The sequence below is a fragment of the Paracoccus sp. SSJ genome (genome assembly GCF_030234105.1).
GTDB lineage: Bacteria > Pseudomonadota > Alphaproteobacteria > Rhodobacterales > Rhodobacteraceae > Paracoccus > Paracoccus denitrificans.
In genome coordinates, this window is record NZ_JASSPE010000001.1 from 55962 (window position 1) to 450343 (window position 394382).

Sequence of the window (394382 nt, forward strand, 5' to 3'; positions counted from 1 at the left end):
GCCGTTGCGCTGGCGGGCGAGTTGGCCGAGGCGACGGGCGAACTGGCCGCGCTGGCAATGCAGATGATCGCCGACCCCGCCATGCCTGCCGAGGGAACGCGCCGCGCCATCGACAGCGCCTCGCAAGGGGTCGAGGGGGTGCTGGCTTCGCCCCTCTGGCTGGCAGCGCCCGAACGCGCCGAGACCCGCGCCGGGATCGAGGTGGCCGAGCGCGCCCTGCGCCGCGCGCTGACGGGTTTCGGCAGGCTCAGCGCCGACCTGACCCGGCGCGCGCGGCTTGATGCCCGAACCGGGGCCGACCTGCGCTGGATCCACGCCGATGTGCAGGATCAGGTGCAGGGGATCCTCAGCGACCTGTCCTTCAACATGGATACGCAGCTGGCGGCGCTGGTCGTGAATACCGACCCGGATGCGCGCGCCGGGGCTGAGCAGGCGCTGTCGCAGGACTGGCTGCTGCGCGACCGGGTGCAGCAGATCGGCTCCGAGGCAGCGACGCTGACCGCGCTTCTGTTGCAGGCGCGCTCGGCCGACAGCCTGGACGCGCTGGAACAGACCGGCATGCTTGGCCGCGATACGCTGGACCGGCTGGCGCTGGCGCAACTGAACCTGCCGCAGCGTGTCGATGTGACGCTGCTGATGCAGGCGCTGGACCGGCTGAAGGCGCTGGCCTCGGGGTCGGACAGCATCTTTGTCCAGCAACAGCAGCGGCTGGAGTTGCACCGCGCCGCCGTGTCCGAATTGCAGACCGCACAGGCCGCCCTGGCCAGGATGCAGGCGCTTTTGACCGATCTGGGCCGGACCGAGCGGATCGGGGCGCAGCGCCGCGCCGATGCCGCCGCAACGGCGATCCTGCGCGGTTCGGTCTGGCTGGGGCTGGTGACGCTGCTGGGTGCGGCGGCGACGGCCATGATCCTGGCGGTCTTTGTCCACAACCGCATCCTGCTGCGGATCGAGGCGCTTTCCGCCGACCTGACCCGGATCGCAGGCAGCGATTCCGACATGCCCCGCCCCCAAGGCGACGAGATCGCCGAGATGGCCCGCGCGGTCGAGGTCTTCCGCGCCTCGGTCCAGGCCCGCCAGCAGGCGCTTGAGCGGCTGGAAATGACGCAGCGCGAACTGGTGCAGGCGGGCAAGATGGCGGCGCTTGGCCAGATGTCCGCCGCGATCAGCCATGAGATCAACCAGCCGCTGGCCGCCATCGGCCACCGCCTGCACAACCTTGGCGCGGCTCATCCCGATGCCCGCCCGGCCATCGCGCGGATCGAGGCGCTGCTGGAGCGCATCACCCGCACCATCGGCCATCTGCGCCGTATCGCGCGCCGCTCGGCCCATCGCAATGCGCGGGTGATGCTGGCCGAGCCGGTGCAGGCCGCGCTGGACCTGCTGGACCACCGCCTGCGGGCCGAGGGCGTGCGCGTGGACTGTGCCGATCTGGCCGGGCTGGCGGTCGCAGGGGACGAGATCCTGCTGGAGCAGGTGCTGCTGAACATCCTGGGCAATGCGCTGGATGCGATCGGGGCACGCGAGAATGCCTCCGAGCCGGGCCTGATCCGTATCGAGTTGCAGGCACGCGACCCCGTCCTGCTGGTCGTTCGCGACAATGGCGTGGGCTTGGAGGGCCAGAGCGGGCAGACGCTGACCGATCCTTTCGTGACCACCAAGGAGCCGGGCAAGGGGCTTGGCCTTGGCCTTTCCATCGCGTTCAACGTCATGCAGGACATGGGCGGGCATCTGGAAATCGAGCAGCACGCCGAAGGCGGCGCCGAGGTCCGGCTGCGCCTGAACCGCTGGCAGGAGGAGGGATGACATGCCCGAGGTGATGCTGGTCGAGGACGATGCCGACCTGCGGCAGGCGACTGCCGAGACGCTGGAACTGGCCGGTTTCCGGGTCCATGCCTTCGACGCCGCGGCGCCCGCGCTGGACGTGCTGCGGCCTGATTTTCCGGGCGTGATCCTGTCGGACCTGCGGATGCCGGGGCTTTCGGGGTTGGATTTTCTGGATCGCGCGCGCGGGGTTGCGCCGGATGTGCCCTTCGTCCTGATCACCGCCCATGGCGACGTGCCCGCCGCGATCCGCGCCATGCGGGGCGGGGCGCATGACTTTCTGGAAAAGCCCTGCGCGCCGGAACTGATGCTGGATGTGCTGAAGCGGGCGCAGGCGATGCGCGACCTGCATCTGGAAAACGCCCGCCTGCGCCAGATACGGATCGAGGACCGCCTGATCGGGCGATCCGCCGCCATGCAGGACTTGCGCCAGAGGCTGCGCGCGCTGGCGGGCCTGCAACTCGATCTGCTGATCGCGGGCGAGACCGGCACCGGCAAGGAACTGGTGGCCCGCATCCTGCACGACCTGTCCCCGCGTGGCGAGGGGCCTTTCGTCGCCATCAACTGCGGCGCGCTGTCGGAGCCCGAGGTGGACCGGGAACTGTTCGGCACCAGCGATGCGCCCGGCCTGATCGCGCGGGCCGAAGGCGGGACGCTTTATCTGGACGAGCTTGAATCCATGCCTGACGGGCTTCAGGTCCGCCTGCTGCGCGTGGTCGAATCGCGCGAGATCACCCCGCTTGGCGCGGCCCCCCGTCCGGTCGATCTGCGTATCCTCGGCAGCGTCAAGCGCCCGCCCGATGCGCTGGTGGCCGAAGGGCGGCTGCGCGCCGACCTGTTTCATCGCTTCAACGCCACGCTGCCTCTGCCTTCTTTGCGCGACCGCGAGGATGACGCTGCCCTGCTGGTCGCCCATTTCGCTGCCGAGGCCGCCGCCCGCCACGATCTGCCGAAACCCCATATCGACAGCGTCCTGCGCCGCCGGATCGCTTATCACGACTGGCCCGGCAATGTCCGCGAGGCCCGCAACCTGGCCGAGCGGCTGGTGATCGGGTTGGATACCGACTTTCCGACGCCGGGCCCCGGGGGCGAGACGGCCGGCATGGGCTATGACGCCGCGATGGAGGGTTTCGAGGCCCGCCTGCTGCGATCCGCGCTGATCCAGACCGGCGGGCGCAAGGCCGAGGCCGCCGCACTTCTGGGCATCCCGCGCAAGCGGCTTTACCTGCGACTGCGCCATCTCGACATGCTGTGAGCCACCCGGATGGGTCAGGAACGACCCATCGAGCGTGTCGAAAATGACCCATAATAATTAATTAAAACAAATACTTGCAAGGCTATCAGGCGTCATGCACAGTTGTCGCGCGCCAATGGAATGCCGGCCTGTCCCGGCCCACCTGACGCCTCTGGGAGGAGAAACATGAACAGAATGCTTACGCTCAGCGCCGCCGCGCTGATGATGACCTCGGCTGCCGCCTTCGCCGATACGGTGACGGTGGTGACCTCGTTCCCGCGCGACCTGACCGACCCGTTCAAGGCCGCCTTCGAGACGGCATATCCCGGCACGACGCTGGAGGTGGTCAGCCGCAACACCAACGCCGCCGTCTCGCATCTGCAAGAGACCCGCAGCGCCAACACCATCGACCTGATGTGGGCCTCGGCCCCCGACGCCTTCGAGGTGCTGAAGGAGGAAGGGCTGCTGGCCAAGGTCGACGTGCAGTTCGAGGGCATCCCCGACGCCATCGGCGGCTATCCGGTCCACGATCCCGACGGCACCTATTTCGGCTTTGCCGCCTCGGGTTACGGGATCATGTATAATACCCGCTATGTTCAGGCCAACGACCTGCCCGTCGCGCAGGAATGGGAGGACTTGAAGCGCGCCGAATATAACGGCCATGTCGCGATGTCCTCGCCCTCGCGTTCCGGCACCACCCACCTGACGGTCGAGACCGTGCTGCAAGGCGAGGGCTGGGACCAGGGTTGGGCGACGTGGAAGTGGATCTCGGGCAACATGAACACCGTGACCGAGCGCAGCTTCGGCGTGCCCGATGCGGTGAATTCGGGCGCGACGGGCTTCGGCATCGTGATCGACTTCTTCGGCCTGGCGTCCAAGGCGTCGGGCTTTCCGGTCGAACTGGTCTATCCCAGCGTGACCGCCATCGTTCCCGCCAATATCGGCATCATCGAGAATGCCCCCAACCAGGAGGGCGCCAGGCAATTCGTCGAGTTCTTGCTGTCGCCCGAGGGCCAGCAGGTGCTGCTGAACCCCGCGATCATGCGCCTGCCGGTCAATCCTGAAGCCTATGCCAACGCGCCCGAGGGATTCCCCAACCCGTTCTCGGAAGAATTCGCGCCGGGTGCGATCGAATTCGACGTGGACAAGTCGGGGGTGCGCTACAATCTGGTGAACTCGCTGTTCGACGTGCTGGTGACCTATCGGCTGGATGACCTGCGCGCTGCCGTCGCCGCCGTGCAGAAGGCCGAGGCCGCCCATGCCGAGACCGGCAACGAGGAAGCCGCCGCCCTGATCGCCGAGGCCCGCGCATTGGTCGAGGCCATGCCGATCACCGAGGAGCAATCGCTGGACCCGTCCTTCACGCAGGTCTTCACCATCTCGCGTGCGGAGCCCGATACCGAGGTCGTCGGCCGTCAGGCCGAGGTCGAACAGTCCTGGGACAGCTTCGCGGTCGAGAATTACCGCAAGGCGAAGGAGCTGGCCGACCAGGCCGCCGCGTTGAACTGACCGCAGGAAGTCCGATCCCGCGCCGCCCCTGGTGGCGCGGGTATCCGTCACGCCCCTCTGACGCCCCGAGGACACCATGCCCGACACATCCCAGACCGCTTCGCGCGGGTTCACGCTGTTTCCCCGCCTGTCGGGTGCCGCCGTCGCGGGCATCCTGATCGCGATCTTCCTGATGGCATTCCTGATCCTGCCGGTGGCGCAGGTGATCTATGTGGCATTCCTGGACGCCCGCACGGGTGCCTTCACGCTGCAGAACTTTCAGGATTTCTTCAGCACGACGCTGTTTCGCGAAAGCTTCGTGAACTCGTTCTACGTCTCGGCGATGTCGGTGGTGGTGGCGACGCTGATCGCGCTGCCCCTGGCCTATATCACCACGCGCTTCAACTTCGCGGGCACGGCGGCGATCCAGGCGCTGGGGATCATCCCGCTGATCATGCCGCCCTTTGTCGGCGCGGTCGCCATGTCGCTGCTGTTCGGGCGCAACGGCTCGATCAACCTGCTTCTGAACCAGTATTTCGGCTTCCGCATTCCGTTCATGGAGGGGTTGAACGGCGTCATCCTGGTCCAGTCGATCCATTATTTCCCCTTCATCCTGATCAACCTGTCGGCCAGCCTGCGCAATATCGACCGCTCGATGGAGGAGGCGGCGCAGAACCTCGGCTCGCACGGGGTGCGGATGTTCCGGCGCATCGTCTTTCCGCTGGCGATGCCGGGCTATCTGGCCGGGGCGGCGCTGGTCTTCATCAAGGTCTTCGACGACCTGGGCACGCCGCTTTTGCTGAACGTCAACAACATGCTGGCCCCGCAGGCCTATCTGCGCATCACCGGGGTCGGGATCAACGACCCGATGGGCTATGTGATCTCGTTCATCCTGGTGGCGTTCTCGGTCTTTTCGCTCTGGGCGTCCTTTCTGTTCATGCGCGGCAAGGATTACGCGACCGTGCAGAAAGGCGGCGGGGGCCTGTCGCGCCGTGACCTGAAGGCGAGCGAGAAATGGCTGGCCTGGGGCGTGATCGTGCTGATCCTCGCCATGGTGCTGTCGCCGCATCTGGGGCTGCTGCTGCTGGCCTTCGGCACGATCTGGTCGTTTTCGCCGTTGCCCGACGGGTTCACCGTGCAGCATTTCGGGACGATCTTCACCCAGTCCTCGCAATATGTCTGGAATACGATCGTCTATGCCGGATCGGCGGCGCTGATCGACGTCGTGCTGGGCACCGCCATCGCCTATATCGTGATCCGCACCAAGGTGGCGGGGCGCAAATGGCTGGACTATATGGCGACCGCCGCGCTGGCCGTGCCGGGGGTGGTGCTGGGCATCGGCTATCTGCGCATGTTCCACGGCATCCAGCTTCCCTTCGGCCTGGGCCAGATGTCCAGCTTCTGGGGCATCATCATCGTGGCGCTGGCGGTGCGGCGGCTGCCTTACGCCCTGCGCGCCTGCATGGCGGCGCTGCAACAGGTCTCGCTGTCGCTTGAGGAAGCCGCCGAAAGCCTTGGCGCTTCGCGCGCCAGCACCATCCGACGCATCGTGGTGCCGCTGATGACGGGCGGCATCCTTGCCGGCTTCGTCACCAGCTTCGCCACTGCGGCGGTCGAGTTGTCGGCCACGATCATGCTGGTCGGGCGGTCCTCGGACGCGCCCCTGGCCTATGGCATCTATCTTTACATGCAATCGCCCGCCGGACGCGGCCCCGGCGCCGCGCTTGGCATCCTTGCCGTGGTGATCGTGGCGCTTGGCACTTACCTGTCGCAACGCATCATCGAGCGCGAACGCGCCCGCCAGACCATGACCGGCCAGCAGCACTAGGAGACGGAACAGATGACACAGACCAAAGCCGGCATCCGCATCGAGGATCTGCACCTGTCGTTCGGCGACACCAAGGTGCTGGAAGGCATCGACATGGTCATCGAGCCGGGCGAGTTCTTCGCCTTCCTCGGCCCCTCGGGCTCGGGCAAATCGACGCTGCTGCGCGCGATTGCGGGGTTCGGGCCGACACCGCGCGGGCGCATCCTGATCGGGGATCGCGACATCGCGAAGCTGCCGCCGTGGAAGCGCAACGTGGGCATGGTGTTCCAGTCCTATGCGCTGTGGCCGCATATGTCGGTGCGCCGCAACGTGGCCTTCGGGCTTGAGGAACGCCGGATGCCCGCCCGCGAGATCGGCCCCAGGGTCGAGCGCGCGCTGGAAACCGTGGGCCTTTTGCACCTGGCCGACCGGATGCCCGCGCAGCTTTCGGGCGGCCAGCAGCAGCGGGTCGCCTTGGCGCGCACCATCGCCATCGAGCCGCAGGTGCTGTTGCTGGACGAGCCGCTGTCGAATCTCGACGCCGCGCTGCGGGTCCAGATGCGGCGCGAATTGTTGGCCTTGCAGCGCAAGCTGGGCCTGACGACGATTTTCGTCACCCATGACCAGGAAGAAGCCAACACCACCTCGGACCGGATGGCGGTGCTGGACAAGGGCGTGATCCAGCAGATCGGCACCCCGCAGCAGCTTTACGACCAGCCGGCGAATGCCTTCGTCGCGGGGTTCCTCGGCACCGCGAACATCCTGAAAGGCGCCATGCAGGGCCCGGATTTCGTGACCGCGGCGGGCCAGCGCCTGCCCGTGGCCGCTCCGCTAGGGGATGCGAATCGCATCGTGCTGCGCCCGCAGAACATCCGCATCAGCGGCTCGGGCGGCGAGATTGCGGGCAGGGTGGCGCATCGCGAGTTCCTGGGCAGCCAGATCCGCTATCTGGTCGAGACCCCGGACGGCCAGATCATCGTCGATACGCTGCATTCTTCCGGCCAGCCGCCTTACGACGAAGGCGCAACCGTGTCCCTGTCCATCGACAGCCAGAGCGCCCCCCTGCTGGCGGATTGAGACATGGCCGAGTTCTGGTTCATCCGTCATTTCCGCACGCCGTGGAATGCCCAAGGCCGCTTGCAGGGCCAGCGCGACATTGCGCTGGACGATCCGCTTGGCCCGCAGGACATGACGGTGCTGGCCGCCAACCGGCAGGCGCTGGCGGGGCGGGACTTCGCGCTGGTCCTGACCTCTCCGTTGGGACGCGCGCGCCGCACGGCGGAGTTGCATGGGTTCGCGACGGCGGAACCCGACCCCGATCTGGCCGAGATCGCCTTCGGCGACTGGGAGGGCCGCACATGGGCCGATCTGGAGGCCGCCCATCCCGGCGCATGGCAAAGTGCGCCGCATACCCTACCCCTGGGCGAGACATTCGCCGATTTCACCGCCCGGATCATGCGGGTGCGCCAGCGTATCCTGGCCGCGCGGGGGCCGGTGCTGGCCTTCGGGCATGGCGCATGGCTGGGCGGCTTGCGGCTGATGCTCGACGGAGGCGAGGGGATGCCGCGGCAGGCGCCTGGCAATGGCGAACTGGTCAGGCTGACCTTGACCGCGGACAGGCAGGTTCAGGAGGGATAGATGACATCATCCGGCACGACCCGGCAACGACTGCGTGACTTGAAGGCGCTGGAAGGCCCGTTCGATCCCGTCGATTTCAGCGCAGTGGGCGACAGTCCGCAGGCCCTGTTCCTCGACTGGCTGGACGGGGCCATCGCGGCCGGGCTCGCCGAGCCTCATGCCATGACGCTGTCGACCGTCGATGCCGAGGGCCATCCCGACGCGCGCATGCTGATCCTGAAGAACGTCGATGATCGTGGCTGGCATTTCGCCATCAGCGCCGCCAGCCCCAAGGGCCGCCAGATCGAGGCCAATCCCGCCGTCGCCCTGACCTTCTACTGGCAGAGGCTGGGCCGTCAGGTGCGCATCCGGGGCAGGGCGGTGGCACTGGACGCCGCAGAATGCGCACAGGATTTCCTGGCCCGTTCGGTCGATGCGCGTGCCAATGTGTTATTGGAACGGCAGAGCGCGCCGCTGGACGCCGCGTCCGAGGTCGTGTCTGCCATCGCCGAAGCGAAGGCCCGCATCGCCGCCGCACCCGATAAGGTGGCGCAAGTTTGGCGGGCCTATGCGGTCATGCCCGAGGTGGTCGAGTTCTGGCAGGGCGCAACCGACAGGCTGCACAACCGGCTGGTTTTTCGACGGAACGAGGCGGATGCAAATTGGGACAAGGAACTGCTCTGGCCCTGACGCGTGAAAGACGGCGCCGCTTGGGTTTCCTGCAATTGATTCCTGGAGGTGTGAATCGCGGTGCGCCCAACCGCCCACCTTGGAAAAGTGGAAATGGGGTGCCGTGGGGGACACTGGCAGTCGGAGCAACGATTTTCGGTGCTGCGATCTGCCTGTCCGCCTCCGGTCATCTCTCCTACATGCTTTGAGGGTAGCCGGAGCGTTCGCACCGATGACGGGTGCGGCATCCGTTTGGCAGCTACAGCAGACCCCGGCTGGACAGATTGCGCATCAGGTCACGCAGACCGAAGCGCCAGGGTGGGCATTCCGTCGACAATCGCACGGTATTCGTCAGCGTGCCAAGCCCGGGAGACGAGATCGTCACGCGGTCGCCCGGCTTGTGGGTGAAACCCTCGCCCTTGATATCGCGATCCTCGGTCGGAGCGAAAAGCGTGCCAAGAAACAGCATGAGCCCGTCGGGATACTGGTGATGGGCGCCGATGGTCTGGGCGACGAGATCCGCGGGATCGCGGCTGATCTGCGCCATGGATGAACGCCCATGCAGAACATAGCCGTCCTCGCCCTCGACGGTCAGCGCCAGTTCCGCCCGACGCACGTCGTCCAGCGAGAACCTGTCATCGAACAGCCGGATCATCGGGCCGATGGCACAGCTTGCATTGTTGTCCTTGGCCTTGCCCAGAAGCAGTGCCGAACGTCCTTCGACGTCGCGCAAGTTCACGTCATTGCCAAGCGACGCGCCAACGATGCGTCCGCGAGAGGACACCGCCAGCACCACCTCCGGTTCGGGGTTGTTCCAGTTGCTGATGGGATGCAGGCCGATCTGGGCCCCGGCGCCCACGGAACTGAGGACCGGGGCCTTGGTGAAGACTTCGGCGTCGGGGCCGATGCCGACCTCAAGATATTGCGACCACATGCCCTCGCCGATCAGGGCTTGCTTGACGGCCGCCGCCTCGGGCGAGCCGGCGCGGATGTCGCGCAGCGATTCCCCGATGATGGCGGTGATGCGGTCGCGGATCGCCTGGGCGCGGACGGGGTCGCCGCCGGCCTTTTCCTCGATCACGCGCTCGACCATGGATTGCGCGAAGGTCACGCCGCAGGCCTTGATCACCTGCAAATCGCAGGGCGCCAGCAGGTGGATGCGCGACGTGTCGCCTATGGGTGCCGCCGCGATGTCGTCAAGCCGGCCCAGAACCCTGCCGGGGGCGGCGCGCAGCCAGCCGGCAGGGTCGTCCATCTCGCAGATATCCGAGACGGTGGCGGCGCCGGGGGCGGTTACCTCGACCAGGTTGCCGTTTCGCAATGTGACCACGGCGGGGCCGGCCGCCTGAGGCAGCCAGACGCGGCCGAGCCACAGGCCGGAAGGATCGTCGATCATGCTTTGCCTTTCCTTGGCGGCTTACAGCTTGAAGAAGCTGGCCATCAGTTCAAGCTGCTGCTCCAGCATAGGCTTGCCCAGGTGGATGCGGCAGCCGCGCGCCTGTGCCTCGGCCAGAAGCGGGGTGATCTCCGGCTCCATGATGACCTCGGCCACGACCATGCCGGGGGTCAGCCCCGCGACATCCAGCGGGATCGCGTCGCCCGGCCGCATCCCCAGCGAGGTGCCGTTGACGACGATGTCATGTCCCGAGGGGTTGGCGCCGCCGACCGCGACCGAGGATTCGGGAAAGGCGGCGCGGATGCGGTCGCAAAGCTCTTGCGCCTTGGCGGTGGTGCGATTGGCCAGCGTCAGATGTGCCACGCCCGCCTCGGCCATGGCAAAGGCGATGGCGCTGGCCGCGCCGCCGGCGCCGACCAGATAGACGCGCCGGTTCGCGAGGGCGATGCTCTGCGATTCCAGCCCGGCGATGAAGCCCGCCCCGTCCAGCATGTCGCCGACCAGCCGTCCGTCGTCCTCGCGCCGGATCACGTTTACCGCGCCCATCATCCGGGCGCGCGGCGTGATCTCGTCGCAGATGCCGGCCATGGCCCCCTTGTGCGGCACCGTCACGATGCCGCCGTCATAGCTTTTCAGCTTTCGCAACGCATCGGCGAATTGGGCCAGATCCTCGGGTGCGACCTGAAGCGGCACCATCACCGCATCGCGGCCGCGCCGGATGGCGATGGCGTTGATGCCGGGCGGAGCCTTCACATGGCCGATAGGGTCGGCAAGGATGCCCAGAACCCGGGTCTTGCCGGTGATTTCGGTCAGATCGCGCGCGCTCACAGGGTCGGCCTCCCATCCAGACGACGAGGCAGACCCGCGCCGTCGCCTTGCAGTTCCGGCGGCAACAAGCCCTGCGGCAGATCCTGATAGCAGACCGGACGCAGGAAGCGGGCGATGGCAAGGCTGCCGACCGAGGTCGAGCGCCCGTCCGCCGTCGCGGGGAACGGCCCGCCATGCACCATCGCATGGGCGACCTCGACGCCGGTGCCGAAACCGTTGACCAGGATCCGCCCGACCTTGCGCTCCAGCAGCGGCAGCAGACCGCGCGCGGTGTCGTGGTCGGCCTCGTCCATGTGCAGCGCGGCGGTCAACTGTCCCTCCAGCGCCTCGATCACCGCCGTCATCGCGGCAAGGTCGGGGCAGCGCACGACCAGCGAAGCAGCACCGAAGACCTCCTCATGCAGTTCGGGGCGGGCGAGGAAGCGGGCGGCGTCGGTGACGAAAAGCGCCGGGCTGGCCTTCAGGTCGGCGGCCGCGCCGGCGGCGACGGTTTCCACCGCGTCATGCCCGGACAGTGCCGCGACGCCACGCGTATAGGCGGCAAGGATGCCCGGCGTCAGCATGGTCGCGGGGGCGGCCTTGGTGATCGCCCGGATTGCTGCGGCAAGGAAATCGTCCAGCCCCTCGCCCTCGATGACAAGGATCAGGCCGGGATTGGTGCAGAACTGCCCGGCGCCCATCGTCAGCGAAGCGGCAAAGGCGGTGCCGATCTGCGCACCCCGCGCGGCCAGCGCGGCGGGCAGCAGCAGGACGGGGTTGATGCTGCTCATTTCGGCATAGACCGGGATCGGCTCGGGCCGCGCGGCGGCGATCTTCATGAAGGCGGTGCCCGCGGTGCGAGAGCCGGTAAAGCCCACCGCCTTGATGCGCGGATCGGCGACAAGCGCCTGCGCGACGGCGCGATCCTCGGCGAAGATCATCGAGAAGACGCCTTCCGGCAGGCCGCAATCGGCCACCGCCTTTGCCACCGCGCGGGCGACCAGTTCCGAGGTGCCGGGATGGGCCGAATGGGCCTTTACCACCACCGGGCAGCCGGCCGCGAAGGCCGAGGCCGTGTCGCCGCCTGCGACCGAGAAGGCCAGCGGAAAGTTCGAGGCGCCGAAGACCGCGACCGGCCCGACCGGAACATTGCGCAGCCGCAGGTCGGGACGCGGCAATGGCTGGCGGTCGGGCAGGGCCGGGTCGATGCGCAAATCCAGAAAGCCGCCGTCGCGCACCACGCCTGCGAACAGGCGCAACTGGCCGACGGTGCGGCCGCGCTCGCCCTCGATCCGGGGGCGGGGCAGGCCGGTTTCCTGCATGGCGCGCTCGACCAGTTCATCGCCAAGGTCGAGGATGTTCTGCGCCACGGCCTCCAGAAACTGCGCGCGCCGTTCCAGCGGCAGGGCGCGGAACGGATCGAAGGCGGCAGCGGCCAGTGCGCAGGCGTCGTCCAGGTCGGCGGGCGAAGCGCCGCCGAAGGCCGGCTGGATGCGCGCGCCGGTCGTGGCCTCGATGGCGAGGATCTGGCCATGAGTGCCTGGGCGGCGGGTCGCGCCGATGAACAGCGCGCCGGTCAGGGTCGATGTCATTCTATTTCCCCCAGTTCAACGCCAGCGGCTGCACTTCGCGGGCCAGTTCCAGCAGCCCCTCGCGCGTGGCCGGATGCACGGGCTCAAGCGGGTGGCGCACGGCGTCCGAGCCGATCACGCCGCCCTCGGCCATCACGATCTTGGCGGCGCGCAACCCGCATTGGCGGTTTTCATAGTTGATCAGCGGTAGGATGCGCTGATAGGCGGCGGCGGCCTTGTCGCGATCCCCTGCGGCGTGATGCGCGATCACCGGGCGGATCAGGTCGGGCAGCAGTGCGCTGGACATGACGCCCGTGGCCCCCGCGTCCAGGTCGGCCATCAGGGTGATCGCCTCTTCGCCGTCGAAGGGGCCTTCGATGAAGTCGCCGCCGGCGGCGATCAGGGCGCGCAGCTTGGCGGCGGTGCCGGGCACCTCGATCTTGAAATAGCGCACCAGCGGCAGTTCGGTCGCCAGCCGGACCAGGAAGGGAACGGACAGATGCACCCCGCTGAGCGGCGCGTCCTGCACCATGATCGGGATCTGCGCGGCGTCCTGCACCTGCGCGAAATGGTCGTAGATCGCCTGCTCATCGACGCGCAGGACACCCGCGCCGTGATAGGGGGGCATCATCATCAGCAGGGCCGCGCCGTGTTCGCGGGCATGGGCGGCGCGTTCGGCGGCGATGCGAGTGCTGAAATGGCTGCATGTCACCATGACCGGCACGCGGCCTGCGACATGGGACAGGCTGTCCTCGGTCAGGATGCGGCGTTCCTCGTCGGTCAGCAGGAACTGTTCGGAATAGTTGGCAAGCAGGCAGATGCCATCGACCCCCTGATCGATCATGCAATCAAGGACACGGCGCTGGCCTTCGAGATCGATATCGCCATTGTCGTGAAACGGAGTCGGCGCAACCGGGAACAGGCCCTTGTAGGACGCGGGACGGTCGGTGGTCATGGGGAATTCCTGTCTACTTGAGTGATGTGGCGGGTTGCCGGGCCTGGTCGGGCCCGGCAACGGCAGGCGATCTCAGCTTTCGGGGATGATGTCGGGCAGGGGCTGGTGGAAATACTTCTCGTAGATCGCGTTCAGCTTGCCGTTTTCCAGGTTCTGGCCGACCCATTCGTCAACCCACGCCTTGAGCTCGTCGTCCCCCTTGCGCAGGCCGATGGCCATCGGATAGGCGGCCATGTCCAGCTTGACCTCCAGGTTCAGGCCGGGGTTCTGCTCGGCCACCTCGTTGGCGGTGGACAGGGCGGCGGCAAGGATCTTCTGCTGGCCGGTGGCGACGGCGGTGTTGGTGGTCGCCTCGTCCTCGTAGCGGACGATCCTCGCGTTCACGCCGCTTTCCTTGACGATGCGGCTCAACTCGATGTCGGCGGTCGTGCCGCGTGCAACGGCAAGGGCCTGACCGGCCAGATCGGCAGGGGCGGCGATGCCCATGTCCGCCGGTGCCGAGATCACGACCGGAATCACGCCATAGGGGCGGGAATAGTCGATGACCTTCTTGCGCTCTTCGGTGATCGAAAAGGATGCGATCACCATGTCCACCTTGCGGCTGAGCAGCGAAGGCACGCGGTTCGCACCTGAAACCGGGACGATTTCCAGCGCGACGCCCATGTCCTCGGCCAGAAGCTTCGCGGTCTCGACGTCCGAGCCGGTCTCCCTGGCCTGCGAATCCAGCATCCCGTAGGGCGGATGGCTGACGTCGATGGCGATCAGCACCTTGCCGCGTTCCTTGATCGCGGCGGGCACATCCGCGGCGGCGGGGCCGACCAGCCCCGTGACAATACCCAGCACAAGGCCGGCGGCCGTGGCGGCCTTTCTGAAATTCATCATCGTTTCTCCTCCGTTGGATTGGTTTTCCTAGAGCCCGCTGCCGACGAACTGACGCAGCTCGACCGTTTGCGGATCCAGCAGCATGTCGCCCGGCCCGGCTTCCCAGACGCGGCCCTGATGCATGAAGACCACCTGATCGGCGACCGAGCGCGCAAAGGCCATTTCATGCGTCACCAGCATCATCGTCATGCCATCGGCAGCCAGCCGCTCGATGGTGCGCAGCACTTCGCCGGTCAGTTCCGGGTCCAGCGCCGATGTCACCTCGTCGAACAGCATCAGCTTGGGCTTCATCGCCAGCGAGCGGGCGATGGCGACGCGCTGTTGCTGGCCGCCAGAAAGCTGTTCGGGATAGGCGTCCACCTTGTCGGACAGGCCGACCTGCGCCAGCACCTCTTTCGCAAGCTCGCGCGCCTCGGTGTGGCCCACGCCCTTCACCTTGCGCGGGGCCAGCGTCACGTTCTGTTCGACCGTCAGATGCGGGAACAGGTTGTAGCTCTGGAACACGATGCCCACGTCCTGGCGCAGGTTGCGCAGGTTGAGATCCTTGGCGGACAGGTCGTAACCGCAGACGTGCAACTCGCCCGCCTGAAAGCGTTCAAGCCCGTTCACGCAGCGCAGCGCGGTGCTTTTGCCCGAGCCGGAGCGGCCGATCAGCGCGACCACCTGCCCCGACGAGACTTCGAGGTCGATCCCTTTCAGCACCTCGACCGCGCCATAGCTTTTGCGCAGGTTGTGGAAGCGGACCATCGGTTGGCTGGAGCCTGACATGGCGGGGGAATCCTTGCTTTGAATGCGCGGGATGGCGGCTTCGTTCATCGTCTAGCTCCGGTGCAGTTTGCGTTCATAGCGCTGCGCCAGCACCGACATCGGGAAGCAGATGGCAAAGTAGATCACGGCAGCGAGGGTGAAGACCGTAAAGGGCATGAAGGTCGAGTTGTTGATGACCTTGGCCGAATAGGTCAGGTCGAAGAAGTTGATGACCACTGCGTAAGAGGTGTTCTTGACGATCTGCACCATGAACCCCACGGTCGGCGGGATGGCGATGCGCAGTGCCTGCGGCAGGATGACATAGACGAAGCGCTGCGCAGGGGTCAGGGCCAGGCACTCGGCGGCCTCCCACTGGGTCTTCGGCACGGCCTGGATGCAGCCTTTCCAGATCTCGCCCAGATAGGCGCCGGAATAAAGCGTCATGGCCAGGCCGGCCGCGACCAGCGCCGGAACCTCGAAGCCGCCGATGCTGATGCCGAAATAGACGACGAACATGATCACCGGCAGCGGCACGCCCTGGATGAACTGCACCAGAAGCGACGAGGCGACCCGCAGGGCCTTGCTGTTCGAGGATCGGGCCAGCGCGATCGGCAGGCCCAGCACGGTGCCGCCGACGAAACCCAGAAGCGACAGGATGATGGTCCAGCCCGCACCCTGAAAGATATAGGCGATCTGTTGGATGGTAAGTCCCAGCATGGTTTCGACCTTTACAGCGGGGTGCGCAGCCGGCGACGGCGCGGAAAGGACACTTCGGCAAGACCCATGAGGACGAAGCGCAGGGCCGAGGCGAGGCCGAGGTAGAGCACGGCGATGACCAGATAGACCTCGAAGCCGCGGAACGTGAACGACTGGATCATGTAGGCGACACCCGTCAGTTCCTCGGCCGAGATCTGCGACATGATCGAGGTCGCCAGCATCATCAGCACGAACTGGCTGACCAGCGCCGGATAGACCCGCTCGACCGCTTGCGGCACCTCGATCTGGATCAGCGACTGGAACGGGCTCAGCGCAAGGCAATCGGCCGCTTCAAGCTGGCCGCGCGGGATGCTTTGAAAGCCGGCGCGCATGATCTCGGCGGTATAGGCGCCGACATTGATGACCAGCGCGATGACGGCGGCGGCGAAGGGGCCGATATGGACCTGAAGCGCGGCCAGGCCAAAGAACAGCCAGAACACCTGAATGATCAGGGGCGTGTTTCGGATCGCCTCGACATAGACCGTGGCGATGCGCTTGACCCAGGGGCGGCCGCGCAGCCGGGCCACAGCGACCGCCGTGCCCAGCACGAAGCCCGGCAGGATCGAGGCGACCGTCATGCCGATGGTCAGCCAGATCCCATGGATCAGGTCCGGCATGTAGTCGTTCAGAAACGAGAAATCGAATTCATACATGGCGGCCCGCCCTTGGCGCGGCGCGGCCGCCCGCAGCATGGAAATCAAGCGATTCCACGGCGTTGCAAATGGATGAGTTGCGCATCGGTCCGGGTCTCCTCCCCATGGCCAATTTTTGGTCAGCAGCCAGTTGACTTGAGGGGGCATAACATGATTGATTTATGCACGCAATAATCATTTTTGGAATCCACCATGAAAGCGGAAGCAATCTCTCCGGTGATCCTGCTCAACCCGACGGACAATGTCGGCGTTGCGCGCAAGGCGATAGCCAAGGGCACGGACATGACAACGGATGGCGGGATGGTGACTGCGCGGGCGGATGTTCCCAGCGGTCACAAGATCGCCCTGCGCGCGGTTGCTCCGGGCGAGCCGGTGCTGAAATACGGGCAGGTCATCGGTGTCGCGACAGTGGCCATCGCGCCGGGCGACCATGTCCACCTGCACAATCTGGCCATGCAGGAAAGCCATGTGACGCATCATTTCGCCCAGGACGCACGCACCACACCGTTGCTGCCCGAAGACCAGCGCCGCAGCTTCCAGGGCTATGTTCGCCCCGATGGACAGGTCGGCACCCGCAACTTCATCGGCATCGTCACCTCGGTGAACTGCTCAGCGACGGTGGCGCGCGCCATAGCCGACCATTTCAACCGGGGCGGCGGGCTGGACGGCTATGCCAATGTGGACGGCGTCGTCGCCCTGACCCACGGCACAGGCTGCGCCATCAACATGCAGAGCGAGGGCTATCTTTACCTTCAGCGCGTCCTGGCGGGCTATGCGCGCAACCCGAATTTCGCCGGTATCCTGTTCATCGGCTTGGGTTGCGAGACGAATCAGATCGACCCTATCGTGGCGAAATTCGGCCTTGAGGAAGGGCCGCATCTGCGAACGATGACGATCCAGAATCTGGGCGGCACACGCAAGACGGTCGAGATTGCCTGCGATATCATCCGCGAGATGCTGCCCCAGGCGAATGCCGTGCAGCGGAGCGCCCAGCCCTTGGCCGGGCTGAAGGTCGCGCTGCAATGTGGGGGCTCGGACGGCTATTCCGGCATTTCCGCCAACCCGGCGCTTGGCCATGCCGCCGACCTGATCGTGCAGCACGGCGGCACCGCCGTCCTCAGCGAAACGCCCGAGATCTATGGCGCCGAACACCTGCTGACCCGCCGCGCCGCCACCCCCGAGGTGGCGCAGAAGCTGATGGACCGCATCGCATGGTGGCGCGAATACACGCAGCGCAACGGGGCCGAACTGAACAACAACCCTTCGCATGGAAACAAGTTGGGCGGCCTGACCACGATTCTGGAAAAGTCGCTCGGCGCGGTGGCCAAGGGTGGCTCGATGCCGCTGGAGGCGGTGTATGAATATGCCGAGATCATCGACAAGACCGGCTTCGTCTTCATGGATACGCCCGGTTACGATCCGGTGGCGGTCACCGGGCAGGTTGCGGGGGGCTGCAACGTGATCGTCTTCACGACCGGGCGCGGCTCGGTCTCGGGCTTCAAGCCGGCGCCCTGCATCAAGGTTGCAACCAACTCGCAAATGTATGAACACATGAGCGACGACATGGATATAAACTGCGGCGACATCGTTCAGGGCACCGATACGATCGAAGCGGCGGGCAAGCGTATTTTCGAGAAGATCCTCGCGGTCGCCTCTGGTGAGCATACACTGAGCGAGGATTACGGGTTTGGGGACAATGAATTCGTGCCATGGCAGATCGGAGCCGTAACCTGACCAGTCAGCCCCCGGAAGCTTTGGCTGGTTCCGCGGCCACCGCGGGGCCGGCCTATGCCACCATCGAGGCCCGAATCCGCAAGAGCATCGAGGCGGGTGCCCTGCCGGACGGAACCGTGTTGCTGGAGGGGCCGCTGGCGGCCCTCTTCGGCTCCAGCCGCTCGCCCGTGAAACGCGCGCTGTCGGCCCTGGAGGAGGACGGGCTGCTCAGCCGTTTCGACGGGCGGGGACTGCTGGTCGGAAACAAGGGCATACCTCGCCGTGTGAAGATCCTTCCCGACATGCTGTTGCTTGACGACGACGAAGGTCTCAATGCCAAGAGCTTCGCCTGGCAACCGCATTACTATGATTTTGAACGCGAGATCATCCTGCGTTCGGTCTTTGGCCGTGCGCGGGTGAACGAACTGGCGCTGGCGCGGCACCTGGATGTCAGCCGCACCGTGGCGCATGACCTGCTGATCCACGCGCGCGAGGTGGGGATCGTCTACAAGGACGACGGGTCGCGCTGGTGGATCGTGCCGCTGGACGAGGCGCGATTCGATAACCTTTATGAACTGCGTATCCTGCTGGAGCCCGTGGCCATGACCAGCGCCATCGGTCGTATCCCGGACGAGCGCCTGGACGAGATCGAGGCCCGGCTGCATCGCGTGCAGGAGCAATTCCCCGCCGTCACCGGCGCCGATCTGGATCTTCTGGAATCCGATCTGCATATCGACTGCATCGGCCATGGCTGCAATCCAGAGATCATCGAGGCGCTGAAGCGCAGTCACTGCATTCTCGTGGCCGGCAAGCACATCCAATTGGCGCTTGGCTCGGATGCGCGCGTCGATCCCTTCATGGACGAGCATCTTGAGATCGTGGCCGCGTTGCGTGCGCAAGACCCCATTGCGGTGCGCGAGACGCTGGTCCGGCACCTGGAGCTTTCGGCCGAAAAGGCCGTCCATCGTCTTGCGGCCTTCCGCGGCAGCCAGAGAGTGGCTGAACTGCCCTACATACTGGAGCCGTGAGAAAGAGACGCCGAGGTTTCTAGGCAATTCATCCCTGTGAGGGAGGTCCGGCAGGATCGACGCTTGCAGGCCGTTTTTCACTGTTGATGCTTTTGCTTGTGCTCGTGCCTGTACTCGTCTCGGTCGGGTCCTCCAGAACGCCTGCCAGTCCGTTCTCGAAGTTCATGCCAAGCTCTTCGCCCAGCTTCTTCATCGCAGGCAGTTGCAGCGCTGCGCCCAGCATGGCGTCGAAGGCCTGGTTGACCGGGGCCTTGCCGCCATCGCCCGCACCGCCATTCGCACCGCCCAGGCCGCTGATCTGGTTGATGCGGATCGAGTCGATCTTTTCAGCCGGCTTGACCATTTCCTGCACGATCCGAGGCATCGCTTCCAATCGCGCCAGCGCCACGCGCATCGCCACGATTTCGGGCGAAAGGGCGTTCTCGGAATTGACCAGCGCCTGGCGGCCTTCGGCCTCGGCCAGCAGATCCAGTTTCTTGGCCTCGGCGCGGATGGTCAGCGCGTCCGCCTCGGCCTGCGCCTCCTCGCGCAATGCGGCGGCGCGGTCGGCGGCGGCGTTGCGCTCGGCCTCGGCGGCGATGCGCAGGCGGGTCGCTTCGCGCTCGGCTTCGCGTCGCGCCTCGATCACGGCGATTTCCTTGTCGCGCTCGGCGCGGGCGACGGCGCTGGCCGTCTCGATCGCCTCGCGGGCCTTCATCGCCTCGGCACGGGCCGCGTCGGCCGAAGCGCGAGCCCGGCTTTCCGCCTCGGATTTCTCGGCGATGATGATCTGGCGGTCCTGGTTGGCCACCTCGATGTCGCGCTCCTTGCTGATCTGCGCCTCTTCGATGGCGCGGGCACGGGCGATTTCGGCGGCGTTGATCTCTTGCTCGCGCTGGATCCGGGCGCGCTCTTTCTCGGACTCCGCGGCTTCGCGGGCGCGTGCGATTTCGGTTTCCTGTGCCGCCTTCAGTTGCTCGACCTCTTGCGTGCGGGCGATCCGGGCCTCTTCCTCGTCGCGGGTGATCTGCATTTTCAGCCGCTCGGCCTCCATCGCGGCGCGGCGGACGGCCACGTCGGCTTCGGCGTCGATCTGCGCGCGTTCCTTTTTCGAAACGGCGATGACCTCGGCCAGCTTGCGCATGCCCACCGCGTTGAAGGCGTTGTTCTCGTCCAGCGCGTTGAAGGGGGTCTGGTCCAGCGCGGTCAGCGAGACGCTTTCCAGTTCAAGCCCGTTCTTCAGCAGGTCGTTGGAAACGGCGTTCTGCACCTCTTGCACGAAATGCGTGCGGTTCTCGTGCAACTCGTCCATTGTCATCCGGGCAGCGACGGCGCGAAGGCCGTCGATCAGCTTGCCCTCGATCATCTCGCGCAGTTGTTCGACGTCGAAGGTGCGCTCGCCCAGCGTTTGCGCGGCGCGCGAGATGCCGTCCTCGGTCGCCTGGACCGAGACGTAGAATTCGACACCCACGTCGACCCGCATCCGGTCCTTGGTGATCAGCGCGGCGTCGCTGGCGCGCTTTACCTCCAGCCGGAGGGTCTTCATGTTCACCGGCCGGATCTCGTGCAGCAGCGGAATGACGATGGCGCCGCCGTCCATGATCACGCGCTTGCCGCCCGCGCCGGTCTTGATCAGGCTGATTTCGCGCGTGGCGCGTTTGTAGAGACGGCCGAGGATCAGGCCGATCAGCAGGATGAAGGCGACGACGACCCCAAGGATCACGAGATATTCGGTCATGCTCATGTCAAATGTCCTGGCGAATGAAAGGATGGGAAAGGTTACTCGATTGCGATGATGCGCAGCGTCCAGCTCTTGCTGCCCGGGACGCGCTGACGCACGGTCAGCACCCGGGTGCCCTCGGCAATCACTTCGTCAGGAAGCAGCGGTTCGCAGCGCAGGTGATGGATGTTGCCGTGTAGGTCTCGCAACCGCACCTCGGCCGGCGAGCCGTGACGGGCATTGCCCTGCGAAACCACGCCACGCAGGCCGCCCATGAATTGCGCCGAGGTCGCCGAGGTCTCGATCTGCGGCAGCAGGCGGGCGAAGGCCTGGGCGAAGCGGGCGGCGAAGGCGATCCCGATCAGCGAGGCGACGGGGACGGCAATCCAGGCGGGCAGTGGATGAGCGATCAGCGATTCCGCCAGGGTCTGCATGAGGAAGCCGCTGAGGCCGAAGGCCAAAAGCAAGGCGGCAAGCCAGATCGTCAGGGGCGTGTGGCCCAGACCCAGCCATGTCGCCAAGCCTTGCGGCGCAGCCGTCTGCGGCTCGGCCGCGATCATCCGGTCCGAGGCCGCGACCAACTCGCCCATGTCCGGGGCGGCATCGGCTTCAAGATCGAAGGTGGCGGACAGGTCGGTATCGATATCGGGCCCGTCGGCCTCGCCCGCAAGAAGCGACCCGCCGACCAGCAGTGCGACGATCTCAAGCAGCAACAGCGCGACCAGCAGGCCGAAGGCCAGGGAAAAAGGCACGTAGGCCGTGGACAGAAGATGATCGGGCAATGACTTTCCCCAGCGAGGTATGGTTATGAATGCGGCAACGCGTCCGGGGGTTCAAGGGCCGGAGAATCGGAAATCCCGCCCGCCATCGCTGCCGTTTCGCTTTGGTGGCGCTTCAAGTCGTGAAAGGAGTATGACCTGGATATCCTGGCGACGCGGCGGTTGCTGGACGTGGCCGAGGGGGCAGGGATCAAGCGCTTCGTCCTTGCATCCTCGCCCAGCATCCATGCCGACGGCACCGACAGGCCGGACGTGGCCGGCAAGGCACGCGATCTGTTCAGCGAGCGGTATGAGCGTCGCCGCGACCGGCTGTCTCCGGCGTTTCAGCGGGTGGCAGGCTATATCGACGCCAATCGGTTGGCGGTCCTGACCTCCTCGGCCATCGAGATCGCGCGGGCGGCGGGCACTTCCGACGCGACCGTCATCCGCACCGTGCAGGCGCTGGGGTTCGCGGGCTTGCAAGAGCTGCGCCGGGAGCTTGCCGCCGGTCTTGGCCAGCGGACCACCCCGGCGGACAATCTCAGGCGGACCCTCGACGACGCGGAAGAGCAGATCGATGCCGCGGTCGAAAACTTGCTCGACGTCTATGCGGCGGGGCTTGAGGTGCTCCGCTCGGCCGGGTTTCGGGAAAACCTGATGAAGGCGCTGTCTGCGTTGAACGATGCCCGGCGGATCTTCGTTTCCGGGATCGGCCCCACCGCGCATATCGCCGCGTATTTCGCCGCGAGACTTCGGCGAAAGGGCAGGCAGCAGCAGGTCATCGACCGGACAGGAGCCGGGCTGGCGGACCAGTTGCTGGAACTCGCGCCCGGCGATGCGGTCGTCATGCTGGCTTACGGTTCTCTTTACAAGGAAGCCAATGCGACCCTTGCCGAAGCGCGGCGGTTGCGGCTGCCGGTGATCCTGATCAGCGATTCGGCGCAAAGTGAACTTTCCAGCCGGGCGCAGGTCGTCCTGGCCGTTCCAAGGGGCAGGAATGACAGGTTCGCCCTGCATGGCGTGACCGTCTTTTGCCTTGAAATGCTGCTGCTTGGGCTTGCCGCCGGCGATTCCGAAAAGGCCCTTGCCGCGTTGGCGGATCTGGAGCGGCTGAGGCAGGTGCTGAGATCGGGTCGAAAGATCATGTCCGCAGATAGCGAAGATGAATGACATTCCAGGGTTCGCGATCCTGCCTTGGTGGAAAACTCTACCGCATTCCGTAAGCCGGCATGGGCGTGCCACCCTGCCTGCGGCCGCCCAGCAGTCTTTCATCAGCTCCTGTCAGGTGCCCCAGATCACGCTCTCGTCGATGCCGGCCAGATCGCGCCGGCCGGTCAGGGCCATGGCGACCTCCAACTCGGCGCGCAGGATGGTCAGCATATGCGCGACCCCCGCCGCGCCGCCGACCGCCAGGGCGTGGATCTGCGGGCGGCCGATCAGCACCGCCGATGCCCCCAAGGCCAGCGCCTTCAGCGCATCGGTGCCGCGCCGGATGCCGCCGTCGCACAACACCGGCACGCGGCCCGCGATGGCGCGGGCGACGACCGGCAGCGCCTCGGCCGTCGCGGGCAAGCCGTCCAGCGCCCGGCCGCCGTGGTTCGAGACGATCACCCCGTCCGCACCCACCGCCACGGCGCGTTCGGCATCATGCGCCGACATGATGCCCTTCAACAGCACCGGCAGCCGGGTCTGCGACTTCAGCCAGCCGATGTCCTCCCAGCGCGGGGCAGCATCCATCAGGCCAAGGAAGGTCGCCGCCCGCCCCGGCTCGCTGCGGATCTCGGGCGGGGTCATGCCGTCCAGGTTGACCGCCCGCAGCCCCTCGGGCAGGCGGAAGCCGGCGCGCTGCTCCATGTTGCGCAATCCGTTCACCGGCGCATCCAAGGTCACGACCAGCGCACGATAGCCCGCCGCCTCGGCCCGGTGAACGAGGCGCAATGTGTCTTCGCGCCGGGGCTGCATGTAAAGCTGGAACCACAGGGGCCCCTGCGCGCGCGCCGCAATCTCCTCCAGCGGCAGGCCGGACTGGGTCGAGACCACCATCAGGCTGCCCGTCGCCGCGGCGCCAAGCGCGGTCGCATGTTCGGCCTCGGCATGGGCAAGGCCGTGAAAGGCCACCGGCGCAAGGATCAGCGGATGCGGCAGGTCCAGCCCGAAAAGCCGCAGGTCGGTATGCGCCCCCCGCATGTCGCAAAGCAGGCGCGATTGCAGCCGGATCGCCTGCCAAGCGGCCAGGTTGGCGGCGGCGGTCAGCCCGTCCGCACCCGCCCCGTCGACATAGGCCCGCAGCGGCGCGGGCATCCGCTCGGCCGCGTGCCGCTCGTAGTCGCACAGCGCCACGACATCGGCGGGGATCTCAGCCTGGCCGGCCACCCGTCAGGTCTCGGCCCAGTGGCGGATCATGTTGTGGTAATGCGCGGTGATGCCCGTCACCGCCGGATCGTCGTCGGGCAGCATCGAGCGGATGCGCATGATCGACATGTCCAGGTCATAAAGCATGTGCCGGCGCCAGTCGTCGCGCACCATCGACTGCGCCCAGAAGAACGAGGCCCAACGCGAGCCGCGCGTCACCGGCGTCACTGAATGCAGCGAGGTCGCGGGATAGACTACGGCATGACCCGCCGGCAGCTTGACGCTGTGCTGGCCATAGGTGTCGTGCATGACCAGTTCGCCGCCGTCGTAATCCTCGGGCGGGGTCAGGAAGACGGTGGTCGAGACATCGGTGCGGATGCGCTGGCCGGTGCCCGGTACGACGCGGATCGAGCCGTCGACATGGGCGCCGAAGGTCATGCCCTCGTCATAGCGGTTGAACATCGGCGGCAGGATATGCGCGGGCAGCGCGGCCGAGGAATAGACCGGGCTGCGGCCCAGTGCCCGCAACACGATATTGCCCAGTTCGCGCGCCTCGGGGCTGTCCACCGGCACCTGGAGGTTCCGCTTGACCTTGCCCGCCTGGTCGCCCGCGGTGCTGCGGCCATCGACCCATGCGGTGCCTTCGAGGATCTGCCGCATATAGGCGACCTCCTCGGGCGTCAGCAGGTCGGGAATGGTGATCAGCATGGCGGTCCTCCAGCGGTGGCAGTCGGGCGCAGGATAGGGCCGACGCCAAGGAAGGTTAAGGGTTTTTGTCGGATACTTTGCCGCGTCGTATTAACGGCAGGGGAAAGGGGCGGGCGATTGCGCCCGCCCCCGATGCTTCCGATCCGGGGATCAGAAGCGATAGTTCAGCTTGGCGGTCACGCTGCGGCCGGGCGCACGGTTGGCAAAGATGCCGACATGCGAGGCGTCGTAAAGCCGCTCGTCAAAGGCGTTATTGACGTTGACCTGCAACTCGGCCGTTTCATTGATCTTGTAGGCGGCCATCAGGTCCACTCGCCATTGCGAAGGCAGGGCGGTGTGGAAGGCCACGGCCGAATTGTCCTTCTTGCCCGAGCGCAGGCCGCGGTTGGCGAGGCTGCGGGTAGGGTCCCAGTTCGGGTTGGGGCTGACGCTGCCGTCGCGGCCGGTGATGAACTGCGGCACCACGCTTGGCCGGGACATGACGTATTCCTGTTCGGAGCCGATCCAGGCCAGCGTCGATTGCAGCTTGAAATTGTTGCTGAATTCATGCTCGAAGCGCAGCATCGCGCTCTGGTTCTCGGCGTCGCGATAGTCGCGCAGCGCCGAACCGTAGAAGGCGTCCTTGTCGGCTACCTCGATCGGCAGCCAGGGATCGGATTTGGTGCCGCTGCCGAAACGCTGCCCGCCGCTGAGGCCCGGACGATAGTCGCCGTTGCTCATCGGCACGCCCAGGTCCGGCGTCGCATCGGTCTTGCTGTGATGGAGGTTCAGGCATGGTGACCGATGTTCCACAGACGGCACCCGCCGATCGGCAGCAATGTCTTTCACAGAACCCGGGGGCATGGCCGACCTGCCGATCATGTGCCCGAGGCAGCGTTGGCCGGTGCCGATGTCGCGACCTTGTCGCGATCCGGCGACGCATCTGGCGGCCTGGTCCGGCATTCGGAAGCGTGCAGGTCAAACGGGCTCTTGTGCCCGGCAGCCTGGATCGCGATATTGCGCGTGTTCTCGGGGCGGGGTGCAATTCCCCACCGGCGGTTACAGCCCGCGAGCGCCTGCAATCCGCAGGGTCAGCAGATCCGGTGAAACTCCGGAGCCGACGGTATAGTCCGGATGAAAGAGAATGGACGGGCCGACGCGCTGCGTGTCGGTCGCGGCCGCTATCGCCTTGGGACCGTTCTGGACACAGGAGGTTCCTCATGACTGAAAAACTGAAAATCGCGTTCATCAAGGCCCGCTGGCATGCCGATATCGTCGATCAGGCGCTTGTCGGTTTCGAGCGGGACATGACGGAATCCGGGCAGGATGCCGAGATCGTTTCCCATGACGTGCCGGGCGCCTTCGAGATGCCTCTGCTGGCGAAGAAGCTGGGCCAGACCGGCCGGTTCGACGCCATCGTGGCAGCCGCCCTGGTGGTGGACGGCGGCATCTATCGGCACGATTTCGTGGCGCAGGCGGTGGTATCGGGCCTGATGCAGGCGCAGATGGAGACGGGGGTGCCCACGTTCTCGGTCAGCCTCACCCCGCACCATTTCCAGCCGAATGACGAGCATCGCGCGTTCTTCCACGCCCATTTCGAGAAGAAGGGCGCGGAAGCCGCCCAGGCCGTCCGCCAGATCACCGCTCTCACGATCTGAACCCGTTGAGGAGGCGTCAGTGAACTGACACTGACGCCTCATTTGGGGGAAACGTGATGCGGGCGGGTCGTGGCATCCCTTCTTCATCCAGGGCCCGCGCTTGCCGCCCTCGGACAGGAAGTCGTTATAGAAATCGATGCAGGGCAGTGCGGTGATCTTCGGATCGTAGGTCATGGTCATGAGCTTTTCCATTCCCTTGTGGGCGCGCCCAGAAGGTCGGGCTTGATGCCAAAATAGATAATAAATATAATCTATCATGCATGGCCCGAATGGCAGGCGCACGAGAGGAGAGATCGCATGAAGACCGACAGTCGCACCGAGCCGCTTTACCTGGACGACCTGCAGGTGGGGCAGGCGTTCCTGAGCGGCGAGCATCGCCTCGACGCCGAACAGATCGTCGCCTTCGCGACGCAGTTCGATCCCCAGCCTTTCCATCTGGATCCCGAGGCGGCGCGGGAGACCTTCTTCCAGGGCCTTGCGGCGAGCGGCTGGCATACCATGGCGATCACCATGAGGCTGCTGGTGCAGAGCATTCCCCTGGCGCAGGGCATCATCGGCGCCGGCGGCGAAATCTCCTGGCCCCGGCCGACGCGTCCGGGCGACGTCCTGCGGGTCAAGAGCAGGATTGCCGAGATCAAGCCGTCCCGATCCCGGCCCGACCGTGCCATGGTGATGGCACACAGCCTGACCTTGAACCAGGCTGACGAGGTGCTGCAGGATTTCACCGCCAGGCTGCTGGTGTTCAGGAAGGAAACCTAGGAATGGGACGGTCTTCGGCCGAGCAGGCGCAGCGGAACCGGGCAAAGGTCGTGGAATGCGCCAGCCGCCTGTTCCGCGCCCGCGGGGTCGAGGCGGTGTCGGTGGCCGACATCATGGCTGCCGCGGGAATGACGGTCGGCGGGTTCTACAAGCATTTCGCCTCGAAGGAGGCCCTGGCCAGGGAAGCCTGCGCCTTGTCCTTCGCCCAGGCGGACGAATCCTGGCAGGGCTTTCCAGCGCATGCCGAAAGCCGGCAGGACAGCGGGATCTCCGCGATTGTCCGTCACTATTTCAGGGAACGTCCCGCCCACCTGACTTGCCCCATGCTTGCCTATGCTCCCCATCTTTCAGGTGGAGAAACCGCTGTCCCAGCGCAGGACGCCTATGGCGAGGGGGTGGAAAAGCTGCTGGCGGGGTTCCTGGACCGGGCGGGCGAGGGGACGGATGCTCCCGAGAGGTTGAGGAATGCCCGGATCATCTTCGCCGCCATGATCGGCGCCAAGCTTCTGGCGCAAGCGTCCGGCAATGCCGGTTGGGCGAGGTCGTTGCAGGACGCGGTCGCCGAAGGGGCAGGGGGGCTTTGCCCTGAGGGTCAGTCCGCGTCGGGCACGAGTTGAGGGAAGGCAAGGTCGAGCCATTGGCCGAACTTGGGGCCGGCCTGTTTCAGGTGACCAGCCTGCTCGAAGCCAAGGTCCTCGTGCGGCCGGATCGACGGGATATGGCCGTCAACCGGCCGGATCCTGGCGCCAGAACGCAGCACCCGGCGTCAGCGTCATCTGCCGGATTCCTATCAGCTCATTGGAATCAAATGATCATGCCGAATCCCTGTCCGCGCGATGGACATTAATCGCGCATTGAATGGTCAAAAATCGTCCCGGAATGGTCATTAATTCGGTGGTCGCGGCACCAGTGTCGAACCACTGAAATAATGGCCAACTCGCGCCGATCCATCACATGTAACTCGTTGATTTCACTTCATCCATGAATCGCGCGTTTTTGGAGTTTGGCCATTTTCCACGCAATTCGTGACCATCGAAACTTGCGCCTTAGCCAAAGAAAAAGGCCGCCCGAGGGCGGCCTGATTGGCAAACGGATGAGTGGCAGAAGTGGTAGAGCGAAGCCTGACCGTGGTTGTGGGTTAGGTTTCAGCAATGCTGGCGAAATGGTCTTCGAAGATTCTGTGGAGCGGTTTGCATAGAGGGGGGTGCCAGAGCACATCCAGCAATGGGGCGAAAACCAGATCACCCTATGGCTGAATTTCTCCGATAATCGGACTTATGTAAACTAACATCCGTCACCAATGGCATTGTGATCAACCGACGCCTGACCATCTGAAGCAACCCGATAAATCCGGCACGTGCAATCCTCGGCGATGGCCATCCGGCATTTACCTTCGCGACGACGATGCGCTTCTTGTCGTTCCATGCACAGCCGTCCGCGGCCACCCCTTCAGCCTGCACCGATGTCGAGCAACCGCCGGACCAGTTCGAAGCTGTTCCGTACCCCCGTCTTGCGGATCATGTTGGCGCGGTGGACCTCGACCGTGCGCGGCGAACAGCCCAGCGACTTGGCGATCTCCTTGCTGGTAAAGCCGTTGACCAGATAACCGGCGATGCGCTTCTCCGTCGCCGTCAGCAGGCTGCCGGCACCGACCGCGGCCTCCAGCGGCCGATAGGTCCAGATCGCCAGGCGGTGCGGGTCGTCTTGATCCATGGTCCGCCCCCTGCCCTCCATCCACAGGATGCGGCCGTCCTTGCGCCGCATGAAGCGTTCGTCCCGATAGAACGGCCGCTCCCGCAGCGCCTTGCGCGCACGTTCGCCGACCAGGTCGAAATCGGTCTGGCCCGGGTAAAGGCAACGCATGGACTGACCCTCAAGCTCCTGCGGGGTCCAGCCGAAGACCGCCTCGACCATCAGGCTGGCCCGGACGATCACCCGGTCGACCAGGACCAGCGTCGCATCGGGGGCGTTCTGGAAACCGAGGCTGTCGTAATCCCGGCTCTGGGGCTGCCAAGCGGGTCGCTGCATGGGATACCTATCCGACTACGTATTCCTACGGATAGAGTATTTCCGCCACATGCGACAGGGTTGATTGCGGCGGACCGAGAGGTTGGCCGCCGGGGGAGCAATCATATCGAGGCATGCGAATGACAGGATCGAACAAGATCTATCCCAGCGCGGAAGCTGCGCTTGACGGTGTATTGCAGGACGGGATGCTGATCGCGGCCGGTGGTTTCGGGCTTTGCGGCATCCCCGAACTGCTGATCGAGGCGATCCTGCGCGCCGGGACGAAGGAGCTGACCATCGCCAGCAACAATTGCGGCGTCGACGGTTTCGGGCTGGGCAAGCTGCTCGATTCGCGGCAGATCCGCAAGATGATCTCCTCTTATGTCGGCGAGAACGCCGAGTTCATGCGCCAGTATCTTTCGGGCGAGCTGGAACTGGAGTTCAACCCGCAGGGCACGCTGGCCGAGCGCATGCGGGCGGGCGGTGCCGGCATTCCGGGCTTCTACACGAAAACCGGCGTCGGCACGGTGATCGCCGAGGGCAAGGAGCATCACGACTTCGACGGCGAAACCTATATCCTGGAGCGCGGCATCGTCGCCGACCTTTCCATCGTCAAGGGCTGGAAGGCGGACGAGTCGGGCAACGTGATCTTTCGCAAGACCGCTCGCAACTTCAACGTGCCGGCGGCGAAATGCGGCCGGATCTGCGTCTGCGAGGTCGAGGAGATCGTGCCGACGGGCAGCCTTGATCCCGACGCGATCCACCTGCCGGGCATCTATGTCCATCGCCTGGTCCAGGGCCAGCACGAGAAGCGCATCGAGCAGCGCACGACGCGTTCGCGCGTCTCCGACACGACCGGCAAGAAGGAGACCGTCTGATGGCCGCCGAAATCAAGGGCTGGGACCGCAACCAGATGGCGGCGCGGGCCGCGCAGGAACTGCAGGACGGCTGGTATGTGAACCTGGGCATCGGTATTCCGACGCTGGTGGCGAACTACATCCCCGAGGGGGTGCATGTGACGCTGCAGTCGGAAAACGGCATGCTGGGCATCGGCCCCTTCCCCTATGAGGGCGAGGAGGACCCGGACCTGATCAATGCCGGCAAGCAGACGGTGACCGAGCTGCCGCAGACGGCCTATTTCGACAGCTCCGAGAGCTTCGCGATGATCCGCGGCGGCAAGATCGCCATGGCGATCCTGGGCGCGATGGAGGTGGCCGAGAACGGCGACCTGGCGAACTGGATGATCCCGGGCAAGCTGGTCAAGGGCATGGGCGGCGCCATGGATCTGGTCGCCGGCGTGAAGCGGGTGGTGGTGGTGATGGACCACACCTCGAAGCATGGCGAATCGAAGGTGCTGAAGTCCTGCACCCTGCCGCTGACCGGCAAGGGCGTGGTCAACCGGATCATCACCAACCTGGGCGTGCTGGATGTCGCCCCGGGCGGGTTGCGCATCGTCGAACTGGCCCATGGCGTGAGCGAGGATGAACTGCGCGCCTCGACCGAGGCGACCATCGTCGGCTGAAAGACGGGAAACGAGGGGGCCGTCCGCCCTCTCGTTCCCTCCTGGCATGTCTCGCAACGGAGATACGACGGCCGGCATATCCCCAGCAGGCTTTTTCGAGAATGACAGAGGTTGGCGTGCCGTCCTGCTGATGTGCGCTTCAAGCCCACTCGGTAGTTTCTCCGCAATCGGAAAGACCGCGAGGATGAGGGGTCGTCGTCCAGGACCCTGGTGCTCTCTGTCATGCGGGACAGGGATTGCCTATGTTGGAGCCCTATGAACTTCCATTTCAAGACAGCATGTCGAGTGCTTCCGGCTTGTCATGATCCAAAAGAGCCGCGCGCTGCTTCCGGCCGAGCACACAGCATATGCACGGCGCGGTTCAGCGTGCCGGCGGGACGCTGCCGCCGCTGGCGGCAAGCAGGATAGGTCTCGTTCAGCGAGCAGCTTCGATCAGATTGCGCATGGTGTGACACAATGCCTCGGACCGGCCGGAAGGGGCGCGCAGGAAAGCTCGCCCTGCCCGGCAAACTGTCCCTTTGGCGCATTTGCCGCATCAGGCGCCAATGTCCGCGCCCCAACGACAACCTGCACTTTCATCAAGGAAAACGCAGCCCATGGGGGCTATGGTGGCCTCGCGCGGTGATTCGCGCTCCCGGCCAGGGCCGGGTATCTGCCGATCGCGGAGGTCATGCATGGCGGGCAAGGCAAGATCCTGGTGGGGCGGGGCCGCGGCTCTCGCCGTTCTGGCCGTCGTCGGCTGGTTGGCCTGGCAGAACCTGTCGCAGGACGGCCAGCTTGCCGGCATCGCCTCGGGCAATGGCCGGATCGAGGCGACCGAGATCGACATCTCGGCCCTTTCCGCCGGGCGCATCGCCCGCATCCAGGCGGCCGAGGGCCAGGTCGTGCGCAAGGGCGCGGTGCTGGTGCAGATGGACACCTTGCAGCTCGACGCGCAAAAGCGGCAGGCCGAAGCGCAGCTGCGCCGCGCCCGCATCGGGGTCGAGACCGCACAGAGCCTCGTGACCCAGGCCGAGGCGCAGCACAAGGCCGCCGGGGCCGCCGTGGAGCAGGCGCAGGCAGCGGCGGATGCGGCCGCGGCCCGGTTGGCGCGGACGGAAAGACTGGCGCGCAGCAACGTCGCTTCGCAGCAGGTGCTGGACGATGTGCGGGCCTCTGGACGCGAGACGCAGGCGGCGCTGGCCTCGGCCGAGGCCAACCTGGCCGCCGCCGAGGCCGGGATCGGCACCGCCCGCGCCCAGGTGGTCGATGCCGAGGCGGCGGTGGACGCGGCGCAGGCGGCGATCGAGGCCATCGAGGTGCAGATCGACGACGCCACGCTGCAATCGCCGCGCGACGGCCGGGTGCAATATCTCATCGCGCAAGAGGGCGAGATCGTCGCGGCCGGCGGGCGCATCCTGAACCTGGTCGATCTGGAGGATGTCTACATGACCTTCTTCCTGCCCACCTCGCAGGCCGGCCGGGTCGAGGTCGGGGCCGAGGCGCGGCTGGTGATGGATGCCGCCCCGCAATATGTGATCCCGGCGCGGATTTCCTATGTCGCGGATGTGGCGCAGTTCACGCCCAAGACCGTCGAGACCGCCGAGGAACGCGAAAAACTGATGTTCCGCGTCCGCGCCCAGGTCGACCCCGAGCTGCTGCGCAAATACAGCAACTACGTCAAGACCGGCCTGCCCGGCACGGCTTATGTCCGCATCGACGCCGAGGCCGGCTGGCCCGACACGCTGTCCAATCTGGTAGAATGACCGCCCTGCCCGACCAGCCCGATGGCCCGCCCGTGGCCGAGATCGCCGGGGTCTCGCTGCGCTATCGCAGGGTTGTGGCGCTGGACGGGGTGTCGCTGGCGGTCCCCGCCGGCTGCATGGTCGGGTTGATCGGTCCCGACGGCGTCGGCAAGTCCAGCCTGCTCTCGCTGATCGCCGGCGCGCGGGTGATCCAGCAGGGCCAGATCCGCGTGCTTGGCGGCGACATGGCCGACGCGCATCATCGCGCCCGGATCTGCCCGCGCATCGCCTATATGCCGCAGGGGCTGGGCCGGAACCTCTATCCCACGCTTTCGGTGGCCGAGAATCTGGATTTCTTCGGCCGGCTTTTCGGCCACGGCGCGGCCGAGCGTGCGCGCCGCATCGACGCGCTTCTGGCCGCGACCGGCATGTCGCCGTTTCGCGACCGGCCGGCGGCCAAGCTTTCGGGCGGGATGAAGCAGAAGCTGGGCCTGTGCTGCGCGCTGATCCACGACCCCGACCTGCTGATCCTGGACGAGCCGACCACCGGCGTCGATCCGCTGTCCCGCCGCCAGTTCTGGGAGCTGATCGCGCGCATCCGCCGCGACCGCCCGGGCATGAGCGTGATCGTGGCGACCGCCTATATGGAAGAGGCCGCCGGCTTCGACTGGCTGGTGGCGATGGATGGCGGCCGGGTGCTGGCCACCGGCAGCCCGGCCGAGTTGCTGGAGCGCACCGGGGCCGAGGATCTGGACCGCGCCTTCATCGCGCTCTTGCCCGACAGCGAAAGGCGCGGGCACGAGCCGGTCTCGATCCCGCCGCGCCGGGCCGAGGACGGCGAGCCCGCCATCGAGGCGCGGCACCTGACCATGCGCTTCGGCGATTTCACCGCCGTCGACGATGTCAGCTTCCGCATCGGCAAGGGCGAGATCTTCGGCTTTCTCGGCTCGAACGGCTGCGGCAAGACCACGACGATGAAGATGCTGACCGGGCTCTTGCAACCCAGCGAGGGCACGGCACGGCTGTTCGGCGTCGAACTCGATCCTTCGGACATGGCGGTGCGCCGCCGGGTCGGGTTCATGAGCCAGTCCTTCTCGCTTTATTCCGAACTGACGGTGCGGCAGAACCTCGAGTTGCACGCGCGCCTTTTCGGCATGGAGGCCGGGGCGATCCCGGATCGCGTCCGGCAGATGATCGAGCGCTTCGGCCTGGCCGCCGTGGCGGACGACCTGCCCGATGCGCTGCCGCTGGGTATCCGCCAGCGCCTGTCCTTGGCCGTCGCGATGATCCACGGCCCCGAGATCCTGATCCTGGACGAGCCGACCTCGGGCGTCGATCCGGTGGCGCGCGATGGCTTCTGGCGCATGCTGGGCGAGCTGTCGCGCCAGGACGGGGTGACGATCTTCGTCTCGACCCATTTCATGAACGAGGCCGAGCTTTGCGACCGCATCTCGCTGATGCATGCCGGCCGCGTGCTGGTCAGCGACACGGCTGAGGCGATCAAGCGGGCCAAGGGCGCGGCTACGCTGGACGACGCCTTCGTCGCCTATCTGCAAGAGGCGATCGGCGATGAGCCCCCGCCCACGCGCCTCGCCGATGCGACCGAGACGGCCGCGCGGCCCGGCGGCTGGTTCAGCCCGGCGCGCATGCTCAGCTATTCCCGGCTGGAATCGCTGCAACTCATGCGCGATCCGATCCGGCTGACGCTGGCGCTGATCGGCAGCCTGATCCTGATGTTCGTCATCGGCTACGGCATCAACATGGATGTCGAGGACCTGAGCTTCGCCGTGCTCGACCGCGACCAGACCACGACCTCGCGCGACTATGTTCTGGACATCGCCGGTTCGCGCTATTTCACCGAAACCGCGCCCTTGGCGGATTACGACGACATGGACGCGCGCATGCGCACCGGGCGGCTTGCGCTGGCCATCGAGATCCCGCCCGGCTTTGCCCGCGACCTGGCGCGCGGCGGCGCGGTGCAGGTCGGTGCCTGGATCGACGGCGCCAACCCGACGCGGGCCGAGACCGTGCGCGGCTATGTGCAGGGCATGCATGCCGACTGGATCATGCGCAAGACGCGCGAGGCCCATGGCGAGGCGGCGGTGCAGGGCGCCTTCGAGTTGGTGACGCGCTTTCGCTACAACCCCGACGTGAAAAGCATCGTCGCCATGGTGCCGGCGGTGATCCCGTTGCTTTTGCTGCTGATTCCGGCGGTGCTGACCACGCTCAGCGTCGTGCGCGAAAAGGAACTGGGCTCGATCATCAATTTCTACGTCACTCCGGTCACGCGGCTGGAATTCCTGATCGGCAAGCAATTGCCCTATGTGGCGCTGGCCATGCTGAATTTCGCGCTGATGACGGCTTTTGCGGTCTTTGCGTTCCGCGTGCCCTTCACAGGCAGCCTGACGGCCTTTGCGCTGGCCGCGCTGCTTTATGTCGGCGCCACCACGGCCATGGGGCTGCTGATCTCGTCCTTCATGCGCAGTCAGGCGGCGGCGCTGTTCGCCACCGTGCTGCTGACGATGATCCCCGGCGCACAATATTCCGGGCTGCTCGACCCGGTTTCCTCGCTGCAAGGCCTGGGCCGTGCCATCGGCGAGGTCTATCCGACGACGCATTTCATCATCGCCTCGCGCGGGGCATTTTCCAAGGGGTTGGGCTTTGCCGACCTGGGTATGGCCTTCGCGGCACTGGCGGCGGCCGTTCCGATCATCCTGGGGCTCAGCGCCCTGCTGCTGAGGAAACAGGCGAAATGAGGCTGCGCAACGTCTGGAACCTGGGCATCAAGGAGCTGCGCGGGCTGTGGCGCGACCCGGCGATGCTACTCTTGATCGTCTATGCCTTCTCGTTGTCGATCTATACCGAGTCGAAGGCGATGCCGGAAAGCCTGTCCAACGCTGCCATCGCCGTCGTGGACGAGGACCGCTCGGCGCTATCCGAGCGCATCGTTTCGGCCTTTACCCCGCCCTATTTCGGCACGCCGCGGCTGATCACCACCACCCAGATGGACCGGCGCATGGACGAGGGGCTGGATACGTTCGCGCTGGACATTCCGCCCGATTTCCAGCGCGACCTATTGGCCGGCCGCCATCCCGCGATCCAGCTGAACGTCGATGCCACCCGGATGAGCCAGGCTTTCACCGGCAGCGGCTATGTCCAGCAGATCGTGACGGCCGAGGTCTCGGAGTTCCTGGCCGGTCATCGCGAGGAAACCGCCCTGCCCCTCGAACTGGCGCTGCGGGCGCGCTACAATCCCTCGCTGGACGCGGGCTGGTTCGGCGCGATCAACAGCGTCATCGATGCCGTCACCATGCTGTCGATCATCCTGACCGGCGCGGCGCTGATCCGCGAAAAGGAGCATGGCACGGTCGAGCATCTGCTGGTCATGCCGGTGACCGCGGCCGAGATCATGCTGTCCAAGATCTGGTCCATGGGACTCGTGGTGCTGCTGGCGTCAAGCTTTGCGATCACGGTGGTCGTGCAGATGGCCTTGCAGGTGCCGGTAGCGGGATCGGTGCCGCTGTTCATCGCGGCGGCGGCGCTGATGCTGTTCGCGACCACCTCGATGGGCATCTTCCTGGCCACCATGGCCGGGTCGATGCCGCAATTCGGGCTGCTGTTGATGCTGGTGCTGTTTCCCTTGCAGGTGCTCTCCGGCGGCATGACCCCGCGCGAAAGCATGCCCGACATCATCCAGGCGCTGATGTCGCTGGCGCCCAACACCCATTTCGTCATCCTGTCGCAAGGCATCCTGTTCCGGGGCGCCGGGCTGGGCGTGGTCTGGCCGCAGCTTCTGGCGCTGGCCGTCATCGGCTGCGTGCTGTTCTGGCTGGCACTACGGCAATTCCGCCGCTTCCTGGCCTGAGTTGCGGGCGGCCGCCAAAGAGAGGCCGGACCCGGAGGCCCGGCAGTCAATAACACGTCAAACCACCACAACTTGACTGATTAATCAATTAACATAAACTCCGATTCGCTGGAACCGATTTCTGCCCGGACCCGCCACGGCGCAAGGCCAAACCGCACAGTCCCTAGCAACCGCCTAGGCCGACAACGCCTCGGCCCGTGCGCCAAGCGCGGCCAGCGCATCGCGCGGCGACAGCAGCAGCAACAGCCCGCGCCGGCCGCCGTTGATCGCGACCTCGCCGAACTCCATGGCCTCTGCCTCGAAGATCACCGGCACTGTGCGGCGCTGGCCGAAAGGGCTGATGCCGCCGGTATGATAGCCGGTCAGCCGCTGCGCCTTGTCGGCAGGCATCATCGCCGCCGACTTGCCGCCGAAGGCGGCCGCGACGCGCTTCATCGACAGGCTGCGGTCGCCGGGAAGGACCGCACAGGCGGGACGCCCGTCCACCTCCACCATCAGCGTCTTGAGCAGTTGTCCGGGCGGCAGGCCGATCGCCTCGGCCGCCTGCAACGCGACCCGCTCGGACCCCGGATCATAGCGGTATTCCACGGGCCGAAAGGCCACTTGCGCCCGGCGCAGGAATTGCGTGGCCGGCGTCGCGCCGCTCATTCCACGCCCCCAGGCAAGCCCATCTCGCGGTCGATCCAGCGCATCAGCAGGTCGGCGATCCAGGCCTGTTCCTCGGCGCTCAGCATCCGGCCCTTCGGGATGCGATGCCATTTTTGCAGACAAGAGCGGCAGCAACAGGCAGTGGCGTGCTGGGCGAGAAAGACCGGATGGCCGCGCATCGGGGTTTGCCGGCCGTCGTTCGGCAACTCGGCCGGCGCCAGCCGCGCGGCGATGAAATCGCGTGCATGGGCGGCAATCGTTTCGCGCCCCTTGGCATCGGCATAGGCGCGTTCTTTCGGGCCAAGGCGAAAGCGGCTGCGAAAGGCAGAGCGGGCCAGCCGGTCGAAAATCTCGTCCTGAACGGTCATGCCCCGCAGATAACCGCCCCGGCAGGCGACAGGAACCCCCGCGATGCCCGGTGCCGGAAAAGCGAAGGACACGTGCCCCGCCTCAGCCCGCGACCTTGCCCAGCACCAGGAAGGTCATCATCCCCAGCGGCGGCAGGGTCCGGCGTTCCTCTAGCACCAGCGATTCCTGCCCCAGCACCCGGTCGATGCGGAAATCGGAATGCCAGCCGATGGTGTTGGCCAGGGGCGCGAAAACCCGCTCCACCGCCGCCATCGCGCCGCTCTCGCGCGCGAAATGGTTGGTGATGACGACCTTGCCGCCAGGCTTGCAGACCCGGGCGATCTCGGCCATCACCCGCTCGGGTTCGGGCACCACCGACAGCACATGCATCGCCGTCACCGTGTCGAAATGGTCGTCCGGGAAATCCAGTGCCCGCGCATCCATCTGCCGCAGCTCATGCACCTGCTTCAGGCCCAGGCGCTGCACCTTGGCGATGGCCTTGTCCAGCATGTCCTGGCTGAAATCGATGCCGGTGACCTGCATCTGCGGGCCGTAATGCTCCAGCGACAGCCCGGTGCCGACGCCGACCTCCAGCACGGTGCCGCCGCGGCGGTTGATATGGTCCACCGCCCGTCGCCGGCCGATGCTGGTCGCTGCCCCGAAGGTCCGGTCGTAGATCGGCGCCCAGCGGGAATAGGAGGATTGGATGGCTTCGATATCCATGGCCGTTCCTTATCGGCTTGAGGGACGTTCCCGGTCGATCCAGGCCCAGATGACCATGGCGACATAGCCAAGGCAAAGCGCGATCAGCGTCACCCAGGCGAAAGTCAGCAGCGCCGCCCCGACGAAGGCTACGCCGACAAGGAAGAACTTGACGTTCTCGCGCGATATCCTGGTGGTCTTGAAGGACCAGGTCGGGAGGCGGCTGATGAGCAGCAGCCCGACCAGGATCATGTGCAGGCAGATGACGATCTGCGGCAGCACCGGCCGGTCGGCGAAGGCGAAGGACAGATACATCGGCAGCATCACCAGAAGCGCCCCGGCGGGCGAGGGGATGCCCTCGAAATAGGCGCAGTCGCGTTGCGCCTCCTCGGACTTGCTGGACACGTTGAAGCGCGCCAGCCGGATTACGCAGCAGACGGCAAAGACCAGCACGCAGATCCAGCCCAGGCCGCGAAAATCCCTCAGCGCCCAGAAATACAGGATCAGCGGCGGGGCGACGCCGAAATTCAGGAAATCGGCCAGCGAATCCAGCTCGGCCCCCATCTTGCTGGATGAGCCCAGCAGCCGCGCGATGCGCCCGTCGATGCCGTCGAGGATGCCGGCGGCGATGATCAGCAGCACCGCGGGCATGTAGTCGCCCTGCACGCCGAAGCGGATGGCGGTCAGGCCGGCGCAGACCGCGACGATGGTCAGCATGTTGGGCAAAAGCTGGACCAGCGAAAATTCGGTCTGGGGGCCGGTGGGTTGATCCATCACGCCTCCGCCTGCCCGGCCTGCGCCAGTTCGGCGATCACCGTCTCGCCCGCGACCATGGTCTGGCCGATCTCGACCAGCGGCACCACGCCCGGCGGCAGGTAGACGTCCAGCCGCGAGCCGAAGCGGATCAGGCCGAACCGCTCGCCCGTGCGCAGCCGGTCGCCGGGCTTCACGAAACAGACGATCCGGCGGGCCACGAGGCCGGCGATCTGCACCACCGCCAGGTCGCGCCCGTCATCCATGCGGATGCGCAGCCCGTTGCGTTCATTGTCCACGCTGGCCTTGTCCAGCGAGGCGTTGAAGAACTTGCCCGGCCGATAGGCGACCGAAACCACCTCGCCGGCGATAGGGCTGCGGTTCACATGGCAGTTGAACACGCTCATGAACACGCTGACCCGGGTCAGGGGCGTATCGGCCATGCCCAGCTCGGCCGGCGGCACCGCCGGCTCGATCAGCGAGACCACGCCATCCGCGGGGCTGACGATCAGCCCGGGGCGCGCGGGCGTCACCCGCTCGGGGTCGCGAAAGAAGTAATAGCACCAGACGGTCAGGCCGACCCCGATCCAGCCCAGCGGCTCCCAGATCAGGAACAGCACCAGCGTCACGGCGGCGAAGATCGCCACGAAGCGGATGCCCTCGCGGTGCATGGGCTTGATGAAAGTGTCGCGCATGCGCATCTGGCGTCCCCCCGGCTGAATGGCGCTGCCAGTCATAATGGGATTGGCCCGGCACGCAATAGCGTAGCGCCGGCCCGGGGATCAAGACTTTCCGAGCCGGCCGCAAAGCGTCACTGTCGCCGGCCGATCCCCAGCAGTTGATACAGCAGCAAGGCCGCAAAGGTCGAGGTGCCGATGCCCCCCAGCGCGAAGCTGCCGATGGTGACGGTGAAATCGCCGGCGCCAAGGATCAGCGCCACCCCCACGGTGAACAGGTTGCGCGGGTCCGAGAAATCGACCTTGTTGTCCACCCAGATCCGCGCCATGGCCGAGGCGATCAGGCCGAAGACCGACACCGCAAGCCCCGCCAGCACCGGCGCCGGGATGGTTTGCAGGATGGCGCCGAATTTCGGCGACAGGCCCAGGAAGATCGCGATGGCGGCGGCCATCGGGAAGATCAGCGTCGAATAGACCCGGGTCATGGCCATGACGCCGATATTCTCGGCATAGGTGGTGACGCCCGTGCCGCCGCCCGTCCCGGCCAGCATGGTTGCCAGACCGTCGCCCAGGAATCCCCGGCCGATATAGCGGTCCATGCTCTGCCCGGTGATCGCGCCCAGGGCCTTGATATGGCCCAGGTTCTCGGCCACCAGCACGATGGCGACGGGGGCGATCAGGGTGATGGCCGACCATTCGAATCGCGGCGCGACGAAGTTCGGCACGCCGAACCAGGGCGCGGCGGCGACGGCGGCGAACTCGATCCCCGGCACCAGCCCCAGACCGTTGCCGAGGACCAGCACCAGCGCATAGCCGAACAGCAGCGCGATCAGCACCGCGATCCGGCGCGTTGCCTGCCGGCCATAGACCGAGACCAGCGCCATGCACAGCACGGTCGCCAGGGCGATGCTCAGATGGGCATGGCTGCCGGCAAGCTGCTTGACCGCCACCGGGGCGAGGTTCAGCCCGATGGACATGCCGATCGCCCCGGTCACCGCCGGCGGCATCAGCCTTTCGACCCAGCCCGTGCCGATGGCCATGACGACCAGTCCGATCAGCGCATAGATCAGGCCGGCGGCGATGATGCCGCCAAGCGCCACGGCGATATTGGGGTTCGGCCCGCCGCCGGCAAAGCCGGTCGCCGCCATGATGACGGCGATGAAGGCGAAGGACGAGCCGAGATAGCTGGGCACCCGCCCGCCGGTCACGGCAAAGAACAGCAGCGTGCCGATGCCGGAAAAGAACACCGCGACATTGGGATCGAACCCCATGATCAGCGGCGCCAGGATGGTCGAACCGGACATCGCCAGCAGGTGCTGCAGGCTCATCGGCACCGCCTGGGTCAGCGGCAGCTTTTCATCGGGTAGCACCGTGGCGCCCGCGGCGGGGCGCCAGTCAGGAAAATAGCCCATCACGTCTCTCGGATTCGGTTGCGTGGACAGGCTTTTGGGCGGCTTTGCGGAAAAATGCCAGTGGCAACGCGCGATGGCGCAACCGGCCTGCCCCGGGGCAGAGCCGCATCCGCCGGCTGCGACCAAGTGCCACGCAGGCGAAGCACGGCCTTTCAGATATGTTGAGACATTCATAATATCGAATATACATGAAACCAACGCCTGACTCGGGAAACAGGGAAACGCCGCCCCGACCGTCTTGATGCACCCGGCACGCCGCGGCTGGTTCCAAGACCGTCGCAGGCCCGGGCCGGGTGTCAGCGCATGTGGCCGAGAAGCCGGAAACCAGGTTCCGGGTCCGGGCACATGAGGTCACGGAGGAGGCCGAATGACAGGATCAGACGAATTCAGACCCTCTCGCAGGGGCGTGCTGGGCTTTGCGCTTGCGGGGGCGGTCACGGCGGGGTTGGGAACCCGTGCGGCCCAGGCCGCCAGGATCGCGACCAAGGCGCGCATCGTCGTCATCGGCGCCGGGGCCGGCGGCACCGCGCTGGTTAACCGCCTCGTCCAGCGGCTGGACGGCGCGCAGATCATGCTGATCGATCCCAGGCCGCAGCATTACTATCAGCCGGGGCTGTCGCTGGTGGCGGCCGGCCTGAAACCCGCCGGCTATGTCGTCTCGCGGACCAGCGAATGGCTGCCCTCGGGTGTGACATTGATCGCCGAGGCCGCGGTCGCCATCGACCCGGTGGGCAAGTCCGTCTCGACCGAGAACGGGCAGAAGCTCGAATACGATTTCCTGGTGGTGGCGCCGGGGCTGGCGCTGGATCACGACGCGATCGAGGGCTTTTCGCTCGACATGGTGGGCAAGGACGGGATCGGTGCGCTTTACGCCGGCCCGGATTACGCGGCCAAGACCTGGCAGGCGGCGTGGAAATTCACCGAGGAAGGCGGCATCGGCCTGTTCACCCGCCCCGAGACCGAGATGAAATGCGCCGGCGCGCCGCTGAAGCACACCTTCCTGATCGAGGACATCGCCAGCCGCAGCGGCGCCAGGGGCAGGTATGAGATGCATTACGCCTGTCCGCAGACGGCGCTGTTCTCGGTGCCGATCGTCGCGGAAAAGGTGCGGATGCTGTTCGGGCAGCGCGCCGTCGCCACCCATTACGGCCATACGCTGAAATCCATCGATCCCGGCCGCAAGACGGCGCGGTTCGAGACTGCGGCCACCGATCCGGCGACGGGCGAACTCGTCAAGTCCACCGCCGAGATGCCCTATGACTACCTGCACGTCATCCCGCCGCAGCGCGCGCCCGCGGTGATCCGGCAGTCGGGCCTTTCCTGGGCCGACAAATGGACCGACCAGGGCTGGGTCGAATGCGACATGAAGACCCTGCGCCATCTGCGCTATCCCGAGATCTTCGCGCTCGGCGATGTGGCGGGGGTGCCCAAGGGCAAGACCGCGGCCTCGGTGAAATGGCAGGTTCCGGTGATCGAGGATCATCTGGTCGCCGCCATCGAGGGCCGCGAGGGGACCGCGATCTATGACGGCTACACCTCCTGCCCGCTGATCACCCGCGTCGGACGGGCCATGCTGGTCGAGTTCGACTATCACAACAACCTGGTGCCCTCGTTCCCCGGCGTCATCGCCCCGCTGGAGGAATTGTGGATCAGCTGGCTGATGAAGGAAGTGGCGCTGAAGGCCACCTACAACGCCATGCTGCGCGGCCGGGCCTGACAGGGGAAGCATCATGAAAGAGTTGACATTCGGCACGCTGATCGCTGTTTTCGAAGAAATTTTCGGGCGCGGCCTGTTCTGGATCATGGTCGCGCTCGCCGCCCTGGTCACGCTGGCCTATCTTTACGTGCTGATCCGCGACCGCGCGGTGTCGATGCGCAAATTCCTGTGGGCCCAGCTTTCCATGCCTTTCGGCGCGATCCTGGCCGTGATCTTCGTCCAGCGGATGACGCATTCGGGCCTGCGCGACATCGGCGGGCCGATCGACATGATCGTGCTTCTGGGCGTGGCCGTGCTGGGCGCCGTGGGCGGCGCCATCCTGGTCTATACCGTCCAGTCGCTGCTGCGGCCGCCGCGACCCCGGCAGAATCCCTGATCCGGGCCAAGGCACCTGCGCTGGCCCAGGCGGACGATGGGCTTTCTTCCTGGCGGATCACTTCTATCTGCGAGTGTAGCCTGACACCGGGGGCCACCAGCCCCCGGAAGTTTGCTGCTCGTCGCCGGGCCGGGCCTCAGGTGCGGAACACGCGATAGACCGCCGGGATCACCAGCACCGTCAGCAGCGTCGACGAGATCAGCCCGAAGAACAGCGAGATCGCCAGCCCCTGGAAGATCGGATCCGTCAGGATCACCGCCGCGCCGATCATCGCCGCCAGCGCGGTCAGCAGGATCGGCCGGAACCGCACGGCGCCGGCATCGATCAGCACCTCGGTCAGCGGACGGCCCGTGATGTCGTGGCGGATGAAATCCACCAACAGGATCGAATTGCGCACAATGATCCCCGCAAGCGCGATGAATCCGATCATCGAGGGTGCCGAGAAGGGTGCGCCGAACAGCCAATGCCCGCCCAGGATGCCGATGAAGGTCAAGGGTACAGGCGTCAGGATCACCAGCGGCAGCCGGAACGAGCCGAACTGGGCAACGACCAGGATATAGATGCCCAGAAGCGCCACCGCGAAGGCCCCGCCCATGTCGCGGAAGGTGACCCAGGTCACCTCCCATTCGCCGTCCCACAGCAATGTGCTGGCGCTGTCGTCCTCGGGTTGGCCGCGCAGCCGGATCTCGGGCTTGGGCAAGCCGGTCCAGTCCTGCGCCTCCAGCGCGTCGCGCACGGCGAGCATGCCGTAGAGCGGTGCCTCGAAATCGCCGGCGAGTTCGGCGGTCACCATCTCGGCCGGTCGGCCATTGTGGCGAAACAGGATATGCGAGGCGCGCTCATCCTCGATCCGCACCACGTCGCCCAGCTCGACCACGCCGCGATTGCCGGGCAGAAGATCGGCCGGGATCGGCGTGGTCAGGAAATCCTCGCCCGGAACGCGCCGTTCCCTGGGCCGCTCGACCCGGATCGGGATCGGCGCCCGCCCCTCGCCCCGGTGCGAATAACCGACCGTGGTCGAGCCGTTCAGGATGGCGATGCTGTCGAAGACATCCGATTCCGCCACGCCGTAGAAATCCAGGTCGTCGGGCGAAATCAGCGCCCGCAGCCGTGGCGCCGCCTCGCCCCAGGAATTGTCCACATCCACGATGAAGGGGACCGAGCGGAATGCCGCCTCGACCTTTTCGCCGACTGCGCGGCGGGTTTCGGGGTCGGGGCCATAGATCTCGGCCAGCAGCGTCGCCATGACCGGCGGGCCGGGCGGCGGCTCGACGACCTTCAGCACCGTGCCCGGGGGCACCGGCAGCGCCTGGAGGCGCGCGCGCAGGTCCAGGGCAATCTGGTGGCTCGAGCGGTCGCGGTCGTGCTTGGGGGTCAGGTTGACCGCCACCTCGCCCTGATGCGGCTGGGTGCGATAGAAGGAATGCCGCACCAAGCCGTTGAAGTTGAAGGGCGCCGCGGCGGCGGCATGGGTCTGGACCGAGATCACCTCGGGCAGCTCCATCGCCGCCCCGGCCACCACTTGCGCCACGGCATCCGTGGTCTCGACCGCGGCGCCTTCGGGCAGGTCGATGGTCACCGACAGCTCCGACTTGTTGTCGAAGGGCAAAAGCTTGACCGTCACGTCGCGGGTGTAGAACAGCGCCAGCGAGCCGAAGGTCAGCACGATCACCCCGCCGAGGAACAGCCAGCTGCGCCCCTTGCTGGCCAGCACCGGCCGGGCGATGGCGGCATAGGCGCGGCCCAGGCGACCGCCCTGCCCTTCGGCATCGTGATGCAGCGGCGCGCGGCCGGCAACCTTCAGCATCAGCCAGGGCGTGACCGTCACCGCGACGAAGAAGGAAAAGATCATCGCCACCGAGGCGTTCGAGGGGATCGGGCTCATGTAAGGCCCCATCATCCCCGACACGAACAGCATCGGCAGCAGCGCCACCACAACGGTCAGTGTGGCGACGATGGTCGGGTTGCCGACCTCGATCACCGCTTCGATGGCGCTTTCGCGCCGGTCACGGACGCCCATGCCCCAATGCCGGGCGATATTCTCGATCACCACGATGGCGTCGTCGACCAGGATGCCGATCGAGAAGATCAGCGCGAACAGGCTGACCCGGTTCAGCGTATAGCCCATGATCCACGAGGCAAACAGCGTCAGCAGGATCGTGACCGGGATCACCACCGCCACCACCAGCGCCTCGCGCCGGCCGATGGCGAGCCACACCAGCGCGATGATCGACAGCGTCGCAAGGCCCAGATGGTAAAGCAGTTCGTTGGCCTTTTCGTTGGCCGTTTCGCCATAGTCGCGGGTAATTTCCACCTGCATGTCGTCGGGGATCAGCGTGCCCTGCAGCGCCTCGGCACGATGCAGGATCGCCTCGGCCACGGTGACCGCATTGGCGCCGGCGCGCTTGGCCACGGCCAGGGTCACCGCCGGGCGGCGGCCGGAATCGTCGGTCACGGTGGCGACCAGCGCCTCGGCCGTGTCGGTGACGAAGCCCACATCGGCCACGTCGCGGACATAGACCGGGCGGCCGTCGCGGGCGGTCAGCACCAGGTTGCCGATCTCCTCGGGGCTGCGCAGGGTTTCGCCCGCCACCAGCATCACCTGCTGGCCGCCGTCGCGCAACAATCCCGCAGGCAAGGCGCGGTTGGCGCCCTGGACCTTGCCGGCAAGCTGCTGCAGCGTGATGCCGTAAAGCGCCAGCCGGCCGGGATCGGGGGAGATGCGAATCGCCTCGTCCGTCTCGCCGATCAGGTAGGTCAGGCCGACATCGTCGATCTTGGCCAGTTCGGTGCGCAATTCGCGGGCGATGCGGGTCAGTTCGGCCGCCGTCACCCGCTCGGCCGCATCAGGTCGGGCCGAAAGCGTCAGCGCCACGATGGCTACGTCGTCGATGCCGCGGCCCACCACCTGCGGCTCGGGGATGCCCAGGGGGATACGGTCCATGTTGGCGCGCAGCTTGTCATGCACGCGCAGCACCGCCGCATCGGCCGAGGTGCCGACCAGGAAGCGCGCGGTCACCAGAACGCCGTCGTCCTGGGTCTGGGAATAGATATGCTCGACCCCGTCGATGCCCTTGACGATGGTCTCAAGCGGCTCGGTCACCAGCTTGACCGCATCCTCGGCGCGCAGCCCGGGGGCCTGGACGCGGATATCGACCATGGGAACCGAGATCTGCGGCTCTTCCTCGCGCGGCAGGCTGATCAGGGCCAGCAGCCCGAAGGCCAGCGCCGCGATCAGGAAAAGCGGCGTCAGGGGCGAGGTGATGAAGCCGCGCGTCAGCCAGCCGGCTAGGCCGGGGCTGCGGGGGGTATCGCCGGGCAAGTTCATGGGACGATCACCCTTTCCCCCGGCGCAAGGCCGGTCAGGATCTCGACCATGTCGATGCCGTCCTGCGCAAGGATTCCGCCGGTCACCACCGCACGCCGCGCCCCGCCCGAGGCGCCGGCCACGCTGACGAAGTCCACTCCGGCGCGGGTGGTGATCGCCGTAGCCGGCACCAGCAGCGCCCGGCGCTGGCCTACCGGCAGGTCCACCGCCACGCGGGCGCCGACAAAGGCGTCAGGCAGCCGGTCGACCTCGACATCGGCCTGCACCCGGCCGCCCTGGATCAGCGGATAGACCTTGGCCAGCCGGCCCGTCGCAGCCCTGCCGCCGGCCCTGATCTGGATCTCGGCCCCCTCGGCCAGGTCGGCGGCATGGCGTTCCGGCACCGACAGGCGCAGGAAAAAGCCGCCGCCGCCCACGCTCGCCACCACCTCGCCCGGCATGACGACCGAGCCGCGCACCGCCGGCACGCTCAGCACCCGGCCCGAGACGGGGGCCAGAACGGCGCCCTCGGCCTGCTGCTGCTCGATGATGGCACGCTCGGCCTCGGTCGCGGCGATCTGGCTGCGGATGACATCGACCGCGGTCCGCAACTGTTCCAGCCGCTGCTGCGAGGCCGCGCCGCGCTGCACAAGCGACTGGCCGCGCGCGAAGTCGGATTCCGCCTCGGCCAGTTGCGCCCGCAACGCCTCGATCCGCGAGGCATAGGCGGCGATCTGGAAGGCGATCTTGTCGTCGCGGACCGTGGCAAGTGTCGCCCCCTCCTCGACCCGGTCGCCCTCGCCCACCAGCAGTTCCACGACCGTGCCGCCGATGCGCGTCCGTGCCGGGATGGTGTCCCGCGCCTCGACGGTGCCGTAGACGGCCTTCATCTCGGGGACCGTGCTCCAGTCAAGGCTCAGGGGCTCGGCCAGCGCCGGCCCGGCCGCGACAAGCGCGACAAGCAGCAGCAATCGCATGGATCGGCCTTTCAGAAGGCACAGCCGGGTTTGATGCCAAGCTTGCGCAGGACCATGGCCGCCGGGCAGAAGCCGGTGAAGGCGGATTGCAGCAGGTTCAGGCCGACAAAGACCGTCAGCCAGACGAACCAGGGCGAAACCCAGACGGTCAGCGCCACGGAAAGCAGGACCATGAACCCCGCAAAGGCAAGAACGGAACGGTCGAGTGTCATCGCAGAACTCCTGAATAGCTGTTTGCCGACAGTATATACATATATTCGTATAATCGTTTTGAAAGAGGAATTCTGTGCCGCTGCCAAAATTTCCGATGCATGCGGTCCTACATTCGGATGCGCTTCCAGCCGGTGATCATGGGGCGGATCAGGTTCTCGCGCTTCCACAGGCGATAGAACAGCACGACCGCGACATGCAGCAGAACCATCAGCAGGATCATGTTGCCAATAATGTCATGCAGGTTCAGTGCCATGCGAGATATTCTTGAACTGACCGCATCGGCCAGCGGCCCGGTATTGACGTAGTCCTGCGGATCGGCCACCAGCCCAGTCGCCACCTGCACCGCCAGCGCAAGCAGAAGCAGGATCACGAACAGACCGCCCAGGGGGTTGTGACCGGGCCAGTGGCTGGGGCTGCGCGCCGGCATCTGCCGCAGATAGGCAAGCACCGTCCGGGGACCATGAAGGCAGCTTCGGAACCGCGCCGGACGCGGCCCGATAAAGCCCCAGAGCAACCGAAAGGCCAGGAGCCCGATCACCGCATATCCGAACAGGAAATGCAAAGTCATGATATCGGGGCCGAACTTGCCCAGCCCCCAGGCGGCGGCAACGCAGGCGGCAAGCGCCCAGTGAAAGATCCGCAGCGGCAGATCCCATAGCCGGACCAGTTGCGTCTGGTCCGCGGCCGCTACGGCGGTATCGTCGCGCATCCTAGAAATCCTTGGCGCGATAGCTGTCGTGGCACGCCTTGCAGGTCGCCCCGACCTTGCCGACGGCGGGGGCAAGCGCCTCCTGCCCTTCTCCGGCGACCCCGTTCAGCGTGGCGACGGCCTCGCGGAAGGCCATGCCCTTGGCGCGGTAATCCTCGGCTTGCTCCCAGATCGCCGGCAGGGCGCGGGTCTTGCCCGCCAGTTCGGCATTCGAGGTTCCGGGCATCAGCAGGTCGTCATGCAGGTATTCCGACAGCACCTTCAGATCGGCGGCCAGCGCCTTGGCCCGTTCGGCATCATAGGGCGCCTTGCCCTGGGCCATGGCGGCCAGCCCGCCCATCTCCAGGTTGACCAGGCTGTAATAGCCGATGCGCGCCGCGGCGATGTCGCCGGGCTCGGCCGCCTGGGCCAGTGCGGGAAAGGTCAGGGCAAACGCCGTCAGGATCGTCTTGTGCATGGAAATCACCTTTGCTTGCAGAGTGTTGGGCTTGCGGGTGCGGATCAAGTTAAGCTCCGTAACATTCATAATTTCGAAGATTAATGTGGCAAACTGCCGCGATGCGGCGACAGGGCCAGTTCCTGCCAAGGGCCGGCGGGACGGTCCCTGGGGCCGCACCTTGACCGTATATTCGCAATAATGTAGCTAAAGGGGATGAGCGCCCACGTCAGCATAGACCCCGAAAGCATGCGCGCTGCCGCCGACGAGGCCAGCGAGTTCCTGAAATCGCTTGGCAACCGTCACCGGCTGCTGATCCTGTGCCAGTTGGTGCAGGGCGAAAAATCGGTGGGGCAGCTTGCAGAGTTCCTGGGCATCCGCGATTCGACCGTGTCGCAACACCTGGCGCTTTTGCGGCGCGACAGGATCATCGCCGGCCGGCGCGACGGGCAGACGATCTGGTATCGGATCGAAAGCCAGACGGCGCGGAAGGTGATGGAAGTGCTTTACAGCAGTTTCTGCGGCCGGGACGGCTGACGGCCCGGCAATCGCAATGCCGACGGCGCGGAAACGGCGGGCGTCACGCCCGGCCGGGAACCGCCGGCCGCCGGGACATCGCATGCAGCGCCCGGGCCCGGGCACCTGAGCGGCACCAGCCGAGTACCGGCCCCTCCGCCTCGGCCAGGGTCCGCCGAAAGGCCGTGGCTTGGCTGGTCGTGGGCCGGCCGGCCACCGGGATGTGCCGGGCGGTCAAGCCAAGGCGCGCGGCCTCGGCCGCGATGGTGGCGAAATCGGGCTGGCCCCGCTCCTCGCCATCGCAAAGGAAGCAGACCAGCACGCGGAATCCGGCCTCGGCAATGGCTGGCAGGTCCTCGGGGTGGATCTGCCCGGTGACCGAGAACCTGTCGTCGATCTTGCGCAACCGCGGCCGGCCGCGCCGCCGAAAAGGCCACATTCACGCCCCCTGCCGGTCGCCGGCGGAAAGGACGGAGCGGGCGGCGACCCAGCCCTGCACTGCCTTCGCCATGCCGATTCCGGCGATCATCGTTGCGGTAAAGACCAGCGGTTCGGGACGGATGAGGCCGATTGCGGGAATGGCCCCGCCGGGACAAAAGCCCGACAGCCCCCAGCCGATACCGAACAGTGCCGAGCCGCCGACCAGAGCCATGTCGATCTCGCGCCGCTGGGGCAGGTGAAAGCGCAGGTCGAAGACCGGTGCCGGGCGGCGTAGCACCAGCCGGTAGCCCAGGAAGGTCACCGCCAGCGCGCCACCCATCACCAAGGCCAGGGAAGGGTCCCAATCCCCCGCCACGTCGAAGAAATTCAGCACCTTGGCCGGGTTCGCCATGCCAGAGACGGCGATGCCGGCGCCAAAGACCAACCCGATCGGCAGGGCCATGAGCCGCGCCATCTCAGCCCCCTGCCAGCAGGTGGCGCGTGGCATAGACCGTCAGCCCGGTCGCCAGCATGAAGCTTAGCGTCGCCACGATCGAGCGCGCCGAAAGCCGTGCCATGCCGCAGACCCCGTGACCCGAGGTGCAACCGCCGCCATAGCTTACCCCGATCCCGACCAGCAGCCCGCTGAGCGCGGTCAAGCCCAGCGGCACCGGGCTTGCGAAATCGATCTTTATCCCAACCGGCCACATCAGCAGCAGCGGCGCCGCCACGGCGCCCGCCAGGAAGGCCAACCGCCAGCCCCGCCCTGCCCCCGGTGCGAAAGCCCCGGCCAGGATGCCGGTCATGCCGGCGATGCGGCCGTGGAATGCCATCAGCAGCACCGCCGACAGGCCGATCAACGCACCGCCCAGAAGCGATTGAACTGGCGTGAACTCGGTCATTCCCGGCCGCCCGTGCGGATGCCCAGCAGCGCCCAGATCGGGCAGAACCGCACCACGCCGGTCACCACCAGTACCAGCCCGACGATCACCGACACCCAGGTCCAAAGCGCCGAAAGCCCGGCCAGGAACGGCAATGCCACCAGCACGATGCCCAGGATCAGCCGCAGCGCGCGCTCGGCACTTCCGATGTTGATCTGCATTTCTTGTCCTTTCCGGTTTCAGTCCCAGGGCGCCTGCAACAGGTCCAGCGGGATCTTCAGATAGCGCCGCCCGTTCGATTCCGGCTCGGGCAGACGGCCGGCATTGGTGTTGACCTGCAAGGCATGCAGGATCAGCTTGGGCATGGGCAGGGTCCGGTCGCGTGCCTCGCGCGCTGCGACGAACTCGGCCTCGCTGCGGTATTGCGCCATGTGGATGTTGTGGGCCTTCTGCTCGGCCACCGTCGATTCCCAGCGCGGCTCGCGCCCGCCCTGGCAATAATCGTGGCCGGTGAAGACGCGCGTCTCGTTCGGCAAGGCCAGGATCGCCTGGATCGAGCGCCACAGCACATGCGCGTCGCCCCCGGGAAAATCGGCCCGCGCCGTGCCGCTGTCGGGCATGAACAGCGTGTCATGCACGAAGGCCGCGTCGCCGATGACATAGCTGATCGAGGCCAGCGTATGACCGGGCGAAAACATCACCCGGGCCGGGATATCGCCGACCCGGAAGGTCTCGCCCTCGGCGAAGAGCCGGTCCCATTGCGAACCGTCGGCGGGAAAATCCGGCCAGTTGTAGAATTCCTTCCACAGCTTCTGCACCTCGACCACCTTCTCGCCGATGGCGGTGGGGGCGCCGGTCTTGCGCTTGAGGTAGTCGGCGGCCGAGAAATGGTCGGCATGGGGATGGGTGTCCAGGATCCACTGCACAGCATAGCCGCGCCCGGCGACGAAGTTCAGGATGCGGTCGGCCTCGATGGTGGCGGTGGCGCCGGATTTCTCGTCATAGTCCAGCACCGGATCGATGATGGCGCATTTCTTCGTCGCCGGATCGGCCACGACATATTGCACCGAGCCGGTCCGCGCCTCGTAGAATCCTGTCACCTCGGGGGCATGGGTCATCGGATACTCCCTTTTCCTGTCGCCGTTTCCGCATGGGCCGGAGCCCAGTGCATATACGAGTATGCGAATATATGCAACGCGATGCGGGGAAAGGCAATGCGGATGCGCCATGTTGTCCCGCCGCTTTTATCCCACGGAGGCGAAAACCAGGGGGCCGGCCCTGCCGATCCCGAGACGGTGCATGCCCGCCGCCAAGGCTTGCCCGCAAGGAACTGGCAAGGACCGCGACCCGTGCTATGATCGAAAGACACGCCTAGCCAGTTTGGGAACCATGCCATGTGCGAAGTCTTCTCCCGCCAGGATCCGCGCCGCTATCAGCCGGTGACTCGCAAGCTGCGGCTGAACGGGCAAAGCACCTCGATCCGGCTGGAGCAGGCGTTCTGGGACATCCTGGACGACATCGCCGCAGGCGAGGGCATGGCGACGCCCGCCTTCCTGTCCACGCTGCAATCCGAGGTGCTGCAATTGCGGGGCGAGCCGGTGAACTTTACCTCGCTTCTGCGCTGCGCCTGCCTGGTGCAGCTGGAACGGCGCGGCAGCGGTGCGGGGGATTTCCGCCAGGCCGCGCAGCGGGTGGCGCAGGCCGCCTGACCCGGCTTTCCGCAAGAAATCCGGCGCGTGGTAGCATGATGCTACCCGCCGGGGCGGCGTCCTTCCGATACTGGAGCAAAAGATCGGAAAGGAACCCGCATGGCCAAGATGATTCATTCGATGATCCGCGTGATGGACGAGGCGCGCTCGCTGGCCTTCTACAAGGCGGCCTTTGGCCTGGAGCCCGTCGAGCGGCTGGATTTCGACAGTTTCACGCTGGTTTATCTGGCCAGTGCGGAAAGCAGCTTCGAGCTGGAGCTGACCATCAACAAGGGCCGCGAGGAACCCTATGACCTGGGCGACGGCTACGGCCATCTGGCCGTCTCGGTCGAGGATGTCGCGGCGGAACACCGGCGGCTGACCGAGCTGGGCCTTGCCCCGCGCAAACTGGTGGATTTCGCCCCCGGCGGCGAGGTGATCGCCCGCTTCTTCTTCATCAAGGATCCGGACGGCTACGAGATCGAGGTGCTGCAACGCGCAGGCCGTTACCTCTAGGCAGGCAGCCCGCCGGGAGGGGCGGGCCAACCAACTCAGGGAGGAGTAAATGACTGTCATCCACAAATCCCCCTCTGGCAGCGATGTCAGGGGGCTGACCCGACGCGGCCTTCTGGCGCGCGCCATCGCGGCGGGCGCGACCTTCGTGGTCGGCGGCGGTTTCGTCGCCGCCCGCGATGCGGCCTGGGCGGTCGAGACCGCCGCGCTGAAGCCCGAGACGATGGCGGTGCTGATCCAGATGGCCCGCGACATCTATCCGCATGACCGCATCGCCGACCGCTTCTATGCCATCGCCGTCAAGGCGCATGACACCCCCGAACAGGCGCAGGTGATCGAGGAAGGCGTGGCCGGCCTGAACCTGGTCGCGCAGGCGCAGGGCTTCGAGGGCTATCTGGCCGCGGGCTGGGAAAAGGATCGCGTCGCCATGCTGCGCATGATCGAGCACACGCCCTTTTTCCAGACCATCCGCGCCGGGCTGGTGACCGGGCTCTACAACCAGAAGGAGGTCTGGCCGGTCTTTGGCTATGAGGGCGAAAGCTTTTCGCAGGGCGGCTATATCGAGCGCGGCTTCAACGACATCGACTGGCTGTGAGGGAGGCGGAGATGGCTGACAATATGGCGAAATTCGGGCATGACGACGCCTCGGTCGTGGTCGTGGTCGGCACCGGCTCGGGCGGCGGCGTGCTGGCCAACGAACTGGCGCAAAGGGGCGTCAAGGTCGTGGCGCTGGAGGCCGGCGGGCGCTACCTGCCCGAGGATTACATCAACGACGAATGGGACAGCTTCGCGCAGCTGAGCTGGGGCGACATGCGCACCACCTCGGGCGACTGGCGGGTGGCGCGGGACTTTGCCAACCTGCCGGCCTGGATTGTCAAGGCGGTCGGCGGCACCTCGATCCACTGGGCCGGCGCATCGCTGCGCTTCCAGGAACACGAATTCAAGGCGCTGACGACCTATGGCTCGGTGGACGGCGCCAGCCTGCTGGACTGGCCGATCACGCTGGCCGACCTGGAGCCCTATTATGACCTGGCCGAGAAGAAGCTGGGCGTCACCCGCACCAACGAACTGCCCGGCCTGCCGGGAAACAACAACTACCTGGTGCTGGAAAAGGGCGCCAAGGCCGCTGGCTACAGCAAGGTCTCGACCGGGCGCATGGCGATCAACTCGGTCGATTACGACGACCGCATGGCCTGCCAGCAGACCGGCTTCTGCTTCCAGGGCTGCAAATGGGGCGCGAAATGGTCGGCGGCCTATACCGACATCCCGCGCGGCGAGGCGACCGGCAACCTCGAGGTTCGCGACCATAGCCACGCCACCCGGATCGAGCATGACGATGACGGCAAGGTCACCGGCGTGCGCTATATCGACCGGGACGGGACCGAGCAGTTCCAGCGCGCCCGCATCGTCGCCGTCGCCGGCAACTCGATCGAAAGCCCGCGCCTGCTGCTGGCCTCGGCTTCGGAGCGGTTTCCGGACGGGCTGGCGAACAGTTCGGGCCAGGTCGGGCGCAACTACATGCGCCACACCACCGGCTCGGTCTATGCGATCTTCGAACGCCCGGTGCGGATGTGGCGCGGCACCACCATGGCCGGCATCGTGCAGGACGAGGCGCATCACGACCCCGCCCGCGGCTTCGTCGGCGGCTATGAGCTGGAGACGCTGGCCCTGGGCATCCCCTTCATGGCGGCCTTCATGGACCCCGGCGGCTGGGGGCGCGAGTTCACCTCGGCGCTGGACAGCTATGAGAACATGGCCGGCATGTGGATCGTGGGTGAGGACCTGCCGCAAGAAACGAACCGCATCACGCTGAACCGCGGCGAAACCGACCGTTTCGGACTGCCGGTGCCGAACGTGCATTACGACGACCATCCCAACGACATCGCCATGCGCAACCATGCCTATGCCGCGGGCGAGCGGATCTATCGCGCGGCGGGTGCGACGCGGGTGCTGCCGACGCCGCCCTACCCCTCGACCCACAACCTGGGCACCAACCGCATGTCGGAAAACCCGCGCGACGGGGTGGTGAACAAATGGGGCCAGTCGCATGACATCCCGAACCTGTTCGTCTCGGACGGTTCGGTCTTCACCACCTCGGCGGCCGAAAACCCGACGCTGACCATCGTCGCGCTGGCGATCCGGCAGGCGGAGCATATCGCCGCCGAGATGGAGAAAGGCCCGCTTTGACCAAGGGACGGCCCGCCCGCTCGACCGGCGGGCTGTCTGCCTGTCCTTGGGCGCCGCAAGCGGGCCCAAGCGGGCCTGGCCCGCTTATGCGCGCTTCAGCTGCTTGGCGTAGGGCAGCTCGATATTGATCTCCAGGCTCGACAGATCGTCGCTGCGCTCCAGCTTGACGTCCACGGCGTCGCTGTCGATCTCCATGTGCCGGCGCACCACCTCCAGGATGTCGCGCTGCAACAGCGGCAGGAAATCCGGGTTGGACCCGCCGCTGGAACGTTCATGCGCCAGCAGGATCTGCAGGCGTTCCTTGGCGGTTTGCGCCGAACTGGGCTTTCGCTGGCGGAATGAAAAACCGAACATGTCAGGCCGTCCGTCCCAGAAGCCGCTGGAAGAAGCCGCGGCGCTGCTCGCCGGGGTTCACCCGCATCTCGATCTGCTCGCCGACCAGCCGGCCCACCGCATCCATATAGGCCTTGCCCGCCGGCGATTTCTCGTCCAGCGAAACCGGCGTGCCCTCGTTCGAAGCCTTCAGGACCGAGGTGCTTTCGGGGATGATGCCCAGCAGCGGGATGGCCAGGATCTCCAGCACGTCCTCGACGCTCATCATCTCGCCGTTGGCCGAGCGGTTCTGGTCAAAGCGGGTCAGCAGCAGCTGCGCCTTGACCGCGCTGCCGTCGCCCTTTTCCGCCAGCGCGGTCTTGCTGTTCAGCAGGCCCAGCACCCGGTCGCTGTCGCGGACCGAAGAGACCTCGGGGTTGGTCACCACCACCGCCTCGTCGGCGTAATACATCGCCAGATGCGCGCCGCGCTCGATGCCGGCGGGGCTGTCGCAGACGATATAGTCGAACTCCTCGCGCAGCTCGTCCAGCACCTTCTTGACGCCCTCGGTCGTCAGCGCGTCCTTGTCGCGGGTCTGCGAGGTCGGCAGGACATGCAGGTTCTCAAGCCGCCGGTCCTTGATCAGCGCTTGCTTCAGCTTCGCATCGCCCTGGATGACGTTGATGAAGTCGAAGACCACGCGCCGTTCGCAGCCCATGATCATGTCCAGGTTGCGCAGGCCCACGTCGAAGTCGATCACGACCGTCTTGTGGCCGCGCATGGCGAGCCCTGCGCCGATGGCGGCAGAGGAGGTTGTCTTGCCGACGCCGCCCTTGCCGGAGGTGACTACGATAACCTTGCTCACGAGCGTTTCCTTTCGATCATGGGTTATTTGAGGGACTCGATGCGCAGCACCTCGCCCTGAAGATGGACCTGGACATATTGCCGCGGCGTGTCGGCCCCCAGGTTCTCGCTGGTGCGATAGAGCCCGGCGATGGCCAGCAGTTCGGCATCGAGCGCGTGGCAGAAGATTCGCGCCGAAGTGTCGCCGTTGACGCCCGCCAGCGCCCGGCCGCGCAACCGGCCATAGATGTGGATGTTGCCGGCCGCGATCACTTCGGCCCCGGAACTGACCGAGCCGACGACGATCAGGTCGCCGCGGTCGGCAAAGACCGTCTGCCCCGAGCGCACCGGCTGGTTGATCATCATATTCGCCGGCTCTTTCGGTGCGGGGGGTGCGGCGGGCACGGGGCGGCTGCCCTGGCGCGAGACGCGTTCCAGCGCCGCGTCGCGCCCGCCGGGCAACGAGATCAGCCCGGCCTCGGCCGCCGCGCGCGCCTGCGCGGGCGTGCCGCTCTGGATGCCAAAGACCGACAGCTTGCGCCGGCGCAGCTCGGCGGTCAGGTGCATCAGCTCCTGCGCGCTGTCCAGCCCTGCGGCCTGTTCCAGGTCGATGACCAGCGGCGCATTGTCGAAGAACAGCGGCGTCTGGTTCAGCCGCGCCTCCAACGCCTCGAAAAAGGCGCGATCCGGCCGGCCGGTCAGATGCAGCGCAATGGCCGTGAAGGTGCGGCCGCGGATCTGTAAAGGCTTCACGGTCGCGACGGTCTGGGCCGCGCTCTTGCCGGATTGCATCTGTCTGCTCGGTTCCGCTCTGTTCTGTTCTTCGTATCGGGCGGGCTGGACCGCCCGCGCCTTGGGCCATCTTCCTAATACGTCCCGGCCCGAGCGTCCATCGGCATCTGCCGCCCCGCCCGCCTTCGGCGGAACCGTGCGCAGAAACCGCCGCCCCTTGGGCAGAAACCGCAGGCCGGGCGCGGGAACAATCCTCTGGCGCCAGGGGTTCGCCTGGGGATGATCGCAAGGGGGACGGCGATGTTCGCAGATCGCACGGATGCCGGACGCCGGCTTGGCGCCGCACTTTCCGGGCGCCGGGGCGGGTCCGTCCTGGTGCTGGCGCTGCCGCGCGGCGGCGTGCCGGTCGGGCTTGAGGTCGCAAGGGCCCTGGATGCGCCGCTGGATGTCCTGCTGGTCCGCAAGATCACGGCGCCCGCGCATCCCGAACTGGCCATCGGCGCCGTCGTGGACGGCAGCACGCCGCAACTGCTGCTCGACGACCAGCTCGTCGCCGCGACAGGCGCGACGGCCGAACATATCGCCGCCGAAAAGGCCCGGCAACTGCGCGAGATCGAGCGCAGGCGGCAGGCCTATCGCGGCACCCGCCCGGCGCCCGAGATCCGGGGCCGCACCGTGATCGTGGTCGATGACGGCATCGCCACCGGCGCGACCATGCGCATCGCGCTCAGGGCGCTGGCGCGGTCGGGCGCGGCCCGGGTGATCGTCGCCGTCCCCGTCGCCCCGCCCGATGTGCTGGAGCTGATCCGCGCCGAGGCCGACGAAGTGGTCTGCCTGCGCACGCCCGAGCCCTTTCATGCGGTGGGCTTTCACTATGACGACTTCGACCAGACCAGCGACGAAGAGGTGGTTCGCGCGCTGGCCGAGGCCGGTCGCGGCCGGGATTGACGGCTGCCCTGCCCCGCCGCCGCCTCGATCCCGCATCCATGGCCCGCCTCGGGATTGCACATTCCCGTCGCGTCGCGCTAAATCCCTGCTGGAAATGGGGAAGGGATCCAGCATGAAACACGTCCTTGCCGCGGCGCTCGTCTGCGCCGCCTTCGCCGCGCCCTCGTTCGCGCAGGAAATCAAGATCGGCTACGCGCTGGCCGAGGACAGCCATTACGGCGCCGGCGCCAAGGCCTTCGAGGCCTCGCTCAAGGAAAGCCTGGGCGACCAGTTCAGCTTCCGTCACTTCCCCTCTTCGGGGCTGGGCGGCGAGCGCGAGGTGCTGGAGGGGCTGCAACTCGGCACCGTCGAGATGACCATCGCCTCGGACGGGACGCTGACCAATTTCGTGCCCGAGGTGGGCGTGCTGGGCATTCCCTTCCTGCTGCGCGACAAGGACCATGCCCGCAAGGTGCTGGATGGCGAAATCGGGCAGGAAATGCTGGCGAAATTCGACCCCGCCGGTCTGCATGCGCTGGCCTGGGGCGAGCAGGGCTTCCGCCATATCACCTCGAACCGCGGCGCGGTCGAGGCACCGGCCGACCTGAACGGACTCAAGATTCGCACCATGGAAAACCCGGTGCATATCGAGGCGTTCCGCGCCCTTGGCGCCGCCCCCACCCCGATGGCCTGGCCCGAGGTGATCGGCGCGCTGGAGCAAGGCGCCATCGACGGGCAGGAAAACCCGCTTTCGGTGATCGTCTCGGCCAAGCTGAACGAGGTGCAGAAATACCTGACGCTGGACGGGCACGTCTATTCCTCGACCATCATCCTGGTCTCGCCCGCCCTGTGGAACGGGCTGGACGATGCGCAGAAGGCGGCCTTCGGAAAGGCGGCCGGGGACGCGGTGACGGCCATGCGCGCCTATGTCGACGATGTCGATGCGTCGGGCATCGCCTCGATGCAAGAGGCCGGGATGCAGGTGAACGAGCTTTCGCCCGAGCAGAAGGCCGCCTTCCGCGAGGCGCTGGCCGGGCCTTACCAGCAATATGAGGCCCAGTTCGGCAAGGAGCTGATGGACCGCATCCAGGCGGTCGAGTAAGCCGCGATGCGCCGGATCGAACGCGCCTTCGTCACGCTGAACGGTGCCGTCCTGGTTCTGGGGCTGGCCGCGATGTCGATCATCCTGGGCTGGAATGTTGCCGGCCGCTACCTGACCGGCAATTCGCTGACCTGGGCCGACGAGGTCGCGCGTTACTCGATGATCTGGCTGACCTTCCTGGGCTGCGGTCTGGCGCTGCGCCATGGTGCGCACGCCGCCATCACCAATGCCCAGGATGCGCTGCCCACGCGGGGACAGCTTGTCCTGCGAGGGCTGATCCTGCTGGTATTGTTCGGCTTTTTCGGCTTCATGGTCTGGGTCGGCATCGACTACATGAACCGCATGTCGATCCAGCGTTCCGCGGCGTTGCAGGTGCCGATGAGATGGATCTACGCCGCGATGCCCGCCGGTTTCGCGCTGATGATCGTCCATCTGGCGCTGATCGCGCCGCAATACCTGCGCGCCGGCTTGCAGCATTCCGACGAGGCCCCCCTTGGTTGAGATCCTGATCGCCGCCTTCCTGATCCTGATGATCATGGGGGTGCCCATCGCCTTCGCCCTGGCGATGGCGGCCTTTGCGGCGGTGGGCCTTTCGGGCCGCTATCCGCTGGTCGTGGTGGTGAAGGAGATGTTCACCGGCCTCGACAGCTTTCCGCTGCTGGCCGTGCCCTTCTTCATCCTCGCGGCCGAGATCATGTCCACCGGGGCGATCTCGCGCATGCTCCTGCGCTTTGCCTCGCAATTCGTGGGGCATCTGCGCGGGGGCCTGGGCTACGCCAACATCCTGACCGGCACGCTGTTTGCCGGGATTTCCGGCTCGGCGCTGGCCTCGGCGGCGGGGCCGGGTGCGATGATGGCGCGGATGATGGAGCGCAGCGGCTATTCCAAGGCCTATGCCGGGGCGCTGACCATCTCGGTCGCGGTGATCGACCCGATCATCCCGCCCTCGATCACCATGATCATCTATGCGCTGCAGGACCGCAACACCTCGGTCGGCTCGCTGTTCATGGCCGGCATCCTGCCCGGCCTGCTGATCGCGGGGCTGCTGGCCATGGTGAACTGGTGGATCAGCCGCAAGCGCGGCTATCGCAGCGCCGAGCCTCGCCCGCCGGCGGGGCAGATGGTCCGCAACAGCTTTGCCGCCCTGCCCGCGCTGCTTCTGATCGTGCTGATCGTCGGCGGCATCCGCGGCGGCGTCTTCACCCCCACCGAAGCCTCGGTCGTGGCGGTGTTCTATGCCATCGTGACCAGCGCCTTCGTCTATCGCGGCTTTACGCTGGCGGACCTGTGGGGGGCGTTCCTGCGCTCGGCCATCATGTCGGTGGCGGTGCTGATGATCCTGGCCGCCGCCCGCGCCTTTGCCTGGGTGCTGATCATCGAGGGCGTGCCGCAGGCCATGGCCGATGCGGTGATCGCCATGGACCTGTCGCCCATCGCCTTCCTGCTGATGGTGAACCTGCTCTTGCTGGTCTTCGGCATGTTCATGGACCCGCTTCCGGGGGTGATGATCCTGGTGCCGATCCTGGCGCCCATCGCCCACAGCCTCGGCATCGCGGCGGATCATTTCGCCATCGTCGTGATCGTGAACCTGACCTTCGGGCTGATGACGCCGCCGGTCGGCGGGCTGATCTTCGTCGTGGCCTCGGCGACCAGGCAGAAGCCCTCGGCGCTGATTCGCGAGTTGCCGCCGTTCTTCCTGGCGGCTCTGGCCTCGCTGCTGATCCTGACCTTCGTGCCTGCCCTGTCCACATGGCTGCCGCGGATCAGCGGCTTCGCGCGCTAGCGCCCCTGCCAGGCCGGTCCCCCTGCCGCCCGTCGGCGATGCGCGGACCGGCTTGACTTGCCATACGTTATATATGACCATGCATAACGTATAAAACAGGCGGGAAGTCCGATGCGCAGGAATCACGCGATGTCGAAATCCGACTCACCGGGTGCCGCCGGGCTTGTCGCGCCGCTGCTGGTCATCGGCCTGGCCTTGGCCGGGGCGCTTTACAGCCTTTAGGGCAAGTTGCCGGGCGCCGCTGCGCGTCCCGCCCATCTTGCTGAAAAGGCATGAATTTTCAGGGGCGGTATGGCCCCCGTTTTTGACTGGGCAAAACCCACCCGGCCGGCGAGATGTCGCGCCGGACAAATTTTCGTGGGAACCTTCTTTGATTCTTCACAGTTCTGTGGAAGATTGAACTGAGGCGTTTTGACGCACGGGTTGCCCAGAAATGATCGATTCCGCAAAAGAAACCGATCGTCCCAAGCACCAGAAGCGGGATGAAATCATCGCCTTCCTGATCCTTGCGGTGGTGATCTGGCCGATCCTGTCGGTCGCGATCGTCGGCGGCTACGGATTCATCGTCTGGATGTCTCAGATCATCTTCGGACCCCCCGGACCCATGCATTAGAGAGCGGCCATGCGCGAGCCAGACAGGACCCCCATCCAGCGACGCGACATTCTGACCGGAAAGCTGAAACAGGACAGCGGCGCGGAATCGCGATTCCTCCACATCTCCAGCGCCATCGTCACGGCCCGGCCGGATCGAGCGGCCGAGCTGGCCCGCCATTTCGCCACCCTGCCCGGGACCGAGGTCCATGCCGTCCAGGGCGCCAAGATCGTCCTGGTGCTGGAGGGCGCCTCGGTGGGCGAGATCGGCGGCCGCATGGCCGAGATCTCGGTCATGGAGGGCGTGTTCTCGGCCAACCTGGTCTTTGAACAGATCCTTCCCGCCGATGAGAAGGAGGCGCTGGCATGACCATCTCGCGGCGCGATCTGCTCAAGGCGCAGGCGGCGGGAATCGCTGCGATGGCCGCCAATATCCCGCTTTCCGCAGATGCCCAGCCGGTCCCCGGCGGCGTCGAATCCCTGCAGATCACCTGGTCCAAGGCGCCCTGCCGCTTTTGCGGCACCGGCTGCGGCGTCATGGTGGGCGTCAAGGAGGGCCGGGTCGTCGCCACCCATGGCGACCTGCTGGCTGAGGTGAACCGGGGCCTGAACTGCGTCAAGGGCTATTTCCTGTCCAAGATCATGTATGGCCAGGACCGCCTGACCCAGCCCCTGCTGCGCAAGAAGGACGGGGTCTATGCCAAGGACGGCGAGTTCACCCCGGTCAGCTGGGAGGAAGCCTTCGATACCATGGCCGCGCAGGCCAAGCGGGTGCTGAAGGACAAGGGGCCCACCGCCGTCGGCATGTTCGGCTCGGGCCAGTGGACCATCTTCGAGGGCTATGCGGCGACCAAGCTGATGCGGGCGGGGTTCCGGTCGAACAACCTGGACCCCAACGCGCGCCATTGCATGGCCTCGGCCGCCTATGCCTTCATGCGGACCTTCGGCATGGACGAGCCGATGGGCTGCTACGACGATTTCGAGGCCGCGGACGCCTTCGTGCTCTGGGGCTCGAACATGGCCGAGATGCATCCGATCCTGTGGACGCGGGTCGCCGACCGGCGGCTGGGCCACCCCCATGTCAAGGTGGCGGTGCTGTCCACCTTTACCCATCGCAGCTCGGACCTGGCCGATATTCCCATCGTCTTCAAGCCCGGCACCGACCTGGCGATCCTGAACTATATAGCCAACCACATCATCCAGACCGACCGGGTGAACCGCGATTTCGTGGATCGCCATACCACCTTCGTCGCGGGCGCGACCGGCATCGGCTACGGGCTGCGCGACGACGACCCGCGCGAGGTGGCGGCGCGCACGGCCGAGGATCCGGCGGCGACCACGCCCTCGACATTCGAGGAATTCGCCGAACTGGTCAGCGAATACACACTGGAGAAGGTCTCGGAACTCAGCGGGGTCGAGCCGGGCTTCCTGGAGCAGTTGGCCGAGCTTTACGCCGATCCCGACCGCAAGGTCATGTCCTTGTGGACCATGGGCTTCAACCAGCATGCGCGCGGCGTCTGGGCCAACCAGATGGTCTATAACATCCACCTGCTGACCGGAAAGATCTCCGAGCCGGGCAACAGCCCGTTCTCGCTGACCGGCCAGCCCTCGGCCTGCGGCACGGCGCGCGAGGTGGGCACCTTCGCCCATCGCCTGCCGGCCGACATGACCGTGACCAATCCCGAGCATCGCAAGCATGCCGAGGAGATCTGGCGCATCCCCCATGGCGTGATTCCGGAAAAGCCGGGGCTGCATGCGGTGGCGCAGGACCGGGCGCTGCATGACGGCACGCTGAACTTCTACTGGATCCAGGTGAACAACAACCTGCAAGCCTCGCCCAACAACAGCGGCGAGGCATGGCCGGGCTATCGCAACCCGGAAAACTTCATCGTCGTCTCGGACGCCTATCCCACGGTCACCGCCATGGCTGCCGACCTGATCCTGCCCGCCGCCATGTGGGTCGAGAAGGAAGGCGCCTATGGCAATGCCGAGCGGCGCACCCATGTCTGGCACCAGCTGGTCGATGCGCCGGGCGAGGCGCGCTCGGACCTGTGGCAGATGATGGAGTTCTCCAAGCACTTCACCACCGACGAGGTCTGGCCCGAAGAGATCCTGGCCGCCAATCCCAACTATCGCGGCCAGAGCCTGTTCGACGTGCTGTTCCGCAACGGCAGCGTGGACCGCTTCGACATCTCGGAACTGAGTCCCGACTACGCCAACCAGGAGGCGAACGATTTCGGCTTCTACGTCCAGAAGGGCCTGTTCGAGGAATATGCCGCCTTCGGGCGCGGCCACGGCCACGACCTTGCCCCCTATGACACCTATCACGAGGTCCGCGGCTTGCGCTGGCCCGTGGTGGACGGCAAGGAAACGCTCTGGCGCTATCGCGAGGGGCTGGACCCCTATGTCGAGCCGGGCGCCGGCGTGCAGTTCTATGGCAACCCCGACGGCAAGGCGCGCATCATCGCCGTGCCCTATGAGCCGCCGGCCGAACCGCCGGACGAGGAATACAACATCTGGCTGGTGACGGGCCGGGTGCTGGAGCATTGGCACTCCGGCTCGATGACCATGCGCGTGCCCGAGCTTTACCGGGCCTTCCCCGGCGCCCGCTGCTTCATGAACCCCGAGGACGCCCGCGACATGGGTTTCAACCAGGGGGCCGAGGTGCGCATCGTCTCGCGCCGGGGCGAGATCCGCTCGCGCATCGACACGCGCGGCAGGAACCGGATGCCGCGCGGCGTGATCTTCGTGCCGTGGTTCGATGCCAGCCAACTGATCAACAAGGTGACGCTGGACGCCACGGATCCCATTTCCAAACAGACGGATTTCAAGAAATGCGCGGTCAAGATCCTTTCCGTCTGATCCGGCCCGCCGCCATGGCCGGGCTGGTGCTGTTCGCCCTTGTCGGCGCCGCCCTGCCGCAAGCCGAGCCGGCGGTGCAGATCGTGCCGCCTCTGACCGGCTGGACCGAACCCATGTCCGAGGGGCAGATCCCGCCGCTCGGGCGGCCGATCACCGACGACGTGCGCCGGATGCGCAACTATCCCGAACAGCCGCCGGTGATCCCGCATTCCATCGACGGCTACCAGCTGACCGTGAACACCAACCGCTGCATGGATTGCCACAAGCCGCAGTTCACCGAGGGCTCGGGCGCGCCGATGATCAGCGTCACGCATTTCCAGGACCGCGACGGGCAGATCCTGACCGACGTGACGCCGCGGCGCTATTTCTGCACTGCCTGCCATGTCCAGCAAGCCGACGTGAAGCCGCTGGTGCCGAACGAATTCCGCGACGGCTATCGCCACGCCGGGGGCCCGTGACATGGGCTGGATCAAGGCGAGCATCCGCTGGGTCTGGGGCCGGTTCACCTGGTTCTGGCGCGTCATCAGCCGGCCCAGCAGCTTTCTCAGCATCGGTTTCCTGACGCTGGGCGGCTTCATCTGCGGGGTGATCTTCTGGGGCGGGTTCAACACCGCGCTGGAGGTCACCAATACCGAGAAATTCTGCACCAGCTGCCACGAGATGCGCGACAACGTCTATCAGGAGCTGATGCCGACGGTGCATTTCTCGAACCGCTCGGGGGTCAGGGCCAGCTGTCCCGACTGCCATGTCCCGCATCAATGGACCGACAAGATCGCGCGCAAGATGCAGGCCTCGAAAGAGGTCTGGGGCAAGATCTTCGGCACCATCAGCACGCGCGAGAAGTTCCTGGAAAAGCGGCTGGAACTGGCCAAGCATGAATGGGCGCGGCTCAAGGCCAACGATTCGCTGGAATGCCGCAACTGCCATGCGGCGGTGGCGATGGACTTCACCAAGCAGACCCGCCGCGCGGCCGAGATCCACGAGCGTTACCTGATCCCCGGCGAAAAGACCTGCATCGATTGCCACAAGGGCATCGCGCATCAGTTGCCCGACATGACCGGGATCGAGCCCGGCTGGCTGGAGCCGCCCACGCTGCGCGATGACAGCCAGGCCTGGCTGGGCGGCGGAGACGAGGCTGTCCACCGCTATCTCGCGACCATTGAGGCCAGATAGGCCGCCGGCCCGCGGGCAATACGGCGCCTTGCGCGGCACCGCAGCGATGGGCCGGGCGCATGCCCTCGACTCGGCGTGCCGCCACGGCTAGACTGGGGCCATGACCACGCGCCTTCCCCTTTGCAGGAGCCGGTTCGTCGCCGGTATGCTGCTGACGCGCTCTCTGCCCCGGGCAGAGGCGTCCTTGCGCTGACCTCGCGCCCGGGGTTCCCCTCTCCAGCCAACCCATCGCCCGACCGGCCGCAATGCGGCCATGGCGGGGCACGACACGACTGAAGGAGCCGACATGGCCAGAACACCGCGACCGCCGGTCACCATCGCCAGCGACACGCTCGACCGGCTCGAACGCCTTGCCGAAGCGGCGATGGCGCGCAATCCCGAGCTTGCCGACCGGCTGCTGGCCGAACTGGCCCGCGCCCGCGTCCTGCCGCCCGCGCGCATGCCCGCGGATGTGGCCGGCATCGGCAGTGCCGTCACCTTTCGCGACGAGACCACGGGACGCGAGCAGACCGTCGTGCTGGTCTGGCCCGAGGATGCCGACATCGCCGCCGCCCGCGCCTCGGTGCTGACGCCGATCGGGGTGGCGCTGATCGGCCTCAGGGCAGGGGCGCGCTTTACCTGGGACACCCGGGCGGGCGAAACGCGCGAACTGACCGTGCTGTCGGTCGGTCGCGCCGATCCGGTGACCCCGGCGGCATAGGGGTGCTTGCGATGGGCAAGGATCGGCTCTGCCGGGAATGCGGCCCCGCGCCGCGGATCGGACTGCCGCATCCTTCGGCGATCTTTCCGCTGCTGATCGGTTTCAGGGCCAACAATGTGCCGGGGTTGTCCGCGCGCTGAACGCCGGGCAACCCAAGGCCATTTCCGAAACCGTCACGCAATCACCGGGAGGCCCATGGCCTGCCCGATGTCGGGGATCGATCATGCCCATCTGGAATACCCTGGCCCGCGCCGATACCGCGGCGGGCGACGAAATCCTGCTGCGCCAGCGCGGCGCCCTTTACGAGATCCGCTTCAACGGCCTGGAGCTGATGTCGAACCTCAACCACCAGTCCGAGACCGTGCTGGCCGAGCGCAGCCTGCGCCTGCATGGCCGCACCGACGCCCGCGTGCTGATCGGCGGGCTGGGCATGGGCTTTACCCTGCGCGCCGCGCTGGAATTGCTGGGGCCTGCCGCGCAAGTCACGGTCTGCGAGCTGATCCCCCAGATCGCCAGCTGGAACCGCGACCGCATCGGCCATCTGGCCGGCCACCCGCTGCGCGATCCGCGCGTCACCCTGCGGATCGCGGATGTGATGGAGGTGCTGCTGGAACACCGCGCCGCCTTCGACGTGATCCTGATGGATACCGACAACGGCCCGGATTTCACCGTGCGCCAGGCGAACGGCCGGCTTTACGGCGAAGGCGGCCTTGCGGTGCTGCGCAAGGCGCTGCGGCCCGACGGCATCGCCGCCTTCTGGTCCGCCACCGCCTCGGACCCGTTCGAGCGCGTGCTGGACGCCCAGCCCTGGCATTGGCGGCGCGACGACATCCAGTTGATCGGCGGGCGGGTCGATGCCTTCCACCACATCTACCTTGCCTCGGCCGAGGCTGGGCGGATCGGCCTGCGGGCCTCGCCGGACGCCCTGCCCGCGCTGGCGCTGTCCTGACCATCGCCGCAGGGCATCCGTTCCGCCGTCAGCCGGATGCCCTGCTCGCGCAATGCGGCATCGATCAGGCTCAGCACCTCGTTGCGGCAGGCCAGTTCGCGGTCATGCTGCGGCACCCAGTATTTCACCCGATAGGCGATGCCGGCGGGACCGTAATCCGTCACCTGCACCTCGGGCGGCTTGCCAACCGAGATCGTCCGCGCGGCGCCGGCGGCCTCGGCGATCAGCCGGCCCGCCTCTGCCACCGGCAGGTCGGCGGGCAGGGTCAGTTCGGCATGGTCGCGGTATTCCTGCCGCGGTGCGCTGAAATTGGTGATCCGCCGCGCCGAGATCTGGCTGTTGGGCAGGATGACATAGGTGCTGTCGCGGGTGACGAGGCGCGTGGTGCGCCAGCCGATCTCCTGCACCCTTCCCTCGGCCAGGGTCTCGATACGCACCCAGTCGCCGATGCGAAACGGCGCCTCGATCCCCATCGCCAGCCCCGAGAACACGTCGGCGACCGCATTGCGGATGGCAAAGCCCAGGACCGCCAGCACCAGCCCCGAGCCGGTGAGGATGCCCGACAGATCCTGGCGAAAGAACAGCGACAGGCTGGCCAGCGCGGCAACGGCAAACAGCACGAAGCGCAGCAGGTCCAGCAGGACCTTGGGCACCGCCCGCCGGCCCTTTCGGCGCCGCAGAAGCCGGCGGGCGGCAAGGCCATGGGCCAGATGGGCACCGGCAAAGCAGGCCACCGAAAAGCCGGCATCGCGCAACGGCCCTGCCCAAAGCTGCAAGGCGGACAGGTCGGGATAACGCCGTGCCAGCGGTTCAGCCAGCGTGGCGACGGCCAGCGCCATGCCGATGATCGCCGCCAGCCGCCACAGCGTGCCCGTGGCCGGGATTTCATCTCTCGCCATCGTCGCCCCCTTTGGCGCCCTTGCGCCGGGGAAGACGGCGGGGCTCTGGCGTCGAGAACGGCAGCGGGAACGGAGAACGGCAGATCGGACATCGCCGGGCCGCAGCCCGGGGGACGTCTTCACCGCAATGCGGGCAAACCGCCGGCAGGAAGGCGCGCAGCATGACGGAACCTCTTGGGAAAACGGGCTGGATTCATCTTAACCCCGGCCTGCCGTCCGCGCGGGGCGCGTCAACGGGACCGGGGCAAGCCATGCGCCTGTTCAAGGCGCAGCGTGAATCTGTCCAAGCCGAAGCTTTCCAAGACGAAACCCTTTGCGCAAGATCCGAGGGGGGTCGTGATCCGAGGGGACCGTGGCCCATTCGCAAAGATGGTCATTATTTATTTTATTTCAATAGGCTCTCAGCAAAAGATCGAACCGTTCGACCCAAAGCTATTGCGGCAGCGCCCCACGCCGCGTCAGGCGGATCAGTTTGCCGGGGTCGTCGTCGATCAGCACCAGCACGGCGCCGTCGGGGGCGATCTCGACATCGCGGACCCGGCCGATATCGGGGGCAAGCCGCTGCTCGCCGGTGACGCGGTCGCCCTCGATCCGCAGCCGCACCAAGGCCCCGGCCTGCAATCCGCCGATCAGCGCATCGCCACGCCACTCGGGAAACATCGCGCCCTCATAGAACGCCATGCCGCTGGGGGCGATGACCGGGTCCCAGTAATAGACCGGCTGCTCCATCCCCTCGTGCCGGGTCTGGCCCTGCCCTGCGCGAGTGCCGTCGTAGTTCAGCCCATAGCTGATGACCGGCCAGCCGTAATTGCGCCCCGGCTCCAGCAGGTTCAGTTCATCCCCGCCCATCGGACCGTGCTCGACGGTCCAGAGCCGGCCCTGCCCGTCCAGCGCCGCGGCCTGGATGTTGCGGTGGCCATAGGTCCATATCTCGGGCTGTGCATCGCCCCCGGCCAGGGGGTTGCCTAGCGCCGCCTCGCCGGTCGCCGGGTCCAGTCGCAACACCTTGCCCAGATGGTTGGTCAGGTCCTGCGCCACCGGCGTCTCGGGCGGGATCGCGCGCTCGCCGGTGGTGACGTAAAGATAGCCGTCCGACCCCAAGACCAGCCGCGATCCGAAATGCAGCGGCGATTCCACGCCGGGCTGCTGGTGAAAGATCACCCGCATCTCCTCCAGCGCGGTTTCGTCCTGCGACAGTCGGCCGGTGCCGACCGCCGTGCCGTTTTCCCCATTGCCGCGCGGCTCGGAAAAGCTGAACCAGACCTGCCGGGTCTCGGCAAAGTCGGGGGCGACGGCCACGTCCAGCAACCCGCCCTGATCGCGGGCATCGACCTCGGGGAGGCCCTTGATCGGCGGGGACAGCCGGCCATCGCTATATAGCCGCAACTGGCCGGGACGTTCGGAGATCAGCAGCCCGCCATCGGGCAGAAGCGCCATGCCCCAGGGATGGCGCAGATCCTCGGTCAGTACGGTGCGGATCAGACGCATCGCCTGCGGCATGACCGGCGCGCGGGTCTGGCCGGCAAAGGCGGGGCTCTGGTCGATGGCATTGGGCGGATCGGCATTGAAATCGGCCAGCGCGGCCGACGGCATGGCCAGGACCAGCGCGGCAAGGATGGCGAAGGGGCCTCGGTGCAGAATCATGCGTTCCTCATCTGGATTTTCCGTCTCAAACCCGTCCGGCGCATCATGGGCCGCAAGCCGTGCCCTGCACTTCCAGTAACCATCGCCGCGCGGCCACGTCAATGCAAACGGGATTGGCAATCCAATGAAACTCGCGGGGGTTGTTTCGGACAGTCGGGATGCAATCCGGAAAACACCTGCTCCTTATTCCCGCTTCGGACAGGCTTTATCTGTCCGAAGCGCTTGGCCGCAATTGCGTCTGAGGAATCGAATAGGCATGCAGCCTTCGTAAAGCGCAGCAGGAAATCATTCTTTTTACAGCGCCATGACCTTGGGGGCAGCACGCCGTCGGCCATCTGCGAACGGACATAACCTGCGAATGGGCAAGTATCGCGTGGAGATGAAGGACGAGAAGTATATCCACCCAAACTGCAGCGGTTACGGAATGTCATCCCTTATTTTCACGCCTGCATGACGCTCATTCCATCCAGAAAAATCCCTGAAAATCGGTGGAATTGGAAATAATGGGCATTTCTGATCGGGTCGCAAACGCCTACACCGCGTCGCCGGCCAAGGTCTCTGCGAACAGATCGGCACACCAATTGGTCACACGCCGCGCAAGCGGATCGTCGCGCAGGTGCGGCTGCGCCAGCAGCCATATCTCGCGCCGGGCCGGCAGGCGGTGGACCTGGAAGCGCTCGTCGCCGACTAGATCAACGCTCAGGAAATCCGGCAGCACCGCCGCAGCACGGCCGCTGTCGACCAGCACGCGGATCACCTGAAGGTTCGCGCTGCGCAGCCTTGCCTGCCGTCCGGGAAAATATTGCTGGAAATCCTGCATTTCCGGCACTTCCATCAACGGGTCCGGATAGGCGGCCAGCACCAGGTCCTCGGGCGCGGCGCCGCGCGGCAAAACCAGGTTGAAGCGCATTTCGCCGACGCGGCGCATGGTGAAGTTGCCGCGCCGGGGACGGCCGAGCCGGATCGCGATATCGGCATGCCAGCGCGCCATGTCCACATTGTCGTCCGAGGTTTCCAGTTGCAGCGACAGCTCCGGCTCGGCGATCAGCAGATCCGCCAGCGTCGGGGCAAGATAGTGCTGCGCGATGGCGTCGATCGTGGTCAGCCGGAAATTGCGCAGCGGGCGCTCCTGGCGCTCCAGCTGCAGGGTGATCGCCTCGGCTGCCTGCTCCATCAGCACCAGGGGCTGGAGCAGGGCCCGGCATTGTTCGGTCGGTCTGCGCTGTCCGTCGACCGCCTGAAACAGCACGCGACCCAGGCTGCCTTCCAGCCGGGCCAGGCGGCGCGCGATGGTGGTTTCCTCGACATTCAGCATTTTCGCAGCCCGGTTGAACGATCCGCATCGGTTGATGGCGGCCACCACGCGAAGGTCGTCCCAGTTCATACTTTCGTCTCCGCTGCACGTATGCAGGCACCGGCTGCAGATCCTGGGGGTTACCAGAACGATCCGTCCACTTCAATCTGCCAGGGATTTGCGCGGGTATTTGAAACCTCAGACTTTCGTCGTAGTTTCAATTGCTTCCGGGCAGATCCGAACAAGGACCATTGAGCGAGAGGAGGCGTGACATGGTTTCTGTCGAAGATTTGCACGGCCTGTCTGCGGGCCAGGCGTCGGTGCCCGATTGCGAGCTTTTTCCACAGTCCCCTTCGGCCGCGACGCGGATCGCGGTGTTGCTGGCTGCGGCCCTTGCCGGGGCGGCGGGCGGGGTGGCGCTGGCATCGGCGGCCGGTCCGCAGCCGCTCTGGGCGGTGATCGGCGCGGCGGCGGTGGCGGGCGGGCTGTTGTCCACCTGGTCGCCCTGCGGCTATTCGTCGATCTCGCTTCTGCGGCCGGATGGGCGGGGGCTGCGCGCGGTGGCGGGTTGGCTGCCGACATTCGCCATGCACGGTGCGGGCTACGGCCTGGGCGCGCTGATGCTGGGCGGCCTGCTGGGCGGCATCGGGCTGATCGCCGGCTTTTCCGGTTTCGGCAGCACGGCCCTGCTGGTGCTGGGGCTGGTCGGCCTGGCTTACGGTGCGCATCAGCTTGACTTCCTGCGCGTGCCCTATCCGCAGCGCCGGGCGCAGGTGCCGCATGACGCGCGCCAGCGTTTCCCGAAATGGGTCATCGGCGGGCTTTACGGGCTGTCGCTGGGGCTCGATTACCTGACCTATGTGCAGACGCCGCTGCTTTACATGATGACGCTGGCGGCGGTCTTTACCGGCAATATCGCCCATGCCATCGCCATTGTCGCGCTGTTCAACCTGGGCCGGTTCCTGCCGGTCGCGGTCAACGCGCTGCCGATCCCCGATTACCGGGTGCAGGCATGGCTGGCCCGGCACCAGGAAAACGCCGCGCTGGCCGACGGCGCCATCCTGACCGCGCTTGGCGCGGGCTTCACGGTGCTGGCGCTGATCTGAACCACCCCGACTCTCGATCCCATTCATACGGCGATGCCCGCGTGTCGCGGGTGTCCTGCTGCCATCACAGGAGGAGACGATGGCCCTTCCACCCAATTTCATGCCGCTGTTCCGGGCTTCGCTGATCGGGCTTGGGCTGGGCTGCTCGGCGCTTGCGCTGGCGGCCAGCGCCCAGGACGCGCCCGAGGCCGAGACCCAAGCCCAGGAAACCCAAGGCCAGGCCGCTGCCCGCGCCGCCGCGGCCGACCTTGCCGCCGGCCAGGACGACGAGCCGCGCATCCTTGAGGCGCCCGCGCCCGACGCGCGCCGCGTCTATGTCAACGACCCGGCGCATTTCGCCGCGGTCACCCAGCAATTCGTCATCGACGGCGAGGCGGGCCGGGTGATCGGCATGATCGACGGCGGCTTCCTGCCCAATCCGGTGGTGGCCGACGACGGCTCGTTCATCGCCCATGCCAGCACGGTGTTTTCCCGCATCGCGCGGGGCGAGCGCACGGATTACGTCGAGGTCTTCGACCCCGTGACGCTGCTGCCCACGGCGGATATCGAGCTGCCGGATGCGCCGCGCTTCCTGGTCGGCACCTATCCCTGGATGACCTCGCTGACGCCGGACGGCAAGACGCTGCTGTTCTATCAGTTCTCGCCCGCTCCGGCCGTCGGCGTGGTCGATCTGGAGGGCAAGGCGTTCAAGCGCATGCTGGACGTGCCGGATTGCTATCACATCTTCCCGACCGCGCCCGACACCTTCTTCATGCATTGCCGCGACGGCAGCCTCGCCAAGGTGGCATTCGGCACCGAGGGCACGCCCGAGATCACCCATACCGAGGTCTTCCACCCCGAGGACGAGTTCCTCATCAACCACCCCGCCTATTCGCAAAAGGCCGGGCGGCTGGTCTGGCCGACCTATACCGGCAAGATCCACCAGATCGACCTGTCCTCGGGGGATGCGAAGTTCCTGCCCGCCGTCGAGGCGCTGACCGAGGCAGAGCGCGCCGATGGCTGGCGTCCCGGCGGCTGGCAGCAGGTCGCCTATCACCGCGCGCTGGACCGCATCTATCTGCTGGTCGATCAGCGCGACGAATGGCGCCACAAGACCGCCAGCCGCTTCGTAGTGGTGCTGGATGCCAAGACCGGCGAGCGGCTGGCCAAGTTCGAAATGGGCCACGAGATCGACTCGATCAATGTCAGCCAGGACGAAAAGCCGCTGCTCTATGCGCTCTCGACCGGGGACAAGACGCTTTACATCCATGACGCCGAAAGCGGCGAGGAATTGCGCAGCGTGAACCAGCTGGGCCACGGCCCGCAGGTCATCACCACGGCGGACATGGGCTAGGGTCATGGCGGATTTCCTGATCCAACCCATGGTGCTTTGGGCGCTGCGCATCTTTCTGGCGCTGCTTTTCGTCGCGGCGGCGCTGTCCAAGCTGCGCCATGTCGAGGAGTTCTACGGCGTGGTGCGCAATTTCCGCCTGCTGCCCGACCTGGCCAGCCGCGTCGTGGCGCTGGTCCTGCCGGTGGTCGAGGCCGCGGTGGCGGTGGGCCTGGTGGTGACGCCGCTGGCCGTTCCCGCGGCGGTCGCGGCGGCGGCGCTGCTGCTGGTCTTTGCCGCGGCGCTGGCCATCAACGTGCTGCGCGGCCGGACCCAGATCGATTGCGGCTGCTTCCGCAACGGGCTGAAGCAGCCGGTCAGCTGGCTGCTGGTCCTGCGCAACCTGGTGCTGACCGCGCTGGCCCTTGCCATCGCAGCCGGCCTGCCGACGACTGCCCCCGCCGCGCTGGTCGAAGGCGCGACGGGCCTGCTGGCCGGCGCCACCGCCATGCTGATCTATCTGAGCGCATCGCTGCTTGGCGGGCTTTCCGCCGCGCAGACGGCAAACAAGACTGCGAAAGGACGCTGACATGACTTCCTTCCTGATCGCTTCCAACATCCTGTTGTGGCTGGCGTTCCTGGGCGTGACCGTGGTGATGCTGGGGCTGATGCGCCAGGTCGGGCTGCTGCACGAACGCTCGTCGCCCATGGGCGCGATGATCACCGATCACGGCCCCGATATCGGCGATGCCGCGCCCGAGTTCGAGCTGCCGGATTTCTTCGGCCGCCCGGTCCGCATCGGCGGGGCCGAGGCGCAGGGACGCCAGACGCTTCTGATGTTCACCGCGCCCAGCTGCCCGGTCTGCGACAAGCTGTTCCCGATCATCAAGTCCATCGGCCGGGCCGAGGGCATCAACGTGGTGATGATCTCGGACGGCGCCCCCGAGGAGCACCGTCGCTTCCTCGACAGCCACGAGCTGGGCGAGATGCGCTATGTCGTCTCGGCCGAGGCGGGCATGGCCTTCCAGGTCGGCAAGATCCCCTACGGCGTGCTGCTGGACGGCCAGGGCATCATCCGTGCCAAGGGCCTGACCAATACCCGCGAACACCTGGAAAGCCTGCTCGAGGCCGACAAGACCGGCTTCGCCTCGTTGCAGCAATACATGGCCAGCCGGAAGAAACAGGCGGCCTGACCGCCGCGGTGTGAACCCCCGAAAGACAGGAAGGAGAGTTCCATGCTGGGGAATTTCAGATTCGACGACATGGTCGAAAAGCTGTCGCGGCGCGTGGCTGGCCAGACCAGCCGGCGCAGCGTGATCGGCAAGCTGGGAACGGCGATGCTGGGGATCGGGCTGGTGCCGCTTCTGCCGGTGGACCGGCGCGGGCGCGTCAGCCGCGCGAACGCCGCCGATGCGCCCGCGGGCACCGATCCGCGCGCCAAATGGGTGCCTCAGGACAACGACATCCAGGCCTGCGACTATTGGCGGCACTGCTCGATCGACGGCAATATCTGCGACTGCTCGGGCGGCTCGCTGACCAATTGCCCGCCGGGGACCAAGCTGGCGACGGCAAGCTGGGTGGCCAGCTGCTACAACCCGACCGACGGCCAAAGCTATCTGATCGCCTATCGCGACTGCTGCGGCTACAACGTCTCGGGCCGCTGCCCCTGCCTGAATACCGAGGGCGAGCTGCCGGTCTATCGTCCCGAATTCGCCAACGACATCATCTGGTGCTTCGGCGCCGAGGACGATGCCATGACCTATCACTGCACGATCTCGCCCATCGTGGGCAAGGCGAGCTGACGGCGGCCGGGCGCGCATGCCCGCGCCCGGCCTTCATCCCGCATGGAGAAGCAAATGATTTCTGCGACCAAGATCCGCTCGTGCCTGGCGGCCTGCGTCCTGGCGGCATTCGGCGCGACGGGCGCCCTGGCCGACAAGGCGACGATCCCCTCGGAAAGCCCCTTTGCCGCCGCCGAGGTGGCCGATGGCGCCATCGTTGTCGACATCGCCAAGATGAAATACGAAACCCCCGAACTTCATGTGAAGGTCGGCGACACCGTCACCTGGATCAACCGCGAGGCGATGCCGCACAATGTCCATTTCGTCGCCGGCGTGCTGGGCGAGGCGGCGTTGAAAGGCCCGATGATGAAGAAGGAGCAGGCCTATTCCCTGACCTTCACCGAGGCCGGCACCTATGACTATCACTGCACCCCGCATCCCTTCATGCGCGGCAAGGTCGTCGTCGAGTAGCATGTGAAAGGCCGGCCATGTGGATTCCCTACGACATTCGCGGCTCGCTGAAGCCTGAATCGCCAGCCGGGACGATCCGCCTGTCGCGGACCGATACCAGCCCGCGCGAATTCCTGGTCGGCTTTTTCCTGCGCAACCCCGTCACCCAGGCGTGGGAGCTGGACATCGCCGTCCCCGCCTCGGGGCTGGAACTCGCCCTGCCCGGACCCGGCAGCCCCCTGCCCCTGCGGATTTACGGCAACGAGGCCGGCAAGCTGGCCGAAGCCATCCTGCGCATCACCGCCCCCTCGGCCGAAACGGCGCTGGCCCAGGCGCACGGGGTGTTGCAAGCTTGGCTGCTGCGCCAGGTGGTCGAGACCGGCCGCGGCATGGCCATCGCCGGCTGGCGCATCGCCGATCCCGCACACGAGGCGCGCTGGCGCTGCACGCCCTTTCGCCCCAGCGCCATGTCCCCCGATTTCGTCGCGCAGGTGCCGCTCGCCCCGGATCTGCTGCCCCTGGCCGAGCTGTTCCAGCGCGCACGCAACGCGCCCGACGCGGCCAGCCGGATGCTGGCGGCCTATGCCGTGCTGTGCGGCCTGCGCGACCGCCCCGTCGCCAGCGATTTCCAGGTCACGCAGGAGATGCTGATCCATGCCGGGGCGATGGAGCATCAGGCCGGCCTGCAGGGGCTTGACCTCGCCGCGCTGATCGCGGCGCTGCGGCCCGAACATGACCGGCTGATCGCGCCGGGCGGGCTGCTGGCTGTCCTTTCGGACGATCTGGCCGCGCAGCAGCGGCTGGCACGGCTGGCCAACCTGGCCGATCTGGCCGCACATCGCCTGCTTCTGGCCCAGATCCGCACCCGCGCGCCCGCACCCCAGCCGATGGGGGCCGCGTGATGCTGCGGCTGGCCTGCCTTGCACCGCTGGCGATCCTGATCCCGGCCGCGGGCACGGCGGAGCAGGCGCGGCCCGCCGATGATGCGCTGGCGGCACTGGGCGCGCAGCTTTTCGTGGACCCGGCGCTGTCGCGCAATGCGACGCAATCCTGCGCCACCTGCCACGACCCCGCCCGCGCCTTTACCGACCCGCGCGAGGGCAAGGCGGGGCTGGCCGTCTCGGTCGGCGATGACGGGCAATCGCATGGCGACCGCAACACGCCGACGCTGGGCTATGCCGCGCTGGTCCCCGCCTTCCACCGCGATGCGAACGGCAAATACAAGGGCGGCCAGTTCTGGGACGGCCGGGCCGACGACCTGAAGCAACAGGCCGGCCAGCCCATGCTGAACCCGGTCGAGATGGCCATGCCCGACCGCGAGGCCGTGGCCGCCCGGCTGCGCGACGATCCGGCCTATCTGGCCGGGTTCGAGGCGCTGTTCGGCAAGGGCGTGCTGGACGATCCCGAACGCGCCTTCGACGCCGCCGCCGAGGCGCTGGCCGCCTATCAGGCGACCGGGGAGTTTTCGCCCTTCGATTCCAAATACGACCGCGTCATGCGTGGCGAGGAGAGGTTCACGCCGCTTGAGGAGTTCGGCTATACCGTCTTCATCACCTGGAACTGCCGGCTCTGCCACATGCAGCGCAAGCAGGGCGTGGCCGAGCGCGAGACCTTCACCAATTTCGAGTATCACAACATCGGCCTGCCGGTGAACGAGACGGCGCGCGAGGCCAGCGGCTTGGGCGCGGACCATGTCGACCACGGGCTGCTGGCCCGACCGGGCATCGAGGATCCGGCGCAATCGGGCCGGTTCAAGGTGCCCAGCCTGCGCAATGTCGCCGTGACCGGCCCTTACATGCATAACGGCGTTTTCACCGACCTGCGCACGGCGATCCTGTTCTACAACAAATATACCAGCCGCCGGCCCGAGGCGAAGATCAACCCCGAAACCGGCGCGCCCTGGGGCGAGCCCGAGGTGGCCCGGAACCTGTCGCTGGCCGAGCTGCAATCGGGGCTGATGCTGGACGACGGCCGCGTCGATGCTCTGGTCGCCTTTCTCGAAACGCTGACCGACCGTCGCTATGAGCCGCTGCTGGAGGAAAGCCGCGCGGCGCAAAAGGACTGACCAAGGGCCCCCGCCGGGGCCGCCAGGGAATGGAGGCCCGCATGACCGGCCGACGCAAGGTGACAAGACGGGACGCGATGGCCGATGCCGCCCGCGCCGTGGGCGCGGCCTGCCTGGGCGGCTTTTCGCTGGCGGCGCTGGTCAGGACGGCAAGCCCCGTCGACGCCCGCGCCATCCGCCCGCCCGGCGCGCTGCCCGAACAGGACTTCCTGGCCGCCTGCGTGCATTGCGGGCTATGCGTGCAGGCCTGTCCCTACGGCACGCTGTCGCTGGCCGAATGGAACGACGAGGCGGAACTGGGCACCCCCTTCTTCACCCCGCGCGAGGTGCCCTGCTACATGTGCAAGGACGTGCCTTGCGCGCGGGCCTGCCCGACCGGGGCGCTGGATCGCGACATCCCCTCGATCCGCGATGCCGACATGGGGGTCGCCGTGTTGGTCGGGCACGAGACCTGCCTGAACTACAAGGGGCTGAATTGCAGCATCTGCGTCCGGGTCTGCCCGATCCGGGGCGATGCCATCTCGCTGGAGCCGCAAGAGATCGACGGGCGGCGTGTGATGATCCCGGTGGTGCATTCCGCAAGCTGCACCGGCTGCGGCACCTGCGAAAAGCAATGCGTGCTGGGCCATGCGGCGATCCGCGTGCTGCCGCGCGACCTTGGCCTTGGCGGCCCCGGGCGCAACCGGGCGGGACGCAAGGCATGATCCGCTGGCTGACCCTGTCCAGCCGGCATCGGGCCGCCGCCCGCCGGGGCTGGCTTTCGGCGCATAAATGGTGGCTCTTGCGCCGTTGCTGCCAGATCGCGGCGCTGGCGGCCTTCATGTCCGGGCCTCTGGCCGGATACTGGATCATGCGCGGCAATTTCGCGTCGAGCGAGATGCTGGGCGTGCTCGGCCTCTCGGATCCCTATATCCTGCTGCAATCGGCTTTCGCCGGCTGGCCGGTGGCAGCGCCGGCGCTGGTCGGCGCGCTGCTGATCGGGCTGTTCTACCTGCTGGTCGGCGGGCGGGTCTATTGCAGCTTCGTCTGCCCGGTCAACATCGTCACCGACACCGCGCATTGGCTGCGCGAAAAGACCGGGCTGACGCGGGACCGCAAGCTGGACCGGCGCACGCGGCTGTGGCTGTTGCTTGGCACGCTGCTGGCGGCGGCGCTGACCGGCACCATCGCCTGGGAATATGTGAACCCGGTCAGCATGATGCAGCGCGGGCTGATCTTCGGCGCCGGGCTGGGTTGGGGCATCGTGCTGCTGGTGTTCCTGCTGGACCTGTTCGTCTCGCGCCGGGCCTGGTGCAGCCATCTGTGCCCGGTCGGCGCCTTTTACGGGCTGGTCGGGCGGTTCTCGCTGGTCCGCATCTCGGCCCGCAACCGGGATGCCTGCGACAATTGCGGCGCCTGCTTCAGCACCTGCCCCGAGCCGCATGTCATCGTCCCGGCGCTGAAGGGCGAAGGCAGCCCGCTGATCCTGTCGGGCGATTGCATCAATTGCGGGGGCTGCATCGATTCCTGCCCGAACCGGGTCTTTGCCATGGCCAGCAGGCTGCGGCCGTAAGGCGCGCAGGCAAGGGCCTTGCGCCCGGTCCTTGCCGACCGGGCCATGATCGCGGCGCTATTCCGAGACCTTCTTCACGAATTGCGACTTCAGGCCCATCTGCCCGATGCCCGGGATCTTGCAATCGATATCGTGATCACCCTCCACGAGCCGGATACCGCGCACCTTGGTGCCGACCTTGACCACCGAGGACGACCCCTTGACCTTCAGGTCCTTGATCACCGTCACCGTGTCGCCGTCCCTCAGCACGTTCCCGACGCTGTCGCGGATCTCGGCCTCGGCTTCGGCCTCTGCTTGCAGGGACCATTCATGCCCGCATTCGGGGCAGGTCAGAAGGGCATCCACCTGATAGGTGTATGTCGACGAACATTCGGGGCACGGCGGCAGGTTTTCGGTCATGGCGCGCAATCTAGCCCCCCGCGTGCCGGTTGACCATCGCAAGCTTCGGTTTTGTGGCCCATTTCGCTGCCAGGTCGCCGGGAAAGCGGCTGCCGGCTCAGGATCTCAGCCCCGGGCGCCCCGCAAGACCCAGCGAGATGGCCATGCGGGCGGCATCGGCGCGATTGTTGATGCCGAGCTTGCGGTAAAGCTCCTTGATGTAATGGCTAACGGTATGCTCTGAAATCTCCAGCCGGGATGCGATGGCGCCGGTCCGCTCGCCCTGCCCCAGCAGGGACAGGACCTGCTCTTCGCGGCGGGACAGGTGGATGTCCAGCGGCTCGCCCGCCGGGACCATGCCGTCGCGAAGGCGATGCGCGAAGGCCAGGGTATTTTCGATCTTGAGATGCAGAAGATCGAGATCGACCGGCTTGGTGAGGTAGTCATGCGCGCCGGCGCGCAGCCCCGTCAGATGCGGCTCGCGATCCGACAGCGCGGTAAGAAAGATGAAGGCGGTCGTTTCCGCCAGCTTGCCCGAGGCACGCAGATCGCCCAGCAGTTCGAAGCCGCTGCGCCCCGGCAGCATGACATCGCAAAGCACGATGTCCGGGCGGTTCCGGGACAGGATGGCCTCGGCCTCGTCGCTGTTCGATGCGGTCAGGACCGCATAGCCGCGGGATGAGAGTTCCTCCCCCAGTTCCTCGAGGATGTATTCCTCATCCTCGACGCAGAGAATGGTCGCCGGCGCATGCTCCCGACTCATTGGCGTGTTCCCCCGTAGCAGGCACGGCGACAATGAACTCGGACCCCTTACCCATGTGCGAAGTGAACGTGACCTCGCCGCCATGCAGCGAGACAATATCACGAACAAGGCTAAGGCCAACCCCGACCCCCGGCAATCTGTGGACATTCGGCGCACGATAGAACCTGTCGAAGACCGCGCCCTGCGCGGCATGGGGGATGCCCGCGCCGCTATCCGTGACCCGGCAGAAGATCCGGCCGCCGTCCCGCCACGTATCCAACCGCACCGGCGACGGCGCATCGGAATATTTCATCGCATTGGACAGCAGGTTCAGCACCACCTGTTCCAGCAGCACGGGATCGCCGTCCGTTTCCAGCCGCTGGGTAGCGAGGCCGAGTTCAAGGAGCCGGCCCGGATTGGCCTGCCGGGTCTGGTCCGCAGCGATGCGGACGATCTCGTTGAAATCCACGATCCGGCGCGAGAGCGTGATGTCCTTGCCCTCGACGCTGGCCGAGGCAAGAAAGCTGCTCAGCAGCCGTTCAAGCCGCTCGGCCGCGTCCAGGATACGGCTGAACTTGCGGCGGAGCGTTTCGGAAAGCGGCGCCTCGTCGCCGCGCAGCTGCCTTTGGGCGATCATGTGGATGATCGAGACGGGCGTGCGGAACTGGTGCGAAACGGTCACGATGAAGCTGCGATAGACCTCCTTGGCCCGGCGCTCGACCTCGAGCGCCTCCCGCAGCTCCCTCGTTCGGGCGACCACCGTCCTTTCCAGCTCCCCGCGGTGTCTTTGCAACTCGGCTTGCGCGCGCATGGCCCGGCGCATGTTCCGCCAAAGCAGGCCGGCCATGATGACACCCGTCACGAACGTGCCGCCGACCGCGAACAGCAGCAGCTGCATGACCCGAAGCAGGGTCTGCCTGCGCGCATGCCGGTCGATCCTCTCTTTCAGCGCGGAGGCGTTGGTGATCTCGCGCAAGACCGATGACAGTTCGGCGACGCGCGGCATCAGCGCATCGGCATCCGCGGCATCGAAATCCTCGGTGGAAAAGGCCGGGTCGAGTTCGTCCAGCAGCGCCTTGGCATGAACGACCTGCTCGCCGGTGCCGATCGAGCGGAAATAATCCATCTGCGGCCGGTCCGTCAGCAGCGCGATGCGGCTGTAGAGGATGTCGAAGCGCAGCAGGACATCATCGATGTCCCGGTCCAGGCTGACGCGATAAAGGGTCAGCATCAGGTTCTGCGCCTCGCGATCCGCCTGGGTCGCGGCCCACAGGTTGCCCTCGACGATCTCCTTGCGGAAACCCTGGTCGATATTGATGAGCTGGACGAGCGAGTAGACGAACAGCAAGACGAAGCTTGCGATCGTCAGCAGCGCGAAATGAGAACCGCGCAGGCGCATCAGAGAACGGTGATCTCGAACAATTGCCAGATCCAGCGCTCGTCCATGACGGCGTTCTGCAACTCCGCCCGCTGGTCTCGCGGATAGACCAGCCAGAGCGGCCCCTTGTCGCGCACCCGCATGGGCTTGCCGTTCATCTCGCGCGCCAGGAGGGGATCGTAGTTCCAGGCATCGTCGGCGGGAACGACGATCCCGAAATCGTTCAGCGCCCGCATCAGAAGATTGCGTCCCGCCAAGTCCGGGCGGGACAGGCCGCCACTGGTCAGCACGTCCTTCAGGAAGGGGCCGCGAAATGTCTGCACGCCCTCGGTCCAGCGGGTTTGCGTGGTAAGCTCCTGCCAGGGCAGCGCCGCGATATCCTCGTCCCGCAACTCCCTGACGCGGCCGGACGGCTCGGTGATCGTCAGCATGGCCCTGTCCGCATGTGCCAAAAGCGGCGAGGCCGGCGCAAGGGCCGCGACGGAACCGGACAGGACAAAGGCTCTTCTGCCAAGGGTCGTGGTCGCGCGATTCATGTGGCTGTCTCCAGGGCCAGAACATAGCAACGAAGTATGGCATGCGCGAACCCGGGTATAGCCCGCGCATGCCATTTCGTCACCACCGGCCCGCAGGCCGGCGCACTCGTTATGATAATGAATTGTATAAAATTGTTGTCCCCGGGGCTTTCCGCGACAATGACACGGACCCGAGTGGATACCGGCATCTTTGGCGGTTCCGGCCGGCTCGCGCCATTCCCCAAAACAGGGGAATGGCCCACGTTCGCATCGCTTCGGCCGCAGCCCGCCGGCCGGGCGACCGCATCGCAAGCCGCACCGCGCCCCATCCGCCAGCCCATCCGCCCGCGTCGTGGCGCGGCCTTGGCCCGGCCGATCCGTCGGCCCCGGCCGCCCTTCGGCAAAGCCTCGCCCAAGACACGCGCTCCTCGCGCCCATGTGTCCTGCCGCGGCTTGGCAGGTGCGTGTCGCGCCGATAACCGGGGGAACGATTCCGCTGCCCGGCGATTATGGGCAGGAAGCATCGCCGATGAAGGAGAAAGCCATGCGTCACCTGTCCCTGCTTCTGGCCGCTCTGGTTGCGGCGGGGCCGGCCCTGGCCGAGAACCGCGGCGTGGTGGTCGGCAACGCACGCTATCAGAACGCGCCGGAGCTGGCCGATGCCGATGCCAGCGCCGCCTCCGAGGCGATGAAGGCGGCCGGGTTCCGCACCGTGGCCGGCGCCGATCTGGCGGTCAAGGACGTGCGGCAGGCGCTGGCCGACCTGCTGCGGCCCGACGATTCGCCCGGCGCGCGGGTGGTGCTGCTGAACGGCCGCTTCCTGCATGGCGGCAGCGACAGCTGGTATATGGGCACGGATGCCGACAAGCCCGACCTGGTCGGGGCCGGTTCGCAGGGCGTGCCGCTCAGCATGGTGCTGGACCTGATGAAGCAGGCGCAGCCGGGCGCGGTGCTGCTGCTCGGCTCGGACGAGGCCGGGATGGAGCACGCGGCGGGGCTGGAGAACGGCATCGGCCCGCTGACCCCGCCCGAGGGGGTGACGGTGATCTCGGGTCCGCCGGCGGCGACCAGCGCCGCGGCGGCGGCGCTGCTCAGGCCCGGCGCATCGGTCGGCGAGGTGGTCGGCGCCGACGACCGGCTGGTCATGGCCGAGGGCGGCAATGCGCAACTGGTGCTGGTCGCGGCCGAGGCCCGGGCGGATGCCCCGGCCGGTTCGCTGGACGCGGATCGCGACCTTTGGGCCGAGGCTGCGGCCAAGGACACGGCCGATGCCTATCGCGGCTATCTGGACCGTTATCCCAGCGGGATCTACTCGGCCGCCGCCAAGGCGCGGCTGGATGCGCTGGGGGCGGCGCAGGCCGACCGCGATCTCTGGGCCGAGGCGGCGGCGGCCAACACCGTCGCGGCCTATGAGGATTATCTGGCCCGCTATCCCCGCGGCGAGTTCGCCGAGGCCGCCGAAAGGCGGCTGGCCGAGTTGCGCCCCGCGCCCCCTGCCGCCGAACCCGCGCCCGTGCAGCCGCGCCAGCCCGAGATCCAGCAGCCGCGCGAGATCGTGCCGCCCCGGCAGGTCTCGCAGGCCGAGCTGACCGAGAACCGGCTGAACCTGTCGCGGGCCAACCGGGTGGCGGTGCAGCGCCGGCTGAACGCGCTTGGCTATTCGACCGGCGGCGCGGACGGGATCTTCGGCTCGCGGACCCGCTCGGCCATCCGCGGCTGGCAGCAGCGCAACGGCTATGCGGTGACGGGCTATCTGACCTCGGCGCAAGTGGGCGCGCTGCGGACGCAGGCCGAGGCGGTGGCGCCCAGTCGCGACCAGCAGGACCGCGCCTATTGGCAGCAGACCGGGGCAAAGGGCGGCGCGCGCAACCTGCGCGCCTATCTGGACCGCTATCCCGACGGCATCCATGCCCAGACCGCACGGCAGAGGCTGGCTGCGCTGAACGGGGACGCACCGCGCGGCGACCGCGAGGACCGGGCCTGGGCACGGGCGCGGCAGGCCGATACCGTGCAGGCCTATACGCAATACCTTCAGAACTGGCCGCGCGGCGAACATGCCGAACAGGCCCGCCAGCGCCTCAACCGGCTGATCAACCAGGGCCAGCTGGGCAATGGCGTCATCGGGCTGGACACGATCATCCGCGAACTGGTGAAATGACCGTCAGTTCAGCATGACCATGGCCAGGAACGGCCCGGTCTCCAGCAGCATGTCCGAGAAGCGCTGGAAGTTTTCCGGGCTGACCGGCGGCGCGTCCGAGAAGTGATCCGCCAGCGCCCAGCCCTGGAACACCCCGTCGACCGGCAGCGGCGCGGGGTTTTCCAGCCATGCCCCCAGGTCGATCCCCAGCGGTGCGCGCCAGAACGGGATGGTCCTGTCGCCCGCCAGCAGCGCCTCTCCATCCGCCAGCACCCCCTGCCAGGCGGCGCCGGTGCCGGGCGGAAAGGCGATGCCGGTGGCCGAGACCTGCCGGTCGTTCGGTATCCATTCGCCGGCATTGTCGGTTTCCTGCCCGACCAGCGTCCAGAATTGCCGGTTCTCGGCGATGGTCTGCTGCCAATGCGCGCGGGCGGCGCGGGTGCGCCCGGCATCGGGCTGGTTGCGCAGCATGTCGATGGCGATGGCCAGCGGGTCGATGACATCGTCCATCATCCGCGGCAGCGCGCCCTCGTTCCCGGCCCGGCGGCTTTCGTCGATCCGGGCCCGTGTCGCAAAGACCTTTTCCAGGCTTGGCGTCGGGTCGAAGGCCAGCAGCAGTTCGGCCCCGCCCGAAACCAGATGCGTATAGGCCGCAAGCCAGGCGGCATCGGCGTTGTCGAAGCGGATCACCGGCAGCACGGGCGGCACGGGCTCGCCCGTTTCGGGATCGAGGGCCGGGATGCCGGACCAGACGATGCCGTCCAGCAACTCGGCCGCACCCTCACCCGGCGTGCGCTTGCCGTCGCCGTCGATGTCGAACCACAGATCGCCCAGCGAGATCGCCAGCCCGAAATCCTCGTTTCCAGCCAACCCGTCCAGCGCGGCGCGGCTGCGCGCCATCGCGGCCAGCGTCGCCTCGGTCTGCTGGGCCAACGCCTCGGGCGGCATCGGCTTCGGCGCGACGGCCTGCGGCAGTTCGGTGGAAAAGCCGAAAAGGGGGGCGCCGAAAGTCGTGAGGCCGTATTCCATGCGCCAGCGCCAGGCGCCCTCGACCGCGCCCAGGAACTCCAGTCCTGCGATGGCGAAATGCTCTTCGGGCGCCGGCGAGGGCAGCGCGTGCAGCCGCTCCAGCACCGGAGCGATGCCCTTTTGCGCGATCTCGCGCGACAAGGCCGAGGGCTCGACGGGCTGCGCCTCGGATTGCGCCTGTGCCGGCAAGGCGGTCAGGGCCAGGGCCAGGGCCAGCGGAACGCCCAGCCGCCTCACGGCCGATCTCCGGCCAGGCGGCGTGCGAGATCGCGCCGCGTCCAGTCGTCCAGCGCCAGATCCGCTGCCTTGTTGCGTGCCTCGATCCAGGCCGGATCGACGGCAAAGCGCGCCTCCAACCGCGCCATCAGCGCCCGGGCCGGGCCGTCGCCCGCCGCCGCGGCCGATGCGGCCAGCCGCCAGGCCAGGGCATAGCTGCGCGGCACGCCATCGCCCTGCTCATGCGCCAGCGCCGCATCGCGCAACGCCACGGGCGAGGCAAAGCTGTCCTCGGGCAGATCGGTGCCGGCCGGAGCCTGGGCCGCCAGCAGGTCGGCAGTGGCCAGCCGCGTCTCGATCCGGTCGAGCATCGCCGCCGCCCCCGCTGCACCCTGCGACGCCGCGCGCAGGGCATGGCGATAGGCGGTGGCCGGATCGGTGCCGGCCTTCAGCCGGGCAAGGGCCAGCGCCACCTCGGCATCCTCTTGCAACGGCATCAGCAATTCGATGGCGCGGCGGCTGTTCTGCGGCACGCCCTGCCCCTCGGCCAGGGCCAGGCCCACCACCCGGGCATCGGCATGGTCCCGGGGATCGGCGATCAGCGCCACGGGCGGCGTCGGCAGCGCGTTGGAAAAGCGCGGCCGGAACAGCGCCGCCGCATCCTCGGGGCCGAACCACAGCGTCGTGTCGAAGGTGATGGGCTCGGCCGGGCGGATTTCGGCGGTGATGCGCCCCGGTTCGGCCATGAAGGCCCGCAGCGCGCGGACCAGCCCCTGCTGCGTTTCGTGCAGGGCGCTGCCCGGCTCGGCGGTCAGCAGCGCCTGCGTGGCCTCGGGACTGCTCGCCTCGGGCGGCAGGAGCGGCTTCAGCCGTTCCCAGACGCCCAGGTTCTCGACCGACAGGTGCCCGGCCCGCAAGGTGCCGCGCAGGCCGATCTGCGGGGTTTCGCTGGCGCCGGGATCGGCAAACTCGTCCTCCTCGGCCTCGGGCTGGCCTGCTGCCGAGATTTTTTCGAAGAAATCTGGTGAGAACAATGATACATAATCGAAATTCGCGCTGCCCTCGATGCGGGCGATACCCGGGCTGATCGCCTCGATATCGGCATTCAGCGCACCGCTGCCCGAGGATTGGCGCAGGTCGACCGACAGCGTGGCCAGCGGGATATGGGCGCCGCCCGTCACCACGCCGATCATCGCCGCATTGGCACCGAAGCAGTTGTTCGCGATCGACAGGTCCGAGGCGTCGAAGCGCATCTGCGATTCCTCGTCGCCCCAGAAGCTGAAGCCCGAGATCTGCAACCGGCCCAGGGAAACGCGGCAGTTCTCGTGCTTGCCGAGCCCGGCGATTTCCAGGTCGCGCAGGATCAGCCCGCCGCGCGGTCCGTCGATGTCCAGCCCGCCATAGCGGATATCGGCCACCATCCGCGCGTATGAGACCGCACCGCGCACCAGCCCCGCCGCGATATTGGCGGGGGAGAAGATGCTATTCGTCGGCGGCGCGGACTGGGCATGCGGGGCGCTGGCCAGGGCCAGAAAAAGGGCGGTGCCGGCGCCAAGGCGTCGGGCAAGCGGGCTCATGGTGCTTCTCCTCTGCGGCTTCGGCAAGAAGGGAAAGCATCGTGGCGGAAGTTGCAAGCCCCTGCCGCCCGTATCTCCTGCTTCCGTGCGAAAAGCGACCGCCGGGCGGGGACGCTATGGCCCGCCCGGCTGCATGCATTTTCGGCGCGGTCGTCGGCTCAGCCCGCCTGCTTTCTGCGACTGCCCCGCTCCAGCGCCCCTCTCGACAGCCGATCCATGAGCAGCGCGACAGCGACGATTGCAAGTCCTGCGCGCAGGCCGAGGCCCATCTCCATGCGGGTCAGGCCGCGCGTCACCTCGGCGCCCAGGCCGCCGGCGCCGACCAGGCCCGCCAGCACCACCATGGCCAGCGACAGAAGGATGCACTGGTTCAGCCCGACCAGCAGGGTGGGCGTGGCGGCGGGGAACTCGATCTTCCACAGGATGGTGCCGGGCTTGGCGCCGATGGCCTCGCCCAGTTCCTTGAGGTCCTTGGGCACCCCGCGAAAGGCCAGCGTCGTCAGCCGCAGCATCGGCGGCACACCATAGACGATGGTCGCGATGATCGCCGGCACCTTGCCCAGGCTGAAGATCATCACCGCCGGGATCAGGTAGACCCATGGCGGCACCGTCTGCATCACGTCCAGGATCGGGCGCAGCGCCGCCTCGACCCGGGGGCGCCGCGCGGCCAGGATGCCCAGCGGAAAGGCGATGGCGACCGCGATGGCCACGGCGACCACCACCAGCGCAATGGTCTGCATCGAGCCGGTCCACAGGCCCATCAGCCAGCAGAACCCCAGGCAGCAGGCCGACAGGATCGCGACCCGCAGGCCGGCGGCAAAGAAGGCCGCCACCGCGACCAGCGCGATCAGCCCATAGGGCGGCAGCACCAGCAGCGCGCCCTCGATGGTGCCCAGCACCGCCTCGATCGCCTTGGTGATCAGGGCGAAGAAGCCGTGGAAATTCGCGTTCAGCCAGTCCACGACGGGGGCGAGGAAAGCTCCGGGGTTGAAGGTCATTTCGTCCTCGCAAGGCTTTGGGTGACGCGGTCCAGCACCATGGTCAGCACGACGATGGCGATCGAGGCGTTGATCGAGGTGGCGATGTCCAGCGTGCGGATGGCGCCGTAGATCGTCTCGCCAAGCCCGCCCGAGCCGACGATGCCGGCGATCACCACCATGCCGAAGGCCATCATCAGACTCTGGTTCACGCCCGCCATGATCGAGGGCATGGCGAAGGGCAGCCGGATCTTCCAGAACATCTGCGCCGGCGTGACCCCGCTGGCATGGCCCAGCTCGATGAACTCGTTAGGCGTCTGGCGGATGCCCAGAGAGGTCAGCCGGATCGCCGGCGGCATCGCCACGATCACCGTGGCGACCAGCGCCGTCGCGGGACCGAAGCCCAGAAGCGCGATGGCCGGCAGCAGGTAGATATAGGGCGGCATGGTCTGGATCAGGTCCAGCACCGGCACCAGCGCCCGGTCGAGCCGCGGCATCAGCCCGGCCAGAACACCTAACGGCAGGCTGATCGCCAGGGCGATGATGCTGGCGGCGATGACCAGCGCCAGCGTCTCCATGGTCTCGGGCCACAGCCCCATGGCGGCGCAGGCGATCAGCGCGACAGCGGTGGCGATGCCCGCCCAAAGGTTCAGCACCCGCCAGGCCAGCAGCCCGACAAGCACGGCCGCAAGGTAGAACGGCGGCAGCATCAAAAGCCAGAGCACGCCGTCATAAAGCCCCTCCAGCACCGCGCGGGCGCCATCGAAGATGAAGGCGGCATGGTCGGTCAGCCAGAACAGCGCGTTGTCGACGGTGGTGTCGAAAGCGGTGACGAAATTCTCCATGACGCCCCCTCAATGCGCGGCGGCGTCGGCATCGCCGCGCACGCCCAGCAGCAGGTTGCGGATGGTGACGATGCCGACCAGCTTGCCATCCTCCTCGACGGCGATGGCGTCGCTGCCGGTCTCGGTGATCTGGCCGATCAGCGCGTCGATATCAGCCTCGGGCGAGCAGCACGGCAAGCTGTCCACCGCACCCTGCCATTGCCCAGCCGGGATCATCACCGAATGCGCCTTGACCAGGTGCAGCCGCGAGATGCCGGCGACGAAATCCGCGACATACTGGTCGGCCGGGTTCATCACGATCTCTTCGGCGGTGCCGGTCTGGATGATGACGCCGTCCTTCATGATGGCGATGCGGTCGCCGATGCGGATCGCCTCGTCGAGGTCGTGGGTGATGAAGACCGCCGACTTGCCCAGATCCTTGGTGAGCTGGCGGAACTCGTCCTGCAACTGCCGCCGGATCAGCGGGTCCAGCGCGCTGAAGGGTTCGTCCATTAGGATGATCTCGGGGTCCGAGGTCAGCGCGCGCGCCAGACCGACGCGTTGCTGCATGCCGCCCGACAGCTCCGACGGGTAGCGCGCCTTCCAGTCCGACAGGCCCACCTTGTCCAGCGCGGCCGAGGCGGCGCGGTTGCGTTCGTCGCGCGACACGCCCTGCACCTCCAGCCCGAAACCGGCGTTCTCCAGCACGGTGCGCTGCGGCAGCAGGGCGACGGACTGGAACACCATGCCGATATGGCGGGCGCGGGTCTCGCGCAGGGTGGCGGCGTCCATGGCAGCGACGTCGCGGCCCTTGACCTTGACCTGGCCCAGGCTCGGCTCGATCAACCGATTGAGCAGCCGGATCAGCGTCGACTTGCCCGAGCCCGACAGGCCCATGATGCAGAAGATCTCGCCGCGCCTCACCTGGATGCTGGCATCCGAGACGCCCACCACGCAGCCGAACTCCCGCAGCACCTCCTGCTTGCCCAGGCCCCGCTGGGTGATCGCCCCGATCGCCTCGCGCGAGCGGTCCCCGAAGACCTTCCAGACCGACTGGCAGTCGATCAGAACATCGCTGGTGTCTGTTTGCGTCATTTCCATTTCCCTGTCGCGCTTTTTTTCCATGCCATGGCGGACGGCCCGCGCCGGGCCGTCCGCTGCGGCGGTCAGTAGGACTTGATGGTTTCCCAGCGCTCCAGCCGGTTCCCGTGCTCGCTGATCCAGCCGCCGATCGCCTCGTTCATGCTCTGCCCGTCGTTCACGGCGGCGTTGATCTGGGCGACTTCCTCGATCGGCACATAGACGCTGGCGAGGATCTCGCGCGCCTCGGGATTGGCTTCGGCGAAGCCCTTCTGCGCGATCCAGTAATAAGTCTGCGGCGGCGCGAAGATGCCCTTGGGATCGGCCAGGAACTTGGTGTCGAATTTCAGCGCCATCCAGGTCGGTTCCCACAGGGTGACGGCGATCCATTCCTGCCGGTCCACGGCGGATTTCAGCGCCGCGGTCATGCCGGCGGTCGAGCCCTCGACCAGTTGCAGCTTCAGGTCATAGGCCGAAACCGCATCGGCCGTCTCGCGCATCAGGCCGGCGCCCGGCTCGATGCCGATGATCCTGCCGCCGAACTTGTCGGCATTGTCGTTCAACTCCTCGACCGAGTCGATGGTGACATATTTCGGCACCGCGAGGCCCTGGTAAAGCCCGTGCGAGACCGGCGAGATCTTTTCGAGCCGGTTCATGTTGCGCTTCCAGTAGTCATGGGCGACGTAATCGACCTGCGAGGTCAGGATCTGCACGTCGCCCTTGGCCAGCGCCGCATAAGCGATGCCCCATTCCGAGAACTCGGTCAGCTCGACGGTGAAGCCCTTGTCCTCCAGCACCTTCTTGGTGATGCCCGAGATCGGGGTCAGGTCTTCCCAGGCCATGGTGCCCATCTTGATCACCTTGTCCTGCGCCATCACCGGCGAGGCAAGCCCCAGCGCCACGGCGCCGGCAAGGATGGCTTTGAAAAATCTGCGCATTCGTTCCTCCACTGATCGGGTTGGTCGCCCTGCCGTCGGGCAAGGGCCGTCATTCGCCGCGCGAGCCTGTCGCGGCGGGTTTTGCCCGGATCACTCCTTTTCAGGGCCGGGCTGGTTTTGCCGGGGATCGTCGGCCGTCTCCTCCTGAGCGTCCTCACACTCGGAATGGATAAATTTATCCCCGAGAGCCGGGCTGCGGGCAAACGAGATTTTCCTGTGGCGGGGCATTAGTAAATCTGCGGCAGCGGGCCGGCCGCATCAGCCCGGCTGCGGGGCGGCCGTCAGCCCTGCCCCTGCGCCCGCAGCGCCGCGAGCACATGTTCGACAAAGGCCCCGACTCCGGCCCGCTTGAGCGATTTCTTCCTGCAATTCAAGAAGTTGCCGCGCCCCGCGGTGATGGGTGCAGGATGGGCGAAGACCAGTTGGCCGTCGGCGATGGCGGGGCGCACCATATGGTGCCAGCCCAGCATCACCCCCTCGCCCTTCAGCGTGGCGTTCATCAGCAGGCTGACCTTGTTCGTCGAAAGGCTCGACGACGCCTTGGCCCATTCGGCGCCCTGGGCGCGGAACCATTCCGCCCAGCCCAGCGGCTGCCAGCCGATGGCATCCGCGCTCCAATGCCGGTCGTGCAGGTGCAAGAGGTTCACCTGGTTGAGATCGTCGGCCGCGTCGAAGGGGCCGTGCTCGGCCAGGAAACCGGGCGAACAGACCGGCTGAGCGATCTCCTGGAACAGGAAATGCAACTCCTCGCCCACCTCGCAGCGCTCGTTGCCGCACAGGATGGCGATGTCCACCTCGGAATAGTTGCGCAGCGTGTCGTCGGCATCCGAGGCCAACACCACAAAGCCGATCCCGGGGTGGTCCAGGCGAAAGCTGTCGATCAGCGGCTTCAGCCAATAGCTTGCCATCGCATCGGTGGCCGAGATGGTCACGGTCTGCGGCCCCTCGTCCCCCGCCAGGACCGAGACCGCCGCGCTGATCGTGTCCAGCCCCGCCGTCACCGCGTGGAACAGGCCCGCGCCCTCGGGCGTCAGTTCCAGCGCGTTGTGCTTGCGCACGAACAGCGGCACCTCCAGCGCGCGCTCCAGCAGGCGGATCTGCTGGCTGACCGCGCCCTGCGTCACGTTCAGCTCTTTCGCGGCCAGGGTAAAGCTCAGGTGCTTGGCCGCGACCTCGAAGGTCGCGAACGCCCCCAGTGACGGCAGGTAACGGCGCTTGATCGGCGGCATGGCGGTGACGCTTTCCCCTGGACAGGGGGTCATTCTAGCCGCGATTGCCATTCTTTCCAGCGCAGATAGGCATTGGCGCCGATGGTGTCGAAGGGATGGGGCGGCAGCCGCGAAGGCTCGGCCTCGGCGGTAAAGAACCCGGTGATGGTGCTCGACTGCCCGCACAGCATCTCGGCCGCGCCGATCCCGGTCAGCGTGCTGCGGGTGGTGCCCAGCCCATTGTCCACGCAGGCGGCGAACAGGCCCGGCTCCAGCTCGCGCATGACCGAGACGCCGTTCTTCGACAGGCACAGATGCCCCGACCAGCAATATTCGAAGCGCAGCCCCCTGAGCATCGGGAAGCGCGCGTCGAATTTCTGCCGCATATGGCCGACCAGCCGGGACAGATCCCCTGCGCTGGTCTGCATCCCGGGCCGGTAATAGCCGCCCTGACGGATCACGATGCGATTGCCACCCTGCGCCGGGCCGATCCGGCGCACCGTCGTGCCCATCGGGTCCGAGGGCGTGGCGCCCCAGCATTCCTGCCCGCCAAGCGCGCGCAGCGCCTCGGGCGACAGCTCCTCGGTCATGCAGGCGTTCAGCATGATATGCATCAGCCGGCCGCGCTTGAAGCCGAAGCTTTCCAGATGGCCGTTATTGGCCATGATGACCCGCTGCGCCCGGACCTCGCCCTGCGCGGTCGCCAGCCGCCAGCCCTGCGCCGCGGTCTCGATGGTCAGGACCGGCGAGTTCTCGTAGATGCGCACGCCCCCGCGCTCCAGCCCGGCGACGAAGCCCTGAACATAGCCCGCCGGCTGGATCATCGCCGTGCCGGGCGTGTAGAGCCCGCCGCGATAATAGTCGGTGCCGGTGATCTGGCGCATGGCCTGCGCGTCCAGCATCTCATGCGCCTCGCCCAGGTCGTGCAGGTGCTTGGCATAGCTTTCATTCGCGGCCATCCCGGCGGCCGAGGCGGCGGCGTTGATCTTGCCGCTGCGCTGGAACCAGCCGTCGGGGATACCGTATTCCGCGACCGCCTGCGCCGCGAAGTCGATGGCATGGCGGTTCAGCGCGGTCAGTTGCCGGTCGTGGCTGTCGCCCCCCGCGTAATCGCTGGAGGTCAGCTCATGCGGCAGGTCGATCATGAAGCCGGAATTGCGCCCCGTGCCGCCCTCGGCGATGCGCGCGGCGTCCAGGATCACCACGTCCAGCCCGGGGTCGATCTGGTGCAGGCGGCGGGCGGCCGAGAGCCCGGCAAAGCCGCCGCCGACGATGGCAATGTCGCAGCCCGTGGCCCCCTCCAGCCGCGCACGGGGCGCGACGGGAGGCAGGATGACGCTCCACCCGGCCGGGCCGTTGAAGACCGGGGTGCGGACGGCCTGATGCCGGGCCATGTCAGTCGAGCGCCGTATCAGCGTTGTCGGTCAGGTCGATCCAGATGGTTTTCAGCTGGGTATACTGGTCATGGGCGTGGACGCTGTTGTCGCGGCCGCCGAAGCCCGATTGCTTGTAGCCACCGAAGGGGGTGGTCACGTCGCCCTCGCCGAAGCTGTTCACCGTCACCGTGCCGGCGCGCAGGGCCCGCGCGCCGCGCAGCGCCCGCTTGCCGTTGGCCGAGAAGATCGAGGCCGCCAGCCCGTATTCGGTGTCGTTGGCCACCGCGATCGCCTCTTCGAAACTGTCCACGACCACCACCGTCAGGATCGGGCCGAAGATCTCCTCGACCGCCAGTTTGGAATCGCGCGCGGTCTCGACAATGGTCGGCTCGATGAAGCCGGGGCTGACGACATTGCCGCCGACCAGCACGTTTTCCGATTTCGCCGCATCCAGATAGCTGCTGACCTTGTCGAAATGCGCCTTCGAGACAAGCGGGCCGACGCGGTTCGCCGGATCCAGCGGATCGCCGACCAGCCAGCCGGCGGCCTCTTCGCGCACCTTCTCCAGCAGCCGGTCCTTGATGCCGCGCTGCACGATCAGCCGCGAGCCGGCCGAGCAGTTCTGCCCCATGTTCCAGAACGCGCCGTTGACGACATGGGCCGCCACCGCGTCCAGGTCCTCGGCATCGTCCAGCACGATGCAGGGGTTCTTGCCGCCCAGTTCCAGCACCACCTCCTTGAGGTTGCTGTCGGCGGAATAGTTCAGGAAGCGCCGGCCCGTCACGGTCGAGCCGGTGAAGCTGACCATGTCGACATCGGGGTGCCGGCCCAGCGGCTCGCCCACCTCGCGGCCCGAGCCGGTGACGATGTTCAGCACCCCCGCCGGCAGCCCGGCCTCGGCGGCCAGTTCCGCCACGCGCAGCGCGGTCAGCGTCGTCTCGCCCGCGGGCTTCATCACCACCGAACAGCCGGCAGCCAGCGCCGGGCCGATCTTCCAGGCCAGCATCAGCAGCGGAAAGTTCCAGGGCAGCACCAGCCCGACGACGCCCACCGGCTCGCGCACCACCATGGCGATATGGTTGTCGGATGCGGGCGAGACCTGGTCGTAGATCTTGTCGATCAGTTCGGCATGCCACTTGATGACATGGATCGTCTCGGGCACGTCCACGGTTTCGCAGTCGAAGATGGTCTTGCCGGCGTCGAGGCTTTCCAGCACCGCCAGTTCGCGGGCATGCTCCTCCATCAGCGCGGCGAGGCGCAGGAGCGTTTCCTTGCGCTCGCCGGGATGCAGCTTGGACCAGCGCCCGTCCTCGAAAGCGGCGCGAGCGGCGGCAACGGCCACATCCACGTCCTCGGGCCCGCAGGCGGCGATCTCGGCCAGCGCTTCGCCCGTCGCCGGGTTGGTCGTGGTGAAGGTCTTGCCCGAGGCCGCGGGGCGGAAGGCGCCGTCGATGAAGGCCAGCTTCGGGAAAGCCAGACCGGCGGCGATGGACTTGTATTCTTCGGTGGTCAGCAGATCGCTCATCTCACTTCCCCTCGACAATGGCCTGGACGGCGGTTTTCAGCGTTGCGATGACGGCTTCCAGCTCGGCCTTTTCGCCGTCGTTCAGCCCTTGCAGCGGCGGGCGCATCGGGCCGGCGCGCAGCCCGGTGGTCTCGACCCCGTGCTTGACGCATTGGATGAACTTGCCGCCCTGCTCCAGCACCGCCATCAGCGGCATCATCGCCGACATGATCTTGCGGCCCTTGGCGAAATCGCCGCGCACGGCGCAGGCTTCATACAGCGCCACATGCTCCTCGGGCAGGAAGTTCGAGCCGGCGCAGATCCAGCTGCGCGCGCCCCAGGCAAAGAACTCCAGTGCCTGGTCGTCCATGCCGCAGCTCATCTGGATCTGCGGATAGTCGCAGGCCAGCGTGTGGATGCGGTTCACGTCGCCCGAGCTTTCCTTGATGCCGATGACGTTCGGGGACTGGCCGACGATGTCCAGGAACTCGCGCCCCATGCTGACGCCCATGCGGCCGGGGTAGTTGTAAAGGATCACCGGCAGGTCGGCGGCGCGGTCGATCTCCAGTGCATTGGCGGCATTCTCGGCCTCGGTCGGCACCGAATAGGGCGGCGTGCCCAGCAGGATCGCATCGGCGCCCATCTCGCGCGCGCCCTGGGCCAGCGCGACGCTATCGGGGGTGCGCATGGCGCCGGTGCCGACGATGACCGGCAGCCTGCCATCGGCGCGCTCGGTGATGAAGCGGGCCAGCTCCAGCCGCTCCTCGACGGTCTCGGCATAGTTCTCGCCGGTCGAGCCGCCCGAGATCAGGCCATGGACGCCCGCCGCCACCAGCCGCTCGACCAGATCGGCCAAGGCGTCGAAATCGATCGAGCCATCGGCCCCGAACGGCGTGATCACCGGGGTGTAGATGCCTTCAAGAACCATGCGGGGTGTCATGTCGCGGCCTCCTCTGCGCGGGCGTTTGTCCACCCAGTGGTAGGGCAGCCGGCCGCCCCGCCGCAAAGGAGAATGTTCAGGCGTGAGGCATTAGAAAAACTACGTCATCCGCCGCCCCACCCCGACCGGCTTATTGCGCCGCCAGCAGTTCCGGCACCGAAAGCAGGATGAATTCGTTATCCGCCGGCGCACCGATGCGCCGCCCGCCCGAAAAGGGCAGGTTGTTGTCATTGGCCAGCATGATGTGGCTGTCGTCGACCCGCGCCACGTCCTCGATGGTGAAGAAGGGGAAGGTGAAACTCCCTTCCTCGGGCGAAAGGTCCGGCAGCGCCTTGCCGTCCGGGTCGGCGATGTCCAGCAGGTCGACATGGCCGATGCGGCGCAGATAGCCCTCGGCATCCGGGCTGGCGGTATCGACCAGCACCACCCGCTTTACCCGTGCGGGCAGCGGGTAGCAGGCCGACAGGTCCGCCTCGCCCTCGGGGCAGGCGCGGGCGGCGTCGCCCTCGCCGTTGTCGCGCTCGATCACCAGGGCGCGGGTCTCGTCGATGAAATTGAAATCGCCGATGGCGGTGGCGCCCTCGGACAGCTTGAAGCGATAGCTGTCGCCGGTCCAGTCGGCCTTGCCGGTGTCGAAGGTCATCACCCGCAGGAAATCGCCCTCGGGCTGGCCGTCATCGCCCAGCAATGGCTTTTCCAGCATCGCCCACAGCAGGCCGGTGGCAGGTTGCAGCGCCATTCCCTCGTAGCCGCCCGAGCGCTGGACGCGGAAATCGCGGCCGGGCTGCGCGGGCACCGAGACGCCGGGCGTGTCGGGGCCGGCCAGCGCCCTGCCCTCCAGCATGGTCGGATGCACCGACAGCACCCGCCCGTCCATCGCCACGCGCAGGATATAGGGGCCGAACTCGTCGCCGATCCAGATCTCGCCATTCAGATACTGGATGCTTTCGGGATCGAAATCGGCGCCGGTCAGATAGCGGCTCCCGGTCGTCTCGTTGGCGATGCGGAAGGGCACCTTGCGGTCGGGGTCGCGCAGGAACACGGTCTCCAGCCGCTCGACCGTGCCGGCGGCGAAATCCGGCTGCATGCGGTGCAGGAACAGCATGGCGTCGGGGCTGTTCGCCTTGGTGCCGAAGCCGTTGTCGGTCAGGGTGAACCAGCTGCCGTCCTCGGCGCGGTTCATCGCAAATCCCGACATGCCCTGCACCGGCTGGCCAAGGAAAGGCAGCGCGATGCCGGTCTTGTGGCTGCCATAGGTCGGGCCGGTGTCGCCCTCGACCGACATCGGCGCGTCGTTGCGCGCCGCGCCGGTAAAACGGCCCGAAAGCCACAGGTCGCGCGGCGCATCCGCCGGCGGCGGGATCATGGTAAAGGCGGGCAGGACCGCATGACCCGCAAGCCGGGACGGAAAGACCTCTTCGGCAAGGGCGGCAGGGGCAACGGGGGCGGCGATGGTGCAGGCAAGCAGGGCAAGGCCAAGGCGCATGGTTCGAAATCCTTTGTCGTCGCGATGCCGCCGCTTTAGGCCGGGCAGATGACAGCGATGCGGCGGGACGGTGTCAGATCCGTGATGGCGCCCCGCCCGATGGTCCGGCCGTTCAGGTTTTTGGGAACCGTGCCGCCGCCCCGGCCCTTTCTACCCCGGGAGGACCGGACGGAGGCCGAGCCATGCAGCCAGATGGGGCCCTGGACGCAGCCCGGGACGGCGGCGGGACAGGAACGGGGGCGACCGCGGCCTCGGTCTTCGAGGCGGCCGGGCGCGCGGTCCTTCGGCTAGAGCGGCTTCAGGCCCCGGGCTTCGATCCCCGCGCCGCCCGCTTCGATCTGGCGCAGGCGGCACGGGACCAGCGCGCACTTTATCAGGCCGCGCTCAGGGCCGATGCCGAGAGCGAGCATATCACCACCGCCACCCGCTGGCTGCTGGACAACTACCACACCATCGCCGAGACCTATCGCCACCTGACCCGCGACCTCAGCCCGGCCTTCCTGCGGTCGTTGCCGCGCGGCCGTTTCCAGCCGGTCGCCGAGCCGATCCCGCGGGTACTGGCGCTGGCCTGGGACTATGCCGCGATGACCGACGGCGACCTGCGCGAGCGCAGCTTTGCCGATTTCATCGCCGGGGCGCAGCAGGTCGACTGGCTGACCATCGGCGAGCTGTGGTCGCTGCCCTCGATGCTGCGCTATGCGTTGCTGCTGCGCATGCTGCGGCTGAGCGAAGAGACCGAGCATGCCCGCCGCGGCCGGCGCGAGGCGAACGCCGCCATGGACCGGCTGATGGCCCGGGACGAGCCGGGGCCCGCGGATTTCGACCAGGCGGTGCCCGGCCCGGCCCTGCAGAACCCGGCCTTTGTCGCGCAGGTGATCTATCGCGTGCATGCGGGGCTGGACCGCGCCCATGCCATAACCGAGCAGCTTGCCCGCCGGCTTGCCGCGCAGGGCCGGACCGCCGAGCAGGTGCTGGCCGGCGAACAGACGCGCCAGACCGCGAACAACGTCACCGCCGCCCATATCATCCGCGCCCTGAAGCGGCTGGACGACATCAACTGGCGCGAATGGTTCGAGGCCACCAGCCGCACCGAGGCCATCCTGCGCGAAGACCCCGACCACCAGCGCCTGGCCCCCCAGACCCGAAACGAGATCCGCAACCGCATCGAGATGATCGCGCGCCATTCCGCCCTGACCGAGCCCGAGGTGGCCGAGCGGGCGCTGGCCGCGGCCGGGCGGCGCGGCATCCCGGTCTCGGTCGTGCTGCTGGGCGAGGACGCGGCGCGGTTCGAGGCCGATTGCGGCTATCGCCCGGTCTGGCGCGAGCGTCTGGCGCGACTGACGCGCCGCCGCGGCATCCTGTGCCTGGTCGTGCCTCTGGCCGCGCTGATGGTGCTGACCGTCGCCCTGTGCCTGGCCTATGTGCCGGCGCAGACCGGCGGCTTCCTGGCCGCCACGCTGATCGTGCTGTCGCTGGCCGCATTCCTGGATGCCGGGCTGGCGCTCTTGCGTTTCGTCGCCAGCCGGCTGATCGCGCCGGCGCAACTGCCGGCCTATGGGTTCAAGGACGGCATCCCGCCGGACCATGCCACGCTGGTCGCCATTCCCTGCCTGCTGACCGGCCTCGACACCATCGACGACCTGCTGAGCAATCTCGAGGTGCATTACCTCGCCAATCCCGACCCCGCGCTGAGTTTCGCGCTGCTCACCGATTTCACCGACGCGGCCGAGGAGACGACGCCGCGCGACGCGGAACTGCTGGCCTATGCCCGGCAGGGCATCGCCGCGCTGGCCGCGAAATATGCCCATACCGGCCGGCGCTTCTACCTGCTGCACCGCCGGCGGCAGTGGAACGAGGCCGAAGGCGTCTGGATGGGGTGGGAGCGCAAGCGCGGCAAGCTGGTCGAGCTGAACGCGCTGCTGCGCGGCAGCGCGGACACCAGCTTCGTCGACACCGGGCCGCGCCCGCCCGAGGGCATCCGCTATGTCGTGACGCTGGACGCCGATACCCGCATGCCGCGCGACACCGTGCGCATGCTGGTCGGCATGATGGCGCATCCGGTCAACCGCCCCGTCCATGACCCGGCGCTGCGGCGCATCACCCGCGGCCACGGGCTGATCCAGCCGCGCGTCACCTCGCTCTTGAAGCACGGCCGCCAGACCTCGCCCTTCCAGCGCATCCTGTCGCAGGACAAGGGGCTCGATCCCTATGTCTTCACCGTCTCGGATCTTTACCAGGACCTGTTCGGCCAGGGCACCTATACCGGCAAGGGCATCTACGACGTCGATGCCTTCGCCGCCGCCGCGCAGGAAGGCATCCGCGAGAACTCGGTCCTCAGCCATGACTTGATCGAGGGCGCCTGGCTGCACGCGGCGCTGGCGACCGACGTGAACTTCATCGAGGAATATCCCAAGCGCTTCGACGTGGACCTATCGCGCCAGCATCGCTGGGCGCGCGGCGACTGGCAGTTGCTGCCCTATCTGCTGGACCCGCGCAACGGGCTGGACGCGCTGGCGCGGTTCCGCATCGTCGACAACCTGCGCCGCAGCCTGCTGCCGGTGCTGTTGATGCTGGCCGGCCTCGTGGCGCTGATCGGCCTGCCCCATGCCGATGCGCTGTTCTGGCTGGGATTGCTGGGCGTCTCGGTCGGGCTGTCGCAACTTCTGGGCTGGCTGATGGGGCTGATGCCGCGCCAGTCGGGCGTGGCGCGGCTGCGTCACATGCTGGTCATCGGCAACGAGCTGGTCGACCAGATCACCGCCTTCATGATGCGGCTGACGCTTTTGCCGCAAATGGCCTGGAGCATGGTCGACGCCACGGTGCGCAGCCTGTGCCGCGTCTATGTCTCGCGCCGCCGGCTGCTGGAATGGACCACCACCGAGGCCGTCGCCAGCCGCGCGCACGAGACGCTGCCGGCCTATCTGGGGCTGATGCGCGGCGGGCTGGCGCTGGCGGTGGGCTTCGTCGCGCTGGTGGCGATGCTGCGCCCCGAGAACCTGGCGCCGGCGCTGGTGCTGGGCGTGCTCTGGCTGGGCGCGCCGCTGATCGCCTGGATCAGCGCCCGCCCGATCGAGCATGAGGGCGCCCGTCCCCTGACCGCCGAGGAGCGGCTGGAATGGCGGGCCGAGGCGCGGCTGATCTGGCGCTTTTTCGAAACCTTCGTGGACGAGCGCACCCATCACCTGCCGCCCGACAACTATCAGGACGATCCGCAGCCCAAGCTGGCCGAGCGCACCTCGCCCACCAATATCGGGCTTTACCTGCTTTCGACCGCGACCGCGCACGAATTCCGCTGGATTACGCTGGGCGAGGCGCTGGACCGGATCGAGGCCACGCTTTCCACCATCGAGGGGCTGGAGCGGCATTACGGCCATCTCTACAACTGGTATGCGACCGACAGTTTGCAGCCGCTGGGCACGCGCTATGTCTCGGCGGTGGACAGCGGCAATCTGGCCGGGCATCTGATCACGCTGTCCTCGACGCTCAAGGAATGGGCGCGCAACCCGGCGCTTTACCTGTTGCCGGACCTGTCGGGCGCCGTCGACATCCTGTCGCTGATGCGCCGGCTGCATGCGGCGATCCCGCGCGAACGCCGCAGCCTGAACCCGCTGCGCGACCGCATCGAGGAACGCATCGCCGGGCTGTGGCTGGGCATGGCCCGGACCGAGGCGCCGCATCTGGCATCCCTGCACGTGCAAGGCCATGCCCGCGCCGCCGCCAACCTGCAGGTTCTGATCCAGGGCCTTTTCGCCGAGATCCCCACCGACGCCGCGCGCGAGCTGGACTGGTGGGCAAGCCGGCTGGTCGCCACCTGCGACAGGATGGAAAGCCTGGGCCGCATCGACCCCGAAGAGGTCGCCGTCTCGGCCCGGCGCATGGCGGCCCTGGCCGAGCGTGCCCGCGCCTTCGCCTTCCAGATGGATTTCGGTTTCCTCTACGACCCCGAGCGCCAGCTGCTCGCCATCGGCTACAACTGCAACGAGGGCACGCCGGACCTGTCCTTCTACGACCTGCTGGCGTCCGAGGCGCGGCTCGCCTCGCTTTTCGCCATCGCCAAGGGCGACCTGCCGACCGAGCACTGGAACCGCCTCGGCCGGCCGATGACGGTGATGCCCTATGGCTCGACGCTGGTCAGCTGGTCGGGCTCGATGTTCGAATACCTGATGGCGCCGCTGGTGATGGACGAGCCGCCTGGCTCGATCCTCTACAGTTCCTGCGATGTCGCGGTCGAGGCGCAGATCCGCGACGGCTGGCGCGCGGGCCGGCCCTGGGGCGTGTCGGAAAGCGCCTACAACGCCCGCGACGCGCAGATGAACTATCAGTATTACGCCTTCGGCGTGCCGGAACTGGCGCTGCGGCGCTGGCTGCGCGACGACCAGGTGGTCGCGCCCTATGCCAGCTTCATCGCCGCCGCCTTCCGCCCGCGCAGCGCGCTCAGGAACCTGCGCCGGCTGGCGGGCCTTGGCGCGCGCGGCGAATACGGCTTTTTCGATGCGGTGGACTTTACCCCTTCGCGCCTGCCGCAGGGCCGCAAATGCGCCGTGGTGCGCAGCATCATGGCGCATCATCAGGGCATGAGCCTGATCGCGATCGCCAATTGCCTGATGGACGGGCTGCATCGCATCCGCTTCAACGCCGATCCGGTGATCGAAAGCGTCTCGACGCTTTTGCAGCAAAAGACACCGCGCGAAGTTTCGCCGCTGCTGCGCGAGACGCTGCGGCGGCGCCTGCCCCTCCCGTCGGAACTGGGCCAGACCGAAATCGTCGAGGTGGCGGATGCTGCCTCTGCGCCCCATACCGTCGCGGTCATGTCGAATGGGCGGCTGTCGATGCTGCTGGATGCCAGCGGCGCCGGACGGCTGCGCATGGACGGCACCGCCATCACCCGCTGGCGGCCCGACCCGGCGGCGGATGCCTGGGGCGAGTTCCTGTTCATCCGCGACCTTGCCTCGGGGCGCTGGTGGTCGGCGACGGCGGCGCCGGGCTTCGACCCCGAGATCGGCTATGCCGCCCGGCTGTTCGACTACAAGGCGAACTTCGTCGCCCTGGGCGACGGCATCCATTGCGAGACCGAGGTGATCCTGTCCGACGACCTGGACGCGCGCGGCGCGCGGGTCAAGCTGCGCAACCTGTCGGAACGGCCGCGCCAGCTTGCCCTGACCAGCTATGGCGAGATCGTGCTGGACCAGAACGATGCCGACCGCGCCCATACCGCATTCTCGCGCATGTTCGTCGCGACCGAGGCGCAGCCGGAGCGCGGCCGCATCTTCGCGCGGCGCAACAAGCGCAACCCGCACGACCCCGACCGCCACCTGATGCACCTGAGCGCCGGTGCCGGCGTTCCCGACGCCGCGGCCACCGACCGGCGGTCGTTCGTCGGCCGCGGCCGCAGCATCCGCGCGCCGCAGGCGCTGGACGATCCCGGCCCGCCGGCCGAGGTCGCGGCGGGCGAAAGCTATACGCTGGACCCGATCTTTTCGCTGACGCGGCGGCTGACCGTCGATCCGGGGAAAGAGGCGGTGGTGACCTTCTGGACCGTCGCCGCCGCCAGCCGCGAGGCGCTGGAAGAGGCGCATCTGCACCTGACCGACGAAGGCGCCTATGACAACGAACACCAGATGGCCTGGACCCGCAGCCAGGTGCAGTTGCACCATGCCAGCATCACCCCCGACGAGGCGGCGCTGTTCCGGCGCTATGCCGCGCTGCTGGTCTATCCGAACCAGATGCTGGCCTCGCAGGTGCGCCATGTCATGGGGCCGCAATCGGCGCTGTGGCCGATGTCGGTCTCGGGCGACAATCCGATCATGGTGCTGCGCATCAACGATCCCGACCTGATGCCGGTGGCCCGCCAGGCGATCCGCATGCAGGAATACCTGCGCATGCGCGGCCTGGAATGCGACCTGGTGATCCTGAACGAACAGCGCGTCAGCTATGCCGCCCATCTGCACGAGGCGCTGAACAACCTGTGCCACAGCATGCAGCTGCTGCATTCGCGTCCCTCGGTCTTTGCGGTCGATGCGAACGGGCTTTCGGCCGAGACGCGCGACACGCTGCTGGCCGTGGCGCGCGTGGTGATCCATGCCCAGAACGGCAGCCTTGCCGGGCAGATCCAGCGGCTGGAGGCGGCCGAGCTGCGGCGCGGCATCGCCCGTCCGCCGGCGCGGCCCTTGCAGCGCCCCGCCCTGCGCAGCGACTTCCCCGCCGAGGAGCTGCATTTCTGGAACGGCACCGGCGGCTTCGACGCGCAGGGGAACTACCTCGTCCGCCTGCGCCACGGCCAGACCACGCCGAACCCCTGGATCAACGTGGTGGCGCGCAGCGATTTCGGCTTTCACATCTCGGCCGAGGGCGCGGGCTTTACCTGGTCGGCCAATTCGCGCGACCACCAGCTGACGCCCTGGTCGAACGATGCGGTCGGCAACCCGCCGGGCGAGGGCATCCTGATCCGCGACCTGGGCACGGGCGCGATCCATACGCCCTATGCGGCGCTGTCGAGCCAGCGCGAGGCGCTTTACCAATGCCGCCACGGCGCCGGCTTCTCCGAGTTCGCCGCCTGGTCGGGCGAACTGGAGATCGCCGCGCTGCACAGCCTGACGCCCGACGCGCCCCTGCGGGTGATCGGGCTGCGGCTGACCAACCACGGCACGCGGCGGCTGACGCTGGACGTGGCGCAGTTCCTGGAGCCGGTGATGGGCGGCGCCCGCGCCAAGACCGCGCCCTATCTGCAACTGCGCTATCTGCCCGAGGCCCGCGCGGTGGAATGCGAGAACCCCTATTCCATCGACTATGCCGGCCAGCGCATGATCCTGTCGGTGGATCGCGAGGTGACGGGGCTTTGCCTGTCGCGGCTGATCTGGCAGGGCCGCAACCGCGACGCCTGCCTGCCGGCATGGTTCGACGCCACGCTCAGCCGCCGCTTCGTGCATCGCCACGACGGCGATCCGGTGATGATGCTGGAAACCCGCATCGAGATCGAGCCGGGCGAAAGCCAGGGCGTCACCTTCCGGCTGGCCGCCGCACCCGGCGACGCCGCAGCCCCGCTGCTGGCCCGCACCGAGACCGCCTGGCAGGCCGCCACCGCCCAGACCGACCATTGGCAGCACATCTTCGGCCGCTTGCAGGTCCAGACCCCCGATCCCGCCTTCGACCTGATGGTGAATCGCTGGCTGCCCTATCAGGCCATCGCCTGCCGGATCCGGGCGCGCTCGGCCTTTTACCAGGCGTCTGGCGCCTATGGGTTCCGCGACCAGTTGCAGGATACTTCGGCCATGCTGGTCTATGACCCGGCGCTGGCCCGTGCGCAGTTGCTCGAGGCCGGCTCGCGCCAGTTCCCCGAAGGCGACGTGCAGCATTGGTGGCTGCCCGGCACCGGCGCCGGCGTGCGCACGATGATCGCCGACGACGTGGTCTGGCTGGGCCATGCCCTGGCGCGCTATGTCGAAGTGACCGGCGACCGCAGCGTCCTGGACGAGCCCCTGCCCTTCATCCTGGGCCGCGCGCTGGAGCCGGGCGAGCATGACGCCTTCTTCACGCCCGAGACCAGCGACCGCGACGCGACGCTTTACGAACACGCCGCGCTGGCGCTGGAGCTGGCCATCACGCGCACCGGCGAACGGGGCCTGCCGCTGTTTCTGGGCGGCGACTGGAACGACGGCATGAACCGCGTGGGCGCGGCCGGGCGCGGCCAGTCCATCTGGATGGGCTGGTTCCTGGCCCAGACCATCGCCATGATGGCGCCGCTGGCCGAGGCGCGCGGCGAGGAGGAGCGCGCGAAGCGCTGGCGCGCCCATGCCGCCAAGCTGTCGCGCGCGCTGGACCGGCACGGCTGGGACGGCGGCTGGTATCTGCGCGGGATCTATGACGACGGCACGCCGCTGGGCTCGGCCCAGTCCGAGGAATGCCGCATCGACTCCATCGCGCAAAGCTGGTCGGTCATCTCGGGCGCCGGCCGCAAGGATCGCCGCAACCCGGCGCTGGACGCGGCGCTGGAGCATCTGCTGGACAAAGACGGCATGCTTCTGCGCCTGTTCACCCCGCCCTTTGCCGATGCGCCGCAGGATCCCGGCTATATCAAGGGCTATCCGCCCGGCGTGCGCGAGAACGGCGGGCAATATACCCATGCCGCGATCTGGATGGTGCAGGCGCTGTGCATGGCGGGCCGCGCCGACGACGCCTGGCGGGTGTTCCGGCTGCTCAATCCGATCACCCACGCCAGCGACGCCGCCACCTTGCAGGTCTATCGCGGCGAACCCTATGTCGTCGCCGCCGACGTCTATGGCGCCGAGGAAAAGACCGGCCGCGCCGGCTGGACCTGGTATACCGGTTCGGCCGGCTGGCTGCACCGCGTGGCGGTCGAGCATATCCTGGGCCTGCGCATCAGGGACGGCGAAAGGCTGGAGGTCGCGCCCGCCCTGCCCTCGCATTGGCCGGGCTTCCGCGCCAGCGTGATGATCGGCACGCACCGGCACGAGGTCGAGGTCACGCGCGACCAGACCGGCACGCCGCAGATCCGCATCGGCTGAGGGGGCGGCATGGCGGTAATGCGGCGATATGCAGATCCCCCGGCCCCCGGCTCACTCCGTTTCGGCCAGCAGCGGCAGGATGCTGCCCCGTTCCTTCAGGCAGCGCAGGGTAAAGATCGAGCGGGCGTTGCGGATGCCCGGCACGCGATAGAGCTTGTGGCGCAGGAACTCCTCGTATCCGCGGGTGCCGCTGACCGCGACCTTCAGCAGATAGTCGTATTCGCCGGTGGTCAGCCAGACCTCCTGCACCTCGGGGATGGCGGACATGGCGCGGCCGAATTCCTCCAGCACCTTGTCGTCGTGCCGCTCCAGCGTGATCTCGATGATGACGGTTTCGGCGGCGCCGAGACGCGTCTGGTCCAGGATGGCGCTGTAGCCCTTGATGACGCCCTCGGCCTCCAGCCTACGGGTGCGCTGCCAGCAGGGGCTGGGCGACAGGCCGACCTTTTCGGCAAGCTGGCTGTTCGACAGCCGGCCGTCGCGACTCAGCGCCCGCAAGATCCTGAGGTCGATCGCGTCAAGTTGGCGTGTGGCAGAAGATCCGCTCATGCTGTTCCGATATTGCCAGAAGAATCTTTTGCATTTTGGCTGGTAGCGGGAAATAAAGAAAGGAGATTTTGCGGCGATCTGTGGCATCATCCGCCTTGGAGGAGCGAGATGGAACGCCCGATATCCGCCCGGTCGGACTGCGCACGCCCCTGATCGGTTACCAAGGCAAGAGGAGATGCCGATGGAGACACCAGACCCGAACGAATATCCGCCGCTGAGCCTTGCCGTGCCGGAGCCCGAGGTCCGGCCCGGCGGGCAGCCGGATTTCTCGCATGTGGCGATCCCGCGGGCGGGCACGGTGCGCCGGCCGCCGGTCGACGTCGATCCCGAAGAGATCCGCGACCTGGCATTCACCATCATCCGGGTGCTGAACCGCGAGGGACAGGCGGTGGGCCCCTGGGCCGAGGCGCTGGACATCACCCCCGAGGACCTGCTGGAAGGGCTGCGCCACATGATGACGCTGCGCATCTATGATGCGCGGATGCTGAACGCGCAGCGCCAGCAGAAGACCAGCTTCTACATGCAGCACCTGGGCGAAGAGGCGATCTCCTGCGCCTTCCAGCGCGCTCTGGCGCCGGGGGACATGAACTTCCCGACCTATCGCCAGGCCGGGCTGCTGATCGCCGCCGGCTATCCGCTCAGCGCGATGATGAACCAGATCTTCTCCAATTCCGAGGACCCGATGCGCGGCCGGCAGCTGCCGGTCTGCTATTCCTCGCGCGAGCACGGTTTCTTCACCATCTCGGGCAACCTCGCCACCCAGTTCATCCAGGCGGTGGGCTGGGGGATGGCCTCGGCGATCTCGGGCGACCGCAAGATCTCGGCGGCCTGGATCGGCGACGGCTCGACGGCGGAAAGCGATTTCCACGCCGCGCTGGTCTTCGCCTCGACCTACAAGGCGCCGGTGGTCTTGAACATCGTCAACAATCAATGGGCTATCTCGACTTTTCAAGGTATTGCGCGCGGAGGCTCAGGCACTTTCGCAGCACGCGGGCACGGCTTCGGCATCCCCTCGCTGCGGGTGGACGGCAACGACTATCTGGCGGTGCTGGCAGTGGCGAAATGGGCGGCAGAGCGCGCCCGGCGCAACCTCGGCCCGACGCTGATCGAATACGTCACCTATCGCGCCGGCGGGCATTCGACCTCGGACGACCCCTCGGCCTATCGCCCGGCCGAGGAAAGCACGGCCTGGCCGCTCGGCGACCCGATCCTGCGGCTCAAGAACCACCTGATCGCGCTTGGCATCTGGAGCGACGACCGCCACGCCCAGGCCGAGGCCGAGATCCTGGCCGAGATCACCGAGCAGCAGAAGCGCGCCGAGGCCATCGGCACGCTGCACCACGGCCAGCACCCCAGCCCGGCCGACATGTTCGAGGATGTCTATGCCGAGATGCCGCCACATCTTCTGAAGCAACGTCACGAGGCGGGGTTCTGACATGGCACGCATGACGATGATCGAGGCCATCCGCGACGCGCTGGACGTGGCCATGGGCGCCGACCCCTCCGTCGTGGTCTTCGGCGAGGACGTGGGCTATTTCGGCGGCGTCTTCCGCTGCACCGCCGGCTTGCAGGCGAAATACGGCAAGACCCGCTGCTTCGATACGCCGATCAACGAATCCGGCATCGTCGGCGCCGGGATCGGCATGGCCGCATACGGGCTGAAGCCGGTGGTCGAGATCCAGTTCGCCGACTACATGTATCCCGCCTATGACCAGATCGTGTCCGAGGCGGCGCGGTTGCGCTATCGCTCGGCCGGGCAGTTCACCTGCCCGATGGTGATCAGGATGCCCACGGGCGGCGGCATCTTCGGCGGCCAGACCCACAGCCAGTCACCCGAGGCGCTGCTCACCCATGTGACGGGCCTGAAGACCGTGGTGCCCTCGAACCCGAGGGATGCCAAGGGCCTGCTGCTCGCCGCCATCGAGGATCCCGATCCGGTGATCTTCATGGAGCCGAAGCGGCTCTACAACGGTCCCTTCGACGGCCATCACGACCGGCCGGTGACGGCCTGGAAAAGCCATGAGATGGGCGAGGTGCCCGAGGGGCATTACACGGTGCCGCTGGGCAAGGCGGTGCTGCGCCGCCAGGGCCGGGCGGCCACGGTGCTGACCTATGGCACCATGGTCCATGTCGCGCTGGCCGCGGCCGAGGAATCCGGCGTCGATGCCGAGGTGATCGACCTGCGCACCCTGCTGCCACTGGACATGGAGGCCATCGTGGCCTCGGTCAACAAGACCGGCCGCTGCCTGGTGCTGCACGAGGCGACGCTGACCTCGGGCTATGGCGCAGAGCTGGCAGCACTGGTGCAGGCCGAGTGCTTCTGGCATCTGGAAGCGCCGGTCCGGCGCGTGGCGGGCTGGGATACGCCCTATCCGCACACGCATGAATGGAGCTATTTCCCCGGCCCCGCACGGGTGGCCGAGGCATTGCGTCAACTGGTCGAGGTGGCCTGAGATGGGTATTCACGCAATCCGCATGCCCGATATCGGCGAAGGCATTGCCGAGGCCGAGATCTCGGAATGGCTGGTCAAGCCCGGCGATGTCCTGCGCGAGGACGACCCGATGGTCGCGGTCATGACCGACAAGGCCACGGTCGAGATCCCGAGCCCGGTCACCGGCACGGTGGTCTGGCAGGCCGGGGCGCCCGGCGACGTGATCGCCGTCGGCGCCGAACTGATCCGGCTGGAGGTGGACGGGCCGGGCAATGTCGCGGGCGACGCAGCCCCGGCCGAAGCCAAGGCGCCGGAACCGGCACCGAAGGCCGAAACCCCGGCAGCCGAACCCGCCCCCGAGGCGCCCCCCGCGCCGAAACCGGAACCGCAGCCCGAACCGGCGCCGCCTGCGCGGCCCGCCGCCGCGGCCTCCGCACCCCTGCGCCCCGAGGGCGAAAGGCCCATCGCCTCGCCCGCCGTCCGGGCGCGGGCGCGCGAGGCCGGGGTGGACCTGCGGCTGGTGCGCGGTTCGGGTCCGGCCGGCCGCATCGGGCATGAGGATCTGGACGCCTTCATCGCCTCGGGCGGCATCCCGGCCCCCTCGGGTCCGCAACCCGACGGCTCGGTCGAGGAGATCCGCGTCATCGGCCTGCGCCGCAAGATCGCCGAGCGGATGCAGGCCGCGAACAGCATCCCGCAGATCACCATCGTCGAGGAGATCGACGCCACGGCGGTCGAGGATCTGCGCGGCCGGATGAATGCGCAAGGCAAGGCGGTGCGGCTGACGCTGCTGCCCTTCATCGCCCGCGCCATCGTGCGCGCCGTGCATGAACAGCCGCTGATGAACGCGCATTACGACGCCGAGGCGCAACTGATCCGCCGCTTCGGCGGGGTGCATCTGGGCATCGCGGCACAGACCCCGAACGGGCTGATGGTGCCGGTGGTCCGCCATGCCGAGGCGCTGGACCTGCGCTCGACCGCGGCCGAGATCTCGCGCATCGGCAATGCCGCCAAGGAAGGCACGGCCAAGCGCGACGAGCTTTCCGGCTCGACCATCACCATCACCTCGCTGGGACCGCTGGGCGCCATCGCCTCGACCCCGATCCTGAACGTGCCCGAGGTCGCCATCGTCGGCGTCAACCGGCTGGCGGTCAGGCCGTTCTGGAACGGCGCTGCCTTCGAGCCGCGCAAGATGATGAACCTGTCGTGCAGCTTCGACCACCGGGTGATCGACGGCTGGGACGCCGCCGTCTTCGTGGCGCGGCTGAAAGAGCTGCTGGAAACCCCGGCGCTGATCTTCGTGGAGGGCTGAGCGAATGCGCGAGATCCAATGCAGGCTGCTGGTCATCGGCGCCGGTCCCGGCGGCTATGTCTGCGCCATCCGCGCCGGCCAGCTTGGCGTCGACACGGTGGTGGTCGATGCCGCGCCGCCCGGGGGAACCTGCCTCAACGTGGGCTGCATCCCCTCCAAGGCGCTGATCCATGCGGCCGATGAATTTCATCGGCTTGCACAGCTTTCCTCGACGCCATCGATGGGGATATCGGCCGGTCCCGCCCGGCTGGACCTGGGCGCCACCATGGCCTGGAAGGACGGCATCGTCGAACGGCTGACCGGCGGCGTCGCCACGCTGCTGCGCAAGGCCAAGGTGCGGCTGGTCACCGGCCGGGCCAGCATCCGCGACGGCAAGACCGTGCTGGTCGAGACCCCGGAAGGCCCGGTGCAGATCCGCACCGAGGTGCTGGTGCTGGCCACCGGCTCGGAGCCGATCGAACTGCCCGCCCTGCCCTTTGGCGGCAAGGTGATCTCCTCGACCGATGCGCTGGCGTTGACCGAGGTGCCGGGTCGCCTCGCCGTGGTCGGCGGCGGCTATATCGGGCTGGAACTGGGCATCGCCTATGCCAAGCTGGGCGCCGAGGTGACGGTGGTCGAGGCCGCGCCGCGCATCCTGCCGCAATACGATGCCGAGCTGACGCGCCCGGTGGCGCAGCGCCTGACCCAGTTGGGCATCCGGGTGCTGACCGGGGCACGGGCCGGCGGGCTGTCGGACGGCGGCGCGCTGCGCGTCGCCGGCGTGGACGGCGCCGAGGACATCCAGGCCGACAAGGTGCTGGTGACCGTCGGCCGCCGCCCGCGCGCGACCGCGGCGGGGGTGGACGGGCTGCGGCTGGACATGGCCGGCCCCTTCATCCGCATCGACGAGCGCTGCCGGACCTCGATGACCGGCGTGCTGGCCATCGGCGACGTGACCGGCGAGCCGATGCTGGCCCATCGCGCCATGGCCCAGGGCGAGATGGTGGCCGAACTGGTCGCGGGCCAGCCCCGCGCCTGGGACAAGCGCGCCATCCCGGCGGTCTGCTTTACCGACCCCGAGATCGTCAGCGTCGGCATTTCCCCCGAGGAAGCGGCAGCGGCGGGGCGCGAGGTCGTGACCGGCCTCTTCCCCTTTGCCGCGAACGGCCGGGCGATGACGGCGGGTGACGAGGCGGGCTTCATCCGCGTTACCGCCCGTCCCGGCACGCATGAGGTGCTGGGCATCCAGGCGGTCGGCGCCGGCGTGGCCGAAATGGCCGGCGGCTTTGCGCTGGCGCTGGAGATGGGCGCACGCCTGGAGGACATCGCCGGCACCATCCACGCCCACCCGACCCACGGCGAGGCGCTGCACGAGGCCTGCCTGCGCGCGCTTGGCCACGCCTTGCATATCTGAAGAAGGGCCGCCGGGCATTGATCGCCGCCCTGCGATGGCGCAAACCGTGCCGGCGCAGGGCAAGGGGCGGGCGATGGCGGTGGAACGGACGGATTTGCGGGTCACGCTGGCCCCGCCCTGGCTGGTGGCCGATCTGGGGCGGGTGCGGCGGGTGCTGTCCTTTGCCCCGCATCGCCCCGGCTTTCGCAGCGCGCGGCATATCCTGATCCGCCAGGTTCGCGATGCCGACCTGACCCCCAAGCTGGATGCAATGGGCTGGCTGGGGGCCGAGATGGCGCGGATCGGCCATGGCGGGGACGTGGGCATGATGACCTCGCGCGCCTTGCGCCATCATCGGCTGGCCCATGCCGGGCCCGTGGCCTGCCTCGCCACCGTCGGCCTGGGCAATGCCGAGCGGGTGGGCCGGCGCCGCATGGTGCAGCCGCGCGGCCATGGCACGATCAACATCGCCCTGCTGGTCGAGGACGGGCTGACCGATGCCGCGATGATCGAGGCGCTGAGCATCGTGGCCGAGGCCCGCACCGCCGCCGTGATCGCCGCCGGGATCGACTTGCCGACGGGCCGCGCGACCGGCACCGGCACCGATTGCATCGCGGTGGCCTGCGATGCGGGCGGCGTGGCATTCGCCGGGTTGCATACCGCCCTGGGCGAGGCCATCGGTGCCGCAGTCCATGATGCGGTATTGGCCGGGGCCTTGGCCTGGGTCGCCGAGCACGGCGCCGAGCCGGGTTTGGCGGTGCCAGGCTGCGCCGATTCATGAGTATTTGAAGAACGAAGAAGATGGGGCGGCGGTTCTCCGGCAATTTTACCCCACAAATATTTCCTTGTGGGGTAGGCTCTGGGGCATTATTCTGCCCCACGGGAAAAAATCCGTGGGGTATTCCTTATGGCGCAGCATCTTTCGCCAGTGGCGGTGGCGGCCTGGACCGATCTTCTGCGGCATCTCAAGGATGCGGCGGTCAGCGAGCTGCGCGGCGTGCCGCGGCTGAAGAAGGTCGGGCAAAGGGCCTACTGGTATGACCATTTCCGCATCGGCGACCGCACCGTCGACCGCTATATCGGCGAGGATGGCGAGGAGTTGCGCGCGCGCCTGGGCCGGCTGGAAAGCCTGCGCGAGGCCGAGAAGCAAAGCCAGCGCGAACGCTCGCGCCTGATGCGCATCCTGCGGGCCGAGGGTTGCCTGATGACGGATCGCGGCTCGGGACAGGTGATCTCGGCCATGGCGCGGGCGGGGGTGTTCCGCCTGGGCGGCACGCTGGTCGGCACCCAGGCGTTCCGCTGCTACGAAGGCGAATTGGGCCTCCGCATCGGCTTCGACCATACCGCGATGACCGACGATATCGACATCGCCAGTTTCGAGCGGCTGTCGCTGGTGCTGGGCGACCGGGTGACCGAGCCGCTGGCCGAGGTGTTCCGCGACCTGCGCTTTGCCCCCCTGCCCTCGGTCGAGGGGCAGCGGGTCTGGCGCTGGCGCCAGGGCGAGCAGCAGACGCTGGTCGAGTTCCTGACCCCCTGCTTCGACGGAACCGAGGGGCTGCGCGACCTGCCGGCGCTTGGCGTCTCGGCGCAGAGCCTGCATTACCTGAACTTCCTGATCGCCGATCCGATCCGGGTGCCGCTGCTTTACCGCGCCGGTTTCCTGATCCAAGTGCCGCGCCCCGAGCGCTATGCCATCCACAAGCTGATCGTCGCCGACCGCCGGCGCGAGGGGCCGGAGGCGCTGAAGGCGCGCAAGGACCGGGCGCAGGCCGAATTCCTGATCGAGGCGCTGGCCGAGGAGCGGCCCGACGAGCTGCGCGACGCCTATGAGACGGCCATGGAGCAAGGCCCGTCCTGGCGCACGCGGCTGGCCGCGACGCTGGAGCGGATGCCGCATCTGCGCGACCGGCTGGAGGCGCTTTAGCCGGGGCGGAAATCGGCGGGCTTGATGCCGTGCCGCGCCAGCTTGTCGTAGAAGGTCTTGCGCGGCAGGCGCAGCCGGGCCATCGCCTGGGTGGCATTGCCCTGCGCCAGCCGCAGCGCCTCGCGGATCAGCTCGGCCTCGTATTCCGCGACCAGATCCGAAAGGCCCGGCGCATCGCCGCCACCGGCCGGCGGATCGAAGGGCGTCAGCCCCAGCGCGTGGCTTTCGGCGAACTGCCGCAATTCGCGCAGGTTGCCGGGCCAGCCATGACCGGCCAGCCGCGCCTTGACCGCCCCGGTGACCGGCGCCACCGGCAGGTCCAGCCGCAACGCCACCGCCAGCAGGAAATGCCGGAACAGTTCGGGAATGTCCTCGCGCCGCTCGGCCAGCGGCGGCAGGGACAGGACGGCCCCCGACAGCCGGTAATAAAGGTCGCTGCGAAATGCCCCCTCGCGCATCAACCGTTCCAGATCGGCGCGGCTTGAGGCAATGATGCGCAGGTCCAGCGGCCGGGGCGCGGCGGTGCCGGACGGCTGGATCTCGCGCGCCTCGATCAGCGCCAGCAGGCGGGCTTGCAGCGCGGGGGCGAGCGCGTCGATCTCGTCGAGATACAGCGTGCCGCGATGGGCGGCCTCCAGCCGGCCGGGCGTGCGCGGGTTGCGGCCCTGCGGCTCGGTGCCCAGCATCTCGGCCTCGAAGCGCGCCTCGTCCAGCGCGGCGCAGGCGACATGGACGAAGGCGCGGGCGCGGCGCGGGCTCTGGCGGTGAATGGCGCGGGCGACGGTTTCCTTGCCCGAGCCGCCGGGGCCGAGGATCAGCACGTCGCCCCCCGCCTCGGCCACCCGCGCGACGGTTTCGCGCAGGTGCTGCATGACCGGGCTTTGCCCGATCAGCCGGGTCTCGCGCACGGCGCTGTCCTGTTGCTGGCGGCGCAGGGCGCGGTTTTCCAGCACCAGCGCCCGGCTGGAGGCCGCGCGCGCCAGCGCCGCCGCCAGCGTCCCGCCGCCGGCCGGCTTGGCCAGGAAGTCGTAGACGCCCTGTTTCAGCGCCGCGACCGCCATCGGCACGTCGCCATGCCCGGTCAGCAGGATCACCGGCAGGTCGGGGTCCAGCGCATGGATGCGCTCGAACAGCTGGAACCCGTCCATGCCCGGCATGCGCACGTCCGACAGCACCACGCCGGGCCAGTCGGGGCCAAGGCCGGCCAATGCCTCGGCCGGGTCGGTGAAGGCTTCGCCGCGAAAGCCCGCCAGATGCAGCGCCTGCATCTGCGCATCGAGCAGGTCGGGATCGTCGTCGACAAGACGGACGAGCGGGGCGGCGGGGGCGGCGGTCATGCGGCTTTCGGCAGGTCAAGGTGGAAGGTCGCACCCTCGCCGGCACGCGACGGCTCGGCCGTGAGGCTGCCGCCGAAATCCCGCGCGATCTCTTGCGAGATCACCAGGCCCAGGCCCAGCCCCTCGGGCTTGCTGGTGGCAAAGGGGGTGAAAAGATTGGCCGCGATCCGCGGCGAAAGCCCCGGCCCGTTGTCCGAGATGCTGAGCCGCAGCACCGGCCCGTCCCGCAAGGTAATGCGGATTTCCGGGTCGGGCCGGCCCTCCAGCGCCTCTTGCGCGTTCTGGATCAGGTTCACCAGGATCTGTTCCAGCCGCACCGTCTCGGCCATGACCCGCAGGCCGGGCGGGATCTGGGGCAGGGTCAGGCGGATGTCCTGCGCCCGCCGCCGGCTGGCGGTCAGCAGCAGCGCCGCGTCCAGCGCATCCTTGAGCGGCACCGGACCCAGCTCGCCCGTGGCCTTGCGGGCAAAGCCGCGCAACTCGGTGGTGATCTGCGCGATGCGGTCGGTCATGCGCAGGATCTGGGCCAGGTTGCGATCCAGATCGGGGGCGTCCTCGGGCAGCATGTGCCGGCCGTTCTCGGCCAGCAGGCGGATGGTAGCCAGCGGCGTGTTCACCTCATGCGCGACGCCGGCGGTGATCTGGCCCAGCGTCGCCAGCTTGTTGGCCTGCACCATCTCGCCCTGCAACTGTGCCAGCCGCTGCTCGGCCGCGCGGCGCTCGCGCATCTCGTCGGACAGGTCGCGGGTGCGCTCGGCCACGGCGCGCTCCAGATCGGCGCGATAGCGGCGCTCGGCCTCGATGCGGCGGGTGGCGCGGGTGCGGGCGCGCGCCGCCGAAACCCCACCGGCCAGCAGCAGCGTGAACAGGAAGCCGACCGTCCCGGCGGCCAGCAGCCCCGCCCGCACCGCCTCGGCCCCCGGCGCGTGGATCCACAGCTCCCAACCCGCCCCCGGCACCTCGCGCCGGGCCGAGACCTGCCCGGCACCGACCGGCGGCAGCGGCGCAAAGCGCAACCCGGGCCGGCTTGCCAGGATCACCTGCCCGGTGGCGTCGGTGACCAGCGTGGTCTCGGCCGCCCGGGCCCAGCCCTGCTCCATCGCGTCGAACTCTACCTTCACCACGATGACGCCCAGGGGTCCGTCCCCGGACGGCACGTCGTGGGACAGGTAAAGTCCCGGCCGCTTGCTGACGGTGCCAAGCGCGAATTGCGTCGCCTCGCCCCTGAGCAGCGCATCGCTGAAATAGCTGCGGAAGCTGTAGTCCGAGCCGACGAAACTGTCGGGATCGTGCCAGTTCGAGGCGGCGACGGCCACGCCGTCGCGGTTCAGCAGATAGATCACCGCGCTGCTGGTCTGTTCCTGCAGCCGCTCCAGCTTTTGCGACACGCGCGAGACGTTGGCCTGCGACGGCTGGGCCAGCGCCTGAAGCACGGCGGCATCGTCGGCCAGCACCGTCGCCACGGCGCGCTGCTTGGCCAGCACGCTTTCCAGCGTCTGCACCCGGCTTTGCGCGCTGACCGCCAGCCGCTCGGTCAGGGCGCGGGCGGCATTGTCATGGGCCAGCCGAAAGGTCAGCGCCAGCGCCGCCAGCATGGCCAGCGCCACGGCCGCCGCGACCATCAGCCGCCGTAGCATGGGACGCGAGCCCTCGCCTTGCGAATCGATTGTAGCGGCCATGGCTTTCCTTGCGGACGGGTTCGTGCGGATTTCCACACTAGCAGATCGGACCTGTGCGGGAAACCACACAGATCAACCCGATGGTTTTGAGAAAAAAGCCATGATTACAACGCAATGCCGTCATGCGCCGGGTTTTTGGGCGCCACGGCCCGCGAATTTATCATGGCGGTCACATCACCGTCATACGCAGGTTGGAGGAGGCCCCATGCACATCGACACCACGGCCGCGCCGGTCGCTCACGCACCGCGACCCTTTTACAGGCATCTTTATTTCCAGGTTCTTTGCGCCATCGTCGCCGGCGCGCTGATCGGGCACTTTTATCCCGAGACCGGCGAGGCGCTGAAACCCCTGGGCGATGCCTTCATCAAACTGGTCAAGATGATCATCGCCCCGGTCATCTTCCTGACCATCGTCACCGGGCTGGCCGGGATGGGCACGCTCAAGGGCGTGGGCTCGGTCGTCGGCAAGGCCTTCGGCTATTTCCTGACCTTCTCGACGCTGGCGCTGGTGGTCGGGCTGATCACCGCCAACGTCATCCGCCCCGGCGCCGGCATGAACATCGACCCGGCGTCGCTGGATGCCAGCAAGGTCGCCGACTATGCCAGCAAGGCGCATGAATCGTCGCTGACCGGCTTTGTCATGGACATCATCCCGTCCACGATCACCTCGGCCTTCGTCGACGGCAACATCCTGCAAGTGCTGTTCGTCGCCATCCTGTTCGGCATCGGCCTGATCCTGATCGGCGACAAGGGCAAGCCGGTCGTCGCGCTGTTCGAGGCGATCAGCCATGCCGTCTTCCGCATGGTGGATATCCTGATGAAGGCCGCGCCCATCGGCGCCTTCGGCGCCTTCGCCTTCACCATCGGCAAATACGGCATCGCCTCGGTGGTGAACCTGGCGACGCTGGTCGGCACCTTCTACCTGACCTCGGCCCTGTTCGTCATCGTGGTCCTGGGCACGGTCTGCATGCTCAACGGCTTTTCGATCTTCCGGCTGATTTCCTATCTCAAGGCCGAGATCCTGCTGGTGCTGGGCACCTCTTCCTCGGAATCGGCGCTGCCCTCGCTGATGGAAAAGATGGAGAAGGCCGGCTGCAAGCGCTCGGTCGTCGGGCTGGTCGTGCCCACCGGCTACAGCTTCAACCTAGACGGCACCAACATCTACATGACGCTGGCCGCGCTGTTCATCGCCCAGGCGACGAATACCGACCTGACGCTGCAACAGCAGATCCTGCTGCTGCTCGTCGCCATGCTGTCGTCGAAGGGTGCGGCGGGCGTGACCGGCGCGGGCTTCATCACCCTGGCCGCAACGCTTTCGGTGGTGCCGACCGTGCCGGTCGCCGGCATGGCGCTGATCCTGGGCGTGGACCGCTTCATGTCGGAATGCCGCTCGATCACCAACTTCATCGGCAATGCGGTGGCGACCGTCGTCGTCAGCCGCTGGGAAGGCGCGCTGGACCGCGAGCAGTTCGACCGCGTGCTGGGCGGCGAGGCCGGGGGTGAGGTCGCCCCGATCCACGACCTGCACGGCGCCCCCGCCGGGCTGCGCCTGAACGAGGCCAGCGCCGACTGACCCCCGCACGATTGCGACCCCTCACGATTGCGACAAGGGCGCCCCGCCGCGGGCGCCCTTTTTCGTTCAGGGCGGCGGCGCCGTCGTTTCGCGTTCCATCAGCCGCGGCTCCAGCAGGGTCACGGCCGGGATCTCGCGCCCCGAGATGCGGTCCAGCACGATCCGCGCCGCCTTGCGGCCGATCTCGCGCTTGGGCTGGCGGATCGTGGTCAGCGCCGGGGCCAGGTGCGACACCAGCTCGATATCGTCGAAGCCGACGATCGAGACGTCGCGCGGCACATGATGCCCGGCGCGCTGAAGCCCCGACATGAAGGCGCAGGCCATCTCGTCGGAAAAGGCGAAGATGCCGGTCGGGCGGTCGGACGGCGGCAGCGCCCGCCAGGCCAGAGCCGCCTGCTGACCGGATTGCAGGGTGAAGTCGCCGGGAAATTCGGTGATCCGCGCCTGCCCCGCCGCCTGCATCGCGCCCTCGCGCCGCGCCTTGTGCAGCACGTTGCCGGGCGGGCCGCCGATCAGGCCGATATGCGCGTGGCCAAGGTCGCGCAAATGCGCCACGGCCAGCCGCCCGCCCTCGCGATTGTCCAGCATGACGCGGGGCATGTCCGCGCCCTCGATCCATTCGCAGGCGGTGATCACCGGCGGCAGGTCCGCCCGCCCGGCCAGGTCGCCGAAGGGTGCGAGCCCGTCCAGAAGGATGATCCCGTCCGCCCGCGAGGGATCGAGGAAGCGATCAAGCCTCGTGTGCCGGCCGCTGTCCTCCAGCGTATCGGCGACCAGCAGGTCGTAGCCCGCGCCGGCCAGTTCGCGGCCCATGCCGTCCAGGATCTTGGCAAAGAACGGGTTGCCCAGGTTGGGCACCAGCGCCACGACGCAGCCGGTCCGCTGCTTGCGCAGGTTTCGCGCAGCGTGGTTCATACGATAGCCGGTCTCGGCCACCGCCTGCATCACCGCCTCGCGCGTGGCCTCGGCCACCACGCCCGGATTGGACAGCACCCGGCTGACGGTCGAGGCCGACACGCCCGCGCGCTGCGCGACATCCGACAATCTGGCCCGTCCGGGCGGGGTCCGGCTTTCCATCGCCAAAGGTTACGCGCGCCGCGCGGCGCGGTGCAAGAAAATGTTTGCAATCGATTGCAGACCAGTGCAGCCTGACCCTTGGGGAGAGAGGGGATCATGCGGACCATCAAGGGACCGGCGCTGTTTCTGGCGCAGTTCATCGGCGAGACGGCGCCTTTCGACAGTTGGGACGGCATCACCCGCTGGGCGGCCGATTGCGGCTATCTGGGCGTGCAGGTGCCGACCAGCGACCCGCGCATCCTGGACCTGAAGCGTGCCGAGCAATCGCAGGACTATCGCGACGAATTCCTGGGCATCGCCCGGCAGAACGGCGTCGAGGTGACCGAGCTTTCCACCCATCTGCAAGGCCAGTTGATCGCCGTGCATCCGGCCTATGACGCCGGTTTCGACGCCTTTGCGCCGCCGGCCCTGCGCGGTAATCCCCGCGCGCGGCAGGAATGGGCCACGGACCAGGTCGCCCGCGCGATCCGCGTCAGCCGGCTGCTGGGGCTGGACCGGATGGCGACCTTCTCGGGCGCCTTGGCCTGGCCTTACCTCTACCCCTGGCCGCAACGCGCGCCGGGGCTGGTCGAGGCCGCCTTCGACACGCTGGCCGCGCGCTGGCGCCCGCTGCTGGACCTGGCCGAAGAGCACGGCATCGACATCTGCTATGAGATCCATCCGGGCGAGGATCTGCATGACGGCGTGACATTCGAGATGTTCCTGGACCGGGTGGGCGGCCATGCGCGGGCAAACATGCTTTACGATCCTTCGCACTACGTCCTGCAACAGCTCGATTACTTGCAGAACATCGACATCTATCGCGACCGCATCCGCATGTTCCACGTCAAGGATGCCGAGTTCCGTCCGACTGGCCGGCAGGGGGTCTATGGCGGCTATCAGGGTTGGGCCGAGCGCGCCGGCCGCTTCCGCAGTCCCGGCGACGGGCAGGTGGATTTCGGCACGGTGTTCTCGAAGCTGACGCAATACGGTTTCGACGGCTGGGCGGTGGTCGAATGGGAATGCGCGCTGAAGCATCCCGAGGACGGTGCGCGCGAGGGCGCGCGTTTCGTGCGCGACCACATCATCCGGGTCACGCCGCACGCCTTCGACGATTTCGCCGCCAGCCGTGTGGACCGCACGGCCATCGACAGGGCGCTGGGGCTATGAGGCCGGTTCGCCTGGGCATGGTCGGCGGCGGCAGCGGCGCCTTCATCGGCGCCATCCACCGCATCGCGGCGCGCATGGACGGCCGGTTCGTGCTGGTCGCGGGGGCGCTGTCCTCGGACCCCGCGCGCGCGGCCGCCAGCGCTGCCGAGTTGGGCATCCGCGGCTATGGCGACTTCGCCCAGATGGCGCGGGCCGAGGCCGCCCGCGAGGACGGGATCGAGGCGGTCAGCATCGTCACTCCGAACCACCTGCACGCCGCCCCGGCCACGGCCTTCCTGCGCGCCGGCATCCATGTGATCTGCGACAAGCCGCTGGCGGCGACGCCGGAACAGGCGCGCGAGATCGCCGAGGCCGCACGGTCCAGCGGCGCGCGGTTCTTCCTGACGCATAACTACTGCGCCATGCCCATGGTGCGCGAGGCCCGCGCGCTGGTGGCCGAGGGCGCACTGGGGGACATCCGGCTGGTGCAGGCCGAATATCTGCAAGGCTGGCTGGCCGACCGAACCGACAGCAAGCAGGCCGAATGGCGCACCGATCCCGCCCGCGCCGGTGCCGGCGCCATCGGCGACATCGGCACGCATGCCTGGCAGCTGGCGCAATTCGTCACCGGCCAGACGCCCGCGTCCCTGTCGGCCGATCTGTCCAGCATGGTGCCGGGCCGCGCGGTCGATGACGATGCGCGGATCGCGCTGCGCTACGCCTCGGGCGCCAAGGGCGGGATCTGGGTCAGCCAGGTCGCCGTCGGGCAGGAAAACGGGCTGTCCTTGCGCGTCTTTGGCACGCAGGCCGCGCTGGAATGGCGCCTTTCGGATTCCGAACGGCTGATCCTGTCGCCCAAGGACGGACCCGCCCGCATCCTGACCCGGGCACAGGACCGCAGCGCCTCATCGCGCACCCCGCCGGGGCACCCCGAGGGTTACCTAGAGGGTTTCTCAAACCTCTACCATGATATAGCGGATATTATTCATGGAGATTCCAGCTTACTGGATCGCGTGCCGGGGCTGGATGTCGGACTGTCGGGCATGGCGTTCATCACCGCCGCGCAGGCATCCTCGGCCCGCGACGGCGCATGGATCGAGGTGGCGCCATGACCGTGCTGGCACTCGACAACGTCTCGAAAAGCTTCGGCCCGATCGAGGTGCTGCATGGCGTCGATCTGGCGCTGGAGCCGGGAGAGGTCCATGCCCTGATCGGCGAGAACGGCGCCGGAAAATCCACGATCATGAAGATCATGGGCGGGTTCCTGGACCCGACATCGGGCCAGATCCTGCTGGACGGCGAGCCCGTCCATTTCGCCAGCGGGCCCGAGGCCGAGGCGCAGGGCATCGTCGTCATCCACCAGGAATTCAACCTCGCCTCAGACCTGACGGTGGCGGCGAATGTGTTCCTGGGTCGCGAGATCGGCGGCTGGCGGCTGGACCATGCCGCCATGCGGGACGCGACCGCCGCGCTGCTCAAGCGGCTGGATACGCGCATCGACCCGGACGCGCGCATCCGCGACCTGTCCGTGCCCGACCGCCAGATGGTCGAGATCGCCAAGGCCCTGTCGCGCAAGGCGCGGGTTCTGATCATGGACGAACCCAGCGCCGTGCTGACCCATCGCGAGGTCGGCGCGCTTTACGCCCAGATCGACCGGCTGCGGGCCGAGGGGGTGGCGATCCTCTACTGCTCGCACCGGCTGGATGAGGTGGCGCATCTGGCCGACCGCATCACCGTCCTGCGCGACGGCCGCGTCGTGCGCCAGGCGCTGCGCGGCGAGTTGACCGAGGACGGCATGGCGACCGCCATGGTCGGCCGCGAGTTGCAGGATTTCTATCCGCCCAAGGGTCAGCCGGGCGACCAGCCGGCGCTGGAGGTCCGGGGCCTGACCGTGCCCGGCCGGGTCCGCGACGTCAGCTTTACCCTGCGCCGGGGCGAGGTGCTGGGCATCGCCGGCCTTGTCGGCTCGGGTCGCACCGAACTGGCCGAGGGGCTGGTCGGGTTGCGCCCCTCGACCGGCAATATCCGGGTCGAGGGGCGCGAGGTCGCCATCCGCAGCCTGCGCGACGCCTTTGCCGCCAGCCTCGCCTATCTGACCGAGGACCGCAAGGAGGCCGGGCTGCTGCTCGACAAGGGCCTGCGCGAAAACCTGACATTGGCGACGCTGGAACGCTTCGGCGGCTGGCGGCTGGACACCCGCGCCGAGGATGCGGCGCTGGAACGCGCCACGCGGGAATTCGACATCCGCGCCCCGCGCCGCGACATGCCGGCAGGAAAGCTGTCGGGCGGAAACCAGCAGAAATTGTTGTTGGCCAAGGTGATGCTTCCTGATCCTGGAATCATTCTCATCGACGAGCCGACGCGCGGCATCGACGTGGGCACCAAGCGGCAGATCTATGCCTTCATCCGCAAGCTTGCCGCCGAGGGCCGCAGCCTGATCGTCATCAGCAGCGAGATGACCGAGGTGATCGGCCTTGCCGACCGCGTGCTGGTGATGCGCGAGGGGCGGCTGGCCGGCGAACTGGCCGGCGCAGACATGACCGAGGACAGCATCGTCCGCCTTGCCATGGGCGTGACCGGAGAAGCCGCATGAAGATCGACCTGCATACCCTTGGCCCGCTTGTCGCTTTGGTCGCCCTGGTGATCCTGGGCGCGGCGCTGAACAGCGCCTTTCTCGCGCCGGCGAACATCACCAACGTGCTGGCGCGCTCGGCCTTCATCGGGCTGATTGCGGTGGGCATGACCTTCGTCATCACGGCGGGCGGGCTGGATCTGTCGGTGGGCTCGATGGCCGCCTTCCTGGCCGGCATCGCCATCATCGCCATGAACGCCGCCCTGCCGACGACCGGCCTGAACTGGGGCACGATCCTGATCGGCATGGGCGTGGCGATCCTTGGCGGCGTCCTTGCCGGATACCTGAACGGCGCGCTGGTCACCAAGGCGCGGATCGAGCCCTTCATCGTCACGCTGGGCACCATGGGCATTTTCCGCTCGCTGGTCACATGGCTGGCCGACGGCGGCACGCTGAGCCTCGACTACGGGCTGCGCACGCTTTACCGGCCGGTCTATTACGGCGGCATCGGCTGGATCACATGGCCGATCATCACCTTTGCCATCGTCGCGATCCTTGGCGAATGGACCATGCGCCATTCCCGCTTTGGCCGCCATGTCGAGGCCATCGGCTCGAACGACCGCGTCGCGCGCTATTCGGCCATCGACGTGAACCGGATGCGGCTTCTGACCTATGTGCTGCTGGGCGTGCTGGTCGGGCTGGCGGTGGTGCTTTACGTGCCGCGCCTCGGCTCGGCCTCGGGCTCGACCGGGGTCCTGTGGGAGCTTGAGGCCATCGCCGCCGTCATCATCGGCGGCACCGCGCTCAAGGGCGGGCGCGGCCGGGTCTGGGGCACGGTGGTCGGCGTGCTGATCCTGTCGCTGATCGACAACATCCTGAATCTGGCCGACCTGGTCAGCCCCTATCTGAACGGGGCGATCCAGGGGGTCATCATCGTTCTTGCTGTCGTCTTGCAGCGGGAGAAACGCACCGCCGAGGAGCGGTGACTGGGGAGGAAGCAAAAGATGAAACGCAGAAGCCTGATGAAAGCCGCCGCGCTGATGGCCGCGATGGGGATCGCCGCCCCCGCCGTCGCGCAGGACGCCGAGAAAAAGATCATCGGCGTGTCGATCCCGTCCGCCACGCATGGTTTCATGGGCGGGCTGAACTGGCACGCGCAGGACACGATCAAGCGGCTGGGCGTGGCCTATCCCAACCTTGAATTCGTGCTCTCCACCGCCGGCGATCCGGCCAAGCAGGTCAACGACATCGAGGACATGATGGCCACGCGCAACATCGATGCGCTGGTGGTGCTGCCCTTCGAATCCGAGCCGCTGACCGCGCCCGTCAAGGCGGTCAAGGATGCGGGCAAGTTCGTGACCGTGGTGGACCGCGGGCTGAGCCAGGAGGGGATCGAGGACCTTTACGTCGCCGGCGACAACACCGCCTTTGGCCGCGTGGCCGGGGAATATTTCCGCGACACCCTGCCGGCCGGCGCCAAGGTCGTGGTGCTGCGCGGCATTCCGACCACGCTGGACAACGAGCGCGTCGATGCGTTCCGGGCGGCGCTGGAGGGCTCCGAGGTCCAGATTCTGGACATGCAGCACGGCAACTGGAACCGCGACGACGCCTTTGCGGTGATGCAGGACTATCTGGCGAAATATCCGCAGATCGACGCGGTCTGGGCCGCCGACGACGACATGGCCATCGGCGTGCTCGAGGCGATCTCGGCCGCGAACCGCCAGGACGAGATGTGGGTGATCGGCGGCGCCGGCATGAAAGAGATCGTCAAGCGCATCATGGACGGCGACAAGCAACTGCCGGTGAACGTGACCTATCCGCCGGCGCTGATCTCTTCGGCCATCGAGATGACGGCGCTGAACTTCGTGTCGAACGCGCCGATGACCGGGCGCTTCATCATCAGCAGCCAACTCATCACGCCCGAGAACGCCGAGCAGTTCTATTATCCCGACAGCCCGTTCTGACGGCCCGGCCGCAGCCCCGCCAGCTTGTCGGGGTTGCGGGTGATGAAGATGGCGGCGATGCGGCCGTCGTCCCTGATCTGCAAGGCGGTGGTCTGCAGGTGGCCGCCGACGCGGCTGAGGAAACCCGGCAGGCCGTCGATGGTGACGGCGCCCAGGAATTCGGGCCGCGGGCCGGGCTTGCGCGCCAGCCCGGCATAAAGCCGGGCGACGCGCTCGGCCCCGGCGATGACGTTGAGGAAGGCCAGCACCTTGCCGCCGCCATCGGAATGGACCTGCACGTCGCGCGCGAGGATCCGGCCCAGCACGGCCGGATCGCCCTGCCGGCAAGCCTCGAAAAAGGCCCGGGCCAGCACTTCGCCGGCCTCTTTCGGAACGGCGTGGCGGGGCCGGTCGATGCGCACATGCGCCCGCGCCCGCGCCGCAAGCTGGCGCGTGGCGGCCGGGCTGCGGCCGATGGTTTCCGCGACCTCGTCCAGCCCTTCGCCAAAGACGTCGTGCAGCAGGAAGGCGGCGCGTTCCAGCGGCGTCAGCCGCTCCAGCGCCATCATCAGGGTCAGCGTCAGGTTGTCGGCGCGCAGGCTGTCGTCCTGGGGCTCGATCAGCGGCTCGGGCAGCCAGGTGCCGGGATAGGACTCGCGCCGGGCCCGGGCCGATTTCATCTGGTCGAGGCAAAGGCGCGAGACCACGCGCGTCAGCCATGCCGTCGGCTCGGCGATGGCCGCCCGGTCGCTGCGGTCCCAGCGAAGCCAGGCCTCTTGCAGGATGTCCTCGGCCTCGGCATGGCTGCCGAGCATGCGATAGGCCAGGCGCAGCAGACGGGGCCGCTGCGCCTCAAAGGTTTCCGTGGCGCGGTCAGGCCGCATCGGCCCGTTCCGCCGGCAGCCCCATCGCATGCGGGGCACGCAAGCCGACCTGCACCCGGTTCCACAGGTTGATCGCGCCGATGGCCAGCGTCAGCCAGGCGCGCTCGTCCGGGGAAAAGGCCTCCTCGACCGCCTGCCAATCCGCATCCGGCGCCCCGGTCTGGGCGATCAGCGTCAGCGCCTCGGTCCAGGCCAGCGCGGCGCGCTCGCGGTCGGAAAACAGCGGGCTGTCGCGCCAGCCGGCAACCATGTGCAGGCGCAGATGCGTCTCGCCGTCCTGCAACGCCTCGGCCGTGTGCATCTGGATGCAGAAGGCGCAGCCATTGATCTGCGAGGCGCGCAGCTTGACCAGGTGCAGCAGCTTCAGCTCCAGCGGGCCGGCCTGCAACGCTGCCTCGAAGCCTGTCAGCGCGCGATAGCCGGTCCTGGTGCGGTCGAAATGATCGGTCATGCGGGGTGTCATCGGGTTGCTCCGTTCTACTGTTGCACGGGCTTGACGAGACAACGGCCGGAAATGTGACATCCCCCCGCAAGAAAATCCACGCCCTCCCCCGATTGCGCGCCGGTCAGGCCACCCGGCGGCCCTGCACCCAGGCGCCGCGCAACGCGGCACCGCCGCCGATGCGGGCCACGCGGATCACGTCGGCCCGCATCCCGTGCTGCAGCCGGCCGCGATCCCCAAGCCCCGTCGCCTCGGCCGGGGCCTGGGTCACGGTGGCGATGCCGCGCGCCATGTCGTCCCAGAGATCGCCCAGAAGCAACGCCGCCGACAGCAGCGACGAGGGCACGTAATCCGAGGACAGGATGTCGAGCAGCCCCGCCTCGGCCAGTTCCGCCGCCGCGACATTGCCGGAATGGCTGCCGCCGCGGATCAGGTTCGGCGCGCCCATCATCACGAGGATGCCGTGGTCGCGGCAGGCGCTTGCCGCCTCGGCCGTGGTCGGGAATTCGGCGAAATGCGCGCCATGCCCGGCCGAGACCGCGACCTGGCCCGCCGTGGTGTCGTCATGGCTGGCCAGCACCGCGCCATAGCGCCGCGCCTCGGCCACCGCCGTCGCCTCGTGCAGCGCGCCCAGCCGATCACGCAGGGCGCGCTGGCTGGCGACGTGGTCGGCAAAGCCCTCGTCCGACAGGCCATGCTTGCCGCAGACATACTCCTTGAGCTTCGAGAGGTCGCGGAACTGCCGCTCTCCGGGCGTGTGGTCCATCAGGCTGACGATGCCGATACGGTCCCGGGGGCCGAATTTCGCCATCTCGGCCACCAGCGTCTCGGAACAGACCTCGGCCCGCAAGTGCAGGTAATGGCTGATCTTCAGCGCGCCCATGGCCCGCAGTTCCAGGATCTCGTTCGCCAGCGCCCGGGCATATTCGCCGTAATTCGCCTTGCCGTCCGACACGACCGAACCGACGCGCAGCGCATCGAAGACCGTAGTGATGCCGGTGCCGGCCAGTTCGCCGTCATGGGCCAGGATCGCCGCCTGATGCGGCCAATGCACCCTGGGGCGGGGCTGGATATGGCGCTCCAGGTTGTCGGTATGCAGCTCGATCAGGCCCGGCATCACCAGGTCGCCCCCGCAATCCACCGCGCCGGGGGGCACTGCGCCGCCCTGGTCGATGGCGGTGATGCGGCCATCCGCCATGCGCAGCGCGCCGCGGATCACCTCGTCCGGCAGGATAAGCGTGGCATTGGCTAGGATCGTCTCGGTCATCTTTCTTCGTCCTGTCTTGCGTCCGGGTCCATGGAGGGGCTCAATGCCAGCGCCGTATCACAAGCCTGTGACACGGAACCGATAAGAGCCTGCGCATGGACATGATGAAGCGTTACGCCGTCTATTACGCCCCGCCCGAGGGCACATTCGCCAGCCGCGCCAGCGCCTGGCTGGGCTGGGATGCGGCCACCGGCCAGCCCCTGACCCCGCCCGAGCTGGGCCTGCCGGCCGCGGAGATCACCCGCGATCCGCGCAAATACGGCTTTCACGGCACGCTGAAGCCGCCCTTCCGGCTGGCCGAGGACCGGGATGCCGAAGGGCTGCACCGCGCCATGACGGACCTCGCGGGACGGCTGGCGCCCGTCACCCTGCCCGGCCTGCAGATGGCGAGCCTGGGCGGTTTCCTGGCGCTGGTGCCCAAGGGCGACACCGCGCCGCTGCAAGCGTTGGCAGCGACGGTGGTGGCGGCGCTCGACGGCTTTCGCGCGCCGCTGACCGAGGCCGAGATCGCCCGCCGCCGCCCCGAGCATCTGACGCCGCGCCAGCGCGAATTGCTGCGGCTTTGGGGCTATCCCTATGTCATGGAGGAATTCCGCTTCCACCTGACCCTGACCGACCGGCTGGAGGAACCGCTGGCCGGCGAGGCGGCGCGGATCCTGGATGCGCATTTCGCGCCGGTCCTGCCGCAGCCCTTCAAGGTCTCGGAGCTGTGCCTCTTCGGCGAGGCAGAGGACGGGCGCTTCCACCTGCTGCATCGCTATACCCTTTCCGGCTGAAGCGCGGCGAGGAAACGCGCCAACCCCTGTTCGGGCGTGCCGTCGTTCATCACCACGCGCGGCGCGATACCGGGCGGCAGGGGAAAGCCCGCCCGCGCCAGCCGCGCCGCCTGATCCGCGCCGCTTTCGCGGCCGCGCCCCGCCAGCCGGCGGGCCAGCACCTCGGACGGCGCCGTCACCAGCAGCACCATCAGGCCGGGAAAGCGCGCCTGCGCCTCGGCCAGCACGGTGCGGCTGGCGTTGATCAGCAGCGTGCCCTCGCCTGCCAGCGCATCGGCCGGGATGCCGTAGCCCAGCCCATGCGCGCGCCAATGCAGGGCGAATGCGCCGGCCTGCTGGCGTTTCTGGAATTCGGCCTCGCTGACGCCCTCGAAATCCTCGCCGCCTGCCTCGGCCGGGCGGGTAATGACGCGGCGGGCGGCGCGGATGTCGGGCCGCGCGGCGCAGGCCAGCGCCATCAGCGTGTCCTTGCCCGCGCCCGAGGGGCCGACCACCGCGACCAGCCGAGGGCTCATGCCGCCAGCCCCGGCGTGAAGCCGGTCACGTCGACCAGCCGGTCGCAGACCCGTTCTCGCGCGCCCTCGTCGTGAAAGATGCCCAGGATCGCCGCGCCGCGCGCCTTGGCCTCCTCGATCAGGCACAGGACCACCTCGCGGTTCTGCGCGTCCAGGCTCGCCGTCGGCTCGTCCAGCAGCAGCGCCGGATAGTCATGGGCAAAGCCGCGCGCGATGTTGACCCGCTGCTGCTCGCCACCCGAGAAGGTGGTGGGCGACAAGGCCCAAAGCCGCTCGGGGATGTTCAGCCGCGCCAGCAGATCCGCGGCGCGCGCCCGCGCCTGCGGGGCCGGGGTGCCAAGGCGCAACAGCGGCTCGGCCACCACCTCCAGCGTCGGCACGCGCGGCACGACGCGCAGGAACTGGCTGACATGGCCCAGCACCGCGCGGCGCAGCGCCAGGATCTCGCGCGGCTCGGCCGTGACCACATCCAGCCCGCCGATGCGGATCGACCCGCCCCCGGCCAGGTAGTTGCCATAGACCATGCGCATCAGCGTCGACTTGCCGGCGCCCGAGCGGCCGACCAGCCCGACGCATTCGCCGCGATCCACGCGCAGATGCGCACCCGCCATCACCGGGATCGCCACGCCACCCTGATTGTGCAGGGTAAAGCTTTTCGAAAGGTTCCGGATCTCGATCATGGGGCTACACCTGAAGGACAGAGGACACGAGAAGCTGGGTATAGGCGTGCTGCGGATCGTCCAGCACCTGGTCGGTCAGCCCGCATTCCACCACCCTGCCCGATTTCATCACCATCAGCCGGTCGGCCAGCAGCCGCACTACGGCCAGGTCGTGGGTCACGATCACCACCGACAGGCCAAGGTCGCGCACCAGGCCGCGCAACAGGTCCAGAAGCCGCGCCTGGACGCTGACGTCAAGGCCGCCGGTCGGCTCGTCCATGAACACCAGCCGCGGCCCGGTCACCAGGTTGCGCGCGATCTGCAAGCGCTGCTGCATGCCGCCCGAAAAGGCCGAGGGCCGGTCGTCGATCCGGTCCGCCGCGATCTCGACCCGGCCCAGCCAGTCGGTCGCGCTTTCGCGGATGGCGGCATAGTTGCGCGCGCCCACGGCCATCAGCCGCTCGCCGACATTGCCGCCGGCCGAGACGCCCATGCGCAGCCCGTCGCGCGGGTTCTGGTGGACATAGGCCCAGTCGCCCCGCAACAGCCGGCGCCGCTCGGCTTCCGAGAAAGCCAGCACGTCGGCGCCGTCGAACAGGATCCGCCCCTCGTCCGGGCGCTGGTGCCCGGCCAGGCAGGACAGCAGCGTCGACTTCCCCGAGCCGCTTTCGCCGACGATACCCAACACCTCGCCGGGATAGAGGTCGAAGCCGACGCCGGCGCAGCCGATCCGCGCGCCGTAGCGTTTCGTCAAGCCCTGCACCGACAGCAGCGGTGCGGCGGTGATGACGTTCTGCATCAGGGTCATGGCGTGGCTCCTTGCGGCGACAGGCGGCCGCGATGCCCCTGCGCCTGGCGCGAGGCGCAGAAATCGGTATCGGAACAGACGAACATGCGCGTGCCCCGGTCGTCGGTGATGACCTCGTCCAGATAGCTGGCGGCCGAGCCGCAGAGGTCGCATTCGTGATCGGCCTTCGAGGCGGCAAAGGGATGGTCCTCGAAATCCAGGCTGACCACGTCGGAATATGGCGGCACGGCATGGATGCGCGCCTCGCGCCCGGCGCCGAAAAGCTGGATCGCCGGATTGCCGGCCAGTTTCGGATTGTCGAATTTCGGGATCGGCGAGGGGTCCATGACATAGCGCCCCTCGACCCGCACCGGATAGGCATAGGCGGTCGCGATCTCGCCGTGGCGGGCGATGTCCTCGTAAAGCTTGACGTGCATCAGTCCGTATTCCTCAAGCTCGTGCATCTTGCGCGTCTCGGTCTCGCGCGGTTCCAGAAAGCGCAGGGGTTCGGGGATCGGCACCTGATAGACCAGGATCTGCCCCTCGGCCAGCGGCTGCTCGGGGATGCGGTGACGGGTCTGGATCACCGTGGCGTCGGTGGTGCGCTCGGTCGTCTCGACCCCCGCCGTACGCTGGAAGAAGCGGCGGATGGACACGGCGTTGGTGGTGTCGTCGGCGCCTTGGTCGATGACCTTCAGCCGGTCCTCGGGCGTCAGGCAGGCCGCCGTCACCTGCACGCCGCCTGTGCCCCAGCCATAGGGCATGGGCATCTCGCGGCTGGCAAAGGGCACCTGATAGCCCGGGATCGCCAGCGCCTTCAGAAGCGCGCGGCGGATCATCCGCTTGGTCTGTTCGTCCAGATAGGCGAAGTTATAGGCTTGGTCGGTCATTCCGCCGCCTCCTGCATCTGCACGGCCTCGCGCCGCATGCGCCGGACCAGTTCCAGTTCCGCCTGGAAATCGACGTAATGCGGCAGCTTGATATGTTCGAGGAAACCTGTCGCCTGGATGTTGTCGCAATGGCTTAGCACGAATTCCTCATCCTGTGCGGGAGCGCCGGTGAAATCCTCGCCCAGCTCCTGCCAGCGCAGGGCGCGGTCCACCAGGCTCATCGAGATCGCCTTGCGCTCGGACTGGCCCATGACCAGGCCATAGCCGCGGGTGAATTGCGGCGGCTCGGACTTCGAGCCCTTGAACTGGTTCACCGTGTCGCATTCGGTCAGCTCGACCTCGCCGATCTCGACGGCAAAGCCCAGCTCGGGCAGTTCCACCTCGACCGCGACGCGGCCGATGCGCAGCTCGCCGACAAAGGCATGGGTGCGGCCATAGCCGCGCTGCGTGGAATAGGCCAGCGACAGGGTGAACCCCTCGTCCGCCCGCGCCAGCGCCTGCAAGCGCAGCGCGCGCGAGGCCGGCAGTTCCAGCGGCTGGCGCGTCAGGTCGGGGGCGGGCGTGTCATCCGCCGGCTGCTGCTCGATCAGCCCGTCGCGGTCCAGCAGGCCGGTGACATGCGGCACCGGCTCGTCCGGCGCAGGCGCCATGGGGGCAGGTTGCGGCGTGCCTTCGGCTGCCAGCGCGAAATCCAGCAGGCGGTGGGTATAGTCGAAGGTCGGCCCCAGCACCTGCCCGCCCGGCAGGTCCTTGAAGGTGGCCGAGACGCGGCGATCGACCGCCATCGCCGCCGTATCGACCGGGCGCGAGGCACCGAAACGCGGCAATGTCGTGCGATAGGCGCGGATCAGGAACACCGCCTCGATCAAGTCGCCCCGCGCTTGCTTGATCGCGAGCGCGGCCAGGTCGGGATCGTAGAGCGAGCCCTCGGCCATCACCCGGTTCACCGCCAGCGCCATCTGCTCGCGGATCTGGGCGACGGTCAGTTCGGGGACCGACGGATCGCCCCGGCGCTCCTCGGCCAGCCAGGCATGGGCGGCGTCGATGGCGCGCTCGCCCCCTTTGACGGCGACATACATCAGGCGTCCTCCACAATGGTGCTGCGCGGCAGGGCGGCAAGGCGCGCGCCGCAGGTCAGGATGCAATCGAAGCCCAGCGGGAACAGCGCCCGGTTGGCGCGGAAGGCCGCGGTCTCGGGCAGCGAAAGCCGTGCCTCGGTCTGGATGCCGGGGCCGGTCAGGCGGGCGCCCTCGGATTCCAGCCGGTCCAGCTCCACGATCAGCGTGGCCGAGCGGTCGGGATAGGACGGCTCGCCGATGCGGAAACGGGTGACGGGTTGCAGCGCCTCCCAGCCGCCAAGCGCGAATTGCGCCTGTTCGGCGGGAACCAGCGGCGCGCCGGTGTGAAAGCCGATCCAGCCGCGCAGCGCCTCGCAATCCGCGGCGCCGGCCAGATGCAGGGGCGTGGTGCTGTCGGTCAGCGTCAGCAGCGCCACCCCGGCGGCGACCGAGATCGGCGCGGGCGGCTGCGCACCAGCCACGGTAAAGATGCGGCCGGGCCGGGCCATGGCCTCCAGCAGCGCGCGAAAGGCATGGGCGGATTGGGTGGAAGGATCGGCGAAACCGCCGGTCAGGATGGCGTTCATGCGTCCTCTCCGCGCAGCATGGTGAAGAATTCGACCCGGGTGGCGGCGGCCTTGGCGGCGCGGGTGGCGCGCACCCTGGCGGCCTCGGCCCGCAGGGGGGCCAGCACCTGCGTCGCGATCTGCGGCGCGGCCCCGGTCTGCATCAGCGCATCGGCGACGGCGGCGCGGGCGGCATGCGCCTTGTCGCGGCCCTGCACGCAGGCATGGCCCACCGCGCCCTCGGCCAGCCGGACCGAGCAGCGGGTGACGGTCATCTCGCCCAGGTTGAAGGGCGCGCCGGTGCCGCCGATGCGGCCCTGCACCATCACGGTGCCGATCTCGGGCGCGCGCAGCATCTCATGCGCAGGCAAGTCGGGCAGCAGCGCCGCCAGCCGGCCCGGCGGTGCCTTGGCCAGCGCCGAGATCCATTTGCGGCGCGCAGTGGTTTCGGGTTGGGATGATTGGGACATTCCGGGCCTCGACAAGCTTGCGGGTTTGTCTAGTTTTCTATACAACTAGACAAGTGATAGCCCGCCCATCGATTCGGCTCAAGGGCCGGCTTCGTGAATTTTTGGTGACGGAGGCAGCATGGCCCGCAGTCCGATCTGGAAATCCATCGCCGACACTTTGGAAAGTGAAATCGGCGACGGCCACTATCACCCCGGCGACAAGCTGCCGTCCGAGGCGGTGCTGGCCGCGCGTTTCGGCGTCAATCGCCACACCGTGCGCCATGCGCTGGCCGCGCTGGCCGAGGCGGGGACGGTGCGCTCGCGCCGCGGCGCCGGGGTCTTCGTCGCGGCGCGGCCCACGGATTATCCGCTGGGCCTGCGGGTGCGGTTTCACCAGAACATCACCGCCTCGGGCCGCGCGCCCTCGCGCCGGCTGACGCTGACCGAGACGCGCGCCGCCAATGCCGAAGAGGCCGAGGCGCTGCACCTTGACCCCGGCAGCCCGGTGCATGTGGTCGAGGGCGTGTCGCTGGTCGATGGCCAGCCGGTGGCGGTGTTCCGCTCGGTCTTCGATGCGGGGCGCTTTCCTGACCTCTTGCGGCATGTGGTGGCCATCCCCTCGGTCACCGCGGCGCTGGCGGAATGCGGGCTGAGGGACTATACGCGCGCCTCGACCCGGCTGACGGCGGAGCTGGCGCCGGCGGTGATGGCGTTGGCGCTGGAGGTGCCCGAGGGCGCGCCGGTGCTGCGCTCGGTCGCGGTGAACGTGGACGCGGGGGGCGACGCGGGCGGCGTGCCGGTGGAATACGGCACCACTTGGTTCGCCGGCGACCGCGTCACGCTGACCCTGCGCCCCGAGGACGGCCGCTAGCCCTTGATCAGCTTGCGGCGCAGCCAGCCCGAAAAGCTGTCCATCGCCATCACCATCAGCACGATCAGCACCATGTAATAGGCCACGTCCTCCCAGTCCTTCTGGGTCTGGATCGCCTGGGTCAGCAACAGGCCGATGCCGCCGCCGACGATGGCGCCGATCACCGTCGCGCCGCGGGTGTTGGATTCCAGGAAATACAGCACCTGGCTCAGCAGCACAGGCGTCACCTGCGGGATCACCCCGAAGCGCGCGCGCTGCACGGCCCCCGCGCCGGTCGAGCGGATGCCCTCGACCTGCTTTTCGTCGATGTTTTCCAGGGCTTCCGAGAACATCTTGCCGAAGCTGCCGGTATCGGTCAGCAGGATCGCCAGCGCGCCGGTCATGGGTCCGGGGCCGAAGGCGCGGGCCAGCACGATGGTCCAGATCAGCCCGTCCACGCCGCGGATGAAGTCGAAGATCCGCCGCAGCCCGAAGCGCAGCGCCCCCAGAGGCATCATGTTGCGCGCTGCCATGAAGCCCAGCGGCAGCGCCAGGATCGCCGCGCCGAACGTGCCCAGAAAGGCCATCAGCACCGTCTCGAACATGGCCCAGATCACGTCGCCATGCCGCCACATCGCGTTGGTCCAGAAATCCCGCGCCATGGCGGCGACGTTGGGCAGGTCGGGATCGACGCGCGGCCCCCAAAGCGCACTGGCGGCGATCTCGGGCCAGCTCATGTAGTGGAACGGGCTGTCGAGGGTAAAGAAGAACAGCGCCCAGCCCGGCTCATAGCGGAAGGTCTCGACCTTGGAGCGGGTATAGGCAAAGCGCCCGGCCTCGGTCGTGACGCTGACCCGGCCCTCCGACGCGCTGATCCAGTCGGGCAGCGGCTGCGGCGCGGTCAGGTGCAACTGGCCGTCCTGGGGCCGGATGTCGATCAGGCCGTAGCCCGGCACGTCATAGCGCGCGCCATCCGCGTCATAGGTGACGACATGGCCATGGCCCAGGTCGATGCGGGTGGCATCGCCACGGGTGGCGATCCATGGCGGCAGGCGGTCGGCGGGATAGACCCCCTTGGCCTCGCCGTCGATGGCGACGCGCAGCGCGCCCGTGCGGTTGTCGCGCGTCACATGGGTCTTGTGCTGCCAGAAATCCGACAGCAGCACGGCGGCATTGTCCATCCGCGCCCGGCCGGCCAGTCCGGCGACGTCGAAGGCCACGGCGGCATAGGCCAGATAGGCCAGGATCGCCAGCGGCACCGCAAAGGCTGCCAGCCGGCGACGGGCAAAGCGGGTCAGCACGGTGCCGGTCAGGGCAGGGGAAAGCGTGGCGGTCTTCGTCATGGTTCAGCCCCTTACCAGCCGGCCGCGCGCGTGGTCCGAGATGCGGTCGATCACGACGATGGCCACGAAAAGCAGCAGAAAGATCGCCACCACCTCGTCATAGCGGCCCCCGCCCCATTGCATCGCCAGCTTCAGGTCGTAGCCGATGCCGCCCGAGCCGACGAAGCCCAGGATGGCGCTGGCGCGCAGGTTGATCTCGAACCGCATCAGCGCATAGGACAGCCAGTTCGGCGCGACCTGCGGCAGGACGCCCAGCCCCATCTGCTGGCCCCAGCCGGCACCGACCGAGGCAAGCCCCTCGACCGGCTTCAGGTCGGCATTCTCGGCCACTTCGGAAAACAGCTTGCCAAGCGCGCCGGCGGTATGCAGCGAGATGGCGATGACCGCCGGCACCGGCCCGCCGCCCAGGATATAGATCAGCACCAGCGCGATCACGATCTCGGGCACGGCGCGCAGCGCGTCCATCAGCCGGCGGAACACCCCCGTCAGCCGCGGCCAGCGCGCCAGCCCGCGCGTGGACAAGAGCGCCAGCCCCATGGCGACCAGCCCGCCCAGCAGGGTCGAGACGGCGGCGATGTTCAGCGTCTCGACCAGCGAGGGCAGGTGCGCCATCAGCAGGCCCGGCAGGTTCGCACGCTTCTGCCATGCCTCGGCCAGCACCTCGGAAGGAAAGGCCAGGATCATCGGCAGCCCGTCGACGAAGCCGCCGGCATTGCGGCTTTCGGCCAGCCGGAACCCGGCCGCCATCATGGCGACGAAGATCACCAGCAGCAGCCCGCCATAGAGGCGGCGCCGGCGGGCAAGTTCCAGATAGGCGTAGCGATGCGCCGGGGCGAGATCGACCATGACAATCCTGCGGGTGACATGCGGATGCCGCGCCCCGCCGGGGGACGCGGCCGGGGACGGCGCTTATTGCGCGCCTTCCTGCATCTTGCGGGCGGCGACCACGCCCAGATAGGCGTCATGCGTCACCGGCACGAAATCCTTGGCCTCGCCATGGGCGACGCCATAGGCGCAGGCGCGGTCGGCCTCGTGCAGGTCGGCGGTCAGCTTCGTCACCTTGTCCCTGACATCCTGCGGCAGGGCCTTGCGCACCACCATCGGCCCTTCCGGGATCAGCTTGGATTTCCAGATCTCGACCAGGTCGTTCATCTCGACCAGCCCGGCATCGGCGGCCTTGCGGAAGGCGCCCGAGTTGTAGCCGTCCTCCCAGTCGCCCAGGCCGTCGGCATAGGACACGCCCGCGTCGAAATCACCATTGGCGACGCCGACGATGGTCTGCTCATGCCCGCCCGAGAAACGGACCTGGCCGAAGAAATCCTCCAGCTTGCCATGGGCCTCGGCCAGTTCCGCGCCCGGCACCAGATAGCCCGAGGTCGAGTTCGGCTCGGCAAAGGCGAAGGTCTTGCCCTTGGCATCCTCGATCGAGGCGATGCCGCTGTCCGTGCGGGCAAAGCCGATGGCGTAATAGCCGGTCGAGCCGTCCATGTTCTGCTTGGTCAGCACCGGCTCGACCGCCTCGGGATCGGTCAGGTGGATCTTGGCATAGCCCGAGGCGCCCAGCCACGCCATGTCCAGCGTGCCGCCCAGCAGGCCCTGGATGACGCCGTCGTAATCGGCCGGGGTAAAGACCTTGACCGGCACGCCCAGCTCGGCCTCGATGGCGGCGCGGTAGCATTCGTTCGAGGTCATGCGGTCCTGCGCGTTCTCGCCGCCGAGGATGCCGATGTTGAAGCCGGTGATCGGCTGGGCCGAGGCGGCCGAGGTCAGGCCCGAGGACAGGGCGGTGGCGGCGACGAGCGCCAGAGCAAGCGGTTTCATGGTTTCTCCATGGGTTGCGAGTATTGCAGGGATCGTCAGGCCATCAGCCGCGCGGCATAGGCGGCGTCGGCCGAGGCGTCGGCGGGAATCGCGGTCGAGGTCGCGGCCTCGTTGAAGCTGTGGTCCGCACCATAGATGTCGCGGGCGACGCCGGTCGAAAGCTGCGCGGGCGTGCCGTCGAAGACGATGCGGCCGTCGCGCATGCCGATCACCCGGTCGCAATAGCGCCGCGCCGTGTCCAGCGTGTGCAGGTTGGCGATGACCATGCGCCCGTCCTCGACATTGATGCGCTTGAGCGTGTCCATGACGATCTGCGCGTTCATCGGGTCGAGGCTGGCGATGGGTTCGTCGGCCAGGATGATCCGGGGGTCCTGCATCAGCGCGCGGGCGATGGCGACGCGCTGCTGCTGGCCGCCCGACAGCGCCTCGGCCCGCTTGGGGGCCTGTTCGGCGATACCGAGCCGGTCGAGGATCTCCAGCGCACGCAGGATGTCGGCGCGCGGCCAGAGGTTGAACAGCGTGGCCAGCACCGGACGGCGGTTCAGCAGCCCGTGCAGCACGTTCGAGACCACGTCCATGCGCGGCACCAGGTTGAACTGCTGGAAGATCATCGCGCATTGGCTTTGCCAGGCCCGGCGGTCGCGGCCGCGCAGCGCCAGGATGTCGCGCCCGTCCACGCAGATCCGCCCGGCCGAGGCGTCGGTCAGCCGGTTCATCATGCGCAGGAATGTCGACTTGCCCGCCCCCGAGCGGCCGATGATGCCGACGAAGGCCGGCCCGTCCACGGCAAAGCTGATGTCGTCCACCGCGGCGCGCCCGGAAAAGACGCGGGTAACGTTCTGAACTGCAAGCAAGGCGACCCTCCATCAGCGGTTGGGGCGCTGATAGCCGGCCTCGGTGACGGAATCGGCTCAGTCCGGTGAAGCTTTCTTGACGCCTGCCGCGCCGGACGGCGCCCTTTCCCAAGCGTTTTTCACAGGACGCAAAAACGAAACCCGAGTGTTCGGATCAGGAACAAAACGCCGAGCAATTCTGTCAACTATATGTTTTTACAAGATTATTTATTGACCTTCCGCGAATCGTCCCCTATATCGGGGCCAAGGTCGCCAGCCAGCCGCAATGCCAGCCAGCCACCAAGCAACAGCCAGCCAGACAGGAGAACAGCCATGACGAAAACCGCTTGCAGCGCCTGCGCGTTCTATGAGGACCACGTCGCCAACTCCGCCAGCACGCTTTCGGATTCCGGCCTGTGCCGCGCCAACCCGCCCGTCAACCAGAAGGATGCGGACACCCGGGGTTATTGGCCGGTCGTCAAGTCGAACGATTGGTGCGGGCAGTTCGCCACCGTCTTCGCGGCCGAGTGATTCAGCCGCGTCCGACGCCTTAAGGCAGCCTTCGGGCTGCCTTTTGCGTTTGCGGGACGGGATGCGTCAGAGGCGCGCGGCAAAGCCTTCGAGGAAGCCGCGCAACTGCTCGCGCGTCTTGTCGTCGGTCAGGTTGCCCTCATCGTCGAAGACCGACCCCGCGCGCGACACCATCAGCCGCCCCTCGGTCCACAGCGCGGCCTTGAGCGTGCGCAGCACCGGCAGCCAGTGGTTCTGCGCCAGGATCGTGCCGAACCCGCCGGGCGAGGCGCCGATCACCGCCACCGGCTTGCCCACGAACATTGCCAGCCCCTCGCCGCGCGACATCCAGTCGATGACGTTCTTGAACACGCCGGGCACGCCGTTGTTGTATTCCGGCGTCACCAGCAGCAACCCGTCCGCCGCCGCAAGCTGCGATTGCAGGATGCGCACCGGCTCGGGCAGGCCCGTCGCGGCCTCCAGGTCGCCGTCGTAAAGCGGCACCTCGCGAATCGAGCCGGTCTGGATGCGCGTCCCTTCGGGCGCCAGATCGACCGCCGCACGCAGAAGCCCGGCGTTGAACGAGGCACGCCGCAGACTGCCGCTGAGGCCCAGGATCGTCTTGGTCATCGGTGCTTCCTTTCCTGCTCCTGCCTGTCGAAGATCGCGCGGAACGACCCCGGCTGACGCTCAACGTCGCGGGCAAGGAAATCGACGCCATGCCCGGCGGGATTTTTTCACGCCCTGCCCCGATATTGCACGCCGCATTCGGTGACGATGGCGGCCAGCCGGATGTCGTGGGGCTGCGGATAGATCGTCGCCAGCCGGGCCGCCTGCAAGCCGGTGCCGAACGCCAGCGGGTGCCCTGCGGCCAGCGTTCGGTCGAAATAGCCGCCACCATAGCCCAGCCGATAGCCGGAGCCGTCCCAGCCGACCAGCGGGGCCAGCACCACATCCGGCTTGACCGTTTCGGTGTTCGCGGGAACCGGGATGTTCCAATGGCCGCGCCGCATCGCCGCGCCGGGATGCCAGGGGCGAAAGACCAGCGGGCTGGCGGGACGCTCGACCTCCGGCAGGGCCGGGATGGCGCCCCGCTCATGCAGGCGGGCCAGCCAGGGGCGCAGGTCGGGCTCGGACCGGATCGGCCAATAGCCGGCGACCACCCGACCCCGCAGATCGGGCAAATGCCCGGCCAGCAATTCGTCCAGCGCCGTGGCGATGGCGGCGGCGGCGGCCTGCCGCTGGGCGATGCTCAGCGCAGCGCGGCGGACCAGCAACTCCTCGCGCTGCGCCTTGCGCCAGCGTGCCACATCGCGGGCCTGCTGCGCATCGACGGCCAAGGGGTCGAAGTAGTCCGGCGCGATCCGCGCGGCAAGACAGGGGGGCGAGGCAAAGCCGCCCTCGTCGTCCCGGCCGGCGCCGCCAGGTCCGGCCGTCGGGGGCTGCATCCTAGTCATGCGCGGCACGATAGCATGGCGCGGCGCGGCGCCAAAGCCCGTGCCCAAAGAATTCGGCGTGACAGGACGCGACACAGCGGCTATGGATGGCGCATGTCGCATCGAATGCCCTGCACCATCTCGTTTTATTGGTTCCGCTGTCCCCAGCGGAGCCGGGTGTAGCGCGAACACGCGATACAGACCCCCAAGCCGCTGGCCCAAGACCGGCGGCTTTTTCATTTCCATGCGCTTCCGGTCCGGCCCTTTGCAGAAAGAAAGAGCCATGCCCATCCAGACCGAGAACCTGCATATCGCCGCATTGCGCCCCCTGCCCGCCCCGGCCGCCCTGGCCGCATCCCTGCCGCGGGACGAAGCGGTCTCCCGCACCGTCGCCGACAGCCGCGCCGCCATCCGCGCCATCCTGGCCGGGCGCGACGACCGGCTGCTGGTCGTCGCCGGCCCCTGTTCGGTCCATGACCCGGCGGCGGCGCTGGATTACGCCGCGCGCCTGGCCGAGATGCGCCACGCGCTGTCCGACCGGCTGGAGATCGTCATGCGGGTCTATTTCGAAAAGCCGCGCACGACCGTCGGCTGGAAGGGGCTGATCAACGATCCGCATCTGGACGGCTCGGACCGGATCGAGGACGGGCTGCCCCTGGCCCGCCGCCTGCTGCTGGAGATCAACCGCATGGGCCTGCCGGCGGCGACCGAGTTCCTGGACCCGATCCTGCCGCAATACTTCGCCGACCTGATCGCCTGGGGCGCGATTGGCGCGCGCACCACGGAAAGCCAGATCCATCGCCAGCTGGCCTCGGGCCTGTCCTGCCCGGTGGGGTTCAAGAACGGCACCGACGGCGGGGTGCAGGTGGCGCTGGACGCGATCCGCTCGGCTTCGCGGCCGCACAGCTTTCCCGCGATCACCGCCGAAGGGCGCGCGGCCATCGCCACGACCACCGGCAACGATGCCTGCCACGTCGTGCTGCGCGGCGGCCATGACGGGCCGAATTACGGCGCCGACCATGTCGCGGCAGTGGCGGCGGCTGCGGCCAAGGCGGGGATCGAGCCCGGTATCGTCATCGACGCCAGCCACGCCAACAGCGACAAGGATCCCGCCCGACAGCCGGAGGTGATCGCCGATGTCGCGGCTCGGATCCGCACGGGCGACAGCCGCATTCGCGGGGTCATGCTGGAAAGTCATCTGGTGGCGGGGCGGCAGGATCTGCGGCCCGGCCAGGTGCCGGTCTATGGCCAGAGCATCACCGACGGCTGCCTGGGCTGGGAGGACAGCCGCGCGCTGCTCCTGAACCTTGCCGGGGCCGCGGCGACGCGGCTGCGCTGCGCCGCCTGAAGCTGATAGGCGGGCGGCCAGCCTACCCGTCCCCTTCCTTCAGCCCCGGATGCCGGTGGCGAACATCGGCCCGCCGCGCCAGCGCGGGAAGCCATAGCCGTGGATTTCCACCAGATCGATGTCGGCGGGCGCCTGGGCGATGCCTTCGTCCAGGATCGCCTGTCCCTCGGCAGCCATCTCGGCCACAAGGGCCTGCGCGATCTGGTCGCGGCTCATCGCTGCGCCGGGCGCGATTTCGCGGGCCAGCAACTCTGCCACCGAGGCCGAGGGCTGCGGCTTGCGCTCACCCGGGGCATAGTCATACCAGCCGCCGCCGGTCTTTTGCCCCTTGCGGCCCGCGCGCACCAGAATGTCGCCCAGCGTCTCGGCCACGTCCTGCCCTGCCGCCCGCGCGCCCTCGCGTTGCAGGAAGGCGATGTCGAGCCCGCCCAGATCCTGCGCCTCGAACGGACCCATGGCAAAGCCGTGGCCGCGCATGGCGGCGTCGATTTCGGCAATCGGCACGCCCTTGCGGACCAGCGCCTCGGCCGCCGCGCGATAGCGTTTCAGGATGCGGTTGCCGATGAAGCCCTCGCAGATGCCGGCGCGGACCGGGATCTTTTTCAGCGCCCGGGCAAGCGCGAAGCCGGTGGCCAGCGTGCGGTCCGAGGTTTCCGGCACCGGCACGATCTCCAGGAGCTTCATCACATTGGCCGGGCTGAAGAAATGCAGGCCGATGAAGCGGCCGGGATTGGGCAGCCCCTCGGCGATGGCGCGCGGGTCGAGATAGGAGGTATTGGTCGCCAGCACCGCATCCGGGCGGCAGGCCCGGGCGAGTTGCTCGAACACGGCGCGCTTGACGCCGATTTCCTCGAACACCGCCTCGATGACCAGGTCGGCATCGGCCAGCGCGGCGTAATCGGTCGTCCCGGCGACGCCCGCCAGCCGGTCTGCGGCCTGCGCCTCGGTCAGCTTGCCGCGCCGCACCGCGCCGTCGAAGATGCCGCGCAGGTTGGCCATGCCGCGCGCCACCGCCTCGTCGTCGCGCTCGACCAGCACCACCGGCAGGCCGGCGTCGCGCAGGGCCGCGGCAATGCCGGCGCCCATGGTGCCGCCGCCGATCACCGCCGTGCGGCGCAGGGGCAAGGGCTCCACGTCGCGCAATGCAGCCGGGCGCGGCGCGGCACGCTCGGCAAAGAAGACGTGGCGCAGCGCCGCCGCCTGATCCGAGCCGCGCAGTTCCAGGAAGGTTTCGCGCTCAAAGGCCATGGCCTCGGCAAAGCCCGCCTCGGCCGCCTTGCGCAGACAGGCGAGCGCCCGCAGCGGCGCGGCGGCACCCTTGGCGACCTTGGCCACGGCTTTCTCCTGCTCGGCCCAGAACTCGGCATCCGGCGCGGCGACAGGCCGGGACGAGGCAGGTTCGGGCAGCGGCCGGGTCAACGCCTGCCGCGCGAAGGTCACGGCGCCTTCCAGCAGATCGCCCTGGATCACCGCATCGACCAACCCGGCCTCGGCGGCTTTCGCCGCGCGCATGGGCCGGCCCGAGGTCACCAGATCGACCGCCGCCGGAACACCCACCACGCGGGGCGTGCGCACCGTGCCGCCGGCGCCGGGAACGATGCCGAGGCTCACCTCGGGCAGGCCCAGCGAGGCATCCGGGACCGCCACGCGGAACCGGCACCCCAGCGCGACCTCCAGCCCGCCGCCAAGCGCCGAGCCGTGGATCGCGGCGGTCCAGGGCTTCTGCGCGCCCTCGATCCGCGCGACCAGATCGGGCAGGTGCGGCGGGACCGGCGGCTTGCCGAATTCGGTCACGTCGGCCCCGGCGATGAAGGTGCGGCCGGCGCAGACCAGCACCACCGCCGCGACCGAGGCGTCGGCGTCCAGCGTGTCCGCGGCATCCCACAGTCCCTGCCGCAGAGCCGCGGACAGTGCGTTGACGGGCGGGTTGTCCACGGTGACGACAGCGATTTCCCCTTGGCGGGCAATGGTTACGGTCATTTCCTCATATCCCCAGATAGGCTTCGCGGATGCGCGGATCGGCGATCAGTTCCCCGGCCGGACCCTGCATGGTGATCTGGCCGGTTTCCATCACATAGCCGCGGTCGGCGATCTTCAAGGCACCGAATGCGTTCTGCTCGACCAGCAGCACGGTGACGCCAAGCGCCTTGAGCCCGCTGACCACGTCGAAGATCTGCTGGACGATGATCGGCGCCAGACCCATCGACGGCTCGTCCAGAAGCAGGCAGGACGGCCGCCCCATCAGCGCCCGCGCCATGGCCAGCATCTGCTGCTGGCCGCCCGACAGGCCGCCGGCGGCAAGGTTGCGCTTTTGCTTCAGGATCGGGAACATCTGGAAGGCGTCTTCCATGTCCTTTTCCACCCGGTCGTCGCTGTAGAGAAAGGCACCGAGGCGCAGGTTCTCCTCGACCGTCAGGTTGGTGAAGATCTGCCGCCCCTCGGGCGATTGCGCCAGCCCCCGCGCCAGCCGTTTGAAGGCCGGCACCGGGGTCAGCGGCTCGCCGCGGAAGGTGATGGTGCCGGCCGAGACCGGCTGCACGCCCGACAGGCAGCGCAGCAGCGTGGTCTTGCCCGCGCCGTTGGCGCCGACCACGGTGACGATCTCGCCGGAATCGACATGCAGGTCGATGCCGTGCAAGACCTCGATGCGCCCATAGCGCGAGCGCAAGCCCTCAACCGTCAGCATCGGCACCCTCCTCGGTTCCCAGATAGGCGGCGATCACCGCCGGGTTGCGGCTGACCTCGGCCGGCGAGCCCTCGGCGATCTTTTCGCCATGGTCCAGCACCACGATGTGGCTGGAGATGCGCATGACCATCTTCATGTCGTGCTCGACCAGCAGGATGGCGGTGCCGGATGCCGCGACCTCGGCGATCAGGTGGTCGATCTCCTCGGTCTCGACGGCGTTGCAGCCCGCCGCCGGCTCGTCCAGCAACAGCACCTTGGGCTTCATCGCCAGCGCGCGGGCGATCTCCAGCCGCTTGAGCGAGCCATAGGACAGGTTCCCCGCCTCGCGATCCGCCGCGCGCTCCAGCCCGACGCGGGCCAGAAGCGCGCGCGCGCCCGCATCGGCCGCCCGCGCCCGGCGGCGCGAGGACGGCAGATGCAGGAGATCCGCCAGGACCGGCCCCTTTTCCTGCAAGTGAAAGCCCGAGATGGCGTTTTCCAGCACCGTCATGTTCTGGAATATCTGCAGGTTCTGGAAGGTGCGCGACATGCCCCGCTGCGCCAGCCGGAACGGCGCCATGCCGGTCACGTCCTCGCCCTCCAGCACCACGCGGCCCAAGCCGGGCCGATAGACGCCCGAGATCATGTTGAACAGCGTGGTCTTGCCGGCGCCGTTCGGGCCGATGACCGAGACGATCTCGCCCGGCTCGACCTTGAAGCTGACATCATGCACGGCCTTGATGCCGCCGAAGCTGATGCCCAGACCCTCGACCGAAAGCAGCGTCATTCGCCCCTCCCCCTCAGCTTGCGCAGGACCGAGGGCAAGAGCCCTTCCCGCAGGAAGATCATCACCAGCATCATCACGAGGCCGAGGACGAGTTGCTCGTATTCGGCAAAGACGGTCAGCGCCTGCGGCAGCAGCGTCAGGATGCCGGCGCCGAAGATCGCGCCCAGGACCGAACCGGCCCCGCCCAGCACAGCCATGGTCACCATCTCGATCGAATGCATGAAGCCGGCGACGTCGGGGGTGATGAACTTGTTCTGAAGCGCCACCAGAGAGCCCGCGACCGAGGCATAGACGGCCGAGATGACAAAGGCCTGCAGCTTGACCCGCGCCACGTCGATCCCCACCGTGCCGGCGGCGATTTCCGAGCCGTGCAGCGCGCGCAGCGCCCGGCCGCTGGGGCTTTGATGCAGGTTCAGCGCGATCCAGGCGCCGATCAGCAGCGCGATGCCGCAGAAGAAATACCAGAACTGGCCGTTGGTCAGGTCCAGCCCCCAGTCCTTGAGCAGCCCGCGCAGGCCCAGCTCGGGCACCGCGATGCCGTCGGGACCGCCGGTGAGCCGGCGCTCGTTGTTCAGCACCATCGAGACGAGGATGCCGAAGCCCAGCGTGGCCACGGCCAGGTAATAGCCCTTGAGCCGCAGGATCGGCCGGCCGACCAGATAGGCCAGCACGCCCGAGATCGCCGCGCCCAGCACCACGGCCAGCGAAGGATGCAGGCCCAGATGCGTCGGCGCCAAGGCGCAGGCATAGCCGCCGATACCGGCGAAACCGGCATGGCCCAGGCTGATCTGCCCGGCATAGCCGGTCAGGATGACGATGCCGGTCACGGCCAGCCCGTTGACGAAGATCAGTGCGCCGACCCGGTAGTAATAGCCCGAGGGAAAGAAAAAGGGCGTCACCGCGATCAGCGCGGCCAGCACCAGCAACGTGGCGGATTTGGCGGTCAGTCTCGGCATCACACCCGCTCCGTCGATTTGCGGCCGAACAGGCCCTGCGGCATGAAGAACAGGACCAGCAGGATCACGACGAATGCCGCCGCCTCCTTGTAGGTCGAGGACAGGTAGCCCGCCGTCAGCGCCTCGATCAGCCCGATCAGGAAGCCGCCGGCCAGCGCGCCCTTGGGATTGCCCATGCCGCCCAGCATGGCACCGGCAAAGCCCTTCAGCGCAAAGCCGATGCCGACATTGTAGGCGGTCAGCGTGATCGGCGTCGCCAGCACCCCCGCCAGGGCACCGATCCCGGCCGAAAGCGCAAAGGACAGCGTCATGACGAAATTCGTGTTGATGCCGACAAGCTGGGCCGCGAGCCGGTTGTTCGAGGTCGCCAGCACCGCCCGGCCCAGCAGCGTGCGGGTGAAGAACAGCCACAGGCCGGCAAAGACCACCAGCGCGCCGCCGATCACCCACAGGCTTTGCGGTTGGATCGTCGCGCCGCCGATGCGCAGCGGCGTGTCGCCCGAAAAGGCCGGGAAGCTGTGGATCTGCTTGTCGAACACCAGCTGCGCCGCGCCTTGCAGAAAGACCGAGGCGCCGATGGTGATGATGATGAGCGAGACGACGGGCGCGCCGCGCGCCGGCTCGATGGCCAGCTTGTTGATCGCGACCCCCAGCGCGGCGGTGGCGACGATGGCGATCAGCGCCGCCAGCGGCAGCGGCAGCCCGGCAACATGGGCAAACCATGTGATCATGCCGCCCAGCATGACGAACTCGCCCTGGGCGAAGTTCACCACATCCGAGGCGTTGTAGATGATCGTGAAACCAAGGGCGACCAGCGCATAGACCGCGCCCACCGTCAGCCCTGAAAACAGGAATTGCAAAAGTTCAGACATGCCGAGGCTCTCTGGCTGGGCTCTCCCGAGCGGGCGGAAGCGGTCCCCTTGCGGGGACCGCGCGGGTTCATTCGACGATGGACCAGCTGCCGTCCTTGACCTCCAGCATGCGGAAGGCCGACAGGTCCAGGCCCAGATGGTCCTCGGGCGACATGGTGTAGATGCCGGTCGTGCCCGCCAGCCCCGAGGTCTGCTCCAGCGCATCGCGGATCGCCGCCGGCTCGGCCGAGCCGGCGCGCGTCACCGCATCGACCAGCAGCGCGAAGCCGTCATGGGCATAGCCGCCGAAGGTGCCGACCGGCTCCTTGAACTTGCCCTCGAAGGCGGCCTTGTAGGCGGTGACCACCGGCTTTTGCGGATCGTCCTCGGCCAGCAGGTCCGCGACCAGCAGCGCGGTGCCGGGCAGGCGCACGCCCTCGGCGGCCGCCTTGCCGGCCAGCTCGATGAACCCGTCCGAAGCGACGCCATGCGACTGGTAAAGCGGCAGCTCGATGCCCAGCTGGCGATAGTTGCGCGTCACGATGGACGGGCCCTGTCCGAAGCCCGGGTTCAGCACTGCCTGCACGCCCGCGGTGTTGCGGATCTTGGTCAGCTGCGCCGTCATGTCGGCGTCCTTGGGATCATAGGTCTCGTCCGCGGCGATCTCGATGCCGTATTCGCCGACCACGTCCTTGCACTGCGCCTGCATCGAGGCGCCGAAGCCGTCGGTGCCCGAGATCATGCCGATTTTCTGGATGCCGCTTTTCCGCATGTCCTCGAAGATCTTCTGGCAGGCCATGCGGTCGGTATGCGGCGTCTTGAAGGTAAAGGGCTTGACCGGCTGGATGATGTCGATGGCACCGGCCAGCGAGATGAAGGGGATCTCGGCATCCTCGGCCACCGACAGGATCGACATCGAGGTGCCGGTGGTGGTGCCGCCGATGATGGCCTGCACCTCGTCGTCCTCGATCAGGCGGGTCGCGAAGGTGCGCGCCTTGTTGGCGTCGCCGCCGTCGTCATAGAGCACCAGCGCGATCTGCTCGCCGTTGATGCCGCCCTTGGCGTTGGTTTCCTCGACCAGCATTTCCAGCGTCTTGGCCTCGGGATCGCCGAGGAAGGCGGCGGGGCCCGTCGCGGAAACCGAGGCGCCGATCTTGATCTCGGCACTGGCGGCCCCGGCCAGCCCAAGCGCGATCAGCGCGGCCGGAACGGTCGTCGTCAGGGTCTTTTTCATGGTGCGTCTCCTCCCAGAGAACTAGTTGACTTGGGTTGGGTCAGGCCGCCACCGGCCGGCGCCACATGGCACGCCGGAACCGGCTGGCGACGAAGGCGGTGTCGGTCAGGCAGGCATTGCCGGCCGGGTTGGCGCCGGTGACGTGGAAATCGCTGAAGGCCGCCGATTGGTTGACATAGATATTGCCGGTCAGGTTCACCGACAGGTTGACGCCGGCCGCGGCAAAGGCTTGCGCGGCGCAGGCAATGCGCGCTTCGTCCCGGTCGTAGAGCGCGGCTGTGATCGCGCCCTTGCGCCGCGCCAGATCGGTGGCGCGGGCGATGGCGGCATCGGCATCCTTCACCGCGACGACGAAGGCGACGGGGCCGAAGCATTCCCGCTCGCAGGCCGGATCGCCGTCCCGCATCGCCAACAGCAGCGGGGTCGCGGTGCGCCCCTGCCCCAGCGGCGCCGAATCGCGCAGCACCCGCCCAAGCCCGCGCGCCTGCTGCACGCGCTCCAGCGTCGCCTGGTTGGCGATGGCACCGCAGATACCGGCCGCCCGGGCCGGATCGGCCAGCAATGCGTCGATGGCCGCGGCCAGCGCCAGCCCGACCTCATCGAAGCTCTTGCGGCCCTGGTCGGTATCGATGCCGCCTTCCGGGACATAGATATTTTGCGGCGCGGTGCACATCTGCCCGGAATAAAGCGCCAGCGAAAAGGCCAGGTTGGCGCACATGCCGGCGAAATCGTCGGTGGCGGCGATGGTGACGGTGTTCACGCCGGCCTCTTCGGTGAACAGCTGCGCCTGCGTCGCGTGGCCGCGCAGCCAGTCCCCGAAAGCGGCCGAGCCGGTATAGTCGATCAGCCGCACCGCCGGTTGGGTCGCAAGCTGCTGCGTGATCTCGGCCCCGCGCTCGTCCACGGCCAGCAGCACCGAATCGGAGGGCAGCCCGGCCTCGGCCAGCACCTCGCGCAGCACGCGCACCGTCAGTGCCAGCGGCAGGATGGCGGCGGGATGCGGCTTTACGATCACCGGATTGCCGGTGGCGAGGCTGGCGAAGATGCCGGAATAGCTGTTCCAGGTCGGGAAGGTGTTGCAGCCGATCGCCAGCGACAGGCCCGCCGGCACGATCGACCAGTGCTTTTCCAGCAGGATCGGCGCCGCCTTGCCCTGCGGCTTTTCCCAGCGTGCCTGCGGGGCAAAGCGGGTCATCTCGTCCCAGGCCATCGCCACCGCCTCAAGCCCGCGGTCCTGCGCATGCGGCCCGCCCGCCTGGAAGGCCATGGCAAAAGCCTGCCCGGTGGTGTGCATCGTGGCATGGCCCATCAGGAAGCTGACGCGGTTGAGCCGCGCCAACGCCTCAAGGCAGACACCCACCCGCGCCTCGGGGCTGGCCGATGCCAGCGCCGGCTGCACCGCCTGCGCCGCCGCGACCAGTGTCTGGGCATCGGCGGCCGGATAGGTGATTCCCAAGGCGCCGCCAAAGGGCGACACCTCGGCGCCCAGTTGCCGCTGATTCGGATGCCCGGGCAGATCGAAGGCGGCATTGCGCAGCGCCTCGAACCCCGCCTGGCCGTCCTCGCGCGCGGTTTCGCCATAGATCTTGCCGCTTGGAATCTCGGGAAACGGGCTCCAGAATGCGCGTTGGCGCAGCGCATCCAGCGCGGCGTCCAGCATCGGCCGATGGCGGTCGAAAAATTCTGTCACGGCGTTCCCCCTCACCTTGCCAGATTATCATTGACCGGCCGGTCGGTTTATGCAACAAAAATTTTCAGGGAGCCTCGGAAAACGGGGCAAGGGAGTTTTACCGATGACGGAAACCGTCCTGGCGGCCTTGGCCGACGGCGTGCTGACGCTGACGCTCAATCGCCCCGACAAGCTGAATTCCTTCAACGAAGAGATGCACCTGGCGCTGCGCGCCGGCATCCAGCGCGCCCATGACGATGCGGCGGTGCGGGCGGTGCTGCTGACCGGCGCCGGGCGCGGCTTTTGCGCCGGGCAGGACCTGGGCGACCGCGACCCGCGCAAGGGCGGTCCCGCCCCCGACCTGGGCCAGACGCTGGAGACCTTCTACAACCCGACGCTGCGGCTGATCCGGGCGCTGGAAAAGCCGGTGGTCTGCGCGGTCAATGGCGTCGCGGCCGGGGCCGGGGCCAATATCGCCTTCGCCTGCGACATCGTGCTGGCGGCGAAATCGGCGAAGTTCATCCAGGCCTTCTCGAAGATCGGGCTGATCCCGGACGCGGGCGGCACCTTCAGCCTGACCCGCATCCTGGGCGAGCCGCGCGCCAAGGCGCTGGCCCTGACGGCCGAGCCGCTGATGGCGGAAAAGGCCGCCGATTGGGGCCTGATCTGGAAAGCCGTGGACGACGAGGCGTTGATGGACGAGAGCCGGGCGCTGGCCGCGTCCCTTGCCGCGGGTCCGACGCTGGGGCTGGGCCTGACCAAGCGGCTGATCCAGGCCGCCGCCACCAACAGCCTGGACGAACAGCTGGACATGGAGCGCGACTGCCAGCGGCAGGCCGGCCGCAGTGCCGATTATGCCGAGGGCGTCACCGCCTTCCTGGAAAAGCGCAAGCCGGAGTTCAGGGGACAATGAAAGACGCATCCATGAAACCCGTTTCCCAGATGACCCCGCAGGAACTGGCCGAAGCTTCGGCCAAGGCGATGTGGAACGACGATTCCGCCAGCCAGCGGCTGGGCATGAGCCTGGACCATATCGCCCCTGGCGAGGCGACGCTTTCCATGACCATCACCGATGCCATGTCGAACGGGCACGGCAATTGCCATGGCGGCTATATCTTCACGCTCGCCGACAGCGCCTTTGCCTTTGCCTGCAACAGCTACAACCAGCTGGTGGTCGCGCAGCATTGCTCGGTCACCTATCTGCTGCCGGGCCGCATCGGCGACCGGCTGACGGCAGAGGCGCGCGAGGTCTCGCGCCGCGGCCGCTCGGGCATCTACGACATCCGCATCACCAACCAGGACGGCCAGCACGTGGCCGAGTTCCGCGGCCATTCCCGCACCGTCAAGGGCACCCATCTGCCGGTCGAATCCTGACCGCAACCCATCGCAAGGGGAGGAATCCATGCACCCACTGGCACCCGAAAGGAAAGAGCTGGACCCGATCGAGATCGCCTCGCGCGACGAGATCGAGGCCCTGCAATTCCACCGCATGAAGCGGTCGCTGAAGCACGCTTTCGAGAATTCGCCCTTCTACCGCAACCGCTTCATCGAGCACGACGTCCATCCCGAGGACCTGAAGTCGCTGACCGACATCGCGAAATTCCCCTTTACCGGCAAGCAGGACCTACGCGACACCTATCCCTTCGGGATGTTCGCCGTGCCGCAGTCCAAGCTGGTGCGCATCCACGGCTCGTCCGGCACCACCGGCAAGCCGACCGTGGTGGGCTATACCCAGGCCGACATCGACCATTGGGCGAACCTGATCGCCCGCTCGATCCGCGCTGCCGGCGGCCGGCCGGGCGACATCCTGCACAACGCCTATGGCTACGGGCTGTTCACCGGGGGCCTTGGCGCGCATTACGGGGCCGAACGGCTGGGCTGCACCGTGGTGCCGATCTCGGGCGGCATGACCGAGCGGCAGGTGACGCTGATCGACGATTTCAAGCCGCGCATCATCATGGTGACGCCCAGCTACATGCTGTCGATCCTGGACGAGTTCCGCCGCCAGGGCCTGGACCCGCGGCAATCCTCGCTGAAGATCGGCATCTTCGGCGCCGAACCCTGGACCAACGCCATGCGGCAGGAGATCGAAGAGGCGTTCGACATGCACGCCGTCGACATCTACGGCCTTTCCGAGGTGATGGGTCCCGGCGTCGCCATGGAATGCGTCGAGACCAAGGACGGGCTGCATATCTGGGAGGATCATTTCTATCCCGAGATCATCGACCCGGTCACGGGCGAGGTGCTGCCGGACGGCGAGATCGGCGAGCTGGTCTTTACCACGCTGACCAAGGAAGGGCTGCCGATGGTGCGCTATCGCACCCGCGACCTGACCCGCCTGCTGCCCGGCACCGCGCGTTCCATGCGCCGGATCGAAAAGATCACGGGCCGCAGCGACGACATGATCATCCTGCGCGGCGTCAACGTCTTCCCGACCCAGATCGAGGAGCAGATCCTGAAATGCCAGGGCCTCGCGCCGCATTTCCAGATCGAACTGAGCCGCTCGGGCCGCATGGACAGCATGACCGTGCATGTCGAATGCGCCCCCGACATGACCGACGAGGCCGCCCGCGCCAAATCCGCCAAGGAGCTGGCGCATCACATCAAAAGCGTGGTCGGCGTCTCGACCCGGATCGAGGTCAAGGACCCCAACGCCATTGCCCGTTCGGAAGGCAAGGCCAAGCGGGTGCTTGACAACCGGCCCAAGACATGATGCCGCATCGCGGCAACCAGCATGACATGCGGTCGCAAACCCGCTAAGTCGTTAGGGGGCCGCGTGCCCCCTTGTTTTTCTCGCCTCTCGACTGCGGGCGAACAAATGATCTGATGAGGATGGCATGGCTCGGACACGGGCAGTGGATTTCGAGGAAAAGCAACGCGGCCTTCTGGACAAGGCGGCCGAGGTCTTTGCCGAACTGGGCATGGAAAAGGCATCCATGGCGCAGATCGCCGCACACAGCCAGGTGTCCAAGGCGCTGCTTTACCATTACTATCCCAGCAAGGACGCGCTGATCTTTGCCATCATCATCACCCATCTGGAAGAGCTCGACGCGGCCATCGAGGAAACCGACGATCCCGGCCTGCCGCCGCAGCAGCGCCTGCGCCAGCTGGTGGGCACGGTGCTGGAGCGTTATCGCGGCGCGGACAACCAGCACAAGGTGCAGCTGAACGCCACCCCTGCCCTGGGCGACGAGCAGAAGGCCGAGATCCTTGGCGTCGAGCGGCGCATCGTCAAGCGCTTCGCCGCCGTCCTGCGCGAGATCAACCCCGACCTGGACGATCCGCAGCGCCCGCTGCTGACCCCGGTGACCATGTCGCTGTTCGGGATGATGAACTGGGTCTACATGTGGTTCCGCGACGGCGGCCGCATCACGCGCGAGGATTACGCCGACGTGGCGACGACGCTGATCCTCGAGGGCATCAAGGCCGTGCGGTGAAGCGGCCCCGGCGCGCCGGCGGTTGACGAGGGCGGCAGGTTTGCGGGACAATGCAGTCACTTGCCGTCCCACCAGATCTGTCGGAAGATCTTTGCCTGCTTACTCTCTCTAGGGAACTCGATGCGCTTACATATCGGAGACGCGATGTTTATCCCCGGAGGAGATTCGATCCCACGCGGCCACCTTATTTGGCCCGTCAACTGCCCTATGCCGATCATAAAAAAACTCGTTTCAGATCAAGAGTATCGCGGTGAGTGCCGCGTTGCGGACCAAGGAACGACCGCTTATGTTGGTCCCGCGCTCGTGAAGCGCAGGAAGCAGTATGGCAGCGATCTTCTCGTGGTACTTCTGCCTGATGTCGATGTCGGCCAATTATCTTCCAAGGCAGTAATCGACCTTGATCCCGATTCCCTCAAATGACCGCGTTGGGCTCAAATCCGCCTGACAGGATCGGATACCAAAAGACAAGGTTCGGACGCTTCCACCCGCCTGGCGCTGGGGCGGTGCCGAAGCACCGCCCCTTCATCTCACTCCGCCGCCTGCGCCAGCGGCCATTCCTTGGCCACCATGGTCAGCACGTCGTATTGCGCCACGACCTCGCCCTTCTGGTTGGTGACCTGGCAATCCCAGCGCACCTCGCCATGGCCGGCATTCTCGCGCGGGTTGATCTCCTTGCAGGTCAGCCGCACCTGCAAGCTGTCGCCGAAATAAACCGGGGTCAGGAAGCGCAGGTTGTCCACGCCGTAATTGGCCAGAACCGGGCCGGGGTTCGGCTCGACGAACAGGCCCGCTGCAAAGCTGGCGATCAGGTAGCCATGCGCCACGCGGTCGTCAAAGAACGGGTTCGCCTTGGCCGCCGCCTCGTCCATATGGGCATAGAAGGTGTCGCCGGTGAAATGCGCGAAATGCTCGACATCCTCGCGGGTGACGGTGCGCTTGGCCGTGACCAACTGGTCGCCGATGCGCAACTCGGCCAGCGACTTGCGGAAGGGGTGGATGCCCTGCTGCGCATCCGCGCCCTCGATCCAGCGCCCCGTGACCGCCGACAAGAGCCGCGGCGCACCCTGCACCGCCGTGCGTTGCATGTAATGCTTGACACCGCGGATGCCGCCCATCTCTTCACCGCCGCCGGCGCGACCCGGACCGCCATGGACCAGCGGCGCCAGGGGCGAGCCATGCCCGGTCGAGGACTTGGCCGAGGCCCGGTTGCCGATCATCACCCGGCCATGCCACGGCGCCACGCCCAGAACCGCCTGCTCGGCGACCTCGGGATCGTCGGTAAAGACCGATGTGACCAGCGAGCCCTTGCCCAGCCGCGCCAGCGCCACCGCCTCGTCCAACTCGTCATAGGGCATGACCGTGGAGACGGGACCGAACGCCTCGACCTCATGCACAGCCGCGGCCTCGAAGGGCTTGGCGGCATACATCAGCACCGGGTTCAGGAAGGCGCCCTTGGCGGCATCGCCCGAGGTCACGCGCACCGCGTCCGGGTCGCCGGCGACGATCTCGGCCGCGGCCTGCAGGTCGCGGATGCGCTCGCGCACTTCCTCGCGCTGGTCGAGGCTCGCGAGCGGACCCATGCGCACCCCCTCGTCGCCCGGCAGGCCAAGCGCGGTCTTGCCCAGCCGCTCGTCCAGTGCGGCAACCAGCGCATCGACCTGCGCGCGGGGCGCGATAACGCGGCGGATGGCGGTGCATTTCTGCCCGGCCTTGACCGTCATCTCGCGCGCGACCTCGCGCACGAACAGGTCGAACTCGGGCGTGCCCGCCACCGCATCCGGCCCCAGGATCGAGGCGTTCAGGCTGTCCGCCTCCATGGTGAAGCGCACGGAATTGGCGACGATCGCCGGATGGGACTTGAGCTTGCGCCCGGTCCAGGCCGAGCCGGTGAAGGTCACGGCGTCCTGTTCGGTCACATGATCCAGAAGATCGCCGACCGAACCGCAGATCAGTTGCAGCGCGCCTTCCGGCAGGATGCCGGTCTGGACGATGCGGCGCACCATCAGCTCGGTCAGATAGGCGGTCTGGCTGGCGGGTTTCACCAGGCAGGGCACGCCGGCCAGCAGCGTCGGCGCGATCTTTTCCAGCATCCCCCAGATCGGAAAGTTGAAAGCGTTGATATGCACCGCGACACCGTGCAGCGGCGTCAGGATATGCTGGGCGCTGAAGCTGCCGTCTTTGGACAGCGGCTCGACCTCGCCATCGGTCAGCACGCGGGTGTTGGGCAGTTCGCGGCGCCCCTTGGAGGCATAGGTCAGCATGGTGCCGATCCCGCCCTCGATATCGACCCAGCCGTCGGTACGGGTGGCGCCGGTATGCAGGCTTTCGGCGTAGAATTCCTCTTTCTGCGCCATCAACGCCAGGCCCAGGGCCTTGAGCATGCCGGCGCGTTCGTGAAACGACATGGCGCGCAGCTTCGGCCCGGCCACGTCGCGGCCATGGGCCAGCGCGGCGGCAAAGTCGATGCCGCTTGAATCGATCAGGGCGACCGGCTCGCCGGTGGCGGCATCCAGCAGGGTCTGGCCTTGCTGGCTGCCGGGGGTCCAGCGGCCGCAGACATAGCTTTCAAGACGGCGCGGAGTGGTCATTGGCGTTTCCTTGGTCAGTCTTCGTTTTGGTCAGGCGGCAGGCCGCGCCCCAAGGGACGCGGCCGACGGCGCCGATTAGAGGCCGAGCGCGGCCAGATGTTCCGAGGCCAGCGCCTCCCAGCGGGCCAGCAGCGCCTCGTTCGGACTGTGGCGCAGGCCAAAGCGCGCCAGCGTGTCGTAGCGGTCCGAATGGGTCAGGCCGAAGCCCGCCGCGACGCGGGGCCGCCAATAGGCGACGGCGGCGCGGGCTTCCTCGCGCCCCTCTTCGGTCGCAGCGATCTGCTCCAGCCCCTCAAGACCCAGCTCGGCATGACGCGCCTCGCGCGGGGCGATCTCGCGGAACACCTCGGCCAAGGGGCCGTAGGAGACGCGGGTCAGCTCGGTCATCTGCACCCCGGTCGCCAGCCCTTGCAGCACGTTCATCACCACCGCATCGGTCCAGCCGGCGACGGGATAGTGGAACACCGACAGCCGCATGTCGCCGGGCCGGCGCGCGGTGCCCAGATCGGCATCCCGCTCGACCCGCGCGGCCCAGTCGTGGCTGGTCTGGTAGCGCGCGACATCGGTGCCGAACTCGCCCATCACCCGCAGCACGCGCTCGGCATGATCGGCCTTTTCCAGCGTGATGCGGCTGGCGGCGATGCGCTCCTTGATGCCGGGGGCGAAGTTGATCGCATTGGCAAAGCCGGCCGAGGCGGCAAGCTCGCTGTCGACAAAGGACGACATCAGCCGCAAAAGCTCGCCGCGATAGCGGGCGGGCACGTTGCCGGGCGCGGTCAGAACGCCGCCCTGCGCCAGATAGTCCTCGATATTCATGGTGTCGGACATCGGTTCCTCCCCTGCGCCCTGATCATTCGTCATAGGTGACGACCACGCGGTCGCTGATCGGATAGGCCTGGCAGCTCAGCACATAGCCGGCGCGGACCTCGTAATCCTCCAGCGCGTGGTTCACGGCCATCTCGACCTCGCCCTCCACCACCTTGCAGCGGCAGGTCGAACAGACGCCCGCCTTGCAGGAATAGGGCGCGTCCATGCTGTTGGCCAAGGCCGCCTCCAGGATCGTCTCGCCCTCGCGCGGCATCTGGAAGCTGCGGGTGGCGCCGTCCAGCGTCACCGTGGCGGCAACGCCCTCGCCGGCCTTGACCGCCTCGCGCGAGACGGCGCGGGCCTTGGCCCGGCCCGGCTGGCTGGAGGCGAAAAGCTCGAACTTGATCTGTTCGTCGCGCAGCCCGTGTTCGCGCAGACTTGCCGCCACGGTCAGCATCATCGGCTCGGGCCCGCAGATGAAGGCGGTATCCACGGCCTCGGCATCCAGCCAATGCTGGAACATCGCCGCCATCTTGCCCTCGTCGATGCGGCCGGTGAACAGGTCGATCTCCTGCCCTTCCTGCTCCAGCACATGGATCACCGAGAACCGGCCGAGATGCAGGTTCTTCAGATCCTCCAACTCCTCGCGGAACATGATGGTGTTGATCTGGCGGTTGGCATAGACCAGCGTGAACCGCGAGCGCGGCTCGCGCGCCAAGACGGTCTTGATGATCGACAGGACCGGCGTGATGCCCGAGCCGGCGGCAAAGCCCAGATACTGCTTTTCCGCCCCGGGATCGATCGGGGTAAAGAACTTGCCCATCGGCGGCATCGCCTCGATCTCGTCGCCGGGCGCCAGGTTCTCGTTCACCCAGGTGCTGAAGGCACCGCCATCGACGCGCTTGATGCCGACGCGCAGCGCGCCCTCGTCCTTGCCGGCGCAGATCGAATAGGAGCGGCGCAATTCCTCGCCGTCGAAATCGCGGCGAAAGGTCAGGTATTGGCCCTGGGTAAAGTCGAACAGCGCGCGGTCCTCGTCGCGAGGGGCAAGGGTGACGACCACCGCGTCGCGCGTCTCGCGGCGCACGTCGGTGACCTTCAGCGGATGGAAGCGTGCCATGTGGGTATCCTTCCTGAAGCGGAGTGCCTTCTCAGAGGCATTTGAAATAGTCGAAGGGTTCCAGACAGTCCTTGCAGCGATAATTCGCCTTGCAGGGAGTCGAGCCGAACTGGCTGATCTTTTCGGTATTGGTCGAGCCGCAGCGCGGGCAGGCGATGGTCAGGTTCGCGCCGGTCATCCGGGCGATGCGTCCGGCCAGCACACCGTCCGCCGCCGTGCCGTCGATGGGCGGCGCGATGCCATAGGCACGCAGCTTTTCCCGCCCCGCCTCGGTGATCCAGTCGGTGGTCCAGGGCGGGGTCAGCTGGCGTTCCAGCCGCAGCTTTTCGATGCCGCGGCCGCGCAGCGCGGTCTCGATGTCCAGGTTGATGATGCTGGTCGCGGGGCAGCCGGAATAGGTCGGCGTGACCCTGACGACCAGCGTGTCGCCCTGCCATTCGACGCCGCGGATGATGCCCAGGTCGGTCAGGCTGATCACCGGGATCTCCGGGTCGGGCACCTCCGAAAGCCAGCCCCAGACCTCCTCGACGCTGGGATGGATCGCAGCGGCCATGGCGCTTTACCAGCTTGCGCCGGGATAGGCGCGTTGCAGGAACTGCATCTCGGCCAGGATATAGCCCAGGTGTTCGGTATGGATGCCCTGCTTGCCGCCCTTATGCGCAAAGTCGCTGTCTGGGATCTGCAAGGTCGCCTCGCCCAGCACATGGCGCAGCGTGGCGTCCCAGCCGGCACGCAGGCTGGCCGGATCGGGGGCGATACCGCGCGTGGCAAGCTCGGCGTCCTTGTCGTCGCCGATGAACATCTCGCCGGCATAGGGCCAAAGCGCGTCCAGCGCCTCCTGCATCCGGCGATGGCTTTCCTCGGTCCCGTCGCCCAGCCGCACCACCAGGTCGGACGAGCGCTCCAGGTGATAGGCCACCTCCTTGCCCGCCTTGGCCGCAATCTCGGCCACGCGCGGGTCCGACGAAGCCGCCAGCCCCTTCAACAACTCGTAGTGCCAGGCGTCGAACAGGAACTGCCGCATCAGCGTATGGCCGAAATCGCCGTTCGGACGCTCGCAGATCAGCAGGTTGCGGAAATCCCAGGCGTCGCGCAGATAGGCCAGGTCGTCGGCCGAGCGGCCCTGCCCCTCGACCTCGCCGGCCAGGCCCAGCCAAAGCTGCGTCTGGCCGATCAGGTCCAGCGCCACGTTGGCCAGCGCGATGTCCTCTTCCAGCGCCGGCGAATGGCCGCACCATTCGGACACGCGATGGCCAAGGACCAGCGCCGAGTCGCCGATGCGCAGCAGCATCTCGAAGAACGCCTCCTGCCCGGCATCGGGCTGGGGCACGGTCGGGTGGGCCGGATGGGCCTCGGCCTCGCGCCGGGCCAGTTCCGCCACCTGGGGCGTGGTCATGTCAGGCAGCGACGGCATCACATATGCCCCACTTCTTCGGGAATGTCGAAAAAGGTCGGGTGGCGATAGACCTTGGCGTTCGAAGGCTCGAAAAGCGGCCCCTTTTCCGAGGGGCTGGAGGCGGTGATCTGCGCCGAAGGCACGACCCAGATCGACACGCCTTCGTTGCGGCGGGTATAGACGTCGCGGGCGTTCATGATCGCCATTTCGGCGTCGGGCGCGTGCAGGCTGCCGACATGGCGGTGGTTCAGCCCGTGCTGGCCCCGGATGAAGACTTCCCAGAGCGGCCATTCCTTGGACATGGTTCTCTCCCTAAACTTGGTTGCGCCCCGAACCCCATTGACCGGCAGCGCTGTTCCTGGCGATTGCGGGCTTATTCGGCGGCTTGCGCGCGGCGGGCGGCGGCTTTCTCGGCATGCGCCATCAGCCCCTCGCGGAACCAGGCGCCGTCCTCCCAGGCCTTGACGCGAGCGCCCAGCCGGTCCTTGTTGCAAGGCCCGTTGCCGGCGATCACGTCGAAGAATTCCGACCAGTCCGGCTCGCTGAAATCGTAGCCGCCCTTTTCCTCGTTCCACTTCAGGTCCGGGTCGGGGACGGTCAGGCCCAGATACTCCGCCTGCGGCACGGTCTGGTCGACGAATTTCTGCCGCAACTCGTCATTGGTGTTGATCTTGATCTTCCAGGCCATGGACTGCGCCGAATGCACCGAGTCCTTGTCCGAAGGGCCGAACATCATCAGCGCCGGATACCAGAAGCGGTTCAGCGCGTCCTGCGCCATCCGCTTCTGCGCGAGGGTGCCCTCCGCAAGCTTCATCATCACCGCATAGCCCTGGCGCTGGTGGAAGCTTTCCTCCTTGCAGATGCGGATCATGGCGCGGGAATAGGGACCGTAGGAGGTGCGTTGCAGCGGCACCTGGTTCATGATCGCCGCGCCGTCGACCAGCCAGCCCACCGCGCCCATATCGGCCCAGGTCAGCGTCGGATAGTTGAAGATCGAGGAATATTTCATCTTGCCGGCATGCAGCAGCTCCATCAGCTCGTCGCGCGACACGCCCAGCGTCTCGGCCGCCGAATAGAGATACAGCCCGTGCCCGGCCTCGTCCTGCACCTTGGCCAGCAGGATCGCCTTGCGCTCCAGCGTGGGGGCGCGGGTGATCCAGTTGCCCTCGGGCAGCTGGCCGACGATCTCGCTATGCGCGTGCTGGCCGATCTGGCGGACCAGCGTCTTGCGGTAACCTTCGGGCATCCACTCCTTGGGCTCGATCTTCTCGCCGCGGTCGATGCGCTCCTGGAAGGCAATCTCCTGGGGGGTCATCTCCTCGCGGGCCTTCATCCCTTCGGACTTCACAAGCTGGGCATACATGGCAAACTTCTCCCTGGGTCAAACGCGTTCGATGATGAGGGCGATGCCCTGTCCCACGCCGATGCACATGGTGCAAAGCGCATAGCGCCCTCCGGTGCGATGCAACTGATACATCGCCGTCGTCACAAGCCGGGCCCCCGACATGCCAAGCGGATGGCCGATCGCGATGGCGCCGCCGTTCGGGTTCACATGGGCGGCATCGTCGGGCAGGCCAAGATCGCGCAGGGTCGCCAGCGCCTGGCTGGCGAAGGCCTCGTTCAATTCTATCACATCCATCTGCCCGATGGTCAGCCCCGCGCGCGCCAAGACCTTTTTCGCCGCCGGCGCCGGGCCGATGCCCATGATGCGCGGCTCGACGCCCGCCGCCGCCATGGCGACGATGCGCGCCTTCGGCACCAGGCCGTGCCGTTCCGCCGCCGCACCCGACAGGATCGCCAAGGCGGCAGCGCCGTCGTTCACGCCCGAGGCATTGCCGGCCGTCACCGTCAGGTCGGGACCGTTCACGCCCCTGAGCTTGGCCAGCGTCTCGGCCGTAGTGCCGGGGCGGGGATGCTCGTCGGTATCGACCACGACGGGCTCGCCCTTCTTCTGCGGCACGATGACCGGCACGATCTCGTCGGCAAAGACGCCCGCCTTCTGCGCCGCTTCCCAGCGGGCCTGGCTGCGGGCGGCGAAAGCGTCCTGATCGGCGCGGCTGATGCTGAAATCGGCGGCCACGTTGTCGGCGGTCTGGGGCATCGAGTCGATGCCGAACCGCGCCTTCATCGCCGGATTGACGAAGCGCCAGCCGATGGTGGTGTCATAGACCGCATTGGCGCGGGAAAAGGCGGTTTCCGCCTTGGGCATCACGAAGGGGGCGCGGGTCATGCTTTCGACGCCGCCGGCGATGACGAAATCGCAATCGCCCGCCTTGATGGCGCGGGCCGCCATGCCGACCGCATCCATGCCCGAGCCGCAAAGCCGGTTCACCGTCGTCCCCGGCACGCCCACCGGCATCCCGGCCAGCAGCACCGCCATGCGCCCGACATTGCGATTGTCCTCGCCCGCCTGGTTGGCGCAGCCATAGATCAGGTCGTCCACCGCCGACCAATCCACGCCCGGATTGCGCTCCATCAGCGCTTTCAGCGGCACCGCGGCCAGGTCGTCCGCCCGGACCGAGGCCAGCGCCCCGCCATAGCGACCGATCGGCGTGCGCACCGCATCACAGATGAAGGCGTCCTGCATGCTCTCTCCCCTTGTTTGGCAACGGCAGGTGATTCTCCAATTCACCGACCGATTGGTCAATTTATACCGCCCCAAACATCACAAATAAAGAAAAATCTTGGGCCTCTGTGTAATGTTTGAGGATGCGCGAAATAAACCATTTAATTCAATCTGTTGCCTTGAACAGATCGGCCAGCCTCGCCTCGCTTTCGGCGGTTTTCTCGGGCAGGAAGCCGCCGCTGCCCTCGAAATGCGTCCCGATCCAGCGCTCCGCCGCCGGCGAAAGCTGGCGATAGAGGCGGCGGAACAGCGCCCGCGCTTCATGCCCCTGCCAGTCCGGTGGCAGGGCGGGCTGCGGCAGGCGCGGATCGCGCAGCAGGACGCCGCGATAATCATGCACCAAGAGCAGCCGGGCGATCAGCGCCATCTCGTCCGACAGCGCCGCCCCTGCCTCGGCCAGCGGCGCAAAGCGCACCAGCATGTCGAGATAACGCTGATGCAGCGCCGAGAGATCCCAGAACTGCCCGATCCGGCCCAGTTCGGGCGGGTCCGAGGCAAGGAAAGGCAGCGCGCCCTCGGGCACCGGCTGGCCGCGATCGGGACGGATGAAGACCGCCCCGCCCATATGGCCCATGCGCTGGTGGCGGGCCTCGTCCTCGGTGAGGTCGGGGGCGTGCAGGATCTGCCAGCCGCGCGCCGGAACCTCGGGTTTGTAAAGCAACCGCGCCGCCTGGTCGAACTCCCGCTGGGCCGAGGCGTCCAGCCGGTAATAGCTGCGCCGCCCCAGCCGCTCCCCCCGCAGCCGGTGGGCGGCGACAAGGCGCGAGACGGCGGTGCGCACCAGCGATTCGCTGATGCCGACCCGCTCGCAGACCTCGATCAGCGTGCCGGTCCACAACACGCCGCCGCGCGGCACGACCACATCGCCATAGACGGTGACGATGAACGCGGCCGAACGCAGCGCCATCCCCTCCAATATCCCGTCGATCAGCCCGCGCTCGGCCATCTCGCCCTGCCGCATCCGTCCTCGCTATTCGCAACCGCCGCCATTGAAGCCGGGAAAGCGGTCATGCGCAATGCGGCTTGCCCGGGCCGCAACCATCCGGCTGCGGATGCCGGCCATCCCCCTACCGCGGAACGGCAAGGGTTTCGCGCGACACCGCCACCGCCTCGACCTCGTCGCGGGTCAGCGCCTGCGGGCGGCAATCGAAACCCTCGTAAAGCGCCAACTGGTCCTCGTAATGCGGGGAAGCCTCGCCCGAGGGGCTGATGAAGCCGCTCTGGCCCGGCGGCGTCACCGCGCAGAACTCGGCCTTGCCTTCGCGAAAGGTGATCCGGTTGTTCTCGGTGCCGCGGTTCATCGAGGTGCCGATGGCGCGAACCTCGTCCTCGCCGGCCTGAGGGATGCCCAGGTAGTTGCTGGTCTCGAACACATGCTGCTTGATCTCGATGCGCCAGTCGGCGGGCTCCTGGCTGCCGAACCTGTCGGCCAGCCGCGCGGCCGCCTTGTCCAGCGAGGCAAGGATGATCTCCTTGCGGCCCGCCTCGTCGGCGCCGTTGAAGAAATCATGGGTCTGCGGCACGCCGGCCCGCTCGCCCAGCAGCGCGTTGTGCAGCATCTGCGCGGTGCGTGAGATGCGGTTGTAAAGGATCGCCGGCGGGATCGCCGGATTGTCGTCGCGCAGCACGTCCTCGACCATCACGTCCAGCCAGGCCTGGAACAGCCCCACGGCCGAGGTGGTCGCGCGGCCGTCCTCGGCCCGGATCTGTTGCCCGTCCCAATTGCGCAGGATCTCGACCAGTTCGGCGCGCTGGCTTTGCGGGTCGATGCCCTCGGCCGCATCAAGGATGAAGGGCAGGAAATAGCGCGCGTTGATGTCGAGAAAGCTGATCTCGCGGTTGATGTCCCAGATCTCGTCGGGCGTCAGCTTTTCCCTGGCGTCGAGCCGCGCCATGATCTCGACCACCCGGTCGGCGCTGCCCCAGGGCGTGGCCTCGAAATTCGCGGCATCGCCCCTGGCCGAGCGGTTGTTCCAGTTCGCGATCCAGCCCTGGCTGGGGTTATAGGCCTTGGGCGCATCGGCAAAGGGCCGCACGCCCTGCCAGTCGTCCTTGCCCGGCCGGGCCGGAAGCCGCTGGTCGTGGCCTTCGGCGCGGACGGGGACATGGCCGGGCGAGACATAGCCGATATTGCCGTCCCGGTCGGCGTAATACCAGTTGATCGTGGTCGCGACCTTTTCCGCCTGGTCCAGCCATTCTTCGTAATTCTGCGCCTTGGTCGAGTCCACCCAGGCCATGAGCGTCGAGATCTCCTGTCCCTTCCAGGCGCGGTTGAAGGCATAGGCGGTCGCCGTCCCTGGATCGATCTGGCCGACCACGCCGTATTCGCTTTCCCAGACCGTGGTCTCGACCTCGGGCTGGCCCTTGACGCGGAAGGTCTCGCGGCGGGCCGTCATCTCCTTCCAGCCGTCGTGGGCGCGGTATTGCCGCGGATTCTCGGGGTTCAACTCCAGCCGGTAATAGTCGTTCACGTCGCGCGGCCCGGCCGTGGCGCCCCAGGCGATGGTGCCGTTGGTGCCGAAAAGGACGTTGGGCACGGCAAAGGGCGTGTTGCCGGTCAGGTCGAACCCGGCGCCATGCAGGCCGATGCTGAAGACATAGGACGGGTTGAAATTGCCGAATTGCGGGCCGTTGATCAGGATGGTGCTGCCATCGGTGGTCTTTTGCGGCCCGGCGATCCACAGATTACTGGCGCGCGGGCGGTCGTCGTCGCCGGGCAGCCCGCCCGCGTGCAGCAATTCGGCAAAGCGGCCGGGCTCGGACGGGGCCAGCCCGGCCTTGCGCTGGTATTGCCCGCCCTCGGGCACAGTGGTCGGGGCCAGCGGATCCTCGTTCCAGAACATCTGGTCGAAAAGCACGCGCGCCTTTTCAGGGCCGAATTGCGCCTCGAGCTCGGCCAGCGTCTTGGCATTGCCCAGTTCGGCGCTATAGCCCGAAAAGCGGCCGGCCATGGTCCCGACATAGATCATCGCCACGTCGAACTCGGTCCAGCGGCGGGGCTTGAAGCCGAAATCGTTGAACTGCCTGGGCATCAGCTTGGCCGGATCGGCCAGAACCCGGTCCACCCACAGGTTGAAGCCCGCCGCATAGCCGCGCAGGATGTCGCGCTCTTCCGGGGCCAGCGCCTCGATCTGGCTGCGGATATCGGCATGGTCGAACATGGCCCGGGTCTGGATGTCGAAGGGCAGCCGCTCGATGCCCAGCACCTCGGCCACCTCGCCCAGGACCGAGCGCCGCGCCATCTCCATCTGGAACAGCCGGTCCTGCGCCACGCTGTAGCCGAAGCCCGCGTAAAGGCCGTGCACGTCGTCGGCATAGACATGCGGCACGCCCCAGTTGTCGCGCACGATCTCGACCTGGGTATCGGCCAGCGCCGGACAGGCAACAAGGACGGAAAGGCCGGCCGACAGCAACAGGCGGCCAAGCAAGGACCTGGACATGTGATTCTCCTCCGGGTGTAGGCGCCTCCTCCGGCGCGTTGCCATGGTTATAGTTAACCGTTCGGTCGGTCAATTAATGAAAGCCGATCGCTCAAAATCACGCATCCCGATCCCGGCGCTCACGCGATTGTCAGCGCAGACCGGCGCGCGCTGGCGGATCATGGTGGGGCGGCCATCCACCGCGCGGCAGTCCCGACCAACATCCGAAAAGAGGTCCGACATGCATATCCACGCCCGCACCTTTCCATCCCTCGTCCTCGCCGCTGTCCTGGCGCTTGGCGGCACGCCCATGCTTGCGCATCACGGCTGGTCATGGGCCGAGGGCGAGCAGACGACGCTGGAGGGAACCATCGAAAGCGTCTCGATGAACCCGCCCCATCCCACGATCCAGGTCCGCGACGCCCAGGGCACGGTCTGGCAGGTCGATCTGGGCAATCCCAACCAGACGGCGCGCTCGGGCTTTGCCGCCGACACGGCGCAGCCGGGCGATGCGATCACGGTGATCGGCAATCGCAACCAGGACCAAAGCGCGCATATGAAGGCCGTCCGCATCGTGATCGACGGGCAGAATTACGACATGTATCCCGAGCGCATCCAGGACTGAGCGATGCAGGACTTCGCGGCCTGGGCCGAGGGCACCGCCCTGGCGGCGGCGCTGCGGCGGTCGTGGCACCTCTACATGGTGCTGAACGCCACGCATATCCTGGGAATCGCGCTGCTGCTGGGGGCGATCGTTCCGCTGGACCTGCGCCTTGTCGGGATCGTCCGCGGCGGCGCGCTGCATGTCCTGGCGCCGTTCCTGTCGCGTGCGGCGGGCGTCGGGCTTGGCATCGCCCTTGCGACCGGCCCGGTCCTGTGGTCGGTCGGGGCCCGCGACTATCTGGCGAATGCCGCCTTTCGCTGGAAGTTGGCCCTGATCGTCCTTGGCCTCGTGATCGTCGCCCTGCAACATGCCGGCAAGGGCTGGCACCGGGCGGTCGAGACCGGAACCCCCGGCCCCGGTGCGCGCATTCTTGCGGCGCTTTCGCTGGCGATCTGGCTGTCCGTGCTGCTGGCGGGGCGCTGGATCGGCTTTCTGTGACGCCTTGGGCCGCGGGCTGACAGGCGGCCTTGCCCGCAAAACAAGTTGATCCGCGAGCTTCGGGGAACGATTGCCGCCCGAACACGGCCATTCATGTTCCACTTTATGGAATAAATACCCTGCAGATGATTGCGGGATATGGCCGAAACGACGGCATCTGGCAATTTCTTCTTGCACTATTTCGCGAATCGTCCAGAAATTTCCCGAAATGCGGCAGCCACCACATCCACATTGTGGATCGATGGCGAGGGAAGGGGAGAGCCCGCCGCCATGGGAGGGATGAGATGCAATTGACCGACACCCAGCCCGAGGGCGAGCTGGCCCTTGGCGGTATCGAGGCGCTGGCCGAGCCCAAGCGCGCCGAGCGATGGATGCGTCCGGTCGAAATCCTGGCCGCCGGCCTTCTGGTGGTGATGATCGTCACCGTGCTGGCCAATGTGTTCTTCCGCTATGTGTTGGCCAAGCCGCTGATCTGGGGCGACGAAGTGGCCTCGATCAGCTTCATCTGGATGGCGATGCTGGGCGCGGCGCTGGCGGTGGACCGGCACGAGCATATGCGCCTGACCGTGCTCCTGCCGCTGCTGCCCGAGCGGCTGGCGCGGGTGGCCGAGGTGGCGGGCCAGGTGCTGGTCTGCGTCCTGCTGCTGCGGCTTTTGCCGGTCGCGGTGGAATACGCCTATGAGGAAAGCTTCGTCAGGTCGCCCGCGCTGGGGCTGCCGATGTCGTACCGCGCCTCGGCCCTGCCCGCCGGGATCGGGCTGATGTCGGTGCTGGCGGTGCTTTCGGTCCTGCGCTCGCGCGAATGGCGCATCATCGCCGCGACGCTGGCGGTGACGGCCGCGGCGGTGGCGCTGTTGTGGTTCGCGCGGCCGGCGCTCTTGTCCATCGGCAACTGGAACCTGCCGATCTGGCTGGGCCTGCTGGTGGCGGTGCTTCTGTGCATCGGCGTCCCCATCGCCTTCTGCTTTGCTCTGGGGACGCTGGCCTATCTGACCTTCGCCAGCCATGCGCCGATCTTCGTGATGATGGGCCGCATCGACGAGGGCATGTCCTCGCTGATCCTGCTGTCGGTGCCGGTCTTCGTGCTTCTGGGCTGCATCCTCGACGCCACCGGCATGGGCAAGGCCATCGTCAATTTCCTCGCCTCGCTTCTGGGCCATGTAAAGGCGGGGATGAGCTATGTGCTCCTGGGCTCGATGTTCCTGGTTTCGGGGATTTCCGGCTCCAAGGTCTCGGACATGGCGACGGTGGCCCCGGCGCTGTTCCCCGAGATGCGCCGTCGCGGCCATTCCGCGCCCGAGATGACGGCGCTGCTGGCCACCGGCGCGGCGATGGCCGATACGGTGCCGCCCTCGATCGTGCTGATCGTGCTGGGCTCGGTCGCGGGCGTATCCATTGCCGGGCTGTTCACCTCGGGCTTCGTCATCGCCATGGTGCTGCTGGTCGTGCTGGCGGTGCTGGCGCGCTGGAAGGCGCGGGGCGAGGACATGTCGGGCGTCAGCCGCGCCACCTTGCCGCTGATCGGCAGGATGGCGGTGATCGCCGCGCCGGCGCTGGTGCTGCCCTTCATGATCCGCAGCCTGGTCGGCGGCGGCGTGGCGACCGCGACCGAAGTCTCGACCATCGCCGTGGTCTATGCCTTCGCGATCGGCGTCGTGCTTTACGGCGGCATCCCGATCCGCAGGCTGGGCACCATGCTGGTCGAAACCGCCGCCATGTCGGGCGCGATCCTGCTGATCCTGGGCGCCGCATCCGCGATGGCCTGGGCGCTGACGCAATCGGGCTTCGCCCGCGACCTGATGGCCGTCGTCACCGGTCTGCCGGGCGGCTGGGTGGTGTTCATGCTGGCCTCCATCCTGATCTTCCTGATCCTGGGCTGCGTGCTCGAGGGGCTGCCGGCCATCGTCCTGCTGGCGCCGATCATGTTCCCCATCGCGCGCGGCCTGGGCATCCACGACATCCATTATGCCATGGTCATCGTCACGGCGATGAACATCGGGCTGATGGCGCCGCCCATCGGCATCGGTTTCTACATCGCCTGCAAGATCGCCAATGTGCCCGCCGACCAGGTGATGCGCCGGATCTGGCCCTATCTGGCGGCGCTGGTGATCGGCCTGCTGGTCATCGCCGCCGTGCCCTGGTTCTCGACCGCCTTGCTTTGATTTCAACAGCCTTCGGGGAGGAGGAAAACATGACAATCACCCGCCGCAGCGTCCTGATGGGTGCCGCCGCAGGGGCGCTGGCCGCGCCCTTCATCCGGCCGGGCGCCGCCCGCGCCGCCGAATTCAGCTACAAGATCGCGAACAACCAGCCGCTCGAACATCCCAGCAACGTCCGGCTAGCCGAGGCGGTCAAGGCAATCCTGGAAGAAACCTCGGGCGCGGTGGACATCCAGATCTTCCCCTCGAACCAGCTTGGCGCCGATACCGACGTGCTGGGCCAGCTGCGTTCGGGCGGGGTCGAGTTCTTCCAGCTTTCGCCGGTGATCCTGTCGACTCTGGTGCCGAACGCCTCGATCAACGGCGTGGGCTTCGCCTTTCCCGACTACGACACGGTCTGGAAGGCGATGGACGGCGAACTGGGCGCCTATGCCCGCGGCCAGATCGAGAATGCCGGCCTGGTGGCGATGGACAAGATCTGGGACAACGGCTTTCGGCAGACCACAACCTCGACCAAGCCGATCCAGGCGCCCGAGGATCTGCAAGGCTTCAAGATCCGCGTGCCGGTCAGCCCGCTCTGGACCTCGCTCTTCTCGGCCTTCGGCGCTGCGCCCGCCTCGATCAACTTCGCCGAGGTCTATACCGCGCTGCAGACCGGCATCGTCGACGGGCAGGAAAACCCGCTGGCGATCATGAAGGTGGCCAAGCTGTGGGAGGTGCAGAAATACCTGTCCATGACCAACCACATGTGGGACGGGTTCTGGCTGCTGGGCAACCGCCGCGCCTGGGGCGCGCTGCCCGAGGATGCGCAGCAGGTCGTCGCCAAGCACTTCAACGAAGGCGCGGACAGGCAGCGCGAGGACGTGATGGCGCTGAACGCCACCCTGCGCGGCGACCTCGAAGAGCACGGCTTCGTCTTCAACGACGTGGACCCGCAGCCCTTCGAGGACAAGCTGCGCGAGGCCGGCTTCTATGCCGAGTGGAAAAAGACCTATGGCGACGAGGCATGGGAGATCCTGGAAGCCGCCATCGGACGAAAGCTCGCCTGATGACGGAAACGCCGGCCAACGCACCCGCCGAACCCGCCCTTGCCGAACCGGCCAGCGGCGGCGCGCAGGCGGTTGCGCGGGCGCTGTCGCTGCTGTCGCTGGTCGGCAGGGGCGGCGGCGAGGGGCTGGCACTGGGACAACTGGCCGCCGCATCGGGGCTGACAAGGCCCACGGTGCGGCGGCTGCTGCTGGCCCTGGCCGCGGCGCGCATGGTCGAGCAGGACCGCCGCACCCGGCGCTATCACCTGGGCCCCGAGGCTTATCTGCTGGGCACATTCGCCGCCGAGCGCCACGGCATCCTGCACCACGCACGCGAATCCATGCTGCGGCTGGCGCGCGAGACCGGCGACGCCCTGCTGCTGACCGTGCCGCAGGGCGACCATACGCTGTGCCTGGAGCGGATCGAGGGCGATTTCCCGATCCGCACCCATGCGCTGATGCGCGGCGACCGCAAGCCTGCGGGCGTCGGCGCCGGTGCCCTGGCGATCCTTGCCGCCCTGCCCGCGCCCGAGGCCGATGCCCTGCTGCGGCAGACGGCGCCGCAGGCCGAGGCGCTGGCCCCCGGCCTTGCCCCGGCACTGGCCGAGGATCTGGCGCACGCACGCGCGGCCGGTCATGCGCTGAACCCCGGCCGGGTGGTGCCGGGTTCCTGGGGCCTGGGCGTCGCGATCCTGTGGCCCGACGGCCGGCCGGCAGGCGCGCTGTCCATCGCCGCCATCGAGAACCGCATGGGCGAGGCGAGGCGCGCCGAACTGGCCGTCCTGCTGCACCGCGAGGCGCAGCTGGTCGCGACCCGCCTTGCCGCACTTGAGACGCAACCGAAAAGGAACATCGCATGACCGATCCGCTGATCGTCGGCTGGGCACACACGAAATTCGGCAAGTCCGAGGCCCCCGACACGCTGGCCCTGATGGCCGAGGTCGCACGGCCCGCGCTGGACCATGCGGGCCTGCCTGCCGATGCCGTCGACGGCATCTTCGTCGGCGTCTACAACAACGGTTTCTCACGGCAGGATTTCCAGGGCGCGCTGGTCGCCATGGGCACGCCGGAACTGGCGGGCGTGCCCTTCATGCGCACCGAAAACGCCTGCGCCACCGGCTCGGCCGCGCTGTATTCGGCAGCGGATTTCATCGCCTCGGGGCGTGGTAAGGTGGCGCTGGTGATCGGCGCCGAAAAGATGAGCGCGACGCCCGGCGACCAGGTCGGCGACATCCTGCTGTCCGCCAGCTACGTCCCCGAGGAGGGCGAGATCCCCGGCGGGTTCGCCGGCGTTTTCGGCCGCATCACCGAGAATTATTTCCAGCGCCACGGCGACCGCTCCGAGGAGCTGGCGATGATCGCCGCCAAGAACCACGAAAACGGCATGCGCAACCCCTATGCGCATATGCAGAAGCCCTTCGACCTGGCGTTCTGCAACACCATCTCGGACAAGAACCCGCGCGTCGCCGGGCCGCTGCGGCGGACGGATTGCTCGCTGGTCTCGGACGGGGCGGCGGCGCTGGTTCTGGCCGCGCCCGAACTGGCGGCGGAACTGCAACGCGCCATCCGTTTCCGCGCCCGTGCGCAGGCGGGCGACCTTCTGGCGCTGTCGCGGCGTGATCCCATCGCCTTCGGCGGGCCGCATCGTGCCTGGGCTGCGGCGCTGGATCAGGCCGGGCTCGGCATCATGGACCTGTCGCTGGTCGAGACGCATGACTGCTTCACCACCGCCGAGATGATCGAATACGAGGCCATGGGCCTTGCCCCGCGCGGCCAGGGCTGGCGCGCCATCCGCGACGGCGTGACCCGGTTCGACGGCGCGCTGCCGGTGAACCCCTCGGGCGGGCTCAAGTCGCGCGGCCATCCCATCGGCGCCACGGGCGTGTCGCAGCATGTCATGGTGGCCATGCAACTGGCCGGCGATGCCGGGGCCATGCAGGTGCAGGACGCGACATTGGGCGGCGTCTTCAACATGGGCGGCGCGGCGGTGGCCAGCTATTGCTCGATCCTGGAGCGCGTAAAATGACCGAGCCCGCCACCGAACCGGCCGGCGGCGTGATCCCGGTCTCGACCCGGGTGATGAACCTTGCCACCTTCCTGACCCAGGCCGCGCGGCGCGACCCGGACGGTATCGCGCTGGTCATGGGCGAGGCGTGCTGGACATGGGCCGAGTTCGAGGCCCGCACCGACGCGCTGGCCCATGCGCTGCAAACCCGCTTCGGGCTGCAAAAGGGCGACCGGGTGATGTGCCAGTCGCAGAACTGCATGGAGATGATGCAGGCCATGTTCGCCACCTGGCGCGCGGGCGGCATCTGGGTGCCCGCGAACTTTCGCCAGACCCCCGAGGAGGTGGCCTGGCTGACCGAAGCCTCGGGCGCACGGCTGATGCTGTGCAACGCCGCCTTTCCCGACCATGCGGCAGCCTGCGGGGTAACGACGCTGGCTTTCGGCGCGGCCGATTTCGGCCCCTCGGTGCAGGCGATCACCGCCGAACACCTGGGAAGCCGCCCGCAGGTCGCGGTGGTGGATCGCGACGATCCCTGCTGGTTCTTCTTCACCTCAGGCACCACGGGCCGGCCCAAGGCATCGGTGCTGACCCATGGCCAGATGGCCTTCGTGGTGACGAACCACCTGGCGGACCTGATGCCGGGCCTGACGGGCGAGGATGCCTCGCTGGTGGTGGCGCCCTTGTCGCATGGCGCGGGGGTGCATCAGCTCACACAGGTGGCGCGCGGGGTGAAAACGGTGCTGCTGCCGACCGAGCGTTTCGACGTGGCGCAGGTCTGGGATCTGGTGCGGGAATGGCGGGTGTCCACCATGTTCACCGTGCCGACGATCCTGAAGCTGCTGGTCGAGCATCCCGCGACGGCAGGCGCCGACACCTCGTCCTTGCGCTATGTGATCTATGCCGGCGCGCCGATGTATCGGGTGGACCAGCAAAGGGCGCTGCGCACCTTGGGCAAGGTGCTTGTGCAATATTTCGGCCTGGGCGAATGCACCGGCAACATCACCGTGCTGCCTGCGCATCTGCACGATGCCGAGGACGGCCCGACCACCCGCATCGGCACCTGCGGCCATGCCCGCACCGGGATCGAGATCCAGATCCAGGACGATCAGGGCCGCGAACTGCCGCCCGGCCAGACCGGAGAGATCTGCGTGATCGGCCCCGCCGTCTTTGCCGGCTACTACCGGAACCCGCAGGCCAATGCGAAAGCCTTTCGCGACGGCTGGTTCCGCACCGGCGACCTGGGCCACATGGACGAGGCGGGGTTCCTGTATATCACCGGGCGCGAGTCGGACATGTTCATCTCGGGCGGCTCGAACGTCTATCCGCGCGAGATCGAGGAAAAGATCCTCACCCATCCCGCCATTTCCGAGGTCGCGGTGCTGGGCGTGCCCGATCCGCTTTGGGGCGAGGTCGGCTGGGCGATCTGCGTGGCCGGCGCGCCGGTGACCGAGGAGGAACTGGCGGCGTTCGTCGCGCCCAAGCTTTCGCGCTACAAGCTGCCCAGGCGCTTCCTGTTCTGGGACGGCCTGCCGAAATCGGCCTATGGCAAGATCACCAAGAAGATGATCCGCGAAGAGCTGGAGGCGCGCGGCCTGCTGGAGCAGGCCCCGGCATGAACATGATCCATCCGGGCCCGTGCGCACCCGACCGCATGCAGGCGCGGCCCGCGCTGCTGCGCCCCGTCGCAGGCAGGTTGCGTGCGGGGCAGACGGTCATGCAGGCGGTGGGCACGCTGTTCGCGGATCACGGTTGCAAGGGCGGCGTGGTCTCGCTGGCCGGCCTGCGCTGCGAGCCGATGCGCTATGTCCTGCCGGCGCTTTCGACCGACGGGCTGCACGCGGCCTGGTATTCCGACACCCACGCGCCCGAGGGCCGCTGGACCGTCGAAAGCGCCACCGCGACGGTCGGCTGGAAAGACGGCGCGCCCTTCCTGCATTGCCACGGCATCTGGTCGGATGAGCACGACAGGGCGATGGGCCACCTGCTGCCCTTCGACTCGACCGTCGCCGAGGACGTGGCGGTCGAGGGGCTGGGCGCGGCGGAGACATGGTTCGAGGCGCTGCCCGATCAGGAAACCGCCTTCACGCTGTTCACCCCGCAGGGCGGCGGCGACGGTCCCGGCCTTTTCGCCCGTATCCTGCCGGGCGAGGATGTGGTCGCGGCCATCGAAACGCTTGCCGCCCGCCACGGCATCCGGGACGCGCGGCTGCATGCGGTGGGCAGCATCGACCATATCCGCTTTGCCGAGGGGCACCGCATGGATTGCCTGGCCACCGAGCTGCGCTTTGCCGGTGCCCGGCTGGCCCGGGGCACGGCGCATGTCCCCATCGAGGTCGTGGACATCCACGGCCATATCGCGCGCGGCACGCTGGCGCGGGGCGCAAACCCCGTCGGCGTGACGCTGGAGCTCATCATCGAACCGACAGGGGAAACGCCATGAAAACCGCCATCGTCACCGGGGGCTGCCGCGGCATCGGCCTGGCCGCCACCGAGATCTTCCTGGAACAGGGCTGGCGCGTCGCCATGGTCGACCGCGACACCCGGGAACTGCACCGGGTCGCGGACGGCATGGAAAACGTGCTGGCGGTCGAGGCCGACGTCTCGGACCCCGACCAGGTCGAGCGCATGGTGGCCGAGACCGTCGCCGGCCTCGGCCGCATCGATGCGCTGGTGAACAATGCCGGCGTGGCGCTGTTCTCGCATGCCGGGCGCACCAGTTTCGAGGAATGGCGCGAGGTGATGGCGACGAACCTGGACGGCGTGTTCCTGTGCACCCAGGCCACGGCGCCGGAACTGGCGAAAACCGGCGGCGCCATCGTCAACATCGCCTCGATCTCGGGGCTGCGCGCCTCGACCCTGCGAGTGGCCTATGGCACATCGAAGGCGGCGGTGATCCACCTGACCAAGCAATTCGCCGCCGAACTGGGCGAACAGGGCATCCGCGTCAATTGCGTCGCCCCCGGCCCGGTCAGGACCAAGCTGGCCATGGCGGTGCATGCGCCCGAGATCATCTCGGCCTATTACGACGCCATCCCGCTGAACCGCTATGGCGAGGCGCGCGAGATCGCCGAGGCCATCGTGTTCCTGTGCTCGGACAAGGCCAGCTTCGTCTCGGGCCAGACGCTGGCGGTGGATGGAGGCTTCGACGCCACCGGCGTCGGCCTGCCGGCGCTGCGGCGCGAGAACGAGCCGGCCTAGGCGTTTCCGCGCGGCAGGCGCTCCCGCCGCGGCCTCACGCCCCAGTCCAGGCCGCCTGCGCCCAGACCGCCGCCAGCCCGGCGGCGAGTGCCAGCGCGCTGAGCCCGGCGACGGTGATCCCGATCCGCCGTCCGCCGACCAGGCCGGCCAGCACCGCCTTGGAGACGGTGTTCACCGCCACCGCGATCAGGATCGCCTGCGCCGCCACGGGAACGGCCAGGTCGCCGCCGCCCAGCCGCGCCATCGAGATCGACACCGCATCCACATCGGCAATGCCCGAGATCGCGGCGATGATCAGCACGCCGACATCGCCATATTGCCGGCGCAGGATCTCGGCCGCCAGCAGCACGGCGGCGATGAAGCCGGCGATCTTCAGCGCCGTGCCCACCGCCAGCGGATTGTTGATCGGCAGGACCGGGCCGGCCTGCGCCTGACGCCGACGCAGCAGGATGGCCGCCGCACCACCGGCCATCACCACCGCCGCCGCCGCCAGCGGCAGGGCCAGATGCCCCAGCAGCGCACGGTTCAGCCCCACGGTGACGACGCCCACGCGGACCAGCATGACGACGCCGGAAATCAGGATGCCTGCGGCCAGCAGCCGGGCCGCGCCGGGCTCGGCCTTGCCCAGCCGGGCGAAGGCCAGCGTGGTCGCGGTCGAGGATGCCAGCCCCCCGGCGGCCGCCATCACCACGATCCCCAGTCGATCGCCGAACACCCGGACCGCGACATAGCCGACAAAGGAAATCCCCGCGATCAGGATCGCCAGCAGCCAGATCTCGCGCAGGTTGACCGCGTCCCAGGGATCGATGCTGCGATCGGGGATGACCGGCAGCAGCAGGAAGGACATCGCCGCCAGCGTCAGGATCGCCCGGATCTCGGCCCAGCTCAGCGCGGCGACCCAGCGGTGCAGATGCTCGCGCCCCGCCAAGAGCAGCGTCATCGCCACGGCGGCGGCAACGGCGGGAACCAGCGGCCCGGTGACGGCCAGCGCCCCCAGCAGAAAGACCAGCATCCCCGCCACCGCCGAGGTGGCGCTGACATCCCGGTCCAGCCGCGATTCCAGCCATTGGAAGGCGGCAAAGACCAGCGCAAAGCCGCAGAACACGATGCCGATCACCACGCCGCCGTAATCCAGCGCCAGGACGCCGGTCGCCCCGCCGGTCAACCCTGCCAGCGCAAAGGTCCGCAGCCCCGCGGCGCGCTGGTGCTCGCGTTCGTCCCGGGTGCGCCAGCCGCGCTCGAGCCCGACCAGCAGGCCGATGGCCAGCGACACGGCAAGGCGACTGAGAACCTGGTCCTGGTGCATCGGCGCATTCTGCCACCGCTTTCAGCGGCTTGCCAGCGCCGCGAGCATCGGCCCGGCGCAAGCTTTCGAGTATTTGGAGAACGGTGAAGGCGCGGAACCCGGCCGGCGGCACTGGACGAACCGCCCGCCTCGCCTGCATGATCGTCTTTCCATACAGCGAGCGTCCAGCATGACCCAGACAGGAACCCTCACCATCCGCGACCTGATCGCGGAAAGCGGCGTCGCCTTCGGCACCAGCGGCGCGCGCGGGCTGGTCAGCGCGCTGACCGACCGGGTGGCCCATGGCTATACCCAGGGCTTCCTGCACTACCTGCGCGAGATCGGCGAATTCGCCCCGGGGACCGCGGTGGCGCTGGCGGGCGACCTGCGCCCTTCGACCCCGCGCATCCTGCGGGCCTGCGCCCAGGCGATCCGCGACACGGGCGGGCAGCCGGTATTCTGCGGCCATGTACCCACGCCCGCGCTGGCGCATTACGCCTTTGGCCGGGCCATCCCCTCGCTGATGGTCACGGGCAGCCATATTCCCGATGACCGCAACGGCATCAAGTTCCACCGCCCCGGGGGCGAGATCCTGAAATCCGACGAAGCCGGCATGGCCCGGCAGGCGCTGGCGCTGGACCCCGCCCGCTTCGGCCCCGACGGCGGGCTGGTCGATGCCGCCCCCCTGCCCGAGCCGCAAGACATTCAGGACGGTTACCTGCGCCGCTATCTGGACTTCTTCGGCAAGGACGCGCTTTCGGGGCTGGTGCTAGGCCTTTACCAGCATTCCGCCGTCGGCCGCGACCTCATCGCCCGCATCCTGCGCGCGCTTGGCGCCGAGGTGCTGCCGCTTGGCCGCTCGGACCGCTTCATCCCCGTCGATACCGAGGCGCTGCGGCCCGAGGACATCGAACTGGCGCGCGGCTGGGCGGCCGAGCACCGGCTGGACGCCATCGTCTCGACCGACGGCGATTCCGACCGTCCGCTTCTGGCCGATCACCGGGGCGAGTGGCTGCGCGGCGACATCCTGGGGCTGATCTGCGCCCGCGAACTGGGCGCGGAATGCGTCGTCACCCCGGTCAGCAGCAATACCGCGCTGGAGCTGAGCGGCGCATTCGCCCGCACCATCCGCACCCGCATCGGCTCGCCCCATGTCATCGCCGCCATGGACGAGGCGGCGTGCGAGACCCTCGGCCCCGTCTGCGGCTACGAGGCGAATGGCGGCTTTCTGCTGGGCAGCGAGATCGTGCGGGACGGCCGGCGCCTCTCGGCCCTGCCGACGCGCGATGCGGTCCTGCCGGTGATCGCGGTGCTGGCGGCGGCCAAGGCGCGGCCGCTGGCCGAGCTTTGCGCCGACCTGCCGCAACGAGCGACCTTCAGCGACCGGCTCAAGGATTTCCCGACCCGGGACTCGCAGGCGATCCTGGCATGGCTGACCTCGGGCAGCGAGGCAGAGAGCCGGGCGCGGATCGAGGCGCAATTCGGCGCGCTGGCCGGCAGGCTGGGGCGGATCGACCAGACCGACGGGCTGCGCATGACCTTCGAGGACGGCGCGATCATCCACCTGCGCCCCTCGGGCAACGCGCCGGAACTGCGGCTTTATACCGAGGCCGAAACCGAGGAAGCCGCCCGGACCCTGAACGCCCGGGCGCTGGCAAGGGTGCGGGAGATGGCGGCCCAACTCGCCTGAACCGCCGCCTTCGCGTCAGGCGGCGGCCGGGGACGGCGGCCGCACCCTTGCCGCAAAGGCGCGCAGCTCGGCATCCTCCAGCGTCTCGCGCTCCAGCAATTCGCGCGAGGATTGCTCCAGCAGTTCGCGATTGGCCTCCAGCAGCGCCACGGTGCGGGCGAAGATGTCGCCGGTGATCTGCTTGACCGCCGCGTCGATCCTTTGCGCCGTCGCCTCGGAATAGCGCCGGCTCAGCCATGAGCCCTGCTCGTTCTCGCCCAGGAAGCCGGGGCGCTCGCTGTCGTAGCTGACATGGCCCAGGTCGTGGTCCATGCCATAGCGCGTGACCATGGCGCGGGCGATGTCGGTCGCCTTGACCAGATCGTCCGCCGCGCCGGTCGAGAGATGGCCGAAGACGATGCTCTCGGCCGCGCGCCCGCCCAGCAGCACGGCGATCTTGTTCTCCAGCTCGTCGCGGGTCATCAGGAAGCGATCCTCGGTCGGGCGCTGGATGGTATAGCCGAGCGCGCCGATGCCGCGCGGGATGATCGAGACCTTGTGGACCACATCGACGCCGGGCAGCGCCATGGCGACCAGCGCATGGCCCATCTCGTGGCAGGCGACGATCTCGCGTTCGCGCGGGTTCAGCAGGCGGTTACGCTTTTCCAGCCCGGCAAGGATGCGCTCGACCGCATGGTTGAAATCGGCCATGGCGACGGAATCGGCACTGCGCCGGGTGGCCAGCAGCGCCGCCTCGTTCACCAGATTGGCCAGGTCGGCGCCGGAAAAGCCCGGGGTCAGCGCCGCGACCTGCTCGACCTCGACATCCGGGGCCAGCCGCACCTTTTTCATATGCACGCGCAGGATGTCGATGCGGCCCTTTTTGTCGGGCTTGTCCACCAGCACCTGCCGGTCGAAGCGGCCGGCACGCAGCAGCGCGGGGTCCAGGATCTCGGGCCGGTTGGTCGCGGCCAACAGCACGACGCCCGACGAGTGGTCGAAGCCGTCCAGCTCGGACAGCAACTGGTTCAGCGTCTGCTCGCGCTCGTCGTTGCCGCCGGTGAACTGGCCCGAGTTGCGGGCGCGGCCAAGCGCATCGAGTTCGTCGATGAAGATGATGGCCGGCGCGCTCTTGCGGGCCTGCTCGAACAGGTCGCGCACCCGGGCGGCGCCGACGCCGACGAACAGCTCGACGAATTCCGAGCCCGAGATCGACAGGAAGGTCACCCCCGCCTCGCCCGCCACGGCCCGCGCCAGCAGAGTCTTGCCGGTGCCGGGCGGGCCGACCAGCAGCACCCCCTTGGGGATGCGCGCGCCAAGGCGGCCATAGCCCTCGGGGTCGCGCAGGAAGGCGATGATCTCTTCGAGTTCGGCCTTGGCCTCGTCCACGCCGGCCACGTCGGCAAAGGTCACGCCGGTTTCCTTTTCCATATAGACCTTGGCCCGGCTCTTGCCGACCTGCATGAAGCCGCCCAGGCCCTGACGCTCGGCAAACTTGCGGAACACGAACATCCACAGCGCCAGGAACAGCACCACCGGCACCACCCAGGACAGCAGCGTGCCGAGCCAGGTGTTCTGCGGCACACCGCTGATCTCGACCCCGGCCTGGTCGATGCGCTCCAGGATCGCCGGATCGACCAGCGTGGTGACGAACTGGTTGCGGCCATCGACCGGGGTGCTGAAGCTGCCGGTGATCCGGTCGCCGCCCACCGCCACGGACGAGATGCGGCCCTGTTGCAGATAGGTTTCGAACTGGCTGTAGCTGATCGGCGCGATGTCGCGCGCGCCGGACACCAGGTCCTGGATCAGGATCACGGCCAGGAAGGCCAGGATCCAATACCAGATGTGGAACTCGGTCCTCTTCTCCATGACATCTCCGTGGCGGCGACCCGCAAGGGCGCCTGGCCGATGGGCGCGCGCGCCGTCGATGTTGCCCGACCGCGCGGCGCCGATCAACTCCGCCCGGAGCGGACGCCGCGTCCGGCAAGCGGCGACCGGGGATCGGAGCCGTTCAGCCGCAGCTGCCGCGCCGCCATTCATGGCGGTTCAGGTCGCGGCAAAAGCCCGCGGCCGCCATCGTGTCCTGGATGGTGAACAGGGGCGCGATCACGGTCGCAGGTCCGCTTTTGCAGGACAGTGCGGCCAGGAACGCCTCGCCGCGCAGGATGGTGACGCCGGCTTCCAGCGGCATGTCCTCGTCCAGCCGGTCGACGCTGTGCCATGCCTCGTAGACATGGCCGTCGTTGCGAAAGGCCACGCTTTCCCAGATCGCCCTGCCGACGCCGCTCCAGGGGGTGGCGGTTCCGGCCGCGAACGTCTCGCGCAGGGTCAGCTTGGGCCGGCCCTTGGGGCCGAAAGCATAGGTGAAGGCCCCCTCGCCCTGAAAATCCCCCGGTTCGATGCAGACCTCGAGATGCCTGCCATCGCCGATGTCGCAGGAAATCAGCGTCTCGGTCCTGCAATCGGCCAGCGCGACGCTTGCCGCAAGGATCAGCACCAGGACAAGCAGGCAGGGAAATGGGCGCATGGTGGTCTCCGCTCATCGCCGGCCCATCTTGCTCTGGACGCTGTCGCCGGCAAGCCTGAATCGGCCCGGCCGGAGAGGTGATCGGGCAACGCCGGCCCTCCGTCGTCGAGACCGGCCCGCCAACGGAGTTGACGCGCCGGAATCGCGTCACTACACGGTCGGGTGACGGTTTCCGATTTCGGAATGAAAAGGGAACGCAGTGCGGACCAGCCGGTCCCATGCTGCGGCTGCCCCCGCAACTGTAGGCGGATAGCCTTTGCCAACGGCCACTGGGTGCGACCCCGGGAAGGCGGCGACAGGCGACGACCCGCGAGCCAGGAGACCTGCCGTCAGCCGTTGTCACGCGTGAACACATCGGGCGGGGTGCCCCGGTGGGTAGCCATCCGTCCGCTGTCAGCGGATAACAGGATGTCGCGTTTGCGGTGACGGTGAAATTGTCGCTGGAGCCACATTCGTGCGCGATCATATCCATTCCCCGTCCGCGCGTCGCGACGCGCAGGACAGCCTGTCCCGCCATGCCATCCGCCGCAGCCGCGGCACGGCGCTTCTATCGGTCTTGCTGGCCGTGGCGGCCCTGCCCGCCTCTGCGCAGCAGGCCGCAACCCGGAACGCCGGCGAGGTAATGCTGGACCCGATCACCGTCAAGGGCCTGTCCCTTGGCTCGGGTCTGGATCTTCGGGCGCATTCGAACGCCGGCAGCCGCCTGGGGCTGAGCGTGTTGCAGACGCCGGCCAGCGTGCAGGTGATCGAGGCCGAAACAATCCGCCAGCGCGGCCAGCGCGACGTCAACCAGGCCATCGTCCAGAACGGGACCGGCATCAGCTTTCACGGATCCCCCGGCAATGGCGGCACCTCGCTCAGCATGCGCGGTTTCAACGGGCACGGGTCGGTGACGCGGCTTTACGACGGCACGCGGCTTTATCCCGCGTCGGGCACCATCTCCTTTCCCTTCGACAGCTGGAGCGTGGAGCGCATCGAGGTCCTGAACGGTCCCTCCTCGGTGCTGTATGGCGAAGGCGCCGTCGGCGGCGCGATCAATATCGTCCCGAAACGGCCCCTGACCGACCGCAGCCGGAACGAGATCCGCGCGACGCTTGGCACGGATGGCCAGCGCGGGCTGGCCTTGGGCAGCGCCGGGCCGATCAACGAGGTCCTGGCCTACAGCATCGATGTCAGCGGCACCGCGTCGGACGGCTGGCTGGATCGCAACGACACGTCCAGCCGCGCGCTGTCGGCAGCGCTGCGCTGGCAGGCGACCGAGGACCTGGCGCTGACCCTGTCGCATGACCATGGCGACAACCGGCCCGGCACCTATTTCGGAACGCCGCTTGTCGATGGCCGGATCGACGAGCGCGTGCGCCGCCGGAACTTCAACGTCGAGGACGCCCTGGTCCGCTACAAGGACAGCTATACGCAGTTGCGGGCCGAATGGACGCCGGCCGACAACGTGACGATCCGCAGCAACAGCTATTACCTGGCCAGCGACCGCAATTGGCGCAATGTCGAGGATTACCTCTATCGACCGGATACGGGCGATGTGCTGCGCCAGTTCTACATCGCGATCAACCACGATCTGGAGCAGGTCGGCAACCGCACCGACGCCACCATCAGCACCACGCCCGGCGGAATGGAAAACACCACGACGATCGGCTTCGACGTGAACCGGATCACGTTCAGGAATACCAACAATTCGCCTTATCCGGGCGAGTCGGTGGTGGATTTCCCGAACCCGCGACCCGGCCTCTTCGGCCCGCATCAGATGGCGACGACGGCTGACCTGACTACCGATCAATATGCGCTGTTTCTCGACAACCGGCTGAAGATCAACGAGCAATGGTCGGTCGTCGGCGGGCTGCGCCATGACAATCTGCGCGTCACCCGCGTCGAGCCCGCCTTCACCCGCAGCTTCGATTCCGTCAGCTGGCGCCTGGGCGCGGTCTACAGCCCGCTGCCGGACGTGGCGATCTATGCCCAGTATTCCCGCGCGGCCGAGCCGATCGGCAATGTCCTGTCGCTATCCCAGTCGCAGGCGGATCTGAAGCTGGCCAAGGCGCGCCAGCAGGAAATCGGGGTGAAATTCGCCTTTCTGGACGGACGCGGCGATGCCACGCTGTCGGCCTATCGGATCGTCAAGAACGACCTGCTGGCCCGCGATCCCGACGATCCGGCGATCACCCGGCAGATCGGCCAGCAAAGCTCGAAGGGGATCGAGGCGGCGGTCGGGTTCGACGTCGCCCCGAACCTGCGCATCGACGTGAACGGCGCGCTGCTGTCTCCGCGCTATGACGATTATGTCCAGTCCGGCGGCGACTATTCCGGCAATCGCCCGCCCAATGCACCGCGCCGCGTCGCCAATATCTGGGGCTCCTGGGCCTTTGCCGAGGACTGGACGGTGCGGGCCGGTGCCCATTACGTGGGCGAGGTGTTCACCAACGACGCCAACACGACCTCGCGCCCGTCCTACACGGTCGTCAATGCCGGGCTGCAATGGGTGCCACGCGACAACATGAGCCTTGATCTCAACATCTACAACCTGACCGACCGGCTCTATGCGACCTCGGGCGGGTCGAACCAGTGGCTGCTGGCTCCGCCGCGCAGCGCGACGCTCGATCTGCGCATCGCCTTCTAGGATGGCGGTGGACCTGAAGGTGCGGGACCTCTGCTGGGGTCCCGATCCGGGCCGGCGGATCATCGAGGCGATCAGCTTCGACGTGTCCGCCGGCTCGACCACGGTGATCGTCGGCGCGAACGGGGCGGGAAAGTCCACGCTGCTGCGCAGCATCTATCGCCGCAACCGCCCGACCGCCGGCCAGGTATGCGCGGGCGGGCGCGACATCTGGCAGATGCCCGCCCGCGATGTCTCGCGCCTGATCGCGGCGGTGCTGCAAGAGATCGCACCGGATTTCGCCTTTACGGTGCGCGAGGTGGTGGCCATGGGACGCATCCCGCATCGCAGCGGCCCGTTTTCGCACAGCATGGGCGACGATGCGATCATCGATCAGGCTCTGGCCGATTTCGAGCTGGCGGATCTCGCCGACCGGCCGTTCAGCGGCCTGTCGGGCGGTGAAAAGCAGCGCGCCCTGCTGGCCCGCGCCATCGTCCAGCAGCCGCGGCTGATCGTCCTGGACGAGCCGACCAACCACCTGGATATCCGCCACCAGCTTGAAATCATCGACATGCTGCGCCGCCTGGACATGACCGTTCTGGTCACGCTGCACGACCTGAACCTTGCGGCGGCACTGGCCGACCAGGTGCTGGTGATGCGCGCCGGCCGCATCTGCGCGCTTGGTCCGCCGCTGGCGGTGCTGACGCCCGATACCATTCGCGCGGCCTTCGATGTCGAGGCCGACATGGACCGCCATCCCCGCACCGGCCGGCCCCGCTTTTCCTTCGATCTGCCGTCCTGAAAGGCCCGACATGCACCGCCTGACGCTTTCCCTTGCCTTCACCGTCCCGCTTCTGGCCGCACAACCTGCGGCGGGGGGCGAGTTTCCGGTCGCCGTGACCAGCTGCGGCCGCGAGATCGCCTTTGACGCAGCGCCCGCCCGCGCCGTCGCCCATGGCTCGAACCTTGTCGAGATCATGCTGGCGCTGGGGCTCGAGGACCGGATGCTGGGCTATAGCGGCCGGATCGAGCGGGTTCGGGCGGCGACCGACCTGTTCCCCGCTGCCGCCAAGCTGCGTCCCCTTCAGCGCGACTATCCGACGCTGGAGATGCTGCTGGAGGAGGGCGCCGATTTCTATTTCGCGGGCTGGAGCTACGGGATGCGCGTCGGCGGAGAGGTCACGCCCGACACGCTCGGCCGCTATGGCATCCCGGTCTACGAGCTGTCGGAATCCTGCATCCGCCTGGGACAGAAGAATCGGCCCGGCTTCGACTATCTGTTCCGTGACCTGGAAAACCTGGCGGCGATATTCGGCGTTCCCGAACGGGCCGAGGCACTGATCGCGGATTATCGCGTGCGGCTGGACCGCGTGCGGGCAAGGCTTGCCGGCAAGACGGACCGCCCGCGCGTCTTCGTCTACGATTCCGGCGACAAGGTGCCCCTCACGGCCGGCGGCTATGCCATGCCCCAGGCCATCATCGACGCAGCCGGCGGCCGCAACATCGCCGAGGATATCGAAAGCAACTGGGTGCGCATCGACTGGGAAACCGTGGCCGAGCGCAATCCCCAGGCCGTGGTGATCGTCGATTACGGCGAGGTCGCGGCCGCGGAAAAGATCGCCTTCATGAAGGAACATCCCGCCTTCGCCCATATCGATGCGGTGCGCGGCGACCGCTTTCTGGTGCTGGGCTATGACGACCTGACCCCCGGCCCCCGCAATATCCACGCGGTCGAGCGGCTGGCCGATTTCCTGCACGGCGAATAGGGGGACGGGATGGGCTTCCTGCGGCGGCATTTCCTTGCGACCTGCATCACCGGGCTGGCGCTCTGCCTGCTTTCGATCACGCTGTCGGTCAGCATCGGCTCGACCCGGATCCCCGCCGGCACGGTCTGGTCGATCGTGCTGCACAAGCTGTCGCTGCTTCCGGTCACGCCGGACTGGAGCGCGGGGCGCGAGAACATCGTCTGGGATCTGCGGCTGCCCCGCGCCCTGCTGGCGGCCACGGTCGGCGCCGGGCTGGGGATCGCGGGGGCGGTGATGCAAGGCGTGACCCGCAATCCCCTGGCCGACCCGCATCTGCTGGGGGTTTCGGCCGGGGCGGGTTTCGGGGCCAATCTGGCGATGCTGGCAGTCGGCAACCTGCTGGGCGTCCTGACCGTGCCGCTTTTCGCCTTTGCCGGCGCGCTGGCGGCGACGGCCATCGTCGTGTCCGTGGCGGGCCTTACCCACAGCACCGGCCCCACGCGGCTGGTGCTGGCGGGACTTGCCGTGTCCTTCGTCATCGCCGCGGGCAGCAACGTGCTGATCATGCTGGCCGATCCGCGCGCGATCAGTTCGGTCGTGTTCTGGATGCTTGGTGGCTTTGGCTTCGCGCAATGGAACAACCTGGCCTTTCCGGCCTTGGCCCTGCTGCTCAGCGGGGCGGTGTTCCTGCGCTGCGCCGAACAGCTGAACGCGCTGACCATGGGGGACGAAAGCGCCGCCACGCTTGGCGTCGACGTGCGGCGGCTGCGGATCGCGATGCTGACGGTCAGCGCCTTCCTGACCGGCGTTCTGGTCGCCTTTTCCGGGATGATCGGCTTCGTTGGGCTGATGATGCCGCATGTCGCGCGGCTTCTGATCGGCGGCGACAACCGGCGGGTCTTGCCGGCCAGCGCCTTGCTGGGGGCGATCTTCCTGGTTCTGGCCGATGTCCTGGCGCGACGGCTGACCGCGCCCAACGACATGCCCATCGGCGTCGTGACCGGGCTGATCGGTGGGTTGTTCTTCATTGTCCTGCTGGCCCGCCAGCGGGGATGAGGAAGGGGTTCTGCCCCTGACCACGCAAGGCGAGCGCACCAACAGCCGCTTCATCAACAACATCGCCATGGAGAGCGAGGATTATTGCGACAGCCGGTCTTTACCCCCGCGGCCATCGGTCGAGCTTTCCCAGTCTCCGCCACGACGAGGACGGTTTTCCCCGCATCAACCATCTGCAGGAGACCTGTTACCACCGCCTGAACCCGGCCATCGGCTGGACGGTGCTGCGGGTCCGACGAGGCTCTGGCGGCGACGTCGCCCTGGTCCCCCGCGGCCACCACCCCTGCGGCACCCCCTGGCTTCGAGCGCTGCTACCTCAACGTCATGGCAGGGCCGCGCAGGAACTGGTGCTTCGTCCCCGCGCCAGAGGTCGAGCATATGATGAAGAAACAACGCGGCCCGGAAACATCCCCTGCGAACCTGTCGGGATCATGCCGGTGCAGCCTTCTTGCAACGCACGGTTGGGCGGCCCTCATTCCCGCCCCCTGGCCTCCGCCGCCGCGCACATCGCCACACCGATCACCCCATCACCCTGCGCGCCCAGGATCTCGCCGGCGCTGCGGATGTCGCGGGTCTCCTTGTTCTGGCTCAGCTTGGCCTTGCCCACCAGGCGGGTGATCTCGATCCTCAGCCCGACGATGGCCTTCAGCATCATGTCGGTGAAGTCGCGCGGCGCATCCCCCATCTTCCAGGGCACCGGCTGCGCGGCCTCGTGCGTCCGGGTCAGCAGGGCGACATTGCGGCGCACGAAGCGCTCGTCGTCATGCACCGTGACCCGGCCATGGGCATGGGCCACGAGATAGTTCCATGTCGGCATCTGGCGGTGATGGTCCTGCTTGCTCGGATACCATTGCGGCGAGACATAGGCATCCGCCTCGCGGAACACGACCAGGACCTCGTCGCCCGTGGAGACATCCTGCCAGACCGGATTGGCGCGCGCGACATGACAGGTCAGGATGCCAGGCCCCGGGCCGCGCTCCAGATGGAAGGGGATGTGGTTGGCGTCGAGTCCGGCCTTGCCCTGCGTGACCAGGACGCCCAGCGGGTTGCGCTCGATCAGGTCGTGCAGGACCGGGATGCGGGATTCCTCGAAATGCGGCGGGACATACATGGCTGGTCCTGTGCGAAAGGGGCCGACATGCCCCGGGCGTTGATTTCCCGATGGGATACCGTCAGTCTGGTTTGTCAGGAACGTCCAGTTTCCAAGAAAAACAATGGTCCAGTTGCGAAAAGACCCCGGCCACCCGCCCGCCATGGGCGCAAGGCAGATCTACGAGGCACTGCGCGAGCAGATCGCCGGCGGCGTCTTCGGGGCCGCGGGGCGCTTGCCCTCGTCCCGCGCGCTTGCCCATGAGCTGGGGGTGTCCAGGACCACGGTCACCGCGGCCTATGAATAGCTCCTGGCCGAGGGTTTCATCGAGGTCCGGCAGGGCAGCCGCGCCCGCGTCGCCCCCGATCTCGCCGAACCATCGCGGCGAAAGGACAGTCCCGGCCATCCCCCGCCGGTCCGGCTGTCGGCCTGGGGCGAGCGCATCCGCCGGTTCCACCCCGCGCCCAGCCATGCCGGAAGCAGGCTGCTGGCCGATTTCCGCTATGGCGACATGGCCGGCGGCGATTTTCCCGCGACCCTCTGGAAGCGCTCCATGTCCGCCGCCATGTCCCGGCAGCCCGAGCGCCTGACCTATGCCGACCCCCGCGGCACGCCGCGGCTGCGCGCCGCGCTGCAAGGCTATCTCTGGCGGGCGCGGCAACTGGTCTGCGAGCCGGACCAGATCGTCATCGTCAACGGCTCGCAGCAGGGGCTCGACCTTTGCGCGCGGCTGATCCTCGATCCGGGCGATGCCTTCGCGATCGAGAACCCCTGCTATGCGATGGCGCGCCAGGTGCTGGCCGGCACGGGGGCGATGCCCTATTCGCTGCCGTTCGGCATGGCGGCATCCATGGCGGGGCTGCTGACCCTGGCCTTTGCGCCGAATTACGGAATGCTGCTTGCCGGCGGCATGATGCTGGGCATCGGCTCGTCCATCTTTCACCCGGAATCCTCGCGGATCGCGCGCCTCGCATCCGGCGGCTCGCATGGCCTCGCGCAGTCGCTGTTCCAGGTGGGCGGCAATTTCGGCTCGGCGCTCGGACCGCTTGCAGCGGCGCTGATCGTCCTGCCGCTTGGCCAGGCCAGCTTGGCCTGGTTCGCGCTTGTCGCCCTGCTGGGCATCGCCGTCCTGACCGGGCTGGGCAACTGGTATCGCCGGAACGGCCACGCCCGGCCCAGCGGCAGGAAGGTGCCGGAACGACATGCCTGGCTCTCGCGACCGCAGGTTTCCCGGGCGATGGCCATTCTGATCGCGCTGCTCTTTTCCAAGTATATCTATCTGGCGAGCTTCACGAGCTATTACACCTTTTACCTGATGGATCGCTTCGGCGTTTCCATCGCAACGGCGCAGATCCTGCAATTCGTGTTCTTCGCCTCGGTCGCTGCCGGCACCATCGCGGGCGGACCCATCGGCGACAGGCTGGGACGCAAGCCGGTCATCTGGGTCTCGATCCTCGGCGTCCTGCCGTTCACGCTGCTTCTGCCCCATGCCGGGCTGGCGGCGACGGTGATCCTCAGCGTGGTGATCGGGCTTCTGATGTCCTCGGCCTTTCCCGCCATCGTGGTCTACGGCCAGGAGCTGATGCCGGGCCGTGTGGGCATGGTCTCGGGCCTGTTCTTCGGCTTCATCTTCGGGATCGGCGGCATCGGCGCCGCCCTGCTGGGTGTCCTGGCCGACCTGAAGGGCATCTCCTTCGTCTTCCTGGTTTGCTCCTGCCTGCCGGTCTTCGGCATCCTCACCGCATGGCTGCCCGACCTGCGCGAACCCGAAGGAAGGTGATGCATCACCCCCTTGCCGCAGCGGTCCCGCCTTCGTTCATCGCGCCCTCCAGGATCGGGATGATCCGTGGGTCCCCCATCTGCGCGACGTTGAAGCGAACGAACGGCGCCGCCGATTGCGAGGCGCTGAAGGCGTTTCCGGGCGCAAGCACGACATTGCGCTCCATGCAGCGCCGGGCGACGACCGCCGAGTCCAATCCATCCGGCAGCCGGCACCAAAGGTAGAAGCCGCCCCGCGGCATGATCCACGGAACGATGCCCAGTTGCGCCAGCCGTTCCGCCACCTCGATCCTCGCATGCGCCATCCGCTGGCGCACATCGTCCATATGCCTGCGATAGCTTCCCCCGGCCAGGATGCCGACGATCAGTTCGGTCGAGACCGGGCTGGGACCGCCGAAACTGGTCGCGACCTGCAGGTCGACCAGGCTTTCGATCCAGTCCGCCCGGGCCGCGATATAGCCGCAGCGCAGCGAGGCCGAGAGCGTCTTGGAAAAGCTTCCGATCCTGATCACCCGCTGGAGGCCGTCGAGGATGGCGAGGCGTGGCGACGGCGTCGGCTCGAAATCCGCGAAGATGTCGTCCTCGACGATGGTCAGCCCGTGGGCGGCGGCGGCACTGAGCACCCGATGCGCGATCTGGGACGAGATGCTGGCGCCGGTCGGGTTGTGCAGCGCGGAATTGGTGATGTAGAGGCGCGGGTTCTCGTCGATCAGCGCCTGCTCGAAGGCGGCAATGTCCGGTCCCACAGGCGTGAAAGGAACGCCGACGATGCGCACCTGATGGGCGCGCAGCAAGGCGTGGAAATTGAAATAGCAGGGATCGTCGACCAGAACCGCGTCCCCCGGACGCAGAAGCAACCGGCAGATCAGGTCGATGGCCTGCGTCCCCGAGCCCGTCAGCAGGATCTGGTCCGCCGTCGCGTTGATGCCCTGATCGGCGAAGCGGGCGATCAGCAGGCGGCGCAGCTCGATCGAGCCCCGCGTGCCGCCGTAATCCGACAGCAGCGCGTCATTGGCGCGGCCGAGCGCCCGCAACCCCTTCCGCAGCGCGGCATTCGGCATCCAGTCGGCCGGAAGCCAGCCGCAGCCGGGCTTCAGGACGGCGGGATCGGCATCGAGCGACTGCCGCGACACCCAGAAAGGATCGATATCGCGTTCGCGGCGTGGCCCCATCTCTGCCAGCGCCATCGGCGGCAGATCGGCGCCGGTGACATAGAAGCCCGAGCCGCGTCGCGCGCGGATGACGCCTTCGGCTTCCAGGCGGGCATAGGCCTCGACCACCGTCGAGGGCGACACGCCCATGGTCCTGGCAAACCCCCGGACCGATGGCAGGCGGTCGCCCGGCACCAGTGCCCGGCTGGCAATCCTCGTGCGGACCGCGCGCATCAGCGCCCCTGTCCGCGTCATGTCGTCATCTGCCACGATCAACTCCCCACAAACTGTATGGGTAATTCATGCCATACGGATCTGGATAATCGTATCGCACTGTTTCTGTCCGCGCGAGCATCAAGGCGCTATGGAACATCCCTGCAAGCAAGGGTGCATGGGCATGAAATCAGCAGGATGGGGCAGCGGCCTGATCGGGGTCATCATCTTCAGCGGCTCGCTGCCGGCCACGCGGGTGGCGGTGGCGGACTTCACCCCGATCTTCCTGACCTCGGCGCGGGCGCTGCTGGCCGCACTGTTGGGCGCAATCTTTCTCGTTGCACTACGCCAGCCCCGGCCCGGGCGCGGGGACATCCTGCCCCTGGCGCTCGTCGCCATCGGCGTGGTCGTCGGCTTTCCCTTGCTGACCGCGCTGGCGCTTCGGCACATCACCGCCGCCCATTCCATCGTCTTCATCGGCCTGCTGCCGCTGGCGACCGCCATCTTCGGCGTGTTGCGCGGCGGCGAGCGTCCGCATGCGCCGTTCTGGGCCTTCTCGATCATCGGCGCGGCGGCGGTCGCGGGCTTCGCCCTGCACGGCAGCGGCGGCGGCACGGTGGCCGGCGACCTGCTCATGGTCGCGGCGGTCGTCGTTTGCGGCCTCGGCTATGCCGAAGGCGCCACCTTGTCGCGCCGCCTGGGCGGCTGGCAGGTCATCTCCTGGTCCCTGATCCTGTCGTTGCCGGTCATGGGCGTCCTGACCCTCGTCACCTGGCCCGACAGCTTCGGCGACGTCACGCTCCCGGGCTGGACCGGCCTCGCCTATGTGTCGGTCTTCAGCATGATGGTGGGATTCATCTTCTGGTATCGCGGGTCTTGCCCTGGGCGGCATAGCCGGCGTAGGGCAATTGCAGCTTCTCCAACCCTTCTTCGGGTTCGTGCTTGCCGCGATCTTCCTCAGGGAGCCCATCGCATGGACCATGATCGCATCGACCGTGATCGTGGTCGCCTGCGTCGCGGGGGCAAGGCGCTTCGCCTGACTTTGCAAAGCAGGTCGCCTGCAATCGTGCCGGCGTTGCCGCCTTCGTCAAATGCTCCGGTAACCCGCCCTGCCCCGATGCCTCAGCGCATCGACAATGATCCTGAAGGCGGGCGAGAACGCCCATTCGCGCTATTTGAGCGAGGACGCCTGCAAGGCCGCGGCCGAGCCGAAGGAGCTGATGATCCTCGAGGGCGCCGATCACGTCGATCTCTACGACCACATGGACGCGATCCCCTTCGACAGCCTGCAATCCTTTTTCGAAGAGCATCTCGCATAGGCGGAAAGGGGTCCGTGCCTGCCCACGCAGCCCGTCGCCGCATTTTCAGGGGACGGCGGGGCCCATGCTGGCGCAGCTCAGCGTCATGCCATCGGGGCGGGACAGGACACGAAGCCCATCGTAGTCGCTGATCGTCGGCACACCCACGCCCTGAGGCGCAGTATGCGGCCCTGCGATACGGATCACCTGCGCCCCCGCAGCCCGCCCGGCCAGCAGACCGGCTTCCGTATCCTCGAAAACCAGGCAGCGGGCGATATCCACGCCCAGAAGCCCGGCCCCCCGGCGATAGCCTTCCGGGTCCGGCTTGCCTTGCGAGACGTCGTCCGAGGTGATCATGAACCGGGGCAGCGGAAGTGCCGCGGCCTCCATGCGGCGCAATGCGAGCTTGCGGCTTGCCGAGGTCACGACAGCCCATCGCTCGTGCGCAAGCGACGCAAGCAGTTCGACAGCGCCTGCGATTGCGACGACCCCATCGACATCCTCGATCTCGCGTGCCTCGACCCAGGCGACCTCTTCATCGATAAGCGCATGCGGCGGGGCGAAACGGCGAACGGTGTCGACGGCGCGGCGGCCGTGCAGATAGGCAAGGACATCGGCGACGGGCACGCCGACACGGCGCGCCCATTCGGTCCAGACCCGCTCGACGACCGGGATCGACGTCAGCAGCGTTCCATCCATGTCGAACAGGAATGCCGCGTAGCTTGCAGGGGCGTGCTTCAATTCCGTCATCCCGCCAGGTTTCTCATTCCTTGTCTGGACCAGTTTGGACCCGATCGCAAATCCCCGCCCCTCCCGGTCATTCCGTATCCATCAACACCTTCATGGCGCCCCGCGGCGTGCCGGCGCCGAAGAGCCTGGCGACCTCGGGCAGCGGCAGCCGGTGGGTGATCAGCCTGCCCAGGCCCGGGCCGCAAGCCTGGATGACCTCCAGCGCCTCGGCGATGTTGTGGTTCAGGGAATGCGTGCCGAACAGCGAAAGCTGGCGGCGGAAGATCTCGAACGGGGAAATCTCGATCCGCGCCGCGGGCGGGCATACGCCGAAATAAAGCATATTGCCGCCATTCGCGGCGTATTCCGGCAGGCGCGCCGCCACCGCGGGCACGCCGGTCGCGTCCACCGCCAGATCGCAGCCATGGCGCAACCGATCCAGCTCGGCCGTGCCCTGGGCCAGAGCGCCAAGGCCGAACTCGGCGGCCATCGCCAGCCGATCCTCGTCCAGATCGACCATGATCGCCTCGGCCCCGCGCTGACGCAGGGCGATGCCCATCAGCATGCCGATGGGTCCGGCGCCAAAGACCAGCGCCCGGTCGATCCGGCGTCCGGCCAGGGGCGACAGGCCGTTCAGCACGCAGCCCATCGGCTCGGCCAACGCCGCCAGCGCCGGGTCCATGCCGGGCGCAGGCACCAGGGCATCGGCCCGCACCACGCAACGCTCGGCAAAGCCGCCGTTGCGGGTGACGCCATAGGCGCCAAGGCTTTCGCACAGGTTGACCCGGCCGGCGCGGCAACCGGGACAGGTGCCGCAACCGATGTTCGGATCGACCACGACCAGATCGCCGGCAGCGAAGCCGGTGACACCCGCGCCCAGGGCCAGCACCTCGCCGGCATATTCGTGGCCCGGCACAAGCGGAAAGGCCGAGGCGCCGTAATTGCCCCGCAGGATCTCGATATCGGTGTGGCAGATGCCGCTGGCGCGGACCGCGATCAGCACCTCGCCCGGACCGGGTTCGGGATCGGCCAGGGTTTCGACGGCTACCTGGCCGCCCTGGCGAAAGACGATGGCTTGCATGTGGATCCCGGATGATGCGGCGGCCCCGACGATCGCCGGAACCGCGAAGGTGAAATCTCAGGCCAGCCAGTTGCCGCCGTCGACGCCGAAGGTCTGGCCGACGATGTATTCGGCCTCGGCCGTGGCAAGAAAGATCGCCATGCCGGTCAGGTCCGAGGCCACGCCCATGCGGCCGAAGGGCACGGCCGCGCCGACCAGCTTTTTCTTCTCGCCCGGCTTCAGGCCCTCGAAGCGGGCGAAATGCTCGTCCACCACGTCCCAATGCTCACCGTCCACCACGCCCGGGGCGATGGCGTTGACGTTGATGCCGTGGCGGATCAGGCCGAGGCCGGCGCTTTGGGTCATGCTGATGACGGCGGCCTTGCCGGCGCAATAGACCGCGACCAGGGGCTCGCCCCGGCGGCCGGCCTGAGATGCCATGTTGATGATCTTGCCGCCCTTGCCGCGGGCGATCATGTGCTTCGCCGCCGCCTGCATGCAGAAGAAGGCACCGGTCATGTTCACCGCCATGACACGGTCGTAATCGGCGCGGGTGACCTCCTCGACCGGCGCGGCGGTGAACAGCGCGGCGTTGTTGACCAGGATATCCAGACGGCCGAACGTGCCGATCACCTCGGCGAATCCGGCGTCGATGCTGTCCTGCCGGGTCACGTCCATCTGCACGGCGACGGCCTGCGGGCCAAGGCTTTCGGCGGCGGCGCGCACGGCGTCGGCATTGATGTCGGCCAGCGCGACGCGGGCGCCCTCGGCGATATAGGCACGGGCGAATTCCAGCCCGATGCCGCGGGCCGCGCCGGTGATCAGGGCGGTTTTGCCTTGCAGTCTCATGTCATGGACCTTCCATCTTCAGAGAAACGATAAATCCGTTCGGGGCGCGGCATCAGCCGCAGCTCGTCGCCGGGGTTCAGCCCGCGTTCGCCGCTGACGCGGACGGTCAGCTCGCCCAACTCGGGACTGTCCACCTTGAGGAAGGTGTCCGATCCCAGATGCTCGGCCAGATGCACCCTGCCCTGCCAGCCGCCCTCGGCGACGATCTCCAGATGCTCGGGGCGGATGCCGATGGTATGGGCACCGTGCCTTGCCGCCTCGGGGCCGGTGACGAAGTTCATCTTCGGGCTGCCGATGAAGCCCGCGACGAATAGGTTCGCGGGCGCGTTGTAAAGTTCCAGCGGGCTGCCGACCTGCTCGATCCGACCGGCATGCAAGACGACGATCTTGTCGGCCATGGTCATCGCCTCGACCTGGTCGTGGGTGACGTAGATCATCGTCGTCTTCAGCTTCTGGTGCAATTCGCTGATCTCGTGGCGCATGGTCACGCGCAGCGCCGCATCAAGGTTCGACAGCGGCTCGTCGAACAGGAACGCCGCCGGCTCGCGCACGATGGCGCGGCCGATGGCGACGCGCTGGCGCTGGCCGCCCGAAAGCTGACCGGGGCGGCGGTCCAGGTAGCCCGTCAGGTTCAGGATGCGCGCCGCGTCCTCGACCTTGCGGTCCTGTTCGGCCTGCGCCATGCCCGCCATCTTCAGCGGAAAGGCGATGTTCCTGCGCACCGACATATGCGGGTAAAGCGCATAGCTTTGGAACACCATCGCCAGCCCGCGCTCGCCCGGCGGGGCGTTGCTGGCCTCGCGCCCGTCGATGACGATATTGCCCGAACTGATGTCCTCCAGCCCGGCGATCAGCCGCAGCAGCGTGGACTTGCCGCAGCCCGAGGGGCCGACGAAGACCACGAACTCGCCGTGGTCGATCTGCAGGTCGATGCCGGGAATGACCTCGGCCTCGCCGAAGGCCTTGCGCACCTTGGTCAGGGTAATCTGTCCCATGTCTACCTCATTTCACCGCGCCGAAGGTCAGGCCGCGGACCAGTTGCTTCTGGCTGAACCAGCCAAGGATCAGGATGGGTGCGATGGCCATGGTCGAGGCCGCCGACAGTTTCGCGTAGAAAAGCCCCTCGGGCGAGGAATAGCTGGCGATGAAGGCCGTCAGCGGCGCCGCCTTGGAGGTGGTCAGCTGCAGCGTCCAGAACGCCTCGTTCCAAGCCAGGATGACGTTCAGCAGCAGCGTCGAGGCGATGCCCGGAACCGCCATCGGCGTCAGCACATGGACGATCTCTTTCGTCAGGCTGGCGCCGTCCATCCGCGCCGCCTCCAGGATCTCGGACGGGATCTCGCGGAAATAGGTGTAGAGCATCCAGACCACGATCGGCAGGTTGATCAGCGTCATCACCACCGTCAGCCCGATGCGCGTATCCAGCAGCCCGAAATCGCGAAACATCAGATAGATGGGGATCAGCACGCCCACGGCCGGCATCATCTTGGTGGAGAGCATCCACATCAGCAGGTCCTTGGTCCGCCGGCCGGGCTGGAAGGCCATGGCCCAGGCCGCCGGGATGGCGACCAGCAACGCCAGCACCGTCGAGCCCAGCGAGATGATCACCGAGTTCATGAAATGCGCGCCGTAGTTCGAACGGCCTTGCACCTCGGCATAGCTCGCCGTCGTCCAGGGCGCCGACAGCACCTGCAAGGGCGTGCGGATCGCGTCTGTTTCCGACTTGAAGCTGAGGATGACGGTCCACAGGATCGGCAGGAAGATCAGGAAACCGATGCTCCATGCCGCCACGGTGACGACGGCCTGTCGGGTCGGGGAAGTCTTGCGTGCCATGGCTTCCTCATGCGTCCAGGTTCTTGCCGATCATCCGCATCAGGAAGATCGCCACGATATTGGCCAGGATGACCGCGATGATGCCCCCGGCCGAGCCGCCGCCCACGTCGAAGGACAGCAGCGACTGCGAATAGACCAGGAACGGCAGGTTGGTGGAGGCGACGCCGGGGCCGCCATTGGTGGTCACCAGAATCTCGGCAAAGATCGACAGCAGGAAGATGGTCTGGATCAGCACCACCACGGTGATCGAGCGCGTCAGATGCGGCAGCGTCAGGTAGCGAAAGCGCGAAAGCCAGCCGGCACCGTCCATCTCGGCCGCCTCCATCTGCTCGCTGTCCAGCGACTGCAGCGCGGTCAGCAGGATCAGCGTGGCAAAGGGCAGCCAGCTCCAGGAAACGATCAGGATGATCGAGGCCAGCGGCGCCTGCGACAGGAAGTCCAGCGGCGCGAACCCCAGCGCCTTGGCCAGATGGGCGAACATGCCGTTGACCGGGTTCATGAAGAAGTTCTTCCACACCAGCGCCGAAACGGTGGGCATGACGAAAAAGGGCGCGATCACCATGACCCGGACGATGCCCTGCCCCCAGAAGGGCTGGTTCAGCAGCAAGGCCAGGGCGATGCCACCGATCACGGTGATGCAAAGCACGCCCAGCACCAGGACCAGCGTATTCGTCAGGGCGATCCAGAACGAGGGCTGCTGGATGAAGTAGTAATAATTGTCGAAACCCGCCCAGGTCTCCATGCCCGGCATGAGCAGATTGTAGCGCAGGAAGCTGAAATACAGGGTCATGCCCAGGGGAACGATCATCCACATCAGCAGCAGGATGACCGAGGGCGAGACCATCAGGCGCGCAAGCGCGCGCGAATGCGCGGTGGCCATGCGTGTCTCCTATGGAAAAAGATCGGCGCGTATGGGCCGGAGAAATCGACCGCTGTCGAAAAGGGGCGGAGATTGCTTCCCCGCCCCCCTCCGGGGAGGAGCCGTTACTTGGGATAGCCCGCGCGGGACATTTCCCGGGCCGCGTAGTCCTGCGCGGCCTTCAGGGCCGCTTCGACGCTCGTCTGCCCGGCCAGCGCGGCCGAGATCTGCTGGCCGACGACGGTGCCGATGCCCTGGAACTCGGGGATCGTCACATATTGGATGCCGGTATAGGGCACCGGATCCTTCGTGGGCCTGGCCGGGTCCGTGGCCTCGATCGAGGCCAGGACGGTCGCGGCAAAGGGCGCAGCCTCCTGATATTCGGGCAATTCATAGGTCGAAAGGCGCGTGCCCGGCGGCACGGCGACCCAACCCTCCTTCTCGCCGACCAGCTTGACGTAATCCTTCGAGGTCGCCCAGGCGATGAAGGACTTGGCCACATCGGCCTTGGTCGAGCTGGTGGGGATGGCCAGCGACCAGGCCCAGAACCAGGCCGAACCCGCCGGGGTGACCGCCTGCGGCGCGGGCGCGAAGGCGATCTTGTCGGCGACCTCGCTTTGCTTGGGGTCATAGACCCGGCCCGCAGCCGAGGTGGCGTCGATCCAGATCGCGCATTTTCCGGTCTGGAACAGCGCCTGGTTCTCGTTGAAGCCATTGCTGACCGCGCCGGGGGGCCCGTATTTGGTCATCAGCTCGACGTAATAGGAGATGGCCTCCTGCCAGGGCTGGCTGTCGATCTGCGGCTGCCAGTCCATGTCGAACCACTGGCCGCCATAGGTGTTCACCAAGGTGCCGAGAAAGGCCATGTTCTCGCCCCAGCCCGGCTTGCCGCGCAGGCAGATGCCATATTGCTCCCTGGACTTGTCGGTCAGCTTTTCGACGAATTCCGCGATCTGGCCGTAGGTCGGCTGTTCGGGCATGGTCAGCCCCGCCGCCTCGAACAGATCCTTGCGATACATGGTGAACGAGCTTTCCGCATAGAACGGCGCCGCGACCAGCTTGCCGTCCGCCGAAAGCCCGGCGGCGACCGAGGGGATCAGGTCGGCATAGTCGTAGTCTTCGCCCAGGTCGTCCAGCGGCATCAGCCAGCCCTGCTTGCCCCAGATCGGCGCCTCGTAGGAGCCGACGGTCATGATGTCGAACTGCCCGCCCCTGGTGGCGATGTCGGTCGTCACCCTTTGGCGCAGGACGTTTTCTTCCAGGATCACCCAGTTGATCCTGTGCCCCGTGGCCTTTTCCCATTCGGGGGCCAGTTTCTGCATGATGATCATGTCGCCGTTGTTCACGGTGGCGATGGTCAGTTCCTCGGCCTGTGCGGCACCCGTCAGGGCAGTCGCCGTCACGGCCAGAAACGCCGTTCTCAGTTTCATCCTTGTCCTCCCTCGGTGAAGCTGTTGCCAAGGAAGTTACGGATTCACATGTAACGGGTCAATCAATATTTTTACGCGCGAAAAATTTATAGAGGTCGCGAACCAATAATCATGCCGATGCCCGCAGGATCAACTTGCCTTCAAGCCGCCGCAGCGGGCTGGCGGGACGAACCCCGTTTTCGATCATGCCGAAAAGCGTGGAGACGCTGCTTTCCGCAATGGAAACATAGTCTTGCGCAACAGTGGTCAGGGCCGGCGCGGTAAAGCGGGCCATCGGATGGTCGTCATGGCCGGCCACGCGCAGCGCCGTGGCGGCGCCGCGCCCCACCCGCAGCCCCTTTTCAAACGCCGCCGCGATCAGGCCGATCGCCATGCGGTCATTGGCGCAAAGCACGGTGTTCGTCGGCAGTTGATGCGCAGGCAGCAGCCGCAGCCCGGCATTGTAGCCCAGTTCCTCGAAATCCCAGCCGGCCGATTCGGCCGGGATCACATGCGGCTGGAAGCCCTGCTCCTCCATGGCGCGGACATAGGCTTCGCGGCGTTCACGGGCGTTGGTATTGACGGCCGGCATGTCCAGGAAGCAGGGCGGCTCACCACTGCGGCACAGGTAGTCGACCATCAAGCCGACGCTTTGGAAATTGTCGGTGCCGACGAAAATCTCGTCCCCGTTCATATGGTTGTCGAAGATCACCGTGGGGATGTCCGCGGCAAGTCGCCGGATGCGATCCGAGACCGACGTGTCCCCCAAGGGCGCGATGATGGCGCCGGCGATGCGCAGGGAATACAGCATCTCGATAGCACTCAGCTCGCGCTCGGCATCGCCGTGCGAGCCCAGGACGATGGCCCAATACCCCGCCTCGATGCAGCGCGTCTCGATCTGGCGGACGATCTCGGCATAGAACGGATCGACGATATGCGGGACGACGATGCCGATGTTCTTGGTGAACTTGCGGTTCTGGTTGATGGCGAACAGGTTCGGCCGGTAGCCGTAGCGGGCGATGGCCTCCTCGATCCGCTCGCGGGTCGAGCGGCGGACGCTGGACGGGTCGTTGAAGTATTTCGAGATCGTCGGCCGCGAGATGCCGCTGACCGCCGAGAACTCTTCCATGTTCTTGATCTTCTGCTCTTCCATGCCGCCTCCCCTTCGGAACGCGTCCGAAAGCAATATATTGTCTCGCGTAAAGACTTATCTTGACAATATCGGCCGCGAGGCGGCGAGGGTCAATAGCGGCGATCCCCGACCCGATGCGACATGGCGGGAACGACGCAAGGGCCGGGAGGATCCCGGCCCTTCCAAAAGCCGGCAGGGCCGTTCAGGAACAGCAGGCCGCGACATAATCCTGCGCCAGCCGCTCGACCGCCGCCAGCGCCAGATCCCTGGCGCGCGGCGGCAGGCGACCGGCCCGGACTTCGGGATAAAGCCCGCCCAGATATTGCGCGATCAGCGTCTCGGGCAGTTCCACCCCGTCCAGCAGCGCAAAAAGCTCGTCCACCGCACGTTCGGCCGCCGGCTGCGGCCAGTAATAGCGGATGCGGTCGCTATAGGAGAAATGCCGCTGCAAGGCGCGCTCGGCCTCTGGCCCGTGATAGTAGCGGTCCCAGTTGCCGGGCGCCTCCAGCATCACCGCCTCCGTCGCCTGGCGCAGGCTGCGCCGGCGCCGGCCGGGGAACAGTTCCTCGGCGATGGCGTCCAGCCCATACAGCGCCTCGCGCAGCACGAAGGTCAGGCCCGGCCCGACCTTGAGGATGGCAAAGCCGTCGCGAACCAGGGCGGTCAGCGCCCCGCGGGTCTGGTAGTCGGTCGAATGCGCCTCGAACACCACGCCCGGCATCTGCGCCAGCACGGCGGAGAGGTCGCGCGCCGCCGCCGGGTCATAGTCGATGACATTGTGATTTCCGAACTCGACGCCGGGCTGGACCACCAGTCCGACGACGCGGGTGAAGGCATCCTGCTGTCCGGCATCCGCGAAAGCCCGGCAATGCACCTGGAATGTGGCCAGGGCCGCGCCGGGGCTGGTCAGTTCCAGCCCCTCGATCTCTTCCATCGCGCCGCCGGGGATCGGAACCTCGGTGCCGATGACATAGACCGGGGCGATGCCGCCTTGGGGTCGCGCCTCCTCGGCCGCCGCCGCCAGCCGCGCCGCGCGCGCCGCCGTCTGCGCATCGTCCAGCGCCGCCGGCTCGCCGGCGCAGCCCATGGAGCAGTCCAGATGCAGCTTGGTGAAGCCTGCCGCGGCAAAGGCGCGGATCATCACCTCGGCCTTTGCCATCGCCTGATCGGCAGGCAGGCTTTTCCAAGGGTTCGGACCAAGGTGATCGCCGCCCAGGATCAGGCGCTCCAACGGAAAACCCGTGCGGGCCGCGATTTCCTCGACGAAGCGGCGGAAATCGGCGGGGGTCATGCCGGTATAGCCGCCATCCTGGTTGACCTGGTTGCAGGTCGCCTCGATCAGCAGCGGCAGGGGGGTCGGCGCGGTGCAGCGCATCGCCGCCTCGATCGCCATGGGATGCGCGGTGCAGATCGAGGGGATGCCCGAGGGGCCGGGTCGGTCGCGCCATTCGGCGATGGATTTCAGGGGATTGTCGGTCATGGGTCTCAGCCTTTCCGTTCCGAAAGCAGCGCGTCCAGTTCCGCGCGGGTCGAGGTTCCCTCCATCGGTCCCAGCCGGGTCACGGCGCGGGCGCCTGCGGCATTGGCAAGGCGCAGCGCCTCGGCCGGGTCGGAACCGGCCAGCCACAGGCTGAGGAAGGCGCCGCCGAAGGTGTCGCCGGCACCCGTCGGGTCGACCTCATCGACAGCCAGCGGCATGGCATCGAGGCGCAAGCCCCGCTCGAACAGGCTGGCGCCGGCCGCGCCGCGCTTGACGACCACGGTGCGGATGCCGCGATCCAGCAGGGCGGCGATCACGGCGGCCTCATCCCGGGCCGTATCGAACAGGAACAATTCCTCGCCCGAAGGCATGAACAGGTCCGTCATCGCCAGCACCGCATCCAGCGCCGCGCGCATGCCGGGCACGTCCAAGAGTTCGGGCCGCAGGTTCGGATCGAACGAGATCGTGCCGCCCCGCGCCTTGATCCGCCGCGCCGCATCCATCACCATCGCGCCCAGTTCCGGCGCCGAAAAGGCCGAGCCCATGACATGCAGGTGAGTGCAGCTTTCGACCAGCGCCTCGGACGCCGCGGTCGGTCGCAGCTTGCCGCAGGCGGCATGGCGGATGTTGTAGACGAAGGCGCGGCTGCCATCGTCGCGATAGCGCACGAAGGCGCTGCCGGTGCTTTCGCCCGGCGCCACCTCGATGCCGGAGACATCCACGCCGTCGGACCGCAGCCGTTCGATGTTCACGCGGCCGAAATCGTCGTCGCCCACGCGCGAGACGATGGCGCAGGGCGTGCCCATCTTGCCGACCTGGTCGATGAAGATCGCCGGCGCGCCCGAGGGGAAAGGGCCGACCAGCGGTTGCGCCTTGAGAAAGCCGTTGCCGCGGGTGGTCGCCACGATCTCGACGAGAACCTCGCCGATGGTCAGAACCTTGCGCATCTTCTCAGCTCCGCCGCTGCTTGGCACGCACGTCCAGCCAGACGGCGATCAGGATCACCAGGCCCTTGACGATCAGCTGGTAGAAATAGGGCACCGACAGCATGTTCATGCCGTTGTTCATCACCCCGATGATCAGCGCACCGATCAGCGTGCCGACCATGGTGCCGACGCCGCCCGCCAGGCTGGTGCCGCCCAGCACCGCCGCCGCGATGGCGTCGAGCTCATAGCTCATCCCGGCATTGGTCTGCGCCGAATAGAGGCGCGAGGAAAGCAGGATCCCCGACACCGCCGCCATGACGCCGGACAGGGTGAAGATGGCGATCTTCAGCCGGTCCACCTTGATGCCGGAATAAAGTGCGGCCTCGCGATTGCCGCCGGTCAGATAGGCGCGCCGGCCGAAGGTCGTGCGCGACAGCAGGATATGGTTGAACAGGAACAGGGCCACGACGATCCAGATGATGATCGGCAGGCCGAGCCAGTTGCTGCCGCCGATCGCCGTCCATGCCGGGTCCGAGATCATCGCCGGCGCGCCGTTGGTCGGCAGGCTGACCAAGCCGCGATAGATGCCCATCGTCGCCACCGTCACGATGAAGGAGGGCAGCATCAGCTTGGCGGTCAGCACGCCGTTCACCAGGCCCATCGCCGCGCCCGCCGCCAGCGTGAACAGCAGCGCCGGCGCGAAGCCCCAGCCGAAGGCCAGTGCCTGCGCGCCCGCCATCCCCGCCACCGCGATGATCGAGCCGATGGAGAGGTCGATTTCCCCAAGCAGGATGACCCAGGTCATGCCGAAGGCGGCAATGGCGACCACCGCCACCTGTTGCAGGATGTTGGTCAGGTTGGCGACCGTCATGAAGCGTTCGTTCAGAACCGTGAAGATCACGCAAAGCACGATGAGCGAGACGAGGATGCCGCCATATTGATGCAAGGCGGCGCGCAGCTGCTCTCGCCCGGCGCTGATGGTCGTGTCGGTTGTCTGGGTCATTGATGCGTTCCCGTTGCATGGGCCATGACAAGCTCGGGCGTCAGGTCGCCGCGCGCGACCGTGGCCTTCAGTTCACCCTCGGCCATGATGGCGATGCGATCCGCCAGCCCGAGCACCTCGGGCAGTTCCGATGAGACCAGCAGGATCGCGGTCCCCTCGGCGGCAAGTTCGCGGATGATGCGATAGATCTCGAATTTCGCGCCGACATCGACGCCGCGCGTCGGCTCGTCCAGGATCAGGACGCGCGGCCTGGTCAACAGCCATTTCGCCAGCACGACCTTTTGCTGGTTGCCGCCGGACAGTTTCCCCGCGAGCGTTTCAAGCGAACTGGTGCGAACCCAGAGGCGCTGCACCTCCGCCCTGGCCGCCCGGCGTTCCTTGCCGAAGCGGAGGAAGCCGGCTTTCCCGGCAAAGCCGTCCAGCGCGGCCATGGAGATATTCGACCGCACAGGCGCGTCCAGGGCCAGCCCCTCTTCCTTGCGGTTCTCGGTCACGAAGCCGATCCCGGCCGCGATGGCGTCGGCCGGATTGCGCAGCCGGACGGGTTTGCCGTCGACGCGGATATCCCCGCTCGTGGATCGCATTCCGAACAGGGCGTTCATCACATCCGAGCGGCCGGACCCGATCAGGCCGAAAAAGCCCAGAATCTCGCCGGGGCGAACCTCGAAGCCGACATCCCTGAACCGTCCCGCACAGGACAGGCCCCGCACGTCCAGAACAGGTCGAACATCCGCGCCGGGCGCGGGCGCAAGACGCGGCGGATAGATCTCATCCATCCTGCGGCCGACCATCAGCGCGATAAGCTCCTCGATGGAGGTCTCGTCGCGCTTGCGCATCGCGACATAGGCGCCGTCCCGGATGACGGTGATGTCGTCGGATAGCCGCATGATCTCTTCCATGCGGTGCGAGATATAGAGGATGGCGGTGCCCCGCGCCTTGAGGCGGTCGATGATGCCGAACAGGATCTCGGCCTCGGAATCCGACAGGGACGAGGTGGGCTCGTCCAGGATCAGCACCTTGGCGGGCTGGCTGAGACCCTTGGCGATCTCGACAAGCTGGCGCTGCGCAATCGACAGGTGCCCGACCTTCGCGCCCACATCCACGGGCAGGCCCAGGTCCCGGACCAGTGCCCTCGCTTCCGCCCGCAGCTTCCGGTCGTTGATGAAGCCGAGGCGTGCGGGTTCATGCGTCGCCATGATGTTCTCGGCGACGGACAGGTTGTTGCACAGGCTGAGTTCCTGAAAGACGATCGCCAGCCCCTGGGCGGCGGCGTCTTTCGGACTGTGCGGCGCGTAAGGCCGCCCATCCAGCACCATTTCCCCGCCCGACGGCTGATGCACGCCGACCAGGATCTTCATCAAGGTCGACTTGCCTGCACCGTTCTCGCCCAGGATCGTGTGCACGCGGCCCGGCCGGACATCCAGCCGCATGGATTTCAGGGCCTCGACCGGGCCGAAGCTCTTTCTTATATCGCGCAAGGACAGCACGAATTCCGCCGCCTGGTTCATCCGCTCCACTCCCCCGTGACCACACCGCAAGGCATCCCCGACGCCCTGCGGCGCGGCGGTTCATTCCTTGACGTAGACGCCCGGAACGATGGGCTGCTCGGCAGGCACGTCCTGGCCTTCGATGACCGCCGCGGCGGTATCCACGGCGGTCTTGCCCATCTGGTCGGGGAATTGCTGGATCACGCCGACCATGACCGGATTGGCGTCGACCGCGTTGCGGGCCTCTTCCATGCCGTCGAAGCCGATCACCTTGACCTGGCCTTCAAGTCCCGCAGACTTCACCGCCACGGCAGCGGCCAGCGCGGCATCGTCGCCGAAGCCGAAGATGCCGGCGATGTCAGGGTTGGCCTGCAGCATGTTCTGCGCGACAGCCAGCGCCTCGGCCCGGGTGATGCCGGTCTGCTGGGCGACGATCTCGATTTCCGGGTGCGCCTCCAGGGCCTTCCTGAAGCCCTCGACCCGCGCGACCACCGATTGCACGGTCGGATAATCGATGATCGCGACCTTGCCCTTGCCGCCCAGAACCTCGGCCATCAACTCGCCGGCCTTGACGCCGCCGGTATAGTTGTCGGTGCCGATATGCGAGGTCACCTTGGCATTCGCGGCGGGCACGTCCACCGTGATGACCTTGATCCCCGCCGTATCCGCCTTGGCAATGGCGGCCATCACCCCCTGGCTGTCCACCGGCGAGATGACGATCACGTCGACGCCCTTGACGATGAAATCCTCGACATCGGCCAGTTGCTTGTTCAGGTCCTGGTTGGCGATGCTGATCTCCAGCGGCACGCCCTTGGCTTCCGCCTCGGCTTTCATCGCATCGGCAAGCTCGATGTAGAACGGGTGCTGCTGGGTCAGCAGCGAGGCGCCGATGCCATCGGCATGGGCCGCGCCGCCCGCGCTCAGGGCAACAGTCGTCAGCAGCGCCGAAAGCGCTTTCTTGAAACTCATGGAGTCCTCCCAGGATCTCGATTTCGAGGAGATGGTGCCGGGGAAAAACCCGACTCGCCGCCAAAGCCCCTCCCCTATGGCGGTCCAGGTGACGCTACTTACATATTTTACGCGTGTCAAATTTAAAGTTTGTTCGCGAAGTATCATTGTGATCCATTGATAGAAACCTCTTTGATTTCAAAGTGAAATCATCCCCGCGACGCGCAAGGAGCCGCGTGCTGCCCGGAGCGATCTGACAATGAGGACCAAGCGGCGCAAGGCGCGCAGGCAGCGCCAACCGAATCGTGAGACACGGCTACGCTGCGCCATCGGGGGAGGTCTCGCGCGGCCGCCACCTGCCATGGCGGCAGGCGGCTTTCTGCCTGATCGGGGACGGCGCTGGTCCGCCGGGCCGCCTTGCCCGCCTCAGATGCGCCGGACGGATGCGCGAGAATTGCGGCGCGACCGGACTTGCGCTGCCCGCCTCAGAACAGATCGACGCGCGGCGGGTTTTGCACCCACCAGGCCCGGGCCCCCATCAGCAGGCGCTCTTGCGCCCCCGCATCGGCAGGCAGTGCCCCCAGCCCTGCCCGATTGCCGGCCCGGACCAGCGCCTCGATGGTGGCGGGACCGGCCCGCCCGTCCACGGCGACCGCTTCGCCCAACTCGTTCAGGATCATCTGCGTGGCCCGGTCCAGATCGGCGGCGGCAATCCCGTCCAGCAGTTCACGCGCCCGGCCGGCCGCGTCGGGCGCCGGCAGATACAGCGCCTTGGCGGCGCGCAGGGCGGCATCGGCAGGGCCCAAGGGCCGGGCATCGCCCTTCAGGATGATACCGGCGGCATTGGCGCCGCCCCAGCCGTCGCCGCGCGCCAGCCCCATGTCATACCAGCGCACCGCCGCACGCGGATCGGGCTTGCCCAACTGGCCGCGCATGATCATCCGCCCCAGATTCGAAGGCGCAAAGGGATGCCCGCCCTGGGCAGCGCGCTCGAACCAGTCCCGGGCGGCGGCATGGTCCGGCTTCACATCCTCATAGCCGCGCAGCGCCACCAGCCCCAGGTTGTTGTAGCCATAGATATCCTTGCGCTCGGCCGAGGCGCGCAGATAGGTCAGCCCGCGTTCCGGCCGGAACCAGCGGCTGTCGGGATCAAGGAAATAGGCGCCCAACTCGTTCATGGAATAGGTATGGCCAAGCTCGGCCGCACGCTCGAGCAATTCGAAGCCGCGCTGGCGATCGTCCTCCGCAGGTCCGTTGCGCAGCAATCGCAGGCCGCGGCTATGCATGGCGAAGGGGTCGCCGCTGGCGATGGCCTGGTCCAGAAGCGCATTGCCCTGCGCCTCGTCCAGCGGAATGGGCACTGCCGCGCGGTCCACGCGTGGGCTGAGCAGCAGCATGGCAGCCGCATGACCGGCGCGGATATGGCCGGCCGCGGCGGCGGCGCGAAAACTGTCATAGGCCGATTTCAGGTCGCCCGAAGCCTGCTGGGCGCGGCCCAGCTGGTAGAGCAGCCGCGCAATGCCGGGATTTTCGGTCACGGCCTGCGTGCAATCGGCCAATGCGCGCCGGGGTTCGATCTGGTTCGGCAGCCGGTAAAGGCCCACGCCCTGAAGATCCAGCGCATCGCCCGCCTGGACGTCGCAGGCCAGGGCCGTCATCTCGACCGAGACGTTCAGGATGCGCGGCTCCGCCCCGCCGATGCCAAGGCCGAAGCGGTCGCGGACGGCATATTCCCTCTTGCCCGCCATCGAGGTCTCGGCCAGGTGCGGGCGATAGGTCAGGGCACCGCCGGCAAGATCCAGCTGCCCATGCTGCGGGGCCTCGATCACCGAGACATCACCCTGAAACCCGCCGATCTGCCCGGCAAGCCTGTCGTCCAGCGGCAGTTCGCGCGCGAAGGGCATCGCCAGATCGACCGCAATTTCCTGCACCGGCGCTGCGCTGCGGTTGGGCTGGGAGGTCGTGGAATCCGAGGGGGCCGGAGTGGAAACCGCCCCGCCCTGGACCAGATAGAAGGGCTGCACCAGGGTCGAGCTTTCCCAGGGCACCTGGCGGCCGCTGGTCGATTGGTAGACGCGCTGGCGCACATCGGCCAGCATCGTCAGAATGTTCTCATCCGAATATTGCCCTGCCGAGGCCAGGATCGCCTGCGTATAGGGCCCGTTTCCGCCCGCTTCGCCGTCATAGGCCACCTGCCCGGGCGAGGTCGAAAAGGCGACCAGCGAGTTGATGGGGGTCGAAAAGACCTCGAAGCCGGACTTGGCCTCGAACAGCGTCGCATCAAGGTTTGCCGCCAGGCGCAGGTTCGGAAACGGATTTTCGCGGCAAGCGTCGATCATGGCGACATGGCTTGAGCCGCGGGCCGAAAGCAACTCGACCACCCGGTCCAGGGTAATGGACTGCACCGGCAGGTCATAGACGCTTTCAAAGGCCACATCGGTCGGCAGCAGATAGTTCCGGCGCCCGATCTGGATGCCGTGGCCCGCATAGAAAAAGACCAGCTCCGATCCTTCGGGAATGTTCAGCAGGGCCGTGCGCAGGAAGGTTTCGAAGCCCGCCCTGTCAAGGTCGTGGGACTCCTGCACGGTAAAGCCGAAGTCGCGCAGCATGTCGGCGATGTCGCGGGCGTCGCGCACGGCGTTGTCCAGGGCCGGGATACGCTGGTAATTCCCGTTGCCGACGACCAGCGCGATGCGGGCGCCTTCGGCCTCGGCCAGTGTCGTCAGGCCCAGCGATACCGCCGCCGCCAGCAGCAGCAGGGACCTTGCTGGTCGCCCGACGGACATCGCTAGCCCCAGCCTCCTCCACCGTCGTCGCCCCCATCATCGCCGCCGCCCCCGTCGTCGCCACCTCCGCCGCTGTCGCCACCGCCGGACCCGTCGCCCGAGCCGCCGTCACTGCCGCCGCCGCTGGAACCGCCGCTGGAACCGCCGCCGGTGCTTCCTCCACCGGACCCGCTGCCCGAGCCACCGCTGTTGCTGCCGCCGGTGCCGCCGCCGCCGGTTCCACCGCCGCGACCGCCGCCCGAGCCGCCGCCGGACCCTGTCGAGGAGATCGTCGCCTGCGATTGCTGACCGGGTTCGGATGCGGAAGGGACTTCCTCACAACCGGAAACAAGCGCAATTGTTGCTGTCGAGAGAGTTAGGGCCAGAATGATACGCATCTTTGCCGCCCCGCATTGCAATACGGCGATGATAGTCCAAATCGCGCAATTCAGCCAGAGATTCTCTGCCCGGCAAGAAACGCCGTGCCGGCCGATCCGGCCTGCCAGCCGCACCGCAAGACCGTCCGGATCGCAGCGGCCCCAGGGCGCACTACAGCCGCCGGGAACCCGGATGAGCCAAGCGGACCGAGGGGATCGGATACCCTGCCGAGAGGCCAAGCACCGCTGAACCCCGGCACAACCGGGCGCCCGGGTTGAAGGAAACATACTGCCAGCATCGGCGATGGCCATGCTGCACCAAAGCCGAAAGCCAGTGCCGGGGGCGCAGGGCTCGCCGCTCTCTGGTCTTATGGCCGGCCCGGTTTCCGCATCCAGTCCGGCATGATCCCGGGCGCCTTACCCGTCAGCGCCGCCCGAACGCATTGCGCAAGGTTGCCGAACCTGACGGCGCGACCGGACAGCCCCGGCCCGTAATGGGCATACTTCCCGGAATTGGTCATCACGGCATGCGTCTGGACCGGAAAGACCGGCTCGGAGATCGAGCACCAGCACAGATCGGGCAGAACCGTCACGCCGCTTGCCTCGAGCATTGCCAGCACCCCCTCGGCGCGGGCCAGCGCGAGCGTGTCGCGGCCGGTGGTCAGGATGGTGGGGATGACGACCCTGTCCCCCGCAAGCCCTCGTGCCAGGGCACGGCATTCGTTCAGCGAGGCGTGGGGACTGCCCAGGGCCACAAGGTCGACATCCTCGGGACCGTCGTTCAAAAGCCGCCAGCCATCCTCCAGGTCGGCATGCGTGATCCGGCAATGATCGGCATCGTCGGCGATCAGTTCGGCCTCGGGCGTGACGGCCTCGACATGCAGCATCGCCGCGCCCGAGGTGGTGCCGAAAGCCGCGCAAAGGGCCTTCAACTCGTCCGTGCCGGGCTGCGCCGGCGCAAGGCCGCGCAGCAGCGGAATGCGATCGGGCGACACCTTGCCCGCAAGATAGCCCACCAGCGGCCAGAACGCATCATCCGCATCGGGTGGAAGGTCCACGTCGATGATGCGGCGCGCCTTGCGGTTCTCGTCCAGATAGACGCCGGACAAGGGCGCCCTGCCGGTGATCGCAATGCACAGATCCAGAAAATCCGGATGTTTCGCCGTGCGTGCGCCAAGGACGCTGTTGGCATGGATGACGGCATTCGATTCCGCCCAGGCGATGGCCTCGCCCCTGCCCGGCGCACTGTCCAGAAGATAGGGAGAGCAGGTAAAGGTCGGCCGGCATCCCATCCTGACATAGGCATCGGCCAGCCGCTGTGCCGGATTGCCAAGGCTGGGGGGAACGCCTTGCCGGCGCCAGTTCTCGCGATCGACGGAAATCGCGTTCATCGTCGTCGGAACCGTCACCCGGGCGCCCATCTCGACCATGCGCTCGGCAAAGGTCAGGTTCGCCGGGCTGGCATAGATGCATCCGTCGATATGCGCCTGCGTGACATCCACAAGACACCGCGCCCCCTGCTGGGCCGCCATCGCGCAGATGATCCGCATGGCCTGGGCGGCGGCCGTCCCGTTCCCGCCATCGAGGATCGCGCGATCCTGCCCGGTCAGGACCAGCGACGCGGTGCCGGGGGGCTGGACCGCAATCGACAGATCGCCGGCCGTGATCCGATCCAGGCCGATCCGCGCCGACGCCTGGCCGCTCAGCACATCGAATGCCGAAGGCGACAGGCGCAGGACCGGCAACGCCTTGCCGAACATCTCGGCGGCGATCAGGGCGCCCAGGGTGACCACATCCTCGGGCTCGGAAAAGACCAGGGCCGCCGGGCCGCGACCCGACAGGACCAGATCCAGCAGCACCCCCGATCCCGTGCAGGATCCCCGGGTCGAGGGCATTATCAGGACGCGCCCGGCAATGGAGCGCCCCTGCAACGGATGATGCACGTCGATGATCCTGCCGGTGGCCGGATCCACCCCGCCCCAGAAGCTGAGCGGTTCGTCCGAAAACAGGATGGGCCCGTCTGCGATGCCCGGCAGGATGCTGGATGCGGTCATGGTCATCTGCTTGGTCTCCGGTCGGTCGTGGCTTTATTGGTTCGGCGTCGGCGCAACGCCCCGGGGTCTACTGGAGATCGACGAAATGGCGATGCTGCCCGGCGGGCCAGGCACCGACGACATCAAGGGAAAGGCGCGGGCGCATCCGGGTTCTTCCTTCTTCAGGCTGCGGGGCCGGGCATGAGCGCCTCGATGCGGCGCAGAAGATCGCTCGGCACGCCGACGCCGGACGCATGACTGCGCGAGCGGGCGGCATATCGCCGCTCCGACGGCAGCCGCAGGCCCGGCTGCGCCTTCGCATCCAGAAAGAACCGCTCGGCGACGGCGGGTGCCGATCCGCCCAGCGAAGCGGGATCCAGCGCGATGAACAGCTCGCCTCCCGGCGGCGGGCCGTCGTCCCGATGGCCAAGCGCGGCCACCTGCTTGCTGGTCAACTCGCCGATCAGGGGGCCCGCGATCAGCTCGACCATCATGGACAGCGCCGAACCCTTGTGCCCGCCAAAGGGAAGAAACGCGCCGGAGAGGGCCTCGGCCGGGTCGAGCGTGGGCCGCCCCTCCGCGTCGATCCCCCAGCCCGCGGGAATCGGCTCGCCCGCAAGGCGTTTCAGCTCGACCTCGCCCCGCGCCGCCGCGCTTGTCGCGAAATCGAAGATGAACGGGGCGCCGTCGGGCCGCGGCCAGCCGAAGCCGATGGGATTGGTGCCCATCAGCGGCGCGCTGCCGCCATGGGGTGCGACCGAGCATTGGCCCACGACGAAGCACCACGCCACCAGCCCCGCCTCGACCAGCGGTTCCAGATCGGCCCAGAGGGCCGAAAAATGATGCGTCCGGCCAATCGCCATTGCGGCAATGCCGTTTTCGCGGGCCGCCGCAATCAGATGCGGGCGCGCAAGGTTCGCCGCGAACGGGGCAAAACCCTTGTCGCCGTCGACTTGCAGCAAGGCCGGTCTCAGCCGCCGAACCCGTGGCTGCGCGGTCGGGTTCACGCGCCCTGCACGCAGGCCCGCGACATAGCCCTCGACCCGATACAGGCCATGCGATCGACAGGCGTCGGCCTCGGCCCGGGTGACGATGTCGGCAATGGCCTCGGCCTGGTCTCGCGACAGGCCGTTTGCCGTCAGCACCGACAGGACGAGGGCGAATATCTCGTCAAGCGTCATCGTCACCCTGGTTTCCATCGCGCCCGTCCAGATCGAAAGAAGGGTGACGACGCGCGCCGGGATGGCGCGCATCGTTGCCGGCCGGCCCGCCCGGTTCAGGCGGAAAAGGCGCCGCTCACAGCGCCGCGCCGATTTCGCGCAACTGCTCGATCACCGGCGCTTTCGGCATCCAGATCTTGTCGAAGGCGGCGATGATCTCGGTCGTGTCCTCCTGGGGGACCTCGTGCATTGGCACCCCGGTCTGGCGGAGGTTCTCGATCAGCGCCGGCTCCTCGCCCGCCAGGCTGTCGATCTGCTCGTCCAGCACGGTCCTGACCGCCCCGGCGATCAGCTCGCGATCAGCCTCCGGCATGGCCGTCCAGACCCGGCCCGAGGCGACCGCGGCCGCCGGCATGAACACCGCGTTCATGCGCAGGATGGACTTTGCCACCTTGTCGAAGCGCTGGTTCCACGAGAACTCGATATCGGCCTCCAGCCCGTCGACCTGACCGTTCGACATGGCGTCGAAGACCTGCGGCGTCGGAATCGGCGTCGGCGCCGAGCCCAGCAGCTGGTAGAAGTCGCGATAGACCGGCGTCGGGTTGATGCGCAGCTTCATGCCGTTCAGGCCGGCGATGCTGTCGATGGGCTTGACCGAAAACACCGTGCGCATGCCGGTGATGGCCCAGCCAAGGCCGATGGTGCCGGTCTGCCGGGGCAGCACGTCGAACAGCTTCAGCACCTCCGGGTGGCGGACCAGCCTGGCCACGGCATCGGTCGAGCGCACCAGATAGGGCGCATTGATCGCCGCGATATGCTCGACGCGAGAGCCCAGTTCGGCGGCCTGGATGATGCCCATGTCCAGCGCCCCCGATTGCAGCTGCTGCATCATCGCAGGCTCGTTGCCCAGCTGGCCGGAGTGGAAGACGGTCATCGTCAGGCGGCCGTCGCTTTGCTGGGCAAGGCGCTCGGCCAGGCGCAGCGCCGCGTCGTTCCACGAATGGCCGACCGGGGTGATCAGGCCAAGGCGCAACTGGGTCGATTGCGCGCGGGCCACCTGTGGGGCCGCGAAAGGCAGGGCCGCAGCCCCGGCGACAAGCTGGCGGCGGGAAATCTTGATCATTGCAACGCTCCTCTGTTGGTTGGGTTTTATCCGATGAAGATCAACGAGATGGCCGGGAACACCGACAGGATCACCAGAAGGACGCAGGTGATCAGGAAGAACGGCATGGTCACCATGAACATCCGCCCGGGATTGGCCCCCGTCGCGGCGGCGGCGACGAAGAAGCACAGGCCGACCGGCGGCGACAGCAGCCCCAGCACCAGGTTGATCACCACGACGACGCCGAAATGATGCGGGTCGATGCCATAGACCTCGGTGGCGATCGGCAGCAGGATCGGAACCGTCATGATCAGGCCGGGAATGCCGTCGATCACCGTGCCGATCACCAGCAGGATCACGTTGGCCAGCAGCATGAAGGTCACCGGGTCCTTGGCCACGGTCTGGATCCAGCCGGCGACCTCTTGCGGGACGCGCCCGAACACGAGGATCCAGGACAGCACCCCCGCCGCCACGACCAGGAACAGCACGATGGCCGAGTAAAGCCCCGCCCGGGTCATGATCGCCGGCATGTCCGAGAAACGCAGCCGCCTCGTCCAGAAGCGGCCGATGAGCAGCGACATCACCGCGCCGACGGCACCGGCCTCGGTCGCGCTGGCAAGACCCGAAAAGATCGAGCCGACGATGACGATGGGGATCGACAGCGACGGCACCGCCGCCCAGACCGTGGCGGCGCGCTGCTTGAATGTCTGCGGCTCGCTGCGCGGGAATTTCTGGTAATGGCCGATGATGGCGATCACCACGCAGAACAGCGCGGTCAGGATCAGCCCCGGCACCAGCCCCGCCATCAGCATGTCCGACACCGAGACCTGCGCCATGACGCTGTAGACCACGAACATGACCGAGGGCGGCATGATCGACCCCAGCATCCCGCCATAGGCGGTCAGCCCTGCGGAGAAGTCCTTGTCGTAGCCCTTTTTCTCCATCTCGGGGACCATGATCTGCGACATGATCGCCACCTGCGCCGTGGCGGAGCCGAGGATCGAGGCCACGAACATGTTCGCGATGGCGTTGACATAGGCCAGCCCGCCGCGCAGCGAGCCGACGAAGGCCATGGCCATATCGACGATCTTCTTGGTGATGCCGCCCGCGTTCATGATCTCTCCGATCAGGACGAACAGCGGGATGGCGATCAGGCCATAGCTGTCCACCGCGTTGAACATCTGCAAGGGATAGCTTTGGAACAGCACCATGTTGCCGCTGGCCAGCACATAGACGATGGCCGCGACGCAGAGGCACAGGCCGATGGGCACGCCCACCAGCATCACGACCAGAAAGGCGGTTGAGGTCAGCATCAGTTCACCGCCTCCTCGGCGTTGATCATCGTCGCGCGCTGGACCCTGGGGACCGCGCCCACGTCTTCCAGCAGGTTGGCGATACCGTGGAGGGTCATCGTCAGGGCAAAGATCGGCAGGATCAGATACAGGACCCAGGTCGACCAGTTCAGGGTCTGCGTGCGCTCGGTATAGATGAAGTTGAAGGTCTGGCCGGCGAATTCGCGGGCGTCGAAACCCGCACGCGCGATGCCCAGGGGTTCGAACCAGAGCCAGCACATCACGGCAAGGCCGATGCCGAACAGGACGACGACGATGGTCGCCACTACCCTGGCCACCCGCGCCGCGCCGGGCGACAGCCGCTCGGTCAGCATCGTCACGGCAAAGTCCAGCCGCAGCCGCGTCATCGTCGAGGCGCCGATGAAGGTCAGCCAGACCATGCAATAGACCGCAAGCTCATCGATCCAGTAAAGGGGCATCCCCAGGTAGCGGGTGACCACGTTCAGCAGGATCGCGCCGCTGAGCAGCGCCATCAGCGTTGCGACGGCACGGCGCTCGACGACCAGCAGGCCCTCGGACGCGCGGATCAGCGGGGACCATCTGCCTGGCGGGGCGGAGGGGCTTGGATGTCGTGGCATGGAGGGCACCTCTTGGGTGTGAGTGGTCTTCGGGAAGCGGCCCGCGGCGGCCGATCCCATGCTTTCTCATGCGCCCCGGCCAGCGGTCAGGACGTCGGTCTTTCGTTTGCATCGCGCCGTGGTGCGCAGGTCTGATCGCGCCGTCGCGCGTCGGTTTCAGCGCGCCGTCACGCGCTCACTTCACCACGAAGCCATGGGCGAAGGGGTCGCGCTCGGCATCGATGAAAATCGTGTTCAGCCCGGTCTGGCGCGCCCATCCGGCGATCGAGGGGATGATGGCGTCGCGGCCCGCCACGGTCGCGGCGGCCTCGACCCGGCCCTTGAAGATCGAGCCGATGATCGACTCGTGCCAGAACTCGTCGCCGATCCCCAGCTTGCCCCTGGCCGCAAGCTGCGCCATCCGGGCCGAGGTGCCGGTGCCGCAGGGACTGCGGTCGATGGCCTTGTCGCCATAGAAGACGGCGTTGCGGGCATGGGCGCCGGGCACGGTCGGCGCGCCGGTCCACTGGATGTGGCTCAGCCCGCTGATCTCGGGGTGCTCGGGATGGACGAACTCGTATTTCTGGTTCAGCGCCGCGCGCAGCGTCAGCGACCAGCCGATCAACTCGCCCGCCGTATGGTCGGCCATGTCGCGGAAATTCTTCTGCGGTTCGACGATGGCATAGAAATTGCCGCCATAGGCCACGTCCACGACGATCTCGCCCAGACCCTCGACCTCGGCCGTCAGGCCCTCGGCGTACAGGAAGCCGGGCACGTTGGTCAGCCGGACCTCCTCGACATGGCGGCCCTCCTGCCGGTATTCGATGTCCACCTTGCCCGCCGGGGTCTCGATGGACAGGCGGCCGGGCGTGCGGGGGACGATCAGCCCGTTCTCGATCCCCATGGTGATCGTGCCGATGGTGCCGTGGCCGCACATGGGCAGGCAGCCCGAGGTCTCGATATACAGCACCGCCACGTCGCAATCCCCGCGCGTCGGCGGATAGAGGATCGCGCCCGACATCATGTCATGGCCGCGCGGCTCGAACATCAGGCCGGTGCGGATCCAGTCGAACTCGCGCAGGAAATGCGCGCGCTTTTCCAGCATGGTCGCGCCCTCCAGCCGCGGCGCGCCGCCCGCGACCAGGCGCACCGGGTTGCCGCAGGTATGGCCGTCGATGCAGGGAAAGATGTATTGGGTCATGATCGCCTCAGAAACGCGCGGGAGAGAACGGTGCCAGATCGATGCCGGGATCCTCGCCGGCCAGCAGGCCGGTCACGATCCGCGCCGTGCCCGCCGATTGCGTCAGGCCCAGATGGCCGTGCCCGAAGGCGCAGACGACGTTCGGATGGCCGGGCAAGGGGCCGATGGCGGGCAGGCTGTCGGGCAATGACGGGCGAAAGCCCATCCATTGCTGCCCGCCCGTTGTCCTGAGCCCCGGCAGGAACGCCTTGGCCTTTTTCAGCATCGCCTCGGACCGCCTGTAGTTCGGGGGCAGCTTCAACCCGCCCAGCTCGACCGCGCCGCCGACGCGGATGCCCGAGGACAGTTTCGTGATGACGAAGCCGTGCCCCCCGAAGGTGACCTGGCAGCGCAGGTCGAAGGCATCCGCCGGCAGCGTGGTGTTGTAGCCGCGCTCGGTCTCCAGCGGGATGCGGACCCCCAGCGTCCGGGCCAGCAGATGCGAGAACGCCCCCGCCGCCAGCACCACCCGCCCGGTCAGCTTGCCCGAGGCGGTCAGCACCCCGTCATCGGCCAGCCCGGTCGCCTCGGCGATGACGATTTCGCCGCCCCTCGCGCGGAAACGGTCAGCCAGCGCCAGCGTGTAGTCGCGCGGATCGGCGATGGAATACCAGCCGGGCGTGAAGGTGCCATGGGTGAAGCGCGGCGCGAGGCCGGGCTGGACGCCCGCCATCTCATCCGCCGCCATGTGCCGGAACGCGATGCCATGTTCCTCTCGCGCGCGCCAGCCGGGCAGCGAGGCGTCGAACTCGGCCTGCGATTCATAGACCTGGAGGTTTCCCTCCTTGCGCAGCATCGGCAGGGTTCCGGTCGCGGCAAGAAAGGGCTCCAGCTCGGCCTTGGACAGGTCCATCAGCGCCGTCTGCGCGGCGGTCGAGGCGCGCACCCGCGCGGGCGAGCAGGCCCGCCAGAAGCGAAGCATCCAAGGCGCGATCCGCAGCGCGTAGGAAGGCGGCACGGTCAGCGGGCCCAGCGGGTCCAGCAGCCATTTCGGCGCCTGCCGCATGATCCGGGGCGAGGCCAGCGGCAGGATGTCGGTAAAGGCGAAGGCACCGGCATTGCCGGCCGAGGCGCCCGCGGCCGGTCCCTCGCGGTCGACCACCTGCACCGCGAAGCCCCGCGCCTGCGCCGCCAGCGCGACGGACAGGCCGACGACGCCCGCACCGATGACGACGACCTTGCCGGTCATTGCCGGGTGCTCGACAGGAACTTGCGCGTCTCGGGATGCTGCGGGTCGCCGAAGATCTGCTGCGGCGGCCCGATCTCGGCCATGACGCCCTGGTGGAAGAAGGCCACCCGGTCCGACACGTCGCGCGCAAAGGCCATCTCATGCGTGACCAGGATCATCGTCATGCCCTCTTGGGCCAGCATCTTCAGCGTGTCCAGGACCTCGCCCACCAGTTGCGGGTCAAGCGCCGAGGTCACCTCGTCGAACAGCATGTATTCGGGCGACATGGCCAGCGCGCGGGCGATCGCCATGCGCTGCTGCTGGCCGCCCGACAGCCGGCCCGGATAGGTCTTGAGCTTGTCGCCCAGCCCCACATGGGTCAGTTGCCGGACGGCGATCTCCTCGGCCTCGGCCCTTGCCATCCCCAGCACCTTGCGGGGCGCCAGGGTGACGTTTTCCAGCACGGTCAGGTGCGGAAAGGCGTTCCACTGCTGGAACACGATCCCGACCTTGCGGCGCAGCTTGTTGAGGTCGGTGGATTTCGCGTGAACCTCGGTCCCGTCGATCAGGATGCGGCCGGAATCGATCGGCTCCAGCCCGTTGATGCAGGTCAGGAGCGTCGACTTGCCCGACCCCGAGCCGCCGATGATCGTGACCACCTCGCCCTTGCTGACCGTCAGGTCGATGCCCTTCAGAACCTCCAGCTGGCCGAAGGATTTGCGGACATGTTCGATCTCAATCATTGGACCACCGTTTTTCCAGATAGCCGCCGAACCGGGCCAGCGGGAACGAGATGACGAAATAGAAGGCGCCGCAGATCATCAAGAGCAGCAGCGGTTCCTGAAGCCGCGTGATCAGGATCTGGGTCGAGCGCAGAAGCTCGGTCACCTGGACGACATAGACCAGCGCCGAGTCCTTCATCACGCCAAGCGCCAGCCCGATCCAGGACGGCAGCGCGACCCGCGTGGCCAGGGGCAGGACGATCTCGCGCATGTCCTGGCCCCAGGTCATGCCAAGCGAGCGCGCCGCGCGCCGCGTCGTCGCCGGCACCGCCTCGATCCCGCCCCTCACGATCTCGGCGCAATAGGCGGCGGTATACATCGACAGCACGATGCAGGCGACGGTAAAGCCCGACATGTTCAGCCGCAGGATCGTGCCCATGAAGGCATTGGCCAGCACAAGCTGGATCAGCAGCGGGATGGACCGGAAGATGTCCAGGACGAAGATCAGCGGCGCGGCCCAGATCGCGCCCAGTTGATAGCGGATGACGCCGAAGACGATGCCCAGGACGGTGCCGGCGATCACCGAGATGATCGTGACCACGATGGTCATGCCGGCGCCCTTGGCCAGAAAGACGAAATCGGCGGTCGTCAGTGCGGTATCGAACATCGGACGGCCCTCAATACCGGAACAGCCGGGCGGCGATCAGCCGCGCGCCAAGGGTGACGATCTTGGTGATGGCGTAGAAGATCACCGCGGCCAGGGCGAACAGCTCGAACGTGCGGAAGGTCAGCGCATTCAGGTCCTGGGTGACGCCGTAAAGGTCGGTATTCATCCCCACGGTAACGCCCAGCGAGGTCATCAGGATCGCCCAGACCATCTGGTTCGTCATCGGCAGGAACGAGATGCGCAGCATCTGCGGCAGCACGACATGACGGAACGCCCCCGCCGCCCCCATGCCCAACGACCGGGCAGCGCGGGTCTGCGTGTCGGGGATGGCCTTCAGCGCGCCGCGGAAATTCTCGGTCAGGTAGCCGGCATTGTTGAAGGTGATGCCGATCAGGATCGACAGGAACGGGCTCAGATGCAGGCCGAAGCTGCCCAGCCCGAAATGCGCCATGTAGATCTGGAACAGCGCCGGGGTGTTGCGCGCGATCTCGACCCAGGTCTTCGCGACGGCGGACAGGATGCGGATGCCCGACAGGCGGAACATGGTCAGGATGATCGCCAGCAGGATGCCCAGCACCATCGACAGGATCGCCACCTGCATGGTGACGACGGCGCCATCCAGCATCTGCGGAAGCCGCGCCATCGCCTGCTTCCATTGGAAGGTATAGTTGAACATGGCCGTCTCGCAGCTGCCAGGAAGCATCGGGGCGGCGCGACGACCGCGCCGCCCCGGCGATATCAGCGATAGACGCCGTCGACGGTCAGGGAGGGCAGGTCGCCTCCGACCCATTTCTCGTAAAGTTCGGCATAGCGGCCGGTGCGGACCTGCTGGTTCACGAACAGGTTCAGGTAGTTGATGAGGCCGTATTCCTCGCGATTGGTGAACAGGGCCACATAGTCGATGTCGAAGGGCGCCTTGCCCACCACCGAGATGCCGGGGAAATTGCCGGTCTTGACGTTCGACTGCGCCACGGTCGAGGTCGAGACGGTGGCGTCAAGCTGGCCCTGGCTCAGCGCCAGGAACACGTCCGCCTGGGTCTGGTAGGGGCGGAAGGTGCCCTCGCCCCATTCCTTGACCTGTTTTTCAAGCGCGATGGCCTCGAAGGTGCCGGCGGTCGCGCCGACCGTCTTGCCCTTCATGTCCTCGAAGCTGGCGATGCCCGACTTGTCGTTGGCCGTCACCGCCATCTCGAAGGCGAAATAGGGGATGGACATGCCGACCGTCTTGGCGCGTTCCAGCGTGTCCGAGGTCGAGGCGACGCCGACATCGACCCGGCCCGACATCAGTGCCGGAATCCGCTCGGGAAAGGGCGTTTCGACGATCTCGGCCTTCACGCCAAGCGCGGCGGCCAGGTCGTTGCAATAATCGACGTCGAAGCCGACCGGGGTGTTGCTTTCGTCGCGCATCCCCATGGGCGGGAAATCCAGGACGACCGCGCAGCGCAGGGTGCCCGAGGCGATGATGTCATCCAGCTTGTCGGCATGGGATGGCGCGGCAAACGCCGCAGCGGCGGCCAGCAGGCTGATCGCGAACGTGGGTTTCATGAACCTTCTCCTGTCAGTTCCCTGTCGGCCTTTTCCCGGCCGATTCCATGGCTGCCACTATCCGCAGGTTTCCCCCGCAACGCAAATTAAAAATACAACTAATATACAAAAAGTGGACGAAGCCCGCCGGACAGCGGGCTTCCCTGATGCTCAGCGCAGATCCTCGGGCAGCAATGCCTCTGGGAAGCCTTGGTAGCATACGGGTCTGAGGAACCTTCGGATGGCCATGGTTCCGACCGAGGTGGCGCCGAAATTGGTGCTGGCGGGATAGGGGCCGCCGTGGACCATCGCGTCGCAGACCTCGACCCCCGTCGGAAAGCCGTTCACCAGCACCCGGCCCGCCTTGCGCTCCAGCACTGGCAAAAGCTCGCGCGCAGCCGCCAGGTCGGCATCCTCCATGTGGATGGTCGCGGTCAGCTGCCCCTCGAAGCCGCGCGCCAGGTGCAGCATCTCCTCCATGCCGCGCACCCGCACGACCAGGCCCAGCGGGCCGAACACCTCCTCGCCAAGCGCCTGGTCCTGCAGCCAGGCCGCGGCCGTGGTCTCGTAGAGGTTCGGGCTCGCCGTTCGGCCGTCGCTTTCGGTGGCCAGCAGCGGCTTCACCGCATTGCGCGCCTCGAAACGCGCCTTACCGTCGCGATAGGCGCGGGCGATGCCCTCGGTCAGCATCACCTGCGGGCCGACCTGCGCCAAGGCCGCCCTGGCGGCTTCGGCGAAGCGGTCGGCATCCGCGCCGTCCAGGACCACCGCGATGCCCGGATTGGTGCAGAACTGCCCGGCCCCCATGCTCAGCGACCCGGCCCAGCCCTGCCCCAGCGACTCGGCCCGGGCGCGCATGGCCTCGGGCAGAAGAAACATCGGGTTGACCGAGCCCAGCTCGCCGAAGAACGGGATCGGCTCGGGGCGCGCGGCGCAGAGGTCGAAGAGCGCCCGGCCCCCGGCCAAGCTGCCGGTAAAGCCCACCGCCTTGACCAGCGGATGCTGGACCAGCGCCTCGCCCACCTTGCGGTCGCCACCCTGCACCAGGCTGAAGACCCCCGGATGCGTGCCGGTCTTCGCGATGGCGGCATGGATCGCCTCGGCGACGATCTCGCCGGTGCCGGGATGGGCGCTGTGCCCCTTGACCACAACGGGACAACCTGCGGCCAGCGCGGCGGCTGTGTCGCCGCCCGCCGTGGAAAAGGCCAGCGGGAAGTTCGAGGCGCCGAACACCGCCACCGGCCCGATGGGCCGCTGCACCATGCGGAGATCGGGGCGCGGCAAAGGCTGGCGGTCCGGCAGCGCCGGGTCGTGGCGGCGGTCGAGATGGTCGCCTTTGCGGATATGCGCGGCAAAGAGCCGAAGCTGGCCCACGGTGCGGCCGCGCTCGCCCTGCAGCCGCGCCTCGGGCAGGCCGGTTTCCTGGGTGCCGATCGCGGTGATCGCCTCGGCGCGGGCTTCGATCTCGTCGGCGATGGCCTCAAGCAGCGCTGCCCGTTCCTCGCGCGGAGCATGGCCGAAGGACCAGAACGCCGCCTCGGCCGCCTCGCAGGCCCGGTTCACCAGCGCGACCGTGCCGACCGAAAACGCGTGCGAGGGGCCATGCGCCGGCTCGCTGGTGAATCGCTGCTCGCTGGCGATCCACTCGCCACCGATCAGGTGCTTGCCGTGGGGGGTAAAGGTCATCGCCGATCCTTCCTTTCAAGATCACCGGCAGAGGCCCGGTCCCGAAATGGGCCTCAACCGCCTTTGAGCTTTTGTATATTTCATGTATGCAAGAAGTCAATCACGGATGAACCACCGCGCCAGAGAGGAAATCATGGAACAGACACTGACCTTCGAAGCCTTGCGACAGCGCATCGAAAGGATCTTTCGGCAGGCCGGGATGAACGCGGTCCAGGCCGCCTCGCTTTCGCGCGTGATCGCGGCCGGAGAGCGGGACGGCTGCAAGTCGCACGGCATCTATCGGATCGAAGGGGTCCTGCGCACGCTGAAGGCCGGCAAGGTCAAGGGCACGGCCGAACCGGAACTCGATCCCGGCAGCGACGGGGCCGTCGTGCGGGTCAATGCGCAGGGCGGCTTTTCCAACCCCGCCTTTGAACTTGGCCTGCCCGTCCTGGCGGATCGCGCGAAGCAATTGGGACTGGCGGCGCTGGTGATCAACGACTGCACCCATTTCGCCGCCCTGTGGCCCGAGGTCGAGGCGGTCGCGGATCACGGCCTTGCCGCGATGGTGATGTGCCCCAGCTATGCGACGGTGGCGCCGGCCGGCGGCACGCGGCCCCTGCTGGGCACCAATCCCTTCGCCTTCGGCTGGCCACGGCAGGGGCGCGAGCCCTATGTCTTCGATTTCGCGACCTCGGTCGCGGCCCGGGGCGAGATCGAACTGCACCGGCGCGCCGGCAAGCCCTTGCCCGAGGGCTGGGCGATGGACGCATCGGGCCAGCCCACCACCGATCCCGAGGCGGCACTGGCAGGTGCCATGCTGTCCTTTGGCGGGCACAAGGGATCGGCCATCGGCACGATGATCGAGCTGCTCGCGGGCGTCATGATCGGCGACCTGACCAGCCCCGAGGTTCTGGATTTTCTGGGCACCACGACGCTTGCCCCCTTTCACGGAGAGCTGATCCTGGCCCTGTCGCCCGAGAAATTCGCGGCCGGCCGCAAAGGCGATCCTTTCGCGCGGGCCGAACTGCTGTTCGGGGCGATCCGGGACCAGGGTGCCCGCCTGCCCTCGCAACGCCGGTTCGCCGCGCGGCAAAAGGCGCTGGCAGAGGGGATCGCCCTGACCGGGGCAGAGGTTGCTCAGCTTGATCGCCTGCTCGAACTGGGCCTCGACGCGATCGCATGAGGCGAAAGGAAAAGGCCCTTCCGACACCGGAAGGGCCCTGGACCGCGATCGTCAGGCCGCGTATTTCTGCACTGCGCCCGGCTGCTTGCTCCATTCCGCATACCAGGTCTTGAACTGGTAAAACTGCTTTTCGGCCCAGGCCCGCTGGCTGGGGGTCAGTTCGTCGGTTTCATTGAAGTGCAGGCTGTATTCCGCCTCGCCCAGCAGGACCATCATGTGCTTGTAATACAGCACCAGGTCCGTCCCCTCGTCCCAGGAGGACAGCACCTCCAGCGCCTCGCCCAGTTCCTGCGCGCGCTGCCGCGCGTCCGCGTCACCGGCGGCTGCCGCCTTCGACAGCGCGACGAAATGCAGGATCTCGCGGGGGAGGACGTTGCCGATGCCGGTGATGGTGCCGGTGGCGCCGCATTTGACATAGCCGTGATAGACGCCGGTATCGACCCCGGCCATCAGGATCACGCTTTCATCGGCGCTGGTGATATGCTCGGCGGCATAGCTCATCGCCCTGGCGCCGCCGAATTCCTTGAAGCCGACAAGGTTCGGATGCTCGGCCCGCAGCGCGAAGAACAGGTCCGCCTTGGTCTCGAACCCGTAATAGGGGCTGTTGTAGATCACCGCCGGCAGGTCGGGCGCGGCCGCCAGGATCGCCTTGAAATGATGGCGCTGCGCCGTGGCCGAGGCGCCGCGCGACAGCACACGGGGAATGACCATCAGCCCCGCCGCGCCGATCTTCTGCGCATGGGCGGCATGGGCTGCGGCCAGGGCCGAGTTCACCGCCCCCGTCCCCACGATCACCGGCAGCCCGGCCTTGACCAGCCGTTCCACCCCTTCCATCCGCTGCGCATCGGTCAGAAGCGGCCAGTCGCCCATCGAGCCGCAATAGACCACCGCCGACATTCCCGCCGCGATCAGTTCCTGCCCCTTGCGCACCAGGGCGTCGTAATCGGGCCGGCGGTCGGCGGTGCAGGGTGTCATCAGGGCGGGAATGACGCCGGTGAAGATCTGGGTGTTCATCGATGATGGCTCCTTCTGTCGCGCAGGGGCGGGATGGCTGATTCTCTCAGCCGCCATCTTAGTCCTTGCATTTTATTTGTCGACAAAGAATCGACGTGACCCCTACAGCGGCAAGGACTGCCGCTGGTCGCGGGCCAGGAACTGCTGGATCTGGCGGACGATCTGGTCCGCATGCGCCTTTGCCAGCCGGTCGCACAGCTCGACATCCCGCGCCTCGATCGCCGCGATCATCGCTTCGTGTTCATCGACATATTCACGCGGCAGGCGGTCGTTGAACGACTGGTAATACAGCCGCAAAAGGCGGCGCCCTTCGTCCAGAAGGCGCAGGAACAGGCTGAGGTAATAGGGATTGCGGCCGGCCTCGGCGATGGCCGCATGCAGGTCGCGATTGGAGGCGATCATCGCCAAAGCATCCTGCGCCTCGACCGCGGCGGTGAACCTGGCCTGATGCTCGCGGATGATCTCCAGATCGGCGGGCTGGTGATAGCTCGCCGCCAGCCTGGTGGTCACGCGATACATCAGCGTCAGGGCGTCGAAGAACGTATGCATGTTGAGAAAGTCGATATTGGCAACCATGGTCGAGCGGTTCGGCAGCGTCTCGACCAGCCCCTCGCCCGCCAGGCGCACCAGGGCCTCCCGGATCGGCGTCCGGGACATGCCGAAGCGTTCGGCCAGTTGCACCTCGTCGATGGGGCTGCCCGGCGGCAGCACCAGGTCCAGGATTTCGTCGCGTAGCAGGTCATAGACCAGCTTGACGCCCGATCCGCGCCTGCGCTCGGGGAAGGTCTCTGTCTCGGCCATGGGCGCAACTCCTGAAATGCTGTCGGATGACGTCGACAATTTGAATACTTAGAGTTTGCTGGCCATTCAATCCTCCTGCCTTGGGCCAGCCACCTGTCGATCCCTGATCCGATGCAAGCCGGCGCCGACTGTGCCGGCCGCTCCATCGAGACCCAGCAAAGATATAACCAAACGACATATTTTGGCACGACCATGCGATGATATGACCGAACGCCCCACGATAGACTGGCCGGCATCACGAAAGGCCGCCCGGCAACAGGGCGCGCCTGCCGCAGGCACCGGCCGGAGGAGGGCCGTGCCACCGCGACGGGATGCGGCGGATCATGGGAGGTTTGGCAATGCTCAACAGACGGACGTTCATCGCCTCGGGCGCGGCACTGGCGGGGCTGGGGCTGGCGCGGCCGGCGCTGGCGCAGGGCAAGGCGATCAGGATCGGCTATGTCAGCCCGCAGACCGGGCCGCTCTCGGCCTTCTCGGCTGCGGACGCTTTCATGGTCCGGCAATTCCTGGCCGCCGCGCCGGGGCTTGGCATCAAGGCCGAAGTGATCGTCAAGGACAGCCAGTCCAACCCCAACCGCGCCGCCGAGGTGGCGCGCGAGCTGATCAGCCGCGACGAGGTGAACCTGCTGCTGGTCGCCTCGACCCCCGAGACCACCAACCCGGTGTGCAGCGTGGCGGAATCCGAGGAAATCCCGGTGATCTCGACCGTGGCGCCCTGGCAGCCCTGGTTCATCGGCCAGCAGGGCAACCCCGCGGACCCGAACAGCTGGCAGGAATTCGACTATGTCTATCACTTCTTCTGGGGGCTCGAGGACAACGTCCGGGTCTTCATGAACATGTGGGAGGCCGTGCAGACCAACAAATCGGTCGGCGCGCTTTGGCCCAACGACGGCGACGGCAATGCCTGGGCCTCGGACGTAGGCATGCCGCCGGCGCTGGCCGAGACCGGCTACAAGCTGACCGATCCGGGCCGCTACCAGAACCTGACCGACGATTTCAGTGCCCAGATCAGCGCCTTCAAGCAGGCGCAGGCCGAGATCCTGGTCGGCATCCCGATCCCGCCGGACTTCACCACCTTCTGGACCCAGGCCCGGCAACAGGGCTACCGGCCCAGGCTGGTCTCGGTCGCCAAGGCGCTGCTGTTCCCCGAAAGCGTCGCCGCGCTTGGCGAACTGGGCGACAACCTGACCGCCGAGGTCTGGTGGTCCCCGCAGCACCCGTTCCGCTCGTCCCTGACCGGGCAGAGCGCGGGCGAGCTGGCCGGCGATTTCGAGGCGGCCGCGAAACGGCAATGGACCCAGCCCGCCGGCTTCGTCCATGCGCTGTTCGAGGTCGCCGTCGATGCCATCCGCCGCACGGACGACCCCACCGATGCCGATGCGCTGGCCAAGGCCATCGCCGCCACCGACCTGCAAACCGTGGTCGGCCGCGTCGCCTGGGGCCAGGAAAACGTGCCCGAATTCGCCCGCAAGAACGTCGCCAAGACCCCGCTGGTCGGCGGGCAGTGGCGCCGCAAGCAGGACGGCGGCTTCGACCTTGTGATCGTCGAAAACGCGCTGGCGCCCGAGATCCCGCTGGGCGACACGATCCGGACGCTGGCGTGATGGCCCTGCTTTCGCTGCAATCCGTGTCGAAAAGCTTCGGCGCGCTGAAGGTCGCCGACGATGTCAGCTTCGATCTGCAGCCGGGCGAGGCGCTTGGCATCATCGGCCCGAACGGCGCCGGGAAATCGACGCTGTTCAACCTGATCACCGGCAACCTGCGGCCGGACGCCGGGCAGATCCTACTGGACGGGCGCGACATCAGCAGCACTTCCGTCATGGCGCGTTGTGCGGCCGGCATCGGCCGCTCGTTCCAGATCCCGCAGCCCTTCGGCCACCTGTCGGTCTATGAGAACCTGCTGGTCGCGGCGCGCTTCGGCGGCGGCTTGTCGGCGGCCGAGGCGCCGGGGTTCTGCATGGACATCCTGCGCCGCACCGGGCTGGGCGGCGTGGCCGACAGTCCTGCCGGCGGCTTGCCGCTGCTCAGCCGCAAGCGGCTGGAGCTGGCGCGCGCCATGGCGACGCGGCCGCGGGTGCTGCTGCTCGACGAGATCGCCGGCGGGCTGACCGATGCCGAATGCGTCGAACTGGTCGCCACCATCCGCGCCATCCATGCCGAAGGCACAGCCATCGTCTGGATCGAACATGTGCTGCACGCGCTCAACAGCGTGGTGGGCCGGCTGATCGTGCTGAATTTCGGCCGGCTGCTGATGGTCGGCGACGTCGGGACGGTGATGAACTCGGCCGAGGTGTGCGAGATCTACCTGGGGGCCGAGATATGAGCGAACCCATCCTGTCGGTTTCCGGCCTGACCGCGCATTACGGCGATTTCCAGGCGCTGTTCGGCGTCGACGTGGCTCTGGCGCCGGGCGAGGTCGTCGCCATCATCGGCGCCAACGGCGCGGGCAAGACCACCCTGATGCGGGCGATCACTGGCATCGCCAGCATCAGCGCCGGCCGCGTCCGGCTGGACGGGCGCGACATCACCGGCTCTGCCGCGCCCGACATCCTGATGGCCGGCATCGCCATGGTGCCCGAGGGGCGGCGGCTGTTCCCCTCTCTCAGCGTCGAGGAGAACCTGCTGATCGGCGCCCATGCGCGGCGGACCATCGGGCATTGGAACCTGGAAACCGTCTATCGCCTGTTCCCCGCCCTGCATGAGCGGCGCCACCATCCCGGCACGGCATTGTCGGGCGGCCAGCAACAGATGGTCGCCATCGGCCGGGCGCTGATGTCCAATCCGCGCGTGCTGCTGTGCGACGAACTGAGCCTGGGCCTTGCCCCGGTGGTGATCCGCGAGATCTATGCCGCCTTTCCCCAGATCCGTGCCAGCGGCGCCTCGATCCTGGTGATCGAGCAGGACGTGGGCCAGGCGCTGAAGGTGGCCGACCACGTCCACTGCATGATGGAGGGCCGCATCACCCTGTCCGGCCGCCCGGCCGAGCTGTCGCGCGGCGCGATCCACGACGCCTATTTCGGAGCGACCCACTGATGTTTTCGCTGGATACAATCGTGCAGGGCCTGCTGCTGGGCGGGCTATACGCGCTTTTCGCCGCCGGGCTCAGCCTCGTCTTCGGCATCATGCGGCTGGTGAACCTGGCGCATGGCGATCTGATCGTGCTGGGCGCCTATCTGATCCTCGGCATCGGCAGCGCGACGGGCATGAACCCCTTCGTCGCCGCGCTGGTTGCCATGCCGCCGATGTTCGCGCTGGGATGGCTCTTGCAGACGCGGCTGCTGAACCGCGTGCTGGGCGAGGACATCCTGCCGCCGCTTCTGGTCACCTTCGGGCTTTCGGTGGTGATCCAGAACGGGCTGCTTGCCGCCTTCACCGCCGACAGCCGCAAGCTGGCGGCGGGACCAGTCGAGGCCGCGTCGATCACGGTCGGGACGGTGCAGATGGGCGTCATGCCGGTGATGACCCTGGCCACGGCGGTCGCCGTCATCCTTGGCCTGAACCTGCTGTTCTACCGCACCGCGCTGGGACGCGCCTTTCGCGCCACCTCGGACGATGCGGTGACCGCGCAACTCATGGGCATCCGGCCGCAGCGCATCTTCGCCATGGCCACCGGCATCGCGCTGGTCGTCGCCACCATCGCGGCGCTCTACCTTGGCACGCGGGCGAATTTCGACCCCTCGATCGGGCCGGCCCGGTTGCTCTATGCCTTCGAGGCGGTGATCATCGGCGGGCTGGGCAGCCTCTGGGGCACGCTGGCCGGAGGCATGGTGATCGGCCTTGCCCAGACCATGGGTGCGGCGATCAACCCGGAATGGCAGATCCTGGTCGGGCATATCGCCTTCGTGCTGATCCTGATGATCCGCCCGCGCGGGCTGTTCCCCCGAGCCGTCGACTGAAAGGGCGCGATGATGAAGAACGCTTTTCCCCCATACCGCCCGCTGGCGCTTGCCGTCCTTTGCGCGGCAGCCCTTGCCATGGTGCCGCTGATCGGCCCGCGCGCCGTGGTGCAGGACCTGTTCGGCATCCTTTGCCTGCTGGTGCTGGCGCTGAACTGGAACATGCTGGCGGGCTTTGCCGGGCTCGTCTCGGTCGGGCAGCAGGCCTTTGTCGGCATCGGCGCCTATACCATGTTCGCCGCCGTCATCCTGTTCGGGCTGGACCCGCTGGCCGGCGTGCTCCTGGGCGGGCTGGTCGCCATGGCGCTGGCCGTGCCGGTGGCCTGCTTCGTCTTTCGCCTGAACGGCGCCTATTTCGCCATCGGCACCTGGGTCGCGGCCGAGATCGCCCGGCTGGGCCTTGGCCAGTGGAAGGCGCTTGGCGGCGGCACCGGCACCTCGCTGCCCAAGGGCACGACCCGCGACATGCTGGGCGTCGGGCCGGTCAAGGACTGGCTCGGCGTCTCCAGCGCGGCGGCCAGCGACATCGTGCTGTATTGGCTGGCGCTGGGGCTGGTTCTGGCGACACTGGGCGTCTCCTGGGCCTTTTTGCGCTCGCGCATGGGACTGGGCTTGCAGGCGATCCGCGACAATGCCGTGGCCGCGCGCGCGGTGGGCGTCGATCCCGTGCGGCTCAAGGCGCTGGTCTTCCTGCTGACCGCCTTCGGCACCGGCATCTGCGGCGGGCTGCTGTTCATCCAGATCACCCGCATCACCCCGGACGCGGCCTTCTCGCTGCTGGACTGGACGGCCTTCGTGCTGTTCGTCGTGGTGATCGGCGGCATCGGCACCCTGCCCGGCCCCATCGTCGGCGTAGTGGTGTTCTATGCGCTGGAGCGGCTGCTGTCGGATTACGGCAGCGCCTATCTGATCGTGCTGGGCCTGTTCGGCATCGCGGTGATGCTGTTCGCGCGGCGCGGCATCTGGGGCAGCCTGTCCGGGCGCACCGGGCTGGAGCTTCTGCCGCTGGGACACCGCGCCCCCGCACCCGCCCCCGCACCGGCCATCCGGTCCTGACATTCACGAAAGGAAAGAACCATGTCCTATTTCACCGAAGCGGCATCGGTCCAGACCGTCAACGCCCGCATGGGCGAGGCGACCGATGCCCGCCTTGCCGAGGTGATGGCCTGCCTGGTCAAGCACCTGCACGCCTTTGCCAAGGAGATCGGCCTGACCCAGCAGGAATGGGAGGCCGGCATCGACTTCCTGACCCGCACCGGCCAGATCTGCTCGGGTGAGCGGCAGGAGTTCATCCTGCTCTCGGACGTGCTGGGCTTTTCCATGCTGGTCGATGCGATCAACAACCGCCGGCCGACAGGCGCGACCGAGAACACCGTCTTCGGCCCCTTCCATGTCGAGGGCGCGCCGATCCGCGAGATGGGCGAATGCATCAGCCTGGACGGCAAGGGCGAAAGCTGCCTGTTCGAAGGCCGGGTGCTGGACCTCGACGGCAATCCGGTCGAGGGCGCCACGGTCGATGTCTGGTCCGACAATGCCGACGGCTTCTATGACGTGCAGCAGCCGGACATCCAGCCGAAATGGAACAATCGCGGCCGCTTCGTCACCGGGCCGGACGGGCGCTACAGCTTTGTCGGCATCAAGCCGGTCAGCTATCCGATCCCCGACGACGGGCCGGTCGGGCAGATGCTGGGCAAGCTGGGCCGCCATCCCTACCGGCCGGCGCATATGCATTATCTCGTCACCGCGCCGGGCTGTCAGAAGCTGGTCACCCATACCTTCGTCGGCGGGGACACCTATCTGGGATCGGACGCGGTCTTCGGGGTCAAGGACAGCCTGATCGCGCCCTATGAGCGCATCGACGGCGACACCGTCTGGCGCTCGCCCTTCGACTTCATCCTGGTCCCTGCCTGAGCCGATCATGCCCAACGTCAAGATCTATATCGACGAAACCCGCCTCGCCGCCTGCCGCGACGCCATCGAAAAGGCGCTGCCCCGGCTGCGCGACCTGCTTTGCGACGGGCTGGCGGTCGATGCCGCCGCCTGTCAGGTCGCCGCGCTGCCGGTGATGGGCCTGCCCGGCCAGCCGCAGGTGAATGCCGAACTGCTGATCCTGCCGCGCAGCGAACGCACGCCTGAGCGGATCCGCGCCGTCGCCGGGACCATGCGGCAGATGCTGGAACAGGCCAGCGGCCTCGATGTCGCGGTGCGGGTGGGCATGCTGGACCCCAGGACCTATCTGGCGCTGAAATAGGCGCTCAGCCGCGCCGGCGCGTCACCTGCTGGTCGTGCTCCATCCGCGCGGTCAGCCGTGCGAATTCCTCGGTCAGGAAGGCGATGAGCTGGCGCATGGCCGGCGGGCCCGGCCGGTCCTCGGGCAAAAGCAGGCCCAATTGCCGCTCGGGGTGGTCAATGCGCAGCGGCAGCGCCTCCATCGGCACGCTGCGGCGCGACAGGAACACCACCGAATAAGGCAGCACGGTCAGCGCATCGGAACCCGCCATCACCGACTGGATCGAGGCCAGCGTGCCGCCCGAGAAGCTGACGTTGAAATCCTCTTGCCCGATGGATTTCAGCGCCCGCTCCAGATCACGATAAAGCGGGCTGTTCGCCGGCGGCGCGATCCAAGTATAGGGCGCCAGGTCGGCCTGCGCGATCGCCTTGCGCCGGGTCAGCGGATGGCCGGCGCGCGCCGCGACCACGTTGCGGCTGGGCAGGACCGGCATGAAGCTCAGCCCCGGCGGCACCTGGCTGGGATGCAGGGGCAGGATCGCCATGTCCAGCGTACCGTTGCGCAGCGAAACCTCCAGCGTATCGACATAGCCATAGGACTGGTCGATCTGCACCTCGGGATTGCGCATCTGGAAATCCGCGATCATGGTCGAGACCACGCCGTCCATGAAGATCGGCGAGCCGCCGACCCGCAGCCGCCCGGCATGGCCCTTGCGGAAACGCTGGACCAGCAGGCTCGCCTCCTTATTGGCGGCGCGGATGCGGGCGCCGAACCGCGCCAGGCTCAGCCCCAGCTCGGTCGGGCGCAGCGGGCGGCGGCCGGGCTGGAACAGCGGCATGCCGATGCGCTTTTCCAGCAGCGCCATGCTGCGCGAGACCGAGGGCTGCGACTTGCCAAGCGCCTCGGCCCCCTCGGTCAGCCCGCCCTTCTCGACGATCACCGCCAGGATTTCCAGATGTTCGCTGTCTATTTTCATAACTCATTATCATATTATGTTCCGCTCATCCGATCAATATTTGTCTTTGGCCAGTGTAACTTGCCCCGGACGAGGATCGAGGGAGGAAAACCAGTGTCCTTTTTCCGCGAGGAGTTCACCGCGCAAAGCCCTGCCGTCCGCGTGCGTTTCGGCAGCGGCGTGCGCAAGAGCGTCGCCGACGAGATCGACGCGCTCGGCGCCCGCCACGCGCTGATCCTGACGACGCCGCAGCAGGCCGGCATGGCCGAGGAATTCGCCGCTCTTTGCGGCGGCCGCGCGGCCGGCCGGTTCACCGGCGCGGTCATGCATACCCCGGTCGAGGTCTCGGAACAGGCGACCGAACATGCCCGCGGGATCGGTGCCGACGTGCTGGTCGCGGTGGGCGGCGGCTCGACCACCGGGCTTGGCAAGGCCATCGCGCTGCGCACCGGCCTGCCGCAGATCGTCGTGCCCACCACCTATGCCGGCAGCGAGGCGACGCCGATCCTGGGCCAGACCGAAAACGGGCTGAAGACCACGATCACCGACCGCCACGTGCAGCCCGCGGTCATTCTCTACGATGCCGAACTGGTCGCCACGCTGCCGGTGGCGATGACCGTGACCAGCGCGCTCAACGCCATGGCCCATGCCGCCGAGGGGCTTTACGCCCGCGACCGCTCGCCCCTGACCTCGCTGATGGCGGTCGAGGGGCTGCGCGCCTTTCGCGACGCCCTGCCCCGTGTCATTGCGGCGCCGGGCGACCTGGCCGCGCGAGGCGAGACGCTTTATGGCGCATGGCTTTGCGGCTCGGTTCTGGGCCAGGTCGGCATGGCGCTGCACCACAAGCTTTGCCACACGTTGGGCGGCAGCTTCGACCTGCCCCATGCCGAAACCCATGCCGTGATCCTGCCCCATGCCATCGCCTATAACGCGCGGGCGGTGCCCGAACTGCTGGCACCGGTGGCCGAGATCTTCGGCGAGGCCGATCCCGGCCCGGCGCTGCACCGCTTTGCGCGCGAAAGCGGGGCGCCGCTGGCGCTGCGCGACCTGGGCCTGAAGGAGGAGGACCTGGACCGTGCCGCCGAGATCGCCACCCGCAACCCCTATTGGAACCCCCGTCCGGTCGAGCGCGACGCCCTGCGCCGGCTGCTGGCCGCCGCCTGGGCGGGCGAGGCGCCGGGCCGCTGAACCGCCGCCCGCCCGGCCACGGATTTCGACGAAAACTCTGGGAGGAGAGACCCGAATGACTGATATCACCACCGATGTGCTGATCATCGGCACCGGCCCGGCCGGCTCGGCCACCGCCGCGCTGCTGTCGACCTACGGCATCGCCAACATGGCGGTGAACCGCTATCGCTGGCTGGCCAACACGCCCCGCGCCCATATCACCAACCAGCGCACCATGGAGGTGCTGCGCGACCTTGGCCGCGATGTCGAGGACGAGGCCTATATGTTCGCCACCCATCAGGAACTGATGGGCGAGAACATCTTCTGCGAAAGCCTGGCGGGCGAGGAAATCGGCCGGCTGAAGGCCTGGGGCAACCATCCGCTGTCCAAGGCCGAGCACCTGATGTCCTCGCCCACCCGGATGAACGACCTGCCGCAGACCTATATGGAACCCTTGCTGTTCAAGACCGCCTGCTCGCGCGGCACGCAGGGGCGGCTGTCCACCGAATACCTGCGCCACGAGCAGGACGAGGGCGGCGTCACCACTACCTGCCTCGACCGGCTGACCGGGCAGGAGATCACCATCCGCTCGAAATACCTGGTCGGCGCGGATGGCGGCAAGTCGCTGGTCGCCGAACATGCTGGCCTGCCCTTCGAGGGCAAGATGGGCGTGGGCGGCTCGATGAACATCCTGTTCCGGGCCGACCTGTCGAAATACGTCGCGCACCGTCCCTCGGTGCTTTACTGGGTGATGCAGCCCGGCGCCGATGTCGGGGGCATCGGCATGGGGCTGGTGCGCATGGTGCGGCCCTGGAACGAATGGCTGATCGTCTGGGGCTATGACATCAACGGCCCCGAGCCCGAGGTGACCGAGGAATTCGCCACTGGCGTCGCCCGCCAGCTGGTCGGCGATCCCGCGCTGGAGATCGAGCTGCTGTCCGCCAACACCTGGACGGTGAACAACTATTACGCCACCCGGACCGCGAAGGGGCGGGTGTTCTGCATGGGGGACGCGATCCACCGGCATCCGCCGTCGAACGGGCTGGGCTCGAACACCTCGATCCAGGATGCGTTCAACCTGGCCTGGAAACTGGCCCTGGTGCTCAAGGGGCAGGCCGGCGAGCGGCTCTTGGACAGCTATGACGCCGAGCGCGCGCCGGTCGCCCGGCAGATCGTGACCCGCGCCAACCAGTCCATCACCGAGACCGGCCCGATCTTTGCCGCGCTCGGCATGGCCGAGGGGGTGGACCCGGTGCAGATGCAAAAGAACCTGCAGGCCCGCACCGACGGCACCCCCCAGGCCGAGTTGCAGCGCGATGCGATCCGCAAGGCCATCGCCTTCAAGAAATACGAGTTCGACGCGCATGGCGTCGAGATGAACCAGCGCTATCGCTCGGATGCCGTCGTGACCGACGACCAGCTCGAACCGGCCTTCCAGCTCGACCCCGAGCTGCATTACCAGCCGACGACCTGGCCGGGCGCCCGCCTGCCGCATGCCTGGCTTTATCGCCACGGCGACGGGGCCGAGGTCTCGACGCTGGACCTGTGCGGCCATGGCCGCTTCACCCTGCTGACCGCCCTTGGCGGCGAAGCCTGGGCCGAGGCGGCCGAGACGGTGGCGCGCGACCTCGGCATCGATCTGGTCGCCCATGTCATCGGGCCGCGCCAGACCTATGTCGACCACAGCGGCGACTGGGCGCGCGCCTCGGACATCAAGGATAACGGCTGCCTGCTGGTGCGCCCCGACCACCATGTCTGCTGGCGCGCGACCGGCCTTGTCGCGCAGCCCGAGGCAGAGTTGTCGCGCGTGCTGCGCCAGGTTCTGGCGCGCTGAATCCCGGCTGCCGGGCGCGCTGCACCCGGCGGCTCTGACAGGCGTGTCGTGCTAGCCGCGAGGCAGCGGCGGCCGCGGCCGGCGGGCGAGTTCGGTGGCGGCCGCAAGATCGATGCCGGTCATGCAAAGCAGCCGGATGACGACCTTCTCGCTTTCACCGGCCGAAAGCTGGCCCTCGGCCATGGCAAGGCTTGCCCCGATCAGCGCGTGGCAGCTGATCCGCCAGATCAGTTCGGTATCCTCGGCCTCGAACCGCCCGGCTGCCGACGCCTGGCGGAGGTCGCGAATCGCAAAAGGCCCCATCATCCGGAACAATGCATCCGCGATCACCTCGGAACGGTGCAACATCTGCCGCCAGCGCGGATCGCCGGTCGCGGTATCCAGCACGGTGCGGATGCCGAAGGCATAGACCTGCGCCGGGTCCTCGAACCCGTCGGTAACGGCCTGGATGCTGACCCCCAGGTCATGCATCAGCCCCTCGAGCACCGCAATGGCCAGTTCGTCCTTGGACCTGAAGTAATTGTAGATCGTCCCGGCGCCGACATCCGCACGCTCGGCGATCTCCAGCATGGTGGCGGCCTCGGCGCCCTTCTCGGTCATGATCTCGCGCGCGGCCTTGATCAGCGCCGCCCGGTTTCGCCGCTGGCGCCGCGCGACGCGGCCTTCGCCCTTGATCTCTGCCTCGGCCATGTCCCGCCTCGTATTCGTCCCCGAACCATATTCGGAAACGAATCATCTCTCAAGACGGCACAGGGATCTGCCCCCACGCGCGACAATGCACCGCAGGAAGGGGCGAGAATTTTCTCCACGGCACCAATGCATTGCAGGAATTGCATAATCATGAATTATAGTCAAAGTTGACGATTATTCATTTTTAGGAGACATTCTCCGCCAAGCGATCCGCCCGCATGGGAGCGCGGGACGATCGGGCCGGAACCCCGGCAATCGTTTCAGGGAGGAGAAAGAATGACCCAATCCATCCAGGCCATCGACACCGATGTCGCCATCGTCGGCGCGGGCCCGGTCGGCACGCTGCTGGCGATCCTGCTGGGCCAGCGCGGCAAGCGCGTGACGCTGATCGAGCGCTGGAGCACGCATTACGACCTGCCCCGCGCCGTGACCTTCGACCACGAGATCGCCCGCATCCTTGCCACGCTGGGCATCGATGCCGAGAACGACCCCTCGATCAGCCATCACGACGAGCTTTATTATTGGTGCAATGCCAGGGGCGAGAACCTGCAGATCGTGGACTGGCAAAGCCGGTCGGCCAGCGGCTGGCGGGTGCGTTACTGGTTCAACCAGCCCTTGCTGGAAAAGCGCCTGCTGAAGATCGCGGCCGGCATGCCCGAAATCGCCATGATGCGCGGCTGGAACGCCGTTGCGCTGGATCAGGATGCCACGGGCGTCACGCTGTCGCTGCAACGGAACCCCGAGGAGGTCGGGCCGGATGGCGAGCACCGCTCGATCCGGGCGAAATTCGTTGCCGGCACCGACGGCGCCAACAGCTTCGTGCGCAACGCGCTTGGCATCGAGAACGAGGACAAGGGCTATTTCTTCGACTGGCTGATCCTGGACATGCTGCCGAAATTCGACTACCGCGCCTCGCGCCCGGATGAGCCGGCGCAATGGCAGCTTTGCGATCCGAAGCGCCCGACCACCATCGTGCCCGGCGGACCCGCGCCCCGGCCCGGCCAGCCCGACCGCCGGCGCTGGGAATTCATGGTCCTGCCCGGCGAATCCGTGGCCGAGATGCAGACGCCGGAAAAAGCATGGGAATTGCTGGAGCCCTGGGGCCTGACCCCCGACAATGCCGCGCTTGAGCGCGCCGCCGTCTATCGCTTTCAGGCCCGCTGGGCGAAGCAATGGCACAAGGGCCGCTGCCTGATCGGCGGCGACGCCGCCCACCTGATGCCGCCCTTTGCCGGCGAGGGCATGTGCGCCGGCATCCGCGACGCGGTGGCCATGGCCTGGCGGCTGAACCTGATCCTCGACGGCAAGGCGGGCCTCGGCCTGCTCGACAGCTATACCAGCGAGCGCAAGGACCATGCCTGTCACTACATCGAATTCAGCCAGGAACTGGGTCGCATCATCTGCATCGCCGACGAGGCCGAGGCCGCCGAGCGCGACGCCCGCATGATCGCCCAGCTTCATGCGCGCGATCACCGGCCGGTGCCGACCGATATCTGCCATCTCGGCCCCGGCGCCTGGTGCCCGGCCAGCGCCCATGCCGGCGAGCTGTCGGTGCAGAGCGTGGTCGAGCACAAGGGCCGGAGCGGCCGCTTCGACCAGGCCGTAGGCCGGGGCTGGGTGGTAATCGGCCACGAGGCCGATCCGCTGGCCGCGCTGACCCCGGATCAGCGGACGCGGCTCGACCTGCTGGACGGGTTCGGCGTGCAGGTCTGCGCCCCCGGCGGCGATGGCGATGTGATCGACGCCGAAGGCACCTATGGGCGCTGGCTCAAGGGGATCGACGCGAAATATGTGCTGATCCGGCCGGATTTCTATGTCGCGGCGACGGCGAACAGCCCCGAGACCTTCCAGCGGCGCGTCGATGCGGTCATGCGGGCGCTGGACCTGGTCGACAGCCCGGCTTTGGCGGCGGAGTAAGGGAACACGCCCCCTTGACCCGCGCCGCGGTCCGCCCGGATCGCCATCGTGCCCGGCAGGAGGATTTGACAGCGCCGGGCGCGTCGCATCCGCTTTTCCGGCGAAGAGAATACCGCGCGGAAACCGTCGGCCCTGCCCGGAATGGGCAAGGACAGCTCCAGCCGCCCCCTTGCGGCCCGCGCCATGCTCTCGGCGATGGCCAGGCCGAGGCCGGAGCCAGGGCCGCCGGTCTCGGCCCGCTCGAACCGCCGCGGCAGTTCAGCCAGCCGGCCCGCTGGGACCGGCACCGCCTCGTCGGAGACCGCGAACCTGCCGGTGGCCAGAAGCTGGACCATGACCGGCATGTCAGCAAGGAAATGGATCAGCGCGTTCTCGATCAGGTTCCTCAAGGCATCCGGGTCGAGCTGAGACGGCGCGCTGTCCGGCGTGACTACGTCCATCCGGGCGCTTGATCCTGCGGTTCGATGATCCGGCAGGAAACACGCCAAAGCCGCAAGCCGGAGCCCCCTGGTTGGGTATGCGGCCTGTGGCGTTGCGATTCAGCGGACGGGGCGGGATGCCCATGCAACTGGCCCCCGTCCCGCCGCAGCACGGTTTCCGCGTCCGGCCGCGAGGTGCGAGCGCGTCCCGGCCTCAGGCCGTCCGCGTGCCCAGCACCCAGATCAGTTCGGCGTCGACATCGCCCTGCGATGTCCAGCAATGCTCGGTCGAGGCGTCGTAATACATGCTGTCGCCGGGATAGAGCACCAGCGGCTCATAGATCCGGCTGTGGATGACCAGTTCACCCTTGAGAACGGTCAGGAAGATCTCTCCATCCGACACGCCCCATGCCTCGTAATCCTCGGGCGAGCGGGCCTTGACCACGGTGCGGATGGGCGTGAAGCACTTGTCCTTGAGATCCGCGCAAAGCAGCTTGTTGTTGCAGGTGGCGTTGTTCAGGTTGTCGCCCTGTCCGGCCCGGGCAATGCTGCGGCGGCCGGTGGTGGGCGCGTGGCCGGGCTCGTCGCCCAGCAATGCCGACAGCTCGACCTGAAGGCCGCTGGCGATGCGCTGCAAGGTGGTCAGCGTCGGCGAAAGGTCGTTGCGCTCGATCTTGGACAGCGCCGAGGTCGATACCCCGGTCAGGCGCGCGACCTCCTGCAAGGTCAGCTGCTGGCCCTTGCGAAGCGCCTTGAGCCGCGGGCCAAGCTCCAGCGGCCGCTCCCGCCGGGGACGGGCCGTGCGGCGCTGCCTCATTGCGATGTCACCAATCTGGTTCACGATCGGCATGTCTCTCCAGCCTTGCATTCCTGACGTCACGTTATCCGCTGTGCGGCACCCCTGTCCCGCGCGAATTCCCCCCATCCCGAACTTTCCCGCGCCCTGATGCCCTGTAAACATAGGACGGCGGGAAGGTCTCGCTAAGGCGGGGGCAAGATCGGCGCCCGCCTATTGCCCCAGAGCGACCGAACGGTCGCGGGCCGCCTCTGCCGCCTGCGCGATCAAGTCCGGCAAGCCATCCGGCCGCATCAGCACCGCAAGCGCGGCCGCCGTGGTGCCGGCGGGGCTGGTGACTTCGCGGCGCAGCTCGGCCGCATCGCGGCCGCTGGCCACCATCAACGCGGCCGCGCCGCCGACCGTGCCGCAGGCAAGCTGCCGCGCCAGCGCCTCGGGCAGGCCCAGGGCGTGGGCCGCCTGTTCCAGCGCCTCGGCAAAGAGGAACAGATAGGCCGGGCCGGAACCCGAAATCGCCGTCACCGCGTCGATCTGGGCCTCGGCCTCAAGGGCGACGACCTCGCCTGCCGCCGAGAACATCCGCGTCGCAAGCGCCAGATGCCCGGGCCCGGCATGGTCATTGCCGATGATCGCCGTGATGCCGCGACCGACCAGCGCAGGCGTATTGGGCATCGCCCGGATGATCGCGCGGTCGCCAAGCGCCGCGCCGTATTGCTGCAGCGAGACACCGGCCGCGACCGACAGCACCGGCACATCCGCGGGCAACGCCGCAAGACCCGCCAGCACCTCAGCCATCATCTGCGGCTTGACCGCCAGCAGCACGACCGCGGGCCGGGCAGGCCGGGGGGCGTTGACATGCGCGCCCTGCGCGGCAAGCGCCAGCAACCTGTCGCCGGGATGCGGATCCTCGATCCACAGGCTGGCGGGCTGCAATCCCTGCGCGATCCATCCGTCCAGCAGCGCCCCGCCCATCCGGCCGCAACCGACCACCAGCACGCCGCCATCGTTCAGATCTTTCATCGGGATCGCTCCTTGTGCTGCGGGCCATCGAAAGCCCTTGCCCCCTGTCTAGCGGATAAAGTTTCTCCACTAAAGTGCTTAAATTTTCCTATACGATAAATTTTTCTATCATTACTCGATAATTTGAGTTAGGAGAACGGAAGGAACGATTCTGCGGACGAAGCATCGCGAAGATGTCGCCCCCAAGGGTCTGGAGGAAATCATATGACGTCTGCGACCCGGCACGAGACCTCTCGCACGCTTCTGATGGATAAGATCCGCGCATTGCTCGGCCCCGGTGCCGTGCTGGAGAACCCGGCCGAGATCCAGGGCTATTGCACCGACGCAAGGCGCAAGTTCCACGCACCCGCCCTTTGCGTCTGCAAGCCGCGCGACACGGCCGAGGTCGCGGCGCTGGTCAAGCTGCTGCATGCGCATGGCTGGCCGATGCTGCCGCAAGGCGGCAATACCAGCCTGTGCGGCGGGGCGACGCCCGACGACCGCCTGCCGGTGATCGTCTCGACCGAACGGCTGAACAAACTGCGCGCCGTCGACCCCTTCGGGCTGACCGTCGCCGCCGACGCGGGCTGCACCATCGCCCAGCTTCAGGCCGCCGCGGCGGCCGAGGGGTTGCTCTATCCCGTCAGCCTGGGATCGGAGGGCAGCTGCCAGCTGGGCGGCACCATCGCCACCAATGCCGGCGGCACGGCGGTGCTGCGCTATGGCACCACGCGTACGAACACGCTGGGGCTGGAGGTCGTGCTGCCCGACGGCCGTGTTCTGGACATGATGCGGGCGCTGCACAAGGATACCGCCGGCTACGATCTGAAGCAGCTTTTCATTGGTGCCGAGGGCACGCTGGGCATCGTCACCGGCGCGGTCATGCGGCTTTATCCCGCCACCCCGGCGATCGGCATGTGCTGGCTGCGCATCGCAGGGCCGGCCGAGGCGCTGGAGCTTCTGCAACTGTTCCGCCGCCATGCCGGGCGCAGCCTGACCGCCTTTGAGCTGATGAACGCCCAGCAGCTTGCCAATGTGCTGGACCACGGCAGCCACGCCGCGCCGGTCGAGGGGCGAGAGGGCTGGCACCTGATGGTCGAGCTGGCCGATACCGCCTCTGCCGACCTCGACACGCTGATGGTCGGGATCCTGGAGCAGGCGTTCGAGGCCGGGCTGGTCCTTGACGGCAGCATCGCGCAGAACCTGACGCAGGCCGAGGCGATGTGGGCGATCCGCCACAGCGTGACGGAATCGAATGCGCGGGTCGGGGTCAGCATCACCTCGGACACGGTAGTTCCGGTGGCCCGCGTCCCCGAATTCATCGCCCGCGCCACGGATGCGGTGATGCAGGTCCATCCCGGCATCCTCGTGACCGTGGTGGGCCATGTCGGCGACGGCAACATCCATTTCATCGCGCTGTTTGCGCATGACCTCTGGGCGGCGCTGCCCGACCGCCAGGCGGTCGAGACGCAGGTGCGCAACGCGGTCAACGACATCGCCATCGCGCTTGGCGGCACCTTCAGCGCCGAGCATGGCGTCGGCCAGACCATGACCGGGCTGATGGAGCGCTACAAGACCGGCCCCGAGCTCGACCTGATGCGCGCGCTGAAACGCTGCATCGACCCCGACGGACTGATGAACCGCGACCGCGTCATCGGCCCGGCCGCCTGACCACCCGACAAGACCAACCAACAGGAGAGACGTGACATGACGAAACCCACCATGCCGACGATCAAGCGTCGGACCCTTCTGCTGGGGGCGGCCGCAGGGCTGGCCGCGCCGGCGATCTGGCGCCCCTCGGGTGCGCGCGCCCAGTCCACCCGCATCGTGGTGCGCGACGACGGCGGCATCTATACCCAGGCCTATACCGAGATCTTCTATCGCCCCTTCACCGAGGCGACCGGAATCGAGGTCGTGCCAGCCCAGGCCCAGGCCGAACCGACCGCGCAGATCCGCTCGATGGTGGAAACCGGGACCTATACCTGGGACATGGGCAAGATCTCGGTCCCGGCGGTGCTGCAGCTGACCACGGGCGAGACCAAGTATCTGGAACCCGTGGGCCTGGATGCCGAGGCGGTGATCCAGTCGATCCCGGCGCATTTCCGCAACGAATACCAGGTCGGCACCAACGTCTATACCACCGTGCTGGCCTATCGCCGCGACGCCTTCGAGGGGCGCGAGGCGCCGGCCTCCTGGGCGGACCTGATGGACCCCGAGAAGTTCCCCGGCCGCCGCACCCTGCGCCGCCACCCCTATGACACGCTGGAACAGGCGCTGATGGCCGACGGCGTGCCTGCGGACCAGGTCTATCCGCTGGACCTGGACCGCGCATTCGCCCGGCTGGACAAGGTGCAGCCCGCCACCGACATCTGGTGGACCAGCGGCGCGCAGGCCGAACAGCTGCTGATCTCGGGCGAGGTCGACCTGATTTCGACCTGGGTGTCGCGCGCACAATCGGCGCAGGCGGCCGGCGCCCCGGTCGAGATCGTCTGGAACCAGAACATCTGGGGCTGCGACGGCTGGTCGATCCTGAAGGGCACGCCCAATGCCGACGCCTGCCGCGAGCTGATCAAGTTCGCCTCGGACCCGGCGCGCATGGCGCAACTGGTCAAGTTCTTCCCGGCCGGCATCGTCCAGCCGGCTGCCTTCGAGACCATCCCGGCGGACGTGGCCAGGAACTGCCCGACCTATCCGGCGAACATCGAGACCGGGCTGCAGATCGACGCCGCCTATTGGCTGGAGAACGCCGACCCGGTGATCGAGCGGTTCAACAGCTGGTTCATCGGCTAGGGCCCGGGGGAACGGATCGCGACATGAGCACTTTGGAAACGCAGGGCCTGGGCAAGGTCTATGGCGACTTCGTCGCCCTTGCACCGACCGACCTGAAGGTCGAGAAGGGCGAGTTCCTGACGCTGCTGGGGCCGTCCGGCTCGGGCAAGACCACGCTGCTGAGCCTGATCGCCGGGCTGGCCGAGGCCGACAGCGGGCGCATCCTGATGAACGACCGGGACGTGACCCATGCCGCGCCCTATCAGCGCGACATCGGCATGATGTTCCAGAACTATGCGCTGTTCCCGCACATGACCATCGCCGAGAACATCGCCTTTCCGCTGAAGATGCGCGGCACGCCTGCGGCCGAGATCAAACAGCTGGTGCAGGAGGCGCTGGACATGGTGCGCCTGCCCCATATTGCGGACCGTTTCCCCAAGGAGCTGTCCGGCGGACAGCAGCAGCGCGTGGCCCTTGCGCGCTGCACCATCTATCGCCCCTCGGTCATCCTGATGGACGAGCCGCTGGGCGCGCTGGACAAGAAGCTGCGCGACCAGATGCAGTTCGAGATCCTGCGCATCCACAAGGAGATCGGCGGCACCATCGTCTATGTCACCCACGACCAGGAAGAGGCGATGACCATGTCGGACCGCATCTGCCTGATGAACGGCGGCAGGATCGCACAGCTGGGCAGCCCGGCCGACCTGTATTTCCGTCCGCAATCGCTGTTCGTCGCCGATTTCCTGGGCGAGGCGAACCTGCTGGAGGGTCGCCTCGTCTCGGGCGCGGACGGCGAGGGCGTGGTGCAGCTGGGCGATGCCAGCGAGATCCGCGTCACCCTGCCCCGGCCGCTGGGCCATGGCGCGGCGGTCAAGGTCATGCTGCGGCCGCAGAACATCCGCCTTGAGGACACGCCTGGCGAGGGGCTGAACGCCAGGCTGCGCAGCTGGAGCGTGACCGGCGCCAGCACCAAGTTCTTCCTCGACGCGCCGGCGCTGGGGTCCAAGCCGCTGATCGCCACCCGCGCCACCGCGATGAGCCATGACGCGCCCGAGCCCGGCCGCGACTATCGCCTGAGCTTCGATCCGCGCGACGCCGTCGCCATCCCCGCCGACGAGGCCGCCTGATGACCGCCATCCCCGCCCCGGCCGCGACCCGCAGGCCGATGAGCCGCAGAAGCAGGCAGCTTCTGATGGCGGCGCCGATGGTGCTGCTGCTGGTGACCTTCCTGATCTACCCTTCGGCACAGCTTTTCCTGCTGTCCTTCCAGAAGGGCGGCGGCTTCTCGCTGGAGAACTACCAGCGCCTGCTCGGCACGCCGGTCTATCTGACGGTGATGATGCTGACGCTGAAGATATCGGTCGTGACCACGATCTTCGCCGTCATCGCCGGCTATCCGGTGGCCTATCTGATCTCGATCCTGCCGAAGGCGAAAAAGGGCCGGATCCTGTTCTGGATCCTGCTGTCCTTCTGGACCTCGTTCCTGGTGCGCGCCTTTGCCTGGATCATCCTGCTGGGCCGCAACGGCGTGGTGAACAAGCTGTTGCAGACGCTGGGCATCAGCGACGCGCCCATCGCGCTGATGTATAATTTCTCGGCCGTGGTCATCGGCATGGTCCATGCCCTGCTGCCGCTGGCGGTGCTGACCATGCTGTCGGTGATGGAGAACATCGACCGCAACCTGACCCGCGCCGCCTCGACCCTGGGCGCCAAGCCCGGCATGGCCTTCTGGAAGATCTACTTTCCGCTGTCCTTTCCCGGCGTGACCTCGGGGGCGCTGATGGTCTTTGTCACCGCCATCGGCTTCTTCATCTTCCCGGCCCTGCTGGGCGGCCGGCGCGAGACGATGATCACCCAGATCATCATCGAGCAGATCATCCAGACCATGAACTGGGGCTTTGCCAGCGCCGTCGCGGTGCTGCTGCTGGTGGTCGTGCTGCTGGTCTTCGTGCTCTACGACCGCGCCGTCGGGCTTTCTACCATGACCGGCGAATCCTCGGCCAGGAAAGGCCGGCCCGGCCGCAAGGGGATCTTCTCGCGTATCGGGGACGCGATCCTGACCGGGCTGGGCCATGCCTCGAACGCGATCATCGGACTGTTTCCGCGCCGCCGCGCGCGCGAAGGTGCGCCGCGCCCGCTGGTGGGCTTCGTCACCGTGCTGCTGGCGGTGATGACGCTGCCGGTGCTGCTGATGATCCCGCTGTCCTTTGCGGAAAGCGGGCTGAACTGGCCGCCGCAGGGCTTTACCCTGAAATGGTATCAGCAGATCTTCAACTCGCCGATCTGGATGAGCGCGCTGACCCGCTCGCTGGTCGTCGGCTTCAGCACCGCGGTCCTGGCGCTGCTGATCGGCACGCCCGTCGCCTTCCTGATGGTGCGCGGCAGGATGCGGGGAAAGACGGCATTGCTGGCCTTTACCCTGATGCCGGTGGTGATGCCGAACATGATCCTGTCGGTGGGGCTGTTCTACCTTTATGCCAAGATCGGGCTGGTCGGCACCAACCTGGGCCTGATCATCGGCCACACGGTCATCGCCGTGCCCTATGTGGTGCTGACGGTCATGTCGGTCTTGCGCAACTACGACACCCGGCTGGACCTGGCCGCGCAAAGCCTGGGCGCGACGCCGATCCGAACGCTGCGGCTGGTCACGCTGCCGATCATCGGCGCGGGCATGATCTCGGCCTTCCTTTTCGCCTTCACCATCAGCTTCGACGAATTGACCATCGCGCTTTTCACCTCGGGCGGCATGTCCGCGACCCTGCCCAAGCAGCTTTGGGACGAGGTATCGCTGTCGATCTCGCCGCTGCTCGCCGCGGTCTCGACCTGCCTGTTCCTGTTCGTGACGGTGCTGATCGTCGCGGTCGGGCTGCTGAACCGTCGCCAGAAATAAACTTGAACGGATAGACAATGCTGACTTCGAAAGACCTTCGCGGGATCATCCCCGCCCTGCCGACCCTTGTGAACGGCGACGACAGCCTGGCGCGCGGCGACATGGCGAAACTCGTCGATCACGTCTATGCCGGGGGCTGCACGGGCGTGCTGCCCATCGGCGGCACCGGCGAATACGGCGCGCTGCCGCATGCGACGCGGGTCGATGCCGTGGCCGTCTGCGCCGAGCGCAGCCAGGCCGGGCAGACCGTCATGGCGGGCGTACTGGATGCCGGCTATTACGACGCCATCAAGGCCGGCAAGGACTACGCCGCGGCCGGCGCCGATTGCCTGCTGGTGCTGACGCCCTATTACACCAACCCGACGCCGATGGGGCTGCGCGACTATTTCATGCGCTATGCCGATGCCTCGCCGGTGCCGGTGCTGATCTACGAGATCCCCTATCGCACCCGCGTCGCCATCCCGCCCGAGGTCACGCATGAGTTGTCGCGGCACCCCAACATCGTCGGCATGAAGGCGTGCAACACCGACATGTATCACTTCCTGCAGGTCGCGGCGGGGGTCGGCGACGACTTCACCATCCTCAGCGGCGAGGATTCGCTGTTCCCCGTGCATATGGCCGCGGGCGCGCAGGGCGGGATCATCGTCACCGCCTCGATGCTGCCGGCCTTCTGGGTCAGGATGCACGACATGCTGGCCGCGGGCGACCTGGCCGGCGCGCTGGCCCTGCACCGCCAGGCCCTGCCGATGATGAACGCGGCCTTCGGCGAGACCAATCCCGGCCCGATGAAATCGGTGCTGGACCTGTTCGGCATCGACGCGCAAAAGGTGCTGATGCCGCTGGATGCCTGCCAGCCCGAACGCTCGGCCCGGCTGCGGGCCGAGGTCGAAAAGCTGCTGGCCGCATAGGGACCGCCGGGGATGGCGCCGCTGAACACGGACGATTTCCGCGCGGCCGCGCGGCGGCGCCTGCCGAGGGGGCTGTTCGACTATATCGACCGGGGCACCGAGGACGAGGTTTCGCTGGCCCGCATCCGCGCCTCGCTGGACGGGGTCCGGCTTCGACCGCGCATCCTGAACGGCGACTGCCCCGCCTCGCTGGAGACCACCCTGCTGGGCCGCCGCCATCCGACCCCACTGGTGATCGCACCGACCGCGCTGGCCGGCATGGTCGCGGATAGGGGCGAGACGAAGCTCGCCCGCGCCGCCAGCCGCTTCGGCATCCCCTTCACCGTCTCGACGCAATCGGTCGAGCCCGTCGAGGACATCCGCCGCGGCGCCCCCGATGCCGAACTGTGGTTCCAGCTTTACGTCTGGAAGGACCGCGCCCGGACGGCCGAGCTGCTGCGCCGGGTCGCGGCTTGCGATTGCGACACGCTGGTGCTGACCGTGGACACGCAGATGCCGCCCAAGCGCGAATACAACCAGCGCAACGGCTTCGGCGTGCCGTTCCGGCCGACGCCCGGCAATGTCGCCGACATGCTGCGCCATCCGCGCTGGCTGTGGGAGGTGATCCTGCGGCCGGGCCTGCGCCGGGGGATGCCCAGCTATGGCCACTATCCGCCCGAGTTTCGCGCCGGCCTGCTGTCGCCCGTGACGGCCGAGGAGCTGCGCCTGGACCCGGCGCTGACATGGCAGGATTTCCGCGCGCTGCGCGACGGCTGGCAGGGCCGGATCATCCTGAAGGGTGTGCTGGGGACCGAGGACGCCATGCGCGCCAAGGCCGAGGGCGCCGATGCCATCGTGGTCTCGACCCATGGCGGGCGCAATTTCGACGCCCTGCCGACGACTGCCGAGGCCCTGCCCCGCATCGCCGCCAATCCCGCCGCGGTTCCCGAACTGCTGGCCGACAGCGGCGTGCGGCGCGGCTCTGACGTGCTGAAATACCTCGCCCTCGGCGCCTCGGCCGTCCAGCTGGGCCGCGCGCCGCTATGGGGCCTTGCCGCCGGAGGAGAGACCGGCGCCGCGGCGCTGCTGGAGATCATCCTGGCCGAGATGCGGACGGGCATGGGCTTTCTTGGCGCGCGGACGCTTGCCGATCTTTGCCCCTTCGACAACTGAAGCCGGCCAAGCCGGAAGCGAAGCGACAAGCGCGCGGACACCCTTTCCGGCTGGTCGAACAGATCAGCGCGGCGCGGGGGATGGTGGCTTCCTCGAGCATTCGCAACCTTCGTTCCGGCTCTCGAACCGACGGGGGCTATGCCGGAAAAATCGTTGACCGGAGAATAAACGCCTCTGTCCGGGGCTGGCCCGTTATCGGTGCTGTGGAGCATGCCGTCCAAGCGTTCCTGCCAACAAGCCGGACGTGGCTCATCCTGCCCTTGCGCACACGGGTTCAGCCATTGGCCGTCCTGACCACGTCCATGCTGGAAAGCGCCAGGCGCGGCCCGGCCTTCATGACCTGGCCGGGCAGTTCCCTGCCCAGAATCCGCTCGGCTGTCCCGGCTGCCTCGATCAGCTTGCCAAGGTCGATCCCGGTCGGAAAGCCGGATTCCTCGCACATGTAGACGAAATCCTCCGTGGCGATATTGCCGGTCGCGCGCGGCACGAACGGACAGCCGCCGATCCCGCCCACGCTGGCCTCGAAATCGCGGATTCCGTGCAGCAGGCCGGCATAGGCGCAGGCAAGGCCGACGCCGCGCGTATTGTGGAAATGAAGCGCGATCCCCACCTCGGGAACCGCCGTCCGCAGCGCATCGAGCACCGGCACGACATTGCCCGGCGTCGCCATCCCGGTCGTGTCCCCCAGCGTGATCCGCGAGATGCCGAGGTCGCGATACCGCCTGGCCTGGTCGACCAGGTTGCCGACGGGCACGTCGCCTTCGAAGGGGCAGCCGAAGGCCGTGGCGATGGCGCCGTGCAGCGCGACGCCTGCCTCTTCGGCGATGCGCGCGATCTGCCGAAACCCGGCCATCGAGTCGGCGCGCGAGCGGTTCACGTTCTTCAGGTTGTGGCTTTCCGAAGCCGAGGCGAACATCACGACGGCATCGATTCCCGCCTCGATGGCGGCTTCGGCACCGCGCAGGTTCGGCACCAGCGCGCTGAAGCGGACACCGGCGCGACCCCGGAAATGCCGCACCAGCTCGGCCGCATCGCGCATCTGCGGCACGGCGCGCGGCGATACGAAGGATGTCAGCTCGACCGAACGGATGCCCGCCGCGACAAGGCTTTCGACAAGCCGGATCTTGTCCTGGGTCGGGACGAAGACCTTTTCGGATTGCAGGCCGTCGCGCGGCGAAACCTCGGTCACGGAAACCTGCCGGCCGGTGGCGGATACGGGGCCGGTCATGTCACGCCGCCTCGCCCGAGGGTGCCTTGGCTGCGGCCGCCACTTCCTCGGGCGTCAGGCCGAGACTGCCGAGAATCTCGGCATTGTGCCCGCCGATGCTGTCCACGTCGCCCCCGCCGGCCAGCGAGGCGCCGTCGATCTCGATCGGCAATGCCGGCGCCCGGAAGGTCCGGCCATCCGCGGTCTGGGACGAGGCGAGCCCGCCCTGCCGCATGACATGCTGGTCGCGGAACAGATCCGAGGGCTTGGCCACCGGCGCGAAGGGAATCTCCATCTTCTCCAGCGCGGGCAAAAGCTCGGCCATGGGGCGCCTTGCGACGGCCGCCGCAACCAGGGGAACCACCCAGGAGCGGGCATTGATGCGGGCCATCCTGCCTTGCAGTTCGGGATGTTGCAGCAGGTCGTCGAGGCCGAGATAGCCGCACAGCCGGGTCCAGTGGCCGTCGCTGACCGCACCGATGAAGATCTGGCCCCCGTCGGCATCGGCAAAGACGTCATAGATCGGCCAGCTGAACGCCCGCTCGGGCATCGGTTCGGGATCCCTGCCCTCCAGCTCGAACTGCACCATGTGCTGCGAGACCAGCAGAAGGCAGTTCTCGAACAGGCCGACGCGGATGGTCCGCCCCCCGCCTGTCTTGCCCCGCTCGAACAGCGCCGCGATGATGGCGAAGGCGCCGAACAGCCCGCCCATGATGTCGTTGGCCGAGGTGCCGACACGCAGCGGCCGACCCTTGGGGCCGGTCATGTAGGCAAGGCCGGACATCATCTGCACCACCTCGTCAAGCGCCGTCCGGCGCTCGTAAGGGCCTGAAAGAAAACCCTTGTGGCTGGCGCAGATCAGATGCGGAAAGCGTTCGTGCAGGGTTTCGGCATCCAGCCCCATCCCCTGCAAGGTGCTGTCCTTGAAGTTGTCGATGAACACGTCGGCCGAGGCCAGAAGCCGGTTCAGCGCCTCCTTGCCGGCCGGCGTGCGGCTGTCCAGGACGACGGATTTCTTCCGGCGGTTGAACAGCGGAAAGAAAGCGCTGCCCATGCCGGTCAACTGGCGTGTCTTGTCGCCCCCGGGCGGCTCGACCTTGACGACCTCGGCACCCAGGAAGGCCAGGAACATGCCGCAGCTCGGCCCCATCACCATATGGCTCATCTCAACGACACGGATCCCCTCGAGGGGTTTGAACTCGGCAGTCATGCGGCCTCCCATACCATCGGCGACAGGATAGGATTGCCCAGCCCTTCTTACAATTATATAATACTTACAGATACGTTCTAAAAAATAGCATCCATGCGAGGCACTCTTGGACCTGAAGCAATTGCGGTATTTCTGCAGCATCTACGACAACAAGAGCCTGTCGGCGGCTGCGGATGCCGAGAGAATCGCCGTTTCCGCGCTGAGCTACCATCTCGCCAATCTGGAGGCCGAGATCGGCGCGCCGCTGTTTACGCGAAAGTCGCGGGGCCTCGAGGCCACGGCGGCGGGCGAACGGCTTTACTTTCATGCCCGGTCCATCCTGAAGACCGTCGAGGTGGCGAAAAGGGACCTGTCCACGTTTCGCGACAATGTTTCGGGCGAGGTATCGCTGGCCATGGCCTATTCCGCGATCCAGGCCATCGGCGTCCAGCTGGCGAAGGTCGTGGTCGAGGATTATCCGAACCTGCAGCTCAACATGATCGAAAGCCTTTCCAGCACGACCTTGCTGCACCTGTCCTCGGCGGATGCCGATCTGGGGCTGGCCTACAACCCGCCGCTGACCAGCACCTTCAAGGCCACGCCGATCCTCGAGGAAGATCTGGTCCTGATCGGCAAGCGCGAGATCATCGGCAGCGGATCGGAGCCGGTCACGGTGCCGGAGCTGCTGGATTTCAAGATCATCATGCTGCGCCAGGGCATGGCGGCGCGGGCGCTGCTGGACCATCACAAGACCCTGGAACAGATCTATGCGACCAGCCAGTTGCAGATGAATTCGGTCCATGCGATCTCCGGCGCCGTCCGCGAGGGGCTGGGCTGCACCATCGGGACGACGCTGTTCATGGGCGACGAGATCAAATCCGGCAGGCTGCACTGGCGGCCGATCATCTCGCCGACCCTGACAAGGACGCTTTATCTTTGCGAACAGACGGATCGGCCGCCGACCATCGCGCTGGAGACGATCCGCGACCTGATCCGTGACCTGATGGTCCGCGCCGTCAACGACGGCATATGGCCGGCAAGACTGATCGAGGCGGAATGACGAAAGCCCCGTCCGGGCGGACGGGGCCTTCTTATCGGTTTCGCCGCTTACTGCTGCGCCGAGACCTTTTCGACATAGGCGTTGGTATAGGTCTTGCCGAGGTCGATGGTGGCGCCGGCCACCTCGGGCAGGTTGAAGCTCAGCATCGTCTGCACCGCTTCGGCACCCTTCGCATCCACCAGCCCGGTTTCCGACAGCATTTCCATGCTGTTGTTCAGCGATTCGATATAGACCTGCTTGTCCGCACCGACCAGGTTGGGCGGCATCTTCGCTGCGATCTCCTCGGCGGGGGTGTTGTGGATGTATTCCAGCGTCTCGACGATGGCGGCGGCCAGCGCCTGGGCCTGTTCGGGATGCTGGTCGAGCCATTCCGTGCGGGTATAAAGCGCCGCGCCGGGGTAATCGGCGCCGAACAGGGCGTGGGTGTCCGCCGCCTTGCGGGTATCGACCAGGATGGGCAGGTCGGCGTGCCGGCTCTGCAACTGGGTGATCGCCGGATCGGGCGTGACCACCGCGTCGATCCGGCCCTGCTCCAGCGCCGCGACCGCGGTGGCGCCGACGCCGACGCCGACGACCGAGGCGGCATTCGGGTCCAGCCCGGCCTGCGACAGCATGTATTTGAGGAAGAAGTCGGTCGAGGAACCCGGCGCGCTGATCCCGACGGTCTTGCCGGCAAGATCCTTGATCGACTTGACCTCGTCCGTCTTGCCGGGCGCCACGGCCACGGCGATGCCGGGCAGCCGCCCCATCAGCACGAACGAGGACAGCTCCTGCCGCTTGGCCGCCAGCGTAATGGTGTGTTCGTAATAGCCCGAAACCACGTCCGCGCTGCCGCCGACCACCGCCTTCAGCGCCGCCGAGCCGCCCTTGAAGTCCACCAGTTCGACATCGACCCCGTGCTTTTCGTAAAGGCCCAGCTGTTCGGCCAGAACGACGGGCATGTAGCAGATGCAGCTGGCACCGCCGATCGCGATCTTGACGGTTTCGGCCGCCGCGGGCGTCGCGCCTGCCACCAGCGCCGCCGCAAGGATAGTCCTGAGCATCGTCATATTGCTCCTCCCTTCAGTGATTGTTGTCGGGCTGCCAGACCAGCAGCTTCCTTTCCACCATCGTCACCCCCCAGTCGATCAGAAGGACGAAGGCCGAAAGGACGAACATTCCCGCGAACACGCCGGCGATGTCGAACATGCCTTCGGCCTGCGCGATCAGGTAGCCAAGCCCGGCGGAAGACCCCAGATATTCGCCCACGACCGCGCCGACCACGGCGAACCCGATCGAGACATGCAGCGAGGAGAACACCCAGCTCAGCGCCGAGGGCAGATAGACGTGGCGCAGCAACTGACGCTCGGACATGCCCAGCATCCGGGCGTTCTGCAGGACGGTCCGGTTCACCTCCTTCACGCCCTGATAGACGTTGAAAAACACGATGAAGAAGACCAGCGTGAACCCCAGCGCCACCTTGGACCAGATGCCCAGGCCGAACCACAGCGTGAAGATCGGCGCCAGCACCACGCGCGGCAAGGCGTTGGCCGCCTTGACATAGGGGTCGAAAACCGCGGCCAGCTTCGGCCTGCGCGCCAGCCAGAACCCGGCGATCATCGCGGCCACCGCACCGATGACGAAGGCCAGCGCGGCCTCGATCAGCGTGATCCACAGGTGCCGCCAGATCTCGCCGCTCCTGAACCAGGCCACGATCTGCCAGAACACGTCGGCGGGCGTCGAGAAAAAGAACTGGATCCGGGCCGGATCGCCCAGGATCGACGTCTGGGTGATCACCCACCACAGCGCGACGGCAATGACCGCCACGAGGACCTGCAGGGTTGCAAGGACGGTCCTGCTCATGCCCGCTCCTCCCGGTTCTGGTTGCCATAGGCCTTGAGCACCTGCTCTTTCAGCAGGTGCCAGATGTCGCGGTGCAGTTCCTGGAACTCGGGGGACAGCTTGATCTCGGAAACGTCCCGCGGCCGCGCCAAGGGAATCGTGAAATCCCCGATCAGCTTCGCGTCCGGTCCCGTCGACATGATGACCACCCGGTCCGCCAGCGCGATGGCCTCTTCCAGATCATGGGTCACGAACATCACCGCCTTGCGGTCCTGCTGCCACAGGTCCAGCAACAGATCCCCCATGATCAGCCGCGTCTGCGCGTCCAGCGGGCCGAAGGGCTCGTCCATCAGCAGGATTTCCGGGTCGCGGATCAGCACCTGCGCCATGGCGACGCGCTTGCGCTGGCCGCCGGAAAGCATGTGGGGATAGCGGTGCCCGAAACCCTTCAGGCCGACCTTTTCCAGCCAGTTCTCGGCCCGCTCCAGCGCTTCGCGCCGCGGCGTGCCCGAGATTTCCAGCGCGATGGCCACGTTGTCGCGCGAGGTCTTCCACGGCATCAGCGCATCGGCCTGGAACAGATAGCCCGCGCGCCCGTTGAGGCCATCGAGCGGCTGGCCCTGGATCTCGACGGTGCCGGCCGAAGGCTTCAGCAGCCCGGCGGCCGCGTTCAGCAGCGTCGACTTTCCCGAGCCCGTCGGGCCGACGATCGCGACGAACTCGCCCTTCGCAACGCTGAGATTTGCGCCGGCAACCGCGCGGAACACGCTTTTCCCCGCCGCTCCGAAACTGATGTCGACATTGTCCAGACGCACGGCGTGCTGCATTCATCCTCCCTGACCGTCATCGCCGCCATGATCGGCCGGGCGGGATGCCGGGCTGATCCGACATGCCCCGACTGAATGCCGAGCGCTGACTGAATATTGCCTTGCCGCAAGCCTCCTCATGCGGTTCCCCTCACATTATCGAAGCCCAACCATGCTCACAATTATATAATTTCATACGTTTTGTTCTATTAATTAGAAATCTATCCACCGCCATCTTTCGACCGCTGAAAGGCGGCGGAATTGGGGGAACTTCGCCTTTCCCGGCAAAGCTCTCCGCGGCTGCTGTGACAGTGTGCCGCGTGCGGTGCAGCCGTCAGGCACAGCCACCCGGACAAGGAACTCGGCGACTTGACGGCCCGTGCGCCGCGGCTCCCGCCACCGGGGGCGGCTGGACGAAAAGAAATGCCTCGCCAGAGTGTCGGCGCGGCGGGGTGGCCCTACGACTGGAATTGTTGCAAGATGAAGTCATACGACAGTTTTGCGATATGCGGTCCGGCGGAAGGACGAGCTCCGCCTCTGCTTGATGGCGCCTGAACCGTCTTCACGACGGATTCGTGCAAGCTAGTGACGAATTGGCGCAACTTGATGCCGTTTCAACCGGGCTATTCCGGGATATCGCTGATCAGGCCCCCATCTCTGCCCGAGGGAAAGAGGGATATGGAAATATTTGGTTTCATTGCGAATAACTGGCCGGTCATCCTGCGTCTGGCGGGCGAGCACATCTCGATCGTCGCCGTGGCGGTGGGGTTGGCGATCCTGACCGGCGTGCCCATCGGCATCGCCATCACCCAGAACCGGCGCGTCGCGGACGGGGTGCTTTATGTGGCCTCGATCATCGTCACGATCCCCTCGATCGCGCTTTTCGGCCTGATGATCCCGATCCTGTCCAAGATCGGCCAGGGGATCGGCTGGCTGCCCGCGGTGATCGCGATCCTGCTCTATTCGCAGCTGCCCATCGTGCGCAACACCTATACCGCCATCACCAATGTCGATCCCGCGCTGCGCGAGGCGGCCATCGGCATGGGCATGACGCCTTTCCAGCGGCTGACCCGGCTCGAAATCCCCATCGCGATCCCGGTCATCATGGCCGGCGTGCGGACCGCCGTGGTCATGAATATCGGCGTCGCGGCGATCGCCGCCTATATCGGCGCCGGCGGTCTGGGCGTGCTGATCGCGCGCGGCATTTCGCAGACCGATCCGCGCCAGCTGATCACCGGCGCGCTGGCCGTCTCTCTTCTCGCCATCGTGGCCGACTGGGCGCTTTTGCAATTGCAGAAGCGGCTGACCCCGGCCGGGCTGAAACGCTGACGCTTCCGAGCAAGGACCTTTGCGAATGATCCGACTCGAAGACCTGACCAAGAGATTCAAGACGCCCGGCGCTGACATCGTCGCCGCCGACCGGGTGAACATGGAAGTGCCCACCGGCGAGATCTGCATCCTGCTGGGGCCTTCGGGCTGCGGCAAGACCACGGCGCTGAAGATGATCAACCGGCTGATCCCGCCCACCAGCGGCAAGATCTATATCGACGGGCAGGACACCTCGCAGCTGGACGATATCCAGCTGCGCCGCAATATCGGCTATGTGATCCAGCAGATCGGCCTGTTTCCCAACATGACCATCGAGGAGAACATCTGCGTCGTTCCCCGGCTGCTGAACTGGGACATCCGCAAGGCCCGGCAGCGCGCGGCGGACCTGCTGGACCTGGTGGGCCTGGACCCGCGCCAGTTCCTGCGCCGCTATCCCAAGGAGCTGTCGGGCGGCCAGCAGCAGCGCGTCGGCGTCATCCGGGCGCTGGCCGCCGATCCGCCGGTCATGCTGATGGACGAGCCCTTCGGCGCCATCGACCCGATCAACCGCGAGATCATCCAGGACGAGTTCCTGAAGATGCAGGCCGAGTTGAAGAAGACCATCATGTTCGTCAGCCACGATATCGACGAGGCGGTGAAGATGGGTGACAAGATCGCCATCTTCCGCGCCGGCCGTATCGAGCAATACGACACGCCCGACATGATCCTGGCCCATCCCGCGAATGCCTTCGTCGCCGATTTCGTGGGCGCGGACCGCACGCTGAAGCGGCTGCGGCTGGTCACGGCCGAAGAGGTGGCGTCCACCGAGGTGCCGGTGACCGCGCGGTCGACCAAGGTGTCCGACGCGTTGCACCAGTTGACCGTCGCAAAGGCGCGCCGCGCGGTCGTCATCGACAGCGACCGCCGCCCGGTGGGCTTCGTGACCGCCGAAGAAATGGCCGGCGCCTCGGGCACGGTCCGGGACTTTGCCCATCCGCTGCCCGCCACCGTGCCGGTCCGCGCGGACCTGCGGGCCGTGGTCTCGGAGATGTTCGCCCATGACACGATGTGGCTGGCCTGCACCGACGATCACGGCCGTTTCGCGGGCGTCATCACCCAGCCGGACGTGACCGCGGCCTTGCGCGCGACCTATGGCCCCGACAAGGGCGCGGGACCGGAACAGGGGGCGTCATGACACGCTGGCTGGGTCTCGGGCGCGGGGCGACGATGCTGCTGGTCTTCCTGCTGGGCATCTGGGTGGCGACCTCGGGGTTGCTGGACCAGATCACGATATACTGGGACGACATCACCTACCTGACGCGCCAGCATGTGTTCCTGGTCGCCAGTTCCGGCGGAGCGGCGATCCTCGTGGGCGTGCCGGTGGGCATCTGGCTGTCGCGCCCCTCGATGGAACGCTATGCCGAAACGGTGATGCAGGTCTTCAACATCGGCACCACCATACCGACGCTCGCGGTCATCGCATTGTCGATGACGCTTTTGGGCATCGGCTTTCCGCCGGCCTTCTTCGGACTGTTCGTGGCCTCGCTCCTGCCCATCGTGCGCAATACCTATGCCGGGCTGCTGGCGGTGCCTTCGCACCTGAAGGAGGCCGCGACGGGCATGGGCATGACACAACGGCAGATCCTGATGCGGGTCGAGATCCCGAATGCGCTCTATGTCATCTTTTCGGGCATCCGCACGGCGCTGGCGATCAACGTGGGCACGACGCCGCTGGCCTTCCTGATCGGTGGCGGGGGCTTGGGCGAGCTGATCTTTACCGGCATCGACCTCATGGATACGGGCATGCTGCTGGCGGGCGCCGTCCCGACCGCCGCGCTGGCCGTGGCCGTCGATTTCCTGATGGGACAGGCGCAGTTGCGGCTGATCCCGAAGGGCGTGAATCCGCTTCGATAAGGCGGAACAAGAACCAACAACCAAAGGGAGCCAACAGAATGAACATCATCGTCAAATCCGGCCTTGCGGCACTTGCCTTCGCAGCTTTCGCAACAAGCGCGCAGGCGGCCGACATCGTCGTCGGCGGCAAGAACTTCACCGAACAGCAGATCCTGTCCGCCATCACCCAGCAGGTGCTGGAAGCGAACGGCCACCGGGTCGACAATCGCGCCGGCATGGGCTCGGCCGCGGTGCGCCAGGCCATGGAGAACGGCCAGATCGACGTCTATTGGGAATATACCGGCACCTCGCTCATCACCTACAACAATATCGAGGAAAAGCTGGACCCACAGCAGACCTATGACACGGTCAAGGAGCTGGACGCCCAGAAGGGCATCGTCTGGCTGAACCCGTCCGAGGCGAACAACACCTATGCCCTGGCGATGCGCGCGGCGGATGCCAGCGAAAAGGGCATCGCGTCCATCTCCGACCTGGCGGGGGCGATCAACGGCGGCCAAAGCCTGACATTCGGCTCGAACGCCGAATTCTATGCCCGCCCGGACGGGCTGAAGCCGCTGGAGACGGCTTATGGCTTCGAGTTCGGCCGCGCCAACGTCAAGCGCATGGATACCGGGCTGGTCTATCAGGCGCTGCGGGACGGGCAGGTCGATGTGGGGCTGGTCTTTGCCACCGATGGCCGCATTCCCGCCTTCGACTTCACCGTGCTGGAGGACGATCAGGGCTATTTCCCCAGCTACGCGCTGGCACCCGTGATCCGCACCCAGGTGCTGGAGGCGAACCCAGATATCGGCGACCTGCTGAACGAGGTTTCGGCCAAGCTCGACGATCAGGTCATGGCCGCGCTGAACGCCAGCGTCGACGTGGACAAGGTCTCGGTCGAGAATGCGGCGGCGAAGTTCCTGCAAGACAACGGCCTGAACTGAGGCGAGAGCGGCGGGGGCGGATGCGCCCCTGCCCTCGGGGTGGCGATGCGGAAGGGCCGAAGGCGATGACGACCAACAAGACGATCACCATCGGCGCCGCGCAATTCTCCAGCGAGATCGGCGATGTCGACGCCAACCTGGACCGCCACCTGCACTGGATCGCGCGAGGGCGCGAGGCCGGTCTGGACATGCTGGTCATGCCGGAGCTGTCGCTGACCGGCCATTACGGCTCCGAGAACCTGCTCGACGCCGCCATGTCGCGCAAGGATCCGCGGCTGAAGCGGCTGGCCGAGGCGGCGGGACCGATGGCCGTGACGCTGGGCTTCATCGAGGAAGGACCGGCCGCGCAATTCTACAACGCAGCCGCGATCCTGTGCGACGGGCGGATGATCCATCTGCACCGCAAGGTGAACCTGCCCACCTATGGCAAGCTGGAAGAGGGCAAGCATTACGCGCCCGGCCGCTTCGTCGAGACCTGCGAACTGGATGGGCATTGGCGCGCGGGCCTGCTGATCTGCGCCGATGTCTGGAACCCGGCGCTGACCCACCTGGCCTTTCTGCATGGCGCCACCCTGCTGATCTGCCCGGTCAGTTCCGGCGAGGAGGCGGTAGGCGTCGATTTCGACAATCCCGGCGGCTGGGCGCTGACCTGCCGGTTCTATGCAATGATCTATGGCGCTCCGGTCGTCATGGTGAACCGCACCGGGACCGAGCGCGACCTGACCTTCTGGGGCGGTTCGCGCATCATCGATCCCTTCGGGCACGCGCTGGCCGTAGCCGGTTCCGGCGAAGAGATGATCACCGCGACGCTGGATTATGACGTGCTGCGCCGTGCGCGCCACCTGCTGCCCACCGTGCGCGACAGCAATCTGGCGCTGGTCCAGCGCGAGACGGCGCGGCTGATCGACACGTTGGGCGTCCCGGATTTCGTCCGCGAATGAGGCAAGACGACGATGCGCGATTTCTTCCTGAATGACGAGGACCGGGCCTTCCGCACCGAGATCCGCGATTTCCTGGACCGCGAACTGGCCCCGCGCGTGGACCGGATCGAGCGCGACCAGGATTTCGCGGCCCAGCTTGAGGTCGCGCGGGCCCTGGGCAAGGCCGGCTATCTGAAGCTGATGTTCCCCGACCTTTATACGGGCAGCCTGTCGCAGCCCGGCCTGACCCATGCGGTGATCGTCTCGGAAGAGGCCGCCTATCTGAACTATGCCTTCGAGACGACCATCGCCACGGCCCTGTCCTGCGCCTACCCGATCCACCGCCATGCCCGGCCGGCGATGCGCGAACGCTACCTGACGCCGATCCTGGAAGGCCGCGCCGTCGGCTCGATCTGCATGACCGAGCCGAACGTCGGATCGGACAGCGCCGGCATGGAAACCGCGATCCGCTTCGACGAGGCCAGCCGCGAATGGGTGATCGACGGGTTCAAACGCTATATCTCGAACGCATCCAGGGCCGATGTCTACATCGTCTGGGGCATCACCGATCCCGGTGCCGCCCCGCAGAAGGGCATGAGCGCGGTGCTGGTTCCCGCCGATACCCCCGGGCTGTCCTTTCCCCGCATCTATGACTTCATGGGCCGGCGCGGCTCGGTGGTGGGCGAGGTCGCGCTGGACGGGGTCCGCGTCCCCGAGGAGAACCTGCTGGGGCAGGCGGACGCCGGTTTCCGCATCATGCTGGAGGCCTTCAACTTCGAGCGGGTGATCCTGGGCGGTTCGGGCCTGGGCGTGGCGCGAGCAGCCTTCGACCTGGCGCGGGACCATGCGCAAAGCCGCGTCAGCTTCGGTGAGAGGCTGGGCCAGAAACAGCTGATCTGGGACATGATCGCGCAGATGAGCTGGCGGATCGACGCGGCCGAACTGCTGACCCAGCGGGCGGCCAGGATGTATGACGACGGCATCGGCGGCAAGGACCTGATGCGCGAGGCCAGCCAGGCCAAGCTGGTCGCGACCGAGACCGCCGTCTTCTGTTCCGACCGTGCGGTGCAGATCCTCGGCGGTGACGGCGTCACCCGCCAATATGGCCGTGTCGAGCAGCTTTACCGCGATGCCCGCGCGCTGCCCATCGTCGGCGGCAGTTCCGAGATGTGCAAATACCTGATCGCGGCACGCGAGATGCCGGCGATCCGTCCCAATCTGTGACAGGCAAGAGAAACCGATGCATATCGCCCGCATTCTCGAGGCTTCCGCCGACCGCTACCCGGATCATCTTGCGCTGGTCTTCGAGGACAGGCGCTGGACCTATGCCGAATGGCTGGCCCGCGTCCGCCGCTTTGCACAGGCGCTGTCGGATCTGGGGGTGCGGCCGGGGGACCGCGTGGCCTTCTATGTCTCGACCTCGGAAAACTCGGTGACGACCTATTTCGCCTGCCAGATGCTGGGCGCGGTGGCGGTGCCGATGAACTTTCGCCTTTCGGCGGGCGAGGCCGCCCACATCCTGCAGGATTCCGGCGCCCGCGTGCTGATCTATGGCCGCAGCCTGACCGGGAACGTCGAACGGATCGCGGCGCAGATGCATTCGATCCACGATTTCATCGGCTGCGCCTACGACCGGGCACATATCCCCGCCGGCCACCTGCATTTCGAATCCCTGGCCGAGCAGACCGCGGATCGCGACGAGCCGCGCATCATTCCCTCGGGGGATGCGATTTCCTCGCTGGTCTATACCTCGGGGACGACCGGGCGGCCCAAGGGGGTGATCCACACCCATGCCAACGACATCGCCATCGCGATGAACTGCGTCATGGAATATTCGCTGAACCATACCGACAATGCGCTGCATATCGCGCCGCTTTACCATGTGGGCGGCATGCAAGCCTATTTCATTCCGCATCTGCTGGTCGGCGGCACCAATGTCGTGATCGGCCGCTATGAGGCGGAAAAGACGCTGGACACCATCGCGGCCGAGCGCATCACCACGCTGTTCGCCGTGCCCACCCAAATCCAGGAGATGCTGTTTCACCCGCGCTTCCGCGATCAGGACCTCACTTCGCTGCGGCTGATCACCACCGGCGGCGCGGCCATTTCCGCCGCGACGATGGAACGGGTGATGGCCGAGTTCTGCCCGGCGATCTTCAACGGCTACGGCATGACCGAAGCGTCGCTGACGCTGGTGCTGCATCCGCAGGACGCGCTGCGCAAGCTGGGATCCTGCGGCAAGCCGACGCTGATTTCGGAATGCCGGATCGTGACCGACGATCCCATGCGCGAGGTGCCGCCCTCGGAAACCGTGCCGCGCGGACAGGTGGGCCAGCTGATCGTGCGCGGCCCGCAGGCGATGCAGGGCTATTGGAACAACCCGTTCGAGACGCAGAAGAAGCTGAAGGCAGGCTGGATCTATACGGGCGACCTGTTCAGCCAGGACCGGGACGGGTTCTATTATTTCCACGGCCGGGCCGACGACATGATCGTCTCGGGCGGCGAGAACATCCATCCGCGCGAGGTCGAGGAGATCCTCTATCGCTGCCCCGGCGTGCAGGAGGTGGCAGTCGTCGGGCTGGCGGACGAGAAATGGGGCCAGGCGGTGACGGCCTTCGTCGTCCGCTCGGACCCGGCGCTGAGCGCGCAGGACCTGGATGCGTTCTGCAAGGCCAGCGACGCTCTGGCGCCCTACAAGCGGCCCCGCCGCTACGAGTTTCTGGAAAGCCTGCCGCTGAACCCCAGCGGCAAGGTGCTCCGGCGCGAACTGGTCGCGCGCCATGCCCCGCAGCCGGCCTGCTGAGGACAGCATCATGACATCGCCCTTTCACGACTTCCTGCACGACATGCGTACGGCGGACATGCCGGAGCCGGTGCTGGACCTCGGCCGCCGCTGGCTTCTGGACCTGCTGGGGGTCGCGGCGGGCGGCAGCCGGACACGGCTGTCGCGCATCATCCGCGACCATGCGGCGGCGCATTTTGGCGCAGGCGGCCGCGCTGCCCCGATGCTGATGGATGGCCGCATGGTCAGCCCGGCGGGGGCGGCGCTGGCGGGTGGCATGACCATCGACGCGCTGGACGGCCATGACGGCCACAAGCTGACCAAGGGCCATGTCGGTTGCGGCAGCCTGCCCGCCCTGCTGGCGCTGATGCAGGCCGAAGGGCGGGCGGACGACCGCGAGCTTCTGGCCGGCCTGGTCATCGGGTACGAGGTCGGAACGCGCGCAGGCATCGCGCTGCACCGCACCGCCTGCGACTATCACACCTCGGGTGCCTGGATCGCGGTTGCGGCGGCGTCGCTGGGCGCGCGGGTGCTGGGACTGGACGCGGCACGGACGCGCGAGGCCGTGGGCATCGCCGAATATCACGGCCCGCGCAGCCAGATGATGCGCTGCATCGACCATCCGACCATGGTCAAGGACGGCTCGGGCTGGGGCGCGATGGCCGGGGTCTCGGCCGCCTATCTGGCGGCGGAGGGATTCACCGGCGCCCCGGCGATCACCGTCGAGGGCGCGGATGTCGCCGACCTGTGGGCCGATCTGGGCACGAACTGGCGCATCGCCGAGCAGTATTTCAAGCCCTGGCCGGTCTGCCGCTGGGCGCAGCCCTCCGTGCAGGCGGTGCTGGACCTGCGGGCGCGGCATGGCGTGACCGCCGATCAGGTCGAGCGGATCGAAATCACCACCTTTCACCAGTCCCGCCGCCTTGCCGCCCGCAATCCGGCCAGCACCGAAGAGGCGCAGTATTCCACTGCCTATCCCGCCGCCGCGGCGCTGGTGCGGGGCCGCGTCGATCCGGCGGACGTGGCCGAGGACGGCTTGGCCGACCCGCTGATCCGCAGCCTTGCCGCCGGCATGACCGTCACCGAGCGCGAGGATTTCAATGCCGCCTTCCCGGCCCGCCGGTTTGCCGATGTGCGGCTGGTGATGAAGGACGGCCGGGTGCTGGAATCCGGCCCGACCGAGGCGGCGGGCGATCCCGAGGCGCCGGCCCCGATGGATGCGGTGCGCGCCAAGTTCCGCGCCTATGCCGCGCCGGTTCTGGGCAAGGCTCGCACCGCCGATCTGGAAAGGGCGGTGGACCGGCTGGGCGACGGCGGCGGCACGACGGCGCTGTTCGGCCTGCTGGGCGCGACCTGAGCAGCGGGGTCGTGGGGCGGCTCAGGCGATGCGGCGCGACCTGGCCCGGGCAGCCCGCGCCTGTTCACGCATCTCGCTTGGGCGTATTCCATAGAACTCCTTGACCCATTTCGAGAAATGCGAGGTCGAGGCGAAGCCCGTGGCGACGGCAATGTCGATGATCGGCTGTTCGGTATAAAGCAGCATTTCGCGCGCGCGCTCGATCCGCAGCGACAGGTAATAGCGCGCCGGCGTCATGCCCAGGAAATTGCGGAAGTTGCGCTCCATCTGGCGCTCGCTGACACCCGCCAGCTCGGCCAGCCTTTCGATCTGCAACGGCGCCTCGATATTGGCCTGCATCAGCCGGATGGCCATCTGCATCGTCCCGGGCAGGGTGCCGATCTGCTCGGCCCGGCCACCCTGCTGGTTCTCGCCCGCAGCGCGCATGCGGGCATGATGGAACTGGTTGGCGACCCCGTTCGCAAGGTCGCGCCCGTGCAGGTCGGCGATGATATGCAGCATCAGGTCCATCGAGGCCGTCCCGCCCGAGCAGGTCAGCCGGTTGCGGTCGATCTCGTAAAGCGTGCCGGTGATCGGCAGGTGGGGGAAATCCTCCTCGAAGGCGGCGCGGTTTTCCCAGTGGATCGTGCAGCGATAACCGTCCAGCAACCCGGCGCGGGCAAGCAGATAGCTGGCCGTGGACAGGGCACCGATGGCCCGGCCGCGATGCGCTGCCCGCCGCAGGGCGGCAAGATAGGGGCGTTCGTCCTGCGGATCGACCCGCGCGCCGCCGCAGATGAACAGGGCATGGTTGCGCTCGATCGCCTGGTCGACATGGATCGCCGGAAAGGGAATGCCCGAGGACGGCATGACCGGCAGGCCGTCGATGCTGCACAGGTCCCAGCGGAAGACCTCGCGCCCCAGCAGGCGGTTCGCGGCGCGCAAGGGCTCGGTCGCCGAGGCAAGGCTCAGCATCGAGAGCCCCTCGATCATCAGGAAGGCGAAGCACAAGGGCTCGCCCGTGTCGTGGTAGAACATCGGCGGATCCGGGTTGCGATGCGCCATGTTGGGTCAAGCCGCCCCGCGCTTCAAGCCGCCCCGCATCCGGCCACCCGCATCAGGCCGTCGCCATCGAGGCGGGCAGCCAGCCCTGAAGCGCGTCCCAATCCGGCTCGAGCCGGCTGAAGCGGCTCAGCCGCAAGCTGGAGAGATCGGCGAAATCGCAGTGCCCCTGCATCACCAGTTGCATCAACGCCCGGCCCGAGGCGGGCGACAGGCCGAAGCCCACGCCGGAAAGCGTGGCGACGGTCAGGTTCTCCCACGGTGCCGGGCGGTCCATGACCGGGCGGCCATCGGGGGTGTTCTCGATGATGCCCGACCAGCTGCGGATGACGCGGGCATGGGCGGCCTTGGGCAGAAGCTCGGCCACGCGCCGGGCGATGCTGCCCGCCAGCGGGGTCGAGGGGCGCGGCCCGCCCGGTTGCGCCTCGGTCTCGACCCATTCATGCGGACCGCCGCCATAGGCCAGGTTGCCGCGCAGGGTCTGGCGGCCATAGAGCCCGTTGCCGTCAATCCCCCCCAGCGGCATCAGCGGCAAGGGTTCGGTGACGATCATCTCGGCGCGGGCCGCACGCATGGGGATGTCCACCTCCAGCATCGCGGCCAGCCTGCCGGTCTGCGGGCCCGCCGCGATGACCAGATGGTCGCAGCAGAAGACGCCCTTGTCGGTCTCGACCGCCGTCACCCGGTCGCCCTGTCGCCTGAAGCCGGTGGCGGTGACGTGCTGGCGCACCCGCCCGCCCCGGTCGCGCAGCGCCCAGGCATAGGCCTGCACGGTGCGGTGCGGATTCGCATGGCCGCCAAAGTGGTAATAATGCCCGGCATGGACGTTGTTCCCGGCCAGCGGCACCAGTTCGCGAACGGTCTGCGCGTCCAGATCGTCGGCGCGGAAGCCCTGCTTGCGGGCATTGGCCACGGCACGGCCGTAGAGCGTCAACTGCTCGGACGACAGCGCGATGCGGATGCGGTTCGGCCGGAACTCGGTCGGATAGCCCAGCAACTCGTCCATCATCGGCCACAGCCGCTGTTCCTCGGCGAAAAGCGGGCTGTGGTGGTGCGAGCAGCCGCCGCCATTGCGTCCCGACGCCTCCCAGCCGACGATGCCGCGTTCCAGCACCAGCACGTCGACGCCCGCCTCGGCCAGCCAGAAGGCAGTGGAAAGGCCGGTGACGCCGCCGCCGATCACGATGACCGAGGCGCCGCGCGTGTCATCATCCGAGTGGACGCCGGGGATGGGGTTATTCGCTGACATGTTCCTTCTCCGTCGCAAGCGCGGCGACCGTGTAATGTTCCTCGACATCCCAGAAGGGGATCCATTGGCGCGGCATTCCGAACCAGGAATCCCAGGCGGCGGCGATGGCGGGATCCTCGGGCATGGCGGCAGCGGCCAGGCTCATCGGCCGGACCGGGCTGCGATAGCCGGCCAGCGGCACCACCCCCAGCGACAAGTCCTCCTGCAAGGCCAGCAGCGCCTGGATCTGCTCGCGGCAGCGGCGGCCCTGGCAGGGGCCCATGCCGGCGCGGGTCAGCCGCTTGATCTGGTCGGGATCGGGCGGTCCCTCGCCCAGGATCTCGGTCAGGCTGCGCGTCAGGTTCGGCAGATGCGGCGCATTCAGATAGCGCGGCGGGCTGACATCCAGGATCTCGCGCGCCGTGACCTCCTCGCATTGGCAGACCGGCATTTCGGCGACGGCCTCCACGACCGAGGCACGAACCCAGGCCTTGCGGTATTCGCCCAGATCGGCGGCGGGGCCGGGTTGCGGTGCGACATCGGCCGGCGCGGTCGCCAGACCCAGCGCCGCCAGCGCGGCCCCGGCGGCCAGCCGGCCCTCGGCCACGGCCAGTGCCGGATCGGAGGATTTCGCGGGCCAGATGCCCGCGCAGTCACCAGCCGCGCGGATGCCGGGCAGGCTGGTCTCGCCGCCCGCACCCAGCAGGGGCACGAAGCCGCCGCGATCATTGTCGAAGGCACAGCGCGCACCGGCGGCGTGCAGCAGGTCGATCATCGGCACCGCGCCCACGCCCAGCAGGACGGAATCGCAGGCGATGGTGCGGTTCCGCAGCACCAGCCCGGTAACGCCATCCGCGTCCGAGGTAACGCCGCGCGGCGCCTCGCCGGTGACGATCTCGACCCCGGCGGCGCGGATGCGGGCCACCAGATCCTCGGGTGCGGCAGGGGCGGCGGCCTGTTCGACCACGGCGGCGATGGCGACGCCCGCACTCATCAGGTCCAGCACCGCCAGCAGCGCCTCGGGGGTCGAGCCCAGCATGACCGCCCGGCGGCTGTCCAGCGCGTTATAGAGCCGCGCCAGCACCAGCGCGGCGCCGGCACCCAGCACGCCGGGCAGGTCCCAGCCGGGAAAGGCCAGCCCCATGTCGCGCCGCCCGGTCGCCACGATGGCCTGATCGAATCCGACCAGATGGCTGCCCTGCTCCTCGTCGGCCAGACCGGCGACCAGGCCCGGTATCCAACCCAGATTGGGCTGGTTGGCGAACAGCCCCCAGCAGGCCGTGCCCAGACGGATGTCGACGCCGGCCTCGAACAGCTCTGCCAGATCGGGGCGGGCCTCCAGCATCCGTTCGGTCATCGCATTGCGGTTGCGGACGCTGCCGCCCATCCGGCCGCCCCAGATCTGCGGGACGCTTTCGCCCATCGTCTCGAAGGGCACGGGGTGTTCGTCGACCAGCATCACCTGCGCGCCGCCTTGATGCGCATGGCGGGCGGCGGCGATCCCGGCGGGGCCGGCACCGACGATCAGGATCTGGGTCCGCTCCGCGATCTCAAGGCGCTTGCCTGCGACGGATCGGGGGTCTGTATTCATCTTGCGTCCTCTGGTGACTGCATCGCGGCAGGGCCATCCTTGGTGTAAAGCCCGCCGGGTCGGCAGCAGGTTTTCGACCCGAAGGGAAAGAAATCCGACCGCGATCCGGGGTCAGGCCAGCTTGATCTCGACATCCGACGCCGCGCGGGTCGAGCAGGCCAGCACATAACCCTCGGCCGCCTCTTCCGGCGTCAGCCCGCCATTCGGCCGGCTGTCCACCCGGCCCGAGACGAGTTGCACCATGCAGGTGCCGCACATTCCTTCGCCGCAGCCGCAGGGGATGACGACCCCCTGGCGCAGACTGGCCTGCAAGAGCGTCTCGTCCGGGCGGATGCCGATGGCGCGGCCGTTCACAGTCAGGCCAAAGGCGGGGCTGTCCGGCGCGGTTTCGATCATGGGCGCGGCGGCCGGGGCGGCGGCGCCAAAGCTTTCGGTGTGGAACTGCGTCCGCACGCCACCCTCGGCGGCATGGATCAGCCGGACCTCCTGCATGAAGCCCTGCGGACCGCAGCAGAACACCTCGCGCCGGCCCAGATCGTGAATGGCGGTGGCCAGCCGGGTCCGGTCGACCCGCCCGCGATAACCGAACCAGCCCGGGGCGGCCTGGCTGACGCCGACCGCCACCGTCAGGTTGGGCATCCGGCCCTGCATCTCGGCCAGTTCGCGGGCAAAGAGGATCTCGGCCGGATTGCGTGCGGCGTGAAACCACGCAAGATCGGCCTCGGGGTCGGTTTGCGCCAGATGCCGCAGCATCGCCATCATCGGCGTGGCCCCCGATCCGCCCGAGACGAAGGCCAGCCGGTCGTTGTCGCGCAGCCCCAGCGTGAAGGCGCCGCGCGGGGGGCGGGCCTCGATGCCGCTGCCTTCGCGCAGATTTTCATGCAGCCAGCGGGTCGCGCCGCCCGGTGCCTGCGCCTTGACCGTCAGTTCAAGCTCGGCCCCCGCGCCGCCCGAGATGGTGAAGCTGCGCCAGACCGGGCCGCCCGGCAAGGGCACCTTCAGCACCAGCGCCTGACCGGGCACGAAACCTACCGGGCCGCTGTCCGCGCGCAGGCGAAAGGTCTTGACGGTGGGCGTCTCGTCGCGGACGGCGATGCAGGACAGCGACAGCAGGGCCGCCGAAGGGGCTTGCATGTCCATGCGCCTTACTCCGCCGCAATCCGCGCCTGCGGGCCGCCGGTGAAATCACCCATCTTGCCCGCATACCATTCCGAGAAATTGTTCAGCATGAATTCCGAAGGCGCATAGGGTCCGGGCCGGTAGGCGCGCGACAGGATGCCGCGATGGTTGTTCTCGGCCAACACGCGATCCTCGTCATTGGTGGCCAGCCACACTTCGGTCAGGCGTTGCAGGTCGTAATCCACGCCCTCGACCGCATCCTCGTGGACCAGCCATGTCGTGCGCACCTCGGTGCGGTTCGCCGACAGCGGCAGGACCCGGAAATGCAGGATGTGGTCGGACAGGAAGTGGTTCCAGTTGTTCGGCACCCGGAACATGCGGACCGAGCCCAGATCGGGTTCGATGAAATCGGCCAGAAGCTTGTTGCAGGCGGGCTTGCCGTCCATGGTGAAGGACAGGCAGTCCTCGTTGAAGGGCAGGCGGATGCAGCGGAACTCGACGCCGCCCTCGGCCGGCTTGTGGGGCAGGTCCAGCGCGTCCCAGCGCGCGGCCGAGCGGTCCATCAGCCCCTGGAACTGCGCCTTGGCCAGCGGGTCGTCGGGCAGGGCGAATTCGACCAGCGTCACCAGCAGTTCGGGATGGTTGCCCGCGCAGTGATAGCATTCGCGGTTGTTCTCGATCACCAGCTTCCAGTTCGCTTCCTCGACGATGGTCGAGGTGAAGGCGACCTTGGTGCGGTCGGGCATGTGCGGGGCGATATAGGGCGTGACCCCGGCGCGAAAGCGCGCCAGCAAGGGCGGCTGCTCGGCAAGACAGATATAGACCATGCCGCAGATCACCTCGACATGGACCGGGGCAAGGCCGTGTGCGGCCCTGTCGAAATCTTCGGGCATCTGGCGGGCATTGATCAGGCTGCCGTCCAGCTCGTAGACCCATTGGTGATAGGGGCAGACCAGGCGGTTCGCCCGCCCTCTCTCCTTCTGGCAGATCAGCGAGCCGCGATGGCGGCAACTGTTGTGAAAGGCCGCGATCCGGCCCTCGCGATCGCGCAGCACGACGACCGGATTGTCGCCGACCTTCAGCGTAACATAGTCGCCGGGGCGCGGAATCTCGACCACGTTGCAGGCAAAGATCCAGTCGGTTTCGAATATCGCCTGCATGTCGGCGCGAAAGATCTCGTCATCGACATAGAAGTCGCGGGGCAAGGAATGGCCGGGCCGGCGCTGGTCGAGCAAACCCGCTATCCGTTCTTTCAGCATTCTCGGTAACCTCTTGAGAAACCTTCCGATGGAGCCGCGTTTCGACGGTTTCGGGCATCTTGTCCTGCGCCGCTGGTCCGGCGCAGCAGCAATGCGACATCGGCCGTCAGCTTTCCGACGGGCCACGAGAGGGGCATCCGTTCAACGCCCCGCATGAGCCGTCCACATAGGCCAGGAGAATACCGAAGGCGATCACCGGAACATCAGAAATCGGCCGCCACCCTGATCGGAAAGGTGGCAGCTCCGTGGCGCGGTTATCCGCGCATCACCCCCGCCATTCGCATGCCGGGGGTGATCATGTTCCTAAACCCGTCGAGGCCGAAGTTCTTCAACCGCCTGCCGGATCACATCTTGGTCGAGATCAGAACAGGCCGAAAAACGACTCTCGTATTCCTCTCCCGATGACGTCACCCGGCTGTCGGCGGCGTAGGCTTACTGATCGAAAGCTTCAGCCGGTTGGCCCAGTTGAAGAAGGCGGCGGCGAAGATCAGGTCGGCAATCTCGTCATCGGCCAGACCTGTCGCGCGCAGCGCACGGATTTCGTCGGGACCGAAGGCCGAAGGGGTGCGCGTCAGCGCCGCCGCCGCATCCACCGCCGCGTCCCAGCGGGGGCTGGTCCGGGTCGCGACGCCGCCGGCCAGCAAGGCGTCGACATCCTCGGGTGCCTTCGCGTGATGCGCGGCGAAGCGGGCGTGGACCGAGGCGCAGAAAATGCAGCCGTTGAGCCGCGAGACCGTCGTTGCAGCCAGTTCGCGTTCGGCCCGCGGCAGCCCGCCATCGGTATTGTAGAAGATGTCCTTGTCGGTGCGGGTGCGGGCGCCAAGCACCTCGGGATCGCGCGCCAGAAGGGCGAAATACGGCGATTTCGCCCGGCCGCGGTCGACCAGCCCGTCATAGTGACGCTTGGTGAATTCAGCCTCGGGCAAGGGCGCGAGCCATGGCACCCAGCCCAATTCGGCACGGGTGAATTCGACGGGCTCGGCATTGTCGGGATGGGTCAGGACAGCGTCCGGCATGAAGGCACCTCAGACTCTGGAAAGAGCGCGCAGGCCGATGGCCGCGCGGATCTGGAAAGAAAGGAAGGCCACCAATTGGGACAGCGTGACCACGCCGGTCGTGCTCCAGCCCGCATCGAGCAGCGCCTGCAGCGCCCTGGGGGACGCATCGCGCGGATGGACCGCACAACCGCAAGGTCGTGCGAGACGAACAGATAGGTCAGGCCCAGGTCGCGCTGCAGGTCGTCGAGTAAGCGCAGGATCTGTGCCTGCACGGTCACGTCAAGGGCGGAAACCGCCTCGTCCAGAACCAGCACCGAGGGTTCGAGGATCAGCGCCCGGGCAAGGGCGACGCGCTGCCGCTGGCCCCCGAAAGCGCCGCCGGCTTGCGGTCGAGATGCTCGGGCGCCAGATGCACCCGCTCGATGATGGCGCGCACGCGGGTGTCGGTCTCACGGGTCGTCAGACGTTCGAAGTTGCGCGGCGGCTCGGCAAGGATGGCGCGAACGGTCTGGCGCGGATCGAGCGAGGCGAAGGGGTTCTGGTAGACGAGCTGGATCTTGCGCCGGAAACGCCGAAGATCCTCGCCCCTGAGCGCGGTCACCTCTTGCCCGTGCACCAGGATCCGACCGGCATCGGGGCGGGCCGGACGGCAGGTGCCGAAAGCGGCGGCGCGTCGGCGAGAAGGCGTTGCGTATAGGCATCGGAAGGCGCCGACAGCAGGGTGGCGACAGAACCCTGTTCCTGGACCCGCCCGCCTTTCAGCACGACGATCCGGTCGGCCCGGTCGGCTGCCACCGCCAGGTCATGGGTGACGAAAAGGACCGAGGTGCCATATTCGGCCCGCAATTCGTCGATCAGGTCCAGGATGCGCTTCTGCACCGTCACATCCAGCGCGCTGGTCGGTTCGTCGGCAATCACCAGCGCCAGCGCGACGGCGATCAGCACCCGCTGGCGCATCCCGCCGGACAGCTCGTGCGGATACTGGCGATAACGCAGCTCCGGCCGGCTCAGGCCGACATGGTCCAGCAGCGCGATCACCTCGGCCCGGATGCCCTTGCGGTCGCGACGTCCGTGCAGGCGGAAGATCTCGGATATCTGGCTGCCGATGCTGCGCGCCGGATTGAGCGAAGTCCCCGGATCCTGGGGGATCAGGCTGACAACCGAGCCGCGGATGGCATCGAAGCGACGATCCGGCCAGCGCGAGACATCCTCGCCGTTCAACTCGATCCGGCCCGATTCGACCCGGCCGTTGCCAGGCAGCAGGCCGATCACCGATTGCGCGGTCGTGGTCTTGCCGGACCCGCTTTCACCGACCAGCGCCACCACCTCGCCCGCGCCGACATCGAGATCGACCCCGTGCACCACCGGCATTCCGTCGTAGGAGACCACCAGATCCGAGATCCGCAGGACCGGCATGGCGGCACGCGCATCCTGAATAGAGATTGTCGAAGCCCTGCTCATCGCACCGCCCTTGCGACCGACCGGCCGATACGGTTCGCGGCCAGCACCGTGGCGATCACCGCCAGGCCGGGAAAGACCGTCAGCCACCAGGCCGTCATCATGTAGTTGCGCCCCTCAGCGATCAGCAGGCCCCCTTCCGGCGTCGGCGGCGGCGCGCCATAGCCGAGAAATCCCAGCGTCGAGATCTGCAGGACCGCCCAACCCAGTTGCAGCGCCGCATAGGCCAGCACCGTGGTCAGCGAATTCGGCAGCACATGGCGCCAGATCACCGCCCAGAAGCGGCCGCCCGAACCGAACGCCGCCTCGACATAATCGGCGCGGCGCACGGTCACGACCTCGGATCTTACAAGGCGCGCGAAACTGGCGATCGAGGTGATCCCCACCGCAAGGGCGACCTGCACATGACCGAAGCCCGGAATGATGATGAAGGACAGCGCCAGCAGCAGGCTTGGGATGGCAAGCATGATGTCCACGACGCGCATGAGCACGGCGTCGGTGCGCCCACCGACCGAGCCCGCCGAAACGCCGATCAGCGTGCCGAAGACAAGGCCGGTCCCGACCGCGATGAAGGCGCCCGACAGCGAATAGCGCGCGCCGTGGATGATGCGGGCCAGCACGTCGCGGCCGATCTCGTCGGTGCCAAGCCAATGGACCCCGCCGGGAGCCTTGAGCTGGTTGCCCGGCACGCCGGTCACGCCGCTGAACCCCGTGAACAGCCCCGGCGCCAGCGCCCATGCAAGGACCACGGCCAGCACCAGCCAGGCCAACGCAAGCCCCGGCTGCATCCTGCGCAGGCGCGGCCGGCGCGCCCCGTGCGGGGGCCAGCCCGGAGAATGGCCGGTCGTTTCCACGATATCGGTCATGCAGGCATCCTCCCGCCCTGGCGCAGGCGCGGATCGAAAAGCGGGTAGAGAAGGTCGACGACCAGGTTGATCGCCACGAAGCCGAGAGCCGCGAGCACCGCCACCGCCTGCAGCACCGCCGAATCCTGAAACCGCACCGACTGCTCGGCCAGCCGGCCAAGGCCGTTGAGGCCGGAGACGGTTTCGGTGATGACCGCGCCAGCCAGAAGTTCGCCAAACAGGACGCCGCCGATGGTCAGCACCGGCAGGATGGCATTGCCAAAGACATGGTGCAGCAGGACCTGCCGATACGAAGCACCCTTGGCCCGGGCGACGGCGACGAAGGGGCTGGTGGCGACGGCATCGATATTGCGGATCAGGATCTGCGCGAGCGGTGCCGCAATCGGCACGGATATCGCCAGCACTGGCAGGATCACCCGTTCCCAAGGCCCCGGCGCGATGACCGAGATCCAGCCGAGCTTGAAGGAAAAGACCTGGATAAGCACGATACCCAGCCAGAAGACCGGAATCGAGATCATCAATCCGGCAAGGCGGCGAAAGCTCCGCGCAGCCAACGCAAGGGCGTCAGCGTCGCCGCCAGCGCAATGAGGCCAGCCCCCACGATCGCCGCGGAAAACGCCAGACCGCCCAGCCATAAGGTCGAGGGCAGATTGGTGCGTATCTCGGTCAGGCCCGGGACGCCGGTATGGATGGAGTGCCCGATATCGCCGGTCAGGAACCCCGCCGGCGTGCGCAGGTAGCGGATCAGCACCGAATCGTCGGCACCGTAGAACTCGCGGATGCGCATCACCGCTTCGGGGCTCAGGCCAAGATCGCCGCCGACGAAGCGGATCAGCACCGCATCGCCCGGCATCAGTTGCAACAGGACGAAGGCGATGGCGAACGCAGCCCAAAGAACCACGATCGCCTGACCTGTCCGACCCAGAGCATATCGTGCCATGCCAACTCCTTCGACACGCCGGTGGCGCAAAGCGTCCGGGGCTTGTCCTGCACGGCGGATATGCGGTCCTCGTGGCCCGGCGCCGCGCTGTCTGATGCCCCTTATGCGCCGTGGTCCGGGCGTGACGGCTGCGCCCTGCGCCTGCGAGCGGGGCAAGCCGTGGATGGGGCCTTGCCCCATATGCGCTAACTTAAGGTAATGCCTTACGGATATGGACCCAGTCTGAGATGATTTGGCGATGTCTCGGTGCCCTGATTGCAAGTTTGGTTGGCGTTGGAGGCTCGCGGACGGTCAACTGAAATGCGGCCGTCGCTGGCGTGAGAAGACGCTTTGGAATGCCTCGCGGCTCGACAGCCGGGTGAAGACGGAACTGGTTCAGCGTTTCGTGTGGGGTGTGCCGGTCTACCGCCAGCGCTTCTCACTCGTGGCCAGCCGACCGGCGACGGAGCGGTTCTATCGTCTGATCCGAATGGCGGTGGCCCATGCCGAGCAGTTGCGCGATGCCTTCGAAGGCAACCTCGAATGCGACGAGACGACCTTCGGCGGGGCTCGCAAAGGCAAGCGCGGCTGGGGTGCTGCCGGAAAGGTCATCGTCTTCGGCATCGTCAAGCGAAACGGGCTGGTGAAGGCCCAGCCGATCCCGGCACACGACCGCGCCTCGATCATGAAGGTGATCCAGGCTGAGAGCCGCGAGGGCTCTCTCTACTACTACACCGACGAGTGGCAGGCCTCTGCCACCCTGCGCCTGCGCGGCGACCATGTCGTCATCCGCAAGCAGAAGGGCCGGCCGCTCGGACGCGACCACGTCAACGGCATCGAGGGCTTCTGGTCTTATGCGAAGAACTGGCTCTATCCATATCGTGGCGTGCCGAAAAAGTTCTTCCATCTCTACCTCGGTGAAACCTGCTATCGGTTCAATCACCGCAACGAGGACCTCAAGCCCTTGCTCATCAAGCTCATCAAGACAACAGCCGTCCAAATCGGTGGCGGTAATCCGGTCCAGATCCGATAGATATTACCAATATAGTTATCGGTTTAGCAGGTTGCTGAAAAATTCAGCGCTCGACCTGCGATGCCGAACATGATTCATCCTGCGCAGGTCGATGGGGGTGATAAAGATGCGCGGGACGGACGAAGCAAGTGGATCGTTGTTCAGCTATGTCGACCTCGAGGCCCGCATTCCCGCGGGCCACCCGTGAGCAGATGCAGTATAACCTGCTGTTCCGCTGGTTCGTCGGTCTCGGGATCGATGATCCGGTCTGGGTGCCCACGGTCTTCACCAAGAACCGCGACCGGCTGCTGAGCACCGACATGTCGCGCAAGATCATGGCCGCAATCTTGGCGCACCGCCAGGTGGCGCCGCTGCTGTCGGATGGCCCCTTCTCGGTCGATGGCACGCTGGTGAATGCCTGGGCCTCGATGAAGAGCGTCCAGCCGCGGGCGGACCAGACCCTGCCGGATGACGATCCGGAAGACCCGCCCGGACCGGATGCCCCCGCCGCAGATCCAACCGCCCCGACCGCAACCGAGACCGATCCGATGCCGCGCAAATCCCGCCACAGCCGCAATGCCGAGGTCGACTTCCGGGGACAGAAGCGGACGAACGCCAGCCATGGCTCGACCACCGATCCCGACGCACGGCTCTACAGGAAATCCCCCGGCACCGGGACGATGCTGTGCTTCATCGGACATGCCCTGATGAAGAACCGGTCGGGCCTGACGTTCAAGACGCTCAATCTGCTTGTGCGGCAGCGAACGCAGGCGATCTCGGCGCTGCGGGGTCATCTGGCGGAGTACGGCCTGATTGCCCCGCAGGGACCGGCGCATTCGGCACGCCTGAAGTATGCGCTCGAACAGTCTGGTTCCGAACTGCCCGAAGCTGTCATCGAGATCGGGATGGAACTGCTGTCGCACATCGAGGCTCTGGAGGTGCGGATCGACGGTCTGAGCGCACGCCTTCGCGCCGAAGCGCGGCAGGATGAGATGGCGCGGCGCCTGATGACGATCCCAGGCGTGGGGCCAGTTTGCGCCGTGGCCCTTGCGGCACTGGCCCCACCGGTCGAGAGCTTCTCGAAAGGCCGGGACTTCGCGGCCTGGATCGGGCTCGTGCCACGGCAGAACTCGTCTGGCGGCAAGACCCGGCTGGGGCGGACTTCGAAGATGGGACAGCGCGACCTGCGTCGCCTGCTCATCATCGGGGCCACGTCTGTCGTGTGCTGGCGGGCTCGGCACGGCGCGCCCGCGGGATCGTGGATAGCGCGGATGCTGGCGACGAAGCCAAAGATGCTGGTTGCCGTGGCGCTGGCCAACAAAATCGCCCGCGTCGCCTGGGCGTTGATGCGCGGCGATGGGGTGTATCGGGCTCCGGCCACCGCTTGACGACAGACGGACCGGCCGGGGACCGTCGGAGGGTGTGAACGGTCGACCGGAGGTTATGGACTAAGATCGAGAAGGCGGGATTGGGCAAACCATCAGACCGGACAGCGCCTCGAGCGCGGGTAAGCGTTCTGGACCCGATCCCCTGGCTCCATAAGGGCCTGCGGCGCACGGAAAGCCGCATCACGAGGCCGGATACACGTCGGAACCCGATCACCCGCCCAAACCGCCAAAATACTGCTTGCATCTGAAGGGACGTCCATACACGTCCGGCCTGACCGCTCTGCCTCGGGATGAGAGATCCATCGCCAGCGCAAAGGCGCGATCCGGCAGCTCGATCCGGCGCACGAGACGCAGATCCTCGTGATCCAGGGCATATACCGCGCCCATCGAGCCGTCGTCGAGGGCCGGCGACGAGGCGACGAATACCAGCCCCAACTCGGAGGCATGCACGATCTCATAGGCGCCGGGGACAAGATCCTGGCGCACGACCTGCCCGGCATGGTCCGAGACCGGCACAAGCGGCGCTTCGGCAAGAAGCGGGGCGGGCAGCATGCAGAGCACGGCAAGCGCGATGCGACGTGACAGGCGAAGAAACTGGTCGTTCATGGGAAAGCTTCCTTGATCGGGTGATGTGTCCCCTTGGCGGCAAGGGGACACCGAACGCTCAGAACCGATAATCCAGGCTCAGCGTGGCATTGCGCGGCGCGCCGTAATTGCCGGTGGCATAGGTCTCGTCGATCGAGGCGAGGTATTTCCGGTCGAACAGGTTCTCGATGTTCAGGCTGACGCTCATGCCGTTCTCGAAATCATAGCGCCCCATCAGCCCGACGACCGCATAGGAGCTTTGCCGTGCCGTCCCGGTGACCGGCCAGACCCAGGTGTTCTCGATGGCGCTTTGCCAGCGCAGGCTGGCGCCCAAGGTCAGCGGCATGGATTCGAACGCATAGATCCCCGACAGCTTGACCGAATGGCGCGGGGTGACGGTCGAGATGCGCTGGCCGTCGCCGTCCTCGGCATCGGTCCAGGCATAGCTTGCCGCAAGCTGGATGTTCGGGCGAACCTCGCCCGCCAGTTCCATCTCGAAGCCCTTGGTCCGGGTGCCGTCGATGGACATGTAGGGGTTCGAGCCGTCGGGCAACTGATAGCTGACGCTGCGGTCGCGGACCGGCAGGTTGTCCTGTTCCAGCAGATAGACCGCCGCCGCAAGGTTCAGCCGGTCGCCGGCAAGGCTGGCCTTCGTGCCCAGCTCGTAATTCGAGCCGGTGGTCGGTTCGACGATCCTGTTGTCCTTGTCGCGATAGCTGGCCTGCTTGAAGACCCGGGTATAGCTGGCATAGACCGACCAGTCCTCGTTCAGGTCATAGGTCAGCCCGGCATAGGGGATCCATTCGCCGTTGCGGCTGATCTGCTGATGCGTAGTCGTGCCGCTGCTGCGGCTGTCGGTGATATAGTCGTAGTCGTACCAGACCACACGCGCGCCGGCGATCAGGTTCAGCCGGTCGGTCAGGCCGAAGCGGCCCGAGCCATAAGCCGCGACCTGGTCGATCTTGGTATTGCTGACATAGCTGACATAGCCGGCCTGCTGGACCAGGTTCGGCACATGCCCGTCCCAGTCGAAGATCGAGCCGGTGATCGGCTGATAGTCGATATCGGTCCCGTCGAAGGCCGAATAGGCCTTGTGGTTGTCCTTGCCCCAGTTGCCGGTGATGCCGAAGCGCAGGTCATGGCTGCGGCCCCCCAGCTCGACCGGGCCCGAGGCGGTCAGCGACAGCGCGGTCTGCTCGGTATCGGTATCGGCATAGCCACCCACGGTCTGCACGCCGAAGCCCTGCGGATCGGGCGAGCCCCAGGAGGCCGAGGCCAGATAGCCCTTGCGCTCGGCCTTGTAGACGGACAGATCGCCCACCGCCTGCCAGCCGGCGCCGAAGTCCTGGGCATAGCGCAGGAACAGGGTCTGCGTGGTCTGGGTCAGCGGCAGATTGCCGCCGCCGGCATTGGTGTGAATGTCGTAATCCAGCTGCGAGCCGTCATTCGCGATCAGCGGCAGGCCACCGAACTGGTGGTTGCGGGTGCGATTGCGCTGGAAATCATAGCCCGCCGTCAGCGTGCCGGCATCGCCGACATCGGCCTCGACCACGCCGTAGAGCACGGTCTTGCGCCGCTCGTAACGGTCCAGCCAGGAATCGCCCTGCTCATGCGCCGCCACGAACCGGCCCCGGATCGAGGCATCGGCGTTCAGCGGGCCGCTGATGTCCAGGTCGCTGCGCAACGTATTCCAGCTTCCGGCCGAAAAGCGCAGCCGGGCCTGCGGCGCCGAGGTCGGCGTCTTGCGCACCATGTTGATGACGACCGAGGGATCGCCCGCCCCGGCCATCAGCCCGGTGGCGCCGCGCAGCACCTCGACGCGGTCATAGATCGCGGTATCGGCGATGCTGGGGCCGGAGCCATACTGGATGCGATACCAGACCGGCAGGCCGTCGACCATGTAGGTCGGGCTGGAAAAGCCGCGCGCATAGACGCTGCGCCGCTCGGTATCCATCGGCATGACGGTAATGCCGGTGGTATCCTCCAGCACCTCGGAAATGCTGCGCTGGTTGCGGTCGTCCATCTTTTGCCGGGTGGCGACGCTGATCGATTGCGGGGTTTCCTTCATGGTCAGCGGCAGGCCGGTCGCCACCGTGGTCAGGCCGGTCGTATAGCTGCCGATGCCTTCGGTCACCGCGCCGCCCGCGTCCAGCCGGATCTCGTCCAGCACGACGGTATTGGCGTCGGATTCGACGGCGGCAGCGGCCGGGGCCGTCAGCGAGATCGATTGCGGCGAGTTCACCCGGAAGCCCAGCCCCGAGCCTTGCAGCAATTGCTCCAGCGCAGCGCTGGTGATCATCCGGCCGCTGACGCCGGGGCTTTGGCGGCCCTGCACCAGGGCGGTGTCGTAAAGCACCTGCACCCCGGCCTCGCGCGCGAAACGCAAAAGCGCGCCGTTCAGGCTTTGCGCCGGAATGTCGAAGGCCCGGGTCTGCGCAGCCTCCTGCGCCACGGCGACGGGCCCATGCGCCGCGACAAGCCCGGCGCCGCCAAGTGCCGCGATCAGGGCGATACGGCTGATTTGCGTCTTCATTTTCCCTCTCCGATATCTGGCCCTCTGCGGGGCGGGTTCAGGAAAAGGACGAATCCGGCATCCGATCCGGTAATGCCGGGCGCTTTTTTTTGCGAATGTCAGTAAAGCACCGTCACCAGCGGCGGCACCGACAGGCGGCGCAGGCCAAGCTCGGCCGCGATCCGGTCCACCGCCCGGCCGATGTCGTCGGTATGGAACACGCCGCTGACCCGGCGCCCGGCCAGATCCCCGCCACGCAGGACGATGCGGCCGTGGCGATAGCGGTTCAGCTCTCGCACCACCTCGCCCAGCGGCCGGTCGTCAAAGACCAGCTCGCCCGAACGCCAGGCATTGGCGAAATCCACGTTGCGCGGCGCAGGGGCGGGAATGGCATCGGGCCGGGCATCGACACCCATCCCCTCGGCCAGCACGACCGGCGGCGCGGCGCCCGAGACCGGCTCGACCCGCACGCTGTGCTCGGCGACCAGCACCGCGACATCGCCGTCCTGCAAATCGACCGAGAACTGCGTGCCCAATGCGGTGATGCGGATGCCGCGCGCCTCGACCACGAAGGGGCGGCCTTGTTGTCGGGCCGAGGGCTCTGCGGTGAAATAGGCGCTGCCTTCCAGCAGCCGGACAAGGCGGCGGGTGCCGTCGTAATCCACCGCCAGCGCCGAACCCGAGGAAAGCTCGACCCGGCTGCCGTCCCGAAGCATGACCGCAAGATTTTCCCCCACCGCCGCGACATGATCCGCCTGCAACCGGATGCGCAGATCGTCCTGCCAGAACCAAAGCGCGAATCCGGCGGCAAGTGCGACCATGGCAAGCATGCCGCGCCCGCAGCGGCGCCCGGGGTTCGCGTCCCCCTGCGCGATCAGGCCCAGTTCCTGCCATACCCGTTGCGCGTCGTCGAAAGCGTCGCGATGTGCGGGATCCCGGTCCAGCCAGTCGTGAAAGGCATTTCGTGCCTGGTCCGTCACCTGGGGGTCGGCCAGCCGGATCACCCATTCCGCCGCCTCGGCCTCGATATCCTCGCCAGGCCGCAAGCCGTCGCTGGATTGCCCGTTCATCAGCCGTCCTCGTATTCCCGCAACCGGCGCGTCACCGCGAGCAGCGCCCGCGCCAGATGCTTCTGCACCGAACTTTCCGACAGTTCCATATGCCGCGCCACCTCGCGATAGCTAAGCCGCTGGATGCGGTGCAGAACGAAGATCCGCTGCGTCTTGTCGGGCAGCGCGGCCAGCGCCCGCAGGAATACCTTCAGCCGCTCGCGGTCGATCATCCAGCGCTCCTGCCCCGGCCGCGGGTCGGCGATGGCGGCAAGGACATGATCGCCCGGCATGTCGGTCCGGCGCCGCTTTTGCAGCCGCAAGTGGTCGACAGCGATGTTGCGGGCGATGCGATACAGATAGCCGCGCAGGTTTTCCGGCCTGCCGCCGGATTGCAGCGCGGTGCAGCAACGCAGGAACGCGTCCTGCGTCAGATCCTCGGCAAGATCCGGGTCGCGCAGCATCCGGGCCAGATATGAGCTGACATCCCCCCGATGGGTGCAGAACAACCAATCGATGCCCGTCCGTTCCACCTTGCCCGCCCCATGCCGCTGCCGATCGCAGAAACTTCGGCTGGCAGCGCAGAGATGCGGGGTGGCTGACCGAGGATGCTTTCCCGTCTAGTCGAACAGGAGGCCGGAGCAAAGTCGAAATCGGATGATCATGGCCATGTCGCGCTGCTGAAGGACAGAGCGGTGCTGGAGAGTTCAAATGCGCTCAGCAGATCATGAGCCTGTCCGAAGGAGCATCCCGAGCAGGACCACGAGCAGGTTTCCCCTGAAATGCGCGGGCGGCTTGGGCTGGTTCTCGACAGCGGAGGACCGCGGCACAGATCGGTCGCAGACCGCAGAAGCGGGCCGGGCGGATCAGGTTCGGGAAAACGCCGTGCGAGGCGCTTTCCCGACCGCATCAGGCATATCGCCTCAGAAGCCGACCCTGTCGGCGCCCTTGAGGCCGAGGATCTCGCGCGCCTGGCCGGGGGTCGCGACCTCGCTGCCCAGGTCTTCGATGATGCGGCGGATCTTGGCGACCTGCTGGGCGTTCGATTCCGCCAGCTTGCCACGCGCGATCAGCAGCGAATCCTCCAGCCCCACCCGGACGTTGCCGCCCATCTGGCTGGCGGTGGTGGCCAGGGGCATCTGCGCGCCCCCCGCGCCCAGCACCGACCAGCGATAGTCGTCGCCGAACAGCCGGTCGGCGGTGCGCTTCATGAAGACCAGGTTGTCCACCTCGGGACCGATGCCGCCCAGGATGCCGAAGATGAACTGGATGAAGACCGGCGCCTTGAAGAGCCCGATATCCATGCAGAAGCGCAGGTTGTAGAGATGGCCGACATCGTAGCATTCATGCTCGAACTTGATGGCGTGGGGGGCGAGCTGGTTCGCCGCGTTCTCGATATCCGCGAAGGTGTTGCGGAAGATGTTGCCGTCGGACCTGGCGACGTAGTCGCGCTCCCAGTCGAATTTCCAGGTGTCGTAGCGCCGGGCCAGCGGGTGGAAGCTGAAGTTCATGCTGCCCATGTTCAGCGAGCACATCTCGGGCGAGAAGCGCAGCGCCGGGGCGATGCGCTCGTCGATGCTGTTGGTCAGGCTGCCGCCGGTCGAGATGTTGACCACCGCATCGGTCGATTGCCTGATGCGCGGCAGGAAGGCGGCGAATGCCTCGGGGTCGATGGTCACGCCGCCGTCATGGGGGCGGCGCGCGTGCAGGTGCAGGATCGCGGCGCCCGCCTCGGAGGCCGCGATGGCCTGCGCCGCGATGTCCTCGGGCGTATAGGGCAACGCATCCGACATGGTCGGCGTGTGGATCGCACCGGTGATGGCGCAGGTGATGACGACGGGGGGTTTAGCCATGGTTTCCTCGCGAGATTGAATCGAGCAACGCCCTGTGAGGGCGCAGCAGATCGTCGAAGCGGTCGATGTTCGAGAAGCCGGGGACGCTGCGGGCGGCCTGCGCGCCGCTGACCAGCTCGACCACGCGGTCGTTGAAGGGCGTCGCCAGGCCATGCTCGCGCCCGGTCCGGCAGACGATGCCGTTGATGAAATCGATCTCGGTATCGCGGCCCTTCTCCAGATCCTGCAGCATCGAGGCGCGCAACTGGCGATGCTGGCTCCATATCTTGCGGATCAGCGGCAGCACCTCGGGGACCGAGGCGGGCGAGGCGAGTGCGAAACGCTCGAAATCCTCGCCCTGCATGGGGGCCATGCGATGGCCCGCCGCATGGGCGGCGCGCACCGTCTCATCGGCGATGAAGGCCACGCAAAGCAGCGCGCGCGGGTCGTCCATGACCTCGCCGAAGGTGCAGCCGAGCGCTGCGGACATGCCGCTGAAGGTCGCGTTCATCAGCACCTTGGACCAGCGGATGCCCATCAGGTCGTCCAGCAGTTCGGTCCGCCCGACGCAGGACAGGTAATCCTGCACCCCGGTCAGGCGCGGCCTGATCACCCCGTCCATCTCGCCGATCTCAAAGGCGAACTTGCGCACGGCCTCGGCGGTCGTGGTCAGGCTGGACACTCCGGGCCCCAGCCAGGTCGCGCCAAAGCCCACCGCGCCGCCGATGGTGCGCCCCTGCCCGACGACCGCGGCCACGAAGGGCTCGGGGATGCCGTTCTGCAAGGTGCAGACGACGCTTTCGCCATGCAGGAACGGCAGCAGATGCGACAGCACGGCCTTGTTGGCGGTCTGCTTGCTGAGCAGGAACACCAGATCGTATTGCCCGCTCATCGCGTCCGGGGTCAGGGCGTGGACCGGCACCAGCAGGTCCATCTCGCCCGTGACGCGGGCGCCATCGCGATTGAGCGCATCGACATGCTCGCGGTTGGTGTCGACCAGATCGACCGGCCGCCCCCCTTTCGCCATCAATGCGCCGATGATGGTGCCAAGCGATCCGGCACCGATGATTCCGGCTCTCATGCCTTGGCCTCTCCCGCAAGCGGTGCAGCGCCGTGGGTTTCATGCGCATGGTCGCTTTCGCGGCGGATGCGCAGCGCGACGGCGCGGGTCGAGGGGCTGACCTCGGCGTCGAAATAGGCCTCGTAGGCTTCCCTCGGCGGCGCCGGGCTGAGAAAGACACCGGCCAGCGTGGCAAGCAGCGACAGGCCGGCACCGACCACGAAAGGATTGTCCGCACCCATCGCCTTGGCGGCGATGAAGGCCGCCACACCCACGATGATGCCCGCATAGGCGCCCGCACGGTTCATCCGCTTCCAGAACAGCCCGAACCAGACCGGCCACATGAAGGCCGCGCCAAACGCGCCATAGACATAGGTGAACCCCATCGCCAGCAGCACCGGCGGCTTGATCGCGCTGATCACCGAGAGCAGGCCGAGAACCAGAACGGAGTAGCGCAGGTGGCGCGTGGCACGCTCGTCGTCGAACTGGCGGTCGGGATAGAGCGAGCGGTAGAGGTCGTAGTATAGCGACGTGCCGCAGTTCAGCAGCATCGAGTTCGCCGTCGAGACCGCCGCCGCCAGCAACGCGATCAGCGTCAGGGCGCCGACGAAGGGCGGAGCGTAGTTCTGCACGATCAGCGGCATGATGTAATCGGTGGTCTTGTCGGCGGGCAGGCTGGGCAAAAGCGCCTTGGCGCCAAGGCCGATCACGATCAGGCACAGGAAGATCGGGATCAGGGCGATCACGGTCCACATCATCTGCAGCACGGCGGCCTTGCTGTTCCGGGGTGCCATGAAGCGGTTGATCCAGTGCGGTGCGACCGAGGCGCCCAGGGCGTTCGACATGAAGATCCCCATCAGCACCGACCAGCCGAATGTGCCCGCGGGCGACAGCAAGATGCCCGGCTCCAGCGGCTCGCCGCCGACATTGGTCGGCGCGGTGGTCGTCGCCACGGCATCGAGGATCGGGCCAAGCCCGCCGGAGGCGTAAAGGATCGCGCCCGTCCCGAAGGCAAGGCCGATCAGGATCAGCACCGCGTTCAGCGTATCCGTGGCCGCCACCGACCAGAAACCGCCAAGCGAGGTCAATGCCAGCAGGACCAGGAAGGCGAAGATGGCATATTCGTACTGGATGCCAGTGATCGTGTTGAAGACGATGCCGAAACCGACGACCTGCAGATGGCAGAAGATGAAATAGCCCACCAGCATCAGCGCCGCGACGATCAGCTGCAACCCGCTGATGCGCTCGAACGGCTCGAAGCGCATGCGGATGAATTCGGGAAAGGTCCGGGCCGGCAATTCGGGCCGGCGCACCTTGTAGGCCAGGATCGGCATGACCGCCGTGGCCAGGAACCAGCCCGCGACCCAACCGATGATCGCGGCGACGCCGGTGCGATAAAGCTGGCCCGGCACGCCCATCACCGAGGCCACGCTGACCCAGGTCGCGACCGAGGTGCCGATGCCCAGCAGCAGCCCCATGCGGTGGCCGCCGGTGGTGAAGTCGGACAGGGACTCGACCTCTTTCATGCTCTTGAGGCAGGTCCAGGTCAGAAAGGCCAGATAGCCGCCGAAGACGACGAAATAAGAGATGCTCATGGCGCCCTCTTATTCGTAACGGAACAGTTTGCCGGTGGCGCCCCAGCGGCGAACGCCGGAGACCTCGATCCTGCTGCACAGGTATAAGGAAACCACTATGCAGACAGCGATGCTCGCCCCCCAGAAACTCAATGCGATCAACATTCGATGCGTCCTCCAATCGAAACGGCGCCATGGCCCGCCGGCCCGGAACCAATGCTTTTGGGACGCTGGGGCGGTGCCCCACGGCAAACCGGACCCCGGCGCATTTCTGCGCCATAGCCTCCCTCATCCTCCTGCGATCTCCGCCGGGAACCCCGCCCGGCAGGTGCGATTGCAGTCGGTAGGTTAACGGGTTAGGGTCAACCGCATAAGTTCATGTTCGGACACGAACGTGTCTCAAGAGGACATTATGAGGATTTCCGCGCAATCCATGCTGCCCTCGCCCGATGAACGCATGTATGCCCCCTACAAGATCGCCGCGCTGGTCGAGGTGTTGGCGGAACAGGGCATCCCAGCCGAGGACAGCCTGAAAGGCAGCGGCATCGGCGCCGACGAACTCGACGACCCTTATGCCCTGACATCGGTGCGGCAATATATGATCGTCTGCATGAACGCGGTCTCGCTGGGTTGCAACGCCGCCACGCCCTTCGAGGTCGGGACCCGATTGCATGTGTCGGCTTACGGCATGTATGGCTACGCCCTTCTTTCCTGCCTGACGCTGCGCGATTATTTCAGGCTCGCCGTGCAATACCGTCGATTGGCGACCCCGCCTCTTTCGATCGAGTGGACCGAAAATCCCGATACGGTCGTCTGGACCTTTCCCAACATATTCGTCGGAAATCCGTCGGAAAGCGTACGGCAATTCCTGATCGAACAGCAGTTCAGCCTGCACGTCACGCATCTTGAGGACGTGGCAGGGCGCAGTTGCCCGCCGTTGAAGGCATGCTTCACCTATCCGGCACCGAAACATGCCGAGATCTATTCCAGATACCTCAAGTGCCCCTGTTTTTTCGATCAGCCAGAATTCGAGCTCGCCTACGACTCGGCCCTGCTCGACCAGAAGCCCCAGATGGCGCATCGCCTGACCGCCGCGCTGGTGCAGGAAACATGCGACCGGCTGATCGGAAGCGCCAAGACCTCTGCCGGAACCTCCGGCTATGTCTATCGAACCCTGATGGATCATCCGGGTGAATTCCTGACCATGGAAGCCGTCGCGGACAGGTTGAACATGACCACCCGAACATTGCGGCGGCATCTGGAAGCAGAGGGAACGACGTATCGGCTTATCATGGATGACGTTCGATGCTCGCTGGCCATCGAATATCTGAAAACCACCAGGATGAGCACCATCGACATCGCCATACTCCTGGGGTTCAGCGATGCCGCCAGCTTTCGGAAAGCCCTGAAGCGCTGGACCGGCAAGGGACCGGGACAGCTTCGGCGGTGATCTGCGCAATCCGGCGGCACTTTCGCGGGCCGTGAGCGGGATCGATGGCGTGAACCTCTTGCCTGACTGCATCGCTGGGGCCGATCAGGCTTTGCATGGCTTTTCGGGTTGCAGTTACATTAGCACTAATGTAACTGGATAACCATGGATACAAAACCCACTCCCGGTCTTGGCGAACTGCTGCGATATGTCGGCGAACTGGTCGATGCCGGGGCGTCGCGGCGCTATCGCGACCTCGGCCTTTCCTACCGGCCCCGCTACACCCCGATCCTGCGGGCAATCCTGGCGGGGAAAACCACCGTTACCGAGATCGTCGGCCATAGCCGCCTGACCCAGGGGGCGGTCAGCCAGACCGTCGCGCTGATGGTCGCGGACGGCATTCTCGCCCGCGAAGGGACAGGGGACGGGCGCAAGAGCAGCCTGCGCCTGACCGAAAGGGGCCAGGCCCTGCTTGCCGCGCTGCGCCCGCATTGGCAGGCGACATTCGCGGCGATCGAGGCGCTTGAGACCGAGATCGGCCACCCGCTGCGGCAGATCCTCGCGAAAGCCGCCGACGCGCTTGAGCGCAAGGGATTTGCGGCCCGGCTGGAGCGTGCCGCCATTGAACAGGAAAGCCCAGCAGATCATGCCGATTGACGCGACAGCCCGGACCAACTGGTTCGATCGGGACGGGCGCAACTACGCCCTGTTCCGCCCCGAATATCCACTGGCGCTCGCGGCGCATCTTGCGGCCATCGCGCCCGGGACCGGGCGGGCGCTGGACGTGGGTTGCGGCACCGGCCAGCTGACCGTGCAACTGGCCGGTCATTTCGGCGAGGTGATCGGCCTGGACCCCAGCCGCGAGCAGGTCGAGAATGCCGCGGCGCATGAGCGCGTGACCTATCTTTGCGCCCCGGCCGAGGATATCCCGCTGAACGACGGCTGCGCCGATCTCATCGCAGCCGCCCAGGCCGCCCATTGGTTCGACCGCCCGGCATTCTATGCCGAGGCCCGCCGCCTCGCGGCCCCGGATGCGGTGATCGCGCTGGTCAGCTATGGCGTCCTGCGCCTTGACGACCAGCCGCTGAACGAGCGCTTCGCCCGCTTCTATCACGACGAGATCGACCCGTTCTGGCCGCCGGAGCGCAAGCTGGTGGATCGCGGCTATGCCGATATGGACTTTCCCTTCGACGAACTGCCGGCGCCGGCGCTGTCCATCGAGCGGGACTGGAGCTTGGGCGAGTTTCTCGGCTATGTCTCGACCTGGTCGGCGGTCCGCCGGGTTTGCGAGGCCGGGAGGACAGAGATCCTGGATGCCTTCGTGCGGGATTTTTCGCGGATTTGGGCGGACCCGGACCAGGCACGCCGGGTGAGCTGGCCCATCAACATGAGGATCGGACGCCTGTGAACGCCCTTGCCGCCGGCCTGCGCCACAGTAATGAAAGCGGCGGTATAGGCCATCGCCTTGCGCTTCATCCAAGGGGTGCATCGGCTTCGCCACGCAAGCGCTTCAGCCGGCCGGCCTCTCGCGCCGTCCGGCGAGAGCCATCGCACGCTTCACAACACGCGCGCCCAGACCTGGCCGACAAGATCCTTGCCGAAGCTGCGATGCCTTTCCTCCTCGATCAACTCGAACCCTGCCGCCTGATAGATCCGGCGGGCCGAGACCAGGACGTCGTTGGTCCACAGGATCATGCGCCGATAGCCCCGCGCACGGGCGAAACGCAGGCATTCCTCGACCAGCCGCCGGCCAAGCCCGAGGCCGCGCGCCGCCTCGTCCACCCAGAGTAGCCGCAGTTTCGCGGTCTCCTCGTCCTCGCGCACCACCATGACCGAACCGACCACCTGCCCCTCCAGTTCGGCCACCCAGCATTTCTCGCCTTGGGGATCGAACTCCTTGGCGAACCTGCCGACGATCTCGGCGACCAGCGCCTCGAAGGTCCAGTCCCAGCCATATTCCTCGGCATAGATGCGGCCGTTCATATGGGTGATCCAGCCCAGATCGCCGGGCTCGGGGTCGCGCAGGATGAAGGTCCGGTTCTGCGGGCCGTCGCCCAGAAGCCGGCGGATGCGCGCCATCGCGCCCACCAACTGCCGGCGCCCGGTCGCCGACAAGGGCTCCAGCAGCGTCCTGACCTCCTCGGCCGAGGCGGCGTTCAGCTTGGCGAATTCCGCCATGCCGTGATCGGTCAGTCGCAGTTCCAGCCGCTTGGCATTGGTCGGGCTGGACCGGCGCTCCAGCAGGCCCTCGCTTTCCAGCCCGGCGATGATCCTGCTGAGATAGCCGGTATCGACCCGCAGAACATCGCCCAGCTCACGCGCCGATGGCGCGGCATCCGGGGCGGCGGTGGCGATCTCGTAAAGGACGCGCATCTGCGGCAGCGAATAGGAGGAGGCCAGAAGGTGCTCGTTCAGCGCCCCGACAAGCCGCGTGTGGAAACGGTTGAAGCGCCGGACCTCGGCGATGTCGCCGGGTTCGACCGCCAGGGTTGAAGATGTGCCCATGTTGCAAGAGGATCCAATGTGTTGCTATTGGCAACATAAAGATGCCTGACGCATCGAGCAAGATATTTCAGGGTCCTGCCGGCTGATCGGAGATCGGATCGGCCGCACCTCTGTCGGATCGTGCTTCAAGGCCAGCAAGCTGCGGCGCGAAGTGATCGAACAGAAAGCCGGCGGCCTCGCGCGCGGCTTCCGGGGCGGTGATCAGCAGGCGCACCTCGTCTTCGTCCTCTGCAAGCTCGAATCTTAGAAAGGCGCAGCATTCCCGCTCTCTGCGCACCATTTCGCGCAGATCGGCCGCAGCCGCCTTGCCATAGACCAGCAAGAGGGTCAGCGGCGAGCGCAGCGAGCGCTTCAGATGACGCTCGGCGATACCGCGAATCCATGCGGCGCGGTTCTTGAAATCATCGCCGCCCAGCGTGCAGGCGATTGCCTTGTCATCAGGCGCATCGGGACTGACGGAACAGCCGCAGGCAGGGGCGGCGCAACCGTTCCCTCTCGACAAGGTCCGGCGCTTCATCACATGCCAGACCAGAGCACCAGCGGCGGCCAAGGCGATGCCCGCTGCGCCGCCAAGATAGGCCACGCCTCCAGCGGCCGCAAAAAGTCCTGCCCCGGCAAGCAGCGACACAGCGCAACAGGCTGCGCAGGCACCTCCGATAGCCAGTGCGGTCGTCATGGGTTTCATCTGCGGACCTTCCGGTCTTGATCGGTGGATATCCGAAGGCTACCTCCTCAAGTAACTTGAGGAGCAAGCGGATCATGGAACACGAAGCGGTGAAGATTCATGACCTGGCGATCGGCGAACTGGCCGAAAGGTCCGGGTGCACCGTGCCGACGATCAGGTTCTATGAGCAGGTCGGCCTTATCCCAAGGCCGCGCGCAGCGCGGGCGGCCGACGGGTCTATTCCCGGCAGGATGTCGGGCTGCTGAACTTTATCCGCCGCTGTCGCGACTTCGGCTTTTCGGTCGGGCAGGTGCGCGATCTGGTCGCCCTTTCGACCAGCCGCGACCGCGATTGCTTCGAGGCGCGAAACCTGGCGCAATTCCATCTTGGCAGCCTGCGCGACAAGATCGCCGAGATGCGCGAACTGGAAAGGAGCCTCCAGGCATTCGTCCGGCGCTGCGATGTCGAATGCGCCGGCGGACCTGCAGCCGAATGCGTGATCCTGGGCGATCTTGCGGCACAGCGACAGGACGGTGCGTGCTGACCCTCGGCCGGATTGCCTTACCTCGCCGCCCAAGCAGCGGCAGTTGGCGGATATGGACCAGCTCGGCCGGCAGCACCGCCAGCGCGAAGGGCAGGATGGCGAGGGGATTCCGCGTTCCCCAGGAAAAGGCGTGACAGAACCCTTTCCGGGGGTCATCCTGTCACGGTCTGAAACAGGTCAGGCTCGGGAAGGTTGGCCCGGCCCCCGCCATGCGGGTCCTTCCGCTGCAAGGGTAGCGGCCCAAGACTATCAAGGCGCGTGCGTGGTGCAGGCGCCGATAGCGGGGTGTCGACATGAAGCCACGAATTTCCGTCCTGACGCTGGGCGTCGCCGATCTTGAACGATCCTTTGCCTTTTATCGCGACGGCCTTGGGCTGCCGACCGAAGGCATCGTCGGTCGCGAGTTCGAGCATGGCGCGGTTGCGTTCTTCGACCTGTCGGGCGGGCTCAAGCTCGCGATCTGGGCGCAAGACGATATTGCCCACGACAGCGGCCTGCCGAAGCGTCCGGTCAGTCCGACCGCCTTTACCATCGGCCACAACGTCCTGCGCAGGGAAGAGGTCGACGAGATCATGCGGACGGCGCAGCGCGCCGGCGCCGATATCGTCAAGACCGCGCAAGAGACGTTCTATGGCGGCTATGCCGGGTATTTCAGCGACCCCGACGGGCATCTGTGGGAAATCGTCTGGAACCCGCAATTGCCCCCTGCGGATGCCTGACCATCGGCGGCGCAATGCTCCCGGACCCTTGCCCGGCATGTCGGGCAAGGGAAGGTCCGCCCCGTTTCTGCACGAGGTGGCGCAGCCCCGCCGCATCCGGCGGGGCCGCCTGGATCAGGGTTGCGAGGTGGCCGGACCCATGGGCTGGCCGTTGACGGTGAAGGGGCCGCCGCCCTCGGGCATCTGGATGTCCCAGACATTCTCGCCGCTGGCGCCGGGCTTGGCCATGGCGCGGGCCATGCGCAGCATCATCAGCGGCTGGCCGGCCTGTTCGGGCGGGGCTGCGGCCAGCGCCTCCTCGACCTTGTCGAGCCCCGTCGCCGTGATCAGCGCCGAACCGGAGGGCGGCGCGGCCGGCCCCGCCGCGACATCGGCGCGATAGTCGATCTGATAGCCGTCACCCTTGATCTGCGACGGTGCAAGTTTCAGATCGAACGAGCCTCGGGGCAGCAAGGCCGCCTGCAACTGCTCGGGGACCAGCTTGGCAAAGGGCTCCTCGGCGGTCAGGTCGAAGCCCTCGATCAGCATCCTAGCCGGCGCAGCAAGATCGAAGTCCGAGGCGGTGAAATCCAGCGTCACCTCTTGCGGCAGGATCAGCGCCACCCACGACGGCAGCACGCCTTCCGGCACGGTCACGCCCGACAGCGCGACCTGCTCTTGCAGGCGGCCGTCGGGGGTGGCCCCGGACATGCCGATCGTCACCTTGGTCGAGGCAAGGCCGAACTCGCCCAGCGGAGAGCCGATCTTCAGGTCGCGCACCGTCGCATCCATCGACAGATCGTCCCACAGCGGCATGGCGGCGCTGAGCTTGTCGCGCAGCGCGTCCTGCGAGCCCTTGATCAACTCGCCGGAGGGATGGGCGACGAACCAGGCCAGCAGCGAGAGCATGCCTTCGGTGCGCGCGCCGGTGATCTGGCCGCTGCCGTCATAGCCGGGCGCGGTTATCTGGATCTGCATCGGCTGGCCGCCCGGACCCATCAGGATTTCCTGCGACTGCTCCAGCCCCTCGGCCGTGAAGCTCATGGCCTGGTCGACCCCGCCGGCCTTGCCGGGCGCGCCGGTCAGGGACATCTCCATCCGTGCGGTGCGCTGGTGATCGCGCGATATGACCTGCGGTTCGGCCGGCGGTTCCTGCGCCTCCGCCTCGGGATCGGGTGCCAGCGGCGGCGCATATTGCACCGAGTCGATGACGTAATCCGTCATCACCGATGTCTGCTCGCGAAAGCTCATCAGCGCCTCGTCCCAGATGCCGGTGGATTCGACCTTGGTCGAACCCTTCTGCTCGAACATCTTGGGCACCACCACCGACCAGCTGAACGTCTGATCCTCGCTGACGCCCCAGCTGCCGTCGCCATTGTCGGTCAGTTGATAGGTCAGGGCCGAAACGCTGACCTGGGCCTGCTCGGCAGGAACCTGCGCCAGCAGCGGCGCCGGGTCGATCCTCAGCTCATAGCTTTCGCCCTGGGGGGTGACGCTGACCACGCCCTCGGTGCCGCCGAAATAGGTCTGAAAAACGCCTCTCAGCCGCAGGGCGCCTTCCTCGGTGGCGGGCACCGCCCAGGCAGCCGAGACCGGGCAGATCGCCAGAAATGCAACAAGGCCTTGTCTCAAAAACATGTTCTAATATTCCTTCGTAATCGTTCATCGTCTTTTCGCAGAACTTCCAGGACAGGAAGATGACAGAAGGACGTCTTGAAGGGCAACCGCGTTCTTGACCCCATCCGCGCGGCTGAATACCCGGCTCCTCGTCGCCTCTCAGCCCTTGTCGTCCACCTTCGGCCACCAGGTGCCAAAGCACCACAGATTGCCCTCGGGGTCGCGGCAGATGAATTCGCGGCTGCCATAATCGCGGTCGGTCAGCCCCTCCTCGATCACCGCGCCGACCGCCTTGGCGCGGGCGAACATCGCGTCAACGTCGTCCACGGCGATATAAAGCGACCTGCCGCCCTGCCCCGACGGCCGGCCCACCATCTCGCCATAGGCGTCGTCCCTGTCGTCGCCGCACATGATCATGGACGAGCCGAAGGCCAGCTCGGCATGGGCGACCTTGTCGCCCTCCATGTATTTCGCATGGGTGGTGAAGCCGAAGGCCCGTTCCAGCCATTCGATCATCATGGCCGCATTGCGAAAGCGGAAGGTCGGATAGATGCGCGGAGCCTCAGGCATCATGCGTTCCTCCTTTGATGGATGATCCAGAATGACATGCTGCCACCGTCGCCGTCTTGAAGAAAATGTCGCCGGGCAAGCGGGTCCGGCGCCGGACCGCCCAGGAGCCGACGACGGAACAGGGCAGGCACCTGCAGGCAGCGGCTATTTATAGAAACCCTCGCGCAGGTTGATGCCGTGTTCAAGCCAAGCCTTCATGGCGCAGATCATCCCGGTCCAGCCCTCGCAATTGCCCAGGCAGCTCTTGAGCCCAGCCTCGCTGTCCGGCCAGCCGTATTCGCTGATCCGCACCAGTGTGCGCCCGTCCTCCAGCGGCTGGAAGGTCATGGTCACGGTGGTCCAGATCCGCGGCTCGCCCTCGGCCTCCCATTGCAGGACGATCCGCTCGTTCGGCACGACCTCCTGCACCAGCACCGGGAAGGCGCCGGGGAAATCGTGGAAATCCCAGGTCACCTCGGCGCCGGCGACCAGGCGCCCCTTCGCCCCGCCCGTGGTAAAGAACTTCGACAGCCTGTCAGGGTTCACGACGGCCTCGAACACTTCCGCGACCGGCTTCGCGATCCGGCCGCCGACGGTGAATTTCAGTTCCATGCGACATTCCTCCTTGTCCTCTGCTCAATTATGTTATAAATTTATAACATGTCAACCGAAGATCAGGACGATGCGCTGTTCAAGGCGCTGGGGCACCGGGCGCGCCGGCAATTGCTGGACCTGCTGAAGAACGGGCCGAAAACCACCGGCGGGCTGTGCGAGGCACTGCCGCAACTGGATCGCTGCACGGTCATGCAGCATCTGCGGGTGCTGGAGACGGCCGGGCTGGTCGTGGTCGAGCGGCGGGGGCGCGAAAGGTGGAATCACCTCGACGCGCTGCCCATCCATGCCCTGCACGAACGTTGGATCGGCCCCTATGCCGCATATGCAGCCCAGATGCTCAACGGCTTGAGGCAAGAGGTCGAAGGCAGGCAACCGCAGAATCGCGACGAATCCCTGCCGGGCTAGCCCATGCCGCCCGCGGAGGCATCAGCCAGCCAACCCGTCCTGACGACCGAACCCCGAAAGCCGGTTCAGATCAGCGCGCAACTGGTCCGGGTCCGACAGCGCCGCCTCGATCTCGGCATGGAGTTGCCGCCAGATCGGCACCGCCCCGCCCAGGACCGCCCGGCCGGCCGGCGTCAGCCGCAGCCGGCGCGCGCGCCTGTCCGCCGGATCGGGCGCCGTCTCGACAAGACCACGACGTTCCAACGGCTTGAGATTGGCCGTCAGGGTGGTCCTGTCCATCGCCAGCAGCGCCGCCACGCTGCCAAGGGTCGGCGGCTCCGGCCGGTTCAGCGACATCAGCAAAGAGAACTGCCCGCTGGAAATGCCCGCCGGTTTCAGCGCGATATCGAAGCGTCGCGCCAGCGCACGCGCCGCCCGCTGCGCATGCAGGCACAGGCAGGTGTCGCGCACCATGAGCGTGGTCTCGAAGGCAAGGTCGACAGCAGCGGGCATCTGAAAGGTTGACAGCGGCGGGTTCCATACGTTGATATCAACCTGCATGAGGCCGCGTCAATCGGCGCCGCCAGGGGACCCGATGCGAAAGGAGCCAGGTCGCCATGACCGCGATGCAGCCATTCCTGATGTTCCAGGGCGGCCATGCCGAACAGGCGATGGCGCTTTATGTCTCGCTCTTCGACGATGGCGAGGTGCTGGATGTCACGCGCTGGCAAAAGGACGAGCCGGGGGCAGAGGGCAGCATCAAGCTGGCCCGCTTCACCGCCGCCGGGCAGAGCGTGCTGGCCAGCGACAGCCCGGTCAAGCACGCCTTCGATTTCACGCCCTCCTGGTCCTTCTTCGTCGATTGCGCGTCCGGCGAGGAACAGGAACGGCTCTTCGCCGCGCTTTCGGAGGGCGGCGAGGTGTTGATGCCGCCCGGCGACTACGGCTTCAGCAAGCGTTTCGCCTGGGTCGCCGACCGTTTCGGCGTGTCCTGGCAACTCAATCTCGCATGACGCGGCGAAACCCGACCGGAAAGGAGACGACGATGAAGATCGTGACCAGCCTGAGCTTCCAGGGCCAGTGCCGCGAGGCGTTCGAGTTCTACGCCGAGGTGCTGGGCGGCAAGATCACCGCAGCCATGCCCTATGGCGACGGCCCGCCCGGCATGCCGATCACCGACGAGAAATACAAGACCTGGCTGATGCATTGCTGGCTTGAGGTCGGCGACCAGGCGCTGATGGGCGCCGATATGGACGCGGCCTGGGCTCCCAATATCGACAAGCCCAAGAACGGCTTCGACGTCACCCTGCACACCGAGGACGGGGACGAGGGCCGGCGCTGGTTCGACCGCCTGTCCGAAGGCGGCAAGGCGGTGATGCCCTTCGGCGAGACCTTCTGGTCGCCCGGCTTCGGCTCGCTGATCGACCGTTTCGGCGTCCCGTGGATGATCAACACCATACCCTCGGCCGGCTGGCAGCCTTCGCAGGGCTGATCCCGTGACCTGAAGCTCCGCCAGGGCCGAGCCCGGACGATCCCGCCGGCGATAGGATTGCCGGCGGGTCGCTCTCGACATCAGGCGGGGCTATTCTCCGCCCTCGCCCAACCGCTCCAGGTCAACCCGGATCACCGAATCCATCGCGCCCTCGCGATAATCGGGATGCTCCTTGTCATGCGGCGCCTTCACCGTCACGAACAGCGTCCGGCCGTCCTCGCCGACCTCAAGGCTGTTGGGATTCGTCGGCAGGGACAGGCGCTGCTTGACCGCATAGTCCTGCGCATCGATCACCGCCAACCCGCCGGTGCCGGCCTTTTCCCCGCGCCAGGTGGCATAGATCTCGGACCGCGCCGGGTTGTAGGCCACATCCAGCGTACCGGGGCCGACCGGAACCTGCGCGGCAACCTTGCCGCTGGCGATGTCGAAGACGTAGAGCGCGCCCTTGTCGGCATCGGCCGCGAACAGGCGCTGGCCCTCGGCATCGATGGCAAGATTGACGAAGAAATGTTGCGAGGCGTCCTCGCCCTCTTCGGTCGTGTCGCCGGTCGAGATCGCACCGACCCGCTCGCCACTGGCGTCGATCACCGCGATCTCCTCGATGCCGCCGCCGCCGGCATAGAAGCGCCCCGCCCCGGCATCATAGGCCGCGCCGGCGGTCCAGAGCCCGCCCTCGATCCGGTGCAGCAACTCGCCCGCCCTGGTGTCGACGATCCAGGTCACGCCCTTGCGGCCGGGGCTGGTCACGAAGGCGAGGCCCTTGTCCTCGTCCAGCACGATCATGCGGGTATGCTCGAAGCCCTCGCCCTCGGGCTGGCCGAGCTGGATGGTGTCGAGGATCTGCCCGCCCCGCGCATCGATCACGGTCAGCGAGCCGTCCAGCGTATTGCCGGCATAGAGCCGCCCCGCGCTGCGGTCCAGCGCCAGCGCGAAGGGCCGGCGCGGCAGCTGGATCCGGCGGATCGGGCGCAGGTCGTTCGCGTCCAGCACATGGATGAAGCCCGCCGAGCCCTTGTCGAAGGAGGGCACCGAGGCGACGAAGACCAGCCCCGCCTCGGCCCAATGCACCACCTCGTAGGCGCCGGCGATGCTGTCGGTGCGGATCACCGCGGGGGCGAACTGGGCCGCCGTCAGGGCCGCGGGTTCGGTCGGCGCATCCTGCGCGGCGGCGGGCATGGCCAGGGCCAGCGCCATCAAAGCGGGCAGCGCCATGCGCCATCTCGTCCGGGTCTTGGGGGTCATCGTCATTCTCCTGTTCGTGGGCCGCAGGCAGCGGCAGATCAACGGAAAGGTGGGCGGGAACATCAAGGGCTTGCCAGCGCCTCCACCGGGCTGAGCCTCGCGGCGCGGATCGCCGGCACCAGGCCGAATGCGGCGCCCATCGCCGTCGCGCCGGCAAGCGCACCCAGTGCGACGGTCACGGAAAACACCACCGGCATGCCAAGACCCAGGGCCGCGACGGCGCCGATGCCGGCCGCCAGCGCCAGCCCGGCAAGCCCGCCAAGGGCGGAAAGCACGGTGGCCTCGGTCAGGAACTGGACCAGGATGTCGCGCATCGCAGCGCCGGTGGCGGAACGGATGCCGATTTCGCGCGTGCGCTCGCGCACGGTGATGAACATGATGTTCATCACCCCGATCCCGCCCACGAAGATCGAGATTGTGGCAACGGCGCCCAGAAGAAGGTTCTGCGAGGCGCGGTCGGCTTCGGCGGCGGCAAAGGCGCCGGCCGCATCGGCCAGCCAGAAATCCTCGGTCCCGTGGCGCCGGATCATCGCCTCGCGCAAGAGCGCATTGCTTTCGTCCAGCCGCGCCATGTCCTGCAACGCGACGACGATCACCGACAGCTCGCCCGGGCCATAGACCCGGCTTTCCAGGCTGCGCAGCGGCATGGCCACCACCTTGTCGCGGTCGCTGCCGTTCTCGCTCAGCCCCTTGGATTCCAGCACGCCGCCGACCAGGAACGGCGACATGTTGACAAACACGAACTCGCCCGTCGGGTCGCGCCCATCGGGAAACAGCGTCCCGGCGACGGTCGAGCCCAGCAGCAGAACCGGACTGCCGCCGCGCTCGTCCGCTTCGGAAAAGAAGCTGCCTCGCACCACGTCCCAGCCATGCACGCCGCGGAAATCGCGGTCGGTGCCGATGATGTCGGTATCGATCGAAAAGGCGCCGGCGCGAACCGTCGCCTGTTCCCAGCGGCCCGGCATCACGCCCGCGACATTGGGCAGGCCCTTCAGCGCCATGGCATCGTCAAGGGTCAGCGGCCGGCGCGGCATCCGCGTATCCTGGTCCGAGCCGACCACCACCCAGTTCGTGCCGATGGCCGAGGCGCGCTTGACGAACTCTTCCTGCGCGCCGCGGCCGATGGCCAGCATGGCGACGACCGAGGCCACGCCGATGACGATGCCCGACAACGTCAACGCCGTGCGCACCGGGCTGGCGCCGATGGCCGCCAAGGCCGAGCGCGCGGCCTCGCGCAGGGCAGGCAGGAAGGCTGACCGGCTGCCGGTCGTTTCCGGCAGCACCGGGACCGCGGGCCCGGCCGCGCGGGTGCCGCTGTCGCCGGCGATGCGCCCCTCGCCGACCCGGATCACCCGTCCGGCACGGGCGGCGATGTCGGTGTCATGGGTGATCAGGATCACCGTATGGCCCCTGCCCGCCAGATCCGACAGCAGCCGCATCACCTGCCGCCCGCTCTCGGCATCCAGCGCGCCGGTCGGCTCATCCGCAAGGATCACCGCGCCGCCGTTCATCAGCGCCCGCGCGATGGAGACCCGCTGCTGCTGGCCGCCGGACATCTGCAAGGGACGCGCGGTCAGTCGGTGACCAAGGCCCAGGCTGCGCAGCAACGCCGCCGCCCGCGCCCGCCGGGCCTCGCGCGCGGCGCCGGCATGGCTGGCGGGCAGTTCCACGTTCTCCAGCGCCGTCAGCGTCGGGATCAGGTTGTATTGCTGGAAGACGAAGCCGAAGAGCCGATTGCGCAGCCCCGCCCGCGCATCGCGCGACAACCGCGCCACGTCCTTCCCGGCAAGGTGATAGCTGCCGGCCGAGGGACGGTCGAGCAGGCCGAGGATGTTCATCAGCGTCGACTTGCCCGAGCCCGAAGTGCCGACGATGGCCACGAACTCGCCGGCATGGATGTCAAGGTCGATGCCGCGCAGCACATGAGCGCGTGCCGCGCCCTCGCCAAAGACCCGGTGCAGGCCCCGGATGCGGATCAGCGGCATGTCAGCCGTCAGATCATCCGTCACGGCGCGATCCTCAGCAGCGGCTCGCCTTCGGCGGGGCGCTCGCCGGTGACGACATGTTCGCCCTCAGCCAATCCCGAAAGGATCGCGGCATGGGCTCGGGTGCGCATCCCGGTTGCGGGATGGCGGGTTTCCAGCGCGCCGCCGGGGGTCTGGACGCGCAGGCTGCCGTCGTCGTCCAGCGCGGAAACGGGAACGGCCAGCACGTCGGCCGCGCTTTCGGTGACGAAGAACACCTGCGCGGTCATGCCCGAAAGCAACTCGCCCCCCGCATTGGCAATGTCGAACAGCGCGACATAAGTGACGACCGAACTGGCGCCTTCCTCCTCCTTGACCGGCGGGGCGGGCAACACCTGCCGCAGCGTCGCGCGATGCCGGCGGTCGGGAAAGCCCAGCGTGGTGAACCAGACCGGCATTCCGGGCCGCAGATGGACCACGTCGGCCTCGGAGACGTCGCTGCGCACGGTCATGGTGGCGAGGTCGGCGATGCGCAGGATCACCGGGGTGTCGTAATTGGCATTCAGCGTCTGGCCCTCGCGGGCTTCTACGGCGACCACGGTGCCGGCCATGGGCGAGGTGATGCGCGAGCGCGCCAGCGTCGCTTCCTCGGCGCGCAGCGCGGCGCGGCTGCGGCGGATGGTGGCGTCCAGCGCCTCGATCCGCGCGCGCAGCACGTCACGGTCGCGCTCGGCCTCTTCCAGCGTGACGCGGCTGCTGGCGCGCCCGGCCAGCGAGGAATGCCGCCCCGCCTGCCGTTCGGCAAAGGCAAGCTGGGCCTGCAATTCGCTGCGCTCGGCGGCCAGCCGGGCCAGCTCGGCCTGCAATCCCTCGACCTGCGCCGCCTGCACCTCGGCGTCGATCTCGGCCAGCAATTCCCCGGCCTCGACCCGGTCTCCGGCGGCCACATGCAGCCGGCGCAACTGACCCGAAACCTGCGCACCGACATCGACATAGGCGCCCGGCTCGATCCGGCCGCTGGCAGTCACGGCGTTCTCCAGGTCGCGGCGGATCACCGGCGCGGTGTCGTAGTGAACGGCAGGCGGCGAGGACCAGAGCCACCAGCCCGCGCCCCCCGCCAGGGCAGCCAGCACCAGCCCTGCAAGCAGGGCACGGCGCCCCTGGCGGGCCGGCCCCTGCACGGGCATCGCCAGCGGCGGCGGCAGGTCAGTCTCGGACTGCAAGAGCGCGTTCATGCACGAGGTCCATTCGATGCCCGGATTTGAAGACAAAGAGATGCGATCCGGCGGAAGCGCGTCGACGGCAATGATGCAAGCCTGGGAACTCCCCGCAAAGAATACCGTGATCTGGCTTTGCAAGGGTCCGGGAGAGCGCCGCATTTCCCGAACGCAGGCGGCCGCCAACCGGGGTCGGGCGGCCTGTGCATGGCATCCCCGCTGTCTAGGACCGCGACGGCCAAAGCGCAACCGGCCCGACCGGGCGCTTCGGTCCCGGCGCGTTGGGCCGGGCCGCAACAGGCCCGGCCAACGGCTCGCGGCACGGTCAGAACCGCCCCCGCAGGGTCAGCGTGGCATTCCTCGGCTCGCCATACCAATTGCCGCCGCCCGGGGTGCCGATGGTGGCATAATAGGTCTTGTCGAAGACGTTGTTCACGTTCAGCGCCAGCGCCCATTGCTCGGCGATCTGGTATTGCACATGCGCATCCCAGACCGAGTATCCGCCCTGCCTGATCTCGAATTCCGGCTGGGTCCAGCCGTCCGGGGTCATGAACCAATAGGTGCCGCTGTTCGCGTGCCGGCTTTTCACCGTCACGCCGCCGCCGACGGTCCATTTGGAATAGTCACCCAGCAGGGTGTAGTCCGTCCACAGCTTGAACATGTGCTTGGGCGTCAACGCGTGATAGACGTCATTCTCACTTTTGTTCTCGTTATGGTTGTATGTATAGCCCGCAAAGACCTGCCAGCCGGGTGAGACCTCGCCCGAGACCTCAAGGTCAATGCCCTGGCTGACGATCTCGCCAAGCGGCAGGTAATAGTCGCGGGGCTCATCCTCATAGCGGGGGTCCACCACCTTCTCGCCCTTGCGCTCGATGCGATAGAGCGCCGCCGAGACGTTCAGCGCACCGCCCTTGATGGCCCCCTTGGCGCCCAGTTCGTAGTTGCGGCCGGTGATCGGGTCCAACTGGGTCGGGTTATCGGGCGGGCCGGCAAAGGTGTTGCCCTGCGGCTTATAGATCTCGGTCAGGCTGGCATAGGCGGTCCAGTCGGGCGTCAGATCATAGGTGACGGCGGCATAGGGCGTGAAGATGCCGTTTTCGCTCCAGCGCCAGCTGGTGTCGCGATAGGTGACGTTGCCCTCCTCGTCATACCTCTCCTCAATCTCGGAATGCCTGTAGTTGCCGTAACGGCCGCCGACGATAACATGCATCCTGTCGGTCGCCTGCATGTCCAGCCGGGCATAAATGCCCTGCTGCTTGCTGCCGAATGTCGGCCAACCGGATCCGGCCCTGCCCCGCACCGGCGCGGGCAGATCCAGGCCGGGGAAGTCGTCCACCCCGATTTCGCCATCGGGAAACGCCGTGCCAACGCGGTTGCGCATCTGCTTGCCGTAGCTGCGCCGCCAGTCGGCACCCATCGTGAGTTTGTATTCCCGGCCCCAGGCATCGAAGCGGCCCGAAAGGCTCAGGTCCACCCCGTCCGAGTGGTTACCGTCGTCTTCGGAAAATGCGTCCGGAGCGCCGAAGGAACCCGTCAACGGATCAATCGGACCGCCGAGGCTGAGGTTGAGGTAATCGAAATCAAAGCGTTGCCGCGCGGCGCTGAACTTGAGCGTCCAGTCCGAATCGAACCGATGCTCGACCGAGGCGAAAAGCTCGCGGATGGTCTGCTCGCGCTTGGCCCAGTCCACCGTCAGCGCCACGTCGCGCGGCAGGCCAAGCTGGCTGCCGTCGGCATAGGTCGGCAAGCCTCGCTGCCACATGGTGCCGTATTGGCGCTGGTAGCTCACGCCGGCGCTGAGCGTGGTCGAAGGCGTCAGATCGTATTCCAGGATGCCGTAGAGGACCCGCTTTTCCTCATCCGCGGGCTTGTAGAAATATTCGCGGTCCTGCCAGACGCCGACCAGGCGGCCGCGCAGCTTGCCGTCAAACCCCAGCGGGCCGCCGATATCGGCCTCGAGCCGGCGGTTGTTCCAGCTTCCATAGGCCAAGGACACAGCCGAGCGCAGCTCGTCCGTGGGGCGCTTGCGCGCCAGGTTGATGGTCCCGCCCGGCTCGCCCGCTGCCGAGAACAGCCCCTCGGCGCCGCGCAGGATCTCCAGCCGATCATAGATCGCCATGTCGAAATCCGGCTTGAAGGTCGAATCGTAGGACGTGCCCAGATTATCGATCTGGTAGTTGTCGATGACGAAGCCGCGCGAATAGAACACCGGCTGGCCCATGCCGTCCGTGGTCGCGACGATGCCGGGCGCCTTGGCCATCGCCTCGGACATGGTGGTCAGGTTCTGGTCGTCCAGCGCCTGCTTGGTCACCACGGTCACCGATTGCGGCACCTCTTTCAGCGAATCCGCCCCGCGCGCGATGCTGGCCGCGCCGCTGGCATAGGAACCGCTGCCCTCGGTCGTGGCGCCGCCGCCCCGCAGCGTGACCGTATCCAGCACCACCGCGCCCTCGCCGGCCGGCACCGCAGCACCCTGCACCGGCGGCCGCATCAGCACATAGCTTCCCGGTCCCGCCTGCTGCAGGCGATAGCCGCTGCCGGCCAGCAGCACCGAAAAGCCCTGCTCGACCGTATAGCTGCCCTGCAGCCCGGCGCTGCGTATTCCGGCCAGATCCGAGGGTTCATAGACCAGTTGCACGCCCGAGGCGGCGGCATAGCGCGCCAGCACGTCGCTGAGCCGGCCGGGGCCGATGGCATAGTCGCGCGCCTGGGCGAAGGCGGGCGCGGTGATCGCGGCGCCAAGGGTCGTGCCGATCAGCAGCGCGCGCAGGGCATTGCGCGGCACAGCCAGGCCGGTCGAGAACGCGAAGGCGCGGGCAGCCGCCACCGGCACGCAGGTAAGAGAGTTCATGCTGCTTCGTCCTGTCTGGAATGGAGGAAGGGCAGCGTGCTGAAATCACCTCTGGCTGGCACCCTTTCACCGTTCACCGGCCGAGATCGGAAAAGTGATCACCTCGGCGGCGAAAAAAAGCGCCGGGCCTTCAGCTGCGCGGCGCGACCACCACCCACCAGGGCGTTCGGCGCTGGATGCGCACCGGCAGGGTCCGCTCTAGCAGCGCCAGCCCGCCATCCGTGTCCGAAAGCGATATCGCCCCCGACACCAGAATCGCCGCCACGGCGGGATCGCAGCGCAGGACGCCACGGCGATGGCGCGCCATTTCGGCGATCACGTCGCCAAGGCGCATGTCCTGCGCCAGCAGCATGCCCTGTTCCCAGATGGCCGCGCTTTCATCGACCGTTGCCAGCGGCCTGACGCCGTTGCTGTCGAAATCCGCCTGTTCGCCCTGATGCAGGACATGGGGCGCGGCGTTCCGCGGCCTGATCTCGACCGCATGGCGAAAGACCGAGACACGCACCAGATCGCCGTCCAGTTGCCGGACGCTGAAGCGGGTTCCCAGCGCCCGGACCTCGCCGAAAGCCGTCTCGACCAGCAGCGGGCGCGGCACCGGAGCGGGATCGGGATGCGTGGTCAGAAGAATCTCGCCGGCGCGCAGGTGGATACGCCGTTCGGCGGTGGTAAAGGCGATATCCGCCGCGCTGTCGGTGTTCAGCACAAGCTGCGAGGCGTCCGGCAAGGCCAGCGCCCTGCGCTCGCCGACCGCGGTGGCCACGTCGGCGCCCCATTTCTGCCAGGGCTGCTGCCAGGCCATGACCCCGGCCGAAGGGACAAGCAGGGCCCCGCCCAGCACACCCAGCGCGCGGCGCCGGCCGGGTGACGGCTCCATGGCCCGCAACACGTCCTTGCCCAGCCCGCGCGGCACCCGCTCGAAGGTCTGGAACACCGCCTGCGCCCGCTGCCAAGCCGCGGCGTGCTGCGGGCTTTGGGCAAGCCAGCGCTCGAAGGCTGCACCGTCGACCTCGCCGGGGGCGCCGTATCGCATGGCCATCGCCCAGTCGGCGGCTTCCTCCAGCAATTCGGCCCTGGGCGGTCCCGACATGTCAGGCGGCCTCCATGCAGGCCAGCAGCGCCTTGCGGATATGCCGCCTGACCGTGATGACCGGAGCCTGCGTCCGTTCGGAAATCTGTTGCAGGGTCAGCCCGTCGAACTGGGCGAGCAGAAAGACCTCTCGGGTAAAGGCGGGCAACCGCCCGAGCATAGCGTCGATCCGCGTCAGCGCCTCGATGACCAGCAACCGCTCCTCGGCCGGCGGAACCTGGACGGCCGGCAGATGCGCGATGGTGTCCAGATAGGCCCGCTCGACCCTCTGGCGGCGCCAATGATCGGCCAGCAGGCCCTTGGCGATATGGGTCAGTAGCGCGCGGGGCCGTTCGCCCAGTCGCGAACGCCGCGATGCAAGCAGCCGCAGGAACGTGTCGTGGGCCAGGTCGGCCGCATCGCCGCTGTCGCCCAGCTTGCGGCGCAGCCAGCCATGCAGCCAACCGTGATGGTCGGCATAAAGCGCGTGAAGCTCGCATCTGGGATTCCCGCCGGCCGACACCCTGCCTCCGCACCTCGTCTCGCTGCCGGAACGGTTCCGGGTGAAAAATCCTTACTATATTGCAAAGGTATTTCCAGTCCGCGGCATCCGCAGCGACGGAGAATCTGCGAAATCCGCCGCATTTGTCGATTTCATGCCACAACCGAGCCGCAATCTGCGCCCGGATGGCCATTCCATGCCATCCGGGCGACAGCCGGGCGATCCACCATCGCGGCATCGCCGCATGACGAAGGCCCGGCGGTCAATGCAGGCCGAACTCCGCCATCAGGCGGCGGCGCATGGCTACGAAGCCCGGCTCGCTGCGGTCGCGCGGACGCGCCAGGTCGACATCGATCAGCCGGGCCGGATCAGTGCTGTCCTTCGACAGCACCAGAACCCGGTCGGCAAGGAAGATCGCCTCTTCGAGGTCGTGGGTGACAAGGATCATCGTCACCCGTTCCTCGCGCCAGATGCGGGCCAGTTCCTCCTGCATCGTCATCTTGGTCATGGCGTCCAGCGCACCGAAGGGCTCGTCCAGAAGCAGGATACCCGGTCGCACCGTCAGAGCGCGCGCAATGCCCACGCGCTGCGCCATGCCGCCGGAAAGCTGGCGCGGCCAGGCCGCCTCGAACCTGGCCAGACCGACGAGGCGAAGATAGTGCCGCGCCCTTTCGCGACCTTCGGCGGCCGGGATGCCGCGCACCTCCAGCCCGAAGGCGACGTTGTCCAGCACGGTCAGCCAGGGCAGCAGGCGCGGTTCCTGAAAGATCACCGCGCGCTCGCGCCCCACCCCGGCGACGGGACGGCCGTCGATCAGCACCTTGCCGCGATCGGGGGTTTCGAGCCCCGCCAGAATCCGCAGCAGCGTGGTCTTGCCGCAGCCCGAAGGGCCGACGATGGCCAGGATCTCGCCGCCGTTCACGTCCAGATCCAGATCGCGCAGGACCGAAAGCGCGTTGCGATTCAGCGAATAGGACTTGGAAAGGCCGCGCACCCTGACCTCTCCGCGCAGAAGGGACTGGTGGATACCCATCACTTCACCGCCACGGATTGGCTGCTGACCAGCAGGATGTCGGCGGCCTTGAGCCTGCCCTTCTCGACCTTGCCCTCGCGTTCCAGCACGTCGATCCAGAACTGGATGTCGCGCTCGACCGGCAGCCCGCCCTCGCGCACGCCGTAGCCGGCGAAATGCTGCGCCACCTCGGGGTTCTCGCCGCGTTCGGCCAGCGCCTTGGCAAGAACCTCCTTGGCTTCCTCGGGGTTTTCGCGCGCCCAGTCGAGCGCCCGTGCCGCGCCTTCGACAAAGGCCGCAGCCTCCTTGGGATGGGCCTCGGCCCAGTCCCGGCGCAGGACGGCAAAGCCGCCGGCGATCTCGCCCAGCACGTCGGTATCGTCGAAGACCGCGCGAAGGCCGCCGGTCTGGCGCGCCGCCCCCTCGAAGGTGGTCTGCCAGTAGCCGAAGGCCGAGACATCCACCTGCCCCGAGCGCAGCACCTGTTCCAGTTGCGGCCCGGGCACGACGATCAGGTTCGCGGCATTCTGCGGCAGATCCTTCTGATGCAGCGCCTCGCGGATGGTGTAGTCCAGATGGGCGCCAAGGGTGTTCACCGCGAGGGTCTTGCCGGCGATATCCTCGACCGAGCGGATCGGGCTGTCCTCCAGCACGTAGAAGATCGACTGCACGTCGTCGTTGATGCCCTGCGTCGGATAGGCAGCCACGAAATCGTTGCCGCCGATGATCGAGTTCAGCACGGCCGAGGTCGCGGCACTGCCAAGGTCGAGGCTGCCGCCGGCAAGGCCGATCAGCGTCTCGGGGCCGCCCGAGGCATAGCCGAGGTTCTCCAGCTTGATCCCCGCCTCGTCGTAATAGCCGAGTTCGTCGGCCAGTTCGTGCGGGGCAAGGCCACCATGGCTGGCAAGGTAGCGGATCGTCACCTCGGCCTGGGCGGCGGTGCCGAAGGAAAGGCCCAGGGCGGTGGTCAGCGCGAGGCTGCGAAGGGTAAGGGTCATGGCATCAACTTTCTGTTTCAAGGATCAGCGGGCCGGCGCGGCCCAGCGGCACAGACGGTTTTGCAGGGAGACGAGGACAAAGTTCGCGGCCAGGCCAAGCGCCGCCAACAGGAAGATGGCCGCGAACATCAGCGGAATCTGGAAGTTGTATTGGGCGTTCATCACCTGGAAGCCGAGCCCCTTGTTCGCGCCGATCATCTCGGCCGCGATCAGCAGCAGCAGCGCCGTCGTGGCCGAAAGCCGCAGTCCGACGAAGATGGATGGCACCGAGGCTGGCAGGATCACCCGGCGAAACACCGCCAACCGGGACACGCCATAGGTCCGGGCCATCTCGATCAGCTTGCCGTCCACCTCCTTCACGCCACCGATGGTTGCCAACAGGACGGGAAACAGCGTCGCCCAGAAGATGACGAAGACCTTCGATGTCTCGCCCAGGCCCAAAAGCAGGATGAACACCGGATAGAGCGCCAGCGCCGAGGTCTGGCGGAACAGTTGCAGGATCGGGTCCAGCGCCCGCTCCACCGCCGGGATCTGGCCCATCAGCAGGCCCAGCGGGATGCCCAGAACCACGGCACCGGCGAAGGCGATGCCCGAGCGTTGCAGGCTGATGGCGATGTCGTCCACCAGCGCGCCCGAAGCGATGCCGTTCCACAGCGCCGCGGCGATCTTGTCCAGCGGCGGCAGCACGGCAGGGCTGACCCAGCCCATGGTGCTGGCCACCTGCCACAGGACCAGGAAGCCGGCCAGCAGGCCATAGCGCGACAGGCCATGGCGGGCGACGGCGGCGCCCCGGCGCAGCAGCGACCCGCCCGGGGCGGAATCGCGCGAAAGCGGAATGGGCGGGGTATCCAGATGCTGCAAGGTCATGGCGTCACTCCGCCGCATGGGTCGACCGGCGCTCGACCGCCCAGCGGTTCTCGGGGAAGGGCAGGCCCAGGTTCTCGCGCAGCGTGCGGCCTTCGTATTCGGTGCGGAACAGGCCGCGGCGCTGCAATTCGGGAACCACCAGGTCCACGAAATCGCTCAGCCCGGTGGGCAGCCAGGGCGGCAGGATGTTGAAGCCGTCCGCGCCCTCGTTCTCGAACCATTCCTGCAAGGTGTCGGCGATCTGCTCTGCGCTGCCGACGATGGTGAAATGGCCCCGCGCCGAGGCGATCCACTGGTAAAGCTGGCGGATGGTAAAGCCGTTCTCGTCGGCGATCTGGCGGATCAGCACCTGGCGCGATTTCATCCCCTCGGTCGGGTCCAGCGGCGGCAGCGGGCCGTCGAGATCCGCCCCGGTCAGGTCCAGCGTGCCGCCGGTCAGCCCCTTGATCAGGGCGATGCCGTCCTCTTCCAGGATCAGGCCGGTAAGGCGTTCGTATTTTTCGCGCGCCTCGGCCTCGGTCCGGCCGACGAAGGGCGAGACGCCGGGCATGACCAGCACATGGTCGGGGTTGCGGCCAAGGCCACGGGCGCGGGCCTTGATGTCGCGATAGAATTCCTGCGCGGTATCAAGGCGCTGATGCGCGGTGAAGATCACCTCGGCCGTGGCGGCGGCAAGACCGCGACCGTCCTCGGACTGGCCGGCCTGCACGATGACCGGATGGCCCTGCGGCGAGCGCGAGACATTGAGCGGCCCCTTGACCTTGAAATGCTCGCCCTGGTGATCGGTGAAATGCACCTTCTCGGTGTCGAAGAACACGCCCGTTTCCTTGTCGCGGATGAAGGCGTCGTCCTCGAAGCTGTCCCACAGCTTCCCGACCACATCGACATGCTCGGCCGCACGGCGATAGCGCCAGGCATGGGGATGCTGCTGGTCGAGGTTGAAGTTCCGCGCCGCGCTTTCCGTGGCTGTCGTCACAACGTTCCAACCCGCGCGCCCGCCCGAGATCAGGTCGAGCGAGGCGAACTTGCGGGCAAGGTTATAGGGCTCTTCATAGGTGGTCGAGGCCGTGGCGATGAAGCCGAGATGCTTCGTGAGGGGTGCGAGCGCCGCAAACAGCGTCACCGGCTCGAAGCCCGCGACCTTGGCGTTGCCGCCCTCGATGCCGCCGCCAAAGGCGATGGCCAAGCCGTCGGCCAGGAAATAGGCATCGAACAGCCCGCGCTCGGCCTCCTGCGCAAGCGCGACGTGGAACTCCAGGCTGGTCGCCCCGTCGACGGGCTGGTCGGGGTGGCGCCAGGCGGCGATATGCTGGCCGCCGCCGGGAAGAAAGGCGCCAAGGCGAATCTTGCGTGTCATGTCTCTTGTCCTTCAGGCAAAGGGGGATCGGTCCGCCCGTGGCAGGTCGGGGCCGGTCTGGATTGGAAATGCTGCTGGTCGGGCTTGGCCTTGCCGACCGGGGCGGCGGCCGCTCGGCCGCGCGTCAGCCGGTCAACGGGGCCGGGCCAGCCGATGGGCCATCGCGCACAGGCGACATGGACCACCCGATGGACCGGCGCCTGGAATTTCGACCTGTTGCCAGAGGTCGGCAATGCGGAGTGTCATGGCCCTCTCCCAATGACGATCTATCTTGTCGTCTAATATTCCCCAGACATCCGGCCCGGGCCATTCCAAAGACTCACCCTCTGGGGGAAGCCTTTCATCGTTCATTTCCATCCTGGGAGAAGAAGATGCTGGAAACCCGGTCATCACTGTCGGGGCCGGTCCTTCCCCTGCCGATCCATGTGCCCGGCTTTTCGGAACTCCTTGCACCGGTCGCATGAGGCGGCTTGCCTTCCTTGTCGGGCGCGATGCGTCACACTGGATTTTTGCATGGCCGACGCGCGGGTCGCATGAATGTCCGCGGCGCATATGAAAACGGCGGGAAGTTCCCGCCGCTCCGTCTTCAGTCATCTGCTTCGATCATCTGCCGAGGGCGTCGTAGCCCTGTTCCCATGTCGTCTTTGGTGCAGGAAGGCTCTCCAGATGCCTCGCATCGACCGCATCGCGGTCGTCCAGGATATCCGCTGCCGCCTTGAGCGTCTGACGCTCCTTGAAAATGGCCTGCTTCACTTCGCTTTTGCTCGGTTCGTTGGTCATTTTAAGTCCTCCAAACGGGCTGCACAGGGTTGCGCCACCTGGTCAGCATAGCACATCCGGCATCATTTTACACGATAAAGTATATCGTCTTTACCATGAATTAGCAGATCCTCACCATTTGCGAGGCATGCCGTCGATTCCCAGGGATGAACCACAGGGCGGCGATACCGCACGGCGGCCGGCTTTTCCGCCCTGCGCGTCAGCGATTGCGGGTATCGACGGGATAGGCGGTGCTGAAGTGGATGCGCTCCATCGAGAAATGCGAGGTGACGTTCTTGATCGGCACGGCATCCGTCAGCCGCTTGTAGAACAGATCGAAGGCGGCCATGTCCGGCACCGCCACGCGCAGCATGTAATCCATCCGCCCCGCCATGCGGTAGACCTCCATGATCTCGGGCAGCTGGGCAACGGCGCGGGTGAATTCCTCGCGCCATTCCAGCGAATGATTCGGCGCCTCGATCTCGACAAAGACCAGGATGCCGAATCCCAGCTTGGCGGGATCGGCCAGCGCCACCCGCCCGGTCAGCACGCCCAGCGCCTCGAGCTTTTGTATCCGTTTCCAGCAAGGCGTCTGCGACAAGCCCACTTTCTCGGCGATCTGCGCGATGGGCAAGGTCGCATCGCGCATCAGCTCCGCCACGATCTTGCGGTCGATCAGGTCCAGATCCTGCATTTCTCTGCCTTCTTCACGTCAGGGATTCGGGTGCGGTGACCGGGCTACAATTAACGATATTGTCTATGCGTTCAATCGTGTATTATAAAGCCTGACGCAACAGGCGATTCTGCCAATGGAGGCCATAGCGACATGAACCAGTTCATCGTGACGAACGGGACGGGCGCCAATGCCGAGGAAGGCCAGTTGTTCTCGGTCCGGCTGATCGATCGCAGGACGGGTGAGGTTCCCAGCCTGAACGGCATCCCGCTGAGCATGTTGACCCACTCGCCGCGCGCCGCCATCGCGGCCTTCATGCGCGGCCGCGACCGGCTGCTGTGGCGGGCCGAGGTCGAGCCGGTCAACGCCCGCGACGGAGGCTCCAGCCATGGTGCGGTATCGTGAAGGACTGCTTGACCGGCTGCTGCTCCTGACCACCAGCAAGGCCCGGGCGATGCCGCCCGGCCGCAGAAAGGGCTGGGATGCGATCCTGCCGGACCCGGCATGGACGGTCCGGCGGGCCGGTCCGCGCTGGTTCGCGCTCTGGGACAGGGACCGGCAAAGGCTGCGGCGGTTGCGCATCCTGCTGCTGCCGGAGGACTGGCTGGGGCTCAGCGCGGCCCAGGAAACGGCGCTGGCGCTGGAGCAATTGCGGCCGGCCGAAAAGATCCCGGCGCCGTTCAGCACGCCCCTGCACGAGGCGCGGGCAAAGCTGCGCCGCATCCAGTCGCGCCTGCCGTGACAAGGCGGCCGGCGCAAGGGCACGGCAGTTCCGGTCAGGCAGGCCGCAACCATCGGGGACGCGCTTGACGGCAGGGCCGGCCCCTGCGGCGGCGTTCAGCCGACCGCAAGCAGGGGCGCCGCATCATGTCGGGAAAGATGCGCGGCGAATTGCGCCACCGCCCGGTCCAGCCGCGTCGAGGCAGCCTCGGAAGCCAGGCCATCGGAGCCGAAATCCGATGCGGAAACGTAAAGCCCCGTGGCCAGCGTATGGGCCTCGAAGAACCCGAAGACCGGCCGAAGCTGATGCTCGATCACCAGCGCATGACGGTCCCCGCCCCCGGTGGCGGCCAGCAGCACAGGCTTGCCGACCAGGGCAACGGGCTCGATCAGGTCGATGAAATGCTTGAACAGCCCGGTATAGCTGCCCTTGTAGACGGGGCTGGCGACGATCAGCGCATCGGCGGCCAGAAAGGCATCCAGATGCCGGGTGTGGGGTCCGTCCTGCGGTTGCCGCAGCGAACCGAAATCGGGACCGAGATCGGCAATGTCAAAGACATGCGCGCTGCCGCCGAAGCGCGCGACGGCGCGGCGCGCGGCCTCTTCGACCAGGCTGCGGGTTTTCGAGGGTCGGCTCCACGAGCCGGCAAAGGCGACGATGCGAGGTCCAGGCACTATATTCTCCCGAAAAGACGACTTGATTCATGGTGAAATACTTAGGCCGCGGCTGCCCGAGCGGCCATTCCAAAGCCGGCCGGCCCAGAGGATGAAAACCACCGCCAAGCCGCCGGATCGGAGAACGGGCATCCCCGGCACCGCACCGGCAGGCCGCGCAAGGGGATCGCGGGGATGTTCCCGCCGGGAACCGGATCGAGGCGTCATCGTCCTTTCCCCGGACACCCCCGCGCAAATGAAGCGGCCCCGGATGTCAGCCTACCGACTCCGGCAAGCGGTCCAGCAATTCGGCCAGACGGGCGCATTGCACGCGAATATCGGGGATCGCCGTGATCTCCCAAAGCGCAGCACGGGCGCAGGGACCGATGGCGAACAGCCGGGACGACACCCTGCCGTCGCGCGCGATCAGCCGGGCCTCCCTGGTCGTGTCGAGGCCAAGCCGCAGCGGGTCCAGCCGCCCCTGCCCCGTCGCGATCAGGTCCAGCACCACTGGCGAGCTGTCGGTTTCGGGATCGCGCCGGATACCGCGGCAGTCGATGACATGACCGGCCGGCAGCAGGTGCGGGCCTTCGGGCGTCAGCACATGCACGCCGTCATCCGCCAGGCGTTCGAACCGGGCCCTGAGCACATGCAACTGGCCCCGCGCCTGGGCATCGGCGATCAGTGCGGCCGATTGCGGCGGCATGCGGTGGCGATGCACCTCCCACCACGAGGCGGCGTGGCGCAGAAAGCGGCGCCGGCTGTCCTCGTCCCAACCCTGCCAGATCGCGCTGACATGGGGACGCAGCCCGTCCAGGACATCGCGCCAGCCAAGCCCTTCGGCCTCGGCCTGGCGGATGCGTGCCCGCAGCCAGTGCAGCACCCGGCTGACCGGGGCGCCAAGCGGAATCTCGTCGCGCGCGATTGCCATGGCACGGCTGGCGGCATGGGCGCGCGGCAGCAACCCGCGCCGCGACAGGCAGGTGATGCTGCCGCGATGCCCCCGCCCAAGCAGCGTAACCACATGGTCCACCATCGACAGGCCGGTGCCGATGATGACCACATCGGCCCCGGAATCGGCCGGGGGCGCAAAGTCCCAACCACCGCGCATGCCCTGGGGGGGATGCTGCGGAACCGCATGGCCGGTGGCAAGGATGGCCAGGTGGCCCATGATCGCGCTGCCATCCTCCAGGCAGGCCCGCACGCAACCGGGTTTTTCCTCGATGCGCAGGCATTCCTGGCGGTGGCAGGTCAGCCGGTCCCCGCCCCAGGCGGTAAGCAGGTTTTCCAGATAGCGGCCATAGGCCGTCCGGCCGGCAAAGCAATCGGGCGTGGCCTCCGGCGCCTCGCCCGAGCTGTGCAGCCAGCGCAGGAAATGCTCGGGATCGTCCGGAAAGGCACTCATGTTATGGACGCGCGTGTTCAGCAAGTGACCCGGATCATCCGTCGAATAGGCGATGCCGCATCCCAGGCTGTGCGATTTCTCGATCATGCTGATGCGCAGGAAGGGATCGTTCCTAAGCAGATGGGCGGCGGCAAGCACCCCGCTTGCACCGCCGCCGACGATGATGATGTGACGATGACCGTCCTGAGGAAACTGGCCGTCCATCACATCACCATCAGACAGAGGAAGGCCAGCGCCCAGAAGATCGCCAGCGCCTGGCCCAGACGGTTTTCCTCTTGATCGGGCAGGATCTCCTGGTCGCCTTGCGAAAGAAAGGCGCTGAAACCCGGGTCGTAGGTGGCGTAATACATCGGTTCATCCTTTCGCATATGGTTTCCCATCCGGTCCCGGCCATGCCTGCCGGGGCCGCGTTACAGCGCAGGCCGCTCCAGCCGGGCGCGCGGCACCGACCGCAGCGCGGGCGCGGCGGGTCGGGGCGGCAGGCGCAAGGCAGCAGGTTCGATGGCGACATCGGGCAGCAGGGCGCGCAACAGGCGCCCCTGCGGCCAGGGCCCGAAGCCTGCGGCCACGTTGATATGCCCCGCCTCGCCAAGATCGACGAAGGATGCGCGCCAGCGGGCGGACAGTTCGCGCGCCCGCTCATAGTCCATCCAGCTGTCGTTCCGGCTGGCCACCACGATGGTCGGCACCGGCAGCGGGGCTTCGGGAATCCGTCCGAAGACCGCCGTGCGCGGATCGCGGCTTGGTTCGGCGGGGGCCACCAGCAGCGCCCCGCCCACCTTGAGTTGCGGCCATTGCAGCAAGAGCTTTACCGCCGCGATCGCACCAAGCGAATGCCCCACCAGAACCGCGCCCGGATGCAGCAGCAAGGCGCCGGCAATCTCGGTCAGCCACTGGTCCGGGCAGGGCCGCGACCACGAGGCCTGCTCGACGATGGCCGAACTCGGATCCGACATTGCCCACCAATGCTGCCAATGCGGCGCAGGCGATCCGTCGAGACCGGGGAGAAGTAGGGTGCGAATCATGGCGTCTCTCCTTCCGGTAAATATCTATCATGTTAGTCGAGTTTTTTCGTTCCAAAATTCGCTGGAAATGGAGAAGGAAATTCCACCGGGGCGCCGTGCCTGAATGACCGCCATGCCAGCCCGGCAGGAAAACCTAATGTTCCCGATGGGTTGATTGCTTCCTCGCCTTGCCCGGCAAGCGGACGGGCCGGTGCGGGTGGGGACCGACGATGTCGCCATGACGGGGCCTTGGCCGGAAAACGGATGCGATGCCGATCCGGTTTGCCAATCCCGGCCGGTGCAAGGCATCATGCGCTGGACAAGACGCCGTCTCGCAACCCCTCCAGCGAAAGCCATCATGCCCCGACCCCTGCACGAACCCGTCGACGCCGCCCTGATCCCGCGCTTTGCCGGGCATTCGACCTTCATGCGCCTGCCGGCGGTCGCCAGCGCCGAGGGGCTGGATGTCGCCATCCTCGGCATCCCCTGGGACGGCGGCACCACCAACCGCGCCGGTGCCCGCCACGGCCCGCGCGAGGTGCGCAACCAGTCCAGCCTGATGCGCCGCGTCCATCACGTCACCGGCATCGCCCCCTATGAACGGCTGGCCGTCGCCGATATCGGCGACCTGGTCGTCCAGCCCATCGACCTGATGGCCGCGCTGCGCCAGATCGAGGACGGCATCGCCCAGGTCTGCGCCAAGGGCGCCCTGCCGCTGAGCGTGGGCGGCGACCACCTGACGACGCTGCCGGTGCTGCGGGCGATCCACAAGGCGGATCCCGGGCACGGTCCGCTGGGCCTGGTGCAGTTCGATGCCCATTCCGATACCAACGACGGCTATTTCGGCGACAATCCCTATACCCATGGCACGCCCTTCCGACGCGCCATCGAAGAGGGCATCCTGGACCCCAGGCGCATGGTGCAGATCGGCATCCGCGGTTCGGTCTATGCGGCCGACGAGCACCAATGGGCCAGGGATCAGGGCGTCCGCATCATCCATATCGAGGAATTCGCCCGACGCGGCCCCGACGACGTGATGGCCGAGGTCCGCGCCCTGATGGGCGATGCACCCGCCTATGTCACCTTCGACATCGACGGCATCGACCCTTCGATGGCACCGGGCACCGGCACGCCCGAGATCGGCGGCTTCACCACGCGCGAGGCGCAGGCGATGCTGCGCGGCCTTGCCGGGCTGAACATCGTCGGCGCCGATGTGGTCGAGGTCTCGCCGCCCTTCGACATCGGCGGCATCACCGCGCTGACCGGCGCGACGGTGCTTTTCGAACTGCTCTGCGTGCTGGCCGCCGGCCGGGCCGGGCAGGGCTGACCCCGGCGCGTTTTTTCGCCCGACTGTGCGGCAGCGCACATACGGCCGGCCGGACAGGCGATAGACCGGCGGCACCTTTCAAGGTCATCGAGTATCCCGTTACCCTGTTTTCTGCATTGGCGCCTGCCCCGCTCCCTCGCCGGAGCGGGGCTTTCTCTTGTCGGGACGGCCGGGCTGCAGGGCCCACGAAAAGATGACATGAAACTGTCGGCCCTGCGTTACCGGACCGTTTCATGCCGGCCGTAGCTTGCGCGCGATCCGCATCCCAGGAGTTGCCATGACCGCCCGCCTGCTTTCCGCCGCCTCGATGCTTGCGCTTCTTGCCGGCCCCGCATTGTCCGAAAGCTTCAACCGCATCGCCTCGTTCCCGGTCACCGCCAACATGGCCGAGGGCGAGGACAGGGACCGCACCTCGTCGGCCGAGATCATCTCGGCTTCGCCGGACGGCATGACCCTGATCTATACCGACAGCCCCCTGGGCGCGGTCGGGCTGATCGACATCTCCGACCCCCTGGCGCCGAAGCCGCTGGGCAATGTCGCGCTGAACGGCGAACCGACCACCGCCCATATCATCGGGTCGCGCGCCTTCGTCGGCGTGAACACCTCGGAAAGCCATGCCAACCCCTCGGGCCGGCTTGCCGTGATCGACCTGGACAGCGCGGCCGAGGTGGCATCCTGCGACCTTGGCGGCCAGCCGGATTCGGTGGCGGTGGCGCATGACGGCAGCTTCCTCGCCGTGGCGATCGAGAACGAGCGCGACGAGGAGGCGGGCGACGGCGGGCTGCCGCAGATGCCGGCGGGATTCCTGGTCAAGCTGCCCGTTCGGGACGGCACGGCCGATTGCGCGGCGCTTGAGCGGATCGAACTGACCGGCCTGGCCGAGATCGCACCCGAGGATCCCGAACCCGAATTCGTGGACATCAACGAGGCGGGCGAGATCGTCGTCACGCTTCAGGAAAACAACCACATCGCCGTCATCGGCGCCGATGGCAAACTCGCCACGCATTTTTCGGCCGGCGCGGTCGTGCTGGAGGATGTCGATACCAGGACCGACGGCAGGCTGGACTTTTCCGGCAAGACCGACCCGATCCCGCGCGAACCCGACGGGGTGAAATGGATCGACGCCGATCATTTCGTCACCGCCAACGAAGGCGACTGGAAGGGCGGCTCGCGCGGCTTCACCATCTGGAACAAGGACGGCACGGTCGTTTACGAATCCGGCGCCACGCTGGAACATGCCATCGCCGAGATCGGCCACTATCCCGAGAAACGCTCGAAATCCAAGGGCGTCGAGATCGAAAGCGTCGAATTCGCCCGCTTCGGCGAGACGCCCTATCTGTTCGTGCTGTCCGAGCGCGCCTCGGTCGTGGCGGTCTATGACCTGACCGACCCGGCAGCGCCGAAACCGACCCAGATCCTGCCCTCGGGCATCTCGCCCGAAGGGGCGGTCGCCATTCCCGCGCGCAACCTGTTCGTCACCGCAAACGAGGCCGATCTGGGCGAGGACGGCGCAGCACGGGCGCATGTGATGATCTTCGAGCGCTCGGATGCCGAGCCGGCCTATCCGATGCTGACCTCGGCCGGGGCGGACGCGCCGATCGGCTGGGGCGCGCTTGGCGCGCTGGCCTCGGCCCCCGGACGCGACGACCGGCTTTTCGCCGCCTCGGACAGCGTCTATTCGACCATGCCCTCGATCTACGAGATCGACATCAGCACCAAGCCCGCGCGGATCGTAAAGCAGACCATCGTCACCCGCGGCGGCAATGCGGCACAAAAGCTCGACATCGAGGGGCTGACCTCGGACGGCGAGGGCGGCTTCTGGCTGGCGAACGAGGGCGATGCGGCCAAGCTGGTGCCCCATGCCATCCTGCATGTGAACGAGGCGGGCGAGATCACGCAGGAAATTGCGCTGCCCGCCGAATTGCTGGCGCATCAGACCCGCTTCGGCGCCGAAGGCATCGCCAAGGTCGGCAACACGCTTTGGGTCGCGATGCAGCGGGAATGGGGCGACGATCCGCAGGGGCAGGTCAAGCTGCTGGCCTATGACCTCGACGCCGGGGAATGGGGCGCGGTGCGCTATCCGCTGGAGCCGAAGGGCGAGGGCTGGATGGGCCTGTCGGAGATCGCGGTGAAGGGCGAACACGCCTATGTCATCGAACGCGACAACCTGATCGGCGACAGGGCGGCGGCGAAAAAGATCTTTCGCGTGGCGCTGGCCGACCTGCAACCGGCGGCCTTGGGGGGCGAGTTGCCGGTCATCGCCAAGCAAGAGATGCGCGACCTGATCCCCGAACTGCGCGGGCTGACCAACGGCTATGTGGTGGACAAGGTCGAGGGGCTGGCCTTCGATGCCCGTGGCGACGCCTGGGTGGTGACCGACAATGACGGCGTGGACGACAGCTCGGGCGAGACGCTGTTCTGGAACCTTGGCGCGCTGTGATGCCAGGGGCGGGGCCGTCGCCGGCCCTGCCCGCTAATACCGCAGCCGGGCGTAATAGGAATGCTCGGCCGCTTCGCGCGCCTGGCCCAGCGTGACGACGCCGCGGGCCTTGAGCAGCGGCAGAAGGCGCAAGAACACCTCGGCCGTCACCAGCGCATCGCTCAGCGCGTTGTGGCGCTGGGTGATCTCGACCCCCAGCCGCGCGGCGATGGCCTCCAGCGAATGCGAGGGCTCGTGCGGCTGGGCGATGCTGGCCAGAAGCAGCGTGTCCAGCACCGGCTGGTCGAAGCGCAGCCCGGTCGCCGCCTCTTTCAGTTGCAGGAAGCGCATGTCGAAGGCGACGTTATGGCCTACCAGAACCGTGTCCGAGGCATAGGCGTGGAATGCCGGCAGCACCTCGGCAATGCGGGGCTGGCCCTGCACCATCTCGGGGTGGATGCCGTGATAGGGGATGGATTCGGGCGGGATCTCGCGGCCGGGATCGACAAGCTGGTCGAAGCGTTCGCCGCGCAAGAGCTTGCCGTTCAGGATGCGCAGCGCGCCGATCTGGATGATCTCGTCGCCCTGCGCGGGGTTCAGGCCGGTCGTCTCGGTGTCGAAGACGGTATAGCTCAGCCGCTCCAGCGGCTGGTCGTCCAGCGAGCGACTGGAATCGCTGGCCGCGAACAGGTCGAAATCATAGAATTCCGGCCGCGCCTCCAGCGCCTCGGCCTCGGGCCCAGCCGCCGCGGTGGGCAACAGGAAGCGAAAGAAGGACAGGCCGGCCGGGCGGTCCTGTTCCAGCCACAATTCGCCGCCGTGCCGCTCGGCGATGTCGCGGGCGGCGCTTTGCACGCCGGTATCGCCACCCGCGGCCGGGGCGGCCGGATCAAGCGGCCAGACCAGATCCAGATGCGCCCAGCCCGGCGTCGCGGCCGGCGCCAGGCGCAGGGTCAGCGACGGCATGCCCTGCGGCCCCTTCAACTGCCCCGCCAGCGCGCCCAGCGCCTGGATCAGCGAAAAGCTGTCCAGCCGCAGCCACAGCCCCTCTTCGGCGCTTTCGACCTTGGCCACCCGCCCGGTCTGCGCCAGCACATGCTGCGCCGCGGCCGCCAGAAAGTCGTCGCCCAGCATCTCTTGCAGGGGCCAGCGGGTCAGGATCTCTTGCGAGGCATCCGCCGTCATCGCCGCCAGCCGCTGGCCCATGGCCGCCACCTCGTCGCGGACGATGGCATGGAAGCCGTCGCGCTCGGCCGGCTCCAGGTCGGGATAGTCCAGCATGTCCAGCGCCGCGCCCATATTGGCCAGCGAGGCGCGGCTGGCCTCGGTCAGCTCGGTCAGGCGGCGGTCGCGGCGGGATTGGGCGGCATAATCCTGGGTGATGTCGTCCAGAAGCAGGACATAGCCGCTGATCGCGCCGCCCTGCGACCGCACCGGCGCCAGCACGACATGAAGCAGGCTGCCCGTGGCCGTGGTGGTGACGAATTGCGCCGAAACCGCCGTATCGCCCCGCGCGATATGGCGGTCCACCGTCTCGCGCGCATGCTCGATCAGGGCGCGGTCGATCACGCCGTGGATCGAGCGGCCCAGCCCGATCGCCTCGGCCCCGCCGGCAAGCTGCCCGCCCGAGACGCGATGGAACAGGCCGCGCGCATGGTCGTTGTAAAGCAGGATGCGGCCGTCGAGATTACAGACCACGACGCTTTGGCGCAACTCGGCCATCAGCGCGCCAAGCTGGTCGCGTTCCTGCGCCACCTTCTGCTGCGCCTCGGCCACCAGCCGGGCCATGTCGGTGCGCAGAGCCTGGCGCTGATCGGCCAGCCGGTTCACCGCATCGGCCAGCGCGGCCAGCGCAGGAGGCGAAGCCGCCTCCAGCCGCGGCGCATCGGCATTGTCGGTCAGCAGCCGCGCCGCATCGGCCAGCCGCGCCGGACCCTCGACATGGCGGGCATGAAGCCGCGCCGCCCACCAGCCCGCCAGCGCCGCCCCGGCCAGCCACCAGCCGAACAGGATCGCGCCGTTGGCCTGCAGCGCGGGACCAAGCGCCGAGACCAGCCCGGCACCCTGCCCCGCCGGCAGCGAGGCATGGAACAGCACCGCACCGCCAAGCGCCCAGAGCATCAGCGCCAGCCCCGGTGCGGCGACAGGCAACAGGCGGCGCAGGCCGGGCCTCATGCCAGCATCTCGCGGATGCGCACGATCAGGTCGCGGGTCGAAAAAGGTTTCGTCACATAGGCGTCGGCACCCGCCCCCATGCCGCGGGCGATGTCGATGTCGCGGCCCTTGGCGGTCAGCATCAGGATGCGGATGCCGGAAAGCTCGGGATCGGCGCGCACCGCTTCGCAGACCTCGAAGCCGCTCATGCCCGGCATGGCCGCATCCAGAAGCACCAGCCGCGGCCGTTCGCCGCGGATCATCGCCAGCGCCTGCGTGCCGTCCGGGGCGACCAGCACCTCGTAGCCCTCGCGTTTCAGCATGAAGGACAACGAGACGACGATGTTCGGCTCGTCATCCGCAATCAGCACCCTATCCGTCATCGGACCCTCCCTTGCTGCGAAGCGGCAGGCTGAAGGCGAAGCACGCGCCCTGCCCCGGCTGGCTGTCGAGCCACATCCTGCCCCCCAGATTAACCACGATCTGCCGGCTGATCGGAAGCCCGAGCCCGGTGCCGGGCGGGCGGTTGCCGGCCTCGCCGCCCTGCCGGAACTTGTCGAAGACGGCGGCCTGGTCCTCGGGCGCGACGCCGGGGCCGTTGTCGCGCACCGTGACCACCAGTTCGTCACCCCGATGGCACAGCGCCACCTCGACCCGGCCGCGGCCCTCGGGGACGAATTTCGCGGCATTCGACAGCAGGTTGACCAGCACCTGCGTCAGCCGGTCGGGATCGGCCAGCACCATCGGCACCTGCTCGGGCAGGTCGGCCAGCACCTCGGCCCCGCGCTCGCGGAACAGTTCGGCGGTGGACCGCAGGGCCGCCACGATCAGCGCCTTCATGTCCACGTCGGTATTGTGCCATTCCGCCATGCCGGATTCGATCTTGGCAAGGTCCAGCACCTGGTTGACCAGCCGGCTCAGCCTTTCGCTTTCCGACAGGATGATGTTCAGGAACTCCTCGCGCTCCTGGGGCTGGATGTCGGGCGTGTCCAGCATCAACTCGGTCAGCGCCCGGATCGAGGTCAGCGGCGTGCGCAGCTCATGCGTGACCGAGGACATGAAGTCGTCCTTGAGCTGGTCGAGGCTTTTCAGCTTTTCATTGGCGGCACGCAGCTCGACCGTGGCCTCTTCCAGTTCACGGGCATAGGTGCGCACCTGCGACGCCTCGTCGATGATCTCCAGCACGTCGCCCAAGCTCAGCGATTCCTCCTGCGCCGCCGATTCGACCATGACGCGGGCCGAGGCGGTGCCGATGGCGCCGGCGATCTGGCGCTCGACCCGGTCCACCAGCCGGGCATCGGCGGTCAGGCTGTCCAGCGCGGTCCCGGTCTCGCGCGCGTGGTCGCGAAACAGCGCCTCGGCCCGCGCCGCGCCCAGGAAGCGGCCCGCCAGCCGGCGCAGATCCTCGAGCCGCGCCCTACCGCGCCAGAAGACCGGCTGCGCCTGCCCCCGCTGGAACACCTCGACGAACAGCAGCGCCTGGCTGGCCTCGCGCGCCGAGGCGCGACCCCTAAGCGACAGGCCGACGTAAAGCCCGATATTGACCATCAGGCTCCAGAACAGCGAATGGGTCAGTTCGTCAAAGCCGGTCAGGCCGAACAGGTGCTGCGGTGCCAGGAACGCCAGGCCGAAGGGGCCGTCGAGGAACCCGGCCCCGATCCAGCCCGAACGCGCCAGCGACGGCAGCATCAGGGTATAGGCCCAGACCAGCGACCCGCCGAGCAGCCCGCCAAGCGCGCCGGCCCGCGTCGCGCCGCGCCAATACATGCCGCCCAGCAGCGCCGGGGCGAATTGCGCCACCGCGGCAAAGCTGATCAGCCCGATCGAGACCAGCGCATAAGCCTCGCCCGCGATGCGGAAATAAAGATAGCCGAGCAGCAGCACCAGAAGGATCGCGGCGCGGCGGATGTTCAGCAAGACCCGCGTCAGATCGCCCCCGGTGCGGGCAAAGCGGCCGCTGCTGAGCAGCGCCGGCATCACCAGGTCGTTGCAGACCATGGTCGAGACCGCGACGGTTTCGACGATGATCATGCCGGTCGCCGCCGAAAGCCCGCCCAGATAGGCCAGCAGCGCCAGCCACTCCGCCCCCTGCGACAGGGGCAGCGTCAGCACATAACTTTCCGCCCCCGCCCCGCCATCGCCAAAGATCAGCATGCCGCCGATGGCGATGGGCAGCACGAAGATGTTGATCAGCAGCAGATAGGCCGGAAACAGCCACGAGGCGCGCAGGATATGCCGTTCGTTCACGCATTCGACCACCATCACCTGGAACTGGCGCGGCAGCATCAGCACCGAAAGCATGGACAGCAGCGTCAGCGCGAACCATTGCGCGCCCTGAAAGCCCTCGAACCCCTGCCCGCCAAGCCGCAAGAGGCCGGCGATGTCGGGCTGGGCCTGCGCACGCGCCCAGATGTCGCCCATGCCGCCGAAAAGCCCGTAGGTGACAAAGACGCCGACCGCCAGAAAGGCCGCAAGCTTGACCGCGGATTCAAAGGCGATGGCGGCGACCATGCCCTCGTGCCGCTCGGACAGGTCGAGGTGCCGGGTGCCGAAGACCACTGCGAAACCGGCCAGCGACAGCGCCATGTAAAGCGTGCCGTCGCGCCACCAGGCCGCATCGGACTGGCCCAGGCCGCCGGTCAGCGCCTCATAGCCGGCCGAGACCGCCTTCAGCTGCAAGGCGATATAGGGCAGGATGCCGACCACGGTGATCAGCGTCACCAGCGCCGCCAGCAGCGGGCTCTTGCCATAGCGGCTGGCGATGAAATCCGCGATCGAGGTGATGCGGTAGCTGCGCGCGATCCGCACCATCTTGCGCAGCACCAGCCAGGCCAGCAGCATGGCCAGCATCGGCCCCAGATAGATCGGCAGGAACCACACCCCGCCCGAGGCGGCACGCCCGACGCTGCCGAAATAGGTCCAGGCCGAACAATAGACCGCCCAGGACAGCGCATAGACAAAGCTGCTGTCGATCAGCGAGCGCCCCTGATCGGCGCGGCGGTCGCCATGCGCCGCCACCGCCACCAGCAGCAGCAGATAGCCGAAGGAGACGGCAAGGACGAGGCCGGGCTGGATCATCCGTCCCTCTCCTCGTGCTTCTCCGGCTCCTTGCCGCCCCGTCCGCCGCGCGACGCGCTGACCCAGGCCAGCGCCGCGATCAGCCCCACCCAGATCACGAACAGCGCCACCGGCAGAAGCGGCAGGCCAAGCACCGTCAACGGCTGGTCCCAGATCAGCAGCAAGGGAAAGTTGAACAGCAGGAAACCGGCGCCGCACAGCGCCAGCAGCACCTGCGCCGATGGTCCGTCGCGCCGCCTCATAGCAGGTCCAGCCGGTAATGCTGGCCCAGCCATTGCTTGAAGTCGCGCACGATGTTCAGCGAATCGCGCAGCGCCTGCCGGTCCAGCCGGCCCAGTTCGGTCGGGCGGATGCTGTTGTCGGGCGCCTGCCCGCGCGCGATCTGCGCAAGGTTGCTGTCCAGCTTCAGCGCCATCATGCAATGCAGCGCATCGGCCAGGTCGCGCGCCAGTCCGGCATCGATACGCCCCGCCCCCGCCAGCGCCTGCAGGCGGGCGCGGGTTCCGGACGCGGCAATGCCATATTCCAGCGCCAGGGCGCGGGTGCCGTGCACGACCGGGAAGATGCCCAGCTTCTTGAGATCGATCTCGGCCGCCTCGGGGCCGCGCATGCCCGGCAGGCGGCGCCACCAGCCGCCCTCGGCCCCGCTGTCGAACTGCCGGATCGCGGCGGCGAAACGGGCGTAAAAGCTGTCGCTGCCGGTCAGCATGCGCTGCAACCGATCCCGCAAGGCGGCCAGCAGGCTTTCGTCCCCGGCGACGGCGGCGGCATCGAGGAAAATGGCCAGGTTCATCGGCCCCTCGGGATCGTCGCCATGGATCCAGTCGCGCAGCGTGTCGCCAAAGGCCTGCACGCTCTGGCACCACAGGGGCCGGCTCAGCATGATGCCGCCGGGACAGGGCGGATAGCCGAAAGAGATCAGTGCCTCGGTAAAGGCCTGCGTCACGCGGTCGAGCCCGTCGAAGGCAAAGCCGTCGCGCAGGATCAGTGCATTGTCCTGATCGGTGCGGATGATCTGTTCGGACCGGCCCTCGCTGCCCATGACGATCAGGCAGCTGTTATCGCGCAGGGCCTGCGGCGCCAGCATCTGCCACAGCCTGCGAAAGATCTGCCGGTTCAGCGCCCCGACCAGCCCGGCGATGACCTCGATGCGAACGCCGTCCTCGTGCAGCACGCGGATCAGCGCCTCGACCTGGGCGGCGGGCCGGGCCAGTTCGGCCGGGCTTGTCGCCCGCGCGATCTCGGCCGAGATCAGATGCGACTGGTTGGCCAGAAAGCCCATCAGGTCCATCTGGCTGAGGATGCCGACCACCTCGTCGCCGTCGCGCACCAGCACGCGATGGATGCGGTGCCGCAGCATCAGCATCATCGCGTCGTAAAGATCGTCCCCAACCGACACCGACCAGGGCGTGAAGCTGGTGAAGTCGCGCACCTTCAGCGACGCGGGCGGCGCATCGCGCAGGATGGCCTGCACCAGATTGGTCGTGGTGAAGATGCCCAGCCTGTCGCCGTCGCGCACCAGCGCATCGGCGATGCCGCGCGCCGCAAGCTCGCCGCACAGCGTCACCAGGTCGGTTTCGGCATCGACGAAATGCGGCTTGCGCAGGATGGCATCGCGCACCCGCGCTGTGACCAGCGTCACCATCTCGCGCTGCTCGTGGCGCAGCGCCTGATCGCCGGCCGTCACTGCCGGCATCCCCGCCGCATCGTCCGCGCGAGCCAAACCATAACCCCAGAGGAATCACCCATGGATCTCTCTGCCCCCTCCCGACCCTTTAACAGCGACCGGCACAACCCTCGCGGGGCTGCACCGGGCGCCAATTCGGCACTCCTCCTGCTCGCAATACCTTGATAAGCCTAAGCGAGGGCGTTTCACAACATCCTTGCTGCACGGCGTCTCATGCGAAACGGGGAACGAAGGGGTAAAATCGGGCCTAGCGTTCGGCGGCGCGGAACTCCAGCTTGCCCGACAGCAGGATGGCCACGGTCGAACAGATCGCACCCGAAAGCAGGTAAAGCCCCGCCGCCGACAATCCCAGCCAGGTCGACAGCAAAAGCGCGGTCAGCGGCGCGAAACCCGCGCCGAACATCCAGGCCAGATCCGAGACGATGGCCGAGCCGGTATAGCGGTTGCGCGCCTCGAACAGCGAGGCGACCGCGCCGGAACTTTGCCCGAAGCTGAGGCCGAGGATGAAGAACCCGACGATCATGTAGACCAGTTCGCCGGTCTTGCCCGCCGACAGAAGCAGCGGCGCCAGCGCGGCAAAGCAGCCGATCAGCAATGCCCCCACCAGCAGCAGGTTGCGCCGCCCGATGCGGTCGGCCAGCCAGCCCGACAGCAGGATGGCCAGGATGCCGCCGGTCGCCGCCACCGCCTCGATGATCAGGAAGCTGAGCAGCGTCTCGTCTGTGTAGAGATAGATCCAGGACAGCGGATAGACCGTGACCATATGGAACATGGCGAAACTGGCCAGCGGCACGAAGATGCCGATGAGGATCGCGCCGCCATCCTCGCGCAGGGTCTTGCCGATGCGGGTCGGCTGGAGTTCGCGCGATTCGAAAAGCTCGGCGAATTCCTCGGTCGCGACGATGCGCAGCCGCGCGAACAGCGCCACCACGTTGACCGAGAAGGCGACGAAGAACGGATAGCGCCAGCCCCAGTCCAGGAAGTCCTGCGCGGTCAGGTTGGCCGCCAGATAGGCGAAAAGCAGGCTGGCGACGATCAGCCCGATGGGCGCGCCAAGCTGTGGCACCATGGCGTAAAAGCCGCGGCGGCTGCGCGGCGCCGTCAGCGCCAGAAGCGAGGGCATGCCGTCCCAGGCACCGCCCAGCGCCAGCCCCTGCGCGATGCGCAGCACGGCCAGGATGACGACGGCCCAGCCGCCCACGTTCTCATAGCTGGGGATCAGGCCCATGGCGACGGTCGCGGTCCCCATCAGGAACAGCGCCGCCGTCAGCTTGGTGACGCGCCCGTGGCGGCGGTCGATGCTCATGAACAGCGCACTGCCCAGCGGCCGGGCAACGAAGGCCAACGCCAGCAGCGCGAATGACAAGAGCGTCCCGGTCAGCGGATCGGTGAAGGGAAAGATCCGCTGCGGAAAGACGATCACCGAAGCGATGGCAAAGACGAAGAAATCGAAGAATTCCGAAGCGCGCCCGATGATGACGCCCACGGCGACATCCGAGGGCGAAACCCTGTGGCGGCCATGCGCTGACGGGACGGCCGATTGCACGGCGGGCGTGGAGGAGGATGTGCTCATGTTTTTCCGAGGAATCCGATGCGATCCAGATTCGTGCCGGGCACGGGCCAACCCGCCGCGGCGTTTCCGTCCCTATTGGTGCCGGAAGCGAGAACTGAACTGTATAGGACAAAACGTCGCATGGCGAGCTTGACCTAGATCAAGGTAATTCACCCCGTGCCATGTCGCAGCCCTGCGACTCAGCCGTCCGCACCTGTCGCTCACCGACATCGGGTAGTCCAATGACCTACATACGAAAATTCGCCCGCCTGCCCTGGCTTGCCTTGCTGATTCCCCTTGCCGCCTGCAAGGCCGAGGTCCTGGCGCCCGCCGGGGACGTGGCGGCGCGACAGCGCGACCTCCTGGTGATCTCGACGCTGCTGATGCTGCTGATCATCGTGCCGGTGATGGTGCTGACGGTGGTTTTTGCCCGCCGCTACCGCGAGAGGAACAAGGACGCCGACTACCGGCCGGACTGGGACCACTCGACCAAGCTGGAATTCGTGATCTGGGGGGCACCGCTTCTCATCATCATCACGCTGGGCGCGCTGACCTGGGTGGGCACGCATCTCTTGGACCCCTATCGGCCGCTGGACCGCATCAGCGCCGACCGGCCGCTGACCGAAGAGCACAGGCCCTTGCCGGTGCAGGTGGTGGCGATGGACTGGAAATGGCTGTTCATCTATCCCGAGCAGGGCATCGCCTCGGTCAACGAGATGGCCGTGCCGGTGGATCGCCCGGTCGAGTTCACGCTGACCTCGACCTCGGTGATGAACGCCTTCTACATCCCCGCGATGGCCGGCATGATCTATGCCATGCCGGGGATGGAGACCAAGCTGAACGGCGTCTTCAACCATCCCGGCGAATACAAGGGCATCGCCTCGCATTATTCGGGCCACGGCTTTTCGGGGATGCATTTCAAGGCCCATGCCACCGACGAAGCGGGCTTCGACGCCTGGATCGAAAAGGCCCGCGCCTCGGGCGGCACCCTGGACCGCCCGCGCTATCTGGAACTGGAGGCACCCAGCGAGAACGTGCCGCCGATGTCCTTTGCCGAGGTCGATCCGCATCTGTTCCAGCGCATCGTGAACATGTGCGTGGAGCCGGGCAAGATCTGCATGGCCGAGATGATGGCGCTGGACGCGCAGGGCGGCACCGGGCTTGCCGGCACCATGAACGTGACCCGGCTGACCTATGACAAGGACCAGCGCCGCGGCACCCGCGCGCCGGTGCTGGGATGGGAGCCCTTCCAGGTCGCCTCGTTATGCACGCCCGAGGATTCGGCGCTGATGTTCGGCAAATCGCCCGAACTGGCGCGCGCGCCGGTGGACATGACGCCGATGCGCGGCCACGCGTTGACCCCTCCGAAAGGGCCCTTCACCCCCTCGCAAGACAATGCCGTCACCTTGCTCGATCCGGCTGCGGATCGGGCGCGGAACTTCTGATCGGACGCAAGCATGGCTACGTTTTCCAACGAAACCACCTTTCTTCTTGGCCGGCTGAACTGGGACGCGATCCCCAAGGAGCCGATCGTCTGGGCGACCTTCGTCGTCGTCGCCATCGGCGGCATCGCGGCCCTGGCGGCGCTGACGAAATACCGGCTTTGGGGCTGGCTCTGGCGCGAGTGGTTCACCTCGGTCGACCACAAGAAGATCGGCATCATGTATATCGTGCTGGCGCTGGTCATGTTCGTGCGCGGCTTTGCCGATGCGATCATGATGCGGCTGCAGCAGGTCTGGGCCTTCGGCGGCTCCGAGGGCTACCTGAACAGCCATCACTACGACCAGATCTTCACGGCGCATGGCGTCATCATGATCTTCTTCGTGGCGATGCCCTTCATCACCGGGCTGATGAACTATGTCGTGCCGCTGCAGATCGGCGCGCGCGACGTGTCCTTCCCCTTCCTCAACAACTTTTCGTTCTGGATGACGGTGGGCGGCGCGGTGATCACCATGGCCTCGCTGTTCCTGGGCGAGTTCGCGCAGACCGGCTGGCTGGCCTTTCCGCCGCTTTCGGGCATCGGCTACAGCCCCTGGGTCGGGGTGGACTATTACATCTGGGGCTTGCAGGTCGCGGGCGTCGGCACCACGCTGTCGGGGATCAACCTGCTGGTGACGATCCTGAAGATGCGTGCGCCGGGCATGACGATGATGCGGATGCCGATCTTCACCTGGACCTCGTTCTGCGCCAACATCCTGATCGTCGCCTCGTTCCCGGTGCTGACCATGACGCTGATCCTGCTGACGCTGGATCGCTATGTGGGCACCAACTTCTTCACCAACGACCTTGGCGGCAATCCGATGATGTATATCAACCTCATCTGGATCTGGGGCCACCCCGAGGTCTATATCCTGATCCTGCCGCTGTTCGGCGTGTTTTCCGAAGTCACCTCGACCTTCTCGGGCAAGCGGCTGTTCGGCTATTCCTCGATGGTCTATGCCACGGTCTGCATCACGGTGCTCAGCTACCTGGTCTGGCTGCACCATTTCTTCACCATGGGCTCGGGTGCATCGGTGAACTCGTTCTTCGGGATTACCACGATGATCATCTCGATCCCGACCGGGGCCAAGCTCTTCAACTGGCTCTTCACCATGTATCGCGGCCGCATCCGCTATGAGCTGCCGATGATGTGGACCATCGCCTTCATGCTGACCTTCGTGATCGGCGGCATGACGGGCGTGCTGCTGGCCGTGCCGCCGGCGGATTTCGTGCTGCACAATTCGCTGTTCCTGATCGCGCATTTCCACAACGTCATCATCGGCGGCGTGCTGTTCGGCCTGTTCGCCGCCATCAACTTCTGGTGGCCCAAGGCATTCGGGTTCAAGCTGGACGTGTTCTGGGGCAAGGTCTCGTTCTGGTTCTGGGTCGTCGGCTTCTGGGCCGCCTTCATGCCGCTGTATATCCTGGGGCTGATGGGCGTGACCCGGCGGCTGCGCGTCTTCGACGATCCCGACCTGCGGATCTGGTTCGCCATCGCGGCCTTCGGCGCGGTGCTGATCGCCTGCGGCATCGCGGCCATGTTCGTGCAGTTCGGCGTCTCGATCCTGCGCCGCGACCGGCCGGAGTACCGCGACGTCAGCGGCGATCCCTGGGACGGGCGGACGCTGGAATGGGCGACCTCGTCGCCGCCGCCGGCCTATAACTTCGCCTTCAACCCGATCTCGCACGGGCTGGATACCTGGTGGGAGATGAAGCAGCAGGGCGCCACCCGCCCGACCGGCGGCTATATGCCGATCCACATGCCGAAGAACACCGGCACGGGCGTGATCCTGGCGGCGCTGGCCACGGTCTGCGGCATGGCGCTGGTCTGGTATGTCTGGTGGCTGGCGGCACTGAGCTTCCTGGGCATCATCGCGGTCTCGATCGCGCATACCTTCAACTACAACCGCGACTATTACATCCCCGTCTCGGAAATCGAGGCGACCGAGGATGCCCGGACGCGCCAGCTTGCGCAGGGGGTTTGAGACATGAGCCACGCGACGACCGACACCATGCGCCAATACTGGGAGCTTGAGCCCCACCACCACCCCGAGGGCGCCTCGACCAGCCTGGGCTTCTGGGTCTACCTGATGAGCGACTGCCTGATGTTCGCGGTGCTCTTCGCGGTCTATGGCGTGCTGGGCACCAGCTTCGCCGCCGGGCCGGGGCCGAAAGACCTGTTCGACCTGGAACTGGTGGCGGTCAACACCGCCATGCTGCTGCTGTCGTCGATCACCTTCGGCTTTGCCATGCTGGCCATGGGCAAGGGCGACCAGCGCGGCACGTTGCGCTGGCTGGCGGTCACGCTGTTCTTCGGCCTGTGCTTCCTGGCCATCGAGCTTTACGAGTTCCACCACCTGATCCATATCGGCGCCGGCCCGCAGCGATCCGGGTTCCTGTCGGCCTTCTTCACGCTGGTCGGCACGCATGGGCTGCATGTCACCTTCGGCTCGATCTGGCTGGTGACGCTGATGGTGCAGATCACCCGGACCGGGCTGATCCCCGCAAACCAGCGCCGCATGGTCTGCCTGTCGATGTTCTGGCACTTCCTCGACGTCATCTGGATCGGCGTCTTTACCTTCGTCTATCTGCTGGGGATGATCTGATGTCCGCCGAACACGCACATGCCGCGCATCACGACGATCACGGCCATGACCACGGCAGCCATGCCTCTTATATCAAGGGCTTCCTGCTGTCGGTGATCCTGACCGCGATCCCCTTTGGCCTGGTCATGGCCGGCGGCTTCGAAAGCCGCGCCCTGACCGCCGTCACGGTGATCGGCTTTGCCGTGGTGCAGATCCTGGTCCACATGGTCTATTTCCTGCACATGAACGGCAAGCAGGAAGAGGGCTGGACCATGCTCTCCACCATCTTCACCGTGGTGGTGGTGGTCATCCTGCTGGCCGGCTCGCTGTGGGTCATGTATCACATGAACACCAACATGATGCCGCAGATGGACCATGAACTGATGCAGGGCTTCGGTTCGTGACCCTGCGCCGGCTGGCGGTGCCGGCCGGGGCGCTGGCGGTCTTCGTGGCGCTGATGGCGCTGGGGGTCTGGCAGGTGCAGCGGCTGGCCTGGAAGACCGACCTGATCGCCCGGGTCGAGGCGCGTCTGGCCGAGGCCCCGGCACCCGCCCCCGGACCTGCCGAATGGGCCGGGATGGACGCGCGCGACGCGGAATATCGCCGGGTCTCAGTGACCGGAACCTATCGCGCGGACGGCGACACGCTGGTCAAGGCGGTGACGGAACGCGGGCCGGGCTTCTGGGTGATGACGCCGCTGCAAACGCCCGAGAGCTGGACCGTGCTGGTCAATCGCGGTTTCGTGGCGGATGCCGCGCGCGACGACCGCCCCCTGCCCGGCGGCGAGGTCACGGTGACGGGCCTGCTGCGCATGAGCCAGCCCGGCGGCGCCTTCCTGCGCGGCAACGACCCCCAAGCCGGGCGCTGGTATTCCCGCGACACGGCCGCCATCGCCGCCGCGCAGGGCCTTGGCCCGGTCGCGCCCTGGTTTCTGGATGGCGATGCCCACGGCGACGGGGCGCAGCCCGTCGGCGGGCTGACCGTGGTCCGTTTTCGCAACAGCCATCTGGGCTATGCGGCGACCTGGTTTTCGCTGGCGGCGCTTTGGGCGGGCTGGCTGCTGTGGGCCAGGCGCCGGGGCGCGCGGGACTGACGGGCGCAAAGGGCCCAAAGGCCCAGGGGATCGGGAAAACCCACGCGGCTTGACTTGAATCAACGTCCTGGCGGCTTGATATTCGCAAGGGTGGGCAAGATGCTGGCGCCGCCCGGTCGGAATGGCCAAGCCCCGCCCCATCGTCATCCGGTCCCTGCGTGCCCGCGCGCCCCGCGTCCGCCAAGGAGATGCCCATGAAGACCCCGACCAGCGCACCGAAGCCCGCTGTCGCATCCGCCGAGTTGCCGCCCGTGCCCTGCCCCGAACCCTTGGGCAGAGAGGCGTTCCGCACCTTCGACCGCATGCGCGAGGCGATGACGGCCCAGTTCACCGGCGGGCTGTCGCCGGCGGCGCTGACGCTGGCCTTGCAGGACTGGACCATGCATCTGGCCGCGGCGCCGGGCAAGCGGATGGAGCTGCTAGACAAGGCCAACCGCAAGGCCGCGCGGCTGTTGTGCCACCTGGCCGCGCTTTGCGTGAATCGCGAGGCGCCGGCCTGCATCGACCCGCTGCCCGGCGACTATCGCTTTGCCGCCGAGGGCTGGAAGAAGCCGCCCTTCAGCATCTGGGCGCAGGCCTTCCTGCTGCAACAGCAATGGTGGCACAATGCCACGCACGAAGTGCCGGGGATGAACCCGCATCACCAGGAGATCGTCTCGTTCACCGCGCGGCAGATCCTGGACGTGTTCTCGCCCTCGAACCTGCCCTTCACCAATCCCGAGGTGATCGCCCGCACCATGGAAACCGGCGGCATGAACCTGGTGCAAGGCATGCGCAACTGGACCGAGGACATGATCCGCCAGGCGACCGGCCAGCCCCCGGTCGGAACCGAGGATTTCGTGGTCGGCAAGGACGTGGCGGTGACGCCGGGCAAGGTCGTCTACCGCAACCACCTGATCGAACTGATCCAATACGCCCCCGCCACCAGGACGGTCATGGCCGAGCCGATCCTGATCGTGCCGGCCTGGATCATGAAATACTACATCCTGGACCTCTCGCCGCAGAACTCGCTGATCCGGCATCTGGTGGCGCAGGGCCATACGGTCTTCTGCATCTCCTGGCGCAATCCCACGGCCGAGGATCGCGACCTGACGCTGGACGACTATCGCCGGCGCGGGGTGATGGCGGCGCTGGAGGCGATCAACGCCATCCTGCCGCAGCGCAAGGTCCATGCCGTGGGCTATTGCCTGGGCGGCACGCTGCTGTCCATCGCCGCCGCCGACATGGCGCATGGCGACGACGACCGGCTGGCCAGCCTGACCTTGCTGGCGGCGCAGACCGATTTCAGCGAACCGGGGGAACTGGCGCTGTTCATCGACCACAGCCAGGTGAACCTTCTGGAAAGCATGATGTGGAACCGGGGCTACCTGTCCGCCGACCAGATGGCCGGGGCCTTCCAGCTTTTGCGCTCGAACGACCTGATCTGGTCGCGCATGGTGCATGACTACCTGATGGGCGAGCGGCGGCCGATGATCGACCTGATGGCCTGGAACGCCGATTCGACGCGCATGCCCTACCGGATGCATGCGGAATACCTGGAGCGGCTTTACCTGGACAACGAACTGGCCGCCGGGCGCTTCATGGTCGAGGGGCGGCCCGCCGCGATCCAGAACCTCCGTGTGCCGATGTTCGTCGTCGGCACAGAACGCGACCATGTCGCGCCCTGGCGCTCGGTCTTCAAGATCCATTACCTCAGCAATACCGAACTGACCTTCGTGCTGACCAGCGGCGGCCACAATGCCGGCATCGTCAGCGAGCCGGGCCGGCCGCACCGGCGCTATCGCATCGCGCTGCGCGAGGCCGGCGGGCGCTGCCCCGGCCCCGACATCTGGGCCGAGACCGCCGAGGCACGGCCGGGATCGTGGTGGGACGCCTGGACCGACTGGCTGGCCGCGCATTCCTCGGCCAAGCGCACCCCGCCGCCGGCCATGGGCGCGCGCAAGGCCGGCCATGCGCCGCTGGCCGACGCGCCCGGCACCTATGTGCTGCAACGCTAGGCCAAGACCCCGCGCATTGAACAGCCCGGCGAATATCGCCAAACAGGTCAGGGACAGGTGACTGCCGAAGGAGAGCCCCATGAAGCCAGCCGAGATCGCCCCGGACGAGGTCGCATGGCACGCCCGCAGCGGCGAGGAGACCTGTTCCGCGCTGGCGACCAGCCTTGACGGGCTTGGCCATGACGAGGCCGCGCGGCGGCTGGAGCGGTTCGGCCCGAACGAGCTGCCCCCCGCCGCCCGCACCCATCCGGTGCTGCGCTTCCTTGCCCAGTTCAACAACGCGCTGATCTATTTCCTGCTTTCGGCGGCGGTGGCGGCCATCGCGCTGGGGCATGTCATCGACGGCGTGGTGATCGTCGTGGTGGTGCTGGTGAACGCCGTCGTCGGCTTCATCCAGGAAGGCAAGGCCGAACGCGCGCTGGACGCCATCCGCGACATGATCGCCCCCCATGCCGTCGTGGTGCGCGAAGGCGAGCGGCACACGCTCGACACACGCGAGATCGTGCCCGGCGACATCGTGGTGATCGAGGCCGGCGACAAGGTGCCCGCCGACCTGCGCCTGCTGCGCGCGCGCGGGCTCAGCGCCGACGAGGCGATCCTGACCGGCGAATCGGTGCCCGCGGAAAAGACCGAAGGCCCGGTCGCGCCGGATGCCGTGCTGGGCGACCGCGCACCGATCCTGCATTCCGGCACGCTGGTCACCACCGGCCAGGGCATCGGCGTCGCGGTGGCGACCGGCCCGCGGACCGAGATCGGCCGCATTTCCGGCATGATCGGCGCCGTGCAGACCCTGACCACGCCGCTTCTGCGCCAGATCAACGCCTTCGGCACGCGCTTCACCTGGTTCGCCATCGCCACCGCCGCGCTGCTTTTCGTCTTTGCCACGCTGATCCGGGGCTATGCCCCGCTCGACGCGTTGATGGTGGTGGTGGCGCTGGCGGTCGGCGTGGTGCCCGAGGGGCTGCCCGCCGTCATCACCATCACCCTTGCCATCGGCGTGCGCCGCATGGCCGCACGCAATGCCGTGGTGCGGCGCCTGCCCGCGGTCGAGACGCTGGGCGCGACCTCGGTGATCTGCTCGGACAAGACCGGCACGCTGACCCGCAACGAAATGACCGTGCGCCATCTGGTGACCGCGGCCAGCGTCACCGCGATTTCCGGCACCGGCTACGCCCCCGAGGGGGAGTTTTCCGGCCCCGACGGCACCGAGCCCGCCCCCGAGGCGGAACGCGAGGCGCTGATCCGCGCCGGGCTTTTGTGCAACGACGCCCTGCTGGTCGAGCGCGAAGGGCATTGGGCCGTGCTGGGCGATCCGATGGAGGGCGCGCTGGTCGCCGCCGCCGCCAAGGCCGGCCTGCACCCCGAAACCGAGCGCACCTCGTGGAACCGGCTGGACGAGATCCCCTTCGACGCACAGCACCGCTTCATGGCGACCCTGCATGACGACCCCCAAGGCGAAAGGCGCATCTTCGTCAAGGGCGCCCCCGAACGGGTGCTGGCCATGTGCGGAACCCAGGCGGCGGGCGGGACCGCCCTGCCCCTGGACCCCGGCTATTGGCAGGAATGCATCGACGCCTGCGCCGCCGGGGGCGAGCGCGTGCTGGGCTTTGCCGGCATGGCCGCCGGCCCCGGGGTCGAGCGGCTGGATTTCGACATGGTCGAGGGCGGGCTGACCTTCCTGGGCCTTGCCGGCTTCATCGATCCGCCCCGCGACGAGGCCATCGCCGCGGTGGCGGAATGCCGCTCGGCCGGGATCGCCATCAAGATGATCACCGGCGACCACAAGGGCACGGCGGCGGCCATCGCCCGCCAGCTCGACATCGCCGACGATCCCAAGGTGCTGGAGGGCGCGGCGCTGGACGGCATGCCGGACGAAACGCTGCACCGCGTGGTCGAGGAGGTCAGCGTCTTTGCCCGCGCCACGCCCGAACACAAGCTGCGCATCGTCAACGCGCTGCAAGCCAACGGCCATATCGTCGCGATGACCGGCGACGGGGTGAACGACGCGCCCGCCGTCAAGCAGGCCGATGTCGGCGTCGCCATGGGCCGCAAGGGCACCGAGGCCGCCAAGGAGGCGGCGCAGATGGTGCTGCTGGACGACAACTTCGCCTCGATCGTCGCCGCCGTGCATGAGGGCCGCACCGTCTACGACAACATCCGCAAGGTGATCGGCTGGACGCTGCCCTCGAATGGCGGCGAGGTGCTTTGCGTGATCCTGGCGATCATCCTGGGCGTGACCCTGCCGATGACGCCGGTGCAGATCCTGTGGATCAACATGATCCTGACCGTCACGCTGGGGCTGGTCCTGGCCTTCGAGCCGCCCGAGCCCGACGTGATGAACCGCCCGCCGCGCCCGCGCGACGCGCCGATCCTGTCGCGTTTCCTGGTCTGGCGCATCGGCTTCGTCTCGGTGCTGTTCATGCTGGGGGTCTTTGGCATCTTCGCCTATGCCGGCATGCGCGGCTATGGGATCGAAGGGGCCCGCACCATGGTCGTCAACACGCTGGTGGTGATGGAGATCTTCTACCTGTTCAACGTGCGCTACCTGCACCGCAGCTCGTTCAGCCTGATCGGCGCCATGGGCACGCCCGCCGTGCTGGGGGCGATCGCGGTGGTGGTCGCGGCGCAGGTGCTGTTCACCTATGCGCCCTTCATGCACGACCTGTTCGACAGCGCGCCCATCGACCTTGCCGACGGGCTGGTGATCGTGGTGGTCGGCGTGGCGCTCATGGCCATCCTCGAGATCGAAAAGACGCTGACGCGCAGATTTGCCCTGTAAAGGCGGCGGCATCCGGCCCGGATTGATTTTGTTCCCTGTATGTTCTATATTGGGACCATGATCCGCAAGGGAGATCCGCCATGGACGCCACCACCTTTGCCCTGCCGGCCACGCCGCGCCAGATCGCCTATGCCCGCTCGCTTGCCCTGAGGAACCAGACGCTCCTGCCCTGGGAGGTGCAGCAGGATCGCCGCACGCTCAGCGCCTGGATCGAGGCGCAGGCGCGGATGCGGCCGGCGACGGGGCTGCCCACCTCGAAGCAGGTCGCCTTTGCCGAGCGCATCGCCCGGCTCAAGCGGCGCGCCGTGCCCGACGAATGCTTCCGCGACCGCCAACTGCTGTCGCGCTGGATCGACAGCAATCGCTGAACCCCGCGCCATGCGGCCCGATCAGGGCCGCATGTCCAGCGCGGCCAACGCGGTCAACTGCGCCCCGGCCGGTTCCGCCAGATCGTCCAGCACCTGGAAATGGTCGCAGCCCGGAACGTGCAACAGCACCGCGCGCTCACCCGCCTGCCGGCAGGCTTCGGCATAGTCGTCGGATTGCCGGATCAGTTCCGGCAGTTCCCCGGCACCGACAGCGACCAGCGTGGGCGCACCGGGGGCGATGATCCGCTGCGGGCTGCAAGCGGCGATCTCGGCCTCGGTCAGTTGCAGCTTGTCGTTCAGCTGGCCAAGGCCGATCGGCTCCAGGTCGAAAAGCCCGCTGATCGCCAGCACCGAGCCTACGGCGGGGTGGCCCCGATGCATGGCCGCCAGATGCCCGCCGGCGGAATGCCCGGCAAGGCAAAGCCGCCGCCCGGCAAGCCGGGGCGCGAGATGGTCGAGCAGATGCCCGATCTCGGCCACGATCTGCGTCATCGAAGCCTCGGGCGCCAGCGTGTATTCGGCCAGGATCACGTCATGGCCGCGCGCCAGGGGACCGGCGGCGCAGAAGGCGAAATCCTCCTTGACGCAGCTCTGCCAATAGCCGCCGTGGATGAAGACGAAGACCGGCGCATCCGGCCGGCCGCTGACAAACCAGTCGAAGGTCTGGCGCGCGCCGGGGCCATAGCGCAGATCCCGCCGGCAGTCATGCGCGGCATGGAACGCATCGCTGCGGGCGCGGAAATCCCGCATCAAGGCCGGGAAATCCGCGATCCTGCCGGTATTGCTGTAGGCCGTGTCCAGTTCCTGCCGGGTCATCCCCCGATAGATCGCCGTCGCCATTCACACCCCCAGATAGCGGTCGGTCAGGTCCGAGGTCAGATCGGCGATGCCGCCCTGCCAGACCGTCGCACCGCGCTCGACGATCACCGCGCGGTCGGCGACCGATGCGATCTCGCTGAGCGATTTGTCCACCAGCAGGATCGACAGCCCCTCGGCCTTGAGCCGCCGCACGCCGGCCCAGATCTCCTGCCGGACGACCGGGGCAAGGCCCTCGGTCGCCTCGTCCAGCACCAGCAGGCGCGGATTGGTCATCAGCGCCCGGCCGATGGCCAGCATCTGCTGCTCGCCCCCCGACAGCGTGCGCGCGATCTGGCCCATGCGTTCCTGCAGGCGGGGAAACAGGGCGCAGACGCGCGCCATGTCCCAGGGGCCGGGACGGGCGGCAACGGTCAGGTTCTCGGCCACGGTCAGCGGCGCGAAGCAGCGCCGCCCCTCCGGCACCAACCCGACGCCCAGCCGCGCCACCTTGGGCGCCGAGAGGCCGGCGACATCCCGGCCCGCAAAGCGCAGGCTGCCGGCGGAATGCGGCATCAGGCGGCTGATGCAGCGGATCGTCGTGGTCTTGCCCATGCCGTTGCGGCCCATCAGCGCCACGACCTCGCCTTCGCCCAGGTCCAGCGTGATGCCGAACAGCGCCTGCACCGGGCCGTAGGATGCGGTCACGTCGCGCAATTCCAGAAGATGGGTCATGCGTCCTCTCCCAGATAGGAACGCCGCACCTCGGGATTGGCGCGGATCTCGGCCACGCTGCCGGTGGCGATGATGCGGCCATAGACCAGCACCGAGATGCGGTCGGCCAGCGCAAAGACCGCGTCCATGTCGTGCTCGACCAGCAGGATCGGCGCCTCGTTGCGCAGTTCGGCCAGGATGCCGGTCAGCTGCCGCCCGCCCTCCAGCCCCATGCCGGCCATGGGCTCGTCCAGCAGGAAGGCGCGCGGGCGCAGGGCCAGCGCCATGGCGATCTCCAGCTTGCGGCGCTCGCCATGCGAAAGCGTCGCGGCGGGGACCAGATGCCGCCCGGCAAGGCCCGCCTGCTCGATATGGAACAGGGCGGGTTCGGTCAGCTTGCGGTCGGCCAGCGCCGGCAGGTGAAAGCGGAACACCGCGCCGCTGGCCCCGGCCACCGCCAGCATGACGTTTTGCAGCACGGTGAAATCCGGGATCACCGAGGACACCTGGAAGCTGCGCGCCAGCCCCAGCCGCGCCCGCGCCGCCGCGTCCAGCGTATCGATCACCTGCCCCTCGAAGCGGATGGTGCCGGCGTCGGGCCGGATCTCGCCGACGATCTGCTTGATCAGCGTGGACTTGCCGGCGCCGTTCGGGCCGATCAGGGCGTGGATCTCGCCCGGGCGCAGGTCCAGGCTGACATCGTCGGTCGCCACCAGCGCACCAAAGGACTTGCGCAGGCCCCGGATCTCCAGGATGGGTTCGTTGAGTTTCGGCTCAGGCATGGCGGCCCCTCCGCGTGACGATGCCGATCAGCCCGCCCGGCGCGAACAGCACGATGGCCAGCAGCAGAAGGCCCAGCAGCGCCTGCCAGTATTCGCTGATGCCGCCCAGGACATGCTCCAGCAGGATGAAAAGCGCGGCGCCGGCGACAGGGCCGCAAAGCCGCCCCACGCCCCCCAGGATGACGAAGACCATGATTTCGCCCGACATGTGCCAGGACATCATGGCCGGGCTGACGAAACGGTTCAGGTCGGCGTAAAGCGACCCCGCCAGCCCGACGATCATGCCCGACAGGACAAAAGCCGTCAGCCGGATCGCATAGGGCCGGATGCCGACGGCGACCGTGCGCTGGCTGTTTTGCCGCGCCGCCTGCAAGGCCAGGCCGAAACGCGACTGCGTGACCACGGCGGTAAAGACCAGCGCGACGGCCAGCAGCGTGGCGCAGATGGCGAAATACTGGATGGGGGCAAAGGTGTTCAGGCCGGGAAAGGTGTTGCGGACATAGAAGCTCAGCCCGTCCTCGCCGCCATAGCGCGGCCAGCTCATGGCGAAATAGTAAAGCATCTGCGCGAAGGCCAGCGTCACCATGATGAAATAGACGCCCGAGGTGCGCAGGCTGAGCGCCCCGATGACCAGCGCGGCCAGCCCCGCCGCCAGCATCGCCATCGGCCAGATGCCCAGCATCTCGTTGCTGCCCATGATGGTAAAGGGCAGGCTGGTGACCGGCATGCCGGTGCTGGCATGGCTGGCAAGGATCCCGGTGACGTAGCCGCCGATGCCGAAAAAGGCGGCATGGCCGAACGAGATCAGCCCGCCATAGCCCAGCGCCAGGTTCAGCCCCACCCCGGCAAGGCCGAAGATCGCGGCCTTGGTCGCCAGCGTCACGGTAAAGCCGTTGCCGGCCAGATGCGCACCGATGGCGGTGGCGACCAGCAGGGCAAGGATCGCCAGGTTGATCGCCGTATCGCGGTTCAATGTCTCTCGCATCGCTCAGCCCCTTGCCCCGAACAACCCCTGCGGCCGCAGGATCAGCACCACGGCCATCAGCACATAGATCAGCACCGAGGCCAGCGAGGCGCCGATGGTGTTGGCGCTGGACGCATCCCACACCCGCGACAGCAGCCCCGGCAGCAGCGCCTTGCCCAGCGTATCGGTCATGCCGACCAGCAGCGCACCGACAAGCGCGCCCTTGATCGAGCCGATGCCGCCGATCACCACCACCACGAAGGCCAGGATCAGCACCGGCTCGCCCATGCCGACCTGCACCGACTGGATGGTGCCGACCAGCGCCCCGGCAAGCCCCGCCAGCGCCGCGCCAAGCGCGAAGACGATGGTGTAGAGCCGCGCGATGTCGACGCCCAGCGCGCCGATCATCTCGCGATCCGCCTCGCCGGCGCGGATGCGGATGCCCAGCCGCGTGCGGGTGATAAGCCACCACAGCCCCACGGCCACCGCCGCGCCAAAGCCGATGATGACCAGCCGGAACAGCGGGTAATGCAGCCCGCCCGGCAGCACCACCGCGCCGGAAAGCGCGGCCGGCAGCTTGAGGTAAAGCGGGAACGAGCCGAACAGCCAGCGCGTGCCCTCGGAGAACACCAGGATCAGCGCGAATGTCGCCAGCACCTGGTCCAGGTGGTCGCGGGCGTAAAGCCGCCGGATCACCGCGATCTCGACCAGCGCGCCCGCGGCGGCGGCCGCCGCCAGGCTGGCGACCAGCCCCAGCCAGAACGAGCCGGTGGCCGCCGCCACCGCCGCGCAGGCGAATGCCCCGGTCATGTAAAGCGAGCCATGCGCAAGGTTGATCAGCCCCATGACGCCAAAGACCAGCGTCAGCCCGGCCGCCATCAGAAACAGCATCATCCCGTATTGCAGGCCGTTCAGCGCCTGCTCGGCCAGAAGCATCACCGCGTTATCTCCCGAATTGCCAGGGTGGGACCGGACCCGCCGGGCCCGGTCCGGCATGGGTTACATGCTGCACTGCTCGGCATAGGCGTCGCCGTGGTCGGTCATGGCCGGGCCGATGATCTTGTTGGTCAGCACATCGCCTTCCTTGACCACCTCGCGGACGTAATAGTCCTGGATCGGGTGCTGGTTCGGGCCAAAGCTGAACTTGCCGCGCACGCTGGGGAAGTCCGCCTCGGCCAGCGCGGCGCGGAAGGCGTCGGCATCGCCCACATCGGCCTTGGCGATGGCCGAGAGCAGCAGGTTCGCCGTGTCATAGGCCTGCGCGGCGTAAAGCGAGGGCAGGCGACCGTATTCGGCCTGGAAAGTCTCGACGAAGGCCTTGTTGGCCGGGTTGTCCAGGTCCTTGGCCCATTGCGCGGTGTTCTTGACCCCCAGCGCGGCATCGCCCACGGCGGGCAGGATGTCCTGGCTGAAGCTGAAGGCCGGGCCGATCACCGGCTTGCCGACGCCGGATTCGGCATATTGCTTCATGAAGGCGATGCCCATGCCGCCCGGCAGGAAGAAGAACACCGCATCCGCGTCGCTGTTGCGGATCTGGGCGATCTCGCCGGCATAGTCGGTCTGGCCGACCTGGGTATAGACCTCGCTGACCACCTCGCCCTTGTAATAGCGCTTGAAGCCCGCCAGCGAATCCTGCCCGGCGGGATAGTTCGGCGCCATGATGAAGACCTTGCCGATGCCCGCATCCGTGGCATGGGCGCCCGCCGCCTCGTGCAGGTTGTCGTTCTGGTAGGAGACCGAGAAATATTTCGGATTGCAGCCCGCCCCGGCCAGTTGCGAGGGCGCGGCATTGGTCGAAAGATAGAACTTGTCCTGCGCCACCGCCGCCGGCACCACCGCCATGGCGAGGTTCGACCAGACGATGCCGGTCAGCACGTCCACCTGTTCGGACTGGATCATCTTGTCGGCGATCTGCACGGCGACATCGGGTTTCTGCTGGTCGTCCTCGATCACCAGCTCGACCTCCTTGCCCGCGTCGCCCGCGTTCTTCAGCGCCAGCAGGAAACCGTCGCGCGTATCGACGCCCAGGCCGGCGCCGCCGCCCGACAGCGTGGTGATCATGCCGACCTTGACGGGTTCGGCCTGTGCCATTCCGGCCAGGGCCAGAGCGGCGGTGCCGCAGATCAGCAGCCTTTTCAGTTCCATGACAAACTCCCTGTGTGAAGCGCGATTGTTCGTCGCATGTTTTTATGATGCGGTCGCGGGCTGCAACGGATTTCGCGCATCAGCCCGCGGCCCTGGTCACGCCCGCCCTTCCAGCAGGCGGAAACGCTGGATCTTGCCGCTTTCGGTCTTGGGCAGCGCCTCGGCAAAGACCACGCGGCGCGGGTATTTGAAGGGCGCGATGACGGATTTGACGTGATCCTGCAAACACTTGGCCATCGCCTCGCCAGCCTGGGCACCGGGGCGCAGCACCACATGCGCCTCGACGATCTGGCCGCGCTCGGCCGAAGGGGCGCCCACGACCGCGCATTCCAGCACGTCGGGATGGGACAGAAGCGCGGCCTCGACCTCGGGGCCGGCGATGTTGTAGCCGGCCGAGACGATGATGCCGTCGGTGCGGGCGGCAAAGTGGAAATAGCCCTGCTCGTCCTGCCAGAAGCTGTCGCCGGTCAGGTTCCAGCCGTCCTGCACATAGGCGCGCTGCTTGTCCGGGTCGGCCAGATAGCGGCAGCCCACCGGCCCGCGCACCGCCAGCCGGCCCGTCTCGCCCGGCGGCAGTGCGCGGCCGTCGGGGCCGATGATCCGGGCCTCGTAGCCCGCGACCGGGCGGCCGGTGCAGGCCGGGCGGCTGTCGCCGAAGCGGTTGGTCAGGAAGATGTGCAGCATCTCGGTCGAACCGATGCCGTCCAGCATCGGCTTGCCGGTCTTGGCCATCCATTCCTCATAGACCGGGCCGGGCAGCGTCTCACCGGCCGAGACGGCGGCGCGCAGGCTGGACAGGTCCGCCCCCTCGTCCATGGCGCGCATCATCACCCGATAGGCAGTCGGCGCGGTAAAGCAGATGGTGGCGCGGTATTTCTGGATGATCTCGATCATGTTCGGCGGCGAGGCGTTTTCCAGCAGCGCGGCCGAGGCGCCGAAGCGCAGCGGAAACACCGCCAGCCCGCCCAGCCCGAAGGTAAAGGCCAGGGGCGGCGAGCCGACGAAGACATCCTCGGGCCGCACCTCCAGCACCTCGCGGGCATAGCCGTCGGCGATGATCAGGATGTCGCGGTGGAAATGCATGGTCGCCTTGGGCTCGCCCGTGGTGCCCGAGGTAAAACCCAAGAGCGCCACGTCGTCGCGGCCGGTTTGCACCGCCTGAAACCGCACCGGCTGGGACAGGGCGGCGCGGTCCAGTTCGGCATCGTGGTTCGCCGTGCCGTCGAAACCCACCACGGTCTTCAGATAGCGGCTGTCCTTGGCGGCCAGCGCCAGTTCGTCCATCAGCCGCGTGTCGCAAAGCGCGTGGCTGACCTGGGCCTTGTCGATGATCTTGGCCAGCTCGCCCGCACGCAGCATCGGCATGGTGTTGACCACCACCGCGCCGGCCTTGGTCGCGGCCAGCCAGCAGGCCACCATCGCCGGGTTGTTGGCCGAGCGGATCAGCACCCGGTTGCCGGGCCGCACGCCGTAATCCTCGACCAGCGCATGGGCGATGCGGTTGGTCCAGTCGGTCAGTTCCTTGTAGCTGCGGATGCGGCCGTTTCCGATCAGCGCGATATGGTCGCCGAAGCCCCGCTCGACCATGCGGTCGGTCAGCTCGACCGCGGCGTTCAGATATTCGGGGTAGTCGAAGCCGTCCAGCTTCAGCACGGGCCAAAGCTCGGCCGGCGGAAGGTTGTCGCGCGAGAAGGTATCGACATGCGCCGAGGGTCCAAGCGGCGGATTGCCTGTCATCTTCAGTCTCCCTGTTGGGCGGGCCGGCATCTTGTCGTGCCGTGGCCCGCGGGCGCCCCGCCCCCGTCAGGCGGGGATCACGGCGGTTGCCTCGATCTCGACCTTGGCGCGGTCCTCGACCAATGCGACGACCTGCACCAGCGCCATGGCCGGATAGTGCCGGCCGATGATGTCCTTGTAGGCCTGTCCGATCCCCTTGAGCGCGCCCAGATATTCGCGCTTGTCGGTGACATACCAGGTCAGGCGCACCAGATGTTCGGGCCGCGCGCCGGCCTCGGCCAGCACGGCGACGATGGATTTCAGCGTCACGCGCACCTGTTCGACGAAATCGTCGGTTTCGAACTCCTGCTGGTCGTTCCAGCCGATCATGCCGCCGGTGAACACCATCCGCCCGGTCGCGGCGATGCCGTTCGAATAGCCCGGCGTCGCCTTCCAGTTCCTGGGATGCAGAACCTCATGCACCATCGCTTGCCTCCATGAATGCGATCATCTTGCGGCGGATCACCTCGGGCCAGGGTGCGGCGCGCCCGTCCGGCGTGACCCAGACCAGGGTCGAGACGCATTGCAGCCTGACCTGCCCGCCGGCACTGGCCCGCTGCACCAGCCGCGCGCTGGAGCGGCCGACATGCTGGAGCTCCAGCGTGAATTCCAGCACCTCGCCCAGACGCGAGGGGGCCTGGAAGCCAGCCTCGATCTGCACGGTCGGGACGGCGCAATCCTCCTCGATGTGGATGCGGGTGAAGGGATAGGCCAGCACCTCGGCGAAGAAATTCTCGATCACCGAGTTCAGCATCTCGAAATAGCGGGGGTAAAAGACGATCCCCGCCGGGTCGCAATGGTTGAACTCGACCTGGATGCGACGCAGATAGCTCATCCCAACACGCTCCGGGCGATCACCACGCGCTGCACGTCGCTGGCGCCCTCATAGATGCGCAGGGCGCGGATGTCGCGGTAAAGCGCCTCGACCGCGGTGCCGTGGCGCACGCCGTCGCCGCCATGCAGCTGCAGCGCGGCGTCGATCACCTCCTGCGCGGCCTCGGTGGCGTAAAGCTTGGCCATCGCCGCCTCGCGGGTGACACGGGGGGCGCCCATGTCCTTGGTCCAGGCGGCGCGATAGACCAGCAGCGCCGCCGCATCGACCCTGACGGCCATGTCGGCCAGGTGGCCCTGCACGATCTGATGATCGGCCAGCGCGCCGCCGCCGGCCCGCGGCCTGTGCACCCGCGCCAGGGCTTCGTCCAGCGCGCGCCGCGCCATGCCAAGCGCCGCCGCGCCGACGGTGGGGCGGAACACGTCCAGCACCGACATGGCAATCTTGAAGCCCTCACCCGGTTTGCCGATCAGCGCCGCATCCGGCAGCACCACCCCGTCCAGCTTCAGCCGCGCCAGCGGATGCGGCGCGATGACCTCGATCCGCTCGGCGACGGACAGCCCGGCGCAGTCGGCCGGCATCAGAAAGGCCGAAAGGCCGCGCGCGCCGGGCGCCTCGCCCGTGCGGGCGAAGATCACGTAAGTATCCGCGATGCCGCCGTTCGAGATATAGGTCTTTTCGCCCGTCAGCCGCCAGCCGCCCGGGGTGCGCTCGGCCAGTGTCGCCGTGCTGGCCACGTCCGAGCCGGCGCCCGGCTCGGTCAGCGCAAAGGCCGAAATCGCCCGGCCCGTGCGCGTCCGGTCCAGCCATTCGCGCTGGCCGGGAGTGCCGAACAGCGACACCGCCCCCATGCCCAGCCCCTGCATGGCAAAGGCGAAATCGGCCAGCGGGTCGTGCCGCGCCAGCGTCTCGCGGATCAGGCACAGGCTGCGCACGTCCAGCGCCTCGCCCTCGGCCGCGCCGCTATGGCGCAGAAAGCCCGCCTGCCCCAGCGCCGCGACCAGCCCGCGGCAAGCCGCATCCACGTCGCCGTGATCCACCGGCAGATGCGCCGCGCACCAGTCCTCAAGCGCCGCCAAAAGTTCGCGGTGGCGGGTCTCGAAAAAGGGCCAGTCCAGAAAGCTGCGATCCGCCATGTCTCAATCCCCCTGAAAGACGGGTTTCTCCTTGGCGACAAAGGCGCGATAGGCGCGCTCGAAATCGCGGGTCTGCATGCAGATGGCCTGGGCCTGCGCCTCGGCCTCGATGGCCTGTTCCAGACCCATGTTCCATTCCTGGTTCAGCTGGGTCTTGGTGATGCCATGGGCAAAGACCGGGCCGGCCGCCAGCCGCTGCGCCAGCGCCTGCGCCTCATCCTCCAGCGCGTCCGCGTCATGCAGCGCGTTCCAGAAACCCCAGGCATGGCCCTCTTCGGCGCCCATCACCCGGCCGGTGTAAAGCAGTTCCGCCGCACGCCCCTGGCCGATGATGCGCGGCAGCATGGCGCAGGCGCCCATGTCGCAGCCGGCCAGCCCCACGCGGGTGAACAGGAAGGCGCATTTCGCCTGCGCCGTCGCCAGCCGCAGGTCCGAGGCCATGGCCAGGATCGCGCCGGCGCCGACGCAGATCCCGTCCACCGCCGCGATCACCGGCTTGCCGCAGCCGATCATCGCCTTGACCAGATCCCCGGTCATGCGGGTAAAGGCCAGAAGCCCCTTCATGTCCATGCCGACCAGCGGGCCGATGATGTCATGCACATCCCCGCCCGAGCAGAAATTGCCGCCGTTCGGGGCCAGCACCACCACATCCACGTCGCTGGCATAAACCAGCGCGCGGAAGGTGTCGCGCAGCTCGGCATAGCTGTCGAAGGTCAGCGGGTTCTTCCGCTCGGGGCGGTTCAGGCGGATGGTGGCGACGCGGCCCCGCATCTCCCAGATGAAATGCTGCGGCTTCAGCCCGGCCAGCTCGGTCATTTCGGCCCCCCCATGCGTTTCAGGATTTCGGTCAGCAGGTCGATGTCCTGCTCGGTCAGCCCGGCGAAAATGCGGTTCACCTCGGCCTCGTGATCGGCGGCAAAGCTCTCGAAGGCCGCCAGCCCCTCGGGCGTCAGGCTGACGAAGACCGTGCGCCGGTCGGTTTCCGAGGGCATGCGCCGCGCCAGCCCGTCCTTTTCCAGCCGGTCCACGACCGCCGTGGCATTGCCGTTCGAGACCAGCAGCATCCGCGACAGCTCGCTCATGGTGACGCCCTCGCGCCGGCGATACAGCGCCGCCATCACGTCGAAGCGCGGCAGCGTGGTGTCGTGCCGGACCCGCAGGAATTCGCGCAACTGCCCCTCGGCCGCGCGGGTAACGCCCAGCAGGCGGATCCACAGCTTCAGCCGGCGCTTGGACAGGGGATCGCTCATGCCTCGCCCCCCGCGATGGCGATGGCCTGGCCGTTGATCCCCTCGGAGCCCGGACCGCACAGCCACAGCGCCGCGGCACTGACCTCGGCGGGCTGGATCAGCCGGCCCTGCGGATTGGTCGCGGTCAGCGCGGCCAGCGCCTGATCCCGGCTCTTGCCGGTCTTGTCCATGATGGTGGCGATGGAACGCGCCGTCATCTCGGTGTCCAGGAAGCCGGGGCACAGCGCGTTGACCGTCACCGGCCGCCGCGCCACCTCCAGCGCCAGGCTGCGGACCAGCCCGACCACGCCATGCTTGGCCGCCGCATAGGGCGCGACGTAGGCATAGCCGCGAAGGCCGGCAGTCGAGGCCACGGCGATCAGCCGGCCCCAGCCGGGCAATTGCGCCAGCCCCTCGCGAAAGGTCAGGAAGGTGCCGGTCAGGTTCACCGCCAGCATGGCGTTCCACTGCTCCAGCGTGGTGCGGCCCAGGGGGGCGCTATCCGCCGCGCCGGCATTGGCGATGACGATATCGCAGGGGCCGGCATCGGCGAACATCGCCTTGACGCTGGGCTCACTGGTCACGTCGGCGGTCAGGGCGCGGGCGCCGGTCTGTTCGGCCACGGCCTCCAGCGGCGCCTTGCGGCGGCCGCAGATCACCACCTCGGCCCCGGCCCGGGCAAAGGCGCGCGCCAGATCGGCGCCGACGCCCGTGCCGCCCCCGGTGATCAGCACACGCTTGCCCGCGATGGTCATGCCCGGATCGCCTCCTGCGCGCGGCTGCGCAGCCGCAGCGCCTGGTCGCGGCCGGCCAGATAAGGCAAGGGCCAGGCCGCGGCCTCGTCCCCGGCCTCGACGGCGGCGTGCAAGGTCCAATAGGGATCGGCCAGATGCGGCCGCGCCAGGCAGACCAGATCGGCCCGGCCGGCCAGCAGGATGCCGTTCACCTGATCGGCCTCGGTGATATTGCCCACCGCCATCGTCGCCAGCCCCGCCTCGTTGCGGATGCGGTCGCTGAACGGGGTCTGGAACATCCGGCCATAGATCGGCCGCGCCCCGGTGCTGGTCTGGCCGGCCGAGACGTCGACGATGTCGGCGCCGGCATCGGCGAACATCCGGGCGATCTCGACCGCCTCCTCGGGCGTCACGCCCTCGTCCCCCACCCAGTCATTGGCCGAGATGCGCACCGACATCGGCTTTTCCGCCGGCCATGCGGCACGCATCGCCGCGAACACCTCCAGCGGATAGCGCATGCGGTTTTCCAGGCTGCCGCCATATTCGTCCTCGCGCCGGTTCGACAGCGGCGAGATGAAGCTGGAGATCAGATAGCCATGCGCCGCATGCAGCTCGACCATGTCGAAGCCCGCCCGCGCCGCCATCCCGGTCGCGGCGACGAACTGGTCGCGCACCATGTCCATGTCGGCGCGGTCCATCGCCTTGGGCACGGCATTGCCGTCCTGCCACGGGATCGCGCTGGCCGAGATCAGCGGCCAGTTGCCCTGGGCCAGCGGCCGGTCGGCATCCTGCCAGCCAAGCTGGGTCGAGCCCTTGCGGCCGGAATGGCCGATCTGCATGCAGATCTTCGCCCGCGTCTCGGCATGGGTGAAATCGACGATCCGCTTCCAGGCAGCCTCGTGTTCGGGCGCGTAAAGACCCGGGCAGCCAAGGCTGATCCGCCCCTCGGGCGAGACGCAGGTCATCTCGGTATAGACCAGCCCGGCGCCGCCCTTGGCGCGTTCGGCGTAATGGGCGAAATGCCAGTCGGTCGGGCAGCCGTCCACGGCCTTGTATTGCGCCATGGGCGAGACGACGATGCGGTTTTCCAGCTCCATGTCGCGCAGCTTGAAGGGCGCGAACATCGGGCGCCGGCCCTTGCGCCCGCCTGCGCGTTCCTGGAACCAGTCCTCGGCCTGCCCCAGCCATTCGGGATCGCGCAGGCGCAGGTTCTCGTGGCTGATGCGCTGCGAACGGGTCAGCAGCGAATAGGCAAATTGCAGGGGTTCCATGTCCAGGTAACGCTCGACCTGCTCGAACCATTCCAGGCTGTTGCGCGCGGCCGATTGCAGGCGCAGCACCTCGATGCGGCGCTCTTCCTGATAGCGTTCGAAGGCGGCCTGCATCGTCGGTTCCGAATGCAGGTATTCGGCCAGCGCGATGGCGCTGTCGAAGGCCAGCCGCGAACCCGAGCCGATCGAGAAATGCCCGGTCGCCGCCGCATCGCCCATCAGCACGACATTCTCGTGATACCAACGCTCGCAGATCACCCGCGGGAACTGGATCCAGACCGCCGAGCCGCGCAGATGCGCCGCATTGGACATCAACTCGTGGCCACCCAGATGGCGCTCGAAGATCTTGCGGCAGGTTTCGACCGTCTCTTCCTTGGACATGTCGGGAAAGCCCAGCTTCTCCCAGGTCTCGGGCAGGGTCTCGACGATGAAGGTCGCGGTGTTGTCGTCGAACTGGTAGACATGCGCCCAGATCCAGCCATGCTCGGTGCGCTCGAAGATGAAGGTGAAGGCGTCGTCGAATTTCTGATGCGTGCCCAGCCAGACGAACTTGCAGCGCCTCGTGTCGATGTCGGGCTTGAACACCTCGGCATATTCGGCGCGCACCAGGCTGTTGATGCCGTCGCAGCCCACCACCAGGTCGTAATCCTTGCGGTATTCCTCGGCCGAGCGGAACTCGGTCTCGAAGCGCAGGTCGATGCCCAGTTCGCGCGCACGGGCTTGCAACAGGACCAGCATCTGCTTGCGGCCGATGCCCGCGAAGCCATGCCCGCCCGAGACGGTGCGCACGCCGTCATGCACCACGGCGATGTCGTCCCAATAGGCGAAATGGCTGCGGATCGCCTCGGTGCTGGCGGGGTCGTTCTGCTGCATCCGCCCCAGCGCGTCGTCCGACAGAACCACGCCCCAGCCGAAAGTGTCGTTGGCCTTGTTGCGTTCCAGCACGGTGATCTGGTGCGACGGGTCGCGCAGCTTCATCGAAATGGCGAAATACAGCCCAGCCGGTCCACCGCCCATGCACAAAATCTTCATCGCTCACCTCCCTGCGCCTTTCCGCCCCCTGAGGAAAACCTGCCAGCGAATCGGATTCGTTTCAAGTTTAAAATTTCAAGCTTGAAATGATTTTTGCCGGTGGCATGATGCGCATGGGATGCAGTGCGGAGTTTGCGACATGACAACCATTGCCGTCATCGGCCTGGGCACCATGGGCTTGGGCATCGCCCAGACCTATGCCGCCGCGGGTTTTGCCCTTCTGGCGACCGATGCCGTGCCAGAGGCGCGCGAGACTGCGCTGGACCGGCTGCGCGCCGGCCTTGCGCCTCGGGTCCGGGCCGGCAAGCTGGCGCAAGCCGATCTGGACGCGATCCTGGCCCGCATCACCGTCGTCGACGGCCCCAAGGCCATGGGCGCCACCGATCTGGCCATCGAGGCGGTGGTCGAGCGGATGCCGGTCAAGCAGAGCCTTTTCGCCGCATTGGAGGCGGTGGTGGCGCCCGATGCGGTGCTGGCGAGCAATACGTCCTCGCTGTCGGTGGCTGCCATGGCCGAGGGGCTGGCCCGCCCCGAGCGCCTGCTGGGCCTGCATTTCTTCAACCCGGCGCCGGTGATGAAACTGGTCGAGCTGGTGGCCCATCCCGGGACCGGCGCAGCGGCGCTGGACCGCGCCCGCCGACTGACCGAGGCCGCCGGCAAGACCGTGATCCCATGCCCCGACCGGCCCGGCTTCATCGTCAACCGCTGCGCCCGGCCGTTTTACGGCGAGGCGCTGGCTATGCTGGAGGAAGGCCGCAGCACGGCCGAGATCGACGCGGCGATGCAGGCGGCGGGCTACCCCCTGGGCCCCTTTGGCCTGATCGACCTGGTGGGCGCCGACATCAACCTGGCGGCCACGGAAAGCCTTGCCGCCGCCATGGAGGGCCATCCGCGCTATCACGTCTTCGACGCGCTGCGGCGGCAGGTCGCCTCGGGCGATCTGGGGCGCAAGACCGGCCGGGGCTTCCTTTACCCGGACGAGCCCGGCCCCGCCCCCAAGGATGCCGAGGCCATCGTCCGGCGCATCGAGGCGGCGCTGGTCAACGAGGCCGGCTGGCTGCTGGCCGAAGGCGGCACGACGCAGCAAGGCATCGACACGGCGCTGAAACTGGGCCTGAACTTCCCGCGCGGCCCGTTCGAGGTGCTGGCCGCACAGGGGCATGAGCGGGTGTTGGCCCGGCTGGACCACCTTGCCGCCGCCGCGCCGGCCCATTTGGACGGACGCTACCAGCCCGCTCCGGTGCTGACGCGCTGATTCACGGCTGCGCGAAACGGGCCGAGACCTCGGCAGGACCGACCCGGGCATGGGCGCTGCGGGCGCCATCCAGCGGCAAGGGGCCGATCCGGGCGCCGGTGATGACGACATTGCCCCGGCGCAGCGGCAGGCCCTGCGCCGCCGCATGACCGGCCAGCCAGGACAGGAAATCCACCGCCTCGGCCAGACTCGCCGCGGCCTCGGGGGCGGCGACGGGTTGGTCGTTCAGCCGAAGTTCGATCCCCAGCCTGCCGGTCATGCCATCGCGCCAGCCGGGCAACACGTCGCCCAGCACGATCCCGGCCGAGCCGAAGCCGTCGGCCATCAGTTCCAGCGGGCTCGCCATCCTGCGGTCGGCAAGGCGCGGGGCGACCAACTCGAAGGCCAGCCGCACCTCGGCGATGGCATCCGTCGCAGCGGCGGCTGTCGCACCGGCGGGCAGGTCCGCGCCAAGGATCAGGGCGGTCTCGACCTCGATACAGGCATCGGCCGGCAAGGGCCGCAAAAGGGCGCCCGAGCGGACGACCCCCTGCCCCGGCAGAGCGCCGGCATGGCGGTCTCGGCCGGCCAGCAGCGCCATTTTCCAGGCACCGCCGCCAAGCGCCCGGATCACCGCCCCTTGCACCGCATAGGCCGCGTCGGGATCGGGCGGCAGCGGGGTCAGGCCGGGCAGGCGCGGCGCGCCCCGATGGACCGCCAGCAGGGCGCGGGCGGCGGCCTCGGGATCGAATGCGGCGCTCACGTCGCCACCCTCAGGCCCAGGTCGGGCATGGCGCTGCGCGGGATGACCGCGCCGGGATGGGCCACGACGACCGAGGCCAGGCGGGCAGCAAGGGCCACGGCCTCGACCGGCGACAACCCTGCCTCGGACGCGACCAGCCAGCCGGCATTGAAGCTGTCGCCGGCGCCGGTGGTATCGAGCGCGGCGATCTTCGGCGGCAGCGGATGGGTCTCGATCCGGGTGCGGCCGGGCGCACGGTGCAGCACCTCGTCCCCTCCGGTGGTCAGCACGATCTCGGCTCCGCCCAGCCCGGCCAGCAGCGCCATCGCCCCGGCCGGGTCCGCGACGCCAAAGCAGCCGGCCAGATCGTCCAGCGAGGGCAGGATCAGCGTCGCCAGCGCCGCCGCGCGGGCGATCACCTGGCGCGCAACAGCGGCATCGGGCCAAAGGGCGGGGCGGTAATTCGTGTCCAGCACGATCCGGCCCCCCGCCGCCAACCGCCGTTCCAGCGCCGCGAACAGCCGTTCGCGGCTTTCTGGCAGCAGGATCGCCAGCGTGACGCCGGACAACAGCACCGTCCCGGCCTCGGCCACGGCATGCAGCGCCTCGTCGCCGTTCTGGAACATGCGCCGCGCCGGCGCTTGTTCGCGCCAGTAAAGAAAGCTGCGCTCGCCCCGCATATCGGTCGAGATGAAGCTGAGCCCGGGGCGGCCGCCCGGTTCGGTGGCGCAAAGATCGGCCACGCCCTCCTCGGCCATGACGCCGCGCAGCCAGCGGCTCATCGCGTCGTCGCCGAGTTGCGACAGATAGCCGACCGAGCCGGCCGGCAAGAGCCGCGCCAGATAGATGGCACTGTTCAGCGTGTCGCCACCCGCGCGCCGGTCGAAGGTCGAGGGCGCATCGCGGCGCGCGGTGAACTCGACCAGCGGCTCACCGATGCAAAGGTAGCGCATGCCAGGCCTCGTAAGGGGTGGGCAGCGGCCGGCCGGCGAAATAGGCGGCGATATTGTCCAGCACCAGCTGCGCCATCGCGCGCCGCGCCTCGGCCGTGGCCGAGCCGATATGCGGGGTCAGCACGCAATTCGGGGCATCCAGCAGCGCCTGCGGCACGTTCGGCTCGTCGTCGAACACGTCGAGCCCGGCCCCGGCGATGGCGCCCGCATCGAGCGCCGCGGCCAGCGCCCCGGCATCGACCACCGGGCCGCGCGCGACATTGACCAGAATGCCAGCGGAGCCGAGCGCCGCCAGCACATCGGCATCGACCAGGCCGCGCGTATCCTCGCCCCCCGCCGCGGTGACGAAAAGCAGCGCGCAATCCCGCGCCAGGGCCAGCGCGTCGGGGCGGAAACCGTCCGGGGTGCCCGGCTTTTCATGCCGGGCGGTGTAGAGCACTTCCATCCCCATGCCGCGCAGCAGGTCGGCCAGCCGGCGCCCGATACGGCCATAGCCCAGGATGCCGGCCCGCCGCTCCAGCAGCGAGAGGCCAAGGCCCAGCTTGCCGCCCGAGGACCACTGTCCCGCGCGCACGAAACGGTCGCCCTCGGCGATGCGGCGCCCCGCCGCCAGGGCCAGGCCAAGCGCCATCTCGGCCACCGCCAGGGACAGCACGTCGGGGGTGGTGGTGACGGCGATGCCGCGACGCCGCGCCTCGGCCAGATCGACGGCATCGACGCCGACGCCGTTCACCGCGATCAGCCGCAGCGCCGGCAGCCGCGTCATCTGCGCACCCGACAGCCCGATATTGCCGGCGGTCAGCACCGCCTCGACATCCGCCGCATCGCCGATGTCGCGGATCACCCGATAGTCGGCGGCAAGCCGGTCGGCCATGTCCTGCGGCTTCAGCTCGGCCAGGGCCAGGATACGCGGGCGGGTCATGCGATCTGGCCCAGGAAGTTCTGCAGCCGCTCGTTCCTGGGATTGCCGAAGAACTCGTCCGGCGCGTTCTCCTCGACGATCACGCCCTTGTCCATGAAGATCACCCGGTCGGCGACGGCACGGGCGAAATCCATCTCATGCGTGACGCAAAGCATGGTCATCCCCTCGCGCGCGAGGTCGATCATGGTGTCCAGCACCTCCTTGACCATTTCCGGATCCAGCGCCGAGGTCGGCTCGTCGAACAGCATGATGCGCGGCTTCATGCACAGCGCGCGAGCAATGGCGACGCGCTGCTGCTGGCCGCCGGAAAGCTGGGCCGGATATTTGTCGGCCTGTTCGGGAATGCGCACCCGCTCCAGGTATTTGCGGGCCGTCGCCTCGGCCTCGGCGCGCGGGGTCTTGCGGGTCTTCATCGGCGCGAGGATGCAGTTCTCCAGCACGGTCATGTGCGGGAACAGGTTGAAGGACTGGAAGACCATGCCGACATCCTGCCGCACCTTGGCGACATTGTCGCCGCCGGCGGTCAGTTCCACCCCATCGACGATGATGGTGCCGGATTCGATGGGCTCCAGCTGGTTGATGGTGCGGATCAGCGTCGACTTGCCCGAGCCCGAGGGCCCGCAGATGACGATGCGCTCGCCCCGCGTCACGGTCAGGTCGATATCGACCAGCGCATGATAGGCGCCGTAATACTTGTTCACGGCACGCATGATGATGGCATGTTCGGTCATGTCGGTTTCCCCTGGGATGACACGCGGCCGGGACACGGCCGCGCGGCGCGCGTCACTGGGCGTTCTTGACGAAATCGGGCAGTGGCTCGCCCAGCCATTTCTGATGGATCTGGTCCAGCGTGCCGTCGGATTTCGCCTGGTCGACGAAGGCGTTGACCTGTTCCAGCAGCGCATCCGACCCCGGCGCGACGGCGATGCCCTGCACCTGGCTCGACAGGTCGAACTTCTTGTCGAAACGATCGCCCGCCACGGTCGAGACCTGCGAGAACACCACGTTCGACAGCCCGATCAGCCTGACCTGCCCCGACATCAGCGCCTGCACCGCGCTGGCGTCGTCGTCGAAGCGGCGGATGTCGGTGCCCTGCGGCGCGACGGCGGTGACGCCGGTGTCCTGGGTCGAGGCGCGGGCGACGGCAAGGGACTGGCCCGCCAGCCCCTCGGCATCCGTCACCTCCAGACCGCCGTCGCCATAGACGGCGATGCTGATCCCGGCATAGGGCTTGGAGAAATCGACCTTCTCCGCCCGCTCCTCGGTGATGCCCAGCGAGGCGACCAGCACATCGACCTGGCCCGAAAGCAGATAGGGGATGCGGTTCGGCCCGGTGACCGGGACGATCTGCGCCTGCACGCCCAGGAACTCGCCAAGCGCATTGGCCACGTCGGCATCATAGCCGTCGGCCTTGCCCGAAGCGTCCTGGATGCCGAAGGGCGGGAAATCGACCAGCATGCCCACCCTGAGGGTGCCGGCATTCTTGATCGCGTCCAGATCGGCGGCGCTTGCGGGCGGGACAAGCCCCATGGCCAGCGCGCCGGCGGCCAGGGCGGTAAAGATGCGACGATTCAGTTTCATGGTTTCCTCCTCCGTGAACTCATTGCCTGCGGTGCTCTAGCGGGTGACCGCCAGCCGCATGCGCGCCTCCATGCGCCGGGCCAGAAGCGACAGGGGCCAGCACAGGACGAAATAGAGCGCGGCCACCGTGCCGAAGACCAGGAACGGCTTGAAGGCCGCGTTGTTGATGATCTGACCGGCACGGGTCAGTTCGGTGAAGCCGATGATCGAGGCCAGCGAGGTGCCCTTGATCAGCTGCACCAGGAAGCCCACGGTCGGCGCGGTCGCCAGCCGCATCGCCTGCGGCAGGACGACATGGCGCATCCGGTCCTTGTAGGACAGCGACAGCGCCGTGGCCGCCTCGGTCTGGCCCGGCGGCACCGCCTCGATCGCGCCGCGCCAGATCTCGCCCAGATAGGCGCTGGCATGCAGCGTCAGCGCCACGGCCGCGGCCAGCAGCGGGTCGATGGGCAGGCCGACGACGGCCAGGCCGAAATAGACCAGGAACAGCTGCATCAGCAGCGGCGTGCCCTGAAAGACCTGGATGAAACCGGCGGCGATGCGGCGACGCAGCCGGCCCTGCGCGGTCCGCGCCAGGGCGACCGCCAGCCCACCCAGGGCGCCGCCCAGAAAGGCGATGGCGGACAGGATCAGCGTCCAGCGGACGGCCGAGACGATGAACATCAGGTCGGCAGAGGAAAATTCGCGGATCATCTCAGCGGCTCGCGGGATAGGTGAAGAAGACGCGGCGGATGGCGCCGAACATGGTCGAGAAGCCAAGCGCCAGCAGGAAATACAGGATGGTCAGCACCAGATAGATCTCGAAGCTGGCAAAGGTGCGGGCGTTCAGGTCCGCCCCCGCCGAGGCGAGGTCGTTGGCCGAGATGATCGAGACCACGCTGGAGGTCAGCATCAGATAGATGAACTGGCTGGTCAGCGAGGGATAGATGTTGCGCAGCGCCGGGATCATCACGACATGGCGAAAGATCTGCACGGGGCTGAGGCCAAGCGCCCGTCCCGCCTCGATCTGGCCGCGGGGGATCGATTCGATGCCGGTGCGGATGATTTCGGTGCCATAGGCGCCGACATTGACCACCAGCGCGACCAGCGCGGCGGTGTTCGGCGACATGCTGATGCCGGCGGCGGGCAGGCCGAAGAAGATGAAGAAGATCTGCACCAGGAACGGCGTGTTGCGGATCACCTCGACATAGACGTCGGTCAGCCAGCGCAGCGGCCGGATGCCCGAGGTCTTGGCGACCGCGCCCAGGACCGAGACGATCAGCCCCAGCACCATGGCCATCAGCGACAGCCGCACCGTCAGCCAGGCGCCGTAAAGCAGCAGGTCGAGGTTGCCGAAAACTGGCTGGAAGTTGAACTGATACATCTGCCCTCCCCTGCGGATGTGTCGATTCCCGTAATTTAGAACGATCTAAATCCAGCAAATGCAAAAGTCAACCCGCATCCGAGCCGCTGCTCTCCCGGACCACCAGGCGCGGCGCCAGGATCGAGCGCTCGACCGGCGCCCCGGCATCGGCCAGCCGCCGGGCCAGCAGGCGCGCGGCGGCGACGCCAATCCCCGCCGGGTCCATGGCGACGCTGGTCAGCGGCGGATAGGTCAGCTCGGCCAGCGGCAGGTCGTCCAGGCCGACCACCCCCATGTCGCGCCCCGGTTCCAGCCCCGCGCGGCGCAAGCCCAGCATCAACCCGGCGGCAAGCACGTCGTTGAAGCACAGCACCGCCTCGGGCCGGCTTTGCAGCGCCAGCACCTCGGCCGCCGAATGCGCCGCGCCTTCCCAGGTCAGGTCGGCCTCGACGATGCCGGCATCCGTGGCGCCGGTCTCGGCCAGGGCGCGGGCAAAGCCGGCCAGCCGCTCTTCGCGCGCCGAGGTGCGGGCGCTGACCGACAGGAAGGCGATGCGGCGGCGACCGAGGCCGACCAGATGCTGCACGGCCAGCCGCACGCCCTCGATATAATCCGCGCCGGCATAATCGGTGGCGTCGCGGCCGATCTCGCGCAGCGATTGCACGACCGGCAGGCCCCAGCGGCGCATGCGCGCGGGCAGGTCCGGGTCTGTTCCCGCCGCCGGGCACAGGATCACGCCATCGACGCCATGGCCGCGAAAGCGTTGCAGGATCTCCTCCTGCCGCCGTGGGTCGTCCTGGCTGTTGGCCAGCAGCACGACCCGGTCGTCCTCGCCCATCACCCGCTCGACGCCGGCCAGGAACTCGGTGAAGAACGAGTTCACCAGATTGGGCACGATCACCCCCACGGTGCGGCTGCTGTTGTTGCGCAGCCGCGCGGCGCCGATGTCGCGGACATAGTCCAGGTCGGCCATCACCTGCTCGACCTTTTCGCGGGTGTGATCGGCGACCAGGGGCGATTTGCGCACCACCAGCGACACGGTGGCGCGCGACACGCCGGCGATCCGTGCGACCTCGTCCAGCGTGACCCGTTTGCGCTGCATGGCGATCCCCCTTCATGGCTCTCTCATGGGATTCGTGCCGGGAGGCGGGATGTCAAGCCCGCAGCGGATCGCCCTTCAACGCAGCGGGCCGGAGAACCGCTGGATCGCGGCCAGGATCGCCTGGAAACTGCGCCGTGCGCGGTCGCTGTGGCGACGGGCGCGCAGATAGCCGTGAGGCAGCTCCGGTTCGTTGCGCCAATGCGCCGCGACGCCCTCGGCCCGCAGCCGCCGCACATAGTCGCGCCCGTCGTCGCGCAGCGGATCGACATCGGCGGAGACCACGAATGCCGGCGCCAGCCCGGCAAGGCTGTCAGCCTGCAAGGGATGCGCCAGCGGATCGACGGGGCCTTCGCCATGCAGCGCGGCGTGATAGCCGGCCAGATCCTCGGTCCGCAGCAAGGGCGCCTCGGCATTCTCGCGATACGAGGGCGCGCTGCCGTCGCCGCCAAGGCCGGGATAGACCAGCACCTGCCCCAGCGGCTGCCGCGCGCCGCGCAGCGACAGGCAAAGCGCGGCGGCCAGCAGCCCGCCCGCGCTGTCGCCCGCGATCACGGCGGGACGGTCCAGCGCATCCCAGACCGCCTGCACATCCGCGATCTGCGCCGGCCAGCGATGCTCGGGCGCCAGCCGGTAATCGACCGCGACCACCTGCAAGCCGGTGGCGTCGGCGATCTCGGCGCAGACATCGTCATGGCTGTCGAGCCCGCCGACCACGAAACCGCCGCCATGCACATAGACGACCGCCACCGGGGTATCCGCACCGTAGATGCGGCAGGGCACGCCGCCGATCCGGCGATCCTGAACCGGCAGGCCGGGCGGGCGCGGGGCGCGAAAGACGGCGCACATCGCATCGTAGAAGCGCCGGTTGTCGGCGGCGCTGGCGCCGTTCGCCTCGGGCGGATAGGCGGCCTCGGTCCGGGCGATGAAGTCCAGCACCTGCGGGTCCGTGATCATGCCGCGCCCTCGGCGATGCGACCCTCGGCGATGCGTCGCGTCAGCCAGTCCGGGTCCATCTGCGGCACCGAGGCCAGCAATTCACGCGTATAGGCATGGCGCGGCGGGTCCAGCACCTCGGACCTCAGGCCCTTGTCCATGACCCGTCCGCCCTTCATCACCACCACCTCGTCGGCGATGGCGCGGACGGTGGCGATGTCATGGGTGATGAACATGTAGCTGACGCCGGTTTCGTCCTGCACCTTGCTGAGCAGCCGCAGGATACCTTCGGCCACCAGTTGGTCCAGCGCGCTGGTCACCTCGTCGCAAATGATGAATTCGGGGTCGGCGGCCAGCGCGCGGGCAATGCCGATGCGCTGCTTCTGTCCGCCCGAAAGCTCGGCCGGCAGGCGGTCGAGAAAGCGCGCCGGTTCCAGCTCGATCTGTTCCATCAGCTCATGCAGCCGCGTCTCGCGCGCGCGGCCGGTCAGGCCCAGGTAGAATTGCAGGGGCCGCGACAGGATCTGGCGGATGGTCTGGCGCGGGTTCAGCGCCGTGTCGGCCATCTGATAGATCATCTGCACCGCCCGCTTCTGTTCCAGCGTGCGCTGCGCCAGGCGCGGCGGCAGGGGCGTGCCGTTCAGCGCGATGCTGCCCGCGCGCGGCGGCAGAAGCCCGGTGATCGCCCGCGCCGTGGTGGATTTGCCCGAACCGGATTCGCCCACCACCGCCACGGTCGCGCCGCGCGGGATGTCGAAGCTGACCTCGCTGAGCACGTCCAGCGAGGAATAGCCCGCCGTCACCTCGCGGATGCCGATCGTCGGCGCGCTGGCCTGCGGCAGGGTGCGCGGCGGCCGGCGGAACTCGCGCACCGCCCAGAGCGAGCGGGTGTAGTCCTGCGCCGGCGCCTCGATCATCCGGCGGGTCGGCGCATCCTCGACCTCGCGGCCGTGGCGCATGACCTTGATGCGGTCGGCCATCTGCGCGACCACGGCCAGGTCGTGGGTGATGTAGATCGCCGCCGTGCCGGTGGTTTCGACCGCCTGCCGGATCGCCGCCAGCACGCCGATCTGCGTGGTCACGTCCAGCGCCGTCGTCGGCTCGTCGAATACGATCAGGTCGGGCTTGCAGGCCATGGCCATTGCGACCATCGCCCGCTGCAATTGCCCGCCCGAGACCTGGTGCGGAAAGCGCAGGCCGAAATTCTGCGGATCGGGCAGGTGCATGGCGGCGTAAAGCCGGCGCGCGAAATCCTCGGATTCGGCGCGGCCCGCCGTGTGGTGGATCGCCGGCCCCTCGCAGAACTGGTCCAGAAGCCGCCATGCCGGGTTGAAGCTTGCCGCCGCCGATTGCGCGACATAGGCGACGCGACGGCCGCGAAAGACGCGGCGCTGGCGCTCGGGCAATTGCAGCAGGTCGGTGCCGTCGAAGATCACCCGCCCACCGGCAAAGCGCAGCCCGCCCTGCGCGAAACCCAGCGCCGCAAGGCCCAGCGTGGACTTCCCGGCCCCGGATTCGCCGATCAGCCCGACGACCTCGCCCTTGGCCACCTGCAGGTCCACGCCGTGCAGGATCGGGGTCCAGCCTTCCTCGCCCCGCGCCTCGACCTTCAGCTTTTCGATGTTCAGCAGCATGGTTCAGTCCTTCAGACCCGAGGCGCGGTGCAGCATCCAGTCCACCACGAAATTGACCGAGACCGTCAGCACCGCGATGCAGGCGGCGGGCAGAAGCGGCGTGACGTCGCCAAAGGTGATCAGCGCCGCATTGTCGCGCACCATCGCGCCCCAGTCCGCCATCGGCGGCGGCAGGCCGAGGCCCAGGAAGCTGAGCGCCGAGATGGTCAGGAACACAAAGCAGAAGCGCAGCCCGAACTCGGCGATCAGCGGCGCCGAGATGTTCGGCAGCACCTCGCGGCTGATGATCCACCATGTCCCCTCGCCGCGAAGCTGCGCCGCCTCGACATAGTCCATCACCATGACGTTCATCGCCGTGGCGCGGGCCAGGCGAAAGACCCGCGTGGAATCGAGGATCGCCACCACGACGATCAGGTTCGCCACCCCCGGCCCCAGCGCCGACAAGGCCAGCAGCGTCAGGATCAGCGCCGGCACCGCCATCAGCACGTCGACCAGCCGCGACAGCGCCAGATCGACCCAGCCGCCCAGGGCGGCTGCCAGAAGGCCGGCCACGCTGCCGATGCCGAAGGCCAGCGCCGTGGTCACCAGCGCCACGCCCACGGTATTGCGTGCGCCCCAGATCAGCCGGGACAGCATGTCCCGGCCCAGCGTGTCGGTGCCAAGGGGATAGGCGGCGCTCCACGGCTCGAACTGGGCGCCGACGATCTGCGCCTCGGCATGGGGGGCCAGCAGCGGCGCGAACAGCGCGATCACGGCATAGGCGGCGATGACCAGCACCCCCAGGATCGCGGTCGGCGGCATGGTTTTCAGCATCCGTATCATGGCCTTACCTCGGATGCAGCAGGCGCGGGTTCGTGGCGATCGCCAGAACGTCGGCCAGCAGGTTCAGCAGGATATAGACCGCGGCAAAGATCAGCGCGCAGGCCTGCACCACGGGAATGTCGCGATTGGTCACGCTGTCCACCATCAACTGGCCAAGGCCGGGATAGACGAAGACCACCTCGACGATGACGACGCCGGTGATCAGCCAGGCCACGTTCAGCGCCACCACGTTGACGATGGGCGCCAGGGCATTCGGCAAGGCGTGGCGGGTGACCACGCGCCAGCGCGACACGCCCTTCAATCGCGCCATGGTGACATAGGGCGCGCCCAGCACGTTGACGACCGCCGCCCGCGTCATCCGCATCATGTGGGCGGTCACCACCAGGACCAGCGTGATCGCGGGCAGGAAGGCACGGCCCAGCATCTCGGCCAGCCGCGGCGAGGCGCCGGGATCGGCGATCGAGGGGAACCAGCCCATCCTGACCGACAGCCAGAACATCAGGATGTAGGCGATGAAGAATTCGGGAAACGAGATCGCCGACAGCGTCGCCACATTGGCGATGCGGTCGAACCAGCTGCCGCGCCACAGGGCGGCGAGCAGGCCCAGCCCCACCGCCAGCGGCACCGCGATCACCGCGGCATAGGCGGCCAGGAACAGGGTGTTGCCCAGCCGCGCGGCCAGCAGGTCCGCCACCGGCCGGCCGTTGGCCAGCGAGCGGCCGAAATCGCCGCTAAGCACGCCACCGACCCAGTCGAGATAGCGCCAGGCCAGGGGTTGGTCGAGGCCAAGCTCGCGCCGGAAGGCCGCGACGGTCTCGGGCGTGGCGGACTGGCCCAGCACCTGCTGGGCGATGTCGCCGGGCAACAGGCTGACGGCCAGGAAGATCAGCACCGAGATGACGAACAGCGTGAATACCCCGATGCCCAGCCGGCCCGCGATCATCCGCAGGATGGGCCGCCGCCGGGCCTCGGCGGCGCTCATGCGGTGGCCTCCTTCTGGCGGATCGGGCGGATGCCGGCGCCGGCATGGTCGGGATGCGGCGCGCGGTCCTGCGCCGCCACCCGGTCCAGCGCCTCCAGCAGCGCCGGCGGCATCGGGATGGCGCGGCCCTCGCCGGTATCGACATGCAAAAGCATATGCTCGCCGGTCGCGACCTCGGTCCCGTCCTGGCGCAGGATGGCGTGATGCAGGCGAAAGCGTTTGGGGTCATGGCCCAGCAGCCGGGTCTCGACCGTCAGCAATTCGCCCGCCTTCACCTCGGCCAGATGGCGGATATGGGTCTCGACCGTATAGGCCGAGCGGCCCTGCGCCCGGTAATCGGCATCCAGCCCGATATGGATCAGGAAGGCGTCGGTCGCATCCCCCAGAACCTGGAGATAGCGGAATTCGGTCATGTGGCCGTTGTAATCGACCCAGCCGCCGGTGACGCGGACCTGATGGATGCGCAGCGGGTAGCCGCTGGCCGGCGCGGGCTGGCGGGCATAGAAGCCGTCCTCCTGCGCGCGCACGATCTGGCCGACGCCCCAATCGTTCGCCTTGAGCGCCTGGAAGATGCCGACCAGGTTGTCGTCGCGGATCCGCTCCAGTTCGCGGATCGAGTGCCGGCCCGACTGCGCGTCGGACTGGCCGGCGATGCGGTCGATCAGCGCATCGTCAAGGTCGGGCACGTCCATCAGCTTGGTCCAGGGCCATTTCAGCGCCGGGCCGAACTGGCCCAGGAAATGCCGCATCCCGGCCTCGCCGCCGGCGATGCGATAGGTCTCGAACAGGCCCATCTGCGCCCAGCGCAGGCCGAAGCCGAAGCGGATGATGTCGTCGATCTCTTCGGTGGTGGCGATGCCGTCATGCACCAGCCACAGCGCCTCGCGCCAGACGGCTTCCAGCAGGCGGTCGCCGATATGGGCGTCGATCTCGCGTGCGATCCGCACCGGCTTCATGCCGATTTCGGTCAGGATCTCGCAGGCGCGCCCGGCCGCTTCGCCGCCGCCCACGACCTCGACCACCGGCAAGAGATAGACCGGGTTGAACGGATGGGCGACGAGGATGCGGCCGGGATGCCGCGCCCCCTGCCGCAATTCGGACGGCTTGAAGCCCGAGGTCGAGGAACCGATCAGCGCCGTCTCGGGCGCGGCGCCCTCGATCTCGGCGATGATGCAGTGCTTCAGGTCCAGCCGCTCGGGCACGCTTTCCTGGATATAGTCGGCACCCGCGACCGCCTCGGCCACCGATCCGGCCCAGAGGATGCGCCCCGGCCGGGGCAGCGGCGCCTGGAACAGCTTTTCCCAGGCGCGGGTGGCGTTCGCCAGCACCTCGCCGACGATGCGCTGCGCCTCGGGGTGGGGATCGTGGACCGCCACGTCATGCCCCGAGAGGATGAAGCGGGCGATCCAGCCGCCGCCGATGACCCCGCCGCCGATTGCCGCGATCTTCATGCCTGCCACCACCGTTCCACGATCTTCCAGCCGTCGAGGAAGCGGTTCGACGCCACCTCGCCATGGGCCACCTTGTCATTGGCCACGTCGATATAGTTGACGAAGATCGGGATGATCGTGCCGCCATCCTCGGAAACCAGCCCCTGCATCTCGCGATACATCTCGGCGCGCAGACCTTCGTCCAGCTCGGCCCGCGCCTTCAGCAGCAGTTCGTTGAATCGCTCGTTGTCCCAGTGGCTTTCGTTCCACTCGGCGCCCCGGGCATAGACCAGGCTGAACATGTCGTCCTCGGTCGGGCGGCCGTTCCAGTAGCTGACGCAAAAGGGCTTCTTCAGCCAGACATTCGACCAATAGCCGTCGTCCGGCTCGCGCTTGACGGTCAGGTCGATTCCAGCGGCCTTGGCCGATTGCTGGAACAGCTGCACCATGTCCAGCGCCCCGACCGAAGCCGCGTCCGAGGCGGAAATCTCGACCTTCAGCCCGTCCATGCCGGCCTGTTTCAGGTAATGCTTCGCCTTGTCCGGGTCATAGGCCCGCTGCGGCAGGTCGGCGGCAAAGAAGCGGTTCGCCGGCGCGATGGGACTGTCATTGGCGATCTGGCCATGGCCGCGCAGCACCTTGTCCAGCACCTCCTGCCGGTCGATGGCGTATTTCAGCGCCAGCCGCAGGTTCGGATCGGTAAAGGGCGCCTGGTCGCAGAACATCGGCATGGTGTAATGCGCGGTCCCCGTCACCTCGACCAGTTGCAGGCCCGGCCGGCGCTGCAACAGGTGCAGGGTAGCCAGGTCGGGCGAGTTGATGACATCGACCTCGCCGGTCATCAGCGCATTCTGCCGGGCAGTGGCATCGTTGATGGTCAGCAGCACCGCCTCGTCGAACCAGGCGCGGTCGGGCTTCCAGTAATCGTCGCGGCGCTTGAGCGTGATGCGCACGCCCGGCTCGAAATTCTCCAGCACATAGCCGCCGGTGCCCAGACCCGACTGCCAGTCCAGCGTGCCGTCCTCGTTCGCCGGCATGATGACGAAGTGATAGTCCGAGGTCAGATAGGCGAAATCGGCATTGCCCGAGGTCAGTTCGAAGACCATGACATTGTCGCCATCGGCGCGGATCTCCTTGACCTGCTCAAGCGAGCCCTTGGCGCCGGACTTGGTATCCGCGCCGCGATGATGGTCGAAGGACGCGATCACGTCCCTGGCTGTGAGCCTGCGCCCGTCCGAGAAGGTAACGCCGTCCTTCAGGCGGAAGGTCCAGACGCGGGCCTCGGCATCGGGCTCGAACTCGGCCAGCTCGGGGACGGCCTGGCCCTTGGCATCGATCTCGACCAGGTTGTTGCAGACCGCCAGCATCGCCGTCACCACCGGCCCCGCGGCATAGGTCGCCGGGTCCAGCGTGTCCGAGGTCGCGCCGCCCAGATGGCCGATGCGCAGCCTGCCGCCGCGCCGCGCCTCCTGCGCGCGCGCGCCGCGCGGCAGGATCAGCCCCGCCGCCGCCATGCCTGCCGCGCCGGCCAACAAGCCCCGCCTGGTCAGCCCCTGCCCCGTCGGATTGAAACTCATGATGGACCCCCTGTCTGTTTTTGGATTGGTTCTGTTTATGGATCGGTTCGGCCTGCGGCTCAGCGCCGGGTCAGCTTCAGCTTGTCGCGCACCTCCTGCGGGCCGAGGATGCGGCAGCCCATGGCATTCAGGATCGTCGCCGCCCGTTCGACCAGATCGCCGTTGCGGGCCAGCACGCCCTTGTCCAGCCAGATGTTGTCCTCCAGCCCGACGCGCACATTGCCGCCCGCCAACGCCGCCTGCGCCACATAGGGAAGCTGCATCCGCCCGATCGAGAACATGGAATAGACCCAGCTCGGCGGAATATTGTTCACCATCGCCATCAGGCTGTTCGGATCGGCCGGCGCGCCATAGGGGATGCCCATGCACAGCTGGATCATCACCGGATCGTCGATCAGCCCCTCGTCCACAAGCGTCTTGGCCAGCCACAGATGGCCGGTGTCGAAGACCTCGATCTCGGGCCTGACCCCCGCCGCCTGGATGCGCGCGGCCATGGCGCGCAGGGTGCCGGGCGTGTTGGTCATGACGTAATCGGCCTCGGCGAAATTCATCGTCCCGCAATCAAGGGTGCAGATCTCGGGCAGCAATTCCTCGACATGCACCAGCCGCTCGCTGGCGCCGATCAGGTCGGATTGCGGCGACAGCGGCAACGGCGCCTCGGCCGAGCCCAGCACGATGTCGCCGCCCATGCCCGCCGTCAGGTTCAGCACCACGTCGGTGCCGGACGAGCGCACCCGCTCGACCACTTCGCGATACAGCGCCGGATCGCGCGACGGCGCGCCGGTTTCGGGGTCGCGCACATGCACATGGGCGATGGCCGCGCCCGCATTCGCCGCCTCGATGCAGGCCTCGGCGATCTGCTTGGGCGTGACCGGCACCAGGTCGGATTTCTTGTGGCTTTGTCCCGATCCGGTCACCGCGCAGGTGATGAAGACGTCACGGTTCATTCATGGCTCCGGCAATGTGTGATTTCATCGCAGCCTGACAGCAATTCCGCTGGCATGATGTGCATTTTCAGCCATAATCTTTTCCTATGTCGCCAAAATCGCCACTGCATCTGACCTTCGTGCTGTTCGACGGTTTCTCGAACATGGTGCTGGCCAGCGCCATCGAGCCGCTGCGGGCGGCGCGCGACCTGTCGGGGCGGCGGCTGTTTTCCTGGCAGATCGGCTCGCTTGACGGCAGGGCGGTGACCAGTTCCTCGCGGCTGGCGATCTCGGTCGATCTGCCGCTGGAGCGGGTGGGGGCGACGGATGCGCTGATCCTCGTCTCGGGCTACGGCATGCGCGACCATCTGCAGCGCGCTTCGGTGCAGGCGGTGCTGCGCAAAGCGCGCGGCCTGCCGGTGGTCGGCGGCCTTGATACCGGGGCATGGCTGCTGGCGCAGATGGGCCTGCTGGCCGGGCGCCGCGCCGCGATCCACTGGATGGAGCGCGAGGCGCTGGCCGAAGCTTTCCCCGAGATCACCGTGGTGCCCGACCCCTATGTCACCGACGGCAACATCGTCACCTGCGGCGGCGCGCAAAGCGTGCTCAGTTGGTCGCTGGACCTGATCGGCGCGCAGGCGGGCGAGGCGCTGCGCTTCGACGTGGCGAACATGTTCGGCCGGGTGATGGGGCGCAGCACCGATCCGGTGGAATGGCAATTGCCCAGCCGCATGACCGACAGCGCCCTGCCATCGTCGCTGCAACGCGCCATCGTCGCCATGCGCGAAACGGCCGAGCAGCCCTTGCCCCTGCCCCGCATCGCCGAGCGTGCGGCACTGTCGCTGCGCAGCATGGACCGGCTGTTCCATGCCCACCTGGGGCTGTCGGCCGGCGGCTATTACCGGCAGATCCGGCTGTCCCATGCGCGAGCGTTGGCGCTGGAAACCAAGCTGACGCTGGGCGAGATCGCCTCGCGCACCGGCTTTTCCTCGCCCGCGACGCTGGCGCGCGCCTATCGCCGTGCCTTTGGCGAGACGGTGCGGAAAACCGCGGCGCGATAGCGGTCAGAGGGCGGCCAGACCGGCGCCGAGTCCATCAAGCAGGTCGCGCCGATCCTCGAGCCCGACCGAAAGGCGCAGCAGCCCATCGCCGATCCCGGCGCGGTGCCGCGCCTCGGCGCCCATGCTGACATGGGTCATGGTCGCTGGATGGGCGATCAGGCTTTCCACCCCGCCCAGCGAATCCGCCAGGGTGAAGACCCGCACCGCCTCGACGAGGCGGCGCACGGCGGGCAGGCCGCCTTGCAATTCGAAACTCAGCATGGCGCCGAAGCCGTGCTGCTGGCGCGCGGCAAGGGCATGGCCGGGATGCCCGGGCAGGCCGGGATAATGCACCGCCGTCACCTCGGGCCGGTCGCGCAGGAACTCGGCCACCACCATGGCGCTGGCCTGCTGTTGCTCGATACGGGCGAAAAGCGTGCGGATGCCGCGCAGGGTCAGGAAGGCATCGAAGGGCGACCCGACGCTGCCGGTGATGTTGGCCCATTCCGCCAGCGCCTCGGCATCCTCGGCTCGCGCGGCAATCACGGCACCACCCAGCACGTCGGAATGGCCGTTGAGGTATTTGGTCGTGGAATGGATCACGAAATCCGCGCCAAGCAGGAAGGGTTGCTGCAAGGCGGGCGACAGGAAGGTGTTGTCCACCGCCACCCTTGCCCCGGCCTCGTGCGCCTGCGCTGCCAGCGCGGCAATGTCCGTCACCCGCATCAGCGGGTTGCTGGGCGTCTCGATCAGCAGAAGCGCCGGGCGCCCGGCCAGCGCAGCGGTCATGGCGGCCGGATCGCCAGGATCGACCAGCGCCAGCCGAAAGGCGCCGCGGTCGCGCCGCGCGGTCAGCAGCCGTTGCGTGCCGCCATAGCAGTCATGCGGCGCGACGATCAGCCCGCCCGGCAGCACCTGCGCAAGCAGCAGGTCCAGCGCCGCCATGCCCGACGAGGTGACGACGGCGCCCGCGCCATGCTCCAGCCCGGCCAGCGTCTCGGCCAGCAGGTCGCGGCTGGGATTGCCGGCGCGGGTATAGTCATAGCCGCGCGTCCGGTCGAAGCCGGCAAAGGCATAGCTGGTGCTGAGATAGATCGGCGGCACGATGGCGCCAAAGGGATCGCGGCCGCCCACGCCGTTGGCCGCCGCGATGGTGCGGTCACGCGGTTCATCCCCTGCCATCGCAGCCTCTTTTTCCGGGCCGGCCCCACCCGGCCAAAGCTGCAATGGCCCACCGTCGCCGGTGGCCCGATAAGCCGAAATCCCGAAACTGCCATTCGCTCATCGGGTTGTCCTGCGCTTCCCGTCGACCCCCGCCGCACCCGGATGGGCGCGATGGGGATCGGTCCTGTTCCGGCATGAGGATGGCATTCTGGAACAGGGCAGGCAAATTCATTATATTTCACTTACCAGCAATAATCTTGCATTCATTCATGGACATCAATCAGGCCCGCACCTTTCTTGAGATCGTGCATTCCGGCAGCTTCGTTGCTGCCGCCGAGCGGCTGAACATCACCCAGACCGCGGTCAGCGCACGCATCCGCACGCTTGAGGAAAGCCTGGGCCGGCGCCTGTTCATCCGCAACAAGGCCGGCGCGCGGCTGACACCAGCGGGTGAGCGCCTGGTGCGCCACGCCACCGCCATTCTGCAAGTGTGGGAGCGGGCGCGCCAGCAGGTCGCCCTGCCGCCGGGTCGCAGCGCGGGCGTGCATCTGGGCGGGGAACTGAGCCTGTGGCATCCTCTGCTGGCCGACTGGCTGGTCTGGATGCGCCGCGAATGCCCCGACATCGCGCTGCGAGCCGAGGTGGACAGTCCCGCCAACCTGATGGCGCGGGTGCGGGAGGGCTCGATGGACGTGGCGGTGCTCTACAACCCGCCCCCCACGCCCCATCTGGTCAGCGAATTGCTGGCCGAGGAAAAGCTGGTGCTGGTGACCAACGCCCCCGACCGGCGCTTTCGGGCCGAGGATTTCGTCCTTGTCGATTGGGGTCCGAATTTCGCCGCCAGTTTCGAGGCTTCTTTTCCCGAACTCGGCAGCCCGCCGGTCTCGATCTCGCTGGGGCCGCTGGCGCTGACCTATCTGCTGACGGTGGGCGGCTGCGGCTATTTCCGGCTGGGCATCGTCCGGCCCTTCCTGGCCGACGGGCGGCTGGCGCTGGTGCCCGGTGCGCCGGAATTCTCGCATTCCACGCATATGGTCTATGCCCATCATGGCGATGGCGACGTGCTGGAGCGGGTGCGAACCGGGTTGAAAAGCGTCGCAGCCGCGCCGTTGAACCTGCAGCAGGCCACGGAAATCGCGCCGCGATAGGCGCGCGGCAGGCCGCGAAGCCGGGATTTCCGTCGATCGAACCGCGGCCTTGGCATATTCAATGATCGAGGTGTCTCGAAGCGATCAGGACTTCGCTGCGCGCATGGTGCATCTTTTTTATTTACTAGTATGCAAGTATGCAATACAGGACAGGCAGGGAGAAGAATCATGTCCATGCAACCGAATATCGACTTCACGCTTTCGACCGCGCCGCAGGTCTATGAGTGGTTGCGGGACGCGATCCTGCGCGGCGAACTGCCGCCCGGCTCGCGCCTGAGCGAGACCGAGATCGCCAACCAGGTCGGCGTCAGCCGCCAGCCGGTGCGCGAGGCGTTCATCCGCCTGACATCGGACGGGCTGGCAGAGGTCAGGCCCCAGCGCGGCACCTATATCCGACGCATCTCGGTCTCGGCGGTGCTGTCGGCACGGCTGATCCGCGAGGCGGTCGAAAGCGACCTGATCCGCATGCTGGCCGAACAGGCCGACGACAGGCTGCTTGCCCGCCTCGACCAGGAGATCGAGGAACAAAGCGTCGCCGTGGCACGCAACGATGCCGAAACCTTCGTGCGGCTGGACGACCGCTTCCACCGCCTGCTGGCCGTGGCCGCCGGGCAGGAGGCGGTCTGGGAGGTGCTGGAGGGGCTGAAGTCGCAGATGAACCGCCTGCGCTATATCACCGCGCGCACCTTCGACATCCAGAAGCTGATCGGCCAGCACGCCGAGATCGTCGAGGGCCTGCGCAACCACGACCCGGCCCTGGCCGAACAGGCCATGCGCCGCCACCTGCGCGAATTGCTCAACGACCTGCCCGAGATCTCGCGCAGCCGTCCCGAACTTTTCATACCCTGACCCGCATCATCCCGGAGGAGAACGATGATCACCCTGAACCGTCGCCGCTTTGCGGCGCTGGCCGTGGCATGCCTGACCGCCGCTTCCGCCATGGGCGCCTCGGCCGCCGAACTGACGCTGAAGCTGGGCCATCTCGCGAACGAGCAGAACTCCTGGCACAAGGCGTCGCTGAAATTCGCCGAAGAGCTTGACCGCCTGACCGAAGGCCGCATCGCCGTCGAGGTCTTTCCCAACGACTCGCTGGGCCGCGAGATGGACCTGATCAACGGCATGCAGCTGGGCACGGTCGAAATGACCATCACCGGCGAAAGCCTGCAGAACTGGGCGCCGATGGCGGCTTTGCTGGCCATTCCCTATGCCTATCAGTCGCTTGAGCACATGGACGAGGTTGCCGGCGGCGAGATCGGCAAGGAAATCGAGGCGCAGATCGTCGAGCGCGCGCAGGTTCGCCCCATCGCCTATTTCGCCCGCGGCCCGCGCAACCTGACCGCGAACCACCCCATCACCACGCCGGCGGAACTGAACCGGATGCGGCTGCGCGTGCCCAATGTGCCGCTGTTCGTCGACACCTGGACCGCGCTTGGTGCCCAGCCGACGCCGATGGCTTTCTCGGAGGTCTTCACCTCGCTGCAGAACGGCACCATCGGCGGGCAGGAAAACCCGCTGGCGCTGATCCAAGCCGCCTCGCTGAACGAGGTGCAAAGCCATGTGAACCAGACCGAGCATGTGCGCTCCTGGATCTACCTGACCATCGCCGAGCAGGTCTGGCAGCGTCTGCCCCCGGAGGATCAGGCCCATGTGCTGGAAGCCGCCCGCATCGCGCAGGAGTTCGAGCGCGAGCAGTTCCTGCAAGACGAGGACGCCATCCGCGCCGATCTGGAGGCCAAGGGCATGACCTTCGTCGAGGTCGACCAGAAAGCCTTTGCCGACGGCTCGCGCGATGCGGTGATCAAAAGCGTCGATGACAGCATCCGGCCCGTCGTCGAGGAATTGTTCAACCATTGATCGGAACCGGGCGATCGCCGCTGCGCCCTTTCCGCGCACGGCGATCGCCCCCAAGGGTTTGAAACGGATGAGAAACCTGGCACTCTTGCAACGCGGCATCGCGGCAGCCAGCCGGTTGGCGGTGGGCGTCGCCTTCTTCGCGCTGATCGCGGTGGTCACGCTTCAGATCGCCACCCGGACCTTCGGCCTGCCCTCGCCGGTCTGGACCGAGGAACTGTCGCGCTATCTGCTGCTCTACATGACCGCCTTCGGCATCGGCCTGTCGCTGATGACGGGCGAGTTGGTGAACGTCGACCTGGTGCAGGAAACCGTCTCGGAAGCCCGCGCCTGGTGGATGCGGCTGATCGCGGCGATCTGCACGGCGGCGCTTGGCGCGGTGATGATCTGGCCGGCCTGGAAATTCACCCAGATCGGCGCCTTCCAGCGTTCGCCCAGCCTGCGCTGGCCGATGGACATCATCCACGCCTCGGTGCTGGTGCTGTCCGTCCTGCTTTCCCTGTTCGCCCTGCTGCGGGTGATCGGCATGATCGCCGGCACCGACGACGGGCGCCCCCATCTTGCCGAGGAGGAATGACCCCTTGGATCTTTTCCTGCTTCTGACCACCTTTTTCGTGACCCTGGCGCTTGGCGTGCCGGTCGCGGTCTGCCTTGGGCTTTCGTCGCTGGCCTATATCCTGTCGGCGGGGCTGCCGGTCGTCATCATCCCGCAGCGCATGTATGCGGGCATGGACGTCTTTGTCCTGCTGTGCATCCCCGGCTTCATCCTGGCCGGCAACCTGATGAACTTCGGCGGCATCACCGAGCGTATCATCCGCCTGGCCAACGCCATGGTGGGCTGGATGCGCGGCGGGCTGGCCATGGCGAACGTCGCGGATTCGATGATGTTCGGCGGCGTCTCGGGCACGGCGGTCGCCGATGTCGCGGCGACCGGCGGCGTGATGATCCCCGGCATGAAGAAATCCGGCTATCCCGGCGATTTCGCCGCCGCGATCACCGCCGCCTCGGCCACCGTGGGGCCGATGCTGCCGCCCAGCGTGCCGATGATCATCGTGGGCGCGCTGTCGGGGATCTCGGTCGGCCAGCTGTTCCTGGCCGGTGCGGTGCCGGGCGTGCTGATGGGCATCGGCATGGCGATCACCTGCTATATCCTGGCCGTGCGCCGCAACTATCCGCGCCAGCAATGGCAGGGCTTCGGCGAGCTGATCGCGGCCTTCCTCGCCGCCTTCTGGGCGCTGGCCATGACCGGGCTGATCATCGGCGGCCTGCTGACCGGCATCGCCACCCCGACCGAGACCGCCATCGTCGCCTGCCTTTACGCCTTTGTCGTCGGCGCCTTCGTCTATCGCGAGCTGCCGATCCGCGCGGTGCCGCGCATCGTCGTCAACAGCGCGATCTCCTCGGCCGGCATCCTGGCGCTGGTCGGTTTCGCCAACGTCTTCGGCTCGATCCTGGCATCCGAGCGCATCCCGCAGATGCTGGTCAGCACCGTGCTGGCGATCACCGACAACCCGATCCTGGTGATCCTGCTGATCAACGTGCTGCTGTTGTGCGTCGGCATGTTCATGGAAACCATCGCCGCGCTGATCATCCTGTTCGTGCCGCTGCTGGGGCTGGCGACCAGCGTCGGCATCGAGCCGCTGCATTTCGCCACCTTCGCGGTCCTGAACCTGATGATCGGCCTGACCACGCCGCCGGTCGGGGTCTGCCTGTTCGTCGCCTGCAACATCGCGCGCGAACCGCTGGCCAAGGTGATCAGCGCGGTCATCCCCTTCCTGATCTCGAACATCGTCGTGCTGCTGCTGGTATCCTACTACCCGCCCTTTGCCACCTGGCTGCCGACGACGCTGATGGGGAACTGACATGACACAGGACATCGCCTGCCGCCTGCACGCGGCCCACGACCTGCGGATCGAGCCCCTGCCCGATCCGCAACCCACCGAGGGCGCCGCCCTGGTCCGCGTGTTGCGGGGCGGCATCTGCGGCTCGGATCTGCATTACTACCACGACGGCGGCTTCGGCCCGGTCCGGGTACGCGAGCCCATCGTGCTGGGCCACGAAGCTGCCGGCGTGGTCGAGGCTGCGCCGGAGAGGTCCGGCCTGGTTCCGGGCCAACTGGTCGCCCTGTCGCCCTCGCGCCCCTGCGGCGAATGCGAATATTGCCGCGCGGGGCAGGAACGGCATTGCCTGGCCATGCGCTTCAACGGCTCGGCCATGCGCTTCCCGCATGAGAACGGCTTCTTCCGCAATCGGCTGTATCACCCCGTCGAGCAATGCCTGCCGCTGCCCGAGGGGGCAAGCGCCCAGGCCGCCGCCGGGGCCGAGCCGCTGGCGGTCTGCCTGCACGCGCTGAGCATGGCGCCCGACCTTGCCGGCCAGCGGGTGCTGATCACCGGCGCCGGTCCCATCGGCGCGATCTGCACCGCGCTGGCCCGCCTGCGCGGCGCGGCCGAGGTCGTGGTGACGGATGTGCAGGATTTCACGCTGGAGATCGCCCGCCGCATAGGCGCCGACCGGGCGGTGAACGTGGCCCAGCAACCCGACGCCCTGGCCGATCTGGCCGAGGGCAAGGGCCGCATCGACGTGGTCCTGGAATGCTCGGCCAATCCCCATGCCATCGCGCAGGCCATCGGCGTGACGCGGCCGCAGGGCACCGTGGTGCAGATCGGCGTCGGCGGCACCCTGCCCCTGCCGCTGAACCTGATCGTCGCCAAGGAGCTGCGCCTTGTCGGCACCCACCGCTTCGACAGCGAGTTCGCGCAGGCCGTGCACATGATCGGCGCGGGCGAGATCGACCTGTCGCCCATGGTCACGCAAGTCCTGCCCGCGGCCGAGGCGCAGCGCGCCTTCGACCTTGCTGGCGACCGGGCGCAGGCGGTCAAGGTGCAGCTGGACTTCGGGGCCTGAATCCATGCCGGTGATCACCGAGATCGAGGATCTGCGCCGCCTGTACCGGCGGCGTGTCCCGCGTATGTTCTATGACTACGTCGATGTCGGCGCCTGGACCGGCGGCACCTATCGCGCCAACCGCGCCGATTTCGAGCGCATCCTGTTCCGCCAGCGCGTCGCCCGGAACATCGAGGCCCGCACCCTTGCCACCACCATGCTCGGCCAGCCGGTCTCGATGCCCCTGGCCTTGGCTCCGGTGGGCCTTTTGGGAATGCAGCACCCGGACGGCGAGATCCATGCCGCCCGCGCCGCGCAGGCCGCCGGCGTTCCCTTCACGCTGTCGACCATGTCGATGTGCTCGCTCGAGGATATCGCGCAGGCGACGGGGGCACCGTTCTGGTTCCAGCTCTACACCCTGCGGGACGAGGAGTTCCTGGAGGATATCCTGGATCGCGCCCGCCGCGCCGGGGTGACGGCGCTGGTGCTGACGCTGGACCTGACCATCCAGGGCCAGCGCCACAAGGATCTGAAGAACCGCATGACCGCGCCGCCGCGCCTGACGCTGCCCAACCTGATCGACATCGCGCTGCATCCCCGCTGGGCGCTGGGGATGCTGGGCACGCGCCGGCGCAGCTTCGGCAATATCGTCGGCCATGCCCGCGGCGTCGAAAGCCTGGGCGACCTGATGGACTGGACCGCGCGCCAGTTCGACCAGCGGCTGGACTGGGGCCGGGTCGAGCAGATCATCCGCAAATGGGGCGGGCCGGTGATCCTGAAGGGCATCAACGACCCCGAGGACGCGCAGCGCGCGCTGGATACCGGCTGCGACGCGATCCTGGTCTCGAACCATGGCGGGCGGCAGCTGGACGGCGCGCCCTCGACCATCCGCGCGCTGCCGGCGATCCGCCGGGCGGTCGGGCCGGACTTTCCGCTTTATCTCGACAGCGGCATCCAGTCGGGACAGGAGGCGCTGAAGGCCATCGCCAGCGGCGCGAACGGCGTCTTTGTCGGCCGCGCCTTCACCTATGGGCTGGGCGCCATGGGACAAAGAGGCGTCGAGGCGGCGCTGGCCATCCTGCGCCGCGAAATGGACATCACCATGGCGCTGTGCGGCGTCAACGACATCAAGGATTTCGGTCCCGGCTGCCTGTGGCCGGACGACCGCGGCAATGCCGCCTGAAGAACAAGGAAAACGTGAATGCGACATACCTGGCGCTGGTTCGGCCCCAAGGATCGGGTCTCGATCGACGACATGCTGCAAGCGGGGGTCCAGGGTGTGGTGACCGCCCTGCACCACGTCCCGACCGGGACCGTCTGGTCCCCCGCGGAGATCGCCCGCCGGCAGGCCGATCTGGCGGCGATGACCGACGGCGCGCCCTCGGGCCTGAAATGGGAAGTGGTCGAAAGCCTGCCGGTCAGCGAGGCGATCAAGACGCAGACCGGCGACTGGCGGGCGCATGTCGCAAACTGGATCACCTCTATGCGGAACCTGAAGGACGCGGGGATCGAGGTGATCTGCTACAACTTCATGCCGGTGCTGGACTGGACCCGCACCGACCTGGCCTGGCGGCGGCCGACCGGCGCGCGCTGCATGCGCTTCGACTTCACCGATTTCGCCGCCTTCGACATCCATATCCTCCAGCGCAAGGGCGCGGCCGAGGATTTCCCAGACGAGATCCGCGAGGAAGCTGCCCGCCGCTTTGCCCAGATGGACGAGGCCCGGCGCGAGCAGCTGGCCGGCAACGTGGTCTTCGGCTTGCCCGGCGCGGCCGAGCACTTCACCCTTGAGGACGTGCGGGCGCTGCTGGAAAGCTATGCTCCGGTGACGGACGCGGTGCTGCGCCGGCATTTCCACGACTTCCTGGAACAGGTCGTCCCCGTCGCGCAGGAGATCGGGGTGCGGCTGTGCTGCCATCCCGACGACCCGCCCTTCGGCCTGCTGGGCCTGCCGCGCGTCATGTCCACCGAGGCGGATTACGCCGAACGCGTGGCCGCCGTGGACCTGCCGGCGAACGGCATCACGCTTTGCTCGGGCTCGCTGGGAGCGCGGCCGGACAACGACCTGCCGGGCATGATGGAGCGGCTGGGCGACCGGGTGCATTTCCTGCACCTGCGCAACGTGCGCCGCGACACCGATGCGATCCGGGGCTCGTTCTTCGAGGATGAGCATCTGGGCGGCCAGACCGACATGGTGGCGCTGATCGCCGCCGTCCTGCGCGAAGAGGCCCGCCGCCGCGAAGCCGGCCGCGCCGATGCGGTGATTCCGATGCGCCCCGACCACGGGCAGGACATCCTGGACGACATCGGCCGCGGCGGCCAGCCGGGCTATCCCGCCATCGGCCGGCTCAAGGGTCTGGCCGAGCTGCGCGGGGTAGAGCTGGCGCTGAGCCACGGGGCGCGGCCATGATGAGCCCGCGCCTGACCGGGCTGGCCGACCTGCCGCCCGGTGTCGAGCGGCCGCGCTATGACCGCGCGGCGCTTGGCATCGGCATCCTGCATCTGGGTCTGGGCGCCTTCCACCGCGCGCATCAGGCAGTCCATACCGACGACGCGCTGGCGGCCGAGGGCGGTGACTGGCGCATCCTCGGCGCCAACCTGCGCAGCCGCGACATTCCCGAGGCGCTGAACGCGCAAAACGGGCTGTTCACCGTGCTGGAACGCTCGGTCAGCGACCGGGCGCGGGTGATCGGCGCGCATGGCCCGGCCATCGGCGGCGACGCGGCGGCGATCCTGCGCGCCGCCTGCGATCCGGCGATCCGCATCCTGTCGCTGACCGTCTCGGAAAAGGCTTACGGGATCGACCGCGCCGCCATGGATGCCGATCCGGCCCATCCGGCGGTGGCTGCCGACCTGGCGCAGCCGCAGGCGCCGCAGGGCGTGCTGGGCATCATCGTCGCCGCCCTGGCGGCGCGGCGCGAGGCCGAAGCCGCGCCCTTTGCCGTGCTCAGTTGCGACAACCTGCCCGACAACGGCGCGTTGCTGCGTGCGGGCGTGCTGGGCTTTGCCCGCCGCCGCGACCCCGGTCTGGCCGGCTGGATCGCCGATCATGTCGCCTTTCCGGCGACCATGGTGGACCGCATCACCCCGGCCACGACCGAGCGCACCCTGACCGATGTCGAGACGCTGACCGGCCATCGCGACCTGGCCGCCGTCGAGACCGAGCCCTTCAGCCAATGGGTGATCGAGGATCATTTCCCGCAGGGCCGCCCGACATGGGAGGCCGGCGGCGCGCTGTTCGTCCAGGACGTGCGCCCCCATGAGGCGATGAAGCTGCGCATGCTGAACGGCAGCCATTCGCTGATCGCCTATGCCGGGCAGATGCTGGACCTGCCCCATGTCCGCGACGCCATGGCCGACCCGGCGCTGACCGCGCTGGTCCGCCGCCACATGCAAGCGGCGGGCGCGACCCTGCCGCGAGGCGCCGGGCTCGATCCCGAAGCCTATGCCGCGGCGCTGCTGGCGCGCTTTGCCAACCCGGCCATCGCCCACCAGACCCGCCAGATCGCCATGGACGGCACCGAAAAGCTGCCGCAGCGCTGGTTCGCCCCCGCAGCCGAGGCGCTGCAAGCCGACGGCGACGCCCGGCCTTTTGCCTTCGCCACCGCGATCTGGCTGGCCTGGCTGGCGACGCAGGAACAGGCCCCGGACGATCCGCGCGGCCCGGCGCTGCTGGACCTGGCCCGCAAGGCAGGCGAGGACGACGATACCCTGACCCGCTCGGTCCTGGCGCTGCCGGGACTGGCGCCGCCGGAACTGGCCGGCAATGCGGCCTTCACCCAGGCGGTGCGTCGGATCCTCACCCATATCCGCCGCGACGGGCTGCGCGCGGCCATGGCGACGGAGCTTGCATCGTGACCGGCAAGGCGATCCTTTCCATCGGCGAGGCGATGGTCGAGCTGTCGCCCTCGGGCCAGGACGGGCTGTGGCGGCTGGGCATCGCCGGCGACACGCTGAACACCGCCTGGTATCTGCGCCGCCTGCTGCCGGCCGATTGGCGCATCGCCTATTGCAGCCGCGTGGGCACCGGCGAGTTCTCGCAGCAGATGGTCGATTTCCTGACCGCCGAGGGGATCGACGCCACCCATGTCGGTCGCGACCCAAGCCGCGAGATCGCGATCTATGCCATCTCGCTGAAGGATGGCGAGCGCAGCTTCAGCTATTGGCGCGACACCTCGGCGGCCAAGGGGCTGGCCGACGATCCGACCGCGCTGGCCGCGGCGCTGGCGGGCGTGGGCATCGCCTATTTCTCGGGCATCACCCTGGGCATCCTGCCCCAGGCCGGCCGCACCGCACTGATCGCGGCGCTGAAAGCCGCCCGTGCGGCGGGCACGCAAGTGGTCTTCGACCCCAACCTGCGGCCCAAGCTGTGGCCGGACATCCCCACCATGCGCCGCGAGATCGAGGCAGCGGCGGCCATCGCCGATCTGGTCCTGCCCAGCTTCGACGACGAACGCGGCTTTTTCGGCGATGCCGATCCGCAGGCGACGGTGGCGCGCTATCTGGCGCGCGGGGCCGGGCAGGTCGTGGTCAAGGCGGGCGGCGACGCGATCCGTTATGGCGGGCGCGAAGGCGAGGGGCTGGTCGAGGGGCTGACGCGCGAGGTGCCGGTGGACACCACCTCGGCCGGCGACAGCTTCAATGCAGGCTATCTGGCGGCGCGGCTGGCGGGGGCAGACATCCCGGCCGCCATCCGCCGGGCGCATGACCTCAGCCGCGTGGTGATCCGCCATCGCGGCGCATTGGTGCGCGAGGCCGTCGCGCGGGGCTGACCCGCGCGCACATTACCGGCCGGGCTATGGCGGGCAAAGCCGCCGCCGCGCGCCCCTGCGGGCTCGACTCCATGCCGAAAATCGTGTATCAATCGATTGATTGATTGCTTGGCATGATCGGCATGGACCCACACCCGACCCGTATTTCCCTGATCCAGGCCGCCATGCAGCAGTTCGGGCGCGGCGGGTTCGAGGCTGCCTCGACGCGGGCCATCGCCGCGCAGGCGGGCACCAATATCTCTTCGATCGCCTATCACTTCGGCGGCAAGGACGGGCTGCGCATCGCCTGCGCCGATGCCGTGGCCGAGCGGATCGCACAGGTCGCCCGGCCCCTGCCCGGCTTGCAGGACCGACCGGACCCCCTCCACGCCCGGCTGGTCCTGCGGCGGCTGGTGCGCCGTATCGTCACCTTCATGATCGTCAGCCCCGGAGCCAGCGATGCCGTGGCCTTTGTCCTGCGCGAGCTGGCCCAGCCGGACAGCCCGGTGCTGGACCGGCTTTACACGACGCTGGTCGAGCCGCGACACCGCGCCCTTTGCGCGCTGTGGTCCGCTGCGACCGGCGAGCCGGCGGAATCCGAGGATGTGAAGCTGGCCGTCTTTTCACTGGTCGGCCAGGCGGTCTATTTCCGCGTCGCCGCGCCCATCGTCCGGCGCCGGATGGGCTGGCGGCATTATGCGCGGGCCGAGGCGCGGGCGATCACGCGGCGGATGCTGACCAACCTGGACCGGATGATCGGGGGCGGGGATGGCTGATTTCCTGTGCTCGCTGGCCTTTCTTGCGGCGCTGTTTCCGCAATGCGGTCCGCCCGCGCCGCTGGGCACCGGCTATGCCGAGGGCGATTATGTCCAGATCGCCCCGCTGGCGACGGCGCGGATCGAGGCGCTGGCCGTGCGGCAAGGCGACCGCATCGAGGCCGGCCAAGCGGTGGCAATTCTGGAAACCCGCGATGCCGAACTGGCGCTGGCCGCGGCCGAGGCCGCCCATGCCCGCGCCGCCAGCACCTTGGCCGACCTGGAAAAAGGCGGGCGGGCACCCGAGATCGCGGCCATCGAGGCGACCCTTGCCTCGGCCCGCGCCAATGCCGAGCGCACGGCGCGCGAGGCAGCGCGGCAGGAGCGGCTGCTGGCCCAGCGCGTCAGCTCGCCCGCGCAACTGGACGACGCCCGCGCCGCCGCCGACATGGCCGAGGCGGCGGTGCGCGAGGCCGAGGCGCGGCTGGCCGTCGCCCGCCTGCCCGCCCGCCCCGATGCCATCGCCGCTGCCCGCGCTGCATTGGCGCAAGCCCAGGCCAACCGGCAGGCGATGGAATGGCAGCTCCAGCAGCGCCGGCTGACCGCCCCCGCGCCCGGCATCGTCACCGACATCCTGCGGCATCGGGGCGAGCTTGCCGGCCCCTCGGCCCCGGTCCTGACCTATCTGCCGGACGGTGCGGTCAAGCTGTGCTTCTTCATAGCCGAGGCCGATCTGGCCGCGCTTGCCCTGGGAACCAGGCTGACGGTCGGCTGCGACGGCTGCGCACCGACCAGCGCCACGGTCTCCTTCATCGCCGACGAGGCCGAGTTCACCCCGCCGGTCCTCTATGCCCGCGACGCGCGGCAAAAGCTGGTCTATCTGGTCGAGGCCCGCCCCGAACCCGGCAGCACGCTGAAGCCCGGCCAGATCGTCGATGTCTGGAAGGCGCCATGACCGGGGCGACGGCCATCGACGTGTCCGGGCTGACGAAATCCTTCGGCGGCAGGACGGTCGTCGACGACGTCGCGCTGCGGGTGGCCGGGGGCGAGATCGCCGGGTTCCTTGGCCCGAACGGATCGGGCAAGACCACCTGCATCCGCATGATCTGCGGCTTGCTGACGCCCGATGCAGGCAGCGGCACCGTGCTGGGCCTCGACGTGCGCCGCCAGCAGCGCCAGATCCGGCGGCAGGTCGGCTACATGACGCAGAAATTCTCGTTCTACGAGGATCTGTCCATCGAGGAGAACCTGGCTTTCGTCGCCGGGCTCTATGGCCTGCCGCGGCAGGCCGTGCGCGACACGCTGGAGGATCTGGGCCTGACCTCGCGCAGGACGCAGCTTGCCGGCAGCCTGTCGGGCGGCTGGAAGCAGCGGCTGGCGCTGGCGGCCTGCATCATGCACCAGCCGCGCCTTCTGCTGCTGGACGAGCCGACGGCCGGCGTCGATCCCAAGGCCCGGCGCCAGTTCTGGGACGAGATCCACGCCCGCGCATTGGGCGGCATGACCGTTCTGGTCTCGACCCATTACATGGACGAGGCCGAGCGCTGCCACCGCATCAACTACATCGCCTATGGCCGGCTGGTCGTCTCGGGCACCGTGGCCGAGGTGATCGCGGGCGCGCGGCTGGTCACGCTGACCGTGCAGTCGGCGCGACCGGGCGAGCTGGCCGAGCGCCTGCGCAAGGCGCCGGGCGTCGGGCAGGTCGAGCCCTTCGGCACTGCGCTGCATGTGACCGGGACCGACCGCACCCGGCTGGAGGCCGCGCTGGAGGCCGAGGGCGTGACCGGCCACCCGGTCGAGACCAGCCTGGAGGACGTGTTCATCCGGTTGATGGAGCTTTCCGAGGACAACATGCGATGAGCTTTTCCCCGACACGGCTGCGGGCGCTGTTGCGCAAGGAGTTCATCCAGATGCGCCGCGACCGCGTGACCTTCGCCATGATGCTGGGCGTGCCGATCATGCAGCTTTTGCTGTTCGGCTATGCGATCAACAGCGACCCTCGGGACATGCCCACGGCGCTGGTCGCGCCGGTGCAGGACCGTTTCAGCCGCAGCATTGCCGCGGCGCTGGAAAACAGCGGCTATTATCGCATTACCCATCCCGCGGCGGGCATCGCGGAGGCCGAGCGGCTGATCACCCGGGGCGAGGTCTCCTTTGTCGTGACGGTGCCCGCCGATTTCGGCCGGCGCATGCAGCAGGGCGACCGGCCGCAGATCCTGGTCGAGGCGGACGGCTCGGACCCCTCGGCGACCAGCGGCGCCATCGCCGCGCTGGCCCGGCTCGCCGACGGCGCCTTTCGCCGCGACCTGCCGGCCGAGCCTGCATCCGGCACGCCCGAAATCGTCACCCATCGCCGCTACAATCCCGAGGGCATCACGCAATACAACATCGTCCCCGGCCTTCTGGGGGTGATCCTGCAAATGACCATGGTGATGATGACCGCCATGGCCCTGACCCGCGAGATCGAACGCGGCACCATGGAGAACCTGCTGGCCATGCCCGCCACCCCGGCCGAGATCATGATCGGCAAGATCACCCCGTTCCTGACCGTAGGGGCGGTGCAGGTCCTCGTGATCCTGGGCGCGGCATGGGCGATCTTCGACGTGCCTTTCGTCGGCTCGCTGGGGCTGCTGCTGGCGGGGGTGATGGTCTTCGTGCTGGCGCTGGTGCTGCTGGGCTATCTGATCTCGACCGCGGCCCGCACGCAGATGCAGGCGATGCAGATCGCGATCTTCGTCTTTCTGCCCTCGGTGCTGCTGTCGGGCTTCATGTTCCCGTTCCGGGGCATGCCGGGCTGGGCGCAGGCCATCGGCGAGGTGCTGCCGGTGACGCATCTGCTGCGACTGGTGCGCGCCGTCATGCTGAAGGGCGCGGGCTTTGCCGATGTCGTCCCGCAATTCGCGGCACTGTCGGTCATGGTGGCGGTGCTGGGCGCACTGGCCCTGCTGCGATTCCGCCGGACGCTGGACTGAGCGCGCCTGTCAGGCAAGCCGCATCACCGCATCCGCCAGCCGCAGCAGCATCCGGTCGCGATACCAAGGCGCGCAAAGCTGCAAGGCGACCGGCAAGCCGGCCCGGGTCCGCCCCCAGGGCAGCGAGATCGCGGGATGGCCGGTCAGGTTCTGCGGATAGGTGAACGGATACCACGCGCCGCGGATGGTGCCGGCGGGCTGGCCGTCGATCTCGATCTCGCCCATCGGGTCATAGCCCAGGGCCAGCGGCGGCGCGGTCAGCACCGGCGAGACCAAGAGGTCGAACCGCGTGAAATGCGCCTGCATCATCTGGAAAAGCCGCGTCCGCGCCGCCGAGGCCTCGGCCAGGTCCACCGCCGAATAGCCCTGCCCCAGCCGCGCCGTCTGGACCAGCGAAGGCGCGACCAGATCCTCGCGGCCGGCAAAGGCGGGGGCGGCGCGGGCGGCCAGGCCCACGCGCAGCAGGGTCAGGAACACCGGCTCGAAGGATTTGAAATCCAGGTCGGCTTCTTCGACGATGGCGCCCTCGGCCTCGATGCGGCGCAGGGCGGCCTGGGTGATCTCGGCGGTCTCGCGCTCGACCCGGGCACCGGCGGTCGGGATCCAGCCGATACGCAGCCCCTTGAAGCCGCACCCGTCGTCGGGATGCAATTGCACGACCGCCTGGCCATAGGGGTCGCGGGGGTCCGGGCCGGCCATGGCCTCGAAAAACAGCGCCGCATCCGCCACGGTGCGCGCCATCGGCCCGGCAAAGGAATTGGCGGCGAACAGGTCGGGCAGCGCCAGATGCGGGATGACGCCCAGCGTCGGCTTCATGCCGACGATGCCGCAGCAGGCCGCGGGGATGCGGATCGAGCCGCCGCCATCGGTGCCGATGGAAAGCGGCCCCATGCCCGCCGCCACCGCCACGGCCGAACCGGAACTGGACGCCCCCGCCGTCACGCCGGGGTCGATGGGATTGAGCGTCAGCCCGGTCAGCGGCGAGCTGGCGGTCTGGGCATGGCCGAATTCCGGCGTCGTGGTCTTGCCGATCATGATGCCGCCGGCAACGCGGGCGCGGGCGACCGAGACCGCATCCTCGGCCGGCAGGTTGTCCGCGAACAGGCGCGAGCCCATGGTGGTGCGCACCCCGGCGGTGGCCAGCAGATCCTTGACCGAATAGGGCACGCCGTGCAGCGGCCCCAGCGCATCGCCGCGCATCACCGCGGCCTCGGCCGCCTGCGCCTCGGCCCGGGCCGCACCGGCGGCGACGGTGACGAAGGCATTGAGGTCGCTGCGCGCCTCGATCCGCTCCAGCGCCGCCTCGGTCGCCTCGACGGGGGAAATGGCGCGGCAGCGAATGGCATCGGCCAGCTCAACGGCGCTCAGGTCGGCGATTGCGGTCATCGCGGGCTCCTTTCAGATCATCCAGTGGCCGCCATCGACCAGCAGCGTCTGGCCGGTGACGAAACGCGCCTCGTCGCTGGCCAGGAAGGCGACGGCGGCGGCCACGTCCTCGACCGCGCCGACGAAGCCGACCGGGGTCTTGTCGATGATCGTCTGGATCACCTGCGCCGGCACCCGGTCATGCGCGGCGGTGCGGATGGCGCCGGGCGCCACCGCGTTCACCGTCACGCCATGCGGCGCCAGTTCGCGCGCCAGTCCGCGCGTCAGCCCGATCACCCCCATCTTGGCGGCGGCGTAATCGGCCAGCCCCGGCGCGCCGGTAAAGGCGGCAAGGCTGGACATGTTGACGATGCGCCCCGTGCCGCGTTCGCGCATCGCCGGCGCCACCAGCCGCGCCATGCGCATGGCACTGATGAGCGAGATTTCCAGCACGAAGCGCCAGACCTCCTCGCGCGAGTCGCAAAAGGGCGCGCTGCGCTCGCGTCCGCTTTGGCCCAGGTTGTTCACCAGCACGTCGACCGGACCGAGTTCGGACAGGAAACGGTCGTGGAAATCGCCAAGCGCGGCGGCATCCGTGCAGTCGCCCCGGGCCAGCAGCAGCCGCTCGCCCGCTTCGGCGCGCAAGGGCGCGATGTCTAGGTCCATGACCCCCACCCGCGCGCCCTCGGCCAGCATCCGGCGGGTGATGCCGCCGCCGATGCCCGAGGCGCCGCCGGTGACCAGCACGTTCTTGCCGCTGAATCGCATGCATCCCGTCATCACGACCTCAATGGAAGGTGCGGCCGCCATCGACCGCCAGGGCGACGCCGGTCACATAGGAGGACTCGCCGCTTGTCAGCCACAGGATCGCCGCCGCGATCTCGGCCGGATCGGCGATGCGGCGCAGGGCATAGCGGTCGCGCACCGCCTGCAACTGCGCCTCGACATCACCCGCCGGGTCGATCGAGCTGCGCAGCAGCGGCGTATCGACGGCGCCGGGGCAGACCACGTTCACGCGGATGCCGCTGTCCGCCAGTTCCAGCGCCAGCGATTTCGAGAACATCTGCAACCCCGCCTTGGAGGCCGCATAGCCGCTGCGCAGCCGCAAGGGCACCAGACCCGCACCCGAGGACAGGTTGACGATGGTCCCGCCGCCCGCCTGCCGCAGATGCGGCACCGCCGCCCGGCACAGCTTCATCGCTCCGGTCAGGTTCACCGCGATCAGCCGGTCCCAGTCCTCGTCGGTGATATCATCCAGCGCCGCGACCAGGTCGAGGCCGGCGCAATTGACCAGACCGTCCAGCCCGCCCAGCGTTCCGGCCAGCTCGGCCACCGCCGCCCCAAGCGCCGCACTGTCGGTAATGTCGGCCACCGTAGCCGGCGCCACCAGCCCATCCAGCGCCGCGGCATCGCGGTCGATGACGGCGACGCGGGCGCCCTCGGCCAGAAAGCGCGCGACGGTAGCACGGCCGATGCCCTGCGCACCGCCGGCAATCAGGATGCGGCGGCCTGTCAGCGCCCCGCTCATGCCCCGCCCCCCTCCAGACGCGGGCGCATGTCGGCGACCATCTCGTCGCAGCGACCCATCCAGACATCGCCCTTGTCCAGCGCGCGCTGGATCAGCTGCTCCAGCACCCACAGGCGCGAGGGCTGGCCGATGATCTGCGGATGCATGCCGACCATCATCATCCGCCGCTCGGCATGAAGCATGTCCAGCTCCAGCGTCCAGGCCTCCAGCAGCGCCGAGGGCGCCTGCATGGTCCGGCCCGGCAGCACGATGGAATATTGGAAGAAGGGCGCGTCATCCAGAACCCAGCGGAACGGCAGTTCGATCAGCCGCGTCCGCCGCCCCTCGACCTCGTGCAGATAGGGCGAGTCGTCGTCGAAGAAGTTCGAGGAATAGTCGAAGCCGTATTCCAGCATCAGCTGCATGGAGATGTCGCTGAGTTCGGCGGCGGGCGAGCGCCAGCCGCGCGGCGCCTGCCCGGTGGCGCGCTTGATCGCCTCAAACCCGCGCTCCATCTCCTCGCGCTCCTCGTCGTGGCTGAGGTTCAGGATCCAGCGATGCGAATAGCTGTGATGCGCGATCTCGTGCCCGCCTTGCAGGATGCGCTCGATCAGCGCCGGGCGCTGCTCCACGATCAGGCCGGGGATGAAGAAGGTGGTGCGCAGGCCGTAGCGGCGCAGCAGTTCCAGCACCCGGTCGGTGCCGACCTTCCAGCCATAGGCGCCTTGCGACATCAGGATCGGGCGCTTGGCATAGGCCGGGTCGCGCGCCGTCCACATCGTCTCGGCATCGAGGTCGAAGGTCAGAAACAGCGGAAAGCCCTTGCTGGTCAGATGCATGGCTGGTCCTTTCAGACGAATTTGTGAAAGCCGGCCCAGCGTTCGGCCAACAGCAGCACGATCACGGTGGCGATGATCAGCAGGGTCGAGATGGCGGCGACGCCCGGATTGACCCCCATCTCGACCGAGCTGAAGATCAGGATGGGCAGCGTGGTCTGCCTGGCACTGGCCAGGAAGATGGTGACCGGCACGTTCTCCATCGAGGTGACGAAGGCAAACAGCGCGCCGGCGACAAGGCCGGGCTTGATCAGCGGCAGCGTGACCAGCCGGAAGGCGGTGAAGCCGTCCGCCCCCAGCACCCGCGCCGCCTCTTCGACCGAGACGTCGAGGCCCGATAGGCTCGCCAGCGCCGAGCGCAGGATATAGGGCACGGTGATGACGACATGCGCCACGATCAGCACCAGGAAGCTGCCGCGCAGGCCGACCAGCGTGACGTATTGCAGCATGGCGACCCCGATCACCACCGAGGGCACGATCAGCGGCGCCATCAGCAGCGCGGTGATCGCCTCGGAACCGGGGATGGCCTTGCGAAACAGCGCATAGGCCGCGGCGACGCCCAGAACCAGCGACAGGAGCGTGGAACTGACCGCGAGGATCACGCTGTTCCAGATCGCCCGGAGATAGACCGGATCGCTCAGCACCTCGGCGAACCATTTCAGCGTCCAGCCCTGCGGCGGGATGGTCAGATACGAGGTCTCGCTGAACGAGGTCAGCACGACCACCAGCACCGGCACCTGCAGGAAGGCCACGACCAGCAGCGCGACGATGGAAATGGGCAGGGTGGGCTTCATGTCGCTCATGCCATGCCCGCCCATCTTCTGGTCATGCGGCTGGAGATCCAGATGATGACCAGCGTCGAGGCCGCCAGCGCAAAGGACAGCGCCGAGCCGCTGGGCCAGTCCAGAAGCTGCATGTATTCGTCATAGATCAGCGTCGCCATCACCTGATAGGTCGGCCCGCCCAGCATGCGCGGCGTGACCAGGGCCGAGATGGTCAGCACGAAGACCAGGATCGAACCGCCGATGATGCCCGGCGCCGTCAGCGGCAGGGTGACCGACCAGAACACATGCGTCCGGCTGGAACCCAGCGTCGCGGCCGCCGCCTCGACATCGCGGGGCACGTTCTGCAGCGCCGCAACCAGCATCAGCACCATGAAGGGCAGATAGATATGGGTCAGGCCGATCAGCAGGCCGGTCATGTTGAACATCAGCTTCAGCGGCCGCTCGATCAGGCCCAGGTCGAGCAGCAGGTTGTTGACCACGCCGCGATTGGTCAGCAGCACGATCCAGCCGAAGGAGCGCACCACCAGGTTCAGCATCAGCGGAAAGATCACCAGAAGCGTCAGCGGCAGCCGCCATCGCGGATGGCCGCGCACGATCAGATAGGCGACGGGATAGCCGGTCAGCAGGCACAGAACCGTGACGCCCAGCCCCAGGCCCAGCGTGCGCAGCACCACCTCGCGGTAATAACCGTCCGTCGCGATGCGCAGGTAGTTTTCCCAGGTGAAGCTGCCGGCGACCATCCCCTGCCCCGGCTGGTATTCCTGGAAACTGGTCGGCAGCAGCAGGACCAGCGGCACCACGAAGGACAAAAGCAGCACCAGCAGAAGCGGCGCGATCAGCAGCCATGCGCTGCGCTGCCCGATCATGACGCGGCCCCCTGCGGCAGCACGATGATGTCGCGCGGCCGGATCGCCAGATACACCGTCTCGCCCGGCGCGAGGCTGGCGGTATCCTCGGCCGAGGGCACCTCGACCACGATTTCGGCGCCATGGGCCAGCCGCACCACCAGTTGCACCTGCGGCCCCGAAAAGGCGCGCAGCGCCACGGTCCCCGCCAGCGCGCCGGGCTCGGGCGCGCGCAGGACGCGGATCGCCTCTTGCCGCAGGAACACCTCGGCGGCGCTGCCCTCGGGCAGGTCCAGCCGCTCGGGGCGCAGCGCCAGCCCGGCGCCAAGCGCGACGGTTCCGGCCTCGATGCGGCCTTGCAGGCGGTTCGGCTTGCCGATGAAGCTGGCGACAAAGGCGTTCGCGGGGCGGTGATAGATCTCCTCGGGCCTGTCCAGCTGCTGGATCACGCCGCCATGCATGACGCCGACGCGATCCGACAGGCTCAGCGCCTCGGCCTGGTCATGCGTGACGAACAGCGTGGTGATGCGCAGCTCCTGTTGCAGCCGCTTCAGCTCGATCTGCATCTCGTCGCGCAGCTTGGCATCCAGGTTCGACAGCGGCTCGTCGAACAGCAGGATGCTGGGCCGCGGCGCGATGGCACGGGCCATCGAGACGCGCTGCTGCTGGCCGCCGGAAAGCTGGCGCGGGAATCGCGCGCCATAGCCGCCCAGCCGCACCATCTCCAGCGCGGCATTCACCCGCTCTTCCAGGGGCTTGCCGGATTCGCCCTTGCGGCGCAGGCCGAAGGCGACGTTCTCGAACACGGTCATATGGGGAAACAGCGCATAGGACTGGAACACCAGCCCGATGTTGCGCTTGTTCGGCGGCAGGCGCGTCACCTCGCGCTCGCCGATCATGATCTGCCCCTCGGTCGGCTCCAGAAGCCCGGCGACCATGCGCAGGATCGTGGTCTTGCCGCAGCCCGAAGGGCCGAGCAGCGAGACGAACTCGCCCTCGGCGATCTGGAACGAGGCGTTCCTGACCACCTCGGTCTTGCCGTAGCGCTTGACGATGTTGCGCAGGGAAAGGTTGCTCATTTCACCTCGTCTGGGCTTTGCCTGGGGCGTGGGTTGCGTTCGGTCCCGGCGGCAAACCGGCCGGGACCGGAAAGGGCCGGCTCAGCGCAGCACTTCGCGCTGCCAGCGGCGGGTCCAGTCGGGCATGACCACCGCCATCTCGGCCGGGTCCAGGAACAGCATCTGGCCCGCCTGCTCGGCGGTGGGCAGGATCGTGGCCAGATCGTCCGACAGCACCACCTTGCTGTTGACCGGGCCGATCACCTGCGCTTCCGAGAAGCATTTCTGCGCCTCGACCGACAGCACGGTGTCGATGAACTTCATCGCCAGGTCCTGCTGCCGGGTGCCCTTGGGGATCGAGATGGTCGGGCGAATGCCCACCGCGCCTTCCTGCGGATAGGCGACGGCCAGCGGCAGCCCGCCCTTGATCGCCACGCCGGCCCGGTCGGGATACCATACCGCGATGTCGATCTCGCCCCGCTCGAACAGCGAGACCACCTGGTCGGCCTGGGTGTGCAAGAGCACCGCCGATTGCGCCAGCGGCTTGATCTTGGCGATGCCGGGGCCCGGGTCTTGCTGCGTCCCGCCCTCCATCTGGTTCAGCGCGGCGAGGAATTGCCAGCCCGCCGTGGCCGAAACGTCGCCGATGGTGATCCGGCCTTCGTATTTCGGATCGAACAGGTCGTTCCACGAGGTTGGCGGCGTTGTCACCGTCTCCTTGTTATAGACGATGGTGGTGGCGCCCAGCATGGCGGCGACATAGGCGTCGCCCTTGCCCCAGGCACCCTCGATGATGTCGGGCGCATTCGTCAGCGCCGCGCGGTCAAGCGGAACCAGCAGCCCCTCATTGGCCATCTGCACCGCGAATGCGTCGTCGGCAAAGACCACGTCCATGTCCGACTGCCCTGCGGTCGCCCTGACCGAAGCCGCGTGCTGCGCCGAGCTTGCCGGCTTGAGCAGCACCGAAGCCCCGGTCGCCTCGGAAAAAGGCTGGACATAGCAGGTCTTGACGTTGTCGGCGAAAGAGCCGCCGAAGGCGCCGACGACCAGTTCCTGCGCAGATGCGGCCGTGATCGCGCCAAGGGCGACCGTCGTCGTCAATGCGAATTTTCTGAACACAAGCAAACCTCCCCGCCTGGTTGTTCTGGTCGGTCGCCGCAGGCGCTCGACAGTATCCGACTCTGGCAGTCTGGCATATGTCTTTTGATAAAGATACCAGAAAGCCATATGAAAGATATAATTCGCAATGCCCGCACGATTGCGGTAATGACGAAGGGCGGGCGGATCATTCAGCGACAAGGGCCAAGCTTGGACGAGGAACCGATAAGATACTGGGAAAACGACCGGATCGGACGCGGCATGCGGCAATGGCGGCGCGAGGTGCCGCAGATCGACAGCAGCGGCAAGGCAGTCGTCGGCCGCGTCCTGCATCTGCAAGAGGTCATCATCGACAAGGTGAACCGCAACCTTGCACGATTCGGGCTGAAGTTCCCGACCTATGCCATCCTGGCCACGATCCGCGTCAGCGGCCCGCCCTATCGCATGACGCCCAGCGAGTTGCTGTCCGCCATCGTCATCTCCTCGGGCGGGCTGTCCAACCTGCTGCGCAAGCTGGAAAGGGACGGGCTGGTGCAGCGCAGCGCCGACAAGCGCGACGGCCGCGGCGTCATCGTCGAGCTGACCGAAAAGGGCATCGCCCTGACCGATGAGAGCATGGCCGCCCATGCGGCGCTGGAGCGCGAACTGATCGCGGCGCTGTCGCCGCAGGATTGCGAAAGCATGGCGCGGATGCTGAGCGTGCTGATCGCCACCAACAGCGCGGGATAGCGGATGGACCACACCCGCCACGCCGTCAACATCGACGAGATCGAACGGGCGGCGCGGCGCTATCTGCCGGGTTTCCTGTTCGACTTCATCGCCGGCGGCGTCGATGGCGAGGCGGGGCTCATGCGCAACAGGCAGGCATTCGCCCGCCACCGGCTGGTGCCGCGCTATCTGCGCGACGTCTCGCGCCGCTCGCTGAGCACCCGCATTCTGGGCCGTGAATACGCGATGCCCCTGGGCATCTCGCCGACCGGTCCGGCGCAGTTGTTCCGCCGCGATGCCGACCGGATGCTGGCTCGCGCCGCACGCGAGGCCGACATTCCCTTCGTCCTGTCCGGCGCCGCCGGTGCCTCGCTCGAGGAAATCGCCGCCATCGCGCCGGAACACGGCTGGTTCCAGCTTTATCCCGCCCGCGACCGGGCCATCACCCGCGACCAGATCCGCCGCGCCGCCGATGCCGGCATCCCGGCCCTGGTGCTGACCGTCGATACGCCGGTAACGCCCAAGCGCGAACGACACCTGCGCAACCGGATCTCGGTCCCGTTCCGGCCCGGCCCGGCGCTGTGGCCGCGCCTTGCGAAAGAGGTGCTGCTGCACCCGGAATGGTTCCTGCGCTTTCTGCTGGGCGGCGGCATGGAGGCGATGGGCAACTGGGCGCCCCATGCGCCCAAGGGGGCCGGCGCCTCGGAAATCGCGGCCTTTTTCTTTGACCAGGCCTTCGCGCCGGGCGAAAGCGGCACGTTGTGCTGGCAAGACCTTGAAGCCTGCCGCGCCCTCTGGCCCGGGCCGCTGATCGTCAAGGGCATCCTGCACCCCGAGGATGCCCGACGCGCGGCCTCGCTTGGCGCGGATGCGATCATGGTCTCGAACCACGGCGGCAAGGCGCTGGATGCGGCACCCGCGGCGCTGGACATGCTGCCGGCGATCCGGCACGCGGTGGGACCGGATTATCCACTGTTCCTTGACAGCGGCGTGCGGCGCGGGTCGGATATCGTCATCGCGCTGTGCCTTGGCGCGGATTTCGTCTTTGCCGGCCGGCCGACGCTTTACGGCACCGCCGCCGGAGCCGAGGCGGGGGCCCGCAAGGCCCTGTCCATCCTGCGGCAGGAAACCGATCTGGTCATGGCCGGAATCGGCTGCACCTCGCCGGCGGAGCTGGGGCCTGATTATCTGACAATGGGGGACGCGTGATGGAAAAACGACGACTGGGACGCTCTGACCTGCTGGTGCCGCCGGTGGTGTTCGGCGGCAACGTCTTCGGCTGGACCGTGGATCGGGCGACGGGCTTCGACCTGCTCGACCGCATGGTCGAACAGGGGCTGACGATGATCGACACCGCCGATGTCTATTCCGCCTGGGTCGAGGGTCACAAGGGCGGCGAATCCGAGGTGCTGATCGGCGCATGGCTGGCCAGCCGCGGCGGGCGCGACCGGGTGATCCTGGCCACGAAATGCGGGATGCGCATGGGCGACGGCAATCGCGGCCTGTCGGCACGCTGGATCGAGCAGGCGGTCGAACATTCGCTGCGGCGCCTGGGGACCGATTACATCGACCTCTACCAAGCGCATGAACCCGATCCCGAGGTGCCGCTGGAGGAAACCATGACCGCCCTTGCCCGGCTGGTTCAGGCCGGCAAGGTCCGCGTGCTGGGCAACTCGAATTTCTCGGCCGCGCAGACCGAGGCGGCCCTGGCCGTCAGCCGCGATCTGGGCCTGCCCCGGTTCGAAAGCACGCAACCCGAGTTCAACCTGATCGCACGGGAGGGCTTCGAGGGCCCGCTTGCCGATCTGTGCCGGCGCGAAGAGATCGGCGCCATCAGCTATTACGCGCTGGCCGCGGGCTTCCTGAGCGGCAAATACCGCAGCGAGGCGGATGTTTCCGGCGCACGGGCCGGGCGCGTGGCCGCCTGCATGACACCGCGGAACATGCGGATCCTGCAAACCCTGCTGGATGTCGCCGAGGCCGAGGGCGTCCCGCCCGCCGCGGCGGCGATCGCATGGGTCCGCGCCCAGTCGGGCATCACCGCCCCGATCGCCAGCGCCACCAGCCTGGCGCAGCTGGACGCGCTGATCCTTGCAGCGCGACACCGGCTGTCGCCGGAATCGCTTGGCCGGCTGAATGCCGCCTCGCTTCACGGCTGATGGCCGACGGGCCTGGGATCGCGGGTTTAACGGCCCCGCGGTCATCAGGCCCGATCACAGGGGCGGGACGGAGAATTGCGGCCTTCGCGCCCCGTTTTGCCCGGTCGCCGTGAACGCCCCCGCCGTATCCAGCGCCTCGCGGATGGTCGCGTCCATGTCCAGATAGCGATAGGTGCCCAGCCGGCCGATGAAGGTCACCTTTTCCTGCGCCCGGGCCAGTTCGACATATTGCGCCAGCAGGGATTTCTCCCGGACCAGCCGGATCGGATAATAGGGAATGTCCCCCGGCCCGGCGGCGCGGGAATATTCGCGATAGCAGGTGCTGCCCCCATGGCTTTCCCAGGGCGAGAAGTGCTTGTGCTCGGTGATGCGCGTCCAGGGCACCTCGCGGTCGGCATAGTTCATCACCGCACAGCCCTGGTAATCGCCCCGATAGGTGAAACGCTCGAAATCCAGCGTGCGATAGCCCAGCCGGCCCAGTCTGTAGTCGAAGAACCCGTCCAGCGGCCCCGACCAGAACAGGTGATCGGCCCGGTCGGCCATCTCGGGCCGATAGGGGGCCTCCAGCTCGACCGAGATCCGCGGATGGTCGAGGATCGCGGCAACCATCGCCGTATAACCCGCGCGCGGCATGCCCTGGAAACGGTGGAAAAAGTAATTGTCGTCATAGTTGAAGCGCAATGGCAGCCGCTTGAGGATCGAGGCGGGCAGGTCGCGCGGCGAGCAACCCCATTGCTTTTCGGTATAGCCCTTGAAGAACGCCTCGTAGAGTTCGGGGCCGACGAAGCGCAGCGCCTGTTCCTCGAAGGTCTGCGGGTCGGTGATCGAGCGGTCGGCCCTGCCTTCGATGAAGGCGCGCGCCTCGTCCGGGCGCAGGGTCTTGCCGAAGAACTGGTTGATGGTGTGCAGGTTCACCGGCAGGGAATAGACCGCACCCTGCGAGGTGGTCTTGACCCGGTTCTGGAAGGGCACGAACTCGGCGAAGCGGTTGACATAGGCCCAGACCCCCTCGTCGTCGGTGTGGAAGATATGCGGGCCGTAAAGATGCAGCATGACGCCGGTTTCGGGGTCGCGCTCGGTATGGCAATTGCCGGCGACATGCGGGCGGCTGTCGATGATGCGGCAGTCATGGCCGGCTTCGGCCAGCTGGCGCCCGATCACCGCACCCGACAGTCCCGCGCCCACAAGCAGTATCTTCATTCTTTCCCTTCCCGCATCCCCGCCCGCCGGAGCGGGGCGGGGCGATCGGAGTCGCCGCTCATGCGCCATGGCTCGTGCCGGCAATATCGGCGAAGGCTTATACCACGCGTCGCCGCGAGGCGCATCACCGCTCGCAATGCCAGCCGGCATCGTCCCGGCCGATAGCCGCTCCGCCATCGGCATATCGGCGCCGCCGTCGGCAACATCGCCGGCGAAGCGCGCGATCTTCGGCATTTCCGCGCTTTCACGGGCAGGCTTTGCCGCGCCTGCATATCGCCTGCCTCATCGTCGAAAGCGGAAGGCACGCCCAGCCGTCCGGCCGGCTCAAGGGCCGGTCAGCCCTCGATCCTTCCCTTAGCGGCCCGCCATGCGTCGCCGGGCGCGATGCGGCGTTGCAGGCACAGCCGGGCCAGCCGCAAGGCTCCGGCACGCGCGGGAATCCGGCGGTCGATGTTCACTATGCCGCGGAATTCGGGAACAAGCCCGGGAAAGCTCCTGCGCAGATGGTTGCCCAAGGCATAGGCGGTCATGATCCTTTCGGCCAGAAAGCCCAGATAGCGGCGCTGATAGCCATCCCTTTCGTGCATCTTCAGCCGGGCGCGCGTCTCGGCCAGGATATCGAACAGCAGCGCGCTGTAATGGTCGAAGACCGGGCGCGACATGACGAACATGTTGCCCATCACGAAACGGTTGCTGCGCAAGGCGCGATCCAGGTCCGGACGGAAATGCGGATGCCGCTCGGCCACCACCGCGCGCAGCACCGCCAGATCATGCCCGTGATGGAAAACCCGGTAATGCAGGCCCAGCGGCAACGACAAGCGAGCGGGCCGCGGCACGATCAGCAGCGGCCCGGCAGGGCGCGCGAACCGCGCCGCGACATCGGTGCGATATGCCGCCGCGTCGAAATCCGGCAGGTAGCGTTCGGCATGGAAATGCGCGTTCAGCCTGCCGGTGAAATCGAACAGCCGGCGATAGTGCATCAGCCCGACCGGCCCCGTGCAGGGCAGGTTCTTCCACGCCCAGTAATGCGCCGTCAGCTCGCAATATTCGGGGTTCAGGGCCGAGATGTTGTCGCCCGTATCGTCGCCCGCCATGTCCGGCAGAACCGTCCCTGCCCCGGCCCGCCCGACATGGATCGGCATCAGGCAGGGGCCGGCCAGAACCGGATGCGGCGCGTGATAAGCGATCAGGATCCGCGCGCCCCCGCCCTCGTCGTCCCTGCCCCCGCTGTCCATGCCGTCATCCTTCGCGTATCAAAGGGCTGCGCAGGGGGCAGCGTTAGCAAGTGCAGGCGGGGAAAGGAATAGGGCGGTGGCGGGAAAACGGAAGACCGTGATGTTCGTGGGCGGCAGCCTGATGCCCTTCTGCCGCTTCCGCCGCGCTCTGATCGAAAAGCTGGTGCATGATCACGGCTGTCGTGTCATCTGCGCCTATTGGGGGGATCGCGCGGACGGGTTCTTCGCTCCCTTCGATCTGGAGGGGGTCGTCTGGCAGGATCTGGGCGGCGATCACGCCAGCCCTCCCGGCATTGCCGATCTGCCCCCGTTGGCCCGCCTGTTCCGCACCATCCGCCGCCACAGGCCGGATGTGATCTGCTGCTTCAACGCGAAGCCGATCGCTCTGGGCCCGCGCATCGCCCGTCTGGCCCGCCCCGGTGCAAGGATCGTCGCGCTCATGGAGGGCCTCGGCTCGGCCCTGTCCTTCCTGCTGGACGCATCCGGCCCGAAGCGGCGCGTTTTCCGCACGCTGACCCGGCCGGTGGATCGCTGGGTGTTGCTGAACGACCGCGATGCCGGGGTGATCCTGGACCTTCACCCACAGCAGCGGGAAAGCATCTCCACCCTGCCCGGCATCGGCATCGACCCGGATCATTTCAGCCCCGGCCCCGATCTGCTTGCCCAAAGGCGGCTGATCTTCGTCGGCCGCCTGGTGCCGGAAAAGGGGATCGACATGTTCCTGGCACTGGCCCGGCATCTGCGCGGCAGCGATTGGCGGCTGGCCGTAGCGGGCCTGCCCACGCCCCACGGCATCGCCCCGGCCGAGATCGAAAACTGGCTGCGCGAGGGCCTGCTGGAATCCTGCGCACCCGTGCACGACATGGCCGCCTTCTACCGCCGCGCCTCGGTCCTGGTCTTTCCCTCGCGCTACGAAGAGGGCCTGCCCGCCGTGATCATGGAGGCGCAGGCGAGCGGCCTGCCCTGCCTCGTCCGCGACACCCCCGTCCTGCGCGGCACGATCCGCCACGGCGAAACGGGCTTTCTCGTCTCGGGCGAGGATCCTTCCGATTGGGCCGCGGCGCTGAAGCGGCTGGAGGAACCGGCCACGTTCGCAGCCTTCTCGGCTGCCGCGCGGCGCCATGCGGTGGAACAGTTCGATCAGGACCGCATCAATGCCCGGCTGATCGGGCTGCTGCTTCAGGCATAGCGCCCTGCTTTTTGCGTCGGATTTTCTGCTTTAGCGTTCGAGGAGTTTTCGGTGGTTTCTTTCGAGCAGTGCCAGGCCGGCGAGCAGCAGGGTCAGGGCGACGCCGACCACGAATGCGCGGCTGAGA

At 67.5% G+C, this 394382-nt stretch carries 370 protein-coding genes, 4 pseudogenes and 2 riboswitches (1 of these 376 only partly in view); of the genes and pseudogenes, 157 read left to right on the forward strand and 217 right to left on the reverse strand.

Features of this window, described 5'->3' with window-relative positions; genetic code table 11:
- From QPR87_RS00270 to QPR87_RS00300, 7 genes are all read left to right on the forward strand, one after another.
- Positions 1-1806 carry the 3' portion of an ATP-binding protein gene (locus QPR87_RS00270; RefSeq protein WP_285047581.1) on the forward strand. It extends 147 nt beyond the left edge of the window, so the window shows 1806 of its 1953 coding nt (coding positions 148-1953); its start codon lies beyond the left edge, outside the window; it ends in the stop codon at positions 1804-1806.
- A gap of 1 nt (position 1807) precedes the next feature.
- Positions 1808-3079, forward strand: coding sequence for a sigma-54-dependent transcriptional regulator (locus tag QPR87_RS00275; protein WP_285047582.1), 1272 nt, complete (start codon positions 1808-1810; stop codon positions 3077-3079).
- 165 nt (positions 3080-3244) lie between these two features.
- Positions 3245-4567 (forward strand): ABC transporter substrate-binding protein, encoded by a 1323-nt coding sequence (locus QPR87_RS00280; RefSeq protein ID WP_285047583.1) that lies wholly within the window; start codon positions 3245-3247, stop codon positions 4565-4567.
- A gap of 76 nt (positions 4568-4643) precedes the next feature.
- Positions 4644-6374 (forward strand): ABC transporter permease, encoded by a 1731-nt coding sequence (locus tag QPR87_RS00285; RefSeq protein WP_285047584.1) that lies wholly within the window; start codon positions 4644-4646, stop codon positions 6372-6374.
- Between the two features lie 12 nt (positions 6375-6386).
- Positions 6387-7430, forward strand: coding sequence for an ABC transporter ATP-binding protein (locus tag QPR87_RS00290; RefSeq protein WP_011750880.1), 1044 nt, complete (start codon positions 6387-6389; stop codon positions 7428-7430).
- 3 nt (positions 7431-7433) lie between these two features.
- Entirely contained in the window at positions 7434-7991 is a 558-nt protein-coding gene (locus tag QPR87_RS00295) for a histidine phosphatase family protein (RefSeq protein ID WP_285047585.1), read from the forward strand.
- Entirely contained in the window at positions 7992-8660 is a 669-nt protein-coding gene (locus tag QPR87_RS00300; protein ID WP_285047586.1) for a pyridoxine/pyridoxamine 5'-phosphate oxidase, read from the forward strand.
- Between the two features lie 238 nt (positions 8661-8898).
- Here QPR87_RS00300 and QPR87_RS00305 read toward each other — a convergent pair whose 3' ends face one another.
- The 8 genes from QPR87_RS00305 to QPR87_RS00340 form a co-directional block, all read right to left on the reverse strand.
- Positions 8899-10035, reverse strand: a complete 1137-nt coding sequence (locus QPR87_RS00305; RefSeq protein ID WP_285047587.1) for a fumarylacetoacetate hydrolase family protein — start codon at positions 10033-10035, stop codon at positions 8899-8901.
- A gap of 21 nt (positions 10036-10056) precedes the next feature.
- Complete coding sequence (locus QPR87_RS00310; RefSeq protein ID WP_285047588.1) at positions 10057-10863, reverse strand: shikimate dehydrogenase family protein; 807 nt, start codon at positions 10861-10863, stop codon at positions 10057-10059.
- The gene (locus QPR87_RS00315) at positions 10860-12434 is read right to left on the reverse strand and encodes an aldehyde dehydrogenase (NADP(+)) (RefSeq protein ID WP_285047590.1); all 1575 of its coding nucleotides are present in this window, start codon (positions 12432-12434) and stop codon (positions 10860-10862) included. Before QPR87_RS00315 ends, QPR87_RS00310 begins: the two co-directional genes overlap by 4 nt.
- Position 12435: 1 nt before the next feature.
- A complete protein-coding gene (locus QPR87_RS00320; protein WP_285047591.1) occupies positions 12436-13368 on the reverse strand; it encodes a dihydrodipicolinate synthase family protein in 933 nt (310 codons plus the stop codon).
- Between the two features lie 72 nt (positions 13369-13440).
- Positions 13441-14250: a transporter substrate-binding domain-containing protein gene (locus QPR87_RS00325; protein WP_285047592.1), complete on the reverse strand. Its 810-nt coding sequence runs from the start codon at positions 14248-14250 to the stop codon at positions 13441-13443.
- 27 nt (positions 14251-14277) lie between these two features.
- Positions 14278-14997 (reverse strand): amino acid ABC transporter ATP-binding protein, encoded by a 720-nt coding sequence (locus QPR87_RS00330; RefSeq protein WP_217633908.1) that lies wholly within the window; start codon positions 14995-14997, stop codon positions 14278-14280.
- A gap of 72 nt (positions 14998-15069) precedes the next feature.
- Positions 15070-15714, reverse strand: coding sequence for an amino acid ABC transporter permease (locus QPR87_RS00335; RefSeq protein ID WP_231000964.1), 645 nt, complete (start codon positions 15712-15714; stop codon positions 15070-15072).
- Positions 15715-15725: 11 nt separating this feature from the next.
- A complete protein-coding gene (locus QPR87_RS00340) occupies positions 15726-16406 on the reverse strand; it encodes an amino acid ABC transporter permease (RefSeq protein ID WP_231000963.1) in 681 nt (226 codons plus the stop codon).
- A 192-nt stretch (positions 16407-16598) separates the two neighbouring features.
- Between QPR87_RS00340 and QPR87_RS00345 the strand changes: the two genes are divergently transcribed.
- On the forward strand, positions 16599-18140 hold the full coding sequence (locus QPR87_RS00345) for a UxaA family hydrolase (RefSeq protein WP_285047594.1): 1542 nt from the start codon (positions 16599-16601) through the stop codon (positions 18138-18140).
- Positions 18141-18160: 20 nt separating this feature from the next.
- The gene (locus tag QPR87_RS00350) at positions 18161-19147 is read left to right on the forward strand and encodes a GntR family transcriptional regulator (protein ID WP_285047596.1); all 987 of its coding nucleotides are present in this window, start codon (positions 18161-18163) and stop codon (positions 19145-19147) included.
- Positions 19148-19175: 28 nt separating this feature from the next.
- Here QPR87_RS00350 and QPR87_RS00355 read toward each other — a convergent pair whose 3' ends face one another.
- On the reverse strand, positions 19176-20870 hold the full coding sequence (locus tag QPR87_RS00355; protein ID WP_285047597.1) for a flotillin family protein: 1695 nt from the start codon (positions 20868-20870) through the stop codon (positions 19176-19178).
- A 35-nt stretch (positions 20871-20905) separates the two neighbouring features.
- Complete coding sequence (locus tag QPR87_RS00360; RefSeq protein WP_285047598.1) at positions 20906-21628, reverse strand: OB-fold-containig protein; 723 nt, start codon at positions 21626-21628, stop codon at positions 20906-20908.
- Positions 21629-21796: 168 nt separating this feature from the next.
- Between QPR87_RS00360 and QPR87_RS00365 the strand changes: the two genes are divergently transcribed.
- A complete protein-coding gene (locus QPR87_RS00365) occupies positions 21797-22774 on the forward strand; it encodes a MurR/RpiR family transcriptional regulator (RefSeq protein WP_285047599.1) in 978 nt (325 codons plus the stop codon).
- Positions 22775-22885: 111 nt separating this feature from the next.
- Here the strand turns inward: QPR87_RS00365 and QPR87_RS00370 are convergent, their stop codons facing one another.
- The 3 genes from QPR87_RS00370 to QPR87_RS00380 form a co-directional block, all read right to left on the reverse strand.
- Positions 22886-23977, reverse strand: coding sequence for an alpha-hydroxy acid oxidase (locus QPR87_RS00370; protein WP_285047601.1), 1092 nt, complete (start codon positions 23975-23977; stop codon positions 22886-22888).
- Positions 23978-23980: 3 nt separating this feature from the next.
- Positions 23981-24664: a Fe2+-dependent dioxygenase gene (locus tag QPR87_RS00375; protein ID WP_011750897.1), complete on the reverse strand. Its 684-nt coding sequence runs from the start codon at positions 24662-24664 to the stop codon at positions 23981-23983.
- Positions 24665-24814: 150 nt separating this feature from the next.
- Positions 24815-25456: a TonB-dependent receptor gene (locus QPR87_RS00380; protein ID WP_285047605.1), complete on the reverse strand. Its 642-nt coding sequence runs from the start codon at positions 25454-25456 to the stop codon at positions 24815-24817.
- Between the two features lie 208 nt (positions 25457-25664).
- Positions 25665-25793, forward strand: a riboswitch (FMN riboswitch).
- Positions 25794-25863: 70 nt separating this feature from the next.
- Here QPR87_RS00380 and QPR87_RS00385 point away from each other — a divergent pair.
- The 3 genes from QPR87_RS00385 (at position 25864) to QPR87_RS00395 (ending at position 27677) form a co-directional block, all read left to right on the forward strand.
- Positions 25864-26301: a 6,7-dimethyl-8-ribityllumazine synthase gene (locus tag QPR87_RS00385; protein ID WP_285047607.1), complete on the forward strand. Its 438-nt coding sequence runs from the start codon at positions 25864-25866 to the stop codon at positions 26299-26301.
- Positions 26302-26598: 297 nt separating this feature from the next.
- Positions 26599-27060 (forward strand): MaoC family dehydratase, encoded by a 462-nt coding sequence (locus tag QPR87_RS00390; RefSeq protein WP_285047609.1) that lies wholly within the window; start codon positions 26599-26601, stop codon positions 27058-27060.
- A 2-nt stretch (positions 27061-27062) separates the two neighbouring features.
- Entirely contained in the window at positions 27063-27677 is a 615-nt protein-coding gene (locus QPR87_RS00395) for a TetR/AcrR family transcriptional regulator (RefSeq protein ID WP_285047610.1), read from the forward strand.
- A gap of 832 nt (positions 27678-28509) precedes the next feature.
- On the opposite strand, the gene QPR87_RS00400 is transcribed toward QPR87_RS00395, so the two are convergent.
- The gene (locus tag QPR87_RS00400; RefSeq protein WP_011750902.1) at positions 28510-29088 is read right to left on the reverse strand and encodes a LuxR C-terminal-related transcriptional regulator; all 579 of its coding nucleotides are present in this window, start codon (positions 29086-29088) and stop codon (positions 28510-28512) included.
- A 119-nt stretch (positions 29089-29207) separates the two neighbouring features.
- Between QPR87_RS00400 and QPR87_RS00405 the strand changes: the two genes are divergently transcribed.
- The 5 genes from QPR87_RS00405 (at position 29208) to QPR87_RS00425 (ending at position 36178) form a co-directional block, all read left to right on the forward strand.
- Complete coding sequence (locus QPR87_RS00405; RefSeq protein ID WP_104493097.1) at positions 29208-29945, forward strand: CoA transferase subunit A; 738 nt, start codon at positions 29208-29210, stop codon at positions 29943-29945.
- Positions 29945-30589, forward strand: a complete 645-nt coding sequence (locus QPR87_RS00410; RefSeq protein WP_285047612.1) for a 3-oxoacid CoA-transferase subunit B — start codon at positions 29945-29947, stop codon at positions 30587-30589. Before QPR87_RS00405 ends, QPR87_RS00410 begins: the two co-directional genes overlap by 1 nt.
- A gap of 674 nt (positions 30590-31263) precedes the next feature.
- Positions 31264-32334, forward strand: coding sequence for an HlyD family secretion protein (locus QPR87_RS00415; protein ID WP_285047614.1), 1071 nt, complete (start codon positions 31264-31266; stop codon positions 32332-32334).
- Positions 32331-35069: a ribosome-associated ATPase/putative transporter RbbA gene (rbbA, locus tag QPR87_RS00420; RefSeq protein WP_285047616.1), complete on the forward strand. Its 2739-nt coding sequence runs from the start codon at positions 32331-32333 to the stop codon at positions 35067-35069. Before QPR87_RS00415 ends, rbbA begins: the two co-directional genes overlap by 4 nt.
- Positions 35066-36178, forward strand: a complete 1113-nt coding sequence (locus QPR87_RS00425) for an ABC transporter permease (RefSeq protein WP_285047617.1) — start codon at positions 35066-35068, stop codon at positions 36176-36178. The genes rbbA and QPR87_RS00425 overlap by 4 nt, the downstream gene beginning before the upstream one ends.
- 174 nt (positions 36179-36352) lie before the next feature.
- Here QPR87_RS00425 and QPR87_RS00430 read toward each other — a convergent pair whose 3' ends face one another.
- From QPR87_RS00430 to QPR87_RS00455, 6 genes are all read right to left on the reverse strand, one after another.
- On the reverse strand, positions 36353-36826 hold the full coding sequence (locus QPR87_RS00430; RefSeq protein ID WP_231000948.1) for a YbaK/EbsC family protein: 474 nt from the start codon (positions 36824-36826) through the stop codon (positions 36353-36355).
- Positions 36823-37266 (reverse strand): DUF4186 domain-containing protein, encoded by a 444-nt coding sequence (locus QPR87_RS00435; protein ID WP_285047618.1) that lies wholly within the window; start codon positions 37264-37266, stop codon positions 36823-36825. Before QPR87_RS00435 ends, QPR87_RS00430 begins: the two co-directional genes overlap by 4 nt.
- 10 nt (positions 37267-37276) lie before the next feature.
- Positions 37277-37897: a class I SAM-dependent methyltransferase gene (locus QPR87_RS00440; protein WP_011750910.1), complete on the reverse strand. Its 621-nt coding sequence runs from the start codon at positions 37895-37897 to the stop codon at positions 37277-37279.
- 9 nt (positions 37898-37906) lie between these two features.
- On the reverse strand, positions 37907-38650 hold the full coding sequence (pssA, locus tag QPR87_RS00445) for a CDP-diacylglycerol--serine O-phosphatidyltransferase (protein WP_011750911.1): 744 nt from the start codon (positions 38648-38650) through the stop codon (positions 37907-37909).
- On the reverse strand, positions 38650-39330 hold the full coding sequence (locus tag QPR87_RS00450; RefSeq protein WP_104493093.1) for a phosphatidylserine decarboxylase: 681 nt from the start codon (positions 39328-39330) through the stop codon (positions 38650-38652). Before QPR87_RS00450 ends, pssA begins: the two co-directional genes overlap by 1 nt.
- Positions 39331-39440: 110 nt before the next feature.
- Entirely contained in the window at positions 39441-40718 is a 1278-nt protein-coding gene (locus QPR87_RS00455) for a solute carrier family 23 protein (protein WP_285047619.1), read from the reverse strand.
- A gap of 367 nt (positions 40719-41085) precedes the next feature.
- On the opposite strand from QPR87_RS00455, the gene QPR87_RS00460 reads away from it, so the two are divergent.
- A complete protein-coding gene (locus QPR87_RS00460; protein WP_285047621.1) occupies positions 41086-42435 on the forward strand; it encodes an NAD(P)/FAD-dependent oxidoreductase in 1350 nt (449 codons plus the stop codon).
- Between the two features lie 13 nt (positions 42436-42448).
- Entirely contained in the window at positions 42449-42811 is a 363-nt protein-coding gene (locus tag QPR87_RS00465; protein WP_285047623.1) for a DUF5368 domain-containing protein, read from the forward strand.
- A 136-nt stretch (positions 42812-42947) separates the two neighbouring features.
- Here the strand turns inward: QPR87_RS00465 and QPR87_RS00470 are convergent, their stop codons facing one another.
- The 5 genes from QPR87_RS00470 to QPR87_RS00490 all read right to left on the reverse strand — a co-directional run bounded on the left by QPR87_RS00470 (position 42948) and on the right by QPR87_RS00490 (position 48474).
- Positions 42948-46139 carry an efflux RND transporter permease subunit gene (locus QPR87_RS00470; protein ID WP_285047624.1) on the reverse strand — a complete coding sequence of 1064 codons (3192 nt, stop codon included), beginning with the start codon at positions 46137-46139 and terminating at the stop codon, positions 42948-42950.
- Positions 46136-47095 carry an efflux RND transporter periplasmic adaptor subunit gene (locus QPR87_RS00475; protein WP_285047625.1) on the reverse strand — a complete coding sequence of 320 codons (960 nt, stop codon included), beginning with the start codon at positions 47093-47095 and terminating at the stop codon, positions 46136-46138. The genes QPR87_RS00470 and QPR87_RS00475 overlap by 4 nt, the downstream gene beginning before the upstream one ends.
- Positions 47096-47106: 11 nt before the next feature.
- Positions 47107-47307, reverse strand: coding sequence for a YgaP family membrane protein (locus QPR87_RS00480; protein ID WP_011750918.1), 201 nt, complete (start codon positions 47305-47307; stop codon positions 47107-47109).
- A 107-nt stretch (positions 47308-47414) separates the two neighbouring features.
- Complete coding sequence (locus QPR87_RS00485) at positions 47415-48017, reverse strand: cytochrome b/b6 domain-containing protein (protein ID WP_285047626.1); 603 nt, start codon at positions 48015-48017, stop codon at positions 47415-47417.
- Position 48018: 1 nt separating this feature from the next.
- Positions 48019-48474: a c-type cytochrome gene (locus QPR87_RS00490; RefSeq protein WP_011750920.1), complete on the reverse strand. Its 456-nt coding sequence runs from the start codon at positions 48472-48474 to the stop codon at positions 48019-48021.
- Between the two features lie 195 nt (positions 48475-48669).
- On the opposite strand from QPR87_RS00490, the gene QPR87_RS00495 reads away from it, so the two are divergent.
- Positions 48670-48990, forward strand: coding sequence for an ArsR/SmtB family transcription factor (locus tag QPR87_RS00495; protein ID WP_104493087.1), 321 nt, complete (start codon positions 48670-48672; stop codon positions 48988-48990).
- 43 nt (positions 48991-49033) lie between these two features.
- On the opposite strand, the gene QPR87_RS00500 is transcribed toward QPR87_RS00495, so the two are convergent.
- Genes QPR87_RS00500 through QPR87_RS00520 form a run of 5 tightly spaced genes read right to left on the reverse strand, consistent with a single transcriptional unit; the run spans position 49034 to position 51388 of the window.
- Positions 49034-49408, reverse strand: coding sequence for a protein tyrosine phosphatase family protein (locus tag QPR87_RS00500; protein ID WP_285047628.1), 375 nt, complete (start codon positions 49406-49408; stop codon positions 49034-49036).
- Positions 49409-49864 carry a DUF6691 family protein gene (locus QPR87_RS00505; RefSeq protein WP_285047630.1) on the reverse strand — a complete coding sequence of 152 codons (456 nt, stop codon included), beginning with the start codon at positions 49862-49864 and terminating at the stop codon, positions 49409-49411. It abuts the gene before it with no gap.
- A 1-nt stretch (position 49865) separates the two neighbouring features.
- Complete coding sequence (locus QPR87_RS00510; protein WP_011750924.1) at positions 49866-50291, reverse strand: YeeE/YedE family protein; 426 nt, start codon at positions 50289-50291, stop codon at positions 49866-49868.
- The gene (locus tag QPR87_RS00515) at positions 50288-50491 is read right to left on the reverse strand and encodes a YgaP family membrane protein (RefSeq protein WP_011750925.1); all 204 of its coding nucleotides are present in this window, start codon (positions 50489-50491) and stop codon (positions 50288-50290) included. Before QPR87_RS00515 ends, QPR87_RS00510 begins: the two co-directional genes overlap by 4 nt.
- An 18-nt stretch (positions 50492-50509) precedes the next feature.
- Positions 50510-51388 (reverse strand): MBL fold metallo-hydrolase, encoded by an 879-nt coding sequence (locus QPR87_RS00520; RefSeq protein ID WP_285047632.1) that lies wholly within the window; start codon positions 51386-51388, stop codon positions 50510-50512.
- Between the two features lie 276 nt (positions 51389-51664).
- On the opposite strand from QPR87_RS00520, the gene QPR87_RS00525 reads away from it, so the two are divergent.
- The 4 genes from QPR87_RS00525 to QPR87_RS00540 all read left to right on the forward strand — a co-directional run bounded on the left by QPR87_RS00525 (position 51665) and on the right by QPR87_RS00540 (position 54658).
- Positions 51665-51979, forward strand: coding sequence for a ribbon-helix-helix domain-containing protein (locus QPR87_RS00525; RefSeq protein ID WP_011750927.1), 315 nt, complete (start codon positions 51665-51667; stop codon positions 51977-51979).
- A 99-nt stretch (positions 51980-52078) separates the two neighbouring features.
- The gene (locus tag QPR87_RS00530) at positions 52079-52474 is read left to right on the forward strand and encodes a VOC family protein (RefSeq protein ID WP_285047635.1); all 396 of its coding nucleotides are present in this window, start codon (positions 52079-52081) and stop codon (positions 52472-52474) included.
- 49 nt (positions 52475-52523) lie between these two features.
- Entirely contained in the window at positions 52524-53066 is a 543-nt protein-coding gene (locus QPR87_RS00535) for a hypothetical protein (protein ID WP_011750929.1), read from the forward strand.
- 11 nt (positions 53067-53077) lie between these two features.
- Positions 53078-54658 (forward strand): GMC family oxidoreductase, encoded by a 1581-nt coding sequence (locus QPR87_RS00540; RefSeq protein ID WP_285047639.1) that lies wholly within the window; start codon positions 53078-53080, stop codon positions 54656-54658.
- 84 nt (positions 54659-54742) lie between these two features.
- On the opposite strand, the gene minE is transcribed toward QPR87_RS00540, so the two are convergent.
- Genes minE through minC form a run of 3 tightly spaced genes read right to left on the reverse strand, consistent with a single transcriptional unit; the run spans position 54743 to position 56605 of the window.
- Entirely contained in the window at positions 54743-55012 is a 270-nt protein-coding gene (gene minE / locus QPR87_RS00545; RefSeq protein WP_011750931.1) for a cell division topological specificity factor MinE, read from the reverse strand.
- A 1-nt stretch (position 55013) separates the two neighbouring features.
- Complete coding sequence (gene minD, locus QPR87_RS00550; RefSeq protein WP_041530713.1) at positions 55014-55835, reverse strand: septum site-determining protein MinD; 822 nt, start codon at positions 55833-55835, stop codon at positions 55014-55016.
- Positions 55836-55858: 23 nt separating this feature from the next.
- Positions 55859-56605: a septum site-determining protein MinC gene (gene minC / locus QPR87_RS00555; RefSeq protein WP_285047643.1), complete on the reverse strand. Its 747-nt coding sequence runs from the start codon at positions 56603-56605 to the stop codon at positions 55859-55861.
- A 240-nt stretch (positions 56606-56845) separates the two neighbouring features.
- Between minC and QPR87_RS00560 the strand changes: the two genes are divergently transcribed.
- The 11 genes from QPR87_RS00560 (at position 56846) to QPR87_RS00610 (ending at position 66632) form a co-directional block, all read left to right on the forward strand.
- On the forward strand, positions 56846-57493 hold the full coding sequence (locus QPR87_RS00560; protein ID WP_217633905.1) for a phosphoribosyltransferase: 648 nt from the start codon (positions 56846-56848) through the stop codon (positions 57491-57493).
- Between the two features lie 112 nt (positions 57494-57605).
- On the forward strand, positions 57606-58574 hold the full coding sequence (locus QPR87_RS00565; protein ID WP_285047645.1) for a TRAP transporter substrate-binding protein: 969 nt from the start codon (positions 57606-57608) through the stop codon (positions 58572-58574).
- A gap of 6 nt (positions 58575-58580) precedes the next feature.
- On the forward strand, positions 58581-59075 hold the full coding sequence (locus QPR87_RS00570) for a TRAP transporter small permease (RefSeq protein WP_285047646.1): 495 nt from the start codon (positions 58581-58583) through the stop codon (positions 59073-59075).
- Positions 59068-60357, forward strand: coding sequence for a TRAP transporter large permease (locus QPR87_RS00575; protein ID WP_011750937.1), 1290 nt, complete (start codon positions 59068-59070; stop codon positions 60355-60357). The genes QPR87_RS00570 and QPR87_RS00575 overlap by 8 nt, the downstream gene beginning before the upstream one ends.
- Positions 60358-60790: 433 nt before the next feature.
- A complete protein-coding gene (napE, locus tag QPR87_RS00580) occupies positions 60791-60970 on the forward strand; it encodes a periplasmic nitrate reductase, NapE protein (protein WP_011750939.1) in 180 nt (59 codons plus the stop codon).
- A 9-nt stretch (positions 60971-60979) separates the two neighbouring features.
- Positions 60980-61318: a chaperone NapD gene (locus QPR87_RS00585; protein ID WP_011750940.1), complete on the forward strand. Its 339-nt coding sequence runs from the start codon at positions 60980-60982 to the stop codon at positions 61316-61318.
- Entirely contained in the window at positions 61315-63810 is a 2496-nt protein-coding gene (gene napA, locus QPR87_RS00590) for a periplasmic nitrate reductase subunit alpha (RefSeq protein ID WP_285047650.1), read from the forward strand. The genes QPR87_RS00585 and napA overlap by 4 nt, the downstream gene beginning before the upstream one ends.
- Entirely contained in the window at positions 63783-64268 is a 486-nt protein-coding gene (locus QPR87_RS00595) for a nitrate reductase cytochrome c-type subunit (RefSeq protein WP_011750942.1), read from the forward strand. The genes napA and QPR87_RS00595 overlap by 28 nt, the downstream gene beginning before the upstream one ends.
- A gap of 1 nt (position 64269) precedes the next feature.
- A complete protein-coding gene (locus QPR87_RS00600) occupies positions 64270-64983 on the forward strand; it encodes a cytochrome c3 family protein (RefSeq protein ID WP_011750943.1) in 714 nt (237 codons plus the stop codon).
- Positions 64984-65269: 286 nt separating this feature from the next.
- Positions 65270-65683 carry a nucleoside diphosphate kinase regulator gene (gene rnk, locus QPR87_RS00605; protein ID WP_011750944.1) on the forward strand — a complete coding sequence of 138 codons (414 nt, stop codon included), beginning with the start codon at positions 65270-65272 and terminating at the stop codon, positions 65681-65683.
- A gap of 223 nt (positions 65684-65906) precedes the next feature.
- Positions 65907-66632 (forward strand): spermidine synthase, encoded by a 726-nt coding sequence (locus tag QPR87_RS00610; protein ID WP_285047652.1) that lies wholly within the window; start codon positions 65907-65909, stop codon positions 66630-66632.
- On the opposite strand, the gene QPR87_RS00615 is transcribed toward QPR87_RS00610, so the two are convergent.
- The 3 genes from QPR87_RS00615 to mauR all read right to left on the reverse strand — a co-directional run bounded on the left by QPR87_RS00615 (position 66554) and on the right by mauR (position 70559).
- Entirely contained in the window at positions 66554-67531 is a 978-nt protein-coding gene (locus QPR87_RS00615) for a mechanosensitive ion channel family protein (protein WP_285047653.1), read from the reverse strand. The genes QPR87_RS00610 and QPR87_RS00615 overlap by 79 nt on opposite strands.
- A gap of 432 nt (positions 67532-67963) precedes the next feature.
- Entirely contained in the window at positions 67964-69175 is a 1212-nt protein-coding gene (locus tag QPR87_RS00620) for a PQQ-dependent sugar dehydrogenase (RefSeq protein ID WP_285047654.1), read from the reverse strand.
- 532 nt (positions 69176-69707) lie between these two features.
- Complete coding sequence (gene mauR / locus QPR87_RS00625; RefSeq protein ID WP_285047655.1) at positions 69708-70559, reverse strand: Mau operon transcriptional activator MauR; 852 nt, start codon at positions 70557-70559, stop codon at positions 69708-69710.
- 182 nt (positions 70560-70741) lie between these two features.
- Between mauR and mauF the strand changes: the two genes are divergently transcribed.
- The 10 genes from mauF to napH all read left to right on the forward strand — a co-directional run bounded on the left by mauF (position 70742) and on the right by napH (position 78732).
- A complete protein-coding gene (mauF, locus tag QPR87_RS00630) occupies positions 70742-71575 on the forward strand; it encodes a methylamine utilization protein MauF (RefSeq protein WP_285047656.1) in 834 nt (277 codons plus the stop codon).
- A gap of 79 nt (positions 71576-71654) precedes the next feature.
- On the forward strand, positions 71655-72908 hold the full coding sequence (gene mauB / locus QPR87_RS00635; RefSeq protein WP_011750950.1) for a methylamine dehydrogenase (amicyanin) large subunit: 1254 nt from the start codon (positions 71655-71657) through the stop codon (positions 72906-72908).
- Between the two features lie 4 nt (positions 72909-72912).
- On the forward strand, positions 72913-73473 hold the full coding sequence (locus QPR87_RS00640; protein WP_285047658.1) for a MauE/DoxX family redox-associated membrane protein: 561 nt from the start codon (positions 72913-72915) through the stop codon (positions 73471-73473).
- Position 73474: 1 nt separating this feature from the next.
- Positions 73475-74077: a methylamine dehydrogenase accessory protein MauD gene (gene mauD / locus QPR87_RS00645; RefSeq protein WP_011750952.1), complete on the forward strand. Its 603-nt coding sequence runs from the start codon at positions 73475-73477 to the stop codon at positions 74075-74077.
- Positions 74078-74119: 42 nt separating this feature from the next.
- Positions 74120-74686, forward strand: a complete 567-nt coding sequence (gene mauA, locus QPR87_RS00650; RefSeq protein ID WP_011750953.1) for a methylamine dehydrogenase (amicyanin) small subunit — start codon at positions 74120-74122, stop codon at positions 74684-74686.
- 54 nt (positions 74687-74740) lie between these two features.
- The gene (locus tag QPR87_RS00655; protein ID WP_011750954.1) at positions 74741-75136 is read left to right on the forward strand and encodes an amicyanin; all 396 of its coding nucleotides are present in this window, start codon (positions 74741-74743) and stop codon (positions 75134-75136) included.
- 17 nt (positions 75137-75153) lie between these two features.
- Complete coding sequence (mauJ, locus tag QPR87_RS00660; RefSeq protein WP_285047662.1) at positions 75154-76017, forward strand: methylamine utilization protein MauJ; 864 nt, start codon at positions 75154-75156, stop codon at positions 76015-76017.
- A complete protein-coding gene (locus QPR87_RS00665; RefSeq protein ID WP_285047664.1) occupies positions 76017-77180 on the forward strand; it encodes a cytochrome-c peroxidase in 1164 nt (387 codons plus the stop codon). The genes mauJ and QPR87_RS00665 overlap by 1 nt, the downstream gene beginning before the upstream one ends.
- Positions 77181-77221: 41 nt before the next feature.
- A complete protein-coding gene (napG, locus tag QPR87_RS00670; protein WP_285047666.1) occupies positions 77222-77884 on the forward strand; it encodes a ferredoxin-type protein NapG in 663 nt (220 codons plus the stop codon).
- Positions 77881-78732, forward strand: coding sequence for a quinol dehydrogenase ferredoxin subunit NapH (gene napH / locus QPR87_RS00675; protein ID WP_285047668.1), 852 nt, complete (start codon positions 77881-77883; stop codon positions 78730-78732). The genes napG and napH overlap by 4 nt, the downstream gene beginning before the upstream one ends.
- A 57-nt stretch (positions 78733-78789) precedes the next feature.
- Here napH and QPR87_RS00680 read toward each other — a convergent pair whose 3' ends face one another.
- The 4 genes from QPR87_RS00680 to QPR87_RS00695 form a co-directional block, all read right to left on the reverse strand.
- Positions 78790-79131, reverse strand: a complete 342-nt coding sequence (locus tag QPR87_RS00680; RefSeq protein WP_285047670.1) for a zinc ribbon domain-containing protein YjdM — start codon at positions 79129-79131, stop codon at positions 78790-78792.
- Positions 79132-79228: 97 nt separating this feature from the next.
- Positions 79229-79873, reverse strand: coding sequence for a response regulator transcription factor (locus QPR87_RS00685; protein WP_285047672.1), 645 nt, complete (start codon positions 79871-79873; stop codon positions 79229-79231).
- Positions 79827-81251 (reverse strand): sensor histidine kinase, encoded by a 1425-nt coding sequence (locus QPR87_RS00690; RefSeq protein WP_285047673.1) that lies wholly within the window; start codon positions 81249-81251, stop codon positions 79827-79829. Before QPR87_RS00690 ends, QPR87_RS00685 begins: the two co-directional genes overlap by 47 nt.
- The gene (locus QPR87_RS00695; RefSeq protein ID WP_285047676.1) at positions 81251-81766 is read right to left on the reverse strand and encodes a putative pterin-binding protein; all 516 of its coding nucleotides are present in this window, start codon (positions 81764-81766) and stop codon (positions 81251-81253) included. The genes QPR87_RS00690 and QPR87_RS00695 overlap by 1 nt, the downstream gene beginning before the upstream one ends.
- Positions 81767-82289: 523 nt before the next feature.
- Between QPR87_RS00695 and QPR87_RS00700 the strand changes: the two genes are divergently transcribed.
- Positions 82290-83903: a peptidoglycan-binding protein gene (locus QPR87_RS00700; protein WP_285047677.1), complete on the forward strand. Its 1614-nt coding sequence runs from the start codon at positions 82290-82292 to the stop codon at positions 83901-83903.
- A 3-nt stretch (positions 83904-83906) separates the two neighbouring features.
- On the opposite strand, the gene QPR87_RS00705 is transcribed toward QPR87_RS00700, so the two are convergent.
- From QPR87_RS00705 to QPR87_RS00755, 11 genes are all read right to left on the reverse strand, one after another.
- The gene (locus tag QPR87_RS00705) at positions 83907-85148 is read right to left on the reverse strand and encodes a hypothetical protein (RefSeq protein ID WP_285047678.1); all 1242 of its coding nucleotides are present in this window, start codon (positions 85146-85148) and stop codon (positions 83907-83909) included.
- Positions 85145-86704, reverse strand: coding sequence for a hypothetical protein (locus QPR87_RS00710; protein ID WP_285047679.1), 1560 nt, complete (start codon positions 86702-86704; stop codon positions 85145-85147). Before QPR87_RS00710 ends, QPR87_RS00705 begins: the two co-directional genes overlap by 4 nt.
- Positions 86705-86862: 158 nt before the next feature.
- Complete coding sequence (locus QPR87_RS00715) at positions 86863-87702, reverse strand: ABC transporter permease (RefSeq protein ID WP_011750966.1); 840 nt, start codon at positions 87700-87702, stop codon at positions 86863-86865.
- Positions 87699-88526 (reverse strand): ABC transporter permease, encoded by an 828-nt coding sequence (locus QPR87_RS00720; RefSeq protein WP_285047682.1) that lies wholly within the window; start codon positions 88524-88526, stop codon positions 87699-87701. Before QPR87_RS00720 ends, QPR87_RS00715 begins: the two co-directional genes overlap by 4 nt.
- Before the next feature lie 9 nt (positions 88527-88535).
- On the reverse strand, positions 88536-89600 hold the full coding sequence (locus tag QPR87_RS00725; protein WP_285047683.1) for a quaternary amine ABC transporter ATP-binding protein: 1065 nt from the start codon (positions 89598-89600) through the stop codon (positions 88536-88538).
- Positions 89601-89671: 71 nt separating this feature from the next.
- Complete coding sequence (locus QPR87_RS00730) at positions 89672-90523, reverse strand: glycine betaine ABC transporter substrate-binding protein (RefSeq protein WP_285047684.1); 852 nt, start codon at positions 90521-90523, stop codon at positions 89672-89674.
- Between the two features lie 281 nt (positions 90524-90804).
- Entirely contained in the window at positions 90805-91785 is a 981-nt protein-coding gene (locus QPR87_RS00735; RefSeq protein WP_285047685.1) for a LysR substrate-binding domain-containing protein, read from the reverse strand.
- Positions 91782-93125, reverse strand: coding sequence for an NAD(P)/FAD-dependent oxidoreductase (locus QPR87_RS00740; protein ID WP_285047687.1), 1344 nt, complete (start codon positions 93123-93125; stop codon positions 91782-91784). Before QPR87_RS00740 ends, QPR87_RS00735 begins: the two co-directional genes overlap by 4 nt.
- A 1-nt stretch (position 93126) precedes the next feature.
- Entirely contained in the window at positions 93127-94632 is a 1506-nt protein-coding gene (locus QPR87_RS00745) for an aldehyde dehydrogenase (RefSeq protein WP_285047689.1), read from the reverse strand.
- A gap of 1 nt (position 94633) precedes the next feature.
- Positions 94634-95551, reverse strand: coding sequence for a dihydrodipicolinate synthase family protein (locus QPR87_RS00750; protein WP_502921588.1), 918 nt, complete (start codon positions 95549-95551; stop codon positions 94634-94636).
- A gap of 130 nt (positions 95552-95681) precedes the next feature.
- Entirely contained in the window at positions 95682-97037 is a 1356-nt protein-coding gene (locus QPR87_RS00755) for an esterase-like activity of phytase family protein (RefSeq protein ID WP_285047691.1), read from the reverse strand.
- Positions 97038-97219: 182 nt separating this feature from the next.
- Between QPR87_RS00755 and QPR87_RS00760 the strand changes: the two genes are divergently transcribed.
- A complete protein-coding gene (locus tag QPR87_RS00760) occupies positions 97220-105559 on the forward strand; it encodes a GH36-type glycosyl hydrolase domain-containing protein (RefSeq protein ID WP_285047693.1) in 8340 nt (2779 codons plus the stop codon).
- Positions 105560-105610: 51 nt separating this feature from the next.
- On the opposite strand, the gene QPR87_RS00765 is transcribed toward QPR87_RS00760, so the two are convergent.
- A complete protein-coding gene (locus QPR87_RS00765; protein WP_011750976.1) occupies positions 105611-106108 on the reverse strand; it encodes an Lrp/AsnC family transcriptional regulator in 498 nt (165 codons plus the stop codon).
- Between the two features lie 181 nt (positions 106109-106289).
- Between QPR87_RS00765 and QPR87_RS00770 the strand changes: the two genes are divergently transcribed.
- The 6 genes from QPR87_RS00770 (at position 106290) to QPR87_RS00795 (ending at position 113148) form a co-directional block, all read left to right on the forward strand.
- The gene (locus QPR87_RS00770) at positions 106290-107543 is read left to right on the forward strand and encodes a 3-methyl-2-oxobutanoate dehydrogenase (2-methylpropanoyl-transferring) subunit alpha (RefSeq protein ID WP_011750977.1); all 1254 of its coding nucleotides are present in this window, start codon (positions 106290-106292) and stop codon (positions 107541-107543) included.
- A gap of 1 nt (position 107544) precedes the next feature.
- Entirely contained in the window at positions 107545-108561 is a 1017-nt protein-coding gene (locus QPR87_RS00775) for an alpha-ketoacid dehydrogenase subunit beta (RefSeq protein WP_011750978.1), read from the forward strand.
- Position 108562: 1 nt separating this feature from the next.
- On the forward strand, positions 108563-109852 hold the full coding sequence (locus tag QPR87_RS00780; RefSeq protein ID WP_285047694.1) for a dihydrolipoamide acetyltransferase family protein: 1290 nt from the start codon (positions 108563-108565) through the stop codon (positions 109850-109852).
- A gap of 4 nt (positions 109853-109856) precedes the next feature.
- A complete protein-coding gene (gene lpdA, locus QPR87_RS00785; RefSeq protein WP_285047696.1) occupies positions 109857-111245 on the forward strand; it encodes a dihydrolipoyl dehydrogenase in 1389 nt (462 codons plus the stop codon).
- A gap of 34 nt (positions 111246-111279) precedes the next feature.
- Positions 111280-112005: an adenosylcobinamide amidohydrolase gene (locus tag QPR87_RS00790; RefSeq protein WP_285047697.1), complete on the forward strand. Its 726-nt coding sequence runs from the start codon at positions 111280-111282 to the stop codon at positions 112003-112005.
- A gap of 126 nt (positions 112006-112131) precedes the next feature.
- A complete protein-coding gene (locus tag QPR87_RS00795) occupies positions 112132-113148 on the forward strand; it encodes a nucleotidyltransferase family protein (protein WP_285047698.1) in 1017 nt (338 codons plus the stop codon).
- On the opposite strand, the gene QPR87_RS00800 is transcribed toward QPR87_RS00795, so the two are convergent.
- Complete coding sequence (locus tag QPR87_RS00800) at positions 113145-114485, reverse strand: sigma-54-dependent transcriptional regulator (RefSeq protein WP_285047700.1); 1341 nt, start codon at positions 114483-114485, stop codon at positions 113145-113147. The two genes, QPR87_RS00795 and QPR87_RS00800, sit on opposite strands and share 4 nt — an antisense overlap.
- Positions 114482-116164 carry a sensor histidine kinase gene (locus QPR87_RS00805; RefSeq protein WP_104493048.1) on the reverse strand — a complete coding sequence of 561 codons (1683 nt, stop codon included), beginning with the start codon at positions 116162-116164 and terminating at the stop codon, positions 114482-114484. Before QPR87_RS00805 ends, QPR87_RS00800 begins: the two co-directional genes overlap by 4 nt.
- 205 nt (positions 116165-116369) lie before the next feature.
- Here QPR87_RS00805 and QPR87_RS00810 point away from each other — a divergent pair, with 205 nt between their 5' ends.
- Entirely contained in the window at positions 116370-117737 is a 1368-nt protein-coding gene (locus QPR87_RS00810; protein WP_011750985.1) for a dicarboxylate/amino acid:cation symporter, read from the forward strand.
- A gap of 66 nt (positions 117738-117803) precedes the next feature.
- Here QPR87_RS00810 and QPR87_RS00815 read toward each other — a convergent pair whose 3' ends face one another.
- On the reverse strand, positions 117804-118814 hold the full coding sequence (locus QPR87_RS00815) for a LacI family DNA-binding transcriptional regulator (RefSeq protein WP_231000820.1): 1011 nt from the start codon (positions 118812-118814) through the stop codon (positions 117804-117806).
- Positions 118815-118910: 96 nt separating this feature from the next.
- Between QPR87_RS00815 and QPR87_RS00820 the strand changes: the two genes are divergently transcribed.
- Genes QPR87_RS00820 through QPR87_RS00840 form a run of 5 tightly spaced genes read left to right on the forward strand, consistent with a single transcriptional unit; the run spans position 118911 to position 124478 of the window.
- Positions 118911-119963 (forward strand): sugar phosphate isomerase/epimerase family protein, encoded by a 1053-nt coding sequence (locus QPR87_RS00820; protein WP_104493046.1) that lies wholly within the window; start codon positions 118911-118913, stop codon positions 119961-119963.
- Positions 119960-121054, forward strand: coding sequence for a Gfo/Idh/MocA family protein (locus tag QPR87_RS00825; protein ID WP_285047704.1), 1095 nt, complete (start codon positions 119960-119962; stop codon positions 121052-121054). Before QPR87_RS00820 ends, QPR87_RS00825 begins: the two co-directional genes overlap by 4 nt.
- Positions 121051-122535: a sugar ABC transporter ATP-binding protein gene (locus QPR87_RS00830; protein WP_285047705.1), complete on the forward strand. Its 1485-nt coding sequence runs from the start codon at positions 121051-121053 to the stop codon at positions 122533-122535. The genes QPR87_RS00825 and QPR87_RS00830 overlap by 4 nt, the downstream gene beginning before the upstream one ends.
- Complete coding sequence (locus QPR87_RS00835) at positions 122532-123500, forward strand: ABC transporter permease (protein ID WP_104493043.1); 969 nt, start codon at positions 122532-122534, stop codon at positions 123498-123500. Before QPR87_RS00830 ends, QPR87_RS00835 begins: the two co-directional genes overlap by 4 nt.
- 18 nt (positions 123501-123518) lie before the next feature.
- The gene (locus tag QPR87_RS00840) at positions 123519-124478 is read left to right on the forward strand and encodes an ABC transporter substrate-binding protein (RefSeq protein WP_285047707.1); all 960 of its coding nucleotides are present in this window, start codon (positions 123519-123521) and stop codon (positions 124476-124478) included.
- Here the strand turns inward: QPR87_RS00840 and QPR87_RS00845 are convergent.
- From QPR87_RS00845 to QPR87_RS00855, 3 genes are all read right to left on the reverse strand, one after another.
- Positions 124457-125341 (reverse strand): sigma-70 family RNA polymerase sigma factor, encoded by an 885-nt coding sequence (locus QPR87_RS00845; RefSeq protein WP_285047709.1) that lies wholly within the window; start codon positions 125339-125341, stop codon positions 124457-124459. The two genes, QPR87_RS00840 and QPR87_RS00845, sit on opposite strands and share 22 nt — an antisense overlap.
- On the reverse strand, positions 125331-125804 hold the full coding sequence (locus tag QPR87_RS00850; protein ID WP_285047710.1) for a carboxymuconolactone decarboxylase family protein: 474 nt from the start codon (positions 125802-125804) through the stop codon (positions 125331-125333). The genes QPR87_RS00845 and QPR87_RS00850 overlap by 11 nt, the downstream gene beginning before the upstream one ends.
- Before the next feature lie 103 nt (positions 125805-125907).
- On the reverse strand, positions 125908-127050 hold the full coding sequence (locus QPR87_RS00855; protein ID WP_285047712.1) for an alpha-D-ribose 1-methylphosphonate 5-triphosphate diphosphatase: 1143 nt from the start codon (positions 127048-127050) through the stop codon (positions 125908-125910).
- A 95-nt stretch (positions 127051-127145) separates the two neighbouring features.
- On the opposite strand from QPR87_RS00855, the gene QPR87_RS00860 reads away from it, so the two are divergent.
- Positions 127146-127826, forward strand: a complete 681-nt coding sequence (locus QPR87_RS00860; RefSeq protein ID WP_285047713.1) for a DUF1045 domain-containing protein — start codon at positions 127146-127148, stop codon at positions 127824-127826.
- On the opposite strand, the gene phnN is transcribed toward QPR87_RS00860, so the two are convergent.
- From phnN to phnG, 7 genes are read right to left on the reverse strand one after another with little or no spacing between them, the layout of a single operon-like run.
- On the reverse strand, positions 127808-128341 hold the full coding sequence (gene phnN, locus QPR87_RS00865) for a phosphonate metabolism protein/1,5-bisphosphokinase (PRPP-forming) PhnN (RefSeq protein WP_011750996.1): 534 nt from the start codon (positions 128339-128341) through the stop codon (positions 127808-127810). The genes QPR87_RS00860 and phnN overlap by 19 nt on opposite strands.
- The gene (gene phnL / locus QPR87_RS00870) at positions 128338-129021 is read right to left on the reverse strand and encodes a phosphonate C-P lyase system protein PhnL (RefSeq protein WP_285047715.1); all 684 of its coding nucleotides are present in this window, start codon (positions 129019-129021) and stop codon (positions 128338-128340) included. Before phnL ends, phnN begins: the two co-directional genes overlap by 4 nt.
- A gap of 4 nt (positions 129022-129025) precedes the next feature.
- Positions 129026-129808, reverse strand: coding sequence for a phosphonate C-P lyase system protein PhnK (gene phnK / locus QPR87_RS00875; RefSeq protein ID WP_285047717.1), 783 nt, complete (start codon positions 129806-129808; stop codon positions 129026-129028).
- The gene (locus tag QPR87_RS00880; protein ID WP_285047718.1) at positions 129805-130677 is read right to left on the reverse strand and encodes an alpha-D-ribose 1-methylphosphonate 5-phosphate C-P-lyase PhnJ; all 873 of its coding nucleotides are present in this window, start codon (positions 130675-130677) and stop codon (positions 129805-129807) included. Before QPR87_RS00880 ends, phnK begins: the two co-directional genes overlap by 4 nt.
- Entirely contained in the window at positions 130674-131756 is a 1083-nt protein-coding gene (locus tag QPR87_RS00885; protein ID WP_011751000.1) for a carbon-phosphorus lyase complex subunit, read from the reverse strand. Before QPR87_RS00885 ends, QPR87_RS00880 begins: the two co-directional genes overlap by 4 nt.
- Entirely contained in the window at positions 131756-132322 is a 567-nt protein-coding gene (gene phnH, locus QPR87_RS00890) for a phosphonate C-P lyase system protein PhnH (protein ID WP_285047721.1), read from the reverse strand. The genes QPR87_RS00885 and phnH overlap by 1 nt, the downstream gene beginning before the upstream one ends.
- Entirely contained in the window at positions 132319-132771 is a 453-nt protein-coding gene (gene phnG / locus QPR87_RS00895; protein ID WP_285047723.1) for a phosphonate C-P lyase system protein PhnG, read from the reverse strand. Before phnG ends, phnH begins: the two co-directional genes overlap by 4 nt.
- A gap of 118 nt (positions 132772-132889) precedes the next feature.
- On the opposite strand from phnG, the gene phnF reads away from it, so the two are divergent.
- Entirely contained in the window at positions 132890-133621 is a 732-nt protein-coding gene (gene phnF, locus QPR87_RS00900) for a phosphonate metabolism transcriptional regulator PhnF (RefSeq protein WP_285047725.1), read from the forward strand.
- Here phnF and phnE (QPR87_RS00905) read toward each other — a convergent pair.
- The 4 genes from phnE (QPR87_RS00905) to phnC all read right to left on the reverse strand — a co-directional run bounded on the left by phnE (QPR87_RS00905) (position 133618) and on the right by phnC (position 137618).
- A complete protein-coding gene (gene phnE / locus QPR87_RS00905) occupies positions 133618-134943 on the reverse strand; it encodes a phosphonate ABC transporter, permease protein PhnE (RefSeq protein ID WP_285047726.1) in 1326 nt (441 codons plus the stop codon). The two genes, phnF and phnE (QPR87_RS00905), sit on opposite strands and share 4 nt — an antisense overlap.
- A 3-nt stretch (positions 134944-134946) precedes the next feature.
- On the reverse strand, positions 134947-135789 hold the full coding sequence (phnE, locus tag QPR87_RS00910) for a phosphonate ABC transporter, permease protein PhnE (protein ID WP_285047727.1): 843 nt from the start codon (positions 135787-135789) through the stop codon (positions 134947-134949).
- Between the two features lie 63 nt (positions 135790-135852).
- The gene (gene phnD, locus QPR87_RS00915; RefSeq protein WP_011751006.1) at positions 135853-136764 is read right to left on the reverse strand and encodes a phosphonate ABC transporter substrate-binding protein; all 912 of its coding nucleotides are present in this window, start codon (positions 136762-136764) and stop codon (positions 135853-135855) included.
- Positions 136765-136799: 35 nt separating this feature from the next.
- Positions 136800-137618 (reverse strand): phosphonate ABC transporter ATP-binding protein, encoded by an 819-nt coding sequence (gene phnC / locus QPR87_RS00920; protein WP_104493035.1) that lies wholly within the window; start codon positions 137616-137618, stop codon positions 136800-136802.
- A 312-nt stretch (positions 137619-137930) separates the two neighbouring features.
- Between phnC and QPR87_RS00925 the strand changes: the two genes are divergently transcribed.
- Positions 137931-138128 (forward strand): hypothetical protein, encoded by a 198-nt coding sequence (locus QPR87_RS00925; protein WP_011751008.1) that lies wholly within the window; start codon positions 137931-137933, stop codon positions 138126-138128.
- A gap of 66 nt (positions 138129-138194) precedes the next feature.
- Here the strand turns inward: QPR87_RS00925 and QPR87_RS00930 are convergent, their stop codons facing one another.
- Together QPR87_RS00930 and QPR87_RS00935 are read right to left on the reverse strand one after the other, a co-directional pair.
- Positions 138195-138737 carry an NADPH-dependent FMN reductase gene (locus tag QPR87_RS00930; protein WP_231000811.1) on the reverse strand — a complete coding sequence of 181 codons (543 nt, stop codon included), beginning with the start codon at positions 138735-138737 and terminating at the stop codon, positions 138195-138197.
- A 107-nt stretch (positions 138738-138844) separates the two neighbouring features.
- A complete protein-coding gene (locus QPR87_RS00935; RefSeq protein WP_285047729.1) occupies positions 138845-139555 on the reverse strand; it encodes a 5-formyltetrahydrofolate cyclo-ligase in 711 nt (236 codons plus the stop codon).
- 271 nt (positions 139556-139826) lie between these two features.
- Between QPR87_RS00935 and QPR87_RS00940 the strand changes: the two genes are divergently transcribed.
- Entirely contained in the window at positions 139827-140891 is a 1065-nt protein-coding gene (locus tag QPR87_RS00940) for a 3-deoxy-7-phosphoheptulonate synthase (protein ID WP_285047732.1), read from the forward strand.
- A 39-nt stretch (positions 140892-140930) separates the two neighbouring features.
- Here QPR87_RS00940 and QPR87_RS00945 read toward each other — a convergent pair whose 3' ends face one another.
- The 7 genes from QPR87_RS00945 to paaN all read right to left on the reverse strand — a co-directional run bounded on the left by QPR87_RS00945 (position 140931) and on the right by paaN (position 149074).
- On the reverse strand, positions 140931-142871 hold the full coding sequence (locus QPR87_RS00945; protein ID WP_285047734.1) for a 3-hydroxyacyl-CoA dehydrogenase NAD-binding domain-containing protein: 1941 nt from the start codon (positions 142869-142871) through the stop codon (positions 140931-140933).
- Positions 142872-142875: 4 nt separating this feature from the next.
- Positions 142876-143577 carry an ABC transporter ATP-binding protein gene (locus tag QPR87_RS00950; RefSeq protein ID WP_011751013.1) on the reverse strand — a complete coding sequence of 234 codons (702 nt, stop codon included), beginning with the start codon at positions 143575-143577 and terminating at the stop codon, positions 142876-142878.
- Complete coding sequence (locus QPR87_RS00955; RefSeq protein ID WP_011751014.1) at positions 143564-144343, reverse strand: ABC transporter ATP-binding protein; 780 nt, start codon at positions 144341-144343, stop codon at positions 143564-143566. The genes QPR87_RS00950 and QPR87_RS00955 overlap by 14 nt, the downstream gene beginning before the upstream one ends.
- Positions 144340-145299 carry a branched-chain amino acid ABC transporter permease gene (locus tag QPR87_RS00960; protein WP_285047739.1) on the reverse strand — a complete coding sequence of 320 codons (960 nt, stop codon included), beginning with the start codon at positions 145297-145299 and terminating at the stop codon, positions 144340-144342. The genes QPR87_RS00955 and QPR87_RS00960 overlap by 4 nt, the downstream gene beginning before the upstream one ends.
- Positions 145299-146171: a branched-chain amino acid ABC transporter permease gene (locus QPR87_RS00965; protein ID WP_285047740.1), complete on the reverse strand. Its 873-nt coding sequence runs from the start codon at positions 146169-146171 to the stop codon at positions 145299-145301. Before QPR87_RS00965 ends, QPR87_RS00960 begins: the two co-directional genes overlap by 1 nt.
- 67 nt (positions 146172-146238) lie before the next feature.
- The gene (locus QPR87_RS00970) at positions 146239-147384 is read right to left on the reverse strand and encodes an ABC transporter substrate-binding protein (protein WP_285047741.1); all 1146 of its coding nucleotides are present in this window, start codon (positions 147382-147384) and stop codon (positions 146239-146241) included.
- A 40-nt stretch (positions 147385-147424) separates the two neighbouring features.
- A complete protein-coding gene (gene paaN / locus QPR87_RS00975; protein WP_285047743.1) occupies positions 147425-149074 on the reverse strand; it encodes a phenylacetic acid degradation protein PaaN in 1650 nt (549 codons plus the stop codon).
- 103 nt (positions 149075-149177) lie between these two features.
- On the opposite strand from paaN, the gene paaG reads away from it, so the two are divergent.
- The 5 genes from paaG (at position 149178) to QPR87_RS01000 (ending at position 152910) form a co-directional block, all read left to right on the forward strand.
- On the forward strand, positions 149178-149966 hold the full coding sequence (paaG, locus tag QPR87_RS00980; RefSeq protein WP_285047746.1) for a 2-(1,2-epoxy-1,2-dihydrophenyl)acetyl-CoA isomerase PaaG: 789 nt from the start codon (positions 149178-149180) through the stop codon (positions 149964-149966).
- A 29-nt stretch (positions 149967-149995) separates the two neighbouring features.
- Positions 149996-150427, forward strand: a complete 432-nt coding sequence (paaI, locus tag QPR87_RS00985) for a hydroxyphenylacetyl-CoA thioesterase PaaI (RefSeq protein ID WP_199766664.1) — start codon at positions 149996-149998, stop codon at positions 150425-150427.
- Between the two features lie 28 nt (positions 150428-150455).
- On the forward strand, positions 150456-151766 hold the full coding sequence (paaK, locus tag QPR87_RS00990; RefSeq protein ID WP_285047749.1) for a phenylacetate--CoA ligase PaaK: 1311 nt from the start codon (positions 150456-150458) through the stop codon (positions 151764-151766).
- A 124-nt stretch (positions 151767-151890) separates the two neighbouring features.
- The gene (locus QPR87_RS00995) at positions 151891-152490 is read left to right on the forward strand and encodes a TetR/AcrR family transcriptional regulator (RefSeq protein WP_011751022.1); all 600 of its coding nucleotides are present in this window, start codon (positions 151891-151893) and stop codon (positions 152488-152490) included.
- 120 nt (positions 152491-152610) lie between these two features.
- Entirely contained in the window at positions 152611-152910 is a 300-nt protein-coding gene (locus tag QPR87_RS01000; protein WP_128492968.1) for a hypothetical protein, read from the forward strand.
- A 107-nt stretch (positions 152911-153017) separates the two neighbouring features.
- Here QPR87_RS01000 and paaZ read toward each other — a convergent pair whose 3' ends face one another.
- The 10 genes from paaZ to QPR87_RS01050 form a co-directional block, all read right to left on the reverse strand.
- Positions 153018-155078, reverse strand: coding sequence for a phenylacetic acid degradation bifunctional protein PaaZ (gene paaZ / locus QPR87_RS01005; RefSeq protein WP_285047756.1), 2061 nt, complete (start codon positions 155076-155078; stop codon positions 153018-153020).
- Between the two features lie 75 nt (positions 155079-155153).
- On the reverse strand, positions 155154-155906 hold the full coding sequence (locus QPR87_RS01010; RefSeq protein ID WP_285047758.1) for a Phenylacetic acid catabolic protein: 753 nt from the start codon (positions 155904-155906) through the stop codon (positions 155154-155156).
- A gap of 22 nt (positions 155907-155928) precedes the next feature.
- Positions 155929-157005, reverse strand: coding sequence for a 1,2-phenylacetyl-CoA epoxidase subunit PaaE (paaE, locus tag QPR87_RS01015; RefSeq protein WP_011751026.1), 1077 nt, complete (start codon positions 157003-157005; stop codon positions 155929-155931).
- 31 nt (positions 157006-157036) lie between these two features.
- The gene (paaD, locus tag QPR87_RS01020; protein WP_104493022.1) at positions 157037-157558 is read right to left on the reverse strand and encodes a 1,2-phenylacetyl-CoA epoxidase subunit PaaD; all 522 of its coding nucleotides are present in this window, start codon (positions 157556-157558) and stop codon (positions 157037-157039) included.
- A gap of 6 nt (positions 157559-157564) precedes the next feature.
- Positions 157565-158419, reverse strand: coding sequence for a 1,2-phenylacetyl-CoA epoxidase subunit PaaC (gene paaC, locus QPR87_RS01025; RefSeq protein ID WP_285047761.1), 855 nt, complete (start codon positions 158417-158419; stop codon positions 157565-157567).
- Positions 158419-158703, reverse strand: coding sequence for a 1,2-phenylacetyl-CoA epoxidase subunit PaaB (gene paaB / locus QPR87_RS01030; RefSeq protein ID WP_011751029.1), 285 nt, complete (start codon positions 158701-158703; stop codon positions 158419-158421). Before paaB ends, paaC begins: the two co-directional genes overlap by 1 nt.
- A 71-nt stretch (positions 158704-158774) precedes the next feature.
- Positions 158775-159764, reverse strand: coding sequence for a 1,2-phenylacetyl-CoA epoxidase subunit PaaA (paaA, locus tag QPR87_RS01035; protein ID WP_285047768.1), 990 nt, complete (start codon positions 159762-159764; stop codon positions 158775-158777).
- An 18-nt stretch (positions 159765-159782) separates the two neighbouring features.
- On the reverse strand, positions 159783-160988 hold the full coding sequence (gene pcaF, locus QPR87_RS01040) for a 3-oxoadipyl-CoA thiolase (RefSeq protein ID WP_011751031.1): 1206 nt from the start codon (positions 160986-160988) through the stop codon (positions 159783-159785).
- Positions 160989-161133: 145 nt separating this feature from the next.
- Positions 161134-161988 carry a PaaX family transcriptional regulator C-terminal domain-containing protein gene (locus QPR87_RS01045; protein ID WP_285047769.1) on the reverse strand — a complete coding sequence of 285 codons (855 nt, stop codon included), beginning with the start codon at positions 161986-161988 and terminating at the stop codon, positions 161134-161136.
- Between the two features lie 106 nt (positions 161989-162094).
- On the reverse strand, positions 162095-164467 hold the full coding sequence (locus tag QPR87_RS01050) for a penicillin G acylase (protein WP_285047771.1): 2373 nt from the start codon (positions 164465-164467) through the stop codon (positions 162095-162097).
- Positions 164468-164687: 220 nt separating this feature from the next.
- Between QPR87_RS01050 and QPR87_RS01055 the strand changes: the two genes are divergently transcribed.
- The 9 genes from QPR87_RS01055 (at position 164688) to QPR87_RS01095 (ending at position 173941) form a co-directional block, all read left to right on the forward strand.
- Complete coding sequence (locus QPR87_RS01055; protein WP_285047773.1) at positions 164688-165071, forward strand: DUF6152 family protein; 384 nt, start codon at positions 164688-164690, stop codon at positions 165069-165071.
- 3 nt (positions 165072-165074) lie between these two features.
- Positions 165075-165548 carry a DUF2214 domain-containing protein gene (locus QPR87_RS01060; RefSeq protein WP_285047775.1) on the forward strand — a complete coding sequence of 158 codons (474 nt, stop codon included), beginning with the start codon at positions 165075-165077 and terminating at the stop codon, positions 165546-165548.
- Positions 165549-165832: 284 nt separating this feature from the next.
- The gene (locus QPR87_RS01065; protein ID WP_285047777.1) at positions 165833-167710 is read left to right on the forward strand and encodes a TRAP transporter large permease; all 1878 of its coding nucleotides are present in this window, start codon (positions 165833-165835) and stop codon (positions 167708-167710) included.
- A 29-nt stretch (positions 167711-167739) separates the two neighbouring features.
- Complete coding sequence (locus tag QPR87_RS01070) at positions 167740-168756, forward strand: TRAP transporter substrate-binding protein (protein ID WP_285047779.1); 1017 nt, start codon at positions 167740-167742, stop codon at positions 168754-168756.
- A complete protein-coding gene (locus QPR87_RS01075) occupies positions 168756-169595 on the forward strand; it encodes an IclR family transcriptional regulator (protein WP_231000795.1) in 840 nt (279 codons plus the stop codon). Before QPR87_RS01070 ends, QPR87_RS01075 begins: the two co-directional genes overlap by 1 nt.
- Complete coding sequence (locus QPR87_RS01080; RefSeq protein WP_285047782.1) at positions 169592-170761, forward strand: acetyl-CoA acetyltransferase; 1170 nt, start codon at positions 169592-169594, stop codon at positions 170759-170761. Before QPR87_RS01075 ends, QPR87_RS01080 begins: the two co-directional genes overlap by 4 nt.
- Positions 170758-172359: an acyl-CoA synthetase gene (locus QPR87_RS01085; protein WP_104493014.1), complete on the forward strand. Its 1602-nt coding sequence runs from the start codon at positions 170758-170760 to the stop codon at positions 172357-172359. Before QPR87_RS01080 ends, QPR87_RS01085 begins: the two co-directional genes overlap by 4 nt.
- Complete coding sequence (locus QPR87_RS01090; protein WP_285047785.1) at positions 172356-173183, forward strand: PCC domain-containing protein; 828 nt, start codon at positions 172356-172358, stop codon at positions 173181-173183. The genes QPR87_RS01085 and QPR87_RS01090 overlap by 4 nt, the downstream gene beginning before the upstream one ends.
- A complete protein-coding gene (locus tag QPR87_RS01095) occupies positions 173180-173941 on the forward strand; it encodes an SDR family NAD(P)-dependent oxidoreductase (protein ID WP_011751042.1) in 762 nt (253 codons plus the stop codon). Before QPR87_RS01090 ends, QPR87_RS01095 begins: the two co-directional genes overlap by 4 nt.
- A gap of 34 nt (positions 173942-173975) precedes the next feature.
- On the opposite strand, the gene QPR87_RS01100 is transcribed toward QPR87_RS01095, so the two are convergent.
- Entirely contained in the window at positions 173976-175247 is a 1272-nt protein-coding gene (locus tag QPR87_RS01100; RefSeq protein ID WP_285047788.1) for an MgtC/SapB family protein, read from the reverse strand.
- Between the two features lie 169 nt (positions 175248-175416).
- On the opposite strand from QPR87_RS01100, the gene QPR87_RS01105 reads away from it, so the two are divergent.
- Positions 175417-176916: a phosphomannomutase gene (locus tag QPR87_RS01105; protein ID WP_285047790.1), complete on the forward strand. Its 1500-nt coding sequence runs from the start codon at positions 175417-175419 to the stop codon at positions 176914-176916.
- Between the two features lie 15 nt (positions 176917-176931).
- On the opposite strand, the gene ftsH is transcribed toward QPR87_RS01105, so the two are convergent.
- A complete protein-coding gene (gene ftsH / locus QPR87_RS01110; protein WP_285047791.1) occupies positions 176932-178764 on the reverse strand; it encodes an ATP-dependent zinc metalloprotease FtsH in 1833 nt (610 codons plus the stop codon).
- Between the two features lie 142 nt (positions 178765-178906).
- Positions 178907-179422 carry a hypothetical protein gene (locus tag QPR87_RS01115; RefSeq protein WP_285047793.1) on the reverse strand — a complete coding sequence of 172 codons (516 nt, stop codon included), beginning with the start codon at positions 179420-179422 and terminating at the stop codon, positions 178907-178909.
- Positions 179423-179571: 149 nt separating this feature from the next.
- Positions 179572-179767: riboswitch (cobalamin riboswitch) on the forward strand.
- A gap of 109 nt (positions 179768-179876) precedes the next feature.
- On the opposite strand from QPR87_RS01115, the gene QPR87_RS01120 reads away from it, so the two are divergent.
- From QPR87_RS01120 to QPR87_RS01140, 5 genes and pseudogenes are all read left to right on the forward strand, one after another.
- Positions 179877-182051, forward strand: a complete 2175-nt coding sequence (locus QPR87_RS01120) for a TonB-dependent receptor (RefSeq protein WP_285047795.1) — start codon at positions 179877-179879, stop codon at positions 182049-182051.
- Between the two features lies 1 nt (position 182052).
- The gene (locus QPR87_RS01125; RefSeq protein ID WP_011751048.1) at positions 182053-182829 is read left to right on the forward strand and encodes an ABC transporter ATP-binding protein; all 777 of its coding nucleotides are present in this window, start codon (positions 182053-182055) and stop codon (positions 182827-182829) included.
- 10 nt (positions 182830-182839) lie between these two features.
- The gene (locus QPR87_RS01130) at positions 182840-183793 is read left to right on the forward strand and encodes an ABC transporter substrate-binding protein (protein ID WP_285047798.1); all 954 of its coding nucleotides are present in this window, start codon (positions 182840-182842) and stop codon (positions 183791-183793) included.
- A 9-nt stretch (positions 183794-183802) separates the two neighbouring features.
- Positions 183803-184828 carry a FecCD family ABC transporter permease gene (locus QPR87_RS01135; protein WP_285047800.1) on the forward strand — a complete coding sequence of 342 codons (1026 nt, stop codon included), beginning with the start codon at positions 183803-183805 and terminating at the stop codon, positions 184826-184828.
- A 10-nt stretch (positions 184829-184838) separates the two neighbouring features.
- Positions 184839-185224, forward strand: a pseudogene (locus QPR87_RS01140) (5-deoxy-glucuronate isomerase); the annotation flags it as partial.
- Positions 185225-185300: 76 nt separating this feature from the next.
- On the opposite strand, the gene QPR87_RS01145 reads toward QPR87_RS01140, so the two are convergent.
- Positions 185301-185939: an FMN-binding negative transcriptional regulator gene (locus QPR87_RS01145; protein WP_285047803.1), complete on the reverse strand. Its 639-nt coding sequence runs from the start codon at positions 185937-185939 to the stop codon at positions 185301-185303.
- Positions 185940-186042: 103 nt separating this feature from the next.
- Between QPR87_RS01145 and QPR87_RS01150 the strand changes: the two genes are divergently transcribed.
- Positions 186043-186225: a GntR family transcriptional regulator gene (locus tag QPR87_RS01150; RefSeq protein ID WP_285047805.1), complete on the forward strand. Its 183-nt coding sequence runs from the start codon at positions 186043-186045 to the stop codon at positions 186223-186225.
- Positions 186226-186471: 246 nt separating this feature from the next.
- A complete protein-coding gene (locus QPR87_RS01155) occupies positions 186472-187698 on the forward strand; it encodes an MFS transporter (RefSeq protein ID WP_285047809.1) in 1227 nt (408 codons plus the stop codon).
- 4 nt (positions 187699-187702) lie between these two features.
- On the opposite strand, the gene QPR87_RS01160 is transcribed toward QPR87_RS01155, so the two are convergent.
- Positions 187703-189118, reverse strand: coding sequence for an aminotransferase-like domain-containing protein (locus tag QPR87_RS01160; RefSeq protein WP_285047811.1), 1416 nt, complete (start codon positions 189116-189118; stop codon positions 187703-187705).
- A gap of 121 nt (positions 189119-189239) precedes the next feature.
- On the opposite strand from QPR87_RS01160, the gene QPR87_RS01165 reads away from it, so the two are divergent.
- Positions 189240-190511 (forward strand): DMT family transporter, encoded by a 1272-nt coding sequence (locus tag QPR87_RS01165; RefSeq protein ID WP_285047813.1) that lies wholly within the window; start codon positions 189240-189242, stop codon positions 190509-190511.
- Here QPR87_RS01165 and QPR87_RS01170 read toward each other — a convergent pair.
- The 26 genes from QPR87_RS01170 to QPR87_RS01295 all read right to left on the reverse strand — a co-directional run bounded on the left by QPR87_RS01170 (position 190426) and on the right by QPR87_RS01295 (position 220427).
- A complete protein-coding gene (locus QPR87_RS01170) occupies positions 190426-191109 on the reverse strand; it encodes an HAD-IA family hydrolase (protein ID WP_285047815.1) in 684 nt (227 codons plus the stop codon). The genes QPR87_RS01165 and QPR87_RS01170 overlap by 86 nt on opposite strands.
- Positions 191110-191176: 67 nt before the next feature.
- Positions 191177-192169 carry a zinc-dependent alcohol dehydrogenase family protein gene (locus QPR87_RS01175; protein WP_285047818.1) on the reverse strand — a complete coding sequence of 331 codons (993 nt, stop codon included), beginning with the start codon at positions 192167-192169 and terminating at the stop codon, positions 191177-191179.
- 57 nt (positions 192170-192226) lie between these two features.
- Complete coding sequence (locus QPR87_RS01180) at positions 192227-192997, reverse strand: L-iditol 2-dehydrogenase (protein WP_285047821.1); 771 nt, start codon at positions 192995-192997, stop codon at positions 192227-192229.
- Positions 192994-193992, reverse strand: coding sequence for an ABC transporter ATP-binding protein (locus QPR87_RS01185; RefSeq protein WP_285047823.1), 999 nt, complete (start codon positions 193990-193992; stop codon positions 192994-192996). The genes QPR87_RS01180 and QPR87_RS01185 overlap by 4 nt, the downstream gene beginning before the upstream one ends.
- A 7-nt stretch (positions 193993-193999) precedes the next feature.
- Positions 194000-194830 (reverse strand): carbohydrate ABC transporter permease, encoded by an 831-nt coding sequence (locus QPR87_RS01190; RefSeq protein WP_011751062.1) that lies wholly within the window; start codon positions 194828-194830, stop codon positions 194000-194002.
- Between the two features lie 7 nt (positions 194831-194837).
- A complete protein-coding gene (locus QPR87_RS01195; RefSeq protein WP_285047829.1) occupies positions 194838-195710 on the reverse strand; it encodes a carbohydrate ABC transporter permease in 873 nt (290 codons plus the stop codon).
- Between the two features lie 104 nt (positions 195711-195814).
- Positions 195815-197119, reverse strand: a complete 1305-nt coding sequence (locus tag QPR87_RS01200) for an ABC transporter substrate-binding protein (RefSeq protein WP_285047832.1) — start codon at positions 197117-197119, stop codon at positions 195815-195817.
- 109 nt (positions 197120-197228) lie between these two features.
- Positions 197229-198251, reverse strand: coding sequence for a LacI family DNA-binding transcriptional regulator (locus QPR87_RS01205; protein WP_285047835.1), 1023 nt, complete (start codon positions 198249-198251; stop codon positions 197229-197231).
- Between the two features lie 181 nt (positions 198252-198432).
- Positions 198433-199710 carry a D-tagatose-bisphosphate aldolase, class II, non-catalytic subunit gene (locus QPR87_RS01210; protein ID WP_285047837.1) on the reverse strand — a complete coding sequence of 426 codons (1278 nt, stop codon included), beginning with the start codon at positions 199708-199710 and terminating at the stop codon, positions 198433-198435.
- A gap of 5 nt (positions 199711-199715) precedes the next feature.
- Entirely contained in the window at positions 199716-200657 is a 942-nt protein-coding gene (locus QPR87_RS01215) for a tagatose kinase (RefSeq protein ID WP_285047840.1), read from the reverse strand.
- 4 nt (positions 200658-200661) lie between these two features.
- A complete protein-coding gene (locus QPR87_RS01220; RefSeq protein ID WP_285047843.1) occupies positions 200662-201639 on the reverse strand; it encodes an ABC transporter permease in 978 nt (325 codons plus the stop codon).
- Positions 201636-203147, reverse strand: coding sequence for a sugar ABC transporter ATP-binding protein (locus tag QPR87_RS01225; RefSeq protein WP_285047845.1), 1512 nt, complete (start codon positions 203145-203147; stop codon positions 201636-201638). The genes QPR87_RS01220 and QPR87_RS01225 overlap by 4 nt, the downstream gene beginning before the upstream one ends.
- A 60-nt stretch (positions 203148-203207) precedes the next feature.
- Complete coding sequence (locus tag QPR87_RS01230) at positions 203208-204095, reverse strand: substrate-binding domain-containing protein (RefSeq protein ID WP_285047847.1); 888 nt, start codon at positions 204093-204095, stop codon at positions 203208-203210.
- 464 nt (positions 204096-204559) lie between these two features.
- Positions 204560-206860 (reverse strand): caspase family protein, encoded by a 2301-nt coding sequence (locus QPR87_RS01235; RefSeq protein WP_285047850.1) that lies wholly within the window; start codon positions 206858-206860, stop codon positions 204560-204562.
- Positions 206861-207584: 724 nt separating this feature from the next.
- The gene (gene lhpI / locus QPR87_RS01240) at positions 207585-209276 is read right to left on the reverse strand and encodes a cis-3-hydroxy-L-proline dehydratase (RefSeq protein WP_285047853.1); all 1692 of its coding nucleotides are present in this window, start codon (positions 209274-209276) and stop codon (positions 207585-207587) included.
- A gap of 155 nt (positions 209277-209431) precedes the next feature.
- Entirely contained in the window at positions 209432-210430 is a 999-nt protein-coding gene (locus tag QPR87_RS01245; RefSeq protein WP_285048065.1) for an Ldh family oxidoreductase, read from the reverse strand.
- A 115-nt stretch (positions 210431-210545) separates the two neighbouring features.
- Positions 210546-211532, reverse strand: a complete 987-nt coding sequence (locus QPR87_RS01250) for a TRAP transporter substrate-binding protein (protein WP_285047856.1) — start codon at positions 211530-211532, stop codon at positions 210546-210548.
- Positions 211533-211558: 26 nt separating this feature from the next.
- The gene (locus QPR87_RS01255; RefSeq protein ID WP_285047859.1) at positions 211559-212824 is read right to left on the reverse strand and encodes a TRAP transporter large permease; all 1266 of its coding nucleotides are present in this window, start codon (positions 212822-212824) and stop codon (positions 211559-211561) included.
- On the reverse strand, positions 212824-213441 hold the full coding sequence (locus QPR87_RS01260) for a TRAP transporter small permease (RefSeq protein WP_011751077.1): 618 nt from the start codon (positions 213439-213441) through the stop codon (positions 212824-212826). Before QPR87_RS01260 ends, QPR87_RS01255 begins: the two co-directional genes overlap by 1 nt.
- A 175-nt stretch (positions 213442-213616) precedes the next feature.
- Positions 213617-214621: a 4-hydroxyproline epimerase gene (locus tag QPR87_RS01265; RefSeq protein WP_285047862.1), complete on the reverse strand. Its 1005-nt coding sequence runs from the start codon at positions 214619-214621 to the stop codon at positions 213617-213619.
- A 7-nt stretch (positions 214622-214628) separates the two neighbouring features.
- Entirely contained in the window at positions 214629-215849 is a 1221-nt protein-coding gene (locus QPR87_RS01270) for an NAD(P)/FAD-dependent oxidoreductase (RefSeq protein WP_285047865.1), read from the reverse strand.
- Positions 215846-216571 (reverse strand): amino acid ABC transporter ATP-binding protein, encoded by a 726-nt coding sequence (locus tag QPR87_RS01275; RefSeq protein WP_011751080.1) that lies wholly within the window; start codon positions 216569-216571, stop codon positions 215846-215848. Before QPR87_RS01275 ends, QPR87_RS01270 begins: the two co-directional genes overlap by 4 nt.
- Positions 216564-217217: an amino acid ABC transporter permease gene (locus QPR87_RS01280; protein ID WP_285047872.1), complete on the reverse strand. Its 654-nt coding sequence runs from the start codon at positions 217215-217217 to the stop codon at positions 216564-216566. Before QPR87_RS01280 ends, QPR87_RS01275 begins: the two co-directional genes overlap by 8 nt.
- A gap of 10 nt (positions 217218-217227) precedes the next feature.
- Positions 217228-217893 (reverse strand): amino acid ABC transporter permease, encoded by a 666-nt coding sequence (locus QPR87_RS01285; protein ID WP_041530723.1) that lies wholly within the window; start codon positions 217891-217893, stop codon positions 217228-217230.
- Between the two features lie 62 nt (positions 217894-217955).
- Positions 217956-218762, reverse strand: a complete 807-nt coding sequence (locus QPR87_RS01290) for an ABC transporter substrate-binding protein (RefSeq protein ID WP_285047876.1) — start codon at positions 218760-218762, stop codon at positions 217956-217958.
- A 150-nt stretch (positions 218763-218912) separates the two neighbouring features.
- Positions 218913-220427: an aldehyde dehydrogenase (NADP(+)) gene (locus QPR87_RS01295; RefSeq protein ID WP_285047878.1), complete on the reverse strand. Its 1515-nt coding sequence runs from the start codon at positions 220425-220427 to the stop codon at positions 218913-218915.
- Positions 220428-220560: 133 nt separating this feature from the next.
- On the opposite strand from QPR87_RS01295, the gene QPR87_RS01300 reads away from it, so the two are divergent.
- A complete protein-coding gene (locus QPR87_RS01300; protein ID WP_285047880.1) occupies positions 220561-221592 on the forward strand; it encodes an Ldh family oxidoreductase in 1032 nt (343 codons plus the stop codon).
- Positions 221593-221643: 51 nt separating this feature from the next.
- Here the strand turns inward: QPR87_RS01300 and QPR87_RS01305 are convergent, their stop codons facing one another.
- Both QPR87_RS01305 and QPR87_RS01310 read right to left on the reverse strand, forming a co-directional pair.
- Entirely contained in the window at positions 221644-222606 is a 963-nt protein-coding gene (locus QPR87_RS01305) for a dihydrodipicolinate synthase family protein (RefSeq protein ID WP_011751086.1), read from the reverse strand.
- A 102-nt stretch (positions 222607-222708) separates the two neighbouring features.
- Positions 222709-223407 (reverse strand): GntR family transcriptional regulator, encoded by a 699-nt coding sequence (locus QPR87_RS01310; RefSeq protein ID WP_011751087.1) that lies wholly within the window; start codon positions 223405-223407, stop codon positions 222709-222711.
- A 338-nt stretch (positions 223408-223745) separates the two neighbouring features.
- Between QPR87_RS01310 and QPR87_RS01315 the strand changes: the two genes are divergently transcribed.
- From QPR87_RS01315 to QPR87_RS01345, 7 genes are read left to right on the forward strand one after another with little or no spacing between them, the layout of a single operon-like run.
- Entirely contained in the window at positions 223746-225011 is a 1266-nt protein-coding gene (locus tag QPR87_RS01315) for an ABC transporter substrate-binding protein (protein WP_285047885.1), read from the forward strand.
- Positions 225011-225730, forward strand: coding sequence for an ABC transporter ATP-binding protein (locus QPR87_RS01320; protein WP_350310432.1), 720 nt, complete (start codon positions 225011-225013; stop codon positions 225728-225730). Before QPR87_RS01315 ends, QPR87_RS01320 begins: the two co-directional genes overlap by 1 nt.
- A complete protein-coding gene (locus QPR87_RS01325) occupies positions 225727-226440 on the forward strand; it encodes an ABC transporter ATP-binding protein (RefSeq protein WP_285047888.1) in 714 nt (237 codons plus the stop codon). Before QPR87_RS01320 ends, QPR87_RS01325 begins: the two co-directional genes overlap by 4 nt.
- Positions 226440-227303 (forward strand): branched-chain amino acid ABC transporter permease, encoded by an 864-nt coding sequence (locus QPR87_RS01330; protein WP_285047889.1) that lies wholly within the window; start codon positions 226440-226442, stop codon positions 227301-227303. The genes QPR87_RS01325 and QPR87_RS01330 overlap by 1 nt, the downstream gene beginning before the upstream one ends.
- A gap of 12 nt (positions 227304-227315) precedes the next feature.
- A complete protein-coding gene (locus QPR87_RS01335; RefSeq protein ID WP_285047890.1) occupies positions 227316-228359 on the forward strand; it encodes a branched-chain amino acid ABC transporter permease in 1044 nt (347 codons plus the stop codon).
- A gap of 21 nt (positions 228360-228380) precedes the next feature.
- On the forward strand, positions 228381-229214 hold the full coding sequence (locus QPR87_RS01340) for an intradiol ring-cleavage dioxygenase (protein ID WP_285047892.1): 834 nt from the start codon (positions 228381-228383) through the stop codon (positions 229212-229214).
- A gap of 7 nt (positions 229215-229221) precedes the next feature.
- Positions 229222-229554 carry a hypothetical protein gene (locus QPR87_RS01345; protein WP_285047894.1) on the forward strand — a complete coding sequence of 111 codons (333 nt, stop codon included), beginning with the start codon at positions 229222-229224 and terminating at the stop codon, positions 229552-229554.
- 4 nt (positions 229555-229558) lie between these two features.
- Here the strand turns inward: QPR87_RS01345 and QPR87_RS01350 are convergent, their stop codons facing one another.
- The gene (locus tag QPR87_RS01350) at positions 229559-230509 is read right to left on the reverse strand and encodes a LysR family transcriptional regulator (protein WP_285047896.1); all 951 of its coding nucleotides are present in this window, start codon (positions 230507-230509) and stop codon (positions 229559-229561) included.
- A 93-nt stretch (positions 230510-230602) separates the two neighbouring features.
- On the opposite strand from QPR87_RS01350, the gene QPR87_RS01355 reads away from it, so the two are divergent.
- The gene (locus QPR87_RS01355; RefSeq protein WP_285047897.1) at positions 230603-231676 is read left to right on the forward strand and encodes a maleylacetate reductase; all 1074 of its coding nucleotides are present in this window, start codon (positions 230603-230605) and stop codon (positions 231674-231676) included.
- Between the two features lie 55 nt (positions 231677-231731).
- Complete coding sequence (locus tag QPR87_RS01360; protein WP_285047898.1) at positions 231732-233489, forward strand: FAD-dependent oxidoreductase; 1758 nt, start codon at positions 231732-231734, stop codon at positions 233487-233489.
- A 51-nt stretch (positions 233490-233540) separates the two neighbouring features.
- Here the strand turns inward: QPR87_RS01360 and QPR87_RS01365 are convergent, their stop codons facing one another.
- A complete protein-coding gene (locus tag QPR87_RS01365; RefSeq protein ID WP_285047900.1) occupies positions 233541-234179 on the reverse strand; it encodes a TetR/AcrR family transcriptional regulator in 639 nt (212 codons plus the stop codon).
- A gap of 276 nt (positions 234180-234455) precedes the next feature.
- Here QPR87_RS01365 and mhpA point away from each other — a divergent pair, with 276 nt between their 5' ends.
- The gene (gene mhpA / locus QPR87_RS01370) at positions 234456-236096 is read left to right on the forward strand and encodes a bifunctional 3-(3-hydroxy-phenyl)propionate/3-hydroxycinnamic acid hydroxylase MhpA (protein ID WP_285047902.1); all 1641 of its coding nucleotides are present in this window, start codon (positions 234456-234458) and stop codon (positions 236094-236096) included.
- Here mhpA and QPR87_RS01375 read toward each other — a convergent pair.
- The 3 genes from QPR87_RS01375 to proC form a co-directional block, all read right to left on the reverse strand.
- Positions 235991-236584: an ATP-binding protein gene (locus QPR87_RS01375; RefSeq protein WP_285047903.1), complete on the reverse strand. Its 594-nt coding sequence runs from the start codon at positions 236582-236584 to the stop codon at positions 235991-235993. The two genes, mhpA and QPR87_RS01375, sit on opposite strands and share 106 nt — an antisense overlap.
- 145 nt (positions 236585-236729) lie before the next feature.
- Positions 236730-237365, reverse strand: a complete 636-nt coding sequence (locus QPR87_RS01380) for a helix-turn-helix domain-containing protein (RefSeq protein WP_011751089.1) — start codon at positions 237363-237365, stop codon at positions 236730-236732.
- Positions 237366-237524: 159 nt separating this feature from the next.
- On the reverse strand, positions 237525-238331 hold the full coding sequence (gene proC, locus QPR87_RS01385; protein ID WP_285047904.1) for a pyrroline-5-carboxylate reductase: 807 nt from the start codon (positions 238329-238331) through the stop codon (positions 237525-237527).
- Positions 238332-238535: 204 nt separating this feature from the next.
- On the opposite strand from proC, the gene QPR87_RS01390 reads away from it, so the two are divergent.
- The 6 genes from QPR87_RS01390 to QPR87_RS01415 are packed head-to-tail and all read left to right on the forward strand — an operon-like array spanning position 238536 to position 246029.
- Entirely contained in the window at positions 238536-239981 is a 1446-nt protein-coding gene (locus QPR87_RS01390; RefSeq protein ID WP_285047905.1) for an FAD-binding oxidoreductase, read from the forward strand.
- A gap of 36 nt (positions 239982-240017) precedes the next feature.
- Entirely contained in the window at positions 240018-241100 is a 1083-nt protein-coding gene (locus QPR87_RS01395) for an ABC transporter substrate-binding protein (RefSeq protein WP_285047907.1), read from the forward strand.
- A 23-nt stretch (positions 241101-241123) separates the two neighbouring features.
- Positions 241124-242206 (forward strand): ABC transporter ATP-binding protein, encoded by a 1083-nt coding sequence (locus QPR87_RS01400; RefSeq protein ID WP_285047909.1) that lies wholly within the window; start codon positions 241124-241126, stop codon positions 242204-242206.
- Entirely contained in the window at positions 242206-243969 is a 1764-nt protein-coding gene (locus QPR87_RS01405) for an ABC transporter permease subunit (protein WP_285047911.1), read from the forward strand. Before QPR87_RS01400 ends, QPR87_RS01405 begins: the two co-directional genes overlap by 1 nt.
- 17 nt (positions 243970-243986) lie before the next feature.
- Positions 243987-244877 (forward strand): dihydrodipicolinate synthase family protein, encoded by an 891-nt coding sequence (locus QPR87_RS01410; protein WP_285047912.1) that lies wholly within the window; start codon positions 243987-243989, stop codon positions 244875-244877.
- A gap of 12 nt (positions 244878-244889) precedes the next feature.
- On the forward strand, positions 244890-246029 hold the full coding sequence (locus QPR87_RS01415; RefSeq protein ID WP_285047913.1) for an alpha-hydroxy acid oxidase: 1140 nt from the start codon (positions 244890-244892) through the stop codon (positions 246027-246029).
- Positions 246030-246303: 274 nt separating this feature from the next.
- Here QPR87_RS01415 and QPR87_RS01420 read toward each other — a convergent pair whose 3' ends face one another.
- Positions 246304-247257: a hydroxymethylglutaryl-CoA lyase gene (locus QPR87_RS01420; protein ID WP_104492977.1), complete on the reverse strand. Its 954-nt coding sequence runs from the start codon at positions 247255-247257 to the stop codon at positions 246304-246306.
- 1 nt (position 247258) lies between these two features.
- The gene (locus QPR87_RS01425) at positions 247259-248446 is read right to left on the reverse strand and encodes a CaiB/BaiF CoA transferase family protein (protein WP_285047914.1); all 1188 of its coding nucleotides are present in this window, start codon (positions 248444-248446) and stop codon (positions 247259-247261) included.
- Between the two features lie 106 nt (positions 248447-248552).
- On the opposite strand from QPR87_RS01425, the gene QPR87_RS01430 reads away from it, so the two are divergent.
- Positions 248553-249485 carry a LysR family transcriptional regulator gene (locus tag QPR87_RS01430; RefSeq protein WP_104492976.1) on the forward strand — a complete coding sequence of 311 codons (933 nt, stop codon included), beginning with the start codon at positions 248553-248555 and terminating at the stop codon, positions 249483-249485.
- A gap of 47 nt (positions 249486-249532) precedes the next feature.
- Here the strand turns inward: QPR87_RS01430 and QPR87_RS01435 are convergent, their stop codons facing one another.
- The 3 genes from QPR87_RS01435 to QPR87_RS01445 are packed head-to-tail and all read right to left on the reverse strand — an operon-like array spanning position 249533 to position 252133.
- Positions 249533-250534, reverse strand: a complete 1002-nt coding sequence (locus tag QPR87_RS01435) for an ABC transporter substrate-binding protein (protein ID WP_285047915.1) — start codon at positions 250532-250534, stop codon at positions 249533-249535.
- Between the two features lie 13 nt (positions 250535-250547).
- A complete protein-coding gene (locus QPR87_RS01440; RefSeq protein WP_011751101.1) occupies positions 250548-251327 on the reverse strand; it encodes an ABC transporter permease in 780 nt (259 codons plus the stop codon).
- Complete coding sequence (locus tag QPR87_RS01445; RefSeq protein ID WP_104492975.1) at positions 251324-252133, reverse strand: ABC transporter ATP-binding protein; 810 nt, start codon at positions 252131-252133, stop codon at positions 251324-251326. The genes QPR87_RS01440 and QPR87_RS01445 overlap by 4 nt, the downstream gene beginning before the upstream one ends.
- 657 nt (positions 252134-252790) lie before the next feature.
- Between QPR87_RS01445 and QPR87_RS01450 the strand changes: the two genes are divergently transcribed.
- The 8 genes from QPR87_RS01450 to QPR87_RS01485 all read left to right on the forward strand — a co-directional run bounded on the left by QPR87_RS01450 (position 252791) and on the right by QPR87_RS01485 (position 261316).
- Positions 252791-253441 carry an ABC transporter permease gene (locus QPR87_RS01450; protein ID WP_285047916.1) on the forward strand — a complete coding sequence of 217 codons (651 nt, stop codon included), beginning with the start codon at positions 252791-252793 and terminating at the stop codon, positions 253439-253441.
- A 25-nt stretch (positions 253442-253466) separates the two neighbouring features.
- Positions 253467-254615 carry an osmoprotectant ABC transporter ATP-binding protein OsmV gene (locus QPR87_RS01455; protein ID WP_011751105.1) on the forward strand — a complete coding sequence of 383 codons (1149 nt, stop codon included), beginning with the start codon at positions 253467-253469 and terminating at the stop codon, positions 254613-254615.
- Complete coding sequence (locus tag QPR87_RS01460; protein WP_011751106.1) at positions 254612-255334, forward strand: ABC transporter permease; 723 nt, start codon at positions 254612-254614, stop codon at positions 255332-255334. Before QPR87_RS01455 ends, QPR87_RS01460 begins: the two co-directional genes overlap by 4 nt.
- Before the next feature lie 38 nt (positions 255335-255372).
- Positions 255373-256257, forward strand: a complete 885-nt coding sequence (locus QPR87_RS01465) for a glycine betaine ABC transporter substrate-binding protein (protein WP_285047917.1) — start codon at positions 255373-255375, stop codon at positions 256255-256257.
- A 65-nt stretch (positions 256258-256322) separates the two neighbouring features.
- Complete coding sequence (locus tag QPR87_RS01470; protein ID WP_285047919.1) at positions 256323-257198, forward strand: nitrilase-related carbon-nitrogen hydrolase; 876 nt, start codon at positions 256323-256325, stop codon at positions 257196-257198.
- 12 nt (positions 257199-257210) lie between these two features.
- Positions 257211-258401 carry an acyl-CoA dehydrogenase family protein gene (locus QPR87_RS01475; RefSeq protein WP_285047921.1) on the forward strand — a complete coding sequence of 397 codons (1191 nt, stop codon included), beginning with the start codon at positions 257211-257213 and terminating at the stop codon, positions 258399-258401.
- Positions 258402-258417: 16 nt separating this feature from the next.
- Positions 258418-259980: a class I adenylate-forming enzyme family protein gene (locus QPR87_RS01480; protein WP_285047922.1), complete on the forward strand. Its 1563-nt coding sequence runs from the start codon at positions 258418-258420 to the stop codon at positions 259978-259980.
- Positions 259981-259990: 10 nt separating this feature from the next.
- Positions 259991-261316, forward strand: coding sequence for an MmgE/PrpD family protein (locus tag QPR87_RS01485; RefSeq protein ID WP_285047923.1), 1326 nt, complete (start codon positions 259991-259993; stop codon positions 261314-261316).
- Positions 261317-261337: 21 nt separating this feature from the next.
- On the opposite strand, the gene QPR87_RS01490 is transcribed toward QPR87_RS01485, so the two are convergent.
- From QPR87_RS01490 to QPR87_RS01545, 11 genes and pseudogenes are all read right to left on the reverse strand, one after another.
- Positions 261338-262333, reverse strand: coding sequence for a GlxA family transcriptional regulator (locus QPR87_RS01490; protein WP_285047924.1), 996 nt, complete (start codon positions 262331-262333; stop codon positions 261338-261340).
- A 79-nt stretch (positions 262334-262412) separates the two neighbouring features.
- Positions 262413-263606, reverse strand: coding sequence for an NAD(P)/FAD-dependent oxidoreductase (locus QPR87_RS01495; protein WP_285047926.1), 1194 nt, complete (start codon positions 263604-263606; stop codon positions 262413-262415).
- Positions 263593-265176 (reverse strand): NAD(P)/FAD-dependent oxidoreductase, encoded by a 1584-nt coding sequence (locus tag QPR87_RS01500; protein ID WP_285047927.1) that lies wholly within the window; start codon positions 265174-265176, stop codon positions 263593-263595. Before QPR87_RS01500 ends, QPR87_RS01495 begins: the two co-directional genes overlap by 14 nt.
- Before the next feature lie 111 nt (positions 265177-265287).
- Positions 265288-266316 carry an FAD-binding oxidoreductase gene (locus QPR87_RS01505; protein WP_285047929.1) on the reverse strand — a complete coding sequence of 343 codons (1029 nt, stop codon included), beginning with the start codon at positions 266314-266316 and terminating at the stop codon, positions 265288-265290.
- 5 nt (positions 266317-266321) lie between these two features.
- The gene (locus QPR87_RS01510) at positions 266322-267554 is read right to left on the reverse strand and encodes an aromatic ring-hydroxylating oxygenase subunit alpha (RefSeq protein WP_285047930.1); all 1233 of its coding nucleotides are present in this window, start codon (positions 267552-267554) and stop codon (positions 266322-266324) included.
- A gap of 407 nt (positions 267555-267961) precedes the next feature.
- The gene (locus QPR87_RS01515; protein WP_285047931.1) at positions 267962-268570 is read right to left on the reverse strand and encodes an alkylhydroperoxidase domain protein; all 609 of its coding nucleotides are present in this window, start codon (positions 268568-268570) and stop codon (positions 267962-267964) included.
- Positions 268552-269168, reverse strand: a pseudogene (locus QPR87_RS23590) (ATP-binding cassette domain-containing protein). The gene QPR87_RS01515 and the pseudogene QPR87_RS23590 overlap by 19 nt, the downstream one beginning before the upstream one ends.
- Positions 269150-270013, reverse strand: a complete 864-nt coding sequence (locus QPR87_RS01530) for an ABC transporter ATP-binding protein (protein WP_285047934.1) — start codon at positions 270011-270013, stop codon at positions 269150-269152. The pseudogene QPR87_RS23590 and the gene QPR87_RS01530 overlap by 19 nt, the downstream one beginning before the upstream one ends.
- A complete protein-coding gene (locus QPR87_RS01535; protein WP_285047935.1) occupies positions 270010-270876 on the reverse strand; it encodes an ABC transporter permease in 867 nt (288 codons plus the stop codon). The genes QPR87_RS01530 and QPR87_RS01535 overlap by 4 nt, the downstream gene beginning before the upstream one ends.
- Positions 270873-271394, reverse strand: coding sequence for an ABC transporter permease (locus QPR87_RS01540; RefSeq protein WP_285047937.1), 522 nt, complete (start codon positions 271392-271394; stop codon positions 270873-270875). Before QPR87_RS01540 ends, QPR87_RS01535 begins: the two co-directional genes overlap by 4 nt.
- A complete protein-coding gene (locus QPR87_RS01545; RefSeq protein WP_285047938.1) occupies positions 271394-271816 on the reverse strand; it encodes an ABC transporter permease family protein in 423 nt (140 codons plus the stop codon). The genes QPR87_RS01540 and QPR87_RS01545 overlap by 1 nt, the downstream gene beginning before the upstream one ends.
- A 358-nt stretch (positions 271817-272174) precedes the next feature.
- Between QPR87_RS01545 and QPR87_RS01550 the strand changes: the two genes are divergently transcribed.
- The 3 genes and pseudogenes from QPR87_RS01550 to QPR87_RS01560 form a co-directional block, all read left to right on the forward strand.
- On the forward strand, positions 272175-272828 hold the full coding sequence (locus QPR87_RS01550; protein WP_285047939.1) for an IS1595 family transposase: 654 nt from the start codon (positions 272175-272177) through the stop codon (positions 272826-272828).
- Between the two features lie 106 nt (positions 272829-272934).
- Positions 272935-273535, forward strand: a pseudogene (locus QPR87_RS01555) (transposase); the annotation flags it as partial.
- 78 nt (positions 273536-273613) lie between these two features.
- A pseudogene (locus tag QPR87_RS01560) lies at positions 273614-274195 on the forward strand (IS110 family RNA-guided transposase); the annotation flags it as partial.
- A 210-nt stretch (positions 274196-274405) separates the two neighbouring features.
- Here QPR87_RS01560 and QPR87_RS01565 read toward each other — a convergent pair.
- The 7 genes from QPR87_RS01565 to QPR87_RS01595 form a co-directional block, all read right to left on the reverse strand.
- The gene (locus QPR87_RS01565) at positions 274406-274801 is read right to left on the reverse strand and encodes a hypothetical protein (RefSeq protein WP_285047941.1); all 396 of its coding nucleotides are present in this window, start codon (positions 274799-274801) and stop codon (positions 274406-274408) included.
- 58 nt (positions 274802-274859) lie between these two features.
- On the reverse strand, positions 274860-277313 hold the full coding sequence (locus QPR87_RS01570) for a TonB-dependent siderophore receptor (RefSeq protein ID WP_285047943.1): 2454 nt from the start codon (positions 277311-277313) through the stop codon (positions 274860-274862).
- 98 nt (positions 277314-277411) lie between these two features.
- On the reverse strand, positions 277412-278362 hold the full coding sequence (locus QPR87_RS01575; RefSeq protein WP_285047944.1) for a FecR family protein: 951 nt from the start codon (positions 278360-278362) through the stop codon (positions 277412-277414).
- Positions 278362-278874 carry an RNA polymerase sigma factor gene (locus QPR87_RS01580; RefSeq protein ID WP_285047945.1) on the reverse strand — a complete coding sequence of 171 codons (513 nt, stop codon included), beginning with the start codon at positions 278872-278874 and terminating at the stop codon, positions 278362-278364. Before QPR87_RS01580 ends, QPR87_RS01575 begins: the two co-directional genes overlap by 1 nt.
- 390 nt (positions 278875-279264) lie before the next feature.
- On the reverse strand, positions 279265-280194 hold the full coding sequence (gene kce / locus QPR87_RS01585) for a 3,5-dioxohexanoate:acetyl-CoA acetone transferase (protein WP_285047946.1): 930 nt from the start codon (positions 280192-280194) through the stop codon (positions 279265-279267).
- A complete protein-coding gene (locus QPR87_RS01590; protein WP_285047947.1) occupies positions 280187-281254 on the reverse strand; it encodes a ketopantoate reductase family protein in 1068 nt (355 codons plus the stop codon). Before QPR87_RS01590 ends, kce begins: the two co-directional genes overlap by 8 nt.
- Complete coding sequence (locus tag QPR87_RS01595; protein ID WP_011750754.1) at positions 281251-282828, reverse strand: sodium:solute symporter family protein; 1578 nt, start codon at positions 282826-282828, stop codon at positions 281251-281253. The genes QPR87_RS01590 and QPR87_RS01595 overlap by 4 nt, the downstream gene beginning before the upstream one ends.
- Before the next feature lie 391 nt (positions 282829-283219).
- Between QPR87_RS01595 and QPR87_RS01600 the strand changes: the two genes are divergently transcribed.
- From QPR87_RS01600 to QPR87_RS01610, 3 genes are all read left to right on the forward strand, one after another.
- Positions 283220-284257 carry an AraC family transcriptional regulator gene (locus tag QPR87_RS01600; protein WP_011750753.1) on the forward strand — a complete coding sequence of 346 codons (1038 nt, stop codon included), beginning with the start codon at positions 283220-283222 and terminating at the stop codon, positions 284255-284257.
- Between the two features lie 144 nt (positions 284258-284401).
- The gene (locus QPR87_RS01605) at positions 284402-284893 is read left to right on the forward strand and encodes a MarR family winged helix-turn-helix transcriptional regulator (RefSeq protein WP_285047950.1); all 492 of its coding nucleotides are present in this window, start codon (positions 284402-284404) and stop codon (positions 284891-284893) included.
- Positions 284883-285644: a class I SAM-dependent methyltransferase gene (locus tag QPR87_RS01610; protein ID WP_285047952.1), complete on the forward strand. Its 762-nt coding sequence runs from the start codon at positions 284883-284885 to the stop codon at positions 285642-285644. The genes QPR87_RS01605 and QPR87_RS01610 overlap by 11 nt, the downstream gene beginning before the upstream one ends.
- Before the next feature lie 149 nt (positions 285645-285793).
- Here QPR87_RS01610 and QPR87_RS01615 read toward each other — a convergent pair whose 3' ends face one another.
- A complete protein-coding gene (locus tag QPR87_RS01615) occupies positions 285794-286741 on the reverse strand; it encodes a bifunctional helix-turn-helix transcriptional regulator/GNAT family N-acetyltransferase (RefSeq protein WP_285047953.1) in 948 nt (315 codons plus the stop codon).
- Between the two features lie 67 nt (positions 286742-286808).
- Positions 286809-287426 carry a hypothetical protein gene (locus QPR87_RS01620; protein ID WP_285047955.1) on the reverse strand — a complete coding sequence of 206 codons (618 nt, stop codon included), beginning with the start codon at positions 287424-287426 and terminating at the stop codon, positions 286809-286811.
- Positions 287427-287500: 74 nt separating this feature from the next.
- On the opposite strand from QPR87_RS01620, the gene QPR87_RS01625 reads away from it, so the two are divergent.
- The 3 genes from QPR87_RS01625 to QPR87_RS01635 all read left to right on the forward strand — a co-directional run bounded on the left by QPR87_RS01625 (position 287501) and on the right by QPR87_RS01635 (position 288668).
- A complete protein-coding gene (locus tag QPR87_RS01625) occupies positions 287501-287671 on the forward strand; it encodes a MerR family DNA-binding transcriptional regulator (protein ID WP_285047956.1) in 171 nt (56 codons plus the stop codon).
- A gap of 44 nt (positions 287672-287715) precedes the next feature.
- Positions 287716-287949, forward strand: coding sequence for a MerR family DNA-binding protein (locus QPR87_RS01630; protein WP_285047957.1), 234 nt, complete (start codon positions 287716-287718; stop codon positions 287947-287949).
- Between the two features lie 293 nt (positions 287950-288242).
- A complete protein-coding gene (locus QPR87_RS01635) occupies positions 288243-288668 on the forward strand; it encodes a VOC family protein (protein WP_285047958.1) in 426 nt (141 codons plus the stop codon).
- Between the two features lie 114 nt (positions 288669-288782).
- Here QPR87_RS01635 and QPR87_RS01640 read toward each other — a convergent pair whose 3' ends face one another.
- The 3 genes from QPR87_RS01640 to QPR87_RS01650 all read right to left on the reverse strand — a co-directional run bounded on the left by QPR87_RS01640 (position 288783) and on the right by QPR87_RS01650 (position 291425).
- Positions 288783-290285, reverse strand: a complete 1503-nt coding sequence (locus QPR87_RS01640; RefSeq protein ID WP_285047959.1) for a hypothetical protein — start codon at positions 290283-290285, stop codon at positions 288783-288785.
- Positions 290286-290423: 138 nt separating this feature from the next.
- Positions 290424-290837 (reverse strand): VOC family protein, encoded by a 414-nt coding sequence (locus QPR87_RS01645; protein ID WP_285047961.1) that lies wholly within the window; start codon positions 290835-290837, stop codon positions 290424-290426.
- 141 nt (positions 290838-290978) lie between these two features.
- A complete protein-coding gene (locus QPR87_RS01650; protein ID WP_011750744.1) occupies positions 290979-291425 on the reverse strand; it encodes an SRPBCC family protein in 447 nt (148 codons plus the stop codon).
- Positions 291426-291473: 48 nt separating this feature from the next.
- Between QPR87_RS01650 and QPR87_RS01655 the strand changes: the two genes are divergently transcribed.
- Complete coding sequence (locus QPR87_RS01655) at positions 291474-291833, forward strand: ArsR/SmtB family transcription factor (RefSeq protein ID WP_011750743.1); 360 nt, start codon at positions 291474-291476, stop codon at positions 291831-291833.
- 21 nt (positions 291834-291854) lie between these two features.
- Here QPR87_RS01655 and QPR87_RS01660 read toward each other — a convergent pair whose 3' ends face one another.
- On the reverse strand, positions 291855-292325 hold the full coding sequence (locus tag QPR87_RS01660) for a MarR family winged helix-turn-helix transcriptional regulator (protein WP_104493479.1): 471 nt from the start codon (positions 292323-292325) through the stop codon (positions 291855-291857).
- A gap of 104 nt (positions 292326-292429) precedes the next feature.
- Here QPR87_RS01660 and QPR87_RS01665 point away from each other — a divergent pair, with 104 nt between their 5' ends.
- Both QPR87_RS01665 and QPR87_RS01670 read left to right on the forward strand, forming a co-directional pair.
- Complete coding sequence (locus QPR87_RS01665; RefSeq protein WP_011750741.1) at positions 292430-292825, forward strand: VOC family protein; 396 nt, start codon at positions 292430-292432, stop codon at positions 292823-292825.
- A 32-nt stretch (positions 292826-292857) separates the two neighbouring features.
- Complete coding sequence (locus QPR87_RS01670) at positions 292858-293304, forward strand: VOC family protein (RefSeq protein ID WP_011750740.1); 447 nt, start codon at positions 292858-292860, stop codon at positions 293302-293304.
- Positions 293305-293394: 90 nt separating this feature from the next.
- On the opposite strand, the gene QPR87_RS01675 is transcribed toward QPR87_RS01670, so the two are convergent.
- The 12 genes from QPR87_RS01675 to QPR87_RS01730 all read right to left on the reverse strand — a co-directional run bounded on the left by QPR87_RS01675 (position 293395) and on the right by QPR87_RS01730 (position 307833).
- The gene (locus tag QPR87_RS01675) at positions 293395-294546 is read right to left on the reverse strand and encodes a YncE family protein (RefSeq protein WP_285047963.1); all 1152 of its coding nucleotides are present in this window, start codon (positions 294544-294546) and stop codon (positions 293395-293397) included.
- Positions 294547-294608: 62 nt separating this feature from the next.
- A complete protein-coding gene (locus tag QPR87_RS01680) occupies positions 294609-296555 on the reverse strand; it encodes an ABC transporter permease (protein ID WP_285047965.1) in 1947 nt (648 codons plus the stop codon).
- The gene (locus QPR87_RS01685) at positions 296552-297745 is read right to left on the reverse strand and encodes an efflux RND transporter periplasmic adaptor subunit (RefSeq protein WP_285047966.1); all 1194 of its coding nucleotides are present in this window, start codon (positions 297743-297745) and stop codon (positions 296552-296554) included. The genes QPR87_RS01680 and QPR87_RS01685 overlap by 4 nt, the downstream gene beginning before the upstream one ends.
- 307 nt (positions 297746-298052) lie before the next feature.
- Positions 298053-300578, reverse strand: a complete 2526-nt coding sequence (locus QPR87_RS01690; RefSeq protein WP_285047968.1) for a TonB-dependent siderophore receptor — start codon at positions 300576-300578, stop codon at positions 298053-298055.
- A gap of 130 nt (positions 300579-300708) precedes the next feature.
- Positions 300709-301665, reverse strand: coding sequence for a FecR domain-containing protein (locus QPR87_RS01695; RefSeq protein ID WP_285047970.1), 957 nt, complete (start codon positions 301663-301665; stop codon positions 300709-300711).
- Between the two features lies 1 nt (position 301666).
- On the reverse strand, positions 301667-302167 hold the full coding sequence (locus QPR87_RS01700; RefSeq protein WP_011751347.1) for a sigma-70 family RNA polymerase sigma factor: 501 nt from the start codon (positions 302165-302167) through the stop codon (positions 301667-301669).
- 241 nt (positions 302168-302408) lie between these two features.
- The gene (locus tag QPR87_RS01705) at positions 302409-303179 is read right to left on the reverse strand and encodes an ABC transporter ATP-binding protein (protein WP_011751346.1); all 771 of its coding nucleotides are present in this window, start codon (positions 303177-303179) and stop codon (positions 302409-302411) included.
- Entirely contained in the window at positions 303179-304156 is a 978-nt protein-coding gene (locus QPR87_RS01710) for an ABC transporter substrate-binding protein (RefSeq protein WP_285047972.1), read from the reverse strand. Before QPR87_RS01710 ends, QPR87_RS01705 begins: the two co-directional genes overlap by 1 nt.
- A 24-nt stretch (positions 304157-304180) precedes the next feature.
- On the reverse strand, positions 304181-305023 hold the full coding sequence (locus tag QPR87_RS01715; RefSeq protein WP_285047974.1) for an ABC transporter permease: 843 nt from the start codon (positions 305021-305023) through the stop codon (positions 304181-304183).
- 4 nt (positions 305024-305027) lie between these two features.
- Entirely contained in the window at positions 305028-306380 is a 1353-nt protein-coding gene (locus tag QPR87_RS01720; RefSeq protein WP_104493428.1) for an LLM class flavin-dependent oxidoreductase, read from the reverse strand.
- A 603-nt stretch (positions 306381-306983) separates the two neighbouring features.
- Complete coding sequence (locus QPR87_RS01725; protein WP_157137467.1) at positions 306984-307160, reverse strand: hypothetical protein; 177 nt, start codon at positions 307158-307160, stop codon at positions 306984-306986.
- Positions 307161-307359: 199 nt separating this feature from the next.
- The gene (locus tag QPR87_RS01730; protein ID WP_011751340.1) at positions 307360-307833 is read right to left on the reverse strand and encodes an Lrp/AsnC family transcriptional regulator; all 474 of its coding nucleotides are present in this window, start codon (positions 307831-307833) and stop codon (positions 307360-307362) included.
- Between the two features lie 132 nt (positions 307834-307965).
- Here QPR87_RS01730 and QPR87_RS01735 point away from each other — a divergent pair, with 132 nt between their 5' ends.
- Entirely contained in the window at positions 307966-308217 is a 252-nt protein-coding gene (locus QPR87_RS01735; protein ID WP_011751339.1) for a hypothetical protein, read from the forward strand.
- The gene (locus tag QPR87_RS01740; protein ID WP_011751338.1) at positions 308201-308554 is read left to right on the forward strand and encodes a hypothetical protein; all 354 of its coding nucleotides are present in this window, start codon (positions 308201-308203) and stop codon (positions 308552-308554) included. Before QPR87_RS01735 ends, QPR87_RS01740 begins: the two co-directional genes overlap by 17 nt.
- Before the next feature lie 95 nt (positions 308555-308649).
- Here the strand turns inward: QPR87_RS01740 and QPR87_RS01745 are convergent, their stop codons facing one another.
- From QPR87_RS01745 to QPR87_RS01760, 4 genes are all read right to left on the reverse strand, one after another.
- Positions 308650-309207: an NAD(P)H-dependent oxidoreductase gene (locus QPR87_RS01745; protein ID WP_285047977.1), complete on the reverse strand. Its 558-nt coding sequence runs from the start codon at positions 309205-309207 to the stop codon at positions 308650-308652.
- 253 nt (positions 309208-309460) lie between these two features.
- Complete coding sequence (locus QPR87_RS01750; RefSeq protein WP_285047978.1) at positions 309461-310795, reverse strand: FAD/NAD(P)-binding protein; 1335 nt, start codon at positions 310793-310795, stop codon at positions 309461-309463.
- Positions 310795-310941 carry a hypothetical protein gene (locus tag QPR87_RS01755; RefSeq protein WP_158659313.1) on the reverse strand — a complete coding sequence of 49 codons (147 nt, stop codon included), beginning with the start codon at positions 310939-310941 and terminating at the stop codon, positions 310795-310797. The genes QPR87_RS01750 and QPR87_RS01755 overlap by 1 nt, the downstream gene beginning before the upstream one ends.
- A 60-nt stretch (positions 310942-311001) precedes the next feature.
- Positions 311002-311616, reverse strand: a complete 615-nt coding sequence (locus tag QPR87_RS01760) for an RBBP9/YdeN family alpha/beta hydrolase (protein ID WP_285047981.1) — start codon at positions 311614-311616, stop codon at positions 311002-311004.
- 337 nt (positions 311617-311953) lie between these two features.
- Between QPR87_RS01760 and speB the strand changes: the two genes are divergently transcribed.
- Entirely contained in the window at positions 311954-312922 is a 969-nt protein-coding gene (speB, locus tag QPR87_RS01765; RefSeq protein WP_285047982.1) for an agmatinase, read from the forward strand.
- A gap of 277 nt (positions 312923-313199) precedes the next feature.
- Positions 313200-315362 (forward strand): esterase-like activity of phytase family protein, encoded by a 2163-nt coding sequence (locus tag QPR87_RS01770; protein WP_285047983.1) that lies wholly within the window; start codon positions 313200-313202, stop codon positions 315360-315362.
- 33 nt (positions 315363-315395) lie between these two features.
- On the opposite strand, the gene QPR87_RS01775 is transcribed toward QPR87_RS01770, so the two are convergent.
- From QPR87_RS01775 to QPR87_RS01800, 6 genes are all read right to left on the reverse strand, one after another.
- Entirely contained in the window at positions 315396-317516 is a 2121-nt protein-coding gene (locus QPR87_RS01775) for a 3'-5' exonuclease (RefSeq protein ID WP_285047985.1), read from the reverse strand.
- Positions 317513-317878, reverse strand: a complete 366-nt coding sequence (locus QPR87_RS01780; protein ID WP_285047987.1) for a response regulator transcription factor — start codon at positions 317876-317878, stop codon at positions 317513-317515. The genes QPR87_RS01775 and QPR87_RS01780 overlap by 4 nt, the downstream gene beginning before the upstream one ends.
- Positions 317868-320573, reverse strand: a complete 2706-nt coding sequence (locus QPR87_RS01785; RefSeq protein ID WP_285047989.1) for an ATP-binding protein — start codon at positions 320571-320573, stop codon at positions 317868-317870. The genes QPR87_RS01780 and QPR87_RS01785 overlap by 11 nt, the downstream gene beginning before the upstream one ends.
- Entirely contained in the window at positions 320570-320815 is a 246-nt protein-coding gene (locus QPR87_RS01790) for a hypothetical protein (protein ID WP_011751329.1), read from the reverse strand. The genes QPR87_RS01785 and QPR87_RS01790 overlap by 4 nt, the downstream gene beginning before the upstream one ends.
- Positions 320812-322269 carry a putative nucleotidyltransferase substrate binding domain-containing protein gene (locus QPR87_RS01795; protein WP_285047990.1) on the reverse strand — a complete coding sequence of 486 codons (1458 nt, stop codon included), beginning with the start codon at positions 322267-322269 and terminating at the stop codon, positions 320812-320814. The genes QPR87_RS01790 and QPR87_RS01795 overlap by 4 nt, the downstream gene beginning before the upstream one ends.
- A 238-nt stretch (positions 322270-322507) precedes the next feature.
- The gene (locus QPR87_RS01800; RefSeq protein ID WP_104493433.1) at positions 322508-323833 is read right to left on the reverse strand and encodes an MFS transporter; all 1326 of its coding nucleotides are present in this window, start codon (positions 323831-323833) and stop codon (positions 322508-322510) included.
- Positions 323834-324054: 221 nt separating this feature from the next.
- Between QPR87_RS01800 and cyoA the strand changes: the two genes are divergently transcribed.
- The 8 genes from cyoA to QPR87_RS01840 all read left to right on the forward strand — a co-directional run bounded on the left by cyoA (position 324055) and on the right by QPR87_RS01840 (position 334113).
- Positions 324055-325257 carry a ubiquinol oxidase subunit II gene (gene cyoA, locus QPR87_RS01805; protein ID WP_285047993.1) on the forward strand — a complete coding sequence of 401 codons (1203 nt, stop codon included), beginning with the start codon at positions 324055-324057 and terminating at the stop codon, positions 325255-325257.
- A 12-nt stretch (positions 325258-325269) separates the two neighbouring features.
- Positions 325270-327276 carry a cytochrome o ubiquinol oxidase subunit I gene (gene cyoB, locus QPR87_RS01810; protein ID WP_285047995.1) on the forward strand — a complete coding sequence of 669 codons (2007 nt, stop codon included), beginning with the start codon at positions 325270-325272 and terminating at the stop codon, positions 327274-327276.
- A gap of 3 nt (positions 327277-327279) precedes the next feature.
- Positions 327280-327897 (forward strand): cytochrome o ubiquinol oxidase subunit III, encoded by a 618-nt coding sequence (gene cyoC, locus QPR87_RS01815; protein WP_011751324.1) that lies wholly within the window; start codon positions 327280-327282, stop codon positions 327895-327897.
- Positions 327897-328280, forward strand: coding sequence for a cytochrome o ubiquinol oxidase subunit IV (gene cyoD / locus QPR87_RS01820; RefSeq protein ID WP_011751323.1), 384 nt, complete (start codon positions 327897-327899; stop codon positions 328278-328280). Before cyoC ends, cyoD begins: the two co-directional genes overlap by 1 nt.
- Positions 328277-328969 (forward strand): SURF1 family protein, encoded by a 693-nt coding sequence (locus QPR87_RS01825; protein ID WP_285047998.1) that lies wholly within the window; start codon positions 328277-328279, stop codon positions 328967-328969. Before cyoD ends, QPR87_RS01825 begins: the two co-directional genes overlap by 4 nt.
- A 194-nt stretch (positions 328970-329163) precedes the next feature.
- On the forward strand, positions 329164-330966 hold the full coding sequence (locus QPR87_RS01830) for a PHA/PHB synthase family protein (protein ID WP_285047999.1): 1803 nt from the start codon (positions 329164-329166) through the stop codon (positions 330964-330966).
- A 79-nt stretch (positions 330967-331045) separates the two neighbouring features.
- Positions 331046-333745: a cation-transporting P-type ATPase gene (locus tag QPR87_RS01835; protein ID WP_285048000.1), complete on the forward strand. Its 2700-nt coding sequence runs from the start codon at positions 331046-331048 to the stop codon at positions 333743-333745.
- Positions 333746-333825: 80 nt separating this feature from the next.
- The gene (locus tag QPR87_RS01840; RefSeq protein WP_011751319.1) at positions 333826-334113 is read left to right on the forward strand and encodes a hypothetical protein; all 288 of its coding nucleotides are present in this window, start codon (positions 333826-333828) and stop codon (positions 334111-334113) included.
- Positions 334114-334134: 21 nt separating this feature from the next.
- Here QPR87_RS01840 and QPR87_RS01845 read toward each other — a convergent pair whose 3' ends face one another.
- The 14 genes from QPR87_RS01845 to QPR87_RS01910 form a co-directional block, all read right to left on the reverse strand.
- Positions 334135-334953 carry an alpha/beta hydrolase gene (locus tag QPR87_RS01845; protein WP_285048002.1) on the reverse strand — a complete coding sequence of 273 codons (819 nt, stop codon included), beginning with the start codon at positions 334951-334953 and terminating at the stop codon, positions 334135-334137.
- Positions 334954-335643: an ABC transporter ATP-binding protein gene (locus QPR87_RS01850; protein ID WP_104493439.1), complete on the reverse strand. Its 690-nt coding sequence runs from the start codon at positions 335641-335643 to the stop codon at positions 334954-334956.
- Positions 335640-336404, reverse strand: coding sequence for an ABC transporter ATP-binding protein (locus tag QPR87_RS01855; protein WP_011751316.1), 765 nt, complete (start codon positions 336402-336404; stop codon positions 335640-335642). Before QPR87_RS01855 ends, QPR87_RS01850 begins: the two co-directional genes overlap by 4 nt.
- Positions 336397-337389 (reverse strand): branched-chain amino acid ABC transporter permease, encoded by a 993-nt coding sequence (locus QPR87_RS01860; RefSeq protein ID WP_011751315.1) that lies wholly within the window; start codon positions 337387-337389, stop codon positions 336397-336399. The genes QPR87_RS01855 and QPR87_RS01860 overlap by 8 nt, the downstream gene beginning before the upstream one ends.
- 3 nt (positions 337390-337392) lie before the next feature.
- Entirely contained in the window at positions 337393-338304 is a 912-nt protein-coding gene (locus QPR87_RS01865; protein ID WP_011751314.1) for a branched-chain amino acid ABC transporter permease, read from the reverse strand.
- 63 nt (positions 338305-338367) lie between these two features.
- Complete coding sequence (locus QPR87_RS01870) at positions 338368-339513, reverse strand: ABC transporter substrate-binding protein (protein WP_011751313.1); 1146 nt, start codon at positions 339511-339513, stop codon at positions 338368-338370.
- A gap of 96 nt (positions 339514-339609) precedes the next feature.
- A complete protein-coding gene (locus QPR87_RS01875) occupies positions 339610-341250 on the reverse strand; it encodes an AMP-binding protein (RefSeq protein ID WP_285048003.1) in 1641 nt (546 codons plus the stop codon).
- Between the two features lie 66 nt (positions 341251-341316).
- On the reverse strand, positions 341317-341715 hold the full coding sequence (locus QPR87_RS01880; RefSeq protein WP_011751311.1) for a RidA family protein: 399 nt from the start codon (positions 341713-341715) through the stop codon (positions 341317-341319).
- Positions 341705-342124 (reverse strand): acyl-CoA thioesterase, encoded by a 420-nt coding sequence (locus tag QPR87_RS01885; protein WP_011751310.1) that lies wholly within the window; start codon positions 342122-342124, stop codon positions 341705-341707. Before QPR87_RS01885 ends, QPR87_RS01880 begins: the two co-directional genes overlap by 11 nt.
- Positions 342121-343257 (reverse strand): acyl-CoA dehydrogenase family protein, encoded by a 1137-nt coding sequence (locus QPR87_RS01890; protein WP_285048005.1) that lies wholly within the window; start codon positions 343255-343257, stop codon positions 342121-342123. The genes QPR87_RS01885 and QPR87_RS01890 overlap by 4 nt, the downstream gene beginning before the upstream one ends.
- Before the next feature lie 3 nt (positions 343258-343260).
- Complete coding sequence (locus QPR87_RS01895; RefSeq protein ID WP_231000681.1) at positions 343261-344073, reverse strand: enoyl-CoA hydratase family protein; 813 nt, start codon at positions 344071-344073, stop codon at positions 343261-343263.
- Positions 344070-344507, reverse strand: coding sequence for a MarR family winged helix-turn-helix transcriptional regulator (locus QPR87_RS01900; RefSeq protein WP_104493445.1), 438 nt, complete (start codon positions 344505-344507; stop codon positions 344070-344072). The genes QPR87_RS01895 and QPR87_RS01900 overlap by 4 nt, the downstream gene beginning before the upstream one ends.
- Positions 344504-345241: an SDR family NAD(P)-dependent oxidoreductase gene (locus tag QPR87_RS01905; RefSeq protein WP_285048008.1), complete on the reverse strand. Its 738-nt coding sequence runs from the start codon at positions 345239-345241 to the stop codon at positions 344504-344506. Before QPR87_RS01905 ends, QPR87_RS01900 begins: the two co-directional genes overlap by 4 nt.
- Positions 345238-347523 (reverse strand): bifunctional salicylyl-CoA 5-hydroxylase/oxidoreductase, encoded by a 2286-nt coding sequence (locus QPR87_RS01910; RefSeq protein WP_285048009.1) that lies wholly within the window; start codon positions 347521-347523, stop codon positions 345238-345240. The genes QPR87_RS01905 and QPR87_RS01910 overlap by 4 nt, the downstream gene beginning before the upstream one ends.
- A 139-nt stretch (positions 347524-347662) precedes the next feature.
- Here QPR87_RS01910 and QPR87_RS01915 point away from each other — a divergent pair, with 139 nt between their 5' ends.
- Positions 347663-348778 carry a 3-hydroxyacyl-CoA dehydrogenase gene (locus QPR87_RS01915; protein WP_285048010.1) on the forward strand — a complete coding sequence of 372 codons (1116 nt, stop codon included), beginning with the start codon at positions 347663-347665 and terminating at the stop codon, positions 348776-348778.
- 1 nt (position 348779) lies between these two features.
- On the opposite strand, the gene QPR87_RS01920 is transcribed toward QPR87_RS01915, so the two are convergent.
- From QPR87_RS01920 to QPR87_RS01990, 15 genes are all read right to left on the reverse strand, one after another.
- Positions 348780-349520, reverse strand: a complete 741-nt coding sequence (locus tag QPR87_RS01920) for a fumarylacetoacetate hydrolase family protein (protein ID WP_285048012.1) — start codon at positions 349518-349520, stop codon at positions 348780-348782.
- Positions 349517-350452: a sugar kinase gene (locus tag QPR87_RS01925; protein WP_285048013.1), complete on the reverse strand. Its 936-nt coding sequence runs from the start codon at positions 350450-350452 to the stop codon at positions 349517-349519. Before QPR87_RS01925 ends, QPR87_RS01920 begins: the two co-directional genes overlap by 4 nt.
- Positions 350430-351374 (reverse strand): NAD(P)-dependent oxidoreductase, encoded by a 945-nt coding sequence (locus QPR87_RS01930; protein WP_285048014.1) that lies wholly within the window; start codon positions 351372-351374, stop codon positions 350430-350432. Before QPR87_RS01930 ends, QPR87_RS01925 begins: the two co-directional genes overlap by 23 nt.
- Positions 351371-352105: an amino acid ABC transporter ATP-binding protein gene (locus QPR87_RS01935; protein WP_011751300.1), complete on the reverse strand. Its 735-nt coding sequence runs from the start codon at positions 352103-352105 to the stop codon at positions 351371-351373. The genes QPR87_RS01930 and QPR87_RS01935 overlap by 4 nt, the downstream gene beginning before the upstream one ends.
- A gap of 52 nt (positions 352106-352157) precedes the next feature.
- Positions 352158-352955: a transporter substrate-binding domain-containing protein gene (locus QPR87_RS01940; RefSeq protein ID WP_285048016.1), complete on the reverse strand. Its 798-nt coding sequence runs from the start codon at positions 352953-352955 to the stop codon at positions 352158-352160.
- Positions 352956-352991: 36 nt separating this feature from the next.
- A complete protein-coding gene (locus tag QPR87_RS01945) occupies positions 352992-353648 on the reverse strand; it encodes an amino acid ABC transporter permease (RefSeq protein WP_285048018.1) in 657 nt (218 codons plus the stop codon).
- A gap of 1 nt (position 353649) precedes the next feature.
- Positions 353650-354318 carry an amino acid ABC transporter permease gene (locus QPR87_RS01950; protein WP_011751297.1) on the reverse strand — a complete coding sequence of 223 codons (669 nt, stop codon included), beginning with the start codon at positions 354316-354318 and terminating at the stop codon, positions 353650-353652.
- A gap of 67 nt (positions 354319-354385) precedes the next feature.
- Positions 354386-355399 carry a LacI family DNA-binding transcriptional regulator gene (locus tag QPR87_RS01955; RefSeq protein WP_231000690.1) on the reverse strand — a complete coding sequence of 338 codons (1014 nt, stop codon included), beginning with the start codon at positions 355397-355399 and terminating at the stop codon, positions 354386-354388.
- A gap of 75 nt (positions 355400-355474) precedes the next feature.
- Positions 355475-356353: an alpha/beta hydrolase fold domain-containing protein gene (locus tag QPR87_RS01960; protein WP_285048020.1), complete on the reverse strand. Its 879-nt coding sequence runs from the start codon at positions 356351-356353 to the stop codon at positions 355475-355477.
- The gene (locus QPR87_RS01965) at positions 356350-357966 is read right to left on the reverse strand and encodes an ABC transporter ATP-binding protein (RefSeq protein ID WP_285048022.1); all 1617 of its coding nucleotides are present in this window, start codon (positions 357964-357966) and stop codon (positions 356350-356352) included. Before QPR87_RS01965 ends, QPR87_RS01960 begins: the two co-directional genes overlap by 4 nt.
- Positions 357967-357969: 3 nt before the next feature.
- Positions 357970-358788, reverse strand: a complete 819-nt coding sequence (locus QPR87_RS01970) for an ABC transporter permease (RefSeq protein WP_011751293.1) — start codon at positions 358786-358788, stop codon at positions 357970-357972.
- Positions 358789-358792: 4 nt separating this feature from the next.
- Entirely contained in the window at positions 358793-359770 is a 978-nt protein-coding gene (locus QPR87_RS01975; protein WP_011751292.1) for an ABC transporter permease, read from the reverse strand.
- Complete coding sequence (locus tag QPR87_RS01980; protein WP_285048025.1) at positions 359767-361221, reverse strand: carnitine 3-dehydrogenase; 1455 nt, start codon at positions 361219-361221, stop codon at positions 359767-359769. The genes QPR87_RS01975 and QPR87_RS01980 overlap by 4 nt, the downstream gene beginning before the upstream one ends.
- Complete coding sequence (locus QPR87_RS01985; protein ID WP_285048026.1) at positions 361218-362777, reverse strand: ABC transporter substrate-binding protein; 1560 nt, start codon at positions 362775-362777, stop codon at positions 361218-361220. The genes QPR87_RS01980 and QPR87_RS01985 overlap by 4 nt, the downstream gene beginning before the upstream one ends.
- Before the next feature lie 59 nt (positions 362778-362836).
- Entirely contained in the window at positions 362837-363724 is an 888-nt protein-coding gene (locus tag QPR87_RS01990; RefSeq protein WP_285048027.1) for a beta-keto acid cleavage family enzyme, read from the reverse strand.
- Positions 363725-363810: 86 nt separating this feature from the next.
- On the opposite strand from QPR87_RS01990, the gene QPR87_RS01995 reads away from it, so the two are divergent.
- A complete protein-coding gene (locus QPR87_RS01995) occupies positions 363811-364764 on the forward strand; it encodes a GlxA family transcriptional regulator (protein ID WP_285048029.1) in 954 nt (317 codons plus the stop codon).
- 3 nt (positions 364765-364767) lie between these two features.
- Here QPR87_RS01995 and metB read toward each other — a convergent pair whose 3' ends face one another.
- Positions 364768-365925, reverse strand: a complete 1158-nt coding sequence (metB, locus tag QPR87_RS02000; protein ID WP_285048030.1) for a cystathionine gamma-synthase — start codon at positions 365923-365925, stop codon at positions 364768-364770.
- 251 nt (positions 365926-366176) lie between these two features.
- Between metB and QPR87_RS02005 the strand changes: the two genes are divergently transcribed.
- The 14 genes from QPR87_RS02005 (at position 366177) to QPR87_RS02070 (ending at position 380270) form a co-directional block, all read left to right on the forward strand.
- Entirely contained in the window at positions 366177-367055 is an 879-nt protein-coding gene (locus QPR87_RS02005) for a LysR family transcriptional regulator (protein ID WP_285048032.1), read from the forward strand.
- A gap of 168 nt (positions 367056-367223) precedes the next feature.
- Positions 367224-367904, forward strand: coding sequence for a GntR family transcriptional regulator (locus tag QPR87_RS02010; RefSeq protein WP_011751285.1), 681 nt, complete (start codon positions 367224-367226; stop codon positions 367902-367904).
- Positions 367905-367928: 24 nt separating this feature from the next.
- The gene (locus QPR87_RS02015; protein WP_011751284.1) at positions 367929-368909 is read left to right on the forward strand and encodes a TRAP transporter substrate-binding protein; all 981 of its coding nucleotides are present in this window, start codon (positions 367929-367931) and stop codon (positions 368907-368909) included.
- Between the two features lie 67 nt (positions 368910-368976).
- Entirely contained in the window at positions 368977-369483 is a 507-nt protein-coding gene (locus tag QPR87_RS02020; RefSeq protein ID WP_231000697.1) for a TRAP transporter small permease, read from the forward strand.
- Between the two features lie 4 nt (positions 369484-369487).
- Positions 369488-370768 carry a TRAP transporter large permease gene (locus QPR87_RS02025; protein ID WP_011751282.1) on the forward strand — a complete coding sequence of 427 codons (1281 nt, stop codon included), beginning with the start codon at positions 369488-369490 and terminating at the stop codon, positions 370766-370768.
- A gap of 1 nt (position 370769) precedes the next feature.
- Complete coding sequence (locus QPR87_RS02030) at positions 370770-371813, forward strand: L-idonate 5-dehydrogenase (protein ID WP_285048035.1); 1044 nt, start codon at positions 370770-370772, stop codon at positions 371811-371813.
- 4 nt (positions 371814-371817) lie between these two features.
- A complete protein-coding gene (locus tag QPR87_RS02035) occupies positions 371818-372975 on the forward strand; it encodes an alpha-hydroxy acid oxidase (protein WP_285048036.1) in 1158 nt (385 codons plus the stop codon).
- Positions 372976-372993: 18 nt separating this feature from the next.
- Positions 372994-374202 (forward strand): mannonate dehydratase, encoded by a 1209-nt coding sequence (uxuA, locus tag QPR87_RS02040; protein ID WP_285048037.1) that lies wholly within the window; start codon positions 372994-372996, stop codon positions 374200-374202.
- Positions 374202-375650, forward strand: coding sequence for a mannitol dehydrogenase family protein (locus QPR87_RS02045; protein WP_285048069.1), 1449 nt, complete (start codon positions 374202-374204; stop codon positions 375648-375650). The genes uxuA and QPR87_RS02045 overlap by 1 nt, the downstream gene beginning before the upstream one ends.
- Positions 375647-376564, forward strand: coding sequence for a sugar kinase (locus tag QPR87_RS02050; protein ID WP_285048038.1), 918 nt, complete (start codon positions 375647-375649; stop codon positions 376562-376564). Before QPR87_RS02045 ends, QPR87_RS02050 begins: the two co-directional genes overlap by 4 nt.
- Before the next feature lie 122 nt (positions 376565-376686).
- Positions 376687-377319, forward strand: coding sequence for a CerR family C-terminal domain-containing protein (locus tag QPR87_RS02055; RefSeq protein ID WP_285048040.1), 633 nt, complete (start codon positions 376687-376689; stop codon positions 377317-377319).
- Positions 377312-378253, forward strand: coding sequence for an HlyD family secretion protein (locus QPR87_RS02060; protein WP_285048041.1), 942 nt, complete (start codon positions 377312-377314; stop codon positions 378251-378253). The genes QPR87_RS02055 and QPR87_RS02060 overlap by 8 nt, the downstream gene beginning before the upstream one ends.
- The gene (locus tag QPR87_RS02065) at positions 378250-379158 is read left to right on the forward strand and encodes an ABC transporter ATP-binding protein (RefSeq protein ID WP_104493465.1); all 909 of its coding nucleotides are present in this window, start codon (positions 378250-378252) and stop codon (positions 379156-379158) included. The genes QPR87_RS02060 and QPR87_RS02065 overlap by 4 nt, the downstream gene beginning before the upstream one ends.
- On the forward strand, positions 379155-380270 hold the full coding sequence (locus tag QPR87_RS02070) for an ABC transporter permease (RefSeq protein ID WP_104493466.1): 1116 nt from the start codon (positions 379155-379157) through the stop codon (positions 380268-380270). Before QPR87_RS02065 ends, QPR87_RS02070 begins: the two co-directional genes overlap by 4 nt.
- Positions 380271-380279: 9 nt before the next feature.
- On the opposite strand, the gene QPR87_RS02075 is transcribed toward QPR87_RS02070, so the two are convergent.
- The 8 genes from QPR87_RS02075 to QPR87_RS02110 form a co-directional block, all read right to left on the reverse strand.
- Positions 380280-381656, reverse strand: a complete 1377-nt coding sequence (locus QPR87_RS02075) for an amidase (protein ID WP_285048044.1) — start codon at positions 381654-381656, stop codon at positions 380280-380282.
- 12 nt (positions 381657-381668) lie between these two features.
- On the reverse strand, positions 381669-382415 hold the full coding sequence (locus QPR87_RS02080; protein ID WP_285048046.1) for an SDR family NAD(P)-dependent oxidoreductase: 747 nt from the start codon (positions 382413-382415) through the stop codon (positions 381669-381671).
- 7 nt (positions 382416-382422) lie between these two features.
- The gene (locus tag QPR87_RS02085) at positions 382423-383163 is read right to left on the reverse strand and encodes an SDR family NAD(P)-dependent oxidoreductase (RefSeq protein WP_011751270.1); all 741 of its coding nucleotides are present in this window, start codon (positions 383161-383163) and stop codon (positions 382423-382425) included.
- Positions 383160-383981, reverse strand: coding sequence for a polysaccharide deacetylase family protein (locus QPR87_RS02090; protein ID WP_011751269.1), 822 nt, complete (start codon positions 383979-383981; stop codon positions 383160-383162). Before QPR87_RS02090 ends, QPR87_RS02085 begins: the two co-directional genes overlap by 4 nt.
- Positions 383982-383992: 11 nt before the next feature.
- Positions 383993-384781: an ABC transporter permease gene (locus tag QPR87_RS02095; RefSeq protein WP_011751268.1), complete on the reverse strand. Its 789-nt coding sequence runs from the start codon at positions 384779-384781 to the stop codon at positions 383993-383995.
- Positions 384778-385629: an ABC transporter permease gene (locus QPR87_RS02100; protein WP_011751267.1), complete on the reverse strand. Its 852-nt coding sequence runs from the start codon at positions 385627-385629 to the stop codon at positions 384778-384780. Before QPR87_RS02100 ends, QPR87_RS02095 begins: the two co-directional genes overlap by 4 nt.
- Positions 385626-386687 (reverse strand): ABC transporter ATP-binding protein, encoded by a 1062-nt coding sequence (locus QPR87_RS02105; protein ID WP_285048050.1) that lies wholly within the window; start codon positions 386685-386687, stop codon positions 385626-385628. Before QPR87_RS02105 ends, QPR87_RS02100 begins: the two co-directional genes overlap by 4 nt.
- Positions 386688-386768: 81 nt before the next feature.
- Positions 386769-387767, reverse strand: coding sequence for an ABC transporter substrate-binding protein (locus QPR87_RS02110; protein ID WP_285048052.1), 999 nt, complete (start codon positions 387765-387767; stop codon positions 386769-386771).
- A 207-nt stretch (positions 387768-387974) separates the two neighbouring features.
- On the opposite strand from QPR87_RS02110, the gene QPR87_RS02115 reads away from it, so the two are divergent.
- From QPR87_RS02115 to QPR87_RS02125, 3 genes are read left to right on the forward strand one after another with little or no spacing between them, the layout of a single operon-like run.
- Positions 387975-388493 (forward strand): MarR family winged helix-turn-helix transcriptional regulator, encoded by a 519-nt coding sequence (locus tag QPR87_RS02115; RefSeq protein WP_011751264.1) that lies wholly within the window; start codon positions 387975-387977, stop codon positions 388491-388493.
- A 3-nt stretch (positions 388494-388496) separates the two neighbouring features.
- Positions 388497-389681: an alpha-hydroxy acid oxidase gene (locus QPR87_RS02120; RefSeq protein WP_285048054.1), complete on the forward strand. Its 1185-nt coding sequence runs from the start codon at positions 388497-388499 to the stop codon at positions 389679-389681.
- The gene (locus QPR87_RS02125) at positions 389681-390631 is read left to right on the forward strand and encodes an aldo/keto reductase (RefSeq protein WP_285048055.1); all 951 of its coding nucleotides are present in this window, start codon (positions 389681-389683) and stop codon (positions 390629-390631) included. The genes QPR87_RS02120 and QPR87_RS02125 overlap by 1 nt, the downstream gene beginning before the upstream one ends.
- A 54-nt stretch (positions 390632-390685) precedes the next feature.
- On the opposite strand, the gene QPR87_RS02130 is transcribed toward QPR87_RS02125, so the two are convergent.
- Together QPR87_RS02130 and QPR87_RS02135 are read right to left on the reverse strand one after the other, a co-directional pair.
- Positions 390686-391831 (reverse strand): UDP-galactopyranose/dTDP-fucopyranose mutase family protein, encoded by a 1146-nt coding sequence (locus tag QPR87_RS02130; RefSeq protein ID WP_285048056.1) that lies wholly within the window; start codon positions 391829-391831, stop codon positions 390686-390688.
- A gap of 335 nt (positions 391832-392166) precedes the next feature.
- Positions 392167-393066 (reverse strand): DUF4422 domain-containing protein, encoded by a 900-nt coding sequence (locus tag QPR87_RS02135; RefSeq protein WP_285048057.1) that lies wholly within the window; start codon positions 393064-393066, stop codon positions 392167-392169.
- 76 nt (positions 393067-393142) lie between these two features.
- Between QPR87_RS02135 and QPR87_RS02140 the strand changes: the two genes are divergently transcribed.
- Positions 393143-394255, forward strand: coding sequence for a glycosyltransferase (locus QPR87_RS02140; RefSeq protein WP_285048058.1), 1113 nt, complete (start codon positions 393143-393145; stop codon positions 394253-394255).
- Positions 394256-394382: the final 127 nt, after the last annotated feature.

Bases quoted from the DNA above. Each gene is read 5' to 3' on its own strand.
- paaC (WP_285047761.1), bottom strand. From the start codon at position 158,419: ATGCCGTCGCTGCCTGACATGACCACGCCCCAGGTGGCGGAACTGGCC.
- QPR87_RS00295 (WP_285047585.1), top strand. From the start codon at position 7,434: ATGGCCGAGTTCTGGTTCATCCGTCATTTCCGCACGCCGTGGAATGCC.
- QPR87_RS02130 (WP_285048056.1), bottom strand. From the start codon at position 391,831: ATGAAGATACTGCTTGTGGGCGCGGGACTGTCGGGTGCGGTGATCGGG.
- QPR87_RS01565 (WP_285047941.1), bottom strand. From the start codon at position 274,801: ATGAACGACCAGTTTCTTCGCCTGTCACGTCGCATCGCGCTTGCCGTG.
- QPR87_RS01740 (WP_011751338.1), top strand. From the start codon at position 308,201: ATGGTGCGGTATCGTGAAGGACTGCTTGACCGGCTGCTGCTCCTGACC.
- QPR87_RS00280 (WP_285047583.1), top strand. From the start codon at position 3,245: ATGAACAGAATGCTTACGCTCAGCGCCGCCGCGCTGATGATGACCTCG.
- QPR87_RS02075 (WP_285048044.1), bottom strand. From the start codon at position 381,656: ATGACCGCAATCGCCGACCTGAGCGCCGTTGAGCTGGCCGATGCCATT.
- QPR87_RS01440 (WP_011751101.1), bottom strand. From the start codon at position 251,327: ATGAGCAGGACCGTCCTTGCAACCCTGCAGGTCCTCGTGGCGGTCATT.
- QPR87_RS01345 (WP_285047894.1), top strand. From the start codon at position 229,222: ATGCCCAACGTCAAGATCTATATCGACGAAACCCGCCTCGCCGCCTGC.
- QPR87_RS01730 (WP_011751340.1), bottom strand. From the start codon at position 307,833: ATGCAGGATCTGGACCTGATCGACCGCAAGATCGTGGCGGAGCTGATG.
- QPR87_RS00825 (WP_285047704.1), top strand. From the start codon at position 119,960: ATGAGGCCGGTTCGCCTGGGCATGGTCGGCGGCGGCAGCGGCGCCTTC.
- paaI (WP_199766664.1), top strand. From the start codon at position 149,996: ATGACCCCGCAGGAACTGGCCGAAGCTTCGGCCAAGGCGATGTGGAAC.
- QPR87_RS00600 (WP_011750943.1), top strand. From the start codon at position 64,270: ATGGGCTGGATCAAGGCGAGCATCCGCTGGGTCTGGGGCCGGTTCACC.
- QPR87_RS00710 (WP_285047679.1), bottom strand. From the start codon at position 86,704: ATGAGCCCGCTTGCCCGACGCCTTGGCGCCGGCACCGCCCTTTTTCTG.
- QPR87_RS01515 (WP_285047931.1), bottom strand. From the start codon at position 268,570: ATGCCGGACGCTGTCCTGACCCATCCCGACAATGCCGAGCCCGTCGAA.
- QPR87_RS01300 (WP_285047880.1), top strand. From the start codon at position 220,561: ATGGAACAGACACTGACCTTCGAAGCCTTGCGACAGCGCATCGAAAGG.
- QPR87_RS01205 (WP_285047835.1), bottom strand. From the start codon at position 198,251: ATGGAAGAGCAGAAGATCAAGAACATGGAAGAGTTCTCGGCGGTCAGC.
- QPR87_RS00460 (WP_285047621.1), top strand. From the start codon at position 41,086: ATGACAGGATCAGACGAATTCAGACCCTCTCGCAGGGGCGTGCTGGGC.
- QPR87_RS00375 (WP_011750897.1), bottom strand. From the start codon at position 24,664: ATGCTGATCACCATTCCCGACCTGCTGACGCCCGAGGAGGTCGCCTAT.
- QPR87_RS01715 (WP_285047974.1), bottom strand. From the start codon at position 305,023: ATGACCTTGCAGCATCTGGATACCCCGCCCATTCCGCTTTCGCGCGAT.
- QPR87_RS01255 (WP_285047859.1), bottom strand. From the start codon at position 212,824: ATGCTGACCTCAACCGCCTTTCTGGTCGTGATGCTGGTGGGCGTGCCC.
- QPR87_RS01965 (WP_285048022.1), bottom strand. From the start codon at position 357,966: ATGCTGCTGAACATCGAAAAGCTGAAGGTCGAGGCGCGGGGCGAGGAA.
- QPR87_RS01360 (WP_285047898.1), top strand. From the start codon at position 231,732: ATGACTGATATCACCACCGATGTGCTGATCATCGGCACCGGCCCGGCC.
- QPR87_RS01220 (WP_285047843.1), bottom strand. From the start codon at position 201,639: ATGACCCAGACAACCGACACGACCATCAGCGCCGGGCGAGAGCAGCTG.
- QPR87_RS01085 (WP_104493014.1), top strand. From the start codon at position 170,758: ATGACCGAGCCCGCCACCGAACCGGCCGGCGGCGTGATCCCGGTCTCG.
- QPR87_RS01875 (WP_285048003.1), bottom strand. From the start codon at position 341,250: ATGACAGGCAATCCGCCGCTTGGACCCTCGGCGCATGTCGATACCTTC.
- pcaF (WP_011751031.1), bottom strand. From the start codon at position 160,988: ATGCAGGACGCCTTCATCTGTGATGCGGTGCGCACGCCGATCGGTCGC.
- QPR87_RS01405 (WP_285047911.1), top strand. From the start codon at position 242,206: ATGACCGCCATCCCCGCCCCGGCCGCGACCCGCAGGCCGATGAGCCGC.
- QPR87_RS01930 (WP_285048014.1), bottom strand. From the start codon at position 351,374: ATGACCCGCCCGCGTATCCTGGCCCTGGCCGAGCTGAAGCCGCAGGAC.
- QPR87_RS01535 (WP_285047935.1), bottom strand. From the start codon at position 270,876: ATGACCGATATCGTGGAAACGACCGGCCATTCTCCGGGCTGGCCCCCG.
- QPR87_RS00570 (WP_285047646.1), top strand. From the start codon at position 58,581: ATGCGCCGGATCGAACGCGCCTTCGTCACGCTGAACGGTGCCGTCCTG.
- QPR87_RS01260 (WP_011751077.1), bottom strand. From the start codon at position 213,441: ATGCCACGACATCCAAGCCCCTCCGCCCCGCCAGGCAGATGGTCCCCG.
- QPR87_RS00995 (WP_011751022.1), top strand. From the start codon at position 151,891: ATGGCTCGGACACGGGCAGTGGATTTCGAGGAAAAGCAACGCGGCCTT.
- QPR87_RS00525 (WP_011750927.1), top strand. From the start codon at position 51,665: ATGTGCGAAGTCTTCTCCCGCCAGGATCCGCGCCGCTATCAGCCGGTG.
- QPR87_RS01090 (WP_285047785.1), top strand. From the start codon at position 172,356: ATGAACATGATCCATCCGGGCCCGTGCGCACCCGACCGCATGCAGGCG.
- QPR87_RS01795 (WP_285047990.1), bottom strand. From the start codon at position 322,269: ATGCCGGCAGTGACGGCCGGCGATCAGGCGCTGCGCCACGAGCAGCGC.
- QPR87_RS01175 (WP_285047818.1), bottom strand. From the start codon at position 192,169: ATGCAAGCCATCGTCTTTCGCCAGGGCGGCCAGGTAGCCGTCGAAACC.
- QPR87_RS01750 (WP_285047978.1), bottom strand. From the start codon at position 310,795: ATGGACGGCCAGTTTCCTCAGGACGGTCATCGTCACATCATCATCGTC.
- QPR87_RS01605 (WP_285047950.1), top strand. From the start codon at position 284,402: ATGGATACAAAACCCACTCCCGGTCTTGGCGAACTGCTGCGATATGTC.
- QPR87_RS00680 (WP_285047670.1), bottom strand. From the start codon at position 79,131: ATGACCGAAAACCTGCCGCCGTGCCCCGAATGTTCGTCGACATACACC.
- QPR87_RS01885 (WP_011751310.1), bottom strand. From the start codon at position 342,124: ATGAGCTATCTGCGTCGCATCCAGGTCGAGTTCAACCATTGCGACCCG.
- QPR87_RS01985 (WP_285048026.1), bottom strand. From the start codon at position 362,777: ATGAGTTTCAATCCGACGGGGCAGGGGCTGACCAGGCGGGGCTTGTTG.
- rbbA (WP_285047616.1), top strand. From the start codon at position 32,331: ATGACCGCCCTGCCCGACCAGCCCGATGGCCCGCCCGTGGCCGAGATC.
- QPR87_RS02080 (WP_285048046.1), bottom strand. From the start codon at position 382,415: ATGACGGGATGCATGCGATTCAGCGGCAAGAACGTGCTGGTCACCGGC.
- QPR87_RS00535 (WP_011750929.1), top strand. From the start codon at position 52,524: ATGACTGTCATCCACAAATCCCCCTCTGGCAGCGATGTCAGGGGGCTG.
- QPR87_RS00750 (WP_502921588.1), bottom strand. From the start codon at position 95,551: ATGACACCCCGCATGGTTCTTGAAGGCATCTACACCCCGGTGATCACG.
- QPR87_RS01725 (WP_157137467.1), bottom strand. From the start codon at position 307,160: ATGACCAACGAACCGAGCAAAAGCGAAGTGAAGCAGGCCATTTTCAAG.
- QPR87_RS01620 (WP_285047955.1), bottom strand. From the start codon at position 287,426: ATGAAACCCATGACGACCGCACTGGCTATCGGAGGTGCCTGCGCAGCC.
- QPR87_RS01285 (WP_041530723.1), bottom strand. From the start codon at position 217,893: ATGTTCAACTATACCTTCCAATGGAAGCAGGCGATGGCGCGGCTTCCG.
- QPR87_RS01905 (WP_285048008.1), bottom strand. From the start codon at position 345,241: ATGACCATCGCGGGCAAGCGTGTGCTGATCACCGGGGGCGGCACGGGC.
- QPR87_RS01115 (WP_285047793.1), bottom strand. From the start codon at position 179,422: ATGCGCCCATTTCCCTGCCTGCTTGTCCTGGTGCTGATCCTTGCGGCA.
- paaG (WP_285047746.1), top strand. From the start codon at position 149,178: ATGACGGAAACCGTCCTGGCGGCCTTGGCCGACGGCGTGCTGACGCTG.
- QPR87_RS01660 (WP_104493479.1), bottom strand. From the start codon at position 292,325: ATGCCCGCTGCTGTCGACCTTGCCTTCGAGACCACGCTCATGGTGCGC.
- QPR87_RS00495 (WP_104493087.1), top strand. From the start codon at position 48,670: ATGAGCGCCCACGTCAGCATAGACCCCGAAAGCATGCGCGCTGCCGCC.
- QPR87_RS01865 (WP_011751314.1), bottom strand. From the start codon at position 338,304: ATGCTTCTGGCCGAGCAGGCGCTGAACGGCCTGCAATACGGGATGATG.
- QPR87_RS01710 (WP_285047972.1), bottom strand. From the start codon at position 304,156: ATGACCCTTACCCTTCGCAGCCTCGCGCTGACCACCGCCCTGGGCCTT.
- QPR87_RS01125 (WP_011751048.1), top strand. From the start codon at position 182,053: ATGGCGGTGGACCTGAAGGTGCGGGACCTCTGCTGGGGTCCCGATCCG.
- QPR87_RS00935 (WP_285047729.1), bottom strand. From the start codon at position 139,555: ATGCAGCCCCCGACGGCCGGACCTGGCGGCGCCGGCCGGGACGACGAG.
- QPR87_RS01250 (WP_285047856.1), bottom strand. From the start codon at position 211,532: ATGATCAAGATTTCCCGCCGCCAGCTTGTCGCCGGGGCTGCGGCCCTG.
- QPR87_RS00880 (WP_285047718.1), bottom strand. From the start codon at position 130,677: ATGACCGACCAAGCCTATAACTTCGCCTATCTGGACGAACAGACCAAG.
- QPR87_RS01055 (WP_285047773.1), top strand. From the start codon at position 164,688: ATGCATATCCACGCCCGCACCTTTCCATCCCTCGTCCTCGCCGCTGTC.
- mauF (WP_285047656.1), top strand. From the start codon at position 70,742: ATGGTTTCTGTCGAAGATTTGCACGGCCTGTCTGCGGGCCAGGCGTCG.
- QPR87_RS01460 (WP_011751106.1), top strand. From the start codon at position 254,612: ATGACACGCTGGCTGGGTCTCGGGCGCGGGGCGACGATGCTGCTGGTC.
- paaE (WP_011751026.1), bottom strand. From the start codon at position 157,005: ATGGCACGCTTCCATCCGCTGAAGGTCACCGACGTGCGCCGCGAGACG.
- QPR87_RS01490 (WP_285047924.1), bottom strand. From the start codon at position 262,333: ATGTTCTACCACGACACGGGCGAGCCCTTGTGCTTCGCCTTCCTGATG.
- QPR87_RS00665 (WP_285047664.1), top strand. From the start codon at position 76,017: ATGCTGCGGCTGGCCTGCCTTGCACCGCTGGCGATCCTGATCCCGGCC.
- phnH (WP_285047721.1), bottom strand. From the start codon at position 132,322: ATGAACGCCATCCTGACCGGCGGTTTCGCCGATCCTTCCACCCAATCC.
- QPR87_RS00730 (WP_285047684.1), bottom strand. From the start codon at position 90,523: ATGCGCAGATTTTTCAAAGCCATCCTTGCCGGCGCCGTGGCGCTGGGG.
- QPR87_RS01445 (WP_104492975.1), bottom strand. From the start codon at position 252,133: ATGCAGCACGCCGTGCGTCTGGACAATGTCGACATCAGTTTCGGAGCG.
- cyoC (WP_011751324.1), top strand. From the start codon at position 327,280: ATGAGCCACGCGACGACCGACACCATGCGCCAATACTGGGAGCTTGAG.
- QPR87_RS01215 (WP_285047840.1), bottom strand. From the start codon at position 200,657: ATGCGCAAGGTTCTGACCATCGGCGAGGTTCTCGTCGAGATCGTGGCG.
- QPR87_RS01800 (WP_104493433.1), bottom strand. From the start codon at position 323,833: ATGAGCACATCCTCCTCCACGCCCGCCGTGCAATCGGCCGTCCCGTCA.
- napE (WP_011750939.1), top strand. From the start codon at position 60,791: ATGATCGATTCCGCAAAAGAAACCGATCGTCCCAAGCACCAGAAGCGG.
- QPR87_RS01315 (WP_285047885.1), top strand. From the start codon at position 223,746: ATGCTCAACAGACGGACGTTCATCGCCTCGGGCGCGGCACTGGCGGGG.
- QPR87_RS01450 (WP_285047916.1), top strand. From the start codon at position 252,791: ATGGAAATATTTGGTTTCATTGCGAATAACTGGCCGGTCATCCTGCGT.
- QPR87_RS00385 (WP_285047607.1), top strand. From the start codon at position 25,864: ATGACTGAAAAACTGAAAATCGCGTTCATCAAGGCCCGCTGGCATGCC.
- QPR87_RS01465 (WP_285047917.1), top strand. From the start codon at position 255,373: ATGAACATCATCGTCAAATCCGGCCTTGCGGCACTTGCCTTCGCAGCT.
- QPR87_RS01955 (WP_231000690.1), bottom strand. From the start codon at position 355,399: ATGCAGCGCAAACGGGTCACGCTGGACGAGGTCGCACGGATCGCCGGC.
- QPR87_RS02010 (WP_011751285.1), top strand. From the start codon at position 367,224: ATGTCCATGCAACCGAATATCGACTTCACGCTTTCGACCGCGCCGCAG.
- QPR87_RS00950 (WP_011751013.1), bottom strand. From the start codon at position 143,577: ATGCTGACGGTTGAGGGCTTGCGCTCGCGCTATGGGCGCATCGAGGTC.
- lpdA (WP_285047696.1), top strand. From the start codon at position 109,857: ATGCGCGAGATCCAATGCAGGCTGCTGGTCATCGGCGCCGGTCCCGGC.
- QPR87_RS00820 (WP_104493046.1), top strand. From the start codon at position 118,911: ATGCGGACCATCAAGGGACCGGCGCTGTTTCTGGCGCAGTTCATCGGC.
- QPR87_RS00305 (WP_285047587.1), bottom strand. From the start codon at position 10,035: ATGATCGACGATCCTTCCGGCCTGTGGCTCGGCCGCGTCTGGCTGCCT.
- rnk (WP_011750944.1), top strand. From the start codon at position 65,270: ATGGCCAGAACACCGCGACCGCCGGTCACCATCGCCAGCGACACGCTC.
- QPR87_RS00530 (WP_285047635.1), top strand. From the start codon at position 52,079: ATGGCCAAGATGATTCATTCGATGATCCGCGTGATGGACGAGGCGCGC.
- QPR87_RS00405 (WP_104493097.1), top strand. From the start codon at position 29,208: ATGACAGGATCGAACAAGATCTATCCCAGCGCGGAAGCTGCGCTTGAC.
- QPR87_RS01990 (WP_285048027.1), bottom strand. From the start codon at position 363,724: ATGAACCGTGACGTCTTCATCACCTGCGCGGTGACCGGATCGGGACAA.
- QPR87_RS01870 (WP_011751313.1), bottom strand. From the start codon at position 339,513: ATGGAACTGAAAAGGCTGCTGATCTGCGGCACCGCCGCTCTGGCCCTG.
- QPR87_RS01415 (WP_285047913.1), top strand. From the start codon at position 244,890: ATGGCGCCGCTGAACACGGACGATTTCCGCGCGGCCGCGCGGCGGCGC.
- QPR87_RS00395 (WP_285047610.1), top strand. From the start codon at position 27,063: ATGGGACGGTCTTCGGCCGAGCAGGCGCAGCGGAACCGGGCAAAGGTC.
- QPR87_RS01855 (WP_011751316.1), bottom strand. From the start codon at position 336,404: ATGCCTGAGCCGAAACTCAACGAACCCATCCTGGAGATCCGGGGCCTG.
- QPR87_RS00450 (WP_104493093.1), bottom strand. From the start codon at position 39,330: ATGCGCATGCGCGACACTTTCATCAAGCCCATGCACCGCGAGGGCATC.
- QPR87_RS01960 (WP_285048020.1), bottom strand. From the start codon at position 356,353: ATGATCACGGACCCGCAGGTGCTGGACTTCATCGCCCGGACCGAGGCC.
- QPR87_RS01320 (WP_350310432.1), top strand. From the start codon at position 225,011: ATGGCCCTGCTTTCGCTGCAATCCGTGTCGAAAAGCTTCGGCGCGCTG.
- QPR87_RS01170 (WP_285047815.1), bottom strand. From the start codon at position 191,109: ATGACGGAATTGAAGCACGCCCCTGCAAGCTACGCGGCATTCCTGTTC.
- QPR87_RS01695 (WP_285047970.1), bottom strand. From the start codon at position 301,665: ATGTCGGGACCGCCCAGGGCCGAATTGCTGGAGGAAGCCGCCGACTGG.
- QPR87_RS02120 (WP_285048054.1), top strand. From the start codon at position 388,497: ATGGACCACACCCGCCACGCCGTCAACATCGACGAGATCGAACGGGCG.
- QPR87_RS00345 (WP_285047594.1), top strand. From the start codon at position 16,599: ATGAAAGCGGAAGCAATCTCTCCGGTGATCCTGCTCAACCCGACGGAC.
- QPR87_RS00340 (WP_231000963.1), bottom strand. From the start codon at position 16,406: ATGTATGAATTCGATTTCTCGTTTCTGAACGACTACATGCCGGACCTG.
- QPR87_RS00805 (WP_104493048.1), bottom strand. From the start codon at position 116,164: ATGGCCGCTACAATCGATTCGCAAGGCGAGGGCTCGCGTCCCATGCTA.
- QPR87_RS00505 (WP_285047630.1), bottom strand. From the start codon at position 49,864: ATGGCGCGGCTCATGGCCCTGCCGATCGGGTTGGTCTTTGGCGCCGGC.
- phnE (WP_285047727.1), bottom strand. From the start codon at position 135,789: ATGGTCGATCTCGCCCCGGCGCATCGCTACGCCTATCTGGAACTTGCC.
- QPR87_RS00725 (WP_285047683.1), bottom strand. From the start codon at position 89,600: ATGACGCAAACAGACACCAGCGATGTTCTGATCGACTGCCAGTCGGTC.
- QPR87_RS00815 (WP_231000820.1), bottom strand. From the start codon at position 118,814: ATGGAAAGCCGGACCCCGCCCGGACGGGCCAGATTGTCGGATGTCGCG.
- QPR87_RS00775 (WP_011750978.1), top strand. From the start codon at position 107,545: ATGGCACGCATGACGATGATCGAGGCCATCCGCGACGCGCTGGACGTG.
- uxuA (WP_285048037.1), top strand. From the start codon at position 372,994: ATGCGACATACCTGGCGCTGGTTCGGCCCCAAGGATCGGGTCTCGATC.
- QPR87_RS02125 (WP_285048055.1), top strand. From the start codon at position 389,681: ATGGAAAAACGACGACTGGGACGCTCTGACCTGCTGGTGCCGCCGGTG.
- QPR87_RS01210 (WP_285047837.1), bottom strand. From the start codon at position 199,710: ATGACCGACAATCCCCTGAAATCCATCGCCGAATGGCGCGACCGACCC.
- ftsH (WP_285047791.1), bottom strand. From the start codon at position 178,764: ATGGAGAAGAGGACCGAGTTCCACATCTGGTATTGGATCCTGGCCTTC.
- QPR87_RS00510 (WP_011750924.1), bottom strand. From the start codon at position 50,291: ATGACCGAGTTCACGCCAGTTCAATCGCTTCTGGGCGGTGCGTTGATC.
- QPR87_RS01290 (WP_285047876.1), bottom strand. From the start codon at position 218,762: ATGAAACCCACGTTCGCGATCAGCCTGCTGGCCGCCGCTGCGGCGTTT.
- QPR87_RS01180 (WP_285047821.1), bottom strand. From the start codon at position 192,997: ATGAGACTGCAAGGCAAAACCGCCCTGATCACCGGCGCGGCCCGCGGC.
- QPR87_RS01190 (WP_011751062.1), bottom strand. From the start codon at position 194,830: ATGGCACGCAAGACTTCCCCGACCCGACAGGCCGTCGTCACCGTGGCG.
- minE (WP_011750931.1), bottom strand. From the start codon at position 55,012: ATGTTCGGTTTTTCATTCCGCCAGCGAAAGCCCAGTTCGGCGCAAACC.
- QPR87_RS00780 (WP_285047694.1), top strand. From the start codon at position 108,563: ATGGGTATTCACGCAATCCGCATGCCCGATATCGGCGAAGGCATTGCC.
- QPR87_RS00685 (WP_285047672.1), bottom strand. From the start codon at position 79,873: ATGAGTCGGGAGCATGCGCCGGCGACCATTCTCTGCGTCGAGGATGAG.
- QPR87_RS01500 (WP_285047927.1), bottom strand. From the start codon at position 265,176: ATGAATACAGACCCCCGATCCGTCGCAGGCAAGCGCCTTGAGATCGCG.
- QPR87_RS00755 (WP_285047691.1), bottom strand. From the start codon at position 97,037: ATGCGCCTTGGCCTTGCCCTGCTTGCCTGCACCATCGCCGCCCCCGTT.
- QPR87_RS01000 (WP_128492968.1), top strand. From the start codon at position 152,611: ATGCGCTTACATATCGGAGACGCGATGTTTATCCCCGGAGGAGATTCG.
- QPR87_RS00355 (WP_285047597.1), bottom strand. From the start codon at position 20,870: ATGAGCATGACCGAATATCTCGTGATCCTTGGGGTCGTCGTCGCCTTC.
- mauD (WP_011750952.1), top strand. From the start codon at position 73,475: ATGACTTCCTTCCTGATCGCTTCCAACATCCTGTTGTGGCTGGCGTTC.
- QPR87_RS00410 (WP_285047612.1), top strand. From the start codon at position 29,945: ATGGCCGCCGAAATCAAGGGCTGGGACCGCAACCAGATGGCGGCGCGG.
- QPR87_RS01105 (WP_285047790.1), top strand. From the start codon at position 175,417: ATGACCCAGACAGGAACCCTCACCATCCGCGACCTGATCGCGGAAAGC.
- QPR87_RS00465 (WP_285047623.1), top strand. From the start codon at position 42,449: ATGAAAGAGTTGACATTCGGCACGCTGATCGCTGTTTTCGAAGAAATT.
- QPR87_RS01130 (WP_285047798.1), top strand. From the start codon at position 182,840: ATGCACCGCCTGACGCTTTCCCTTGCCTTCACCGTCCCGCTTCTGGCC.
- QPR87_RS01970 (WP_011751293.1), bottom strand. From the start codon at position 358,788: ATGATACGGATGCTGAAAACCATGCCGCCGACCGCGATCCTGGGGGTG.
- QPR87_RS01200 (WP_285047832.1), bottom strand. From the start codon at position 197,119: ATGAAACTGAGAACGGCGTTTCTGGCCGTGACGGCGACTGCCCTGACG.
- QPR87_RS02005 (WP_285048032.1), top strand. From the start codon at position 366,177: ATGGACATCAATCAGGCCCGCACCTTTCTTGAGATCGTGCATTCCGGC.
- phnK (WP_285047717.1), bottom strand. From the start codon at position 129,808: ATGACCCTGATGCAGAACGTCATCACCGCCGCACCGCTGCTGTCGGTG.
- QPR87_RS00840 (WP_285047707.1), top strand. From the start codon at position 123,519: ATGAAACGCAGAAGCCTGATGAAAGCCGCCGCGCTGATGGCCGCGATG.
- QPR87_RS00715 (WP_011750966.1), bottom strand. From the start codon at position 87,702: ATGACCTTCAACCCCGGAGCTTTCCTCGCCCCCGTCGTGGACTGGCTG.
- QPR87_RS00970 (WP_285047741.1), bottom strand. From the start codon at position 147,384: ATGAAAAAGACCCTGACGACGACCGTTCCGGCCGCGCTGATCGCGCTT.
- QPR87_RS01340 (WP_285047892.1), top strand. From the start codon at position 228,381: ATGTCCTATTTCACCGAAGCGGCATCGGTCCAGACCGTCAACGCCCGC.
- QPR87_RS01650 (WP_011750744.1), bottom strand. From the start codon at position 291,425: ATGGAACTGAAATTCACCGTCGGCGGCCGGATCGCGAAGCCGGTCGCG.
- minC (WP_285047643.1), bottom strand. From the start codon at position 56,605: ATGCAATCCGGCAAGAGCGCGGCCCAGACCGTCGCGACCGTGAAGCCT.
- mhpA (WP_285047902.1), top strand. From the start codon at position 234,456: ATGACCCAATCCATCCAGGCCATCGACACCGATGTCGCCATCGTCGGC.
- QPR87_RS00585 (WP_011750940.1), top strand. From the start codon at position 60,980: ATGCGCGAGCCAGACAGGACCCCCATCCAGCGACGCGACATTCTGACC.
- QPR87_RS02100 (WP_011751267.1), bottom strand. From the start codon at position 385,629: ATGATCGGGCAGCGCAGCGCATGGCTGCTGATCGCGCCGCTTCTGCTG.
- QPR87_RS00615 (WP_285047653.1), bottom strand. From the start codon at position 67,531: ATGGCGAGAGATGAAATCCCGGCCACGGGCACGCTGTGGCGGCTGGCG.
- QPR87_RS01640 (WP_285047959.1), bottom strand. From the start codon at position 290,285: ATGTTTTTGAGACAAGGCCTTGTTGCATTTCTGGCGATCTGCCCGGTC.
- QPR87_RS01280 (WP_285047872.1), bottom strand. From the start codon at position 217,217: ATGTTCGATACCGCACTGACGACCGCCGATTTCGTCTTTCTGGCCAAG.
- QPR87_RS01400 (WP_285047909.1), top strand. From the start codon at position 241,124: ATGAGCACTTTGGAAACGCAGGGCCTGGGCAAGGTCTATGGCGACTTC.
- QPR87_RS01530 (WP_285047934.1), bottom strand. From the start codon at position 270,013: ATGAGCAGGGCTTCGACAATCTCTATTCAGGATGCGCGTGCCGCCATG.
- phnL (WP_285047715.1), bottom strand. From the start codon at position 129,021: ATGATCGAGATCCGGAACCTTTCGAAAAGCTTTACCCTGCACAATCAG.
- cyoB (WP_285047995.1), top strand. From the start codon at position 325,270: ATGGCTACGTTTTCCAACGAAACCACCTTTCTTCTTGGCCGGCTGAAC.
- speB (WP_285047982.1), top strand. From the start codon at position 311,954: ATGCCCCGACCCCTGCACGAACCCGTCGACGCCGCCCTGATCCCGCGC.
- QPR87_RS01100 (WP_285047788.1), bottom strand. From the start codon at position 175,247: ATGCACCAGGACCAGGTTCTCAGTCGCCTTGCCGTGTCGCTGGCCATC.
- QPR87_RS00655 (WP_011750954.1), top strand. From the start codon at position 74,741: ATGATTTCTGCGACCAAGATCCGCTCGTGCCTGGCGGCCTGCGTCCTG.
- QPR87_RS02030 (WP_285048035.1), top strand. From the start codon at position 370,770: ATGACACAGGACATCGCCTGCCGCCTGCACGCGGCCCACGACCTGCGG.
- QPR87_RS01635 (WP_285047958.1), top strand. From the start codon at position 288,243: ATGAAGCCACGAATTTCCGTCCTGACGCTGGGCGTCGCCGATCTTGAA.
- paaZ (WP_285047756.1), bottom strand. From the start codon at position 155,078: ATGACCACTCCGCGCCGTCTTGAAAGCTATGTCTGCGGCCGCTGGACC.
- QPR87_RS02035 (WP_285048036.1), top strand. From the start codon at position 371,818: ATGCCGGTGATCACCGAGATCGAGGATCTGCGCCGCCTGTACCGGCGG.
- QPR87_RS01850 (WP_104493439.1), bottom strand. From the start codon at position 335,643: ATGACCCATCTTCTGGAATTGCGCGACGTGACCGCATCCTACGGCCCG.
- QPR87_RS00490 (WP_011750920.1), bottom strand. From the start codon at position 48,474: ATGCACAAGACGATCCTGACGGCGTTTGCCCTGACCTTTCCCGCACTG.
- QPR87_RS00965 (WP_285047740.1), bottom strand. From the start codon at position 146,171: ATGTCTGAACTTTTGCAATTCCTGTTTTCAGGGCTGACGGTGGGCGCG.
- QPR87_RS00320 (WP_285047591.1), bottom strand. From the start codon at position 13,368: ATGACCACCGACCGTCCCGCGTCCTACAAGGGCCTGTTCCCGGTTGCG.
- QPR87_RS01705 (WP_011751346.1), bottom strand. From the start codon at position 303,179: ATGGGTATCCACCAGTCCCTTCTGCGCGGAGAGGTCAGGGTGCGCGGC.
- QPR87_RS01600 (WP_011750753.1), top strand. From the start codon at position 283,220: ATGAGGATTTCCGCGCAATCCATGCTGCCCTCGCCCGATGAACGCATG.
- QPR87_RS00830 (WP_285047705.1), top strand. From the start codon at position 121,051: ATGACCGTGCTGGCACTCGACAACGTCTCGAAAAGCTTCGGCCCGATC.
- metB (WP_285048030.1), bottom strand. From the start codon at position 365,925: ATGGCAGGGGATGAACCGCGTGACCGCACCATCGCGGCGGCCAACGGC.
- kce (WP_285047946.1), bottom strand. From the start codon at position 280,194: ATGGCTAAACCCCCCGTCGTCATCACCTGCGCCATCACCGGTGCGATC.
- QPR87_RS01950 (WP_011751297.1), bottom strand. From the start codon at position 354,318: ATGTATCAGTTCAACTTCCAGCCAGTTTTCGGCAACCTCGACCTGCTG.
- QPR87_RS01195 (WP_285047829.1), bottom strand. From the start codon at position 195,710: ATGGCCACCGCGCATTCGCGCGCGCTTGCGCGCCTGATGGTCTCGCCC.
- QPR87_RS00810 (WP_011750985.1), top strand. From the start codon at position 116,370: ATGCACATCGACACCACGGCCGCGCCGGTCGCTCACGCACCGCGACCC.
- QPR87_RS00455 (WP_285047619.1), bottom strand. From the start codon at position 40,718: ATGGGCTATTTTCCTGACTGGCGCCCCGCCGCGGGCGCCACGGTGCTA.
- QPR87_RS00470 (WP_285047624.1), bottom strand. From the start codon at position 46,139: ATGAACTTGCCCGGCGATACCCCCCGCAGCCCCGGCCTAGCCGGCTGG.
- QPR87_RS00640 (WP_285047658.1), top strand. From the start codon at position 72,913: ATGGCGGATTTCCTGATCCAACCCATGGTGCTTTGGGCGCTGCGCATC.
- QPR87_RS01935 (WP_011751300.1), bottom strand. From the start codon at position 352,105: ATGACCGAACATGCCATCATCATGCGTGCCGTGAACAAGTATTACGGC.
- QPR87_RS01595 (WP_011750754.1), bottom strand. From the start codon at position 282,828: ATGAGCATCTCTTATTTCGTCGTCTTCGGCGGCTATCTGGCCTTTCTG.
- QPR87_RS01475 (WP_285047921.1), top strand. From the start codon at position 257,211: ATGCGCGATTTCTTCCTGAATGACGAGGACCGGGCCTTCCGCACCGAG.
- QPR87_RS00740 (WP_285047687.1), bottom strand. From the start codon at position 93,125: ATGGCCCGGCATCAGGCCGTCCGCACCCCGGTCTTCAACGGCCCGGCC.
- QPR87_RS01305 (WP_011751086.1), bottom strand. From the start codon at position 222,606: ATGAACACCCAGATCTTCACCGGCGTCATTCCCGCCCTGATGACACCC.
- QPR87_RS01095 (WP_011751042.1), top strand. From the start codon at position 173,180: ATGAAAACCGCCATCGTCACCGGGGGCTGCCGCGGCATCGGCCTGGCC.
- pssA (WP_011750911.1), bottom strand. From the start codon at position 38,650: ATGGATCAACCCACCGGCCCCCAGACCGAATTTTCGCTGGTCCAGCTT.
- QPR87_RS01365 (WP_285047900.1), bottom strand. From the start codon at position 234,179: ATGGCCGAGGCAGAGATCAAGGGCGAAGGCCGCGTCGCGCGGCGCCAG.
- QPR87_RS02055 (WP_285048040.1), top strand. From the start codon at position 376,687: ATGGACCCACACCCGACCCGTATTTCCCTGATCCAGGCCGCCATGCAG.
- QPR87_RS02135 (WP_285048057.1), bottom strand. From the start codon at position 393,066: ATGGACAGCGGGGGCAGGGACGACGAGGGCGGGGGCGCGCGGATCCTG.
- paaB (WP_011751029.1), bottom strand. From the start codon at position 158,703: ATGTCCAAGGAATGGCCGCTCTGGGAAGTCTTCATCCGGGGCCAGCAC.
- QPR87_RS02105 (WP_285048050.1), bottom strand. From the start codon at position 386,687: ATGAGCAACCTTTCCCTGCGCAACATCGTCAAGCGCTACGGCAAGACC.
- QPR87_RS01895 (WP_231000681.1), bottom strand. From the start codon at position 344,073: ATGACCGAGCTGGCCGGGCTGAAGCCGCAGCATTTCATCTGGGAGATG.
- QPR87_RS01845 (WP_285048002.1), bottom strand. From the start codon at position 334,953: ATGGCGACGGCGATCTATCGGGGGATGACCCGGCAGGAACTGGACACG.
- QPR87_RS00440 (WP_011750910.1), bottom strand. From the start codon at position 37,897: ATGGATATCGAAGCCATCCAATCCTCCTATTCCCGCTGGGCGCCGATC.
- QPR87_RS01780 (WP_285047987.1), bottom strand. From the start codon at position 317,878: ATGACGGATAGGGTGCTGATTGCGGATGACGAGCCGAACATCGTCGTC.
- QPR87_RS00430 (WP_231000948.1), bottom strand. From the start codon at position 36,826: ATGAGCGGCGCGACGCCGGCCACGCAATTCCTGCGCCGGGCGCAAGTG.
- QPR87_RS00540 (WP_285047639.1), top strand. From the start codon at position 53,078: ATGGCTGACAATATGGCGAAATTCGGGCATGACGACGCCTCGGTCGTG.
- QPR87_RS00325 (WP_285047592.1), bottom strand. From the start codon at position 14,250: ATGATGAATTTCAGAAAGGCCGCCACGGCCGCCGGCCTTGTGCTGGGT.
- QPR87_RS01060 (WP_285047775.1), top strand. From the start codon at position 165,075: ATGCAGGACTTCGCGGCCTGGGCCGAGGGCACCGCCCTGGCGGCGGCG.
- phnG (WP_285047723.1), bottom strand. From the start codon at position 132,771: ATGTCCCAATCATCCCAACCCGAAACCACTGCGCGCCGCAAATGGATC.
- QPR87_RS01610 (WP_285047952.1), top strand. From the start codon at position 284,883: ATGCCGATTGACGCGACAGCCCGGACCAACTGGTTCGATCGGGACGGG.
- QPR87_RS00300 (WP_285047586.1), top strand. From the start codon at position 7,992: ATGACATCATCCGGCACGACCCGGCAACGACTGCGTGACTTGAAGGCG.
- QPR87_RS01270 (WP_285047865.1), bottom strand. From the start codon at position 215,849: ATGACCGGCAAGGTCGTCGTCATCGGTGCGGGCGTCGTCGGCCTGTCC.
- QPR87_RS01900 (WP_104493445.1), bottom strand. From the start codon at position 344,507: ATGAGCGATCCCCTGTCCAAGCGCCGGCTGAAGCTGTGGATCCGCCTG.
- QPR87_RS01325 (WP_285047888.1), top strand. From the start codon at position 225,727: ATGAGCGAACCCATCCTGTCGGTTTCCGGCCTGACCGCGCATTACGGC.
- QPR87_RS02060 (WP_285048041.1), top strand. From the start codon at position 377,312: ATGGCTGATTTCCTGTGCTCGCTGGCCTTTCTTGCGGCGCTGTTTCCG.
- napG (WP_285047666.1), top strand. From the start codon at position 77,222: ATGACCGGCCGACGCAAGGTGACAAGACGGGACGCGATGGCCGATGCC.
- QPR87_RS01065 (WP_285047777.1), top strand. From the start codon at position 165,833: ATGCAATTGACCGACACCCAGCCCGAGGGCGAGCTGGCCCTTGGCGGT.
- QPR87_RS01155 (WP_285047809.1), top strand. From the start codon at position 186,472: ATGTCCGCCGCCATGTCCCGGCAGCCCGAGCGCCTGACCTATGCCGAC.
- QPR87_RS00940 (WP_285047732.1), top strand. From the start codon at position 139,827: ATGCCCATCCAGACCGAGAACCTGCATATCGCCGCATTGCGCCCCCTG.
- QPR87_RS00835 (WP_104493043.1), top strand. From the start codon at position 122,532: ATGAAGATCGACCTGCATACCCTTGGCCCGCTTGTCGCTTTGGTCGCC.
- QPR87_RS01470 (WP_285047919.1), top strand. From the start codon at position 256,323: ATGACGACCAACAAGACGATCACCATCGGCGCCGCGCAATTCTCCAGC.
- QPR87_RS02090 (WP_011751269.1), bottom strand. From the start codon at position 383,981: ATGCATCTGACCAGCAAGGGCTTTCCGCTGTTTCTGACCTTCGACCTC.
- QPR87_RS01840 (WP_011751319.1), top strand. From the start codon at position 333,826: ATGGACGCCACCACCTTTGCCCTGCCGGCCACGCCGCGCCAGATCGCC.
- QPR87_RS00520 (WP_285047632.1), bottom strand. From the start codon at position 51,388: ATGACCCATGCCCCCGAGGTGACAGGATTCTACGAGGCGCGGACCGGC.
- QPR87_RS01655 (WP_011750743.1), top strand. From the start codon at position 291,474: ATGTCAACCGAAGATCAGGACGATGCGCTGTTCAAGGCGCTGGGGCAC.
- QPR87_RS00400 (WP_011750902.1), bottom strand. From the start codon at position 29,088: ATGCAGCGACCCGCTTGGCAGCCCCAGAGCCGGGATTACGACAGCCTC.
- lhpI (WP_285047853.1), bottom strand. From the start codon at position 209,276: ATGACCATGACCGCATCCAGCATCCTGCCGGGCATCGCAGACGGGCCC.
- cyoA (WP_285047993.1), top strand. From the start codon at position 324,055: ATGACCTACATACGAAAATTCGCCCGCCTGCCCTGGCTTGCCTTGCTG.
- QPR87_RS01790 (WP_011751329.1), bottom strand. From the start codon at position 320,815: ATGAGGCGGCGCGACGGACCATCGGCGCAGGTGCTGCTGGCGCTGTGC.
- QPR87_RS01070 (WP_285047779.1), top strand. From the start codon at position 167,740: ATGACAATCACCCGCCGCAGCGTCCTGATGGGTGCCGCCGCAGGGGCG.
- QPR87_RS00790 (WP_285047697.1), top strand. From the start codon at position 111,280: ATGGCGCAAACCGTGCCGGCGCAGGGCAAGGGGCGGGCGATGGCGGTG.
- QPR87_RS01425 (WP_285047914.1), bottom strand. From the start codon at position 248,446: ATGACTGCCGAGTTCAAACCCCTCGAGGGGATCCGTGTCGTTGAGATG.
- QPR87_RS02020 (WP_231000697.1), top strand. From the start codon at position 368,977: ATGAGAAACCTGGCACTCTTGCAACGCGGCATCGCGGCAGCCAGCCGG.
- QPR87_RS01670 (WP_011750740.1), top strand. From the start codon at position 292,858: ATGAAGATCGTGACCAGCCTGAGCTTCCAGGGCCAGTGCCGCGAGGCG.
- QPR87_RS01570 (WP_285047943.1), bottom strand. From the start codon at position 277,313: ATGAAGACGCAAATCAGCCGTATCGCCCTGATCGCGGCACTTGGCGGC.
- QPR87_RS01075 (WP_231000795.1), top strand. From the start codon at position 168,756: ATGACGGAAACGCCGGCCAACGCACCCGCCGAACCCGCCCTTGCCGAA.
- paaD (WP_104493022.1), bottom strand. From the start codon at position 157,558: ATGGCCGCTGCGATCCATCCCAGCGTCGAGGAGGTCTGGGGCTGGCTT.
- QPR87_RS01625 (WP_285047956.1), top strand. From the start codon at position 287,501: ATGGAACACGAAGCGGTGAAGATTCATGACCTGGCGATCGGCGAACTG.
- QPR87_RS00475 (WP_285047625.1), bottom strand. From the start codon at position 47,095: ATGCGATTGCTGCTGCTTGTCGCGCTTGTCGCGGCCGGGCCGGCGCTG.
- QPR87_RS00945 (WP_285047734.1), bottom strand. From the start codon at position 142,871: ATGACCGTAACCATTGCCCGCCAAGGGGAAATCGCTGTCGTCACCGTG.
- cyoD (WP_011751323.1), top strand. From the start codon at position 327,897: ATGTCCGCCGAACACGCACATGCCGCGCATCACGACGATCACGGCCAT.
- QPR87_RS00415 (WP_285047614.1), top strand. From the start codon at position 31,264: ATGGCGGGCAAGGCAAGATCCTGGTGGGGCGGGGCCGCGGCTCTCGCC.
- QPR87_RS01915 (WP_285048010.1), top strand. From the start codon at position 347,663: ATGACAACCATTGCCGTCATCGGCCTGGGCACCATGGGCTTGGGCATC.
- QPR87_RS01540 (WP_285047937.1), bottom strand. From the start codon at position 271,394: ATGATCTCGATTCCGGTCTTCTGGCTGGGTATCGTGCTTATCCAGGTC.
- QPR87_RS01590 (WP_285047947.1), bottom strand. From the start codon at position 281,254: ATGAGAGCCGGAATCATCGGTGCCGGATCGCTTGGCACCATCATCGGC.
- QPR87_RS01775 (WP_285047985.1), bottom strand. From the start codon at position 317,516: ATGAGGCCCGGCCTGCGCCGCCTGTTGCCTGTCGCCGCACCGGGGCTG.
- QPR87_RS00765 (WP_011750976.1), bottom strand. From the start codon at position 106,108: ATGAGCGGATCTTCTGCCACACGCCAACTTGACGCGATCGACCTCAGG.
- phnN (WP_011750996.1), bottom strand. From the start codon at position 128,341: ATGAGCCCTCGGCTGGTCGCGGTGGTCGGCCCCTCGGGCGCGGGCAAG.
- QPR87_RS01145 (WP_285047803.1), bottom strand. From the start codon at position 185,939: ATGTATGTCCCGCCGCATTTCGAGGAATCCCGCATCCCGGTCCTGCAC.
- QPR87_RS01615 (WP_285047953.1), bottom strand. From the start codon at position 286,741: ATGGGCACATCTTCAACCCTGGCGGTCGAACCCGGCGACATCGCCGAG.
- QPR87_RS01335 (WP_285047890.1), top strand. From the start codon at position 227,316: ATGAAGAACGCTTTTCCCCCATACCGCCCGCTGGCGCTTGCCGTCCTT.
- QPR87_RS01735 (WP_011751339.1), top strand. From the start codon at position 307,966: ATGAACCAGTTCATCGTGACGAACGGGACGGGCGCCAATGCCGAGGAA.
- QPR87_RS02065 (WP_104493465.1), top strand. From the start codon at position 378,250: ATGACCGGGGCGACGGCCATCGACGTGTCCGGGCTGACGAAATCCTTC.
- QPR87_RS01225 (WP_285047845.1), bottom strand. From the start codon at position 203,147: ATGAACCAGGCGGCGGAATTCGTGCTGTCCTTGCGCGATATAAGAAAG.
- QPR87_RS00290 (WP_011750880.1), top strand. From the start codon at position 6,387: ATGACACAGACCAAAGCCGGCATCCGCATCGAGGATCTGCACCTGTCG.
- QPR87_RS00560 (WP_217633905.1), top strand. From the start codon at position 56,846: ATGTTCGCAGATCGCACGGATGCCGGACGCCGGCTTGGCGCCGCACTT.
- QPR87_RS01645 (WP_285047961.1), bottom strand. From the start codon at position 290,837: ATGATGCCTGAGGCTCCGCGCATCTATCCGACCTTCCGCTTTCGCAAT.
- QPR87_RS01380 (WP_011751089.1), bottom strand. From the start codon at position 237,365: ATGCCGATCGTGAACCAGATTGGTGACATCGCAATGAGGCAGCGCCGC.
- QPR87_RS01910 (WP_285048009.1), bottom strand. From the start codon at position 347,523: ATGAAGATTTTGTGCATGGGCGGTGGACCGGCTGGGCTGTATTTCGCC.
- QPR87_RS01235 (WP_285047850.1), bottom strand. From the start codon at position 206,860: ATGTCCGTCGGGCGACCAGCAAGGTCCCTGCTGCTGCTGGCGGCGGCG.
- QPR87_RS01480 (WP_285047922.1), top strand. From the start codon at position 258,418: ATGCATATCGCCCGCATTCTCGAGGCTTCCGCCGACCGCTACCCGGAT.
- QPR87_RS01575 (WP_285047944.1), bottom strand. From the start codon at position 278,362: ATGAACGGGCAATCCAGCGACGGCTTGCGGCCTGGCGAGGATATCGAG.
- QPR87_RS02045 (WP_285048069.1), top strand. From the start codon at position 374,202: ATGAGCCCGCGCCTGACCGGGCTGGCCGACCTGCCGCCCGGTGTCGAG.
- QPR87_RS01245 (WP_285048065.1), bottom strand. From the start codon at position 210,430: ATGACGCTTGACGAGATATTCGCCCTCGTCCTGTCGGTGCTGACGGCA.
- QPR87_RS01230 (WP_285047847.1), bottom strand. From the start codon at position 204,095: ATGAGTTTCAAGAAAGCGCTTTCGGCGCTGCTGACGACTGTTGCCCTG.
- QPR87_RS02070 (WP_104493466.1), top strand. From the start codon at position 379,155: ATGAGCTTTTCCCCGACACGGCTGCGGGCGCTGTTGCGCAAGGAGTTC.
- QPR87_RS01995 (WP_285048029.1), top strand. From the start codon at position 363,811: ATGTCGCCAAAATCGCCACTGCATCTGACCTTCGTGCTGTTCGACGGT.
- paaA (WP_285047768.1), bottom strand. From the start codon at position 159,764: ATGTATGCCCAGCTTGTGAAGTCCGAAGGGATGAAGGCCCGCGAGGAG.
- QPR87_RS00275 (WP_285047582.1), top strand. From the start codon at position 1,808: ATGCCCGAGGTGATGCTGGTCGAGGACGATGCCGACCTGCGGCAGGCG.
- QPR87_RS01080 (WP_285047782.1), top strand. From the start codon at position 169,592: ATGACCGATCCGCTGATCGTCGGCTGGGCACACACGAAATTCGGCAAG.
- QPR87_RS00610 (WP_285047652.1), top strand. From the start codon at position 65,907: ATGCCCATCTGGAATACCCTGGCCCGCGCCGATACCGCGGCGGGCGAC.
- mauJ (WP_285047662.1), top strand. From the start codon at position 75,154: ATGTGGATTCCCTACGACATTCGCGGCTCGCTGAAGCCTGAATCGCCA.
- QPR87_RS01455 (WP_011751105.1), top strand. From the start codon at position 253,467: ATGATCCGACTCGAAGACCTGACCAAGAGATTCAAGACGCCCGGCGCT.
- QPR87_RS01675 (WP_285047963.1), bottom strand. From the start codon at position 294,546: ATGACCCCCAAGACCCGGACGAGATGGCGCATGGCGCTGCCCGCTTTG.
- QPR87_RS01410 (WP_285047912.1), top strand. From the start codon at position 243,987: ATGCTGACTTCGAAAGACCTTCGCGGGATCATCCCCGCCCTGCCGACC.
- QPR87_RS01165 (WP_285047813.1), top strand. From the start codon at position 189,240: ATGGGCATGAAATCAGCAGGATGGGGCAGCGGCCTGATCGGGGTCATC.
- QPR87_RS01685 (WP_285047966.1), bottom strand. From the start codon at position 297,745: ATGAACGCGCTCTTGCAGTCCGAGACTGACCTGCCGCCGCCGCTGGCG.
- QPR87_RS01770 (WP_285047983.1), top strand. From the start codon at position 313,200: ATGACCGCCCGCCTGCTTTCCGCCGCCTCGATGCTTGCGCTTCTTGCC.
- QPR87_RS01010 (WP_285047758.1), bottom strand. From the start codon at position 155,906: ATGTCCGACACCATGAATATCGAGGACTATCTGGCGCAGGGCGGCGTT.
- paaK (WP_285047749.1), top strand. From the start codon at position 150,456: ATGCACCCACTGGCACCCGAAAGGAAAGAGCTGGACCCGATCGAGATC.
- QPR87_RS00960 (WP_285047739.1), bottom strand. From the start codon at position 145,299: ATGCCGAGACTGACCGCCAAATCCGCCACGTTGCTGGTGCTGGCCGCG.
- QPR87_RS01310 (WP_011751087.1), bottom strand. From the start codon at position 223,407: ATGGCCGAGACAGAGACCTTCCCCGAGCGCAGGCGCGGATCGGGCGTC.
- QPR87_RS01975 (WP_011751292.1), bottom strand. From the start codon at position 359,770: ATGAGCGCCGCCGAGGCCCGGCGGCGGCCCATCCTGCGGATGATCGCG.
- napA (WP_285047650.1), top strand. From the start codon at position 61,315: ATGACCATCTCGCGGCGCGATCTGCTCAAGGCGCAGGCGGCGGGAATC.
- QPR87_RS01690 (WP_285047968.1), bottom strand. From the start codon at position 300,578: ATGAACTCTCTTACCTGCGTGCCGGTGGCGGCTGCCCGCGCCTTCGCG.
- QPR87_RS01925 (WP_285048013.1), bottom strand. From the start codon at position 350,452: ATGCGCTACCTTTGCATCGGTGAGCCGCTGGTCGAGTTCACCGCGCGC.
- QPR87_RS00955 (WP_011751014.1), bottom strand. From the start codon at position 144,343: ATGACGCTGCTTTCGGTCGAGGGTCTGGGCATCAGCTTCGGCGGCATC.
- QPR87_RS01940 (WP_285048016.1), bottom strand. From the start codon at position 352,955: ATGAAACTGAATCGTCGCATCTTTACCGCCCTGGCCGCCGGCGCGCTG.
- mauA (WP_011750953.1), top strand. From the start codon at position 74,120: ATGCTGGGGAATTTCAGATTCGACGACATGGTCGAAAAGCTGTCGCGG.
- QPR87_RS01665 (WP_011750741.1), top strand. From the start codon at position 292,430: ATGACCGCGATGCAGCCATTCCTGATGTTCCAGGGCGGCCATGCCGAA.
- QPR87_RS02015 (WP_011751284.1), top strand. From the start codon at position 367,929: ATGATCACCCTGAACCGTCGCCGCTTTGCGGCGCTGGCCGTGGCATGC.
- QPR87_RS01185 (WP_285047823.1), bottom strand. From the start codon at position 193,992: ATGGGACAGATTACCCTGACCAAGGTGCGCAAGGCCTTCGGCGAGGCC.
- QPR87_RS00500 (WP_285047628.1), bottom strand. From the start codon at position 49,408: ATGTGGCCTTTTCGGCGGCGCGGCCGGCCGCGGTTGCGCAAGATCGAC.
- QPR87_RS01720 (WP_104493428.1), bottom strand. From the start codon at position 306,380: ATGACACGCAAGATTCGCCTTGGCGCCTTTCTTCCCGGCGGCGGCCAG.
- QPR87_RS01275 (WP_011751080.1), bottom strand. From the start codon at position 216,571: ATGATTGAGATCGAACATGTCCGCAAATCCTTCGGCCAGCTGGAGGTT.
- QPR87_RS01545 (WP_285047938.1), bottom strand. From the start codon at position 271,816: ATGGCACGATATGCTCTGGGTCGGACAGGTCAGGCGATCGTGGTTCTT.
- QPR87_RS00930 (WP_231000811.1), bottom strand. From the start codon at position 138,737: ATGACCAAGACGATCCTGGGCCTCAGCGGCAGTCTGCGGCGTGCCTCG.
- mauR (WP_285047655.1), bottom strand. From the start codon at position 70,559: ATGAACTGGGACGACCTTCGCGTGGTGGCCGCCATCAACCGATGCGGA.
- QPR87_RS00700 (WP_285047677.1), top strand. From the start codon at position 82,290: ATGCGTCACCTGTCCCTGCTTCTGGCCGCTCTGGTTGCGGCGGGGCCG.
- QPR87_RS00925 (WP_011751008.1), top strand. From the start codon at position 137,931: ATGACGAAAACCGCTTGCAGCGCCTGCGCGTTCTATGAGGACCACGTC.
- QPR87_RS01755 (WP_158659313.1), bottom strand. From the start codon at position 310,941: ATGTATTACGCCACCTACGACCCGGGTTTCAGCGCCTTTCTTTCGCAA.
- QPR87_RS00565 (WP_285047645.1), top strand. From the start codon at position 57,606: ATGAAACACGTCCTTGCCGCGGCGCTCGTCTGCGCCGCCTTCGCCGCG.
- QPR87_RS01505 (WP_285047929.1), bottom strand. From the start codon at position 266,316: ATGGACATGCAAGCCCCTTCGGCGGCCCTGCTGTCGCTGTCCTGCATC.
- QPR87_RS01350 (WP_285047896.1), bottom strand. From the start codon at position 230,509: ATGAAAATAGACAGCGAACATCTGGAAATCCTGGCGGTGATCGTCGAG.
- QPR87_RS00425 (WP_285047617.1), top strand. From the start codon at position 35,066: ATGAGGCTGCGCAACGTCTGGAACCTGGGCATCAAGGAGCTGCGCGGG.
- QPR87_RS00845 (WP_285047709.1), bottom strand. From the start codon at position 125,341: ATGCGGCCTGACCGCGCCACGGAAACCTTTGAGGCGCAGCGGCCCCGT.
- QPR87_RS01830 (WP_285047999.1), top strand. From the start codon at position 329,164: ATGAAGACCCCGACCAGCGCACCGAAGCCCGCTGTCGCATCCGCCGAG.
- QPR87_RS01495 (WP_285047926.1), bottom strand. From the start codon at position 263,606: ATGTCAGCGAATAACCCCATCCCCGGCGTCCACTCGGATGATGACACG.
- QPR87_RS02095 (WP_011751268.1), bottom strand. From the start codon at position 384,781: ATGAGCGACATGAAGCCCACCCTGCCCATTTCCATCGTCGCGCTGCTG.
- QPR87_RS00735 (WP_285047685.1), bottom strand. From the start codon at position 91,785: ATGACCCCCTGTCCAGGGGAAAGCGTCACCGCCATGCCGCCGATCAAG.
- QPR87_RS01485 (WP_285047923.1), top strand. From the start codon at position 259,991: ATGACATCGCCCTTTCACGACTTCCTGCACGACATGCGTACGGCGGAC.
- QPR87_RS00330 (WP_217633908.1), bottom strand. From the start codon at position 14,997: ATGGTCCGCTTCCACAACCTGCGCAAAAGCTATGGCGCGGTCGAGGTG.
- QPR87_RS00690 (WP_285047673.1), bottom strand. From the start codon at position 81,251: ATGCGCCTGCGCGGTTCTCATTTCGCGCTGCTGACGATCGCAAGCTTC.
- QPR87_RS01880 (WP_011751311.1), bottom strand. From the start codon at position 341,715: ATGGTGCATGAGGTTCTGCATCCCAGGAACTGGAAGGCGACGCCGGGC.
- QPR87_RS00695 (WP_285047676.1), bottom strand. From the start codon at position 81,766: ATGAATCGCGCGACCACGACCCTTGGCAGAAGAGCCTTTGTCCTGTCC.
- QPR87_RS01980 (WP_285048025.1), bottom strand. From the start codon at position 361,221: ATGAAGATCGCGGCAATCGGCGGCGGGGTCATCGGCGGCGGCTGGATC.
- QPR87_RS00855 (WP_285047712.1), bottom strand. From the start codon at position 127,050: ATGACCGAGACGATCCTAGCCAATGCCACGCTTATCCTGCCGGACGAG.
- phnD (WP_011751006.1), bottom strand. From the start codon at position 136,764: ATGAAACCGCTTGCTCTGGCGCTCGTCGCCGCCACCGCCCTGTCCTCG.
- QPR87_RS00485 (WP_285047626.1), bottom strand. From the start codon at position 48,017: ATGCGCGACGATACCGCCGTAGCGGCCGCGGACCAGACGCAACTGGTC.
- QPR87_RS01785 (WP_285047989.1), bottom strand. From the start codon at position 320,573: ATGATCCAGCCCGGCCTCGTCCTTGCCGTCTCCTTCGGCTATCTGCTG.
- QPR87_RS01330 (WP_285047889.1), top strand. From the start codon at position 226,440: ATGTTTTCGCTGGATACAATCGTGCAGGGCCTGCTGCTGGGCGGGCTA.
- QPR87_RS01265 (WP_285047862.1), bottom strand. From the start codon at position 214,621: ATGACCCAATACATCTTTCCCTGCATCGACGGCCATACCTGCGGCAAC.
- QPR87_RS01390 (WP_285047905.1), top strand. From the start codon at position 238,536: ATGACGTCTGCGACCCGGCACGAGACCTCTCGCACGCTTCTGATGGAT.
- QPR87_RS01295 (WP_285047878.1), bottom strand. From the start codon at position 220,427: ATGACCTTTACCCCCCACGGCAAGCACCTGATCGGTGGCGAGTGGATC.
- QPR87_RS00315 (WP_285047590.1), bottom strand. From the start codon at position 12,434: ATGACATCGACCCTGACCGGCGCGCTGTTCATCGGCGCGACCCGCCGC.
- QPR87_RS01150 (WP_285047805.1), top strand. From the start codon at position 186,043: ATGGTCCAGTTGCGAAAAGACCCCGGCCACCCGCCCGCCATGGGCGCA.
- QPR87_RS00620 (WP_285047654.1), bottom strand. From the start codon at position 69,175: ATGATTCTGCACCGAGGCCCCTTCGCCATCCTTGCCGCGCTGGTCCTG.
- QPR87_RS01510 (WP_285047930.1), bottom strand. From the start codon at position 267,554: ATGCTGAAAGAACGGATAGCGGGTTTGCTCGACCAGCGCCGGCCCGGC.
- phnF (WP_285047725.1), top strand. From the start codon at position 132,890: ATGGCCCGCAGTCCGATCTGGAAATCCATCGCCGACACTTTGGAAAGT.
- QPR87_RS00850 (WP_285047710.1), bottom strand. From the start codon at position 125,804: ATGACACCCCGCATGACCGATCATTTCGACCGCACCAGGACCGGCTAT.
- QPR87_RS00285 (WP_285047584.1), top strand. From the start codon at position 4,644: ATGCCCGACACATCCCAGACCGCTTCGCGCGGGTTCACGCTGTTTCCC.
- QPR87_RS00480 (WP_011750918.1), bottom strand. From the start codon at position 47,307: ATGACACTCGACCGTTCCGTTCTTGCCTTTGCGGGGTTCATGGTCCTG.
- QPR87_RS00720 (WP_285047682.1), bottom strand. From the start codon at position 88,526: ATGGAGAATTTCGTCACCGCTTTCGACACCACCGTCGACAACGCGCTG.
- QPR87_RS01860 (WP_011751315.1), bottom strand. From the start codon at position 337,389: ATGCGAGAGACATTGAACCGCGATACGGCGATCAACCTGGCGATCCTT.
- QPR87_RS00595 (WP_011750942.1), top strand. From the start codon at position 63,783: ATGCGCGGTCAAGATCCTTTCCGTCTGATCCGGCCCGCCGCCATGGCC.
- QPR87_RS00795 (WP_285047698.1), top strand. From the start codon at position 112,132: ATGGCGCAGCATCTTTCGCCAGTGGCGGTGGCGGCCTGGACCGATCTT.
- QPR87_RS00770 (WP_011750977.1), top strand. From the start codon at position 106,290: ATGGAGACACCAGACCCGAACGAATATCCGCCGCTGAGCCTTGCCGTG.
- proC (WP_285047904.1), bottom strand. From the start codon at position 238,331: ATGAAAGATCTGAACGATGGCGGCGTGCTGGTGGTCGGTTGCGGCCGG.
- QPR87_RS00860 (WP_285047713.1), top strand. From the start codon at position 127,146: ATGGACATGATGAAGCGTTACGCCGTCTATTACGCCCCGCCCGAGGGC.
- QPR87_RS01395 (WP_285047907.1), top strand. From the start codon at position 240,018: ATGACGAAACCCACCATGCCGACGATCAAGCGTCGGACCCTTCTGCTG.
- QPR87_RS01945 (WP_285048018.1), bottom strand. From the start codon at position 353,648: ATGATCCGCGAATTTTCCTCTGCCGACCTGATGTTCATCGTCTCGGCC.
- QPR87_RS00335 (WP_231000964.1), bottom strand. From the start codon at position 15,714: ATGCTGGGACTTACCATCCAACAGATCGCCTATATCTTTCAGGGTGCG.
- QPR87_RS01045 (WP_285047769.1), bottom strand. From the start codon at position 161,988: ATGCGGCAGGGCGAGATGGCCGAGCGCGGGCTGATCGACGGGATATTG.
- QPR87_RS00515 (WP_011750925.1), bottom strand. From the start codon at position 50,491: ATGCAGATCAACATCGGAAGTGCCGAGCGCGCGCTGCGGCTGATCCTG.
- mauB (WP_011750950.1), top strand. From the start codon at position 71,655: ATGGCCCTTCCACCCAATTTCATGCCGCTGTTCCGGGCTTCGCTGATC.
- QPR87_RS01050 (WP_285047771.1), bottom strand. From the start codon at position 164,467: ATGTCCAGGTCCTTGCTTGGCCGCCTGTTGCTGTCGGCCGGCCTTTCC.
- QPR87_RS01135 (WP_285047800.1), top strand. From the start codon at position 183,803: ATGGGCTTCCTGCGGCGGCATTTCCTTGCGACCTGCATCACCGGGCTG.
- QPR87_RS01420 (WP_104492977.1), bottom strand. From the start codon at position 247,257: ATGACCGGCCCCGTATCCGCCACCGGCCGGCAGGTTTCCGTGACCGAG.
- QPR87_RS01890 (WP_285048005.1), bottom strand. From the start codon at position 343,257: ATGGCGGATCGCAGCTTTCTGGACTGGCCCTTTTTCGAGACCCGCCAC.
- QPR87_RS00745 (WP_285047689.1), bottom strand. From the start codon at position 94,632: ATGAGCGATCTGCTGACCACCGAAGAATACAAGTCCATCGCCGCCGGT.
- QPR87_RS00760 (WP_285047693.1), top strand. From the start codon at position 97,220: ATGCAGCCAGATGGGGCCCTGGACGCAGCCCGGGACGGCGGCGGGACA.
- QPR87_RS00390 (WP_285047609.1), top strand. From the start codon at position 26,599: ATGAAGACCGACAGTCGCACCGAGCCGCTTTACCTGGACGACCTGCAG.
- napH (WP_285047668.1), top strand. From the start codon at position 77,881: ATGATCCGCTGGCTGACCCTGTCCAGCCGGCATCGGGCCGCCGCCCGC.
- QPR87_RS02085 (WP_011751270.1), bottom strand. From the start codon at position 383,163: ATGAGCGGGGCGCTGACAGGCCGCCGCATCCTGATTGCCGGCGGTGCG.
- QPR87_RS01435 (WP_285047915.1), bottom strand. From the start codon at position 250,534: ATGACGATGCTCAGGACTATCCTTGCGGCGGCGCTGGTGGCAGGCGCG.
- QPR87_RS01835 (WP_285048000.1), top strand. From the start codon at position 331,046: ATGAAGCCAGCCGAGATCGCCCCGGACGAGGTCGCATGGCACGCCCGC.
- QPR87_RS00800 (WP_285047700.1), bottom strand. From the start codon at position 114,485: ATGACCGCCGCCCCCGCCGCCCCGCTCGTCCGTCTTGTCGACGACGAT.
- QPR87_RS00885 (WP_011751000.1), bottom strand. From the start codon at position 131,756: ATGTATGTCGCCGTCAAAGGGGGCGAGCGCGCCATCGACGCCGCCCAT.
- phnE (WP_285047726.1), bottom strand. From the start codon at position 134,943: ATGACGAAGACCGCCACGCTTTCCCCTGCCCTGACCGGCACCGTGCTG.
- QPR87_RS01760 (WP_285047981.1), bottom strand. From the start codon at position 311,616: ATGATTCGCACCCTACTTCTCCCCGGTCTCGACGGATCGCCTGCGCCG.